Origin of the sequence: Streptomyces sp. CB02923, from assembly GCF_001905005.1 — a bacterium.
Classification (GTDB): domain Bacteria; phylum Actinomycetota; class Actinomycetes; order Streptomycetales; family Streptomycetaceae; genus Streptomyces.
The window spans coordinates 713,299-1,153,214 of record NZ_LWKZ01000024.1 but is presented as its reverse complement, the minus strand read 5'-3'; the positions used below and the strand labels follow the sequence as shown (position 1 = coordinate 1,153,214).

Genomic DNA, 439,916 nt, shown 5'->3' with positions numbered 1-439,916 from the left:
GCGTTTCACGGCAGTTCCCGGAGGCGCCGGCGCGCACCGGCCGAGAAAACCGCTCAGCCCCGCCCCGATTCCTCTCCGTGCTCCCGCCCCCACTCCCGGGCGAGCCCTGCGAAAGCGCCGGACGCGGCACTGCGGTAGGCGGTTTCGCGGCACAGGAGCGTCACCGTACGGGCGGGGAGTGCGGGGGAGAGGGCGATGGGGTGGAGGCCGGGCTGCTCGCGGGTGATGGCGTCGGGCAGGACGGTGGCCAGGGAAGTGCGGCGGACCAGTTCGGTGAGGGTGGTGATGGAGTTGGCCTCCACCGCGATGTGCGGCCGTACACCGTACTCACCGAAGTGCGAGTCGATGTGCAGCCGGGTCGCGAAGTCCGCACTGAGCAGCGCCAGTTGATGGTCGCGCAGCGAACGGACCGGCAGGGGCGCCGTACGTCCGGCGTACGGGTGGGCGGGGCCGACGACCAGGCTGAGGGCCTCGGTGAACAGCGCCGTACCGGTGATGCCCGGCAGGTGCGGACGGCTGAAGGCGATGCCGAGGTCCAGCTCGTCGGCCAGCAGCGCCGACTCCATGACCTCCTGCGACATCTCGCGCAGGGTCAGCGAGATGCCGGGGTGCCGGGTGTGGAATTCCCCGGCCAGCGGGCCGACGAGGTACGCGGTGAAGGTCGGCGTCGTGGCCAGGCGCAGCGCCCCGCGCGACAGGTCCCGTACGTCCAGCACGGCACGCTCGGCCGCCTCCAGGTCCCGGAGCGCGCTGCGGGCGTAGTGGGCGTACGCCTGGCCGGCGTCGGTCAGGCGAACCGTGCGGCCCGTACGGTCGAGCAGTTGTACCTTCAGGGTGCGTTCCAGCTGTCTGATCTGTTGGGAGAGCGTGGGCTGTGAGACGTGCAGAGCTTCGGCCGCACGGGTGAAATTGGCGTGCTCGGCCACCGCGAGCAGATAACGGAGGTGGCGCAGTTCCGGGGCCATACCGGCCACTGTAAGCGGTTATAGGCCGCATCGATAGCTGTCATGAGGTGTACGTCTTGGACGCTATAGCGGCAGGTCACGCATGGTGGTTACAGCGGCTTCACGGCCGGTGTACCTCAGCAAGGAGTGGCTGTGCACCCCCATCTCACCGACGGCGTCCGGCGCTTCCGGCGCGACGTCCACCCCGCCCGTGCGGCTCTCTTCGCGCGGCTCGCCGGCACCCACCGGCCGGGGGCGCTGTTCATCGGCTGCTCCGACGCCAGGGTCGTGCCGGAGCTGCTCACCCAGTCCGAGCCCGGCGAGCTGTTCGTGATCCGTACGGCCGGGAACCTCGTCCCGGTGTACGGGCCGGAGCCCGACGCGGTGTCGTCCAGCATCGAGTACGCGCTCGCCGTGCTCGGCGTCCGTGACGTGATCGTGTGCGGCCACTCCGGATGCGGCGCGATGACGGCCCTGGCCACCGGCGAGGACCTGACCGGACTGCCCGCCCTCGACGGCTGGCTGCACACGGCCGGGCCGGCCGGCCCCCGTACTGCGGCGAGCGGCGGCGGGATCGACGCGGCCGTCACGGCGCTCGTCCACGACAACGTCACCGCCCAGCTCGCTCATCTCGCCACCCACCCGTCCGTGGCCCGCGCCGTCGCGCGGGACACGGTGACGCTGCACGGCTGGACCCACGACATCCGCACCGGATGCGTGGATGTCCTCGACCCGCGCAGCGGAACGTTCACCCCGCTCTCCTGAGCCCCGCCCCCATCCGGAAGGACCCATACATGCCGCACGCCCACCTCGACCCGCAGGCCCGCCAGGAGCTGGCCCTCGCCGTCGTCGAAGCCAAGATCCGCAAGGACCTCTCCTGGCAGGAACTGGCCGACGCCACCGGCCTGTCCGTCGCGTTCGTCACCGCCGCACTCCTCGGGCAGCAGGCCCTGCCCGCCGACGCCGCCCGCGCCGTGGCCGAGCGCCTGGACCTGGACGAAGCGGCCGAGCGGCTGCTGCAGACGATCCCGCTGCGCGGCAGCATCCCGGACGGCATTCCCACCGACCCGACGCTCTACCGCTTCCACGAGATGCTCCAGGTCTACGGCACCACCCTCAAGGCCCTGATCCACGAGCAGTTCGGCGACGGCATCATCAGCGCCGTCAACTTCCGCCTGGACATCCAGAAGGTCGACGATCCCGAGGGCGGCTCCCGCGCGGTGATCACCCTGGACGGGAAGTACCTCCCGGCCACGCCGTTCTGATCCCGCCGCCGGTCATCTGAAGAACCCCACCCCGCCGGCCACGCGGTCCTCCAGGACTGCATGGCCGGCGGGGTGGGGTTTTCCGGCGCCGGGGGCGCTGCGGGCGGGCGGCGGATCAGGCCTCGCGCGGCGACAGCTCGCCCATGGGGGACCAGCCCTCGGCGCCGATCTCGTCGCTGATGATCTGCGGCGTGGTGGCGATGGCCCCGGCCATCGATTCCAGCCCCTTCCGGAAGTGCTCCGAGTTCACGTGCCTGTCGCCGACCTCCCGGTCGGCGAAGCCCTCGACCAGCACGAACTGGCGCGGGTCGTCGACGCTGACCGACCACTCGAAGAACAGGTTGCCGGGCTCCTGCCGGGTCGCCTGCGTGAAGTCGTCCACCAGCGACAGCCACGAGTCCTGGTGCTCGGGCCGGACGGTGAACTTGACGACGATGAAGATCATGCTGGCTCCTGCGCTGGTACGGACCGGCTGCGCCTGCGCGGCCGGGCGGGCTGCCGCCCGCGTCGACCTCCATGGTGGGCGCCCCCGCTCGCCCGCCGAAGAAGGATCGCCGCGCATTCCGGCCCTCCCGGAAATTCCGCCGTCACGCCGGTGCGGGACGGGGCCTCTCGGTGATGGGCCGAGTTCGGTGATGGGCCGAGTTCGGTGGCGGGCCGAGTTCGGCGGTGGGTTGAGAAAGGGCTCACGGTTGCGGAGACGGTTCGGGCAGGCCGGGGCCGTCGCAGTGCACGTTGCGGGCCGGGACGGTGCCGCCGACGAGGTACGCGGACACCGTGGAGTCCACGCAGTGGTTGCCGCGGCTGGCGAAGACGCCGTGCGAGTAGTCGTTGTGCAGGGTGACCAGCCGGGAGCCGGGGAGCGCGCGGCCGAGGGCTCGCGCTCCGGCGATCGGCGTCACGGGGTCGTGCGCGGAGGCCACCAGCAGCGCCGGGGGTGCCGCGGGGCTGCCGAGGCGGGTGCGCTGCGCGGGGCGGGTGTGCCAGTACGCGCAGCCCGCCGCCTCCAGACCGGCCAGTACGGGCTGAGGGTCCTGGCGCCGCAGCCCCCGGATGTCGGCGAGGACCCGGCCCGGCGTGGGCCCCGGCCCGTCGGCGCACTTCACGACGCGGTTGGCGGCCTCGTACGTACGTGATGCGGGGCCGTCGAAGGGCGCGGCGGGGCGGAGCCGGTCGACCGTACCCGTGTCCAGGTATGCGCGGAGGCCGTCGCCCAGGGCAGTCCAGCGTTCCGTACGGCCCAGGGCGCGGTAGACCGTACGGTCGAAGGCCGCCGCGCCGAAACCGGCCACGGGGTGCGCCGTCAGGCCGTCGCGCGTGCGCTGGTAGGCGGCGCGGACCTCGCGCGCGGTGGTGCCGAGCCGGAAGCGGGAGCCGTGCCGCGCCAGCCAGCCGAAGAGCACGTCCCGCTGGCGCAGCAGGGCGCGGGCCTGCCGTACGTCGAAGGCGTGCCAGTCCTCCGGCCCGACCACGCTGTCCAGCACCAGCTTGTCCACGCGGTGCGGGAACCGTGCGGCGTAGGCCGCGCCCAGGTAGGTGCCGTACGAGACGCCGAGATAGCTGATCCGCCGCTCGCCGAGCGCGGCGCGTACGTCGTCCATGTCGCGGGCGGTCTCGCTGGTGGAGAGGCGGGGGAGGGCGGCGCCGGTGCCCGCGGCGCAGTCGGCGGCGAGCCGCCGCTGCGAGTCGAGGTAGGCGCGCTCGCCGGGGTGGTCGCGCGGTACGGGGTCGCGCGGCGCGGAGCCGGTTCCCGGGCCGTCGAAGAGCCCGCCCATCGGGCCGCAGTCGGCGGGCGCGCTGTGCCCGGTGCCGCGCGGGTCGAAGCCGATGACGTCGTAGGCGCGGCGTACGGCCGCCGGGAGCTTGGCGCGCTTGGTGACGGCGTACGGGAGGCCCGAGCCGCCCGGACCACCGGGGTTGACCAGCAGGGCGCCGCGCCGTTCGGCGGGCGTCCCCGAGGCGCGGACGCGGGAGACGGCTATCGGTATGTGGTCGCCGTCGGGGCGGGTGTGGTCCAGCGGCACGCGCACCGTGGCGCACTCGACGCGGTCCGGCGCGGGTGGTGCGGGGACCGAGGCCGGGCAGGCGCCGAAGTGCGGGGGTGAGGCGGCGGGCCTGGCGCGGGGTTCGGCGGCCGTGGCGGTGGTGAGCGGTACGGCGCCGGTGAGGAGCGCGCAGAGCAGGGCGGTGCGCCGCAGGGCGGGAGGCATGGGGCTCGCATTTCGTGAGGACAACGTGCGGACAGCTGCGGACAAAAGGGTGCGTGGGCGAGGGGCGGGAGGGCGTGCGGACGTGCCGCGGCCGAATAGATGGCCTGCCCATGAGATGACAATGAAAATCATTACGGTTAGCATCGCGTTCGGTCAACACCGCACCGCGGCACCCGGGGGCCTCCCCGCGGCGTGCCCGGAAGCGAAACCGTCTGCGCAGAAGGAGAGTTGTGGCGCATCTGCTGATGGTCGAGAGCTGGGTAGGGTCGATGGGCAGACTGCTGCCCCGCGCCCTCCGCGAGGCCGGACACGACTTCACCTTCCTCACCCGCGACCTGCACCACTACCTGCGGGCCGCCCCCGAGGGCACCGCCCACCCCCTGCTGGCGGCCCGTAACGTGATCACCGCCGACACCAACGACACCGAGGCGCTGCTGCCGTACGCGGCCCGTCTGCACGCGGCGGTCGGCTTCGACGGCGTCCTCAGCTCGTGCGACTACTACCTGCCCGCCGTGGCACGCATCGCCGCGCACCTCGGCCTCCCGGGGCCCGCGCCGACGGCCGTGGAGGCCGCCTGCCGCAAGGACGCCACCCGCCGCGCTCTGGAGGCGGCCGGTGTGCCGGGCCCCAGGTTCGCTGTCTGCGCCGACTGGGCCCGGACCGCCGAGGCCGCACGGGAAATCGGCTTCCCGCTCGTGCTCAAGCCGGTGGACCTGTGCGCCGGCATGTACGTGCGACGGGTCGACGACGAAGCGGAGCTGGCCCGTGCCCACCGCGCGCTCGCCGGGTTCCCGGTCAACGCGCGCGGTCAGCTCCGAGCCCCGGTGGTGCTGCTGGAAGAGCTGCTGGACGGGCCTGAGGTCAGCGTCGAAACCGTGTCGCACGGCGGTGCTGTGCACGTGGTCGGGGTGACCGACAAGAGCGTGGGCGGCGCTCCGGCGTTCGTCGAGACGGGGCACATGTTCCCCGCCGCGCTGTCCGCCGCCGACACCGGAGCCGCATCGGACACCGCGCGCGCCGCGCTCAAGGCGCTCGGCCTCGACCAGGTCGTCGCGCACACCGAGATCAAGCTCACCGCGGCCGGTCCGCGCGTCGTCGAGGTCAACCCGCGGCCCGCGGGCAACCGCATCACCGAACTGGTCCGCCACGTCACCGGCATCGACCTGGCCGCCGCCTTCGTCGAAGTGGCGCTCGGCCGCGAACCGGACCTCGCGCCGCACGAGACCGGGCTGCGCAGCGCCGCCATCGGCTTCCTCGTACCCGAACGCACCGGTGTGCTGGAGGAGGTGACCGGCGCCGACGGGCTCGACGCGCGGCCCGGTGTGCTGGAGGTGCAGCTGGCCGAGGCCGGCAAGACCGTCAAGGACACCGGCAGCAACAACGGATACCTGGGGCATGTCATGGCCGGTGACGGCGAAGGGGCGGGCGCCCGCGCCCGCGTCGAGGAACTGCTGGCCGGACTGTGTCCGCGGGTGGTGGACGAACGATGAGCCCGCATGGTGGAGAAACGATGAGCCCGCCGGGGCAGGGCGCGGCGGCCGGCACCACCGTGCGGCCCGCGGCCACCGGCCTGCCGGACCTCGTACGCCGCGTGCGCGCCGGTGAGCTGGGGCCCGACCCCCGTACGCAGAAGATCGCGGTGGCCTTCACCACCAGTCAGGCCGTACGCCACGAAGGGCGCAGCGGCGGCTATCGCAACGAAGTGCTCAGCCTGCGGCTGGGCAGTGCGGTGGGCTCCTGCGCCGTGGAACCCGGCGCGCTGCCCGCCGCCGCGATCGACGACTGCGTGGGCACCGACATCGCCACGCTGCTGGGCCACCCGCTGGCGCCGGTACGGATCGCCGCCCTGGACGCCTACCTGATGCACGCCCTGCCGCACACCCCCGCGAACGGCGCGCAGCCGTGGGAGCTGCCCGCCGGCGACTCGCTCGCCAAGTCCCGGGCCCGCGCCCGGGGCGTCGCCGGGCTGCTGGCCGTCGCGCCCGGCCGTACCGTCCTGGTCGTCGGCGTCGTCAACTCGCTGCTGGAGGCGCTGCGCGCCCGCGGCCTGGTCTGCGTACCGTGCGACCTCAAGGGCGGCCGTACCGAGTGGGGCGAACCGGTACGCACCGACGCGCTCGCCGAACTGGACGGCTGCGACGCGGTGCTCGCGTCCGGCATGACCCTCGGCAACGGGACCTTCGAGCCGCTGCGCGCCCACTGCGCGCGGCACGGCAAGCCCCTGGTGATGTTCGCCCAGACCGGCAGCGCCGTGCTGCCGCGGCTGCTGGGCGCGGGGGTGAGCGCCGTGTGCGCCGAGCCGTATCCGTTCTTCTGGCTCGACGGCGGGTCCGGTGCCGTCCACCGCTACACCGGCGACGACTACGCCCTGCTGGGGCAGGGAGGCACCCGATGACCGCCGCCGTCCTGGGCGCGCCCGCCGCCAACCGGGAACTCCTCGCCCTCGTGGGCCGTACGCCGCTGGCCCGGATCACCGCCGATCTGCCGTGCCCGCACCCCGGATTCCGGGCCAAGCTGGAAGGGCTCGGCGCGGGCGGCATGAAGGCACGCGCCGCCGTGTCCATGCTGCTCGGCGCCCGCGAACGGGGCGAACTGCGACCCGGCGCACCGGTCGTGGAGTCCACCTCCGGCACCCTCGGCGTCGGCCTGGCCTTCGCCGGACAGGCGCTCGGCCACGACGTGATCCTGGTATGCGACAGCGAACTGGAACCGTCCATGCGGCAGATGCTGCGGGCGTACGGCGCCCGGCTGGAGATCGTCGACCGGCCCGCGCCGGAAGGCGGCTGGCAGGCCGCCCGGCTCGCCCGGCTGCGCGAACTCCGCGCCCTGCTGCCGCACGCGTACTGGCCCGACCAGTACAACAACCCCGACAACGCGGCGGGTTACGCCTCGCTCGCCGCCGAGATCGCCGCCGACCTGGACCACCTCGACGTCCTGGTGTGCAGCGTCGGCACCGGCGGCCACAGCGCCGGAATCATCGGCCCGCTGCGCCGCCACTGGCCCGCGCTGCGCCTGGTCGGCGTGGACGCCACCGGCTCCACCATCTTCGGGCAGCCCGCCAGGACCCGCCTGATGCGCGGCCTCGGCAGCAGCATCCACCCCCGCAACGTCGCCTACGGGGCCTTCGACGAGGTGCACTGGGTGGGGCCCGCCGAAGCAGCCGACGCCTGCCGGCGGCTGGCTCGCGGCAGCTTCGTCAGCGGCGGCTGGAGCACCGGCGCCGTCGCCCTGGTCTCTGCCTGGGCGGCCCGCGTGCACCCCGGCGCCGTCGTCGCCACCGTGTTCCCCGACGGTCTGCACCGCTACCTCGGCACCGTCTACAGCGACGACTTCGCCGCCGCCCACGGCCTGGACGGGCAGGCCGTCGCCACCCGCCCGGTCGAGATTCCGCACCCCGCGGCGGCCGAGGTGACCGGCTGGGCGCGCTGCACGACCGTCGTCGACCCGAAGGCCGCGGCAGTAGGGGCAGTAGGGGAAGCAGGGGCGGCAGTGCCGGGCGTGCCGGTCGCGCAGGCCGGGCGGGAGGGCGCCGCGTGAACGTTTCCCTGCGCGTCGTACGCCTTCGGCTCGCCGAGCCCCTGCGCATATCCCGGTCGGTGATGACCGAGCGGAACGCCATCTGGATCACCGTGGAACACCGCGGGCTGCGCGGCCACGGCGAGGCCGTCACCAGCGTGTACTACGGCCTCGACACCGACACCCTGCGCGGGCTGCTGGCCGGCGCCGGTGCGGAACTCGGCCGCTTCGCCGGCCCGGAGAGCGCCCTCGACGCGCTGCGGGACGGCGAACTGCCCGCGCCGGGCACCCCGCCCGCCGTCACCGCCGCCGTCGAGTCGGCGCTGCTGGACCTGGTGGGCAAGCGGGCCGGTAGGCCGGTGCACCAACTGCTCGGCACCGCGGTACGGCCCGTCGCCGCCACCGCCCGCACCATCGGCATCGTGTCCGCCGAACGGGCCCGTACGCAGGCCCGCTGCCTGGCCGGGAGCGGCTTCGGCGTCATCAAGATCAAGGCCGGTACGGCGGACCCCACGGACGACCTCGCCCGCGTACGCGCCGTACGGGAGGCCGCCCCCTCGGCGGCGCTGCTGCTCGACCCCAACGGCGCCTGGACGCCGGGGCTCGCCGCGCAGCTCCTGCCGCGCTTCGCCGCACTCGGCGTCGAGGCCGTCGAACAGCCCACCGCGCCCGGCGACCCCGAGGCGCTCGCCCGCCTCGCCGAACGCTCCCCGCTGCCCGTCATCGCCGACGAGGACGCCGTCTGCCTCGCGGACGTCGAGCGCCTGGCCGGACGGGTGCAGGGCGTCAACGTCAAGCTCGCCAAATGCGGCGGCGTGCACGCGGCGCTGCGCATCGAGGAGCTGATCGCGGGCTCCGGCACCCGGCTGATGCTCGGCTGCCTCACCGCAGGCACCCTCGGCATCGCCCCCGCCGTCCACCTCGCAGACCGGGCCCGCTGGGTCGACCTCGACGGGCACCTGCTGCTGGCGCACGACCCGTGGACCGGTATCGGCGGCGCCGACGGGACCGTACGGGCCGGGACGGGCGCCGGGCTGGGGGTACGGCCGGTGCCGCCGCGCGCGGGAACGGCCGGGCCCGCTCCGGACAGGTGGAGTGCGGCACGTACGCCGCAGACGGGACAGGCGGCGTTCACCCCGGAGCGCGCAGCTCAGCCGGCAGTGCAGCCCGCAGTACAGCTCGAAGCGGAGCGCGCAGCACAGCCCGCAGTACAGCCCGCAGTACAGAAGGAAAGGCACCACCGTGAAGACGTGGAGTGAGATGCGGGCCTTCCCGCTCGCCATCCGGCTCCTGCTGGTCAACCAGCTCGGCGTGAACATCGGCTTCTACCTCCTCATCCCGTACCTCGCCACACACCTCGGCGAGGACCTGGGCATGTCGGCGGCCGTGGTCGGCATCGTGCTGGGCGTACGCAACCTCAGCCAGCAGGGCCTGTTCATCCTCGGCGGCTCGGCCGCCGACCGGCTCGGCGCCCGCGGCGTGATCATCGCCGGCTGCGCGCTGCGCACCGTCGGCTTCGCGCTGTTCGCGCTCGGCGACGGACTGCCGATCCTGCTCGCCGCCTCCATACTCAGCGGGCTCGCCGGGGCCCTGTTCAACCCGGCCGTGCGCGCCTACCTGGCGGCGGAGGCCGGTGGCCGCAAGGCCGAGGCGTTCGCCCTGTTCAACATCTTCGCGACGACCGGCGCCCTGGTCGGGCCGCTGATCGGCAGCGCCCTGCTGCTCGTCGACTTCCGGGCCTCCGCCCTCACCGCCGCCGCGATCTTCGCGCTGCTCACCGTGGCCCAGGCCGTCGTACTGCCCGCCCGCGAGGTGCCCGCCGCCAAGGGCAGCGTGCTCGGCGACTGGCGCGAAGTCCTCGCCAACCGGGCCTTCCTGGCCTTCTCCCTCGCCATGGTCGGCATGTTCACCATGGAGAACCAGCTCTACCTGCTGCTCCCGGACGGCGCCCGGCGGGCCACCGGCTGGGAGGGCGCGGCGGGCATCGTCTTCCTCGTCGGCACGCTGGCCAACCTCACCCTCCAGATGCGCATCACGCGCTCCCTCAAGGAACGGGGGACGCGCGCGCGTTGGGTCGCCATCGGGCTGGCGCTGATGGGCGTGGCGTTCGTCCCGCCGATGGCCGTCGCCGGGATGTCCGGGGCGGGCGGCGGCGCGGGCCGGGCGGCGCTCGCGCTCGTACCGGTGCTCGCCGGAGCGCTGCTCCTGTATGTCGGCGTCATGATCGCCCAGCCGTTCGTCATGGAGCTGATACCGGAGTTCGGCCGCGCCGAACTGACCGGAACGTACTTCGGCATCTTCTACGTCGTCTCCGGCATCGCCGCCGCCGTCGGCAACACCGTCGTGGGCTGGGCCATGGACGCGGGCGGACACGGCGGCGCCGCGTGGCTGCCCTGGGCATGCTGCCTCGCCTTCGGCCTCCTGTCGGCGGCGGGCGTCGGCTGGTTGCACCGGCTGCGGGCCCTGCCCGTACGGGCCATCGTGGCGGTGACGGCGTGAGTGAGACTTCGGCAGCCCTTCCGGAAGCGGAGGGCAACCTGCTGACCGACAATCCCGCCCTGTACGAAGCGCGGTTCCCCGATCCGGAGCGGCTCGCCGCCCGATGGGCCGAGGACGCGCTGCGCGCTCACGGCGCGGGCCCACGCGTCCTCGACGTCGGCTGCGGCACCGGGCGGGACGCCGCCCACCTGCACACCGCCGGCCGTACGGTCGTCGGCGCCGACCTGTCAGACGCGATGCTGGCGTACGCCCGTACCCACCACCCCGGGCCCCGCTACGAACGCGCCGACCTGCGCCGGTTCCACCTCAGAGACCTCGGGCCGCAGCCGTTCGACGCCGTCGTCTGCCTGGACAGCGCGCTCCTGTACTGCCACACCAACGCCGAACTGGACGGCTTCCTGGACTCCTGCCGCCGCGCCCTGGCGCCCGGCGGGCTGCTGGTCGCCGAGATGCGCAACGGCGCGTTCTTCCTCGGCCGTACGGAACTGCTCGACGCACCGGCCGTCCGGGGCTTCGCCTGGGAAGGCACCGTGTACCGGTCCGTCACGACGCTCACCGTGGACCGGTCGGCCCAGCTGCTGCGCCGACGACGCGTGTGGAGCCGGGAGGACGGCGCGCCGCCGGTCGAACAGCACTCCGCTTGGCGGCTGCTCTTCCCCCAGGAACTGCGGTACGCGCTCGCCGCGCACGGCTTCACGGTGCTGGAACTGCATGACGGGCCGGGGCCCCGTACGGAGCCGCCTTGGCGGGCTGGTTTTTCACCGGCTGTTGACGGTTCGCCTTGCGCTGGCGGTCTGCCTCCCGGGGCTGACGGTTCGCCTTCCGAGCCTGACGGTCCGTGTCCTGCTGGCAGGCCGCCTTCCGCTGACGGTCCGTCTTCTGCTGGCAGTCCGTCTTCCGGGCGTGGTGGTTCTGCCGCTGACGGGGATCGGCTGCATCTTGTGGCTCGGCTGAGCGGTGGTTGAGCGCATCCCATGCGCCCCCGTTTTCTGCGTCCCCGCCCGCCTGCCCCCTTCTCCCTTTGCCCATCCACTCACCCCAAGGCGAGACCCACCATGAGCGAACTCCCTTCCTCCGGCCGGGAAGCCGGCGACGTCCCCGGCCTGCGACGGCGCGGGTTCGTCGCCGCGGCCGCGGGCGCCACGGCCGCCGCCGGCCTCGTCCTGGCCGGCTGCGGTGCCGGGCCCGGAACGCCCGGCACCGGCGGCGGCACGCCCCGGCGCGGCGGCCGGCTGCGCGCCGCCTTCGCCGGAGGCGGCGCCTCCGAGACCCTCGACCCGCACCTGGGCAACCTCTTCGCCGACGCCGCCCGCGCCAAGGCCCTCTACGACAAGCTGGCCGACTGCGGCACCGACATGGCCGCCCGCCCCCGCCTGGCCGCCAAGTGGGAGCCCAACGACACCCTCGACCGCTGGCGGATCACCCTGCGCAAGGCGTCGTTCCACAACGGGAAGCCGGTCACCGCCCACGACGTCCTCTACAGCTTCCGCCGCATAGCCGACCCCAAGAAGGCGTACCGGGCCAAGGCGTCTCTGGAACCCATCGACCTGGCCGCCAGCCGTGCGGTCTCCCCGGACACCGTCGAGTTCCGGCTCAAGCGGCCCACCGCCGAATTCCCCAACATCCTTGCAGCGTTCGGCGCGTACATCGTCCCCGACGGCACGACCACCGCGAACTTCACCGAGCCCATCGGCTCCGGCCCGTTCCGCTTCGTCTCCTTCACGCCGGGCCGCTCCTGCGTCGTCAAGCGCAACGACGCCTACTGGGACGGCGCACCCCACCTCGACGAGCTGGAATTCGTCGTCGCCAACGAGGAATCCGCACGTATCAACGCCCTGCTCGGCGGCCAGGTCGAGTACGCCCACGAACTCACCCCCACCACCGCGCGCGCCCACGAGGGCAAGGGCCAGATCGAGATCGTACGGCTGCGCAACAGCGCCATGCAGTCCTTCGCGATGAAGACCGACCGCGCCCCCTTCGACGACAAGCGGGTCCGTGAGGCGTTCTTCCTCATCGCCGACCGCAAGGAACTCGTCGACGGCGCGCTCTCCGGAGCGGGCGAGATCGGCAACGACCTGTTCGGGAAGGGATACGAGTACTACGCCGACGACCTGCCACAGCGCCACCAGGACCTCGACCGGGCCCGCCACCTCCTCCGGCAGGCCGGTGCCCAGGACCTGCGGATCACCCTGGACACCTCGCCCGTCGCCGCCGGGTTCACCGAGGCGGCCGGCATCTTCCGCGACCAGGCCGCCAAGGCGGGCGTGACCCTCCAGGTGAAGTCCGGCAGCAAGGACAGCTACTGGAGCGACATCCTCGACTCCGGCACCCTGTGCTGCTACCGCTCCGGCGCCATGCCCATCGAGTCGCACCTCTCGCAGCGCCTGCTGACCGGCTCGACGACCAACGCCACCAAGTGGCACCACAAGGACTTCGACGCCCTGTACCAGCAGGCCCAGTCCACCAAGGACAAGAAGGAGCGGGCGGCGGTGTACGGGCGGATGCAGCGCCGCCTGTACGCCGAAGGCGGCTTCCTGGTGTGGGGCTTCGCGGACTGGATCGTCGGCACCTCCCGCCGTGTGCACGGAGTGGCGCACGACGCCCCCGCCAACACCCTGGACTGGGCCCGCTTCGACAAGGTGTGGCTGGCGTGAGCGCACGCACCGCGCCGCCCCGGCCGCTCGCCGGCCGCGCCGTACCGGCCGTGCTCCGCTCCTGGCTCGCGCGACGGCTGCTGCTCGGTGTCGCCCAGACCGCCGCCGTCGTGCTGCTGGTCTTCGCGCTCACCGAGGCGCTGCCCGGGGACGCCGCCGTCGCGCTGGCGGGCGACCAGCCCGACCCGGCCCGCATCGCGGCCATCCGTACCGAGATGGGGCTGGACCGCCCGGCCGCCGAACGGTTCGCCGACTGGGTGCTCGGGCTGCTGCACGGCAACCTCGGGACCTCACTGGCCTCCGGCCGCCCGGTCGCGTCCTACCTGGCCGACGGCTTCGGACCCACCCTGCTGCTCGCCGCCGTCACCGTGGTGCTGCTGGTACCGGCCGGGGTCGGGCTGGGCGTCCTGGCCGCCCGCCGGGAGGGCTCCCTCACGGACCGGCTCGTCAGCTCCGCGACCCTGGCGGTGTACGCCGTACCGGAGTTCGCGCTCGGCGTGCTGCTGGTGACGCTCTTCGCGCTCCGGCTGGGCTGGCTGCCGCCGACCGCCGTCGGCTACGGCGGTGACCTGCTCGCCCAGCCGGCCGTCCTGGTCCTGCCCGTCCTCGTGCTGCTCTCCCGACCGGTGTGCTCGATCAGCCGCCTGGTGCGGGCCGGGATGATCGACGCGCTGCGTTCCCCGTACGCCCGGCAGGCGGCCCGCTACGGCCTGTCCGCCGCGCGCGTCCGGTACGCGCATGCTCTGCCGAACGCCCTCGCGCCCGCCGCCCAGCAACTCGCCCGTACCGTCGACTGGCTGCTGTGCGGAGTGATCGTCGTCGAGGCGCTGTTCGTCATCCCGGGCCTGGGAACCGTCCTGATGAACGCGGTCGCCGAACGCGACGTCCCGGTGGTGCAGGCACTGGCCGTCGTCTTCGGCGTCATCGCGGTCGTCCTCAACCTCGGCGCCGACCTCGTCGCCCGCCGGCTCGCGCCACGGGCGGGGGTGGCGGCCTGATGGCGAAGATCATGCGGTTGGTGGGTGGAAGGGTGCGGGTGGTGAGGGGAAGGGTGCGGTTGGTGGGCGGAAGGGTGCGGTTGGTGGGCGGAAGGGTGCGGTTGGTGAGGGGAAGGGTGCGGTCGGTGGGTGGCAGGGTGCGGTCGGTGAGTGGAACGGTGCGCCCGGTGAGAGGAAGGGCGCGGTGGCCGGGGCGCGCCGGGCTGTTGATCGCCGGGGTGCCCCTCCTGCTCGCTCTCCTCGGACCCCTCCTCGCGGGCGAACCCGGGCCGCGCACCGCCTCCTTCACCCTCGGCGGCGGCCACTGGCTCGGCACTGACTTCGTCGGCCGCGACGTATGGCGGCAGATCCTGCTCGGCGGACAGTCGGTCGTACTCGTCGCCCTGGCCGCCACCGCCCTCGCCTACGCCATCGCAGTCCCGCTGGGCCTGGCCGCCGCCCTCACCCACCGCACCTGGCTCGAAGAACTGCTGATGCGCCCACTGGACGTACTGCTCGCGGTGCCGTCGCTGCTGCTGATCCTGCTGGTCGCCGCCGTCTTCACACCGGGCACCATGGGGCTCGCGCTGCTGGTGGCGCTCGTCAACATCCCGGACGCGGCCCGGATCGTGCGCGCCGCCGCGTCGGAGGCGGCCGCCCGCCCCGCCGTCGAGGCGCTGCGGATGCAGGGCGAGAGCTGGTGGCGTACGGCGATCGGCTACGTCGGCCGGTCGGCGCTGCGCACCTTCGCCGCCGACGCGGGGGTCCGGCTGACCGGAGTGCTCTACCTCGTCGCCACCGCCGCGTTCCTGGGGGTGGGCGTGGAACCGGACGCGGCGGACTGGGCGGTCATGGTCGACCGCAACCGGACCGGGCTGTTCGTACAGCCGTGGGCCGTGGTGGTACCGGCGCTGCTGATCGTGGCGCTGTCGATGGGGGGAAACCTGGTGGCCGATTCGGTGCTGGGTGGGGGCGGGGGAGAGGGAAGGCGAGGCCGAGGACGAGGACGAGGACGAGGGGGAAGGCGGGGGCGAGAGGCTGGGGTGAGTGTGGGGCCTGTGGGGCCTGTGGGGCCTGGGGGGCTCGAAACCGCGTGCGCAGCGCCGGTCGGCCCTGCCGCAGCGTCTGCCGACCTCCCCGGGCCTGATCGTCTCCCCGAACCTGATCGTCTCCCCGAACTTGATCACCTCCGCCCACCTGATCGCAGTCCCCAACCTGATCACCTTCCCCAAGACACCGAGGAGGGCCGCCGGTGAGCACGGCAGCGAACGTCGTCGCAGAGGTCGAAGACCTGCGGGTGAAGGTCGGCGGCCGAGCCGTCGTCGACGGAGTGAGCCTGCGGATCGGTACGGGCACGGTCACCGCCCTGGTCGGCGCCTCCGGCAGCGGCAAGACCACGACGGGCCTGGCCCTGCTCGGCGCGTACCCGCCGGGCGCACAGGTCTCCGGCACGGTCACCGTCACGGACGGCCTGGTCGGCCACGTACCGCAGCACCCGGCGGCGGTCCTCAACCCCGCCCGCCGGGCCGGCGCCCTGCTGGCCGACATCGCCCGGAACCAGGTACGCCACCTGCCACGCCGCGAACGCGCCAAGGCCGCCGAATCCCGCATCAACGAAGCGCTCGCCCGCGCCCAACTCACCGATCCGACAGAACTGCTGCGCCGCTACCCGCACCAGCTGTCAGGCGGCCAGCAGCAGCGCGTCGTGCTCGCCCAGGCCCTGCTGCTGGGCGCCCGCGTCGTGGTCGCCGACGAGCCGACCACCGGACAGGACGCCCTGACCAAGCGCCGCATCGTCAAGGAACTGGCGTCGATCGTCCGGCAAGGCATCGGCGTCCTCCTGCTGAGCCACGACCTGGACGTGGTGCGCGAACTGGCCGACGAGGTGGTGGTTCTGAAGCACGGCCGAGTGGTCGAGGCGGGGCCTGCGGAGCGGGTGGTGGCGAGGGGACACCATGCGTGGACGCGCGAGTTGTTCGGGGTGGGGGAGGGGGGTGGTGACGGGATGGGGAGCGACGCTTTGCGTGGTTCCGTTCCTACGCCCGTTCCGGGGGCACCCGATCCCGTTCTGGAGGCGCCCGATCCCGTTCCGGAGGTGCCCGGCCCCGTTCCGGAGGTGCCCAGCCCGCTCCTTGAGGTGCCCGGCCCCCTCCTGGATGTGCGGGACTTGACCGCCCGACATGGCGGCGGACGGCCCCCATACCGTTCCCGTTCCCGCTCCCGCTCCTCCGATGTCCTGGATGTACTGCGTGATGTCTCCCTCTCGATTCAACCTGGGCAGCGCGTCGCGGTCGTCGGACGTTCCGGCAGCGGCAAGACCACACTCGGCCGGTGCCTGGCCGGGCTGCACCGTACGTACGACGGCGAGGTCCATCTCGACGGCGTGCCGCTGCCACGCAGCCTGCGCGACCGAACTCCCGCACAACTGGCGGCGATCCAGTACGTGTTCCAGGACGCCCAAGCATCCTTCGACGAACACCGCACGGTGCTGGCACAGATCGCACGAACGGCGGTCCGCCTGCGCGGGGCCACCCCCGCGGACGCAACACGGGAGGCGGAGGCGCTGCTCGCCGAGGTCGGGCTCGACGAACAGCACATCCACAGCCGCCCCGGTCGCCTGTCCGGGGGCGAACTCCAGCGCGCGGCGCTCGCCCGCGCTCTCCTCGCCCACCCCCGCGTCCTGATCTGTGACGAGGTCACCTCGGGCCTGGACACGGTGACCCGGCGCAGCATCCTCGCCGTCCTCGACCGGCTGCTGTGCGAACAGCCGGATCTGGCGTTGGTGTGGATCACCCACGACCTGAAATCAGTCGCCCGAGCCGACCGGATCCTGGTCCTGGACGCGGGCGACATCGTTGAACAGGGCCCTGCCAACCGCATCCTCACCGCGCCCGGCCACCCCTTCACGGCGGCGCTCGTCGAGGCGTCGGCACCGGCGGAGCGGCCTACGGCTTCCCGGGCGCAGGAACGGGCGCAGGAACGGGCGGAGGGGACGGCGTAAGGCGGGGTCCTGGACTGATCTGCCGGACTACCGCTACGCGGGGGCGTCCGGACCCGGTTTGCGGGCCACGAGGAAGGCCTGCGACGTCCGCTCGGCAAACCTGCCGCTGTCGGGCTCGCGTACCAGGCGGGCACGTACGGGCAGGCCGGCCTTCTCCAGCAGGGCGGCCATCCGGTCCGGCTGCCGCCGGTGGAAGTCGAGTGACACCTGCAGACCGTAGGCCTCCTCCAGACGCAGCGGTTCGTCGCCCACCTGGAACGCGGCCAACAGGTGACCGCCGGGCGCAAGCACCCGGTGGAACTCGGCGAACGCGTCCGGCAGCAGCTCCAAGGGAACGTGAATGGTCGAATACCAGGCCACGATGCCGCCGAGGCTGCCGTCGGGCAGGTCCAGCGCCAGCATGGAACCCTCGTCGAAGCGCAGATCCGGGTGCTGGCGACGGGCCACCGCGAGCATCCCCGGCGACAGGTCGATGCCGGACACGGACAGACCCAGGTCGGCCAAATGCGCGGTCACCCGGCCGGTGCCGCACCCGATGTCGGCCACGGGACCGCCCCCGTCGGCCCGCACCATGTCGGCGAACCCGGCGAGCATCCCCCGGTCCAGCGGCTTCGCGGCCAGTTCGCCGCTGGCGTGTGTGGCGTACTCTTCGGCCACGGCGTCGTAGGACGCACGGGTGTCCTGCAGGAAGTCCAGTTCGGTCATGAACGAGGACCCTACTGCGCCCGACACGGCCGCCGCGCCCCGACCCGTTCGACTTGCCCAGCCCTCCTGATGCACGGCACGGGCAGCATCGATGAAGTCCTCCAACGCCATCCAAAAGGCGGAGAAAGCGGCACTGAACTCCTCCCGAGAATCGGTCTCTCCCTGCATCGCAGCCTTGCTACACCTTGATACACCGGCAAAACGTATGCGCCGTCCGCTGAAGCACAAGCGCAGCACCCGCAGCCTCGTGCGGCCCTCCAACCCGACGCCCCGGCCACCCCGGCGAATCTCCGCGTACTCGGCAATCTCCCGGACGTACAACTCCTTGAGCACGTCCACCAGGCTCCCGCTCCCGCTGCCGCTGCCGCTGCCGCTGCCGTCGCCGCCACCGTCCCCCCCCCGCCCGCCTCCCTTCCCCGTGTCCGACCCACCCCCGTGCCCGGGTCAGTGCCCGTCGCTGCTGCCGGTACCGCTACCGGTGCCGGAGTTGTTGCGCAGGACGGCCAGGACCACCCAGTGGAACTCGCCGAGGCGGTGCGTCTGCTCGATCAAGTCGAGGTACGCGGTCCGGCGGCTCTCGCGCAACCGCGCGGCGCGCTGCGCACACGCGACGGTCTCCGCTTGGATCCGCGCGGCCCGCGCACTGCCCCGGCCAGCCACCCAGCTCCCGAGTACGGCGGTGTGCCACCCGTAACCACCGCAATGGCAAGAGTCCACACTGCGCGGTCGCCCACGCGCCGCCACCCTACCGAGCCGCCGGAACGCCACACGCAGCCGGAACTTCGGTCGCCGGCAAGGACGGTGCAGCCCACGTCGACCTTCCCTGCACCACGTCTCGCACGCCCTACCGCCGAGCCAGCGCCTCGTGGCACGCGACCACCAGGAGACCGGCCGCCCAGCACATCCCGGAAATCGAGCATCACCCCATTCGGGCCCCCTCCTCCACCGCGACAGACAGCCACATCCTCCCGCTGACGGCCTGACGGCCTGACGGCCTGACGGCCTGACGGCCTGACGGCCTGACGGCCTGACGGCCTGACGGGTCGGCGGGCCGGTCCGCTCCGCCTCCGCGAACAGGCGGAATGCCGCCCCCCCGGCCAGCAAACCCGCTCAGTGGCCGGATCCAGCTGGTCGACACTCCCCGCCCATCGATGGTCGGCAGCTTGCCGCACAACTCCCGCGATCCGCCCGCCCCGCTCCGCCACCACGGCCTCTCGTCATTCCGCCCTCCCGCCCCCCTCCCTCCCCCTCTCCCCTTCCCCTCCCATGATCGAATACTTGCCAGGCTGGCCGGTCCCGTCGCGACGTCGTAACCGTGGAATTCATCTCCCGCCCCCATGCGCGCCGCGTATGCAAGCCCAGTTGCCACAGAACCTCCTGGTTATGCCATGAGCTTCATCGGCCGCTTCGCATTCGTCTTGTGGCAGTCGCGGCCGCTCAGGCATCCCGTAGGCGGAGGGCGCAGTACCCGGCTATGTTGGCCATTACGGCCCACAGCATCAGCAGCCCGATCGCTGTGGCTGTCCCGTACGCGTTGTTCTCGGCGACTCCCATCAGGTTCATTCCGGCTGGTCCGGGGAGGTAGTCGGCGGCCTTGGACAGGAATTCCACGGATGTGGACTGCATGGTCATGGGCAGCACCAGCATGAGCAGGAATCCCACGGTGAGCGTGCCGGCGACGCTGCGCACGGCCGCGCCGATGCCGACGACGATGACTCCGACGGCACCGAGATAACCGCCGACCGCGAATGCCTGGCCCACTGCGTCACCGGCCGCCACCGGCTGTGCCGCGTCACCGAGTGAGGCCACAGCGGTCCCGAGTCCTATCGGTGTGAGGACCACACCCGTCAGGAAGAGCACCGGGAAGAGCACCAGGCACTTCGCCAGCAGCATCCGCCAACGCACGGGTATCCACAGGAGGGTGGAACGGATGCTGCCTGTCGAGTACTCGGTCGCGATCACCATCGTGGCCAGCGCGAGGATTCCGAACTGGCCCATGAACGCGACGCCCGTACCGAGGTTGTCCAGTGGTGAGGTCGGCAGCCCGCCCACGGCCCCGTCGCCGCGCGCCGACCGGGCGGCGCTGCCCGCGATGACCGTGTACGCGATGATCAACGCTGCCGTCGAGGCGAGGGCGACCCACGTGGAACGCACCGTCCAGAGTTTGGTCCACTCGGCGGCCACGGCGCCGACCAGCCCGCCCCGGCCGCAGCCGGTGACGCCCGCCCGGGAGGGTATCGGATCTCCGGATGACCGGTCGGCTGGAGTTGCTGGTGCGGTCAAGGAATGAGCGGTCTTGTTGCTCATGAGTCAGTCCTGCCCCGTCTGCGGTGTGCCCTGGTGTGTGCCGTACTCGACGCTGGAAGCGGTCAGTTCCATGTACGCCTCCTCCAGCGAAGGCGCTAGAACGCGTAGTTCGTGCAGGCGCGCTCCGGCTTCGTGAGCGAGGTCACCGATCTGCTCGGCAGTCGCCCCGCGCACCGACAGCACGTCACCGTCCAGGCGCTCCACGGCGAAGTCCGCTGTGGTGAGCCGCCGCTCCAGCTCCGCCAAGCTGTGCCGCTCCGGTATCCGCACCCGGACCGTACCGAGCGAACTGCGCCGGATGAGCTGCTCCATCGGCTCGTCCGCGATGAGTCTTCCCTTGCCGATGATGACGAGCTGGTCGGCTGTCTGCTGCATTTCGCTCATGAGGTGGCTGGAGATGAAGACCGTCCGGCCCTCCTCGGCCAGCGAGCGGGCGATCCGGCGAACCCAGCGCACACCGTCAGGGTCGAGGCCGTTCACCGGCTCGTCGAAGATCAGCACACCGGGGTCGCCCAGCAGCGCGCCGGCGATACCGAGCCGCTGGCCCATGCCGAGGGAGAACAACCCCACCTTGCGCCCGGCGACGGAGGAAAGACCCACCGCCTCCAGCACCTCGTCGACCCGGCGGCCCGGTATGCCGTTGCTACGTGCCATCGCCAGCAGATGCTTGCGCGCGCTGCGGCCCGGATGCAGCGCCTTGGCTTCAAGGAGTGCGCCTACCTCCCGCGTGGGCCAGCGCAGCTCGTCGTATGGCTTGCCATTGACCAGGGCCTTTCCCGCGGTCGGGCGGTCCAGGCCGAGAATCATCCGCATCGTCGTGGACTTGCCGGAGCCGTTGGGTCCGAGGAATCCGGTGACCCGCCCGGGCTCGATATTCAGCTGCAGGGCTTCGACCGCGGTGACACTTCCGTATCGCTTGGTCAGCCCGTTGAGGGTAATCATGGGACGGTCTCCCTGTCGGTGTGCTGATGTCTTCAACGGTAGAAAGAAAGCAGGTCGACCACATCCGACGAACGGATTTGATTGCCTGCCACTTTCGTTGAGTGCGGCGGGCCGATCCGCCGACGAACACCGGCCGCCGAAAGACGCCCGGCCCGAATGCAGGCCGGGCGTCGGCGATGAGTATTCGGGTGGAAATCGAAGCCGGTGACAGATGCCGGTGACAGATATGGGAGCCCTGATGGGTCGCGATCGGCCGTGGGTGCTCATCCCTGCGGGATCGCGGAAGGGTTAGGTGAGGTGGGGTGGGGTGAGTTGGGGTGGGGTGGGCTTTCGGCGGCACTGCTGCTCGGCTCCGGGGCGTTTCCGGGTTATTCGCCGGCGATGGCCGCCAACATGTTGGTACGGGCCGCCCGGCGGGCCGGCCACATGGCGGCCAGGACGGCCGCGACGGCTATACTGGCCAGGGCCGACGCGATGATGCCGACGGGCACCGAGAAGTCCCACAGCCGCTGCCCGAACATGGCGTGCTGCATGACGGCACCCGCGGGTACACCCACCACGACCCCGAGCAGCGCACCGAAAAGCGAAATCACGATGCTCTCCACCCGGATCGTCCGGCGGACCGACAGACGCGAGGCTCCCACCGCACGGATCACCCCGATCTCCCGGGTGCGCTCCATGACCGAGAGCACCAGCGTGTTCACCACGCCGAACACCGCGATCAGGATCGCGACGCCGAACATCGCGTACATCAGCGTGAAAGCCAGTGACTGTTGGTCGACGCCCTGTTGCACGAGCGTTTCACGGTCGCCGACAAGAACGTCCGGACGCTCGCGGAAAGCCGCTTGGATACTCGCTCGCGCCTTCGCCGGGTCGGGCCCGGAGGCGTACAGCGTGGTGATCTGTTTACGCAGCGACGCGGGAGCCTTGGCGACGTCCAGGAAGATGCTGGCTTGCAGCTCCGTCGCATCGTAGATGCCCACCACGGTCTGGGTGATGGCGGTCCTGGCGTCCATATGCAGGGTGATCTTGTCGTTCATGCCGAGGTTCAGCATGTCGGCCTGGTTCTGCGAAATGACCACGCCCCGGGTCAGGTCGGCGCTGCCTGCCGTGATGTCCGGGGTCAGTACGCCCTGGAGTCCGGCCGGCTCGATCGCGGAGATCCGCCGCTCGGTCTTCCCGCCCGGGTAGGTCAGCCCGACCAGGACGTCCCGGCTGCCCGCCACCCGGGAGACGCCCGGCAGCGCGCCGACACGTCCGGCTTCGGCGAGAGTGAGCGAGGACTCGCCGCCGGCGGCGGACTGCAGGACCGTGGTCGTCGTGGGCACGTTGGCCCGCGTCGTCGAGGCGATCAGCGCGGAGAACGAGGCACTGAGGGTCGCGAACGAGCAGACCAGCGCCAGACCGACGGTGATGGCGGTCGCCGTGCCCGCGGTGCGGCGCGGGTCGCCGGCCGCGTTGCGCAGCCCGAGCCGGACCGCCGGCCGGGACCGCGCGCCGAGCAGCCGGGCGACCGGGTGCAGGACCACCTCGGCGAAGAACGGTGCCAGCATGAGCATGCCGGTCACGCCGAGGACCGCTCCTGCCAGGCCGGTGATGCGCGCGGCGTTGGAAGAGCTCGGATCCGCCGTGGCGATGACCATGACCGCGCCGACGGCCACGAAGCCGAGGCCCAGCAGGACACGCAGCCGCTTGGTCTCCCGCGGCACGATCGCGTCGGTCCGCAGCGCGGCGACCGGCGGCACGGCCGCGGCCCGGCGCGCCGAGCTGTACGCGGCCAGTACGGTCACCAGCAGAGCGACCCCGTACCCGAGCAGGACAGCCACCGGACTGACGGTGAAGTCGACGTCGCCGCCCGGACGCATCACCGAGATCATCGCCGGCCCCAGCGCCACTCCGGCCAGCGTGCCGATCGTGCCACCCGCGAGTCCCAGCGCGACGGCCTCGGCGACGATCCCGGACCGCACCTGGCGTCTGCGCGCGCCGACGGCCCTGAGCAGCGCGAACTGCCGGGTCCGCTGGCTGACGAGCATGGTGAAGGTGTTGGTGATGACGAACCCGCCGACCAGCAGGGCGACCGCCGCGAACGGCAGCATCGTCATGCGCAGCTCCTGCGCCTCGGACTCCGACTGCCGCACCGCGGCGTCCGCCAGGGCACCGCCCGTCTCGACGTGATAGCCGGTGGGGACGGTCTTCCGCGCGGCCCCTTCCACGGCGCCGGCGCGCGTGCCGGGCGCCGCGGTCAGCTCGACGCGGTGGAATCGCTCACCGAGAAGCTTCTCGGCGGTCCTGGTGTCGTAGGCGACCACCGGCACCGCGTCGGACGGCCCGTCGGAGTCCTGTGTGGTCTCCGGGCCCAGCCGGTTGTACTCGTACAGAGCGGTCACCTTGGCGCTGTCCGTACGCCCGCCGGCCAGCAGGACGCGTGCGGTGTCACCCACCTTGAGCCCTGCCTTGTCGGCATCGGACTTGTTGAGCGCGACCTGGCGCGGCCCGGTGGGGGCCGTGCCCGACTGGACCGTGAACCGCCGGTCGTTGCTCCAGTCCGTGCCCGCCCGGTCCAGGACCGTGGTGGTGCGGACGAACTTGCCGTCGCGGCCGACCAGCCCGGCCCGGCCGACGATCACGCCCTCGGCGCGTGCGACACCGGGCACCGCGGCCAGTCGGTCCCGGTCCGCGGTGGTCAGCACCGGGTCCTTGCCGGGGCTCTGCACCGAGACACCGACGTCCTTACGGGTCTCCTGGCCCGCGAGGGTGGTGGCGATGGAGTCGCTCACCACCCAGCTTCCGACCGTCGCAGTCACACCGAGCGCGATGGCGATGAGCGTCATCACCACGCGGCCCTTGTGGCCGAGCAGGTCGCGCAGCATGGTTCTGAACATCAGACGACTGCCCTCTCGAAGGACTTCATGCGCTCCAGCACGCTGTCCGCGGTCGGCGAGTGGATCTCGCCGACGAGGTGGCCGTCCTTCAGGAACAGCACCCGGTCCGCGTAGGCGGCGGCGCTTGGTTCGTGGGTCACCATCGCCACCGTCCTGCCGAGGTCGTCCACACTGCGGCGCAGGAAGCCGAGCAACTCGGCGGAGGCGGCGGAGTCCAGCGCGCCGGTCGGCTCGTCGGCGAAGACCACCTCGGGCCGGGTGACCAGCGCGCGGGCGCAAGCCACACGCTGCTGCTGGCCGCCGGAGAGCTGACTGGGCCGGTGGTGGAGGCGGTTCCGCAGGTGCAGCGTCGCGACGACCTTGTCCAGCGCCTCGCGGTCGGGCTCGCGGCCGGCAAGGTCGAAGGGCAGCGTGATGTTCTCCAGGGCGGTCAGCGTGGGAAGCAGGTTGAACGCCTGGAAGACGAACCCCACCCGGTCGCGGCGCAGGCTGGTCAGGGCGTCGTCGCGCAGCCCCGTCAACTCGGTGTCCCCGATCCACACCGTGCCCTCGTCGGCCTGGTCCAGGCCCGCGACGCAGTGCATCAGCGTCGACTTGCCGGAACCGGACGGCCCCATGATCGCGGTGAACTCACCGCGGTGGAACTCCACATCGACGCCGGCGAGCGCGACCACCCGGGCATCGGCCGACCCGTACCGCTTGGTGAGCCCGGTGGCCCGGACGGCAGCTGTTGTCTGTGTCATGGCAGAAATGGTCCCGTCGTGGATCACGCGGCACGTCGCCCAAAAGACCACGAACATCCCTGACTTAAGTTGCGGCGGCGCTGAACCTTCGTGGGGCGGTGCATAGACGGATGGCGGAAGCCGGGCGTGCTGCGAAGAACTAGGCTCGGCCCGTGGCCCGACGCATGGAGACAGCGCTCCGTCAGCGCTTGCGCGACGCAGTGGACCGGTGGGGACTGAAAGTACTGGCGGCCGTGGTCGCCGCAGGCGCGTTCATACCGATAGACGGGCGCCCGATCGACTACATGCAGGCAAAGTTGGGCATCACGCCGGACTCGGTGCCGGCCCTGTCGGCGGTCGCGGCGGTGATCTCCGCCGTCACCGTCCTGATGCTGCCGCGCAAGCGCTGGCCGGTGGTCAGCTTCGGGCCGGCGGCCTGGATCCTGCTGTCGGTCTGGATGCCGCTGAGCGTCGGCTCGTACGTCGTCGCCCGCAACGCACGCCCCCAACTGCGCCTGATCTGGTACGTAGTGGGCGCGAGCGCGGTCGTCATCCTGCCGATGACCACCGGCGTCGCCATCGGAATGCCCGGCCTGGCCCGGGACGACCTGCTTTCCTCGCTCGGCAGCGTCGTCGTGTTCGTCTGGCTTCCCGCGGTGCTGGGCCTGTGGAGCAGGGCCCGCAGCGAGGTGATCGAAGGTCTCCAGGAGCGTGCCGCGCAACTGGAGAGGGAGCAGGCCGCACGCGCCGAACAGGCCCGCATCCAGGAACGGGCCCGCATCGCTCGCGACATGCACGACGTCGTCGCCCACCGGGTGTCCCTCATGGTGCTGCACGCGGGCGCGCTGGAGGTCAACGCGAAGGACGCCGACACCGCTGCCGCCGCGGAACTGATCCGTACCACCGGCCGGGAGGCGCTCGGCCAGCTCAGGGACGTCATCGGCGTCCTCAAGAGCGCGGGCGACGGGGACGAGCCCGCCCTCGGTCCGCAGCCGACGCTGGTCGACCTCGACCGGCTGCTCGACCAGACGCGGGCCGCGGGCATCACCGTACGGCGCCACGACGCGGGCACACCGAAACGGCTGCCGACCCTCCTGGAACACGCCGCGTACCGCGTCGTCCAGGAAGCCCTCACCAACGTCCACAAGCACGCCGGCACGGCGCACACCGAGGTCGCCGTGCACTACCACGACGCGGATCTGGAGATCACCGTGAGCAACACGGCCCCGGCCGGCCCCGCCGAGGCCCTGCCGGGCAGCGGTATGGGCCTGGTCGGACTGCGCGAACGGGTGGAACTGCTCGACGGCGTCTTCGCCGCCGACCCCCGCCCCGACGGCGGCTTCACCGTCTCCGCCCGCTTTCCCGTCTCCGAACCCGCCCTGGAGGACCACGCGTGATCCGCGTCCTGGTAGTCGACGACGAAGCGCTGGTCCGGGCCGGGCTGCGCATGATCCTGCAACCGACCGACGACATCGAGGTGGTCGCCGAGGCGAGCGACGGCCGGGAAGCGATCACCGCGGTCGCCGAACACCGCCCCGACGTCGTCCTCATGGACGTACGCATGGCGGGCATGGACGGCCTGACCGCCCTGCGCGAGCTGCGCCGTTCGCCCGACGGACCGAAAGTGATCATGCTGACCACTTTCGACCTCGACGACTATGTGCACACCGCCCTGCGCAACGGAGCATGCGGCTTCCTCCTGAAGGACACCTCCCCACGCGACCTCGCCAACGCCGTCCGCACCATCGCCGAGGGCAGCGCCATGCTCACGCCGAAGGTCACCAAGCGCCTGCTCGACACCTTCGCCGACCTGCAGCCCGAAGGCGCCGCCGAGGCACGGAAGCGCCTGTCGGTGCTGACCGAGCGCGAGGACGAGGCGGTGCGGGCGGTGGCCCGCGGCCTGTCGAACGCCGAGATCGGGCGTGCGCTGGCCATGAGCGAAGGCACGGTCAAGGCCCACGTCAGCCGCGCCCTGGCCAAACTGGGCCTGTCCAACCGGGTGCAGATGGCCTTGCTCGTCCGCGACGCCGGCCTCAAGTGACGGCACCGGTACGGCCATACGTCCACGGCGGACGACCGTACCGCCCAGCGGGTCTCTGCCGAAGTCGGGGGTGAGGGATGGGGGGTGAGTGCTTGGGGTGAGTGCTTGGGGGTGAGTGCTCGGGAAGGGGCCTGGTTCTTCGCCTGCCGCGCACGACCTGGCGGGCGCGCGGGGTGGGCCTGTCACCTCAGTGGCGTAGAGCCGGGTGAGGATTCTGGTGCCGGCCGGTTCTGGCCATCGGTCGCCGACCGCCGTCACGCCGCTCCTGCAATCCCTCCGCCTCCACTCGTCCGCTGTGTGCGGTGCCGGGCATGAGGCTGGTGCCGTGTTCGGTACCGTTCAGAAGTCCTCCGCTGCCTTCGACGTGGTCTGTATGACCGCGTCGCTCGGTGGTGTGAACGCCTACCGTGAGATCCTCGCGGCGCTGCCCGAGACGTTCCCCGCCGCGGTCGTACTGGTGCAGCACCGTCCGGTGCGGGAGCAGGACGGCCTGGTGGGGGTCCTGCGGCACCGGTCCACGCTCCCGGTGCGGTTGTTGGAGGAGGGGGACCAGCTGGCGGCGGGTGTCGTCCACGTCGTGCCGGCAGGCCACTGGGCCGCCTTCACGCCTGAGGGCACGGTGTCGCTGCACGCCACGGACGGCCACCGTTCGGCGGATCCGATGTTCGCTTCCGCCGCGGCCGCATTCGGCCCCCGGCTGCTGGCGGCGGTACTGACCGGGCGCCTGGAAGACGGGGCCCTGGGCGTACGCCACATCCGCGGCGCGGGAGGCCGGGTGCTCGCCCAGGACATCATCACGGCCGAAGCCGTCGGAATGCCGAGCGCCGCGATGGCCACCGGCTGCATAGACACTTCGTGCTGCCCCTGCCCCTGCCCCTGCCCCTGCCCCTGCCCCTGCCCCTGCCCCTGCCTCTGCGCCCCTGCCCCTGCCGGTGCTGGCTCACGCACTGGTCAGCCTGGTGATGGTGCCGGGTGTCGCAGGCCTGATGCGGGTGTTGCTGCCGCCCTGGGCGGCGGTGATCCCACCGGCGGTCGCCACCTGACCACGGGACGAAAGGCGGGCACGCCATGACGAAAGGCGGGCACGCCATGACGAATGGCGCATCCGGTCCGTACGACAGCAGAGGCAACCGCATCCTCGCGGCCCTGCCGGAGGCTGAGCGCCGGAGACTGTAACCCCAACTGGAGCCGGCCGAGCTGAGCACCGGAGACGTGCTGTACCGGCCGGGGGAGCGGACCGAGTCCGTATGGTTCCCGCTGCTGGGCGTCTGCACGATCCTCGCCGAGCTGGACGGGCCGGCCGTCGAGGTCGCCACCGTCGGCGACGAGGGCATGGTCGGGCTCGCGGTGTTCCTGGACGTCGGCAGCCCGACCGAGCCGGCCGTGTGCCAGGTCGCCGGGCGCGGGCTGCGGATGGAGGCCGACCGGTTCCGCCACGAGATCGCCGTGCCGGACGGGCAACTACAGCAGACGCTGCAACGATTCACCCAGTCCATGTTCGCCCAGCTGGCGCGCAACGCGGGCTGCAACCGCAGCCACCGCACACGGCAACGGTGCGCCCGTTGGCTGCTCATGACCGCCGACCGGATGCACAGCGACCAGTTCGTCCTGACGCAGAAATTCCTCGCCCAGATGCTCGCGGTCCGCAGATCGTCGGTCAGTGAGGTCGCGGGTGCCCTGGCCGACGACGGCTGCATCAGCTACAGCCGCGGCACGATCACCGTCCTGGACCGCGCCCGTCTGGAGGCGAATGCCTGCACTTGCTATCGCGTCATCCGCGAGGCCATCGACGCTACGTTTCCTCCGGCTGGAAAAGAAACCTGAGGGCGCCAGGCACGGCGGCGGGGAGGGGATCCGAAGCAATTTCGGTGAGGGGGCTCGTGTTCAGCAATGGGCGTGTTCGGGGATGGGTCCTCGTGGGCGCGTGGAAAGCGGCTCCGCCATCGACGCTACGCTCCTATTGCCCCGGAGCCCGCAGCCGACCGCTTGTAGTTGAGGGCCCTGGAGAGACCGGACTCGGCGGAGTGGCTGCGGGCCGACACGGACGGTTGCATTCCCGGTCTGCCGTCGCTCCTGGTTATGTCCCGCACCGGGCCTGCCTCCGGCGTGCGGATCGTCGCTGCTGTAACGGGTGTACCGTCCGGTCGGCGCTGCTCGCCGACCGGCACTCCAGTACCTGCACCCTCCCCCTGCCCCGTTCGGGACCGTCTGCCCCTTCCGGGCGCCACCCCGAGTGGCGCCTCCGCATCTACGGCGCCGGCGAGGAGGAGGCGGCGCTGAAGAAGCACAGCGCCCGGCTGGGCATCGCCGACAGCGTGCAGTGGATGGGCCGCACCACCGACGTGCCCGGCGCGCTGCGCCAAGCCTCGGTGTTCGTGCTCAGCTCCCGCGGCGAGGGCTTCCCGCTGGCCCCCATGGAAGCCATGACCACCGCCGTGCCCTGCGTCGCCTTCGACGTCGCCCCCGGCGTCCGCGAAATCATCCGCCACGGCCACGACGGCCTCCTCGCCCCACCCGGCAACACCAGCGAACTCGCCCGCCACCTCGAAACCCTCATCACCGTCTCCGCCCTGCGCAACCGCATGGGCGACCAGGCCCGCACCAACATCCAGCGCTACGCCACCGCCACCATCGTCGAACGCTGGGAGAACCTCTTCACCTTCCTCCAACGAAGAAACACTGCCCGACGACGGATCCTTCGCAGCCACTGGCTGAGTCGCTCAGTCGCCGGGCAGCAGCCGTATTTCGGCGGCTGGGAGGCCCTTGGACCACCAGTGGTCGTAGCGGCGGTAGACCGTGGGGTCGCGGTCGGCCAGGAAGGCCACGAGTGACCTGGCCTCTGCGCGCAGGCCCTCCCACGTCTCGTCCGGGAGGGGGTGGAACGCGGTGGCCTCGATGCCTCCGTCGGCGGGGCGCCAGACGCCCGCTACATGGCCGTCGACCAACAGTGTGGGCAGCACATCTCCGTTCATACGGATCACCAACTTGCGGTACGCGGGGGGAATGACGCGGCTGCGATCGGCGTAGGCGAGCAGGACGCTGTCCCACATCGCCATCAGTCTGGGCGGGGCCGGGGCGTCCTCGGCGGGCCGCGGCGCGCCGGGTATGTCGTACAGCACCGTGCCGCCGGGGCCTTCCAGTTGTACGAGGTCGTCGGCGAGCGCCTGCAACGCGGCTCTGGCCCGGGACCGCCGTACCGAAGAGAACTGAGCCACGTCCGCCACCGACGCCGGACCGAACCCCGCCAGGTAGCGGTGCACCAGCACCCGCAGACCCGCCGCGGCGGCATCGGGGTCTGCCAGCACCGGCCGCGTGCCGGCCGCGACGTACGTCTGCCGGGTGCCGAACGACCACGGCGCTTCGGCGGGGGCGTGCCACAGGGGGACGTACTGCCGCAGCATTCGCCAGGCCGACTGCTCCAGCGGCGCACCCAGTCGCTCTTCGAGACGGCCCTGCAACGCGGCGCTGGTTCGGGGCCGGTCGGCGTACTTGAGCAGCTCCGGGACGAGCGCTTCGGCATCGGCTGCCGTGAGCCCTGACTCGGTGAAACGGGCGTCGCCTAGCCTGGAGGCGCGCAGCGTCGGCTCCATGGCCTCGCGAAAGGGCGGGTAGTCCTCGGCGTGGACCATGTGCAATGTGACGCGCATGAGTGTGGCCTTGACCGCCTGGAGGCCGGCGACGGCAGCGTCGAGGTCGGCGGGAGCGAAGTCGGCAAGACGGTTCCACAGTGCGATGTACGGCGAGGCGGGCTGCTGCGCCTGCAGGGCGACCACCCGCCGCAGCGCATCGGTGACGCCGCCCGACGCGCGGCCGAGCAGCAACTGACGCGCGAGCGTGGCACGGTTGAGAGAACGCGCAGTGATCAGCATCCGGTGGTCCTCTCGCCCCGCCGAGCCGTACGGGGCTCGCTCGCCAACTGTTGCGGTTCTGACGTGAATTCGATGTTCACCCTTGGATAGTAGGTCCGGGGTCTGACATCGGCCTGGCCTCGGCCCGGCACCGCCTTGAGCGGGCCATGGGGACTCGCTGCGCCCCAGGGCCGGGAGGCACCAGGCAGGGCACGCACTCGAACCGGCACGGCCTCACAAGGCGAGAGCCTCGGCGAGTTCGCGCGGCCGTGCGGCGAACGGGGTGTGGCTTCCCGGGAGGGTGCGTACGGTGAACGGGTGGCCGGGCGCGGCCTGGTCGGCTTCAGCGATCATCAGGTCCTGGAGGGCCGGAGGCAGCGCCCGGTCGTCCGCGCAGCGCAGGAAGGTGCGCGGTATCCGTCCCCACCGTGCCGTGGTCACGACGACGGGGGAGGCCGCGACAGCCAGCGGCAGGTCGGTGGTCAGCAGGGAACGCCAGCGGTCGAAGCGGTCCCGGGGCGTGTCGTGGTAGTGGGTCTGCCGCAAGGCCTCGACGTAAACGGGGTCCGGCGAGAGCGGATTGATCCGCACCGCGCCCAAAGCGTCCTGGTCGCCGAGGGGGAGGTCCTGCCCCAGCGCGGTGGCGTTCTCGGGCGAGTCGAGATAATCGGAGAATCGCGGCCGCCCACCGGGGACGAACGCGCTCAGGTAGACGATTCGGTCGACGAGTTCGGGCGTCCGCTCAGCAGCCAGTGACGCGGGACCGCCGCCCGCGCTGTGGGCGACGAGCACGACGTTGCGGTAGTGGCGGACCTGGCGCAGCGTGTTCAGTACGGTTTCGGCGCACGCGTCCATCGTCAAGGTGGCGAGCTGGGATTTCTCGGTCAGCAGACCGGGCTGGCCGGGCAGGAGATACCCGGTGGGCAGCGGCGCGTCGCTGCCGTGGCCGGGCAGGTCGACGGCCACGCTCGCCGCGCCGAGCCCGACGAGAGCGCGCCGGGTCGACGCCCACTGCGCGGAACTGTGCCAGGCGCCGTGCACGAAGACGAAAACGGTGCTGTTCAGGGGGAGGTCTGTCATGCCTCCATCCCAGACGACAATCTCGGCGTCATCCAGCGAAAGATCTGGGAAGCCGATCGGCGATACTTCTGAGGTATCGAGATATCGACGTAGCGAGGTATCGAGGTATGGGGGTATAGAGGTATATAGGTGGTCGATATGTCGCCGGGGGCTGGTTGTCATGGAAGCTCGGCATCTGCGGTACGCGCTCGCTCTCGCCGAGCACGCGCACTTCGGACGGGCGGCCGGGGCCCTGGGGATCGCGCAGCCTCCGCTGTCCAAGCAGATCGCCGACCTTGAGCACGAGGTCGGCGCCCGGCTGTTCGACCGCACGCGCCGGGGCGTGTTCCCGACGGCCGCGGGCGAGGCGTTCCTTGCCAGGGCGCGCCGGGCGCTCGACGAGATGACGGCGGCCGTGGCCGACGCGGGCCGGGCCGCGCGTGGTGAAACGGGCCGCCTGCGCCTGGGGTTCATCGCCTCGGCGCTGCTCGAACCTCTGCCGGCCGTGCTGGGCCGGTTCGGCCGCGAGCGGCCCGACGTGCGGCTGGAACTGCACGAGATGGCGACCAGCCGCAGCACCGCCGCCCTCGTCAACGGCGAACTGGACGTGGCGGTCACCCTCGGGTACCCGCGAGGCGCCGGAGTCGAGCACCTCGTGTCCGTACCGATCGGACACGATCACCTGGTCGCTGTCGTGAGCACCGTGCACCCCTACGCGGGGCGCCCGTCGGTCAGTGTGGACCAACTGCGGCAGCAGCCGCTGATCGTGGCATCCGGCGCGGACGAGCCCACCATCTCCGCCGCGCTGCGCATGCTGCTCGGCGAGGATTCCACGGCTCTCTGCGAGGCGACGGTCGCGAGGGACATCCACACGATCACCGGCCTCGCCGCCTCCGGCGTGGGCGTCGGCCTGGGCCCGTCCCGCATGGCATCGGCCCCGCGCCCGGGGACGTGGTTCTGCGAAGTGACGCCCCGTACGCCGCTGCCCGATCTCGTCCTGTCCTTCGCCGCCCGGGAACGGTCTCCGGTGCTCAGCGCCTTTCTCGACCTCATCCGGGGGATGTGTGCCGATGTCGGTGCCGCACTGGACCACCGGCTCGGCCCGCGCCGGCATGAGGCAGTACGCCGGAGCGGTGACCGGAGCGGAGGCGGAAGCGGTGACCGGAGCAGTGATTCGCCCGAGATTTCCAGTGCGCGTCAGCCGCTTCGCCGTCGCCCTCCGCCCGCCCCACATGACGCAGCACGGTCTTGAACTCGCCGCTTTCGACGAGCCCGTCGATGACCCGGCTCATCGACGCTATTCCGGCATCGCGCACGACAAGGCCGTCCCAGCACCAGAAGTAGCTGCCGTTCAGCGATTCGCCCGTCTCCCGGTGCCGTTCCATGGTGCGGCGTACGTCGTCGAGGGCGTACACGGTCCCGGACCTCACCGTACGCGCCCACCGATACCGATGCCTCAAAGCCGGTACCCCTCGAAGCCGGTCCCGCTCGAAGCCGGCTCCGCTCAGAGGTCAGGAGACGATGTGCCAGCTCAAGGTGTGGTCCATGGAGCCGATGGCTGCCAGGACGAGGAGGTCCGTGAGTCCGAGGGCGAGGCCCAGGGCGGCCAGGAGCGGGCGGTGGGTGTGGCGGGTCAGTGACAGGGAGGCCAGGGTGATGGCCCAGGGGCCCAGGAGGAGGTTGAACACCAAGAGGCCGGTCATGCCCAGGATGAAGGAGGCGGCGGCCGCGTCGTCGCCCCGGTGGCGGGTGGAAGGGTCTACGGTCATCGCCGGTACCGCTTCATCCGGTGTTCTCTGGTGGCGAAGGCGAGCAGGACCGTGCTGATCGCCGCTCCGGCCGCGATGGCGACGGGGACGGAGAGGTGCGCGACGGTGCCGATCAGGATGCCGGAGAGCAGGATGATCAGGTCGAGCAGGAGCATACGCGCGTCCTTTCCCCGGGGAGCCGGGTGCGGCGTGGGAGGATCGTGGGTTTCCGGGCCCGTCAGCGTGGGGAGGCCGAGGAGTTGGTGCCCTCGTCCAGGAGCGTGTCGCTGATCTCCTCCAGTTCGCGGTTCTTCGTCTCGGGGGCGAGGCGGACGAGGGCGAGTGCCGCGGCGAGCAGCGGTACCGCTCCGATCAGGGCCGTCGAGGCGATGGAGGGTACGGTCGCGGCGGCGACCGTGAGTGCGAGGATCAGTACGCCTCCCACCTTCGTCATCCCGGCCGCCAGGCCCGTGCCGCGCGAGCGCACCACCGTCGGGTAGACCTCCGCCGCGTACCCCATGACGGCGGCAGCCACCGAGCTGATTCCGGACAACGGGACGACCAGCAGCAGGGACAGCAGCAGCTCACGGTGGGCCAGCGCGTCACCGGCGATCACGAACCCGAACAGGGTCACACTCGTGAGGCCACTGAGCGTGACGAGTGTCCGGCGGCTGCCGAGCGCTCCGTACATCCAGGCGGTCAGGACGGTGAGGGGCAGGCCGAGGAGCGCCGCGTTGCGCACCACGTACGCCGAGTTGACGCCCGACAAGCCCATCCGTTCCAGGTTGGTGGGCACCCATTGCTGGAACCCGTACGTCGTCAGGCCGACCCCGATGCCGAGCAGGGTGATGGTCAGCGTCGGCCCGGCGAGACCGCGGCGCAGCAGGGTGCGGAAACCGTGCGGGGTGTCCGATGCGGGCGCGGTGCGCGGCGCGTTCTTCTCGTGGACGACCGCGGCTCCGTAACGGGCCATCACCGCCTCCGCCTCCGCCTGCCGTCCCCGCGCCAGGAGGTACCGCGGTGACTCCGGTATCCAGCGGTTCAGCGCGAGGAACAGCAGGCCGGTGGGGAGCCCTATCAGCCAGAGGATCCGCCAGCTGAACGTCGGTGTGAGCTCCGCGGCGAGCCAGCTGGTGATGACGTACGCCCCGGCGATGTCGCCTCCGACCAGCACCATCAGCCAGCCGCGGTGGCGGGCCGGGATGGTCTCCGCCAGCAGGGTGAAGGTGATCGGCAGCATGCCGCCGGCCCCCATGCCCATCACCAGGCACATGATGATGTTCCAGGTGAAGCTCGGCATGGTGCCGCAGATCGAGGTGGTCACGAACAGCATCCCGGCGAACAGAATCGATGCCCGCCGTCCGATGCGGTCGCCGAGCCAGCCCCACATCCACGACCCCAGTACCGTTCCGGTGATTCCGGAGAGGGGCAGCCAGGCGACGCTGATGTTCCCGTCGGGATGCGCGGGGGAGCGCAGCCCGTACTCCTCTGCCGCGCCGGAGGCGACGAACGCCAGCGAGGTGGGCTTCATGACGTCGATGGTCACCGCGACGGCCATGACGATCAGCAGCAGGATGTGGGGGAGGCGGATCGGCGCGTCGTCCAGGGCCCGGACACGGATGCTGTCGGCGGCCTCCCGGATCTGCCGGCTGCGCTGGGGGAGCAGTCCGTAGAGCGTCACGATCAGGCCGACGCCGATCAGCGCCATCCCGAAGATCATCGCGGGGTCGGGGCGCATCCCGGCGAGGTGGTAGTGCATGTGCCGGGCGCCGAAGTACATCGGGAGGTGGAGGACGACGCCCGCGGTGCAGATCGCCGTGCCGAGCCAGAAGGCGACCGGGCGCTGGAATCCGCGGGGCGCGTCCGTGCGGGTGGCGGTGGAGGAATGAAGGGGCATGGCAGCCTTCCGTCTCGCGGGCCGGGGGAGGAACCGAGGGGAGTCGGCGCGGTCACGACATCGTGGGCGTGTGCGCCCGCCGGATCCTTCTCGCAACGTGCTCGACCGCCCGGCGGCGGTCCGGGCGCGGTACGCCGGGGTCGCGGCGCCGTCGGCCGCCGGGCCGCGGAACCGGTGGTGATCCACCGTGCCGGGCGGGCCGCGGCAGGGCGGCGGAGGCCGGGAGCAGGGCCGAGGACGATCAGGACACCGGCCGGGCACGGGGCGCGCGGGCCGGGGGCGTGGAACGGTGATGCGGCCGGGTGCCGCCGTCACGGGGTAGGGGAGCGGGGCGTGGTGTGGTCCACGGGTGGTGCGAGCCGGGCGCCGGCCCGGCGTGCGGCGGTGAACGCGGCCCAGGCGACCAGGGCGACGAGCTCACGGTCCCCGTACCCGGCCCGGCGCAGCGGGGTCACCGTACGCTCGTCCACCCGGTACGAGGCGAGGGCGGTGAGGAGGGCGAGGCGGCCGGAGGGCCGGTCCTCCGGGGGCAGGCGGGCCAGGGCCTCGTCGAGCCAGCTGAAGCCAAGGTCCGCGGGCGCGCCGTCCCAGCTGCCGATACGGTCGTGGACCAGGACGCGGACCGGTTCGGTGACGGCGCCGTCGGCCGCGTCCTCGATCGCGGCGGCGGCGCGGGCGAGCGCTCCGGCCACGGTGGGTGTCGGGGCCGCCCAGGCGAGGTCGTCGGGGAGCGGGGCCGCGGGCAGCAGGTCCAGGGAGCGCCCGGGTTCGCGGTGGCCGCCCGCCCGGGCGCGTAGGAACCGGCCCAGTACCAGGCGGCTCGCCCGCCGGGCCGGTTCCGGTGCCGAGGACGGTACCGGGGGTTCTCCGAGGAAGACGTTGACGACGCGGTTGAGGTAGTGGAAGGTGACCGCCACGCCGACGGCTTCCGGCACCTGGGCGGAAGGGACCGGGACGTGCCAGGGCGGGGCCGGGTCGCCTGCCCGGGCGGGAGGTCCGCCCGGCCCGGTGCGCGAGCGGCCGATTGCGGCGCCCCCGGTGCCGCCGGCAAGCAGTCCGTGGAGTGTCGCGCCGTGCACCTCGGCGCAGTACGGGCAGCGGTTGGCCTCCGAGACAGCCGTGGCGACGGCCTCCTTGTCCGCGCGCGCCATGCGTCCGGTGGCGATCAGCGTCTCACGGAGCATCAGCCAGACGGCGGCCAGCAGGCGGGGGTCGGGCGAGTGGAGGGCGACGGGGGGCGCGAGGAGCCCGAAGTCGCGCTCCGTCGCGTCGTACACCGCGGCCACCAGCCCGTCCGCGGACGCGGGCGGAACGGGGGACACATGACGTACCCGCGACAGGGGCGCGCGCAAAGCTCGGCGCACGAGCACGTTCGTCATCGGTCGGTCTCCTTGCCGAGGGGCGGAACAGGCCTAACCACGTGTCAGGTAGGGGAGTTGGCGGCGGGTGCCGCGGTGTGCCGAGCCGTCGCCGTCGGGTGTCGGCGCGCCGTAGGTGACGGCCACGCCACGCTCCCGGGCCGCCTCGACGATGCCGGGGACCGCGCGTTCGGCGAGGGCGGAGATGGTGAGCGCGGGGTTCACGGTGAGCGCGCCGGGGACGGCCGATCCGTCGGTGACGAAGATCCCCGGGTGGCCGCGGAGTTCGTGGCGGTCGTCCAGCGCCGAGGTGTGCGGATCGTCCCCGATGCGGCAGGAGGCGAGGGGGTGGACGGTGTAGGCACCGACGACGTCGTTGGTCCACGGCATCACGCGGGAGAGGCCGTCGCGTTCCAGGATGTCCTTGACCGCCGCGTCCGATTCCGCCCAGCCCCGCAGGGTGTTGGCGCTGGGCCGGTACTCGATGGGGCCGCGGCCGAGCATCTGCTGGGAGATGCGGGTGGCGTTGCCGGTGGGCGGTGGCGGTCCGAAGACGCCCTCGTTGTCGTCCTCGACCATGGTGAAGATCGTCAGCCAGGAACGCCACCGGCTGACGAGGTCCTTCTTCCCGGCGCCGAACCAGGCGGGGCGCGACACGCCGGGAACCTGGGCGAGGATGGTGCCGAAACCGGGCGGGAAGTACAGCTGCTCCAGCGAGAAGCGCGAGTGCTCCGGAAGACTCGCGTCGAGGTTGTCCCAGCTGGCGACGACGGGGCCCTTGCCGATCTGGTTGGCGAGGTACGCGGTGCCGTCCCCGCGGTCCAGGCCGAGCAGCTCGCGGGCCTTGTCCTCGTCGACGACCGCGGTGTTGAGGCGTTCGCCGTTGCCGGAGAAGTAGCGGCCGACGGCGTGCGGCATGGTGCCGAGTCCGGCGGCGGAGCGCTGCAGGATCACCGGTGTCGCTCCGGCACCCGCGGCCATGACCACGATCTTGGCGTCTATGGTGCCGCTGCCGGTGTGCACGCGGTAGTCGGTGTCGTCGATGGTGGTGTAGTGGACGCGGTAGCCGCCGTCGTCGGTACGGGTGAGCTGCTGCACCTCGTGCAGCGGGCGGATCTCGGCGCCGTGCGCACGGGCGGCCGGCAGGTAGTTCAGGAGCAGTGACCGCTTGGCGTCGAACCGGCAGCCGGCCATCATCCAGTTGCAGTTGGTGCACTTGGTGTTGTCGACGGCGGTGGGGACGGGGTTGGCGGTACGGCCGGCGTGGTCGCAGGCCGCGGCGAACAGGCCGCCGGCGTAGCTGACGTCGCCCCAGTCCTGGGTGGTGACGGGCAGGGCGTCGCTGACCACGTCGTACCACGGGTCCAGGGAGTCCCGGTCGATGGCGGCGGGCCACATGCGGCGGCCGATCGAGCCGGTGCGCCGGAAGACGAACCGCGGGGCGCGGGGCATGGCGGCGAAGTAGACCACGCTGCCGCCGCCGACGCAGTTGCCGCCGAGCAGGCTCATGCCGTCGCCGACGACGAAGTCGAAGATCCGGGTGTAGGAGGAGCCGAGGAGGAAGTCGTGCTCAAAGTCCCGTGACTCCAGCCAGGGGCCGCGCTCCAGGATCGTCACCTTCGCCCCGCCCGCGGCGAGGTGGTAGGCGGTGATCGCGCCGCCGAATCCGCTGCCCACGACGAGGACGTCGGTGCGCTCGCTGGTCGAGGTGCTCATGCCAGGCTCCCGGAGGGTGCGGTGTCGGGGTGGACGCGGGCCAGGGGGCGGCCGTAGGAGAAGGCGGGGAATCTCCACAGTCCGTCGCTGTCCGGGTCGGCGAAGCCCATGGCCTTGAGCCCCGGGTGCCCGGCTTCGAGCGCGTCGGTGGTGTGCAGGTGGGCCCCGGTGTCGTAGGCCATGTTGCTGAACAGGGCCAGCAGCACCCACAGGTCGCGCTCCGGGTGGCCGGGGGCGACGAGCGCGGCGACGAGTGCGGTGCGGTCGCTGAACGGGAGGGCGACGAACGGGGGCACGGTGGGGTCGGGGGGCAGGGCGTGCCGGGCGGCATGGGCCTCGGCGTGCTCGTCGAGCAGGCGGGCGTACTCGTCGAGGGAGTCGGCGATCCCGGTGGCGGGAGTTTCGAGAAGCGCGAGGGCTCCGGCCGCGACGGCACCGGGTCCGGGCGCGGCACCGGCGACGGCGCGATCGTCGGGAGAACGCCGCTCGCCCGGGACGATGGTGTCGGCGAACGCTTCGAGGGTGAGAGACCGGTTCGCGGTGCTGTCCGGCCGGGGGGCTCCCATGGCTGCCCTGCCTTTCACGTCGAGGACTGGACTGATCATTCGTGGACATCGGCGGGCTGCGGCCTTGGGCGGCTGCCCGGGCGTGGCCGTGTGCGGACCACTTGGGCGGTACGACTGCGGCCGGTACCGGGGTTATGCGTTCGGGGGCGTACCAGGGCCCGGAATCATGCGTTCCGGGGCCTACGGCAGCGCGGTCGGACCGGCTGATTTCGGTGGCCGTCCCGCAGCCGCGTGACGCCGGCAGGCCCGCCTTCCGCCGCGCGCATCGGCTACACGATCAGGAAACGGCCGGAAATCACGTAAATCATCCGGCCTCGGATGGAGCTGAGCATCTCCGGTGTTGCTGCCGTCGGCACGTGGACGGGCGTACGCCTTCAGAACGTGTGCCCGACGCTCCGCGTGACGTGATCCGGAAATCCCGGCTCGCGCCGACGAACACGGCGGCACGCCACGCACGACGTCTCCACGTCATCGCGCGTGCGTCGGGCGGCGGCCGGTGTGGCGGGACCGCTGCCCCGCCTCACCGGCCGCGAGGGTCACGGAACGCGGTGCACCGTCACCGGCAGCCCGCCACGGAGGCCGAGCGAGAGCTTCGGCTCCGGCCGCACCTGATAGCCCGGCAGCTTCTCCAGGCGCAGCTCACGGCAGAGCAGCGCAACGGTGAACACCGCCTCCATCATGCCGAGACTGCTCCCCACGCACACCCGGGGCCCGGCACCGAAGGGGAGGTGAGCGTAGCGGGGACGGCCGGCCCGGTGCTCGGGCGCGAACCGCTCCGGCAGGAACTGCTCCGGCGCCTCCCAGAACCCCGGATGACGGTGCAGGGTGTACGGGCAGATCAGCACGTCGGCCCCGGCCGGTACCCGGTGACCGCAGACCTCGTCGTCCGCCAGCGCCTGCCTCGGCAGGATCCACACCGGCGGGTACAGCCGCATCGCCTCCTCGACGGCCAGCGCCGTGAACCGCAGCCGCACGAGGTCCCCGTACTCCGGAAGCCGGTGCTCGCCGAGCACGTCCAGGGCCTCGCCGCGCAGCCGCTCCCGTACTTCCGGGTGCCGGTCGATCAGATAGCAGGTCCAGCCCAGCGTCGAGGCGGTGGTTTCGTGCCCGGCCAGCAGCAGGGTGATCAACTCGTCCCGCAGCCGTCGTTCCCTGGTCCGCGGGCGGGCCTCCTCGCGCACCGAAACGACCAGCCGGGACAGCGCGTCGTCGCCCTCCACGATCCCGCCGCGCGCGGTACGGTCCCGCGCCAGTTGCCCGACGACCTGCTGCAGGCGGGCCCGGGCCCGCCGGAACCGGAGCTGTCCGGGGAGCGGGACCCACGTCGGCACCGCACTCATCGTGACCATCTCGAACATGGCCTGGTCCTGCACCACCTCGAAGGCGTGGCCGAGGTCCGAGAACGCCCCGAGGTCGCTGTCGAGCAGGGAGCGGCCGAGTACGCCGAGCGTCAGGCCGGTCAGCTCCCGCGTCAGGTCCACCGGGCCGCGGCCCGCGTGAGCGCGCAGCCGGGCGACCAGCCCGGCCGCCTCCTCGGCCACCACGGGAGCCTGCCGGGCGATCCGGCCGTGGTGGAACGCGGGCTGCACCACCTTGCGCTGGCGCCGCCACAGCTCGCCCTCACTGGTCAGCAGGCCGTCGCCGAGGGCGCGCTTGGCCTGGGTCAGACCGATGCCCTTGCGGTAGTTGGCGGCGTTGTCGGTGAGAACGTGCTTGGCGTGATCGGGGTGGTTGAAGACATACAGCGTCTTCGGACCGAGCGGGATCCGCACCGCGTCGCCGTATCCGGCAGCGGCCCTCATCATCGCGAGCCGGTCTCCGGCCAGCTGCCGCAGCAGGGAGGGCAGGGCGCGCAGCGGCGGGGAAGCGTAGCCGCGCGGTGCCGTACGGGGCGTCACGGTCACCGGGGCCCCGTCCCGATGCCGGTGATCCGTTCGGCGATGGCGTTACGCCACTCCTCGTACGCCGGCAGCGGCCCCGCAGCCGCTTCCTCCGGGCGGACCTCCCGCGTGACGGCGGCGGCCTCTTCGGGTTCCATTCCGCAGAACACCCGGGTGGCCGGCGCGGTGTGCGGCACGTACAGGCCGGCCCGCAGCCGGGCCTCCGCGGCGAAGGCGCTGCCCTGGGCGAGGGCGCCGCGGTGCTCACCGGCCCGGTCCCGCAGAACCGTCAGCTCGGCGCTGTCGCACCCGCCCGCGTAGGTCGCGGCGAGCCCCGCGCCGCCGTAGAGGTCGTCGTGGCGGGACGCGGGGAACTTCTCGACGGTGGTGGCGACCAGGTCGGGGTCGGTCCCGCAGACGAACCACAGTGCCCGGCCGATGCCCTGGTCGATGGCGTTGCCGGTGTAGTCCGGATGGTCGTGCGCGGGCCAGGGGAAACGGGGGCCGCGGTACTGCCGCCGCACGTAGCGTTCGGTGTGGAAGTACGCCTGGTGGAAGCCGTACCCGTCCAGCACCAGCCAGCGCAGCAGCGGGTCCAGGGCGTCCACATCGGCCCACAGGCGGCGCGGCAGCCGGCCCATGGACCAGCCGACACCGACGTAGATCATGTACTGGTGGGCGGCGCCCCGCCCGGCGAGCAGCCGGTCCACGTGGCCGCGGCCCAGGCCGGGCAGGGCGTCGCGCATTGCCGCGCCCATGCCCGCGCCCTCGTAGGCGAAGCCGCGAAACCGCTCCGGGATCGCCTCCAGATCGCGTTCGGCCTCGTCGGCGGTGCTCGCGGCCACGGCGTGCCCGTAGCCTTCCAGGAAGCGTGCCCCGATGGTCTCCAGCAGCCGCTGGGCGTCGGGCGACTTACGGTGGAAGCCGCGGGTCTCCAGCAGGGTCTGTGTGACGCTCGGCGTCAGCAGCCTGCTTCGCAGTCGGCCCAGTGCGCTCGGCATGTGCGTCCCCAATCTCCGTGGGTCGTCCCCGGGTTTCCCCCGGAATCCATCGGTCGTCGGTGCGGGCTCACGGGCCATCGGCCCGCTGGTCCGCCGGGCCGGGAGCGCCCGGCGTGAGGCGGGCGCGGATCGCACGCCGCCAGTGCTCATAGGCGGGTACCGGCCCGGCGACGGGGTCCCGGACCGCGCACGAGTCGGCGAGGGTGACCGCGCCCGGCACCGAGAGCCCCGTCAGGACCCGGGCCGCGACAGTGGTGTGCGGTGGCACGAAGCCGGCCAGGTCGCGGGCGCGGACGGCGAAGACCGCCCCCTGGCCCAACTCCGCCCGGTGCTCCCCGGCGACCCGCAGCAGCGTCTCGAAGGTGTCGGCCCCGCAGCCGCCAGCGAAGGCCGCGGCGAGCCCGACCCCGCTCCACAGGTCCGGCCGCCGTCGCGCGGCGAAGGCGCGGACGGCGGTGTCGATCCGCTCGGGGCGGGCGCCGTGGATGAACCAGAGGGCGCGGCCGATGCCCTGGTCGACGGCGCGCGGGAAGTAGCCGGGCGCGCCCAGCCACGGGTACGCGGGCGGGATCCGCTGCTCGTCGACCCAGCGCCGGGTATGGAAGTAGGCGAGGTCGAAACCGTAACCGTCCACCGCGAGCCAGCTCATGACGGGGTGCCAGGGCTGGCCGGGCAGGTCGGGGAGCACTTTCTTCCACAGCACTCTCGGCAGCCGGGCCATGGCGAAGCCCATGCCGATGTAGGCGAGCAGCACGTGGGGCCGGCCGGGGCCCTGGAGCAGCTCGCGGGTGCGGCTGCCGTGGCCCGGACGGGCTGTGTCCAGCACCGTGCACGCCATGGTGGCGCCCTCGTAGGCGAAACCACGCTGCTCGGCGTCGATCAGCTCCAGACGGTGGGTCAGCTCCGGCAGGCCGCCGGCCTCCATGGCCCACTCGAAACCGCAGACGACGGCGCGGGGTACGGCCTGCAGAGCGTCGGCGGGACTGTTCGCGGGCAGCGGCGGGAAGCCGCGCCGAGCGAAGGAGACCTCGTCGAGCGGCGGCGCGAACAGCGTCCGGCGCAGCGAGCGCAGGGCCCTCGCCATGTGTCCTCCCCTGTGTGTCGGTGGCTGGTTCATCGTGCGGCGGCACGTCGGAGGTCCGCTTCTCCCCGGTTGCGCAGCGGCGGTTGGTGCGCCGGAGGACAGCATGGCGGGAGAAGTGTCGGACGGGGCAGGCCAGCAGACTGACGGGAGGAAGTGCATCCGACCGGAAGGCAGCGCCATGGGGCCGCAACGTGACGTGTTCGACGACCTGGTCCTGGAGGGGGCGTGGGTCGACGGGCTGGTGGACGGGCTGGACGACTCCCAGTGGGAGACCGGGACCCCGGCCCCCGGGTGGACCGTCGCGCACCAGATCGCGCACCTGACGATGGTCTTCTCGCTGGCCGAGAAGGCCGCGGCGGCACCGCGGGCGTTCGGAGCCGTCATCGGCGGCCTGAAGGGCTCCTTCGACGACGCCGTCCAGGCGGGCCTGCTGCCGTACCTGGGCAACGGCAACGCGAAGCTGCTCGACCAGTGGCGCGCGCAGCGCGCGGCGACGGAACGGGCGCTGTCCGCCCTGCCGCCCGAAAGGATCGTCCCCTGGCTGGTACGGCCGATCCCGGCCGGCGTCCTCGCCGCGGCCGGGATGATGGAGCTGTTCGCCCACGGCCAGGACGTCGCCGACGCTCGCGGTAGGGCCCCGGAAAGGACGGACCGGATCCGGCACGTCGCCGGTTTCGTGGCACTGACCTGGGACTTCGGGTACCGGTCGCGGGATCTTCCGGTGCCGGAGCGGGGCCTGCGGTTCGAGGTGACCGGGCCGTCCGGAGCCGAGTGGGTGTTCGGAGAGCCGGAGGCGGACGCGTGCGTCTCGGGGCCCGCGGTCGACCTCTGCCTGCTGGCCACGCGCCGCCGCCACCGCGACGATCTCGCGCTCAGCGCGTCGGGCCCGGTGGCGGACCAGTGGCTGAACATCGCACAGGCGTACCGCGGGTCGGCGGGACCGGGACGCAAGCCCGGCCAGTTCACGCAACGCGCCCGCGGCTGAGCGGGGCCGGTGTTCTCATGGGGGTGCCTGCGGAGGGACCCGTCCGACGGGCGGGACTTCGCGGGCATTCCCGCGGTCTTGTGGGGCAGCGGCCCGGTGGGGGACGGCGGGACGGCGGCAGGTGGGCCCGGGGCTCGGATGGAGGCGCGGGGGCGGTAGTGGGGGGCGGATGGAAGCGCGGACGGTCCAGCGGTCAGGGGACTGTGAGTTACGTGGTCCTTCGACGCGGCGCCGACGTCGGAGCTGCGGGTGTTGTGCTCGTCCAACGCCCGCGCCGACGTGGTGGTCTGCGAGTACGGTGATTGTCCAACGTCCGCGCGGTGTCGGGCCTGTGAGAGGCGGGACGCCATGTCGGCGTCGGTGCTGCGACGGCCGTGAATCCCCGCCCGAGGCGCGTGCCGGGGACGCACCGGCCTTCGGCCGCCCGGCACGCGCCTCGGCCCGCCGGGCCTGGTCCTCTCCCGCCGGAAACGAACCGCAGCCGTCAGCGCGCCGATGTCCCGCGCATGACATCGCGCCGGAACACGCCGTCCGGGTCGACGCGCGCCCGGATCCGGTCCACCTCGTGGATCTGCGCCGGCTCCAGGTGGCACTGCGGCTGTTCCGCGGTCTCGACGAAGGTGGGCGCCGTGCGCCCGGTGTCCCAGGGGCGCAGTGCGGTGCGGACACGGCGGTGGTGCGCGGCGACGGCGTTCCGTGCCGCGGGGCCGTCCGCGATTCCCGCGCCGATGTAGGCGAACGACGCGGCCAGGTGATCGAGGACGCCGCCATGTGCGTCCGGCCGCCCCAACGCGGCGCCCAGATGTCGGAGTTCGGCGCTGACCAGTGGTGAGCCGGAGTCGGCTCCCGCGACGTGGAGGAACGCCTCGGCCCCGGTGGGCCCCGGATCCGCCAGCAGCATGTGGTCACCGTGCACCGGCACGGGATCGACCGGGTCCATGTGCACGGCGGGCACTGCCTCCGGTGTGCTGTCCGACCAGGTGTCCAGGAGCGGGTCCGCGACGGCGCGCAGCGGACCGAGGAGACCGGCGGTGACGCGGTGGGCGCGGTCGAGGTCGTCGTCCGGCGCGATGACCACCCCGTCCACTCCGAGTACGGGTCCTTCGGTGAGCGACGGGGGAATGCCCGGTACGGGCGGCAGGTTCATGACGCGCAGTGAAGTCGTTGCCTCTGGCGGGGCGGTCCGGCACCAGCGGAGCCAGGTGGCGAGGAGCTGCCCGGCGTGCTCGGCGGGCCAGAACGCCGTCCCGGCGACGACGCGGCGGATCGGCAGCAGCTCGATCTCCACGGATGTCACGACCCCGAAGCCGCCGCCACCCCCGCGTAGAGCCCACAACAGCTCCTGATCGGAGTCCCGGCCGGCACGCCGGAGCCGCCCGTCCGCGGTGACCAGTTCGATGGCGCGGACCCGGTTGGAGGCGAGGCCGGTGGACCGCCCGTAGAAGCTCACCCCGCCGCGCAGCAGGTAGCCCACCGCACCCACGGTCGGTGACGAGCCGTGCGCGACCGCGAGCCGGTGGGCGGCCGCCTCCGCCACGACCGCCGACCACGGTGTGCCGGCGGGTATGCGGGCGGTACGCCGGAAGGGATCGACCTCGACGTGGCCGAGGGGGGCCACCCGGAGGAGGAGCGCGCCCGCCATGGGACCGGCCGAGCCCGCCGCGTGCCCCGTGGTGTGGACACGCGGACGCAGCCCCTCGGCCTCGGCACGGCCCAGGGCGAGCCGGATGTCGTCCACCGACCGCACGACGACCGCCGCGTCCGGGCGGAGCGGTGCGGCCAGGTTGAAGGCTCGGACCGCCGCCGCGTACGCGTCGCTCCCCGGGCGCGGGAGCGGGGGAGCGGCGCCACCCGCCCCGCCGCTCACGACTGTCCCTCCGCGGGCGCCTTGACGAGGGCCCGCGCCAGTTCCCTGGGCGTCACGGCCGCCAGGAGGACGCCGACCCCCGCGTGACTGTGGAGGGTGGACAGGTCGCGCCAGACCCGTTCGATGCGTTCCCCGTGCCGGACCGCGCTGGACCCAGCTGTCGGGAACAGCCGGCCTTCGACCGCGCTCCAGCACAGCCGGATGGCCTCCCGGCAGATCGCCGCGATGGCCAGGTCCCGGGCCCGGGTGAAGTCGGCGGGCGGCCGGGCGCACAGCCCGCTCCACTGCTGAACGGCGTTCAGCACCGCCGCCTCGGCGGTCGTGACCATCCCCGCCGCCTCGCCGTACCAGAGCTGGTGGTCCGGATCGTCGGCGCGGCACACCGAGGGCATCAGCGTGACCGGGCGCGTCCGCATCAGTTCCGCGTAGGCGTCGAGGGCCCCGCGGGCCATGCCCACGGCCAGCGCGGCGACTTCGAGCAGCATGAAACCGAACTGCGCGCCCCCGTACTCCGGATCGTCGTGCAGGTGCCGGCCGGGTGCCGAGGATGCGTCCGCCTCGCTCATGTGGGTACCGGGCAGGGTGAAACGGTCCGGGATACGGGCGTCGCGCAGGGTGATGCCGTGCGATCCGCTGCCTCTCAGGCCGAGCTGCTGCCCCCAGTCGTCGAGCCGGCGCCACCGGTCACGTGGGGCGATGAACAGCATCGGGGCCTGGCCGCCGTCCTGCCCCGGCACCATGACATGGGCCATGAAGTGGGTGGCGTACGGAGAACCGGAGCAGTACCGCCACGTTCCGCTGATCCTCCAGTGCCCGTCGTCGAGGCGCTCCGCCGAGCCGCCGGGCGTAATGGTGGCCGGGCAGACGAAATCGCCGCCGGCGAATATCTCGGCCTGCGCCGCAGCGTCGAACAGGGAGGCGGCGGGCAGGGCATGGGCCGCCCCGAGGCAGTACATCCATCCGGTGGACGGGCACGCGCGGGCCAGTTCCATCGTGACGCGGAGGAACGTCTCGACGCCGCATTGATAACCGCCGAAGGCGCGCGGAACGAGAATGCGGTAGAACCCGGCGCGGCGGAATTCCTCATGGACGTCCGGCGCGTAGAACGTGCGCCGCTCGGTGTCCGCCTGCCGTTCGACCAGCTTCGGTGCGAGAGCCCTGGCCCGGGCGACGAGCGCGTCCGGGCCGACGCCCGGTTCCGGCGGTGGCGGGGTGGCGGCGACGGCTGATTCCGTGTCCATGGGCGGTTCCTTCGGGCTCGTGGCGAACGGTCGGAACCAGCCTCCCGAGGGCCCGCCCGCAGGGCATCTCGCACCTTGCGGTTGCCGCCCGGAAAGTCGGCACGGTGGAAGTACCGGCCGGTCGGCGAACTCGCTAGCGTCACCCGGCGGTTGAGTTTTCCAGGAATGGGGACCGCGGACGGTCCCGGGGAGGATGCTCGTGAATGTCCCGCTCTCCTTCAATCAGGAATTCATCTGCGGTTTCGACCGCGGGGACCAGGAGGGGCCGTTCGGCCCGCGGTTCCACATCGTCCACGGCTGGCGCCTGCGCGGGGCGCTGGACGGGGAGGCGCTCCGGGCGGCTCTGCTGGACGTCGTCACCCGCCACGAGGCCCTGCGCACCGTCATCGCCCGCGACGAGGACCCGCCGAGCCAGCGGGTGCTCGCGCCGTCGCCGCCCGCACTGGAGGAACGGCATCTGCCCGGACTCGGGGCGGCCGAGCGCACGCGGGCCGTGGAGGACCTGCTGATCGAGGTGGAGTCCGGCGCGGTCAGCGCCCGGCAGCCACCGCTGCTGCGGGCGGTCCTGGCCCGGTTCGACGAAGAGGACGCCCTGCTCGTGCTGGCCGTCCACCACACGGCGGCGGACGGCTGGTCGGTGCGCATCGTCGTACGCGACCTCGCCGAGTGCTACGCGGCGCGCCGGGGACTCGGCGCGTTCCCGCGACCGGTGCGCCAGTACCGCGAGTTCGCCGCCCGGCAACGCGCGGACGCGACGGGTCCGGACGCGCGGCGCGCACTGGAGTTCTGGCGCGACAACCTGCGCGGCGCGTCGGCCGTCTCGGTCCCCGTCGACCACCTCAAGTCCACCGGACGTCCGGAGTCCACCGCGATCCACCGGTTCGCCGTCGGCGCCGACGTGGTGGAATCGGCGCTCGATCTGGCGAGGGCCCACCGCTGTACCCCGTTCATGGTGTTAATGGCGGCCTTCAAGGTGTTTCTGCACCGACGGGAGGGCCTCACCGACCTCGTCGTACCGACGTTCTCGCCCGGACGTGCGGACGAGGACTTCCACGGCACGGTCGGCCTGTTCTTCAACTACCTTCCGGTGCGCACCGAACTGGCCGGCTGCGACAGCTTCCGGGACGTCGTGGAGGGGGTCCGGCGGAGCTGCCTGGCGGCGTACGCGCACGACACCCCGTTCATGCGGGTGGCCGGCGTGGCCGACGGCCTCATGGACCGGACGCTGGAGGACGGGCGCGCGGCGTGGGTGTTCCAGGTCTTCCCGTTCCCGTACCTGCTGGACGGCGAGAAGGCGGGCGGCATCGAGTTCTCCGAGGTGCGCCGGCGGCTGCGGTCGCAGCCCCTGGGGTCGGACGTGCCCAACGGGGCGCTGTGGACGCTGAACCTCGACCCGGCCGGAGACGTGGTCGCGGCCGTCCAGTACAACAGCAACCTCTTCGACGAGAGCACCATCGCCGACGCGGCCCGGGACTACACGCGGGTCCTGCGGGAGGTGGTCCGGAACCCGGACGCCCCGCGGTTCCGGCCGAGTTGAGAGACGCCCGGCAGCACGGCGTCCGGACACGCGACGACGAACCGGGCCGCGGAGTGCCGTCCCGGCGGTCACGGTCATCTCCCCGCCCGTACGAGATTTTCCGCGGTCCGCCCCGGGCAATTCGGAAGATGAGCGGTCAGTTTCCGCGCGCGTACATTACCCGTGAATACGACGAGAACCGTTCCCACGAATTGAGGAGTAACAGCGGCATGAGTGCGATTGGCGACGACCCGGAAATCGTCAAGTTCGTCTACTGGGACAACCTCACATATGCGCCACCGGGCTCGCGCATACCGGAGGAATGGGACCCCGTGCTCGGGGCCCGGCTCTACGAGAGCTATCTCGACCACTGTGCCGAGGCGGAACGGCTCGGTTACGCCGGTGTCAGCATGCCGGAACACTTCGGCCCTTCGTCACCCTGCCCGCACCCGAACATCATCCTCGCCGCGCTCGCCGCGCGGACGACAACGGCTCGTATCGTCTCGGGCGCGAACCTTCCCCTTCTGCACCACCCGATGGAACTCGCCGAGCAGCTCGCCATGGTCGATGTGCTCTCCGGCGGACGACTGGAGGTCGGTCTCGGCCGCATCGGCGACCGTACCGCGCAGGCCCACGCGATGGACCTCGTCAACGGCTGCCTCAACACGGTCGATCACCCGGTGGAGCGGGCCGACCTGACGACATCGTCGGCGACCTTCCTGCCGGACGTGGCGGTCGCCAAGGTCACGGTGTGGCCCCGCCCGGTGCAGAAGCGGGTGCCGATATGGGCCGCGGCGGGCTCGGACGAGTCGTTCGCCGCCGCGGCACGCCGCGGCCTGGGGACCTTCACCGGGCTGAACATCAACCCGTCCGCCGGCGGGCTGACCACCGTCGGTGTGGACGAGATGATCCCGCGCCTGCGGCGGTACATCGAGATCGGCCGGGAAAACGGGCATCATCTGTCGATGGCCAATGTCATGGCGAGCTGTTTCACCGTTGTCGCGGACACCGACCGGGAAGCCGCCGAAATCGTGCGCAGCGGTTTCATCTCACACGTCGAGGCGGCAGCGGGCCACCTCGCCCGGATGGCCGGCGCCGCGCCCGGCGAAAGCCCGCTGGATTCGCCCGAGGCGCGGGAACGCATGGGCATCACCGCGGTGCGTGAAGCGCCGGACGACTTCTTCGTCAAGAATCCGTTCGCTCTCGTCGGATCGGCCGACACGGTGCGGGAAAAGCTGGACGCGCTGCTGTCCGCCGGCCTGACACGGTTCCTGCTGCTCTGCGGCGGCGTCGGCACGGCACACGACATCGCCTGGCAGTCGGCGACGGCCATGGCCGAGGACGTGGCGCCCGAACTGTTCGCGGCCATGAAGCCCGGCCCCGGCCAGGTGGCCGCCTAGCAGCGCGTGAAGAGGCGCCGAGGGGCCGCCCGGCCGCGGACCGGCGGCCCCTTTCGCCGTGTGGCACACAGCGGGCCCGGCTCTCGCGCACCACGTACGGAGCAGCGGTGCCCGGGGCACGTCGGCGGAGGGGGCGGCGGGCGGAGCGCCAGGGACCGTCCGCGCACGCCGAGGCGGCGCGCCCCGCCCGGGGCGCGCCGCCGTTCTCCGCTTCCCCACCGGCGGCACGTCATCCGACGGAGATCGGACCGCGGACGGTGCGCCCCTCGCAGTAGGCGGTGTAGTGGTCGAGGGTCCGCTGGGCGCGGGCGGTCGCTGCCCGGAAGGCCGTGGCGGGCGCGGCGTCGTCCACGAGCACCTCGTGCATCGCGTCCGTCATGCACTCCTGGATCCCGGCGAACTCCCCGAGCAGCGCCCCCCGCGCCGCCGGCGAGTCCCCCGAGGACGCCAGTTGGTCCACCGCGACCCGCAGGTGCGGGTTGCGGCCGAACCACCCGTCGGCGTCGAGCAGCCGGAAGGAAGCGCCGGTGACGGGGATGAAGCGGGTCCGCTGGTGCCGCTCCGCCGCCGCGTCCGGACGGTGGAGGTACTGCAGGAAGGCGAGTGCACCGTCGCGCGTGGCGTCGTCGAGCCCGTCGGCCAGCCACAGGGCGTCACCGCCGATCACGTTGCCCGTGTACCCGGCCTCGCCGTTGTGGGGGAGCCGGCACGCGCGCACCGAGAAGCCCCCCTCGTGGCCGGCCTGGACCATGCGCTCCGCCTCCACGGAGGTCGTCATGGTGAACGCGACGCGCTGCTCGGCGAATGCCCGGAAGTTGGCGTCCCAGTCGACGGCCCGGCCGCGGTGCAGATACAGGTAGTGCCCGTCGCGGTGCAGCGCCTTCCACCAGTCCACGTACGCCATCAGCTCGTCCGAGACGAGATCGACGGTGTCGGCACGGGCGGAACGCCCGTTGTCGTGGTTGGCCAGCAGGCCGCCCTGCTGCGCGAGGGCCTGCTGGAACATCCAGCCGTGGTTCGGCCAGGAGATCGCCGGACCGCCGCGTGGCGAGACCGCCTTGCACGCCGCCCGGAGTTCCGTCCAGGTCCGCGGCACATCGGTGACGCCGGCGGCGGCCAGCAGGGTGGTGTTGGCGTACATGAGCGTCGTCGAGACCAGCGACGGCATGGCGAGGAGTACGCCGTCCCGTGTGTAGTAGCGGACGGCCGCCGGCGCGAGGTCGTCCAGGACGACCTTTTCGCCGAGGATCTCGTCGCGGCCGCCGATCGCCGGACCGACCGGGGTGAACAGCGGCTCGCCGGACGCCGTCCGCGTGTCCAGTGCCTCCTGGGCCGAGGTGTAGAAGAACTGCGCCAGTACGGGCGGTTCGCCGTGCAGCGCGGCGCGGTGCACCTCCTCGGGAAAGGAGAGCCAGTCGACGGAGCGCACCTCGACCCGGTAACCGGGATGGGCGGCGCGGAACCTGTTTCCCTTCTCCTGTATTTCCTGGGCATGGTCAGGAATGACCGGATAGTGGGGCACCCATACCGTAATGATCCGCTCGGATGTCATGAAGAGCCTTCCTGTGTTCTCCGCTGCCCGACAGCCATCGTCGGCCGCTCGGCAGCCCGGCGGCATCTTCGTCCTTGCCCGTTTCCGCCGGACCGGATCATCGCATTCTCGAAGAAGTACCGGCAGTGCGCCGGTGGGATTCTGGGCGTTCGAACCCGCGACGCACGGAAGTGAGGAGAGTGCCGCATGGCGGAACGCCGCAGCACGCGCCCGATGACCGGTGAAGAGTATCTGGACAGCCTGCGGGACGACCCTCGCGAGATCTATATCTACGGCGACCGCGTCGACGATGTGACGGCGCATCCGGCCTTCCGCAATCCGGCCCGGATGACCGCCCGGCTGTACGACGCGTTGCACGATCCGGAACATCGCGACGAACTCGTCACGCAGACCGACACCGGCAGCGACGGATACACGCACAAATTCTTCACCGTGTCCCGCAGCATCGACGACCTCGTACGGGACCAACGGGCGATTGCGGCGTGGGCGCGTATGGGATACGGGTGGATGGGCCGCAGTCCTGACTACAAGGCGGCCTTCCTGGGCACGTTGGGAGCCAACGCCGACTATTACGGTCCGTTCGCCGACAACGCCCGGCGCTGGTACGCCGAGTCGCAGGAACGGGTGCTGTACTGGAATCACGCGATCGTCCATCCACCGGTGGACCGGAGTCTGCCTCCGGACCAGGTCGAGGACGTGTTCATCCACGCCGAGCGGGAAACCGAAGCGGGTCTCGTCGTCAGTGGCGCCAAGGCGGTCGCGACGGGGTCGGCGCTGGCTCACTACAATTTCATCGCCCACTACGGTCTGCCGATCAAGAAGAGGAATTTCGCCCTGGTGGCGACGGTTCCCATGAGCGCGCCAGGCGTGAAGCTCATCTGCCGGCCCTCGTACGGCTCCACCGCCGCGCTCGCGGGAAGCCCGTTCGACTATCCGCTGTCGTCCCGCCTGGACGAGAACGACGCGATCCTGGTCCTGGACAAGGTGCTCATCCCCTGGGAGAACGTGTTCGTCTACGGGGAAGCGGAGAAGATCAGGCGGTTTTCCGGGGAATCCGGATTCATCGAGCGGTTCACCTTTCACGGCTGCACCCGGCTGGCGGTCAAACTCGACTTCATGGCGGGGCTGCTGTCCAAGGCCCTGGACACGACGGGCAGCAGTGACTTCCGCGGTGTCCAGAGCCGGCTGGGCGAGGTTCTGGCCTGGCGCGACCTGTTCTGGGGGCTCTCCGACGCGGCGGCGCGCAACCCGGTGCCGTGGAAGAACGGGGCGCTCCTGCCGAACCCGCGGTACGGGATGGCCTACCGGTGGTTCATGCAGATCGGCTATCCCCGGATCCGGGAGATCGCGCTGCAGGACGTCGCCAGCGGCCTCATCTACCTCAACTCGTCCGCTCACGATTTCGCCAACCCGGAGATCCGCCCTTATCTGGACCGCTTCATCCGGGGATCGGACGGGGTGGACGCCGTCGAACGGGTCAAACTGATGAAGCTGCTGTGGGACGCCGTCGGAACCGAGTTCGGCGGGCGCCATGAACTCTATGAGCGCAACTACGCGGGCAATCACGAGAACGTGCGGATCGAAGTGCTCCTCAAGCACGCGGCGGACGGCCGGCTCGACGAATTCAAGGGGCTCGTCGACGCGTGCCTGGACGAGTACGGCCTGGACGGCTGGACGGTCCCGGACCTCGACAGCTTCGACGAACTGGGCCGTGCGGGACGCGACCTGGTACACGGCAGGAAACGCGAGAAGCGGCCGCGGGGCGGCAGCGCCACCGCCGGAGGCGGGGCTCCGGAGCCGGAAGCCCCGGACCACGCCGGCGGAGCGGCGTGAAGGGTCCGCCAGCCTGAAGCCGTCAACCCGCCTCCACCCGGAAGCGGCCCCGCAACCAGCAGTTGCGGGGCCGTCTTCGGGCTCGACTCCTGAAGTGGGAGACCCGGCCGGGGGGAGGACCGGCCGGGAGCGCAGGGTCCGGTCAGCGAAGAGCGCGGGCGAAGGCGCGTACGTCGGAGACCAGGAGCTCGGGTTGTTCGAGTGCCGCGAAGTGACCTCCCCGTTCGCACTCCGTCCAGTGCGTCAGCGTCGGCAGGGCCGCCTCGGCGAAGTGCCGTACGGGCCGGACCGCGTCCGCCGGGAACACCGCCACCCCCACGGGTGCGGACAGCGGCCACGGTCCGCCCCAGGTCCGCAAAAAATCCGCGTCGAGGTGGTTCGACTCGTAATACAGCTGGGCGCTGGACCCCGCGGTGGCGGTGAACCAGTAGACGGAGACGTTGGTCAGCAGGGTGTCGCGGTCGATCGCCTCCTCGGGGAACTCCTTCGCGGCCGACCACTCCCTGAACTTCTCCGTGATCCACGCGAGCTGCCCGGCCGGCGAGTCCGTCAGCGCGTAGGCCAGGGTCTGCGGACGCGTCGACTGGATCTTGCGCCAGCCGGCCCCGTCCTGTTCGAAGTGCGCGGCGAACTCCAGTCGCGAGCGGTCGCGTGCGTCCAGGTCCGCGAGGGAGGCGTCAGCCGGGGGAAACGCCGCGAACATGTTGACGTGCACCCCGGCGACCCGCTCCGGGGCGGCCAGCCCGAGCTCCAGCGAGACGGGCATCCCCCAGTCGCCGCCCTGCGCCAGGTACCGCGTGTACCCGAGGCGCTCCATGAGTTCCGCCCACGCCTTCGCCACCCGGCGCACGTCCCACCCCGCATCGCGTATCCGCCCGGAGAAGCCGTAACCCGGGAGCGAAGGGACGACGAGGTGGAAGGCGTCCTCCGGGCGCCCGCCGTGGCGCCGGGGATCGGTGAGGGGGCCGATCACCCGCAGGAACTCGGCGACCGAGCCGGGCCAGCCGTGCGTGACGATCAGGGGCAGGGCATCCGGCTCGGGGGAGCGGACGTGCAGGAAGTGGACGGTGCTGCCGTCGATCCCCGTCACATACTGCGGATACCGGTTCAGACGTGCCTCGGCGGCGCGCCAGTCGAACCCGGTCCGCCAGTACCGGGCCAGTTCGCGGAGGTAGGAGAGCGGCACGCCGCGGTCCCACCCGGTGCCCGGCACCTCGTCGGGCCACCGGGTCGCGTCGAGCCGCCGGTGGAGATCGTCGATGTCGGCCTGTGGCACGGCGATACGGAAGGGGCGCATGCGAAAGCCTTTCCGGGTCCGGCGGTCGTCACGTGTCGGGAGTGTCGGTGGTGGCACCGGAGGCCGCCGGTCCCGCCCCGGCCGCGCGCCGGGAACCGGAGTCCGGCCGCCGCCCGCGGCGCAGGCTGTGGCGCAGCACACGAAGGGCCCGGTGCGGGCTCATGAGCGTGGCCGGCGCGTCCACCAGCCCCGCGACGCGCATGAAGGAGTTGGCCAGCACCGCGTCGTGGACGGCGGCGTCCTGGAGCCGCGCGACGTACGCGTTCGCGAACTTGATCTTCACCGTCCGGCGGCCTTCGACGCCCGCGTAACCGAGGTCAGCGCCCGCCGAGAAGTCCCAGGGCGCGTCCACGGCGCGCGCGAGGTCCCGGAAGTACGCCAGGGCGTCGGGCGCGGAGCCCGCCGCCACGTGGCGGCGGAGCACCAGAGCCTCCTGCGCGGCGACGCTCATGCCCTGCCCGTAGACCGGGTTGAAGCTGCACACGGCGTCGCCCATGACCAGGAACCGCTCCGGGAAACGCGTCAGCCGCTCGTAACGGCGGCGGACGCTCATGGGGAACCGGAACATCACCGGCTCGTCGAGCGGTTCGGCGTCCCGCACCGCGCGGTGGATGTCCGGAACCGGGAGTGTCGCCGCGTACCGCAGGAAACCCTCGGGGTCGGTCGGCGGATGGTCGCCGAGTACGCCGGTGAGCGACAGCTCGACGCAGCCCGCGCGTCCCGGCACGCGGTAGAGCAGCGCACCGCGCGGATGGGCCGGGGTGGCGACCGGGATGATCGCGACATCGGACCCCAGCGGGTCGCCGCGCAGCTCGAAGTGGGCCGTCGTGTACGCCAGGTCGATCTTCACGCGGTCCTCGTCGGGCCGCCGGTAGCCCAGTTCGTCGAGCCACGCGGGCGTCCGTGAGCCCCGTCCCGTGGTGTCGACGACCAGGTCGGCGTCGATTTGCTCGGGTGCGGTGCGGTCGCGGGACTGGACCCGCGCGCCGAGGACGCGGCGCCGGTCCGGGGAGGCCGACAGCCCGACGATGTCGGTGTGCTCGCGGAAGAGTACGTTCGGCAGCGCCTGTACCCGGCCGCGTACATGCGACTCCAGGACGGGACGGGTGGCCGGCACCGAGACGAGTCCGGACCGGCCGGGCCGCAGCCGTCGGCCGTTGAAGTACCAGCGGATGTCACCGTTGAAGTCCCCCGGCTCGGCGCCGGCGGTGCGCAGCTCCGCGGTGAGTCCGGGGAACAGCTCCTCGAGTATCTGCTGGCCGCGGGCGACCAGCCCGTGCGCGTGGCGTCCGTGGGGCACGCCCCGGCGAGGGCCGTCCGCCCCGAGAACCGTGTCCCGGTCCACGACCACGACCTCGCCGAACCGTTCGGAGAGGACCCGCGCCGCCAGCAGGCCCGCCATGCTCGCGCCGAGTACGACGGCACGCGTTCCGGTACGTTGCTCCGTCACTTGTGCACCCTTCGCCGGTCGGGTCAGGACCGTGCGGTGACGGCCGGAGTGTTCTGGTACGCGGCGATGAGCCAGTCACCGGCGCTCCGCACCAGGACCCAGGTGGCGTGGATGGCGTTCTCCTCCGGCAGTTCGGTGGCGCCGGGCGGGATGACGCCGCCCCGGGTCGTCAGTACGGCGGCATCGGCGCCCAACGCCCGAACGTCAACCGGATCGCCGGTCACCCGGGTGCCCTTGAAGGGGCCGGAGAACGCCTCGGTCATGAACGAGCGGATGGCCTGTCGGCCTGCCAAAAACGTTCCGGGGAGGACGAGGGTGGCGTTCTCGGCGAACACGTCCGCGAATGCCTCACCGTCGTTCTGCTGCCATGCGGCGACGATACGCCCGGGTACCGCGAGGACCTTCTCCACGTTCTGTTCCATGGGGTCGGCGGCCATTTTCTCTTCCTTTCCTCGGTAATTGCGACGAACGGAAGACTCGCATGGATCGAAGTGCCGGAGCATCTCCCGAATTGCGGCACCGGGCCGCCCCGGGACACCGGCCGGGCGCCGCAATTCCAAAGATGCCTCCGAGAGACGGCGATAGCACTGTTGTCGACGGCTGAGAACGCCGTGGTGACGGCCGCGGTATGTCCTGCTCGACGCGACTATTCCAACGGAGTGTCCGATGACTCTCACTGCTGTCCCTTCCGGTGCGGAACTCGTGTCCCGCGCGGAGGAGTTGGTCCCGCGGCTCCGCAGCCACGCGGTGTGGATGGAGGAGAACCGCGGGTTGCACGACGACGTGCTGGGCGCCCTGCGCGAATCCGGCCTGCTCCGCATGCGCGTACCGCTCCGGTACGGCGGTTTCGAGTCGGATATGCGGACGACGGTCGGGGTGATTTCCGAACTCGCCCGTGGAGACGCCTCCGTTGCCTGGACGACGGCGGTCTATGCCATCAGCACCTGGATGGCCGGCCTGTTCCCGGACGAGGTGCAGGACGAGATCTTCGCCGATCCGGACGTCCGGATCAGCGGAATCCTGAGCCCCACCGTGCAGGCCGTCCCGGTGGAGGGCGGCGTCGTACTCAACGGCCGGTGGGCGTTCAACAGCGGTGCCGGGCACAGCTCGTGGAACACCTGCGCGGCGGTGCTGGTCGACGGGGACCGGCAGCCACAGCCGGTCATGGTGGCGGTTCCGCTCGCCGACCTCACCGTCGTCGACGACTGGCACACCAGCGGCCTGCGCGGGTCGGGGAGCGTCTCCACCGTGGCCGAGGACGTCTTCGTCCCGGACACCCGGGTGCTGCACATGGGCCCCGTGCTCGCCGGCCGGCACGGTTCGGAGCGGAACTCCGACCGCCCCCTGTGGCGTGCGCCGTTCATGCCGACCGCGTGCGCGACGGTGGGTGCCCCGGCCCTCGGCATGGCGAAGGCCGCGCAGGAGTTCTTCACGGAGCGGCTGCCCGGGCGGAAGATCAGCTACACGGACTACGAGAGTCAGCGCGAGGCACCGCTGACGCATCTGCAACTCGCTGAGGCGGCCCTGCGGACCGACGAGGCCGCGTTCCACGTGTTCCGCGCCGCCGACCTGCTCGACTCCAAGGCGGCGGCGGGCGAGACGTGGACGCTGGAGGAGCGCGCGCGGGTACGCCTCGACCTCGGGGCGGTGTGCCGGCGTTCGCAGGAGGCGGTCGACATCCTCAGCTCGGCGAGCGGCGGCTCGTCCGTCTACACGGACGTCCCCATCCAGCGGATCGAGCGTGACATGCGGACGATGAGCCGTCACGCGATCATCCACCCGAACACGAACCTGGAACTGTACGGACGCATCCTGGCCGGCCTGAACCCCAACACCCTCTACATCTGACCGCGGCCGCCCACGGCCCGCCCATCCACGCTGCCAGGAGGAACCCATGGAAGACCGCGCCCCCGTGGTGATCGACCGCCGCGGTCGGGACATCCACGCCGAGGCCGCCCGGATCCGCGCGCGCGGACCCGTGACCCGCATCGAACTCCCGGGAGGACTCGCCGCCTGGTCGGTGGCGGGCTACGAGGAGGCCCGCAGCGCTCTCGCCGACCCCCGCTTCTCCAAGGACCCCCGCAAGCACTGGCCGCCGCTCGCCGACGGCGAGGTCGCAGAGGACTTCCCCCTCATCGGGTGGGTCCTCATGGACAACCTGACGACCGCGCACGGCGACGACCACCACCGCCTCCGCAAGCTGATCGTCAAAGCCTTCACCCCGCGGCGCGTCGAAGCCATGCGCGCCGGCATCGAGACGGCCACGGCCGAGCTCCTGGACGGGCTGGCCGCCGCCCCCGGCGAGGTGATCGACCTCAAGGAGCGCTTCGCCCACCCCCTGCCGGCCCGCGTCATCTGTGACCTGTTCGGCGTCGCCCCCGGCGACCGGGCCCGCCTGCTCCGCGGCGGCGAGGTGAACGTCGACACCACGGTGGACGCGGCGGACGCGGCGGCGAACGTCGAACAGTGGCACAGGGAGATGCAGGAGTTCGTCGACTCCAAACGGCGCGCGCCCGGCGACGACCTGACGAGCGACCTGATCGCGGCGCGCGACGACGCGGCCCGGCTCAGCGACTCCGAACTGGTCGGTACGCTGCACCTGCTGCTGGCCACCGGGACCGAACCGGTGATGAACCTGATCGCGAACGCGGTGCGCGCGCTGCTCACCGACCCCGAGCAGCTGCGCCTCGTCCGGCAGGGGCGGGTGGCCTGGGACGACGTGATCGAGGAGACCCTGCGGGCCGAGGCGCCGGTCGCCCATCTGCCCTTCAGGTTCGCCACCGAGGACATCGAACTCGGCGGGGTCACCATCGCCCGGGGCGACCCCGTCCTCGTCAACTTCGCGGCGGCCGGGCGCGACCGGGCCGTCCACGGCGCGTCGGCCGACGCCTTCGACGCCACCCGCGAGGACAGGACCCACCTCTCCTTCGGCCACGGAATCCACCGCTGCATCGGCATGCCCCTGGCCCGGATGGAGGCGCGCATCGCCCTGTCGGCGCTGTTCGAACGCTTCCCGGATCTCACGCCGGCCATCGCCCCCGAGGAAATCGAACCGCAGGTCACCTTCATCATGAACGGCGTCCGGCGCCTTCCGGTCCGGCTGACGGCCACCCCCGCACCGGTGACGTCCCGGTGACCACGGCGACGGGAAAGGCGACGACGACCATGAGAGCAGCGGTGATCCCGTATCCGGGTGCCCCGTGGGAACTCCGCGAGGTCCCCATCCCCCGGCCCGGACCGGGCCAGGTCCTGGTCAGAGTCCGCGCCTGCGGGCTCTGCCACAACGACGTCTGGCTGTCGCGGGGCGTCTTCGACTTCCCGGCGGTGAGCCCGGCGGTCATCGGCCACGAGGCGGTGGGCGAGATCGTCGAGACGGGGCCGGGAGCCGACAGCAGAAAACCCGGGGACCGCGTGGGCGTCACCTGGATCCAGGGCACCTGCGGCCGGTGCGCGTCCTGCCGGCGTGGCGCGCCGCTCTCCGGCCGCGCCGGCATGGCCTGCGAGCGGCCGGCCCTGACCGGCATGACCGCACCGGGCGGACACGCGGAGTACGTGGTGGCGAACGCCGCGGGAACGGTGCTGATCCCGGACGGGATCGACGACGTGCAAGCGGCCCCGATGCTGTGCGCCGGGTACACGGCGTGGAGCGCCCTGGCTGCCGCGGCCCCGGCCCCCTCGGAGCGTCTCGCGGTCCTGGGGATCGGCGGCCTGGGACATCTGGCCCTCCAGTTCTCCCGGGCCGGCGGTTTCGAGACGGTGGCGGTCACCCGGTCCCCGGACAAGCACGACCTGGCACGCCGGCTGGGGGCCGACCACGTCGTCGGCGACGGGAGCGGGCTCCGCGACCTCGGCGGGGCGGACGTCGTGCTGGTCACCGGTACCTCGTACCGGGCCGCCTCGGACGCACTGCAGGGACTGCGGGTGGACGGACGGCTCGTACTCGCCACGATCGACCCCGTCGACTCCTTCACGATCGGGCCCGACGTCCCCCTGTGGGCCCGGCGGCAGCGGGTGATCGGAGCGAGCCACGACGGGCCGCAGCTGCTCGCGGAGGCGCTCCAGTTCGTCGCCGCGGGGAAGGTGGCCCCGGTCGTCGAGACGTTCCCGGCCGAGCGGATCAACGAGGCCGTCGACCGGGTGGAGGAAGGGAGCGCCCGGTTCCGTGCGGTCGTGACCTACTGAGGACGGGGCGCGGCTCATCCGGCACTTCCCGGGGCCGGGACGTCGAAACCGGGCGGACGGTTCCGACCCAGTTCCGAAGGGCGCAGCGCACAGCGCCCCCCGTCAGCCGCAACCGGGAAGGAACTGCAATGGAACGCATGGCCGGAGGGTCACCCGCGAAGGCGGGCCGCAAGGAATGGATCGGGCTCGCCGTCCTGGCCCTGCCGACCCTGTTGGTGTCCCTCGACGTGTTCGTCATGCTCCTCGCGCTGCCGAAGCTCAGCACCGCCCTGCACGCCGACGGCGTCGAGCAGCTGTGGATCACGGACATCTACGGGTTCATGCTCGCCGGTTTCCTGATCACCATGGGCACCTTGGGCGACCGGATCGGGCGGCGGAAACTGCTGCTCATCGGTGCCACGGCCTTCAGCGTGGCCTCCTTGGTGTCCGCCTACTCCGTCAACCCGGCGATGCTGATCGCGGCCCGCGCGCTGCTCGGCATCGCCGGCGCGACCCTGGCGCCGTCGACGCTGTCGTTGATCAGCACGATGTTCACCGACGCCAAGCAGCGCGGCACGGCCATCGGCATCTGGATGATGTGCTTCTCCGGGGGCGCCATCATCGGGCCGATCGTCGGCGGCGCGATGCTGGACAGCTACTGGTGGGGCTCCGTGTTCCTCCTTGGCGTGCCCGCGATGGTGCTGCTGCTCGTCCTCGGGCCGATCCTGCTGCCGGAGTACCGCAACCCGGACGCCGGGCGTCTCGACCCGCTGAGCGTCGCCGAGTCCCTGGCCGCCATCATCCCCGTCATCTACGGGCTGAAGGAGATCTCGAACAACGGCTGGAAGCCGTGGCCGGTCGCGGCCGTCGTCGTCGGGCTCGTCGTCGCCGTCTTCTTCGTGCGCCGGCAGCGGCGGCTCGCCCATCCGCTCCTCGACCTGCGGCTGTTCGCGGACCGCTCCTTCAGCACGGCGCTCGGCGGCATGCTCTTCGGCACGATGCTGACGGGTGTGATCATGCTCTTCGTCACCCAGGACCTGGAACTCGCGCACGGCCTCACCCCCCTCCAGGCCGGTCTCTGGATGCTCCCCGCGGTGATCACCAACACCATCAGCTTCGGCGTGTCCCCCCTGGTGGCACGGCGGATCCGGCCGGCCTACGTCATCGGCGGCGGCCTGCTGATCTCGGTGGCCGGCCTGCTCGTGATGGCCTTCATGAACGCGAACGACGATCCCTGGGTGCTGATCCTCGGCTTCGCCCTGGTCTTCCTCGGGGCCGGACCGATGGTCACGCTCGGCGCCGGCCTGGTGATCGGCTCCGCGCCGCCCGAGAAGGCCGGATCGGCCGCGGCCATCAACGAGACGAGCGGTCAGTTCGGTTTCGCCTTCGGCATCGCGGCCCTCGGCACCCTCTCCATCGCGGTCTACCGCGGCGCGGTCACCGACAAGCTGCCCCGCGGGCTTCCGGAGGACGTCGCGGCTGCCGCCCGCGACACCCTGTCGGCCGCCCTGTCGGCGGCCGAGCGGCTCGCCGGCGGGCTCGGGGCGGAGGTGGCGGGGGCGGCGCGCGCGGCCTTCGTCAGCGGACTGAACACCGTGGCCGCCGTGTGCGCCGGCGTTCTCCTGATCGTGGCGGTCCTGGTGGCGGTCCTGCTCCGGCACGTGCCGCCGACGGGACAGGCCGCGGAGGACGGCGGGTCCGGCGCACCGGCCGGCCCGGCGGACGCCGAGGAGGAGCGGGTCGCGGCGGCGGACTGACCCCGCTCCGCGCCCGGCGGGGGCCGCCGGGTGCGGCGCCGGGGTGCCGAGCGTGTGCTCCGCCGTATGCCCGAGGTGGACGCCGGACGTTCGCCGACGGGAACGCCGGACCTACTCCGACGCGACGACGATCACACTCCGGCGCGACGACGAAGCCCGCGGTCCACTGGACCGCGGGCTTCGTCGTCCGGGGGAGGGGGCCGGGAGTCGCCTGCCCGCCTCCGCCGAGGTCACGGAAGGCCGGGCGGTGGTGCGCTGCGCCGGAGCCACCAGTGGGCGACCAGCAGGTTGATGATCCAGCCGAGCCATGAGGATATTTCCAGCAGCGGGAGCACATCGATCCGGAAGCCCGGGATGTAGGCCATGGCTTCGGAGAGCACCCGGCCCCACGACGTGCCGAGGGCCAGGGCGAAGCTGTAGACCATCCACCGCCGGTGGTCGTGGAAGCGGCGCTGCCGGGCGCGGACGTACCCCGCCACCGTGGTGGCGATCCAGAGGGCCGCCATCGTCGCCAGTCCGATCTGCCCCGACGGGGCCTTCGAGAAGGGCAGCAGTACGAGCGCGAGGAGGGCACTGGGAAGCGCGGCGGCGAAGACGTAGAGCCGGCCGCTGATCCGGTGAACGCGCGGATGGAAGCGCCGTACCCCGGGGAGGAGTTGCAGGAAGACGGTGACCATGGACAGGTTCCCGAGCACCACGTGGGCGACCAATACCCCGTAGTGCTCCGGGAACCCCTGGTCGAGCGGGATCCGCGCCTGGTGCGGGTCCCCCGTCGCGTACCGCGGGAAGGCGTGCAGCAAGTTGAAGATCACGAGCACGGCCGCGCCGACGAGCCAGGCGCGGCGCGCCACGCCGCGCGGCGTGGCGGCGGCGCGTGGTGGCGCCGCATCCGGGCCCGCGGCCGCGGGCCGACCAGCACTCCGTATCACGATGAGCTCCGAAGTCGTCGTCCTGTGGTGGTCGTGCGGGAGCCCGCCTCCCGGAGGCGGGCCGGAGGGCGGGCCGTCAGCACGGGCCATCAGTGGTGGAATTCGCCGGCGTTGACGTCCAGGCACTGGCCCGTGACGGCACGGGCGGCGGACGAGGCGAGGAAGAGCACCGCGTCGGCGACCTCCTCCGGTTCGGGCAGCCGGCGGAGGTCGAGGTTCTCCGCGATCTCGTCGTACACCTGCTGCACCGGCACCCCCCGCTCCGCCGCGACATGCCCGAACCCCTCCCGCAGCGCGTCGGACCAAATGTAGCCCGGCGCCACGGTGTTGACACGGATTCCGTGGGGCCCCAGCTCCGTCGCCAGGCTCCGTGCCGCGGAGAGAAGGGCGGCCTTGGCCATCCGGTAGGCGCCGAATCGGGGCCTGGAGTGGCGTACGACCGCAGAGTTGATCATCACGACCGAGCCGCGGGCCCCGGCGAGGGCGGAAGTGCAGAGACGGGTGAGCCGCAGGGCCGCGATGACGTTCGTCTCGAACCCGGCACGGATGTCGTCCGGATCGGCCTCGCCCAGCTCCACCAGCGGCGGCGCCGCGAAAGCGTTGTGGACCAGGGCGTCCACGCGCCCGAAGGCCGCGACGGCCGTCTCGACGAGGTGGGCGGCCGAGGACTCGTCGGTGATGTCGGTCGGCACGGCCAGCGCGCGCCGGCCGCCCGCCTCGATCTCCGCGGCGATCTCGGCCAGCCTCGCCCCGTTACGTGCCGCCAGGACGACGTCGGCACCGGACCGGGCCGCGCGTAAGGCGATGGACCGGCCCAGTCCGGGCCCGACTCCTGAGACGATGACGGTACGGTCCTCGAGCATGGTGTTCCTCCGTGGGGTCGGTGCGGATCGGTTACGGGGCGGGGTGTTCACGCGGGCAGGCGGACCGACAAGGCGTGCCGGAACACGTCGCGCGGGTCGTAGCGCAGCTTGACGGCCTGCAGGCGGGGGTAGTTGTCCTTGAAGTACAGGTCGTGCCAGGGGACGCCGGAGGTGTTCCACGCCGGGTCTGCCAGGTCGACGTCGGGGTAGCCGATGTAGGAGCCGTCGGCGGTGCCGCCGGGCACGGGTACGCCGCCGGTGTCGGCGTACATCTCCCGGTAGAACGCGCGGACCCAGGCGATGTTGGCGGCGTCCTGCTCCGCCGACCGCCAGACGCCGGTGCTGTACGAGGCCTTGAGGATGGAGTCGCGCTGGGCGGTCGCGGTCGCGCCGGACGGCACGGTGTTGACGCGGCCGCCGAAGCCGGTCAGGACGAGGCATCCCGCGGGCGTGGGGCAGTCCTGCTCGCCCAGGAAGCGGTGGAGCACGTCGAGCTGCCGCTCGGTGAATCCCCGGCGCAGATAACCGGCCTTGTTCTTGTAGCGCCCGTGGGGATCGCTGGGCCAGTCGTACGAGGGCATCCACGAGCTCCACCAGGGCACGACGTCCAGTTCGTCCGTCACCGGGGCGACGCCCACCCCGTCGGTGATCCGGTCGAACTGCTCGTCCAGCAGTGCGGCCGAGCCCGGTGTGTCGTCGTCGAGTACCGCGGTCATGCCGAACGTCTGTGCACTCCGGTGCGGCACGATGAGGTTGTTCCACAGGTTCGCCGCGGGGGAGTCCGGGCGGGTGTGGTCCTCGTACCAGCCGCAGTAGTTGCGGAGCAATGCGGTGAACGAACGTTTTGTCATGCCGTCCCAGGGCCACATGACGACGCGTCGGCGCATACGGGTGGGCGCGGCCGGCAGCAGGGACGAAGGGGCGCCGTCCGGGTCCCGATCCGGCGTGCGGAGCCAGTAGCGGGTGACCACGCCGAAGCTGCCGCCGCCGCCCCCGGTGTGCGCCCACCACAGGCCACGGTGGGGATCGTCGGCGTCCCGGGTGGCCACGACGGTCCGCGCGCGGCCGGACGCGTCGACGACCACGACCTCGACGGCGCAGAGGTGGTCGACGATCAGCCCGTCGCGGCGCGAGAGGTGGCCGTAGCCGCCGGCGGAGAAGTGTCCGCCCGCCCCGACCCCGAAGCAGGTGCCGCCGGGCACGGTGACGCCCCAGAAGGTGTACAGCGCGCGGTAGACGTCACCGAGCGTCGCTCCCGCCTCGACACTGAACGCCCGCATCCGCTCGTCGAAGCCGACGGCGTTCATGGGGGACAGATCGAGCAGTACGCGGACCTCGGGCGAGGAGGTGAAGTCCTCGAAGCAGTGGCCGCCGCTGCGGACCGCGATCCGCCGGCCCGCGGCGACGGCCGACTCGACGACCGACACCACCTCGGCGGTCGACCGGGCGAAGCGGATGGCCTCGGGCCGTCCGACGAAGCGGTGGTTGTAGCTCTCGACCAGGTTGGGGTACCGCGGGTCGTCCGCGGTGATGGTGGTGGGCGCGGCCGGCGCCCCGGTGCTGTCGGGCATGTTCCTCGTCTCCCGTCTCCGTCCCATGGGCCGACCCGACGGTCGCTCGTCGACCGCCGGGCCGGCATCTCGCGGATTGCGGTGGTCGTTCAGCCCGGACGCCTCGCGGTGATCATCACGAAGTTCCCGGGGGTGGAGGTGTCGAGAAGGCCGAGACCGGCGCCGGTGACCCACGCCGTGATGTCGGCGAGGCCGCCGAGCGGCATGCCGTCGGGGAATCCGGGGCCGCGGAACGACCGCTGGAAGTAGCGGTCGACCGGGTCGTCGGCCTCTCGGAACGTCATGAGGGTGAGCGTCCCTTCCGGCCGCAGGCACCGGGCCGCCTCGGCGACCACGGCGGCCGGGTCCGGCATGGCCTGGAGGGCGTTCCAGCAGTTGACCGCACCGAGCGAGCCGCTGTCGAAGGGCAGCGAGAGGGCGTCGGCGCGGACGGCGGCGGCCCCGGGCACCGTGCCCCGCAGCCAGTGCAGCATCGACGGGTTGAGGTCCAGGGCGAACAGCCGCTCGGCGCCGACCGCTTCCGCGAGCACGCCGGTCCACCGGCCGGCCCCCGCGGCGAGGTCCAGCACCGGCCCGTCCGCGGGGCGGGTGTGCACGGCGATGTAGGCGTCCTCGTCCGCCGGGGCGACGGTTCCCGCCCAGTTGCCGCCCATGAGCCGCAGGAAGCCCGGCCGCAGCACCGTCTCGTAGTAGTGCCCGACGGATTCCATGGTGGCGGCGTTCCGCAGGACGTCGGCGGGGTCGGCGTCGTCCCTGACCGGGGCCGTCAGGTCCAGGACGCCGTGGCCGGCCGGATACCGCGTCGAGCAGGCCGTGCAGGTGGCGTGCCCGTCGGCGGTAGGGGACGGCCGGCCTCCGCAGCACGGACAGCGCAGGACGGCGGTGTGCCGGTGCCAGGCCGCCGGGCCGGCCGGTGCCGAGTACGGGCGTGGCGCCCGCGCGTCGTGGACCTGGCGCGGCATGCCGTGGCGTACGGCCCAGTACGCGAGGGCCCCGGTGTACCCGAGGAGCATCCGTGTGTCACCGTCGTAGGCGCCCGCGAGCCGCGCCGGGCCGAGGCCCCGGACCCACTGGCGGTCCTGCTCGCGCTCGGCGTCGGTGAGGTTCCACTCCGCCGGGGACGGCCACACCCGGCCGATGACCGCCTCGTTCCCGAGCAGGGGCCGCAGGCAGCGGCGGAGCCGGGAGGAGACGTCCTCCGCGAGGCCGAGGGCGCCGACCCGGTCCAGGATCCGGGTCCGGTCCTCGGGGAAGTGGGAGACGACGTACAGCAGCGCGTGCGTGAGCGGATCGTCGCCGCGGGCCCTCTCCAGGAGGCCGAGGCAGGTTCCGAGGCCCTTGCGGACCTCGCTGTACGCGTCCGGGGCGCCGGGCCCGTCGGCCCCGGCGAGCAGACCCAGGAGGACGAGGGCGCGGCCGAGGAGGTGCGGGGGCAGCCGCTCCAGGGCGTCCACGAGGACGGCGGCCGACGGCGCGGCCTCCGCCTTCGCCAGCCCGTCCTCCCAGACGGCGGCAGTAAGGCGCGCGAGCGCCGTGTCGGCGGCACGGGTGCCCGCGCCGAGGAAGGAGTGGGCCGGAGTGTCCCTGCCCCGGTCCGTCGCGGCGTCAGCCATGGTTCTCCTCACCTTCGTCCAGTGCCTGTGCGAGGAAGTACGCGTCCTCCCGGACCGGTCCGTCCAGCAGCGGGCGGAGGCCCACGTCGGAGTACCGGCGCGGGGTGCAGCCGGAGGTGCGGCGCAGCAGGGTCAGGCTGTTCTGGCGCAGTTTGTGGTCTTCCAGAAGGTTCAGGAACTCGAACTCCCCGGGGCGCAGACGTCCGCTCTCGGCGATGTAGTCCAGGACCGCCTCGCCTTCGGGGTAGGTCATCAGGTAGTGCAGGGCGACGACGCCGCCGTCGGGATTGACCAGGTCCCAGCACTCCTCGAAGAAGTACAGGCAGTCCCAGGCGTCCACCCAGGCGAGGTCGACGGGCACCAGATCGTCCGGGAGGAGCGGTACGCACGAACGCAGGTCGGCGTTGACGATCGTCACCAGGTCTTCGAGCCCGAACGTGCTCAGCACTTCGCCGACCCGGCCCGCCGAGGAGTCCGGCATGGACAGGTCGTCGACGGCGACGAGCCGCGGCTGATAGGGCTCCCGGTAGGAGGACGGCACGAGGAGAGCGGGCTCGGCGTCTACCCACGCGTCGTCGAGCGCGCGCCCCTCGTGGAGATAGGGCGCGGTCTTCCGGGCCAGCCCGGTGGCCTCCTCCGCGATCAGCTCCTCGACCTCCGACAGCGCCCTGGCGAGGAACGGCGTCGTGTATCCCATGCCGACCTCCAGGACCCGGTGGGGCCGGAGCAAGTGGACCAGGTTCGCGAGCAGGGGAGCGACCGCCTCCGTGCCCATGCCCGGGACCCTCAGCCGTTCCACGGCGTCGCGGAACTCCCGGTCGCGGCCCGGGGTACGGGCGCGGAGCGTCATCGTGTGGCCTCCGGACTGCCCGCACGCTCCGCTTCTGCCGCCCGGTACAGCGCCTTGATGTTGCCGCTGCCGAATCCCCGGGCGCCGAGGCGCTCGATCACCTCCAGGAACAGGGTGTTCCGCGGATGGACGGAGCGCGCGAAGATCTGGAAGAGCTGTCCTTCGTGGTCCTGGTCGACCAGGATCCGGTGTCGGCGCAGCTCGGCCTCGGAGTGGCGGGCGGGCGTGAGCCGGGAGGGGAGGCCGTCGTAGTAGGAGTCCGGTGTGCCCATGAACCGGATGCCCCGCGAGGCGATGTCGCCGACGGTCCGTACGATGTCGTCGGTCGAGAACGCGAGGTGCTGCACGCCGGCGCCCCCATGGTCCTCCACGAACGCGTCGACGTGGCTGCGCCGGAGCGAGGCGTCGGGCTCTATCAGTGTGAGGGTGACCTCCCGGGACGGGCTCTGGACGACCTCGGTGGTCATGCCCTGGCTGCCGACGGCGAGGCGCTCGGTGAAGATCAGGCCGAAGCCGAGGACGTTCCGGTAGAACTCCGTGGCGGCGCGTATGCGGCCCGGCGGGACACAGATGGCCACATGGTCGAGGGTGGCGAGGCCGCGGCCGACGGCCGCCGGGGGCGCGGGCACGAGGTCCGGGAGCGTGCGCGCGTCGAGCTCCGGCGGGCGTTCGACGAAGGTGTGCACCAGGTCGCCGACGCCCGCGACCGCCGCCGTCGTGACGCCGCCGCGGTACGTCGGCTCCGCCACCGGCCGGGCCCCGCGCGACACCGCCAGGCCGAAGGCGGCACCGGCGTCGTCGACCCGGAACGCGATGTCGGCGACCCCGTCACCGTGCCGCCCGACGAACGCGGCCTGCGGTGTGTCCGCGTCGAGCGGCTGTGAGAGCACCAGCCGGATGGAGCCGGAACCGAGACCTACGGAGCGTACGGCGCGCGTGCGTCCGGCGTCCCGGGCGTGGACGGCGAGCCCGTACCCGTCGGCCAGCCAGCGCGTCGCCGCGTCCAGGTCGGTGACCACCAGCCGGACGTGGTCCAGTCCGAGGCGCCCGAGGGGGCTCTCGGTCGGCGTCATGACGTTCCTCCCTTGTGGTGGTGTTGCTGCCGGTTCACGAGGCTGCGGGGCCGCAGGTCGGTCCAGTGGGCGTTCACGTGGTCGAGGCAGGAGCGGCGGCTGGCGGGGCCGTGCGCGGTGGTCCACCCCTCCGGTACGCCGATCGCCGAGGGCCACAGCGAGTGCTGTCCCTCGTCGTTGACCAGGACCAGGCAGCCACCGTCGTCGGTGTCGAACGGGCCGGTCATCTCACCCCTCCTTCCGGCCGGCCAGCAGCCGGTCGAGTTCGGCCGGTGTCGGCATGTCGAAGAACTCGCCCACGGTCAGGTCGACGCCGTGGCGACCGCGGATGCGGCTGATCAGACGCATCGCCGACAGCGACTGGCCGCCCAGGTCGAAGAAGCTGTCGTCGAGTCCGACCCGCTCGACGCCGAGCACGTCGGCGAAGAGCGCGCACAGTTCCTTCTCCGTGTCGGTGGACGGCGGCCGGTAGGCCCGCCCGCTCGCGAACTCCGGTTCCGGGAGGGCCCGGCGGTCCACCTTTCCGTTGGGTGTCAGGGGCAGACCGGGCACCGGGACGAAGGCGGACGGGATCATGAAGTCCGGTACGGCGCCCAGGAGGTGGGCGCGCAGCGCCCCGGAGTCGACGGATGGCCCGTCCGTGACGACGTAGGCGACGAGCCGGGTGCCGGCCGGGCCCGCGTCCCGGGCGGTCACCGCGGCGTGCCGTACCGAGGGGTGCCCGGCCAGGACGGCCTCCACCTCACCCGGCTCGACGCGGTACCCGGCTATCTTGACGAGGTCCCCGGCCCGGCCGACGACATCGAGTGTTCCCTCGGGGGACAGCCGGCCCAGATCGCCGGTGCGGTACATGCGCGCGCCGGGCGGGCCGAAGGGATTGGCGACGAACCGCTCGGCGGTCGGGCCGGGGCGGCCTGCGTACCCCCGGGCCAGGCCCCGCCCCGAGAGGTACACGTCGCCGACCTCCCCGGCCGGGACGGGCCGGAGCCGGCTGTCGAGCACGTGCAGGCGCACCCCGTCCATCGGCCGCCCGACGGAGACCGTCGTGCCTGCCCGGTACGGCGCGGTCATCGCCGAGTGCGTGCTGAAGACCGTCGCCTCCGTCGCCCCGTACATGGCCCGCACCACGAGGCCGGGGTGCGCGTCCAGTACGGTCTGGACGGCGCCGGGCGCGATCGTGTCGCCGCCCGTGAGCACCTGTCGTACACCCGCGAAGACCTCGGGGCTCTCCTCGGCCAGCACCCGGAACAGCCCGGCGGTGACGTGGAGCCCGGTGACGCGCTCCCGTGCGATGAGATCGCGGAGGGCCCCGGCCGTGAGGTCCCCGGGCGGCGGCACGACGATCTGCCCGCCGCGCAGGAGCGGGACCCACAGTTCGTAGGTGGAGACGTTGAAGGCGTACGGCGCCAGCATGAGCACGCGCTCGTGGTGGGACGCCTCCCAGCAGCTGTCGTGGACGAGCGCCAGCACGTCCCGTTGCGCGACGGCTACGCCCTTCGGCTCGCCGGTCGATCCCGACGTGTGGATGACGTAGGCGAGCTGGTCGGGGTCGGCGGGCGGCTGCGGAGGGGGGCCGGAGCGGTCCGGGAGCTCGTGGCCGGGGCCGACGACGACGGTCCGGGACGCCCGCACACCGCGCCGGGAACCGGCCTCGTCCGTGAGCAGGAGAGGGCTGCCGTGGTGCGCCATGATCCGGCGCAGCCGTTCCGGGGGATGGGCAAGGTGCAACGGTACGTAGTAGCCGCCCGACTTGAGCACGGCGAGCGTCGCCACGACCAGGTCGGCGGAGCGCTCCATCAGCACCGCTACCGGCGTTTCCGGCCCGACCCCGGAGTCGGCCAGCAGCCGGGCGAGCCGGCCGGCCCGTTCGTCCAGTTGCCGGTAGGTCAGGCACGTGTGCGGTGCGGAGACCGCCGGCGCGTCCGGCGACCGTGCGAGCTGGGCGGCGAAGCCTTCCTGAATCGAGCCGGGCCGGACGAGTTCAGCGGGAGAATCCGATTCCCTGCCCCGCGAGTTCGTCCCACAGCGGTATTCGGTCATGAACAGACCGTGGCACCGCGGGAAACCCCGCGGCATCTCGTGCATTGCGTTCGAGGCGCACGGGTCCGGTGCGCCAACGCATTTTCCGAGAACCTTCCGAAGCGGCCTGCGGGTGACGATGGCGGCCGAACACCTTTCGTGCCGCGTGAGCGTGCGTCAGGCCTGACCCGGCAGCCCGGTCCGGCGGGACGCCCGCGAGTACAGGAACGTGCTGCGCTCGGTGAACAGCAGCTTCATTCGAGAAGGAGGACCGCTGTGGCATACCGCAGGCGGATTCGCAGAATGGTGCCGGGACTGGTGATGGTCCTTGTCGCCGCATCGTTGTTCTTCGCCACCCGCGAGTCGGTCGCGGCGCCCGACGGTGACCAGGCCGCGAAGAAGTACGGCTTCAAGGAAATGCCCATTGCCATGCCGCCGGGCTACGACCGGTTGCCCAAACGTTCGGTCCGCGTCGTCAATCCGGCGTACGAGAAAATCCGTTCCTGGATCTCGTCGGTGGGCGCGAGCATCGCCCTCAACGACATCACCGGGAACGGCCGGGCCGACGGCATGTGCGTCGTCGACACCCGCACCGACCAGGTGATCGTCACCTACACGCCGACCGCCCCCGCCGCCGACCGCTTCACCCCGTTCACCCTCGACCCCGCGCCGCTGCCGATGGACCGGGCCATGGCGCCCACCGGGTGCACCTTCGGTGACTTCAACGCCGACGGGCGCATGGACATCCTGGCCACCTACTGGGGCCGCACGCCGGTCCTCTTCCTGGCCCGCTCGGATGCGAAGACGCCCTCGCGGCGCGCCTACACGCCCCGTGAGCTGGTGTCGTCGGAGTCCACCGACGGGAAGTACAACGGGCCGCGCTGGAACACGGACACGGTGTACGTCGGCGACCTCGACGGCGAGGGCCACCCCGACATCGTCATCGGCAACTACTTCCCCGACTCCGACGTACTCGACCCGGACGGGCTGAAGAACGTCGTGATGAACGACTCCTTGTCCAGGGCCAAGAACGCCGGCGGTGACCGCGTGCTGCGCTGGACCGGCGCCACCACCGGAACCTCGCCGACCGCCTCCTACACGGAGGAACGCGAGGCGCTTCCCTACGACGTGTCCACCGGCTGGACCCTCGCCATCGCGGGCGCCGACCTCACCGGCGACGCCCGTCACGAGCTCTACATCGCCAACGACTTCGGGCCCGACCACCTTCTGTACAACCGCTCCACTCCGGGCCGCATACGGCTCACGGAGGCCAAGGGCGAGCGTGATCCCGACACCGCGAAGTCGTTCGCGCTCGGCAACGACTCCTTCAAGGGCATGGGGGCCGAGTTCACCGACCTCGACCACACCGGCCGCTTCGACATGGTGGTCAGCAACATCACCGCGGCGTGGGGCCTGGAGGAGTCCAACTTCGTCTGGAAGAACCGGACGAAGAACGAGAAGGAGATGCGCGACGCGCTCGGCTCCGGCACCGCTCCGTTCAAACAGGAGGCGGAGAGGTACGGGCTCGCCTGGACCGGCTGGAACTGGGACGTGAAGACGGGCGACTTCCTCAACGACGGCAAGCAGGCGGTCGTGCAGGCCGACGGCTTCGTCAAGGGGAAGACCGACCGCTGGCCATGGCTGCAGGAGATGGCCATGACCAACGACAACCTGCTCTCCAACCCCGCGATGTGGCCCCATGTGCAGCCGGGTGACGACATCGCCGGCGACGACGCCCTGGCCTTCTACGTCCGTACCACGGGCGGGAAGTTCGCCAACGTGAGCGAGCAGCTCGGCCTCGCCGTCAAGACGCCGACCCGCGCGCTGGCCACCGGAGACACCACCGGCACCGGGCGTCTCGACTTCGCCGTCGCCCGCCAGTGGGGCCCGCCCGCGTTCTACGCCAACACCGCCCCGAAGGTCGGCGAGCACCTGACGCTGCACCTGGTCCGGCCCGCCGCGGGCGAGGACGCGAAGGCCGGTGGCCTGGCCGGTGCCGGGGCTCCCGCGTACAACGCCTCCGTCCGCGTCACCACCTCCGCCGGGACCGAGACCGCCCAGCTCGACGGGGGCGGCGGGCACGGCGGCTACCGCAGCTTCGACGTGCGGTTCGGCCTCGGTTCCCACGACGGCCCCGTGACCGTGCACCTCCAGTGGCGCGACGCGCACGGCGGCATCCACCAGCAGACCCGACAACTCGCCCCCGGTACCCACACGCTCATGCTCACCGGTGACGCCCAGGAGGTTCCGGCCCGATGACCGCAACGGTCGCTCACCCCCCGGCAGGCCAGGCACGGCGGGCCACCACGGCGCCGCCCGCCGGCAAACCCGACGCGCGCTACCTCGCGCTCCGCAACTTCGCCCTCTCGATCAGCGTCCTCAACATCTTCGGCTACACACTGCTCGGCTTCGAGCAGCCCTGGATCTGGCCCGTCATCGCCGTCGTGATTGGTTACGCCGTCGAGATCGCCCTCGAATCGCTGACCGCATGGGCGCACCGGCGCCCGCCGCGCTACCTCGGACGGGGCGTACGGGGGCTGTACGAGTTCCTGCTGCCGTCCCACATCACCGCGCTCGCCGTCAACATGCTCACGTACGGCAACGACCAGCTGCTGCCCATCCTGTTCGGCGTGGTCGTCGGTGTCGGCGGCAAATACGTGCTGCAGGCCCCGATCGGCGGCCGGATGCGGCACTACATGAACCCGTCCAACCTGGGCATCACGGTGACGCTGCTGTGCTTCGGCTCGTGGTTCAGCATCGCACCGCCGTACCAGTTCACGGAGCACGCCAACACCTTCTTCCGGGTTGCCGTCCCGCTGATCATCGTGACCGCCGGCACCGTCATCAACGGGCTGCTGACGAAGCGGGTGGCACTGATCGTCGGCTGGCTCGGCGGATTCGTGATCCAGGCGGTGATCCGCCACTTCGTCTGGGACGTCGCCGTGTACTCGGCGCTCGGACCGATGAGCGGTGTCGCCTTCGTGCTGTTCACCAACTACATGATCAGCGATCCCGGGACGACACCCGCCCGGCCCCGCGACCAGTTCGTCTTCGGCGCCGGCGTAGCACTGGTGTACGGCGTCCTGATGGTCTTCAACGTCGTCTACACCCTGTTCTTCGCGACCACGATCGTCTGCGGCCTGCGCGGCGCCGGCTGGTGGGTCGCGCACCTGGCGCGCCGCCGCCGGGAGCGGGCGTCCACGACCGAGGCGGTGACCGCGTGAACGACCGCAGAGCCCCCATCGCCGTCGTCGGCATCGCCTGCCGCTACCCCGACGCGGACACCCCCGAGCAGCTGTGGCAGAACGTCCTCGCGGGGCGCCGCGCGTTCCGCCGCATCCCGGACGAGCGGATGCGCCACGAGGACTACTACTCCGCCGACCCGGCCGCGCCGGACCGCCACTACGCGCGAAAGGCGGCCGTACTGGAAGGTTTCGAGTTCGACCGGGTGGCACACCGCATCGCCGGGTCCACCTTCCGCGCCACGGACATGACGCACTGGCTGACGCTGGACACCGTCGCGCGGGCCCTGACGGACGCGGGCTTCCCGGGCGGGACGGGCCTGCCGGCGTCCACCACCGGCGCCGTCATCGGCAACAGCCTCAACGGCGAGTTCAGCCGTGCCAACCAGATGCGGCTGCGGTGGCCGTACGTGCGCCGCACCGTGGCCGCCGCACTGCGCGACCAGGGCTGGGACGACGCCGGCCTGGCCGCGTTCCTCGCGGGGCTGGAGGAGCGGTACAAGGCGCCGTTCCCGCCGATCGACGAGGACAGCCTGGCCGGCGGCATGGCCAACACCATCGCCGGACGCGTCTGCAACCACTTCGACCTCGGCGGCGGCGGGTTCACCGTGGACGGCGCCTGCTCGTCCTCGCTGCTCGCGATAGCCACCGCGTGCAACGCGCTGGATTCCGGACAGCTGGACATCGCCATCGCGGGCGGTGTGGATCTCAGTATCGACCCCTTCGAGATGGTCGGCTTCGCCAAGACCGGTGCGCTGGCCACCAGGGAGATGCGCGTCTACGACCGCGGCTCCAACGGCTTCTGGCCGGGTGAGGGGTGTGGCGTCGTGGTTCTGATGCGGGATGCCGACGCCCTCGCGCAGCGACGTTTCCGCTATGCGACGATCGCGGGCTGGGGCTGGTCCTCGGACGGCCGCGGCGGCATCACCCGGCCCGAGGCGGGCGGCCACCGCCGCGCCCTTGAGCGCGCCTACCGCTCCGCCGGGTTCGGCCTGGAGACCGTCGCCTACCTGGAGGGCCACGGAACGGGCACCGCCGTGGGGGACGCCACCGAGCTGCGCGCCTTCACCGAGGCCCGGCGCGCCGCCGACCCGGACGCCCCGCCCGGCGCGATCGGCACCGTGAAGGGCAACTTCGGGCACACCAAGGCGGCCGCGGGCATCGCCGGGCTCCTCAAGGCCGTGCTCGCCGTACGCCACCAGGTCATCCCGCCCGCCACCGGGCACGTCGACCCGCATCCCGAACTCACCGGCGAGCGCCCCGCGCTGCGGGTCCCGGCCGAGGCCGAGCCGTGGCCGGACGGCCTGCCGGTGCGGGCCGGGGTCTCCTCCATGGGCTTCGGCGGGATCAACGCGCACGTCGTCGTCGAGCACGCCGACGGTGTGCGCCGCACCGCGCTGCCCCGGTCGGCGGTGCGGCTGATGCGCTCGTGCCAGGATTGCGAGCTGCTGCTCGTCGACGCCGAGGACACGTCCGAGCTGTGTGGCCGGCTCGCTCGGCTGGCCGCCTTCGCCGGGCGTCTGTCCTACGCCGAACTCGGCGACCTCGCCACCACCCTGCAAGCCGGACTGGCGGGACGCCGGATCCGCGCCGCCGTCGTCGCGGCCTCACCCGAGCAGGCGGAAGAGCGCTTGACGGACCTGCTCGCCCGAATCGACGACGGCGCCCGTTCCGTCGTGGACCCGGCCGCCGGGCTGTTCCTCGGCGACCGGGGCGGGCAGCCGCCCCGGATCGGGTTCCTCTTCCCCGGCCAGGGCGCAGGGCGCGGCGGGGACGGCGGTGCGCTCCGCCGCCGGTTCGCCACGGTCGACGACCTCTACCGTGCCCAGCACCTGCCCGCCTCCGGCGATCAGGTGTCCACCGAAGTCGCCCAGCGCCGCATCACCACCGCGTCTGCCGCGGGACTGCGGGTGCTCGCCGCACTCGGCATCCAGGCCGCCGCGTCGGCCGGCCACAGCCTCGGCGAACTGACCGCCCTGCACTGGGGCGGGGCCATGGACGAGACAGTGCTGCTCCGGACGGCCGCGGCGCGTGGCCGGGTGATGGCCCTGGCGAGCGACGGCGGCGGCGCCATGGCCGGTATCGCCGCCGGGCCCGCCGCCGTCGAGCCCCTGCTGGACGGCGAGCCCGTGGTGATCGCGGGATACAACGGCCCCCGCCAGACGGTGGTCTCGGGCCCGGCGGCGGCCGTCGACCGGGTCTGCGGGCGGGCCGCCGGGCAGGGGCTGGACACCCAGCGGATCAACGTCTCGCACGCGTTCCACTCACCCGCCGTCGCTCCCGCTGCGCGGGCCTTCGCCGAACACCTGGCGAAGGAGGAGTTCGCCCCGCTCGACCGGCGCGTGTTCTCCACCGTCACCGGAGGGCCGCTCGACCGTTCCACCGAGGCCGCCGGGCTGCTGACCCGTCAGGTGCTCGCACCGGTCCGCTTCACCGAGGCGGTGTCGGCGCTCGCCGCCGAGAGCGACCTGCTGCTGGAGGTGGGGCCCGGCCGCATCCTGTCCGGTCTCGCCGCCGAGGCCGCCGACGTCCCCGTGATCTCCCTGGACGCGGGAGGCCCCAGCCTGGCCGGCCTCTTCCAGGCCGCCGCCGCGGCCTGGGCGCTCGGCGCGCCGGTACGGCACGAGGCCCTGTTCGAGGACCGGTTCACCCGCCCCCTGCCGCTCGACAAGGAGTTCCGGTTCTTCGCCAGTCCGTGCGAATCGGCGCCTGCGGAGGACGTACCGCCCGCCGCGACTGCAGGGAAACCGGCGCTGCCCGGCCCGGCCGAGGAGCCCGTGGACGCCCCGCCGACCGCCGTCGGCGGGGCGGCGGGCAGCCTGGAGGTGCTGCTGCGGCTCGCCGCCCAGCGCGCCGAGCTGCCGCCCGAGGCCGTCTCCCCGGACACCAACCCACTGGACGAGCTGCACCTCAGCTCCATCACCGTCGGCCAGATCATGAACGAGGCCGTCCGCGAGCTGGGCATCGACACCCCCGTGACGACCTCGGCCTTCGCCACCGCCACGCTGGCGGAACTGGCCGAGATGCTCGACGGGCTGTCCGGCACCGCGCTCCCCGGCGAGGCCGGCCGCCGGCCCGACGCGGAGGGCGTCGCGCCCTGGGTGCGCGCCTTCGCCGTCGACCTCGTCCCGGCCGAGCCCGGCCGACCGCGCGGGGCATCGGGGGAGGGCGCGTGGACGGTCTTCGCGAGCGAGGACCACCCGCTGGCCGGGCCGCTCGCCGAGGCTCTGCGCTCTGCCGGGCTCGGCGGCGGCGTACTGCTCTGCCTGCCGCCGGACTGCGACGAGGGGCACGCCGGGCTGATGCTCGCCGCGGCGCGCACCGCGCTCGCCTCCGCCACCCGGTTCGTCGCCGTCGGCGACCGGCGCGGTCCGGCGGGTCTCGCCAAGACCCTCCACCTGGAAGCCCCGTCCATCGCCGTCACCGCCGTCACCCTGCCGGTGGCGGCCCCCGGCGCGGTCGGCCTGGTCTCCCGCCTCGTCGCCGACGTGGCGGCCACGTCGGAGTTCAGCGAGGTGCACTACGACGAGGACGGGACGCGCTGCGTGCCGGTACTGCGTGCCCTGCCGCCTGCCGCGGCAACCCCCGGGCCGCTGCCGCTGGGCAACGGCGACGTCCTCCTCGTCACCGGTGGCGGCAAAGGCATCACCGCCGAGTGCGCGCTCTCCCTGGCCCGGGAGACGGGGTGCGCGGTCGGCCTGCTGGGCCGCTCCGCACCGGAGGAGGACGGCGAACTCGCCGCCAACCTCGGACGGATGGCCGCCGCCGGAATCTCCTTCCGCTACGTCCGCGCCGATGTCACCACCCCCGAGGAGGTCCGGAAGGCCGTACGGGAGGTCCGCGAGGCCCTCGGGCCCGTCACCGCCGTGCTGCATGGCGCGGGCCGCAACGAGCCGCGCGCGCTGACCGCCCTCGACGAGACGTCGTTCCGCCGGACCCTGGCCGTCAAACTCACCGGGCTGGAGGCGGTGCTGGCCGCCGTCGACCCGGGGGACCTGCGGCTGCTCGTGGCGTTCGGCAGCATCATCGGCCGGGCCGGCCTGCGGGGCGAGGCCGACTACGCCACGGCCAACGACTGGCTCACCGAGCTGGTCGGCCGGGTGCGGGCGGACCTCCCGGGCTGCCGGTGCGTGACGCTGGAGTGGTCCGTGTGGTCCGGGGCCGGGATGGGGGAGCGGCTGGGCGTGCTCGAATCGCTCGTCCGCGAGGGCATCGATCCGGTCCCCGCCGACGAGGGCGTCGCGATGCTGCGGAGCCTGCTCGCCGACCCGGACACCCCGGATTCGGCCGTCGTCATGGGTCGCGCCGCCGGGCTGCCGACGATCACACTCGACACGCCGGAGATGCCCCTGCTGCGGTTCACCGACCGGGTCCGGGCGCACTACCCGGGCGTCGAACTCGTGGCCGACTCCGTGCTGTCCGCCGCCACGGACCCCTACCTCGCCGACCACCTCCTGGACGGGACCCAGCTGTTCCCGGCCGTGCTTGGCATGGAGGCGATGGCGCAGGCCGGGGCGGCGCTCACCGGCCGCGCGGAGACCCCGGTGCTGGAGGACGCGGAGTTCCTGCGCCCGGTCGCGGTGCCCCCGGACGGTGAGACGACCATCCGGGTCGCCGTACTGGTCACCGGCCCCGACACCGTCCGAGCCGTGATCCGCAGCGAGGAGACCGGCTTCCGCGCCGACCACTTCCGTGCGGTGCTGCGGTACGGGGATGGGGCGCCACACGGGCACGGGAGGAACGACGCGGGCGACCGGCCGGAACCGGCACGCGCCCGGTACCGGGGCACTCCGGACGCCGACGGGGCCGCGCCCGCGCCTCTCCTCGATCCCGCCCGGGACATGTACGGCGGCGTCCTCTTCCAGGGGGCCCGGTTCCAGCGCCTGACGCGCTACCGGCATTTCGCGGCGAAGGAGTGCACCGCCGAGATCTCCACCGCCGCCACCGCCCAGTGGTTCGCCGGCTTCCTCCCGCCGGACCTGGTGCTCGCCGACCCCGGCACGCGGGACGCCCTGATGCACTCCCTCCAGGCGTGCGTTCCGGACGCCACCCTGCTGCCCGTCGGCGTCGAGCGGCTGCACCTCGCCGACCCGGCCGCGGCGTGCGCTGCCGGGACCGCCGTCCTGCACGCCGTGGAGCGCTCACGTGACGGCGACACGTACGTCTACGACCTCGACGTGCGCGCCGCCGACGGCGCTCCGCTGGAGCGCTGGGAGGGCCTGGTGCTCAAGGCCGTCCGCAAGACGAACGGCTCCGGCCCGTGGCTCCCCGCACTCCTCGGCCCCTACCTGGAACGCCGGACCGGAACCCTCCTCCCGGCCCCCCTGCGGGTCGCCGTCCGCCCGGACGGCGACGGCGCGGAGGACGGCACGGCGGCGCGCCGCGCCCGTACCGCGCTCGCCCTCGGACAGGCGCTCGGCCGGCCGGTGGTGCTGCGCCACCGCCCCGACGGGCAGCCGCAGGTGGACGGCGGCCCTGCCGTCTCCGCCTCGCACGGTGCCGGCGTCACTCTCGCCGTGGCGGCGGGGCCCGGGGCCCGGACCGTCGGCTGCGACGTGCAGGCGGTCGAGGAACGCGGTGCGGGGGAGTGGTCCGGGCTGCTGGGCGACAGCGGCTGGACGCTGGCCCGGCTGCTCGCCGCCGAGCGCGGTGAGGACCTGTCGCTCGCGGCGACCCGGGTGTGGGGCGCCGTCGAGTGCCTGCGCAAGAACGGCCACGCCCGTGTGGAGCTCGTTGCCGACGGCGTGCCCGCGGCGGACGGCTGGACGACGCTGCGGGCCGGTGACGCCCGGATCGCCACGGTCTCCGTACACCTGGGGACCGCCCGCACAGGGCGGCCGGCGGTGTTCACCCTCATGTCGACGGGAGGAAACCCCCGATGAAAGGAGAGCGCGAGGTGCGGCCCTACTACGAATTGCGTCACCTGGTGGGCTTCGAGGAGACCAACCTGGTCGGCAACGTCTACTACGTCAACTACGTCCGCTGGCAGGGACGGTGCCGTGAGATGTTCCTGCGCGAGAAGGCCCCGGAGGTCCTGGAGGACATCCGGGGGGACCTGAAGCTGTTCACGCTCTCCGTGGGCTGCGAGTTCTTCTCCGAGATCACGGCGTTCGACGAGCTGTCGATCCGGATGCGTCTCACCGACCTGACACAGACGCAGATCGGTTTCACCTTCGACTACGTAAGGACCGGCGGGGACGCCCCGGGCGACCTGGTGGCCCGCGGCAGCCAGCGGGTGGCCTGCATGCGCGGCCCCAACACCGGTACCCGCCCCACCAAGGTGCCGGAAGCACTGCGCAGGGCGCTGGAACCCTACGCGGATCCGGCGCCGCAGGGCGCGGCGGCCGGCGGGAGGTGACGGGATGACAGCCCCGCAGACGCCGCCCGGCCGCGCCCCCGGCACCGCGGTCCCCGGAGAGCGCCGGCATCTGCGCGACGTGCTCGGCTCGTTCGCGACCGGCATCGTCGTGCTCACCGCCGGACGGGCCGAGCCGCGTGGCATGACGGCCAACTCGTTCACCTCGGTCTCGCTGGACCCGCCCCTGGTGCTGGTCTGTGTGGCCCGCACCGCCGCCCTGCACGATCTGGTCCTCGACGAGGGGGCGTTCGCGGTCTCGGTTCTGTCGGCCGACCAGGAGCCGGTGGCACGACGGTTCGCCGACCGCTCGCGTCCGCGGGGCGCCCGGGAGTTCGAGGCCGTCGAGGCGGCACCGGGCCCCCACACGGGCGCCCCCCTCCTGGCCGGGGCGCTGGCCTGGCTGGAGTGCCGGCTCACGGCCGTCCACGACGGCGGTGACCACTCGATCATGCTCGGTGCGGTGCTGGAGGCGCACAGGAGCGCTGAGGAGCCGGCGCTGCTGTTCCACGGCGGCGGCTTCCGGCGACTGGCCCCCGCGCGCGTACGCACCTGAGCAGCGGGGCGGGAGTTCCGTACGCCGGTTTCCGGCCCTTCGTCACTGATCGGGCGCAGTACGGTGTCGTCGATGTCGAGAAGCCGAGCCGGGCTCCGACAGAGGGGTGAAGGGCGCGTTCGAGGCGCCGTGTCACAAGGAGGTTTACCGTGAAGTTCCTGCTGATCATGCATGTGAACCCTGCCATCTGGGAGGCACTGCCGGAGGAGACCCGCAACGAGGTGATGTCCGGGCACGGTGACTTCATGAAGAAGATCAAGGAATCCGGCGAGTTCGTCTGCACCCAGGCGCTCGCCGAGCCGGCGCAGAGCTCGGTGGTGGGGGTACGCGACGGGGTGCCGGCCGTGACCGACGGCCCGTATGCCGAATCGAAGGAATTCCTGGGCGGCTTCTACGTGATCGAGTGCCGGGACCGGGAGCGGGCGCACGAGATCGCCGCCATGATCCCGGACAGCAAGGTCGAGGGGCTCGGCATCGAGGTGCGCCCGGTCGCCTTCTCCGACGGCCTGCCCGAGTGAACCAGGCGCGGCGGCCTTCGACCTGACCACCGGCGAACGGCCGCCGCGCCCGCGGTTTTCCCGGCCTCGGCGCTCTCCCGCCGCGTGTTAGCGTTGCTGGCTCCACATCGACAACCGTGTGCGCGGAGAGGACGTTCGGGGAATGGGTGCCGTCGGTGATGTCGATACCGTTCTGCGCGACTTGATTCCCCGTGTCGTCGGAGTCCTGGTACGTCGCCACGGCTACTTCGAGGAGTGCGAGGACGCCGCCCAGGACGCGTTGGTCGACGCCACCGTCCAGTGGCGCAGGGACGGCGTCCCGGCCAATCCGCTCGGCTGGCTCCTGACCGTCGCCTCCCGGCGCATGGCCGACCGGGCACGCAGCGAGGCTGCTCGGCGTACGCGGGAGGAGGCCGTCGCCGCCCTCGCGCCGGCCGACGCGTGGGCCGCCCACGGGCCTGAGGACCAGCCGCCGGCGGACCACGACGACTCCCTCACCCTGCTCTTCCTCTGCTGCCACCCGAGCCTGTCGCCGTCGTCCCAACTCGCCCTCACCCTGCGGGCCTGCGGCGGACTGACGACGGCACAGGTCGCCCAGGCCTTTTTCGTCCCCGAGGCCACCATGGCGCAGCGCATCAGCCGCGCCAAGCGTCGCATCAAGGAGGCCGGGGCCCTGTTCGAGCTCCCGCCGCCCGAGGAACAGGCGAGCCGGCTCGCCGTCGTCCTCCACGTCCTCTACCTGATCTTCAATGAGGGGTACACCAGGACCTCGGGCACCGATCTGCACGACGTCGAGCTGACGACCGAGGCCATCCGGCTCACCCGGGCGCTGCGCGAGGCGCTGCCCGACGACCCAGAGGTCACCGGTCTGCTCGCGCTGATGCTGCTGACCGACGCGCGCCGTCCCGCGCGCACGGACGCCGACGGCAACCTCGTCCCCCTCGCCGAACAGGACCGCACACGGTGGGTCCAGGGCGCCGTCAAGGAGGGGACAGCACACATCACGGAGGCGCTGGCCAAGGAGCAGCCCATCGGTTCGTACCGCCTTCAGGCCGCCATCGCGGCCGTGCACGCCGAGGCGCCCGGCGCGGACGAGACGGACTGGCGGCAGATCGTCATCCTCTACCAGTTGCTGGAGCAGGTCGCCCCGAACCCGATGGTGAGGCTCAACCACGCGGTCGCCGCGGCCATGGCCGACGGCCCTCTGGTGGGCCTGCGCCTGCTGCGCTCCCTGGACGACGACCCGCGTATCGCCGAGCACCACCGTCTCCACGCGGTTCGCGGCCACCTGCTGGAGATGGCCGGCGACCTCGACGCCGCCGGCGCCTGCTACCGGGAGGCCGCCCGGCGCACGGCCAGCCTCCCGGAAAGGCGCTACCTGGAATCGCGCGAGGCCGCGCTTGACGAACGCGACCGCTGACCTGCGCGGTGCCCGCGTCACATCTCGGTGCCCGCGCTCACCATGACGGGCCGTACCTCGACGGCGAAGCCGTCGAAGCGGGCGTCGGGGATCATCGCGGCCCATTCCTCGGCCCGCTCCCGTGACTCACAGTCGACCAGGTAGTACCCGGCCGCGTGCACTGCGACGTCCGGGAGCGGTCCCGGGGCAGCCGTCGCCCGTCCGTCCTTCACCCGCACCACCGAACCCTGTGAGGCATCGGCGAGGAAATTGGTCGCGATCATCTCGCCGGCCTCCCGCACTCTCTCCTGAAGAGCGCGGTGTCCCCGTGAGATCTCGTCGCGCTCGTGTTCCGCCAGGCCGTCCCGGGCCCCCGGCTCCATATGCGTGATCAACAAATACTTCATGGCGAACCTCCTCCTACCGGGTCGTAGCCGAACCGCTGTTCTCGACCCGGTTCGGCCCGCGAGAAGGCCTGGTCGGAGCGCGGACGAGCAGCCTGCGGGCGGGAGTTGGGCACCTACGGGCCGAGGCGCTCCGTGACGCCGCGGGCGGGGAAGCCCGGAAGGCGCCGGACAGGGGCACGCCTTTGGAAAGCGCGACCCCTCACACCGGTACGGCCTCCGGGAGCCCGGCGTTCGTCTCAGGGCACATCGGCGTGAAGGGCCGCGGCGTCGCCATGAGGACCGGCACGTCGAGCCGGCTGCGGAAGGAGAGCGGCAGGTCCGGCAGGCACAGCGTGGGGCCTGGTTCGAGCGCTCCGAGACGCCGGCCTCCCATGAGCCGGGCATCCTCCGGTGAGAGCGCGTGGAGCCCGGCCGCCGTCCCGGCCGGCAGCGAGAACGCCGTCAGGTGACTCTCGGGGGTTGCCGGAACGGTCAGTTCGTACGGGCCAGGGGCAGCCACGAGGGTGCCGGCCAGCGGCCGCCCCTCGGGGATCGGGCCGGGGAAAAGCCCGACGAACACGGCACGCCGCTTCTCGCCCGGTGGCAGCGAGACGGTGCTGCGGATGCGGCGCTGCCGCGCGGAGCGGACCGGCGGTTCCGGGCCACGGTGACAGGGTGCGAAGCCGCGGAAGCGACGGTAGTTTGTCGGCGACAGGCCCACACTGCGGCTGAAACGTGTGCTGAATGTCCCTACGCTGTTGTATCCGACGGCGGTGCCGATATCCACGACATTCCAGTCGGTTGATAAAAGGAGTTCCTTCGCCTTTTCCATGCGAAGTGCCGAGAGGAACCGACCCGGCGGGACACCGGTGGCCCGCAGGAAGAGGCGAGAGAAATGGAATTTACTGAACATGGCGGCTTCGGCCAGCGTGTCCAGGGAGAGGGGTTCGCCCAGCCTGCTCTGCATGACGTCGACGGCGCGCACGATTGCCTGCTCGGTCTCGTCTCTCAACGGTTCCTCGATTCTCAGTGTGTGCTAACCAAGTCATCTCTCATGCACTACGTCGCTAGCCCGTCATACCTGTATCGACGTGCTTGTGCGACGTGACGGTGTCATATCTAAGTGCGTCAGGCATCTTCCGGATTGCGGGACCGTATGGCCTCTGACCTGCGAACGAACCGCGATGGCGCGTGTTGTGTGAACTGTCCGGTTTTTTTGACGAAAAGAGCGATGGCTGCCGCGTCTCTATGAGATGATCGCGGGGCGGTCACGTCCGGCTGCGTTGTCGTTTTTCGGCGCGGGGATTCCGGGGTAAATGAGTGAACGGAGTCAAAGAGCCGCAAGATGCACGAATTCCATCCCGTGGCCGCGTGGCAGGGCAGCAGCCGCTCTGCGAGTCGAGGAGGAGTGGGCGCGCAGAGTCGCATGAAGTGGATGGGAAGTGTTTTCGAGTGCACCTTGAGGATAAAACGGTCGTGGTCTACGGGGTTTCGGACCCGCACGGCATGGCGCTGACGAAGGCGCTATCGCGGCGTCGTGCGCTGATATTTCTGGCCGACTCCGTCCCGGAGAGAGCCGAGAGCGCGGCCCGCAGCATCATCGAGGCCGGCGGAGCCGCCGAATCCGCCGAGGTCGATCTCTCCGACGGGCGCGAGGTCGAGGACTACACGTCCGGCGTGGCCCAGTGGACGGGCGGGGTCGACGTGGCGGTGGTGGCGGTCGGCGGCGATCACGCGGTGACGCAGCTGACCGCGGCCCGGGTTGCCGCTTCGCACATGGCCGCCCGGGGGCGCGGCCTCATCGTGGTCACGTCCGTCCGCGCCTCGTCGGAACGGAGACTCCGTCACCTCGCCCAGCGCGTCGCGCCCAGAGGGGTCACCGTGCTTCCGGTCTTCTGCGGTTACGACGCATACCAGAGCGCTGTCCTTCCTTGAGGGGGCCTCCGCCTCTCCGGGACGGCGGGGCCGTCTCCGCCACCGCGGCGTCCGCCGACGGCGGTCGAGGCCGGGCAGGTTGGCGGAGCGGCACCGGCCGAGGGTGCCGAAGAGGCGCGGATGCTTCTCAGGAGTCGCGAGCGACATCACCATTGTCGGGCGGTGGCGGTGCCGCGACACCTCTGGTCTTGCGCTGCCTCTTTGGACCGGGGTGGGGACGGCGGTACGGGGCGCTCGTCCGGCGCCGCCCTCGGCCTCGGCGGGCGAAGCCGGGCACAACGGGATTCGAGCCGGACAACCGGCAGCGAATGCCGTGCGCGACGCACCTGGCCACGAGCTGCGCTCACAGTGGGTGGGAGGCGGCTCGGCGTTTATCCAGGATTGCTGAACGCCGGTGATTTACCGCCGAAAAGGCTCGTTCCCCGGCCCGGCAGGTAATCTGTCCGCACGCCGATCAGGACGCACCACTCTGATGTGGGGGAAGAAACGTTGCAGATCTCTGAATTGAGCGACCGCAGCGGGGTGTCGATCGCCAGTATCAAGCACTACCTGCGCCGGGGTTTGCTGCCGCCGGGGCGTGCCACCGCTCTGACCCGGGCTGAATACGGCGAGCAGCACATTCGCCGGCTCCGGCTCATCCGCGCGCTGATCGGCGTACGGGGTCTCTCGGTCCGCACGGCCAAGGAAGTACTGGATGCCGCCTCCCGGTACGAAGGCGATCCGCGCGAGGCGCTGCGCGTCGTACTGGGAGCCGGTACCGCCCCGTCCGGTGATCACGAGCACAGCGGGAAGGCGTCGGCAGACGTGGAGCAACTGCTCGACCACGTCGACTGGGAGGTGGCGAAAGACGCTCCGCCCAAGCGTGCTCTGGCAGACACCTTGGCATCGCTGCGCCATCTCGGTACGGACTTCGACTGGCACTCCCTTGTCCCGTACGCGGAACTCGCCCAGAAAACCGCGACGTTGGACCTCGGTCAACTAGGGGAAAGGAAAGACCCCGCGAAACAAGCCGAACGGGTGGTGCTCCTGACCATCATGCTGGAACCCGCTCTTCTGGCGCTGCGCCGACTTGCTCAGGAAAACCAGTCGGTCAGGGGACACAAGGGCTGAAGTGGCAGCGTGGAATCACCCGTCGGATGCGGTCGGTGTCATTCCCGTGAGAAAAGCGCGGACGTTGTCAGGCAGCCGCTCTTCAACCGCGTCGGGGGAGCCGCTGGGATGTCGGGCGCGGTTACGTACTGACAGCACTGTATGCGGCAGCGTGGTGACCGGCGGCCGCCCGTACGGCCAGGGCGTTCAGCTGAGGTGGCAACGGCCCGCAGGTCCGCGGCCGTTTCCGGGCGACCGATGCGGGCACCATCAGGCGCAGCGCGGTGTGCGGCGAAGAGGTTTCGTCGAAGAGACGGATTGCGTACGCCACGTCGGCGTACCCGGCTACCCGCACGCGCTTCCCGCGGCGTCCCGCATGCGGAGCGCATGCGCTGACGCCGATTGCTCAGAGCCAGTCGCGCCGCTTGAAGATGAAGTACAGGCTGACGCAGACGACCGCCATCAGGGCGATGGCGAAGGGATACCCGAATGTCCAGTGCAGTTCCGGCATCGTGTCGAAGTTCATGCCGTAGATCGTGCCGACGAGGGTCGGGGCGAAGAGGATGGCCGCCCAGGAGCTGATCTTCTTGATTTCCTCGTTCTGCTCGAAGCCCGCTTCCGCGAGGGCGCGCATCTCGGCGTTCTGCTGTTGGTTCACGAGGGTGGCGTTGACGGTGAGGATGTCCTGGAGGGCCTGACGGAAGCCGTCCACGCGTTCGGTGGTGTGGGTGGCGTGGTCGGCGACGTCACGGAGGTAGCGGCGGAGTTCCTCGTCGATGCCGTATTTCTCGAAACCGGCGGTCAGGCTTTCCAGCATGCTGTTCAGGGGGCGGGTCGCGCGCTGGAATTCCACCACTTCGCGGGAGAGTTCGTAGATCCGGCGGGAGACGCGCGGGTCGCCGCCGAAGACCTCGGTCTCGATCTCGTCGATGTCGTTCTGGACACCGGCGACCACCGGCGCGTAATCGTCCACGACGGCGTCGAGGATCGCGTAGAGGACCGCTTCGGGGCCGCGCTTGAGAAGCTCCGGGGTGGCTTCCATGCGGCGGCGTACGGCGGGCAGGTCGGGGGCGCCGCCGTGCCGGACGGTGATGACGAAGTCGGGGCCCACGAAGACGTGCAGTTCGCCGAAGTCGACCTCTTCGGGGTCGTCCAGGTAGCGCGCGGCCCGCAGGACGACGAAGAGGATGTCGCCGTAACGTTCCAGTTTCGGCCGCTGATGGGCCTCCAGCGCGTCCTCCACCGCCAGCGGGTGAAGGTCGAATTCCGACGCGAGGGTGACCAATTCGGAGGACGACGGCCGGTGCAGCCCGATCCAGGCCATGGAGCCGGAGGTGGTGCGCAGGTGCCGGAAGGTGTCGGCGAGTGTTTCGTGGGTACTGAGGCGATGTCCGTCGCGGTAAAGAGTGGCGTTGATGACACTGCCGGCGGACGCGGTGCCGGGATCCGGCGCCGGTGGATCTTCCGTGGTACCGGCGGGCGCGGCCGGAGTGGCCGGCCGCTTCTTCGCCTGCTTGCGGAGCCCGCGCAGGCCGCGCAGCCCGCGGCCGGGAGGATCAGCGCTCATGACGGAACCGACCTACGTAACAGAGGGAGCGAACAGGAACAGGGGATCTCGACGCAGGATATATGCCCAGGGTGTCGACGCTGGTCAGTGGCCATGGTGCAGGATGGAGGAACCAGGTGACGCCATCCGTGTGTCGCACCCGAAGACGTATAAGCGGTTATCCCTACAATTGCGCGATGCAGATAGCGAAGTTGTCCAGCCCTTCCGGAAGAGGTGATTCGGTGAACGGGCCCGATGCCACCGACGAACAGTGGGAAGGGCTCGCCGAGGTCGTTCCCCTTCGCAGCGGCAGTGAATGGCCCTCGTGGCCCGATCACCGTGCCCTGCCCGAGGAGGAGCCGGGCGAGGAGATGCGGCGGTTCGTCGTCATCCGGGTGCAGACCTTCGCCGACGCGCGCGAGGTCGCCGAGTACCTGATGGCGCAGATCCCGGTCCTGCTCGACCTCAGCAGCGCCGACGCCGACGTGGCCAAACGCATCCTGGACTTCTCCAGCGGCGTCGTCTTCGGGCTCGCCAGCGGGATGCACCGGGTCGACACCAACGTCTTCCTGCTCGCGCCCGTCGGCACCGAGGTCGCCGAGCCGCCGGCCGGTCTCGTACCCCGATCGTAGGAAGGCGTTGCAGCCGTAACGGTTTTGCTCTCGCCGGTTGCCTAGCGTCCTCGTATGGACACAGAAAGTGTGCGCCCGGCGGTCACCGAATTACGTCTGTCCGCCTTCAAAGCGCATCGCGGCGCGACCTTCCCGCTCGGCCCGTTGACCCTCCTGACCGGCGCGAGCGGCAGCGGGAAGTCCAGCGTGCTGCAGGCGTACGAGATCCTCGCGCGGCTCGGCAGCGGGGCCCGGCTCGGACGGGCGGTCGCGGCGGCGCCGGGGGGCGCGGTCGGGTGCGTACCGGCCTGGGCGCGCCCCGACGGGCAGGGGAGACGCGGGTTCCGTATCGGCTGCACGGTCGACGGGCCGGTCGGTCCGGTCCGGCTCGACGTCGCCGTACAGGCCGAACCGGAATTGCGCATCGTCGGCGAACGGCTGACGGGGGGTGGCGAGACGCTGCTGTCCACGGCCCTGACGGATCCTGCACGGCGCGCGGTGCAGGCGGCTTGGTACACGGCCGGGGCGACGCCCGTGACGCGCGCGCCGCTGCCCGACGACCGGCTGGGTACGGCTCTGCTGCCGTTGCGCGTCGCGGGCAAGACGGCAGGGCAGCGGCTCGTGCTCGCGGCTGCGGAGCAGGTGGTGGTGGCGCTGCGGTCGGTGTTCGCGTGCGACCCGCGACCGGAAGTGATGCGCGGGGCGGGGCCGGGCGCCGGGTGCGGTGCGGGGGCGGGGGGAGGCAGAGGGCCGGGCGGGCTTGGGGCTGGGGCCGGAGGCGGCGGGGGCGCATGCGGGGCCGGGACTGGGCCTGGGGCCGGTTCCGGTGCTGGGGCTGATGCTCGTGCGGGCGGTGGCCGTGCCGGTCATGACAGGCATGAAGGCGTCGGCAGTGCCTCTGGCTCTCATGGCTCTCATGGTGCGTCTGGTGTACCTGGTGCTTATGGCGCTGATGGGGCGGAGAGGGCTGACGGGGCTCCTGAGGTCAGCGGTCGCGGAGGGGGCGGTAGTTCCACCGCGTCCGGTGGCGCGTCCCGTGCTGGTGACGCGTCCCGTGCTGGTGGTGCTTCGCGTGCTGGTGGTGCTTCGCGTTCTGGTGTGCGTACAGAGGCTGACGCGCCGGGAGGATTTGCCGCCGCGTCCGGTGGCGAGGGGGTGGGAGACGACGGGGGCACGTTCGGCGGAAGCTGGGGGTGGTCCGCCGGGGACGGCCGGCTGCGCAGCGCCTGCGACAACCTCCCCGCCGTACTGGGGCGCACCAGCCGGGAGTGCGCGCGGCGGCACGCGGTGCTGGTCGAGGCGGTGCGTGCCGGTTGCGTCGGACCGGTGGCGGGACTGCGGGCCGAGCCGATGGAGCGTGGAGGGACGGTCGGCATGCGGGCGCTGGTCGAGCGTGGTGGGCTGCCGTCGACGCCGCTGGAGCAGCTCGGGGACGGGGAGCTGCGTTACGTCGCGCTCGCGCTGGTGCTCCTGACGGGCCCGGAGGTGCTGGAGATGGATCCGGCGGGCGAGGTGCTCTCCGCCCGCCAGGTACTGGGGCTGATGGCGGACGGCATGGACCGGAGTCTGGACGGCCGGCAGGCGCGGGCATTGCTGGAGCTCGCCGTACGGATGGTGGGGCGCGGGCACATCCGCCTGCTCGGAACGGTACGGGACGCGTCGGCCGCCGAAGGGCTGCCCGAGGTGCGGGTGCTACACCTAGGGGTATGAGTGAAGATCTCCATGCATTGCAGAAGCGGCTCGCCGAGTTCGCCGCGGCCCGCGACTGGCAGCAGTACCACACCCCCAAGAACCTGGCGGCGGCGCTCAGCGTCGAGGCCTCCGAACTGGTCGAGATCTTTCAGTGGTTGACGCCGGAGGAGTCGGCGAAGGTCATGAGCGACCCGACGTCCGCCGGGCGGGTCGAGGACGAGGTCGCCGACGTGCTGGCCTACCTCCTGCAGTTCTGCGACGCCGTGGGGGTCGATGTGCTGAAGGCTCTGGCCGCGAAGATCGAGCGCAACGAGACGCGATTTCCGGTGAAGGGGGCCGGACGAGCCAATCGTCACTCTATGGAGTGAAGGATCTTTCCACATCGTCTCGGTTGTCCACAGATTTGCGAATTCCTCTGGCCTTTTTGGCCTTTCAAGTTCACGCTGGGTAGTGGCAGGTAGGTGCAGCGAAGCTGACAGTGGTCTGAGGGAGGGGGCGCGGATGGACGCGGTGCGCATCATCGCGGCCAGTCGGCGCGGTCTGGCGCAGGCGCGGACGGTCCAGGAGATCGTCGTCGAGGCGTGGCAGGCACAGGCTCTGGCCGAGGCGGTGGGCAGCCATCTCGCGATATCCGGGCCGCACGAAGTGCGGTCCCGGGCGCGGGGATTGGGCGACGCGGGAGGGAGGACGAGTGCGGCACTGGTGATCCCGGCGCCGAGGATCGGTGGGCCACGCGCAGCCCAGCTGTCCGAGGTGCGGGACACTCAGGCGGCGCTGCGAGGGCTCTCCTGGCTGCTCGGCGAGGTGTGCGAGGCACTGGTGGGCGTGGTCTGCGCCGCGGACGAGGAGGGGATGTACTGGACCTGCGTGGAGGCGATGGACGTAGCCGATGAGTCCCGCGACCGGGTGACCGGAATACTGAAGTATCTCGCCGTACGGCCCTGCGACACAGCCTGACGGGCGCACGCACCGGCGCGAGCGCCCCGCGAGTTCCTTGCGCGCTCCCCGCGAGTTCCCGGCGGGCCCCGCGAAATCCCGGCGAACTCCCCACGAACTCCCTTGGGGCTGGGGGTGCTCGCTCGCCTTCACCGTCACGGGCCGCAACAGCAACGACTGCACCCAGTTCACCGCGGTGATGGAAGTCATACGGGTGCCCCGCACCGGCCTGCACCGGCCCGCACCGGCCCGCACCGGACCGGGTCGGCCCCGGATGAGGCCCGCCCACGTCCCGGGAGGCAAGGGCTACGGCTCCCGGGTCACCCGGGCTTGGCTCGGGCGGCGGGGCGTCGACCAGACCATCCCCGAACGGCAGTGGCGCTACCTCAGAGCCCGGCTCGGCGGCCAGTCGGTGGGTGGACCCGGTCCGCTGCCGGCGTATCGAATGACGCCTACTGGTTTGCCGGGTCAGCAATGCTGCTTGCCGCTCCGCAGTGTGGGCGCGCAATCTGCGTCCAGAAGATGTTGCTCACCACCCGAAGCCGGTATCTGACGAACTCGGCCGTGTTCCCTCACCCGCTGGGAAGCTCTCCGGTCCGAGCAGCGCGTCAGAAGGCGCAATCGCCTTACGGAGCAGAGGAGACAGCAGATGGAAAATCGCCATGTCGTCATCATTCCGATCGAGATCGACGAGGAGAAGGAAAGCTCGTACCTCGACGCCTGGCAGGATGCGGCGGAGGTGATGGCCGCTCAACCCGGGTTCATTCGGACGTACATGTTCCGCACGATCGTTCCGGGGAGCACATTCCCTCTGGTCAACGTGGCGGAATGGGAGTCCACCGCTCACTGGGAAGAGGCGATGGACGTCTGCCCGATGATGGGGCAACAGATAGCCGTCGCCCATGCCTCGAACTACGAGGCGGTCCGGACGGTCCTGCCCGCCACGCCGCAGAGCCCGAGCTCCGGTGACGGTCACCCGCCCGCCGACCTGTCTCCTGCCGAGGCGCATCGCCGCGTCGTGGACGGCGAACTCACGCTGGTCGATGTCCGGGAAGACGATGAATGGGCAGCGCGCCACCCGGCCGGCGCCGTCCACGCCGCGCTCGGCACGTTGCCGGCTTCGCTGTCGGATCTGCCCGACGGCCCGCTGGCCTTCATATGCCGCACGGGCACACGCAGCGTGCAAGGCGGCACGCAGGCGATCCGCGCAGGCCGGTCCCCCGTCTACAACGTGGCAGGCGGCCTTGAGGCATGGGAAGCCGCAGAGCTTCCGGTCATTCACCCCGGCCGCGAGAACGCGGAGAACAACGGACAGGTGCGAGCGGCGCGGTGAGCAGTCAGGGAATCCCAGCCGGTCGTCGATTCATATCATTGCCGCGCGGAGATGAATGGTGGGAATGAATGGTGGAGACGGGCATCGCGGAGATCGGGCAGCCCGCCCGTGAAGCCTTCTTCCGGTGGGCGGGCTGGTCCGTCTTCACCGGGTCTGATCACCGCACGGTGGTCAACGGGGTGCTGCTCCGGGCCCGCACCGGGGTGCCGTGGCCGGATCTGCCGGAGCGGTACGGGCCCTGGCAAACCGTCTATGAGCGGCATCGCCGCTGGTCGGCGGATGGTACGTGGCAGCGGATCCTGGCCGAGCTGCAGATCGGAGCCGATGCCGCCGATCCCGACAGCGCCCTGGCCCGCCGCCTGGAGCGGGAGTGGGCACTCAACATCGATTCCACCTCCTGCCGGGCCCACCAGCACGCGGCCGGGGCCCGGCACCGGCCGCCGCGCGACGTCCCGCAAAAGGGGGTGGGACGCGTGCGGAGGTCGATGGGCGGGAGGCGCTGGGACGCTCCCGGGGCGGACTGACCACCAGGATTCATCTGCTGGCTGATGACCGGGCCCGCCCGCTGACCGGGCAGACCACACCAGGTCAACGGGGTGACAGCCCGATGCTCGTGCCCCTGCTGGCCGGACTGCGGATCGGACGGGAGGGACCGGGACGCCCGCGCTGCCGACCGGACCGCATCCATGGCGACAAGGCGTACTCCAGCCGCACCAACCAGGCCTGCCTGCGCCGCCGGAACATCAAGGCGACCCTCGCCGAACCGGCCGACCAGCAGGCCAACCGCCGGCGCCGCGGCTGGGCCGGCGGCCGCCCGCCGGCCTTCGACACAGCCCAGTATCGGCAACGAAGCGCTGTCGAGCGATGCGTCAGCAAGTGGAAGCAGTTCCGCGCAGTGGCCAGCCGCTTCGACAAGCGTGACTACACCTTCAACGGCACCCTCACCGTCGCCGCGATCGTCATCTGGCTCCGCGACACCGTCCAAGAGCCATCAGAAACGACCTAGGCCGGGCACCCGGGCGCCCGCTCACCGGTCAGCTGTTTCGGTCGTGTTGGTGGGGCTGTCGTTGTTGGGGATGCCCCCGAGTGTGATGGCGTTGGCTGCGTGGGCGAGGTCGGTGGGGGTGACTGTGCTGTCGTCGGACTTGTGTTGTGCGATCTGCTGGTTCTTGCTGACGTAGCTGTGCATGGCCTGCTGGTAGCGGGCGAAGGCCACGCGGTGGTTGCCGGGGTTGTCGGCGAGTTCGCTGACGAGGACGTAGGCGCCGACCAGGGCCAGGCTGGTGCCCTGGCCGGATCGTGGTGAAGCGCAGTAACCGGCGTCGCCGACGAGCGTGACCCGCCCGTTCGCCCAGCGGTCGAGGTGGATCTGGCTCAGCGAGTCGAAGTAGAAATCCGGCGCATCCCACATGCTCGCCAGGAGCCGGGGCGTCTCCCAGCCGATGTCGGCGAAGCGCGCCGCGAGGACGTGCTTCTGCTGGTCGACATCCCGGTGGTCGAAGTCGAGTTTCGCGGACCGGAACCGCAGCATCGCCCGCGCCTCGGTGTTCTGCCGCGCGCTGTAGACACCGACCAGCGCGTCACCGGCGAGGTGGTACATCTGCCAACGGTCGAGACCGAGAAAGTTCTCCACGCTGAAGATCGCGAGGTAGCTCCCGAGGAAGTGGACGAACTCCGACTCCGGGCCGAAGGCCAGCTGACGCACACCGGAGTGCAGGCCGTCCGCGCCGATCACCAGGTCGAAACGGCGCGGACGGCCGCGCTGGAAACCGACCTCGACGGTGTCGTCGCCCTGTGAGAGGGAGGCGATGGCGTCGCCGAATACGTACTCGACACCGGAGTGGCTCGCGTCGTACAGCAGGGTGGTCAGGTCGTCGCGCATGATCTCGACGTCGTCGTTGTCGATCAACCCGCCGGTCAGGGTGGCCTCGGTGGACCTGGTCAACTCCGTGCCTCGGCCGTCCACGAACGACATGCCGCGCATGCCGGTCGCAGCCGCCTGGGCGGCGTCGAGCAGCCCCATCCGTTCTGCGACATGGAGCGCGGCCCCGCGGATGTCGATGGCCTGCCCGCCTTTCCGCAGGCCGGGCGCCCGTTCCACGACCGTCGGGTGGAACCCCGCGCGTTGCAACCAGTAAGCCAGCGTCAGCCCCGCCACACCCGCTCCGGAGATCAGAACACTTCTGTTTCGCACGGCTTCCTCCCGGCGCTGCCGACGCATACCTCAGTGGCTGTAGTGCCCACGTTTTGCAGGCACCTTGAGTTTCGAGCCGGGACGCTGCGGGCGGCAATGCAAAGATCGGCACGCAATAGTTCCGTTCCGAGCAAGGCGGCAAGCGGGGTGCTCAGGGCCGGGGCCGGTAGGCGGTGGTTGCGATGTGGATGAGGGAGCGGATCAGGGGGTTCGTGTTGCCTTGGTTCCATGCCGCCACCACGCGGCTCGGCGGCATGTCGGTCACTGGCACCACGGTGAGTCCCTCCGGAGGCGCGTGGTCCAAGAGGGTCATGCCGACGGTGGCGTTCCAGAGGACGGCTTGGCGGCATTCCACGACGGCGCGTACCACGGGGCCTTCGCGAGGTTCGCCGCCGTTCCAGTACGACTGCCAGAGCGGGTCGGTGCCTTCCGGGAAGACGAACCAGCGGCGGTCGGCCAGGTCGGCCAGTTTCAGGCTGCCGCGTCGGGCCAGCGGGTCGTCGGCCCGGAGCAGCGCGCCCACCGGGTCGGCGCGCAGTTCGTGCACGGTCAGGCCGGTCTCGTCGAACGGCGCGCGGGTCAGGGCGACATCGACCCGTTCGGCGCGCAGCCCGCAGGTGGGGTCGGTCAGGCCGGTCTCGCGGATGCGGACGTCGACGTGCGGGTGTTTCCGGCGGTAGGCGGTGGCGAGCCGGGCGGCCCCCGGGTCGGCGCTGTCTCCCAGGACGCCGATGGTGACGGTCGTGGCGCCGGCCGCCGCGGCCACCCGTATGCGTACGCTTTCGGCCTGGTCGAGCAGGGGGCGCGCCTCATCGAGCAGCACCGACCCCACCGCGGTGAGCGTGACTCCGGCGGACGACCGGTCGAACAGCGCGCCGCCGAACTCGCTCTCCAGCTGTTTGATCGCCCGGCTGAGTGGCGGCTGACTCATGTGCAGCCGGGCGGCGGCCCGGCCGAAGTGGAGCTCCTCGGCGACTGCCACGAAATAGCGCAGAGTGCGTAGCTCCATGCTGCAACGATACCCGGTGGGTATGGAGTTCACGGAAGGGGTCTTGGACGGCTCCGGGGGCCTGGCGGTGGAATCGCAGCATGACTGACGAACTGAAGACCAGTGAGCCGCTCGTCGGGTCTGCTGCCGTATCGGTGGTGGGTCCGGGCGACGGAGAGACGATCGTTCTGGGCACTACGCGACTGCGTGTTCTTGAGGACGGCAGCAATACCGGGCATCGCCTCGGGCTCACCGAATCCGTCCTCGCGCCGCACACGCCCGGACCGCCGCAGCACCGCCACGCTCAGCACGACGAGGGTTTCTACATCATTTCCGGGGCGGTGCGGTTCACCGTCGGGGAGAAGGACTACGACGTGACAGCGGGCACGCTGGTGGTGGTTCCGCCGGGCGCGCCGCACACGTTCGCCAATGTGACCGACCAGCCGGCCGTCATGCTCAGCATTTTCACGCCCGACCTGTATGTGCAGTACTTCCGGGACCTGCAGGACATGCTCGCCGCCGGTGGTCAGGCGATGTCGCCCGAGGCACACATCCGGACGATGAGCCGTTACGCCACCGAGCCCGCCACCGACTTCGCCAGGTGATGGTGATGTTGGAGAGAAGGCCGTGAATGCCGGGGGTCGGAGCGCCGACTCCCATTACCTCTCCGGGGGCGGGGGGAGCGGTCAGCGCATGTCCACGCCGATGGAATTGCGGGCGGAGACGGGGGCGTACCGGGGGTTGCCGTCGAATGTGGCGTCGTAGCCGCCGGTGAGCAGTTTGATGGTGGATACGGGGAGCGGAGGCAGCGGGGAGGCCTTGCACTCGGCGTAGCCGTCGGTGTCCGTGGTGGCTTCGCAGAGCAGGGCCTTTTCGTCGGCCACGGTGAACTTGACCGGCAGACCCGCCACCGGGGTGCCGTCGGTTTCGGTGATTTTCGCCCTCAGGCCACTGGTCCGGCGTGTCAGTACGTCGAACGAGCCGTAATCGGCCGTCGCGTTGAGGCGCTCGGGGGCGGCGGGACGGTCGCGATGGTCGAGTGCGGACGCCGCGGTGACGGTGAGGGCGCTGGCCAGGGTCAGCACCGTGGTGGAGATCGCGGCGGCCCGAGTGGTGGGACAGAGCACGTCATACCTCTTTCAGTAAGTCCTAACTCCGACTTACTGATCAACGTGCCGCCGCGGGAGAGGGGTGCGGGGGCGGGGGTTGTTGAGCCGAAAGGGTGAGATGGAGGGGAGGCCGGGGAGATGAAGAGGGGGGAATGGCCGATTTTGCGGAGGAGTTCCAGTTCTTCGTCCGGGCCGGGGAGGGGTGGGGGTCGGGTTTTCTGATTTGTTCGTCCCCTGCCTGAGGGAAGGGGATGGCGGGCGCGCGGGAATATGAGCGGGTAGTCCCACGATCGGATAGCCGGGCGGTGAAACGGCTGAAGGGCAAAGGCGGCCGGTCGGCAAGCGTCAGGCGCTCGGGGGTGGGCCCCAGGGGGCTTCCAGAGCCTCGCGGAGGGCGCCCGCCAAGTCGGGGCCGATGCGTTCGGCGAGGTGGTCCTCCAGGTTTTGCAGGAGGCGTTCGGCCTGATGGTGAGCGTGTTCGCCTTCCGGGGTGCGGCGGATCAGCCGTTGCCGGGACGAGGCGGGGTCGGGGATCTGCTCCAGCAGTCCGGCAGTCACCAGGCCGTGTACGGCCTGGTGTGCGGTCTGCCGGGTCACGCCCATGCGGCGGGCCAGCGTGGCGACCGTGGTGCCCTCCGCGTCCAGGACGGCGAACAGCTGGACCTGGGTCGAGGTCACGGGGGTCCCGCCGGCCGCGTTCATGGCCGCCAGAAGAGCCTCCTCGAACCAGCGCCGGGCGTCACCGAGCAGTTGGGGGAGGGGGCGGCGGGACGGGGGTGGCGGCAGGGGCATAAGGACCTCAAAGCGAAGGTGGGGGAAGTGGGGAGATAGGGGGAGAGGGGGCAGGAGGGGCGGGTTGCTTGCGGGGCGAAGCGCGTGTCAGGGTACCTGACATGTCGAACGTCAGGCTGCCTGACGTCAGGTGCTCGTTCTGGGAGGTTTCATGACTGCCGAGTACGCCACGCGTCACCGCCGGACCTCGCGTATCCCCGCGGAGCCGGGCCGGCCGTACTTCATCGAGAAGGGGCAGGGAGACCGTGCCCACCTGTTCGGAGACCTGGTCACCGTCTACGCCGGTGGCGAGCAGACCGGGAACGCGTTCAACTTCTTCACCGTCGAGGGCCCCAAAGGCGACCTCATCCCGGCCCACCTGCACACCGACACCTACGAGATCTTCTACGTCACCCAGGGCGCCGTCCGGCTGTTCGTCGAGGACACCGAGGGCGACCAGCAGGAGAAGCTGCTGGCGCCCGGCGACTTCGGATTCGTGCCCATGAACTGCCCGCACGCCTATCGCATGGAGCGGCACCACAGCCAGGTCGTCGGGGTCGCCGCAGGGCCCGGCGGCACGTTCGAGCGGTTCTTCGAGAACCTCGGCGTCCCTACGGAGCAGCTCGGCCTGCCGTGTGTGCCCGTCGTCCCGGAGGCGGGCAAGTTCGCGACGGTTCCCGAGCGGTACGACGTGCGTTTCCTGCCGGAACATGAGTGGCGTACGCGCTGAGGGACCGTATACGGCCGGCTACGTCCGAGCCCCCGCGACCCGGATGGGGGCACGGCGACCGCCTGCGGGTCGCCCGGACGGCGGGGGTGCGGGCGCGGTGCGAGACTGCGGGAGGAGGTGATCACGTTGGGCGGCGAAGCCTTTGCGGATGCCTACCCGGGTGCCGAAGGCTACGGGATGCTCGAAGCGCTGCTGGAGCACGCCCAGCGCGCGGCCCCCACGGACATGCCCGACCTGGTGAACCGGCACGCCGCGGCCCTCGGCCTGCGGCACGTCGGCATCTACCTGGTCGACATCCAGCAGCGGCAGCTGTGCCCGTTGGGGGTGGGACAGCGGTCGCTGTCCGTGGATTCCTCGCTCGCCGGATGGACGTACCGCACCCTGGCCATGCGGGTGGAGGATGTGGAGGACCCGGAGAGCGGCATCCGGGTCTGGCTGCCGCTGGTCGACGGGGTGGAGCGGCTGGGCGTACTGGAGGTGCGCACCGACCTGCTGGACGGGGAGCGGATGCGCCGCTGCCGTGCGCTGGCGGCCCTGCTGGCCCCCATCATCACCTCCAAACGGGCCTACAGTGACACGTTCGTACGCCAGGCGCGCACGCAGCCGATGCAGCTGCCCGCGGAAATGGTGCGGGCGTTCCTGCCGCCGCGCACGATCGGCAACGAGCAGGCGGTGTCCACGGCGGTGCTGGAGCCCGCGTACGAGCTGGGGGGCGACGCGTTCGACCACTCCATGACGCAGGACACGCTGCACGCCGCCATCATCGACTCGATGGGCCACGACCTGGCCGCCGGTCTGGCCACCTCCGTCGCCCTGGCCGGATGCCGCAGCGGTCGCCGGGCGGGCGCGGATCTGCGGGAGACGGTGGACACCGTCGACCAGGCGCTGTCCCAGTGGCTGCCCGACCGGTTCGCCACCGGCGTCTTCCTGCAGCTGGACCTCGCCGACGGCCGGCTGCGGTGGGTCAACGCCGGCCACCCGCCGCCGCTGCTCATCCGCCGGCACGCGGTCCTCGACCAGGCGCTGGAGCGGCCCGGCCAGCTGCCGCTGGGGCTGCCGGCGGCGCTGAGCCCGGAGCCGCGTGCCGTCCATGTCGCGGACCTGGAGCCGGGTGACCGGGTGCTGCTCTATACGGACGGCGTGACCGAGGCGCGGGACACCAGTGGTGCGCTGTTCGGGCTGGAGCGGTTCACGGACACGATCATCCGGGCCACGGCGGGCGGCGAGCTGGCCTTCGAGACCCTGCGCCGCCTGATCCACTTCATCGTCGACGACCAGGGCAACGAGTTGCGGGACGATGCCACGATGCTGCTCGTGGAGTGGTGCCCGGAGCCGTGGGGGCCGGGCGGGGAGGCCCTCGCCGTGTGAACGTCCGCGGTGGGCGGCCCCGTGACAGGGCCGCCCGGACCGCGGTGCCGAAGCGGGAGCGAGTTCAGCACAAGCGCGCCGCGTCAGGACACCTGCGGCATGACCTCGGAAGCGATGAGTTCCATCTGGTCGAGGTCGGCCAGGTCGAGCATCTGGAGGTAGACGCGCTGGGAGCCGACGGACCCGAAGCGGCCGAGGCGCTCGACGACCTCGGCGGGGGAGCCGGCCAGGCCGTTGGCCTTCAGCTCGTCGACCTCCCGGCCGATGACGTCCGCGCGGCGCTTGACCTCCGCGTCGTTGCGGCCGACACAGGCGACGAGGGCGTTGGAGTACACCAGGTCGTCGGCGTCCCGGCCGCGGTGCTCGGCTGCCGCACGTACCCGCTTGAACTGCTGCTCGGTGTCGTCCAGCGAGGCAAAAGGAATATTGAACTCGTCCGCGTACTGGGCGGCGAGCGCGGGGGTGCGCTTGGCGCCGTGCCCGCCGATGAGGACCGGCACCTTCGGCTGGGCCGGCTTGGGCAGCGCGGGCGAGTCGGCCAGCTGGTAGAACTTCCCGTCGAAATCGAAGCGTTCGCCGGCGGGCGTCTTCCACAGTCCGGTGATGATCGCCAGCTGCTCCTCCAGCCGGCCGAACTTCTCCTTGGGGAAGGGAATGCCGTACGCCTTGTGCTCGTCCTCGTACCAGCCGGAGCCCAGCCCGAAGTCGATCCGGCCGCCCGACATCTGGTCGACCTGGGCGACCTGGATGGCCAGCACGCCGGGGAGACGGAAGGTGCCGGCGGTCATCAGGGTGCCGAGCCGGATGCTCGTGGTCTCCCGGGCCAGGCCGGCCAGGGTGATCCAGGCGTCCGTCGGGCCGGGCAGCCCGTCGGTGCTGCCCATGTGCAGGTAGTGGTCGGAGCGGAAGAAGGCGCCGTAGTTCAAGTCCTCGGCGGCTCGTGCGACGCGGAGAAGGGTGTCGTAGGTGGCCCCCTGCTGGGGCTCGGTGAAGATCCGGAGTTCCATGCCGCCCATCTTGCCCTGCGGGTGGCGGGCGCCTGGAACAGGCACGGCAGCGCACGCCGCGGCACGCCTCTGCCCTGCCGCGAAACCGGTTCGTCAAACAGGTCGGTACCGGGCGATACTCGTACGCGTGTTCCTGACGATAACCACCACCGGCAGCGCCGGGCGCCCTGCGACCGACCTCGGGTTTCTGCTGCACAAGCATCCCGGCAAGGCGCAGGCGTTCTCGACGGCGCACGGCACGGCCCATGTGTTCTACCCGGAAGCGGACGAGAGCCGGTGCACGGCCGCGCTGCTCCTGGAGGTGGACCCGGTCGCGCTGGTGCGGCGCGCCCGGGGCAAGGGCCGGGGCGGCGCGCCGGACTCCGCGCTCGCGCAGTACGTCAACGACCGTCCCTACGCGGCCTCTTCGCTGCTGGCCGTGGCCCTGAGCACGGTCTTCGCGAGTGCGATGAAGGGGCAGTGCAAGGCGCGCCCCGAGCTGCCCGCGCAGCCGCTGCCGCTGCATGTGGCCCTGCCCGCGGTGCCCGCGCGCGGCGGCGCCGCCCTGGTGCGCCGGCTGTTCGAGCCGCTGGGGTGGACGGTGCGGGCCGAGCCGGTGCCGCTGGACGAGACGTTCCCGGAGTGGGGCGACTCGCGGTACGTACGTCTCGGCCTGGAGGGTGAGCGTACGGTCGCCGACGCGCTGCGGCACCTGTACGTACTGCTGCCGGTGCTGGACGACGCCAAGCACTACTGGGTCTCACCCGACGAGGTCGACAAGCTGCTGCGGGCCGGCGAGGGCTGGCTGGAGGACCACCCCGAGCAGAAGCTGATCGCCGGGCGCTACCTCGCCCGCCGCTGGTCGCTGACGCGCGACGCGCTGGAGCGGCTGGAGCTGGCCCGGCTCGCCGAGGCGGACGACACCGCCGTCGAGGAGATCGACAACGCGGTGGAGGAGTCGGCCGACACCGAGGAGCAGCCGGTGCCGCTCGCCGTGCGGCGCCGGGCCGCGATCCTCGGCGTGCTGCGGGAGGTGAAGGCGGCGCGGGTGCTGGACCTCGGATGCGGGCAGGGCCAGTTGCTGGGCGAGCTGCTCCAGGAGGGGCAGTTCACCGACATCGTCGGCATGGACGTGTCGATGCGCGCTCTCCAGGAGACGCGGCGCAGGCTGCGGCTGGACCGGATGCCCGAGCGGCAGTCCGAGCGGCTGCGTCTGGTGCAGGGCTCGCTGGCGTACACCGACGACCGGCTGAAGGGGTACGACGCCGCGGTGCTGAGCGAGGTCGTCGAGCACGTCGACCCGCCGCGGCTGTCCGCGCTGGAGTACGCGGTGTTCGGCGCGGCCCGGCCGCGTACGGTCGTGGTGACCACGCCGAACGCCGAGTACAACGTGCGCTGGGAGTCGCTGCCCGCCGGGCACGTACGGCACCGCGACCACCGCTTCGAGTGGACGCGCGAGGAGTTTTGGGCGTGGGCCCGGGAGGTGGCCGGGCGGCACGGGTACGAGGTGGAGTTCCGGCCGGTGGGTCCGGACGACCCCGAGGTCGGGCCGCCGACCCAGCTCGCGCACTTCCGCCTGGCGGACCAGGCACCCGCACCGGCACGCGCCGCGACCGCTTCCGCACCCGCACCCGCTCCGTCGGAACCCGCATCCACCCCGTCCCCCGCGAAGGAGGCCCAGGCATGACCGGCTCCACCCCCGACCGCCGCTCCGACGCGGGCGCAGGCAACGGCAGCGACGGCGTCGACCGTACGGACCGCCGCCCGCTGGGCGTCCCCGACCTGTGCCTGGTGGTGCTCGTCGGCGCCACCGGCTCCGGCAAGTCCACCTTCGCGGCACGGCACTTCAAGCCCACCGAAGTACTGTCCTCGGACTTCTGCCGCGCGCTGGTCAGCGACGACGAGAACGACCAGAGCGCGAGCGGCGACGCCTTCGACGTCCTGCACTACATCGCGGGCAAGCGGCTCGCGGCCGGCCGGCGGACCGTCGTCGACGCCACGAACGTGCAGCCGGAGGTGCGCGGCCGGCTGGTGAAGCTGGCCCGCGAGCACGACGTGCTGCCGGTGGCCGTCGTCCTCGACGTGCCCGAGGAGGTGTGCGCCGAGCGCAACGCGGCCCGCGCCGACCGGGCGGGGCTGCCGCGCCGCGTCATCCAGCGCCATCAGCGCGAACTGCGCCGCTCGCTGCGGCACTTGGAGCGCGAGGGCTTCCGCAAGGTCCATGTGCTCAAGGGCCTGGAGCAGATCGGGGCGGCGGAGATCGTCACCGAGCGGCGCTTCAACGACCTGCGCCACCTGACCGGCCCGTTCGACATCATCGGCGACATCCACGGCTGCCGTTCCGAGCTGGAGACGCTGCTCGGACGGCTGGGGTACGAGATCGGGCGCGACGCGCTCGGCCGCCCCGTGGACGCCCGGCACCCGCAGGGCCGCACCGCGGTCTTCGTCGGTGACCTGGTGGACCGCGGGCCGGACAGCCCCGGCGTGCTGCGCCTGGTGATGGGCATGACCGCCGCCGGGCACGCCCTGTGCGTACCGGGCAACCACGAGAACAAGCTCGGCCGCTACCTCAAGGGCCGCAAGGTGCAGCACAGCCACGGGCTCGCCGAGACCGTCGCGCAGCTGGAGCGGGAGGACGAGGCGTTCCGCGGCGAGGTCGGCGCGTTCATCGAGGGCCTGGTCAGCCACTACGTACTGGACGGCGGGGCGCTGGTGGTCTGCCACGCCGGGCTGCCGGAGAAGTACCACGGCCGCACGTCCGGCCGGGTGCGGTCCTTCGCGCTGTACGGCGACACGACCGGCGAGACGGACGAGTTCGGGCTGCCGGTGCGCTACCCGTGGGCCGAGGAGTACCGGGGCCGCGCCGCCGTGGTCTACGGGCACACCCCGGCGCCGCGCGCGAGCTGGCTGAACAACACCATCTGCCTGGACACGGGCTGTGTCTTCGGCGGCCGGATGACGGGGCTGCGCTGGCCGGAGCGGGAACTGGTCGACGTACCGGCCGAGCAGGTCTGGTACGAGCCGGCCAAGCCGCTGGGCAGCGAGGCGCCGGGCGGGGCCGACGGGCGCCCGCTGGACCTGGGCGACGTCGCCGGACGACGCGTCGTGGAGACCCGCCACATGGGCCGGGTCGCCGTCAAGGAGGAGAACGCGGCGGCCGCCCTGGAGGTGATGAGCCGGTTCGCGGCCGACCCGCGCCTGCTGCCGTACCTGCCGCCGACGATGGCGCCCTGCGCGACGTCCAAGGAGGACGGCTACCTGGAGCACCCGGCCGAGGCGTTCGCGTCGTACCGGGCGGACGGCGTACGGGAGGTCGTGTGCGAGGAGAAGCACATGGGCTCGCGGGCCGTGGTCCTGGTGTGCCGCGACGAGGCGGCGGCGCGGGAGCGGTTCGGTGCGGCGGAGGGCGTGAGCGGCTCGGTCTGCACCCGGACCGGACGGCCGTTCTTCGACGATCCGGCCGTCACCGAGCAGGTGCTGAAGTCCGTACGGGAAGCCGCGGAGCGGGCGGGTCTCTGGGAGGAGCTCGCCGATCCCGCCGCTGCGGGCGCCGGGCACTGGCTGCTGCTGGACGCCGAGCTGCTGCCGTGGTCGCTGAAGGCGTCCGGCCTGCTGCGCGGGCAGTACGCGGCGGTCGGCGCGGCGTCCGGCGCGGCCTTCCCCGGTGTGCTGGGCGCGCTGGAGGCGGCCGTGGCGCGTGGCGTGGAGGTGCCGGACCTGCTGGCGCGGCAGCGTGACCGGGCGGCGGACGCGGCGGCGTTCACCGAGGCGTACCGGCGGTACTGCTGGCCGGTCGACGGCCTGGACGGCGTACGGCTGGCACCGTTCCAGATCCTGGCCGCGCCGGGCCGCAGCCTGGCCGCCGTACCGCACGACGAGCAGCTGGCCTGGCTGGACCGGCTCGTCGAGCACGACGGAACGGGACTGTTGCGTCGTACCGGCCGCCTCGTCGTCGACACGGAGGACGCGGAGTCGGTCGCGGCGGGCGTGCGGTGGTGGCTCGACCTGACCGCCGCCGGTGGCGAGGGCATGGTCGTCAAGCCGCTGGGCGCGCTGGTGCGCAAGGGCGACGGGCGGCTGGTGCAGCCGGGCGTCAAGTGCCGCGGCCGGGAGTACCTGCGGATCATCTACGGTCCGGAGTACACCCGCCCGGAGAACCTGGAGCGGCTGCGCGTGCGCCACCTGGGCCACAAGCGCTCCCTCGCGCTGCGCGAGTACGCACTCGGCCTGGAGGCGCTGGACCGCCTGGCCGGAGACGAGCCCCTGTGGCGGGTGCACGAGGCGGTCTTCGCCGTCCTGGCGCTGGAGTCGGAGCCGGTGGATCCGCGGCTGTAGCGGGGAGATCCGGCAGCTGTGGTGAGCGGGGCCGTGGCCGGGCCGGTTATGGCCGGGCCACGGCCACCGCGTCCGCGGGCGTGCGTCCTCCGCGGTACGACCGCCGGTAGTCGACGGGCGGTACGCCGACCGCGCGGGTGAAGTGGCGGCGCAGGTTGGCCGCGGTGCCCAGGCCGCACTGCTCCGCCACGCGGTCCACCGACAGGTCGGACGTCTCCAGCAACTCGCGGGCCCGCGCTATGCGTTGGGATTGCAGCCACTGCATCGGGGTGGTTCCCGTCGCCGCGTGGAAGCGGCGGACGAGGGTGCGCGGGCTGGTGTGGGCGCGGTCGGCGAGACCGGCCACGGTCAGCGGCTCGTCGAGGTGCTCGCCCGCCCAGTGCAGGAGCGGCGCCAGCGAGTCGTCCGTACGGGACGGCAGCGGCGTCTCGATGAACTGGGCCTGGCCGCCGGGGCGGTGCGCCGGGGCGACGAGCTGGCGGGCGAGGGTGTTGGCGGCCCGGGTGCCGAAGTCCTCGCGCACCAGGTGCAGGCAGACGTCGATGGCCGCGGTCGAACCGGCGCCGGTCAGGACGTCACCGTGGTCGACGTACAGGACCGACGGGTCGACGGTGACGGCCGGGAAGCGCTCGGCGAGCAGCGCCGCGTACATCCAGTGGGTGGTGGCCGTGCGGCCGTCCAGCAGGCCGGTGGCGGCGAGGGTGAAGGCGCCGGAGCAGAGGGAGACGAGGCGTGCGCCGCGGGCGTGCGCGGTGCGCAGGGCCTCGGTGAGCTCCGGCGGCGGGTCGCCGCGCACGTCCGCCGCGGCCGGTACGAGGACCGTGTCGGCGGTGATCAGTTCGTCGGGGCCGCAGGGGGCGTGGGTGCTGAACCAGGAGCGGGCCAGGGCGGGCGCGCCGTCCGTGCCGACGGCGCAGAGCCGCAGGTCGTACCAGTCGGCGGGGGTTTCGGGCCGGTCGCTGCCGAAGATGTGGCAGGGGATGGCGAGTTCGAAGAAGGGCAGTCCGTCGGTGACGGCGATGGCCAGAGAAGGCATGGCAGCAATGTAGCGGGTGCTGTCAGTCCTGCCACTCGTGACGGGGGCCGGGGGCCGCGATGCTTGATCCGCATGACGCATCCGATTCCCATCCGCCGGGGGCGCAGTGCGCCCGGAACCGCCACCCCCGGTGCCCCGCCCGCCCCCGGTACCCCGGGCCCGGCGGCAGCCTCAGCTCCCGGCCCCGCGCCCACCGCAACTCCCGGCCCCGGGCCCACCGCAACTCCCCGCCCCGCACCGGCCGCAACGCCCCCGGCCGCCCCCGATCCCCGCCGCTGGCTCGTGCTCGCCATCGCCTCCGCCGCGCAGTTCCTCGCCGTGCTCGACATGATCGCGGTCACCATCGCGTTCCCCGCGATCGGCGCGGACTTCGCGTCGGCGTCCCCCGCCGCGCTCTCCTGGGTGCTCAACGCCTACACCGTGGTGCTCGCCGCCCTGCTCGTCCCGGGCGGGCGGCTCTCCGACGCGGTGGGCCGCCGGCGCGGCTTCCTCGTCGGCATGGTGCTCTTCGGGCTGGCGTCGGCCGCGTGCGGCGCCGCGCCCACCCTCGCGGTGCTGATCGCCGCCCGCGTGGCGCAGGGCGTGGCGGCGGCCGTGCTGATCCCCACCTCGCTCTCGCTCGCGCTGCCCGCCTTTCCGGCCGGGGAACGCGCCACCGCCGTCGGCGTGTGGACGGCCGTCAGCGCGGTCGCCGCCAGTTCGGGCCCGGTCGTCGGCGGGCTGCTGGCCGCTTCGGACTGGCGGTGGATCTTCCTGGTCAACGTGCCCGTGGTGGTCGTGGCGGTGGCCGCGGGCGTACGGTTCCTGCCGCGCGGGGCGCGGAGGGCCGGGCGGGAGCGGCGGCAGGGGCTCGACCCGCTCGGCACGGCGCTGGTTTTCGTCTGCATCGGTGCGCTGGTGACCGCCTGCGCGCAGGCGCCGCAGTGGGGTTACGCCGCTCCCGGCACCCTCGGCTTCCTCGCCGCCGGAGTTCTCGCGGGGGTGCTGTGTGCCGTACACGTGCGCCGCGCCGCCGAGCCCGTGGTGCACCCGGACCTCTTCCGTACGCCCGGCTTCACCGCCGCCGCCCTCGGCCTGCTCGCCTACTTCGTCGCCTACGCGGCCGTCACGCTCGGCGCGACGCTGCTGTTCACCGAGGTGTGGCGCTACCCGTCCGGGAAGGCGGGCCTCGCGCTGGCGCCCTGGCCGCTGACGGTGCTGGTCGTCTCCGCGGTCTCCGGGCGGATCGTGCGGGCGGTGGGGGAGCGGCCCGCGGCGCTCGCCGGTGCGCTGAGCTTCGTCGCCGTACCCGTGTGGTGGCTGGCCGCCGCCCCGGCGGACGGTGCGCACTACGCGACCGCGTTCCTGCCCGGCCTGATCCTGGCGGGCATCGGCACCGGGCTCTATCAGCCGGTCATGTTCGCGGCGGCCGGGCGGCTGCCCGCGGCCCGGCTCTCGCTCGGCTCGGGGGTGCTGATGGTGTCCCGGCAGGGCGGTACGGCCCTCGGGGTGGCGGCCCTGGTCGCGGTCACGGGCGGGCAGCGGTCCCTGGGTGCGGGGGAGGTGCGGTACGGCTGGTTCCTCGTCGCGGCGATGGCGGCGCTCGCGGTGTGCGCCGCGGCCGTGCTGCCCGCACGCGGCCGGGCGGCGGAGTGAGGTACACGTGTTCGGTGAGGTCAAAAGGCGTGCGGATGGCGGCAGTTGGGGGGCGGGAAAGCGTTGACGTGACCTGATCACGACCCTAATCTTCTGTCACTCAACCGAGCGCAGCTCGATCAATGTGCGCAAGAACCCCGCCTGTAACGAGAGAAATTCAGAGACGAGCCCATTTCTCCGCCACGCTGAGGAACCGGGCCGGGGCCCCAGGGCGACCAGATGCACAAGGGCGGAGCATCCGCCGTGCCGCGGGCGCCCGGGGCCGGGGTGTGCGAACCAGCGGGGGGAGGAGGCGGATGAGCCTCTTCGAGGACGGCAGGCCCTTCTTGAGGGCGCTGCCGACGCAGGACCGGCGGGCGCTCCTCGCGCTCGGCCGGGGCCGCAGCTACGCGCCGGGCGAGGTCGTCCTCAGGGAGAACGACACCACCACCTTCGTGGTGGCGATCGTCAGCGGCTGGGCCTCCGTCTCCCTGGAGACGGAGCGCGGCGTACGGCTGATGCTCGCGCTGCGCGGCAGCGGTGAGGTCGTCGGCGACCAGGCCGCCGTCGACCACCGGCCGCGCAGCGCCACCGTCACCGCGCTCGGCCCGGTGGACGGGGTCGTCGTCCCCGGCGACCGGTTCCGCGGCTACCTGGCGGCCCGGCCCGTGGCGACCGTACTGATCATGCGGCAGTTCAGTTCCCGGCTGCGCAGCTCGGACGGCGAACGGCGGTCCCTGGCCTCGGAGAAGGTGCTGCAACGGCTCGCCGCACGCCTGGTGGAGCTGGCCGAACGCACCGGGCGCCCCGGCTCGGGAGGCGTGGACGTCGATCTGCCGCTGCCGCAGCACGACCTGGCGGCGGCGGTCGGCTCCACCCGCGAAGCCGTGGCCAAGGCGCTGCGCCTGCTGCGTGAGCAGGGCGTCGTGCGGACCGGCCCCCGGCGGCTGGCCGTGCTCGATCTCGCGCTGCTGCGGCTCCTCGCCGAGGGGCGCGCGGTCGGTGAACGCGCGCTGGGCTGCTCTGCTCCGCTCCGACCCGAGGAATCTCCGCCGGCTGTGTAAACGGCTACAGCCACACCTTCCCGCCCCGGCCATGCTGCGTGATGTCGGCACGAACCAGGAGGTCCAGTGAGCACGGAAGCCTTGCACCGACTCGTCGTCAACGGAGACGTCTGCGGATCCGGACGGCTGGGGCTGCGTGCCAAGCTGCGGATGCGCGAAGCGATGTACGACGTCTTCGAGGCGGGGTTCACCGCCGCCGGAGTGGCCGCGCGGTCCTTCCACATGGAGGACCGCGGCGACGGCGTGCTCGTCGCGCTCGCCCCCGACGTACCGTCCGCCCAGTTGGCGGGGCCCTGGCTCGAAGGGGTCTACCGGCACCTGCGCCAGGTCAACGAGGGGCGCTCGGAGCCGCTGCGGATGCGCGTCGCCATGCACGCGGGCCCGGTCGCCCAGGACGCCAGGGGACTGGCCGGGCGCGCCGTGGACCTCGCCTGCCGGCTGTGCGACAGCGACACCGCCCGCGCCGTCATGCAACTGGCCGACCGGTCACCGCTGTTGTTCGTGGTGTCCGACTCGCTGTACCACGACGTCGTGGCGGAAGGCGGCACCTGTATCGAGCCCGAGCACTACCGCCGGGCGTGGGTGTCGGAGAAGGAGACGGACGCGGAGGCGTGGTTCCACGTCCCCCGGCTGCCGTTCCCGCCCCTTCCGGCACAGACGTCGCACGAGGCACCGCCGTCCCCGGCGGTGCCGGCGCGGGACCGGCCGTGCGCGACGGGGGTGCGCGCGGTCCAGGACCCGGTGCCGGAGCAGGGCGGCGGGGCGGGGCATGGGGGTACGGTCCCGCCGCCCGCTTCCGGCTCCGGTACGGCAGCCGGTACGGCACCGGCCCCCGCCCCGGCCCCGGAGCCCGCGACGTACTCCACCAAGTACCGGATCGGCTACATCGGCGGCAGCAACCAGAACTTCAACGGCGGCACCTTCCACGGCTTCACCACCGTCCACCACCGCGGCGCCGCACCGGAACCACCCCCCGCACCCGCCCCCGAACCGCCCGCCGAAGACGCCCCGGAGGCCGGAGCCGGACCGGAAGGCGGTGGCCGGTGACCGACGTGGACGAGGGGGCCGCGCCCGCCGGCGAACAGCCCCCGGCACAGCCCGACGGCAGGCCGGGCGGCCGGGACGACGAGGCACGGGCGGCCAGGGACGGCCGGGCCGACGGCGCCGAACAGCCCGAGGAGAAGCTGCGGCTGGACGCCCCCAAGGGCAGCCCGCTGGGCGGCGCGGGCGAGGCGGGCGGTGCCCGCACCGCCCGCGAGGCCCGCACCAACCTGCACATCGAGGGCGACAACCAGATCTACGACGGCAACACCTTCTACCAGACCCAGGTCCGGATCGGCACCGACGACGTCTTCGTCGACGGACCGGTGCCGGACGAGGAACTGGAGCGCCTGCGCCGGGTCTACTGCCCCGCCCCCGGCTACGACGCGATGACGACCCGGCTCCGGAGCACGCACCTGCTGGCGCTCTGCGGCGAGCACGGCACCGGCCGTACCTCCACGGGCCTCGCCCTCCTCCGGGACGTCGCCGCCGCCGGGGTGTCCCGCGTGGACCCGGCCACCGCACTCGGCAGCGTCGACAAGGAGAAGTTCGACCCCGACCGCGGGTACCTCCTCGAACTGCCCGCCGAGGACGCCGGTGCCGTACCCGCCGCGTCCCCCGGCGCCGACAAGGACGGCGGCACCGGCCGCAACGGCACCGGGCGCCCCTCCGACCTGCACCTGGACCGGCTCAGCGCGCTCCTCGCCGAACGCGGGGCGTACGGCGTCCTGGTCGTGGGCGGCGGCGACTTCGCCGACCGGCTGGTGCGCGGCCGCTACGGCGCGCTGTGCACGCCCCCGCCCGCCGACGACGTCCTCGAACGGCACGTGGCCGACCTCCTCGCCGGCTCCCCTCCGCAACTGCTCCAGCTGGCCCGCTCCACCGCCGGGCGCCCCGACGTGGAGCAGGCGCTGGGCCTGGGCGACCTGCGGCCGGGGGAGGCGGCGCGGCTCGCCACCCACCTCGCTGCGCACGCCAGGGGCGAGTTCAGCGACACCCGGCTCCTCACCGAATGCGCCGCGTTCGCACCACGCCAGGCACGGGAGTGGTTCGCCGGGGCCGACCGGCCCGGCACCCTGCCCGAAGCGCTGCCCGCCCTGCGCGCCGCCGCCCTGCGGCTGTCGCTCGCGGTCTTCAACGGGTCGGCGGAGAGCCTGGTGACCGAGGCGGGCGAACTGCTCGCCTGGGAACTGGCGGTCACCCTCGACCCCCAGTACGCGCCGGGCCGCCCGCTGTTCACCGAGCAGACCCAGGCCCGGCTGGCCGCCGCGCGCGCCGTACCGGACCGGGGCGTCGAGGACCTGGGCGACGCGGCCATCCCCGTACGGGTGACGCGCTTCCAGGGCCGCAGGCTGGCCTCCGCCGTCCTGTGCGAGGCGTGGGACGGCTACCACAACGTACGCGGCCCGCTGACCCGCTGGCTGCGGTCCCTGTGCGACGACCAGCGCCCCCAGATGTGGGTGCGCGCCGCGATCGTCGCGGGCGTCCTGTGCGCCCGCGACTACCTGTACGGATTCTCCGAACTCCTGCTGCCGCTCGCCCGCGCCGACAGCCCGGTGCAGCAGATGGCCGCGGCCACCGCGCTGGCCGAGGCGTCCCGCGACCCCCAGGTGCGGCCCGCCGTACGCGGCCTGCTGCGCGACTGGGCACGCGGCGACGACCGGTCAGCGTGCGAGACCGCGGCGTTCGCCCACGGCTACGGCCTGGTGGCGGGCTCCGTCACCGGCTCCCTGGACGAACTGGCGCGCATCGGCTGCCGGGAGGACGGCGGCAAGCCGGCCGACGCCGCCTCGTACAGCGTGGTGCGGCTGCTGGCGGGCCCCGAACCGGAAGTGGTGCTCCGGCGGCTGGCCCGCTGGCTCCGCGACCGGCAGCAGGTCCGGCAGAACCTCGCACTGGTGGTGGTGCTGCGCGCCCTGTCCACCCGGACCTCCCACCTGTGGGGGCTCCAGGGGGACAGCCCCGTCCTGGAGTCGTACGGCTCCTGGCCGCTGGCGGCGGCCCTGGTCGCGGCCCATCCCGACCGGGCGTCCTGGCTGGCGGACCTGGTGCACGAAACGCTCAACACGGCGCGGGCGGGCGCCGCGGCGCAGGAGGAGATGAGCCGCTGGATGCGGCGGGCGGGCAAGGAACCGCGGCAGCTCGACGTGCTGTGCGCGTTCCTGCCGCGGCTGGTGGAGGAGCGGCGGGACCGGGACCGGTTGCTGCTGCTCGTCGCCCGGCTGGAGCGGGACAGTGACGAACCGCTCGCCCCCCGGGCGGCCGCGCGGATGCGGGCGGTGCTGGAAGGAGAGGGACGACGATGACGCAAGACGGCCGGAACGGCGCGCAGCAGGGGTACGGGCAGGGCCCGGGGCCGGGCGCGCAGGGGGGACACGGCCCGGGGGCCAAAGGGGCGGTGCTGGGGCCGCTGGTACAGGAATACGACTCGTCCGGTCGGTTCCGGCGGCCCAGTATGCAGGTCGCCGCGGTGCTCATGTACGAGAACGGCGGCTACAGCGTGATGTGGCCGGACCGCCGCGAGGACGTCAACAAGCCGCTGTTCCGGGGACCGTTCAAGGTGATGGAGGTACGGGTCGGCTGGCACCTGACCGAGTTCAGCACCGAACTGCCCGCCGCCGGCGACGCGGAGTCCTTCCGCGCCGAGGTGCAGGTCCGCTGGCGCGTCGTGGACGCGTACGGAGCGGTCCGCGCCAACGTCTGGAACCTCGCCGAACACTTCTCCCCGGTGCTGCTCAAGGCGCTGCGCGGAGTGACCAGGCGCTACCGCATCAGCGAGGCGGAACGGGCGGACCGGGCCGTGGAGAGCGAACTGGCGGACCTGCGCCTGGGCGACGACTTCGGCCTGGAGACCGACGTGTTCGTACGGATCGACCTGAGCGAACGCGGGATCAGCGCGGAGCGGCAGCGCACCGAGATCGACCACGAGGGCGACCTCGCGCGCCGCCAGCACGCGGAAGAGCTGAAGAGGGAACGGCGGGAACAGGAATTGACCCGGATGAAGGCCACCGAGCTCCAGGAGATGCTCAGCGGCGGTGACGACAGCCGGCTCGCGTATTTCATGGCGCGCGACGAGGCCCACGCCTGGGACATCCAGCAGGCGTTCCGCCGGGAGCGCCGGGAGGAGCGGGCCCTGTCGATCGAGACGGTGTTCCGGTTCGTCGACGGCGGCCTGATCGAACGCCACGACCTCAACGACCAGACCCTGGCCGCCATCGACTTCCTGCGGTCGACGACGAGCGGGGTGGTGGGGCGGGCGGCCGACACCCTGCTGGAGCAGCCGCAGCGCCGCGCGCTGGAGGACGGCGGACGCCGTGCCGAACGTGAACAGAGCCGCGGACGGCAGCGGATGGACTGGGCGCACGAGCCCGATCCGGACGCCGCGCCGGACTCCGCGCCGGAACGGGACCGCGGCCCCGGCCGGGAGCCCGCGTACGACGACGAACGCCATGACGACGGTCGCCGGGACGACGAACGCCATGACGACGAACGCCATGACGGCCGACACCGGGACGACGGACACCGCAACGGCGGGTTCGACGACGAGTACGACGACGACCCGTACGGCAAGGACGACGACCGCGGCCGCGTCTACGAGCCCGACCGGGTCCAGTCCGCCGCCGAGCGCGACGACTACCGCTCGGAACCGCGCGACGAGTTCCACGACGACCGGTACGACGACCACCGCGACACCTACCGCGACGAGCACCGGGACGACGGCCGGGACGGCGCCGCGCCGCGCCGTGGCCGTGGCCTGGACTGGGGGAAATGATGGCCACCAGCGCTCCACCCGTACCCGTACCCGTACGGGCGCCCACACCGGCACCCGCCCGCGGCACCGGAACCTGCCCCTGCGCCAACTCCGGGCCGGGCCCCCACTCCGGACCGGCCCCCGGCGCAGGCCCCGACTTCGTGGCCGAACGCCTGCTGAAGGTCGTACGGGAAGAGATCAGCCGGGCCGACACCAAGGCGTCCGTCATGATGACCGGCGCCACCGCGGCGCTGGTCCTGCTCGTCGGCCGCGACGGACGGCTCCCGGACATGCCCGCCGCCCGCGCCGTCCTGCTGCTCACCGGCACCGTGCTGTGGACGCTGGGCATAGCGATGTTCGTGGCGGCGGTCCTGCCCCGCACCCGTACCTCCGTGGACGGGTACCTGACCTTCTTCCCGCAGCTGACCGGCGGAGCCTCCGCCGAGGCGCTGCTGCCCCGGGTCGCCCTCGCGGGCCGGGACACCGGGCAGTGGGCCGTCGAACAGGCCTGCGCGCTCGGCCGCATCCTCGGGGCCAAGTACCGCTGGCTGCGCTGGGGCGTCGGCTGCCTGGCGGCAGGCGGCTGCTGCGCCCTGGCCGGAGGACTGTGGTGAGCGCGATGCACAGCACCGGACCGGCGGCCGCGCGGGCGCGGCGCGGAGCACGCCGCGCCGTCGTCGCGGCTCTCACCGCGCTCTGCGCGACCGTGCCCCTCGGCCCGCAGCCCGCGTGGGCCGCACCCACGCCCACCGCGCCGTCCACGGGCCCCGACCCCGTCGACTTCTCCGTCGTCGTGGACGCCTCCGCGAGCATCGGCAAGGAGGCGCTGGCCCGTGAGGCCGAAGCCGCCGCGCTGATCGGCCAGGGCGAGATCTCCGACCGGTCCCGCGCGAGCGTCATCGGCTTCGGCAGCGCCGAGCAGGAGGGCCAGCAGCCCGTACGGGAAGTCTGCCCGCCCACCGTCGTCGACGCCGCCGGACGGCAGCGCATCAGCGACTGCGCCCGCCGGCTCACCGACCGCGCGCACACCGGCCTCGGCCCCGGCACGGACTTCCCCGCCGCGCTCACCCAGGCCCTGACCCGGCTGCGCGAGAGCGGCACGGAGACCACGCCCAAGGTCGTCTTCCTGCTCACCGACGGCAGGCTGAACGTCGAGGACAGCCCCGCCTACGGAGCCGACAAGGCCGCCCGGCAGCAGGAGGGCGAGAAGCGGCTGCGCGAGGTCCTCGACCGGGCGCGCCGCGAACACGTGCAGATCTGGCCGCTGGGCTTCGGCAAGGGCATCGACAAGAAGGCCCTCCAGCAGATGGCCGACGGCGGCTACCGCAACGGCTGCGCCGACCTGCCCGGTTCCCGGCCGCGGCCGGAGGTCGTCGACGGCGCGGCGGACGTGGACAAGGCACTCCAGAGCGCGTTCGCCGCCGCCCGCTGCGCCCGCGTCGAAGAGGGCACCAGCAGCAAACCGCCCGGCGAACTGACGGTGAGCATCCCGCCCATCGCGACCGACGGCTCGATCACCGTCACCAAGCGCGACCCGCGGGTGACGACCACGTACTACGACCCCAAGGGCCGCGAGGTGCCCCTGCAGGGGCAGTTCGACGGTTCCCGCTTCGAGATCAGCGGCCAGGACGGGCCCGTCGAGGCGCTCCGGGTCAAGGACCCGCTGCCGGGGCAGTGGAAGGTGAAACTGTCCGCGCCCGAGGGGCACCGGGACCAGCCCGCGACCGTACGGGCCATCTGGCAGGGCGTACTGCGCTCGTCGGTCACCCTGGAACCGTCCGCGCCGCGGCCCGGCGAGAACGTCGTCGTACGGATGCGGCTGCAGACCCGGCGCGGTGTGGTGATCACCGACCCCGGGCAGCTCGCGGGCGTGCAGGCCGCCGCCCAGCTGTCCGGTGACGGCTTCGAGCCGGTGGACATTCCGCTGCGCGACGACGGCAAGGATCCCGACGAACGGGCCGGGGACGTCCTGTACGGGGCCTCGGTGACGGTGCCGAAGACGGCCACCGGCGGCCTGCGGCTGGCCGGCGCCATCGCGGCGCCCGGCGTCACCGGGGACCGGCGGCCCTACGACACCCGGGTGTCGTCGGGCCCCGCAGCCGTGGCGGCCGGCGTGACGCTGGAGGGCCACGGCGTGCACCCGGGCGGATCGGTCGGCGGCAAGCTGGTCGCCCGCAACAACGACAGCCGCCCGCACACCCTGCGCCTCGGCCTGGCCGACCAGTCCACGGAGGCGGCGCTGCGCATCAGCCCGGCCACCGTCACTGTCGCGCCCGGCGCCCAGGAGCCGGTGTCCTTCACCGTGGCCTTCGGCGCCGGGGCGCCGCCGGGCGACGCCGGTGGCCGGATCACCGTCACCGACCGCACGGACGGCGGCCGCGAGGTCGGCTCGGCCTTCCTGACCGTCACCGTCACCCCCGCCCCCACCTGGTGGGACCGGTGGTGGTGGGCGGTCGTCGGCGGCGCCGGACTGCTGCTCGCCGTCGCCGCCGTCATCGCCATCCGCGTCTGGTACGGCGGTGTCCAGGGATCGTTGCAGGGCCTGGTCCTCGAACTGCGCCGGGACGGGCGGACCCGGGGCACGCTGGAGGTGCGCGGTGCCCGCACGAAGACGTTCTTCTTCACGGTGGACACGTCCTCGGCACAACCCGGTCTGCAACGCCGGAACCCGCGCGCGGCGCAGGCGTACCGGCTCCGGCGCAAGGGCGACGGGCTGCGGCTGCGTGACCCCAAGGGCAAGGAGCAGACCATGCCGCGCGGCGCGCCCGTCGGGCTCGACAACGACCTGGAACTGGTCGTACGCGGCGGCAGCCGGCCGGGCCGGGAGCGTACCGGCGCGGGGCGCCGGCCGGGCACGGCGGCCGGCTCCCGCACCACGTCCCGCCGGTTCGGCGGCCGGGGCGGCATGGCCCCGTCCGGCGGCGTGAATGGACGGGGCGGCGTGAACGGCCGGGGCGCGACCGGCTCCCCGGCCAACGGCACCGGCAGACCGTCCGGGACGGCGGGCACCGGCGGAACGGGCGGGGCGAGCGGATCGTCCGGCTATGACTCCGCGTTCTGAGGCGCCCGCGCCTCGGCGCGGTGGTCCGGGCGGCCGGCCGCCCGGACCACCGGCAGCACCACATCTCGCAGCACAGGCCGCCCCCGACGGGCGGACGAGGGGAGCGAAGACATGAAGATCTACCAGCCCATGCTGTTCGTGGGGCTGGGCGGCACCGGCGCCCGCATCGGCGCCGAACTGGAGCGGAACCTGCGCCGCGAACTGTGCGGCCCGGACGGTACCGACCTGGTCGGCCGCGGCAAGCAACGGGTTCCCTTCCAGCTGCCCGACTGCCTGCAGTTCGTGTACGCGGACTTCAGCGAGGCCGAACTGGACCGGCTGCCGCACCTGAGCGCCCGCGGCCCGGAGGCGGCGGCCTTCGCCCGTACCTCACGCGCCGTGCACAACCTGCTGCCCACCTACGACAACTCGCCCGAGATGACCCGGATGCTGCGCATCGCCCAGCACGAGGAGACCGCCGGCTGGCTGCCGCCGCGGGTCGACGAGCCCCGGGTCTCCCCGCTGCACACCGGCGCCGGACAACTGCCCACCGTCGGCAGGGCCGCGCTGTTCGCCACCATGCGCAACGGGCCCGACCAGGTGCTCGGCCCGCTGCGCGCGGCGATCGACGCGCTCAGCAAGTCGGCGGGCGACCTCCAGGAGCTGGGCGGCGGACAGATCCGCGGCTACGACGTGTTCGTGGCGTTCTCCGTCGCGGGCGGCACCGGCGCCGGCATCTTCTACGACTTCCTGCACCTGCTCGGGCACGCCTTCAACTCGGTGAACCTGGGCGGCGCGAAGATCTACCCGCTGGTCGTGATGCCGTCCGCCTTCCCGCCGGAGTCCGGCGGCGGCCGGGAGGCCGAACTGAACGCCGCCCGCGCCCTGGTGGACCTCTCCCACCTGGTCGACGACCAGAACGCGGCGGCCGCCACCGCCGACCTCGGCGACGTGGAGCAGCGCGGCTCGCTGAGCGTGAAGTACCCCGACATGGTGCCGGTCAGCCTGCGCACCTCCACCGTCCAGACGGCGTTCCTCTTCAGCCGTACCGCCGGCATGCGCCCCGACGACCTGCGCCGCTCCATCACCGCCATGGTGACCTCGCTGATCGGCACCGATCTCGGCGAGGAGAACACCCGCGGGCGCGCCGACGACGCCTACCAGTCCTTCGCCGCCAGCTTCGTCAACCGCGGCGCCAGCCGGTCGGCGGCCGCCGCCACCGGCATCGGCCTGCAGGGCATGTCCACCAGCCTCGCGGCCTCCATGACCGTCCCCGTCGACGAACTCGCCGAGATCGTCGCCGCCCGGATGCTGGCCTGCGCCGTACGCGGTCTGCTGGACCGGGCGCGGCAGGGCGGCGAGGACCACCGCGCCCTCGTCGTCGAGGCGTTCAAGGAGTCCAACATCGAGGACGTGTGGGTCCGGGAGGCGCGGGAGGTGCAGGTTCCCAACCCGGTGCCCAAGGGCGTCAGGGCCATCGGCCAGGAGCTGAGCGACCGGCGCGACGACATGCAGGACCAGCTCGACACGCTCGACAAGGAGCTCGCCCGCCGCGCGGTGGACCTCGCGGAGCACTTCAACCCGCGCCGCGGCCTGCTCACCCTCCTCAAGCAGCACGACCCGTTCCGCCTGGAGCGGGTGTTCACCGGCAACCCCGGCGACCGGGACCAGGTGGCCCAGGCGGGCTTCTCCGGGATGCTCGACAACCGGCGCAACCGCCCGCGGCGCCCCGACGGGGTGGAGGTCAGCCCGCCGCAGGTGCCGCGCATCGGCCGCCGGATGGGCGGCGTGGTGCCCGCGCGCTGGGGCGACCCCGAGGTGGAGACCGCTCTGCAGGAGCAGGACGCCTGGTACCGCTGGGCGACCAGCCGGACGTGGCACGAGCGGTGGAAGGCGCAGGAGACCCGCTGGCGGCCGGTCGCCGACCGGACCATGAAGGAACTCGCCGCGCTGGTACGGGCCTTCCGCGACCACGAGACGGAGGAGAACGGCCTGTTCCGCGAGCGGCGCCGCGAGCTGTACCGCGAGGACCGCACGGGCGTGTCGTACCTGCTCCCGCCGCAGAACTCCCTCGACGCCTTCTACGACGACGTACTGACCCGGCTCCTCCAGCGCGAGGGCATCCCGGACAGTCAGGACGAGGCCGCGCTGCTCGCCCGCATCGTCGAACCGCAGCACTGGGAACGCGCCCTGGAAGCCGTCCAGCGCTCGCCGCGCGCCGCCGTCAAGGAGGTCAAGCAGGTCCTCGAAGGCCGCATCAAGAAGCTGTTCGGGGAGGCCGGTGTCCACCACGAGCGGCCGCTGCTGCCGTCCCTCGGCGACCTCCTCGCGGCGGCGTCCGGGGACGAGGAGGCCGCCGACGCCGTCGACGAGAAGTGGCTCGAACAGTTCCGCTCCCAGCTCGCCGGGCTGCTGCCGGCCGGCTTCACCCCGGACGGCACCGGCAAGCTCAAGACGCTCATCGTCCGCCCGCTGACCAAGGCCAAGGGCAGCGTGGACCGCTTCCTGGAGCAGTCGCTGCTGCTGCCGCGCGACGAGAACCGGATGCCGCCCGAATTCCGCGCCGTGGTCACCGAGTCGATCACCGTCGTGCTGTTCCGCAGCGAGATGAGCCTGACCGACATCTCCGAGGTACGGCAGGTCCTGCGCCTGTGGGGCCGGGCCAGGAACCGGGAGGGCCGCGAGGACCACCTCCAGTGGCGCCAGCGCACCGGCTACCGCGACTCCTGGCTGGCCAGCACCGAGAGCGACCGGCAGCGGGTGCTGCAACGCATGCTGAGCGCGATGTGGAACGGGCGCGTCGAGGTCACCGGCGACCCGCTCTCCCCGGAGAGCGTCTGCTTCCGGCTGCGCGGCGGCGACTCGGCCACCATGACCCTCGCCCTCCAGCCGTACGACGGGGACATCTCCAGCTGGTCCGACCTGCTGCGGGCGTACGAGCGCTGGGCGCTGCTGGACGCCGGTTCGGCGGTCAAGGACTTCTGCTCGGTGCTGATGGAGGCCCTGCCGGAAGGGCTGAGCACCACACCGAGGGAACCGGACCGGCTGTTCTGGACCTTCCTGCGCCAGGTGGCCCCGGCGCAGGCCGCACGACTGCGGCAGCGCGCCCACGACCTGGACCAGGACGACCAGGACTGGATCGAGCCGCTGCACCACTTCTGGACCACGACCCTGGACGGCGCGCTGGACCTGCGCTTCCCCCGGAGCCTGCGGGCCAACCGGCCCACGCTGCGCGCCCTGGCCCTGGCGCAGGCTCAGCTGCGGGAGAGCGGCACCTCCCCGTCCCGGCTGCACAAGGCCAACGGGCACGAGGCGGACGGGGAGGAGCGCACCCGGCACACCCAGCCGTACGAACCGGACCCGCACCGGCCGCAGCCGCACGGGCCCGGCCCCGACCCGTACCAGCCGGAACCGCGCGCACCCGACCCGCACGACCCGCCGCCCCGCCGGAACACGGACCGGCACGAGACGCAGGCGAAGCGCGGCGGCACGGACCGCCCGGCGGACGCGGCCGGGCACGACCTGTGGGCCGACCCGTGGGACGAGGAGCCGAGGGAGGAGGACCTGCTGTGAGCGCCCGCACCACCACCTCTCCGGTCGTCACCCTCGACCTGCGCGGCGACGGCGCGGGCATGGACGGCGCGGGCGGGCTGCACCGCGCCGTCCGGACCGCGATGGGCGGCGAACCCCACGTCCCGGAGGCCGCGCGCTTCCTGCTCGTGGACTCCGCCGCCGGACTCGCCCGCCACCAGCGGACCTACGAACAGGTCCTCGCCTACGGGCCCGTCCGCGTGCTGTGCGTCGCGGTCGGCGCCCCGCCCGCGGAACCGGGCGACGGCGTCGCGGTGCCGCCCGCACCGACACCCTGGGCCCTGGACCGGCCCTCACCGCTGCGCCCGCCCGCCGTCGGCGTGCTGTGGATCCTCGACCCGCACTGCGGCATGGTGACCGGCCCCACCCCGGACGAGGACGAGGGCGCACTGCGCCCGCTCCTCGAATTCCTCGCCGACCCCGACGTGTTCGACGCCGTCCTGCACGCGGTGTCGGAGATCCCCGACGGCGTGGCCGTGCCCGCCCTGCGCGTCCTGGAACACGACCTCTCGCACACCGCGCGCGACCGGGTCTGGCGGCAGGCACTGGCCGACCTCGTCGGCCAGGACGACCCCGGCGGCCGGATCTCGGTCGCCGACCCGGAGGCGGGCGGAGTGCCCGCCGCCCTGGCGCCGCTGGTCGGCGCCGGGACACCCAGGAGCGTGGCCCGCGAGGAGTGGCGGCGGGCGGGCGGCGAGGCCGACGAGCGCTTCCGGGCCGCCGGGACGGCGCTGGCGGAGGCCGAGGACGCGTACGAGCGGCAGCGCGGCGCGGGCGGCCTGCTGCGCGGCGCGGCCGGTGCGGCGGACCTCGCCGAGAGCCTGGACGCGGCCGCCGCGGAACTGGCCGCGTACCGCGAGACCGTCGCCGAGATCCTCCGCGACGGCGACGGCGTCGGCCTGCCCCCGGAACAGCGCCGACGGCTGTACGAGCACGGCATCGACCTGCCGCCGGTGCCGGAGGCCGCCCGCGACCGGATCGGCCCCGGCCTGCGCGGCTTCGCCCAGCACCTGCTGGCGCGCCGGCTGCCGCTGCGTTCGACGGCGGCCCGCCTCAGCGCGCTCTCCGACCTGGCCACGCCCACCGGCAGCGCGGCCCGCCTCGGCCACCTCGACGAACTGTGCCCGCCCGGACTGCCGCGGCAGCTCGCCGGGCCCCGGCCGTTCGAGGTGCGCGGCGCGGCCCTTCCGGAACTCGCCGGAGGCTGCGCCGTCGCCGCGGCGGCCGGACTGTGGCCGGGACCCGGCTGGGTGCTCGGCCCGCTGGCGGCGCTGGCCGCCGCCGGGCTGACCACGCTCGCCCTGGCCCGCCGCCCCGGGCGCGGCGGAGACGGACACCTCGACGGCGGCGGACAGTCGGGCGCTCTGGCGCAGCTGTGCGCCGGACTGCTCGGCGCGGGCGCCGGCATCGCGCTGGGGCAGGTGCTCGCGGTGCCCGGGTGGCTGGGGCTGAGCACCCTGCTGGTGGCGCTGATCGTGCTGCCGCTGCTGGCGGTACGCCGCTGGACCGAGGCGCTGGACAGCTGGTGGGTGGCGGGCGGCGGCCACGAAGGGCACGACGTGCTGCACTCCCTCGACGGGCTGCTGGCCGACGCCGTCGTCCACGACTGGCTGCTGGCGGACGCCCGCCTGTACTGCGCCGACGGCGCGCGGGCGGTGGCCGGGATGATCCGCCGGGCGGCAGCCGCTGCGGAGGGCCGCGACCCGGCACCCGGCACGGCGGCGCGCAACGGCGGCACGGCGTCCGGTGCGCGCGACGAAGGCCCGCCGTACGACGACCTGCTGGACGACGACTGGTTCGGCCCGCCGTCCGACCGGCGGTCCGCGGCGCGCGCCCCGTACGACTTCTTCGACACCGCCGAACCGCGCTACGACGACGCCACGGCCCAGGGCTGGGACGACTGGGACGACTGGGACGGGGAACCGGAGCCCGGCGGCGGACCGGCCGCCGGCCACGCCACCGCCTGGCAGGACCCGCTGGCCGACACGGTGCCGCCGCCCCGGCAGCCGGAGAACGGCACCCCCGCCCCGGCCACGCCGCCCGACGACGTGTCCGTGCCCTGGCTGGAGCGCGAAGCGGGCGACGGCGGGCCCGAACTGGTCGCCACGCTCGTCGGCGACCTCGCCGACGGCATCGCCGGACTCCTCGACCCGTACTGGGGCGCCATCGAGCGCGACCCCGGCGCGGCCACCACCCTGCCCGTCGACCACAAAGTGCGGGAACTGATCGACGACGAGACCGCCCGGCTGGCCCGCGACGGCGTCGCCGCCGCCCCGGCGTTCGCCCGGGACCCCGCGTCCCGGCCGGACCCGGCCGTCCTGCTCGGCCTGGCCCCCGACCGGGTCACCCGGCTCTTCCAGGCGCACGGCGACGGCACCGGCACGGTGCCGCTCTGCGCGGCCGAACACCGCCGGCTGCTCTCCCGCGACCGGCACGCGGGCCGCGGGGTGCGCTTCGCCCCCGAAGTGGCACGGCACGGCGAGGACCCGCTGTCCGCCGACGGGCACGGTCCGGGCGCCGACGACATGGTCTGGACCCCGGCCGGCCGGTACGCGGGCGTCTTCCGGCTGCTGCCGCTGCGCACGGGGTCGGTGCGCACGGTCCGGCTGCGCGGCGGCAGCGACACCACCGGGCCGGAACTGCCGGCGAACGCGAGCGAATGAGGGGACGTCATGGACGACTGGGCGGACCGGCAGGACACCGTGGGGACACCCGGCCCGGCGCCGGCCGGCGGTGCCGCGTCCGGGAACGGGAAACCCGGGGACGCCGGAGCGCACAACGGGAGCCGCCCGGCGGGCGACCGGGCCGAGCTGGCCTTCTTCACGGACGAGGGCACGCCCGCCCGGCTGCTGGCGGCCTACTGGGGCGACCTGCCTTCCGGACAGCAGCGCCGCGCGCTGCGGGCCAGGCCGATGACGCTGGGCGAGGACTGGCGGGTGCTGCAGTACCGCCTCTCGCACACCGCGCGCGGCGACCACCGGGCCCGCGACCGGCTGGAGGCGGAGGTGGGCGTCGGCCTCGCCGTGCGCCGGGCCTTCGGCGACGCCCCGTACCACCAGCTGTTCGCCCGGTTCGGCGGCTACCACCTGGACGTACGGGAACCGTTCGTCTTCTACGAACCCGCGCGCGGACGCCCGCTGGCGGCGCTCGCGGGCCGGGCCACGGTCAAGGAACAGGAGCGCATCCGCAGCGAACTGGTCCTGGCGGTACGACTGTTGGAGGCCGTCGGGGTGGTGCACCGCGGGCTGACCCCGTACACGGTGCGGTGGGACGGCCGGCACGTCCGGCTGCCCGAGCCCTGCCTGGCCACCCGCGCCGGACACCCCCGCGAGGCACTGGGCGAGGCGCCCTGGGCCTCCCCGGAGCAGCGTGACGGGCGCGGCACCGCGGACTCGCGCGACGACCTGTGGAGCGTGGCCCAGATGATGTACCACCTGGCCACCGGCCGCGAAGGGGAGCCGGACGGCCCGCCGCGCGACCTGGCGCGGCTGCCCGCGCTCGGCGTGCTGTCCACCGCTTACGCGCACCGGGCCGAGGAACGCGGTCACCCCGTCGAGGTGCTGCGGATGCTCAACCGGCAGGACCCGCTCCAGGGGCGCCCCCTCCCCGCCGACCCCCTGGAACCGGGCCGCCGCGCCTTCGACGAGGAACTGGCCCGCAAGAGAACGGAGTTGGGGCTGGACGACGACCCGGACGCGGAGCCCGGAGCCGGCCGGGTGCCGGGCCGCGGGCTGCGCGCCCTGTTCGGTGCCGGGCGTACGGGAACGGGAGGGCGCCGGTGAGCACGTACCCGATGCCGCCAGGGCCCCGGCCGGTGGTGTGCCCGTACTGCCTCGATCCGATCCGTTTCGACGAGGACCGGCTGTACGTACGCGACGAGACCAGCACCTTCGTCCGGCTGGACCTGACAGGCGAGCACAACCCGCTGCGCCGCCAGGACGCCCTGCGGGAGGCGTTCCAGGTCTGCGGCAACACGGCGGGGATGCCCGAGCACTACCTGCCCGCGCCCTACCTCACCAACGGCGAACCCCTGACGGTGGCCCTGGTGGGCAGCTCACGCGCGGGCAAGACCCACCTGCTCGCCTCGATGATCGGCGAGGTGGAGCGGGGCGCGCTGGACGCCCACGGCCTCAAGGCCACGCCGCTGCACACCGAATCGCACCGCTCCTACCTCAACGACCGGGTGCTGAAGCTGCGGGCCGGCGAGATGCTGGCGCACACCGAGCAGACCGAGTTCGCGGAGTTCGCCGACGGGCTGCTGGTCAGCCGGGGCGGCACGACCCGGCCGGTGGTCTTCTTCGACCTGTCGGGCGAGGACCTGGAACGCACCGGCCGGGTCACCCGGTTCCTCGCCGCCGTCAGCGCGTTCATCTTCGTCGTCGACCCGCTGCGCGCGGTGCCGCTGCCGTACCTGGACGCCGTACGCGAACGCACCAAGCAGCGCACCGACGACCTCGGCGACCGCTCGTTCGGCACCGTCCTGGACCGGGTGCCGCGGGATGGGCCGTACGTGGACGCGGCGGCCGCGGTCGTCGTCGGCAAGAGCGACCTGATCCGGTTCGAACCGGCCGTGGCGCGCTGGCTGACCGCCCCCGAGAGCGCCCGGCCGACGGCACGGGCCCTGCGTGCGGAGAGCCGCGACGTGTACGCCTTCCTGCGGCACCACGGCGGGCCCGCCTGGCTCAAACCGTTCAGCGACTGCGCGCGGTGCACCCTGCACTTCGCGTCGGCCACCGGCGGCCAGGAGGACGCGGGCGGCTTTCCCCAGGGCGTACGGCCGAGGCGGGTGCTCTCCCCGCTGCTGTCGGTCTTCGCGATGTGCGGGCTCCTCCCGGGAGCCGACCCCCAGGAGGTGGGACTGTGAGCGCGACCGACGCGCCGGTGCACCAGATCGTCTTCCGCTGGGACGCGGACCACGCCGTCGGCGGCGCGGGCGTCGGCCCGGTCGCCTGGTCCGGCAACCGGGAGGGGCTCCAGCCCATCTACCGCAAGGTCGCCGCACTCCTGAGCGTGCCCGGCGACGAGGCACGCGAGAGCCTGGCCCGGGTGGAACTGCCCGGCGAGCCGGGGCAGGAGAGGTCGGTCCTGCTGATCCGCCGCATCCCCGGCCAGGACCGCGGCGGCCGCCCCAGCACCTGCTCCCACGCACTGCTGGGCAGCGCGTCCGTGCTGACGCCCCGCCGCTGCCTGGGCCTGCACACCTGGCGCTGGGAGGGCAGCGACATCAACCTCCGGGAGGTCGAGGGGCGGTCGCTGGACTGCGTACCGGCGCAGGCGCTGCGGGACGCCGCCGAGAGCGCGGCGCCGGGGCTCACCGACCGGACCGGGCAGTTCCCCGGCGAACTGGCGGCGGTGCTCGCCGGGCGCCTGCGCGAGCCGCGGCAGCGGCTGTCCGTCCTGGACCGCACGGGCGGCGACGGGCCGGTCCACGTCCTGTGGGGGATGTGCAACCTGATCGGTCCCGCCCTGCCCAGCTGGTCCTTCGCCACCCACGACACCCGCGACGGCGGGCCGTTCCGCTATGTCTTCGTGCCGCGCTGGCCCGTGTCGGCCACGCGGGACCAGCAGCTGACCCGCCTGGACCCCGCCCGCCCGGGGAGCGCCGGTGACGGCCGGGACGACGGTGTGCCCGACCACGGCGACCCGGCCGGAGAGGCGGCCGCGCGGCTGGCCGACCACTTCCTGGACGTCCGCTTCGACCTTGAGGCGCTGCGCGAGACGCGCCGCGCGCTGGCCGAACGGCACGTCTTCGGCGAGGAGCCCCTCGACGAACGGGCGCGCCTGGTCCACGAGGCACTGAAGTGGCTCAGCCACGCCGGCAGCCACCGCCGTACCCGTACGGACCGGGCGGGCGAGCCCCGCGAGCCGGCCCGGGACCCCGTGTACGACCGGGCCCGGGACGAGCGGCTCGACAACCCGGCGTACGACAACGCGACGTACGACAACGCGGTGTTCGACAACATGCGGCAGGACCAGGAGCAGCCCGCGCACCGGCGGACGCCGGACCAGGACCGGCAGGCGCCCGACCAGCCCCGCGAGGACCGCGACGGCCCGGCGTACGACGTGCGGTACGAGGACCGCGACGGCCCGGCGTACGACGTGCGGTACGAGGACCGCGGCGGCCCGGCGTACGACGTACGGTCCGGTGAGCGCGGCGGGCAGAGCCACGCGGCGAGGCGCGAGGACCGCGGCGGGCAGGCCGTCAGGGCCGACAGCGGGTTCGCCCGTGACGTGACGGCCCTGGTGCTGCGCCAGGCACTGCACCGCAACGGCGCCGAGACCGAGGACTACCTGCGCACCAGCTCGGACAGCGTGCTCCTGGAAGTGCTCGAAGGCGGCCTTCCCGCCGACCAGGCCGACCACGTGGCCCATGTGCTCATCCTCCGCGCTCCCCACCGCTCCCCGTCCGCGGCGGAGGAGGTCGGTGAACGGCTCCTCAGGGCCCACCTGTTCCTCGGCCCGTACGGCGAACACCGCGACGAGGACCCGGTCACCGGGCCGGACGGCCGGATGCGGGTACAGACCGCCGTGTACCTGTACGGCGGCCTGGTGCAGCCGCACAGCGATGAGGGCAGTATCCCCGGCCTGTTGTGGCGCGTCCTGCCGGACCTCTGGAACGGTCACCACGGGCGGGGCCGGGCGGTGCTGCGGCAGCTGCTCGGCGACGGCCGGCCCACCGGCTTCGGGGACCAGGGCTGGAAGGCGCTGTTCGAGGCCGCGACACGGACGACGGCCACGGCGGAGCAGCCAGGAGTCCTCCGGTTCGCCGGCCGGGGCACCGGCCGCGCCCCCTGGCTCCCCGGCCGCCGTCCCCGCGGCGGCCGCCCGGAGAGCGGCCTGCCCGACCACGACGAGAGGTCGGCGGGCTGGGTCTGGGTCAGCGTGCTCCTCCTGGTGATAGCCGTCGCCGTGATCCTGATCCCGGTCATCCTCCTGATGGGGTCCTAGGAGGCGGTCTGTACCGGCATGGGGTCCCGGGAGGGGCCCTGTACCGACACGGGGTCCCGGAAGGCGCCCGGCCCCGGCCCCGCTCCGATCCGCCGGACCTTCCCGGGAAGGGCAGCTTCCGCCGGACGCCGGCCCCGGCGGAAGCGAAACCCCGTGTCGCGGGCGGTCCACGGTCCTCCGCCGCGGGCCTCCAGCGGCGAAGATGGGGGCATGGGATTCCATGTCGACTCCGAGGCCGGGCGGCTGCGCCGCGTCATCCTGCACCGCCCCGATCTGGAGCTGAAGCGACTCACCCCGACCAACAAGGACGCCCTGCTCTTCGACGACGTGCTGTGGGTGCGCCGGGCGCGCGCCGAGCACGACGCCTTCGCGGACATCCTCCGGGACCGGGGCGTCGAGGTTCACCTGTTCGGGGACCTGCTGGCGGAGACCCTCCGGTCTCCCGAGGCCCGGACGCTCGTGCTGGACCGGGTCTTCCACGAAAAGGAGTACGGGCCGCTGGCCACCGACCACCTGCGGGCCGTCTTCGACGCGATGGCCGTCCCCGAGCTGGTGGAGGCGCTGGTCGGCGGGATGACCAAGCGGGAGTACCTGGCGGCGCACCCGGAGCCGACCTCGGTCCGCTTCCATGTGATGGACCTCGACGACTTCGTGCTGCGTCCGCTGCCCAACCACCTGTTCACCCGCGACACCTCGGCGTGGGTCTACGACGGGGTGTCGGTCAACGCCATGCGCTGGCCGGCCCGGCAGCGCGAGACGGTGCACTACGAGGCGATCTACCGGCACCACAAGCTGTTCCGGGGAGGCGGCTTCAACGTCTGGTCGGAGGGGCAGGCGGCCTACCCCTCGACCATCGAGGGCGGCGACGTGCTGGTGCTCGGCAACGGCGCCGTACTGATCGGGATGAGCGAGCGGACCACGCCGCAGGCGGTGGAGATGCTGGCGCGCGGCCTGTTCGCGGCCGGTTCCGCGCGGACGATCGTGGCGCTGGACATGCCCAAGCGGCGGGCCTTCATGCACTTGGACACGGTCATGACGATGGTCGACGGCGGAACGTTCACCCAGTACGCGGGGCTGGGGATGCTGCGCTCGTACACGATCGAGCCGGGCGCCGGTGACCAGGAGCTGAAGGTCACCGACCACCCGCCGGAGCACATGCACCGGGCCATGGCGGCGGCGCTGGGCCTGGACGACATCCGGGTGCTGACCGCGACGCAGGACGTGCACGCGGCCGAGCGCGAGCAGTGGGACGACGGGTGCAACGTGCTGGCCGTCGAGCCGGGCGTGGTGGTGGCGTACGAGCGCAACGTCACGACCAACACCTTCCTGCGCAAGCGCGGCATCGAGGTCATTACCATTCCGGGCAGTGAGCTGGGGCGCGGCCGGGGCGGCCCGCGCTGCATGAGCTGCCCGGTGGAACGCGACCCGGTATAGGGGAGAAGCCCCCGCGGCAGGGGGAGAACAGGGAAGGGCGGGGTGCCGTACGCGGCTGTGGCCGGCGGCCGCCCCGTATAGGGATACGGACTCTCGTATACACTTCCAGTCGTACTCATTGCCGCGACCTAGGAGCCCACCATGGCGATAGACCTCAAGGGCCGCCACTTCCTCAAGGAGCTGGACTTCAGCGCCGAGGAGTTCCACCGCCTCGTCGACCTGGCGGCCGAGCTGAAGGCCGCCAAGCGCGCGGGCGAGGAGGTCGCGCGCCTGCGGGGCCGCAACATCGCCCTGATCTTCGAGAAGACCTCCACCCGTACCCGCTGTGCCTTCGAGGTCGCCGCGGCGGACCAGGGTGCCTCGACCACCTGCCTCGACCCGGCCGGATCGCAGATCGGGCACAAGGAGTCGGTGAAGGACACCGCCCGGGTCCTCGGCCGGATGTTCGACGCCATCGAGTTCCGGGGCAGCTCCCAGTCCGACGTCGAGGAGCTGGCCGCGCACGCGGGCGTCCCGGTCTTCAACGGCCTGACCGACATGTGGCACCCGACCCAGATGCTCGCCGACGTGCTGACGATGAAGGAGCACGTGCCCGGCCGCCCGCTCCCGGAGATCGCCTTCGCCTACGTCGGTGACGCCCGCTACAACATGGGGAACTCCTACCTGATCACCGGTGCGCTGCTCGGCATGGACGTACGGATCGTGGCGCCCGAGGGTCTCTGGCCCGACGAGGAGGTCGTCACCCGGGCCAAGGAGCTGGCCGCGCACAGCGGCGCCCGCGTCACGCTCACCGCGGACGTGGCCGAAGGGGTGCGCGGCGCGGACTTCGTCGCGACCGACGTGTGGGTCTCGATGGGCGAGCCCAAGGAGGTCTGGGACGAGCGGATCGCGCTGCTCGGCGGCTACGCCGTCACGATGGACGTGCTGCGCGCCACCGGCAACCCGGACGTGAAGTTCCTGCACTGCCTGCCCGCCTTCCACGACCTGGGCACCGCCGTCGGGCAGGAGATCCACGAGCGGCACGGACTGACCTCCCTGGAGGTCACGGACGAGGTCTTCGAGTCCGCGCACTCCGTCGTCTTCGACGAGGCGGAGAACCGGCTGCACACGATCAAGGCGATCCTGGTCGCCACCCTGGCCTGAAGCCCGCCGTCGCCCCCGCGCGGCCCGGCGCCGCGCGGCCCTGTACGCCCGTATTGCATGGCTATACGACCCCATGGGCGATCATGCAGCTACAAGGGCTACCATCGAACTGACTCGCGGGTCCGGACCCACCGGTCCGGCCTCGCCCCGTGCGCGGCCCACCCCGCCGCGCGCCGCACCACGCACCACGCACCACCAGAGATGAGAACCATCCGCATGCCTCCGTCAGGTCCGTCCGGACTGCGCATCAAGTCCCCCGACGTCCTCGTCGCCGAATCCGGCGCGGATCTCGAAGGCCACGGCCTCAAGCGCACCATGGGGCTCTTCCAGCTCGTGTGCTTCGGCATCGGCGCCATCGTCGGCACCGGCATCTTCGTCGGCCTGTCCGACACCGTCGCCCGGTCCGGCCCCGCCGTCCTCGTCTCCTTCGTGCTCGCCGCCGTCACCTGCGTCTTCACCGCCTTCTCCTTCGCGGAGCTGGGCGGCGCCGTCCCGGTGTCCGGCAGCTCGTACTCCTACGCCTACGCCACCCTCGGCGAACGCACCGCCTTCCTCGTCGGCTGGTGCCTGCTGCTGGAGTACGGCGTCTCCGTGTCGGCGGTCGCGGTCGGCTGGGGGCAGTACCTCAACGAGCTGCTGAACAGCCTCGTCGGCTGGCAGCTGCCCGCCGCCCTGTCCAGCCCGCCGGGCGACGGCGGCATCGTCAACGTCCCGGCGGTCGTGGTGATGCTGCTGGCCGCGGTGCTGCTGGTGCGCGGCATCCGGGAGAGCGCCCGTGCGACGGCCGCGATGGCCGTCCTGAAGCTGGCGATCCTGGTGCTGTTCTGCGTCATCGCCTTCACCGCCTTCCGGGACGGCAACCTCACGCCGTTCGCCCCGGAGGGCATCGCCGGCATCACCTCCGGCGCCTCGGTCGCCTTCTTCTCCTACATCGGCTTCGACGCGATCACCACGGCCGGCGAAGAGGTGAAGAACCCGCGCCGGAGCATCCCCACCGCGATCATGATCTGCATCGGCCTGGTCACCGTCCTGTACTGCGTGGTCGCGCTCTCCGCCATCGGCGCGCTCTCCGCCGACGAGGTGGGCGACAAGCCCGCGGCGCTCTCGCTCGTCGTCAACCAGGTCACCGGCTCGGCCGTCGGCGGCGGTGTCATCGCCTTCGGCGCGGTTCTCGCCATCGCCTCCGTCGTCCTGGCCGTCATGTACGGGCAGACCCGCATCCTGATGTCGATGTCCCGCGACGGACTCGTCCCGCGGGTCTTCGAGCGGATCTCGCCGAAGACCTCCACGCCGGTGGCGGGCACCTGGATCGTCGCCGTCGTCTTCGCCGTCCCGGCCGCGGTGGTCCCGCTGGACGTCGTCATGAATCTGACGACCATCGGCACGCTGGCCGTGATGGCCGTGGTCAACGTCAGCGTCATGGTGCTGCGCCGCACCCGTCCCGACCTGCCGCGCCGCTTCCGGGTGCCGTTCTTCCCGGTCAGCCCGGTGCTCGGCATCGCCTTCTGCGGCTACCTGATCTACGGAACGGGACCGGCGACCTGGCTGCAGTTCGCCGGATTCCTGGCGGTCGGCGCGCTTGTCTACTCGCTGTACGGGCGGCGGCACTCCCGGCTGGCCCGGGGCGGTACGGAACCCGCCGGCGAGGGTGGGGGCCCCGTACCTCCGGACCGCGGGCGCGCGCTCAGCTGACGGCGGCCCCGAACCACTCCGGCAGCCGGCCGAGCAGCTCCCGCTGGTCCTCACCGGCCCACGCCACATGGCCGTCCGGCCGCAGCAGCACCGCGGGTACGTCCAGTTCCTCGCTGACGTCGACGACGTGGTCGACCCGGTCCTCCCAGCCCGCCACCGAGAGCCGGCCGGTCTGGTCGAGCAGCAGTCCGCGGCCGCCGTGCGTCAGCTCGTAGAGACGGCCCCGCTTCAGCTGCACGTCCCGCATCCGCCGGCCGAGCAGTTCGTGGCCCTCGCCGAAGTCGTAGCGGACCCCGATCGCGGTGATCTTCTCGATCAGGTACCGGTTCACCTCCTCGAAGTCCATCAGTTCCGACACCAGGCGGCGCACCGACCGAGGGCCCGGCTCGGTGGACATCAGCAGCATCTGGGCGCGGGTGTTGTCCAGCACGGCGGTGGCGACCGGGTGCCGCTCGGCCTCGTAGGTGTCCAGCAGTCCGTCCGGAGCCCAGCCGTTGACCGCCGCGCCCAGCTTCCAGCCGAGGTTGAACGCGTCCTGCACGCCGAGGTTGAGCCCCTGCCCGCCGGTCGGCGGGTGGATGTGCGCCGCGTCGCCGGCCAGCAGCACCCGGCCGTCCCGGTAGCGCTCGGCCTGCCGCGTGGCATCGCCGAACCGGGACAGCCAGCGCGGCGAGTGCACGCCGAAGTCGGTGCCCGCGACGGCCCGCAGCTGCCGCTTGAACTCCTCGAAGTCCGGCGGGACCGAGCGGTCCTCGGCCACCCCCTCGGCGGGCACGATGACGCGGTACCACCCGTCCCCGAGGTGCCCCGCACCGAACCGCAGCTGCGTCTTGCGGACTTCGGTCATCACTTCGGTCACCGTCTCCGGCGACGCGGTCAGCTGCATCTCGCCCAGCAGCGTCTCGACCCTGGTGGGCTCGCCGGGGAAGCCGATGCCCAGCAGCTTGCGCACCGTGCTGCGGCCGCCGTCGCATCCGACGAGGTAGCGCGAGCGCAGCCGTGCGCCCCCGGCGGCCGTGCCCCCGGCGGCGGGGGACAGCTCGACGGTCACCCCGTCCTCGTCCTGGCTCAGCCCGGCCAGTTCGCAGCCGCGCCGGATCTCGACGCCCAGCTCGGCGGCGCGGTCGGTCAGCAGGCGCTCGGTGAGGGGCTGCGGGATGCCGAGGACGTATCCGTGCGCGGTGTCCATCCGGTCGGGCCACGCCTTGCTGATGCCCGCGAAGAATCCACCGACCTCGTACCGCGTGCCGAGCGCGAGGAAGCGGTCCAGCAGGCCGCGCTGGGCCATCACCTCGATGCTGCGTACGTGCAGACCCAGCGCGCGGACGACCTTGGTCGGCTCCGGCTCCCGTTCCAGTACGACCACGTGCACCCCGGCCAGCCGCAGTTCGCAGGCGAGCATCAGCCCGGTCGGCCCACCACCGGCAACGATCACGTCGATCAACACAACCACCATTTCCGCAGAATTTCTGCCTCAGGCCGGTGATTGTGCGCCACCAAGGGGGCCTTGCGGCAAGGCCCCCGGTGCGCTATATGTTAGTAGTGGCAAGGAGTGGGTTTTCCTTCTTGCCCTTTTCTTTTGCCGTGCACCCGCGCGAAGCGGCTCGTTCCTACGCGGCGGTGAGCACGATCTTGCCCTGGATGTGCCCGCGGGCGGCACGCTCGTGCGCGGCGCGGGCGTCCGCGAGCGCGAACGTGCTGTCGATCGCGACCCGGACCGTGCCCGCGTCGAGCAGGCGTCCCAGTTCGGCGAGCTGCGCTCCGTCCGAGCGGACCTGGGTGCCCGAAACCGTGACGCCCAGCCTGGCGGTCTCCTCGTCGTCGAAGGCGCCGAAGAACACCGGGAACAGGGCGCCGCCGTGCTTGAGTGTGCGCAGGAAGCGCTTGCTGCCGGGGCCGCCGACGGTGTCGAGGACGAGGTCGATGTCGTGTACGAGTTCCTCGGGGCGGCTCTTGGTGTAGTCGAGGAACTCGTCGGCGCCGAGGTCGCGCAGGAACGATTCATGGACGCCCGACGCCACCGCGACGACCCGTGCCCCCTGCCACTTCGCGAGTTGCAGCGCGAGGTGCCCCACGCCGCCCGCGGCGCCGTTGACGAGCACCGTCGTACCGGCGTCGAGCACCGTCGGGTGATGCCGCGCCGCCTGGAAGGGCGAGGGGTGATCATGTCCGACCTTGATCAGGAACTGCCACGCGGTGAGCCCGGACATGGGCGCACCCGCGGCGTGCACATGGTCGATACCGGCCGGCTTGCGCGCGAGGTCCGCCGCGGGCGCGGCCACGTATTCGGCGTAGGTGCTGCCGCCGAAGCCGGGGAAGCGGAGGAGACCGAAGACCTGGTCACCGACGGCGAGGCCGTCCACGTCCGCGGCGACGGCCTCGACGACGCCCGACAGGTCCGTCCCCGGAATCACGGGCAGGCTGTACTCCGGCCTCGTCTCCGGAGGCAGATCGGCCATCCCGTCGCGCAGGTACCAGTCCGGGGGGTTGACGCCGACCGCGTGCACGCGGACGAGCACCTCGCCCGGCCCCGGCGCGGGAATCGGCACCCGGTCGTCGCGCAGCACCTCGGGGCCGCCGTGCTCATGGAGCCGGATGGCCCTCATCGTGCGTGTCGGCATCGTCTTCTCCTGTCCGCGCTGCGGGATACGCTGATCCGGATCAGCGATCCACATAAGTGGACCACTGATCCGAATATATGGACCACTGATCCGGATAGTCAAGAGGGACAGATGCGGGCCGACGCCAGGAAGAACCGCGACCACCTGCTCGCAGCAGCAAGCACCGCCATCACCGAGCAGGGCGTCGACGTGTCCCTGCGCGACATCGCGCGCAGGGCCGATGTCGGGCTCGCGACGCTGCTGCGGCACTTCCCGACGCGCGAGGCGCTGCTCGACGCCCTGCTCCGCACGGGCTTCGACGAACTGACGGCAAAGGCGGGCGAGCTCCAGGCGGCGGGCCCGCCCGAAGACGCACTCGTTTCGTGGCTGCGCGACTGCGTCGCCTGGACCACCGAATACCGGGGCGTGACCGCGCTGATGGCAGCAGCCATCGAGGACACCGAATCCGCACTCCACGCCTCGTGCGTCACCCTGCGCGCAGCCGGTGCGCAACTCCTCACCCGCGCCCAGGCCGCGGGCACGGCGCGGGGCGACATCGACGGCGCCGACGTGTTCGCGCTGGTGGCCATGCTCGCCTGGCTCGGCGATCAGCCCTCGCTCGCCCCGCGCGCCGACCACCTCTTCGATGTGGTCGCGAGCGCGATTCTGACGGACACACAGGGCGGCGGCGCCCGGCCGGTTATCGCGCACTCATGACGACAGTCACGCAACGGTGATAACTTCGAAACGCGATTGCGTGTCCGTACCAGCCGTCCGGCTGAAGGGGGCAGTAGCCCGATGAGCCCGTTCACAGGTTCCGCCCGTACCACCGACGCATGGCAGCACATCCGCGTGACCAGGGAAGACGGCATCGTCACCGTCACCCTCGCGCGCCCCGACAAGCTCAACGCACTGACCTTCGAGGCGTACGCCGATCTGCGGGACCTGCTCGCCGAGCTGTCCAGAGAGCGGTCCGCACGCGCCCTCGTCCTCGGCGGCGAGGGCCGCGGCTTCTGCTCCGGCGGCGACGTCGAAGAGATCATCGGTGCCACCCTCGCCATGGACACCGCGCAACTGCTGGACTTCAACCGGATGACCGGCCAGGTCGTACGGGCCGTACGGGAATGCCCGTTCCCCGTGATCGCCGCGGTGCACGGCGTCGCGGCGGGCGCCGGTGCGGTGCTCGCCCTGGCCGCCGACTTCCGCGTCGCCGACCCCTCGGCCCGCTTCGCCTTCCTCTTCACCAAGGTCGGCCTGTCCGGCGGCGACATGGGCGCCGCCTACCTGCTGCCGCGCGTGGTCGGCCTCGGCCACGCGACCCGGCTGCTGATGCTCGGCGAACCGGTCCGCGCCCCCGAGGCCGAACGCATCGGCCTGCTCAGCGAACTGGCCGAGGAAGGACGCGCGGACACCGCCGCCCACATCCTCGCCCAGCGGCTCGCCGAAGGGCCCGCGCTCGCCCACGCCCAGACCAAGGCACTGCTCACCGCCGAACTGGACATGCCGCTGGGCGCCGCCGTGGAAATGGACGCCGCCACCCAGGCCCTGCTGATGAACAGCGCCGACTACGCCGAATTCCACGCCGCGTTCACCGAGAAGCGGTCCCCGAAGTGGCAGGGGAAATAAGGGTGGGCGTCCGGAAGGTGGCCGTCATCGGGGGAGGGCCGGGCGGCCTGTACGCCGCCGCCCTCCTCAAGCGCCTCGACCCGCGGCGGGACATCACCGTCTGGGAGCGCAACGCCCCCGACGACACCTTCGGCTTCGGCGTCGTCCTCTCCGACGAGACCCTCGGCGGCATCGAGCACGCCGACCCGCAGGTGTACCGCGCGCTCCAGCGCGAGTTCGTCCGCTGGGACGACATCGACATCGTGCACCGCGGGCGCACCCTGACCTCCGGCGGGCACGGCTTCGCGGCCCTCGGCCGCCGCACCCTGCTGCGCATCCTCCACGAGCGCTGCCGCTCCCTCGGCGTACGGCTGAACTTCCGTACGCAGGCCCCGCCCGCCGCCGAACTCGCCGCCACCCACGACCTGGTGATCGCCGCCGACGGCGTGCACAGCCTCACCCGCGCCGCACACGCCGACGTCTTCGGCCCGCGCGTCACCACCCACCGCTGCCGCTACATCTGGCTCGCCGCCGACTTCGCCTTCGACGCGTTCCGCTTCGAGATCGCCGAAACCGGACACGGTGTCGTCCAGCTGCACGGCTACCCGTACGCCCGCGCGGAATCCGGCTCACGGGCCGACGGGGCGGCGGCCCCGGACGGCGCCAGCACCGTCATCGTCGAGATGCGCGAGGACGTCTGGCGCCGGGCGGGCCTGGACCGGTGCGACGAGCGGGAGTCCGCCGACTGGTGCGCCAAGGTCTTCGCCGACGCGCTCGGCGGACGCCCGCTGCGCTCCGACAACTCCGCCTGGATCGCGTTCCGCACCGTCGTCAACGAGCGCTGGTCCCACGGCCGTACGGTGCTGCTCGGCGACGCCGCGCACACCGCCCACTTCTCCATCGGCTCCGGCACCAAACTGGCCGTCGAGGACGCCCTCGCGCTGGCCGCCTGCCTGGAGGAGCACCCCGCCCTGCCGGACGCGCTGGCCGCGTACGAGGCCGAGCGGCAGCCCGTCGTCGCCTCCACCCAGCGGGCCGCCCGCGCCAGCCTGGAATGGTTCGAAGACCTCGCGGAGTACGTCGGCCAGCCGTCCCGCCGGTTCGCCTTCAACCTGCTCACCCGCAGCCGCCGGGTCACCCACGACAACCTGCGGCTGCGCGACGCGGACTTCGTCGCGGCGGTCGAGGAGGAAGCCGGCGTGCCGGCCGGTACCCCGCCCATGTTCACGCCGTTCCGGCTGGGCGGCCTGACCCTGCGCAACCGGGTCGTGGTCTCCCCGATGGACATGTACTCCGCCGACGGCGACGGCACCCCGGGCGACTTCCACCTCGTCCACCTCGGAGCCCGCGCGCTCGGCGGCGCCGGACTGGTGCTGACCGAGATGGTCTGCGTCAGCCCCGAGGGCCGCATCACCCCGGGCTGCACGGGTCTGTACAAGCCGGAACACGAGACGGCCTGGCGGCGTGTCACCGACTTCGTGCACGCGCAGGCGCCCGGCACCGCCGTCGGCGTCCAGCTCGGCCACTCCGGCCGCAAGGGCTCCACCCGCCTCATGTGGGAGGGCATCGACCAGCCGCTGCCCGACGGCAACTGGCCGCTCGTGGCGGCCTCCGCGCTGCCGTACCGCCCCGGCGTCAACCAGATACCGCACGCCCTGACCGAGCCCGAACTCACCGACATACGCGATGAGTTCGTCCGGTCGGCACAGTCGGCCGCCCGCGCCGGTTTCGACCTCCTCGAACTGCACTGCGCCCACGGCTATCTGCTCTCCGGCTTCCTCTCCCCGCTCACCAACCGGCGCACCGACGCCTACGGCGGCGACCTCACCGCCCGGCTGCGCTTCCCCCTGGAGGTCTTCGACGCGGTGCGCGCCGTCTGGCCCGCCGACCGGCCCATGACGGTACGGATCTCCGCCACCGACTGGGCCGAGGGCGGCACCACCGCCGAGGACGCGGTGGAGATCGCCCGTGCCTTCGCCGCGCACGGCGCCGCCGCCATCGACGTCTCGACCGGCCAGGTCGTACCCGACGAGCGCCCCGACTACGGGCGCTCGTACCAGACCCCGTTCGCCGACCGCATCCGCAACCGCCTGGGTGTCCCGGTGATCACGGTGGGCGCCGTCTCGTCCTGGGACGACGTCAACTCCCTGATCCTCGCGGGCCGCGCCGACCTGTGCGCGCTGGCCCGGCCCCACCTGTACGACCCGCACTGGACGCTGCACGCGGCGGCCGAGCAGAACTACACCGGGCCCGGCGCGCCATGGCCCCTGCCGTACCGCGCCGGGAGCCGCACCCCGCCCACCGGCCGAACGGACGCACCGAAGCCACGGCTGACGCTGGGGTGACGCGGCGCGCGGCCGGGCTTCCGGCCGTCGGCGGGTCAGCGTATCGACTGGCTCGCGGCGCGGGCGGTGAAGACGGGCCGCCCGTTCTGCCGGACGGTGATGTCGAGGAGGAGGCGGTCGCAGGCGTCGCGTCCGGCCGGGGTCACCGCGACCCAGCAGGGGGCGTCCAGTTCGCCGTAGCGGCGGAAGGAGCACGTCATGTCGGCGGGCAGGGAGAAACCGGGGCCCGCGGCGGCGTGTGCGGCCTGCCGGGCGGCCTCCATCATCAGCATGCCCGGGGCGTGGTCCACGGGGTGGTCGAAGAGGACCGGGTGCGCGGTGTTCACCCGCAGCTGCCAGCGGTTGGCGTGACCGGTGGGGGAGAGGACCACGTCGCCGGTGCGGTCGCGGGCCACCAGGCGCGGTGTCACCGGCTCCGCCAGGTCCAGCTTGCGGGCGTTGGCCCGCTGGAGGTCGCTGTATTCGCCGCGCAGCCGGCGGTAGACGGCCGGGCTGTGGCAGGAGAAGTGCAGCTCGGCCGAGGCCAGTTCGGTGCCGTCGCACAGGACGCGGTACAGCTGCCGCGCGCTGGCCAGCCGGTCGCCGCGGTACAGCAGGTCGTGATCGGTGATGTGCAGTTCTATCTCGGCGGGCGTGCCGGTGACGCGCAGCGCCTCGGGAACCAGGGAGTAGTGCAGGTCCTGCCAGATGATGGGGTGGTCGAGCGGCACGCCGTGGGCCACGTGGCTCAGCAGGATGCTCGCCTGCCGCATCGTTTCCACCAGCAGCATCGGGTCGTGCAGACCGTCGACGGGGCTGTAGAAACTGTGCGCCCGCGGCCACTGGGCGCTCACCACCCAGGCGTCGGTTCCCGCGCGGCGCCAGTCGGTCAGGAACACCTCCGACACGGCGGTCCGGTGCACGTACTGCCGGGGCACGGTCGTCGTCAGCGGCGGCAGGTCCGAGAGGCTGGTGTGCTCCCGTCCGGCGAACGGACGGTGGCCTGCTGTGGTGGACGGCGCGGTGAGCGTGGCGCTGGCCATGCGGGTTCCCTCCCTGGTGACGGCTCACTTCGCTCGGACTCCGTGAGCCTCGGTGGCGGACCGACGCGGCCTAAGATACAAACCGGATGGTTTGTTTTCTAGTGCTTCCACCAGCTTTCTTGTGGGGAGATGCCGGTGGAGGGAGGGGCCGGGGCGACGGGCCCCGGCCGGTGAAACATACCCGCGGGTGCGGGGAGTCGGTCAGGTGCCGCGGAGTCGCGGTCAGGCCGCGGTCCGCACCGGGCGGCCGTGCGGGTCGAGATGGCTCAGCGCACCCGGCGAGGCCAGCCCGGGGAGGATGTGCTTCCACAGTGCCGTGACGCGATCGGGCAGGTCGTGGCGGTTGGAGCTGGCGTGCGAGAAGAGCTGCACCCCCATGTAGGCCGAGACGAAGAACTCCGCCGCCCGGTCCGGCGCGACCGCGGGGAGCAGCTCGCCGCTCTCCTTGGCCTCGGCGAACATCGTCGTGACGATGTCGATCCAGGCCTGGTACGGAACCAGCGGCTCGTCGGTGAACGTGGTCTCGACGGCGATCCGGGTGCCGGCCTGGAGCAGCGGGTCGTCCCGCAGGGCCACCGCCACCTGGTGCGTGAAGTCGATGGCGTCCTGGAGGCGGGAGTCGCTGACCTGCGGAATGAAGGGGTCGGTCTGTTCCGCGATGACGGCGCGGGCGAGGGCGTCCTTGGAGGCGAAGTGGAAGTACAGGGCGCCCTTCGTCACGCCGGCCCGCTGGATGATCTCCGCCATCGTGGCCGCCTCGTACCCACGTGTGCCGATGACCTGGGCTGCTGCTTCGAGGACGGCACGTCGCGTGCGCACTGCGCGTTCCTGCTTGACCACCGGTCGTCCTCCGTATGCTCTGTGAGGGGGTGTCGTACCTAAGGGCAACCTTACGAGTCCGGTCTGGTCAGTCTATTTTCGGCGCATTAAAAAAGCCAACCATGCGGTATTGAAAACCGGGTTGGCAGCAATGCCCCACCGGAGCCGGCACTTCCCGCCCGCCGAACTCCGTAACCGGCCGCCGGCCCGGGCCGGCGGCTCGTACGCAACCGGATACGGCGGGATTGCCCGCCGAGCGGACGGCCGCGGTGTGCGGGAACGGTCAGTGGGCCGGAGCCGGCTCCGGAACGGGTCCGGCCGCCGCGGTCTCCTCGGCCGCCGTGCCCGCCCCGCCGGGCAGCAACTGCGTCCAGATATCCGTGACGACGTCCTTGTCCCACCACGTCCGGTCCTCGTGGCCGAGGTGCAGCAGGCCGACGACGAGGGCGGACAGCAGCCGTGCGGAGCGCCGCGGATCGTCGCCGGGCGGCAGCTTTCCCGCTGCCCGGTCGGCCGTGGCCTTCTCCAGGAAGAGGGTGAACCACCGCTGCTGGAGTTCCGGTTCGGCGATGCCCGGGGCGGTTTCGGGGCGCAGTTGCAGCCCGGCCCGTACGACGACGTCGGTGTCCACCCGGCCGAGGAGTCCGATCGCGAAGTCCCGTACGGCGGCGGGTGCCGGGTGCGGGGCGTGGGTCAGCTCGTCCTCCAGGGCCCGTAACGCGCCGAGGGCCTCGTTCCGCACCGCGAAGGTGAGCTCTTCCTTGGACGCGAAGTGGAAGTAGAGGGCGCCCTTGCTCAGCCGGGCGCGTCGGCTGATGTCGACCATTCCCGAGGAGGGCACGCCCTTCTCGGTGAAGGCTTCGGCGGCCGATCGGAGGAGAGCCTGGCGGCTTTGTATCGCTCGATGCTGCGTCGGCACAGTGTCCGTCCTGTCTCTAGTCCGGCTGTGAGCGCACCGCATTCTACATACTAAACCAACCATGCGGTTCGAAAACTGCAATAGCAAGTGATTGGTGTTACTTCAGTGTTGCTGTGGTGCAGTTGAGGTGAACGAGTTTCCTGGGTGGTTCACTTGCCGTCAGTTCCCGCTCCAGCATGCCGACATGGGGCGTTGTTCTGGCCCGGCCGAGGCCCCGCTGGGTGCATTGACAAACAGCGCAGACGGTTTTTAAATCTGGCGAAGGCGGGTCAGGGGGCGGACGCGGCTCCGAGACGCCGCTCCGACGAGAGCACGCCAATTTTGGACACCGGTGTGCCACGGCGCGCCCGCAGCTTCCCGGGCGGGCACCGCCGGCACGTCTTCCCGCGTCCGGCGCCGCCGTCACGGACGGTGACCGGACCCACAAATGCACAGGGCCCACAGGAAATCGGAAGGTGTCGAGCAATGCGTGAATCAGCGGGAGCCGTGCCACGTCCCGGGGGCGCCGCGCGGGCCGCGGCCGGCGAGACCATCAGGGCCGCCGTATTCGATCTCGACGGGACCCTCGCCAACACCCTGCCGGCCATCAGCAGACTGCTGGTCAAGGTCGCCTCCGAACAGGGCCGTTCGGTCACGCCCCGGCAGGCCGCCGCCGCGATCGGCAAGCCGCCAGGACCGGCCTTCGGCAAGCTGCTCGCCATGCCGGAGGACCACGAGGCGGTGGCTGCCGCCATCGGCCGCTACCGCGAGCTGTTCGCCCACGAAGTGCTGCGTGAGGGGCCGCGGTTACTGTTCCCCGGCGTCGCCGCCGGGCTCTCCGCGCTGCGCGCCCACGGCATCGAACTGGCCGTGGCGACCTCGAAAGGCACCCGCAGCGCCGAAGCCCTGCTCGACGTGCTGGGCATCCGCGACCTGCTGGGCCCCGTCATCAGCCAGGACATGGTCCGGCGCGGCAAGCCGCACCCGGAGATGGTGCTGCGGGCCGCCGCCGACCTGGGAGTGGCACCCTGGGAGAGTGCCTACGTGGGGGACACGGTCGGCGACATGCGGATGGCGGTCACGGCCCGTATGGAGCCGGTCGCGGTCACCTACGGGGTGGGCAGCTTCGGCGAGTTGGCGGCGGTGGCCGGTACGCGCATGTGCGGCTCGTTCAAGGACGTCGTCTCCGCCGTCGCCGCCGCCCGGCCGCGTCCGATGGCCGCCGCCGCGGCCCACCAGCGAAGGCGCTGACCGCGCGCCGGTGTCAGGTGGCCGCGGCCGCCCGGCCCGGCTCGCCGACCGCCGCCCGCACGAACCGCGCGCCCGTCGCCCGCAGCCGGGCGTGCAGCCGGCCGAAGACGTCCGCCGCGTGGCCGCCCGGCCAGTCCTCCGGCAGGAGGGGAGAGGGCAGGCCGGGGTCCGCGTAGGGGAGGCGGCGCCAGGCGTCGAGCGCCAGCAGATAGTCCCGGTACGCCGCCTCCGGTGGCACGGGGCGGCGGTTCGACCAGTGGCGCAGCACCGGTTCGTGGGTCTTCAGGAAGGCGCGGTGCCGGCCGGCGAGGGATTCCAGGTCCCACCAGCGCGCCACCGCGTCGGCGGTCGGTTCGAAGCCCGCGTGCGCGCCCGTGAACAGGTCGACGTACGGGGAGAGTTGCAGCCGGTCCAGGGTGTGCCGGGTCTCGTCGTACAGATGGGACGGCGCGATCCACACGCCGGGCGCGGCCGTGCCGAAGCCGAGCCGGGACAGCCGGGAGCGCAGCAGATGGCGCTTGTGGCGCTCCTGTTCGGGCACCGAGAAGACCGCCAGGACCCAGCCGTCCGACGGCCCCGGGGACGGCTTGCCGTAGATCCGCCGGTCGCCGTCGTCCAGGAGCTGGTGCGCCGCGTCCGAGAGTCCGTACGCGGCCGCCCCCGACTCCGTACGGGCGGCGACCAGCAGCCCGCGGCGCTTGAGGCGGGAGACCGCCGAGCGCACCGACGGCGGGTCGACGCCGAGCTCTCCGAGGAGCCTGATCAGCGCGGCGACCGGCACCGGGCCCTCCGGGCCGCCGGGTCCGCCCGCCGGGCCGCGCCCGTACGCACCGTAGAAGGTGACGATCAGGGACCGCGGCGTGCCATGTGCGTACTGGTCGCTCACGTGGTCGTTTCCCGCCTTGTCGTGCTCCGGTCGGCGGCCCGGGGGCGCAGGGGCGCGCGCGGACGGCTGCCGTGCCGTGGCCGCTCAGGGCGCGATCGTAGCCGTAGCCGCCGGGACGCGGTACGGCGGCATCGCATACCGGCACCGCCGGTGCGAACGGCGTCACCGGTCATGCCGCGTCGCCCGCGCCGTCACTGTCCGTACCGGTGCCACCCGCATCGCCGCCGCCCGCACCGTCACCACCTGCGCCGTCCCCGCCCCGCAGCCGGAAGCGCTGGAGCTTGCCCGTCGGCGTCCGGGGCAGCGCGTCGTGGAAGACGATCTCGCGCGGGCACTTGTACGGCGCCACGGCCGACTTGGTGAAGTCGCGCAGCGCCGCCACCGTTTCCGGCCCGCGCGGCACGCCGGACCGCAGGACGAGATGGGCCACCACGACCTGCCCGCGCTCCGGGTCGGCCCGGCCGACGACGGCTGCCTCGGCGACGTCGGGGTGGCGCAGCAGCGCGTCCTCGACCTCGGGCCCGGCGATGTTGTACCCGGCCGAGATGATCATGTCGTCCGCCCGTGCCACGTAGCTGAAGTAGCCGTCCGCGTCCCGCACGTAGGTGTCGCCGGTCAGGTTCCAGCCGTCGCGTACGTACTCCCGCTGCCGCTCGTCCGCCAGATAGCGGCAGCCCGTCGGGCCGCGCACCGCGAGCAGCCCCGGCGTCCCGTCCGGCACCGGCCGGCCGTCCGCGCCGACCACCCGCGCCTCGAAGCCCGGCACCGGCAGCCCCGTGGTCCCCGGCCGGATCCGCTCGTCGGCGGCCGAGATGAAGATGTGCAGCAGCTCCGTCGCGCCGATGCCGTTGATGATGCGCAGCCCGGTCGCCTTCTCCCACGCCCGCCACGTCGCGGCGGGCAGGTTCTCGCCCGCCGACACGCAGCGGCGCAGCGAGGAGACGTCGTACCCGGGCAGCTTCGGCAGCATCACCCGGTAGGCGGTCGGCGCGGTGAACAGCACGGACACGCGGTGCCGCGCGACGTCCCGCAGCAACTGTGCGGGGCCGCCCCAGTCGGCCAGGAACGCCGAGGCACCGGCCCGCAGCGGGAAGACCACCAGCCCGCCGAGGCCGAAGGTGAAGCCGAGCGGCGGGCTCCCGGCGAACACGTCGTCCGGCGTGGGCCGCAGCACCTGCGCGGAGAAGGTGTCCGCGATGGCCAGCACGTCGCGGTGGAAGTGCATACAGCCCTTGGGCCGTCCGGTGGTGCCCGAGGTGAAGGCGATCAGCGCGACGTCGTCGGACGCGGTCGCCACCGCCTCGTACGGGCCGGAGTGCCGCCCGGCGAGCCGCAGCAGGTCCGCGGGCCCGTCCCCGCCGTACGGAGTGATCCGCAGTCCCGGCACACCGGCCGCCGCGAGGTCGTCGAGCGCCCGTACGTCACACAGCGCGTGCGCCACCCGGGCCAGGCCGCAGATGGTCGCCAGCTCGTGCGGGCGCTGGGTGGCCAGCACGGTCACGGCCACCGCGCCCGCCTTCATCACCGCCAGCCAGCAGGCGGCCAGCAGGGGAGTGGTGGGGCCGCGCAGCAGGACCCGGTGGCCGGGCAGCACCCCGAGGTCGTCGGTGAGGACGTGCGCGATGCGGTCCACCCGCTCGCGCAGCTCCCCGTACGTCCAGACCGTGCCGGACGCGTCCCGGAACGCCGGGCGGCCGGCGCCCAGCCGCTCGGTCGTGGCGTCGAGCAGCTCGGCCCCGCAGTTGAGCCGGCCGGGGTAGCCGAGGTCCGTGAGGCGCGGCCACCGGCCGGCCGGCGGGAGGTGGTCGCGGGTGAAGGTGTCGGCGTGTGCCGAAGGCGTCAGGTCCATGCCGGGGTGCCCCCTTGCGGACGACGGCGGGGACGCTCGGAACCGTGCTCGGACCTGCCCGGCATCCGGCCGTGGCGTGCTGGGGAAACCGTCCGGGTACTGCCGCGCCGGCCCGCCGTCAGCGTAACGTGTTGGTGACGGCAGTCAACAGAGCGCGATACGGTCCGGCGGCGTGGACCGTACCGGAAAGCCACCCGCGCCGACCGACCCGAGCGACCCGCCCGGCCACCCCGGGCCCGAGACGAGGGAGCCGCCCGTGACCGCATTCGCGCTGGGACCGCAGGAACGGACATGGTGCGCCGAACTGCGCGCGCTGACCGCCGGACAGCTGCGCCCGCTCGCGGAACGCGGCGAGCCGGGCCGCGTCAACCGCCCCCTGGTGGCCGCCCTCGGCGAACACGGCCTGCTGCGCCGGGTGTTCCCCGCCGACGGACCCGTACGCGCCCTCGATCTGTGCCTGCTGCGCGAGTCCCTGGCCCAGGAGTCGACCGAGGCCGAGACCGCGCTCGCCCTCCAGGGCCTGGGCACGTACCCGGTCGTCCAGTCCGGTACGGACGCCCAGCGGGACCGCTGGCTGCCGGAGGTCGTCGCGGGCCGCGCGGTGGCCGCCTTCGCGCTCAGCGAGCCGGACGCGGGCTCCGACGCCGCCGCGCTCACCCTGGCCGCCGAGCCGGACGGCCCGCCGGGCGCCGGGCCCTGGCGGCTCACCGGAGAGAAGTGCTGGATCTCCAACGCGCCCGAGGCCGACTTCGTCACCGTCTTCGCCCGCACCGGCCGCGCGGGCCCCCGCGGCATCACCGCCTTCCTCGTCCCCGCCGACCGGCCGGGACTGTCCGGGGAACCGCTGGACATGCTCAGCCCGCACCCGATCGGCACCCTCGTCTTCGACGGCGTGCCGGTGAGCCGCGACGACGTCCTGGGCGAGGTGGACCGCGGCTTCGGCGTCGCGATGCGCACGCTCAACCTCTTCCGCCCGAGCGTCGGCGCCTTCGCGGTCGGCATGGCCCAGGCCGCCCTGGACGCCGCCCTCGCCCACGCGGCGGACCGCACCGCCTTCGGCGGCCCGCTCAAGGACCTCCAGTCCGTCTCCCACCAGCTCGCCGAGACGGCCACCCGCATCGAGGCCGCACGCCTCCTGGTCTACGCGGCCGCGGCCGCCTACGACAGCAACGCCCCCGACATCGCCAAACGCTCCGCCATGGCCAAACTCCTGGCCACCGAAACCGCCCAGCACGCCGTGGACATCTGCGTCCAGATCCACGGCGCCCGCGCCCTGCGCCGCGGCCACCTCCTGGAACACCTCTACCGCGAGGTCCGCGCACCGCGCATCTACGAGGGGGCGACGGAGGTCCAGCGGTCGATCATCGCCAAGGAGCTGTACCGGGAGGGGTGAGCCCGCCGGGCACCGGGTCCGGCGGGCACCGGGTCCGGCGGGCATCCGCGGTCACCTCGCGGCGGAGGCCCGCATCCGTCGTCACACCACCTCCGGCACCCCTCGCTGCCCCGGCCCGTTGTACGCCCCCAGCGGCCGGATCAGGGCGTTGTGGGCGAGCTGTTCGGTGATGTGGGCGGTCCAGCCGGTGATGCGGCTCATGACGAAGATGGGGGTGAAGGCGGGGATGTCGAAGCCCATCAGGTGGTAGGCGAGGCCCGCCGGATAGTCCAGGTTGGGGTGGATGCCCTTGCGGCGCAGGACCGCCTCGCGCAGGGCGGTGTGCAGGGCCGCCAGGCGGGCCGCTTCCGGGGTGTCCGCGAGGGCGACGAGCCGGTCGGTGGCCTCCTGCATCACCGGGACGCGGGAGTCGCCGTGCTTGTAGACGCGGTGCCCGAAGCCCATGATCTTGCGTTGGTCCGCGAAGGCGTCCGTCAGCCAGGCGTCGGCGCGCTCCGGGGCGCCGATCTCCTCCAGCATGTGCATCACGGCTTCGTTCGCGCCGCCGTGCAAGGGGCCCTTGAGCGCGCCGATGGCGGCGGTCACCGCGCTGTACAGGTCGGAGAGGGTGGAGGTGACGACGCGTGCGGTGAACGTCGAGGCGTTGAAGCTGTGTTCCGCGTACAGGATGAGGGAGATCTCGAAGCAGCGGACCACCGCGGGGTCCGGGACACGGCCGAAGCACATGTGGAAGAAATTCTCCGCGAAGCCCAGGCCGGGGTCGGGGAGCACCGGTGCGAGGCCGCGCCGCCTGCGGTGCTCGGCGGCGACCACGACCGGCAGCTTCGCCAGCAGGGAGAGGGACTTGGCGCGGTTGGCCGCGGTGCTGCCGTCGTCCTCGGCGGGGTCCTCGGCGCCGAAGAAGCTGACGGCGGTGCGCAGCACGTCCATCGGGTGGCAGCTCTGCGGCAGCCGGGCGAGCAGGTCGGAGGTGGTGCGGTCCAGGGGGCGCAGGGCCCGTTCGCGGGCCTGGAACTCGCGCAGCTCCGCGGCGTCGGGGAGGTCGCCGTACCAGAGCAGGTACGCGACCTCCTCGAAGGAGCGGTGGGCGGCCAGCTCCTGGACCGGGTAGCCGCGGTAGGTGAGCGAGTTGGTCTCGGTGATCACGGTGGAGACGGCGGTGGTGTCGACGACGACACCCGCCAGGCCGCGGTGGATCTCCGGTGGGGTGGTGGTCATGGTGGCCTCCGGTGCGGGACGGCCGCCGGGCGGGAGCGTGGTCAGTCGCCGGGCGGGAGGGTGAAGTCGAAGACGGCCGAGTCGAAGGCCGCGTACTGCTCGTAGCCGAGGAGTTCGTACAGGCGGGAGCGGGTCTGCATGCGCGGCAGCAGCGATTCCTGCGTGCCGTCGGCGGCGAGGGTGCGCAGGCCGTCCTCGACGGCGCCCATCGCCAGGCGCAGCAGGGTGACGGGGTAGAGGGCGATGTTGTAGCCGAGCCGTTCGAGGGTGGCCGCGTCGAGCAGGGGGCTCTTGCCGAACTCGGTCATGTTGGCGAGCAGGGGTACGTCCACGGCGGCCCGGAACGCGGCGAACTCCGCCTCGTCGCGCAGTGCCTCCGGGAAGACCGCGTCGGCGCCCGCGTCCACGTACGCGCGGGCCCGGCCGATCGCCGCGTCCAGCCCCTCCACGGCACGTGCGTCCGTACGGGCCATCAGCAGGAAGTCCGGGTCGCGGCGCGCGTCGGCGGCGGCCCGCAGCCGACGCACCATGTCCTCGCGCGGCACCACCGCCTTGCCGTCCAGATGGCCGCACCGCTTGGGATTGACCTGGTCCTCCAGATGCAGCCCGGCCAGCCCGGCGTCCTCCATCAGCTGGACGGTCCGGGCCGCGTTCATCGGCTCGCCGAAGCCGGTGTCCGCGTCGATGAGGGCGGGCAGGCCGGTGACCCGGGTGAACTGCTGGGCGCGGGCGGCGATCTCCGTGGAGGTGGTCAGGCCGATGTCGGGCAGGCCGAGATCGGCGGCGAGCACCGCGCCGGACAGGTAGCACGCCTCGAAGCCGGTGTCCTCGATGAGCTTCGCGGAGAGCGGGTTGACGGCGCCGGGGACGCGCAGCAGCCGTCCGGAGGCGAGCTTGTCGCGCAGGCCGCGGCGGCGCTGCGCGGCGGTGGTGCGGGTGTGCAGCATCAGAACAGGCCCTTCGGGAGCGACGCGTCGTACGCGGTGAGGGCGTCGGCGCCGACGGCCGGGAAGAGGCCGTCCAGGCCGGGCCCGTCCAGCGCGGACAGCCCGTGGGCCGCTGCCAGGAAACGGTCCTGCGCCGCGGGCGCGACGACGCCCTCGGCCAGAGTGCGGAACTTGGCCGTATAACCGTCCCTGCCGAAGGGTCGCGCCCCCGCCGGGTGCGCGTCGGCCACCGCCAGCTCGTCCTCGATCACCGTGCCGTCCGCCAGCGTCACCACGGCCCGGCCGCCGAACGCGCGCCGCTCCGGGTCCGGGTGGTGATAGCGCCGCGTCCACTCCGGGGCCTCGACGGTGCTGATCTTCCGCCACAGCTCCACGGTCTCCGGCCGCGCCGCGCGCGCGGGCGCGTACGAGCGTTCGTGGTGCCAGCCCCCGTCCTCCAGCGCCACCGCGAAGATGTACGGCACCGAGTGGTCCAGCGTCTCGCGGCTGGCCTCCGGGTCGTACTTCTGCGGATCGCCGGAGCCGGAACCGATCACCTGGTGCGTGTGGTGGCTGGTGTGCAGCACGATCCCACGCACCTTCTCCAGCGGCCCGGTGCGCTCCCGCAGCCGCCGCGCCAGGTCGATGACGGCCTGCGCCTGGTACTCGGCGGAGTGCTCCTTGGTGTACGTGTCGAGAATGGCGCGCCGCGGCTCGCCCGGCTCCGGCAGGCCGACCGTGTACGCGGCGTCCGGCCCGTCCAGCATCCAGGCCAGGAAACCGTCCTCGCCCTCGTAGACGGGGGAGGGCGAGCCCTCGCCGCGCATCGCCCGGTCCACCGCCTCGATCGCGGCCTTGCCCGCGAAGGCCGGAGCGAACGCCTTCCAGCTGGAAATCTCGCCCTTGCGGGACTGCCGGGTCGCGGTCGTCGTGTGCACCGCCTGCTGGACGGCCTGGTACACCGTCTCCGTCGGCAGCCGCAGCAGCGCGCCGAGACCGCACGCCTGCGCGGCGCTCAGATGGGCCACGTGGTCGATGCGGTGCCGGTGCAGGCAGATGCCCCGCACCAGGGCGACATGCACCTCGTACGCGGCGATGATGCCGCGCAGCAGTTCGGCGCCACCGCGCCCGGTGCGCTGCGCGACGGCCAGCAGCGGCGGAATGCTGTCACCGGGGTGGGCGTAGTCCGCGGCCAGGAACGTGTCGTGGAAGTCCAGCTCCCGTACGGCGGTCCCGTTGGCCCAGGCCGCCCACTCGGGCGAGACCCGCAGACCGTCGGCGCCGAAGACGCAGGCACCCGGCGCGCCCGTGTGCGGCCGGGCCTGGGCGCGGGCCACGGAGACCGGGCGGCGGCGCAGCGAGGCCATGGCCACCGCCGCGTTGTCGACGACCCGGTTGGCCGCCATCGCCGCCGCGTCCGGATCGAGATCCGGGGCGTCCTGGGTGCCGGTGGCGACGGCCGCCAGCTTCCAGGCGAGCTGCTCCTCACGCGCCAGCCGGGCGGCGCTGGGGTGGACACGTACCTGATGGTCGATCACGGGGCTCCTCGAAGATGGTGCGCGGTGCGGCGATGGTGCGCGGTGCGGCGTCCTACGCTGCCGAGCCTGCCCCGCGACGGGCCCCGCCGCGACCGCTCCACCCTGCGGATTTCCTCCCGTGCCGGGCTGCGGATCGGCGGAATCTGCGAAACCTGCGGATGCTACGTTCGCAACGGGCGACGGAACGACGGCGCACGCGACGAAGGGGGCAGCGGTATGACACGACCGCCCGTCCGCAAGATCTACGCGCACGCCAAACTGCGCAGGCTCCGCCGCGAACACGGCCTCAACCAGGTACAGCTCGCCCGCGAACTGGGCATCTCCACCAGCTACCTCAACCAGATCGAACAGAACCAGCGCCCGCTGACCGCCCCCGTCCTGCTGCGCATCGCCGAGGTGCTCGGCGTCGACGCGGAGTACTTCTCCGAGGCCGAGGGGGAACACCTCACCACCGACCTGCGCGCCGCCCTCGGCGACGAGGCGTGCGGCACCCCGCCGCCCCCCGAGGAGATCGCCGAGGTCGCCCGCGACCACCCCGAGGTGGCCCGCGCCCTGGTCGCCCTGCACCGCCGCTACCGCTACGCCACCGAGCAGGCCGCCGCCCTCGCCGGCCCCGGCGACAGCGCCGCCCTGCCGCCCGCCGAACCGCACGACGAGGTCCGCGACTTCTTCCACGCCCACCACAACCACGTCGGCCCGCTGGACGCCGCCGCCGAGCACACCGCCGCCGAAGCCGGCCTGCGCCCCGGCCGCGCGGCCGACGCGCTCGCCGCCCGCCTCGCCGAACGGCACGGGGTACGGGCAGTCCAGGCCGCCCCGGCCCGGACGGCCGACGTACGGCGCTTCGACCCCGAAGCGGGCCTGCTCTTCCTCTCACCCTGGCTCACCGAAGGCCGCCGCGCCTTCCAGCTCGCCACCCAGCTCGCCCTGCTGGAGCAGGACTCGCTGCTCGACACGCTCACCGCGAGCGCCCGCCCCTCCTCACCGGAGTCGGCCGCGCTCACCCGGATCGGCCTCGCCGACTACTTCGCGGGCGCGCTCCTGATGCCGTACACCGCCTTCCACACGGCCGCCGAGGAACTGCACTACGACATCGAACTCCTCCAGGCCCGCTTCGGAGTCGGCTTCGAGACGGTCTGCCACCGGCTCAGCACCCTCCAGCGCACCGGACGGCGCGGCGTCCCCTTCTCCTTCCTGCGGGTGGACCGGGCCGGCAACATCTCCAAACGCCAGTCCGCCACCGACTTCCACTTCTCCCGCCTCGGCGGCACCTGCCCCCTGTGGACGGTGTACGACGCGTTCTCCGCACCCGGCCGCGTCCTCACCCAGGTCGCCGAAATGCCGGACGGCAAGCGCTACTTCTGGATCGCCCGCACCGTGACCCGCGGCGGCTTCGGCCACCACGCACCCCGCGCCGACTTCGCCGTCGCCCTCGGCTGCGAACTGCGGCACGCCCACCGCCTCGTCTACGCGGCGGGCATCGCCCTGGACGACCCCCGCGCCGCCACCCCCATCGGCCTCGGCTGCCGCCTGTGCGAACGCCGCGACTGCGCCCAGCGCGCCCGCCCCCCGGCAGGCGGACGGCTCGCCGTGGACCCCGACCGGCGGACCCACGTGCCGTACCCGGTGGTCGAGGCCCACCCCGGCCTCCCGGGCCGGGCCGGACCCGGCCCGGGACACTTCTGACGGGCCTCCGCGGCACCGCCACACCGGCGGCCGGTCAGCCCTCGCACATGGGCTTGCCGAGGTTGGCTGCCGTTTCCGCGGCATCCGCATGGGTCATGACGGTGGTGACGGCCGCCAAAGCGACCATCAGTCCGGCGATGACGACACACAGGGTGGAGAAGCCGCTGCGCCGCTGCGTGTCCGGCGCGAGCCCGCGACGCCGTGCGACGCGGGAGAGCACGATGTGCGCGGTCACCGCCAGTACGGCGGCCACCAGGCTCCCGTAGGACAGGGCGAAATGGGTCCACGGCACGGCGATGTACCGGCAGGCGGCGGACTGGTGGTGGACATGCTGCGAGGACACGCTCAGCGTCGCGACGAAGCAGGTGACGGATGCGGCGGTCAGCAGGGGCACGGACAGGAACGCGGTGCGCCGGCGGACCGGCCGGTCCTGCGGCTGCTCTCGGTCGATCCGGTCGTTGTCGCCGGACTGCTCGTAATAGATGATGTCGCCGGGGCGGACCTGATTGCGGGGCACTTCCTCGCCGCCGTGCCGGAGCATGAAGTCCTGCTGGTTCTCGGCTCCGCCCCAGGACTTCGAGTAGTACATCGACTTGTCCCACCAGTCGTTGCCGATACCGCTTTCGTGGCCCCAGGTGTCGTCGCCCCGCGCCCCCGACCAGAAGTCGAGCTTCTTCTGCATACCCGCGTGATCGAGAGCTTGGGACACGAAATTGGTGCAGTTGTTGCCGAAGTCGACCGGATCGTCCTGATCCCAGTTCTCCAGTGCGTATTCGACCATCTTGACGCGGTCGAACTTGCCGTCCGCGCCGCGCATCTCCTGCTTGGCGCTCTCCGGCAGCCCGTCCAGTTTCGACAGGGCGACCGGGTCGGCCAGCATCAGATCGTGCCGCTGCTTCCCGCTCAGGCCGTTCCACCACATGCGCTGGGTCATCGCCCCCGCATCGCTGGGAATCTCGGCACCGAGAATCTCCATCTCCGCCTGCGACGCCTTGTTCTGCACCTTGAGCGCTTCATCGGGATCGGCGACATTCACCTTGGCCGTCAGCATGGCGAATTTTGCCGCGGCCGTGTTGTCGGCCTCCCCGGCCTGCTTCAGCACATGGTCGCGCAGCGCGACGATACGCTCGCGCGCATGCAGCTTGTCCGGGTCCTCACCCGGCATCGGCGCGCCCTCGGGCAGGCCGTCCGTGCCGATACGCAGGCTGTGGCGCTGGGCGAGTTCCTGCATCTCGCGGGCCGAACCGAGCCCGGTCTCCATGCTCTCGGCCACGGCCTCGCAGAGCATCTTGCCGCCGAGCAGGATGCCGTAAGCGGACTCCAGCTGGCCGGCCGGCTTCTCGAAGTCCCCCGCGGCCTTCCGGCCCACCTCGTCGGTCCAGTTGTCCGCCAGCGGCCTGGTGCCGTTGTCCCGGATGTCCTGGGCCGCGCTCAGGGCGTGCTTGGCCGGCGCCTCCCATTCAGCCGCGGCCTTGTGCCATGTGTCGGGCCGGGCGCTGATCACGGCCTCGTAGGTCACCACCGGCCGCTCACGCCTTTCCCAGGTCGTTCAGGCCGTGCCGCAGCCGCGTGGCGGCTTCGTCGTCCTGTGCGGTGTAGCTGCCCGCGCTTTCCTGTAGCCGTTCGCCCAGTTCCCCCATCTTCTTCGCCAGGCCCACCATGTGCTCCTCCCAGGTCACGGCACAGGAGTAGAGGTGGTCGGCGCATTCCCAGCCCCAGGGAGAATGCGACAAGGCCGCCGTCTGGCTCTCTTCCAGGGAATTGTTCAGCTTGCCGGCCACCTCGCGGGACAACACGGTCATATCGCTGCCCGTTGCCCGCACGGCGTGGCTGTTGATGGCGATGTCACCCATGAACGGTCTCCCCCCGTCGATTAATGATCCGAATATCGTACGGGAGTAGCGGAGTAGCAGCCGTGAAAGCAGCGGACGCCGCGGGTGCGGTGGTGGGTGGCAGCGTGCCGTCCGGGGTGGCCGACAGGGGCCCGCGACGAGTCTGCCGTCAGCACAAGGCGCCGGCCGCTCGCACTTCGGTGAGTGTCCGCCGTGCGAGTTCCGCGAAGTCGTCGCGGTTGGTTGCGTCCCTCCAGCGCTCGTAGGCGATTCTCCAGGCGAGCGCGCCCAATTCGGCGGCTACGCGTGACGTCAGGTCGGGAACGCCGCGGCGCTTGAGTGCGTCGATCATCGACGCGATGAGGCCGAGTTCCTTCAGTGCCTCGCGTTCGCGCAGTTCGGGGGTGGCGGCGATCACTGCCGACCTGCGGGCGCTGAATTCCCGGCGATCGGAGGTGAAGGCTTTCCTGCCGATCGCGTCCAGAGCGTGTGCCACCGCTTCGAGGGGGCCGACCTCGGCCGGTGCCGTTTCGATCCCGTCGACGAGCAGTTCGGACATCGCGCCCCCGCCGAAGAGCACCTCTCGCTTGTCCGGGAAGTGCCGGAAGAAGGTGCTCTTCGTCAGTCCCGCGCGCTCTGTGATCGCGATGACCGTCGTGTTGTCGTAGCCGCGCTCCTCGAACAGTTCAAGGGCGGCGACGAGCAGTCGCTCGGGTGCGTGCGGTTGCCAGCGGGCCATGCGGACATCTTACGGGACCTGGTGCCGTCACTCGTGTACGGTGATGGGACTTGGTCTCATCACTTGGTCCGTTGGAGGCACCCATGAGCCGTGCTGTTGTCTACGAGTCATTCGGTGGTCCCGAGGTACTGGGGCTGCGGGAGGTTCCGGAACCCCATGCCGGGCCGGGCGAGGTCCGTGTCCGTGTCACGGCCGCCGGCCTGAATCCCATGGACTGGGGCATCGCCTCGCAGCCCGAGGCCGCCGCCCGGTTCGGCATCGACGTGCCGGCCGGCTTCGGGTTCGACTTCGCCGGGGTCGTCGACGAAGTCGGCGCGCGCGCCGCGGGGTTCGCCGTGGGGGACCGTGTCCACGGCGGCGCGCTGGGCAGGGCCGCCGCCGATTTCGTGGTGGTCAAGACGCCCACCGACGCGACCGAGCCGCTCTGGCGCACGCCGGAGGGCATCAGCGACCAGGTGGCGGCCACGCTGCCGGTGGCCGGGATGACCGCCGCTGCCGCGCTGGCCGCGATCGGCTTGCGTTCCGGCGACACGGTCCTGGTCGGCGGCGCCGCGGGCGGCGTGGGCGTCTTCGCCGTACAGCTCGCGAAGCTCGCCGGTGCCCGAGTGATCGGGACCGCCGCCCAGGGCACGTTCGAGTTCCTGCGCCGGTTCGGTGCCGAGCCGGTGACCTACGGCCCCGGACTGGCGGACCGGGTACGCACCCTGGCCCCGGAGGGCGTGACCGCGGCAACCGACCTGTTCGGCACCGAAACGGCGGAGACCGCGCTCGCGCTCGGCGTGCCACCCGAGCGGATCTCCACGATCGCCGCGGGCCCCCACCCTCCCGGCGGCGTCCGCGCGACCGGCGGTTTCGACGCGAGCCCGGAGGCCATGGAGCGGATCTGCGACGCGATCCTCGCCGGCGCGGTCACGGTACCGATCGCCGCCGCCTTCCCGATCGAGCGGATCCGCGAAGCCGTGACGCTGCAAGCCGGACGTCACGTCCACGGCAAAGTCGTGATCACGCTGCGGCCAGGTCTTCACTGACCCCGCGCCATGCATGACCTGCATGGAGCGTGTCCGCCGGGACGAGAACCGTCACACCTATTCCACCGACAGGAGATGTTCGATATGGGCAGATACGAGGGCAAGAAGGTCGTCATCACAGGAGGCAGCAGTGGCTTGGGCCTGGCCACCGCCCGGTCACTCGCGGACGAGGGCGCGCGCGTCCTGATCACCGGGCGCGACCAGGACAAGCTGAATGCCGCCCGTGAGCAACTCGGCGGGAACGTGATCGCTGTCCGCAGCGACGCGGCGTCACTGCCTGAGATCCAGGCGCTGGCGGACCGGGTGAAGGCCGAGTTCGGCACGGTCGACGCCCTGTTCGCCAATGCCGGTGTCACCGGCTCCGCACCGTTCGAGGCAACGAGTGAGGAGTTGTACGACCAGCTGCTGGCCATCAACGCCAAGGGGCCGTACTTCACCGTGCAGAAACTCGCTCCGCTGCTGGCAGAGGGCAGCGGAGTGGTGCTCACGACCTCGGCCGTCAACGTCTTGGGCCTGCCGATGCTCAGCGCGTACGCGGCCGGCAAGGCGGCACTGCGCTCGATGACCCGCAGTCTGGCCCGGGAACTCCTGCCGCGAAAAATCCGTGTCAACGCCGTCAGCCCCGGGCCGATCGACACCAGGACCATGGACCAGTCGATACCGGTACCATACCGGTACCTCAGCCGTCGGCCGAGGAGGCACAGACGCCGGCCGAGGAGGCACAGGCGCTTGTCGCACAGATCCCCATGCTGCGACTGGGAACCCCGTCCGAAGTGACCAAAGCCGCACTCTTTCTCGCGTTCGACGCCACCTACACCACCGGCACCGAACTCGCCGTGGACGGCGGCGGCACTCAGCTCTGACCTCCGGCACCAACGTGCAGACCCGGAAAACGCGGCCGGAGCACCAGCAACTGCCGCCCGTCCCGTCCTGCCCATCCACCGGGAGGCGAGCGCCTGCCGCCGACCCCACACCGGCATCGGCATGGGTATCGGCGGTCACGCTCCAGCCGGTCGGGTCACCAGCCTTCCCGGGCGACGCTCCTAGCGGTGGCCGAACTCCGGTGCCCGCTTCTCCACGAAGGCCGTCATGCCTTCCTTCTGGTCCGCGGTGGCGAACACCGCGTGGAACAGGCGGCGTTCGAAGCGGACGCCCTCGGCGAGGGTGGTTTCGAAGGCCCGGTTGACGGCCTCCTTGGCCATCATCGCGACCGGCGCGGACATCGACGCCACCTGCGCGGCCACGGCGCCGGCCTCGGTCAGCAGCTCGGCGGCCGGTACCACCCGCGAGACCAGCCCGGCCCGTTCGGCCTCCACGGCGTCCATGGTGCGGCCGGTCAGGCACAGCTCCATCGCCTTGGCCTTGCCGACGGCGCGGGTCAGCCGCTGGGAGCCGCCGATGCCCGGGATGACGCCCAGCTTGATCTCCGGCTGGCCGAAGACGGCGGTGTCGGCGGCGAGCAGGATGTCGCACAGCATCGCCAGTTCGCAGCCGCCGCCCAGCGCGTGCCCGGCCACCGCCGCGACGGTCGGTGTGCGCAGCGCGCCGAGGCGGTCCCAGGCGGTGAACCAGTCGCTGAGGTACATGTCCATGTACGACTGCGGCCGCATCTCCTTGATGTCGGCCCCGGCGGCGAACGCCTTCGCCGAGCCGGTGATGACGATGCAGCCGATCTCCGGGTCGCGGTCCAGCTCCTCGGTGGCCGCCACGACCTCGGTCATCACCTGGAGGTTGAGGGCGTTGAGCGCCTTGGGGCGGTTGAGGGTGAGGGTCGCGGTACGGCCGGTGCGCTCCACGAGGATCGTCTCGTACGGCTGCGTCCGGCTGTCCGTGGGCGTGGGCGTGGGCGTGGTGGTGTCGGTCATGCGGTCGTTCCGTTCTGCTCGGTCTGCTGTGTTTCCGGCGCTCCGCCGGACCGCTGCCTGATCGTCCGGACGATCCCGGAGAAGTCCTCCGCCGCGCCGTCGCCCTCGGCGAACGCCGCGAACAGCTCGGCCGCGCGCAGGCCGAGTTCCGCGTGCACGCCGCCGTCGCGGACGGCGTTGGCGGCCAGGCCCAGATCCTTGGCCATCAGCGGCGCCGCGAACCCCGGCCGGTAGTCGCGGTTGGCCGGGCTGCCCGGCACCGGGCCCGGCACCGGGCAGTTGACGCTCAGCGCCCAGCACTGCCCGCTGGCGGTGGACGCCACGTCGTACAGGGCCTGGTGGGACAGGCCCAGGCTCTCCCCGAGGACGAACGCCTCGCTGACCCCGATCATCGATATGCCGAGGATCATGTTGTTGCAGATCTTCGCGGCCTGCCCGGCGCCCGCCGCGCCGCAGTGCACCGCCTTCTTGCCCATCACCGCGAGCAGCGGCTCGGCCCGTGCGAACTCGGCCGTCCCGCCGCCCGCCATGAACGTCAGCGTGCCGGCCTCGGCGCCGACGACGCCGCCCGAGACCGGCGCGTCCAGGGCCTGGTGGCCGGCGCGTACGGCGGCCTCGTGGGCGGCGCGGGCGTCGGCCACGTCGATGGTCGAGCAGTCCACGAACAGGGTGCCGGGCCGGGCGGCAGCGAGCAGCCCGCCGTCCTCGTAGAGGGCCAGGACATGCCGTCCGGCGGGCAGCATGGTGATCACCACGTCCGCGTCCGCCACCGCCGCCACCGCCGAACCGGCCGCCTCGACACCGGCCCCGACGGCCGCCGCCAGTGCCTCCGGCACGAGGTCGAAGCCGGTCACCCGGTGGCCGGCCTCGACGAGGTTGGCGGCCATCGGCCCGCCCATGTTCCCGAGGCCGACGAACCCGACCGTGCGGTTGCCGTTCTCTGCCGACGCGCTCACCAGGGCACCTCCTGTGTACCGGCACTGTCGGCGAGCCCCAGTTCGCGGTCGCCGAGCGGTGCGAAGAACCGGGCCACGTCCTCGTCGGTGACCTCGGTGAGGGTGGCGGGGGACCAGCGCGGCGCGCGGTCCTTGTCGATCACCTGGGCGCGGATGCCCTCGACCAGGTCGGGCGAGGCCAGCGCCGCGCACGAGACGCGGTACTCCTGGTCCAGCACCCGCTCCAGCGGCCCCAGGTCCCGGGCCCGGCGCAGCGCCGCCAGGGTCACCTTCAGCGAGGTGGGGGACTTGGCGAGGATCGTCTCGGCGGCCTCCTTGGCCTCCGGGACGCCGCTGCCGAGCAGCCGGTCCACGATCTCCTCGACGGTGCCGGCCGCGTAGCAGTGGTCGATCCACTCCCGGCGGGCCGCCAGCTCGCCTTCGGGCGCCTCCCGTACGTACCGGGGCAGCACCTCGGTCACCGGGGCGGCGGCGAGGTCCGCCACCAGCCCTTCCACCAGCTCGGACGGGACGAAGTGGTCGGCGAGCCCGCACAGCAGCGCGTCCCCGGCCCTGACCGGCGCTCCGGTCAGCGCCAGATGCGTACCCAGTTCGCCGGGCGCGAGCGCCAGCAGGTACGTGCCGCCCACGTCCGGTACGAAACCGATGCCGGTCTCGGGCATGGCGACCTTCGAGCGCTCGGTGACGACCCGTACGCTGCCGTGCGCCGAGACGCCGACCCCGCCGCCCATGACGATGCCGTCCATGACGGCGACGTACGGCTTGGGGAAGCGCGCGATACGGGCGTTGAGCCGGTACTCGTCGCGCCAGAACGCGGCGGACGCCGCACCGCCGCCGGACCGCGCGTCCGCGTGGATGGCGCGGATGTCGCCGCCCGCGCACAGCCCGCGCTCACCCGCGCCGGTGATCACCACGGTCCCGACCGCGGGATCGTGCTCCCAGGCGGCCAGGGCCGCGTCGATCCGGCCCACCATGGAGTGGTCGAGGGCGTTGAGGGCCTTCGGCCGGTTGAGGGTGAGGTACGCCGCGCGGCCCTCGGTCCGCAGCAGTACGGAGTCATCGGGCGCGGAGTCCGATGCGGAGTCCGGTGCGGAGGCCGGTGCGGATTCCGGCGTGCCGCCTCCGGGTACGCGGTCGGCGGTCATCGGGCGGCCCCCGCCCCGGCGCGGGCGCCGCCGGTCTTCGCCCCGGTCAGCCCGCGGGCCACGATCAGACGCATGATCTCGTTCGTCCCTTCCAGGATCTGGTGCACCCGAAGATCGCGGACGATCTTCTCCATGCCGTATTCACTCAGGTAGCCATAGCCGCCGTGCAGTTGCAGCGCACGGTCGGCGACGGAGTAGCCCGTGTCGGTGGCGAACCGTTTGGCCATCGCGCACAGCTGCGGCGCCTGCGGGTCGGCCCGGTCCAGCGCCTCGGCCGCCTGCCGCACCAGCGCACGGGCGGCGGCCAGCTCGGTCGCCATGTCCGCGAGCCGGAACTGCAACGCCTGCGCGTCCAGCAGCCGCCCCCCGAACGCCTCCCGGTCCGCGAGGTACGACTGCGCCGCGTGCAGGGCGCTCTGCCCGCCGCCGAGGGAGCACGCGGCGATGCCGAGCCGGCCGCCGTTGAGCCCGCTCATCGCGATGCGGAAGCCGTCGCCCTCCGCGCCGAGCAGCCGGTCCGCGGGGATGCGGACCTCGTCGAGGATCACCTGCCGGGTGGGCTGCGCGTTCCAGCCCATCTTCTTCTCGTTGGCACCGAACGACAGGCCCGGATCATCCCGCTCGACCACGAACGCCGAGATGCCGCCGGACCCTTCCTCGCCGGTACGGGCCATCACCACGTACACCCGCGAGGCCCCGGCGCCGGAGATGAACTGCTTCACGCCGGTGAGCACGTAGTCGTCACCGTCGCGCACCGCGCGGGTGCGCAGCGCCGCGGCGTCCGACCCGGCGCCCGGCTCGGTCAGGCAGTAGCTGCCCAGGTCCGCCATCGAGCACAGGCCGGGCAGCCAGCGGGTGCGCTGCGCGTCGTCGCCGTACCGGTCGATCATCCAGCCGACCATGTTGTGGATGGAGAGATAGCCCGCGATGGACGGGCAGGCGGTGGCCAGCACCTCGAAGACGAGGACGCCGTCCGCGCGGCTGAGCGCGGAGCCGCCGCACTCCTCCCGTACGTAGATCCCGCCGAGCCCCAGCCCGGCGGCCTTGCGCAGCACGTCCACGGGGAAGTGCTTGTCCTGGTCCCAGGCCACGGCGTGCGGCGCGATGTGCTCCTGCGCGAAGTCCAGCGTCGTCTCGACGATGGCGAGCTGGTCCGCGGTGAGCGAGGTCAGCGAGGCAGCCGTGGTGGTGGTCATGACGCTCATCGCGCTCAGCCCATCGTCGGGATGGTGAAGCTCGCGCCCTCCTTGACCCCGGAGGGCCAGCGCGAGGTGACGGTCTTGGTGCGGGTGTAGAAGCGGATCGCGTCCGGGCCGTGCTGGTTCAGGTCACCGAAGCCGGACCGCTTCCAGCCGCCGAAGGTGTGGTACGCGACCGGCACCGGGATCGGCACGTTCACGCCGATCATGCCGGTGTTCACCCGGCGGCTGAAGTCCCGGGCGGTGTCACCGTCGCGGGTGAAGAGCGAGACGCCGTTGCCGTACGGGTGCTCCGTGGGCAGCCGCAGCGCCTCCTCGTAGTCCGCCGCCCGTACCACCGACAGGACCGGGCCGAAGATCTCCTCCTGGTAGATCCGCATGTCCGGGGTGACCCGGTCGAAGAGCGAGGCACCCGCGAAGAAGCCTTCCTCGTGGCCGGGCAGCGTGAAGTCCCGGCCGTCGACGACCAGTTCCGCGCCCTCGCTGACGCCCAGGTCGACGTAGGCGCGGACCCGGTCCAGCGCGTCCCGGCCGACCAGCGGACCGAAGTCGGCGTGCGGGTCGTCGGAGCGGCCGATGCGCAGCGTGCCGACCCGCTCCTTGAGCCGTGCCACCAGCGCGTCGGCGGTCTCCTCGCCCACCGGTACGGCGACCGAGACCGCCATGCAGCGCTCGCCCGCCGACCCGTAACCGGCGCCGACCAGCGCGTCCACCGCCTGGTCGAGGTCGGCGTCCGGCATCACGATCAGGTGGTTCTTGGCGCCGCCGAAGCACTGGGCGCGCTTGCCGTGCGCCGCGGCGGTCGCGTAGATGTGCGCCGCGATGGGCGTCGAGCCGACGAAGCCGAGCGCCTCGACGCGCGGGTCCTCCAGCAGCGTGTCCACCGACTCCTTGCCGCCGTGGACGACGTTGAGGATGCCCGGCGGCAGCCCCGCCTCCAGGAACAGCTCGGCGAGCCGCAGCGGCACCGAAGGGGCCCGCTCGGACGGCTTCAGGATGAACGCGTTGCCGCAGGCGATGGCCGGTGCGGCCTTCCACAGCGGAATCATCGCGGGGAAGTTGAACGGGGTGATCCCGGCCACCACACCGATGGGGCGGCGCAGCGAGTGCACGTCGATGCCGGTCCCGGCGTTGTCGGTGAACTCGCCCTTGAGCAGGTGCGGGATGCCGGCCGCGAACTCCACCACCTCCAGGCCGCGCTGGAGGTCGCCGTGCGCGTCCGGGACCGTCTTGCCGTGCTCGCTCGACAGCAGCCGGGCCAGCGAGTCCCGCTCGCCCTCGACCAGGCGCAGGAAGTTGAGCAGCACGCGGGCGCGCTTCTGCGGGTTCCACTCGCCCCACTCCGGCTGGGCCGCTGCCGCGTCGGCGACGGCGGCCGTCGTCTCGGCCCGGTCCGCGAGCGGGACCCGGGCCTGCACGGTGCCGGTGTTGGGGTCGTACACATCGCCGTAGGCACCCGAAGTGCCCGGGGTGTGCTTGCCGCCGATGAAGTGGGTCAGTTCACGGACCATGGGGGCCTGCTCTCGTCAGGTGGAGTCCGGGGGATGGCACGGCCGGGCGCACGGGCGGCGCGCAGGGCGCGGGCCGTGGCGGGGCCGTGGGACGCGGAAGGCGTGGAACCGTCAGCGCGCGGGGGGTGCCGCGGGCCGGGCCGGATCACCTGGGGTGTGGGTACGCACCGGTGCCATGCGTGTCTGCTCCATCCTCGTGGACAACACGGAACAACACCCGTGGCCGGTATCCTGGCTTCCGGATCATCGCGCGCCGCCCGCCTTCCCGACCTCGCGCTCGTCAGTGGCGTGTTGCTCGGCGTCGCACTCCCCGGTCACAGTGGCGGGACCACGCCGGATTCGCACCGGCTTCCCTGCACCGCGGGTCTTCGTCACGAACATATAGTTGGACGTCCTAGTAAGTCCAGGGGTGCCGGTGATCCACTGTGCGCCCGGCGGAGGGAGCCCGGTGCCCGGCGCGTAGGGTGGCGCCCAAGATCGCCGGGAGGGGTGTACGGACATGAACTGCACGCGGACGCTGCGTACGGCGGCGGGCGCGGCGCTGGCGGGGGCACTGCTCCTCGGCACCGTGACGGCCGCAGCGGCGGATCAGGTGCGGGACGGCCGGGGGGTGTCGATCCGGAACGTCGACGTCGGTCCGGAGGGCCGGGAGGGTCCGGAAAGCCGGGAGAGCGGGGAGGGCCCGGAGAACGCCCCTCTCACGGACCCCGAGGTCCAGGGGGAGGAGCAGCCGACCCCGAGCGACGCGACCCGGGCCCGCTGGCAGCGGGAAGAGGACAACAGCAACTTCCGGGCGGCCCTCGGCATCGTCGGCTTCTCGCTCACCGTCCTGCTGGTCGTCGGCATCATCGTGGCGATCGTGGTGGTGAGGAAGCGGAAGAAGCGCAACGGCCCGCCGCCCGGGGCCGGTTTCGGCGGGCCGGGTGGGCCCGGTGGGCCGTTCCCGTACCCGCAGCCCGGCCCGCAGCAGCAGCCTGGTCCGTATCAGCAGCCCGTCTCGTACCAGCAGACTCTCCCGCCCGGTCCATACCAGCAGCCCGTCCCACCCGGTCCGTATCAACAGCCCGGCCCGCCTGCCCCGTACCAGCAGCCCGCCCCGTATCCCCAGTTCGGCCCCCCGGGTGGCCAACCGCCTCATCCCCCTCAGCAGCCCCAGGGGCAGTAGCGGTACGGCCCCTCACCCCTCCCGCACCGGATACGGCACGAACGTGCTGCTGTTCTCGTCGATCGCCAGCGGCCGGCCGAGCGGCGGTACGGCGCGCTGCGGGCACTCCAGCCGTTCGCAGACGCGGCAGCCCATGCCGATGGGGGTGGCGGCACCGGCGTTGTCCAGGTCCAGCCCGTCGGAGTAGACCAGCCGGGAGGCGTGCCGGATCTCGCAGCCGAGGCCGATGGCGAAGGTCTTGCCGGGGTCGCCCCAGCCGCCGCGGTGCCGGGTGACCGTGCGTGCCGTCCACAGGTAGCGGCGGCCGTCCGGCATGGCCGCGATCTGTACGTGGATGCGGCTGGGCGCGGTGAACGCCTCGTAGACGTTCCACAGCGGGCAGGTGCCGCCCGCCCGGGAGAAGTGGAAGCCGGTGGCGGACTGCCGCTTCGACATGTTTCCGGCCCGGTCGACCCGGACGAAGGAGAACGGCACCCCGCGCCGGTGCGGGCGCTGCAGGGTGCTCAGCCGGTGGCACACCGTCTCGTACCCGAGACCGAAGCGGTCGGTCAGCCGCTCGATGTCGTACCGCAGCTCCTCGGCCGCGGCGTGGAACGGGCCGTACGGCAGTACCAGCGCCGCGGCGAAGTAGTTGGCGACCCCGATCCGGGCCAGGGACCAGGCCGTCGAGCCCGCCTCGAAGTCCTCCGAGGCGGGCCGCGACAGCTCGTCACCGGCCTCCAGCAGCGCCAGCTGGGTGGCCATGCGGAAGGCGCGCTGCCCGGGGCGCAGCCCCGCCGACAGGCGCAGCACCCGGGCGGACGGGTCGTAGTGGTGCAGCGGCCCGCCGGTCGTGTCGACGAGGCGTACGCCGTGCCGTTCGGTGAGCCGGGCGGTCAGGGCGCGTCCCACTTCGCCGGGGCGGATGCCCAGTTCGGCGGCGAGTTCCTCGGCGGCGGTGTCGGCCTCGTGCAGATAGTTCTGCCGGCGGTAGAAGAACTCGCGGATCTCCTCGTGCGGCGAGAGCGGCACCGCCGGGTCGGTGCCGCCGTCCCGGCCCTCCGCCACCTCCGCCAGCCGCTCGGTCAGTGCCTGGTTGCGCCGGCCCAGGCCGAGCAGGACCGAGGCCACCGCGGGCTGCCGGGAGGCGAGTTCGGACAGGTCGGTGGGGGAGACCCGGCCGGCGGCCAGTTCGTCGGCCAGGGCTTCGCGCAGGTCGGCCAGGACCCGGCTGGTGTCGCGCTCGGAGAAGAAGCCGGGGTCCACCCCGAAGGTCTCGGTCAGCCGCAGCAGTACGGGCACGGTCAGCGGCCGCGAGTCGTGCTCCATCTGGTTCAGGTAGCTGGGGGAGATGGCCAGGACCCGGGCCAGCGCGGCCTGGCTGAGCCCGCGCTCCTCCCGCAGCCGCCGTAGCCGCGCCCCGGCGTAGATCTTGCTCACGGTGCCCCCTCTGTCGCTGCCGCCCGGCTCACCCTAGTCGCCGTACAGCCGCCCCGGGCCTTCGCAACCTTGGCAGAACGCCGCCACAAGATTGGCAGAACTTGGCTGGGAGCCACGGTTGATGGCACCTGGTGCCACTGCCAGAGTCGGCAGTGCGGCCCCGTCGGCAGCATTGCTCACCCCGCCACCGGGACGTCCGACGGGCCGCGCACCAGCAATTTCGGGCTGCGCATCAGCAATGCGCAGCACTGGTACGGCACTCGGTGCCGGTCCTTCGCACCGTTCACCCCGTACAGCAGTCCACCACGCACCACCGTTCGTACGAGCATCCGGGAGATGGTCATGGCACAGGCAGGTACCAAGGCGGCCGAGGAACTGGCCCGGCGCTGGGCGGCCGACCCGCGGTGGCAGGGCACCACCCGCACCCACAGCGCCGCCGACGTGCTGCGGCTGTCGGGCAGCGTCCGTGAGGAGCACACCCTGGCCCGGCGCGGCGCCGAGCGCCTGTGGAACCAGCTGCACGAACAGGACTACATCCACGCCCTCGGCGCGCTCACCGGCGGCCAGGCCGTGCAGCAGGTCAAGGCCGGGCTGCAGGCCGTCTACCTCTCGGGCTGGCAGGTCGCCGCCGACGCCAACCAGGCCGGCCACACCTACCCCGACCAGAGCCTGTACCCGGCCAACTCGGTGCCCCAGGTGGTGCGCCGCATCAACAACGCGCTGCTGCGCGCCGACCAGATCGCCACCGCCGAGGAGGCCGGGGACACCACCGACTGGCTGGTGCCCATCGTCGCCGACGCCGAGGCCGGATTCGGCGGCCCGCTGAACGCCTTCGAGCTGACCAAGGCGATGATCGAGGCGGGCGCGGCCGGTATCCACTACGAGGACCAGCTGGCCTCGGAGAAGAAGTGCGGCCACCTCGGCGGCAAGGTGCTGGTGCCCACCTCCCAGCACGTGCGCACCCTGGGCGCCGCCCGCCTGGCCGCCGACATCGCCGACGTGCCGACGGTCATCGTCGCCCGCACCGACGCCCTCGCCGCCAACCTGCTGACCAGCGACGTCGACGAGGCCGACGCCCGCTTCTGCACCGGCGAGCGCACCGCCGAGGGCTTCTACCGCGTCACCAACGGCATCGCCCCCGCCATCGCCCGCGGCCTGGCCTACGCCCCGTACGCGGACCTGCTGTGGATGGAGACCGGCACGCCCGACCTGGCCCAGGCCCGAGAGTTCGCCGAGGCGATCCACGCCCGCTACCCCGACCAGCTGCTGGCCTACAACTGCTCGCCGTCCTTCAACTGGCGCGCGGCACTGGACGACGACCGGATCGCCAAGTTCCAGCGCGAGCTGGGCGCGATGGGCTACCGCTTCCAGTTCATCACCCTGGCCGGCTTCCACTCCCTCAACCACGGCATGTTCGACCTCGCCCGCGGCTACGCCGAACACGGCATGACCGCCTACGTCGACCTCCAGGAGCGCGAGTTCGCCGCCCAGCAGCACGGCTTCACCGCCGTCAAGCACCAGCGCGAGGTCGGCACCGGCTACTTCGACCTGGTCGCCGGTGCCGTCAACCCGGCCTCCGAGACGACCGCGCTGCGCGGCTCGACCGAAGAGGAGCAGTTCCACTAGCGAGCAGTTCCGCCAGGGAGCAGTTCCACTAGGGAGCAGTTCCATCAGGGAGCAGTTCCGTCAGGGAGCGTCCGGCCCTGACCCGTCGGACGCCCACCCGTCGCGCCGGGCGTGCCCTGGAGACCTCTTCTCGGGTCCCGGGCACGCCCCGGCCGTCCCTCCCACAGCCGCCCAGGAGACGCGTATGACCCGCACCCGCACCCCCACCCCCGGCGCATCCGCCCGCCCCGTAGCGCTCCGACCGGCGGTACGGCCATGAGCACCCGCATCGCACGGGCCGGAGTCGTCGGCGGCGGCCAGATGGGCGCGGGCATCGCCGAAGTGTGCGCACGGGCCGGCCTGGACACCGTCCTGTGCGAGGCCGATGCCACCGCCGCCCGCCGCGCCCGCGAACGGGTCACCCGGTCGCTGGAACGCGCCACGGACCGCGGCAGGCTCGACCGCCCCGCGGCCGAGGACGCCCTCGCCCGGATCACCTTCACCGGGGACCTGGCCGATCTGGCCGACCGCCAGCTCGTCGTCGAGGCCGTCGTGGAACACGCCGACACCAAGACGGAGATCTTCGGCGTCCTCGACAAGACCGTCGAGGACCCGGCGGCCGTCCTCGCCACCAACACCTCGTCGATCCCCGTCATGCGCCTGGGAATGGCGACGACCCGCGCCGACCGCGTACTGGGCCTGCACTTCTTCAACCCCGTGCCGGTCATGCCGCTCGTCGAGATCGTCACCTCGCTGCACACCGCCCCCGCGGCGGCCGCCACCGCCGAGGAGTTCGCCACCACCGTCCTCGGCAAGACCGCGATCCGCTCCAGGGATCGCGCGGGGTTCGTGGTCAACGCCCTCCTGGTGCCCTACCTCCTGGCCGCGGTCCGCATGGCGGAGTCCGGCTTCGCCACCGCCGACGACGTGGACGCGGGCATGGAACTGGGCTGCGCCCACCCCATGGGCCCCCTGCGGCTCGCCGACCTCATCGGCCTCGACACCGTCGCCGCCATCGCCCGGTCCCTGTACGAGGAGTTCAAGGAACCGCTGTACGCCCCGCCACCGCTCCTCCAGCGCATGGTGGAAGCGGGGCTGCTGGGCCGCAAGACGGGGCGCGGATTCCACACCTACGACAGCATCTACGACAGCTGAAACGCCGCGGGTCACCAGCCGCTCCAGTGGCAGCCACCGGGGCTGGCTCGATCCCCACCAGGAACGCACACTCAGCGTGGGTGTTTATCGCCTCCCGATACCCCAGTAGGGCAGAAGGACCAACGGGGAACAGGGCAGAAACTCGCACCCAGCGTGTTGATGTGCTACATCAGCGACATGAATGTCTCCGAACGCCACCGGTTCATCCTGGCCCTGCTGGCCGAACGCAACCGGGCCTCCGTGGCCGAACTCGCCCGCACCACCAAGACGTCGGAGATGACCATCCGCCGGGACCTGGAGCTGCTGGAGTCCCGGGGAGCCCTGCGCCGGGTGCACGGAGGCGCCGTGACCGCCCTGCTCAGCGGGGTCGAACCGCCGTACGCGGTGCGTTCCATGGTGGGCCACGAGACCAAGGCGAAGCTGGCCGACGTGGTCGTGCGGATGCTCACCGACGGGGAGACCGTCGCCCTGGACACCGGCACCACGGCGGTGGCCGTCGCCCATGCCATGGCGGGCCGCAGGCTGACCGTCACCCCGCTGTCCCTGCACGCGACCATGCCGCTCACCGAGCAGGAGGGCATCCGCCTGCTGCTCCCCGGCGGGCAGGTCCGGCCGGGGGAGCTGTCCTTCCACGGGGAGACGGCCCTGCGCACCTTCGAGGACCTGCGCTACGACACCTTCATCCTGGGCTGCTGCGGAGTGGACGCGGCCAATGGGGCCACCGCCTACAGCCTGGACGACGTCCACGTGAAGCGGGTCGCCGTGCGGGCGGCGCGGCGCATCATCCTGGTGGCCACCGCGGAGAAGCTGGGACGGGTGGCGCTCGGCAGGATCTGCTCGGTCGAACAGCTCGACGTGGTGGTGACCGACGCGGCCCAGGGCACCCCGGTGGCGGAGGAGATGCGCGCCGCGGGGGTGAACATCGTGCACGTGTGACGGCTCCGGTGGGCTTTCCGGTGCGGGGCCGGAAGCACGGGGCCGGAAGCGCGCCAGCCCGTACGTGACCGGAAGTGCCCCGCCCTGTACGTGACCGGAAGTGCGCCGACGATCTTACGCACACGAAAACTGTGCGTTATGGTCAGCCATGATGAGTGAATCGACTGCTGCCTCCTCCGTCGGACCGCCGGAGCGGCGCCTGCGCACGGCGCGCGCCGGTACCTTCGCGGCCTTCGCGCTCAACGGTTTCGTCATGGGAATGTGGATCGTGCACATCCCCGCCATCGAGCACCGGGTCGGCATCACCCATGCCGTACTGGGCTGGCTGCTGCTCTTCCTGGGCGTCGGCGCCTTCGCGGGAATGCAGGTCTGCGGGGCGCTGGCCGACCGGTTCGGCAGCCGCAACGTCGTGCTGGCCGGTGGCGCCCTGTGCAGCGCGACGGTCGTCCTGCCCGGTCTGGCGGACTCGCCGTGGACCCTGGCGGCGGCCCTCCTGGCCCTCGGCTTCGGCAACGGCTGCCTGGACGTCAGTATGAACACGCAGGCTGTTCAGGTCGAGCGCGGTTACGGCCGGCCGGTGATGTCCGCCTTTCACGCGGTGTTCTCGGTCGGCGGCGTCATCGCCGCGTTGATCGGCGCGCGCACCATCAGCTGGGAGTGGCGGCCCGCCCTGACCCTCACCGGGGTGGCGGTGGCCGGCGTACTGATCACGCTCGCGCTGGTGCCGGGCCTGCTGCCCCCGGAAAGCCCCGCACCCGCCACGACGAGCCCGAAGACGACGGCAACCCCGGCGGCCGCGGCCCCCAAACGCCGTACGCCGTCCCAGGTCTGGGCGCTGGGCGTACTCGCCTTCATGCTCATGCTGTGCGAGGGCGTCGCGAACGACTGGAGTGTGCTGCACCTCAAGGACGTGCTCGACGCTCCCGCCGCGACCGCCGCGCTGGCGTACGGCGGTTTCTCCACCGCCATGACCGTGGGCCGGTTCGCCACCGACCGGGTCGTGACCCGCTTCGGCCGGGTGTCCGTCGTACGGTACGGCGCCGGCCTCGGGGCCCTCGGCCTGGCCGTCGCCTCGCTCTCCCCCTGGGTGCCCCTGGCCCTCCTCGGCTGGGCCCTTTTCGGCATCGGCCTGTCCGGGTGCATTCCGCAGTTCTTCACCGCGGCGGGCAATGTGGACCCGGCGTCGTCCGGGGCGAACGTGTCCCGTGTGGCGGGCATGGGATACGTGGGAATGCTGGCGGGCCCCGCCGTCATCGGGCCGCTCACCCATCTCGTACCCCTGAACCTAACCTTCTTCCTGCCGGTCGCCTTCTGCGCGGCGGCGGCCTGCGCCGCCGGGATCCTCCGCCCGGCCCGCGGCGCGGCCACCGCTCCCGAACCGGCACGGGCGAAGGCGTGAACCGCTGCCCGGTCAGGCCGGTCCGGGGGAGTCCGCGGCGGCGATCACGTACGCGCACAGGGCCTTGTGCTCCTGTACCGGCCGCGCGGCCTGGGCACCACCACCGTGGCCTCGACCTGCGGACGGACACCTCCGACTCGGACAGCTCCGGCACGGACAGCCATCAGGAAAGACCGGCACCGTCCGTCCTGGACGCTTTGCCGGACACCGGGAGGGCCGAGGGCCTGGGCCCCCGGCAGGTGTCGGCGGATCAACGGGCCCGCCTGGAGAAGCTGCTGCGGGATCCGTCCCTGCGGCTCAAGGAGGACGGCCGCAGCTGCTGCGCCTCCTGTCCCGCACGGCCGACGCGAAACCGGCAATGCACAAACTCGCCGCGGCGGTGCCGTACGTACCACTGCCCGGAGGCGGTGGCCGTCCTGGCCAAGGAATACGTCACGACGTGGCTGGAGTTCGCACAAGGGCTGATCTGAGCGGGCGACAGACACGTAACCGAAGGAGCGGCGCGGCGGCCTACCTGACATCGCCCACCTTTCCGCCGGTACCCGGACGCGCCGGGCCCCGCAACCGTCGTGCACTACAGCCAGCCACGCTCGTCGGCGACGCGCAGTGCCTCCATCCGATTGCGGGTCCGGGTCTTGGTGGTCGCCGCCGACAGGTAGTTGCGGACGGTCCCTTCGGACAGGTAGAGGTTGGCCGCGATCTCGGCCACGGTGGCGCCGGATCGCGCGGCGATCAGCACATCGCGCTCCCGGGCGGTGAGCGGGGACTCGCCCGCCGCCAGCGTCGCCACGGCCAGCGCCGGGTCCACGACGCGCTCGCCCTGCGTCACCCGGCGGATGGCGTCCGCCAGCACCTCCACGGGGGCGTCCTTGACCACGAACCCGACGGCACCGGCCTCCATGGCCCGGCGCAGATAGCCCGCGCGGCCGAACGTCGTGAGGATGACCACGCGGCAGTCCGGCACCTGTTTGGCAAGTACCGCCGCCGCGGCCAGTCCGTCGAGCCCCGGCATCTCGATGTCGAGCAGCGCCACGTCCGGCCGGGCCCGCCGGGCCGCGTCCACGATCTCGTCACCCCGTCCGACGGAAGCGACGACGTCGAAGTCCTCCTCCAGACCCAGCAGGGCGCACAGCGCCTGGCGGATCAGCGCCTGGTCATCGGCGAGCAGCAGACGGATCGTCATGACAGGGCAGCCACCGTTTCTCCCACCGACACCCGCAGGCGCCAGCCGCGCGGGCTCGCCGGCCCGGCCTCCACCCGGCCGCCGGCCGCCGCGACCCGTTCCCGCAGGCCGGACAGGCCGTTGCCGTACGGGGCGCAGCTGCCCACGCCGTCGTCGCGGACTTCCACTTCCAGGGCCGAGAGCGTGACCGTGCACCGGCTGGCGCGGGCGTGGCGCGCCACGTTGGTCAGGCCCTCGCGTACCACCCAGCCGAACAGTTCCTGGTACGAGACGTCCACCACGTCGGTGGCCGTGGGCAGGTCGGCGGTGACACCCGACGCCCGCAGCAGCTCCCGGCCGCGGGCCAGTTCGTTGACGAGCGTCACCTCCCGGTAGCCCGACACGGCGGCCCGGACGTCGGCGAGCGCCTGCCGGGTCAGCGTCTCCACCTCGGTGATCTCGGGGAGCGCGCGGGAGTCCTCGCCGGCGGCGAGCCGGCGCGCGAGCGCGCTCTTGACCGTGATGGCGGTGAGCGAATGGCCGAGGAGGTCGTGCAGGTCCCGTGCGATCCGGGCCCGTTCGGCCTCCGACGCCAGCCGCGCCACCTCGGCCCGCGCCTCGACCAGGGAGCGGTTGGCGCGCGCGATCTCGGAGAAGGCGTACACGGTCAGGGAGGTGAAGACGATCGCGAGCGCCTGGCCCCAGCCGGGCCCGTCGTGCCACGAGCGCACCAGGCACGGGACGACGAGGCTGGCGAGCGCGCAGGCCGCCACGGTCAGCGCCACGTAGCGCCGTACGAAGACGGCCGCCATCGAGACGATGACGGCGCACAGGAAGAAGGCGTCGGTGCGGGCGAACGGCAGGGCCGCGAGGAACAGCGCGCCCATCGCGCCGAGCATCAGCCAGAACGGGGTCCAGGCGAGCCGCGCGGCCGAGGCGCCGGCCAGCGCGCAGCAGCAGCAGAAGCCGGCCACGATCAGATATCCGGCGATGGCGTCCGAGCCGTGTGAGTACTCTGGTATCCCCGCTGCCGTCACCAAGGGGAAGACGAGCATCCCGGCGGCCAGCACCAGCCGCCGCCAGCCCTGCGACCAGCGCTCGGGAGTGACGGCCGACCAGTCGCCCGGTGGCCTCATACCTTCGTACGTCACAGCGCGCCACCGTCCTTGCCGTCGGATGCGCGGCCGTCGCCGCGCCGTCCGTCCACGGTATCCATGACCTGCGGCACGTCCGTGATCAAGGAATGGCGTCCGGCCACCGCCCGGGGCGGGGGAGCGTCGGCGGTGCCGCGCTCCGGCCGGAGCGCGGCGAAGACCCGGCGGCGCGAGGCCCCGGCGAGCCGCTCCCTTGCCCGTACGGCCGCCTGTCCGGCAATCCGCCCGGCGCCGCGGCCTTCACACACCACGGCACGGCTGTGGAGGAGTTGGCTGCCGTGGCCACTTGCCGGACCGGGGTGTTCTCCGTTCACGGTGGCCATGATGGCTGAGCCGTCCCGGCCCTGACAGTGATATCTCCCATCGCTCGATCATGACTTTTGTCATGGGTGGAAGATCGTTCAAGTCGCCGGTCGACAGGAGTGCAGGCCGCGGACGGAGCGTGCCGGAGCTGGCCGTACCCGGCCTCTCGGTGCCGCCCCAGCCGGCGGGCTCCGTGGCCGAGGAGCCGGCCGCCAAAAAACACGGACACGTGCCGGGCCGGTCCGGTTCGGGGGGGCACGGGGCCCGAACCGGACCGGCGCGCGAGCTTGAGGGCAGCTGCCTGCTTCTACTTGGCGAACACCGAGCGCAGCAGCTTGCCGTTGGCCTTCGCGACGACGCCCAGCAGGATCAGCCCACACACAGCCTGCTCGATCCGCAGCCACACGGGGAAGGCGCCGGGCAACGCGACAATGATGGCGATGGCCACCACCATGATTCCCGAGGCCAGCCGGAGCCGGAGGAAGGACTTGCTGTGGCCGCGCGAGGCCCGGGTCACGAACGAGGTCATGAGCAGGGAAGTGGCGACGACGATGATGCAGCGGACCCAGGCGGCGTCGGTCGCGATGTCCGGGTGGTCACGCAACAGAATGAGGGCGATGAGCGTGAGAACGCTGAGGCCGACGTAGTAGCCGACGAGCCTTTTGGTGCCGCGGAACGCCTGCTGGACGCTTTCATCGTTCAGGCGTTCCTCCGCGATGACCCGGGTTGCCATGGTGGTCCTTTCGTCTTTCTGCCGGTTCTTGGGTGAAGGTCACGTTGGGCCTGCGGGCTGTCTTTCCGGAATTCCATCCGTGCCCCTGCCGCGTATTTCACGGTTACTCATGATGCGCGTCCGCGCCGTGCTCCTGGTAGTGAGATCTCCCATTGGTCGCTCATGACAAATGTCATGCATTTCTCAAGGGTGGCAGACGCTCTCTGAATTGCCTCGTGCCGGTCACCCAGCCCCGGTGAGCTGCACATTCGCCCGACACCTCACCCCTGACACGGGAGGGGAAGACCCTAGGGGAGACGGTCGTGCCCCGCGTCCCGCACGCAGGAAGCCGCTTCACCACCGTTGCGGCTGCGGTGCCCCGATGCCCCGATGCCCCGATGCCCCGATGACTGGATGACTTGATGGGCCCTCAAGTCCGGGTGTCCAGAGCGGTGTGCGGGAATGGCTCGTGCGATCCGTCGAGCGTAGGTACGTTGGGGGCAGGCGCCAAAGGGGCGCCGGTCTTTGTGTCGGCGGTCTTCCGAAAAGGTGTGGTTGTTGTGCTGATGACGGGGAAGGTCCTGCGGTTCGACGAGGTCCGCGGTTACGGCTTCATCGCTCCCGACTCGGGGGACGAGGACGTCTTCATGCACGCGAACGACCTGCTCAACGAGAAAACGTATTACCAAGCGGGTAACGAGGTCGAGTTCTTCATGGAGACAGGGGCGAAGGGCCCCAAGGCGTCGCAGATCCGCCTCCTGCACAAGCCGACCGGCAGGCAGCTGTCCAGCAACTCGCTGGCGTCCGCTCCACTGCGCCCAGCGGTGCAGACGAGCCGGCCGGACGACGGGACCTGCGACGTACTGACCACTGACGACCTGCGGGTGGAGCTGCTCGAAACCCTCCTCGCGGCCGACGAGACCTTGACGGCCGCACAGATCCAGCGGATCCGCGCGAGCATCGTCGACGTGGCGCGCGGACACGGCTGGGTCGAAGCATGAGGGTCGGCGCGTCCGTCCAACACGGCACGAGACGGGACCCGTTAAGCGTCAAAGACGCGCATCGACCGCGCTCGACCACTCCGCCCCCGCCTCCGCCCGCCCCGCTCCCGGGAACGGGGGCCGGGGGCGGAACCGGGAAAGGGCCGCCAGGACCGCCGCGGGGAGCAGCCGATCGGTACGGTCGCGGCCATGGCCGACCAACTGGCCGCGGCCCTGCGCCCGTGGACCGACGTGCCCTTCGCCTTCTTCGGCCACAACATGGGGGCCGTGCCGGCCTACGAGACCGCGCTGCGGCTGGAGAAGGACGGCATCAGACGGCCACCAGCAGGAGATCAACAAGCGCCTGGCCGACCACATCCACGCCACGTCCTGACGCCGTCTCCATGACGTACACGTCGCCGCTCTGGCCCGTCTCCGTGAAAGGCGTCGCGCTCGACGGGCGTGGCCGGGTGCTCCTGCTGCGGCTTCGAGGAGGCCCGCGAAGGCTTTACCGTCCGTCTCTCCGACCTGCCGTCGATGCCCGCTCTCGACAGGAACAGCGAGCACTACCGATGGTTCGTCGAGCAGGTCAACACAGCCCTCGGCTCGCCCAAGTGACTCGCTCCGCATCTGAGGTGCCTCACAACTGAGGCACCTCAGATTTCAAGCACAGGTTCTGAATTCGAAGACCCGCGTTGCTTGATGCGGCACCAGCGGTAGTCCACGCGGAAACTGCGGTTCTGTCGGGCTTTCTGGAATGTGTCAGCCGCGCGTGTAGAAGTCGAAGGTGGTGAATTTGGCGGGCGCACAGCTGACGCTGAAGGCCTGCCAGTTGGGACGCGGTCCCAACAGGGGGCCGGAGACCCGCCGTCCGTCGGCGCAGTTCACGACCACCTTGAGGCGACCGGACTGCACCAGGCAGGTGAACTGGACCACCTGGAAGGGTGCACGGCTGAAGTACCGACAGTTGAAGGCGGCGGCGATGCCGGCGTCGGCGCGCTCACTGCTCGCGGTGTCTGAGAGGGAGGTGGCGGCCTGAGCCTGGGCAACCGGCTTGACCGTGCCGGTCGGTGCGGCGGATGCCGCTGCTGGCGCGGCGAAGAGAGCGGCACTGGCCGCTGTCATGACGACTAACGGTTTGATCGTCAAGGACGCGATGGACTCACGTCCGAAAAGCGGTCGACGCATGAGATCACCTCGGATTGGCTAGGCCAGTTCCCTGGCCCTGCGGCACAGCATGCCAAGGGCCTAGTCGCGGACGCTACGTTACTTTGCATGAGATCTGCCCGCCCGACCAAGGTCGATTTATCACTTTTTACAGGGCGCTTCGGTTACGCCCCGCACACGGACCACGGTAGGCCCGACTCGTCCACGGAGCCCATCCCGAGCGCGGCGATTTCTTCCGCCCGCTCCAGCGCCCGCTTCATCTGCGGGCCCGACACCCGCACCGGCCCGCGCCGCAGCTGATCGGTGACGACACCGGTGAGCGCACGGCGGCCCAGACGAGAAGCGGGCAGACGGCGTAGCGGTCGGCGGCCGGGCCGCCGACCTTCTCGCCGGCGGCAATGCGTTCACCGGCCTCGGTGAGGGTCTCGGCCAGGGCCAGGCCCTTCTCCTGGTCCAGGACCTCCAGCATGTCGGCCTTCGCGCGGCCGGCGTCCCGGCCGCGCGTAGTCGAGCAGCTTGCCGAACTTCGGGCGTTCCAGGGGGTGGAGGCGGCTGGAGGTGCCGGCCTCTTCCTCGAAGACGATCGGGTCCTCGATCCCGGCCTCGGCGAGGACGAGGTCCTGGCGGGCGGTCGACTGCTGGTCGGTCGAGAACCGCTTGTAGACCAGGTTCGCCACGAAGGGCCCCTTCCTGACGGAGGATCGGACCCTACCCGTAGTTAAACCCTGTCATCGATGACCATCGGATCCGATTGGATCGGCGCCGCCCCGAGCCCCGGAAATCCACGGTCCATCGGACGCGTCGGCGGCCTGTCGTCATTCGTTGGCACCCTCAAGTGATCAACGCACCACCCACGGATGATCATGTGATCGTGGAGGCACAGGTGCGTGACTACGGGCTCTCACCAGCTCAGCAGGATGAGATCTGGAGACGCCGGCACGACGGGCAGTCGTTCAGCTTGATCAGGCGGGCGCTCGGGGCACCGATGCAGAGTGCCCGTCGATTCCTGCACCAGAGCGGCGGCGTCCGCCTCTCCCCGCAGCAGCGAGCAGAGCGGCATCTGAGCGGCGGAGAGCGCGAAGAGACATCCCGCGGCATCGCCGCCGGGGAATCTGGCCGGCAGCCGGCCAGGCGGCTGGGCAGATCGCCTTCGACCGTCTCCCGCGAGATCGCCCGCATCGGAGGCCGGGACCGCTATCGTGCCGCATTCGCCGATGGGGCCGCCTACGCGCGCGGGGCCGGCCCAAGCAGGCCAAGCTCGCCCAACGACCAGCTTTGCGCGCTCTGGTGGAGGCGAAGCTGGCTCTGTGCTGGTCTCCCGATCAGATCGCAGGGTGGCTGCGACGCCAGTTCCCCGGCGACGCCGCCATGCAGATTTCGCACGAAGCGATCTACCTCTCGCTCTACGGCCCTCGTCGCCGCCAGGCGATCGACCGCAGCCTGACTCAGCGCCTGCGGTCAGCCAGGCCCATGCGCCGCCCGAAGATCGCCCGTCGGCCTACCGGGCGGGGCATCATCCGCGGCATGGTGTCCATCACCGCCCGCCCCGCCGAGGTCGAGGACCGGAAGGCCCCCGGTCATGGGGAGGGAGACCTGGTGATGGGCACCAGGCCCTCGGCGGTCGCCACGCTCGTCGAGCGCACCAGCCGCTACACGACCATCGTCGCGCTGCCGGACGGCATCAAGGCCGAACAGGTCACCCCGTACCTCACCAGGAGCCTCCTCGGCATCCCGCCCCACCTGCGGCGGACGCTCACCTGGGACCGCGGCCGGGAGACCGCCGAGCACCAGGCCATCACCGCCGGGACCAGGATGCCGATCTACCTCTGCAAGCCGCGGAGCCCGTGGCAGCGAGGCACCAACGAGAAGACCGACCGGCTGCTTCGGCAGTACCTCCCCAAGGGCGCGGACCTCCGCACGTTCAGCCAGGCCGACCTGGACACCATCGCCCACGAGCTCAACCATGGTCCGCGCAAGACCCATGGCTACCGCACTCCGGCAGAGGTCTACGCTGACCTCCTGAACAGCGTTGATGCGCTGCCCGCTTGAGCTCGCCGAGCGCGTGAAGCGTCCTGAACGCTTTTCTCGGCGTCGCGCAGTGTGCGCGCGAGCGCTGTGTCGTCCACGGAGGCTGCGTGCTGGCGCCCGTCATTCCATTCCCTCTCGGCCGCGGCGAAGCCGGCGAGCGCGAGGCAGCCCGCGGCGGCCTCGTGCTCCGTGTTGCTCTTGGCGTTCTTCCGCGCCGAACCCGTCCGTACGATGCTGCCGGGCACCAGCGTGTCGCAGCGGCGCCAGACCTCGTCCACCGCCTCGTTGTTGGTGGACGCGACCAGTACGGTCTGACCGGCGGAGATCGCGGTGGCGACGAGATTGGCGACCAGCTGACTCTTGCCGGTGCCGGGCGGGCCGGTGGCCACCGTGAGCCGGCGGGTCATCGCGGACCGGAGCACCGCGGTCTGTGCCTCGTTGCAGGGCAGTGGCGCCACGAGGGGCGCCGGTTCGGGCTCCGTGTGGCCGAGGGCCCGGTCACGCTGCGGGGCTTCGGGCGCGAGGGCCCCGAGGGCGGTCTGCCCGATAGGTGTTGCGGGCGCCGTGGCCGGGTGTGTGGACGTCGATGCGGTCGGCGAGTTGGTCGGGCCGGAGCTCCTGCACGCACGGCAGCTCGAACTCCTGCGTAAGGAGGTTGCGTACCTCCAACGCCATCCGGTCGTGCTGCCCTCGATGCCAAGACGGCTGGAACGTGTTGATGAGCTGGGTGGCCTCTTCCTCGCCGAGCCAGTCGAGAGCCAGCTGAGGATGCGGCAGGACCGGACCGTACGGCTTCAGCCTCACCTCGTTCTCGCCTTGGACGATCTCGACACGGCGTACCAGAAGCGGCGCGAACTTCGGGTGCCGCCAGGGGCGTCCGGAGCGTGGCCCGGTGAGGACAACGGCCGGGTAACCCGCCCAGAGCTCCGCGTCGTCCTCAGCCGCCGAATCCACCAGCGAGGCCGCTTCTTCGGGGAGCGCGGTGCATCCGCCGTCGTCCACGTCGCCGGAGACGAACCTCTCCGCGCCGTCCAGGCATACGTACGACGTGTTCTGGTGGCCCGCCTCCATCAGAGGCGTCTCGGCGCCTTCGGCCAGAACGCACTCGCGGTAGTAGTCCAGCAAGCCGGCCCAGGCGGGCTGCGTATGAGCGGACTTCGCGGCGTGCGGCTGTGGCGGCCCTTCGGCGCCGGGGCGGGGTCGCGGACTCAGGGGATCGAGGATGGGGGCCCGGCCGAACGGACTGTCCGCGATGACGATTCGGTCGTCGACGCCGAGCGTGGATTGCACCGGCACCTGACGGCCACCGCCCTGGGCACGCATACGCCGGTTCACATAGTGGAACAGGTCGCTGACCTGTACTTCACTGCCGCCGTCCTTGCTGACCTTCCCCGTGCGCAGCGCCTCGACGACCTCACCGGTGAACGCCGACGGCTTCACGTCGTCGCCGTCGCCCGCGTCGGCGAACGAGTCCTCCCCGGCCCGCGAGGACGACAGCACGTACACACCCCTGCTGGTCAGCGGGGGCTGCTCGCCGGATTTCGCCACGGAGCTGTCAGGCCGTCGGTCCGACGTACGCAGACCCATGGCGAACCCGCCGCTGCGACAGCAGTCGATCATCACGATCTTCTGCGGTGCGACGCACTCTTCCAGTGAATCGTTGAGGAACCCGGCGCTGACACCGGTCGCGGCCACTCTGTCGTAGTCGGTGCCCTTGGCGATGAAGTGGAACTCGCCGCCGTCACGCACCGTGCGTACACCGTGCCCGGACGGAGGCGAGTGGCGAGAAGCGGCCGTCGTCGTAGTGCTCGTTGCCGATCAGAAGAGCCCGGCGCTTATGGAGGCGGGTCACGCCGCGCTGTCATCCGGTCCGGAGCTGTCGTCGCCGGAAACCCGGTCCTGGAACTCGCGGACCATGCGTTCCTGCGCGGCGTCAGGGCGCCCGGTGATCTCGACGGAGTCGCCCGCGATGGTGACCACGACCTTGCGGTGCCGTTCCTTGGCGCACCACTCCTTGACCAGGGTGATCAGGACCTGGGACGCCGGGCGAACGACAGCGGCAGTGGCAGCGGCCCAAAGAGCCACCTCGCCCGCGCCCGTACCCTTACGGCCCGGTTCGGCGGGCCCTTCGGCGTCATGAAAGCCGACGACGAGACCGTCCGCCCCCTCCAGGCTGTCGTACAGATCCCGGGTGAGGCGCTCCTGCCGGAGTGTGTCGCCGCCTGTGGGCACGGTGAGTGTCCACTGCGGTCCCCCGTCGCGCATGTACTGCTCCTCGCGTTCGCTCATGTGCTTGTCCGGTCCGTTCAGCGACTTCGGCACGAGGACGTTCGCTGGTGACAGCCGGGGGCGAGGGGAGGGGCGGCATCCGGCCACCCACCTCGGCTCCGGTGCTCAGGCTGCGGCTTCGCCGGGGTCCTCGTCCTCCGAGGGGTGGACCCAGGTGGTACCGGGTGCGAGGTCGGCCCCTGTCTCCGCCTTGTACTGCGCCTTCTTTTCCCCGCTGGCGGTTTGCCCCTCGGCGAGGTTCCGCAGGTGGGGGGTGGGCGACTGCCGAGGCTCGCCCGTGGTTTCAGTGGCGGAGGAGTACTCCTGATGCTCGGTGTCCTCGCCGGCGCTCGGTTCCATGGCGTTCCTGGCGTTGCTGGCGTTCCTGGCGATCACGGCAACGGCGGTCAGAGCCACGCCGCCGACAGCGCCGCCGATGGCGAGGATCTTCCTCCTGTGCTTCCGGGCGGAAAGGATGCGGCGGAGTCCGCCCGTCAGCTGTTCCGGAGGGGACCAGATAGCTCCATGACCTGCCTGGACGGATAGCTGTGAGGCGCTGACCTGCGCAGACGGCCTTTCGGTTGGTTACCGGTCGTGCCTGCTGGCGCAGCCGGTAGTCTCAAGGGGCGTTGCCGCCGTCGGCACCGCCGGCACCGTCGGAGCGCTCAGCGTCACGTGCGCCGTACGGTTACTTTGTGTTACCCTTGGACCTTTAGGCGGTTGTGACGAGAGGGCTGTGGCGGTCGGTGATTCCGCCCGGTTTCCCTTGCGCGTCGGCTGCTCATTTCCTGCCGGGCCTTCCCTCGGTACGTTCCGCACGCGGAAGGCTCTTCATGAACCACCCGGACCACCTCGGCACCTCGCACGGCGACCTCGCCCAGCCGGTCAGTCCCACCCCGACGGCGCCCCCGGTCGACTCCTTCGCCGACCTGGCCTTGCCGGTCGAGGTGCAGCGAACGCTCGCCGAGCACGGCATACGCGAGCCCTTCCCGATTCAGGCAGCCACGTTGCCCGACGCCCTCGCGGGACGCGACGTCCTGGCGCGCGGGCGCACCGGATCGGGCAAGACGCTCGCCTTCGGCCTGCCGCTGCTGGTGCGGACGGCCGGGCGGCGCGCGGAGCCGAAGCAGCCCCTCGCCCTGATCCTGGTGCCTACCCGGGAGCTGGCCCAACAGGTCACCGAAGCGCTCGCGCCGTATGCCGACGCGCTCCGGCTGCGGATGGCCGCGGTCGTCGGCGGCATGTCGATCGGCCGGCAGGCCGCCGCGCTGCGCGACGGGGCCGAGGTCGTCGTCGCCACGCCCGGCCGCCTGCGTGACCTCATCGAGCGCGGGGCCTGCCGTCCGGGACGGGTACGGATCACCGTCCTCGACGAAGCTGACCAGATGTGTGACATGGGCTTCTTGCCGCAAGTCACCGAGGTGCTCGACCAGGTGCGCCCGGACGGCCAGCGGATGCTGTTCTCCGCCACGCTGGACCGCGACGTCGGCCAACTGGTCCGGCGTTACCTCCACGACCCCGTCGAGCACGCGGTCGACCCGTCCGCAGGCGCGGTCACGAGCATGGACCACCATGTGCTGGTCGTCCACGGCCCCGACCGGTATGCCGTCGTCACGGAGATCGCCGCCCGCGACGGCCGCGTACTGCTGTTCCTGGACACCAAGCACGCGGTCGACCAGCTCACCCGGCACCTGAGGAGCAGCGGGGTGCCTGCCGCGGCCCTGCACAGCGGTAAGTCCCAGCCGCAGCGCACCCGGTCCCTCGCGCAGTTCAAGAACGGCCGGATCACCGTCCTGGTGGCGACCGGTGTCGCGGCCCGTGGCCTGCACGTCGACGACCTCGATCTGGTGGTCAACGTCGATCCGCCCACCGACCCCAAGGACTACGTGCACCGCGCGGGCCGCACCGCGCGGGCCGGCGAGTCCGGCCGCGTCGTCACCCTGGTCCTTTCGGGCGGGCGCAGTGAGATGAGCCGCCTGCTGGCCGAGGCCGGCATCAAGCCGACGATCACCAAGGTGCGCTCGGGCGAGGCGGAGCTGAGCCGGATCACCGGGGCCAAGGCCCCTTCCGGCACCCCGCTCGACGGTGGGCCCGCCGCACCCCGGGCCAAGAACACCCATGCGCCCTTCCGCGGCCTGGGCACCGGCAAGGACGCCTCCCGCGGCACCGGCGGCAAGTCCCGCAAGGCCGGCGAGGCCCGAAAGCTCGCCGAGGCCCGCAGGGCGGCCCGGGTCCGCCGCGGCAGCTGAGAGCCGGTCCTGCCTGCCGGGGCGACGTGCCTGCGGTGGTTGGCGGAGCGTGTCGTGTCCTGTTCGTCCGACTGCTGTCCGGAGGTCTTCCGGTGGTTGGCGGCGGGCTCTGTCAGCCCAAGGGCCCCGACCGCGCGGTCGGGGCCCTGGTCTGCGGTGCGGGGATGGTCAGGTGACGCGGGCGCTCAGTGGCACGGGCGTCAGGCGGCCGATGGCGGCCGAGCCGTCGTCCGACCGGGTGCCCGGCTGGGCGTCGGCCAGTGCCCGGATGCCGAGGGTGTAGATCAGCGCCGTCTTGTCCGTGGTCCCGGTGTTCAGGTGCGGGTTGGAGCTGATGACGAGGGTCTTGCCGCCGTCCTCCAGCCGGCCGTCGAGGTTTCCGGTCACGTACGGCGTCACGAAGTAGTAGCCGTAGGAGGCACTGCCGGTGAACGCGAAACCGGTGGGGGCGGTGAAGCGCTGCTCGACGGTGCCGGGGTTGACCGGCTGGTTGCCCAGCGACCGCAGCTCCAGGTTGAACGTGGTGTGCCGGCCCGGCGCGGCCGCGGGCACCGACTCCTGCACCGCCCGCAGCGCCGTCTCGTCCTGTGCGGTCCCCGAGATGGTGCCGGAGAGCTGGACCGGGGTGTGCCGGCCGATGCTCGCCGAGCCGTTGTCGTACCGTCCGGGCAGGGCATCGGTGCGGGCCTGCACCGGGATGGTGTAGACCACCGAACCGGTGTCACTGGTGGTGGTGTTGACGTGTGGGTTGGCGGTGATGAGTAGCGTGCGCCCCTCGTCCAGGATGCGGTGGCTCAGGTTCCCCGAGATGACGCCGTGGATGGTCTCGTAGTACGCGTAGGTGGGCTGGCCGGTGAAGACGAACCCGGTCGGTGCGGTGAAGCGCTGGACGATCGTTCCGGGGTTGACCGGCTGTCCGGCGGGCGAGGTGTACCGCAGGTTGAAGTCGGTGCGCTGGCCCGGCGCGACCTGCGGGACGGTGTCCTGGAAGATCGTCAGTGCTGTCTCGTCCGCCACGGGGTCGGGCACCACGATCGTGACGGGCAGGGTGTACGCGTTGTCCTTGAGATTGAGGTCGCCGCCGTACTGGATCTCCAGCGTGGAGAGGTACGTGCCGGGCGGGGTGTTGGCCGGCGCGCTGACCCGGAACACGCCGTCCAGCGTGCCCTGTTGGGGCAGCAGCTGTTGTCCGGAGAAGGTGCGGGTGAGCCGTCGGCCGCTGCTGCCGGGGCCGCCGACGAGGCCGTCGGCCAGATTCAGCACCACGGTCACGTACTGCCCGTCCGCCGGGTTGGGGCCGCGGTTGCGGATCCGCGCGCCGAGGTCGAATTCCTGGTCCCGCTGCACGCGGTAGGGGCTGACGACCTCGCCGTACAGGTCGGCGGCCGGCGGGGGCGGCGGCGTCATCTGCGCCACGGCCGTCACTCCGCGCACGCGGTGGTTGTTGCAGTCCGCGATGTACAGATTGCCGCCCCGGTCCAGGGCCACGCTGTAGGGGTAGAACAGCCGGGTGCCGGCGGCAGGTCCGCCGTCGTCCACGTACCCGGCGGTTCCGTTGCCCGCGGCGGTGGTGATGATGCCGTCCGATGTGACCTTGCGGATGCGGTGGTTGTGACCGTCGCCGATATACAGGCTCCCGGCCTCGTCCAGCGCCAGGCCCCACGGGTAGTGGAGCCGGGTGCCGAGGGCGGGTCCGCCGTCGGAGATGTATCCGGCGGTGCCGTTGCCCGCGACGGTGGTGATGATGCCGTTGGACGTCACCTTGCGCACGCGGTGGTTGTAGCGGTCGGCGATGTACAGGCTGCCCTCGGCGCCCACCACCAGCCCCATGGGGTGGTAGAGCCGGGTCGAGATCGCGGGGCCGCCGTCGGAGATGTATCCGGCGGTGCCATTGCCCGCGACGGTGGTGATGATGCCGTTGGGGGTCACCTTGCGCACACGGTGGTTGTGGTGGTCCGAGATGAAGAGGTTGCCCGAGCGGTCGACGGTCAGGGCGTGCGGGTAGTGGAGCCGGGTGGCGATGGCCGGACCGCCGTCGGAGATGTACCCGGCCTCGCCGTTGCCCGCGACGGTGGTGATGATGCCGTTCGGGGTGACCTTGCGGACCCGGTGGTTGTTGGTGTCCGCGATGTAGAGGTTGCCCGCGTCGTCCACGGCCACGTCCGCGGGGTAGTGCAGCCGGGTGGCGAGCGCGGGGCCGCCGTCGGAGATGTATCCGGCGGTGCCGTCGCCGGCGACGGTGGTGATGATGCCGTTCGGGGTGACCTTGCGGATACGGTGGTTGTACCGGTCGGCGATGAACAGGTTGCCGTTCCTGTCGACGGTCACCCCTTGGGGGTAGTGGACCCGGGTCAGCGCGCCGTGCCCCCCGTCGGAGATGAATCCGGCCACGCCGTTGCCAGCGACGGTGGCTATCGAGCCGTCGAGCAGGCCCGCGGGCTGCGGACCGGTTCCGGTGCTGGATGCGGTGGTCATGATCGCTGCTCCTGTCGAGGTTCAGAGGACGTGGGCGGACAGCGGTACGGGTGCCAGGCGCCCGATGGCCGCGCTGCCGTCGGTGGGCCGCGAGCCGGGTGCCGCGTCGGGCAGTGCGCGGATGCCGATCGTGTAGAGCAACGCGGTCCGGTCGGTGGCGCCGGTGTTGAGGTGCGGGTCGGAGGTGACGACGAGAGTCCGGCCGCCGTCTTCGAGCCGCGTCTGGAGGTTCCCGGTGACGGCGGGCTGGACGTAGTAGTAGCCGTACGAGGCGCCGCCGGTGAACACGAAGCCGGTGGGGGCGGTGAAGCGCTGGGCCAGCGTGCCCGGGTTGACCGGCTGGTTGTCCGGCGAGCGGATCTCGACGTTGAACGAGACGGTGTCGCCCGGTTTCGCCTCGGGCACGCTCTCCTGGGCCAGGCGCAGCGCCGGCTCGTCCTGGGAGCCGCCGGTGATCTCGGCCGAGATCTGGACGGGAGCGTGCTTGCCGACGCTGGCGCTGCCGTCGCGGTGGACACCGGGCCGAGCGTCGGCGAGTGCCTGGACCCCGATCGTGTAGACGAGCGGGCCGGTGTCGCTGGACGTGGTGTTGACGTGCGGATTGGCCGTGATGATCAGGGTCCGGCCGGCGTTCCCGATCTCGTACGGCAGGTTTCCGGCGATCACACCGTGGATGGTGTTGTAGTAGCCGTACGACGGCTGACCGGTGAAGACGAAGCCGGTGGGCGCGGAGAACCGTTGGACGATGTCTCCGGGGTTGACCGGCTCGCCGGCGGGCGAGTTGAAGACGACGTTGAACTTGGCGGTCTGGCCTGCCGCCGTCCGCGGGACGCTCTCCTGGCGGATCTCCAACGCGGTCTCGTCCGTCACCGGAGCCGGCGCGACGACCACGACGGGCAGGGTGAAGGTGTTGTCCTTCAGGTTGAGTTCCCCGGCGTACTGGATCTCCAGTGTGGACGCATACGAGCCGGGGGGCGTGGTCTCCGGCGCGGTGACCCGGAACACCCCGTCCAGCGAGGCGTACTGCGGAATGAGCCGGGCGCCGGGGAAGGTGCGGGTCAGGCGCTGCCCGGTGGTGCCGGGGCCGCCGACCAGGCCGTCGGCCAGGGTGAGGACGACCGTGACCTGCTGCCCGTCGACGGTGGACGGGCCCCGGTTCTTGATCCGGGCGCCGAGGTCGAACTCCTGGCCGCGCTGGACGGTGTGCGGGCTGACGACCTCGCCGAAGAGATCGGCGACCGCGGGGGCGGAGGGGTCGTACCGGGTCGCTCCCACGATCTTGCGGATGCGCTGGTTGCCGCCGTCGGCCACGTACAGGTCGCCGGCGTCGTTCAGCGCCAGCGTGGTGGGGAAGTAGAGCGTGGTGGTGTCGGCGGGTACCTCGTCCCCCTCGTAGCCGCCCGTGCCGTTGCCCGCGATGGTGACGATGGTGCCGTCGGTACGGATCTTGCGGATGCGGTGGTTGCCGCCGTCGGCGAAGTAGAGGTTGCCGGCGTCGTCCGTCACCGAGCCCTCGGGGCCGTTCAGCCGGGTGTCGGTGGCCGGGCCGCCGTCCCGGACGTAGCCGGGTGACCCGTTGCCCGCGACGGTGGTGATGACGCCGTGCGTGTCGACCTTGCGCAGCCGTTGGTTGTCCTGGTCGCCGATGTAGAGGTTGCCGGCGCTGTCCACGCCCAGTCCTTTGGGGCTGTTGAGCTCGGCGGCGGTGGCCGGCCCGCTGTCCCCGCTGAAACCAGCCGTTCCGGAGCCCGCGACCGTGTGGATGAGGCCATCCGGCGTGATCTTCCGTACCCGCCGGCCGAACCGCTCGGTGACATACAGGTTTCCGGCCGTGTCCACCGCCACGGCGAAGGGATAGCTGAGCGAGGCGTCCACGGCGCGCCCGCCGTCCCCGCCCGACCCGCCGCCCGCCACGGTGGTGATGACACCGTTCGGTGTCACCTTGCGCACCCGGCAGTTGCTCCATTCCGCCACGTACACGTTGCCGGCGCCGTCGACCGCGACGCCCAGCGGCTGGCTGAGCTGGGCGGCGGTGGCAGGACCCCCGTCACCGCTGAAACCGGACGTGCCGGTTCCCGCGATCGTGGTGATGACGCCGTCGGTGCCGACCTTGCGGACGCGGTGATTGCCGATCTCGGAGAGATAGAGGTTCCCGGCCCGGTCCAGGGCGATCCGCGGACTGTTGAGCTCGGCCTGGACAGCGGGGCCGCCGTCCCCTTCGAAGCCGGTCGCGCCGGTACCGGCGACCGTGACGATCGTGCCGATGGGCACGTTGGCGGGAGTGGTCATCGCGTCTCCTGATCAGTGATGTCGGGCGGCCTGGGGGTCAGACCCAGCAGCCAGCCGCAGGCGGCGGCGCAGCGCCGGGCGGCCCGTCCGTCGCCGTACGGGTTGGGCCGGGGGAAAGGCCGGTTCGGCTTTCTGGTGTCCAGCACGCCCTCGCGGACGAATTCCTTTTCCGCCGCCGCCACGATCTCTGTCTCGTCCGTACCGACGAGCCGGGCCGGACCGGAATCAATCCCTTCGGTCCGCTCGGTGTTGTCCCGGGTCATCAGAATCGGCAGGCCGAAGGCCGCCGCCTCCTCCTGAATTCCGCCGGAGTCGGTGATGGCCAGAACGGACCGGGACAGGAGGCGGGCGAAGGCGTCGTACGGAATCGGCCCCGGCAGCCGGACGTTGGGCCGGCCTCGCAGTGTTTCCTCGATCGCGATACGGACCGAGGGATTCATATGCGCGGCGACGACGAACGTCACGTCGGGATATTGACGGCTCAGTGCTGCCACCGCCCGGCCCACCCGCCGGATCGGCTCGCCCCGGTTCTCCCGCCGGTGTGCGGTCACGACGACCAGCGGAGCGGAATCCTGTTCGATTTCGCGGAGTTCGGATGCGGTGCGGTGGCGCGGGCTCCGGCTCGCGGCGACGACGGCGTCGATCACGGTGTTCCCCGTCACCACGATCCGGTCGGCCGCCACTCCCTGGGCGAGCAGGTTCCGGCGGGCGGTATGCGTGGGCGCCAGGTGGAGATCGCTCAGCTCGGCGATCATCCGGCGGTGGGCCTCCTCCGGGAACGGGCTGCGCGCGTCGCCGGAGCGCAGCCCCGCCTCCACGTGCACGACGGAGATCTTGGCGAAGAAGGCGGCCATCGCCCCGGCCGGCGCGGACGAGGTGTCTCCCTGGACGAGCACCGCGTGTACGCCGGGCGCGCGCAGGCGGTGACCGAGTCCGCTGTGCAGAGCGGCCGTCAGCTCGGCGACCGGCCCCGCATCGGCTGTGCCGCCGGTACCGGCTGTGCCGCCGGTACCGGCTGTGCCGCCGGTACCGGCTGTGTCGCCCGTGCCGGCGGATGGGCCCAGTTCGATTTCGATCTCGGGGCGCAGGCCGAAGCAGGCGAGGGTGTTCCGTACCGCCGTGCTGTGCCGGCCGGTGGTGAGCACGGCCGGCTCGGCCCAGCGCGTGCGTCGTAATTCCCGGGCGACCGGGGCGAGTTTGACGGCTTCCCGGCGGGCGCCCACGACAATGGCGACGCGCTGTCGGCCGCTCAATGCCGAGTCGTTTTCGTGGCGGGGTCAGGAGATGAGATCAGACGCATAGAGACACCGTTCATCGCGTCGATATACGACAGATTCGCGTAAGGGCGAGGCGGCTCACAGACGTTGAACATGCGACGTGTTGCACCTGCGGCAGGCGATGGCGCGAGGGAATGCAGGTATGGTCCGGCGACCATTCGCGTCCGCTGACGCTAGGCGTAGGAACATGACGTGGGCAATGGTTCCCGAGACATGTGATTGGCCGGATCGGAACAATGTTTCTGTGGAGAGAGCGTAAAAACCCAGGTGTCCACGGCCGTCCGCTGTTTCCCCCCGCCCGAGCCATCGACGCAAAACCGTCGCTCCCTGGCTCCGGGCACCGTCGGAACGCTGCGGCATGGTCTGGCCATCGCCCGCCTGGTCATTCACAGTGGTCACAGCCCGACCCGCCGCTCGACCCGGTGCCCGATCCGCTGTCCGACCTGCGCACCCGCTGGCTCGCACACATCCTGTCCTGCCGCTCGGAGGTGCCGTCCTTCCATGTACCCGGGACCCACCTGGCCGTTGGCAGGCGGCATGGCGGCGGCACGCGCCGGAACGTCCGGTAGGCGGGGTGTCCTCACAGCCGCCGTAGGCGCAGCCGTGATACCGCTGAGTTTTGTCCTGGGGCGGGAGATCCAGCGCAGGCTGGGGCGCAATGGCCGGCCCGTGCCCGTGCCCGTGCCCGCGCACCTGCCCCGGCCCGGCCGCCCGACCACGCCGATCCGCCTCCGGCCGGCTCCCCTCACGCCCGCCGGACCCGCCGAGATCCGCCGCCACAAGGGGAGGCGCCCTGGTGAAAAACGCCCTGCTCAAGACAGTTGACACCATCGGCTGCACCACGCGGCAAACCAGCCGCTCTTCGACGCGGGTGTGCGGCATGTTCATGCGTGGTCCCCACATGCACGGGGACCACGGGTCGAAGACCTTGCCGGGCCGGGCAGCCGGGATCAACCCCGCACACGCGGGGACCACGCCCCGCCCTTCTTCGACAGCAGGTACAGGGTGGGATCAACCCCGCACACGCGGGGACCACAGGCCGTGACCAGTGTGTTTCTTAGGGGAAGCGGCGGGTTTTGCTTACTTCCGTGGAATGCGGCATACCTGACATACCTTCAAGTGTCGACTGGATGTTCTGTTCACGCAGGCTTTGTGTGGAAACTGTCAGGCATCTCGGGACACAGGCCAAGGTGCATCGACAAGGCAGCGGCGGGAACACCCCCGTTGACCCGTCTCGCTCCCTCAGGACAGCAGGATCGTCAGCACGCTCAGGGTGAGCGTCCTCTTCTCCACCGTGTCGCGGGGTGTCCGGTGCGCGTCGTCCCAGGCGTCCTCGGTGGCGTCCCGAAGCCGGCCGCGCGAAGGCCGAGCCGACCACCACGGTGTGGTCCGGCAGGAAGCTGGCCGTCATTACCGTCAGGACGACGACCCCGGCGCCGACCGCTCCGGCCCACGGCCGCCAAGGGGTTGGGCGCGACCCGGCTTCGGGGGATGAGGGGGATGCGGGGTCAGATATCCCGGAAGATCTCGATCTGCGCCCCGATCGAGTTCAGCCGTTCCGCCAGGTCCTCGTAACCGCGGTTGATGACATAGACGTTGCGCAGGACGGACGTGCCCTCGGCGGCCATCATCGCGAGGAGGATGACGACTGCGGGGCGCAGGGCCGGGGGGCACATCATTTCGGCGGAGCGCCAGCGGGTGGGGCCGTCGACCAGGACGCGGTGCGGGTCGAGGAGTTTGACCTGGGCACCGAGGCGGTTGAGGTCGGTGAGGTAGATGGCGCGGTTGTCGTAGACCCAGTCGTGGATCAGGGTCTGGCCCTGGGCGCTGGCCGCGATGGCGGCGAAGAACGGGACGTTGTCGATGTTCAGGCCCGGGAAGGGCATGGGGTGGATCTTGTCCAGGGGGGCCTGGAGCTTGGAGGGGCGGACCGTGAGGTCGATGAGGCGGGTCCGGCCGTTGTCGGCGGCGTACTCCGCGCTGCGCTCGTGGTCGAGGCCCATCTCCTCCAGGACGGCGAGTTCGATCTCCAGGAACTCGACCGGGACGCGGCGGATGGTCAGTTCGGACTCGGTGACGACGGCGGCCGCGAGCAGGCTCATCGCCTCGACGGGGTCCTCGGAGGGCGCGTAGTCCACGTCGCGGTCGATGCGTGCGACGCCGTGCACGGTCAGTGTGGTGGTGCCGACGCCCTCGACCCGTACGCCCAGCTCCTCCAGGAAGAAGCACAGGTCCTGGACCATGTAGTTGGAGGACGCGTTGCGGATGACCGTCACGCCGTCGTGCCGTGCGGCGGCCAGCAGGGCGTTCTCCGTCACGGTGTCGCCGCGCTCGGTCAGGACGATCGCGCGCTTGGGGGCGATGGAACGATCCACGTCGGCGTGGTACGTGCCCTCCGTCGCGGTGATCTCCAGGCCGAAGTGGCGCAGCGCCGTCATGTGCGGCGTGATCGTCCGCGTACCGAGGTCGCAGCCGCCCGCGTACGGGATCTTGAAGTGGTCCATGCGGTGCAGCAGCGGACCGAGGAACATGATGACGCTGCGGGTGCGGCGCGCCGCCTCCGTGTCCATGGCGTCCAGGTCCAGTTCGGCCGGCGGCACGATCTCCAGGTCGTTGCCGTCGTTGATCCAGCGGGTGCGGACGCCGATGCTGCCCAGCACCTCCAGGATCCGGTAGACCTCCTCGATGCGGGCCACCCGGCGCAGCGTGGTGCGGCCCGCGTTGAGCAGCGTGGCGCACAGCAGGGCCACGCACGCGTTCTTGCTCGTCTTGACGTCGATGCTCCCGGACAGCCGTCGGCCGCCGACGACGCGAAGGTGCATGGGTCCCGCGTACCCCAGCGAGACGATTTCACTGTCCAGGGCCTCGCCGATGCGCGCGATCATCTCAAGGCTGATGTTCTGGTTGCCGCGTTCGATGCGGTTGACCGCGCTCTGGCTCGTACCGAGCGCCTCCGCGAGCTGCGTCTGGGTCCAGCCTCGATGCTGCCGCGCGTCGCGGATGAGCCTGCCGATGCGTACGAGGTAGTCGTCTGCCATGAGCAAGACGGTATCTCACATATGAGATCTGTGAATAATCGGCGGCCTCTCCGACGTGTTGTTCTATTGTTCTACTGTAAGGCAAACAAAGGGAGTCGCTCATGAATGCTGTGCAAGCCGGATCCGCCGTCGGGCCGCCCGAGACCCGCCGCCCTTGGCGGGCGCTGCTCGCCGTACTGCCGTTCCTCCTCGTCATCGCGACCGTCATCGCGGTCTACCGGGCGGTCCGGGACCGGGTGCCCGACCCGCTGGCCGTGCACTTCACCGCGGGCGGCGCCAGTGACGACTTCGCCGCCGCTTCCGACTTCCTCACGTTATCGGTGGGTATGCCAGTCATCTTCGGTGCCGTCATCGGCGTACTGGTGCTGCGCAACGAGGCGGCAGGCGTCCTGCGCTGGGCGATCAGCGTCGGCTACGGACTGATGGGCCTGTTCGGCTATATGTGTGTATCGATCCTGCTGCTGAACGCGGACGCCGGTGACGCGTCGGCGGTCCACTTCCCGCCGGTGCACATAGCCGTGGCGCTGGGCGTCGCGGTCATCGGCGGGGTGGCGGGGTGGCTGTGCGCCGGCCGCGACCGGGTACGGGCGGACAAGGTGGCCGGGCCGTCGCGGGTGGCGCCGCCCCTGGATCTCGCGAACGGCGAGACCGTCGGCTGGTCGCGGACCGTCGGCTCGCCCGTCCTGCTCGTCCTCGCCCCCGGCTTCCTGGCCATCGCCGTGGTCTTCGGCCTCGCGGTGAACTGGGTCGGCGCGGTGGGCTTCGGGGTCGCGTGTGTGTCCAGCGTCGTGTTCGCGGGTGTACGGGTCACCGCCGACCACCGGGGCCTGACCATCGCCTCGCCCTTCGTACCGCGCCCCCGCCTGCGCATCCCGCTGGCCCGGATGGAGGAAGCGGGAGTCCAGCAGGTCAACCCGCTGCGCGACTTCGGAGGCTGGGGCTACCGGATACGGTCCGGGCGCAGCGGCGTCGTACTGCGTACCGGCGAGGCGCTCGCGCTGCGGCTGACGAACGGCCGTGTGTTCGTGGTGACCGTCGACGACGCGGCCACCGCGGCGGCGCTTCTGAACGCGCTCGTCGCCCGTGGGCACGACGCCGGCAACACCGGTGGACCTGAGCGGAAGCCCGGTGGCACCACCGGACCCGATGACCAAAAACCCGGCTCCGCCTCCGACCCCGGACAGAGGACTTGACGTGCTTTTCCGCATCGACCAGGCCTCCCCGGTCCCGCTCGGCGACCAGATCGCCGCCGCGGTCCGGGGAGCCCTCGCCGAAGGCTCCGTACGGTCCGGCGAACGTCTGCCCGCGGCCCGTGCGCTCGCCGAGTCCCTGGGCGTCAACGTGCATACGGTGCTGCGCGGTTACCAGCGCCTGAAGGACGAGGGGCTGATCGAACTCCGCCGCGGCCGCGGTGCCGTGGTGACGGGTGAGGCGTCCCCGGCGCGCGTACGCCTCACCGAACGCGTGGGCCAGCTGGTGGCCGAGGCCCGCACTCTCGGCCTCACCGACGACGAGGTCGTGGCCCTGGTCCGGACGAGGCTGACGACGGGGTGACGTGGGGCAGGGGCAGGGGCAGGGGCAGGGGCAGGGGCAGGGGGATAGGGGACAGGGCCGCGTCGAAGGCGTGGCCCGCCCGCCCTCGCCCCTCACTCCCCACCCCTCACCCGTGCAAGAACTCCACCATGGGTTCGGCCTGCCCCAGGACCGCATGTCCGACCCCGGGCAGCAGCCGCACGGTCCCGTCCGGGACGTTCTCCCGTACGCGCCGGGCCGTGCCCTCCGAGTCGAAGAAGGCATCGGCGGTACCGGCGATCACCAGCACGGGTACGCCCAGGCCGCGCAGCGCGTCGTCCGGGAACACCGGCAGCCGCTCCATCCGCGGCTTGAACTGCGTGAAGGTCAGCACCACCTGGTCGAGTACGGGGCCCTCCCGCAGCGTGTGCAGGCCCGTGGCGCTCCGTACCGAACGGCGGACTCCCCAGCGTCCGAACGCGCGCAGGAACAGGGTCTTGAAGAGCAATCCCACCCGCTGCTTCCCCACCCCGCCGGGGCACAGCAGGGCCAGACGGGTCACCCGGTGCGGGCGGCGTATGAGGTAGTCCAGTGCCAGCCAGCCGCCGAGGGAGGCACCGGCGACGGCTGCGGTCGTGATGCCCAGCCCGTCCAGTACGTCGTCGAGCCACAGCGCGTGCGCGTCCGAGGCCAGGGGCGGGCGGGACGGCGCGCTCAGGCCCGGTTCGCCGATGATGTCGACGGCGTACGTACGGAAGTGCCGCGACCAGGTGGCGATGTCGGCCTGCCACGTGGTCGCGTTCGCTCCCGCGCCGTGCAGCAGCACCACGGGCGGAGCGTCCTGCGGGCCGGAGACGAGGACGAAGGTCTCGCCTTCGCGGGTCGGTACCCGTATCCGCTCGGCGGGTACGGGCCAGTTGTCCAGCGTCTCCCGGTAGCGCCGCCGGATCTCCTCCGCACCGGCCACGGACTTGTAGATCGTGCTCGATCTCGTGCTCGTACTCGTGCTCGTGCTGCTTGTTCCCGTGCTCGTGCTCATGAGTCGAGTACCCCCTCCATGTAGTCGAACAGGCGGGCGGTGTCGCCCAGTCCGCCGAGAATGACGACCTTCATCCGGGCCCGCTCCGGGTAGTACGCCGTCTCGATCCGCAGGGGCCTGTCGCCCTGGCTGCGGTGGGCGGCCGAGCTGGTCAGAAGGGTGGACAGCCGGTCGGCGGTCCGGGCGTCGACGGCGTCGATCTCCACGACGCTCGTCACCTCGCTGTGCCGCGGCCCGTCGGCCGCCCGGTCCCCGGGGTCGGCGGGGACCGGGCGGCCGGTGAAGGCTTCCAGGTCCTCGTGTGCGATCCGGTACTGCTTGCCGATGCGGACGGCGGTGAGCCGTCCGTCCCGTACGTAGTTGCGGACGGTGCGTACGTGCAGACCCAGGCGCTCGGCCACTTGTTCCACGGAGTAGAGACGATCATTCACAAAGACACCCTAAACTTCCCTGTCAGGGGTGGCAATAGGGAAGTTTAGGGAATCGAGGGAATCGGGGGGGGCTCAAGTGGTTGCCCCCGCCCTCACCGCCCCACCCTCACCGCCCCGCCCTCCGGCTCCGTATCAGCAGCCACAGGAAATACGGCGTCCCGATGACCGCCGTGAGCAGCCCGGCGCCGAGCTGGGCCGGTGCGATAACCGTGCGGCCCACCATGTCCGCCGTGCCCACCAGCACCGCGCCCAGCAGCACCGCCACCGGCACCACCCGTACGTGCCGGCGGCCCACCAGGGCGCGCGCCGCGTGCGGGGCGACCAGGCCGACGAAGGAGATGGTTCCGGCGGCGGCGACGGCCGTCGCGCTCAGCAGGACGCCCAGCGTCAGGAAGCCGAGGCGTGCGCGCGGCAGCCCCAGTCCCAGCAGCCTCGGCGTGTCCTCGTCGAGCGAGACGAGGTCCAGTTCGGTGCGCCGTACGACCGCCACGGCGACCGCCGCCACCAGGACGACGGCGAGCGGCAGCAGGTCGGGCAGGGTCCGCCCGTACGTCGAACCGGACAGCCAGGTCAGCGCCTTGGTGGCGTTGAACGGATCGGTCAGGACGATGAGCAGGCTGATCAGGGCGGCGCTCGCGGTGGCGACTCCCATGCCGACCAGGACGAGGCGATTCTGCCGGAAGCCACCGCGCGCGGACAGCCCGAAGACGAGCGCGCAGGCGAGGGCGGCGCCCGCGAAGGCGGCGCCGGAGAGCCCCACCGGCCCGGCCTCGGGCACGGTCGTCACCAGGATCACCGCGCCCAGCGCGGCGCCGCCGGAGACGCCCATGACGCCGGGTTCGGCGAGCGGATTGCGGGTCACGGCCTGGACCAGGGTGCCCGCCAGGGCGAGGGCCGCGCCCGCGAGGAGGGCGGCGAGGACCCGTGGCACCCGGGTGTCGAGGACGAAGGAGACGGCCCGGCCGGCCCTGCCCTGCGCCCAGTTCATGACGTCTCCGAGCAGCAGCTTGGAGTCGCCGAGCAGTACGGCGGCGACGGCCAGCGCGATCAGCACCGCCACCAGCGTCGCGGCCACGGTCACGAAGACGGTCCGGCTGCGGATGCGCAGCCGGTCGGGCGGGGCGGCGGCACCGGAGTCCCGGCCCCTGGTCGCCAGCACCACGAGGAAGGCGGCGCCGATCAGGCTCGTCACCACACCGGTCGGCACGGCCACCGCCACGTCGGACGGCACCAGCGCCCGCAGCGCGACGTCCGAGCCGAGCACCAGGGCCGCACCGGTCAGCGCGGACCGGGTCACGTTCGCGCGCAGCCGGGAGAAGCCGCGGTAGCGGCGCGCCAACAGGCGTACGACGGCCGGGGCGCACAGTCCGACGAAGCCGATCGGCCCGGCGAGGGTGACGGCCGTGGCGGACAGCAGCGCGGCCAGTACGACGGTGGTCACCCGGGTGGCCCGCACCGGCACGCCCAGCCCCCGCGCGGCGTCGTCGCCGAGCGACAGGGCGTCGACCCGGCGGGCGACCAGCAGCAGTCCCGCCAGTCCGGCGACGGCGAGCGGCAGCATCCACAGCACCCCGCCGAAACCGTTCTGCGCGATGCTGCCCTGGTTCCAGGCGTACAGCCCTTCCGTCTCTTCGGGGAACAGCAGCAGCAGTCCCTCCGTGACGGAGCTGAGGCCGAGGGTGAGAGCGCTGCCCGCCAGCACCAGCCGCACGGTCCCGGCTCCCAGGCCGGACAGTCCGAGCACGACGGCCGCGGCCGTCAGGCCGCCGACGAAGGCGATGCCGGAGGAGGCGAGCAGCGGCAGCGTGGCACCGGTCGCGGCGGCCAGCCCGAGGGCGAAGTAGGAACCGGCGTTGACGGCGAGGGTGTCGGGTGCGGCGAGCACATTGCGGCTGACGGCCTGAAGGGCGGCGCCGGCCATGCCGAGCACCGCCCCGACGAGGAGTCCGGCGGCCATGCGCGGCAGCCGCGAGGCGATGACGACGGAGGCGTCCGCCTGGTCGGCCTGCCCGGTGAGCGCCTTCCACACCTCTGCCGCGCCGACACCGGAGGTGCCCTGGGCGATGTCGACGAGTGCGAGGGCGGCGATCAGCAGGACGAGCACGGCCGTCACCACGACCGCGCCGCCCTTCCGGGATGGTGCCGCCGTGGCGGGGGTGGCGGGAGCGGTGGTGGTGACGGCCATGATGTCTACGCGCGCCCCGCCGTCACTTCTTCAGCGCGGCGACGACGGAATCGACGTACGACTCCATCGACGCGGTGCCGCCGAACATCCACACACCGTCGGGCAGCCGGTGCACCTTCCCCGCCTTCACGAACGGAAGCGACTTCCACACCGCGTTGTCGGCGAGCGCTCCGGAGAACGGGTTGCTGGTCTTGTCCTCGTCGCTCCCGATGTACCCGAACTCCACGTCACCGAGCTTGGTCAGCCCCTCGACGTCGGTGGCGCCGAGCCCGTAGCTGGCGTCGCCCTTCACCGTCCAGGGGTTCTTCAGGCCGAGCTTCTCGTTGACCGCGCCGACCAGCGAACCGCCGGTGTACGGACGGATGGCCACCTGGCTGCCGTTCACGTACCCGTCGGCGAAGGCGAACTCCGTACCCTTGCGCCCGGCCTTCTCCAGCTCCTGCCCGCCCTGCGCCAGCTTCGCCTCGAAGCCCTTCTTGAGCTGGTCGGCGCGCTCCGTGGTGCCCGTGGCCTTGGCGATCAGGTCCAGGTCCGCGGTCATCTGCCCGATCGGGTCCTTGGCGTCGGCGGCCTTGAGCTGCAGCACCGGGGCGATCTTCCGCAGCTGCGTCAGGGCGGCCTTGGGCAGGTCACTGGTGGCGACGATGAGATCGGGCGCGAGAGCGGCCACGGAATCCATGCTGGGCTCGCCGCGGGTGCCGATGTCCTTCGGCTCGTTCTTCAGCGGAGCGGCCTTGTCCCAGGACTTGTATCCCTTGACGTCGGCGATACCGGCCGGCGCGACACCCAGCGAGACCAGGTGTTCGACGACGTTCCACTCGGTACCGACGACCTTCTTGGCGGGCCCGTCCAGCTCCACCTTCGAACCGGACGCACCGGTGAGGGTGATGTGTCCGGCGGACTTCTTCGACTGGTCCGCGGCGGGCTCGGTGGTACCGCACGCGCTCAGGGCGAGCGCGGCGGCGGTGGCCGTGGCGGCGGTGAGGAGGAGTCGTCTCATGAGGTGGCACTGAGCCTTTCACTGTGCGCGGTGCGCGCGTTCTGCTTGCTGTTCTGCGTCGCGTCGCCGTCCTGGGCCATGTGGCTGTCCTGCGTCGCGTCGCCGTCCTGGGCTGCGTCGCTGTGGTGCGTCGCGCCGCCGTCCGGCGTCCGGCGTGTGTGGTACCGGCCGATCGCGCGGGTGCGCAGCCGTCCGGTCAGGGGGTCGGTGGAGACTTCGATCCGGATGCCGTACGTGCCCGTCAGCCGCTCCGGAGTCAGGACGTCCTCGGGCGCCCCGTCGGCGATCACCCGTCCCTCCCGGAGCAGCACGATCCGGTCGGCGACGGCCGCCGCCTGGTCCAGGTCGTGCAGCACCACGCCGACGGCGATCCCGTGGTCGTCCGCCAAGTCCCGGATCAGGTCGAGAAGTTCCACCTGGTACCGCAGATCGAGGTAGGTCGTGGGCTCGTCCAGCAGCAGTACGCCGGTCTCCTGCGCGAGACACCCCGCGAGCCATACGCGCTGCAACTGGCCGCCGGAGAGGTGCTCGGCGCCCCGCTCGGCCAGGTCGGCGACGCCGGTCATGCCGAGCGCGCGGTCCACCGCCTCGCGGCCGCCCGGGTCGGCCCGGCCCCAGCGCCCGCGGTACGGGTAGCGCCCGAATTCCACGACGTCCCGCACGGTCAGCCCGCTGGGTGTGGGCCGTCCCTGGGGCAGCAGCGCCACCCGCCGGGAGAACTCACGGGGCGTCAGCGCGAATCCGTCCGTCGCCTCGCCGAGGGTCAGCGCCGCACTCCGCGCCTGCTGCAACCGCGCCACGGTCCGCAGCAGTGTCGACTTTCCGCTGCCGTTCGGGCCGACCAGTACGGTCACCTGTCCGGGCGACAGCTCCAGGGACGCCTCGTGCACGACATCGACACCGTCGTACGCCACGGTGACACCCGTGGCGTGGAGGGTGTGGCCGCGGGAATGCGCGGCGTGGGGGAGTTCTTCACCGACCTTCACGGAGCAAAGGTTAGCCTAACCTAAATTGGCTGGTTCTGGCCGGTCCCCGACCCCCGGTCGCCGGCCGCGTCAGGCGCCGGACAGGGCCGGTACGAGCACCTCGGCCGCGAAGTCCTCGACCGGGCGCGGCGGGCGGCCGAGTACGCGCTGCACACCGTCACCGAGACCGGCCACGCCCTCGTGGCGGTAGTTCGAGTAGAGCGCGAACAAGCCGTCGATGAGCTGCGGACCGACGCCGCGTTCCGCGAGCGCGGCCCGCCAGGAGTCGTCGAGCGGAACGTCCACATGCCGCACCGGCCTGCGGAGAACGGCACCGAAGCGCTCGGCGAGCGCCGGCAGCGTCAGCGCCTGCGGACCGCTGATCTCGATCTCTCCGCCGACCGGGCGGTCCGCCAGGAGTTCGGCGACCGCGACCGCCGCGATGTCCCGTACGTCCACATATCCGCGAGCGCCGGGCCCGGCGGGGTCGGCCAGTGTCCCGGCGGCGATCGAGGCCGCCGCCGGGAGGAAGTTCTGCAGGAAGCGGTCGGGCCGCAGGACGGTCAGTTCTCGGACACCGGCCTCGCGCAGCCGCTCGGTGATCGTGTCGTGGTTGCCGGTGACGGCGTCCGGGACGGTCCCGGCGCCGGTGAACCCGCGGGCACCGAGTTTCACGATCCGCCGCACACCGGCCTCGACGGCGGCGACGCCGAGATTGGTCTCGGCGGCCACCTGGTCCTCGGCGAAGGGGTGGCCGAGGTAGAGCCGGTCCACACCGGCGACCGCACCCCGGGCGTCCGCCGGGTCGGCGGCACTCCCGCGGAAGACCTCGCCACGTACGGTGCCCAGCGCCTCGACGCCGGCCTCGGAGCGCACGAGGAAGCGCACATCGCTCCGGTCGCGCAGCGCTTCGGTCAGGTGGCGTCCCACCGAGCCGTTCGGCGTAGTGATCAAAATGGTCACAGAAAATCCCCTCCGCGAAGACGATCAGGATCCGCTTCCGTTCCAACGGCGCCCGGATCCCGGCGAATTCCCAGCCCTGGGGGGCCGGCGGCGACTTCCCGGGCGGAGCCGGGAAGGGCGCGGGGGTGCTCTCGGTGCGGGCGGAGGGCAGCCGGGCGCGCATGACCGCGCGGCGGGGATGTACTAGAGTTATCTCGACATCGAGATATCTGCCGGGAGGCGTACCGCTGCCGCGCTAGTAAGGCTTGCCTAACTTAGCCTTACCTTAGCTGATCGGCAAGGATCCACGACGGCAGGATTGCGGTGGTACGCGCGAATCATGCATGGAATGGAGACTGTCGTGTCGGCGAACAGCTTCGACGCCCGCAGCACGCTGCAGGTGGGCGACGAGTCGTACGAGATCTTCAGGCTGGACAAGGTCGAGGGCTCCGCCCGCCTTCCCTACAGCCTGAAGGTGCTGCTGGAGAACCTGCTCCGCACCGAGGACGGCGCGAACATCACCGCCGACCACATCCGTGCGCTGGGCGGCTGGGACTCCCAGGCGCAGCCGAGCCAGGAGATCCAGTTCACGCCGGCCCGCGTGATCATGCAGGACTTCACCGGTGTGCCGTGTGTGGTGGACCTCGCGACCATGCGCGAGGCCGTCAAGGAGCTCGGCGGCGACGCCGACAAGATCAACCCGCTGGCGCCGGCCGAGCTGGTCATCGACCACTCCGTCATCGCCGACAAGTTCGGCACCGCCAATGCCTTCCAGCAGAACGTGGAGCTGGAGTACGGCCGCAACAAGGAGCGCTACCAGTTCCTGCGCTGGGGCCAGACCGCCTTCGACGAGTTCAAGGTCGTCCCGCCCGGCACCGGCATCGTCCACCAGGTGAACATCGAGCACCTGGCCCGTACGGTCATGATCCGCAACGGTCAGGCGTACCCCGACACCCTCGTCGGCACCGACTCGCACACCACGATGGTCAACGGCCTGGGCGTCCTGGGCTGGGGCGTCGGCGGCATCGAGGCCGAGGCCGCGATGCTGGGCCAGCCGGTCTCCATGCTCATCCCGCGCGTCGTCGGCTTCAAGCTGACCGGTGAGCTCAAGCCCGGCACCACCGCCACCGACCTGGTGCTGACCATCACCGAGATGCTGCGCAAGCACGGCGTCGTCGGCAAGTTCGTCGAGTTCTACGGCGAGGGTGTGGCGGCGACCAGCCTGGCCAACCGCGCCACCATCGGCAACATGTCGCCGGAGTTCGGCTCCACCGCCGCGATCTTCCCGATCGACGACGAGACCCTGAACTACCTGAAGCTGACCGGCCGCTCCGAGCAGCAGGTCGCCCTGGTCGAGGCGTACGCCAAGGAGCAGGGCCTGTGGCTGGACCCGGCCGCCGAGCCGGACTTCTCCGAGAAGCTGGAGCTGGACCTGTCGACGGTCGTCCCGTCGATCGCCGGCCCCAAGCGCCCGCAGGACCGCATCATCCTGGCCGAGGCCGCCCAGCAGTTCACGCTCGACGTGCGCAACTACGTCAGCGAGGCGGACGTCGACGAGGCGGGCAAGGAGTCCTTCCCGGCCTCCGACGCCCCGGCGGTCTCCAACGGCGTGCCCAGCAAGCCGACCCAGGTCACCGCTGCCGACGGCTCGGTGTACGAGATCGACCACGGCGCCGTCACCGTCGCCGCGATCACCTCCTGCACCAACACCTCGAACCCCTACGTCATGGTCGCCGCCGCGCTGGTGGCCAAGAAGGCGGTCGAGAAGGGCCTGTCCCGCAAGCCGTGGGTCAAGACCACCCTCGCCCCCGGCTCGAAGGTCGTCACCGACTACTTCGACAAGGCGAACCTGACGCCCTACCTGGACAAGCTGGGCTTCAACCTCGTCGGTTACGGCTGCACCACCTGCATCGGCAACTCCGGTCCGCTGGACGAGGAGATCTCGAAGGCGATCAACGAGGCCGACCTCGCGGTCACCTCGGTGCTCTCCGGCAACCGCAACTTCGAGGGCCGGATCAACCCCGACGTCAAGATGAACTACCTGGCGTCCCCGCCGCTGGTCGTCGCGTACGCCATCGCCGGCTCCATGAAGGTGGACATCACCACCGAGGCGCTGGGCACCGACCAGGACGGCAACCCCGTCTACCTGAAGGACATCTGGCCCTCCGAGGCCGAGGTCAACGACGTCGTGGCCAACGCCATCGGCGAGGACATGTTCTCCAAGTCGTACGAGGACGTCTTCGCGGGCGACGCCCAGTGGCAGGCGCTGCCGATCCCGACCGGCAACACCTTCGAGTGGGACCCGCAGTCCACCTACGTCCGCAAGCCCCCGTACTTCGAGGGCATGACGATGGAGACCAGCCCGGTCTCCGACGTCCAGGGCGCCCGCGTCCTGGCCAAGCTGGGCGACTCGGTCACCACCGACCACATCTCCCCGGCCGGTGCGATCAAGGCCGACACCCCGGCCGGCCAGTACCTCACGGAGCACGGCGTCGAGCGCCGCGACTTCAACTCCTACGGTTCGCGCCGTGGCAACCACGAGGTCATGATCCGCGGCACGTTCGCCAACATCCGCCTGCGCAACCAGATCGCGCCGGGCACCGAGGGCGGCTTCACGCGTGACTTCACGCAGGAGGACGGCCCGGTCTCCTTCATCTACGACGCGTCGCAGAACTACCAGGCCGCCGGCATCCCGCTGGTCATCCTGGCCGGCAAGGAGTACGGCTCCGGCTCGTCCCGCGACTGGGCCGCCAAGGGCACCGCGCTGCTCGGCGTCAAGGCCGTCGTCGCCGAGTCCTACGAGCGCATCCACCGCTCGAACCTGATCGGCATGGGCGTGCTGCCGCTCCAGTTCCCGGAGGGCGCCTCGGCGCAGTCGCTGGGCCTGACCGGCGAGGAGACCTTCGACATCACCGGTGTCACCGCCCTGAACGACGGCGGCATCCCGGAGACCGTCAAGGTCAAGGCCGCCCGCGGCGGAGCCGCTGACGGTGACAGCGTGGAGTTCGACGCCAAGGTGCGCATCGACACCCCCGGCGAGGCGGACTACTACCGCAACGGCGGCATCATGCAGTACGTGCTGCGCTCGCTGATCCGCAAGTGACGGACGTGACCCGCTCCGTGTGAGCGGGACACGTACGAGGGCCGCATCCCCAGCCCGGGGGTGCGGCCCTCGCCCGTATCCGGACGGCGTTGCCCGGCACTTCGGGCACCGGGAAAAGCAGTGCGACGCGCCCCGTGGGGACGCGTCGCACCATCACCTCACCGGCGGGCGAAGTCTCCTTGGCTGCCGGTGGCCTCGACCGGCTAGAACATCCAGCTGTAGATGTTGAAGCCGGAGCCGATCAGCTTGCGCGACGCGAGGGGCGTCGTCGCGTTGCCGGTGCCCTTGTAGAGCCACAGCTTGCCGTCGGTGCCCCGGGCGAGCAGGTCCGCGTGGCCGTCGATGTCCACGTCACCGGTGGAGATCAGGGTGTTGTACGCGTTCCAGCCCGCACCGAGCTTCACGCGCGACGTGAAGGGCGCCTTGTAGTTGCCGGTGCCCTTGTAGAGCCACAGCACGCCGGAGGAGTCCTGGGCCACGATGTCGGCCTTGCCGTCGCCGGTCAGGTCGCCCTTGCCGGAGATCTGGGTGTAGCCGCCCCAGCCGGCGCTGATCTTGATCCGCGGATCGGCGTTGCCGTTGGGGTAGCCGAGGTAGAGCCACAGCACCCCCGCGTTGTCCCGGGCGAGGATGTCGGACGCGGCGGCGCCGCCGAGGTTGCCGGGCGACAGGACCTTGTTGTAGATGTTCCAGCCGCCGCCGATGGTCCGGGCCTCGTCGACGGTGGTGGCGTCGGCGTAGTACAGCTTGCCGGCGTAGTCCCAAGCCCACAGGCCGTCGCCCAGGCCGTCGCCGTTCTGGTCCACCTGGGTCGCGCTCCTGATGGTGTCCCAGTCGGCCCCGGCGAACGTGCGGCCCTCGTAGCCGCCGACGCCGTTCGGGATGTACTCGTACAGGAAGCCGGAGGAGCGTTCGACGCCGTACAGGCCGAACACCGGGGCGTCGGCCTGCGCCGCGGCGCGGAGCTTCGGTGCGGCCTTCGCCGCCGCGCCGACCTCGACGTTCTTCACCGGAGCGGGTACCGGATCCGGGGCGTCCGCCGCCGCGGCTCCGACACCGGTGCCGACCAGGGCGGCGGCGACCGCCGCGACAGCCAGACGCGACAGGGCGCGCCCGTGCTTACGGCCGGGAAGTATGGCCACGTAATTCTCCATTTGCCATGTGATGAGGCGTGACGCACCCACAAGAGGTGCGTCACAGGATGCTCAGGATCTTTGCACAAGGCCTTCACATGTCAACTGGTTTGCGGACGGTCCGATCAATTGGTTCCGGAATCAACCCTGTTCGGGCCGATCAGCTCGATTTCCGCCAGGGTGGCCCGGGTTGACGGAGTCAGCCGGTACTGCCGGTAGGTTCCCGGGGCTTGCACCGTGAAGACCCTGGTTTGCCGGTCCCAGCTGAAGGGCTCGCCCGAACGCCGGTCGAGAGTCCGCCACTTGCCGTGGAGGTCCCGGCCCTCCAGCACCCAGGAGGCGGGAGCGTCACCCTTGGCCGCCGAGGTGAGGGTGTACGAGGACACCCGCGCCGCCGACTCAAGGGCGACCGGGACCGAGTCGAAGGACGCCGCGGTGTCCGATGTGTCGTCCAGGAGAGGGCTGTTGCCCGGCGTGGTCAGGTCGCCGTCCGGTACGGGCACCCGGTCGTCGTGCGTGATGGACGACGGCGCCGCGTTCTTCCCCGTGCCCCAGGAGGAGGGGCGCGGTCCCATCGCGAATTCCAGCGTGCCGCCGCGGGCGAGCAGAGCGTGCGGCAGCGCGGTGGAATTCCAGAGCTTTCCGTTGACCCGCAGGCCCTGCACGTACACATTGCGGGCGCTGTTGCGCGGAGCCTTGACGACGAGATCGCGGCCGTTCTCCAGATGGACGGTGGCCTTGGTGAACAGCGGTGAGCCCACCGCGTATTCGGGCGACCCCATCACCAGCGGATAGAACCCGAGCGCGCTGAAGACGTACCAGGCGGACATCTCGCCGTTGTCCTCGTCGCCCGGATACCCCTGGCCGATCTCGCTGCCCAGGTAGAGCCGGGAGAGGACCTCGCGGACCTTTTCCTGCGTCTTCCACGGCTGCCCGGCGGCGTCATAGGCATAGGCGATGTGGTGCGACGGCTGGTTGCTGTGCCCGTACATGCCCATCCGGGTGTCCCGGGCCTCCGTCATCTCGTGGATGACATTGCCGTACGAGCCGGCGAATTCCCTCGCCGCGGTTTCCGGGGTGGCGAAGTAGGCGTCCAGCTTCTTCGCCAGGCCCGCCCGGCCGCCGTACAGATTGGCCAGGCCGCGGGTGTCCTGGGGCGCGGTGAAGGCGAAGGACCAGGCGTTGGTCTCGGTGTAGTCGTGGCCCCAGACCCGCGGGTCGAACCGGTCCGGGGGCAGCCGCCAGTTCCCGGCCGCGTCCTTGCCCTGGAAGAAGCCGACCTTGCCGTCGAAATGCTTGACGTAGTTGCGGGCGCGGTTGAGGAAGTACGCGGACTCCTCCTTGTAGCGCGGCTTCTTCGTCTTCTCGTACAGCGCCTGTCCCATACGGGCGATGCCGTAGTCGTTGAGGTATCCCTCCAGCGCCCAGGACATGCCTTCCTTGGTGTTCGTGCTCGTATAGCCGAGGAAGGGCGAGGTGTTCATGCCTTTACGGCCGACACCGGGGCTGGGCGGCGCGACGGTGGCGTTCTTGACCGCCGCTTCGTAGGCGGCGGCCGCGTCGAACTTCACGCCTTTGGCATACGCGTCGGCGAAGGCCACGTCCGAGCTGGTGCCGGTCATCAGATCCGCGTAACCGGGGGAGGACCAGCGGGAGATCCAGCCGCCGTCCTTGTACTGCTGGACGAAGCCGTCGACCATTTTCCCCGCCTGCCCCGGCGTGAGCAGGGAATAGGCGGGCCACGTGGTGCGATAGGTGTCCCAGAAACCGTTGTTGACGTACACCTCGCCGTCGACGATCTTCGACCCGGTGTGCGTCGGGGTGTCCGGGCCGGTCCGCGGCGTGAAGGGGCTCGCGTACCGGGTGCGCGCGCCCACCTGCTCGTACCCGGAGTTGGGGTAGAGGTAGAGCCGGTAGAGGTTGGAGTAGAGGGTGACCAGGCGGTCCCGGCTCGCGCCCTCGACCTCGATGCGGCCGAGGATGCCGTCCCACCGGGCGCGGGCGCGGTCCCTGACCCGCTCGAAGGAGTCGCCCGCCGGAATCTCGCGCTCCAGGTTCGCGCGCGCCTGGTCGACGCCGAGCAGGGAGGTCGCGATGCGCAGGGTGACCGTACGGTCCGCGCCGGGCCGCAGCTTCAGATAGCCCGTGACGTCGGGGCCCCCGCCGCCGCTCAGCTTGCCGCCCGTCGTGACGGGCGCGTCGAGCACGCCGTACACGAACAGCCGGGTGGCGCCGGTGGACAGGTTGCTCCGGACGTCCGAGAAGCCGGTGACGACGCCCCGCCCGGGGTCGAGGGTGAGCCCGCCGTTGTTGTTGACGTTGTCGAAGATCAGGTTCGCGTCGTCGCCGGGGAAGGTGAAGCGCATCAGCGCCGCGTGGTCCGTCGGAGCGATGTCCGCCTTGAGGCCGTTGTCGAAGGTGACGCCGTAGTGGTGCGGCCGCGCGGTCTCGTTGGCGTGATGGAAGGGCAGGGCGCGGGCGGCGCGTCCGGCGTCCGGAGTACCGGCGGCGGTGGACGGCATGACCTGGAAGGTCTGCCGGTCGCCCATCCAGGGGCTCGGCTCGTGGCTGGCGGCGAACGCCTGGAGGGTGGGCAGGTTGTCGGCGTTGTTCTTCCGCGCGTACTCGTACAGCCAGTCGGTGGAGCCCGCGTTGGTCACCGGCGTCCAGAAGTTGAAGCCATGCGGCACGGCGGTGGCCGGAAAGTTGTTGCCGCGCGAGAAGCTGCCGCTGGAGTGCGTGCCGCGGGTGGTCGCCACGTGGTCGGCGAGGTGGGCGGGCGGCTTCTCGCGGGCCTCGGGGCCGAGCGTGATGTCGTCCACCCAGCCACGGAAGACCGCACCGGCCTTCGGCGGGGTGGGGGAGTCGTACGCGACCAGGACGCGGTCGACGGTCTTGCCCGCCGCCACCGCGCCGATGCGCGACTGGCGGTGGTTCCACTGGTTGACGTAGAGCGTCTTGGCGTCGGCCTGGCCGCGCGGGGTCAGGGGCGCGCCGTTCTGGTCGGTGGCGCGCAGCTCGCTGAGGTAGGTGCCGTCGGTGAAGGCCAGGTCGAGCGCGACGTGGGTCGCGGGGTAGCCCAGGTCGGTGGCGGCCATCTCGGGGAAGATCTTGTACGACAGTGAAGTCGCCCGCGTGACCGGCAGGTCGACGTCGAAGACCTTGTTGTACGAGTAGCCGCGGCCGGCCGCGGTGTGGGTCCCCGCGTACCGCAGCGCCCGCAGCCCGCTGAAGCCGGCGTTCGCCTTCGCGGTGGGGGAGGAGGCGGGGCCGGAGTCGGGGTGGCTGCTCATGCCGGCGCCCGGACCGCTCTCCGGGCCCACCCCGGAGGACTTCCCGGTGCCGTCGGGGCCGGTCTCGACGGTGTCCTGCCAGGCGGGCAGGGGATCGCCGGTCTCGAAGGAGGAGCTGAACCGCTGGGCTTCCGGTGGCCTCGGGGGTGGAGCCGCGACGGCGGGGGCGTACGCCGTCAGGACGAGCAGGGCCGCTGCCGCGAGCGCGACGGGGCGGGCCGTGCCGGGCAGGGGTCTGTGCCGGTGTCTGAGCCGCACGCGTACCTCTCAACGAAGGCGACATTCCAACGATCTGACATCGTTGTCAGCTGCGTAATGCAGAGATAAGTAAGGTAGGTGGGACCTTTGTTGTCAAGGGTGGCTCTGCGAACGGCGGCCGGAAGTCCGTGGCGCAAGCGGTGCATACCGGCGAGGTCTCAACTCGGGAAAGATGGCGGCCCGAACTTGCTTACGATCTTGCCGAGTTGACGTGAAGTGGACTATACCTGTCGGCGTCCGAGCGACTGTGCGAACGACGTCGCGGACCCGGGGGGACCTGCGGAGCAGTACAAGAAAACGGCCCCGCACATCTCTAGCGCGCCCGGTGCACATCCCGTACAACTCAGCTTCATCTGACCCGCGGTGCCGGGGTGGCTCCGGTACACCGCCTGAGTCCTGAAGAAGGCGAGGACTTGCGCATGGGATCCACCTCAGATTTCAGCCGTCGCGACCTGATCAAGCGGTCCGCGGCGCTCGGCATCGTCACCATACCGGCCATGAGCGCACTGTCCGCGTGTGCCGGCGGCGGTGGCGGTGGCAGCGAGAAGGTCGAAAAGGGCGAGAAATCCGCCAAGAACCCCCTGGCGGTCAATGACGGCGCGGCCCTCGACGTCGTCATCTTCGACGGTGGATTCGGCGACAAGTACGCCAAGGACGCCCAGGCCGAATACGTCGCCGCCTTCCCCAAGTCCAAGGGCAAGGTCAAGCTGGCCTCCACCCAGAAGATCCAGTCCACGCTGCAGCCGCGTTTCAACGGCGGCAACCCGCCGGACCTCGTGGACAACTCCGGCGCCGAACAGATGGACTTCGGCACCCTGGTCTCCAAGAACCAGCTCGCCGACCTCACCCCGCTGCTCGACGCCCCGTCGATGGACGACCCGAACAAGAAGGTGCGCGACACCCTGCGCCCCGGCGTGGTCGAGATGGGCCAGTTCGGCGGCAAGGAAACCTGGGTCATGTACTACGCGTACACGGTCTACGGTGTCTGGTATTCGAAGACCAACCTCCAGAAGGTGGCCGACGCCGAATACCCCGAGACCTGGGACGAGATGCTCGCCGTGTGCGAGAAGGCGAAGAAGAAGGGCGTCGCCGGGTGGACCTACCCCGGCAAGTACCCGTACTACTTCCCGTTCAGCCTCTACCCCTTCATCGCCAAGATCGGCGGCGAAGAGGTGCTGCGCAAGATCGACAACCTGGAGCCGAACGCCTGGAAGGACCCGGCCGTCAAGGCCGCCTTCGACGCGTACTACGAGCTGTACAAGAAGGGCTACGTCCTCAAGGGATCGCCCGGCCTGGACCACCTCCAGTCGCAGAAGGCGTGGGCCGAGGGCAAGGCCCTGTTCATCCCCAACGGCTCCTGGGTGGAGAACGAGTCGGCCCAGCAGATCGAGAAGAACCCGGACTTCCAGCTCTCGGTCGGGGCGCCGTCCAGCCTCTCCAGCTCGGACAAGATGCCGTTCGGCACGCTCTGGGCCTCCGGCGGCGAGCCGTACATCGTGCCGAGGCAGGCCGCGAACACCCCCGGCGGCATGGAGATGCTGCGCATCATGCTCAGCAAGAAGTCCTCGCAGAACTTCATCAAGCAGGTCTCCTCGCTGACCTCGCTCAACGGCGGCACGGAGGGCCTGACCCTGCCTCCGGGCCTGGACTCGGCGCAGCTGGCGCTCCAGAAGGCCGGGAAGAACATCGTCAACCCGCGGCTGCAGGACTGGTACGTGGCGCTCCAGAAGGAGAAGATCGGCGTCGGCGCGCTGGGCGAGATGATGGCGGGCCGGATGACTCCCGACGAAGCGATCACCAAGATCCAGAAGTACGCGGACGAGACGCGCGAGGACAGCAGCGTCAAGAAGTACAAGCGCTGACCGGTGCATCGGACGCGTCACCAGCGGTGGCCTTTACGGCAGTCGCGGGGAAAGAACGGGATCGGTAGTCATGCAGCACGGTAAGTACCGCTTCATAGCAGGGTTCCTGGCCCTCCCGCTGGCGATATACGCGATCTTCGTGATATCGCCGTTCGTGCAGGCGATCTACTACTCCTTCACGGACTGGACCGGCCTGAGCTCGGACATGAAAATGGTCGGGTTCGACAACTACACGCGCCTCTTCAAGGACAGTGTCTTCTGGGCCTCGGTGGGAAACAGTGTGACGCTGTTGCTGCTGCTGCCGGTGGTGACGCTCTCGCTCGGGCTCTTCTTCGCCTTCATGCTCAACGTCGGTGGCCGCCGCAGGAAGAAGGCGGTCATCGGCGGCGTGCGCGGCTCGGGCACGTACAAGATTCTGTACTTCTTCCCGCAGGTGCTGTCGATCCCGATCGTCGCCCTGCTCTTCCAGTTCGCGTACAACCCGGAGAGCGGCGCGCTCAACGCCTTCTTCCAGGCGATCGGACTGGACAACGTACAGCCCAACTGGCTCGGAGATCCGCAGATCGCCCTCTGGTGCATCATGGGCGCGATGATCTGGGCCAATGTCGGCTTCTACGTCGTGCTCTTCTCGGCCGGCATGAGTTCCATACCGAAGGACTTCTACGAGGCCGCGCTGCTGGACGGCGCCAACCGGTTCAACACGTTCTTCAGGATCACCCTGCCGCTGCTCTGGGACACGGTGCAGACCGGCTGGATCTACATGGGCATCCTGGCGCTGGACGTGTCGGCCTTCGCCTTCGTGCAGATCATGAGCGTCGGGCCGGGCGGCCCCGACTATTCCACCGAGGTGCTGCCGCTGTACGTCTATCAGAAGACCTTCCGCGACGGTCAGGCCGGTTACGCCACCTCGATCGGCGTTTCCCTGCTGATAGTGACCCTGATCTTCTCGGCCATCGTCATGCGGCTGGGCCGGCGCGAGCGACTGGAGTTCTGATGAGCGTGCAGACCAAGCCCCCGGCCGTGACGGGCCGGGGCAGCACGGGCCGCAAAGGCGGTGAGGGCGGTGAGGGCCGGGTCCTGAACGTCTTCTCCCACGGCGTCCTGGTCATCTGGGGCCTGCTGGTGACCATGCCGCTGCTGTGGGCGGTGGTCAGCTCCTTCAAGGACGACGGGGAGATCTTCGGCTCGCCCTGGGGCCTGCCGTCGGCGCTGCACTTCGACAACTGGGCCCGCGCCTGGGACAAGGCCAACATGGGCCAGTACTTCTTCAACTCGCTGGTCGTGGTCGGCGGGTCGCTGATCGGGACCATGCTGCTGGGGTCGATGGCGGCGTACGTACTGGCCCGGTTCGACTTCCCGGGCAACCGCTTCCTCTACTTCCTGTTCGTGGGCGGGATGGGCTTCCCCATCATCCTCGCCCTGGTCCCGCTGTTCTTCGTCATGAAGAACATGGCCCTGCTGGACTCGTACCACGGGCTGATCCTGGTCTACATCGCGTACTCCCTGCCGTTCACCGTCTTCTTCCTCAGCGGGTTCTTCAAAACGCTGCCGACGTCGGTGGCGGAGGCCGCGCTCATCGACGGCGCGTCCCACACGCGTACGTTCTTCCAGGTCATGCTGCCGATGGCGAAGCCGGGGCTGATCAGCGTCGGGATCTTCAACTTCCTGGGGCAGTGGAACCAGTACCTGCTGCCGACGGTGCTCAACGTCGGCGACCCGGACAAGAAGATGCTGACCCAGGGACTGGTCGCGCTGGCGGTCAGCCAGGGGTACAAGGGCGACTGGTCCGGTCTGTTCGCCGGCCTGACCATCGCCATGCTGCCGGTGCTGGCCGCGTACATCATCTTCCAGCGGCAGGTGGTGGCGGGCCTGACGGCGGGCGCCCTGAAATAGCCCCGCGATCCGGCTCGCGGCCGGGCTCGCGCCCTGGTGCGCGAGCCGCGTGCCGGTACGCGGTACGCCGGGTACGGCACAGTGGCCCCCGCGGCCCCGCGGGGGCCACCGCGGTGCCCGCCCGGGGGCCGGGTTTTGGCCACAGGGCCGGAGCACCCGGTCGAGGACTTGACGGAACCGGACCCGGGCACGTCAGCTTAGATTCACATGTTGGAGACAAGCCGGGTCCCATCGGTGTGGCCCGGCCGGCGGCCGGTCGTCGTGCCGGGCGCTACAGGCGGGAGTGGATGAGTCGATGGAGACTCCGGGTTCGCAGTCCTCGCTGCACCGGGCCAATCTGGAGCGGGTCGTACGCGCGGTGCGCATGGCGGGTTCGCTCACCCAGGCGGAGATCGCCCGGAGCACCGGCCTGTCGGCGGCCACGGTCTCCAACATCGTGCGGGAACTGAAGGACGCCGGGACCGTCGAGGTCACGCCGACCTCGGCCGGCGGCCGCCGGGCCCGCAGCGTCTCGCTCTCCGGCGACGCCGGGATCGTCGTGGGCGTCGACTTCGGCCACTCGCACCTGCGGGTCGCGGTCGGCAACCTCGCCCACCAGGTGCTCGCCGAGGAGACCGAGCCGATCGACGTGGACGCCTCCGCGGCGGATGGCTTCGACCGGGCGGAACGCCTGGTCAACCGGCTGGTCGAAGCGACCGGCGTCGGCCCGGACAAGGTCATCGGCGTCGGCCTCGGCGTCCCGGGCCCCATCGACGTGGAGTCCGGCACGCTCGGCTCGACCGCCATCCTGCCGGGCTGGAGCGGCACGAACCCGAGCGAGGAGCTGTCCGGCCGGCTCGGCGTCGGCGTGTACGTCGACAACGACGCCAACCTCGGTGCGCTCGGCGAACTGGTGTGGGGCAGCGGACGCGGCGCCGCGGACCTGGCGTACATCAAGGTCGCCAGCGGTGTCGGCGCGGGCCTGGTCATCAGCGGCCAGATCTACCGGGGCCCCGGCGGCACGGCCGGCGAGATCGGGCACATCACCCTGGACGAGTCCGGGCCGGTCTGCCGCTGCGGCAACCGCGGCTGCCTGGAGACGTTCACCGCCGCCCGGTACGTGCTCCCGCTGCTCCAGCCGAGCCACGGGCCCGACCTGACCATGGCGGAGGTGGTCCGGCTGGCCCGGGAGGGCGACCCCGGCTGCCGCCGGGTGATCGCGGACGTGGGACGGCACATCGGCAGCGGGGTGGCCAACCTGTGCAACCTGCTCAATCCGAGCCGGGTGGTGCTCGGCGGCGACCTCGCGGAGGCCGGGGAGCTGGTGCTCGGACCGATAAGGGAATCGGTGTCGCGGTACGCGATCCCCAGCGCCGCGCGGCAGTTGGGGATCGTACCGGGGACGCTCGGCGGCCGTGCGGAGGTGCTCGGCGCGCTGGCGCTCGTCCTGAGCGAGATGGGCGACTCGACGCTGCTGGACGGCACGCTGTCCGCCGAGGCGGCCACGCCGTCGGGCGGGCGGCCGGTCACCGGCGTGCCCGCCGTCGCCGCCGCCCGCCCTGCCGACGGCACCGGTACCTCTGCCATTGCCTGACGTACACGAGGCACGCTGAGTTCACACAGCTAACGCATGGCACCGTTGTCATCTCGTTAAGTATTTACTCCTTGACGGTCTGCGAGCGGCCGAGTTGACTTCCAGCCACCTCGGCCGCAACGACGCGGCCTCGTCAGGGAGGTTTTCACCGTGAACACGCATCTGCGTCGTGCTGCCGTGGCCGCGGCCGCCGTCTCGATGGCCGCCGGCCTCGCCGCCTGCGGCTCCGCCAAGCAGGCCGGCGGCGACGGGGACGCCAAGAAGGACAAGAAGGGGCCGCTGACCATCGGCCTCCTGCTGCCCGAGAACCAGACCGCGCGCTACGAGCGGTTCGACAAGCCGCTGATCGAGAAGAAGATCCGCGAGCTGGCGGGCAAGGACACCGAGATCCTCTACGACAACGCCAAGCAGGACCCCTCCGTCCAGCAGCAGCAGGTCGACACGATGATCACCAAGAAGGTCGACGCGCTGATCGTGGACGCGGTGGACGCCAAGTCCATCGCCGCCTCGGTCAAGAAGGCGAACGACAAGGGCATCCCCGTCGTCGCCTACGACCGGCTGGCCGAGGGCCCGATCAAGGCGTACACCTCCGTGGACAACGAGCGGGTCGGCAGGATCCAGGGCGAGTCGCTCCTGAAGGAGCTGGGCGACAAGGCGAGCCAGGGCGAGATCGTCATGATGAACGGGTCGATCACCGACCCGAACGCCAAGATGTACAAGGACGGCGCGCACTCCGTACTCGACGGCAAGGTCAAGATCGGCAAGGAGTACGACACCAAGGAGTGGAAGCCGGAGAACGCCAACGAGAACATGAAGGGCGCCATCTCCTCGCTCGGCAAGGACAAGATCGTCGGCGTCTACTCCGCCAACGACGGCATGGCGGGCGGCATCATCACCGCCCTGAAGAGCGCCGGGTTCACCAAGCTGCCGCCGGTCACCGGCCAGGACGCCGAGCTCTCCGCCGTACAGCGCATCCTGAGCGACGAGCAGTTCATGAGCGTCTACAAGCCGTACAAGCCGGAGGCCGACGCCGCCGCTTCGATGGCCGTCGCGCTCGCCCAGGGCAAGAAGCTGGACTCGGTCGCCAAGACCACCGTCGACAGCGCCACCGAGAAGAAGGTGCCGTCCGTCATCGTGACGCCCTTCGCCCTGACCAAGGCTGATATTTCCAAGTATGTCGGCCAAGAGGGTTTCTTCACCAAGGCCGAGATCTGCACCGCCAAGTTCCAGTCCGCCTGCGCCCAGGCCGGCCTGAAGTAAGCCTGCCGTCCGCCCGGCCCCGCCGCCCGCCGGCAGGAGGCCGGACGGCGCATTCCCGCCGGTCAGGCGGTGAAGGAGATGATTCACGTGTCCGCTACGCCCGTGCTGGCGTTGCGCGGGGTCTCCAAGCGGTTCGGTGCCGTACAGGCGCTCACCGATGTCGAACTGGAGATCCACCCCGGCGAGGTCGTCGCCCTGGTCGGCGACAACGGCGCCGGCAAGTCCACCCTCGTCAAGGCGATTGCCGGCGTCGGCCCCGCCGACGACGGCACCCTTGAGTGGGAGGGCCGGCCCGTCACCGTCGACCGGCCCCACACCGCCCAGGAACTGGGCATCGCGACCGTCTACCAGGACCTCGCGCTGTGCGACAACCTCGACGTCGTCGGCAACCTCTTCCTCGGCCGCGAGATCGTGCGCGCCGGCGTGCTGAACGAGGTCGAGATGGAGCGCCGCGCCCGCGAGCTGCTCGCCACCCTCGCCATCCGCATCCCGAGCGTCCGCATCCCCATCGCCTCGCTCTCCGGCGGCCAGCGGCAGACCGTCGCCATCGCCCGCTCCCTGCTCGGCGAGCCCAAGGTCGTCATCCTCGACGAGCCCACCGCGGCGCTCGGCGTCGAGCAGACCGCCCAGGTCCTCGACCTCGTGGAACGGCTGCGCGAACGCGGCCTCGGCGTCATCCTCATCAGCCACAACATGGCCGACGTCAAAGCCGTCGCCGACCGGGTGGCAGTGCTGCGCCTGGGCCGCAACAACGGCACGTTCGACGTCCGCAGCACCTCCCAGGAAGAGATCATCTCCGCCATCACCGGCGCCACGGACAACGCCGTGACCCGGCGCAAGGCCCGCACCGCGGAGGCCCAGAAATGACCACCAACCTCTCCAAGGCCGGCGACGAGCCGGTCGACGCGGCCCCCGCGGCCGAAGGCGCCGTCACCGCCGTGGACCCGCGGCTGCTCGTACGCCAGCAGGGCTTCAAGGGCTACCTCGACGAGTTCCGGCGCAAGACGCGCAGCGGCGAACTGGGCTCCCTGCCGGTCGTCGTGGGCCTCATCGTGATCGGCATCGTCTTCCAGCTCCAGGACGCGGCCTTCCTCGGCGCCGAGAACCTCTCGAACCTGTTCGTGACGGCCGCCGGCACCGGGCTGATCGCGGTCGGCATCGTCTTCGTCCTGATCCTCGGCGAGATCGACCTGTCCGTCGGCTCGGTCAGCGGCCTGGCCGCCGCGGTCTTCGCCGTACTCAACATCAACAACGGCATGCCGGAATGGCCGGCCCTGATCCTGGCCGTCCTCACCGGCACCGTGGCCGGCGCGCTGCACGGCTTCTTCTTCGCCCGCATCGGCGTGCCCGCCTTCGTCGTCACCCTGGCCGGCCTGCTCGGCTGGAACGGCCTGATGCTCCAGGTGCTCGGCTCCAACGGCACCATCAACCTCGACGACGACGGCCTCGTCGCCCAGCTCACCAACTACTACTTCAGCGACGTGGCCGCCGCGTACGGCCTGGCGACGGTCGCCGTCCTCGCCTTCCTCGGCCTGTCCCTCCTCGACTCCCGGCGCCGCGAGGCCGCGGGCGTACCGAGCCGGCCGCTGAGCGAGACGATTCTGCGCACGGTGGTCCTGGCCGTCCCCGCCTACCTGGTGGCCTGGCTCCTGAACCAGTACAAGGGCCTGCCGCTCGCGGTCGTCATCTTCCTCGGAGTCGTCGTCGCCCTCGACTTCGTGCTGCGGCGCACCCGGTACGGACGCCAGATCTTCGCCCTCGGCGGCAGCGTCGAGGCGGCCCGCCGCGCGGGCATCAATGTCGCGTTCATCCGTATCTCCGTCTTCTCGCTCGCCGGCACGATGGCCGCCGTCGGCGGCATGTTCCTGGCCTCCCAGATCAACGCCGCGAACCAGTCCTCCGGCGCCGGGAGCCTGCTGATGAACGCCATCGCCGCCGCCGTCATCGGCGGTACGAGCCTGTTCGGCGGCCGCGGCAAGACCTGGTCCGCCCTCCTGGGCGTCCTGGTCATCCAGTCCATCGCCTCCGGCATGGCCCTCCTGGGCATCGCCTCGGCCGTCCAGTTCATGATTACCGGCGCCGTCCTGCTGGCGGCCGTCGTCATCGACTCCCTCTCCCGCAAGACCCAGAAAACGGCCGGCCGGGCATAGGCACGGCGCGAGCGCGGTGTGCCCGCACCTGGACAACGCCCCGCACCTGAACAACGCCCCGCACCTGAACAACGCAAAGAAGGGCGCAAGGGTTGCCTCGAAGGTGAAATGGGCGGCCCGAGCGCTCCGGAAGTCCCGAAATCGTTCCTCGCTTCATGCTTTTCGGTCGCATCGGGAAAATCGGGGGCGGGCGCCCATAGAGTAGTCCGGCCGGGGAACGGACCGCAGGTCCGGGCCCCGGCAGGGACATGACGGGATTCCCACGTCGCGACGGCGGGTGGAATCGCCACCTGCCGGAGGGGGAACGAAGTTGAATCGCGCGCGCCTGATGCCCGCTGTGCTGGGGACCATAGCGGTGTCCCTCGCGGTGAGTTCGTGCGGTATGACGACGAGCGAGGAAAGCAAGAGCGAGAAACGGGACTTCGCGTATTCGGGCACGAAGCTCTCCATCAGGGCCGCGAATTCATCGGTGCGACTGAAAGCCGGTGACAGTGACGGGACGGTCCGTGTGCAGCGGACGCTGAAGGGGAAGGCCGGGGACGCGGACAATTCCGAGTGGTCCCTGGAGGGATCGACGCTGACCCTGCGGACGGACTGCCACGGCATCTCCCTCTCCTGCGAGGCGGCCTACACGGTGTCCGTGCCGAAGGGCGCGGCCGTGGAGGTGACGAGCACCGCCGGGCCGGTCAGCGCCGCGGGGCTCGCCCAGCCTCTGGAGCTGAACGTCAAGGACGCCTCGGCGGAGGTGGAGAAGATCTCCGGCAAGCTGGGGATGACCGTCTCCGGCGGCAACGCCACGGCGACGGACATCACGTCCGGGCAGTTCTCCGCGACGACGGCCAACGGGCGGGTGAAGGCCACGTTCGCGGCGGCACCGCGGGCGGTCACCGCGTCGGCCGGCAACGGGAACGTCAACGTCACCCTGCCGAAGGGCGGCGAGACGTACCGGGTGACGACGAAGGCGACCAACGGCAGGGCCCATTCGTCGGTGCCGGACACCAAGGGCAGCGACCGGTCCCTGGAGCTGAAGAGCCAGAACGGCAGTGTCCGGGTGGACCGGGCGGAGTAGACACCGCACCGGTCGCCGCCGGGACGAGGACGAAACCAGGGCGGGTCCCGCCGGCAGACAGCCGGCGGGACCCGCCCTCGTACGGCCTCCGTGTCAGCGGGGGGGGGCCGGGAGCATCCTCGGCGAGCATCCCGACGACGGTGCAGCCGACGTTGGAGTAGGAGAACGAGGAGCCGAACGCGGAAAGCCGGCACCGGGCGGGCGGGGTGCGGGGATCACTCGTCGCGCAGGTACGCCAGGACCGCGAGGACCCGGCGGTTGCCGTCGTCGGGGGAGAGCCCCAGCTTGGCGAAGATGTTGCCGATGTGTTTGGCCACCGCCCCGTCGCTGATGCTCAGGGCGTCCCGCACCATCGCGTTGGAGTAGCCGTGGGCCATCAGCCCGAGCACCTCCTGTTCGCGGGCGGACAGCAGCCGGTACTGGTGGCGCTGGTCGCGCTCCATCAGTATGTGCTGGACAACCTGGGGGTCGATCACCATGGCGCCCGCGGCGACACGTTCGACCGCCTGGGCGAATTCACTGAGCTCACCGATCCGGTCCTTGAGCAAGTAGCCCAGACCGGCCCGGCTCTGGCGGTGCGGCGTTCTGCCGGGGGTGAAAAGCTCCTTGGCGTACGCGTTCGCGACGTACTGGGAGAGCACCAGGACCGGCAGATCCGGGTCGCTCTTGCGCAGCTCCATCGTGGCGCGCAGCCCGTCGTCCCCGTGTCCCGGCGGCATCCGTACGTCGGTGACGACGATGTCCGGCGAGCACTCCCGCACCGCCGTGATCAGGGAATCGGCGTCCCCGACCGCCCGGACCACCTGGTGGCCGAACTTGTGCAGCAGCTCGACGATCCCTTCGCGGACGAGTGCCGAGTCCTCGGCTAGGACGATACGGAGTGACGGTGCCGGCACGGAGTCTCCAGGCTGAGGGCGGTGGGTCCGCCGGAGGGGCTGGACAGCGTCAGTCTTCCATCGACCACCGCGACCCGGTCGGCCAAGCCCTCCAGCCCGCCGCCCTCGCGCAGTTCGGCACCGCCGACGCCGTTGTCGGTGACCGTGACGGACAGCCGGTCCCGGGTCAGCCGGCCGTACACCGTGGCGGACGTGGCACCGCTGTGCCTGACGACGTTGGTGAGCGCCTCGCTGATGAAGAAGTAGGCGGTGGCCTCGATCTGCGGGGGCAGCCGCCCGGCCAGTTCCACGTCCACGTGCACCGGCACGCGGCAGCGTACCGCGACCTCGGACACCGCCGCGGCGATGCCGTGGTCGGTGAGGACCTGCGGATGGATGCCGCGGACCAGGTCGCGCAGTTCGTCCAGCGCCTGCTTCGCCTCCCCCCGGGCCCGGGATATCAGCTCGCCGGTCCGGCCGGCCGCCGGGCCCACGCCGCCGCACTCCAGCTCGGCCAGCCCCAGGGTCATGACCAGCGCCACCAGGCGCTGCTGCGCCCCGTCGTGCAGGTCCCGCTCGATACGGCGCCGCTCGGCCTGGAAGGCGTCGGCCATCCGGGCCCGCGAACGGGTCAGCTCCACGACCCGGTCGGTCTGCCCGTCCTCCTTGGGAGCCAGCATCAGCCGGACGAACCAGGCCTGCGCGGCGGCCGTCGCCCCCAGGACGTACGCGGCGACCGGCAGTACGGCGATCCCGGCGCCGGTGAGCAGCAGCGCCTCCGGCTGCCCGGAGACGACCGCCACCTGGACCGGGAAGACGATCAGTACGGCCAGCGAGCCGGCCAGGATCAGCAGGGCCAGGTCCACGACGGAGAGCAGTACCGCGAACACCACGGCGAAGCCGAACTCCCGCCAGGTCGCGCTCTCCTGCAGCCGGGTGGTCAGCCACGGCCACAGCCCCGGCCGCGTGACGGCGCGGTGCGGACTGGCCGGCCGGCCGGCGTGCGGCCCTTCCAGCAACCGCAGCCTGCGCCGCTCCAGCGCGGCCAGCGGGATGCCGAGGAGAACCGATCCTGCCAGGACCACCAGCCCGATCCCCACCACCGACAGCAGCAGCCCGCACACCACCACACCTCCCAGCACGATCAGCGAGAGAAGCCCGAGAAGACCGGAGGAGGCGAGGTAGCCGAGCGAACGCCAGGGCGCGGAGGAGGTGAGGAAGCTGACCGGGTTCCGGGTCATGGCCCGCCAGATGGGAGAGGAGCTCATCCGGATCACAGTAAGGCTCCGCCCGGGACCGGCGGGCCCGCGGTCGCGGGTCCACCGGCGCGGGCCTGCGCCGGGACAGGACGGCGCCGCCGGGGGGCCGGCCCGGCACGTTCCGCGCGAGGGGCGCGGGCTGCCGGACCGGCCGGTCCGGAGGGGACAGGCGGCTCATCCCACGCCCGTCAGCACCGGTTCCCGCGTGCTGGGCGCCTCGTCCTCGTCCTCGTCGGCGGCGCGGCCGGCGGAACGCAGCTGGAGCAGGGTGGGTACGAGCGTGGCGAGCAGGGCGACGACCAGACAGCCGGCCAGCACCGAACCCATCTCCAGCCACGGCACCGGGAACTCGGCGCCCTCGCCGGACTCGGACAGCGCCCGGCTCATCCCGAGCATCGTCACTCCGTCCGCGAGCACGCCCAGGGTCCCGCCGACGACCACCACGGTCAGCGTCTCCCACACGACGGTGCGTAGCACCTGCCCGCGGGTCGCGCCGATCTTGCGCATCAGCGTGATGCCCTCGGCCCGCTCCCCGGCCGCCATGACCAGCGTGTTGGCGATGGCGATACCGGTGTAGAGCATCGCCATGCCCAGCAGCACCAGGACCAGGATGCGGCCCTCCTCCTGCGCGGCGGAGGCGCGTTGCGCCAGCCACTGGTCCCGTTCCTGCGCCGTCGCGCCGTACCCGTCCGCGACCTTCTGGGCGGCGGCCGTCGCGGCGGCGCGGTCGGCACCCGGCGCCAGCGACAGGTAGACGGCGTTCGCCATCGTGCCGGGCGCGTGCCGGGCCAGCGTGTCCTGCGGGAACAGCACCGGGGGCAGCCCTGCCGACGAACTGAGCACCGCGGCGACCTTCACCCGGACCTTCGTGGCGTCGGCGAGGTAGACATCGACCTCGTCGCCCGTCCGCCAGCCCAGCTGCCCGGCCACCAGCTTCGTCACCGCCACCGTGTCGCCGCGCAGATCGCCCGGCGACCCCTTGACCGGGTCCAGCCGAAGAGCGCCGGACAGGTTCTTCGGGTCGACCGCGCCGATGCCGCTCGACATGACGTAACGGGAGCCGACGAGGAAACCGCTGGTCTCGGAGACCGGCGAGGCGGCCTGGACGCCGGGCGCCGAGGCCAGTTCGCGCACCGCGGCGGAGGGCAGGCCCACCCCGCCGCCGGAGGTGACCACCACGTCGGCCTTCAGGTGCTTACGGGCGTCGGCGACGGCGGTCGCCGAACTCGCGTCGGTGACGCCGATGATGGACCCGGCGACGGCCACCGTGACGAGGATGGGCGCGGCGGCCGAGGCGGTCCGGCGTACCGCGGCGCGGGCGTTGTCGCCGGCCAGCGAGCCGGTGACGCGGGTGACCGCGGCCAGCGGGAAGGTCGCCAGCCGGACCAGCGGCGGAACGAGCAGCGGCGAGAAGGCCACCATCGTCACGACCAGGATCTCGGTCAGCACCAGCGAGATCACCACGGCTCCGTCGCCGCCCGCCTGGGGCAGCATGATCAGCAGCAGCAGTGACACGCCCAGGAACACCGAGCCGGTGATCCAGCGGCCCGTCGTCATCACCCGGGTCTCCACCGCGGAGTCCCGCATGGTCTCGGCCGGGCGGACCTTCGCGGCCCGGCGGGAGGCGGCGAACACGCCGAGCAGCGCCACGCCGAGCCCGACGAAGAAGCTGATCAGCAGGATCGGCGGGGACGCGGGCACCTCGAAGTCCTTGGGCGCCATGCCGAAGGAGGACAGCACCGAGGCGAGCAGCCGCCCGCCGGCGATCCCGATGGCGCAGCCCGCGGCCGAGGCGACGGCGCCCAGCACCGCGGACTCCGCCATGATCATGCGGCGCACCTGCGGCGGAGCGGCACCCACGGTGCGCAGCAGGGCCAGTTCCCGGCGCCGCTGGGCGATGGCGAAGGCGAAGGTGCCCGACACCACGAAGACCGACACGAAGCCGGCGATCACCGCCATGACGGCGAGCAGAGTGGCGACGTCGCCGAGTGCCGCGGTACGTGCGGCGGCGGCCAGGTCACCGCCCTTGGCGGCGCCGGTCCCGGCCTTGAGGGACTTGTCCGGCAGTACGGCCGTGATCCGGCCGGCGAGTTCCGTGGCCGACGTGCCCGGCTCGGCGAGCACGGCCACCGCGTCGGCACGGTCCGGGTCGGCCGACAGCCGCTGTGCGGTGGCGTCGGCGAAGAAGACGGTGGCCTCACCGGGCACCCCGCCCTTGCCGGGCGGAGCCGCGATACCCGCGACGGTCATCTCCCGGCGGCCCTGCGGGGTCACCACGGGGACCTGGTCACCGACGGCCGCCCCGGCGCGCTGCGCCAGCGAGGCGGCGAGCACCACCTGGTCGTCGCCGGTGGGCGCGCGGCCCTGGGTGAGACGGAACGGGGTGAGCTGGGCGCTGGACCAGCCGTGGCCGACCGGGCGGTCGGCCGAGTCACCGGCGTCGGCGGTCACCACCTGGGCGGGCAGCGAACGGTCGATGACGGCCTGCCGTACACCGGGCACCCCGCGGACCGCTTCGGCGGTCCGCCGCGCGTTGTCGAGGCGGTGCGGGGTGGTGGCGGTCTGGCGCTGGTCGTACGCGCCGCCGCCGGTGCCGAAGCCGACCGTGAAGGACTGGCCGGCCCGGACCACGACGGCCGCCGCGTCGTAACGCCCGGGGCTGCCGGGCTTCGAGGAGCCCCGGGTGGCGTCGAGGACCTGACCGGTACTGGCGATCAGCGCGACGCCGAGCGCCAGCGCGATGAAGGTGCCGGTGAACAGCGCCCATCTGGTGCGCAGGGTGGAAAGAGCGATGGACAGCATGCGTCAGCCACCCAGCCGTGCCATGTGCTCGCTCACCGTGGCCACCGTCGGAGCCGTCAGTTCGCCGTGCACCGCACCGTCGGACAGGAAGAGCACCCGGTCCGCCCAGGAGGCGGCGACCGGGTCGTGGGTGACCATGACCACCGTCTGCCCTGCTTGGTCCACCACGGACCGCAGCAGGCCCAGCACCTCACGGCTGGTGTTGGTGTCCAGCGCGCCGGTCGGCTCGTCGGCGAACAGCACGTCGGGCCGGCTGATCAGGGCACGGGCGATGGCCACCCGCTGCTGCTGGCCGCCGGACATCTCGGCCGGCCGGTGGGCGCCCCGGTCGCCGAGGCCCACCTGCTGGAGCGCGGTGTCCACCTGGGCGCGGGTCGGGCGGTGCCCGGCCAGCCGCATCGGCAGGGCCACGTTCTTGCGCGCGTTCAGCGACGGCATGAGGTTGAAGGACTGGAAGACGAAACCGATCCGCTCCCGGCGCAGCCTGGTCAGCTCCGTCTCGGACAGCGCGCTGATGTCGGTCGTGCCGATGAACACCCGGCCCGAGGTGGGGCGGTCCAGGCCCGCCGCGCACTGGAGCAAGGTGCTCTTGCCCGACCCCGAGGGGCCCATCACCGCGGTGAACGACCCGCGGGCGAAGGCACAGTGCACACCGCGCAGGGCGGGGACCTTGCTGTTGCCGCGGCCGTACAGCCTGGCCACCGCGCTCAGTGTCACGGCCTGCTCGACGCCGACGCCGACTCCGGTGACGGGCACTTCTCCTCCTCGGCCTTGGGATCCGTGCACGGTCGTGTCCACGGCGTGCCGCCAGTCAAGCGGCAGGGGCCCGGGGCGCGCACGGGCGCCACATCCCGTCTTCCGGGTGGAGAAAACTCCACCCGGCCGTACCGCGGACACGTTCCGATCCCGATCCCGGTCCGGGGACAAGGCCGGACGGTCGCGCGGTCAGCGCCGGAAGGAGAGGGAGGAAGCAGCCGCGGATGCGCAATCACCGGGGACACCACCGGGAACACCACCGAGTACAAAAAGTCTGCGGAGCTGTTCAATTCGAGCATCGCCAGCTGGGCGGTGAGCATCGTCTGCCGCGACGTGAACGAGGTCTTCATGGACGAGGCGTTCTTCGGCGCCCAGTTCTACGCGGACTGCGGGACGTGCTGGCGCGCCTGGCCGCGCCCGAGGTCGTCAAACGGGTACGGGCCACGTCCGTGCCGTACGGCATCAGCGAGCTGGCCCACACGGCCGTCGCGGGCCGTGCGGCGTGCCTCGCCTGCATCAATGTCCACTGGACCGACATGCGGCCCATGAGCCTGGTGCGGCAGACGGCGGCCTGAACCGCCGCGTTCGCGCCTTCCGCAGGACTGGAGAAGTCAAAAGTGCACCAGCTGGTGTTGACCGCCGAGGTGGCGCCGTCCCTGCCGCTGCCGCCTGCGCGCGTTCCTGCCGCAGGCGCGCGCCGTGGAGTCGGACGTCACCGTCGTGTCCGGTCTCCCGATCCACCCCGACCTCCTCCCCCCCCACGCCGAGCGGGTGGGATCTCGCCGCGAAGTCCGGTGCCGACCACCGTGAGAAAGTGGCACTGCTGCTGTGCGGCACCGCGCTGGGCGACTCCTTCGGCTGAGGCAGCGACCGTGGCAACTGCGGCAGCCTGCGGCATCCCGGCCGGGTCACGCAGCGTGACCGGGGTGTCTCAAGGTGGCGCCGTGGCGGTCGTTCCATGGGCGACGGTTTCGGAGGGGCGGCCCCGAAGCCGCCGCGTCCCGCGTTCCCCGGGCCGTGGCGGCGGCAGCCCGCCCGGTCGGGCCGGAGCGGGCTGCCAGGCCGTCGGCAGCCGCGTTTCGCGGGGTCGTATACGAGCCCGGGGGCAGGTTTTCGGCCGAAGGTCACGGCCTCCGTGGGGGCGGAGCCGTAGAACGGCCATCCGCGTGACATACATCGCACAGCCCGTTCTCCGCCGCCGCAGGCGGAACATTAGAATCGGCGGACCGGCAAGCTCGACCAGCCAGGCCAGCTACAACCAGGCGAATCTGCACGAAGCGGCATGAATCGCTCGAACCAGCTCGACAGCAAGGAGGCACGGGTGGCGCTGCTGACCCGTATCAAGGGACCGCGCGATCTGGACCGACTAGGACCGGAGCAGCTGGAGCAGCTGGCGGGGGAGATCCGTACCTTCCTCGTCGACGCCGTCTCCAAGACCGGCGGGCACCTCGGCCCCAACCTCGGTGTGGTCGAGCTGACCATCGCCATGCACCGGGTCTTCGACTCGCCCAGAGACCGGGTCCTCTTCGACACCGGGCACCAGTCCTACGTCCACAAGCTGCTCACCGGCCGGCAGGACTTCTCCGGGCTGCGGACCAAGGGCGGCCTGTCCGGCTACCCCTCGCGCGCCGAGTCGCCGCACGATGTCATCGAGAACAGCCACGCCTCCACCGTCCTGGGCTGGGCCGACGGCCTGGCCAAGGCCAACCAGGTGCTGCGCAAAAACGATCATGTCGTCGCGGTCATCGGGGACGGCGCGCTGACCGGCGGCATGGCCTGGGAGGCGCTGAACAACATCGCCGACGCCCAGGACCGCCCGCTGGTGATCGTCGTCAACGACAACGAGCGGTCGTACGCGCCGACCATCGGCGGCCTGGCGAACCACCTGGCCACCCTGCGCACGACGGACGGCTACGAGCGCTTCCTGGCGCGCGGCAAGGACCTGCTGGAGCGCACCCCGGTCGTCGGCAAGCCGCTGTACGAGACGCTGCACGGCGCGAAGAAGGGCCTGAAGGACTTCATCGCGCCGCAGGGCATGTTCGAGGACCTGGGGCTGAAGTACGTCGGGCCGATCGACGGGCACGACATCGAGGCCCTGGAGTCCGCGCTCCAGCGCGCCAAGCGCTTCGGCGGTCCGGTCATCGTGCACTGCCTCACGGAGAAGGGCCGCGGCTACAAGCCCGCCGAGCAGGACGAGGCCGACCGCTTCCACGGTATCGGCGTCATCCACCCGGACACCGGCCTGCCGGTGGCCTCCGGCGGCGCGAGCTGGACCTCCGTCTTCGGTGACGAGATGGTCGCACTGGGCCGGGAGCGCGAGGACATCGTGGCGATCACGGCCGCGATGCTCCAGCCGGTGGGCCTCCAGAAGTTCGCGAAGGCGTTCCCGGACCGGGTCTACGACGTGGGCATCGCCGAGCAGCACGCGGCGGTCTCGGCGGCCGGCCTGGCCACCGGCGGCCTGCACCCGGTCTTCGCGGTGTACGCGACCTTCCTCAACCGCGCCTTCGACCAGGTCCTGATGGACGTGGCGCTGCACAAGTGCGGTGTCACCTTCGTCCTGGACCGGGCGGGTGTCACGGGCGACGACGGCGCCTCGCACAACGGCATGTGGGACATGTCGCTCCTCCAGGTCGTCCCGGGCCTGCGGATCGCCGCGCCGCGCGACGCCGACCAGGTGCGCGCCCAGCTGCGCGAGGCCGTCGAGGTCGACGACGCGCCGACCGTGGTGCGCTACTCGAAGGGCAAGGTCGGCCCGGCGGTCGAGGCCGTGGGCCGGGTCGGCGGCATGGACGTGCTGCGCGAGCCCGGTACGGGCGTCGAGCGGCCCGACGTGCTGCTGGTGTCGGTGGGCGCGCTGGCGCCGATGTGCCTGGAGATCGCCGACCTGCTCGACAAGCAGGGCATCTCGACGACGGTCGTGGACCCGCGCTGGGTCAAGCCGGTCGACGCGGCGCTGCCGGGCCTGGCCGACGGGCACCGCGTCGTGGTCACCGTCGAGGACAACAGCCGTTCGGGCGGTGTCGGCTCCGCCGTCGCGCAGGCGCTGCGGGACGCGGGGGTGGATGTGCCGCTGCGCGACTTCGGCATCCCGGAGCGCTTCCTCGACCACGCCTCCCGCAAGGAGATCCTGGCCGAGATCGGGCTCACCGCGCCGGACATCGCCCGGCAGGTGACCGGGCTCGTCTCCAAGATCGACGGCCGGTACGAGGGCGCCGACCGCTCCGTGGACGCCGCGGAGTCCGTGGCCGCGGCGGACGGTGCCGAGCGGGCCGAGGCCGCCCGCGACTGACGGCGACGACAGTCCGGAAACCATGGTCCGGAAATCACGGTCCGGAAACCACGGGAGGAACCGGCGCGGCCGGTTCCTCCCGACGTTCACGAGTGCACAAACGTCGTTGAACGGTCCTACGATGGGCCGGTGGGCCACCCGAACGGGTGCAACCACCGGCCCGTCGGCATATCCACCCATCCGTACCATCGGGTGAATCCCCGCCGCGCACAGGCCCGCCGCACCGTACTCGTCCCGACCATTGCGCAGACTCGGTCAGTTCACGAGTCGCGACGGTCGTCCAGGCGGAGGTTGGCCCATGAGCAGCACACAGCGGGGCGCGGGAAACGGACCGGACCGCGGCGGCGGGAGTGCGAGAGGCGGCGGGAACGGCGCGGGCGGTGGCCGGGGACGCCGTGACGGCATGTTCCGCACCAAGTCGGTCGAGGAGTCGATCCGGGACACCGAGGAGCCGGAGCACGCGCTCAAGAAGTCCCTCTCCGCCCTCGACCTGACGGTCTTCGGCGTCGGCGTCGTCATCGGGACCGGCATCTTCGTCCTCACCGGCAAGATCGCCAAGGAGACGGCGGGCCCGGCCGTCGCCCTCTCCTTCGTCGTCGCCGGCGTGGTCTGCGCGCTGGCCGCGCTCTGCTACGCGGAGTTCGCCTCGACCGTGCCGGTGGCCGGCTCCGCGTACACCTTCTCCTACGCCTCCCTCGGCGAGCTGCCCGCCTGGATCATCGGCTGGGACCTCGTGCTGGAGCTGGCGCTGGGCTGCGCGGTGGTCGCCGTGGGCTGGTCCGGCTACGTCCGCTCACTGCTGGACACCGCCGGGGCCCACCTGCCGCAGGGACTGTCCGGTACGCACGAGGGCACCTTCGGGTTCGACCTGCTCGCGTGCGTCCTCGTACTGGTCCTGACGGCGATCCTCGTCATCGGCATGAAACTGTCGTCCCGCGTGACCACGGTGATCGTCGGCATCAAGGTCACCGTCGTGCTGCTCGTCGTCATCGCGGGCGCCTTCTTCATCACCGGCGCCAACTACGAGCCGTTCATCCCGCCGAGCCGGGCCACCGGGGGCAGCGACGGGCTCGCGGCGCCGCTCTCCCAGATCGTCTTCGGCTTCACCCCGGCGGACTTCGGAGTGATGGGCGTCTTCGCGGCCGCCGCGGTCGTCTTCTTCGCCTTCATCGGCTTCGACATCGTCGCCACCGCCGCCGAGGAGACCCGCCTGCCGCAGCGCGACGTACCGCGCGGCATCCTCGGCTCGCTCGCCATCTGCACGGTGCTGTACGTCGCCGTGTCGATCGTCGTCACCGGGATGCAGAAGTACAGCGAACTGTCCACGGACGCCCCGCTCGCCGACGCGTTCAAGTCCGTCGGGCACCCGTTCTGGGCCGGGCTGATCAGCTTCGGCGCGGCCGTCGGCCTGACCTCGGTCTGCATGATCCTGCTGCTCGGCCAGAGCCGGGTCTTCTTCGCGATGAGCCGCGACGGCCTGCTGCCGAAGGTGTTCTCGCAGGTCCACCCGCGCTTCGGCACCCCGTACCGCTCGACCGTCGTGCTCGGTACCGTCGTTGCCGTCGTCGCCGGGTTCACCTCGATCGACGAGCTGGCCGAACTGGTCAACATCGGCACCCTCTTCGCGTTCGTCGTGGTGGCGCTCGGTGTCGTCATCCTGCGCCGCTCCCGCCCGGACCTGCCCCGCTCCTTCCGTACGCCGCTGGTGCCGCTGGTCCCGGCCCTGTCGGTGCTCGCCTCGCTGTGGCTGATGCTCAACCTGCCCGCGGAGACCTGGCTGCGCTTCGGCGTCTGGATGCTCATCGGCTTCGTCGTGTACTTCGCGTACGGGCGCGGGCACAGCCGTATGAACCGCCGTGCGGACGGGGCCGGGTGAGGCCGCCGAGCGGCCGGATGCGGGTACGGGTGCGGTCCGGGGCCGTACGCTGAACGGATGCCTGAAACCGTGACAGTTTCCACCGAAGACGTGCCCACCCGGATACGCCGCTCCGCCCGCGTCCTGCTGCTCGGCACGGACGACAGTCTGCTGCTCTTCCGCGGCTTCCTGGACCCTGCCTGCCCGGCGGCCGGGCACTGCTGGTTCACGCCCGGCGGCAGTGTGGAGGAAGGCGAGTCCCTGCGCGCGGCGGCGGCCCGGGAGCTGGCGGAGGAGACCGGGCTGCGGGTGGCGCCCGACGCGCTGGGACCGCTGGTCGCCCGCACCTCCGGGTACGCCGAACTGCCCTGGGCGAGCGGCGAATTCGAGGACGTGTTCTTCCTGCACCGCGTCGCCCCGTACACGGTCGACACCAGCGGCTTCAAGGACCACGAGAGCGCCTCCATCACGGATCACCGCTGGTGGCCGGTGGACGAGCTGGCGACGACGGCGGAGACCGTCTTCCCGTACGGGCTGCCGCCGCTGCTCGCGGACGTCCGCGCCGGCCGGATGCCGTCCGAGCCCGTACGGCTGCCCTGGCACCACTGAGGGCATACGGCTGCGTCCTGGTGCCACTGAGGGCATACGGCTGCGTCCTGATGCCACCGAGGACATACGGCTGCCCTGGTACCACTGCGAACAGCGGTACCAGGGCAGCCGGTGCGGCGCTCGTCCGAGCCTTAGGCGGGCACGCTCGCCACGCCCGGGGCCAGGAACTTCTTGCCGTTGACGCGCTCGGAGACGCCCTCACGGTCCAGGTACGGCGTGATGCCGCCCAGGTGGAAGGGCCAGCCCGCGCCGGTGATCAGGCACAGGTCGATGTCCTGCGCCTCGGCGACCACGCCCTCGTCCAGCATCAGGCCGATCTCCTGCGCGACGGCGTCCAGGACGCGGTCGCGGACCTGCTCCTCGGTCAGGACGGAGTCGCCCTGTTCGAGGAGGGCGGCGACCTCCGGGTCCAGCTCCGGCTTGCCGGAGTCGTAGACGTAGAAGCCGCGCTTGCCGGCCTTGACCACGGCGGCCAGGTTCGGCGAGACGGTGAAGCGCTCCGGGAAGGCGCCGTGCAGCGTCTCGGAGACGTGCAGGCCGATCGCCGGGCCGACCAGCTCCAGCAGCACCAGCGGCGACATCGGCAGGCCGAGCGGCTCGACGGCCTTCTCGGCGGTCGCCACCGGGGTGCCCTCGTCGATGACGTTCTGGATCTCGCCCATGAAGCGGGTCAGGATGCGGTTGACCACGAACGCCGGGGCGTCCTTGACCAGCACGGCCGTCTTCTTCAGCGACTTGGCGACGGAGAAGGCGGTGGCCAGCGCCGCGTCGTCGGTCTTCTCGGCGCGCACGATCTCCAGCAGCGGCAGGATCGCGACCGGGTTGAAGAAGTGGAAGCCCACGACCCGCTCGGGGTGCTTGAGCTTGGACGCCATCTCGGTGACCGAGAGGGACGAGGTATTGGTGGCGAGGATGGCGTGCGCCGGCACGACCGCCTCGACCTCGGCGAACACCTGCTGCTTGACGCCCATCTCCTCGAAGACGGCCTCGATGACGAAGTCCGCGTCGCCGAACGCGGCGGCCTTGTCGAGGTGGCCGCTGACCAGGCCCTTGAGGCGGTTGGCCTGGTCCTGGTTGACGCGGCCCTTGAGCAGCAGCTTGTCGATCTCGCCGTGGACGTACCCGACGCCCTTGTCGATCCGGGCCTGGTCGATGTCGGTGAGGACCACCGGCACCTCCAGACGGCGCGCGAACAGCAGGGCGAGCTGCGAGGCCATCAGGCCCGCGCCGACCACGCCCACCTTGGTCACCGGGCGCGCCAGCGCCTTGTCGGGGGCACCGGCGGGACGCTTGGCGCGCTTCTGCACCAGGTTGAACGAGTAGATGCCGCCGCGCAGCTCGCCGCCCATGATCAGGTCCGCGAGGGCCTGGTCCTCGGCGTCGAAGCCCTGGCGCAGGTCGCCGTTCTTGGCGGCGGCGATGATGTCCAGCGCGCGGTAGGCGGCCGGGGCGGCGCCGTGCACCTTGCTGTCCGCGACGGCCTTGCCGCGCTGGACGGCCTGGTCCCACGCCTCACCGCGGTCGAGCTCGGTCCGTACGACCTCGGTGTCGCCCTTGAGGACCGAGGCGGTCCACAGCAGCGACTGCTCCAGGAAGTCGACGCCCTCGAAGAGCGCGTCGGCGATGCCGAGGTCGTAGACCTGCCGGCCCTTGAGCTGCTTGTTCTGGTTGAGCGAGTTCTCGATGATCACCGAGACCGCGCGGTCGGCGCCGATCAGGTTCGGCAGCAGGACGCAGCCGCCCCAGCCGGGCACCAGGCCGAGGAAGACCTCGGGCAGCGAGAAGGCGGGCAGCGCCTTCGAGACGGTGCGGTACGTGCAGTGCAGGCCGACCTCGACGCCGCCGCCCATCGCCGCGCCGTTGTAGTACGCGAAGGTCGGCACGGCCAGGCCGGACAGCCGCTTGAAGACGTCGTGGCCGCCCTTGCCGATGGCCAGCGCGTCCTCGTGCCGCTTGAGCAGCTCGACGCCCTTGAGGTCGGCGCCGACGGCGAAGATGAACGGCTTGCCGGTGATGCCGACGCCGGTGATCTTCCCGTCCTGGGCCTCCGCCTCGACCTGGTCGATCGCGGCGTCGAGGTTGGCCAGCGACTGCGGGCCGAAGGTGGTCGGCTTGGTGTGGTCCAGGCCGTTGTCCAGCGTGATCAGCGCGAAGGTGCCGGCGCCCGGCAGCTCCAGGTGCCGTACGTGCGCCTGCGTGACGACCTCGTCGGGGAACAGCTCGGCCGCGCCCTTCAGCAGTTCTGTAGTCGAGCTCACTTGCCTGCTCCCTCGAAGTGCGGGTTCTCCCAGATGACCGTGCCGCCCATGCCGAAGCCGACGCACATGGTGGTGATGCCGTAACGGACCTGCGGCTGCTCCTCGAACTGCCGGGCCAGCTGCGTCATCAGACGCACGCCGGAGGAGGCGAGGGGGTGACCGTAGGCGATGGCGCCGCCGTACTGGTTGACGCGCGGGTCGTCGTCCGCGATGCCGTAGTGGTCGAGCAGCGACAGCACCTGGACGGCGAACGCCTCGTTGATCTCGAACAGGCCGATGTCGTCGATCGAGAGGCCGGCCTTGGCCAGCGCCTTCTCGGTCGCCGGGACCGGGCCGATGCCCATGACCTCGGGCTCGACGCCCGCGAAGGCGTAGTCCACCAGGCGCATCTTGACGGGCAGGCCCAGCTCGCGGGCCACGTCCTCGGCGGCGATCAGGGAGGCGGTGGCGCCGTCGTTCAGGCCCGCCGCGTTGCCGGCGGTGACGCGGCCGTGCGGGCGGAAGGGCGTCTTGAGGCCCGCCAGGTTTTCGAGGGTCGTGCCCGGTCGCATCGGCTCGTCGGCGGTCGCCAGGCCCCAGCCGGTCTCGCCGGCCTCCGCGTTGGTACGGCGTACCGAGATCGGCACCAGGTCGGCCTGGATCTTGCCGTCGGCGTACGCCTTGGCGGCCTTCTCCTGGCTGCGGACCGCGTAGGCGTCGGCGCGCTGCTTGGTGAGGTGGGGGAGGCGGTCGTGGAGGTTCTCCGCCGTCATGCCCATGAAGAGGGCGGACTGGTCGACCAGCTTCTCCGAGACGAAGCGGGGGTTGGGGTCGACGCCCTCGCCCATGGGGTGGCGGCCCATGTGCTCGACGCCGCCGGCCACGGCGATGTCGTACGCACCGAAGGAGACGCCGCCGGCGATGCTCGTCACGGCGGTCATGGCACCGGCGCACATCCGGTCCACGGAGAAGCCGGGGACGGACTGCGGGAGGCCGGCGAGGATGCCGGCGGTACGGCCCAGGGTCAGGCCCTGGTCGCCGATCTGGGTCGTGGCGGCGAGGGCGACCTCGTCGATACGGGCCGGGTCGAGGTCCGGGTTGCGGCGCAGCAGCTCCCGGATGCACTTGACGACCAGGTCGTCGGCGCGGGTCTCGTGGTAGATGCCCTTCGGGCCCGCCTTGCCGAACGGGGTGCGGACGCCGTCGACGAAGACGACGTCCCTAGCGGTACGAGGCACGTTGGCTCTCCTCCAGGTGCGGGGTGGCACTGCTGCGGGCGCGCCCGGGGGGCGCGTCACGTGTCTCATGCTACTTGCGGGTAACCAGGCTGCCCACCCCCATCGGGGTAAGCGGTGAAGGTCACAATGCCGACTGCGCCGGCGTGGGGGTTTGGGCTGGTGGGGGTGCGGGTTGTGCGCGTTGGGCCGGGTGGTCCGCCCCTGCGCGGCGGGCCGGGTTTCCCGCCGTTGTGGTTCACCGGCCCGTCCCTGTGCGTGAGTGGATCGTGTTCCGGGCACCCGGGGTGGTGGTGTCGGCCGGATGCGCGGCTTGAGGGGGGATTGTGGCGTATTGCGGTCGTATGGTGCGGCTATGGATGCGGAGAGGAGCGCAGGCATGACCAAACGTGTTCGGGCTGCTGGGGCTGTGTGTGCTGTCGCGGTGGCGGGGGCTGTGCTGGCCGGGTGTGGGGATGACGACGGGGGAGGGCAGGGGGCGGCCTCGCCTTCGGCCTCGACATCGGCATCGGCCTCGGCTTCGGGGGGTTCGCCGTCGGCTGGGGGGTCCTCGGCGGGGATGACCGAGGACCAGCGGTCGCGCAAGGCTCTCGTTCCCGAGGCCAAGATTTCGTATGACCAGGCGCTGAAGGCGGCCACCGGGGCTGTGGCGGGTTCGAAGCCGGTGTCGGTGGAGCTGAAGCGCGGGGCCGGCGGGAAGCCGGAGTGGCACGCCAAGGTGGCGGCCTCGGACGGGGCGGAGAGCACCGTGCGGGTCGACGCGGTGTCCGGGAAGGCGGACAAGCCGCGGACCGGGGACGAGGACGGCGACGACCGGAAGAAGCTGGCCGACCGGCTCGGCCGGGCCACCGTCACGGCGCAGCAGGCCGCGCAGACGGCGACCGGGAAGAAGAGCGGCACGGTCACCGCCGTGGAGCTGGACACCAATGACCAGAAGAAGGAGATCTGGTCGGTGGACGTGGTGACCGGGAACGACTGGAACAAGACCACGTACGACGTGGACGCGATGAACCGGAAGGTCCTGCGCGAGCACGTCGACCGGGACTGAGCCGGCGGGGGCGGGCCGGGATGCCCGGTCCGCCCCCGGAGGATCAGGCTCCGGGTGTGTGCAGGGCCTCGGTGAGGATCGGGGCGACCTGTTCGACCTGCCAGGGGCGGGCGCCGTGGCCGGTCAGTACGTCGGCGACCGCTTCCTCGGTGGGCTCGGCGGGCGGCTCCCAGCACAGGCGCCGCACGGTGTCGGGGGTGATCAGGTTCTCCTGGGGGAGGTTGAGGTCCTCGGCCAGCGCGGTCACCGCGGCGCGGGCGGCGGACAGCCGGGCCGCGGCGGCCGGGTCCTTGTCGGCCCACGAGCGGGGCGGCGGCGGACCGTTCAGTGCCTGGCCGGGCTGCGGCAGCTCGCTGTCCGGCAGGGCGCGGGCCCGGTCCACGGCGGCCTGCCACTGCTCCAGCTGGCGGCGGCCCATGCGGTGCCCGAAGCCGTTGAGCCCGGCGAGCGCGTGCGCGTTCGGGGGCAGGTTGAGTGCGGCTTCGACGATGGCGGCGTCGCCGAGCACCTTGCCCGGCGAGACGTCGCGCCGCTGGGCGACCTGGTCCCGCGCGGTCCACAGTTCCCGTACGACGGCCATCTGCCGGCGGCGGCGCACCTTGTGCATGCCGGACGTGCGGCGCCAGGGGTCCTTGCGGGGCGGGGCCGGGGGAGCGGCGGCGATGGCCGCGAACTCCTGGTGGGCCCATTCCAGCTTGCCCTGCCGTCCCAGTTCTTCTTCTAGGGCGTCGCGCAGGTCCACCAGCAGCTCGACGTCGAGCGCGGCGTAGCGCAGCCAGGGCTCCGGCAGCGGGCGGGTGGACCAGTCCACGGCGGAGTGGCCCTTCTCCAGGGCGTAGCCGAGGACGTTCTCCACCATCGCGCCGAGGCCGACCCGGGCGAAGCCCGCGAGGCGGCCGGCCAGCTCGGTGTCGAAGAGGCGGGCGGGGATCATGCCTATGTCGCGCAGGCAGGGGAGGTCCTGCGTGGCGGCGTGCAGGACCCACTCGGCGTCGGCGACGGCTTCGCCCAGGGCCGAGAGGTCGGGGCAGCCGACCGGGTCGATCAGTACGCTGCCCGCGCCTTCGCGGCGTAGCTGTACGAGGTAGGCGCGCTGGCCGTAGCGGTAGCCGGAGGCCCGCTCGGCGTCCACCGCCACCGGGCCCGTACCGGCCGCGAAGGCCGACACGACTTCGGCAAGTTCCTCGGCCGTCGCGGTCACGGCGGGGGTGCCTTCGCGCGGTTCCAGTAGAGGGACCGGCGCCGGGCGGGTGTCCGGAGGGGAGTCTCCGGATGTTCGCAGTGTCGAGTCTTCTGCGGTCTTTTGGGCGTCGGTCACCAGTCAAGGGTATCTGTGTATGCACGGCGCCCGCCGAGGGAACGTTCCCTCGACGGGCGTGAGGCGGTCTTCGGGGGTCGGGAATCAGTGGATGATGCCGGTACGCAGGGCCACGGCGACCATGCCGGCCCGGTCGCCGGTGCCCAGCTTGCGGGCGATCCGGGCGAGGTGGCTCTTGACGGTCAGCGCCGACAGGCCCATCGAGACGCCGATGGCCTTGTTGGACTGGCCCTCCGCAACCAGCCGCAGCACCTCGACCTCGCGTCCGGACAGTTCGCGGTAGCCGCCCGGGTGGCCGGGGGCGCCCGGGGGGCGGCGGTGCATCCGGGCGGCGTTGGCGCCGATGGGCGCGGCGCCGGGGCGGCCCGGCAGGCCGAGGTTCGTGCGGGTGCCGGTGACGACGTATCCCTTGACGCCGCCGGCCAGGGCGTTGCGTACGGCGCCGATGTCGTCGGCGGCGGAGAGGGCGAGGCCGTTGGGCCACCCCGCGGCCCGGGTCTCGGACAGCAGGGTCAGGCCGGAGCCGTCGGGCAGGTGGACGTCGGCAACGCAGATGTCGCGCGGGCTGCCGACGCGGGGACGGGCCTCCGCGATGGACGACGCCTCGATCACGTCACGTACTCCGAGGGCCCACAGGTGGCGGGTGACGGTGGAGCGGACGCGAGGGTCGGCCACGACGACCATGGCCGTCGGCTTGTTCGGGCGGTAGGCGACCAGGCTCGAAGGTTGCTCGAGGAGAACTGACACCGGGCCTCCTGGGGGGAGTGGCGGGACGGGTGCCGACATTTGGGGGCGAGTCGGAATACTCCGTCTTTGAAGGGTCACTGACCTCTTCGGCATCAAACCGGCCCGACTTTAGAGTTTGATCTCAACTTAGTTAGGTTCATTTCGGGCAAATCGGTCGCTTGATCGACTTTGGAGTGATCCGGCGGCGGAAGGTTGCCGTGAAACCGTTCGAGCGTCGCCGAGCAGGCCGGAAACTGGCGCTCTGTCAGGAGGCGGGGCGGGGAGCGCGGTCACGCGCCGGTGGGGGTGCGGCAGCACCGGGCAGTGCTGCCGCACGTCGCTCCGCACTGCCGTACGCGGGCGGGCGCGCCCTCGCGCCGGAGCGCGGACGGACGCGCGCGCTCCCCGGCGCGTCCGCCCGCCGGGCGCATCAGCGCGGCTGCGGCCCCCGGCGCTGCGGCAGCGGTACGACGCCGCCGCGCGGTGACGGCTCGGAAGTGACCGGCGGCAGCCCCGCCACCTGGCACAGCAGGTCGCACCACGCGCAGAGGTGGGCCGCGAGATCCGGCACGCCGCCCTGCCCCTCCTCCGGGGTCCACGAGGCGCGCATCTCGATCTGGGTCGCCGGGGCGCGGTCCGCGAGCCCGCCGAAGTAGTGCGAACTGGCCCGCGTGACCGTGCCGCTGGGCTCTCCGTACCGTACGCCGCGGGCGTCCAGGGCCCCCGTCAGCCAGGACCAGGACACCTCCGGCAGCAGCGGGTCGGAGCCCATCTCCGGCTCCAGCTCGGCGCGCGCCAGCGTCACCACGCGGAAGGTGCCCTTCCACGCGGCGTGCCCGTCCGGGTCGTGCAGCAGCACCAGTCTCCCGTCGGCCAGATCCGTGTCCTCCCCGTCGGGGCCGGTGCCCGGCTCGACGACCGCCGCCTCCAGCGCGTACGCGTAGGGCGCGAGGCGCTTGGGCGCGGGCGTCGGCTCGATCTCGATCTCTGGGCGCAGCCGTGCCGTGCGGAGCGCCTCGACCGCCTGACGGAAGGGGATGGGGACGTTGTCCGCGCTGTCCGCGAGGTGTTCGTGAGCCGCAGCCATGCCCGGAAGGTTAGGCGGAAGGAGCCGCTCGGTGAGGGAGGACACCCGGTGCGCGCGTCGCCCATTCGGAGGCGCCCTCGCGCGCGTGCGAAGATTTGGTGCGTGAGCGCCAACGACCGCCCGACGGGCCAGCAGCAGACCGGTACGTACGACTCGGCCTTCCTCAAGGCCTGCCGGCGGGAGCCGGTGCCGCACACACCGGTGTGGTTCATGCGCCAGGCGGGGCGGTCGCTGCCCGAGTACCGCAAGGTCCGCGAGGGCACCGCGATGCTGGAGTCCTGCATGATGCCGGAGCTGGTCACCGAGATCACCCTCCAGCCGGTCCGCCGGCACGGCGTCGACGCGGCGATCTACTTCAGCGACATCGTCGTCCCGCTGAAGGCCATCGGCATCGACCTGGACATCAAGCCGGGCGTCGGGCCGGTCGTCGAGAAGCCGATCCGTACCCGCGCCGACCTGGAGCAGCTGCGCGCGCTGGAGCCGGGCGACGTCACCTACGTCACCGAGGCCGTGCGGATGCTCGTCGGCGAGCTGGGCAGCACCCCCCTCATCGGCTTCGCCGGCGCGCCCTTCACCCTCGCCAGCTACCTCGTCGAGGGCGGCCCGTCGCGCAACCACGAGCACACCAAGGCGATGATGTACGGCGACCCGCAGCTGTGGGCCGACCTGCTCGACCGCCTGGCCGGCATCACCTCCGCGTTCCTCAAGGTGCAGATCGAGGCGGGCGCGAGCGCCGTGCAGCTCTTCGACTCCTGGGTGGGCGCGCTGGCCCCGGCCGACTACCGGCGCTCCGTCATGCCGGCCTCCGCCAAGGTCTTCGAGGCGGTGTCCGGGTACGGCGTTCCGCGCATCCACTTCGGTGTCGGCACCGGTGAGCTGCTGGGCCTGATGGGCGAGGCGGGCGCGGACGTCGTCGGTGTCGACTGGCGCGTCCCGATGGACGAGGCGGCCCGCCGGGTCGGCTCCGGCAAGACGCTCCAGGGCAACATCGACCCCGCCGTGCTGTTCGCGCCGCGCGAGGCCGTGCGGACCAAGGCCCGCGAGGTGCTGGACGCCGCCGCCGGCCTGGAGGGCCACATCTTCAACCTGGGCCACGGCGTGCTGCCGAACACCGACCCGGCCGCCCTGACCCACCTCGTCGAGTACGTCCACGAGCAGACGGCGCGTTGAGCGGGCGGGCCGCCGGAGCCCCGGCGGCCCGTCGCACTCAGCCGGCCGCGGCCCGTACCGCGGCGGCCGCCTTGCGGGCCGCGACCAGGACCGGGTCCCAGACGGGGGAGAACGGCGGCGCGTAGCCGAGGTCGAGCGCGGTCATCTCCTCGACCGTCAGCCGTGCCGTGAGCGCCACCGCCGCCACGTCCACGCGCTTGCCCGCGCCCTCCCGGCCGACGATCTGGACGCCGAGGAGGCGGCCGGTGCGCCGCTCGGCCATCATCTTCACGCGCATCGCGCGGGCGCCCGGGTAGTAGCCGGCGCGGCTGGTCGACTCGATGGTGACGGTGACGTACTGGAGGCCGACGGACTTCGCCTGCTCCTCCAGGAGCCCGGTCCGGGCGATCTCCAGGTCGCAGACCTTGGAGACGGCGGTGCCGACGACGCCGGGGAAGGTCGCGTAGTCACCGGCCACGTTCGAGCCGATGATCTGGCCGTGCTTGTTGGCGTGGGTGCCGAGCGCGATGTGCCGGGTCCGGCCCAGGACCAGGTCCAGCACCTCCACGCAGTCCCCGCCGGCCCACACGGCGTCCTGGCCGCGTACCCGCATCGACAGGTCGGTGAGCAGCCCGCCCGTGTCGCCGAGCGGCAGCCCGGCCTGCTCGGCGAGGGTGGTCTCGGGCCGCACGCCCAGGCCCAGCACGACCACGTCGGCCGGGAACTCGCCGTCCTCGGTGGTCACCGCGCAGGCCCGCCCGGAGCCGTCGGTGCGGACCCCGGTGACAGCGGCGCCGCGCACCGTCTCGATGCCCATCCCGCACATCGCCTCGTGGACCAGTTCGCCCATGTCGGGGTCGAGTGTGGACATCGGCTGTTTACCGCGGTCCAGGACGGTGACGTCGTAGCCGCGGGCGACCAGCGCCTCGGCCATCTCGACGCCGATGTAGCCCGCGCCGACGACGACGGCCTTGGTGCCCTCGGCGGCCCGGAGGGTGTCCAGCAGCGCCTGCCCGTCGTCCAGGGTCTGCACGCCGTGCACGCCGGGCGCGTCGATGCCCGGCAGCGGCGGGCGCAGCGGCCGCGCGCCGGTCGCGATCACCAGCTTGTCGTAGCCGGTCCAGGACTCGGTGCCGCCGCCGTCCAGGTCGCGGGTGCGGACCCGGCCGCGGTCCAGGTCCAGTTCGGTGACCTCGGTCCGCATCCGCAGGCCGATGTCGCGCTCGCGGTGCTGCTCCGGCGTCCGGGCGATCAGGTCGTCCGGGCCGTCGACCGTCCCGCCGACCCAGTACGGGATGCCGCAGGCGGAGTACGAGGCGAAGTGGCCCCGCTCGAACGCGACGATCTCCAGTTCGGTGGGCTTCTTCAGCCGCCGGGCCTGGGACGCGGCGGACATCCCCGTCGCGTCGCCGCCGATGACCACCAGCCGCTCCGCCATCGCGGGGGCTCCCTTCGTCGTGTGCCGGTACCGGTCCGTACGGACGTCCTCCCGACGGTCCGTACGGCGCAGATTACGGGTCAGAGCGGATAGCCGGCCGGGGTGGCGCGGACCGTGGTCCAGCGGGTTTCGGTGAAGGCGTCGAGGTTGGCCGTGCCGCCGAAGTGCGCGCCGGTGCCGGAGTCGGCGAAGCCGCCCATCGGCGCGACCGGCTCGTCGTTGACGGTCTGGTCGTTGATGTGCAGCAGGCCGGTGGGGATGCGGTCGGCCAGCTCCAGGGCGCGCGCGGTGTCGCGGGTGACGACGCCGAGCGCCAGCCCGTACTGCGTGTCGTTCGCCAGGGCCACGGCTTCGTCGGTGGTGTGGAACTTGCGTACGGGCGCGACCGGGCCGAAGACCTCCTCGGCGTAGGCGGGGGCCCGGTCGTCCACGTCGGCCAGGACGGTGGGCCGGTAGAACAGCTCGCGGTGGCTGCCGCCGGCCGCGAGCCGGGCGCCCGCCGCCGTGCTCGCCTCCACCAGGCCGTGGATGCGGTCCCGCTGCCCGCCGTCGATGACCGGCCCGAGCTGGACCTCCTCGCGGTACGGGTCGCCGACGGCGAGCGCGTCCGCCCTGGCCGCCAGCCGCTCCACGTACTCGTCGTACAGGGAGGCGTGGACGAGGTGGCGGCCCGCGGTCATGCAGATCTGGCCCTGGTGGAAGAAGGAGGCCCAGGCCGCGGCCGACATGGCGGCGTCCAGGTCCGCGTCCTCCAGGACGAGGAAGGCGCTGTTGCCGCCCAGTTCCAGGTGCGCGCGCTTGAGGTGCCGGGCGGCGAGCGCGCCGACGTTGCGGCCCGCGTTCGTGGAGCCGGTGAAGGAGATCACCCGCACGTGCCGGTCGCCGACCAGGGCCTGTCCGGCCTCGGCGCCGCCCGGCAGGACGTGCAGCAGCCCTTCGGGCAGCCCGGCCGCCGCGAAGACCGCCGCCAGGGCGTGGCCGCCGCACACCGCGGTGCGCGGGTCGGGCTTGAGGACGACCGCGTTGCCGAGGGCCAGGGCCGGGGCGACGGAGCGCATGGCGAGCACCAGCGGGACGTTGAAGGGCGCAATGACCCCGACGACGCCGGCCGGCACCCGGGTCGTGTACGAGTGGCGGGGCGCCGCGGAGGGCAGCACCTGGCCCAGCGGGTGGTGGGCGAGCGCGGCGGCCTCGTAGCACTCCTCGGCCGCGGTACGGATCTCGAACTCCGCCTTGCCGGGGACGCTGCCGGCCTCGCGGATGATCCATTCGGTCAGCTCGGCGGCGTGCCGGCTGATCAGGTCCCCGGCCCGGCGCAGCACCGCGGCGCGCTCCGTGTACGGCGTACGGGCCCAGGCGCGCTGGGCGGCCGCGGCCTCGGCGGCGGCGCTCTCCACGTCGGCGGGGGCGGCGAGGGTGAACGCGGCCAGCGTGTCGCCGGTCGCCGGTTCGGCCGCCGTCGTGGCGCCGCCGTGCAGCGGGGGCAGCTGGTCCAGGTCGAGCAGGGGCATCGCGCGCCTCCGGTCGTCGGTGAATGGTTGAGGAATGAACCGGTTCGTTTCATCGTCCCGCACCGGTGATCAACGCGGACGGCGGGGCCCGGGGCCTTGCGGACCCCGCGCCGCCGGGGCACCGTCACTGGCGACGGCGGACGGCCGGGAGGGGGCGGACGGTGCCCAGGGAAGAGCTGTGGACGCGGTCGGCGGTGACCGTCGCGGCACTGCTCGGCCTCGCGCTCAAACTGTTCGTGCCGGACCGGATGGACATGACCGCGGTGGCGCTGCTCGTCCTCGCGCTGATCCCCTGGATGTCGTCGATCCTCCTGCGGATCGACACGGTCGCCGGGGGCGTCGTGCTGCGCGAGATCAAGAAGAAGCAGGCCGGGCAGCAGCAGGAGATGGACCGGATGAAGTTCCTGTTCGAGCACCTCGTGCCGCGCGAGGAACTGCGGCACCTGCAGGGCCTCGCCGACGGCACCCCGCTGCCCTACGACGCGGGCTACACCCGCCCCCTCCTGGACGCCGAACTGCGCCGCCTCACCGGGGTGGGGCTGATCGAACGCAGGCCGGGGCGGACGTTCGCGCAGATGGGAGAGACGGGAGACATCCATGAGCACTTCGCCGTCACCGACGCGGGCCGGACGTACCTGGAGATCCTGAACGGCTTCCGGTCCCACGAGTGAGCGGTCCGTGCGGCCCTTCCCGTGCTGGTCCCGTGGCGAAACCCTCCTGGCCCCGCGGCGGGGCGGTCCGCCCCGCTGTCCGCCCCGCTGTCCGTCCCGGTCCCGCTACTCGCGTTCCAGTACGAGGGCCAGCCCCTGCCCCACGCCGATGCACAGCGCCGCCAGGCCCGTACCGGAGCCGCGCGCGGCGAGCTGGTGGGCCACCGCGCCGGCCAGCCGGGCGCCGGACGCACCCAGCGGATGCCCGATGGCGATGGCGCCGCCGCGCGGGTTCACCACGTCCGGGTCGAGGCCGGGCCACTGGGCGAGACACCCCAGGGACTGTGCCGCGAACGCCTCGTTGAGTTCGAAGGCGGCCAGGTCGGCGAAGCCGCGCCCCGCCCTGCCCAGGGCGCGCTGCACGGCCTCCACCGGGCCCAGCCCGAACAGCTGCGGCTCGATGCCGGTCACCGCGTTCGCGCTGATCCGGGCGAGCGGCTCCCGGCCGGTGGCCCGCAGGCCCTCCTCGTCGACGAGGAGGAGCGCCGCGGCGCCGTCGCTGAGGGGGGAGGAGTTGCCCGCCGTGACCGTGCCGCCCTCCTTGCGGAAGGCCGGGCGGAGCTTGGCCAGCGCTTCCGGGGAGGACGAGGCGCGGATCGACTCGTCCTGCGTCAGGTCCACGTCCGGCAGCGGTACGACCTCGGCGTCGTAGGCGCCCTCCTTCCAGGCGCGCGCTGCCTTGTGGTGACTGGCGAGCGCGAAGGCGTCCTGCTGCTCGCGCCCGATGCCGTACTTGTCGGCGATCAGCTCGGCGCCCTCGCCCAGAGAGGCCGTCCACGCGGGCGCCATCCGCGGATTGACCATCCGCCAGCCCAGTGTCGAGGAGAACATCTCCTGGTGCCCTGTGGGGAAGGCCCGTTCGGGCTTCTGGAGGACGTACGGCGCGCGGCTCATCGACTCCACGCCGCCCGCGAGCACGATGTGCGCGTCCCCGAGGGCGATGGAACGGGCGGCCTGGATGACGGCCTCCAGGCCGGAGCCGCACAGGCGGTTGACCGTCACGCCGGGTACGGAGACGGGCAGCCCGGCCAGCAGCACGGCCATCCGCGCCACGTTGCGGTTGTCCTCGCCCGCCCCGTTGGCGTCACCGAGGACGACGTCGTCGATCCGGGCCGGGTCGAGGGCGGGGGTGCGCTCCACCAGGGACTTGACGACGTGCGCGGCGAGGTCGTCGGGGCGGGTGCCCGCGAGGGCGCCGCCGTACTTGCCGACGGGAGTCCGTACGGCGTCGACGATATAGACGTCCCGGGCGCCCCAAGCGCCTCGTGCGTCCCGTGCACCCTGGTCGGTCATCAGGCCTGTCCTCGCTGTCCGCTCGCCGCTGTCCGCCCGAAGATCGGCGCTGTCGCCCCGAGTCTTTGCCCGCCGCGCGCGGCTGTCAACGGTCCCCTGGCCCGTCACCCTCCCGTGCGGTCTCCGCGGGGAACTGCTCCGGAGACGCCGGGGCGACCGCCGACGACCGCGTACGTTTCGGGAACCGGCCCCGCAGCACCCGCCACAGCGCGTACAGCAGCGCCCCGGCCGCGAGGAACGGCAGCGCCGCGCCGACCGCCACCAGCAGCCACCGCACCCCCGCGGTGAAGGCGTCCCAGCCGCCACTCAGCGCGTCCCCGAAGGACGTCTCCTCGTCGTCCGCAGCCGCGTCCGGTTCGTGCAGCACCAGCGTCACCGTCGCCATGCCGGTCTGCTCCTTGAGCGACTTCAGGCGTGCCTGGAGTGACTCCAGTTCCGACTGGCGGCGGCTGAGTTCGGACTCCAGCGTGACGATGTCGCTGATCGTCGTCGCCTTGTCCATCAGCGCCCGCACCCGCGCCACACTGGCCTGCTGCGACGCGATGCGGCTGCCGGTGTCCACCACCTGGTCGGTGACGTCCGTCGCCGAGACCTGGCGTTTCTTGAGCGTGCCCAGCCGGGAGAGCCGGTCCAGCAGACCGTCGTACGCCTCGGGTGGTACGCGCAGCTCCACCCGGGAGCGTTCCCGCCCTTCGCCGTCCCGGTCGGTGGACTCGTCACCGACGTAGCCGCCGGCACCCTTGGCTGCCGTACGGGTCTTGGCCAAAGCTTCCGGTACGTCCGCGGCCTCGACGGTCAGCGACGCCGTACGGATGATCTGCGCCGTCGCGACCGGCGCGGGCTTCCCGGTACCGGTACCGGTGCCGCTGCCCGTACCGGCCTTCCCGTCGGCCGACCCCGCGGCGCCCGGCGCCTTGGGCCCGACCATGCCCTGTTCACCCCGCGCGGCCCCGGTGTCGCGCTGCTTCGCGCTCGCCTGCGCGGTGTCGCCCTGCGCGGTGTCGTCCTGCCCGGCCGCCCCGCATCCGGCGACCCCGAGGGACGCCACGAGCAGCGCTCCCGCGGCCGCCCGCCGCGCTCCGTACGGCCTGCCCGCTATGCCCATGTTCCGTACCCCCGAAGTGGTGTGCCGCTGTTGCCACTTCGACGTGGCAGGGGAGTCACGGGTTGCCGTCCGTGCGTCGCGATGCGGTCACGGTCCGGACTCCGGACGGACTCTGAGAGAGTGGGGACATGAGCACAGCGCACACCAGTACGGGCCGCGCGCCCGGAAGTCATGTCGTCGTCATCGGTGGGGGCATCTCGGGGCTGGCCGCGGCCCACCGATTGCTCGGCGGCGGGGCGCGGGTGACCGTACTGGAAGCCACGGGGCGGCTCGGCGGCAAGCTGCGCGCCGGGGAGATCGCGGGCGTACCGGTCGACCTCGGAGCCGAATCGATGCTGGCCAGGCGGCCGGAGGCGGTGGAACTGGCGCGCGCCGCGGGCCTCGGCGACCGGCTGCAGCCGCCCACGACCGCGACCGCGGCCGTGTGGACGCGCGGCGCGCTGCGGCCGATGCCCAAGGGCCACGTGATGGGCGTGCCGGGCGATCCGGACCTGCTGGCCGCCTCCGGTGTGATCTCTCCCGCGGGCATGGCGCGGATCGCCGAGGACGAGACGCTGGAGCGCACCGAGGTCGGCGCGGACGTGGCGGTCGGCGAGTACGTCGCCGCCCGGCTGGGCCGCGAGGTCGTGGACCGGCTCGTCGAACCGCTGCTGGGCGGCGTGTACGCGGGCGACGCGTACCGCATCTCGATGCGCGCCGCCGTCCCCCAGCTCTTCGAGGCCGCGCGCGCCGAGCGCTCGCTGATCGAAGGCGTACGGGGCATCCAGGCGCGGACGGCGGCGCGCGCCGCCGAGCCGGGCCCGGCGCAGTCGCCGGTCTTCATGGGCATCGACGGCGGCGTGGGCACGCTGCCGGGCGCCGTCGCCGACGCGGTACGGGCCGCGGGCGGAGAGATCCGTACGAACACCCCGGTCCAGGAGCTGCGGCGCACCGCCGACGGCTGGCGCGTCGTCCTGGACGGCGGCGACGGCCCGGCGGCGCTGGACGCGGACGCCGTGATCCTGACGGCCCCGGCGCCCGCCGCCGCCCGGCTGCTGGCCGCCGAGGCGCCGGCCGCCGCCACCGAGCTGGCCGCCGTCGAGTACGCCTCCATGGCCCTGGTGACCATGGCCTTCCGCCGCGCGGACGTGGCGCGGGCGCTGACCGGCAGCGGCTTCCTCGTCCCGCCCGTCGACGGCCGCAAGATCAAGGCGTCCACCTTCGCCAGCAACAAGTGGGGCTGGATCGCCGACGGCGACCCGGACCTGTTCGTGCTGCGCACCTCCCTGGGGCGGTACGGCGACGAGGCCGACCTGCGGCGCGACGACGCCGACCTGGTGGAGCTGTCGCTGCGCGACCTCGGCGAGGCGGTCGGGCTGGCCGCCCGGCCCGTCGCGCAGCGGGTCACGCGCTGGGACGGCGGGCTGCCGCAGTACCCGGTCGGCCACCTGGAGCGGGTCGCCCGCATCCGCGCCGAGGCCGGCAAGCTGCCCGGTCTGCGGGTCTGCGGCGCGCTCTACGACGGGGTGGGCATCCCCGCCTGCATCGCCTCCGCCCGTACGGCCGCGGACGACATCTTGGACACCCTGCCGCAAGCCGCCGCGGCGGGCGAGTGAGAATGGACCCATGACTGACGCTTCCGCCCCCGACAACCCCACCGGGGCCGCTTCCGAGAAGACCCCGAACGCCGGCAAGAAGGCGAAGGACCTGAACGAGGTCATCCGCTACACGCTCTGGTCGGTGTTCAAGCTGCGCGACGCGCTGCCCGCGGACCGCGCCGGCTACGCCGACGAGGTCGAGACGCTGTTCGCGCAGCTCGCCGCCAAGGACGTCGTCGTGCGCGGCACGTACGACGTCTCCGGTCTGCGTGCCGACGCCGACGTGATGATCTGGTGGCACTCGGAGAGCTCCGACGCGCTCCAGGAGGCGTACAACCTCTTCCGCCGCACGGAGCTGGGCCGCGCGCTGGAGCCGGTCTGGTCGAACATGGCGCTGCACCGCCCGGCCGAGTTCAACAAGTCGCACATCCCGGCCTTCCTGGCCGACGAGGTCGCCCGCGACTATGTGAGCGTCTACCCGTTCGTGCGCTCCTACGACTGGTACCTGCTCCCCGACGAGGACCGCCGCCGGATGCTCGCCGACCACGGCAAGATGGCCCGCGGCTTCCCGGACGTGCGCGCCAACACCGTGCCGTCCTTCTCGCTGGGCGACTACGAGTGGATCCTCGCCTTCGAGGCCGACGAGCTGTACCGCATCGTCGACCTCATGCGTCACCTGCGCGGCTCCGAGGCGCGGATGCACGTCCGCGAGGAGGTGCCGTTCTACACCGGCCGGCGCAAGGCGGTCGCCGACCTGGTCGCCGGACTGGCCTGAGACGGCGCGACAGGCCGGGTACCGCACCCGGCCTGTCGCTTCCCGGTACCGCACCCGGCCTGTCGCCTGCTTAGCGGCCCGCCGTGCTGCCGGGCCCGCCGTGCTACTCGGTGCCGCGCTGCTGCTTGGTGCCGCGCTTCTTGGCGGGCATCACCGGCTTGGGCTCCGGGCGCGGCCCGCAGAACGTGTCCCGGGCCGGTGTCCGCCCGGTCAGCAGGTAGCGCTCCACATGCTGGTTGGCGCAGGCGTTCGTACCGAACGAGACGCCGTGCGTGCCGGCGCCGCGCTCGGTCACCAGCGCCGAGCCGGGCAGGCGGCGCCGCAGCTCGACCGCGCCGGAGTGCGGCGTAGCGCCGTCCCGCTCGGCGGACAGCAGCAGCACCGGCGGCAGCGCACCCGGCGCCGTACGCACGTCGACGGGGCGGTGCGGCACGCCCGCCTGCGGAAGGGCCACGTCGGTCACGTCCTCCGCGTAATGCGTGGGGTCCTGCACAGCGCCCCTCGGCGAGAAGCGGGGCCAGAAGGCGCACGGCAGGTTCATCCAGGCGTTGTCCCACGTCTCGAAGGGCGCGACGCGCGCGCTCGCGGTGTTGTCCCGGTCCCAGACCCGCAGGTCACGCGGCCACACCCCGTCGTTGCACTCCACGGCCGTGTAGACCGCGTTGCCGTTCTCGTCCGCCTTCTCGCCGCCCGGCAGCGGAGTGGTCTGCTTAGTGAGCAGCTTGGGGTCGCCCTTGACGTACGTGGCGAGCGCTGCGGCGCGCACCGGCCAGTACAGGTCGTTGTAGCCCGTCTTGAGGAAGGCCGCCTGCAACTGCGCAGACCCCGCCTTGCCGCCCAGGGGCCGACGGCTCAGCCGCTCCCGTACGGTGTCGTACGCGCGCAGCACCGCCTGCGGTGTCCTGCCCAGGTGGTACACCTTGTCGTGCTTGGCCACCCAGCGGGCCCAGTCCTGCCAGCGGCGCTCGAAGCCGATGTTCTGGTCGAGGTTGTTGCGGTACCAGACCTGCCGCGGGTCGGGGTTGACGACGCTGTCGAAGACCATCCGGCGGACATGGCCGGGGAAGAGCGTCGCGTACACGGCCCCGAAGTAGGTGCCGTAGGAGGCGCCCATGAACGTGAGCTTCTTCTCGCCCAGCCCCGCGCGCAGCATGTCCAGGTCGCGCGCGTTGTTGGCGGACGTGTAGTGACGCAGCGCGGGCCCCGCATTGCGCGCGCAGCCCTGCGCGTACGCCTTCGCCTCGGCGGCCTTCTTCCGCTTGAACGCCTCCGAGGGGTGCCGCGGACTCTCACTCGGGATCTTGGCGAACTCCGCCGGGTCCTGGCAGGACAGCGGCGCCGAGCGCCCGACACCGCGCGGCGCGTACCCGACGAAGTCGTACGCCTGCGCCGCCCTGCGCCAGCGGTCCACCTTCGCGTACATCGGGAAGTTCATGCTGGACGCCCCGGGGCCGCCGGGGTTGAAGACGAGCGCGCCCTGCCGCTGCTTCGGGGCTCCGGTGGCGCGGACCCGGCTCACGGTGAGGGTGATCTTCCGGTCCTTGGGGTGGGCGTAGTCCAGCGGGACGGCGAGCCGGCCGCACTCCACACCGGCCGGCAGGTGTTCCTCCGGGGCGCAGCGGCCGAAGGCGATGCGGGGCGGCGCGGGTGCCGGGGCCCCGGCCGGGGCCCCGGCCGGGGCCTGCCGGGTACTCCCGCCGGCGGGGACGGCGACGAGTGCGGTCAGGACCAGCGAACCGAGGGTGCCGTACAGCGCTACTGCTTTCACAAGCCGTCCCTTCGTGTGGAGGCGCCCGGTGCGCGGACAACCGGTGCGCATACAAAAGGGATAGTTGAGGCGCGGGTTGAGCTTGTAAAGCACCGCGCTCCGGTGTCGGGAGCTATGCCCCCAACGAGTGGAGCGCGGTGCGGGCGTCACGGCCGTTCGGCTCGTACAGCCATGCGTGGACGCGGTCCCGTGTTCCTTACTGGCAGCGGCGGCCGGAGTTGATGCACTGCACTGCGCGCGTCATCAGGTCGCGCGGCATGAAGTTGGCGAAGTCGGCGTGGTCGGTCACCGGCTTGCGCAGCTGCTCGGGGAAGCTGTCGAGGGCGAAGGCGCGCGGCCGGGGCTGCACGGCGTAGGTCAGCCGCATCCGGAGCTGCGGCACGGCCTTCGTGCCGGTGGGGCAGCGGCCCGCCCGGTCGGAGAAGAGGAGGTGGGTGCGGTGGTTGGCGCTGTCCTTGTTCGTCCCGTCCCAGCAGCTGGGGAAGTCCAGGAGCCGTACGGCCTGGCTGCCCCCGGGGCACAGTGGGTACTTGTCGGCCAGCCGCCGGTCCTCGAATCCGGTGCAGGTCCACTGCGCACGCGCATTGGCGGTGCCGTTGGTGAACGCCTTCGCGTCGCCGGTGATGGCGCGCAGGCCCTCGGGCATGGCGGCGACCTTGCCCGCAGGGCTGCCGCGGAAGGTCAGCGAGACCGAGCGGGGCGTCAGCACCTGTCCGACGTTCCCGTCCGCGGGGTCCTGGCCGTTGCCGCTGCTCGGGCCGTCCCGGCCGCTGAGGCGGCGCAGTACGGGCCAGAAGTACGCCGACTTGTCGCCGCGGGCGCAGGTGGTGCCGGCCGCGCGCAGCGAGTCGTCGGTGGAGAAGGCGTCCGTGGAGCGGTTGCCGACGTAGTCGTGGAGGTGGTGGGCGCCGTTGGCGACACCCGGAGTGACGATGAAGTTGTCGGGGTTGTTGTGCCGGTCCTCGTTGCGGCCGCAGCTGCTGGTGAAGGTGCCGGTGGACGCGTCGCGGCCGCCCCGCGGGGGCTGCGGGCCGGGGCGTACGGAGCGGATGTCGGTGAAGTCGGCGGCTGCCGGGACGCTTTGGCCGGTGCCGGAGGAATCCCCGGCGCCGCGGGATCCGGTGGGGCCCGCGGGGCCGTCGGGGGTGTCGGCGGGGGTGTCGGCGGGGGTGCCAGGACGCTCGGCGGAACCCGTGGTGGGGGCGGTTGCCGGGGTGGTTGCCGAGGCGTTGTCAGTGGGCTGTGTCACGCTGGGTGACGACGGTGAAGATGACGGATCGACGGGCGGGGAGCCGGACGGGGGAGTGGCGTTGTGAGCCGAGGCGTTTCCGGTCACGGAGGCGAAGGTGCCGGCCGAGCCGAGCACGGCGAGCAGAGCGATCAGCACGAGGTGCTTGGTGCCGAGGCGGCGCCGGTGCCGCGGGCGCTGCGGGGGCGGTGGCGACGGCCGCGGTGGCGGCGAAGGGCGGGGAGGCTGCGGCGGTTTGGGACTGCCGGAGTGCGGATGGTCGGGCATGGGCGATCACTTCTTCCCGTTCTCTCAGGGGTGTTGACGCCGGCCGCCGGGGGGCTCGGTGGATTCCGGGGCCTTGGTGGCGCCGCCGGTGGCGGTGGCGGGTGGCGTCGCGGGCGGAGGCAGCGAATACGTCGGTGACGGAGTGACGGGCACCGGCGGTGTGCCGGGCGCCGCGTCGAGGGACGGCGGCGGGGCCGAGGGGCTCGGCGCCGGTGAGGCGGTGGCCGCGTCCTGGGCGATGGCGTCGAAGTCGACGAAACCGGTGCGCTCCAGCATGGAGATGTGGTCCAGGACCGTGCGGTTGGCGTCGTCGGCCAGACCGCGGACGAGCGAGTTGCGGGTGGTCGCGCGGACCTGCGCGACGACGGTGAAGACCTTGCCGTGCGCCAGCCGCAGGATGTTCGCGAACTTGCGGTCGTACGCGGCCCCGCGGGCGGCGCTCAGCTCCGACAGCCACTGCTGCTGCTGGGCGTTGGGCCGGTCGGGCAGCGCGAGGCCGAGCTGCGCGGCCACCTCGCGTACGTGCCGGTCGAGCGAGGCGTGGCCGTCGACGAGATGGTCGCCCGCCTCCCGTACCGCCGGGACGGTCGCGCGCTGCTGGGCCTGCTGGCCCGCGGGCAGCTCCCACAGGCCCGCCAGCCGTACGCGGTTCACGAAGTCCCGGTCGAGCGCGGACAGCGGGCCGAAGGAGGTGGCGACGGTCTGGGTGTTGACGTCCCCGCCCGCGCCGGGCCGGTCGGCGAACGACCAGATAGGGAAGAGCAGCGCGGCAAGTGTCGCGGCGAGCGCGGCGACGACGAGGCCGGTGCCGGTTACGGATCGCATGGTGCCTCCTGGTGCGGCACCGCACGCTAGTGCGCCCTGCGCTGATCCTGTCGCCCGTTCGGGGAAGCCCCGTCAACACCCATGGCCCGCTGATACGTTGACCGGTTGCCCAGGGGTGTCAGGCGTATCGGAGGCCGTGGCACGGCCCTTCCGAAGTTATGGCGACCGGCTGGAGATCCGGAGCGGTGCCGCGCCGGGTGCGGCACCTGCTCGTCAACCACACCAACCCACACGCCGCGCACCGAGACGGCCCGGCTGGCTGAAGGAGGGTTTTGAAGGGGTGCGGGGGTATTACTCCTCGTCGTTGCGCACGCGGAGGATGACGGTGGTGGACGGTTCGTTGTCGCCCCAGCTCATCTTCAGGAAGACATCCTCTTCCACCTTGCCTGCCAGAACGGCGGGGAAGGCGACCTGGCCGACCGGGTCCGTGGCGATGACGCGCTCACGGCTCCCGTCGGTGAACGTCGCTTCTTCGGAGATGATCCGGCAGGTGAGGGGGATTTCCGGGGTCGGTTCGCCGAGCGCCACGAATTCGGCCACCATGGGCACTTCCGCCACGGCACCCGGGCAGGTTTCCTTCTGCGGCTGTGCCAGCACCTGGGTCTTGCCGGTCGTGGCCCTGGACCCGTCCGGGAGTGGGTATTTGCCGATCGTGTTGGTCTTGCGGTTGGTGTACCAGAGGACCTGGTCCGACGGGTCGACGCAGATTCCGTGGGCCTCGCTGCCCGAGGGCAGTGCGGGGACGGGAAGGGAGCGCAGCGCGGCGTCCTTCTCGAAGCAGTGGATCTGGTCGGTGCCGGCCACCCAGATGTTGCCGTCGGGGCCGAAGGCCAGCTGCCGCGGTTCACCGGTGAGGGTGGGGCTCGACGCCCATGACTTGTTCCTGATGTCGTAGCGCAGGATCTGGTGGGGGTTGCGCGCGCTGATCCACAGGTACGGATCGCGCCGCTCGTCCTCCCGGAGGACACCGGCGATGACGTGGATGGGCACTTGCTCGGCGCCGTTCGGGAGCGGAATCCGCTGCCACGTGTCGTCGTCGGCCGGCGTGTACGTGTACAGGCCGTTGGTCTTTCGCTCCGGCTCGTCGTGCTTCTGGCCGGTGGCCCAGTAGGTGCACTTCGTCCGGGTCGTATCGAGGGTGGCCGCCACCGACCAGAGCCAGGTGTCGAATTCGTCGGTGCCGGTGGGCAGCGGATGGTGGTTCGCGCCGTCTTTGCCGACCTCGACGTAGCCCACACTCGTGTGCGTCGGCTCGGCGAACACCACGTAGCCCTTGGACGCATCCGACGGGCCGGAGCCGGTCTTCACGCGCACGCCGGTGATGGCCTGCGCCCGGGTGCCGTCCTGGAGGCCGTGCTTGTTGATGACCCTTCTCGCTTCGACATCGAACTCATGGATCGGGTCGGAATCCTGCGGTCCCGTCGGCGAGGCGAGCCAGACGACCTTCCGGCCCGTCGGATCCTTGAGAATTCCGGCGGCGAACTCCGGGAGGGCGTCCCTGTGCACGGTCTGGGCGGTCGGATCCCTCCTGCTGATCTGCACCAGGGCGCTGTTGTCGGTGGTCACCGACAGCCAGCCCTGCGGGTCGACCGCGACGGAATGGGGCACCAGGGACCCGCCGGTCTGTTGGATCGGGAATTCCTCAACGGGCATACGCTATTCTCCAAATCCGTTCGATGTGTGGTCGTTCGCATCTCACAGCGCCGCCGTAGGGGAATGAACAACGTCGGGGCAGGCGCCGGTTCGGGGCGTGCGAAATCGATGCTAGCGGCTCCGTACGGACCGCCAACAGGCCGCAAAAGCGGAACTGATTCACTCTTTCGAGATGATTCGCCGCGGCAGGCCGGAATTGTTGCGAACAGTTTTAGGGCACCTGTTCATTTATCGACACCCGGCCGCTGATTCCGTTCAGCGCCGGGCGTCGGCCACGAGGACGTGGAACCGGGCGCGGCCGGTCCGCCCGCGCCCGGCCCACCCGCGCCCGTACACCGGACCCATGTCATTGCACAGAGCTGCACGCCCCTTCGCGGGGACGGTCGCCGCCGGTGTTCCTCGGGTCAGCTGCCGCCGCAGCCGCCACCGCCGCAGGACGAAGAGGAGGAACTGCAGCTCGACCCGGAGCTGCTGCCGCACGACGAACTCCCGCCGCTGCACGACGAACTCCCGCCGCCGCAGGACGAACTGCCGCAGCTCGACCCCGACCCGCCACCGCACGAGGTCCCGCACCAAGAGGTGTGCCAGCCGTCGTCCGGCACGTTCCAACCGCAGGACGCGTTCGACGAACTGCTCGACGCGGTGGAGGAAGTACCGGAATACGCACCGGCGGAGGCTCCCGCCGCCGAGCCCTGCGCCTCGACGAGGTGGTCGCGCAGCACGTCGTCCACCAGCAGCGCGGTGCTGCCGAGGGCCACGATCAGAGCGGCGGACTGGGTCGGGTCGCTCACCAGCCGAGCCGCGTTCGCCGTACGGAACTTCCTGACCGCCGAAACACCGGCCCGGGTGACCCGCCGCCCCAGCACCCTGCGGCACACCCCGCCGACCACGATGCCGACGAAGGCCGCGGGCAGGATCCGGACGACGAAGGGGACGCCCGAACCCCTGCTGTCGATGGCTCCGATGAGGGTGAAGAGGAGGACGAGCAGGAAGCCCGCCGCACAGATGCCGGCCTGCCAGCCGGCCAGTCGGCGCCAGGGGCGGCCGGTGCGCGGGTGCCGCATCTGGCCGCGCTTCGCGAGCCGGTCGCCGATGGCCTGGACCGCGGGAGCCCGCATGACATGGCGGCGCAGGGTGCCCAGCGAGCCGTCCGGGGTCCGCGCCAACGAGTCCAGTACGGCCGTCTCGACCGGGTCGTGCGCCACCGCCTGCCGTACGGACACCACGCCGGGCCCGCCCACGGCGAGCCGGCCGTCCTGGTGCATACCGGCTATCGCCGCGTCCGCCACCCGCGCTGGGCCGCCGGAGAGGAAGGCGACCTCCCAGAGTTCGGGGTCGGGCGGGCCGAAGATCTTGAGCTTGGGCGTCGCCAGGACGACGTGGACGGTACGGACGACGAGCAGCAGCGAAGAGGCGGCGACTGCCAGGGTCACGAAAAGAGCGGGCATCTCGGTCACCTCCGGTGCAGGGCGTGTCGTACGGCGCGGGCCAGGCGGTTCACCGGGCCGCCCGGCGGTTTGGACCCCGCGCGCTCCCGCCACCACTGCGTCAGGCGGCGGCGGGCGTCCGGGTCGGTGGGCCGGCCGTCGGCCAGCAGGTGGACGGCGAAGTCCATGGCGTCCTGGCGGTAGCCGTTGTGCAGCGGCCGGTGGCGCGCGTAGGCGAGGAAGCCGGGCCGGTAGTCCTCGCCGAGGATGTCCGGCAGCTCCGGCGCGATCTTGGCGACGACGGAGGCCCGCTTGGCGGCCAGGGCCCGGCTCTGCACGAGCAGCCGCCGCCGGTCGAAGCCCTCCGGCGCAGGTGTTCCGGCGACCAGCGCGGAGAGCAGCGCGGTCTGCCCGACCGCCAGCCGCTGACGGGCGGCGGTGGTGGGAGTGACCGTGGCGGTGGTGGCTGTTGCGGTGGCGGCTGTTGCGGTGGAGATCGTCGTTGTGGTGGCGGCGGGGCCGCCTCCCGTTCGGCGCGGAGCCGGGACCGGCGGGGCCTCCTTCAGCACGGTGCGGATCGCGTCGAGTTCGGCGGCGAGTTCGCCGGACGCGGGGAAGTCCTCGTCGCGCTCCAGCAGGACGCCGGGCGGGGTGACGCGGGCGCAGAGTGCGGCCAGTACGTCCAGGACGGGCCGGGTCACCGGGTGGGCGTGGGTGTCGTGCCAGACCCCGTCCCGCTCGATCCCGCCCGCCACGTGCACGTACGCGATGGCCTCGACCGGCAGTTCGTCCAGCGCCGTGGCCGGGTCCTCGTTCCGGTTCACATGATTGGTGTGGAGGTTGGCGACGTCGATGAGCAGCCGTACGCCGGTGCGCTCGACGAGTTGGGCGAGGAACTGCCCCTCGGTCATCTCCTCGCCGGGCCAGTTGACCAGCGCCGCGATGTTCTCCACCGCGAGCGGCACGGGCAGCGCGTCCTGCGCGATACGGACGTTCTCGCAGAGCACGTCCAGCGCGTCGCGGGTGCGCGGCACGGGCAGCAGATGCCCCGCCTCCATCGCGGGGGAGGCGGTCAGCGGGCCCCCGGCCCGTACGAACGCGATGTGCTCGGTGACCAGTGGCGCGCGCAGTGCCTCGGCGCGTTCCGCGAGCGCGGCCAGCCTGCCCGGGTCGGGGCGTTCGGCGCCGCCGAGTCCGAGCGAGACGCCGTGGGGCACCACGGTCGTGCCCCGTTCGCGCAGGGCCTGGAGCGCGGGTGGGAGATGACCGGGGCAGATGTTCTCCGCGACGACCTCCACCCAGTCCACGCCGGGCAGTTCCGCTGTCTCGTCGGCGATCTCGGGCCGCCAGCCGATGCCCGTACCGAGATGTTCCATGTTTTCCCCCCGTTCGTGCACCCCCGTGGTGCCGGTACTCATCGCCACGACGGTCCCGGGCCAACCCCGGCGGGCCCGGATTCAGAGCATGATTTGAGCTTGCGACGTGCCGTGCCGGACGGTTGCGCCCGGAGGCCGGGCGCGGGCGGCCCGGCGGGCGGTTCAGCGCGCGGTCTCGACACCGACCGCGGCGCCCAGCGCGAGCAGGACGCCGCCGGTGGCCTGGTCCATGCGCCGGCGGACGCGGGGGCGCTGGAAGAAGGCGCGCGCCCGGTGCACCGCCAGGGCGATCCCGCCGAGCCAGACGAAGCCCAGCGCGACGTGCACGGCGACCAGCAGCAGTGTCGTGGTCACGACCGGCGCGCCGTGCGGGATGAACTGGGGCAGCAGGGACATGTACACGACCCCGACCTTGGGGTTCAGGACATTCGTCAGCAGACCGGTACGGAACGCCTGAAGCGGCGACTGCTGGTCGACAGCGGGGCCGGAGCCGGCCACAGGGGCGTGGCCGGCGGCGGGGTCAGGGAGCGGGGCGCCCGCCGCGGCAGTGGCAGACGCCGCGGCGTCGCGCGCGGCCTTCGAGGAGCGGCGGGCGCTGCGCAGCGCCTGGAAGCCCAGCCACATCAGATACAGCGCACCGGCCACGCGCAGCGCGTCGTACGCCGTCTGCGACGCCGACAGCATGGCGGTCAGCCCGGCCGCTCCGGCCAGTCCCCACACGACGCAGCCCGCGGCTATGCCGAGCGCGGAGCACAGCGCCGACCGCCGCCCCGAACCGAGGGACGTCCGCAGCACGACGGCGAAGTCGGGGCCCGGCGAAACGGTCAGCAGGACGGCCACCGCGGTGAAACCCAGGAGAGAGGAGAGCACAGGACGTAACCGTACGTCGTCCCCCGGCCAACCCTTCCCGGTGCCCCCGGTATGCCCGCGCACCGCTGCGTACCTCTTGCCCAGGGGCCGGGCGCCTGCTCCCATGGCCATCGGGGGGTGATGGGTATGAGCGACATCCGTCCTGAGCCCGGAGCGGAGGAGGGCAAGCAGGAGACGCGGTACGCGAGTGACCCGGACCGGCTGTTCCTGCCGCCGGACGACGACCTCGCCCCGAACCGTCCCGGGGAGGCCCTGCGGGTCCGCCTCGCCGAGCAGCCGCGCTCCAGAGCGGCCTTGTGGTGCGCCCGCCTGCTCGGCCGGCGCCCGCCCGAGGACGCCTGGCACCGGCAGCTCCTCGGCGAGCAGGCCGTCGGCACGGCCCTGGACCAGCTGACGGCGGGCGGCTGGCACGTGATCCACTCCGTCCCCGTGCCGCCCGCAGCGGCCATCGGCCATCTGCTCATCGGGCCCGGCGGCGTGCTGTGCGTCGCCACCCATCACGTCCGCGGGGCCCGGGTGCGGGTCGCGGAGGAGGCCGTGGCCATCAGCCGCGGGCACCAGTCACGGCCGTACGTCCGCGAGATCAGGCAGGACGCCCGGCGCGCGTCCTATGTCCTGACCCGCGGCTGCCGGTTCCGCGTCGAGGTGCGGCCGGCGCTGGCGTTCGTCGGCGCGGTGGACGTGGAGCTGGACGCGGCACTGCGGGACGACGTACGGGTGATCCGGGACGAACGCGAGGTGCCCCTGCTCGGACGGCTCGGCGGGGTCCTCGCCCCCGACCGTGTCGAACGCGTCTACACGGTCGCCCGCAACCGCCGTACCTGGCTGCGGGCCTGAGGGGGCGGGCCAGGGAGGGAGCCCGCAGTCCTCGGCGCGCGCTGCTCCCGGCGCACGCTGCCCTCGGCGCGCGCCGCGTCAGGTGGCCGGGCTCCCGGCAGCCCGCAAGGTGCGGCGGACGGCGTCGCGCAGCCAGTGGTGGGCTCCGTCAGCAGCGTGGCGTGGGTGCCAGGCCATGCCGAGGGTCATCGGCGGCAGCGGCAGGGGAATGTCCAGGAGGTGCAGGCCGAAGGTGGTGGCGGCATCGGTGAGGGGTGAGGGGGCGGCGCCGGGGAGCGCGGCGGGGATGAGGCAGACGACGTCGCTGCGCGCGGCGAGGGCCATCGCGGCCAGGTGGCTGGGAAGGACGACGGTGACCCGCCGGTGGAGGTCCAGCTCGGCCAGGGCGGTGTCCAGCGGGCCGGTGAACCGGCCGCGGCGGCTGACCACGACGTGTTCGGCGGCGGCGAGCCGGGCCGGCGTCAGCGTTCTGCCGGTGAGGGGGTGGTCGGGCCGGACGGCCGCCACCATCCGGAGGGCGAGCAGTTCCTCGACCCGGGTTTCGGGGTCGACGTGGTCGATGGATCCGACCTCCAGGTCGATCCGGCCGTCCCGGAGGGCCGGTCCGGCCTCCAGGTCTTCGGCCCGGAACCGCAGCGAAACCCCGGGCGCCTCCTGCCCGGCCAGTTGCAGCAGTCCGGGCGCCAGCGCCGCGCCGACCAGGTCGGCGGCCTGAAGGGTGAAGGTGCTGTGCAGGGCGGCGGGGTCGACACCGGCGCCGGGAGAGAGCAGCGCTCCGAGGCGGCGCACCACGGTGGCGGCTTCGTCGCGCAGGGCCTGGGCGCGCGGGGTGGGGACCATGGTCTGTCCGGCCCGGACCAGAAGGGGGTCCTGGAGGACGCGGCGGAGGCGGCCGAGCGTGCGGCTCATGGCGGCGGGGGAGGTGTGCAGGCGGGCGGCGGCGCGGGTGACGCTCTGCTCTGCCAGCAGAGCGTCCAACGCGACGGCGAGATGGGCGTCGATGACCGGCTCTGGACTGTTCACCAGCGTGATTCCATTTCAGGCAATGATCCGTTGCTGAAGTTCCCATTGTGGCAACACCGTGCTTCTCCCCAGGATGGAGCCGTACCGGTCCGGTACGTCCCACGGGTCTTCACGATCCTCTTCACCTGCCACTTCGGAGGCACTCATCATGTCCGCTGAGGAAACCGCGCCGCCCGTCACCGCCTTCATGCTCATCAAGACCACGCCCGAGTGGCTCTCCATGACTCCCCACGAGCGGGTGAGCGCCATGGACCTGGAGGTCATGTCGGTGGTCAAGGCCAAGACCACCGGCATCCGGTCGCGTTTCTACGACACGGAGTTCTACTCCACGCGCGTCACCGACGTCTGGGTCTGGGAAGCCGACGACCACAACGCCTACCAGCTCCTCATCGACGCGCTGCGCGAAACCCCGTTCTGGGACCGCTACTTCGAGATCGTCGACATCCTCGTCGGCGCCGAGAACGGCTACGCCCGCACCTACAACGTCGACGCCGTCACCACCGTCAGCACCTGATACACCGCCCGGCCCACGTGAACCCCGCTGCCCTCCCGCCCCACACGGCCGGAGGGCTTCGGCCTGCGCGCCCCCGCCTCAGGCGCCCCCGCCTCAGGTGCCCCCGCCTCAGGCGTCCGCACCCGCTCCGAGCCGGGCGCGCAGCGCCGGGTGGTCGGAGACGACCGTGCACGAATTCGGAGCGATCTCCGTGAACCCGGCGTCCCGCACCACGGGCAGACCGCCGTGCGTCAGTCCGGTCCACCGGCGGGCCGGCGCGTTCCGTACCGACAGGGGGAAGCCGGCCTCGCGCCAGGCCGTGCGCTCGGCCTCGGACAGGTCCCACCACGCCAGGTGCGCGCCGTGCCCGGCCTGGGCCATCGACTTGCCCGCCGACATGTCCAGTTCGGGATTGAGCCACAGCACCGGGGTGCCCGCGGCGGGGGCGGGGGGCTCGTGCGGATCGTCGAGGTCGGTGCCGGAGACCTGGAGGCGGGCCAGGTCCTTGGGCCAGCCGTCCAGCGGGACCGGCGGGAAGACGCGGACCTCCGCGCTGCCGCCGTGCACCGTGATCCCCGGCAGCGCCTCGGCGCGCCGCCACTCCGCGCCGCGGGCCCGGCGCACGACCTTGCGGATACGGGCGTCCTGCCAGTCGCGTACGGCCGCCGCCCACTCGCCGTCGCCCGCCGACCGCTCGTCCGCGAGCAGGGTCAGCACGGCCCGCGCCGCGGTCTCCAGCGCGTCCGTGCGGGCGGGCGGTTCGGCCCGCTCGATCCGTACGACGAGGGGGAGGACGTACTGCGGGGCGGCGTCGCGGCCGGTCTCCGCGGAAGGTGTCGCGGCGGCCGCGGCCGCCGCGGCGTCGGTCGGGTCGCCGGTCCCGGCGAGGTCGGTGCTGGTCACGCGGTCCAGTGTGCCAGCCGTCCGGAACGCCGCTGCCCTGGCCACCACCTTGGCGGAGCGAACCATTCCGGGTGATTATCCTCCCTATGCACAGCGACCTCTTCGCCTCCGAGAACGTGGTCACGCCGGCCTCCGTGCCCGGCATGACCCTGCAGAACGCCAAGTCGATCAAGTACGCCGTGGACGGCGAGTGCCTCGCCCGCCAGGGCTCGATGGTCGCCTACCGCGGCGACCTGCAGTTCGAGAAGCAGGGGCAGGGCGTCGGCAAGTTCCTCAAGCGGGCCGTCACCGGTGAGGGCCTGGCCCTGATGGCCGTGCGCGGCCGCGGCGAGGTCTGGTTCGCGCACGAGGCCGCCAACTGCTTCATCGTCGACCTCGCCCCCGGCGACGGCATCACGATCAACGGCCGCAACGTGCTGTGCTTCGACCCGTCCCTGTCCTACGAGATCTCCACCGTCAAGGGCGCGGGGATGACCGGCGGCGGCCTGTTCAACTCCGTCTTCAGCGGCCAGGGGCGGCTGGGCGTGGTGTGCGAGGGCAACCCCCTCGTCATCCCCGTGTCGCCGCAGGCCCCGGTCTTCGTCGACACCGACGCCGTGGTCGGGTGGACCGCTTCGCTGAAGACCTCGCTGCACCGTTCGCAGAGCCTCGGCTCGATGCTGCGCGGCGGCTCCGGCGAGGCCGTGCAACTGCGGCTGGACGGCGAGGGCTTCGTGATCGTACGGCCCAGCGAGCTGCGTCCCGAGCGGGCGACCGGGAACTGACGGCTACCGGGGCGACAGCAGGGGCAGTAGGGACAGCAGGGCCAGCAGGAACAACGGGGACGACCAGGGCGGGGAGCCGATGAGACTGGACGGGGTCGGGCGGCGCTACGGAGCGCGTGGCCCGTGGGTGCTGCGGAACGTCGACCTCGACCTGCCGGGGCGGTCGCTGGTGCGGGTCGAAGGCCGCAACGGCAGCGGCAAGTCGACGCTGCTGCGGCTCCTGGCCGGGATCGACGCCCCGAGCAAGGGCCGGATCACCGGGCGCCCGCGCAGCGCGTACGTACCCGAACGCTTCCCGGCCGCCCTCCCGTTCACCGCCGTCGGCTACCTCACCCACCTCGGACGGGTCCACGGCCTGCGCGGCCCCGAGGCGGCCCGCCGCGCCACGGACTGGCTCGAACGGTTCGGCGCCGGCGGTCACGCCCGTACGCCGCTCGACGAGCTGTCCAAGGGCACCAGCCAGAAGGTCGCGGTGACCCAGGCCCTGCTCGCCGAACCGGAGCTGCTCGTCCTCGACGAGGCATGGACGGGGCTGGACCCCGCGGCTCGCGACGTTCTCGACCTCGTCGTGGCCGAGCGCGTCGCGGCGGGCGGCACGGTCGTCTTCGTCGACCACGACCCGCGCCGGCTGGCGGGCGCGGCCGACGCGCGGTACCGCGTCACGGGCGACCGCCTGGACCGGCTCCCGGCCGGGCCGGAGGCGGAGACGGGCCCGGCGGGGGACGGGGGCGGTGCGGCGCCGTCCGGCCCCCGGGTGGTGGTCGAGGCAGAGCTTCCCGGCGAGGCGGGACACCTTGCCGCGCCTGACCGCGTCGGACTGCCGCCCGGCCTCGCCGGACTGCCGCCCGGCCTCGCCGGACTGCCGCCCGGCCTCGCCGGACTGCCATCCGATCTCGCCGGACTGCCGGGCAGGCCGCACATCGCCCCGGGCCCGGACGGTACGACGGCCCGGCTGACCGTTGCCGCCGCCCACTCCGACGCGCTGCTGCGCGCCCTGCTCGCGGTGAGTCCGCCCTGGCACATCCGCGCGGTCACTCCGGTACCACCAGCACCGCCGACAACGCTGCCCGCACCGCCCGCACCGCCCGCACCGCCCGCACCGCCCGCACCGCCCGCACCGCCCGCACCGCCCGCACCGCCCTCACCGGCCGGGCCTGCCGCCGGTCCGGCCCCCGACGAAATCCGGTATCCGTGATTCCGCTCCTGCGCTATCAGTCCGCCCTGCTGCTGCGGTCGCACCGCTGGCTGCCCCCGGCCCTCCTCTACGCCGCCCTCCTCGCCGTGGGCGTGCAGTCCGGCGGGCCGATCCTCGACTCGTACGGTGTCGCCGCGTTCGGGCTGCTGCCGCTCGCCGCATGGCTGTGCCGGATCTGCGTCACGAGCGAGCCGCCTGCCGCGCGCTTCTGCACGGCGGCGGCAGCCGGCCCCGGCAAGGCGCACCTCGCCAGTGTGCTGACGGGGTGCCTGTCGGCGGCGTTCCTGGCCCTCGTCGGTACGGCGTACGTCTCGCTCGTCGCCGACCCGCACGCCTCCGACCACCGGACCGCCGTCCCCGTGCTCGCCGCCGCCTGCGCCGGGCTGCTGGCCGCGCTGGTCTGCGTCCTGCTCGGCACCGCCGTCGGGGCGCTCTGCAACTGGCCGGTGCTGCGCCGCACCGGCTGGTCGGTCCTGTCCGGTCTGCTCGCCGCGCTCCTGCTGCTGGTCGCGGGTGCCTCTCCGGCGAACGCCGCCGTCTCCGGCCTGGTCACCGGCTCCGCCCACGGAACGATCACCCTGCCCTGGCTGCCCCTGCTCGCCGGCCTGCTGATCGCGGCCGCGGCCACGGCCCTGGCCTGCCGCCTCAGCTCCCGCCGCAGCTGACGGGCCCGGGGCACGGACGTCCGTGCCCCGCACCCGCGCGTAAAATCGGCCGTATGCCGGGCACCGACGAAGACGACGAGAAGCGGACGGACCGCGAAGAGCAGATGGACCGCGAAGAGCAGACGGACCGTACGGACGACGACGGGACGGGCGGTCCGCCCTTCGCGGACTGTGTGCACTGCGGAAAGCCCACCGAATACCCCGCCGACCGGCCCGGTGCGCTGCTGTGTCCGCACTGCGAGTGGCTGGAGGCCCAGCGTTCGGCCTGCTCCGGCTAGTCCGCCCTGCTCCGGCTAGTTCGCCCTGCTCAGGACGGGGATGTCGCCCTGCTCAGGACGGGGGTTCGGCGGCCGCTCCGGATCAGTCCTCCCAGGGGCCGGTGACCGCGAACGTCGTGCCGGGCGTGTAGCAGTTGACGTACATCGTGCGGTGGTCGGGGGAGAAGGTGACCCCCGCGAATTCCCCCCACTCCGGCTTCTCCGGCGTGCCGATGTTCTGCCGGCCGCGTGCCACCGGGTAGACCGCGCCGCGCCGGGTGAGGCCGATGACGTGCTGGGCCCCGTCGCCGTCCTCGCACACCATGAGGCCGCCGCCGGGGGCCAGGCAGATGTTGTCGGGGGACTCGCCCGGCAGCTGTACGTCGGTGTCCGGGCCGAAGACGACCACGAGCGTCAGGCGGCGCGCGGCCGGTTCGTACCGCCACACCTGGCCGTAGTGGTCCGCGGCCGAACCGTCCGCGCTCCGCGCGAAGCTGGACACGAAGTAGACGCTGGAGCCGCCCCAGTAGCAGCCCTCCAGTTTCTGCGCGTGCGTGATGCCGCGCGGCCCGAAGTCCTGGAAGCGGAGGGGAGTCTGCCGTGCGAGCGGGTCGGGGACGTCCACCCATTCCACGTGGCGGAAGCAGGTACCGGTCTCCTGGACGGTGGAGAGGTCCTTGACGTCCGGTACGCGCAGCGCCTGGAGCCGTCCGCCGGCCCGCAGGGAGCCCCGGCCGCCCAGCGGCTCGGCGGGCCGGAAGCGGTAGAAGAGGCCGAAGGGCTTGTCGAAGGCGTCCTCGGTCTCGTAGACCGTGCCGCTCTCCGGGTCGACGGCGATGGCCTCGTGCTGGAAGCGGCCCATGGCGGTCAGCGGTACGGCGCCGGTGCGGCGCGGATCGTACGGGTCGACCTCGAAGATGAAGCCGTGGTCCTTGGTGTACCCGCCCTCGCCCGCGCGCAGTTCGGTCTCCTCGCAGGTGAGCCAGGTGTGCCACGGGGTGGGCCCGCCCGCGCAGTTGGTGGAGGTGCCGGCGATGGCGACGCGTTCGGACAGGACCCGGTGGTGCCGGTCCACCTCCAGCGCCGTACAGCCGCCCTCGCCCGCCGGGTCGTAGGTCAGACCGTCGACGGTGGGCACGGGGACGCGCGACTTGCTGCGGTTCTCGTGGTTGCGTACGAGGTGGACGCGGCCGTGCCGGCCGGGGAAGGCCGCCATGCCGTCGTGGTTGCTCGGTATTCGGCCTTCGCCGGAGGGCAGCGCGGCGCCCTCGCGGGACAGGACCCGGTACCGGAATCCCCTGGGCAGGTCGAGCAGACCGGCCGGGTCCGGTATCAGCGGGCCGTAGCCGTGCCGGCCGGCGCTCCGTGCGGTGGCGGTTCCGGCGAAGATCGCGGGAATGCTGCCGGTGAAGGCGATCGATGCGCCCAGCGCACCGGTTCTCGCCAACACCTGACGACGTGTCGCGGACATGGGCAACTCCCTGCTGGCGGACAGGTGATGTGACCCGCATGTGTGTACCACGCACGTCGGCCGCCGGGAACCGGCCGCGCGCGGGTCGAAATCCCGCCGCGCGGCCGGGAGTTGCCCTCGGAGCCGACGCTACGCCGCTGCCCGCGCGGCCCTGCGCCACCGCCCCTGCTGCCGTGCTACGCCTCCACTAGCGGCTTGGCGTCGCGGGCCAGCGCGGTGAGCCGGGAGATGGCGCGGAAGTACTTCTTCCGGTAGCCGCCGTTGAGCATGTCCTCGCTGAACAGCGCGTCGAACGGCTTGCCGGCGGCCACCACCGGCACCTCGCGGTCGTAGAGCCGGTCCGCCAGGACGACCAGGCGCAGCGCGGTGGACTGGTCCGGCACCGCCTGCACGTCGGTCAGGCAGACGGCGGTGATGCCGTCGCACATCGCGCCGTACCGGCTGGGGTGCACCTTCGAGAGGTGGTCCAGCAGGGCCGGGAAGTCGTCGAGGGAGGCGCCGGGGGTGCGGTGGGCGACGCGGGTGACGGTCGCGTCGTCGAACGGCGGCGGGGCGTCGGGCAGTCCGCGGTGGCGGTAGTCCTCGCCGTCGATGCGCAGCGGCCGGAAGTGGGCGCTCAGGCCCTGGATCTCGCGCAGGAAGTCCGCCGCGGCGAAGCGGCCCTCGCCCAGCTTGCCGGGCAGCGTGTTGGAGGTGGCGGCGAGGGCGACGCCCGCCTCGACCAGCCTGCTGAGCAGGCTGGAGACGAGCACGGTGTCACCCGGGTCGTCCAGTTCGAACTCGTCGATGCACAGCAGGCGGTGGCCGCCGAGCGTCTGCACGGTCTGCTGGAAACCGAGCGCGCCGACCAGGTTCGTCAGCTCCACGAAGGTGCCGAACGCCTTGAGCGCGGGCTCGGCGGGGGTGGCGTGCCAGAGGGAGGCCAGCAGGTGCGTCTTGCCGACGCCGTATCCGCCGTCCAGGTAGACGCCGCGGGGACCCGCGGGGGCCGCCGCCTTCTTGGCGCTCCGGCCGAACCAGCGCCGCTTGCCGCCGGCCGGGTCCGCACCGCCGCCGATGCCCGCGGCGAAACCGCTCAGGACCTCCACGGCCGCGGCCTGGCTGGGCTGGTTCGGGTCCGGGATGTACGTCTCGAAGCGCGCGCTCTGGAAGCGCGGCGGCGGGACCATCTCCGCCACCAGACGGTCGGCCGGAACGTGCGGTGCGCGCTCGGTGAGCGCGGCGGGGGCCGCCCCGTCGGCCGGCGGGCCGGCTATGGGGGAGGGCTGGGATGACGAGGGCTGGGAAGGCGACACAGCCGTCCAGCCTAGTCGCTGTGCGGGAGGACTCCGCCGGGTGAGCGAGGCATGTCACACTGCCGCCTATGCGACGCCTGTTTCCCCTTCCCGCCCCGCACGTACGGCCCGGCGATTTCTCCGGCGCTCCGGACGACGAGAATTCCGCCGCGGTCGCGTCCGCCCTCGCGGCGGAACCGGGAGCCATCGCCGGAACCGCGACGGGAACCGACGCCGGAGCCGTTTCCGGTGCCGCGGATTCCGGTCCGGCCGGTCCGGTCGATTCCGGTCCGGCGGGCCCGGCCGATTCCCGTGCGGGCGGTGCCGCGGATTCCCGTACGGCAGGACGGGCCGATTCCCGTACGGCCGGTGCAGGAGATTCCGCTACGGCGGGCGCCGCCGATTTCACCGACCGCCGGTGGAGCCTGGACGAACTGGCCGACGCCTACGCGTACCCCCGTCTCGACCGGGGAGCGGGCTGGCTCCGCGCGAACATGGTCTCCTCGCTGGACGGCGCGGCCCACCACGAGGGCCGCTCGCAGCCGCTCTCCGGTGACGCGGACATGAGGATCTTCGGTGTGCTGCGCGGCCTGGCGGACGCGGTGGTGGTGGGCGCCGAGACCGTACGCAAGGAGGGCTACCGCCCGGCCCGTGCCCGCGAGGCGTTCGCCGCCCGCCGGGCCGCCGCCGGACAGGCCCCCGCCCCCGTCGTCGCGGTGGTCACCGCCAGCCTGGACCTGGACTTCTCGCAGCCGCTGTTCACCGAGCCGCTGGTACCGACGGTCGTGGTGACCGGGGCCGGGGCCGACGAGGATCGGGTGCGTACCGCGCGCAAGGCCGGTGCCGAGGTCGTCTTCGCAGGTGAGGGCGCTGCCGTCGACCCGTCGCGGGTCGTCGGGGCGCTCGCCGGGCGGGGGCTGACCCGGCTGCTGACGGAGGGCGGGCCCCGGCTCCTGGGTCAGTTCGCGGGAAGCGGGGCACTCGACGAGCTGTGCCTCTCGCTGGCACCGCTGGTGGTCGCCGGTGACGCGTCGCGCATCATGAACGCGCCGGTGACGACCGTTCCGGAAACATTCGTACTCGCGTCCGTACTGGAGGAGGCCGGCTTCCTGTTCACCCGCTACCGTCGGTCCTGAACAAAAGGCGGAATTATTCGTTCCGCTTAGCTTCCGCTGGGCACACTAAAGGCCAACAGGTCCCGTGTGGCGACGGGGCAGGATGGTTTCTGTCGGTTCGCTTCCCAGACGGGCCGCGAGAGATGAGAAGAAGGGCGTCCGCCGTGTTCACGAGCGTATTGATGATCGAGAAGCCCCTGACGCCCGCCGATGTGGAGTTCGTCACCACGCTGCACGGCGACGACCAGGTCTCCTTCGTCGTCCTCATGCAGCCGCGCGGCAATCAGGACCGCCTGCTCAGGGCCATCGACGACGTCGCGCTGGGCGAGTTCGAGGACGCCGTACGGGAAGGTGACGAGCCGGAGGGCGGGCAGGCCGAGCCGCCCGCGGAGCGCGCCCTGTCCTACACCCTGCACGCCTTGCGGGACGCGGGCGCCGAGGCGATCGGGCAGGTCGTCGAGGACCACCCGCTGGACCTGCTGCGGTCGGTCGTCGACGAGACCGGCGCCGACGAGGTGATCGTGCTGACCGCCCCGCACTTCGTCGAGGAGTTCTTCCACCGCGACTGGGCCTCCCGCGCCCGGCACAAGGTCGGCGTGCCCGTGCTCAAGCTCTTCTCGCACGCGGCCGACGACCCGGCCCAGGACGTGGCGCACAACCCGGCCCAGGGCCCGGCTAGCGGCCCGGGAGGGGACTCCGCCGGGAGCTGAGCCGCCCGTCCAGCACCTCCACGACCGCGTCCACCGCGTCCAGGTGGGCGCGGTCGTGCGTGACCAGGACCGTCGCGGTGGCGCGCCGGTGCGTGAGCGTGGTCAGCAGGTCCAGGACCGCGGCCCCGCGCTCGTGGTCCAGCGCGCTGGTCGGCTCGTCGACCAGCAGGACGGCCGGATCGTTCATCAGCGCCCTGGCGATGTTGACGCGCTGCCGCTGGCCGCCCGAGAGCTGGTGCGGGCGGCGCGCCGCCTGGTCGGCCAGGCCGACCGCGTCCAGCAGTTCCAGGGCCCGCGGCCGGGCCGCGCGCGGCGCACGGCCGTCCAGGTGCGCCATCACCTGCAACTGCTCGGCGGCCGTCAGGGACGGCAGCAGGTTGGGCTGCTGGAAGACCGTGCCGACCTTGGTGCGGCGCAGCGCGGTCAGCTCGGCGCGGCTCATGCCGGTGGTGTCCGTACCGTCGACCAGCACCCGGCCGCTGTCCGGGGTGATCAAGGTCGCGGCCACCGCCAGCAGACTCGACTTGCCGGAGCCGGAGGGGCCGACCACGGCGGTCACGGAACCCGGCGGCACGGCCAGGCTCACGTCGTCGAGGGCGGTGAGGCGCCCGGCGCCGTCCGGATAGGTGAGGGTGACGCCGGTGAGGTCGAGTCCGGCGGGAGGCGGGGTGGGGGAGTCGGGCGGAGTTCCGGGGATCGTGCGGGGCCGTGTGGGGTTCTGTGTGGGGTTCTGTGTGAGGTTCCGTGTGGGGTTCTGTTTACGTGCGGGATGCGCATTCATGGAATCCGTCGCTGGGTAGAGGGAACGGGGAGAATTTCGTGCGGTCATTCGCGCGCTGTGTGAGCGCTGAACCGGGTGCCGGACGGGCGCGGCCTTTTGGATCTGCCGGGCGGATACGGGAGCCGTACGGGACCGGAACCGGAATTCAATTGCCTCCGGAATTCACCGTGCGCTCCCCAGCGCCGTCAGCGGATCGACGGCGGTGATGCGGCGGATGGACAGCGCCGCGCCGACGGCGCCCAGCGCGATCATGACCAGGGCCGGGACCAGCACCGTCGCCGGGTCCAGGACGAACGGCACGGTGCCGCCGACGGCCGCGCCGACCGACGCCGCGAGCGCGGTGCCCACGCCCGTACCGATCACCAGCAGCACCACCGCCTGGCCGAGCGCGTCGCGCAGCAGGTAGCCGGTCGGGGCGCCGAGTGCCTTGAGCACGGCGACGTCACCGCTGCGCTGGATCGTCCAGACCGTGAAGAACGCGCCGATGACCAGCGCCGATATGGCGAACAGGAAGCCGCGCATCAGCTGGAGCGAGCCGTTCTCCGCGGTGTACGAGCCGATGGCGTTCAGCGCCTCGCCGGTCGTGACGGTACGGGTGCCCAGCTGCCGGTCGGCGGCGGCCAGTCCGGCATCCGACGAGGTGGTGAGGGCGACGACCGTGGCCGTCCGTGCCCGGGAGGCTCCGGAACCACCGCTACGGGGACCAGCGTTTCCGGAATCGGCTGCTCCGGAGGCCGTGCCCCCCGACACCGCCGCCCAGTCGTCCAGCGACGTCCAGACCACCGGCGTATGGCTGTACATCGCCTCGCCCGCGACCCCCGCTGCCGTCAGCGTCCGCCCGTTCAGCGTGAACCTGCCTCCGGCCCGTACACCCAGCTCGTCCGCGGCCTTCGCGGACAGCACCGCCGAGCCGTCCGCGATCCGCCCGGCCGCGGGCGCCAGATGCGAACCGGGCCGTACCCCGAAGGCGGACAGCGCGGCGGTCCGCTCTTCCGCGCCACCGCCCGCCGAGGCCCTGGCCGTGCCGATCCCCAGCGGCTCCGCCGACTCGACGCCCGGCACGCGGGCCCAGGACTCCCAGGTCCGCTGCCCGACGCGTGAGTCGGTGAACGAGACGCCGGCACCGCCGTCGGCGGGGGCGGTGAAGGCGAGGCGGTCGGCGGGCAGCGAGGTGATGGCCGAGGTGTTCTCCCGGCCCAGGCCCGCCGTCAGGCCGGACAGCAGCCCCACCAGCACCGTGATCAGCACGATGACGGTGCCCATCAGGGCGAACCGGCCCTTGGCGAATCTCAGGTCTCTCCAGGCGACGAACACGGGGTCCCGGCCATCCTTCCGACAGGCGCCGGGCCCGGTGCCCGGCTGCTGGTCCCCACCGTCGCCGGGGAAGCGGGCTCCCGGCATCGCGCCCCGGAGTGGTTCGCCCGGATCGAAAGGCCGGGTCCGCCCTCCACCTTTGGCAGGTCCGCCCTCCACCTTTTGATTGATGCCGGTACGGGTCCGGGCGCCTAGCCTGGAAGGGCTGTGAATCCCCACTCCCTGACCCCCGCCCTGCGGGTGCTGCGCGTCTGCCTGCACCTGATGGTGGCCGCGCTGCTGGCGCTCGCCGCCGTACGGGCCGTGGCCGACCACAGCGCGGTCGCACCGGCCGTCGTCGGCGCGGCCGTCCTGCTGCTCGCCGTGTACGCCGTCGGCCCCACGCTGCCGCCGGTCCGCACCTCCACGGCCGCCGCGGCGCTCTGGCTCGCCGCCGTCATGGCGGTGTGGGCCGTCCTGCTCGCCCTCACGCCCCTCGGGGTCTGGCTCGCCTTCCCGCTCTTCTTCGTCCAGCTGCACCTGCTCCCGCTGCGCTGGGCGCTGCCCGCCGTCCTGGTCACCACCCTCGCCGCGATCGGCGGGTTCGGCTGGCACACCCGCACACTCACCTTCGGTACGGTCATCGGCCCCGCGCTGGGCGCGGCGGTCGCCGTCGCCGTCGTCCTCGGCTACCAGGCTCTCTACCGGGAGAGCGAACAGCGCCGCCGCCTCATCGAGGAGCTGACCGCCGCCCGCAGCGACCTGGCGGCCGCCGAGCACGCCGCCGGTGTGCTCGCCGAGCGGGAGCGGCTCGCCCGCGAGATCCACGACACCCTCGCGCAGGGGCTCTCCAGCATCCAGCTGCTGCTGCGGGCCGCGGAACGGGCCGTTCCGCGGCGGCCGGACACCGCCACCGCGCTCGGCCACGTCCAGCAGGCCCGGCAGGCCGCCGTCGACAACCTCGCCGAGGCCCGCCGCTTCGTCCGGGCGCTCAGCCCGCCCGACCTGGAGGCCGGATCGCTGCCCGCCGCCCTGGAGCGGCTGTGCGCCACCACCGCCCGCTCCTCCGGCCTGGCCGTGCACTGCCAGGTCTCCGGAGCGCCCGTCGAACTGCCCACCCCGCACGAGGTCGCCCTGCTGCGCATCGCGCAGTCCGCGCTGGCCAACGCCGTCCAGCACGCGCACGCCGGCCGGGCCGAGCTGACCCTCTCCTACATGGACACCGAGGTCGCCCTCGACGTGGTCGACGACGGTACGGGCTTCGCGCCCGGCGCGGTGCCGTCCCCGGGCTCCGGCGCGACCGCGGGCACCGGCTTCGGGCTGGCCGCGATGCGCGCCCGCGCCCGCGCGCTGCACGGCACGCTGGCGGTGGAGTCCGCGCCCGGCGAGGGAACGGCGGTCGCCGTCACCCTGCCGTATCCCCAACCGGCCGCGCCCTGGGCCCCGACCGCGGCCCCCGCCCCTGCCCCTGCCCCCGCCCCCGATTCCCCTCCCGGACAGGCCACCGCGTGACCCACCGCCCCGAGACCGCCACCGGCTCCCGCCCGGCGTCCGCCGCCACCGGCTCCCGCCCGGCGTCCGCCGCCATCGGTCTCCTCCTTGCCGACGACCACCCGGTCGTACGGGCCGGACTGCGCGCCGTGCTGGAGACCGAGCCGGACTTCGAGGTCGTCGCGGACGTCCCCACGGCCGAGGAGGCCGTCGAACGGGCCGCCCGCCCGGACGTCGACGTCGTCCTGATGGACCTCCAGTTCGGCGGCCGGATGCTCGGCTCCCAGGCCACCGCCGCGATCACCGCACGCGACGGCGCCCCGCGCGTCCTCGTCCTGACCACGTACGACACCGACGCGGACATCCTCGCCGCCATCGAGGCCGGCGCCACCGGCTACCTCCTCAAGGACGCGCCGCCCGAGGAACTGGCCGCCGCCGTCCGGACCGCGGCGGCCGGCAAGTCCGCCCTCGCGCCGACCATCGCCCTGCGGCTGATGGACCGGATGCGTACGCCCGCCACGGCCCTGTCCCGCCGCGAGACCGAGGTGCTCCAGCTCGTCGCCGACGGCCTGTCCAACGCCCGGATCAGCAAGCAGCTCTTCCTCAGCCAGGCCACGGTCAAGTCCCACCTGGTGCACATCTACGCGAAGCTGGGCGTCGACTCCCGTACGTCGGCGGTCGCCGCGGCCACCGCACGCGGTCTGATCCGCCGCTGATCCGGGGGCCGGGCCCGCCCGGCACCGGCTGTCGGTGCCGGGTGCGAGAATCGTGCCCGTACGGACGTAGAGATCGACGAGCAGGAGACTGACGCATGGCACCGTCCCCGGGCATCCCCGACGCGATGGACCGACCGCACTTCATCGGCATCGGCGGCGCCGGGATGTCCGGCATTGCGAAGATCCTCGCCCAGCGCGGCGCCCGGGTCGCGGGCAGCGACGCGAAGGAGTCGGCGACCGTCGGCGCCCTGCGCGCATCCGGCGCCACGGTCCACCTCGGCCACGCCGCCGCCCACCTGGCCGAGGACGCCACCAGCGTCGTCGTCTCCTCCGCGATCCGCGACGACAACCCGGAGCTGGCCGCCGCCCGCGAGCGCGGCATCCCCGTCGTGCACCGCTCCGACGCCCTCGCCGCCCTCATGGACGGCCTGCGCCCGATCGCCGTGGCCGGCACGCACGGCAAGACGACCACCACCTCCATGCTGGCCGTCTCCCTCGCCTCCCTGGGCCTGTCCCCCTCCTACGCCATCGGCGGCGACCTGGACGCCCCCGGCTCCAACGCCGAGCACGGCAGCGGCGAGATCTTCGTCGCCGAGGCGGACGAGAGCGACCGCAGCTTCCACAAGTACGCGCCCGAGGTCGCCATCGTCCTCAACGTGGAGCTGGACCACCACGCCAACTACGCCTCGATGGACGAGATCTACGAGTCCTTCGAGACGTTCGCCGCGCGCATCCGCCCCGGCGGCACCCTCGTCGTCTCCGCCGACCACCCCGGCGCCCGCGAGCTGACGAGCCGCCTCTCCGGCCGCCACGACATCGAGATCGTCACCTACGGCGAGGCCGCGGACGCCGACGTACGCGTCCTCAAGATCAACCAGCGCGGCCTGACCAGCGAGGTCACCGTCGCCCTCGCGAGCGGCAAGATCCTCACCTTCGCCGTCTCCGTCCCCGGCCGGCACTACGCCCTCAACGCGGTCGCGGCCCTCGCCGCCGGCACCGCCCTCGGCCTCCCGCCGCACAACCTGGCCTCCGCGCTCGGCACGTACACCGGCGTCAAGCGCCGCCTGCAGCTCCAGGGCGAGGCGGCCGGCGTCCAGGTCATCGACTCCTACGCGCACCACCCCACCGAGATGACCGCCGACCTGGAGGCCATCCGCGGCGCCGCCACCGGCGCCCGCCTCCTGGTCGTCTTCCAGCCGCACCTCTTCTCCCGCACCCAGGAGCTGGGCAAGGAGATGGGCGAGGCGCTCACCCTCGCCGACGCCTCCGTCGTGCTGGACATCTACCCGGCCCGCGAGGACCCGATCCCCGGCATCACCAGCGCCCTGATCATCGAAGCGGCCCAGGCCAAGGGCGCCCGGGTGACCGCCGAGCACGACAAGACCGCGATCCCCGCGGTGATCGCAGGAATGGCGGAGCCCGGCGACCTTGTTCTCACCATGGGCGCCGGTGACGTGGGCGAACTCGGCCCGCAGATCCTCGCGCACCTGCAGCGCTGACCGGAAGAAGAGGGACCTCATGCCGTACGAGATCGACAAGCCGGACGAGCAGTGGCGCGCCGAGCTGACCCCGCAGGAGTACCAGGTCCTGCGCCAGGGCGGCACGGAGCCCGCGTTCGTCGGTGAGTACACCGACACGAAGGCGGCGGGCGTCTACTCCTGCCGCGCCTGCGGCGCCGAACTGTTCCGCTCGGAGACGAAGTTCGAGAGCCACTGCGGCTGGCCGTCCTTCTACGACCCCAAGGACACCGACGCCGTCGAGCTCCTCCAAGACCGCTCCCACGGCATGCTCCGCACGGAGGTCCGCTGCGCCCGCTGCGGCTCCCACCTCGGCCACGTCTTCGAGGGCGAGGGCTACCCGACCCCGACCGACCAGCGCTACTGCATCAACTCCATCTCGGTGCGGCTGACGGAGGCCGGGGGCTGACGAACCGCCCGGCCGGGGGCCGGTGCGTACCGCTTCCGGCCCCCTGCCGCCGTGCGATCACGGCGATGATCAGCGAACCCCGGGACAGCCGCCCGCACGATCCGTAGGGTGGGACGGAGTTGTCGCGCAAGGTCGGGGAGGGCCGGGGGAAATGGTGCACAGGCAGCTGCCTCCGTTGCCGAAGTACCGCAAGGACGCGGTGACACGACGCCTCTGCGCCGCCGTGCACCTGGACGAACAGTTCGCCCGCCAGGTGCACGAGGAGTTCAGCGAGGACCGGATGAAGGCCCATGGGCTGCCGCTGGGTATCAACCTCGTCGCCGTGGTCCGGCACGCCCGGGTGGCGGCCGAGCGCATGGACGTACGTGACCGCCAGCTGGGCTGGCTCTTCTTCGCGTGCTGGGCCGCGGCGCTTGTGCTGCTCTACGGGCTGTTCGGCGGCGTGTCCGTCGCGGTGACATCCGGCTGCTTCGCGCTCCTCGCCGTGCCGTGCGCCGCCTGGTGGCTGGTTCACCGGACGGAGGCGAAGGCCAGGTCCGCCGCCCTCGACGCTTTCGAATCCGGTGCGGAACCGGAGAATCTGGCGCCGCCGGTGGCGCCCGAGGTGGAGGCCCGGCTCCAGGAGCTACGGCAAAAGCGCATCAACTTCGTGCCGTACGCGGCCGACGCCGAGCGCAGCACGCCCTTCGTGGGCAGCGGCAAGAAGATCAAGGAAGCGGTCTGGCAGCCCATCGACGTCAGCCGCCCGGCTGATGCTCCCACCGGCGGCAAGCTGACCATCACATCTTTCGATGCCGTGGCGCTGCACACCTATGTCGCGAACGAGATGGCCAACATCGCCGGCCTGGAGGGCCTGCGCGCCAAGAACCGGCTCTACGTGCTGGGCACCCACGTCTGGCATCTGGGTCCGGAGGCGCTTCCGGACCCGCTCGCCCGGCCACGCTCTCAGGTGCCGAAACAGTTGGTGCAAGCGGGCCTGGTCCAGCCGGGAGCCGGTATGCGTACCTATCTGAGCCTGGAACGGGTTGCTGAGGGCGGCCGGGTCATCGTGTCGATGCACTTGCGGGCCCGGCTGCACCATCCGAGCCTGACCTGGGAAGTTGCCGCCTACGCGATTCCGCCGGTGCACCGGCGGTACGCGCAGGTGGAGTATTTGCCGCGCGACGGATTCAGGCAGTGGTGGAGCCTGGTGAGGTGCGCGAGCGGACAGACTTGGCCCGCGTTGCGCGGAGCGCTCGGGCGCAACCACAGGCGCCGCTCCGAGGCGAACCGCCGCGCACGTCAGATGGAGAACGTGCGCAAGGAGATCAGCAAGCGCCACGCGGTATACGACTACGGAGCCGAAAGCAGCCTGCGGGACCGGGTGTCCGACTGGGACGAGATGGGCCATTCGGACCGTACGGACTCCCAGGACTTCCTGCACCGGCTGCAACAGGGCGTCCTGATCGCGACGGAGCGCTTCCTCCAGGACCACAACGTCGACACCAGCTCCTTCGACCAGGCCCAGCAGGTCATCAACACCCAGACCTACAACTTCTCCGGTGACATCACCGGAGCGAGCAACTTCGGCAACAACGGCCAGATCAACGTCGGCCAGGGCCCGCAGCCCGGCGGGCCCGCCGGTGGTGGCCAGCCCTGATCCGTGTCCGGTACGACGACAGGAGCGCGCATGAGCACCTTCAACTTTCACGGCCAGGTCTCCGGTCCGAGCAACTTCGGGGACGGCGGGAAGATCGAGATCAACCACTACGGGGCGGACCCGGCCGAGGCTCTGCGGCTGGCGGCGGAACTGGTACGCCATCTGCGGACGGAGGAGCAGCCGGTACTCGTCGCGCGGGCGGAAGAGGTACAGGGAGAGCTGGAGCGGGCCCGGCAGGAGCAGCGGCCCGCCGACCAGGGAAGGATCAGGCGGGCCCTGGAAACGCTCTCTCTCGGGCTGGCGACGGGCAGCAGCGGGCTGGCACTCGCCCAGGCGCTGGGGCACGCAGTAGGGCTGTGACCGGGGCACACGTGCCCCGGCCTGCTCTCACTTCGCCCGGACGGCGAGCTGCGCGCCCAGGAGGTTCAGCTCCATACCGGAGCGCAGCGGCACGGTCTGGCCAGGTGCGACCTGCTGCGCCGAACCGTCCGAACGGGTCCCGGTCCAGACGGCGTCCGAGCGATTCGCGAGCCCGAACTTGCCGGGCTTCTGCGGGTGTTCGGTCAGCTCGGCGACCACCGATCCGTCGCTGTAGTCGTGCCGTGCGGGTTCCGGATCCAGATGGTGGGCGTGTACCCGCGCGGTGCGGTGGAGCCGCAGATGACGTTCCGCGCGCGGCGGAGGAGTGATGACGACCAGCCGGGGCGGCAGGAGCAGAGTACTGCCGCAGGACCAGCAGGTGCCGGCGGTGGTCTCCTCCGGCTGTGTCATGTTCTGGCGCCCGCAGTCCGCGCAGTCGACGACCGTGTCGAGTACGGCTCGCAGTGCGTCCCGCCACTGCGACTCGCGGACTCGCGCCGCCGGGTCACGCAGACCGACCGTGAAGTTGTGCGTGAACAGGTCCCGCAGGACTTTCGGAGCCACGTCCCAGGTGGCGAGGACGGTGTACTGCTCGACGGGGTCGGGTGCGTTCGCATCGTCCGCAGGGTCGAAGACGAACAACGGGCGCTTGCCGTACAGCGCCTTCTCCGCAGGTTCGTCCAGGCAGTGGATGAGCAGTTCCCTGCGGCCCTTCAGCGGGTGATGGTTCATCAGGAACATGAACAGCAGAACCGACAGGGAGTACAGGTCGGTCTGCGTGCCGGGCCGGGCGCCCGGATCGCCCCGCACCAGCTCGGGTGCCATGAACTCCATCGTGCCCGAGATGCCGCTGCTGTCCCCCTCCACCACGGCGTTGTCGTTGTCGCACACCAGGACGTCACCGGTGGCCGGGTCGAAGAAGATGTTGCCCCAGGAGATGTCCCGGTAGGCGATACCACGGGAATGCAGCGCCTGGTAAGCCTCCACGGTGTAGAGACAGGCGGTCAGCAGGGCACGTGGGCTGGTGCGCAACGTTCGCTTGAACAGTGCCGGCAGGCCCTTGAAGCGGTCCGGGCGGATGTCCATCACATAGCCGAACGCCGCCGGCCCGTCTGCGACGTACGCCGTCGGCCACAGGAAGCGGTCGTCGTCGAAGTCGCGGGCCACCAGTTCCCGGACGATGCCCTCCTGCTCGGCCGTGGCACACGACGGGAAGTACCACTTGAGCGCCCGGTCACCACGCGTGGTCCGCACACGGTAGACCTCGCCCTGGCCACCGGAACCGATCAGCTCGATGACCTCGATCTCCTCGCCGTCGTCAGCGGTGAGGCGCTTACCGCTGTCCAGCATGCCGCTCATGATGTGTCCGTCACTCCTCGGTCGCAGAATGGTGCGGTGGCCGACGTCCGGCCGCCACGGTGGTGTCGTCCCCGGAGTGCCGCGCTGCCTGCCGCAGCCACTGTGGGAGCGCGGCGCGCACCCCCTCCGTACCCTCGTCCACGAGCCGCTGGTCGAGGCCGGACATGAACTGTGTGAAGCCCTCGTGGGAGGCGAAGCTCTTGGAGAGTCCGTCGGTCGAGAGCGCGATGAGCCGGGGCGTACGGTCCGGGTCGATCACCGGGGCCCAGTGCACGCGCATCAGGCTCCAGGCCCGGTGGCTGCACATCGATTCCGTCTCGTCGCCGAGGTCCGTTTCGGTGGGCGCCAGCGGGAAGCCGACGCGGCCGTCCCGGTCGACGACGGTCAGTTCCCCATCGCCGAGTTGCCAGGCGACGAACAGCTGTGGGGTCAGGAGCGCGCCGATGAGCGTGGTCCCGTACAGCAGCAGTTTCTCCGCGTCGGCGGGGGCGGGAGGTGGCGTGCCGTCCGCGTTCCGCTCGCGCGTCCGGTCCCAGTGTCCGAGCATGTCCTGTTGCCATGCCGCGACGAGCCGACGTGGCATGTCGTGCTGAGCGTAGTTCATCAGCCGGCTGAGACCGCCACGAGACTCCTCCGGCGCCAGTGCCCGGGCGAAGCCGGCGAACTCGCGGACGAGCGCGGTGAAAAGGTCCACCACGCGACGTGCGCCGACATCGCTCCGGGCGTGCCGGGCGGCCCCGTGCCCGTCCGCCACTGCCAGGACCAGCGGGCACTCGGCGCTGCCCTGGCCCTCGGCCGTGCCGTAGTCCTGGTTGTGCTTCTTGTTGATTCCCTGGACGCTCTCGGTGAGCGTCTCCCAGCGCGGCGTGCTCACCACACGTCGTCGTCATCGTTGTCGAGCACCGGCGGAGCGTAGGGGGGCTGCTTCGTCAGGGCGTCGGAGCTGCCCGCGACCGGCTGCGAGGCCGCCTTGACCGCGGCAGTCGAAGCCCAGCGGATGGCGGCCGCGAGCTGCTTGGGGTTGTTGGCGTCCAGTGGTTGCAGTTCCGGGTTGCCGAGGAATTCCCGCAGCACGCTGCGGTCGGCGTCTGCTCCGATGGCGACGGCGACCCGCACGGCCTTCTTGCCCCATGCCGTGGCGTCGACGGCTTTCAGCCCAGCCTTCCAGTCGTCGGTCGGTACGCCGTCCGAGACGAGCGCCAGCACCGGTTTGAGAGCGCGCCGGGGCATCGGCGGCGCCTGAAGCTCACGCGACACCACGTGCAGGGCTTCGCCCAGATTCGTCACGCCGTCCACCTGGACGTCCTGCCAGGTGAAATCGTCGACCGGGACGGGGTCCTTGTGGTGCCACTGCACGGTGGTGGAAAAGGTGAGCGTGCGCAGCAGCAGCTGTGCTGCCGGATTGTCGTGAGCCACCGACCGCATCTCCGGGATGGCTTCCCGGATTGCGTAGTTGAGCATGCCGATCTTCTCTCCCTGCATGGAGTAGGAGCAGTCCAGCAGCCAGATGAAATGGACCGGACGGTTCGCCATCGGCCCGCCGGGGATGTCACTCACTTCCCTGTCCTCCATTCGTTTGTCTCTTCCAGTGGGGCTGCGGGCGCGTCAGGGCGGCCCGACCTCTGCCAGTACGTACAGGATCAGCGCGCCGAGCAGGGCGGCGGTGAGCGTTGCCGCAGTGATGAACAAGCCCAGCATCAGCCGCCGGTGACGTGCGATGTGTGGTGTCACGACAGGCACTTCGGGCCCAACCACCTTTCTTCTCTGTCTTGTCGTCCCAGGTTCCCTGCGGGCCTGTGCCGGTCAGCGGCTCGCACGCCCGCGTACGGTCTCCGCACGGGCGCCGGGCACTTCGTCGGTCGGGGGGCCTCCGGCGAGCGCACCCACCCGCAGCCCTGAGCGTGCCAGTACCCATAGCACCGGTTCCGCCGCCCGTAGCTGTTCGCTGCCTAGGGCCCCCGCGCCGGTTGCGGCGTAGGCGCTTATCGCCCAGTAACGAACCGTCCGGAAGTCGTGTGCCAGTCCGCGTACCAGGGCTCCGAGGCCGATCTCTGTCAGCCAGCCGTCGATGCGCGCGCCCGGAACCGGCAGTGCGGAGAGCCGGTCCAGCACGTCCCGCTTGGTGACCACTGCGGCCATCGGGATGCGCCGGCGCCGTCCGGTGAGCGCCGATAACTCGCCGGTCAGCCGCTGGTAGGTGTCCAGCGGCCCCAGGTCGGCGGGCCTGGCCTCGCCGGCCCGCTCCGCGTCGCCGCCTTCCAGGGCGCGCCGTACGCAGGGCTCGGCGAGTACGTCGGCGACCAGGATCACCCCATCGGCATGCTCAAGGTACTGCTGCATACGCACGGTGCCCGCATCGCGGAGCGACTCGCCCATCGGGTCGTACAGGTACAGCAGCCGTCGGCGCCGGCCGTAGCCCACACGCAGCATGAGGGCGCGCGGCTGACCGCCTTGGGTCTTGAGGGCCCAACCCGTCTGGTTCAGCTGCTGGTTCACCGAACCCGCGGACTTCAGGTCGTCCGGGGAGGCGTATCCCACGGTCAGCGGGCTGCGCCGTGACCACGCCTGGAGCCCGGCAGCCATGGCGGCCAGCAGCATGGTCTTGCCGGCTGAGGTACCGCCGACCAGGGGCAGGTGTACGACGCGCGTGATGCCGACGGCTGTGGGCAAGTGCCGGTCGCAGTGCGGGCAGCGGGCAGCGAACCGGTCCCGGCCGGTGAGCGAGGTGGTGACCAGCTTCTGTCCGCAGGCGCACACGTGCCACAGTGCGCCGTACCGGCCGGGACGCAGAGCACGGTGGGCGGCGTTGCAGTTCGGGCAGCGATGGACCGCCAGCGGGAACGGCCGGTAGCAGCCGGGATACGGACAAGCCATCCGGATTCCGCGGGCCAGCCGCCACCCACGTTCCGCTCCGCGGAGCGCGCCGGCTGCCGTCACCCCCAGCAACCACACGAGCCCCAGCAGCAGCGCGAAGACGGCCAGCGTGACCGCGGTCAGCAGGGCCGCGAGGAGCGCCCCGGCCACCGCGCCGACCACCGTTCCCGGAGCGAGAAGGCGCCTGACCGAGCGGGTGAACCGGGTCTCGCCCGGCAGGCCGGTGGAGACGTCCTGCCCGTGGAAGAGCCGCTTCGCGATCCGGTGCAGCCATTCGGTCTCCAGCCGCTGCCGGACGGCCAGCATGCTGCCGTACGCCGCGGACCGGGCGTCGAGCCACATCTGCCGGGACCAGTACGCCCGGTGGGCCGGATCGGGCCCGGTCGCCGGGATCCGGGAGTCGTAAGCCCCGGCCTGCCATGGCCCGAGTGCTTTCCCCGCAGCCGTCAGCGACAGGCCCAGGAAGAGCCAGAAGGTGGAGAAGACGCACAGGGGCACAGCCACGGGGAGAATGATCCACAGGGCGCAGGACAGCACAGTGGTGGTTGTCATGACGGGCCACCGTCCTTTCGGGGTGGCTGCACGTCGTTCCAGCGCGGCCCGGCGCCGCCGGAGCGGCGGCCCCGGCCGCCGAGGCGCCGGGCGAAACGGCTGAGCGCTCCGGGCCGGTTCCACTGCCGGAATTCCTCGGCCCAGCGGCCCTGGAGGCGTTCCAGAGCCGCTTCCACGGATGCGACGTCTGCCTGGGGCAGGGCGCGTACGACGGGGCGCAGCACTTCATCGAGAAGGCCGTTGCGGGTCGTGTCCCACGTCGGGTCCGTCCCCGGGTGGGAGGACCAGCAGGTGAAACAGTCGGCGGCGTACGCCGGGACGGTGCGTAGCAGGTCGCGAACCCGGTCGGTGCGGGCCTCCCGGGCATACGCCGCCAGCAGCTCCCCGTCCCGGCAGGCAGTCAGCGCGGACAGTTCGCCGTCCGGCCGTTCCGTGTCGAGCAGCCGGCGCGCGACGGCGTTGAAGGCGCGTGCCAGCACGGTGGGCTCCAACGGCTCGGCGACGGCCCGTAGAGCTGCCGCCCGGGCGGCCCAGCCATGCCCCGGGGACCCTTCCGTGAGGTCTCCGGCGAACTCAAGCAGCAGCAAGGCTCCTCGGGTACGGGAATCCAACTCGTCGGGGAAGCAGCGCAACAGGTCGCGGGCCAGACCGGGGGCGTGCCGGTCGTCGGCGGGCGCGTCGAGTGCGGCCTGCACCAGTGTGGGGAAGGTGCCTGCGGCCCGGTGCACGTCCGAACCTGTTTCGCCGAGCAACAGCGCGGCCTGTCCGGCAGCCGGCGTTCCGCTGTCCCACACCAGGCGCATGGCCGTACGCAGCACGAGCGGTTCGGCGAACAGCGGGACACCGGCGTCCTTGATCACGAGGTGCAGCGCCGTGACACGGTCCTCGTCGGCCGCCGTCCGGGCCATTCGCGCGCACATCCGCAGGTGGGGCAGCGACTGGGCGTCCGGGAGCGCAAGCCCGGCCCGGGCGAGCAGCCGCGCGGCTGCCGGCGGATCACCGGCAGCGAGGTCGTCCAGCTTGCCGAGCAGCGCTACGCGGAGGTCGAAATGGTTGTCGAGGGCGCTGCGCACTGCGGGGGCGTCCGCCTTGCCCGGGTCGGCCAGCAGCGCGCCGGACAGCCTCCGTGCGAGGTCCGGAAGGAGGTCGGCGCAGTCCACCCCCAGCGTTCCGGCGACGCCCAGGAGCCGGAGCGCGGATGTGGGGTCCGACGCCCCGTTCGCGATGCCGTCCCGCAGGTCGGTGGCGAGTTCGGCGGCGAGGCGTCGCCGGTATTCCGTGGTGATCGCCGACGGGGAAAGGGCGGGGAGTTCGAGGCTGCTCGTGCGGACGGCCTCGGTCAGCACCAGTGCCGCGAGCGGCGCGGTCGTCGCGGCCGGTGCCCTGCCGTCGAGGGCTGCGCAGAGCCGGGCGAGTGCCGCGGATTCCCCGGCCGTACGGTCGTCCGCGGGCGAACAGAGCGCCGCGATGAGCCGGGGCAGCCGGTCCTCGGCCAGGGCACCGGTGTGTGCGCCCGCCCAGTCGATGGCCGCGGTACGGCAGGCCGACCCGAGGGGGATGCCGGAGCAGAGGGCCGCCACGGCGAGCGGGCCGGCGTCGAAGGACTCGCCCGGCAGCCCGGCCACTTCCTTGAACAGCTCTGGTGCTCTGCCCAGCCACACCAGCGCGGCGGTCTCGGACCAGAGGTCGGTGACCGGCTCGGTGGGTGGACGGCCCGTGCAGTCGTGCAGGCGGTAGCGCTGGTCGTACCCGGTCAGGCCCTGCCCGTCGTCCGGAAGGACGCCGATGATCTGCTGTCGGGCGAGCTGCGGTCGTCTGGTGTACGTGGTGAACGTGAGCTGGTGGGCGCTCTCCCGGGGCAGCGCCGTACTGGCCAGTGCGATCCATCGTGCGATGTCGGCGCTCTCCCGCTCGACGAGAACGATCTGTGGTGCGTCGACGGTCTCGGCCGCCCGCCGCACATCGGCGAAGAACGCGGCCAGCCACGGCGCTCGCAACTCCGCGAAGGCGACGAGGCCCGCCCGGTCGAAGTGTCCGGCCGGAGGCAGCGCCGTCAGCGGACCAGGCTCCGCACCGTCCGGTGTCCGGTCTGTCCACCGTGCGGATTCCCAGGCGGTGATGGGCAGTTGGTCCCCGGGCAGTCGCGTGCCGGCGGGCAGGTGAACCGCATGGGCGTGGAAATTGCCCCATCGGCCGCTGTAGTCGGCGCCGGTGTAGACGGTGCGGCTCAGCAGTCGGCTGCCGTCGGACAGCAGGGTGTGGCTGAACACCCGGGGGAAGCCGGCGAGCTGTTCGTCGGTGGGACGCGGCGGCGCGTCGCGCGGCGGCTCGTACCCGATGAGCTGTTCCGCCTCCCGCAGCAGCGACGTCGGCAGTCCCGGTGTGACGGCGGTAAACCGGAAGCCCGAGCCGTCCGGGCCGGGCGGGGCGGAGGTGTAGTGGAGCTGCGCCAGGCTCATGCCGGTGCTCCCTTCGCGCCCGCCTTGCGTACGGGGATCAGCTTGCGCCGGCCGAGGAGCCAGAGCAGCGGATCCTCGATGCGCAGGGGCTGCGGTCCCGACTTGGGAGCGTCGGCCGGGGCGTGTGCTGGCGGCGGCGCGCCGAGCGCCGAGAGCCCGAAGAACGACAGCTCGGCGAAGTCCCTTTCCAGCTGCCGGCGCAGCGCTCCGGAGTCCCAGCCCTCCATCAGTGACCGCATCTCCTCGTGCACGGTCAGCCGGTCACCGTCGTCCAGTACTCCACCGCTGTGCGACGCGTTGTGCAGCAGGGGTGAATGCGGGCCGAGCAGTGGGCGCAGCATGTCGGTCTTGGTCACGGCGACGGCCATCGGCGTGGTGACCCGGCCCCGCTGCCTGCCTCGCCCGTGTGTCCGCAACTGCGAGGCCAGGTCGGCCGCGATCTGTTGGGGAGAGGTCTCCACGGCAGGCAGCGGCGGGCCTTCTCCGGCGGCCATCTGGTCGCGGACGGAGCCGAGCTGGAGCGGGTCGACCAGCATGATGATGCCGTCGGCTGCCGACAGGTAATGGGTGTAGCGGTCCATCGCCTCGGCGCTCTTCAGGTCTTCTCCGGCGGCGTCGAAGAAGACCAGGGCAGTGTGCCTGCTGCCCTCGCCGAGGGCGCCTCGCCGGGGCAGGCTGAGTCTGTAGAGCAGCGGATCGTTGAAGCCCATCGCGGCCGGACGGGTGGCCTCGGGCAGGCGCAGCCTGTCGTAGAGGTCTTCGGCCATCTCGCGGTCGCGTCGCTGGGTGTCGCCGCCCATCGCGGCGAGCGAGGCATTGTAGGCGCCGCCCACCCGGTTGCGCAGTTCGTTGACCAGGACGGAGACATATGTGCTTTTTCCGGACGCTTTGGCGCCGACCAGCGCGATGATGCGGCTGTCCTGGTCGCAGTAGTCGCTGGGGAAGTCACTGTGGCAGCGACGGCAGACGCGTACCGGTGTGGTGGCTCCGCAGCCGGGGCATGCGGGGAGCGATCCGCCGCCCAGTCCGCCGAAGCCGCGTGGCGGAGCGAAGACGGGGCCGCGCATCCGCAGCGCGGGCGGCACGCTCGGCCCCATGAACTCGGCCCACACGTCGTCGCGCGCCGCGTCACAGGGTTTGCCGCCCCGTATGCCGGTGGCTTTCATCAGGCAGCGGTAGGGCAAGTGCGCCGCTTTGGCGCGGTGGAAGCAGTAGGGGCAGATGACGGTCGTCATGTCAGCGGACCACCAGAGTTGCGGGAGAGGGTTCGTCGAGACGTACGGAGGTGGCGTTGCCGCCGAGCAGGAAGCCGCGCAGGGCGAACGGGGGCCGGTCTCCGGCAGGCAGCTCGCGTTCCACGGCGCCGGCGGTGCGCAGTTCCTCGCCGCTCACCTGCAGTACGGTGGCACCGTCGGCGGGGTGGGCCGGACGGACCGGATCCCGTGTGCCCCCGCGTGCCACCAGGACGAATTCCGGCAGGTCGGTGACGGCTTCACCGTCGGGGCAGGTCAGTGTGACCCGTACGGTGGCGGACCTCCGGCGCAGCGGACGGCGCGGCCTGGGCACGATCCGGTAGGCGATGGCGATGTCCGCGCCGAGCACCACCTCGGCACCGGCGGTGCGGACCACCGTCGTATCCGCCGCGCGGGCTTCGGCGACCGCACTCAGATGTACGGCCGACGGGCCGACGGGAATGCGCAGCCCTTCGCGCAGGAACACGCTGCGGGTGACCGGGTACGCGTCACGGCACCCGTCCTGTTCCCGGACCACCGTGACCCGGCCGGTGTCCTCGGGCCAGTCGAAGGTGACCCGGGCCAGTCCGCCAGTGGTGCGTGCCGCGTGGAACCCGGTCACCGGAGGCGGCACCTCGATGCGGATGCTCGGCCCGGCCACGGCTCGGTCGCCAAGCACCGCCACGGCGGTCACCCGGGCGGTGCCGACCGGTGGCAGCAGTACCCCGGCGTTCCCCTCGGCGGACGGCCAGGCCAGCGGTTCGGGCAGCACACGGGACGAGGGGATGAAGCCCGCACCCGGTTCCGGAGCGGCACCGGGCCATTCGACCAGGCGCACGTCGGCGCCTGCCCCGCCGGACCAGGTGAAGCGCACACCACCGCTCTGCGCGGCGGCGGCCAGCGACCGTAAGGGATCCGGCCAGGGGCGGACCGTGTGCCGGACCTCGATGCCGGGGGAACGGACGTCTTGGCCCGCTGCCGAACGGTAGTGGCAGCTGACCCGGGCCCGGTACGTGCCGGGGGGCAGCGTCCGGGCGGTGAAGCCCTCGTCGTGTGTGTCGGCCTCGGCAGTCCGCCCGCCCGGCCCGGTCAGCATGGCGCTGACAGCGGTGGCTCCGGGCGGGCGGGCCCAGGTGGCGGCAAGGCGCTCCGGTCCCTCGGTGAGCCGCAGACCTGCCACTTCCGGGGTGGCGAGGAAGCGTACGGACACCAGGGGCGGGCCGTCGATGAGCTGGTCGCGCATCGGCAGGATCGCGTAGCAGACCTCGCTGCCGAGCGGTGGCCGGCGGTCTTCGTAGCAACCGTCCGCCGTGTCGGCAAGTACGACCGGTGACTCCTCCGGGGCGGTGAACCGGACGACCCGCCACGCCCGTACGTCCGAGGTGGTGTGCCAGGTCAGGGTCACCGAGTCCGTTCCGAGCCGGGCAGTCGGCGGGCCGGTGGCCGCCACACCGGGGCAGGTGCGGACGAGACCGCGCAGCGCGTCGGGATCGTCGCAGGCCAGCCGCGCGGCGGACAGATAGAGGCGACCGGCCGCTTCCGGCTCTCCCTCGCCCTCCAGCCGGACCGCGGCAGTGAGTATCCCCGTTGTTTGCCGCAGGGTCGTGGTGACCTGCCGGATGCGCCGGTTCAGCCAGGGGTCGTGTCCGGCGGCGCACGAGAGTTCCTGGACGAGCCGGCCGGCGGTGTGCAGACGCCGGTGTTCCCACTCGTCCTCCAGCCCCTGTGCGGCAGCCCGCTGCACAGGTGACAAGCGGGGAAGGGCACGGGCCGCTCGGACCAGTGCCCGGGCTTCGCCGGGATCGACACCAAGTGCGACGGCCGTGGCGGCGTCTCCGCCTTGACGGTGGTTCTGCAGCAATTCGGTCAGCTGGTACAGGAGCACTTGGCGCAATGCCGCGGGGTGGCGGGCGTGCACATACTCCAAGGCGCGCAGAAGAAGTGCTGCGTCCGGGGTGCGCACTGACGCCTGCTGGAGCTCGTGGGAACCGACCCGCTGTCGTGCGCGGGGCCGACGGGAGATGAACACCCCGTCCAGTACGCCCAGGTGGGCCCCGTCGGGGGTGAACGCCTCTCCGAGATGCCGCAGGCCGAGGCCGCGCTGCAGAGCGACGAGCTCCCCATAGCGCGGCACGAGCGGAGACAGTGGCAGGCCGGACACTGCTCCGGACAGGCCCAGATGGTGCCCGAACTCCAACCCCACCGTGCGCCCCCGCGATCACAACCGAACGTGTGGCATCCATCCCAGCAGAAGTCTTCGCACCACGGGCGGATTTCCGGAACTTCGTTCCTACCGTGGCAACTATGCGCAGCTGCCGCGCTCCCGGGCTCGCCCGCGGCCCGCAGTTCGGCGGCTCGGTCATGTCGGCGGCTGGGACGCCCTCTCGTCAGAACTGCGGCGCCCGCGCCACCGCCGGCAGGATCTGCACCAGCTGTCCCGGTGCCGCCTTGCGGCGGCGCCACTCGCGCGGGTAGCCCAGGGACACCTCCACGTGCGGGATGCCGTCCACCTCGATGGTGCGCGGGATGTGCAGGTGGCCGTAGACGACACTGGCCGCACGGAAGCGGCGGGGCCAGTCGGCGGTGGCCGTGGTGCCGCACCACAGGGCGAACTCGGGGTGCCACAGCGGCTCGGTGGGCTCGCGGACGATCGGCCAGTGGTTGACGAGCACCGTGGGCAGGTCCGTGGGGATCTCGGCGAGCCGGGCCTCGGTGGCCGCCACCCGGGCCCGGCACCACGCCTCCCTGGTCGGGTACGGGTCCGGGTGCAGGAAGAACTCGTCGGTGCAGACCACCCCGGCCTCTTCGGCGACGGCCAGGGCCGCGTCCTTGGTGTAGGTGCCGGGCGGGCGGAAGGTGTAGTCGTACAGGGCGAAGAGCGGGGCGATGACGGCCGGGCCGCCTTCGCCCTCCCAGACCGGGTAGGGGTCCTCGGGGGTCAGGACGCCCAGTTCCCGGCAGATCTCCACCAGGTGTTCGTAGCGCCGGACGCCGCGCAGCTGCACGGGGTCGTTGGACGGGGTCCACAGCTCGTGGTTGCCGGGTACCCAGATCACCTTGGCGAAGCGGCTGCTGAGGACGGTGAGCGCCCAGCGGATGTCCGCGACGTACTCACCGATGTCCCCGGCCACCAGCAGCCAGTCGGCGTCCGACGCGGGGCGCAGCCGCTCGACGATCGCGCGGTTCTCCTCGTAGCGGATGTGCAGGTCGGCAATGGCCATCAGCTTGCCCGGCGCGGACCCTGCGCGGTCGGCCTCGGCGGTGCGGTCTCCTTCGGAGCATGGGATCTGCATGACCTGACGGTAGGACAGAAGACCCGGCCGGGGACACGCCGGGGGGTGGGCTGTTGCCCACACCTGTGTCCGCACGCGGGCGCCGGGGCGGTCGTCAGGGCCGTGCCGCGCCGCCCGACGGTACGTCGCCGCCGCGCCGGATGCGGGTGGCCAGCCACAGGTCGAAACGGTCGTCGGGGTCGTCGAGCCGGCGCCCCGTCAGGTCCATCGCCTTGTCTAGCCGGTTGCGTACGGTGTGCCGGTGCACGCCGAGGCGGCGGCTGGTGGCGTCCCACGCGCCGCCGGTCTCCAGCCAGGCCGCGAGCGTCGTCAGCAACTCCTCGCCGTGGTCGGCGAGATCGAGCGGGCCGAGCACGGCGTCGGCGTAACCGTGCAGCGTACGGCGGTCACCGAGGTCCAGGAGCAGTCGGCTGGCCGCGCTCTGCCGGGCCTCCTCGGGCACCCCGCTCGCCCGGCTGACGCCGAGCAGCCCCGCCGCCTGCCGCAGCGAGACCCGTACCGCGTCCGGCGGGGCGAGCGGGCCGATACCGGCCGGGCAGCGGGGCGCGAACCGGCCGAGCACGTCCCGTACGTCCAGGCCCGCGCCCACCACGGCCTCGACGAGCCCGCTCGCCGCGACCCGGATCAGGCCGCCGGGTACGGCCAGCGCCAGGTCGGCGGCGACGTCGTGGGGGCCGTTGTCCGCGGGGCCGGCGGCCGGGGGTTCGACCACGACGCCGCGCACCCGGTCGTCGTGCAGCCCGACGGCGGCCAGGATGTCGCGGGCCCGGCCCGCCGGGCCTTCTTCGTCGGACAGCAGCTCGGCGAGCAGCGCCGACCTGCGGCGCCGCTCCGGTTCGTCCATCAGGTGGCGGCGTTCCAGCTCCAGCGAGAGCAGGGAGACCAGGCCGGGGACGACGGCGCGGGCGGCGGCGTCCGGGCTGCCGGTGAGCAGCAGCAGGCCGCGCAGCCGCCGGGCGCCGAGGGGCTGCACCTCCAGCTGGCGGCCGCCGGCCGTGCTGGACGCGCTGCCGCGCAGGCCGCGTGCGGCGACCCGTTCGACGAGGTCGCGCGCCGCTGCCGGGGACGGGGCCGGCCGGCCGCCGCCGGTGGCGAGCAGCCGCCCGAGCGGATCGAGCACCGCGGCGCCGATGCCGGTGGCGGCGGTCCATTCCTCCAGCGTCGGCTGCAGCCCGCTGTCCGTCGCCGCCGCGGTCAGCCGCCGCTGTGTCGCGAAGGCCCGCTGGAGCACGGTGCGCTGCTCGTCGGCGCGCGCGTCGAACACGGCTTTGGTGACCGCGATGAAGGGCACCTCGTCGGGCACGGTGAGCAGCGGCAGGGCCGCTTCGCGTGCGGCGTCGACCAGGGGCGCGGGGGCTTCCTGGTGCGGGAGCCCGGTGCCGAGTCCGAGGGCGAGGCAGGCCGCGCCGCCCTCGGTCACGTCGCGGACGTACGCCCGGCAGGCGGCCGGTTCCATCGGCAGCACCAGGCCGATCGTCATCAGCAGCTCGCCGCCCTGCAGCCACTTCCCCGGGTGCAGCAGGTCGGAGACGGTGGCGGCCTCGACGGTACGGTCCAGCAGCCCGGCCGGGACGTCGTAGGTCACCGACAGGTTCAGCGCGGGCCGGGCGAGGAGGTCGGTGATACGAAGAGGCATGGACACAGTGTCTATGAGGTGAAGGCCTGGTGGACGGCCGGTCCAGCAAAGCCGGGTTGCTCCGTTTGCGGGGCGACGTATCCCGGTACCCGCTTTCCGGGTACGCATCACATCCCATTTGGCACGTTTTTACCCGCTTGCGGCCGGGGATGCGACAAGCAGACCGCAAAGGGAACACCCCTTCGCACGCAAGACGAACGCAAAGGATGAGCGGCATGCAGGTGGCGTTTCTCGTAGCACCCGAAGGCATCGAGCAGGTCGAGCTGACCGAACCGTGGCAGGCGGTGATCGACGCGGGCGGCACCCCGAAGCTGGTCTCCACCGGGTCCGGCCGCGTCCAGGCGTACCACCACCTGGACAAGGCGGACACCTTCCCCGTCGACCAGACCGTGGACCAGGCACAGGTCGCCGACTTCGACGGGCTGGTGCTGCCCGGCGGCGTCGCCAACCCGGACGCGCTGCGGCTGGACGCGAAGGCCGTGGCGTTCGCCCGCGGCTTCTTCGACGCGGGCAAGCCGGTGGCGGCGATCTGCCACGCGCCGTGGACGCTGATCGAGGCGGACGTGGTGCGCGACCGTACGCTGACGTCCTGGCCGAGCCTGCGCACGGACATCGAGAACGCCGGCGGCACCTGGGTGGACGAGCAGGTCAAGGTCTGCACCGGCGGCCCCAACACGCTGATCACCAGCCGCAAGCCGGACGACCTCAAGGCGTTCTGCGACACGTTCGTGGCGGAGTTCGCGCGCTGATCCGCCAGAAGCGCCCCGGCTGCGCCGTCCGGGCGGCCCGTCAGCCCGCTTCCGGCTCCGGCGGCGCTTCCGGATCCAGCAGCACCGCGGCCGACTCGGGCGGCAGTCGCAGGACGCCGTCCGGGCCGGCCGCCACCGCGTCCGGCCCGGACGGCCACGCCACCAGCACCCGCGCCCGCGCGCTCCCGCCCGGCACCCCGGCCGTGCCCGTGCCGTCCCCGCCGAGACGCACCACCACCCGCACCGGGCCGCGCCGCAGGGACAGCCAGCGGGCCTCCTCGTCGTACGTGACCCGGGACCGCGTCATGTCCGGATCGGTGAGCGACGGGTGCGCCGCCCGCACCGAGAGCAGGGCGCGGTACCAGGCCAGCAGCGCGGCGTGCGGCTCGCGCTCCGGCTCCGACCAGTCCAGACAGGAGCGGTCCCGGGTCGCCGGGTCCTGCGGGTCCGGGATCTCCGACTCCCGCCAGCCGTGTTCGGCGAACTCGCGGCGGCGCCCGTCGCGTACCGCCGCGGCCAGCTCCGGGTCCGTGTGATCGGTGAAGAACTGCCAGGGCGTACGGGCCGCCCACTCCTCGCCCATGAACAGCATCGGCGTGAACGGCGAACACAGCACCAGCGCGGCCCCGCAGGCGACGAGACCGGGGGAGAGACCGGCGGCCGACCGGTCCCCCAGCGCCCGGTTGCCGATCTGGTCGTGCGTCTGGGCATAGGCCAGCAGCCGGTGGGCGCCGGTGGCACGCCGGTCCAGCGGACTGCCGTGCCGACGGCCGCGGAAGCTGGAATACGTACCGTCGTGGAAGAAGCCGCCGGTCAGCGTCTTGGCGAGGGCGGCGAGCGGCGCGCGGGCGAAGTCGGCGTAGTAGCCCTGGGACTCGCCGGTCAGCGCGGTGTGCAGACTGTGATGGAAGTCGTCGTTCCACTGGGCGTGCAGGCCGTGCCCGCCGCCCGCGCGCGGGGCGATGGTGCGCGGATCGTTAAGGTCGGACTCGGCGATCAGGAACAGCGGGCGCCGCAGGTGTGTGGCGAGGGCGTCGACGGCGGCGGACAGGTCGGCCAGGAAATGGCGGGCCCGGGTGTCGATCAGGGCATGTACGGCATCGAGGCGCAGGCCGTCGATCCGGTAGTCGCGCAGCCAGGCGAGCGCGCTCTCGATGAAGTACGCACGGACCTCGTCCGACCCGGCCGCGTCGAGGTTCACCGCGGAGCCCCACGGCGTGTGGTGGGTCTCCGTGAAGTACGGCCCGAAGGAGGGCAGATGATTGCCGGACGGGCCGAGATGGTTGTGCACCACGTCCAAGACGACGCCCAGGCCGTGCCCGTGGGCGGCGTCGACCAGGCGCTTGAGCCCGTCCGGACCGCCGTACGGCTCGTGTACGGCCCAGGGGGCGACGCCCTCGTACCCCCAGCCGTGCGTCCCGGGAAACGGGCACACCGGCATCAGCGCGAGATGGGTGACGCCCAGCGCGGCGAGGTGCGGCAGGCGTTCGACGGCCGCGTCGAAGGTACCCGCACCGGTGAACGTCCCCGTGTGCAGCTCGTACAGGACCGCGCCCGGCAGGGGACGGCCGGGCCAGTCGTGCCGCCAGGCGAACCGGGCGTGCTCGACGACCGCGCTCGGCCCGTCCGGCCCCTCGGGCTGCCGGGCCGAGCGCGGGTCGGGCAGGAGCGGACCGCCGTCGAGGCGGAAGCCGTAGCGGTCCCCGTGGCGGGCCGGGGCGTCGGCCCGCCACCAGCCCGCGCGGCCGGGGTCGCGCTCCATGGGGACGTGCTCGGCGGGCACCCGCCCCATGGGGGCACGCCCCGTCACCGCGGCGTGCCCCGTCGTCAGGGCGTACCCCTCGCCCTCCTCCTGCGCCCCGCCGTCCGCGGCCCGGCCGCGGGGCGTGGCGAACTGGAGCGCGACCTGTCCGGCGTTCGGCGCCCACACCTCGAAGAGCACGGCAGTCCTCCTTCGTCCGGCGGTCGGACGGAGAAGGCTCCGCCCGTCCTCAGACGAAGAATGCACGCTCCTGTGTCATCGGATAGCCCGCCTTGGCGAAAGCCGCCGCCATCGGGACGTTCGGCTGGTCCGTTTCGCCGATGATCTTTTCCGCGCCCGACGCCGCGAGGTGCCGGGTGCAGTCGACGAGCAGGTCGTAGCCGTACCCCCGGCCGCGCTGCTCCGGCACGATGCCGATGAACCCGATGACCGGTGCCTGGAGGTTGCGGGCCGGCACGTGCAGCCCGACGACCTCGCCGCCCCGCCCGGGGTCGGCCGTCCAGGCGACCCGCCACCAGTCGCGCGGCGACGGGCACCAGCGGAAGAAGTCCAGCTCCTCCTGGGCGGCCTGCTCGATGCCGCCCTCGGCGATGGCCTGCCGGGCGTGGGCGTCCAGCGAGCCGGTCTCGACGCGCCGCAGAATGTCCAGGATCACCCCGTCGTCGGGCTCGGGACGGAACACCAGCCGCCCCGGCGCCTCCGGGAGCCCGCAGTCGGGCGTCCAGGTGTAGCGGAACCGTTCGACGAGCGGTACGAGCCCGGCGGCGGCAGCCGCGTCCGTACGGGCGCGGGCGGCGTCCCGTACCGCGGGCTGCTCCCGCCAGCCGGGCGGCAGTTGCAGCACGTACTCGGCGTGCAGGGGCGCGGCGCGCAGCAGCCGGACGGCGGCGTCCGACTCGCCCGGCGCGAAATCGAACCAGTCCAGGGCGACCGGCCGGGCGTCGTCCGGCCCGGCCCACCAGGCGGCACGGGCCACCACCACACCGTCGCGCAGTGCGACCCACGTCCACTCCGGGCGGTACTGGCCGCCCTGGGCGAAGGTCGTGTAGCGGCGGCCGAACGGCAGGTGGCCGACGAGGTGCGCGGTGGGGTCGTCCAGCGTGTCGAACAGAAACGCGTCGCTCTCGGTGAGCGCGCGGATGACCAACTCGGTCATGGGGTCCTCTCGGAAGGCATGCGATGCGCTCCCGACCGGCCGATATCAGCCCAGGACGGCCCGGCGGACGGGGCGGGAGCACGGGAACGGGTACGTCGGCACGGCTCTCGCCTCCTCTCCTCTGCCAGGGCCGGTCTGCCGGGGCCGGTCTGCCGGGGCCGGTCTGCCGGGGCCGGTCATCCAGGTCCGGTCATCCAGGGCCGGCGCAGATCGTAGCCCGGACCGCGGACGCCGCGCCACGGATTTATCGCGCGGTTCGCCGCCGCGGGCCGGGCCCCGCCTGCGGTTCGCCCGGCTGGACACCGGCGCGCGGGCACCGGACAATCACCGGCATGACATCGCTGGAGTTCCCGGCCCGACCGGTACGCCCGTCGGAAGCCGACCGGGAGCGCGCCTTGGAGCTGCTCCGCGAGGGCGCGGCGCAGGGCCGGCTGTCCCAGGACACCTTTCTGCGGCGGCTGGAGCTGGTGCTCGGCGCCCGCCAGCACGCCGAACTCGCCGCGGCCACCGCCGACCTGGCCTCCCGCGGCCGGGTCGAGGGCGCCGTGCTGCGCGCGGTGGGCAAGGTGTCGTCGTTCAACATCATGGTCCGCAGGGCCTGGCGCAGGGAGCGGCTGCCGAAGCTGCTGCTCCCCGCGCCGGGACCGTTCCCTCTCCTCATAGGCCGCGCCCCCGGCTCCGGCCTCCGCCTGAACCACGACACCGTCTCGCGCGCCCACGCCGAACTGCGCAGCGCGGGCGGCGGCTGGCTGCTGCGCGACCTCGGCTCCACGAACGGCACCTGCGTCAACGGCCGCCGGGTGATGGGAGAAGTGCTGGTCCGCCCCGGCGACCACGTGGCGTTCGGCCGCGTCGACTACGTCCTCACCGAGGGGTAGCCGCCCGCGCGGCCGGACCCCCGGACCCGCCGGGCCCGGCGGCGTACGGAGCCCCCTCCGGCGCCGGGCGGTCGCCCGCCGGGCCTGACGGCTGCGACCACCAGGTGCCCTCGCCACGGGTGAGGCCCGGCAGACGCCGCTCGAAGTCGGGGACCCGGCGGGCCGGGAGAGTGCCGGTGAGGAGCCAGGCGCCACCGGACTCCGAAGTGTCGTCGAACTCGGCGCCCAGCGAGGCGAGCTGCGCGGTGACCGGGGCGATCGTGTCGGGCGGCACCTCCGCCTCGAAGGAGTGGCACGGTTCGTACACCCGCGTCCCGGCCCGGCGCAGGGCGCGCGCCAGGACGACCGGGGTGACCCCGCGGAAGTCACCGGCCGTGCTGACCGGGCCCACGAAACCGGAACGGGTCAGCACGACACGGCAGTCGGTGACCGCCCAGCCCCGCGGCCCGGTCCGCAGCGACGCGTACACCGTGTCCTCGACGGCCTGGTGGAACCCGTGCGGCAGCGCGCCGAGTTCGGTCTCGTACGCGAACCGCGGGCCGGAGCCCCGGGGGCCCGGCTCGACGCGCAGACCGACCGTCGCCCACCAGCCGACGTGATCGCGTCCGGTGATCTCCTCGTACGCCTCGCCGGTGCCCAGGAGCCGCTCCACGCACACCACCCGGCTCGGCTCGAAGTCCGCCGCGATGCCGTGGTCCTGGAGGAGCGTCGCCGCGATGATCTCCTTCTGGACCTCTCCGTAGAGGAGGACCGAGGTGGCGCCCGCGGCGGCGGGCCGGGCGTGGATGAGCGGGTCCTGCTCCGCCAGGAGCAGCAGCGCGGCGTGCAGGCGGGCGGCTTCGGCCGGACGCCGGGCGCGCACCAGGGTCTCCAGGGTCGGACGGGAGAACAGCGCGCCGTCGCCCTCCTGGTGCGCGCCGGGCGCTTCGCCGCCCAGCCGGTCGCCGACGCGGACGCCGGGCAGGCCGCGCAGCACCGCGATGTTGCCCGCCGTCAGCGGCTCCCGGTCACCCGGCGGCCGTCCCACGACCTCCAGCGCGGTGATCCGCCCTTCGACGCGGCCGGCCGTGCCGTCCGGCTCCCGCCGGTGCAGGGTGATCTGCCCGCGCGGCCGCAACGCGCCGTCGTAGAGCCGCAGATAGGCGCTCTTGCCGCCGCCGGGCTCGCGCTGGACGGCGAAGACCGTGCCGCGCGGCGGCGCGTCCGGGGTACCGGGCACGGGCGGGATCAGCCGCGTCATGCCGTCGACGAGCGCGCCGACGCCCTGCCCGCCGATCGCCGAACCGAAGTACAGCGGATGCACCGAGCCGTCCGCGGTACGGGCGGCCAGCGCGGCCCGCAGCTCGTCCGGGGTGGGCGGCGGGCCGTCCACGGCGCGGGCGAGGATCCGCTCGTCGGCGTCGGCGAGGAGTTCGGTCAGCCGGGCCCGTACGGCGGGAGTCCGCGCGCAGAGTGGCGCCGTCCGCGCGTCCGGGGTGCCGGGGTCGTGCACGGCGGTCATCGGGACGACGTGCGGCGCCAGGGCGCGGCGGATGTCCGCCACCAGCGCGTCGGTCCGCGCGCCCGCCCGGTCGATCTTGTTGACGAACAGGAGGGTGGGCAGCCGCAGCCGCCGCAGCGTCTTCATCAGGACACGCGTACGCGCCTGTACGCCTTCGACGGCGGACAGGAGCAGCACGGCACCGTCCAGCACGCCCAGGGCGCGCTCCACCTCGGCGATGAAGTCGGAGTGCCCGGGGGTGTCGATGAGATTGACCTGGACGTCTCCCGCGGTGAAGGAGGCGACCGCGGACCGGATCGTGATGCCGCGCTCGCGCTCGATGGCACCGGTGTCGGTACGGGTGTCCCCGGCGTCCACGCTGCCGAGGCGGTCGATGGTGCCGGTCGCGTACAGGAGCCGCTCGGTCAGGCTGGTCTTACCCGCGTCGACGTGGGCCAGAATGCCGATGTTCAGGGTGTGCATGGGTGGTCGAGACCTCGAGAACTGTCGTCCGGTAAGGGCGCTGAGTAGTTCCGAGGTTTCGGCGCATTCCGTTGCTCCTGCTTGTGGCGCGGGGCGCGCACGGGACGTCCGAGCGCGCGGGGTGCGGGTCGTACGCGCCGATGGTGACCGTACGGCCGGGACGACGCAACTCCATTTCCCGGCGCGCGCTCCGGACATGCCGGGAGCGGGGTCGTCCCAACCGAAGCGGTCCCCGCACCGGCCCCGTCCGCGCCCGCCCCGTCAGTCCTTCGCGACCAGCAGTGCCACCGGGTACTGCCCCAGCAGTTCACGCAGACACACCACCGGGCCCGGCACTTCCCGGCCGGTGAGCAGTTCGCGCCAGCCCGTGCCCGTGCCCGGGAGGGACAGTTCCGTGTCGCGCCAGCCGCCGTCCTCGGCCAGTCGGAGGGAGAGCCGGGTGGCCACCGTGACCGCCCGCCCGGCGCGGGCGAAGGCCAGGCAGTGGCCGGCCGCCGTGCCGTCGGCGTGCAGCGGTGTGTACGTCCCCTGGACGCCGAACCACGCGGGGCGGGACCGCCGCAGGCGCAGGGCCGTCGCGGTCAGCAGCAGCTTCTCCGCGTTCAGGTCCTGCGGTGCCGTACCGCCGTCCAGCTCGGTGAGCAGGTCCGCGCGCAGTCGCGGCGGGCGGCGGTTGTCGGGGTCGACCAGGGCGTTGTACTCGGTCTCGGTGCCCTGGTACAGGTCGGGTACGCCGGGCATCGTCAGGTGGAGCAGTGCCGCGCTGAGTACGTTGGCGCGGATGTACGGGGCCAGTGCGGTGGCCAGTTCGGTCAGTGAGGACGCCGCCGGTCCGCACGGACCGGCGCGCAGGAAGTCGCCGGCCGCCTCCTCGTAACCGGCGTCCTGATCCGTCCAGGACGTGTGCAGCCCGGCCTCGCGTACGGCCTTCAGCACCGACGGGATCAGCCGTTCGGCGGACGGCTTGCCCAGGCCGAAGGCGGTCTGCCAGGCCACCCACGCCAGGTGCTGGTCCGGCGGCTGCGGCCCCTCGCCTCCGGCCGGTCCGGCGGACACCCGGCGCAGCAGTTCCCGCCACCGGTCCGGGCATTCGGACAGGACGGCGATCCGCGCCCGGACGTCGGCGCTGCGCTTGGTGTCGTGCGTGGAGAGCACCGTCGCGGTCAGCGGCCAGTCCCGCTGGATGCGGGCGCAGTACGCGTGGAAGGTGTCCACGCCCACCGTGGGCGCGCCCGGGTCGGCACCGACCTCACAGGCCGACAGCAGCGGCACATAGCGGTAGAAGGCGGTGTCCTCCACGGACTTGGCGCGCAGCGCGGACGACGTCTGGGCGAAGCGCGCGCAGAAGTCCGCGCAGTCCGGGCCGTCCCCGAGCAGGCCGAGCGCGAGGTCGCGTACCAGGTCCACCGCGAGTGCCTCTTCCGGCGCGCGGAAGACCGTACGCGCCCGCGCGGCCGCCTCGGCCAGCATCGCCGCGTCCTGCTCGCCGCGCCGCGGGTCGCGTGCCCCGGCGCCGTCGGTGGCGTACGGGCGGTAGACGGGCAGCCGGACCAGAAGTTCCCGGACGGCGGTGCGCAGCGCCCAGGGCGCGTGGTCGCCCTGGTGGGAGGCCCGGTCGCTGATCCGTCCGGCGGTGCGGACCAGCCGTTCGACTTCTGCGGCGAGGTCGTGGGTGACGACCTCGTAGGCGGCGCGGCGTACCGTTTCCTCCCAGTCGCCGCCCGCGTCCGCGAGGGGGGCGACGAAGTCCCGGTAGACGGTGAAGAGCCGGCCGGAGCCGAGCGGGCAGACGAACAGGCCGTCCAGGTGCCGCAGCGCGTCGTAGCCGGTGGTGCCCGCGCACTTCCAGCCGCGCGGCAGGTGTTCCCGGCCGGTCAGGATCTTCTCGGTCACCGTCCAGCGGCCGCCGGTGGCGGTGTGCAGCCGGGCGAGGTAGTCGCCGGGGGCGGCCAGGCCGTCCGGGTGGTCGATGCGCAGCCCGTCGACGACCCCTTCGCGGAGCAGCCGCAGCAGCGTGCCGTGCGTGGCCTCGAAGACCCCGGGGTCCTCGGCCCGCACCCCGATCAGCTCCGAAATGGTGAAGAACCGCCGGTAGTTGATCTCGCTGCGGGCCAGCCGCCACCAGGCGAGGCGGTACCACTGCGCGTCCAGCAGGCGGGGCAGCGGCAGCTGCTCGGTGCCGGGCCTGACGGGGAAGACGTGGTCGTGGTAGCGCAGCACGTCGCCGTCGACCCGGAGATTCCCCAGCTCGTCGCCCAGGCGCCCGCCCAGCACCGGCAGCAGCACCCGCCCGCCGTGTCCGCCGTCCCAGTCGATGTCGAACCAGCGGGCGTACGGGGACGCGGGACCGTCCCGCAGCACCGCCCACAGCGGGGCGTTGAGCGACTCCGGCGCCGGGACGGCCATGTGGTTGGGCACGATGTCCACCACCAGCCGCAGGCCGTGCGCGGCGGCCGTCGCGGCCAGCGCCCGCAGGCCCTCCTCGCCGCCCAGCTCGGCCCGTACCGCCGAGTGGTCCACCACGTCGTAGCCGTGCGTGGACCCGGGCGCCGCCTCCAGGACGGGGGAGAGGTGGAGGTGCGAGACGCCCAGCGCGCCGAGGTACGGCACGGCCTTCTCGGCCGCGGCGAAGGGCAGGTCCGGCTGGAGCTGGAGCCGGTACGTTGCGGTGGGGGGCGCAGTGGCGGTGGGTGGCGCACTGGAATCGGCCGTCATGGGAACACCCGTACCCGCCGGACGGCTTGTTGTGTCATCCGGCCCGGGACGCCGTGGCGCCGGAACGCTGCGTACGTACGGTCCGTACGGGCCCCGGCGACCCCGCCGGACAGCGCCGTCCGATGACCTCCGCACGCACCGGGCCGTCCCTCGGGGCGGCCCGCCCCCAGCCGGGCGACCGCATCGCGGCGCAACGTCTCCGCCCACTGGTGCGTACGGGGCGGGACGGCCGCAATGCCGTCGCCGTCGCCCGCCCCCGTATGGACACCCGATCGGACCGGCCCCGCCCGCGGACGACCACACGGAGTACGCCGTACGGCCACCCGGGCCGGCCGTACGGAACCGTCGGGAACCACCGCAATGGCGGAGCCCGGCCCCCAGCCCATGACGTACCCGGACCGGCCGCCCCCGGCCACACGGCGGCCGCGGACCCCGGCCCGGGGCGGACTGCCGCCTCAGGGAGACGACAGGCCCTAAGCCGGGCGCTGAAGCACCAGCATGCTGCGGCCGAGGAGGGTGATCCGGTCGCCGGCCTGGGCCTTGATGCCGCCGCCGTCGGCGACGGCATCCGGGTGGGCGGTGTCCACGACCGCCTGCCACTGGCGGCCGTGGTCGACCGGCACGGTGAAGTCCCGGTCGTCCGCGTGCGCGTTGAACATCAGCAGGAAGGAGTCGTCGGTGATCCGCTCGCCGCGCGGGCCCGGCTCGGTGATCGCGCTGCCGTTCAGGAAGACCGTCAGCGACTTGGCGTGCGCCGCCTGCCAGTCCCGCTGCTGCATCTCCTCGCCCTCCGCGGTGAACCAGGCGATGTCGGACAGCTCGTCGTGGGTGCCCTCCATGGGACGGCCGTGGAAGAAGCGCCGCCGCCGGAAGACCGGGTGGTCGCGCCGCAGCCACACCATCTGCCGGACGAAGGCGAGCAGCTCCCGGTCCTCGTCGCGGACGGCCGCCGGTTCCCGGCCGTCCTCGTCGAAGCCCTCCTCGACGGTCTTCCCGGCAGTCTCCTCGACGGTCTCCTCGGCGGTCTCCGAGGTGACTTCCCCGGTCTCTTTCCCGGTCTGCTCCCCGGCCTGCTCCCGGGGGTCCTGCCCGCCCCGCTCGGCGGCCCGTTCCCCGGTGTCCTGCCCGCCCCGCCCGGCGGCCTGCTCCCCGGCGTCCTCCCCGCCCCGCCCGGCGGTTGCGCCCGTGCCCGGCCAGCGCACCCACGCCAGCTCGTTGTCCTGGCAGTACGCGTTGTTGTTGCCGCGCTGGGTGCGCCCGAATTCGTCGCCGTGGCTGAGCATCGGCACGCCCTGCGACAGCAGCAGCGTGGCGATGAAGTTGCGCATCTGGCGGGCCCGCAGCTCCCGGACCGCGGGGTCGTCCGCGGGCCCCTCGGCGCCGCAGTTCCAGGACCGGTTGAAGCTCTCGCCGTCCTGGTTGTCCTCGCCGTTGGCCTCGTTGTGCTTGTTGTCGTAGCTGACCAGGTCGCGCAGGGTGAAGCCGTCGTGGCAGGTGACGAAGTTGACGGAGGCCAGCGGGCGCCGCCCGTCGCCCTGGTAGAGGTCGGAGGAGCCGGTCAGCCTGGAACCGAACTCGGCGAGGGTACGCGGCTCGCCGCGCCACAGGTCCCGTACGGTGTCGCGGAACTTGCCGTTCCACTCCGTCCACAGCGGCGGGAAGTTGCCCACCTGGTAGCCGCCCTCGCCCACGTCCCACGGCTCGGCGATCAGCTTGACCTGGCTGACCACCGGGTCCTGCTGCACCAGGTCGAAGAACGAGGACAGCCGGTCCACCTCGTGGAACTGCCGGGCCAGCGTCGCCGCCAGGTCGAAGCGGAACCCGTCCACCCGCATGTCCTGCACCCAGTAACGCAGCGAGTCCATGATGAGCTGGAGGACGTGCGGGCTGCGCATCAGCAGGGAGTTCCCGGTGCCCGTGGTGTCCGTGTAGTAGCGGGGGTCGTCGGCCAGCCGGTAGTAGGAGACGTTGTCCAGGCCGCGGAAGGACAGCGTCGGACCCAGGTGGTTGCCCTCCGCCGTGTGGTTGTAGACGACGTCGAGGATGACCTCGATGCCGGCCTCGTGCAGTGCCCGCACCGCCGATTTGAACTCCAGTACCTGCTGCCCGCGGTCGCCCCAGGAGGCGTACGCGTTGTGCGGGGAGAAGAAGCCGATGGTGTTGTAGCCCCAGTAGTTCGCCAGCCCGGCGTCCACCAGCCGGTGGTCGTGCACGAACTGGTGGACCGGCATCAGCTCCAGGGCCGTGACCCCCAGCCCGGTCAGATGATCGATGACCGCGGGGTGCGCCAGCGCCGCGTAGCTGCCGCGCAGGTCGTCCGGCAGGTCGGGGTGGAGCATGGTCAGGCCCTTGACGTGCGCCTCGTAGAGCACCGTCTCGTGGTAGTCGGTGCGTGGCGGGCGGTCGTCGCCCCAGTCGAAGTACGGGTTGATCACGACGGACGACATCGTGTGCGGCGCCGAGTCGAGGTCGTTGCGGCTGTCCGGCTTGCCGAAGTGGTAGCCGTACACCGCCTCGTCCCAGTCGATGCTGCCGCTGACGGCCTTCGCGTACGGGTCCAGCAGCAGCTTGGCGGAGTTGTGCCGGTCACCGCGCTCCGGCTCGTAGCGGCCGTGCACCCGGAAACCGTACCGCTGCCCCGGCATGATCCCGGGGAGGTAGGCGTGCCGTACGAACGCGTCGGTCTCCCGCAGTTCGACGGCGGTCTCCGAGCCGTCGTCGTGCAGCAGTGACAGCTCGACGCGTTCCGCCGTCTCGGAGTACACCGCGAAGTTGGTGCCCGCACCGTCGTACGTGGCACCCAGGGGATACGTCTGTCCCGGCCAGACCTGCATACGTCGACTCTTCCACTTCCTCGATGGGCGCCGCGACGCCTTGAGGCATCACGTCGGTCATGCGTCGCCGTGTTCGATTGCTGCGTACGGTGCTGCGCTCGTCTCCCGTCTCAACGTGCCCAATACGGCTGGTTTTTCGCGCGATCTGCCCCGAAAGGCGGGCAACCCGCAGCGAAATCGGATCGTCGTACAGGACGACCGATATGTGCAGAGCACCATGAGGCAGCAGGGGGGAACAGTGCGCAACATGATGCACCGCCACCTGGGGAAGCTGGTGGCGGGCGCGGCCGTGGCACTGGCGGGTACCGCCGCGATGGTCGCGGCGACCCTGCCAGGGGACGCGGGGGCAGCCGACGGGGGGAGCCGGACCGCCGCGGCCGAGGGACCGGAGGCGAGATCGGGCCAGTCGCAGCAGATACGGCCGGGCGTGGTCGAGCGCGCTCCCGCGGAGGGGGGCCAGGGCATCGGCCGGGACCCGCTCACGGATGACGAGGTCGCGCGGGCCCAGGACCTCGCGGCGCCCCGTACGTTCCGCGGCGCGACCGAGGACGTCAAGGGCAGGGCGGGGCCGGAGCGGCTGACCACCGATCTCGCCGAGCTGGGCCCGGATGAGACCGGCCTCGCCGACCCGCCGCGCCGGGCGAACGTGTCGTTCTACGACTACCGGTCCGACGCGTACGTGACCAAGACCGTCAATCTCGGCACCGGGAAGGTGGAGAAGACGGACAGCAGGCACGGTGTGCAGCCGCCGCCCAACCGTGCCGAGAGCGAGACGGCGGCCGGACTGCTGATCGCCGCGCCCGAGGGGGACGGGCTGCGGAAGGACTACGAACACGCCACCGGCAAGGAGCTGACCGGCCCCGGCCAGCTGGCCGTGACGGGTTTTGTCTATCGGGGGGCGGCGGAGGGACCGGCTCCGGAACGGCTGCGCGCCTGCGGTGAGCACCGCTGCGTCCGGCTCTTCACGAAGGTGCGCAACGGCCAGTGGATCGACACCCGGCGCTATGTGGTCGACCTGAGCGCCCGCACGGTCGCCCGGCTGGACTGAGCCGCCCGGCCGGGCCGGGCCGCCCGCGCATCCGGCCGTACGCGCGCATCCGGCCGAACCAGCGCACCCGGCCGAACCGGTGCACCCGGCCGTACCCGTGCACCCCGCACCACCCGCGTACTCCGTAGCTTCCGTATCACTGTCGTACAGGAGCGTTTCCATGCACGAAAGACCCTTCCGCCGCGCCCGCGTCGACCACGGCCGTGCCCGTGTCCCTGTCCGTACCCCCGTCCGTACCCACCGTGCCCGGGTCCGGCGCGCCGCACTGCTCGCCGCGCCGCTGCTGCTCGGTACGGCCGCACTGATGACCGGACCGGCCGCCCAGGCCGCGCCCCCGCCCGCGCCCACCGCCGCAGGGTGCAGTACCCCGTACAGCATCACGCAGACCCTCGAAGGCGGCACCACTTGGCGCATGTGCTGGCACTACGAGGCGAACGCCGGGCTGGTCCTTGACAACGTCTCCTATCAGCCCAGGAGCGAGCCCCGCCCGATCCAGGTGCTGACCACCGCGAAACTGGCGCAGATCCACGTCCCGTACGACGACGGGGGCATGGAGTACGACGACCTGACCGGGCAGGGCTTCGCCCAGGGGCTCCAGACGCTGGACCCGGGGGAGTGTCCCGGCGGCACCATCAAGTCGGTCAAGGTGCCGGGCGCCTGGGACCCCGAGCACCCGAACGTCAACGGTCTGTGCGTCACCACGCGCGCCCGCGGCCACGCCTACCGCCTGGGCCGCTACCCCGGCGAGACCTCCAAGATCCAGCAGATCCAGGGCAAGGACCTGCTCGTCTACACGGTGAACAAGACCGGGTGGTACGAGTACATCGTCGAATGGCGCTTCTCCGCGGACGGCACGATGAACATGCAGGTCGGCGCCACCGGCACGCTCTCGCCCGCCGACTACGACGCGGGCGACGGCCGTGGCTGGCCGATCGGCAAGGGCGCCAAGGACTACGCCACCAGCCACAGCCACAACGTCTTCTGGCGGCTGAACTTCGGCCTGGACGGTTCGTCGGCCAACCGGGTCGAGCAGTTCGACTCGACGACCACCGCGCAGGGCGGCGGGAAGACCCCCAGGACGAAGACCGTCCGGACACCGGTGGCCAAGGAACTCGCCGGGGACGCCGGGCCGACCCGCTGGTGGCGGGTGGTCAGCAACATCGGCAAGAACAAGGACGGTCATCCGCGGTCGTACGAGATCGTCCCCGGTCGTTCCAGCAAGTACACCGGACGCGGCTACACCCGGCACGACGTGTACTTCACCGAATACAACAAGTGCGAGCAGTTCGCCAGCAACAACCTGATGAACTGCGGAGCCGGCGCCGGCGACAGCGTCGACCGGTGGGTCAACGGACAGCAGCTCCGCCACCCGATCGCGTGGGTCAACATCGGCTACCACCACATAGCCCGGGACGAGGACCAGGAGCCCATGCCGGTCCACTGGCAGGGCTTCCAGCTCGCCCCGCGGGACGTCACCGCTATGAATCCGCTCACTCCGCCCGAGCTTTCCGGGCACAACGGTCACACCGAATAAGGGCAGTTGGCCGGAGACTCGATCCATCCTGCTGCATCGCCTCCCGGACCCGCAGTAGTCTGCCTTGATCGTTGGCACGGGGGTTCGGAAGGCGGTGCGCAGGTGAGCTCGGGCGGGCTGGAGTTGCCCCCTGGTGACGACGGCCATGACGGCCAGGACAGTCATGAGGGACATGAGGGCGGCTCCGTCGACGCCCCGCCCGGGGCGGTGTCCCTGGCCCGGCCGATGGAGATCGGCGCGGAGCTGGACTGGGGCGCCGAGGCCTGGAGCGAGGTGCGCACCCGCGCCCGGCGGGCCGGGCGCGCCTACATCTGGCTGAATCTCGTCGAACAGCGGCTGCGGGCCGTCGTGGCGGCCGTGCTGTGCCCCATCTACGAACCGGTGCACGGTGACGAATGGGTCATCGCCGCCGCCGGGCCCACCGGCCAGGAATGGGTCCAGCGGGCGGTCGCGGTCCGCGAGGTCAGCCGCCGCAAGGGCTATCTCCTCGACCCCGCCGACGACAACATCCTCAGCTTCCTGACCCTCCCGCAGCTGCGCGAGCTGATGGTGCAGCACTGGCCCTGCTTCGAGCCGTACTTCGACGACCGGCGGGAGGTGGAGCTGGCCCTCGACGAGCTGGAGGTGGCCCGTAACATCGTCTCCCGCAACCGCGCCCTGACCGGCACCGTCCTCGCCCAGGCGGAGAGAGCCTCCGCCCGGCTGCTGGAGATACTCGGCTCCGGTATCGGCACCCGCACCGCGGGGCGGCTGCCCATCGACGCCGTCGAGGACCTCGTCGGCGACCGGTACGCGGACGTCGTCGGCGTCCACACCGACCGGGTGCGCCTCCAGCGGCAGCTGCCCGCCGAGGACCTCTTCGGCGGCGCCCGCCGCCTGGACGCCATCGGCATCGGCCTCAACCTCCTCGTGCAGAGCTACTCCGGCCGCCGCATGGTCCGCCTCGCGGAGTCCGGCTGCCGCGTCCGGCTGCTCTTCCTCAACCCCGCCAGCAGCGCCGTCCGGCGGCGCGAGCGGGAACTCGGGCTCAAGAAGGGCGAAATGAGCCGGTCCATCGAAATGAACATCCTGCACATGCGGCGGGTACGGGCCCGGCTGCGCGACCCCGGCGCGTTCGAGATCCAGGTCTTCGACGAGACCCCCCGCTTCACCGCCTATCTGGTGGACGGGGACGGCCCGGACGGCGTGGCCGTCGTCCAGACGTACCTGCGGCGGAGCCGGGGCATGGAGTCCCCCGTCCTCGTCCTGCGCGGCGGGGGCCGCGACGTGCTGCGCCAGGAGGCGGACCGGGGCGACGACGACCACGGCCTCTTCGAGACGTACCGGGAGGAGTTCGAGAACGTGTGGGCGGATTCGCGGCCGGTGTCGTGAGAGGCGGGGGGTGCGGGCGGGGTCAGGTCAGCCGGCGGACCACCCGGGCCGGGTTGCCGACCGCCAGGACGCCGTTCGGCAGGTCCTTGGTGACCACGGCACCGGCGCCGACCACCGTGTCCGCGCCGACGCTCACTCCAGGGCAGACGATGACCCCGCCGCCGAGCCAGACGTTGTCGCCGATGGTCACCGGCTCGGCCTTTTCCCACCCGGCCCGGCGCCGGGCCGCGTCGAGCTCGTGGGTCGGGGTCAGCAGCTGCACGTTCGGCCCGATCTGTACGTCTGCGCCGATGGTGATCGGCCCGGCGTCCAGGAAGACCGCGTTGAAGTTGACGAACGTACGGGCGCCGACGCGGATGCGGTAACCGAAGTCGCAGTTGAAGGGCGGCCGGATGCGTACGTCCTCGCCCACCGAGCCGAACAGGTCGCGCAGGATCGCGTGGCGCTCGGCGGTGCGCGGTCCGCCGGGGCCGGTCCGGTTGTAAGCGGCGCAGAGTTCGATGCGGCGGACGGTGTCCGCGAGCAGCTCGGGGTCGTCGGGGATGTACCAGTCACCGGCCAGCATGAGCTGTTTGTTCTCACCCATGGGAATCCTCTCGCAGTCTGGGGCGGCATCGTCGGGGAAGGCAGGCACCGGGGCGTTGTCAGTGCCGCGTGGGAGAGTAGGGGAACACGGGGGAAGCAACACCGAAGGAGGCCGTCATGGGCTGGCATCAGGAGCTGCTCGTCAGCTTCGACTTGGAGACCACCGGCACGGACGTCGAGCAGGACCGCATCGTCACCGCCGCGCTGATAAGGCTGGACGCGGACGGCCGCGAGGCCGTGCGGGAGACCTGGCTGCTCGACCCCGGCGTGCCGGTCCCCGCGGAGGCGGCGGCCATACACGGCATGACGACCGCTCATGTGCGGGCACACGGCCAGGCAGCGGCGGCGGGGGTCGAGGAGATCACCACCGCGCTCGCCGCGGCACTGGAAGCGGGCCTCCCGCTCGTGGTGATGAACGCGCGGTACGACCTCTCGCTGCTGGACCGCGAATGCCGCCGGTACGGCCTGCCGACCCTGGCCGAGCGGCTCGGCCGTCGGCCCGCCCCGGTCATCGACCCGCTGGTGCTGGACAAGCACGTGGACCGCTACCGCAAGGGCAAGCGGACCCTGCAGGCCCTCTGCCACCACTACGGCGTCCCGCTGGACGCCGCGCACGAAGCCGGTGCGGACGCCGTGGCGGCGGCCGGAGTGGCGCGCCGGATCGGCGAGCGGCATCCGGCGGTGGCCGGGACGGCACTCGCCGCGCTGCACGCCCTCCAGGAGAAGGCGGCAGCCGACCAGGCCGCCTCGTTCCAGCAGTATCTGCGCCGCTCCGGTGACCCGGCGGCGATAGTCGAGGCGGCCTGGCCGCTCATTCCGTACCAGCGGACGCGGGAAGCCCCGGAGGGTGACCTGGAGCCGGACCTGCCGGACCTGCCGGGGCAGACGCCGGCCGCGCGGGGCACCGTTTAGGGGCGGCAAGGACCCTCCCGGAAGGGGGCGCCCTCCTGGAAGGGGCGGCGTCAGAAGGGGGCGGCGTCAGAAGGGGTACCAGCGCACGGTGGTGTCGCCCTCGCGCAGAGACGCGATGCGGCGGCGGAACTCCTTGAGAGCGGCGGGGTTGCCGGGAGCGTGCTGGGAGACCCAGGCGCAACTGGCCGTCTCCCGGGAGCCGCGCAGCACCGCGCAGCCCTCCCAGTCGCGTACGTCCCAGCCGTAGATCCGCACGAACGTGTCGTACGCCGCGGCGGACAGGCCGTAGCGGTCGCGGCTGAGAGCCATCACGACGAGGTCGTGTTCCCGCAGATCGGAGGAGAAGGTTTCGAGGTCGACCAGGACCGGGCCGTCGGGGCCCACATGGACATTACGGGTCAGCGCGTCACCGTGGACGGGGCCGCGCGGCAGATGCGGTTCCAGCGCGGTGGCGGCAGCGGCGAACGCGTCGCGGCGGCCCCGCAGATACTCGGCGTCCCGCGCCGAGACCGCGTCGCCGGCCAGCCGCAGCCAGCGCTCCACACCCCCCAGCAGCTCACGCCGCGGGAGGGCGAACGGCGGTTCCGGCAGCGCGTGCACCAGGCGCAGCAGGGCGGCCAGATCGGCCGGTTCGGCGGGGCACACGGGATCGGGCAGCCGCTCCCAGAGCGTGACCGGATGCCCGTCCACCAGACGGGCCGACGGCTCGGCCGCGCGGACGGCCGGCACGCCCTGGTCCGCCAGCCAGACCGCGACGCGTAGCTCCCGCTCGGCGCGCTCCAGCAGTTCGGCGCTGCGCCCGATCCGTACGACCGGGCCGTTGCCGCCGGTGGCGAAGACCGCGTTCTCGCCGAGCGACAGCAGCCGGGCGTCGGCGGCGTCACCGGGCCGTCCGGCCGCGGCCAGGACACCCCGGGCGTGCGCCTCCGTGAACGGGGTGGTGCTCGGTGCGGTCATCGGGGCGCCTCCTGCGGTGCGTGATCGGTATCAGTCTCGCAGGTCCCCGCGCTGCCGGGCCGTGCGGATCGGGACGGAGAGCTGAGGGGGGAGCAGGGGGAGCCGGGGGAGCAGCGGGAGCCGGGGGAGTAGGGGGGGGTGGGGACGTGGTCCGCTCCGCTTCGGGCCGGAACCCCGTGGCCGGGTGCTTGACTGCGCCGACCGCCGTCACGACGATGACGGCGGCCGCCTGCCCCGTTCCGCCCGGGGACGCGCGGCCCGTTCGTGGTGGTCGCAGCCGTCCTGGGTGGAAACGTTCGCGGTCGGCAGTGCCGTCCGGGGTGCGCAGATGCGGGGGAGTCGCGTTGGGGCGAGACGGTCCCGGACGGGGACAGGGACGTACGTTTACGAAGGTGACGAAAGGGGTGCGAAGGAAGGGGGCGGTGCCGGGGCGCGGCCATGGGACGTGGTTCCTGGTGCTGCCCGCGCTGATCCCGATCCTGGTGCTGAGCGTGGGGCCGTTGCTGTACGGCATCGGGCTGGCGTTCACCGACGCGCAGTCGGGGCGTACGCAGGCCACCCGGTGGGTCGGGCTGCTCAACTTCTCCGACCTGCTCCAGGACGCCCTCTTCTGGGACTCGTTCCGGGTCGGGCTGGTGTGGGCGCTGGGTGTCACGGTCCCGCAGTTCTTCCTCGGCCTCGGGCTGGCGCTGCTGCTCGGCCAGGACCTGCGGCTGCGCTGGCTGGCCCGCGCGCTGGCGATCATCCCGTGGGCGATGCCGGAGGTGGTCGTGGGCATCATGTGGCGGCTGGTCTACCACCCGGACGCGGGTGTCCTGAACGAGACGCTGCGCAGCCTCGGACTCGGTCCGGACGAGGGCCGGGACTGGCTGAGCGGTACGGCCACCGCGCTGCTCGCCGTGATCGTCGTGGGCATCTGGGCGGGTATGCCGCAGACCACCGTCACGCTCCTCGCCGGACTGCAGAACGTGCCCCGTGAACTGCACGAGGCCGCCGCGATGGACGGAGCCGGGGCCTGGCGGCGGTTCCGTACGGTCACCTGGCCCGCGATCAAGCCGGTCGCCCTGGCGATCTCCGCGCTCAACTTCATCTGGAACTTCAACTCCTTCGCGCTGGTCTTCGTGCTGACCGACGGCGGCCCCGGCGGCCGCACCCGGCTGCCGATGCTGTTCGCGTACGAGGAGGCCTTCCGGTACGGCCAGTTCGGTTACGCGGCCGCGATGGGGCTGGCGATGGTCGCGGTCATCGCGATCCTGCTGGCCGTCTATCTCTCACGGCGGCTGAGGGGTGAGGAGGACCAGTGACCCACGACTCCCCGCCGGCCGGGCGCCGCCAGGCCACCGACCGCGCCACCGACCGCGCCACCGACCGCGCCACCACCCGTCCCGGCCGGCCGGCCCCCCGCCGTACCGCCGCCCGGACCGGCCAGTACCTGGCCCTGCTCTGCTACCTGGTCTTCCTCGCCTTCCCCTTCCTCTGGCTGGTCTCCACCGCCTTCAAACCGCCGCGCGAGCTGGGCAGCATCCACCCCACCTGGATCCCCAGGGCGCCGACGCTGGACAACTTCCGTACCGCTTTCGACGAGCAGCCGCTGCTCCAGGCCGCCGCCAACAGCCTGCTCGCCGCCGCGGTCTCGGCGCTGGCCGCGATCGTCCTGGCGACGCCGATGGCGTACGTCCTGGCGCGCCGCCGCACCCGCTTCGCGCGGGCGGCGACCGGCTGGGTCGTGGTCAGCCAGGCGTTCCCGCTGGTCCTGGTGATCATCCCGCTCTTCCTGGTCCTGAAGAACCTGCACCTGGTCGACTCCCGTACCGGCCTGGTCCTGGTGTACATGGTGTGGTCGCTGCCGTTCGCGCTGTGGATGCTGACCGGTTACGTACGGGCCGTGCCGCCGGAGCTGGAGGAGGCCGCGGCGGTGGACGGCGCGGGACGGCTGCGCATCCTGGTCTCGGTCACCGGGCCGCTGCTGGCGCCGGGCATCGTCGCCACGGGCCTGTTCGCCTTCATCACCGCATGGAACGAGTTCTTCTTCGCGCTCGTCCTGCTCAAATCGCCGGAGAAACAGACGATGCCGGTCGTGCTGACCCACTTCCTCGGGGCCGAGGGCGTCGCCGACCTCGGCCCGCTCGCCGCGGCGGCGCTGCTCGCCACCCTGCCCAGCCTGGTGCTCTTCGCCGTCATCCAGCGCCGTATCACCGGCGGCATGCTGGCCGGGGCGGTGAAGAGCTGATGGCCGCCCCCGGGGGCGGGCCGGGCCGCCGCACCCTGCTCGCCGCCGCCGCTGCCGTGCCCGCCGCGGCCCTGCTGCCCGGCTGTTCGGGCGGCGGCGGTCGCCGGGGCGACGGCGGGGGCGTGCTCCGCTTCCAGTCGCTGGCCTGGCAGAAGGAGTCCGTGGACGCCAACAGGCAACTGGTCGCGGAGTGGAACCGGCAGCATCCGGACATCCCCGTCCAGTACGTCCAGGGGGCCTGGCCCACCGTCCACGACCAGCTGCTCACCTCCTTCGAGGGCGGCGAGGCGCCGGACATCATCCACGACGCCTCCGACGACCTCGCCGACTTCGCCTACGGCGGCTACCTCGCCGACCTCACCGAGCTCCTCCCGCGGCGCCTCAAGGACGACATCCCGCGGCACAGCTGGGAGTCGGGCACCTTCGGCGGCCGGGTGTACGGCATCCCCTTCCTCCAGGAGCCGCGCGTCCTGATCGCCGACCAGGTGAAGCTGCGGCGCTCGGGGGCGCGCGTGCCGACCGCGCGCGACCCGTGGACGTGGGAGGAGTTCGGGGAGGTGGCGAAGCAGCTGACGGGCGGCGGCGGGTACGGCGTCGCCTGGCCGCTGAAGGAACCGGTGTCCGCCACCCTCAACCTCGCCCTGTCCACCGGCGGCCGGATCTTCCGGCGCCGCCCGGACGGCAGGGCGGAGGTACGGTTCGACGCCGCCGACCAGGTGGTGCCGCGCGTCATCCACGACCAGGTCAACGTCGTCCGCAGCGCGGCCCGTACGACTCTCGGCATGGGCGGCGCCGACACGCTGCCCGGCTTCTTCGCGGGCCGGTACGCGATCCTGCCGCTCGGGTTCTCCTACCGGCAGCAGATCGTCCAGCAGGCCCCGAAGGACTTCGAGTGGACGGTGTTGCCCGCACCCCGTGGGGCGGGCGGCGCGGACCAGGGCGTCAGCCCGCAGACCCTGTCGGTCGCGGCGGACTGCCCCCGCAAGGAGGAGGCGATGGCTTTCGTCGACTTCCTGCTGAGGCCGCCCAACATGGTGCGGCTCGCGCTGGGTGACTGGATGCTGCCGACGGGGCAGGAGGCGCTGAAGGCTCCGGAGCTGCATGCGGACCGGTACGGCTGGGCGACGGGCACGGCCCTGGCCGGCACGCTGCGGGCCGCGCCCGCGCAGTCGGTGCGGGGCTACCCGGAGTGGAAGGACAAGATCGCGACCCCGGGGTTCCAGGAGTACTACAGCGGCGCCATCGGCCTGGACCGGCTTCGCCGGCGCCTGGTCCACGACGGGAACCTGGTGCTGGCCCGGTACCAGCGATGAGAAGACCGGCACATCCCGCAACGGGCGTTGTGTGACGGAATATCGGCGCATTCCTCTGAAGAGTGACGAGAAATGCGCGGGAGTTCGGGCGGCTCGTCGCCCGGCGTGCCGGAGGAAATGCGGTGCGTATAAGGCGGGTTCGGCGGGGAGGGTGCCGAGGTGAGCGACACCACTCCAAGTGATGGCGTGCCGATGATTGAGGTGCCCTTCTCCCGGGGATTGTTGATCTGTAAAGAAACGGCGGGCGGGGTGATTGCCCGCCTGTTCCCAATAAAGGCCGGTTGCCCGGCCGTTCGGCGCGCCGCGTTCCGTACCGCCGGTAACGTCGACGGCCATACCGCCCCTGACCTGCGTCATGTTGCCAGTATGTAAACGGAGTTGACTCGTCGTCGGGTAGCCGCGGGGCGTATTTGACCCCTTCTGCGGTCCTTTGCAAATACGCAACGTTGTTGCCTATCTCACAACGCCCGGGCGGTCTTGAATTGACCCCGTCAATCCGACAGGGTTTCGAGCCAGCCCGGCGGAGATCTTCTTGTCCGTCCGGGCTGTTGCGCAACGCTTTCCCCCCACACCCCGAACGAGGAGAACCCTCGAATGGCTCACGCTCACAAGCGTTCCAGCAAGAAGCGGCTCGTCACCGCGATAACCGCCGTGGTCGCCGCGACCGGTATCGCCACGGTCACCGCGGTCACCGCGGGTGCTTCGCCCGCCGAGGGCAAGATCTACGGCGCCGAGGCCAAGGGTGCCGTCACCGGCAGCTACATCGTCATGCTGAAGAACTCGGTGCGCGGCGCCGGAGTCCAGGCCGAGCAGAGTAAAGACCTGGCCGGCAAGTACGGCGGCCAGGTCAAGCGGACCTACTCCGCCGCGCTGAACGGTTTCTCCGCCACCGGCCTCAGTGCCGAGGAGGCCCGCCGCCTGGCCGCCGACCCGGCCGTCGACAAGGTCGTGCAGAACAAGAAGTTCCACATCGACGCCACCCAGGACAACCCGCCGTCGTGGGGCCTGGACCGCATCGACCAGACGGACACCCAGGGCGACAAGAAGTACACCTACCCCGACAGCGCGGGTGAGGGCGTCACCGCGTACGTCATCGACACCGGCGTACGCACCACGCACAAGGACTTCGAGGGCCGCGCGTCCTCCGGCTTCGACGCGGTCGACGGCGACAACGACGCCACCGACGGCAACGGCCACGGCACCCACGTCGCGGGCACCATCGGCGGCAAGGCGCACGGCGTCGCCAAGAAGGCCAAGATCGTGGCCGTCCGCGTGCTGGACAACCAGGGCTCCGGCTCCACCGAGCAGGTCGTCGCGGGCATCGACTGGGTGACCAAGAACCACAAGGGCCCGTCGGTGGCGAACATGTCGCTGGGCGGCGGCGCCGACGAGGCGCTGGACGCGGCGGTCCAGAAGGCGGTCGCCTCCGGCGTCACCTTCGCCGTGGCGGCGGGCAACGAGTCCACCGACGCGGGCCAGGGCTCCCCGGCGCGGGTGAAGGAGGCCATCACGGTCGCCTCCAGCACCAACACCGACGAGCAGTCCGACTTCTCCAACTTCGGCAGCTCCGTGGACCTCTACGCGCCCGGTTCGGACATCACCTCGGACTGGAACGACAGCGACCAGGGCACCAAGACCATCTCCGGTACGTCCATGGCCACCCCGCACGTCGCGGGCGCCGCCGCGGTCTACCTGAGCGCCCACAAGGACGCCAAGCCGGACGCGGTCGCCAAGGGCCTGACCGACGCCGCCACGCCCGACAAGATCAAGAACGCGAGCGAGGGCACGCCCAACAAGCTGCTGAAGGTCGGCGAGTAACCTCACCGCCCGTTCGGCTCCGGCCGCCGGCCGTCGCGCTCGCCCCCACGGGGCGCGACGGCCGGCGTCGTGCTGTCCGGAACCGGAAACTGTCCGGAAGCGGAAGCTCTCCGGAACCGGAGGCGGCGTCAGGTGATCGGCAGGCTGCGGAACCACTCGATGGTGCGCGCCAAGCCGTCCCGTGGCGCCACTTCGGGCTCCCACTGCAGCTTTCCGCGGGCCAGGGTGATGTCCGGGCAGCGGACCGCGGGGTCGTCCGTGGGCCGGTCGACGAACCGGACCCGGGAGGAGGAGCCGGTCAGCCCGATGATCAGACGGGCGAGTTCGAGCATGGAGATGTCGGCCGGGTTGCCCAGGTTGACCGGCCCCCGCAGATCGGAGGCCGCCGCCGCGAGGACGCCCCGGACGGCGTCGTCCACATGGCACAGGGAGCGTGTCTGCCGCCCGTCCCCGGTGACGGTGAGCGGCTCCCCGTCCAGCGCCTGCCGGATGAACGTCGGTACGGCGCGGCCGTCGGGGCCCCGCATCCCGGGCCCGTAGGTGTTGAACAGCCGCACTATGCCGGTGTCCGTTCCGTGAGTGCCCGCCTCGGCCGTCGTCATGGCCTCGCCGAACCGCATGGCCTCGGCGTACACGCTCCTGGGCCCGACGGGATCGACGTTGCCCCAGTAGGTCTCGCTCTGCGGATGCTGCTGCGGGTCGCCGTAGACCTCGGCGGCCGACGCGAGGACGAAGCGCGCCCCGTGCGACCGCGCCACGGCGAGGGCGTTGCGCGTGCCGAGGCTTCCGGTTTCCAGCGTGTGCAGGGGCAGCCGCAGGTAGTCGGCGGGCGCGGCGGGGGAGGCGAAGTGCAGGACGAGGTCGACTTCGCGCCCGATCCGGAACGGCTCGGTGACATCGGCCTCCACGAACGTGAACCCGGGCCTGCCGCGCAGCGGGGCGGTGTTCTCCGGCGCCCCGGTGCTCAGATCGTCGATACAGGTGACGGCGGCGCCCTGGGCCAGCAGCGCGGTACACAGGTGCGAACCGACGAAGCCCGCGCCGCCGGTCACCACGGCGTGTTTCCAGTTCCGGGAAAGAGCGGCGTCCATGGGTCTCCTCGGCTAGAAGCTGCCCGGAACCGGGTGCCACTCCCGCCCCGGGAAAAACGTCACGCTCAGCGATACTGCACCCCCATATCACATGATTTATCCTGGCAAGCCACTTCTGCGATGCCGAGGCTGTACGGGTACGTACCCGTACCCGTACCCTTGGTGTGAGGAGAGGAGCGTGACGATGTCCGATGCCAATGTCCGGATGCCGGAGGAAGCCAAGGAGCGTCTGGCGGCGATAGCCGCTGGTGAAGGGTTGTCCCTGCGGGCCTATCTGGCCCGTCTCGCCGACACCCTGCTGACTCCGCAGGAGCGGGCCGAGCAGGCCGAACAGGCCCGTGCGGCGTTGCACCGGTGGACGGGGTACGCTCCTGGCCCGGACGAACAGCAGGCCCTGGACGAGGAACTCGACCGGCGCATGGCCCGGCCGGCCGGCCGGTGAGCGAGCCGATGCACATCGTTCTCGACGACACGGCGATGGCCGCGGCCGGCCAGGGCGACATCCTCGCCTCGCGGCTGATTCACCGGGCCCATGCCGAGGCGGGCTGGTTCCTCTACGCCCCGGCGTGCGCGCTGGTCGAAGCCGACCGGGCCCGCCCAGGAACGGCCGAGCATCTCGCCGCCCTGCCCGGCATCACCGTCCTGGACCTGGACCTTCCGGCCGCCCTGGCTGTGGCGCAGGGGGAAACCTGGGCGGCGGCGCATGCCCAGTACGCTGCACAGCCCACCCTTGACCGCCCCGGCGGGGCGGTCATCGCCACGGCCGATCCCCAGCAGTGGGAAGGCCGACCGGTCCGCGTCCTGGACCTCACGCCCTGATGCGAAGGGGCCGACGTCTCTTGTCCGGCCCCTTCGGATTTCCCTGTGAGCAACCCACCCGCCCCACCAGCCCTCTCCCGCTCCGCCACCCGGCAGGCGCACCGAGGTTTGCCGGGACTCCCGCGGGTACCCGCGTGCCTCGCCGGACAGTGAGCCGTAGGAGGACGCCGGTGAGCGTGAAGAACATCTTCGTACTCGGGCTGGAAGAGGCCAACCTGCCCGCGCTCAACGACGTGCCCGACGCGGACCGGTACCGCTTCCACCCGCTGCTCACCATCAGGGAACTCCAGGTCGGCGAGGTGTCCGTACCCGGTCTCCTGGAGAAGGCGCAGCGCGTGCTGGACTCCTTCGACGGCGGCATCGACGCCGTCGTCGGTTACTGGGACTTCCCGGTGAGCACCCTCGTGCCGATCCTGAGCGAGCGCTACGGCACCCGCAGCACCAGCCTGGAATCCGTCGTCAAGTGCGAGCACAAGTACTGGAGCCGGCTGGAGCAGGAGAAGGCCGTCGGCACCCACCCGAACTTCGGGCGCGTCGACCTCCACGCGGACCCCCCGCGCCCGCCCGCGGGCGTCGGCTTCCCCATGTGGCTCAAGCCGGCCCTCGCGTACTCCTCGGAACTGGCCTTCGGCGTCAAGGACGAGGACGGGTTCCGGGCGGCCGTCGCCGAGATCCGCGAGGGCATCCACCGCGTCGGCGAGCCCTTCGAGTACATCCTCGACCGCCTCGACCTCCCGCCGGAGATGGCGGGCGTCGGCGGTCAGGTCTGCCTGGCGGAGGAAGCGCTGTCCGGCATCCAGGTCGCGGTCGAGGGCTACGTCCACGACGGCGAGGTCACGGTCTACGGCGTCCTGGACTCCATCGACTACCCCGGCAGCTCGTCCTTCCTGCGCCACCAGTACCCCTCGACGCTCCCCGAGCCCGTACTGCACCGGCTGCGCGACGTCACCGCCCGCGTCATGCGGCAGATCGGGATGCAGGAAGCGACGTTCAGCATCGAGTACTTCTACGATCCGCACACCGACGAGATCAACGTGCTGGAGGTCAACCCCCGGCACTCCCAGTCGCACGCCGAACTGTTCCAGTACGTCGACGGCGCCCCCAACCACCACGCCATGCTGCGTCTCTCCCTCGGCGAGGACCCGGCCATGCCGCACCGCGCGGGCCGCTACCGGACGGCCGCCAAGTGGTACTACCGGTGGTTCACCGACGGCGTCGCCTGCGAGCTGCCCTCCCGGGAGGACGTCTCGCGCATCGAGAAGGAGATGCCGGGCACGCGGATCCACGTGATTCCCGAGCCGGGCCAGCACCTGTCGGACATGGACGAGCAGGACAGCTACAGCTTCGAACTGGCCCATGTCGTCACCGGGGGCGACAGTGAGGAGGAGCTGCGCGAGAAGTACGACCACTGCGTGGCGGCCCTGCACCTGGCCTGCGAGAAGGCCGGACCCGCCGGCCGGGACAGCTGACGGCCGACGGGCCCGGCCGCGCCGACCGCACCGCACGACAGCAAGGAGAAGGCCGCCCCATGCGTTTCGTCAGCAACCTGCCCTGCGCGACGACGGAGGAGGACCACGTCACCATCCCGGCCTCCGACGGCACCCGCCTGTCGGCGCGCATCTGGCGTCCCACGGCGTCCGACGAGGAACCGGTGCCCGCGGTCCTGGAGTACATCCCGTACCGCAAAGGGGACCTGACCGCCGTCCGCGACTCGATCCACCACCCCTACATCGCCGGTCACGGCTACGCCTGCGTCCGCGTCGACCTGCGCGGCACCGGCGAGTCGGAAGGGGTCCTCAAGGACGAGTACCTGGAACAGGAACAGGCCGACGCCGAGGACATCCTCGCCTGGCTGGCCGCGCAGCCCTGGTGCGACGGCACCACCGGCATGATGGGCATCTCCTGGGGCGCCTTCGCCGCACTCCAGGTCGCCGCCCGGCAGCCCGCGAGCCTGCGCGCCATCGTCATCGCGTCCTTCACCGACGACCGGTACGCCGACGACATGCACTACATGGGGGGCCAGCTGCTCTCCGACAACCTGGCCGAGGCGGGCACCATGTTCGCCTACGCCACCTGCCCGCCCGACCCGGCCGTGGTGGGCGGCCGCTGGCGCGGCATGTGGCGGGAACGGCTGGAGAACACCGAGCCGTGGGCCCTGCAGTGGATCCGCCACCAGCGCCGCGACGACTACTGGCGGCACGCCTCGGTCTGCGAGGACTACAGCTCCGTACGCTGCCCGGTCCTCGCGTCCAGCGGCTGGGCCGACGGCTACTCCAACGCCGTGACGCGGCTGCTGGGCAACCTCGGCGTACCGCGCAAGGGCCTGATCGGCCCCTGGTCGCACAAGTTCCCCCATCTGGGCGTACCCGGGCCCGCCATCGGCTACCTCCAGGAAGTCGTGCGCTGGTGGGACCACTGGCTCAAGGGCGCCGACAACGGCGTCATGGACGGGCCGATGCTCAGCGCCTGGATGCAGGACAGCGTGCCGCCGTCCACGTCCTACGCGACCCGGCCGGGCCGCTGGGTCGGCGAGCCGGAGTGGCCCTCCCCGAACATCCGCTCCGCCTGCCGCCCGCTCTTCCGGCACCGCATCGGCGCCGACGGCGAGGAGTGCGGCGAACGGGGCTGCACCGTGCTGACCGTGCAGTCGCCGCTGTCCGTCGGCCAGTTCGCCGGCAAGTGGGCCTCCTACAACGCGCCGCCGGACCTGCCGTACGACCAGCGCGAGGAGGACGGCGGGTCGCTGGTCTTCGACAGCGACCGGCTCACCGAACGCGTGGAGATCCTCGGCTCGCCCACCGTCGAACTGGACCTGTCGGTCAGCGAACCCGTCGCCATGGTCGCCGCCCGGCTCTCCGACGTGGCCCCCGACGGCCGGGCGACCCGCGTCACCTACGGCGTGCTCAACCTCGCCCACCACGAGACGGTCGGCGACCCGCAGCCCCTGGAACCCGGCCGGCGCTACCGGGCCACCGTCCAGCTCAACGGCGTCGCCCAGGCCTTCCCGCCCGGCCACCGCATCCGGCTGTCGCTGTCCACCACCTACTGGCCGCTGGCCTGGCCGCCGCCCCGGCCCGCCACGCTCAGCGTGCACGAGGGCACCAGCACCCTGACCCTGCCGGTACGGCCCGTCACCGAACCGGACCGGCTGCCCCCGCGCCCCTTCGGCGACCCCGAGGGCACCCGCCCGCTCACCACCACCCAGCTGACCCCGCCGGAGGAACGCTGGGAGGTCAAGCGCGACCTGGTCGGCTACAACTCCGAGCTGGAGATCGTCAAGGACGGCGGGCTGACGCGCCTGGAGGACACCGGCATGGAGGCCGGACGGCGCGCCTACGAGCGGTACGCCACCGTCGCCGACGACTTCACCTCCGCCTCCGGCGAGACCGCCTGGACCATGCGCTTCCGGCGCGGAGAGTGGGACGTACGAGTGGTCACCCACCAGAAACTGCGGTGCGGCGAGAAGGAGTTCCACATCGACGCCACCCTGGACGGCTACGAGAACGACCGCCGCGTCTTCTCCCGCACCTGGAACGAGACGCTGCCACGCGACTGCCTGTGAGAGGGATACGGTCACCCCGTGCGCCTGCTGCTGATGTCCGACACCCACCTGCCCAAACGCGCCAAGGCCCTGCCGCCGGAACTGCTGGAACAGGTGGCGCGCGCCGACATCGTCGTACACGCCGGGGACTGGGTGGACACCGCCACCCTGGACCTGCTGGAGGAACGCTCCCGCAGGCTCCTCGGCGTGTACGGCAACAACGACGGCCCGGAACTGCGCGCCCGGCTCCCGGAGGTGGCGTACGCCGAACTCGGCGGCCTGCGCTGGGGCGTGGTCCACGAAACCGGCCAGAAGCAGGGCCGCGAACGCCGCTGCGCCGAGCAGTACCCCGGCCTCGACGTCCTCGTGTTCGGCCACAGCCACATCCCGTGGGACACCACGACGGCCGACGGCCGCCTGCGCCTGCTCAACCCGGGCTCACCGACCGACCGCAGGCGCCAGCCCCACTGCACGTACATGACGGCGGAAGCCGCGGCGGGCAGACTCGGCGAGGTACGCCTGCACCGGCTGCCGCCGCGCGCCTGAAGGCGGCCTGTTCACGCCACGAGCGCCCGCACCACCCGGCCCAGCGCCTCCTCGTACCGCCGGGTCAGCAAGCGGGCCAGTTCCGGTGCCGGGCCCAGGACGTCCGCCAGTATCTCGGCCCCGGCTTCCTCGGCGCCGTGCGCGATGCGGTCCGGGAGGCGGCCGGGGGCGATGACGTAGGGGGCCACGGCCACCCGTTCGGCGCCGTCGGCGCGCAGGGACCGTACGGCGTCGGCCGTGTGGGGGAGGGAAGCGGAGGCGAACGCAGGCCGCACGGCATACCAACCGGTGGTACGCCGCCACTCCCGCGCGATTTCAGCGAGCACTGCGCTCGCCTCCGGGTCGGAGGAGCCCGCCGAGGCCAGCACGACCCCGGTCGTGCGCCGGTCGCCGGGGCGCACTCCGGCTTCGTACAGCCGCCGTTCCAGCGCGGCGGTCAGCAGCGGGGAGGGGCCGAGGACGTCGGCCTGCCGGACGGTGAGGCGGGGCAGCCGGGCGGCGGCCTCCCGCAGCACCGCCGGGACGTCCGTCTTGGCGTGGAACGCGCGGGTGAGCAGCAGCGGCAGGGCCACCACGTCCCGTACGCCGTCCGCCGCCAGCCGCTCCAGCGTCCGGGGCACGCTCGGCGCGTTGAAGTCGAGGAAGGCCACCTCGACGCGCAGGCCGGGCCGCAGCGCCCGCACCCGCGCGCAGAGCGCGGTGATGGCCGCCGCGTGCCGCGCGTCGCGGCTGCCGTGGGCGATGACGAGGAGGGCGGGGCGGGCGGGGCGGGCGTCCATGGGTCAGCTCTTCACCAGCAGGCCGCGGCTGCGCAGCACTCGCCGCTCGATCGGCGCGAAGATCAGCAGCTCGATGCCGATGCCGACGATCAGGATCAGCAGGATCGCGGACAGTACCCAGGACATGTCCTGGAGTTCACGGCCCTGTTCGAGGAGCTGGCCGAGGCCGGTGCCCAGGTCGGCGGCGTTGACGATGAGTTCGGCGGCCATCAGGGAGCGCCAGGAGAACGCCCAGCCCTGCTTGAGGCCGGCGAGGTAGCCGGGCAGCGCGGCGGGCAGCAGGACGTGCCGTACGCCCGTCAGACCGCGCGCGCCGATCGTACGGCCCGCCCGGAGGTAGAGCGGTGAGATCTGGTCGACACCGGCGACCAGGCCGTTGGCGATCGAGGGGACCGCGCCGAGCAGCACCACCGCGTAGATCGTGGCGTCGCTCAGACCGAACCAGATGATGGCGGCGGGCACCCAGGCCACCGAGGGCAGCGACTGGAGGCCGCTGAGGATCGGGCCGATCGCCGCCCGTACCGGCTTGACGCGTGCGACCAGCAGGCCGAGCGGCGTGCCGATCGCCACCGAGGCCAGGAAGCCGAGCGCGCCGCGCGACACGCTCGTCCACACGTAGTCGAGCAGCGTCCCTTCGAGCCACTTGTCCTGGAGCGAGCGGGCCACGTCGACCGGGCTGGGCAGCAGGTAGTGGTCCTTGAGCTCGAAGTGGTAGGCGAGCTGCCACAGGCCGAGGACGAGGGCGACGGCGACGACCGGCGGCACGGCCTTGGAGACCAGCGTCCGCAGCCAGGGCTGGCGGTCGGTGACGGAGGTGTCCAGGGCGTCGAGCCCGGCCTCCAGTCCGGCGAGGTCGCCGGAGCCGTCCGGCTTCGCGGCGGTGGGAGCTTCCTCGGTGGCGGCGGGTGCCGCCTTCGCGGCGGGGTCCGGTGACGCGTCGGCCGCGGGCCCGGCGGTGCTTTCGGCGGCCTCGGCGGCCGCCCCGGTCTCAGTGCTGGCCATGGCGGCGGATCTCCCCACGGAGCTGTTCGGTGATCTCTACGGAAAGGTCGGCGACCGCCGCGTCCTCGATGCGGCGCGGATGCGGAATGTCCACGGTCCACTCGCGGGCGATCCGGCCGGGCCGGGAGGACAGCAGCACCACCCGCTCGGCGAGCCGCACCGCCTCCCGGACGTTGTGGGTGACGAACAGGACGGACAGGCCGCCGCTGCCGGAGGCGCTGTCGTTGGCGTCCCGCCAGATGCGGGTCAGCTCGTCGTGCAGCACATCGCGCGTGATGGCGTCGAGCGCCGCGAACGGCTCGTCCATCAGCAGCAGTTGACTGTCCTGCGCCAGTGCGCGGGCCATCGCGACCCGCTGCCGCATACCGCCCGACAGCTCGTGCACCCGCTTGCCGTACGCGCCCTTGAGCCGTACGAGTTCCAGCAGCCGCTCGGCCTCGCCGCGGCGCTCCGCGCGCGGCACCCCCCGCAGCCGCAGCGCCAGCTCGATGTTGCGGCCCGCGGTGAGCCACGGGAACAGCGCGTGCTCCTGGAACATCAGGGCCGGGCGGCCGCCGGGCGTCGCGATGCTGCCCGCGGAGGGCCCGTCGAGCCCGGCGACGAGGTTGAGCAGCGTCGACTTGCCGCAGCCCGACGCCCCCAGCAGGCACACGAACTCGCCCGGCGCGACATCGATGCTGATGTCGTCCAGCACGTGCTGCTGCGCGCCGGGGCGGCCGAACGACTTCGAGACATGGTCGATGCGAGCGGCGTACGGAGCGGTGCCGTCCGCGTCCGCCGTGGCGGACGCCCGGCTGCCGGGCTTGCTCAGCGTGGTGGTCGTCATCGGTGTCACCTCCTGGGGATGCGGTGCGGCGGGACTACTCACTGCCGAGTCCGGCGTCGTCGACCGCCGGCTTGCCCTCGGCCTTGAGCACCTTGTTGAGCAGCGTGAGGTCGTAGATGCCCTTGAGGGCGGGCTTCTTCAGCAGGCCCGCCCGGACCGCGTGGTCCGCCTCCAGCTGGAGGGTGGCGGCCAGCGGATCGTCGGTGACGTCGGTGTTGCGGAACGCCGGGTCGATCACGGACGGGGGCAGCGCCTTGCCGGACGCGGTGGCCAGCTTGTCGTTGAGCGCCTGCTTGGCCTCGCCCGGGTGGGTCCTGATGTACGTGTTGGTCTTCACCGAGCCGCGCAGCACCGCCTCGACGGCCTTCGGGTGCTCCTTGAGGAACTTCTGCGAGACGATCACGTTCGTGATGACGAACTTGCCGTCCTTCCACAGCTTCTTCTCGTCCAGCAGCACCTTGCCGCCCTCCTCGACCAGCTTGGAGGCGGTCGGCTCGGGCACCCACGCGGCGTCGATGCTGCCCTGCCGGAAGGCGACCGGGGCGACCTTGTTCTCGGTGCGCTGGACGGTCACGTCGCCCTTGCCGGTGGTGGGATCGACCCGGTAGCCCTTCTCGGCCAGGTAGTTCAGCAGCGCCACGTCCTGGGTGTTGCCCAGCTGCGGCGTGGCGATCGTCTTGCCCTTGAGGTCGTCCAGGTTCTTGATCTTCTTCGGGTTGACGACGAGCGAGACGCCGCCGGACGCCGACCCAGAAATGATCTTCAGGCTCTTGCCCTTGGACGTGGTCCAGCCGTTGATCGCGGGGGACGGGCCGATCCAGCCGATGTCGATGGCACCGGAGTTCAGCGCCTCGATCTCCGCCGGGCCCGCGTTGAACACCGACGGCGCGAACTTGGTACCGCCCAGCTCCTTCTGGAAGAAGCCCTTCTGGTCGCCGACCAGCGCGGTGGCGTGCGTGGTGTTGGCGAAGTAGCCGACCTTGATCTTGTCCAGGCCGTCGATTTTCGGCCCCTTGGCCGCGACCGCGCCCTGGTCGTCCTGCTTGGCGCGCGAACCGTACCCGCACGCCCCCAGGGCGCCGGTCAGCAGAGGGACGACGGCGAGGGCCGCGAGGAGGCGGTGGCGTACGGCTGGCACGGGAGGGGGTCCTCTCGGAGGGCCGGGCGGCGGACGCCTACGGCGGGCCCGGCGGTGCGGTGGATCTTCGGAAGGGAGGCGTGAGGGGTGCGCGGCGGTACGTCATCGGCGCACACATCGCCCGACGCCGCCCTGGCCACTGCCCAGGGCCCCGCTGCCGATCCGGCCGCCTTCCTTGGCGAAGGTCGAGAACGCGTCCGCGAAGGTCGCGAGGGCGTCCGGAGCCAGGGGATCGCTCATGTCAGAAGTCCCATTCCGCGTCGTCGTCCGACGCCGCCGCCGCGGCCTCGGCCGCCTCGGCGAACGCGGACCCGGCCATTCCTGCGGTCAGCGTGGTGCCGTCGGCGGGGTCGATGAGCAGGAACGATCCGGTGCGGCGGGAGTCGGCGTAGGGGTCCAGGGCGAGGGGTTCGGCGGTGCGCAGGGTGATGCGGCCGATGTCGTTGGCGGCCAGTTCGCCGGGGGCGGGGTGCTGGGAGAGGTCGTCGAGGGTCAGCCGGGACGGGATGTCCTTGACGATCGCCTTGACCGTACGGGTGGTGTGTTTGAGCAGCACCCGCTGGCCGGCCTTCAGCGGTCGGTCGGCGACGTGGCAGACGGTGGCCTCGATGTCGCGGGTGACGGCGGGCGGCGCGGCGGCCGGGGCGATCAGGTCGCCGCGGGAGATGTCCAGGTCGTCGGCGAGGCGGACGGTCACCGACTGCGGCGCCCAGGCCACGTCCACCGCCTGGCCCAGCACGTCCAGCGCCGCCACGGTGCTGGTCCGGCCCGAGGGCAGCACGGTGACCGGGTCGCCGGTGCGCAGCACACCCGAGGCGATCTGCCCCGCGTAGCCGCGGTAGTCGGGCAGTTCGGGAGTCTGTGGACGGATGACGTACTGCACCGGGAAGCGCGCCGGGTCCTGGGAAGGGTCGGCCACCACCGGCACGCTCTCCAGGTGCTCCAGCACGGTCGGCCCGCCGTACCAGTCCATGTTGGTGGACGGGGTCACGACGTTGTCGCCGGCCAGCGCGGAGATCGGGATGGCGGTGATCTCCGGTACGCCCAGCGAGGCGGCGTAGGTGGTGAACTCTTCGGCGATGGCCGCGAAGACGGGCTCGGCGTAGGCGGCCAGGTCCATCTTGTTGACGGCCAGGACGACGTGGGGGACGCGCAGCAGGGCGGCGACGGCGGCGTGGCGGCGGGTCTGCTCGACGACGCCGTGGCGGGCGTCGACCAGCACCACGGCCAGCTCGGCGGTGGAGGCGCCGGTGACCATGTTGCGGGTGTATTGCACATGGCCGGGGGTGTCGGCGAGGATGAAGCGGCGCCGGGGCGTGGCGAAGTAGCGGTAGGCGACATCGATGGTGATGCCCTGCTCCCGCTCGGCCCGCAGCCCGTCGGTCAAAAGGGCCAGGTCGGGCGCCTCCTGGCCGCGGCCCAGCGAGGCCCGCTCGACGGCTTCGAGCTGGTCGGCCAGCACCGACTTCGAATCGTGCAGCAGCCGCCCCACCAGGGTGGACTTGCCGTCGTCCACCGAGCCGGCGGTGGCGAAGCGCAGCAGCGAGGTGGCCGTGGCGGCCACGTCGACCGGATCGACAATCGTGCTCATTAGAAGTACCCCTCGCGCTTGCGGTCCTCCATGGCGGCCTCGGACAGTTTGTCGTCGGCCCGGGTGGCGCCCCGCTCGGTCAGGCGGGAGGCGGCGATCTCGGCGATGACGGCCTCGATGGTGGCCGCGTCGGAGTCGACGGCGCCGGTGCAGGACATGTCGCCGACGGTGCGGTAGCGCACCTGCCGCGTCTCGACCCGCTCGCCGTCCCTGGGGCCGCCCCAGGCGCCGGGCGCCAGCCACATGCCGCCGCGGGCGAAGACCTGGCGCTGGTGGGCGTAGTAGATGGCGGGCAGTTCGATTTTTTCGCGGGCGATGTACTGCCACACGTCCAGTTCGGTCCAGTTCGACAGGGGGAAGACGCGCACGTGTTCGCCGGGGGAGTGGCGGCCGTTGTAGAGCTGCCACAGTTCGGGGCGCTGGCGGCGCGGGTCCCAGCCGCCGAACTCGTCGCGCAGGGAGAAGACGCGTTCCTTGGCGCGGGCTTTTTCCTCGTCGCGGCGTCCGCCGCCGAAGACGGCGTCGAAGCGGTTCGCTTCGATGGCGTGCAGCAGCGGCACGGTCTGCAGCGGGTTGCGGGTGCCGTCGGGGCGCTCGCGCAGCTCGCCGCGGTCGAGGAAGTCCTGGACGGAGGCGATGTGCAGGCGCAGGCCGTGGCGGGCGACGGTGCGGTCGCGGTAGTCGAGGACTTCGGGGAAGTTGTGGCCGGTGTCGACGTGCAGCAGCGCGAACGGCACCGGCGCGGGGGCGAAGGCCTTCAGGGCCAGGTGCAGCATCAGGATGGAGTCCTTGCCGCCGGAGAAGAGGATCACCGGCCGCTCGAACTCCCCCGCCACCTCACGGAAGATGTGCACCGCCTCCGACTCCAGCGCATCCAGATGACTCAGCGCATACGGATTGTCGGCGTCCCCGGTGTCCCCGGCGTTCCGGTTGTTCCGGGCCTCGCCGGAGTTCCCGGCGCTCGTGCTCACGGCAGCGGCGGTCCTCATGCCAGTCCCCTCTCGGCGAGCAGCGCGTACAGCGCCGCCGCGGACTCCTGCACGGTCTGGGTGTGCGACGCGATCCGCAGATCGGGCGCCCCGGGTGCTTCGTACGGGTCGTCGACGCCGGTCAGCCCGGATATCTCGCCCGCCGCCTGCTTGGCGTACAGGCCCTTCACGTCCCGCTCGGAGCACACCTCGACCGGCGTGGCCACGTGGACCTCCAGGTACGGCGTGCCCTCGCGCTGGTGGCGCTTGCGCACCGCCTCCCGCGAGTCCGCGTACGGAGCGATCACCGGCACCAGTGCCGTGACGCCGTTGCTCGCCAGCAGCTCGGCGACGAAGCCGATGCGCTGCACGTTGGTGTGCCGGTCCTCCCGGCTGAAGCCCAGACCCGCCGAGAGGAACTCGCGGATCTCGTCGCCGTCCAGCACCTCGACGCGGTGGCCCTCGCCCCGCAGCCGTTCCGCCAGCGCGTACGCGATCGTGGTCTTGCCGGCGCTGGGCAGTCCGGTCAGCCACACCGTGGCGCCCGTCATCTTTCGCTCCTGAAGGTCCTGGATTTCCTTGCGGTCCGGCTCCTGATGGCCGGACACCCCGGGGCCGCTCATCCGTGCAGCCCGCATTCGGTCTTGTTGCTGCCGGCCCAGCGGCCGGCCCGCGCGTCCTCGCCCGCCAGTACCCGGCGGGTGCAGGGCGCGCAGCCGACCGAGGCGTAGCCGTCCAGCAGCAGCGGGTTGGTGAGCACGCCGTGCTCGGCGACGTACGCGTCCACGTCCTGCTGCGTCCAGCGCGCGATCGGCGAGACCTTCACCTTGCGGCGCCGCGCGTCCCAGCCCACCACGGGCGTGTTCGCGCGGGTCGGCGACTCGTCGCGGCGCAGCCCGGTCGCCCAGGCGTCGTAGCCGGCCAGGCCCGCTTCGAGGGGCTGGACCTTGCGCAGCGCGCAGCACAGGTCCGGGTCGCGGTCGTGCAGCTTCGGCCCGTGCTCGGCGTCCTGTTCGGCCACCGTCCGCCGCGGCGTGAGGGTGATGACGTTGACGTCCATCACCTCGGCGACCGCGTCCCGGGTGCCGAGGGTCTCCGGGAAGTGGTAGCCGGTGTCGAGGAAGACCACGTCGACGCCGGGGAAGGCGCGCGAGGCCAGGTGCGCGACGACCGCGTCCTCCATGGAGGAGGTGACGCAGAAGCGCCGGCCGAAGGTCTCGGCCGCCCACGTGAGGATCTCCAGCGGGGACGCGTCCTCCAGGTCGCGGCCGGCCTGCCCGGCGAGCGCCGCCAGCTCGGTCTCCGTACGTTCCTGAGTTGCCGTCATGTACTGCTGCCCCCTTGGCGTGTGTCGTGCTGCCGGGCCTGGGCGGTGACGCCCTTGGTCAGCAGTCCGAGGAACGAGAGCCGGAACGCGCGGTTGCATGCCCCGCATTCCCAAGCGCCATGCCCTTCCTCGGAAGGGCGCAGATCCTCGTCCCCGCAGTACGGGCAGTAGAACGGCGCGGCCCGCCCGCTCACTTCAGCGCACCCTCTTCCGCGCGGGCGGCCCAGGTGGCGAACCGTTCGCCCTCCTCGCGCTGCTCCTGGAAGTGGGTCAGCACCCGCTCGACGTAGTCGGGCAGCTCGTCGGCGGTGACCTTCAGGCCGCGGACCTTGCGGCCGAAGCCCGCCTGGAGGCCGAGCGCGCCGCCGAGGTGCACCTGGTAGCCCTCGACCTGGTTGCCGTCCGCGTCCAGCACCAGCTGGCCCTTGAGGCCGATGTCCGCGGTCTGGATGCGGGCGCAGGCGTTCGGGCAGCCGTTGATGTTGATCGAGACCGGTTCTTCGAAGTCCGGCATCCGGCGCTCCAGCTCGTCGATGAGCGAGGCGCCGCGCGCCTTGGTCTCGACGATCGCCAGCTTGCAGAACTCGATGCCGGTGCAGGCCATCGTGCCGCGCCTGAAGGGCGAGGGGCGGACCTGGAAGTCCAGCGCCTCCAGCCCCGCGATCAGCGGCTCGACCTGGTCCTCGGTCACATCGAGGATGATCATCTTCTGCTCTACGGTGGTGTTCAGCCGGTCCGAGCCGTGGGTGGCGGCCAGTTCGGCGATCTTGACCAGGGTCGCGCCGTCCACCCGGCCGACGCGCGGGGCGAAGCCCACGTAGAACCGGCCGTCCTTCTGGCGGTGCACGCCCACGTGGTCCCGCCAGCGGCTGCTGGGCTCGGCGGGCGCGGGGCCGTCGGCCAGCTTCCGCTTCAGGTACTCGTCCTCCAGCACCTCGCGGAACTTCTCCGGGCCCCAGTCGGCGAGCAGGAACTTCAGCCGGGCGCGGTTGCGCAGCCGCCGGTAGCCGTAGTCGCGGAAGATCCCCACCACACCGGCCCAGACCTCGGCCACGTCCGCCAGCGGCACCCACGCGCCCAGCCGTTCGCCGAGGCGCGGGTTGGTGGACAGGCCGCCGCCCACCCACAGGTCGAAGCCGGGCCCGTGCTCGGGGTGTTCGACGCCCACGAACGCGATGTCGTTGATCTCGTGGACCACGTCCTGCACCGGCGAGCCGGAGATCGCCGACTTGAACTTCCGCGGCAGGTTGGAGAATTCTTTGCTGCCGATGAAGCGCCGCTCGATCTCCTCGATCGCGGGCGATCCGTCGATGATCTCGTCGGCCGCGATGCCGGCGACCGGCGAACCGATGATCACCCGGGGGCAGTCGCCGCACGCCTCGGTCGTCGACAGGCCGACGGACTCCAGCTTCTCCCAGATCGCCGGGACGTCCTCGATGCGGATCCAGTGCAGCTGGATGTTCTGCCGGTCGGTGATGTCGGCGGTGCCGCGCGCGTACTCCTGGGACACCTCGCCGATGGCCCGCAGCTGCGCGACGCTCAGCCGTCCGCCGTCGACGCGGACGCGGAGCATGAAGTGCTTGTCGTCCAGCTCCTCCGGCTCCAGGATCGCGGTCTTTCCGCCGTCGATCCCCGGCTTGCGCTGGGTGTACAGGCCCCACCAGCGCATCCGGCCGCGCAGGTCGCTGGGGTCGATCGAGTCGAAACCGCGCTTGGAGTAGATCGTCTCAATGCGTGTCCGCACGTTGAGACCGTCGTCGTCCTTCTTGAACTGTTCGTTGCCGTTGAGCGGGGTGAAGTGACCTACGGCCCACTGGCCCTCACCGCGGTGGCGTCCGGCCTTGCGGCGGGTCGTGGCGGGACCGGTTCGTTCAGGGGTGGCGGCCATGGCGGTATGTCCTTCTGGGCGGCTCGGTGAGGGCGGGGGCGGGCAGCGGCAACCCGGCCGTGACCTGCAAGGACGCGCCTCGTCGCAGAGCGGCGCGAGGTGCTGGTGCGAGGGGGTCCGGGGCAGGTCGGATCAGGGAAGCCCGCGCGTCCGCGACGATGGGGACGGCGAAAAAGATGACGTTGCTGAGGCTGTCAGCCCGCCGGACAGATGGCGCTGGACATGCGGCCGAGGTCGACGTGCCGCCGACTCACCAAGGCAATTCCAGCTGTAGACATGACGGAAGCGTGTCACGGCGCTCTTGAGCCAGTCCACCGTCTTCCAGAATATGGACGAGAGTGTCCCGAATGGCGGGATGGCGTGGTGCCGGTCACGCCGCGGAAGGACGGGCTCCGCGCCCCGTCCTCCCCTTTTCCCGGTCTTTTTCCGGTCCTCTCCGGTCCTCTCTCGGTCCCGTATCCGGCCCCTTCCCCGGTCCTTTTCCCGGCCCCTTTCCCGCCTGCTCGGCGGAATTCGGAACCGCCGGTCAGGCGACCGGTCAGGCGGCCGGTCAGGCGCCCGGCCACGGACCCGGAGTCGGTTTCTCCGTTTCCTCCGCCGACTCGGTCGCGGACACCCGGAAGCCGCGGCGCCGGTAGTTGTCCAGCGCGTGCGGACCGTCCTTGCTGCACGTGTGCACCCACACCCGCCGGGTCTTCGCCCGTTCCGGCCACCGCTCCGCCAGGTCCCAGGCCCGCGCGGTCCCGTACGCCAGCAGGTGCCCGCCGATCCGCCGTCCCCGGAAGGCCGGCAGCAGCCCGAAGTAGCTGATCTCCACCACCCCTTCCGCCTGCGCGTCCAGTTCCACGAACCCGGCCGGCGTGTCCCGCTCGTACGCCACCCAGGTCTCCACACCGGGCCGCCCGAGGAACTCCTCCCACTGCCGGTACGACCACCCCAGCCGGTCGGTCCAGGCGATGTCCCCGCCGACGGACGCGTACAGGAACCGGCTGAACTCCGGGGAGATCACCTCCGCCCGCGCGATCCGCACCCGCTGTTCCTCCGGGGGAGCGGAGGCGGGGGCGAGGTCGCCGGGCGCGGTCTGTTCGAGGTACCAGGTGGTCACGGTGAGCGTCATGGGCCCAGCACATCACAGCGCACCGGCCGCAGAACCGGCCGTACGGGCGCTCGACCGGGGCTCGGCCCCGGCTCGCCCCCCCGGTCACGCGTGCCGGACCCGCGCCCGCTCACGCCGTCCGCTCACGCCGCCCGCTCACGCCGTCCGCGCCGCCACCACCGCCGGAGCCGTCGAATGCGGCAGCAGGTCCACCGGGCGCGGCGGCAGGCGCAGGTCCACGTCCACCCCGTCGGCGAAGCGGTACGGGCGGTGCGCCAGCACACTCGCGAGATGGCGGCGCAACCGGGACAGCTCGGCCCGTACCGTGACCGTTCGGGCGCGGTCCCCGAAGAGGTCCTGTGCCAGGTCGGCCGCGCTGCGCCCCTCCGGCCGGTGTGCCAGTACGAACAGCACCTCCGCGTGACGGGGGCTCAGCTCGTGCGTCCAGCTGCCCGCCGGGCCGGTGACGGTGACCGCCGGGCGGGCGCGGTTGCCGAGGTCCAGCAGCACCCGGCTGGCCCGGGGCTCCTCACCCTGCGGCGCGCCGACACGTATCAGCCAGCCGCCGGGCAGCGGCTCCAGCGTGCACATGCCGTAGCGCGGCAGCCACAGCGGCCCGGCCTCGGGGGACTTGGGCAGCGCGACCCGGTCCGGCGGCGCCAGTCCGGTGACCGCCGCCGTCCAGCCGTCCTTGTCGACGGCCAGTGCCTGCCCGCCGAGCCGGGCCAGTACGGGCGCGGCGCTCGCCCGCAGCCGGTCCAGCGCGCCGTGGTGCCGGTCGCGCAGCTCGCTCTCCGCGAGCCGGGCCACCGCGGAGACCAGCGACAGGGTGGTGGGGTGGAAGGTGTGTGCCGGGCCGCTCACGTCCACTATGCCCAGCAGCCGCCCGTCGCGCGGGTCGTGCAGCGGTGCCGCCGCGCAGGTCCACTGGTGGTGGGTGCGGACGAAGTGCTCGGCGGTGTGCACCAGGACGGGGCGGCGGGCCACCAGCGCGGTCCCTATGGCGTTGGTGCCGACGATGTCCTCGGTCCAGTCCGCGCCCTTGTCGAAGCCGTGCCGGTCGGCCATCCGCCGGACCGGCGCGCAGCCCTCCCGCCACAGCACCCGGCCCTCGGCGTCCGTGACGACCATGATCTGCTGGGCGGCGTCGGCGGCCGGCAGCAGACCGCTGTTGAACAGGGGCAGCAGTGACGCGAGCCGGGAGCTGTGCCGCCGGTGTTCCAGCTCCTCCACGGTCAGCGGGCGTTCGCGGCGGTCCCGGTCGGGATCGACGCCGCGGTCCAGCGCCCGGCGCCAGGACTCGCAGATCACGGTGCGGGTGCCGGTGGCCGTCGGGGCACCGCAGAGCGCGGCCTCACGGAGGGAGGCGAGCCGTCGCGTCGTCTCGCGTACCTCCTGGGCCGACCAGATACCCATGTCGCTCGGTCTGTCGCTCACGCTGTTCTCTCCGTTGTGCACTGTCCGCGGTTGCCGCCCATGGTGCCGTCACCGGGCCCGTCCGAACGGGGGATTGCGTCAATTGGTTGCAACCGGCTGCAACTGTTGTGGCGTATGACGGCGGCGGGGAAGGTGACCGGCACGGCGAGAGGAGGCAACGTCATGGTGACCGTCATTCCTCGTGCCGTCGTGTCCGGTGCGGCGAACGGCCTCCGGACGGCCCGCGCTACGCGCCGCCACGGTGTCCGGCGCCCGGCCGCCGTCCCCGGGGCGCCGCCGGGTGCCGCCGCGTTCCGGAGGCCGCGTACGAGCCCCCGCGGCAACGGGTGACAGCAGACCTCGCGGGCCGGTCCTGAGGGCCGGTCCGAGACCGGGGAGCGGCGCCGGGTCGGCGCGGCACCGCTCCCCGCCCACACGGTGGCGGGCCCCGGGCCCCACCCCCCTCTTCCGGGAACGGGGCCCGCCACCGCGTACGTCCCCGGCGTACGTCCCACCACATACATTCCCGGCGTACGTCCCCCCCGTGTACGTCCCCCGCGTCCGTCAGCGCCCGGGTCCGGGCCCCGCCACCGGCCGGGCCCGCTCCACGATCGCGCGCAGGGCGAGTGTGTGCGGCAGGGTGCCGAAGGAGGCGCCGTGGTCGACGCCCAGGCGTGCGGCGCAGAACGCGTCGGCGACCTCGGGCGGCGCGTACCGTACGAGCAGTGAGCCCTGTAGCACCAGCGCCATCCGCTCCGCCAGGCGCCGGGCACGGGCCTCGATGCCCTCCAGGTCGGCCAGTTCGGTCAGCAGCCCCTTGATCGCGCCGTCCAGGCGGTGGTCGGCGCCCCGGGCCGTACCGATCTCGGTCAGGAACGCGTGCAGGGCCGCCGGTTCGCGGCGCAGCGCCCGCAGCACGTCCAGTGCCTGGATGTTGCCCGACCCCTCCCACACCGAGTTCAGCGGCGACTCGCGCAGCAGCCGCGGCATCCCGGACTCCTCCACGTAACCGTTGCCGCCCAGGCACTCCAGCGCCTCGGCGGCCACCGGCGTGCAGCGCTTGGCCACCCAGAACTTGGCCGCCGGGACCGCCAGCCGCAGGAAGGCGCGCTCCTGGTCGGTGTCCGCGTCGTACGCCGCCGCCAGCCGCAGCGCCAGCGCCGTCGCCGCCTCCGACTCCAGCGCCAGGTCCGCGAGGACGTTGCGCATCAGCGGCTGTTCGGCGAGCGGCCTGCCGAACGCCTGCCGGTACGCGGTGTGGTGCAGCGCCTGCGCCACCGCCTGCCGCATCACCGCCGCCGAGCCCGTCACGCAGTCCAGCCGGGTCGCCGCGACCATCTCGATGATCGTCGCCACCCCGCGCCCCTCCTCGCCGACCCGCCGCGCCCAGGTCGTGCCGTCGAACTCGACCTCGGCCGACGCGTTCGAGCGGTTGCCGAGCTTGTTCTTCAGCCGCTGGATGCGGAAGGAGTTGCGGCTGCCGTCCGGCAGCACCCGCGGCAGCAGGAAACAGGAGAGCCCGTCCTCGTCCACCCGCTGCGACGTGTCCCCGGACGTCCGCGCCAGCACCAGGAACGCGTCCGACATCGGCGCGGAACAGAACCACTTGTGCCCGGTCAGTACGTACTCACCGTCGGCGGACAGGGGCTCGGCGACGGTGCCGACCGCCCGTACGTCGCTGCCGCCCTGCTTCTCCGTCATCGCCATCCCGGCCAGCGCGCCCGGCTTGTCCGCCACCGGCCGCAGCCCCGCCTCGTACACCCGGGAGGTCAGCCGCGGCTCCCACTCCGCCGCCAGCGCCGGGTCGGCCCGCAGCGCCGGCACCGCCGCGTGCGTCATCGACAGCGGGCAGCCGTGGCCCGCCTCGGCCTGCGTCCACACCAGGAACCCGGCCGCGCGCCGGACGTGCCCGGCCGGCCGCGACCAGGCGTCGGTGAGCCCGGCGGAGACGCCGCGCCCCAGCAGCCGGTGCCACGACGGGTGGAATTCCACCTCGTCGACCCGGTTGCCGTACCGGTCGTGGGTACGCAGAACGGGTGGATGGCCGTCGGCCTGCGCGCCCCAGCGCTGCGCGTGGGCCGAGCCCGCAGCCCGGCCCAGTTCGCCCAGCTCCCGTCGCACCTCGCCCTGGAGAGCGGGCGGGACGTGCCGCGCGACGCCCTCGGTGAGCGCCGCGTCCGCGGCGAAGACGTCGTACCCGACCAGGGGCGGAGGCTGGTTCGTGACCGTATGAGTGGTGGCTGCCATGACAGATACGGTAAGGAGGTGCAGCCAGTGAAAGAAGCAGCGCAGCGGCCGTCCGGCCGTCTGCACAGGGCCCGGGTCCTGTACCGGAACGTCTCCAAACGGCGCCTCGCCTGGCTGCTGCTGAAGGACACCGTCCACTCGTGCATGGAGTACCGCGTCACCGGGCTCGCCGCCGAGGCGGCGTTCTTCTGCCTGCTGTCGCTGCCGCCCCTGCTCCTCGGCTTCATCGGCCTGCTCGGCTACATGGAGCCCTGGATCGGCCAGGAGACCATCGACCACATCCGCGAGAACATCCTCAGCGCCTCCGACACCCTCCTGTCCAGCAAGGGCGTCAACGAGATCGCCCGGCCGCTGCTCGACGACATCTTCACCGGCCGCCGCCCGGACGTCGTCTCCCTGGGCTTCGCCATCGCCCTGTGGTCCGGCTCCCGCGCGGTCAACGTCTTCGTCGACACCATCACGATCATGTACGGCCTGGACGGGCGGCGCGGCATCGTCCGGACCCGGCTGCTGGCCTTCGTGCTCTACCTGGCCGCGCTGGTGGTCGGCGCCGTCGCGCTGCCGCTGATGGTGGTCGGTCCGGACACCGTCGTCAGCTGGATGCCGGCGAGCGGGACCGCCATCCGCATCCTGTACTGGCCGGTCGTCCTGATCCTGTCGGTCGCCTTCCTCACCACGCTGTACCACGTGTCCGTGCCGGTGCGCTCGCCCTGGCGCGAGGACATCCCGGGCGCGGTCGTCGCCCTCGCCATGTGGGTACTGGGCAGCCTGCTGCTGCGCGTCTACCTGACGCAGACCGTCGAAGGCCCGACGATCTACGGCTCGCTGGCCGCGCCGGTCGCGGTCCTGCTGTGGATCGGCGTCTCCGCCTTCGCGGTCCTGGTGGGCGCGGCCATGAACGCCGCTCTCGACCGGGTGTGGCCCTCGGTCGCCACCGCGGCGGGCCGCGCCGAGAAGGTACGCCGTGCCCGCGAGGTGGCCGCGGCCCAGCGCGCCGCCCTGGCCGCCGTCGGCCTGGGCGCCACGGCCGCCTCCGGAGAGGCCGCCCTCACCGGCGACTCGCAGCCGGACGACGAGGAGGACGACGACGGCGACGAGGACGACGACCCGGGCGCGCCGCCCCCGGCTGAATACCCCGAACGCTGGGCGCACTTCCTGCCACCGGCCGACGTCCGGGCACGACTGCACACGTACACGAAGCGGCACTGGCGGCACTGGCGGCACTGAGGGGCATGCTCGCCCCGTAGGGCTGCACCCGGCGGAGCCTCGCCCTGCAGGGTGAACATTCCGTACGACGAACCAGAGCGGACAGGAAGCGGGTGGTCACCCCTCCCGGGTCACCCGCGCATGGTCGGAGACCACACGCCGGAACAGGTCGTGGCCGGTCAGACCGCTGTGGCGCAGTGCCCACTGCTGAGCCGGGTCCTGGTCCTCCTGAGGGCCGGACTCGGCGTCGCACCCGGCGGCTGTGCAGAAGGCTTCGTAGGAGACGCCGCCTTCCGGTACGTGCCGGATCGTATGGGGCACATAGCGGTAGACGGCGTGGGTGCTCACTGGTGGCCTGCCGGATGGCGTCGCAGGCGGCTGGCCGACGCGGAACTGACACCCCATGCACGAAACCGCGAGGACGCCTGTCGGGCGTTGGGAGTGGGTGAAGAGATGATCTGGCCGCAGTCGGTCAAGGACCGCGTCAAGAGCGGGTACGACCGGGAATTGGTGCACAGCTATCCGTACCGCTCCGCCTGTCCCTCCGATGTATGGGGCGAACTGATCCGGGGCGCGGACAAGGAACTGTTCTTCGCGGGGTACACGAATTACTTCCTGTGGTCGCAGGTGCCGGCGTTCTCCGAGACGCTGCGGCGGAAGGCCGGCGCGGGATGCCGGGTACGGTTCCTGATCGGTGATCCGGAGGGGGCGTCACCCGGGACCGGGAGCGCGCGGAAAAGGTGACGCTGACGGTCTCGACACGGATCCGTACGACGCTGGAGCAACTGGACCGTACGGGGCCGGCGGACGGTCTGGAAATCCGGTTCAGCGCTGCCGAGGACGCCGTGTATCACCTGGGTCTCTCGGTATTCCGCTTCGATGACGACGCGTTCGTGACGCCGCACCTTGCCCGGCTGGTGGGGCATGATTCGCCGTTGCTGCATTTGCGCAGGCAGGGGGACGGCGGAATGTTCGACCGGTTCGCCGAACACGCCGAGGAATTGTGGGCGCAAGGGAGTCGCGTGCCCGCGTAGGGCGGTGCGCGGGGCCCTATGTACTGAATTCGGGTGATCGGGCGCGCGGAGTGGCGGTGGCGAGGGGCGGGGCGGCAGGCGGTGCCGCATGGTGCTTTCCGAGGTCTGGTGATTCCGCCGCCTTTCGCCGCCTGTTCCTTGGGAGATCCGTGCATCCGGTGCTGATGTCGTCGGCCGCGCTGGTGGCGGTGGTGTTCGTCGTGGTGGCGGTCGTGCTGGCTGTGGCGCGGGATCTGGAGAATGCCCGGCGGCGGCGCGTGCGGCGCCTTGGTGATCATGGATCGGCTTTCGCGGGGCAGAAGACGGACGAGGAACCATGACCGTCGTGGAAGTGAAGGAGCACCGCCTGTGGCCGCACCCGCGGGAGTTGACGGGACATCACTCCGGTCTCGTGTCCGTACGTACCCGATGCGGCGGACGGTCTTCGTCCTGGCCGTGGTCGGCGTGCTCGTGTGCGGCGGGTTCCTCGCCGTCCGCGAGGCCGCCCGGTGGGCGGCGGAGCACCCGGGCCCGGCCCTCGCCGTGGGCGCCGTCGCCCTCCCGCTCCTCCTCGCCCTGATCGTTGTGGCGGCCCGCGGCATGCCGCGCCTGCGTGAACTGCGGCGCGCGGCACGGGCGGGGAGGGCGGAGGTCGAAGCCGAGGCGGAGGTGGCTCTGGCGGCAGCGGCGGAAGAAACCGCCGTCGCGCCCGACACCGCGCCCATGGCCGCCCCGTGGAGCATCGAGGACTTCCTCGCCATGGACGCGGACGCCTTCGAGCAGGCGATAGCCCGCCTCTGCGAACGGGACGGCTGCCGGGACGTACAGGTCGTCGGCGGCGCGGGGGACCTGGGCGCGGACGTCCTGGCCACCGCGTCCGACGGCCGCCGGATCATCATCCAGTGCAAGCGGTACAGCGAGACGAACAAGGTCGGCTCCCAGGACGTCCAGCGCTTCGGCGGCACCTGCTACACGGTGCACGAGGCCGAGATCGCCGCCGTCGTCACCACGAGCGCTTTCACCGGACCCGCCGCCGACTACGCCCGTACCTGCGGCATCCGCTGCTTCGACGGCGACCGGCTCGCCGCGTGGTCGAAGGGGACCGGACAGGCGCCTTGGGCGTGAGGGGCGCACGGTCCGCCGTCGGCCCCGGACACACACCACTGCGGGAAGACGCGTCAGGTCCGGCCTAACGAGGAGGCATTAGGTCTTCGTTAGAAAAGCATCGCGTGCCGGTGGAATTCTTTCGGTACCGGGTGGGCCGGTCGCCCGCCCGGACCGTGACACACGAATTCCCGACCCCCGGCGTACGCCGACGATGCCACGTCTAAGGACAGTTGTGACCACTTCACCGCCTTCGGGAACCACCGGGTTCCGCTCCTCACGGACCCGACGCCGAGCCTGGATGTCCGGGGCCGGCCTGGCCACCGCGGCTGTCGTCTCCGCCGTGTCCCTGGGTACCGGCCCGGCGGCGTCGGCGCACTCCGCCGATTCCGTACCCTCCGCATCAAAACCCTCCGCATCGAACCCCTCCGCATCGAAAACCGCGGCGGGAACCACGGAGACGGCGACCGGAAAGCCGCCCGCGGGCTTCAGCTCGTGGAATGAACTGGCCACCGCACAGGAACCCTTGAGCCGGGCGGCCCATGCCATCGAGAAGACGCTCGACGGATCTCAGGCGTTCTCCGGCATCACCCTGTCCGTCGAGACCAACTCCGTAACCCTCTACCACAAGGGCGATGCCGGACGGGTCGAGGCCGCGGTGGCGCCGCAGCGGGCCAAGGGCGTGCGGGTGATCCTGCGGGCCGCGCCGTACAACCGGGCCGAACTGCGCGAGGCGTCCCGCGCCCTCGTCGGGAAGCCGCTGACCATCGACGGCCGGCCGGCCACGGTGCACGCGGCGGGCCCCCGCTCCGACGGGTCGGGAATCCTGGTCCAGGGAGCGCCGCGGGCCACGGCCGGGCAGGCGCGTTCCGCGCTGCGTGCCGTGACCCCGGACGTGCCGTGGAGCGGAACCGTCACCCCGGCGCCGACCGCGCTGGAGTCCCGCGAGCAGGACGTGCCCCTGCCCTCCGGCGGAAGCCTGCTGCGGCGGACCTATAAGGGCGGCCCGATCTGCACCGCGGGCTTCTCGGTCTGGTCGCCCCAGGCGAACACCGACTACCTGATGACTGCCGCGCACTGCGGTGAGGTCGGCAAGCAGTGGTACGCCGGCGACCTCGACGTCAAGGCCGGCACGACGGAGCATCGGTGGGAGAAGAACGACACCGCGCTGATCGCCACGCACCACGGCGGGCAGCACAACTTCACCGTGTGGGCCGGCCAGCCCATCTACCGTCAGCTCCAGCAGCTTCGCGAGGTGAAGGACGCACGGCACTCCGTCGTGGGTGAGTACCTCTGCGCGTCCGGTTCGCTGTCCGGGGAGATCTGCGGCCTGAAGGTCGTCGAGGGCAAGCACTTCGTACGGGTGACCAAGGACATGGACCTGGTCGAGGTCTACCTCCTGAAGCAGACGGAGAAGCGCACCACGGCGATGAAGGGGGACAGCGGCGGCCCGGTGTTCTCCTACAACGTGGACGGCTCCGTCGTGGCGCGGGGCCTGATCAGCGCCGGTACCGGCACGCCCACGAAATGCAGCAATCCCGCCGCGAACAACTCTCCGGCCGACTGTTACCAGAACATCTACATGACCGACGTGGTGGACGCGCTCAGCCACATCAACGGCCTGCAAATCCACAACTGACGCCATGAGCGTCCAGGCTTTCCCCCCCCCACCCAAAAACTCCCAGTGGAGATGAGCAGTGAAGATTTCGGTGAAGAAGAAGACCGGCGTCATCGGCGCCCTGGTCGCCGCGGCCTGTATGACCGTCGTGGCAGCGCAGTCTCCGGCGTCCGCAGCGTCCTTGCGCGCCGCGAGTTCGGCCAAGACCCTCACGAACTGGCAGACCGGATACTGCCTCGACGGCGACGTCAAGGGAGCCGTTTACACCTCCAAGAACAGCAACGGCTGCGGCGCGAACAACCCCTACCAGCGCTGGAATTTCTACACCGGGACCAACGGTGTGATGCTGCAGAGCAGCAAGACTGGCCTCTGCGTCGCGGGCGGGGGACCGGGGAGTGACCGCGTGAGCGCCGTCTCCTGCAACTCGGACGACCCCAAGCAGTGGTGGGAGCAGAGATACCTGATGGACGACGTGTACGCGATGATCAATTACCAGAACAGGCGCGCCCTGGACTCCAACCTGAACGGCAACGCGTACACGAGCACCTTCTCCGACTCGAACTCCTACATGAAGTGGTTCATACCGAGCTGATGCCCCGGTGAGGACCACGGAGCGGCCGGGTCGTCGCGGTGCGGGGCGTAGCGGGGCGTTGCGGGGCGTAGCGGGGCGGTGCGGGACGGATGGCGACCGGAGTATCAGGTGAGCGCGATCCGTACGTACCGCCCCGCCGTGTGCAGGTCCGCCTCGATGCGGGCGGCGGCCGTGCGCAGGGGCGGCAGGAGGGCGTCGCGGTCCTCGGCGGGTGAGCGGCGGCCCGCGTGGGTGGAGACGTTGACGGCGGCCACGACGCGGCCGTGCCGGTCGCGTACGGGTACGGCGATCGACCGCAGGCCCTCCTCCAGTTCCTCGTCCACCAGGGCGTACCCGTCCTCGCGTGCTTCTTCCAGGACGGCGGCGAGGCGTTCGGGGGAGGTGATGGTGTGGCGGGTGAGCGGGGTGAGGCCGGCGCGGGCCAGGTGGGCGGCGCGTTCCGCCGGTGGCAGGTCCGCGAGCAGGACCCGGCCCATGGAGGTCGGGTACGCGGGGAAGCGGGTGCCCACGGTGATGTTGACGCTCATGATCCGTACGGTGGGGACCCGGGCCGCGTACTGGATGTCCGTACCGGACAGCACCGCCATCGACGCGGAGTCGTGCACCTGCTCCACCAGCGTGGCCAGGTGCGGCTGGGCGATGTCCGGCAGCGTCAGGCCCGAGAGCGGGGCGAAGCCCAGCTCCAGCACCTTCGGTGTGGGGCGGAAGAGCCGGCCGTCCGAGGCGAGGTAGCCGAGGTGTTCGAGGGTGAGCAGGGCGCGGCGCGCGGTGGCGCGGGCCAGGCCGGTGGCCTCCGCCACGGCGGTCAGGGGGAGCGCGGCCCGGCCGGCGCCGAACGCGGTGAGGGTGAGCAGACCACGGGCCAGGGATTCGACGAATTCCGGGCCCAGTTCCTGTTTCGAGGCGCGCATCCAGGAGGCGTGCCGGGTGGCGGACAGGCCGGAAGGCCCAGGCGGTCCGGGCGGTCCGGAAGGCCCAGGCGGTCCGGGGGGTCCGGGCGGTCCCGACGGGGTGGCGCAGGCGAGGGGTGCCGGGTCGGCGAGGGCCCGTTCCATCTCGGCGATGGTGTCGCGCAGCCGGGGGAGCACGGCGGCCGGGAGGTCGCGGGCGGCGAGGCGGCTGGTGTGGCTGACGACGCTCACCGCGCACACCGGGCGGCCCCGGGCATCGCGGACGGGCATGGCGATGGCGACCAGGCCCGGTTCGAGCAGCTGGTCGTCCAGTGACCAGCCGTCGGTCCGGGCCGCTTCGACCCGGGAGGTGAAGTCCGCGGCGATGTCCGCGGCGGCGTCTGCGGCGGCGTCCGCCGGTCCGGTACCGCCGCTCTCGTACCGGCGCGGCGGTACGGCCGGGAACCCGGCGTCCGTGGGGTCCGCCGCACGCCGCTGCCGCCAGCGCCGCCAGGCGTCCTCGTCCCAGTCACCGGCGAACAGCGCGCCGACCGCGCCCCGTTCGGCGGGCAGCAGGTCGCCGATGCGGAACGCGAGCGACATCGCGCGCCGCCGCGTCGCCTGGTGGACGAAGCGCACCCCGTCGCCGTCCGGCACGGCGAGCGAGACCGACTCGTCGAGCGCGTCGGCGAGCCGCTCGGCGGCCGGGGCGAGCCGGTCGGGCAGCTCGGAGGCGGCCAGGTAGGCGTTGCCGAGTTCCAGCAGGCCGGGCGCGAGCACCGCGTCCCGGCCTTCGACGCGTACGTGGCCGAGGCGGGCGAGCGTGCTCAGTACGCGGTCGACGGTGGAGCGCGCCAGGCCGGTTGCGCGGACGAGGTCGACGACCGCCTGCCGTCCGCCGCCCGCGGAGAGCGCGCGCAGCACGGACAGGCTGCGCATCAGCGGGCCCACCGCCTCCGGTGGCGGTGGTGACGGCGGGTCGGCGGCGGGGTGCGTCATGGGCTCTCCACGGTGCGGAAATCTCGTCGGAACCGTACCCGCTGCGCCGTTGACAGGGCCGGGAGAGGGGTTCAAACTCAGGGCACGTCGATTATGAACGAAAGTTCATCTGGCGAACAAGAGGGGCGGGGCGGTGCGTTGCGAGGCCCCGCCGGGCACCGGCACACCGGACGACCCGAGGGCGAGGACATGGCCGACATCCGTTCCCTGCGCGACGCCGTGCGGGACCTGGTCCACGACGGGGACACCGTCGCACTGGAGGGCTTCACCCACCTGATCCCCTTCGCCGCGGCGCACGAGATCATCCGGCAGGGCATCACCGGCCTGACACTGGCCCGCATGACCCCGGACGTGGTCTACGACCAGCTGATCGGCGCGGGCGCCGCCCGCAAACTGGTCTTCTCCTGGGGCGGCAACCCCGGCGTCGGCTCGCTGCACCGCTTCCGCGACGCGGTCGAGAACGGCTGGCCGCACCCGCTGGAGCTGGACGAACACAGCCACGCGGGCATGGCCAACCGCTATGTCGCCGGTGCCTCGAAGCTGCCGTTCGCGGTGCTGCGCGGCTACCGCGGCAGCGGCATCCCCGGCCGTACGGACACGGTCGCCACCGTCACCTGCCCGTTCACCGGCGAGGAACTGGCCGCCGTGGCCGCCCTCAACCCGGACGTCACGGTCATCCACGCCCAGCAGGCCGACCGGGACGGCAACGTTCAGCTGTGGGGCCTGACCGGGGTGCAGAAGGAAGCGGTACTGGCCGCCGGGCGGGTGCTGGTCACCGTCGAGGAGATCGTCGAGGGCGACCTGGAGCCCCGGCCCGGCTCGGTGGCGCTGCCCGGCTGGGTGATCGACGCCGTCGCGCTCGTGCCCGGCGGCGCCCACCCCTCGTACGCCGCCGGGTACTCGGTCCGGGACAACGACTTCTACCAGGAGTGGGACGCCGTCTCCCGCGACCGGGACACGTTCGCGCGCTGGCTCGACGACCACGTACGGAAAGGGACCCGATGAGCGGTACGGACGGCGGCGCGCGCTGCGGCCGCGACGAACTGATGGAGGTCAACGCGGCCCGCGCGCTGGCCGGCGCGCGGAGCTGCTTCGTCGGCATCGGACTGCCCAGCACGGCCGCCAACCTGGCGCGCCGCACCGTCAACCCGGACCTGGTCCTGGTGTACGAGTCCGGCACCATCGGCTCCCGGCCGACCCGGCTGCCGCTGTCGATCGGCGACGGCGAACTGGCCGACACCGCCGACGCGGTGGTGTCCGTGCCGGAGATGTTCAACTACTGGCTGCAGGGCGGCCGGATCGACGTGGGATTCCTCGGAGCCGCCCAGCTCGACCGGTTCGCCAACATCAACACCACCGTCGTGGACCGCGGCCCGGACCGGCCGGCGGGCAGGCTGCCCGGCGCGGGCGGCGCCCCGGAGATCGCCGCGAACTGCGGCGAGGTGCTCATCGTGCTGCGGCACACCCGCCGCAACCTCGTGCCGGCGCTCGACTTCGTCACCACCCTCGGGCACGGCTCCGGGCCGGGCGACCGCGCCGCCCTCGGGATGCGCGGCGCCGGGCCCACCGCCGTCATCACCGACCTCGGCATCCTGCGCCCGGACCCGGACACCGCCGAACTCGTCCTGACCGCCGTACACCCGGGAGTGACACCCGACCAGGCCCGTGCGGCCACCGGCTGGGACCTGCGCACGGCACCTGACCTCACGACCACCGAGGCGCCGGACGACGCCGAACTGTCGGCCCTGCGCGCACTGAAAGCGGCCGGGAGAAATCCGGAAGGAAGCCGGGACGGAAGCCGAGATGGAGGCCGGGACGGAAGCCGGGATGGAAGCCGGGAAGAAGGATGACGGTGTGAGTGCCGTCATCCACCCCGTACGGACAGGACACCGAAGGCTCACGTCTGGAGAAGCCCCGATGACTCCACCCAGCGCATCCGCCGCCCCGGCATCCCCGGCCGCCACCGCGTCCGCCGGTCCCGCGGCCGCACCGGCGCCGCTGCCCCCGGGCGCCGAACCGCAGTCCGCCATCGACCGCGAGATCGCCGCGCTGCACACGGCCGCCGCCCCCGCCCGTACGGCGGGCGGCCCCGCACCGGCGCACCCCGGGCGTGACTTCGCCCCGTACCGCAGCACCCGCCTGCGCCACCCCGTCCAGCCGTCGGCCGTGATCGACGCGCTGCGCGACCCGGAGGCCGTCGAACTGGCCGGGCCCGCCTTCGGCGTCACCGACGTCACCGCCCTGGACGCCGACCTCACCCGGCAGCACGCCGGCGAGCCGCTCGGCGAGCGGATCACCGTCGCCGGCCGGGTACGGGACCGCGCCGGGCGCCCGGTGCGCGGCCAACTCGTCGAGATCTGGCAGGCCAACGCCGCCGGCCGGTACGCCCACCAGCGCGACCAGCACCCGGCGCCGCTCGACCCGCACTTCACCGGCGTCGGCCGCTGCCTGACGGACGACGCGGGCCGGTACGCGTTCACCACCGTCCGGCCCGGCGCCTACCCGTGGCGCAACCACCACAACGCCTGGCGCCCGGCCCACATCCACTTCTCGCTCTTCGGCACCGCCTTCACCCAGCGCCTGGTGACCCAGATGTACTTCCCCGGCGACCCGCTGTTCCCGTACGACCCGATCCTCGCCTCGTGCACCGATCCGCAGGCCCGCGAACGGCTGGTCTGCGCGTACGACCCGGAACTGGCTCGTGCGCAGTGGTCCCTCGGCTACCGCTGGGACATCGTGCTGGACGGACCGTCCGCCACCTGGACCGAGGGGGACCGCTGATGCCCGCCGCACCGCACGAAGACGTACCCGCCGACGAGACACGGCATGTCGGCGTACCGCAGCAGCCCGGCGCCGCCCCGGACACACCCGGCGCCGCCCCGGACACACCCGGGGCCGTCCCGGACACGCCCGCCGTCCCGGACACGCCGGGCGCCGTCCCGGACACGCCCGGGGCGCTTGCCCCCACGCCCTCCCAGACCATCGGTCCCTTCTACGGCTACGCGCTGCCGTTCCCCGGCGGCGGAGAAATGGCTCCCGTCGGGCACCCCGACACCGTCACCCTGCACGGCCGGGTCCTGGACGGCGCGGGGGAGCCGGTGCCGGACGCGCTGCTGGAGTTCTGGCAGGCCGGGCCGGACGGGAGCCTGCACGGCGCGCCCGGTTCGCTGCGCCGCGACCCGGCGACCGGCGCGGTCGTCGGCCGCGACGGCGTGGACTTCACCGGCTTCGGCCGGGTGCCCACCGACGCCGACGGCCGCTACGTCCTGCGCACCCTGCCCGCCACGGCCCCGGCGGGCCGCCCGGTGGCGGCACCGTACATCGCGGTGTGCGTCTTCGCCCGCGGCCTGCTGCACCACCTGTTCACCCGGGTCTACTTCCCCGGGGACGCGGCGGCCCACGCGGCCGACCCGCTGCTGTCCCAGCTCCCCGCGCACCGGGCGCGCACGCTGGTCGCGCGCGCCGAAGGCGAGCGGCGGTACCGCTTCGACATCCGGCTCCAGGCCGCCGCCGAGGCCGGGAGCGGGGCCGCGGAAGGCGGCGAGGAGTGCGAGGAGACGGTTTTTCTTGAGTTCCGCTGAACACCCCGTGGGAGTTCCGCCCGACGCGTGGCCCGAAGGCGCCGACACCGGCCTGCTCACTCCGGGCCCGGCGGACTCGGCCGTCGAGGCCGCCACCGGCGACGCCGCGTACGTACGTGCCCTGCTGGACGCGGAAGCGGCCCTGACCCGGGCACAGGCCGCGGTCGGACTGGCACCGGCCTCGGCGGCCGAAGCCGTCACCGCCGCCGCGCGCGACAGCGGCCACTACGACGCGCGCGAACTCGCGGTACGGGCACGCTCCGGCGGCAACCCGGTCATCCCCCTCGTCGCCGCACTCACCTCCGCCGTGGCCGCGCGTGACCCGGCGGCCGCCGCGTACGTCCACCGTGGCGCCACCAGCCAGGACATCCTCGACACGGCCACGATGCTGGTCTGCTCACGCGCCTTGGAAGCCGTCCTCGGCGACCTGGACGACACCGCCGAGGCCCTGGCCCGGCTGGCGGCCGAGCACCGCGACACTCCCATGGCGGGCCGCACGCTCACCCAGCACGCGGTGCCGACCACGTTCGGCCTCAAGGCCGCGGGGTGGCGCGGGCTGGCCCTGGACGCCCGGGACCGGCTCGCCGCCGTACGGTCAGTGCTGCCCGCGCAGTTGGGCGGCGCGGCGGGCACCCTTGCGGCGTTCCACGCCTTCGCGGAGGCCGACGCGGAGGGGTCTTTTGGACCCGCCGGTGAGCCCGGCGGCGGCCCTGGGACCGACGTGGGGGAGGCCGGGACCGACACCGGCGACCCCGGGCCACGGCTGCTCGCCGCGTACGCCGCACAGACCCGCCTCGCCGAGCCCGTACTGCCCTGGCACACCCTGCGCACCCCCGTCGCCGACCTCGCCGGGGCGCTCGCGCACACCGCGGGCGCCCTCGGCAAGATCGCCGCCGATGTGCTGGCCCTGTCCCGCACGGAGATCGCGGAGCTGGCCGAAGGCAGCGGCGGCGGCTCGTCCGCCATGCCGCACAAGTCCAACCCCGTACGGGCCACGCTGATAGCCGCCGCCGCCCGGCAGGTCCCGGCCCTGGCCGGTGTGCTGTACGGGTCCCTGGCCGCCGAGGACGAACGGCCGTCCGGGGCCTGGCACGCGGAGTGGCAGCCGCTGCGCGACACCCTGCGCCTGGTGGGCGGCGCGGCCCGGGACGCCGCCGGGCTGACCGCGGACCTGCGGGTGCACCCGCGGCGGATGCGCGCGAATCTCGGCGCGACCGGCGGATTGGTCGTCGCCGAACGGCTGGCGGCCGTGCTCGGCGCCCGCCTCGGACGGGACACGGCCCGGCGGCTGCTCACCGAGGTGGCGCGCCGGGCGGCCGAGGAGGGCACCGGCCTGGCCGAGGCGCTGGGCCGGGCTCTGTGCGAGGCCCACCCCGCCGCCGCGGCGGCCTTCCCCGCGGCACGGCTGCGCGAACTGGCCGACCCGGCCGCGTACACGGGCTCCGCCGGGGCGCTCGTGGACCGCGCCCTGCGCCGCCCCGGTGCCCGCCTCCCCGCACCGACCCCGCAGGAGCACGCATGACGACATCCGCACCGCCTCCGCTCCCGCACCACCGCGAGGACGGCCCCGCCGACGCGCCCCCGCTCGTGCTGGGGCCGTCCCTGGGCACCTCGCTCTCCGTCTGGGAACCCCAGGCGGAGGTGCTGGCGCGCCGGTTCCGCGTCGTGCGCTGGGACCTGCCGGGGCATGGCGGGACACCTTACGACGTGCTCGCGGGCCGTACGGACGGGCCCTGCACGGTCGCCGGCCTCGGCGGACTCGTCCTCGCCCTCGCCGACTCCCTCGGCATCGACCGGTTCGCGTACGCGGGCATCTCCCTGGGCGGGGCGGTCGGCGCCTGGCTCGCCGTGCACCACCCCGACCGGATCGCGTCGCTCGCCCTGGTCTGCTCCTCCGCCCGCTTCGGCGAGCCCGGAACGTGGCACGAACGGGCCGCCCTCGTACGGGAACAGGGCCTGGCGCCGGTCGCCGCCACGGCCGCCGACCGCTGGTTCACCCCGGCCTTCGCCGGATCACCGGCGGCGGACGGACTCCTGGCCGGACTGCGGACCGTGGCACCCGAGGGATACGCGGCCTGCTGCGACGCGCTCGCCACCTACGACCTGCGCGGCGAGCTCGGCCGGATCGGCGCGCCCACCCTCGTCGTCGCGGGCCGCGACGACCCCGCGACACCGCCCGCCCACGCCCGCCAACTCGCCGACGGCATCCCGGCCGCGAGCCTGACCGAGGTGGCCGGGGCCGCCCACCTGGCCAACGCCGAGCAGCCCGGACCCGTACTCGCCGCGCTCCTCGGCCACCTCACGGCGTACCCGGTGGGCCGGGGCGATGCACCGGACACCGACGGCCGTGATACACCGGACTCCGACGGCTGTGATGCCCCGGACACCGACGGCCGTAAGGAACACCCCACCGACGACGGCCCCCGGCACGCCGCCGGTACCGAGGTCCGCCGCGCCGTCCTCGGAGACGACCACGTCGACCGCGCGGCTGCCCGCACCACCGCCTTCACGGCCGTCTTCCAGGACTTCATCACCCGCTACGCCTGGGGCGAGATCTGGACCCGCCCCGGACTGTCCCGGCACACCCGCAGCTGTATCACCCTCACCGCCCTGGTGGCGGGCGGGCACCGGGAAGAACTGGCGCTGCACCTGCGCGCGGCCCTGCGCAACGGGCTGACCTCCGAAGACATCCGAGAGGTGCTGCTCCAGTCGGCCGTCTACTGCGGCGTGCCGGCGGCGAACTCCGCGTTCACGCTGGCCGATCGCGTCCTCGCCGAACACCGCGAAGGAAAGTGACCCGATGCGCCCCACGTCCCTCACATCCCCCACGTCCCCTGCACCTCACGCGCGCACCACCCCGCCAGCCCCCGCCTCGACCACGGTCGGCATCGTCGGCGGCGGCCCGGCGGGACTGCTCCTGGCACGGCTGCTGCACCGTTCCGGCATCGACAGCGTCGTCCTGGAGAGCCGCGACCGCGCCTACGTCGAACGGCGCCAGCGCGCCGGAGTCCTGGAGCAGGGCACCGCCGACACGCTGCGCGGCTGCGGCGCGGGGGAGCGCCTGGACCGCCTGGGACTCGTCCACCACGGCATCCGGCTGCGCTACGACCGGCGTTCGCACCGCGTCGATCTGCCCGCCCTGACCGGCGGCCGCGGCGTGGTCGTCTATGCGCAGACCGAGGTGGTCAAGGACCTCATAGCCCTCCAGCTCGCGGACGGCGGGCCGCTGGTCTTCGGGGCGCGGGCGCTCGCCGTGGAGGGCGCGGACACCGCACGGCCCGTGATCCGTTATGCACACGAGGGCCGCGAACACACGCTGGCCTGCGACTACGTCGTCGGCTGCGACGGCTTCCACGGCGTGACCCGCGACGCGGTACCGGCCGGGATACGCCGCACGTACGAGCGCGGCTACCCGTACGCCTGGCTCGGTGTCCTCGCGGACGTCCCGCCGTCCTGCGACGAGCTGGTGTACGCCCACTCCGCACGCGGCTTCGCCCTGTTCAGCATGCGCTCGCCCACCGTCAGCCGCCTCTACCTCCAAGTGCCCCACGGCACCGACCCCGCCGACTGGCCCGACGACCGGATCTGGGACGAACTCGACGCCCGCTCCGCCACCGACGGCCCGTGGGACCTCGCACGCGGCCCGATCACCGCCAAGTCCGTCCTCCCGATGCGGAGCGTGGTCACCGAACCCATGCGGTACGGGCGGGTGCTGCTCGCCGGGGACGCGGCGCACATCGTCCCGCCGGCCGGCGCCAAGGGACTGAACCTCGCCGCCTCCGACGTCACCGAACTGGCGCGGGCCTTCGCCCACCTGAAGGACACCGGCTCCGCCGGACTGCTGGACGGCTGGTCCGACACCTGCCTACGCCGCGTCTGGCGCGCCGAGCAGTTCTCGCACTTCATGACCACGACGCTGCACACCGCGCCCGGCCAGAGCGCCTTCGACACCCGCCTGCAGATCGCCCAGCTCGACCGCATCGCCACCTCCCCGCACGCCGCCGCCGAACTGGCCGAGAACTACACGGGCCTTCCGCCCGTGGCCGGACCCCGTCCCGGCCCGGTGGCCGGGGACCTCACCCCGGCCGCTCCCTGACCACATCCGTCCACCCTGTTCCTGGCCGTCCTGCTCACGCACGCCCCTTGCCGCCGGACCCGCTCTTGCCGCCGGTCCCGCTCTTGCCGCCGGTCCCGCCCTTGCTCCGGCCCTGGCCGGTCGAGGACCCGCCGGACTCCTCCGCGACGCCGGACTCCTCCGCGACCTCCGCGGCCACCTGCTTGAGCGTGTGCCCGCTCAGCGCCGAGCGGGCTCGCTTCGGATCGGGCGTGCCCTGGTCGCCGGCCTGCTCGTCGTCCGCCTTCACCAGCAGCCACGATTCCCGCTCGTCGCTGTCCGGGCCGCCGCGGAACCGGGTGAGGGCATAACCGCCGCGCAGTTTCTTCCCCTCCAGCCGGAACGTCGCATGGCCCTTTTCCAGCGATTCGGCGAACGGTACCGGGTGGCCCTTCTTGTCGTGCGACATCGGCCGGTAACGGCCCTGGTCCCACACGATGACCGTGCCGCCGCCGTATTCGCCCGCGGGAATGACGCCCTCGAAATCCCGGTAGTCCAGCGGATGGTCCTCGGTGGGCATGGCCAGCCGTTTGTCCTTGGGGTCCGTGGACGGTCCCTTCGGCACGGACCACGATTTGAGGACCCCGTCGACCTCCAGCCGGAAGTCGAAGTGCATGGTGCTCGCGTCATGGATCTGCACCACGAACCGCGGATTACCGGAGGAGTCCGAGGAGTCCGAGGAGTCCGGGGAATCCCGGGAATCTTCCGAATCGCCGCCCCGCGGTTCCGAGGTCCGGTCGAAATGCCGCTTGGACAGATAGGTGCGCAGCGGTTCCTTGCTCATGGCGGGCCCGCCGGGTCAGCGGCCGAGTGCCTTGGCCAGCTGGTTTTTGTTCATGTTCGACCGGCCTTCCACACCGCGCTGCCTGGCCTCGTTGTAGAGCTGGTCACGGGTGGGGCCCTGGGAGCCGGTGCGGTTGCCGGAGCGCTGGCCGCCGCGTTCGGGCGCCGACTTGCGGTCCTTGGTCGAGGTCCGGCTCGCCGTCCTGGACTCGCCGGAGCGGGCGCGTTCCTTGTTCACGGTACGGGCCGCGATCTCCTTCGCCCGGCCCGTGGACGTACCGCGCTTCTCGGCGCCTTCCTTGATGTGCTCGTACTGGCGCTCACGCTTGGAGTTCGATCCTGCGGGCATGGTGGTTCTCCTCTGTCTCGCACCCACCCAGGACCCGTTCGGCTTACCGGTCCCGGGCCTGCCGTATACCATTTCTCGGACTACGGTTACCCGTGTACGGAATCCTGTAACGAATGGCCCCCGCCACTGCCCCGACGGGCCGAACGCGGCGGAAGACGGCGGAACGCGGCAGAATGCGGAGACCTGCACGCGACCGTTCCTCACGCGCCGGATTTGCGGGCCCGTACGCACCGGATGAATTCCTCCGCGTACGGCAGAGCGACGCACACGCCCACCCCGGCCGCGATTCCGGCCAGGTATTTTCCGGGCAGCGGACGCTCCTTGGGCAGCAGTTTCCAGGCATCCGGCCGCTGCCCGCCGCGCGCGAGGTCCCGTACGGACTCCCAGTGCAGGCACGAGGTGATGGCCACGGCCGCCAGCGGCAGCACCTCCAGGAAGCTGTGGATGTGCTGCTCCACCGGACGCACCTCACGGTCCTCGGTGGCCACCGTCACGTCCCAGATCGCCGTCGCGCTGTGCGCGGCCGCGGCCCCGCCCATCATCGTCAGCACCAGCGGGTTGATCCGCGCGACCAGCCCGGCCAGCACCGGCACCCCGGCCTCCGCCATCATCACCGCGTGGATCGCCGACTCCTTGACGCCGGTGGTCCGCTCGATGTCCGTACGCCGGTGCATCACCCAGTCGGCGACGGCCGGGACGAACCACATGGGCAGTACGCCGTACATCAGGACGCGCTGCGTCGCGTTCTCCACGTCGTCCGCGCCGGGGACGGGCCGCAGTGCCCGCCCCCGCCGCCAGTGCCGCCAGTCCTTCAGCGCCGTCAACCTGGCCACGGGTCCTCCTCGCGATCTGATGTGGTCTGTGTCGGCCGGGGGCCGGGCCCGGCATCCGCCGCCGGGCCCGGACCGCCGGTCAGCCCTCGCCCTCCCCGCGGCTCTTGCCGCCCGGCAGGAACTCCTGGATCTTCGCCTTGACGCCCTGCTTGAGCACCCCGGCCGTCTCGGGGTCGCCCTTGAGGACCGCGCTCGCCGCCGCCTCGATCTGGTCCAGCGTGGCGTGCGGCGGGATGGGCGGCACGTTGGGGTCGGTACGGAAGTCGATGACGAACGGCCGGTCCGCGGCGAGCGCCTGCCGCCACGCGCTCTCCACCTCCTCGGGCCGTTCCACCCGCACACCGCCGAGGCCGATGGAGCGCGCGAAGTCGGCGTACGGCACGTCCGGGATGCGCTGCGACTCCTCGAACTGCGGCGCCCCGGACATGGCCCGCATCTCCCACGTCACCTGGTTGAGGTCCTCGTTGTTCAGGACCGCCACGATCAGCCGCGGATCGCTCCACTCCTGCCAGTACTTGGCCGCGGTGATCAGCTCCGCCATGCCGTTCATCTGCATGGCCCCGTCACCGACGATCGCCAGCGCGGGACGCTCCGGGTGGGCGAACTTCGCGCCGATGACGTACGGCACGCCCGGCCCCATGGTGGCCAGCGTCCCGGACAGCGAACCGCGCATCGCGCCGCGCAGCCGCAGGTGCCGCGCGTACCAGTTGGCCGCCGAGCCGGAGTCCGCCGCCAGGATCACGTCGTCCGGCAGCAGCGCGTCGAGCGCGTGCACCACGTACTCCGGGTTGACCGGATCGGCCGCCACGGCGGCGCGCCGCTCCATGACCTTCCACCAGCGCTCGACGTTCGACTCGATCCGCGCACGCCACGTGCGGGCCTTCTTGGGCTTGAGCAGCGGCAACAGCCGCTCCAGCGTCGCCGACGCGTCGCCGACGAGGTTGACCTCGAAGGGGTAGCGCAGCCCGATCATGAACGGGTCGATGTCGATCTGCACGGCGCGGGCCTTCCCGTACTCCGGCAGGAACTGCGAGTACGGGAAGCTGGAGCCGATCACCAGCAGCGTGTCGCACTCCTGCATCAGCTCGTAACTCGGCCGGGTGCCCAGCAGCCCGATGGCACCGGTCACGTACGGCAGCTCGTCGGACAGCGCGTCCTTGCCGAGCAGCGCCTTGGCCACCCCGGCGCCGAGCAGTTCGGCGAGCTCCTCGACCCGCTCGCGGGCGCCCCGGGCACCCTGCCCGACCAGGATCGCGACCTTCTCGCCCGCGTTGAGCACCTCGGCGGCGCGCTCCAGGTCCTCGTCGCGCGGCACCGGCGCGTACTGCGACACGCCCAGGCTGGACGGCACCATCTTGAACTCGTGGGTGGGCGCGCTGTACTCCAGCTCCTGCACGTCACCGGGCACGATGACCGCCGTGACGGTGCGCTTGGCGTACGCGGTGCGCATCGCCCGGTCGATGACGTTCGGCAGCTGCTCCGGGACGGTCACCATCTCGCAGAACTCGGACGCGACGTCCTTGTACAGGCTCATCAGGTCGACTTCCTGCTGGTAGGAGCCGCCCATCGCGCTGCGCGCGGTCTGGCCCACGATGGCCACCACGGGTACGTGGTCCAGCTTGGCGTCGTAGAGCCCGTTCAGCAGGTGGATCGCGCCGGGCCCTGAGGTCGCCGCGCACACGCCCACCTTGCCGGAGAACTTGGCGTATCCGACGGCCTCGAACGCGGCCATCTCCTCGTGCCGGGCCTGCACGAACTTCGGCTGATCGGCCGCCCGCCCCCAGGCCGCGAGCAGGCCGTTGATGCCGTCGCCCGCGTAGGAGAAGACATGGTCGACGTCCCATTCGCGCAGCCGCTGGAGAATGTGGTCGGAGACTTTGGTGGACATGCGGTTCGTTCCTCTCACAAAGCAAGGTGGCGGGGGCCGGCCCGGCTGTCCGTGTGCCCGTCCCGGCTCCGCGGATGCACGGACGTCCGGACGGTTTTCACACGGCAGTACGCTTTTCGGCTACGGACCGGCGCCACGGCCGGCGCACCGTGTCCGCCCCGCCGACGCGCACCGTGTCCGCCCCGCCGTCATCGCCTTTCCGGCGCCGCGAGCAGACTGCTGTCCAGCCGTCCGGCCAGGTCCGCCGGACCGCCGTACACCTCGTGCGCACCGGCCTCCCGCAGGTCGTGCTCCGGGTAGCCGCCGCTGAGAACCGCCAGACACGGCACACCGGCCCGGTGGCTCGCCCGTACGTCCCAGACGGTGTCGCCGATGAAGACGGCCGCGTCGGCGGTGACTCCGCCGTGCCGGAGGGCCGCCTCCACCAGGTCGGGCGCGGGCTTGCTCGCCGGTACGTCGTCGGAGCTGGTGACCGCGGTGATCACGTCCTCCGCGTCCAGCGCCCGGCGCATCGCCGCCAGCTCGGGGCCGTGCGCCGAACTCGCCAGCACCACTGTCCAGCCGCGCTCGGCGCACGCCCGCAGCAGCTCGGCCGCGCCGTCGAGCGGGGCCAGCCGCTCCCAGTACTCGGCGAAGAGCGTGCCGTGGGCCGTGCGGATCGTCTCGTCCCCTGCGCGGTCCCGGTCCCCGCCGAGCAGGTGGTCCAGCAGGTGGTCGGAGCCCATGCCGATGGCGCGGTGGACGTCCCCCATGGCCACCCGGTGGCCGGACTGCCGGAACGCCTCCCACCAGGTGACGGCGTGCAGATAGGTGCTGTCGATCAGGGTTCCGTCGACGTCGAAGAGTGCGGCTCCGCGTGCGCTCACCGTGTTTCCTTCCGCGAGGGCCGGTCACGTACGGATCCGGCCGTGGTGCTGGTCGCCCGCCGGCCCGGCCCCGCGTCAGCCGGGCCGGACCGCCGGTCAGCGGGAGGGCGGCGCTGCCCTCCCGCACTGGTTGAACCGCCCGGCGGCCCGGTCGTTGAGGGCACTGAACACCTTGCGCAGCCGTGACGCGGGCGCCCGCCCGCCGTTCTCCACCGCGACGCCCTCGGTCACGCCCGGCTCGCCGACGGCGTCCCGCGGCAGGACCCGCGCCAGGACCGACGACAGGCGGGTGGTGGTGACGGGGGCCAGCCCGTGCGCCTTGGCGGCCAGATGGGCGGCCGGGGTGAGGACGACGCGGGGGCGGCGGCGCTGCACCCCGGAGACGATGCGCTCGGCGGCGCGTTCGGCGTTCATCGACAGGACGGGGGTGCCCGCCAGCGCCGAGAACCAGGCGAACTCCCGCGGGGCGTCCCCGCCGAACTGCGCGTGCAGGTGCGACCCGGTCCGCATCAGCCCCGGATGCACCGCCGTCACCGACACGCCGTACGCGCTCTCCTCCGCGTGCAGCCCCTCGGCCAGTGCGGCGACCGCGAACTTGGCGCACGAGTAGGGCAGCAGATGCGGTACGGCCAGCAGGCCGCCGACCGAGCCGATCAGCGCCAGCCGCCCGCCGGCCGGGCTGCGCCGCAGGTGGGGGAGGGCCGCCAGGGACGTGTTCAGCGCACCGTCGAAGATGGTCCGCATGGCGCCGTGGAACGCCTCGTGGCCCACGGACGCGGACGGCCCCACCTGGATGATCCCGGCGTTGCCGATGACGAGGTCCAGCCCGCCCTCGCGCGCCGCGACGTCCTCGACGGCGGCTTCGACCGCAGCCTGGTCGCGGACGTCGCACACCGCCGTACCGACCGGCGGCCCGCCGGGACGGGACAGCGAACGGGCGGCCTCCTCCAGCTCCTTCCCGTCGCGCGCCAGGATCGTCACCCGGCAGCCGCGCACCACGAGCTGACGTGCCATCAGCAGTCCCAGTCCGCGCGACCCGCCGGTCACCAGGGCCGTCAGCCCCGCGATCGGCGGCGCGGCAGCGAAATGCGGCATGACCGGTCCTTTCACCTCGCCCCGTGGGTACTCCGGCGGGCCCTGTGCCGCCCCGTCACGGGGTGAACAGCACCTTGATCGCGCCGTCGGTCTTCTTCTGGAACATCTCGTACGCCTCGGGCGCCTTGTCGAGCGGCAGGTGGTGCGTGGCGAAGTCGTCCACGCCCAGCGGGTCCTCGTCGGTGAGCAGCGGAATGATGTCGTCCACCCAGTGCCGTACGTTGGCCTGCCCCATCCGGAACGTCAGCTGCTTGTCGAACATCACCAGCATCGGCATCGGGTCGCTCATCCCGCCGTACACACCGCTGATGGAGATCGTGCCGCCGCGCCGCGCCATCGAGATGGCCAGGTGCAGGGCGCTCAGCCGGTCCACGCCCGCCTTGCTCATCAGCTTCTCGGCCCAGCGCGACGGCATCAGCCCGGCGGCCTGCTGCGCCAGCTTTCCGGCGGGACTGCCGTGCGCCTCGGTGCCCACCGCGTCGACGACGGCGTCCGGGCCGCGGCCGCCCGTCACGTCCTTGACGGCGTCGAGCAGCCCGTCCTCGTCGTCGAAGGCGTCCAGGTCGAAGACGGTGGCCCCGTCGCGACGGGCCCGCGCCAGCCGTTCCGGCACATGGTCGATGCCGATCACCTGCTCGGCGCCGAGGTGCCGGGCGATCCGGCAGGACATCGCACCGATCGGCCCCAGCCCCAGCACGGCGACGCTGCTGCCCTTGGTGACACCGGCGTACCGCACGGCCTGCCAGGCGGTGGGCAGCACGTCCGACAGGTAGACGAAGCGGTCGTCCGCGGGGCCGTGCGGCACCTTGACCGGCCCGTACTGGGCCTGCGGTACGCGCAGGAACTCGGCCTGCGCGCCGGGCACCGAGCCGTAGAGCTTGGTGTACCCGAACAGTGCGGCGCCCGAGCCGTGCTCGCGGACCTGCGTGGTCTCGCACTGCGTCTGCAGGCCGTCGCGGCACATCCGGCAGGTGCCGCAGGCGATCTGGAAGGGGACCACCACCCGGTCGCCGGGGCTGAGGTGCGTCACCTCCGCGCCGACCTCCTCCACGATCCCCATCGGTTCGTGCCCCAGGATGTCGCCGGGCGTCATGAACGGGGTGAGGACCTCGTACAGGTGCAGGTCCGAGCCGCACAGGCCACTGGACGTGACCTTGATGACCGCGTCGGTCGGCTTCTTGATCTGCGGGTCGGGGACGTGCTCCACGCGGACGTCACGCTTGCCGTGCCAGACGTTCGCTCGCATCGCGGATCTCCTTGTCCTGGCGGCCGGCCCGCCGGACGGATCCGGTCGGGAAACATCGATCTCCGGGTACCCAAAAGCCGCTTTTCACTCTAAAGCGGTGTTCTCGGTCGTGGCAGCTCCAGTACCCGGATCATGCGGGCCGAATCGTTTCCGTACGGCGGCGGGCCCCCGCACCACGGCGGCGGGCCCGGCTCTCCCCGGCCCGCGCGCGGGTTTTCCCGGCCGGGAAAGGGTTACCCGCCGCAGCACCCAAGGGGGCGACCCACCAGCCACCCACCCCGGCCCACCGCGGGCCGTCGAGACCGCACGGAGCCCCGATGACCGACTACGGATACTTCCTCTCCAGCGAGGAGCACAGCCCGGCGGAGCTGGTCGAACAGGCCCGCATGGCCGAGCAGGCCGGCTTCACCGGACTGTGGATCTCCGACCACTTCCACCCGTGGAACGGCGCACAGGGCCAGAGCCCCTTCGTCTGGTCGGTGATCGGCGCGCTGTCGCAGGTCACCTCACTCCCCGTGGAGACCGCGGTGACCTGCCCCATCATGCGGCTGCACCCCGTGGTCACCGCCCAGGCCGCGGCCACCAGCGCGGTGCTCCTTGACGGCCGCTTCCGGCTCGGCGTGGGCAGCGGCGAGGCACTCAACGAGCACGTGCTCGGCGATCACTGGCCGCAGACCTCGGTACGCCTGGAGATGCTGGAGGAAGCCGTCCAGGTGATGCGGCAGCTCTTCGAGGGCGGCGAGGTCAGCCACCACGGCAAGCACTACACCGTGGAGAACGCCCGGCTCTACACCGTCCCCGCGGAACCGGTGCCCATCGACGTCTCCGCGTTCGGGCCCAACGCCACCGAACTGGCCGCCCGCGTCGGCGACGGCTTCGTGACCATGACCCCGGACGCGGAGGCCGTCGAACGCTTCCGGCGGGGCGGCGGCGGCAACAAACCCGTACTCGGCGGCGTGAAGGTCTGCTGGAACCCGGACCGCGACGAGGCCGTGCGCACCGCGCACCGCCTGTGGGCCAACGAGCAGCTGCCCGGCGAACTGCCGCAGATCCTCCCCACGCCCCGCCACTTCGAGCAGGCGTCGCAACTGGTCACCCCCGAACGCGTCGCGGAGGCGGTCACCTGCGGCGACGACGTGGACGCCCATGTGTCCGCGCTCCGCGCGTACGGCGAGGCGGGGTTCGACACCGTCTACGTCAGCCAGATCGGCCCGGAGCAGCGGGGGTTCTTCGACTTCTACCGTACGAAGGTGCTGCCGCAGCTGACGGGCTGACCGGACCGGATCGGGGGACCGGACCCGGGGGACCGGGCCGGGGCCGACGCGGAACGCCCCGCACAGCCGCCGCCCCTCCACCCACCGCCTACAGCTGACCTTCCCTCAACCGGCTCTCTCAACCGGCCTTCCGACGGACGGCGGCCCGGTGCCGCGCCACCGCCGCCTGCAACTCCGTACGCACCAACGCCGTACGCCCCGGCCGCCCCGGCTCCGTACGCCCCGGCCCCGGCTCCGTACGCCCCGGACGCCGGGCGGCAGACCGGCCGGAACCCGCGACGACCTCACCGGCGACCTCGCGCACCTTGGTGTTCGTCCGCTGGGAGGTCTGCCGCAGGATGTCCCACGCCTGTTCGGCGGTGCAGGACTCGGTGGCCATCAGGATGCCGCGGGCCTGGTCTATCACCGGCCGGCTGTCGAGCGCCTGCCGCAACTGCGCGTTCTCCGCGCGCAGCTGATCGACCACCGCATCGTCGGGGCGGCCCGTCGCGTCGTCCGTTCCTCCGGGCGTCTCCGCCGGTTTCACACGCCGCGCTCCCGAGGCGGCCGAGAGCCGCAGGGCCGCCAGGGAGCGCCGCTTCACTGCGGCTCCTGGACCGTCGGCACTCCCGCGGGCACCGCGCGGCCGAGGAACTTGCCCGCGTGCGGCGTGCCGGGCCACTTGCGGGCCAGCTCCATCACACGCTGGGGCTGGCGGCGCAGGTTCAGGGCCCGCACCGGGATGCGCCGCCGCAGCCCGTAGGTCTCCAGGCGCCGCAGGAAGTGCAGCCCGGCCGAGTCCATGAACGTGACCCCGGTCATCTCCAGCACCACACTCCCCAGGCCGGACGGCAGCGCTTCGAGGGCCTCGTCCAGAACCGGCACGGTGCCGTAATCGATCTCGCCCCGCACGGTCAGGACGGCACAGGAGCCGAACAGCCGGGTACGGACCCCCAGGGCATCCGGACCGGCCAGGGAAGACCGGTCTGTCTGTAGGGACATGGCCCCATCGTGGCAGGAGTCAAACCGGTCTGTCCACGCCTACACTGGGGCCACCATGACGACCGAGTGCGCGCCGCCAGCGTCGCGCGCCGGAGCCCGGCCCGGCGCCCGCGAACGGGTGCTGAGCGCCGCCTATGACCTGTTCTCGCGCCGCGGCATCCGCGATGTGGGCGTCAACGAGGTCATCCACCGCTCCCAGGTGGCCAAGGCGACCTTCTACCGGCACTTCCCCTCCAAGGACGACCTGGTCCTGGCCTTCCTCGACCGCCGCGAACAGCAGTGGACCCACGGCCTCGTGGAGGCCGGCGCCCGGCGCCGCGGCAGCACCCCCGAAGAACACCTGCTGGCCGTCTTCGACGTGTTCGACGAATGGTTCCACCAAGCGGACTTCGACGCCTGCCCTTTCATCAACGTCCTGCTGGAGATGGGCTGGCAGCACCCGCTGGGCCGGGCCAGCATCCGCTACCTGGACAACATCCGGACCCTCGTACGCACCATGGCGGAGGAAGCCGGCCTGCGCGACTGCGACGCGTTCGCCCGCTCCTGGCACATCCTCATGAAGGGCTCCATCATCTCCGCCGCCGAAGGCGACCACCACGCCGCCCGCCGCGCCCAGGCAATGGCCCGCTCCCTCATCGAACAGCACCGCTGATCCCCGGCCGGAACGAGGGACTGCCGCGCGGCCCTCAAGCCCGGAGAAATTCGGTGGTGCCGCGATGCGCGCCCTTCTAAGGTGGGACACGTTCTCGCGGTGGCCGTCGGCTGCCGTGGTCGGCCGTGTGAGGAAGGGGAGGTGTGACCGATGGCTGTCTCTGTGATGGGTGCTGCCCTCAACCAGACGTTCGTTCAGTCCACTTCCGTGGCCTCCGGCTGACCTTTCCCTTTTTTGCCGCGCGCTGGGCGCGTGGAGCCGGGGCCACCCTTGTGAAGGGTTTCCCTTGCAATCGTCTTCCGCTTTCTCCTCCGCATCGCCGTGCCCGCTGACCTCTTACGGCTGGGATGACGGCTTCGCGGAGAGCTTCGCTCCCTACGCCGGGCAGGGGTACGTGCCCGGCCGTGTCGTCCGCGTCGACCGCGGGCGCGTGGACACCGTGGTGCCCGACGGGGACGGCGTCCGTACCGTACTCGCGGACACCGCGCTGGTGGCGACCGGCGACCCCATGCGGGTGCCGTGCACCGGCGACTGGGCCGTGATCGACCTCGGCGAGGTCGGCGCGGGCCGGGACGGTGCGGTACGGGCGCTGCTGCCGCGGCGTACCGCGTTCGTACGGTCCACCTCCTCCAAACGGTCCGAGGGCCAGGTGCTGGCGGCGAACGTGGACCACGCCGTGGTCGCGGTCTCGCTCGCCGCGGAGCTGGACCTCGGGCGCATCGAGCGTTTCGTCTCCCTGGCCTGGGAGAGCGGGGCGCAGCCCCTGCTCGTGCTGACCAAGGCCGACCTGGTCGGCGACCCGGCCGGGCTGGCGCACCTGGTCGCGGACGCGGAGGCCGCCGCGCCCGGGGTGCAGGTGCTGGCGGTCAGTTCGGCCGCCGGTGAAGGGCTGGACGTACTCGCCGCGGTGGTGGCCGGCGGCACGTCCGTGCTGCTCGGCCAGTCCGGCGCGGGCAAGTCCACTCTCGCCAACGCGCTGCTGGGCGAGGACGTGCAGGACGTACGGGCCGCCCGCGACCGGGACGGCAAGGGCCGGCACACCACGACCACCCGGGACCTGCTGGTCCTGCCCGGCGGCGGGGTGCTCATCGACACCCCGGGGCTGCGGGGCGTCGGCATGTGGGACGCCGACGCGGGCCTCGCGCGCGCCTTCTCCGACGTAGAGGAACTGGCCGCGCGCTGCCGTTTCCACGACTGCGCGCACGATACGGAACCGGGGTGCGCGGTGCTGTCGGCCGTCGACAGCGGCGTGCTGCCGCAGCGGCGGCTGGAGAGCTACCGCAAGCTGCTGCGCGAGAACGAGCGCATCGTCGCCAAGACGGACGCCCGGCTCCGTGCGGAGATCCGCAAGAGCTGGAAGCAGAAGCAGACGCTCGGCCGGCACATGGGGGAGCGGAAGAGGGGGGCCCGGGGGTGAGGGGGCGGGCGGGGAGGGCTGGTCGCGGCCCTTCCCGCCCGGTTTCCGGCCCTTCTCTGTCCTTCCCGCTCTGTCCTCCCCGCCCGGTCTCCGGCTCTTCCCGGCCGGTCGGTCTCCGGCCGCCGTCCTGCCCCGTGAACGAGGGCACGGCCACCGACCGCGGTGTCCGATTCCCGCCAGTGAACGTCCGCACCGTGGCGCACACTGGAGCATGTGATGGATGACGAGACCAGGTACGAGGCGGTGTCCAGCCGGGACGCGCGCTTCGACGGGGAGTTCTTCTTCGCCGTCGTGACGACCGGGATCTACTGCCGCCCGAGCTGCCCGGCCGTCACCCCGAAGCGCGCGAACGTGCGGTTCCACGCGTCCGCCGCGGCTGCGCAGGGCGCCGGGTTCCGGGCCTGCCGCCGGTGCCGCCCGGACGCCGTACCGGGCTCGGCGGAGTGGAACGTCCGGGCCGATCTGGTCGGCCGCGCCATGCGCTTCATCGGCGACGGCGTGATCGACCGGGAGGGCGTCGCCGGCCTCGCACGGCGGCTGGGCTACAGCGCGCGGCAGGTGCAGCGGCAGCTCACCGCGGAGCTGGGCGCCGGGCCCGTGGCCCTGGCGCGGGCCCGGCGCGCGCACACCGCGCGGCTGCTGCTCCAGACCACCGGCCTGCCCGTCACCGACCTGGCCTTCGCCGCCGGATTCGCCAGCATCCGGCAGTTCAACGACACGATGCGGGAGATCTACGCCAGTACGCCGAGCGAGCTGCGCGCGGCGGCGGGCGGGCGCAACGGCGCGCCGTCGGGCCGGTCCGGCGCCGCGCGGCACGGCGCGCCCGCCGGGGTACCGCTGCGGCTGGCCTACCGGGGCCCGTACGCGGCTGCCGAGATCTTCGACTTCCTCCAGGCGCGGGCCGTGCCCGGAGTGGAGGAGGTACACGGCGGCCGGGGCGCCCGTACGTACCGCCGTACGCTGCGGCTGGCCCACGGCACCGGCATCGCCGAGGTGGACGAGCACGCCGGGTCCCGGCAGCCGCGGCGGCCGCGCGCCGGACTGGTGTGCCCGGCCGCCCGGGGCGCGGACGGCGGCTGGCTGGAGTGCCGCCTGCACCTGACCGACCTGCGGGACCTGTCCACGGCCGTCCAGCGGATGCGCCGCCTGTTCGACCTGGACGCCGATCCGTTCGCCGTCGCCGAGCGGCTGGGCGCGGACCCGCTGCTCGGCCCGCTGGTCGCGGCCCGGCCGGGGCTGCGGTCGCCGGGCGCCGCCGACCCCGGGGAACTGGCCGTACGGACCGTCCTCGGCGGGCCGCCCGAGCGCGCCGCCGAGCTGGTACGGGCGTACGGGAAGCCGCTGGACGCGGCGGACGGCGCGCTGACCCACCTCTTCCCCGAGCCCGCCGCGCTGACCGGCGCCGACGTCCCGGAAGCGGTGCGCACGCTCTGCGTCGCCCTCGCGGACGGCACGGTCCCACTGGACGCGGGCGCGGACCGGGACGCCGCCGAACGTGCCCTGCGCGCCCTGCCCGGGGTGGGCCCGGCGGCCGCCGCGTACATCAGGATGCGGGCACTGGGCGACCCGGACGTGGGGCCGGTGGGCGGCATGGGCGAGGTGTTCCCGGAGGGAGCGGGGTCCCCGGACACCTGGCGGCCGTGGCGGTCGTACGCCCTGCACCACCTGTGGCAGGAGACGGGCACCGGCCTCCACGGCGGTCAGCCCGCGATGACCGCGCCCGTCCAGGCGCCGACCACCAGCAGGCAGGCGAGCAGTTCGATCAGCACGCCGAGCCCGATGGACCGCATGGCCGTACGGGTGGCGGCCCACGCGTCGGCGTGACTGCCCAGCCGTGCCCGCTCCAGCAGGTGGAGCACGCCGACCGAGCCCAGCACGGCCCCCACGACGGGCACGAGGAAGAAGCCCGCGATGCCCGCGACGCCCGCCAGGAACAGCGTCCGGTACGGCACGCCGGCGGCCGCCAGGTCACGGGGCGGCAGCAGCCACTTGACGGCCTGGTTGAGCAGCAGCAGGGCGCTCGCGCCGATCAGGACGTACCAGGCCACGGTGGTCTGCTCGGTCATCGCCCACCACAGCACGCCCGCCCAGACGATCGGCGGCCCCGGCACCCCCGGGACCAGCACGCCGAGCAGGCCGAAGAGGAAGACGAGGCCGACCGCGAGCAACTGCCACACGCCCATGGCCCCAGCGTGCCGGAAGCGGGACCGGCGCGCCCCTCGGCCGCCGCGGCCGCGTGGCGTCGGTATGCGCGGCCGGTACGCGTCCTCCGTGGCGCGTACCGGCCGGGCGGTCCCGCGGTGGCCCGCCGGGCCCCTGTCTCCGGGCCGCCGGCCGGTGGACAATACGCCGCATGAACCCACAGGGGGATCGGCGCCACCACGAGAACTCCTGGTGGCGGGAGTTGTACGAGGACGACAGCGAAGCGGCGCGGGACACCGGCCCCGCGACGGCCCCGGACTCGCTCGACGACCGTGTGGAATCCGCTTTCGGCGCGGTGGGCCAGGCATCCGGAGCCGGGCCCGCCGCCGGTGCCGTTCGTGAAGCCGGTGCCGGTGGTGAAGCCCGTGCCGGTGGTGAAGCCGGTGCCGGTGCCGCGGCGTCGGCCGGGCCCGGCCCCGGCTCCTGTTCCGGCGCTTCTGCCAGTCCTTCCTCCGGCCCCGAGCCGATGGCCCTGCCCGCCGCGGACCCGGCCGCGCTCGACGATCTCGTACCCGACACGGAGCTGGACGGCGCCGGGTACGGTCCGCTCACCCTGCGCGCCGTCTCGCTGCGCGGCGAGGCCGCCCGCCATCGCGCCGAGCCGCGCGGGGACGCCCTGCTCACCGCCCGGTTCGGCGCCGGACAGCACGCGCTCATCCTGGTGGCCGTGGCCACCGCGACCCCCGGCGACGGCAGTTCGTACGCGTACGGCGGCGCCCACCGCGCCGCCCGCGACGCCTGCCTCTGGATCGGCGGCGCCGTCGGCCGCAGCTACCCCCGGCTGGCCGAGGACGTCCGTACCGGCAACCGCGGCGCCCTGAAGTCCGGCCTGCACCGCCTCACCGACCGCAGCTTCGGCAAGCTCCGCGCGTACGCGGGCGAGCACGGCATGGAGCCCGGCCAGTACACGGCCGCGCTGCGCTGCCTGTTACTGCCCGTCGACCCGGCCTGCCGCACCCGGGTGCTCTTCGGCGTCGGTGCGGGCGGGTTCTTCCGGCTGCGCAACGGCGTCTGGCAGGACCTGGAGCCCCCGCCGCCCCGGGAGGACGCGGCGGACGCCCCGGCCGCCGGGTTCGGCGTCGAGCCGCCGGGTGACGAAACGGCCGAGGGGGAGGCGTGCGATGCGCAGGGGCCGCCCGGTGCCGTGCCACCGTGGCCGGTGCCGGGCGACCCCGCCCTGGACGAGCCCCGCCAGGGCGTCCCGCGGTCGTCCGACACCCGCCCCGACCTCCGCCGGCCGTCCGACACCCGCCCGGATCTGACCCGCCCGGATCTGGCCGGGCCGGATCTGGCCAGGCCGGATCTGGCCGGGCCGGACCTGACTCGTCCGGATCTGACCGGGGCGGCGCCGGACCTGGGCGGCACCCTCCCCGGCGTCCCTCCCGGCCTGCCCCGCGCTCCGTCCGGGGAGCCGTGGCGTCCGCCGTACGAGTCCGCGCCGCGGACGAGCCCCGAGCCGTTCCGCTTCCGGACCTGCGCGACCCGACCCGGCGACGCCTTGCTGCTGTGCAGCGCCGGTTTCGCGGGCCCGCTGACCGAAGCGGCCGGGTTCGCGGGCCGGCTGGCGGCCCGCTGGGCGGGCACCCCACCGGGGACGGCGGCCTTCCTGGCCGACGTCCGGCTGCACGCGGAGGGGTACGGGCAGGACCGTACGGCCGTGGCGGTGTGGGACGGGCCCGACGGGCCGGACGCGTCGGCGCCGGGGTGACGCGGCAGGCGTAGTCCGGCCGGACAGGCGCCCGGTGGAGTGGTAGAACCGAAGGAATGCCACAAAACGGGCCATTGTCGGGCGTTCGCCTGCCGCGCGGTCCAGCACCGGAGGAGCGACAGCGACATGGCGAAACAGACCGTGGCCGGGCAGTTCGTCGACATTCTGGTGCGCGCGGGTGTGCAGCGGCTCTACGGGGTCGTCGGTGACAGCCTCAACCCCGTCGTCGACGCCATCCGCCGCAACGCCGCGATCGACTGGATCCAGGTCCGCCACGAAGAGGTCGCCGCCTTCGCTGCGGGTGCCGAGGCCCAGATCACCGGCCGGCTGACGGCCTGCGCCGGCTCCTGCGGCCCCGGCAACCTGCACCTGATCAACGGCCTCTTCGACGCCCACCGCTCGATGGCCCCGGTGCTCGCGCTCGCCTCCCACATCCCCTCCAGCGAGATCGGCACCGGCTTCTTCCAGGAGACCCACCCGGACCGGCTGTTCACCGAGTGCAGCCACTACAGCGAGATGATCTCCAGCCGCGACCAGATGCCGCGGGTGCTGCAGACCGCCGTCCAGAACGCCATCGGGCTCAGCGGCGTCGCGGTCGTCTCGCTGCCCGGCGACATCGCCGACCAGGAGGCGCCCGAGCGCTCCATCGAGACCGCGCTGGTCACCTCGCGCCCCTCCGTGCGCCCCGGTGACGCGGAGATCGACCAGTTGGTCCGGATGATCGAGGACGCGGGCAAGGTCACGCTCTTCTGCGGCAGCGGCACGGCGGGGGCGCACGCCGAGGTGATGGAGTTCGCCGAGCGCCTCAAGGCCCCGGTGGGCCACGCGCTGCGCGGCAAGGAGTGGATCCAGTACGACAACCCGTACGACGTCGGCATGAGCGGCCTGCTCGGCTACGGCGCGGCCTACGAGGCCACCCACGAGTGCGACCTGCTGATCCTGCTCGGCACGGACTTCCCGTACAACGCCTTCCTGCCGGACAACGTCAAGATCGTGCAGGTCGACGTGCGCCCGGAGCGGCTGGGCCGCCGGTCCAAGCTGGACCTCGCCGTCTGGGGCGACGTACGCGAGACACTGCGCTGCCTCAACCCGCGCGTCACCCCCAAGAAGAGCCGCAAGTTCCTCGACCGGATGCTCAAGAAGCACGCCGACGCGCTGGAAGGCGTCGTCAAGGCCTACACGCGCAAGGTCGACAAGCACACGCCGATCCACCCCGAATACGTCGCGTCCGTGCTGGACGAGGAGGCGGCGGACGACGCCGTCTTCACTATTGACACGGGGATGTGCAATGTATGGGCGGCGCGCTACATCAGTCCCAACGGACGCCGCCGCGTGATCGGTTCCTTCACCCACGGATCGATGGCCAACGCCCTGCCGCAGGCGATCGGCGCGCAGTTCACCGACCGCCGCCGCCAGGTCGTCTCGATGTCCGGCGACGGCGGCTTCACCATGCTGATGGGCGACTTCCTCACCCTCGTCCAGCACGACCTGCCGGTGAAGGTCGTGCTCTTCAACAACTCCTCGCTCGGCATGGTCGAACTGGAGATGATGGTCGCCGGCCTGCCCGCGTACGGGACCGGCAACCACAACCCGGACTTCGCCGCCATCGCGCGGGCGGCCGGGGCGCACGGCGTACGGGTGGAGAAGCCCAAGGAACTGCGCGGCGCGCTGCGCGACGCCTTCAAACACAAGGGCCCGGCCCTGGTCGACATCGTCACCGACCCCAACGCGCTGTCCATGCCGCCGAAGATCAGCAAGGACATGGTCCAGGGCTTCGCGCTCTCGGCCGGCAAGATCGTGCTGGACGGCGGGGTCGGCCGGATGCTCCAGATGGCCCGCTCCAACCTCCGCAACATCCCGCGTCCCTGAACCGGGCGTCGGACGGGAGCCGGGTCTGGAGCTGGTGCCGGGGCTTAGAGCCGGGGCGGCGTGGTGGATGACTCCGCACACGCGAGAGCCCCCCCACCGGCGCGCGGTGCGGGGATCTCGGTCCGGGAAGTGCCACGGTCTCTACGAGCCCGCGGGGTCCGGGGAGTCGAGGGCGATGGCTCCGGCCGGGCAGAGGCCGGCGGCCATCCGGGCGGCGGCCCGGTGTTCGGGGGCCGGCACGGGCTGCCGCAGCACCACCAGGCCCTCTTCCTCGTCCTGGTCGAAGACCGCGGGCGCCTTCAGGGCGCACATGCCGGCTCCGACGCAGCGGTCACGGTCCACTCCGAGGCGCAGGGGCTCCACGGAGTGTCCCCAGGCCTGCGGCTCGACGGGGTGTCCCCGGTCCGGTGACTCCACGGAGTGCCTCCGGTCCGGTGACTCCACGGGGCGCCTCCGGTCCGGGGAGCCTGTGGGAAGGCCGTTCATGAGGGCTGCTCCTGGTCCCAGGTGACGGGCAGGCTGATCACGCCGTAGATGTTGGCCCGGTCGCGCAGCGGCACTTCCTGCGGCGGCACCGCGAGACGCAGGGTGGGGAAGCGGGCGAGCAGCGCCGGGAACGCGACGGTCATCTCGACGCGGGCGAGCTGCTGGCCCAGACACTGGTGGGGGCCGTGGCCGAAGGCGAGGTGGCCGGTGGCCTTGCGGTGGATGTCGAGCCGGTCGGGGTCGGGGAACTTGTGCGCGTCGCGGTTGGCGGCCTGGACGGACACGGTCACCGTCTCACCGGCCTTGATCATCTGACCTTCGATCTCGACGTCTTCGAGAGCGGCGCGCAGGATGGGGTCGGCCACGCTGAGGTAGCGCAGCAGTTCCTCGACGGTCTGCTCGGCGAGGCCCGGGTCGGCGCGCAGGGCGGCCAGCTGGCCGGGGTTGCTCAGCAGGGCGAAGGTGCCGAGGCCGAGCATGTTCGCGGTGGTGTCGAGTCCGGCGGCCAGGAGTACTCCGCCGACCCCGATCAGCTCCTCCTCCGTGAGGTCGGAGGCGGTCAGATCGCTGAGCAGGTCGTCGGTGGGTTCGGCGCGCTTGGCGGCCACGAGTTCGCTGATGAAACGGTGGACGGCCGTGAACGCCTCACTCCTGACCTCCAAGTCGGCGGACTGGTCGAAGAAGGTCGCCACGTGTTCCTGGAAGCGGTCCCGGTCGGCGTAGGGCACGCCGAGCATTTCGCAGATGACGAGCGCGGGCACCGGCCGCGCGAACGCCTCCACCAGGTCGACGGTGGGTCCGGCCTGCTCCATGGCGTCCAGGCATTCAGTCGTGAACTCCGCTACGCGTTCGCTGAGTTGACGCATCCTGCGGACCGTGAACCTGCCGGTGAGCAGCCGCCTGAAGCGGGTGTGCCCGGGGGCGTCGAGACCGAGGAAGTCGCCGGTCGTCGCCGCCGGCAGTTCTGCCGTCTCCTCCATGCCCACTATCGGCATCGGCACGTGCAGGAGTTCGTAGCGCGCGCTGAACCGGGGGTCGGACAGGACCATGCGGGCCGCGGCGTGCCCGGTGGCCAGCCAGCCTTCGTGTCCGCCGACGTAGCGCAGGCGGCGCAGCGGCTGGTCGCTCAGCGCGGTGAGGTCGGCGGGCGGGTCGAAGGGGCAGCCGGTACGCCGGTCGGTGGGCAGGGTGGGCAGGTCTTCGGCGGTAAGGGCGGCGGCGGTGGTGTCGGCGGCCGTCTGGTCGTGCGACATCGGGTCCTCCTGTGGTCTTCGGGTGAGGTGGGTGAGGCGTGTGAGGTGCACATGGGTGAAGTGGTGTGAAGGGGACGGCGGTTACCGCTTGGACCCGGCCTTGAAGGTGCGGCGCGCCCACAGGTAGCCGACCAGGCTGAGGCCCACGCACCAGGCGAGCGCGAGGACCGCGCTGGAGCCGATCCCGGTGCCGAGCCACAGGCCGCGCAGGGTCTCGATGACCGGGGTGAACGGTTGGTACTCGGCGAACCAGCGCAGGCCGGCGGGCATCGAGTCGGTCGGCACGATGGCGCTGCCGAGGAACGGCAGGAACGTCAGCGGCATCGGGATGTTGCTCGCCGTCTCGACGCTCTTGGCGACCAGTCCGATACCGGCGCAGAGCCAGGTCAGCGCCAGGGTGAGGAAGGCGAGCAGGCCGATGGCGGCGAGCCATTCGACGGGCGTGGCGTCGGGCCGGAAGCCCATGAGGAGCGCGACGCCGGTGACGAGCGCGATGCTGGTCATCGTCTGGATCACACTGCCGACGACATGGCCGGTCAGGAACGAGGCCCGGGAGATCGGCATCGTACGGAAGCGGTTGACGATGCCTTCGGTCTTGTCGACGCAGACGCTGATCGCGGTGGTCAGGGCGCCGGACGTGGCGGCCATCAGGATGATGCCGGGCGCGAGGTAGTCGATGTACGCGCCGTTGCCGGCGGGCAGGCCGCTGATGCCGGTGCCCAGCGCGCTGCCGAAGACGTAGTTGAACAGCAGCAGCATCACGATGGGCATGATGACGACAGAGAGCGTCAAGGACGGATAGCGCAGGGCCTTCTTGAGGTTGCGCCGCAGCATCGTCCTGGAGTCTCTGGCGGCGTAGGACAGGGCGGCCATCAGACGTTCTCCTTGGTCGGTGCGGCGGTGCCGCCGGGGCGGGGCTGACCGGTGAGGGTCAGGAAGACGTCGTCGAGGTCGGGGGTGTGCACGGTGAGCGACTCGGCCTGGACGGCGGTGGTTTCCAGGGTGTCCAGGACGGACCGCAGGCTGGGGAGCGAGCCGTCGCCGGGGATCTGCAGGGTGAGGGATTCCTGGTCGCGGGTGGCGATGCCGAAGACGCCCGCGGCGGTGTCCAGGCTCCGGGCGTCGGCGAACCGCACCCGGATGTGGCCGCCGGGGATACGCTGCTTCAGCTCGTCGGCGGTGCCCTCGGCGATCAGTCTGCCGTGGTCCAGCACGGCGATGCGGTCGGCGAGCTGGTCGGCCTCTTCGAGGTACTGGGTGGTCAGGAAGATGGTCACGCCGTCGTCGGCGACGAGCCCTCGGATGATCTCCCACATGGTGCGCCGGCTGCGCGGGTCGAGTCCGGTGGTGGGCTCGTCGAGGAAGATGATCCGCGGATCGCCGACCAGGGTCATCGCCAGGTCCAGCTTGCGCCGCATACCGCCGGAGAAGGTGACGGCGTTCTTGCGGGCCACCTCGGACAGGTCGAAACGGCGCAGCAGGTCCTTGGCCCGCCGCTTGCCCTCGCGCCGGTCGAGGTGGTGCAGATCCGCCATGAGGAGCAGGTTCTCCTCGGCGGTCAGCAGATTGTCGACGGCCGAGAACTGGCCGGTGACGCCGATCGCGGAGCGCACCGCGTCGGCGTCCCGGGTCAGATGGCGGCCCGCGATCCGGGCCTCGCCCGCGTCGGCGGCGATGAGCGTGGAGAGGATCTCCACCGTGGTGGTCTTGCCGGCGCCGTTGGGACCGAGCAGCGCGAAGACGGTGCCTTCGGCGATGTTCAGGTCGATACCGTCGAGCACGAGTTTGTCGCCGTAGGACTTGCGCAGCCCGGTGGCGGTGATCGCCGGCGCCGTCGTGTTCGCGACGGTGGGCGCGGATATCTGCGTGACGGTCATGCCGCGTTTTCCTTTCACGGATGAAGGGCTGGGGTACGCCTGGTCAGGCGCGGCGGATGATGACATCGCCGGTGGCGGTCCGGGCGTGCACCTCGACGGTCTCGTCGGAGTCCGCGGGGCCGTCGGCGGCGCCGAGCGAGTTGCGTACCGTGCCGAACTTGGGGTGCAGGTCGAGCCAGGCCGCGGTGCCCTCGTGGATGCCGACTTCGAGGTCGCCGACGGAGGTACGCAGGTCGATGCGGCCGCGGGCGACGTCGCCGACGCGGATGCCGCCGGTGGAGGACATCGCGTCGACCCCGGCGTGGGCGACGCCGACATCGATACGGCCGTTGGCGCACTTGGCGCCGACGTTGCCGTGCGCGGTGCCGACGGAGATGTCGCCGTTGGCGGCACTGGCCGAGAGGTCGCCGGAGACCTCGTTGATCTCGGTCGCGCCGTTGCTGTTCTTGACGGTCGCCGTGCCGGTGACGGTGCCGATCTCGATCCGCCCCGAGCCGACGACCTCGATGTCCCCGGTGGAGCGGTCCAGGCGGATGTCCCCGGTGGCGGTCCTGAGGTCGCCGCCGGCCACCTCGTCGGCCTGGACGTCGCCGAGCGAGGTCTTGAGCGTGACGTACCCGAGACGGCCTTCGCAGGAGAGGCCGCCCATGCCGGTGGTGGCCCGGACCTCGGAACCGGCGGGCAGTTCGACGCTCACCTCGATGGCGCCCGGCTTGCCGAACAGGGACCGCTTCTTCGGCGTCCTGACCGTGAGGCGGCCGCCCGAGCAGGTGACCTCGGTCTGCTGCACGGCGTGTACGTCCTTGTCGTCGGACGCGTTGCGCGGCAGCACCTCCACGACCGTGTCGGTGCGCTTGCCCGCGGTGATGCGGGCGGTGCCGCAGTCCAGCTCAAGGGTGGCGATGATCGGTTCGGGCGTTTCGAACGTAGGCATGGCTGTCCCGTCCTCTTGGCTCAAGTGGGTGAACCCGCTGGTGAGGCGGGTGAAGGGTGACGTCGGCGGGATCGGCGATCCGCCGGTGAAAGTGGGGTGGGGCGGGGGGCTAGCGGACCCAGCCGGTGAAGCTCCGGCCGCCCGTGTCCTTGCCGCGGCCCTGCGGGCTCGCGCGCTGTCCGCCGTCGAGGGCGGTGGACACGGCCCGCACCAGCCAGGCGTTGACCGACAGGCCCTCCGCCGCCGCGACGGCCTCGGCGCGGGCCTTGAGGTGGGCGGGGAGGCGGAAGTTGATGCGCGCCATGGCGCCGTCGTCGGCGTCCCCGGGCGGCGGAGGCGGCGTGGCCGTGACGGGTTCCGGGGCCGGTTCCCGCGCTTCCCGGACCGGTTCGGGGGCGGGCGGGGCCGTCACCACGAACTCCGGGTCGAGACCGCGCAGCCGTACGTCGACCGAGCCCGGCGCCAGCTCCCGTGTGACCTCGCCCATGGCGGCGGACAGCGCGTTGAGGAGGGTCAGGCGGGCGGCGGACTCCAGGGGGGCGGTGAGCCGCTCGGCGAGGGCGCGGGCGTCGTCGCCGCCCGCGTCCGCGGCGACGGCCAGTTCCTGCCGGAGGTTGTCGACGTAGGGCGTGAGGTCCATGACGCCATCATGGCACATGCATGGCGCCATGGCGAGCCAGAGTGGCGCACTTTTGGCGCTCACCTGCTTTGAGCTGGGGTTTCTTCTCTGAAACGGGGTGTCGTGGCGCCGCTTCGGGTGCGGTGTGATGCTGTGATGGTGCCATGGTGGTGCCACTCGGAGGGCGGGTTGTGTGCCACCCGGTGATCGCTCTGGTGTCACCCTTGGCGCGGCCGTCCCCGCCGTCGTCCCCGCGGCGGTCCCCGCTGCCGTCCCCGGCCGCTCCGGCGGCGCGGCCGCGGACCGGCTCGGGGCGGACGTTCTCCGAGGTGAGCCGCAGGCACATGCCTGCGGTCTGCTGTCCCGCCGTCTCGCGGGCCGAAGCATGGCACCGGGTCCGGTGGGCATGCATGACCGTGAAGCTGTTCGAGGCTACGGCACGGAAAGCGTTCGGGGCGGGGAGGATGAAGCGTCAGTCTGTGCGGCGCGAGGAGAGAGCCGGACCGGTGGACGGAAACGGTGGCGTCCGCAACGGGACCCGGCTGCCGGGGAAGATGGAGCGCACACTGCGGCGTGCCGACCTGACGGCGGTGGCCGGCGTACGCGCCGAACTGCGTCAGCTGCTGCGCCAGTGGGGGGAGTCCGAAGACGCCGACATAGCGGAACTGCTCATCAGTGAACTGGTCACCAACGCCCTCGTGCACACGAACGGGGGCGCCGTCGTGACCGCCACGGTCACCGACCGGCTGCGCGTGGAGGTACGGGACTTCGTCGGGCGGCGGCCCAGACTGCGCCCGCCGACGACGGACGGTACCTCGGGGAGGGGGCTGATGCTGGTGCACTCCCTCGCGGACGCGTGGGGGGTAAAAGCCCACGGCGTGGGCAAATGCGTCTGGTTCGAGCTGGGCGGCGGACCGGCCTGACGATAGGCCGGGGGTGCGGGCTCGGTCCGCCGCGGGTCAGCCGAACTGCTTTTCGATCTGGGCCAGTTTCTCTTCCAGGGAGTCCAGCCGGGGCAGCGCCTGGGTGTCGTCCTCGGCGGTCAGGTCCACGGTCCGCTGGTACGCGCCCGCGGGCTCAGCGCCAGGGCCGTGCACGGCCTTCAGCGCCGGCCGGGAGCCGACCGGATGCAGAGGGTCGGACCCCGCGGGCAGCGGTCCGGGCGGCAGGGATTCCGGGTCGCCGGATATTGCAGGTTCCGCGCCGGCCTGCTGCGCGGCGGCGGGGGAGCCGTGTGCCGTCGGGGCGCCCGCCGTCAGCGGCAGCTGCCGTCCGCTGCGGCCGCGGCTCCAGTGCCGGTGCTGGCGGTTGATGGCCTTGATACGGGCCCGGTCCAGCTTGTCCCGCTCCCGCCTGCGGTGACGGTTCTGCTCCTTCTGCCGCCGGTCCTCGCGTACCTCTTCGACGGCCTCGTCCAGGGTCCGTACGCCTTCCAGCAGCATCAGCGACCAGGCTCCGAAGGTCTCCCGGGGGGCCCGCAGCCACCGTACGACACGGATCTGCGGCAACGGGCGCGGCACCAGACCCTGTTCGCGCAGGGCGGCCCGCCGGGTCTGCTTGAGCGCCCGGTCGAAGAGGACCGCCGCCGACAGGGACATCCCGGCGAAGAACTGGGGCGCGCCGTCGTGGCCGAAGCCCCTGGGCGCGTGCACCCAGTTGAACCAGGCGGCGGCTCCTGCGAACAGCCAGACGAGCAGCCGCGAGCCGAGCGCGGCGTCACCGTGGCTGGCCTCGCGCACGGCGAGCACGGAGCAGAACATCGCCGCGCCGTCGAGCCCGAAGGGCACCAGGTACTCCCAGCCTCCGGAGAGGTTGAGGTTGGTCACGCCGAAGCCGACCAGCCCGTGGAAGGAGAGGGCCGCCGCCACCGCCGCGCAGCAGAACAGCAGCAGGTACGAGGCGGTGCCGTACACGGCCTCCTTGCGGCGCCGGCGTTCCTCGGTGCGCTCCCAGGAGTCTTCGCCACTCGCCGCCGCGTCGGCCGTGCGCTTGCCGCGCACGAGCACGAACACGGTGGAGAGGATGCCGACGAGCAGCAGGACTCCCGGAGCCAGCCAATTCAGCGATATATCAGTAATTCTCACCATGGGGCCCCTTGCCTCGGCGAACGCGGTTTCGCGCGACATCCTGGCGGAATCCGTCCGCTCCTCCGGGGGTTTCCGGGCAAGAGGGCGCCAAGGGAGGTGCGGGGGCCTACGGATAGGTGTGTTCGGTTCGAACTCCCTCAGGAGGAAGCGGGGTTGGGTTCGAATCTGCCGACCCGATCGGGTGGTGTGGGTGTCAGGTGGTTGCGGTGAGGCGCTTGATGCGATCCGCGTCGCACGTACGCGGGCAGGTCACACAGGTGTCCTCGGGGCGCAGCGTGTAGAACATGCAGCAGCTCGCCCGGTCCCGGGTGGGCAGTGCCGCGCCGTCCGGGCCCGTCAGCTCGCGGAAGGCGGCGCCGCCCGGGTAGGGGGCCGTGCCGCCCGGCAGCAGCCGCTTCAGCTCGGCCACCGCGCGCGGCTCCTCGCCCAGCAGGTGGCCCAGGTACCACAGGCCTTCGGCGATCTCGTCCGACACCATGCCCCACAGGGCCCGGGGCCCGCGCCGCAGGCGGGGCCGGAAGCCGTCCAGGACCGGACCGAGGTGTTCGGCGACCGCTTCCCGCACCTCGGCGCGCAGTGCCTCCTCGTCGCGGACGACCCGGGCGCCGGGCAGCTCCGCCGCCGGGTCTCCGGGCAGGCACGCGAACGAGCTGATGCGTACGGCCATCCGGCCCTGCTCCCGGTGATGGGCGACATCCCCGACGGGCAGCCGCGGCACCCTGCGGTGCAGGAACCAGGGGATGGTGATCAGCAGGCAGGCGGGCCAGGCGTAGCGGTGCAGGGCGAAGGCGGCGACGACGTCGGGGCGGGCCCGCTGCCCGTAGTCCTGCACCACCTGTGCGTCGTCCCAGGCCAGAAAGGTGTCCAGGGCTGCCGGGTCGGTGGCCAGCTCGGCGGCCGTCACCCAGCCCTCGCCCTGCGGCGCCGCCGTCTCCCAGGCGGACACCCGCAGTCCGGGGAACACTTCGGCCAGCCGGGTCCAGGCCCCGGTGAAGGGTTCGATGCGCGGCCGGGCGGCGAGCAGAGAGGCCATGCGGGACTCCACCGATATCGCGGTCGTGGGCAGGTAAGGCTTACCTTACCCGATCTTCGGTGGTTTTGAGCCGGGTTTGCACTGTCACAAGGGGCGCCTATGGTGCTGGAGGACGTGAGGAGGAACCCGCATGGAGCAGGGCAGAGCGGAACCGGCGCCGCGCCTGCGCGCACAGGTGCCCGCGCAGGGCGGCTCGCAGCCCGTGCGGGGCGAGCACACCGGACACGACGCGCCCGCGGAGCACCCCACCGCGCACGCCGGGCCCGACGCGCGGCCGGACACCGCGTACGAGCACCGGACCGGTGTCCCCGACCCCGCAACGGCGTTCGTGCCCGTCCCCCTGCCCCCGCGCAAGCAGCCGCAGCGCCACTCGGTGCGCGGCCAGGTGCTGGCCGCCCTCCGCGAGGCCCTCATATCCGGCGAACTGGTCCCCGGCGAGGTCTATTCGGCCCCCGCGCTCGCCGTCCGCTACGGCGTCTCCGCCACGCCCGTCCGGGAGGCCATGCAGCTGCTCGCCGGTGAAGGCGCGGTCGAAGTCGCCCCCAACCGCGGCTTCCGCGTCGCCGAACGCACCCACCGCGACCTCGCGGAGCTGGCCGAGGTCCGCGCGATGCTGGAAGTGCCGGCGCTGCTGCGGCTGGCGCGGGCGCTGCCGGCCGAGCGGTGGGAGGAACTGCGCCCGCTGGCCGCCGCCGGCGTCGGCGCCGCCGCCCGCGGCGACCGCGCCGGCTACGCGGAGGCCGACCACGCCTTCCACCACGCGCTGCTCACACTCACCGGCAACCGTCAGCTCCTCCTGGTCGCCGACGACCTGCACCGCCGTACGCAGTGGCCGGTGCCCGGCGGCCCCGCGCCCCGCACGGCCGACCTGCTCGCCGCCGCGTCCGAGCACACGGCGCTGCTGGACGCCCTGACGGCGCGGGAGTACGCGATCGTCGAGCGGATCGCCCGCGCGCACCTGGCCCCGGCCCGCCGCCCGCACTGAGCGCGTCATTGCCGTGCGCCCGCGGGCGGCGGTGCCGTGTCCGCCGCTGCGCCGCGGCGGCGGTCCTCAGGGGAGCAGCCGCTCCAGGGGCAGCGCGGCCACGTCCGCCGCGGGCCGGGAGACGTAGAGGTCCGCGTGGTAGAAGCCGTCCGACTCCTTGCCGGTGGTGTCCAGGTCCCGTGCCTGGAGCGCGCCGAAGGCGGCCCGGCGCTCCGCGAGGTCGGCGAACCGGCGCTGCCGGAAGGTGCGTCCGGGCAGCCGCTCGGTCACCAGGCCCGCGTCGTCGAGCAGCGCGGCGACCGGCGCGTACGACACGGTCCGCAGGACGAACGCGGCGACCCACGGCGCGGTGGGCGTACAGGCGAGCAGCCGGCCGAAGGTGGTGGCGGAGATGTACCCCACGCCGCCCGTCACGGTGATCAGGTCGGTGCCCTCCAGCGCGCCGCGCAGCCGCGCGGTGGGCTCCGCGGCCTCCAGGTTCTCGGCGAACCCGGCGTCCAGCAGGCCCACGCGCTCGGCGTAGCCGACGGCGTGCCGGGCCGCGTCGATGCCGATGGTCCGTACCGCTTCGGGACGCCGCAGCTCGTCGAAGAACGTCCGGTCCTCGTCGGCCAGCCGGCCCGTCCGCAGGCCGGCGGTCTCCTGCGTGTCGGTGTACCGGTCGTACAGGTCGGCGAGGCCCAGCTTGTGGTTCAGCAGCGCGGCGTTGACGCCGTAGGAACAGCACAGGTCGACGACCTGGAGCGGCGAACGTCCGGAACGGTGCCGTTGCAGGGACTCGGTCAGGGCCCGGAAGGCGCCCTGGCCGTGGTGGGGGATCTGGTAGTCGAGCGGGCGCAGCGTCCGGAAGTACGTACGGGGATCAGGGCAGTCGTAGATGGCCTCGAAATCCGCCTTTCCCCAGTCCGGGCCGGCCGATGAGTGCGGTGCTCCTGCTGCCAAGGTGAGGCCTCCTGAAAGGCGCTGCCGTAGGTTGGGAGTCAACCGCACCAGCATCCAGTGCCAAGTCGCTCACGGACAGTGCGACTTGAGGCCAAATTGGGGGTCCGTGGGGCGGGCGGAGCGAAATATGCCCCTGTCGCGCGCCCCGGCCGCCTGCGGCCCGGCCCGCGTCCGGACCCGGTCCGCCCACGGGCCCCGGCCGCGGCCGGGACCCGGACACCGGCCGGGCGGACGCGTCCCTAGGAGGGCGCGGGCGCCACCGGGATATCGGAGAGGTGCTCGGCGAGCCAGGTGGGTACGCCGCCCATCAGGCGGAAGAGGCGGGCGGCTTCGGTGCGCAGCCCGTCCGCCTCCTCCGGCGGGGCCGCGTCGGCGAGGGCGACCAGCGCCGGTGCCGTACCGACCAGGAAGCCCAGCTCCTCGCGGATGCGCAGGGATTCGCCGAAGCCGTGCCGGGCCTCCGCCAGCTCGCCGTCGCGCAGGGCGAGGCCGGCGAGGTGGCGCCAGGTGAAGGACAGCAGCAGGGTGTCGCCGTGCGCGGTGGCGCCCGCGTGGGCGCGGCGGTAGGCGGCGCGGGCGGACTCCGGGCTGTCGGCGACGTGTTCGGCCATCAGGCCGCGCCGGAAGTCCAGCAGCGGACGGCCGGGCGCCCCCGGAGCCAGCAGTGCCGCGGCGCGGCCGAGCGCGGAGCGGGCCTCGTCGGCGCGGTCGCGTACGCCGAGGACCGTGGCGGCGTACGCCAGCTGGCCGCGTTCGCAGGCCGCGGCGCCCCGCTCGCCGTCGTCGCCCGCCAGTGCCTCGGCGGCGCGCAGTGCGTCCTCGGCCGCCGGCCACCCGGTGGCGGTGAACATGCAGCGCTCCACGAGGAGCGCGGCGCGGTGGATCGCGTACGGGGGGAAGCCCGCCGCGTGTGGTTCCAGCAGTGCCGCCGCGTCGTCCCAGCAGCCGCGCGACCGCAGCCGCCACACGGCGCGGTCCAGGGCGTCCGCCCCGGCCGCCGATCTGGCCGCCGGAATCCCCGGCACCGATTCCACGGGTTCCGCGGCTCCCGCGGAATCCGCGGCTCCTGACATGGCGGTGTCCGCCACATTGCCCTCCCCGAGCGCACCGTTGAGCTGGTTCTGAGAAGCAGTGGGCGCATCTCAGCACGGATTCCGCCGCCCGGCCAAGGGGGAAGGTGAATGATTTCACAATCCCTTCGGCGCCCTTCCGGGCCGACGATGTGCCCGGGGAGCGGGCGGGACGCGGCGCCGACGGGAACGGGGCGCGGCGGGCGCGCTGTTCGGTGGAGCTGCCGGGATACCCCCGAACGGGTGACGCCGCTCCAGGGGGCGCCACCCTTGCTGACATCAAGTCAACTAATGGGCGTGCGCGAACAGTTGTGTATCGGCCGCCGGGCGGCGCATACCGGCCGTTCCGGAGTGGCCGGATGTGCCTCTTCCCGCCCGGCGCCGGAGGAGGCGCACGGGTCCCGCCTCAGCTCATCCGCAGCGCGAGGAAGAAGTCCAGCTTGTCCTCCAGGCGGGCCAGGTCGCGGCCCGTCAGCTGCTCGATGCGGCCCACCCGGTAGCGCAGGGTGTTGACGTGCAGGTGGAGGCGGGTGGCGCAGCGGGTCCAGGAGCCGTCGCAGTCGAGGAACGCCTCCAGGGTGGGGACCAGTTCGGCGCGGTGGCGGCGGTCGTAGTCGCGCAGCGGGTCCAGGAGGCGGGCCGTGAAGGCGCGGCGTACGTCGTCGGGGACGAAGGGCAGCAGCAGGACGTGGGAGGCCAGCTCCTCGTGGCCCGCCGCGCAGACCCGGCCGGGGCGGGCGGCGGCGACCCGGCGGGCGTGCCGGGCCTCCTCCAGGGCGCCGCGCAGCCCCTCCGCCGAGTGGACGGAGGCGCTGACGCCCAGGGTCAGGCGTCCGTCGTCGGCCAGGCCGCGGGTCAGCGGTTCCTGGACGACGGACAGCAGGGTGTCGGCCTGGAGACCGGCGGCGGACGCGTCCCGCCCGTCCCGCCCGTCGCCCTCCTCCGGTACGGCCGGCAGCGGCACCAGGGCCACCGCCTCGTCGCCGGTGTGCGCGACGGCGATCCGGTCGGATGCGTCGGGCCCGAACGTACCCGGGTCGACCAGCACCTCTTCCAGGAGCGTCTGGGCGACCGGCCCGCCGGGCACGTCCCCGCCCGCCCACTCGACGCGGGCGACGACGACCTGCCAGTGCGGGGCCGTGCCCAGGCCGGGCAGCAGCACCGGGGCGGCCACCCGCAGGCGGGCCGCGATCTCGGCGGGCGCGGCGCCCGCCTGGACCAGTTCGAGGACCTCCTGGGCGAGGCGCCTGCGTACCGTACGGGCCGCGTCGCGGCGGTCGCGTTCGACGGCGATCAGCTGGGTGACGCCGTGCAACAGGTCCAGGCGCTCCTCGGCCCAGTCGCCCGCGTCCGCCTCGACGGCCAGCAGCCAGTCGGACAGGACGGTCTCGCGCAGGTCCCGGCCGGTGCCGCGGATGGGGAAGAGGGAGTACGTGGTGCCGCCGAGCGGGAGCCGGTGGGGGCCGCGGCGTCCGGTGCGGGAGGCGGCCAGGTGCTCGCCCGCCAGCCGGGCGCCGGTTTCGGCGGGCAGCGCGGGTCCGGATCCGGCCAGTGTGGACCCGGCGATCTGCCGGCCGGTGGGGGACAGGACCCAGGCGCGCAGGTCCAGGTCGGAGCCGAGCAGGTCCAGGACGACCTCGGGGCCGCCGCCGGCGGGCCCGGACGTCATCAGGCGCCGGTGCCGGTCCACCACGGCGGCCAGGTCGCCCGCGCGCTCGCCGGAGACCTGCCGTACGACGTACTCGGTGATCGACGCGAAGGAGACGTCCTCGACGACGGAGAACAGCGGCAGGCGGTGCCGGGCGCAGGCCACCACCAGGTCGTCGGGCACCGAACCCAGCTCGGCCTCGCCCGCGGCCAGCCCGGCGACCCCTGCCGAGGCCAGGATGCGCACGAACCGCTCGGAGTCCGCCGGCTCGCGCCGCCACGCCAGTCCCGTCAGCACCAGCTCGCCGCCGGACAGGTAGCGGCTGGGGTCGCGCAGGTCGGTGGTCATCACGCCGCGCACGGTACGGTCCAGTTCCTCCTCGCCGCCCAGCAGCCGCAGGCCGAGCGTGCCGGTGTCCAGGAGTGCGCGGAGCCGCATGGTCTCTCGCCCGCCGTTCTTTTCTGTCTGGTGTTGCCGGTGGAATACCGCGAGGTTTCTGGGCCCCGCCTTTCGTTCGAATCTACAAGACATGCGCCGTGGCCAGCCAACCGCTTCATGGTTTCGGTGACTGCACCCGGCGGGTACGGGGCGCGTTCACTGGGCCCGACCGCGTAAACACGACATGAACAGCCCGGCGCACGCGAGAGTCGAAGGTCCTCGTTCCGGGCAGCGGACGACCCGATTTCGCGAGCGGCGCCGCCGCCGGCCGGCCCGGCACCGCGGCGCACCGAAGAGACGTGGAAGAGAGCCCCGTATGGACTTCCTTCGCCCCGCCAGCTGGGAGGAGGCGCTCGCCGCCAAGGCCGAGCACCCCACCGCTGTGCCGATCGCGGGCGGCACCGACGTGATGGTCGAGATCAACTTCGACCACCGCCGCCCGGAGTACCTCCTGGACCTGAACCGCATCGACGACCTGCGGGAGTGGGAGGTGGGCGAGGAGATCGTACGGCTGGGCGCCTCCGTGCCGTACACGCAGATCATGGAGAACCTGCGGACCGAGCTGCCCGGCCTGGCGCTCGCCTCGCACACCGTGGCCTCCCCGCAGATCCGCAACCGCGGCGGCGTCGGCGGCAACCTCGGCACCGCCTCCCCGGCCGGTGACGCGCACCCGGCGCTGCTCGCCTCCGGCGGCGAGGTCGAGGCCGAGTCCGTACGCGGCCGCCGCATGATCCCCATCGACGCCTTCTACCTGGGCGTCAAGCGCAACGCGCTGGAGCCGGACGAGCTGATCCGCGCCGTGCACCTGCCCAAGGCGGACGGACCGCAGCAGTTCTCCAAGGTCGGCACGCGCAACGCGATGGTCATCGCGGTGTGCGCCTTCGGCCTCGCGCTGCACCCGCGCACCCGGACGGTACGGACCGGCATCGGCTCGGCCGCGCCCACGCCCGTACGGGCCAAGGCCGCCGAGGAGTTCCTGACGGCGGCGCTGGAGGACGGCGGCTGCTGGGAGTCGGGGCGGCCCGTTCCGCCGTCCGTGGCGAAGCAGTTCGCCGAGCTGGCGGCCGGTGCCTGCAACCCGATCGACGACGTGCGCGGCAGCGCGAAGTACCGGCGCCACGCGGTAGGGATCATGGCGCGCCGCACCCTCGGCTGGACCTGGGAGTCCTACCGCGGCAACGAGAGGAGCGCCCAGTGCGCGTGAACTTCACCGTCAATGGCCGCGAACAGCAGGCCGACGACGTATGGGAAGGCGAGAGCCTGCTGTACGTGCTCCGCGAGCGGATGGGCCTGCCCGGCTCGAAGAACGCCTGCGAGCAGGGCGAATGCGGCTCCTGCACGGTCCGCCTGGACGGCGTGCCGGTGTGCTCCTGCCTGGTCGCGGCCGGTCAGGCCGAGGGCCGCGAGGTCGTCACCGTCGAGGGCCTGGCGGACTTCGCCGAGCAGCGCGCGCAGCGCGGCGGCTGCGCCACCGGGGCCTGCGGCACTGCCGCCGGTACGAGCGTGGACGCCGCCCGGCGCCGGCAGGCCAAGCCGTCCGCCGCCGACAGCCGGACGGGTGAACAGGCCGGGCTCGCGCCGATCCAGCAGGCGTTCATCGACGCGGGCGCCGTTCAGTGCGGCTTCTGCACGCCCGGCCTGCTGGTCGCCGCCGACGAACTGCTGGAGCGCAACGCGGAGCCGTCCGACGCGGACATCCGCGAGGCGCTGTCCGGCAACCTGTGCCGCTGCACGGGCTACGAGAAGATCCTCGACGCGGTCCGGCTCGCCGCCGCCCGCGGCGACGCGCAGACCACCGGAACGGGGGCCTGACCATGACCGGAGTCACCCGCACACCCACCCACCTCACCCAGGGCGGCACGACCGACGCGGGCATCGGCGCCTCGACGCTCCGCCCGGACGGCACCCTCAAGGTGACCGGCGAGTTCGCGTACTCCTCGGACCTGTGGCACGAGGACATGCTGTGGGGCTTCACCCTGCGCTCCACCGTCGCGCACGCCGAGATCGTCTCCATCGACACCTCCGAGGCGCTCGCCCAGTCCGGTGTGTACGCCGTCCTCACCTACGACGACCTGCCCACGGACGTGAAGAACTACGGCCTGGAGATCCAGGACACGCCCGTCCTGGCGCACGGCAAGGTCCGCCACCACGGCGAGCCGGTCGCGCTGGTCGCCGCCGACCACCCGGAGACCGCCCGCCGCGCCGCCGCCAAGATCAGAATCGAGTACGCCGAGCTGCCGCTGGTCACCGACGAGGAGTCGGCGACCCGCGAGGGCGCGCCGCTGGTCCACGAGAACCGCGACGACTCCCACGCCGGACACGTACCGCACCCGAACATCGTGCACCGTCAGCCCATCGTGCGCGGCGACGCCGAGGCCGCGGCCCGCCGCGCCGACGTGATCGTCTCCGGCGAGTACGTCTTCGGCATGCAGGACCAGGCGTTCCTCGGCCCGGAGTCCGGGCTCGCGGTGCCCGGCGAGGACGGCGGCGTCGACCTGTACGTCGCCACCCAGTGGCTGCACTCCGACCTGCGCCAGATCGCGCCGGTCCTCGGCCTGCCCGAGGACAAGGTCCGGATGACGCTCTCCGGCGTCGGCGGTGCCTTCGGCGGCCGCGAGGACCTGTCGATGCAGATCCACGCCTGCCTGCTCGCGCTGCGCACCGGCAAGCCCGTCAAGATTGTCTACAACCGGTTCGAGTCGTTCTTCGGCCACGTCCACCGGCACCCCGCCAAGCTCCGGTACGAGCACGGCGCCACCAAGGACGGCAAGCTCACGCACCTGAAGTGCCGCATCGTCCTGGACGGCGGCGCCTACGCGTCCGCCTCCCCGGCCGTCGTCGGCAACGCCTCCTCCCTCGCCGTCGGCCCGTACGTCGTCGAGGACGTGGACATCGAGGCCATCGCCCTCTACTCGAACAACCCGCCCTGCGGCGCGATGCGCGGCTTCGGCGCCGTACAGGCGTGCTTCGCGTACGAGGCGCAGATGGACAAGCTGGCGAAGAAACTGGGCATGGACCCGGTCGCCTTCCGCCAGCTGAACGCCATGGAACAGGGCTCCCTGCTGCCGACCGGGCAGGAGGTCGACTCCCCGGCGCCGGTCGCCGAACTGCTGCGCCGCGTCAAGGCGATGCCGCTGCCGCCGGAGCACCAGTGGGAGACCACCGAGGGCGCCGACGTCCGAGCGCTGCCCGGCGGGCTGTCCAACACCACCCACGGCGAAGACGTCGTACGCGGCATCGGCTACGCCGTCGGCATCAAGAACGTCGGCTTCTCCGAGGGCTTCGACGACTACTCCACCGCCCGCGTCCGGATGGAGGTCGTCGGCGGCGAGGCGGTCGCGACCGTGCACACCGCGATGGCGGAGGTCGGCCAGGGCGGCGTCACCGTCCACGCGCAGATCGCCCGTACCGAACTGGGCGTCGACCAGGTCACCATCCACCCGGCGGACACCCGGGTCGGCTCGGCGGGCTCCACCTCCGCCTCCCGGCAGACCTATGTCACCGGCGGCGCGGTGAAGAACACCTGCGAGCACGTGCGCGAGAAGGTCCTGGAGCTGGGCCGGCGCAAGTTCGGGACGTACCACCCGGCGTGGGCGACCGCGGAACTCCTGCTGGAGGCCGGCAAGGTCGTCACCGACGGCGGCGAGGTGCTCGCCGGCCTCGCGGACGTCCTGGAGGGCGAGGCGGTCGACCTGGAGCTGGAGTGGCGGCACCGCCCCACCGAGCCGTTCGACCTGCGCACCGGCCAGGGCAACGGCCATGTCCAGTACTCCTTCGCCGCGCACCGCGCGGTCGTCGAGGTGGACACCGGACTCGGCCTGGTCAAGGTCATCGAACTGGCCTGCGCCCAGGACGTCGGCAAGGCGCTGAACCCGCTCTCCGTCGTCGGCCAGATCCAGGGCGGTACGACGCAGGGCCTCGGCGTCGCGGTGATGGAGGAGATCATCGTCGACCCGAAGACCGCGAAGGTCCGCAACCCCTCCTTCACGGACTATCTGATCCCCACGATTCTCGACACGCCGACCATCCCGGTCGATGTGCTCGAACTCGCCGACGAGCACGCCCCGTACGGGCTGCGCGGTATCGGCGAGGCCCCCACCCTGTCGTCCACCCCGGCCGTCCTCGCGGCGATCCGGAACGCGACCGGGCTCGAACTGAACAGGACTCCGGTCCGTCCGGAGCACCTCACCGGCACATAGCCGCGCGGGCGGGGACAGCCGTCCGGCCGTCCCCGCCGCAACGCCTGGGCCGTCCCCCGGGTCGTGCAGCCGATGTTCCATCCCAAATCTCGCGGCGCGGTGCGCGCGTGACGCGAGGGCCCCTATGAACCTTGGGAGCAAGGCACCATGACCCAGCAGTTCCTGGAGCCACCGACCACGGCGGAGGACGCGGGCGCAGGCACGCGTCAGCCCGCCGGCCGGTCCTGGCTCGACCGGTACTTCCACATATCCGACAGAGGGTCGACGGTCGCGCGCGAGGTGCGCGGCGGCATCACCACCTTCATGGCGATGTGTTACATCCTCCTGCTCAACCCCCTCATCCTGGCCACGCCGGACGTCGAGAAGCACACCCTGGCCGGTGCGGGCGTGGTCACGGCCACGGCGCTCGGCGCGGCGGTCTGCACCCTGCTCATGGGCTTCGTCGGCAGGGTGCCGCTGGCCCTCGCCGCCGGGCTGAACGTTTCCGCGGCGCTGACCTCGCAGGTCGTCCCGCACATGACGTGGCCGCAGGCCATGGGGATGTGCGTGATGTACGGCGTCGTCATCATGCTCCTGGTGGTCACCGGCCTCCGCGAGATGATCATGAACGCCATCCCGCTGGCCCTCAAGCACGCCATCACCATGGGCATCGGCATGTTCGTCGCCCTGCTCGGCCTGGTGAAGGCCGGCTTCGTCGGCAAGGGCACCGGCGGCCCCGTACAGCTCGGCCCGACCGGCGAACTCTCCGGCTGGCCGGTGCTCTTCTTCGCCGTCACCCTGCTGCTGATCTTCATGCTGCAGGCCCGCAACGTCCCCGGCGCCATCCTCATCGGCATCGTCGTCGGCACCATCCTGTCCGTGCTTGCCACCACCCTCGGCGGCCTCACCGACAAGGACTGGGGCGGCACCTCGCCCGAACTGCACGGCAGCGCCGTCGCCGCGCCCGACTTCGGGCTCTTCGGGCACGTCGAGTTCGGCGGCTGGGACCGGATCGGCGCCCTGACCGTCGGCATGATCGTCTTCACCCTGGTGCTGGCCGGTTTCTTCGACGCCATGGCGACGATCATCGGCGTCGGTACGGAGGCCAAGCTCGCCGACGACAAGGGGCGGATGCCCGGCCTGTCCAAGGCGCTGTTCGTCGACGGCGCGGGCGGCGCGATCGGCGGTGTCGCGGGCGCGTCCGGACAGACCGTGTTCATCGAGTCGGCCAGCGGCGTCGGCGAGGGCGCCCGTACCGGCCTGTCCTCGGTCGTCACCGGCCTGTTCTTCGCGGCCTGCCTCTTCTTCACCCCGCTCACCCAGCTCGTGCCCGCCCAGGTCGCGGCAGCCGCCCTCGTCGTCATCGGCTCGATGATGATGAGTGCCGCCAAGCACGTGGACTGGAGCGACCGATCGGTGGCCGTCCCGGTGTTCCTCACCGTGGCGCTGATGCCCTTCACGTACAACATCACCGCGGGCGTCGGCGCGGGCGTCATCGCCTACACCGCCATCAAGACCGCACAGGGCAAGTGGCGGGAGGTCGGCGCCTTCATGTGGGTACTCAGCCTGATCTTCCTCGTCTACTTCTCGCTGCACCCCATCGAGAACTGGCTGGGCGTCAAGTAACGCCCGGCCCGCACCCACCCGTAAGGAGACCGACATGCTGGACATCGCCGACGAGCTGCACCGGTGGGCCCGGCAGGGGCGACCCTTCGCGGTGGCCACCGTCGTGGCCACCAGCGGCAGCGCGCCCCGCCAGCCGGGCGCCGCACTGGCCGTCGACAGCGACGGCACGGCGGTCGGGTCGGTCTCCGGCGGATGCGTGGAGGGCGCGGTCTACGAGCTGTGCCAGGAAGCGCTCCGCACCGGGGACACCCTCCTCGAACGCTTCGGCTACAGCGACGAGGACGCCTTCGCGGTCGGCCTGACCTGCGGCGGCGTCATCGACATCCTCGTCACTCCGGTACGGCCGTACGACGCGGAAGCCCCGGACGCGCCGGAGGATGGCGGGACGGCCCGTACGGAGGACGGCACGGGCCGTGCCGCCACCCTCGCCGCCGCCCTGGCCGCCGCGGCCTCGGGCGAAGCGGCGGCGGTGGCCCGGGTCGTCGGCGGCCCGGCCCGCCTCCTGGGCCGCGCCCTGCTCGTACGCCCCGACGGCGGCGTCACCGGCACCCTCGGCGGACACCCGGACCTGGACCGCACCGCCGCCCACGAAACCCGCGCCCTCCTGGACGCGGGCCGCACCGCCACCGTGGAGATCGGCGCCGACGGCTCCCGCTGCGGCGAACCCGTCCTCCTCCTCGTCGAGACCTCCGTCCCCGCCCCCCGAATGATCGTCTTCGGGGCCATCGACTTCGCCGCCGCACTCGTACGCGCCGGCAAGTTCCTCGGCCACCACGTCACCGTCTGCGACGCCCGCCCCGTCTTCGCGACCCGCGCCCGCTTCCCCGACGCGGACGAGATCGTCGTCGACTGGCCCCACCGCTACCTCGAAACCCAGGATCTCGACTCCCGCACGGCGCTCTGCGTCCTCACCCACGACGCCAAGTTCGACGTCCCCCTCCTGGAACGCGCCCTGCGCCTGCCCGTCGCCTACGTCGGCGCCATGGGCTCCCGCCGCACCCACCTGGACCGCCTCGCCCGCCTGCGCGACGCGGGCCTGACCGAGCTCGAACTCAACCGGCTGCGCTCACCCATCGGCCTCGACCTCGGCGCCCGTACCCCCGAGGAGACGGCCCTGTCCATCGCCGCCGAAATCATCGCCAACCGCCACGGCGGCACCGGCGCCCCGCTCACCGGCGCCCACACCCCCATCCACCACGACACCCCCACGCTCCTGGACCGCATAGGACCGGCTTCGGTGGCCTGAGGCCCGGCCGCTTGAGGGGGCGGCGCCGCTGCCACGGGCCGCGGTGCGGCTGCCACGGGCCGCGGCGCCGCTGTGGTCCTCGCCTTCGTGATGCGCGCTGGCGGTCAGGCCGCGGCGGCGGGACCCGGCGGGAGGTGGACCGTCATGATCAGGTGGCAGGGTCCGTCGCCGTCGGCCTCCTCGCGCTGACCTGAGCGCTCACTTCACCGCCCCTGCACTTCACTGCCCCGCACTTCGCTGCCCCCGCTTCACTTCGCCCCGCACTTCACTTCGCCCCGCACTTCACCTCGCCCTGCGACGGCCGCCACTCTGCCGTCTGCCGCTCTGCCACCCGCCCCTCCCTCGTCCGCCTCGCCCGGCCGCCTGGTCCATGGTGGCGGGCCCGAGGGCTGAGCAGGACGGCGAGCACGGCGGACAGGAGGGGCACCAGGAGTGCGGTCCGGTAGGCGGTGAGCGGACTGCCGTCGACGGCCGTGGCGACCGCGGTGACCGCCGACAGGCCGAGCGCCGCGCCGAACTGGAAGGACGTGTACAGGAGCCCGCCGGCCAGGCCCTGTTCGTGAGCGGCGACGCCGTCCGTGGCGGTGATCGTGAGCGGCCCGTGGACCAGCGCGAAGGCGACGCCGATCAGCAGGAGGCTCGGAAACATCGTCACGTATGCGCGGTCCGCGCCGAGCGGCAGGAACGCGGCGTACGCGACGACCGTCAGCAGCAGACCGCCGGATATCACCCGCGCGGTGCCGAACCGCCGCACGAGCCGGGGCGTCAGGACGGGCGCCAGGACCGCGTCGGCGCCCAGGGCCAGCATCGCGAAGCTGGTCCGCAGCGGGGACCAGCCGTGCAGTTCCCGCAGGTAGAGCACGGCGATGAACTGGAAGCCGAAGAACCCGGCGGTGAACAGCAGTCCGGTGAGATTGGCGCGGACCAGTGACCGCGTACGGAAGATGCCCGGCCGCACCAGCGGGGCCGGCGCCCGCCGCTCGATCAGCACGAACGCGAGCAGCAGGACGAGGGAGGCGGCCAGGGTGGCCAGGGTCTGGGCGGGCGGCGCGTGGGTGGCGCGCTCGACGGCCAGGACGAAGAGGAGGATCGCGCCGGTCACGGTCAGGGCGCCGGGCAGGTCCAGGTGAGGCCGCCGCGGGCGGGCCCCCGCCGCCCGGTCCGGGGCCGGCGTGCGTACGCCCGTCGCGTGCCCCTTCTCCGTACGCGGGATGAGCGGCACCCCCGCGGCGAGGATCAGGCACGCCAGGACGGCAGGCGCGAAGAACACCCACCGCCAGTCGGCCGCCGCCAGCAGCCCCCCGGCCACCAGGCCGAGCGAGAAGCCGCCGCCCGCGGTGCCCGAGTAGACCAGCAGCGCCTTGGTGCGCTGCCGGCCCGCGGGGAAGCCGGTGGTGATGACGGACAGTCCGGCGGGCGTCATGAACGCGGCGCACGCGCCCGTCACGAAGCGGGCGAGGACGAGTGTCCATCCGTTGTCCGCGAGGCCGCCGAGGCCGGAGAAGACGAGGAAGACCGCGAGCGGCAGCAGGAACATCCGCCGCCGTCCGAACAGGTCGGCCGCCCGCCCGCCGAGCAGCATGAAGCCGCCGTATCCGAGTACGTACGCGCTCATCACCCACTGCAACCCGCCGGTGGACAGCCCGAGATCGGCGCGGACCGACGGCAGCGCCACGCTCAGCATGGCGACGTCCATGCCCTCCAGGAAGATCGCTCCGCACAGCACCAGCAGCACGCCCCAGCGGCGGCCGCTCATGCGGCCGCCGTCCTCGGGCGGCTGGGCGGCGGTGGTGGGGTTCATGGCTCGGTTCTCCCCGTGCTGGTCGGTTACCTCTTGTTACCGACCGCATCTTCCGGCACCGTGTCCGGGCATGGAAGAAGGCACTTCGAAGTCACCCGGGCACCCCGGAGTAACCCGTCCGGCCGAGCCGTGCGCCAGCGGCGTGCACGGGGGCGCGTCCGACGCCGAATGCGACTACGACGCCCGGCAGTGGGACGTACGGGAGGGCTGCGAGGTCCGGCAGATCCTCGACCGGGTCGCCGACAAGTGGTCGCTGCTCGTCATCGCGCTGCTCGACCGCCGCACGCTGCGCTTCACCGAACTGCGCCGCGAGGTGGACGGCATCAGCCAGCGGATGCTGACGGTCACCCTGCGCCAGCTCGAACGCGACGGCCTCGTCCGCCGCACGGTGCACGCCGTCGTCCCGCCACGGGTGGACTACGAGCTGACGCCGCTGGGCGCGACGCTGCACGACACCATCCAGGCGCTGGTCACCTGGACCGAGGAGCACCAGGAGGAGATCGCCGAGGCCCGCGCCGGGTACGACCGCCGGACCCAGGAGCAGGGGGGAGGGGAGAGGTGACGGGGCTCAGGGCGCGGCGTGCAGCTCCAGGTCGACGGCCAGCGCCCGGTGATCCGTGCCCGCCAGGTCGAGGAAGCGCGCCGCGCGGGGGCGCAGGGCGTCGCTGACCAGGACGTGGTCGATCTGGGCGCCCAGTACGGGGGTGGTGCGGGCGGGCCAGGTCGGGGTGCGGGACAGGCCCGCCAGCTCGGCACTGTCGTGCAGGCCCGCGTCCAGGACGGCCCGGAAGGCGGCGTGGTCCCGGGACGAGTTGAAGTCGCCCGCGACGATGAGCGGTTCGGGGCCGCGGGACGCGGCGAGGTCGCGGAGGCGGCCGAGTTCGGTGCGCCAGGTGTCCAGGGAGGCGGGCAGCGGGGGCATGGGGTGGGCGACCTGGAAGCGCAGCCGGTGCCCCGGGACGGTGACGGCCGCGCGGGGCATGGCGAGTTCCCCCGCGACCTCGCCGTCCGGGCTGAGCGGGAACCGGCTCAGTACGGCGGAGCCTTCGGACGCGCCGTGCCCGGCGAGCAGGCGGTACGGGTAGGCGGCGCGTACCGCGGCGGAGTCCAGGGCGGCGGCGCAGCGCTCCGGATCGCACTCCTGCACCGCGACGAGGTCGGGCCGCTCCCGGCGCAGCGCGGCCAGCAGCCCGTCCGTGGCCCGGCCGAATTCGAGGTTCGCGGTGAGGACGCGGAGGCGGGCGAGGGACGGGCCGTGCGGCGGGGGCGCGTCGGCGGCGTACGAGGGGATGAACGCGGCCGTGCCGAGCAGGGCGGCGGCGGCCCAGAAGAGGCCGGGGCGCCAGCGTGCGGCGAGGGAGAGCGCCAGGGCGGTCCCGCCCGGGACCAGCAACCAGGGCAGGAAGGCCAGGAGTTGCGGTACGGGCGTCACGCCGTCCGAGCCCCCGGCGCGGAACAGCAGCGGAACGGTGGTGAGAAGCAGGAGCACGGCCGCGCCGGTCCGGGCCGCCCGCCCCCGCCGTGGCGCCGTGCCGGTCGCGGCGGCCGGTGAATTCCCCGTGGTCATAGGGCGATGGTGCCGCATCGGCCGGTGTGTGCGAGGTGAATCACACGGGTGCTTGGGCAATTCTTGGCCGAAAGGGGGAGAGATCGGCGGGGCGGGTATGGCATTATTCAGTGGTGCGGGTGCCGGAACACGCGGCGCCCGGTTTGTGTCCGCGCGAGCAAGGAGGTGATCGGGATGAGTCCCGAAGGAAGTCCTTGCCGCAGCGTTGCAGTGTGCTGACTGCCGAATTCACCGTGAGCTGACACCGGCGCCCCGTGGGGCCCCGGTGTACCGCCACGCTGTGTGCATCCCCTGATGAGAACCGCCGGGCGCCGCGACGGCGACGCCTGCCGCCGAGCGCTGCTCGCGGGCGGTGTTTCTCCGCGTTCCCCTCTTTCCGCGCCATTTTCCGTGCGTCGTGCGCAACCCGCCGCGCGCGGAAATGTGTACGGCTGCGCCGTGGCGTTTTCAGGTGTGCGCGATTCCCCTTTTTCCGCGATTCCACATCGCCGATAACTGATAACCGATAACCGAAATTCCTGTGCCGGGGCCCTGCGCCACCGGGTCATGCCGTCATGCCCCGGTGCCGCCGCGCCCCCGCACGGAGGGAGGTTCTGCCATGACCGACCTGCTCACCCCTGAGAAGCTCGCTCCGCCGGGCCGCCGCCCGCGCCGGGAGCGGAAGGCCGCCGAGGTGGCGGCCCGTACCCGTGCCGTCGCCGAGAACCTGGCCGCGATCAGCGCGCGCCCGGCCTCCCGGGTCCTCCAGGACCTGCACACCGGCCGCGACGGCCTGCTGCACGAGAACGCCGTGGCCCGCCTGGAGCGCCACGGGCCCAACGTCATCGCGCACGAGCGCCCGCCGCGCTGGTACGTGCAGCTGGCGAAGGCGTTCTGGAACCCGTTCATCCTCGTGCTCACCGCCCTGGCCGCCGTCATGTACGCGCAGTGGCTCCAGGCCCCCGACGAGGAGCCCTTCGACCCGAAGATCCCCATCCTCGGCGCGATGGTGCTGATCAGCGCACTGCTGCGGTTCTGGCAGGAGTACCGCTCGGGCAGCTCCGCCGCCGCGCTGCGTGCCCTGGTCACCACGACCACCGCCGTACAGCGCCGGGCCGGGCGGGCGCAGGCGCCGACCACCGTCGAGATCCCCGTGGCGGACGTCGCGCGCGGCGACCTCGTCAAGCTGGCCGCCGGTGACCTCGTACCGGCCGATCTGCGGCTGCTGACCGCCAAGGACCTCATGGTCGCGCAGGCCGCGCTGACCGGCGAGTCGCTGCCGGTCGCCAAGGCCGACACACGGGCCGAGGACGACGGTCAGCACGCGACCGCCGACCCGGTGGAGGCCGACAACCTGGTGCTGGCGGGCACGTCCGTCACCTCCGGTACCGCGACCGGTGTGGTCGTGGCCACCGGCGCGGACACCTACTTCGGTTCGATGGCCGGTTCGCTGGCGGGCGAGCGCCCGGAGACCAGCTTCGACGCCGGGGTGAAGAAGGTCAGCTTCCTGCTGATCCGTTTCATGCTGGTGATGGTGCCGCTGGTGTTCGCCGTCAACGGCCTCACCAAGGGCGACTGGGCCGAGGCGTTCACCTTCGGGGTGGCCGTCGCGGTGGGCCTGACGCCCGAGATGCTGCCGATGGTGGTCACCACCAACCTGGCTCGCGGCGCGGTCGCCATGGCGAAGCGCAAGGTCGTCGTCAAGCGCCTGAACGCCATCCAGAACCTCGGCGCGATGGACGTGCTGTGCACGGACAAGACCGGCACGCTGACGGAGGACCGCGTCGTCCTGGACCGCTACCTCGACGTACGCGGCCACGAGGACGGCGAGGTCCTGGAGTACGCCTACCTCAACAGCCACTTCCAGACGGGCCTGCGCAACCTCATGGACCAGGCCGTCGTCGACCGGATGCACGAGGCCGAGGAGGTGGTCGTCGACGCGCGGTTCACGCTGGTCGACGAGGTCCCCTTCGACTTCGCGCGGCGCCGGATGTCGGTGGTGCTGCGGCGCAACGACCTCGAAGGACCCGCCGCCGAGCACCTCCTCGTCACCAAGGGCGCCGTGGAGGAGGTCCTGGCACTGTGCACCCACCTCACCGACGGCGGGCAGCGCGTGGAGCTGACCGACGCGCTGCGCCGTCAGGTCACCCTGACCGCCGAGAACCACAACCGGCAGGGACTGCGGGTCCTGGCGGTGGCGACCCGTACGCTGCCCGCCACCCGCGAGACGTACGGGGTCGACGACGAGGCCGGGCTGACCCTGCGGGGCTTCCTGGCCTTCCTCGACCCGCCGAAGCAGGACGCCGCCGGGGCACTGCGGGCGCTGGCCGACAGCGGCATCGCCGTCAAAGTCGTCACCGGCGACAACGAGCTGGTCGCGGCGCGGGTGTGCGACGAGGTCGGCATCGAGGTGGGCACCGTCGTCAGCGGGCCGTACCTCGACCTGCTCGACGAGCCGGAGCTGGCCGCGCTGGTCCGTACGACGACCGTGTTCGCCAAGGTCAACCCCGTACAGAAGGCCCGGATCGTGCGCGCGCTCCAGGGCGCGGGGCACACCGTCGGCTTCCTCGGCGACGGCATCAACGACGCGGCGGCGCTGCGCGAGGCGGACGTCGGCGTCTCGGTCGACACCGCCGTCGACATCGCCAAGGAGTCCGCGGACATCATCCTGCTGGAGAAGGACCTGACCGTCCTCGAACAGGGCGTCCTCCAGGGCCGCCGGACCTTCGGCAACACCATCAAGTACATCAAGATGACGGCCTCCTCGAACTTCGGGAACGTCTTCTCGGTGCTGGCCGCCTCCGCGTTCCTGCCCTTCCAGCCGATGCTGGCCACCCAGCTGCTCGTACAGAACCTCTGCTACGACATCTCGCAGCTCGCCACGCCCTGGGACCGGATGGACGCGGAGTACGTGCGCAAGCCGCGGACCTGGGACGCCCGGGGCATCGGGCGCTTCATGCTCGTCCTGGGGCCGACCAGCTCGGTCTTCGACATCACCACCTTCCTGCTGATGTGGCACGTCTTCGGCGCGGACAGCGAGGCGCACCAGGCGCTCTTCCAGTCCGGCTGGTTCGTCGAGGGGCTGCTGACGCAGACGCTCGTGGTGCACATGCTGCGCACCCGCAAGGTGCCCTTCCTGCGGTCCCGGGCGACCTGGCCCGTGCTGCTGATGACCGCCCTGGTCATGGCGTTCGGCATCGCCCTGCCGTTCTCGCCGCTGGCCCCGGCCCTCGGGCTGACGGCGCTGCCGGTGAGCTACTTCCCGTGGCTGGTCGGCACGCTGCTGGCGTACTGCCTGCTGACCCAGGGCGTGAAGACCTGGTACATCCGCCGGTTCAACACCTGGCTGTGAACCGCCGATGAGAAAGGGGGCCGCCCTCGGGCGGCCCCGCACCGGCGCATCGAGGAGGAGCGCGGATCATGGTCAACGAGTGGCAGCTGGCCGGCAACATCGCCGCCGGCCTGGGCTTCGGCGCGGCCATCGGCCTGGAACGGCAGTGGCGCGCCCGGATGGCGGGCCTGCGCACCAACGCGCTGGTCGCCGCCGGTGCCGCGCTCTTCGTCCTGCTCTCGCAGTACGGCTTCGCGGCCGCCACCAGCACCACGGGCTACGACGGTTCGCGGGTCGCCGCGCAGATCGTCTCCGGCATCGGCTTCCTCGGCGCCGGCGTCATCATGCGTGACGGACTGAACGTCCGCGGCCTGAACACCGCGGCCACGCTGTGGTGCTCGGCCGCGGTCGGCGCCCTGGCCGGGACCGGTCTGTACGTGGTCGCGGCGCTCGGCACGGCCGGCGTGGTCGGCGCGAACCTGGTCCTGCGGCCCCTGGGCCGCCGGATGGACCGGGAGCCCGGCGGCGGCGCGGAGGTCGCGACCGACTACTACTTCGAGGCGGTGTGCACCGAGCCCGAGGAGGCGCACATCCGGGCGCTGGTCGTGCAGGCCGTCAGCCGCCCGGGTTTCCGGCTGCGGGCGGTGCACAGCCGTGACGACGGCACCTCGCGGCAGGCCGGTACGCCTTCGCGGGTCACCGTGGCCGCCGAGCTGACCACTGAGCGGCGCGACGACAGCCTCCTCGAAGAGGCGGTCAGCAGGCTGTCGCTGGAACCCGCGGTGTCGGCCGTGAGCTGGACCGTCGTGAACCACCCGGACGGAGGTGAGGAGGACTACGGCGAGCCGTACGGGGAGGACTACGGCGACCGCAGACGGCCCGGTGGCCCGCCGCGGAAATCCGGGTGACGGCGCGAGGGGAACGGCGTTAGCGTCCCCGGGTGACCACGGACATACGGGACATCCCCGAAGCGCACGTCGACCGGGCCCTCGATCTCGCCTATCTCGCCTTCCACGAGAAGGCCGGCGACGCCACCCGCAAACGCCACCGCGAAGCGCTGCTGAGCTGCGAACGGGTGGGCGCGTACGCCGACGAGGAGATCGTCGGCTTCGCCGCGGCGCACCGCCTGGGGCTCTCCGTCCCGGGCGGTGAACTGCCCGCGGCCGAACTGGACTTCGTCTCGGTCGCGCCCACCCACCGGCGGCGCGGCGTGCTGACCGGCATGATGGGCGAACTGTGGCGCCGCTGCGCCGCCGGCAACCGGCCGCTGGCCTGCCTGTGGGCGTCGGAGGAGGCGATCTACGGCCGCTTCGGCTTCGGCCCGGCCACCGAGGCGTACACCGTCGAGATCGACACCACCCGGCCCCTGGACCTGCGCATCACGCCCGACCGGCGCCCGCTGCGGCTGATCGCCCCGGCGGACGCCATCGCCATGATCGCGCCGCTGTACGAGGCGGGCCGCGCGCGGCGCGGCGGGCGGCTCTCCCGCGACGAGGCCTGGTGGCGGCGTGCGATGCTCTCCGGCGACGAGGACGGTGACGACGCGAAGGACGGCCCCTCGCGCATCGTCGTCCTCGGCGGCAAGGGCGAACCCCCCGCCGGGTACGTCGTCTACCGGGTGGGGGAGAAGAACACCGTCACCGTCGTGGAGATGGCGGCGGCCGACGCACCGGCCGCCGCGGCGCTCTGGTCCTACCTCGCGTCCATCGACCTGACACGCAAGGTACGGGCCTGGGCGGTGGCCGCCGACGACCCGCTGCTGCTCTTCGCCGCCGACCGCGACCAGGTGCGCGTCACCGGCCAGTGGCCCGCGCTGTGGCTGCGGCTGGTGGACGTGGCCCAGGCGCTGACCGCCCGCTCCTGGGCCGCGCCCGCCGACCTCGTACTGGAGGTGCGGGACGCCGCCCTGCCCGCCAACGCCGGCCGCTTCCGGCTGACGGCGGACCCGTCGGGCGCCACGTACGGACCCGCCGACGGCCCGGCCGACCTGGCGCTGGACGTACGCGACCTGGCGTCCTGCTACCTCGGCGGTACCCGGCTGTGGCGGCTGGTGCAGGCCGGAGTCGTCGAGGAACGTACGCCGGGTGCGGCCCGGCTGCTGGACGCCGCGCTGGAGACGGACCACCTGCCGTTCACCGGCGAGGAATACTGAGAGAACCGTAGAAAGGACCTCAGAAAACGGGGAGGGCGGCGTGGAGCTGCGGCAGGTGCGGTATTTCGTCGCGGTCGCGCAGGAACTGCACTTCGGGCGGGCCGCCGAACGGCTGCACATCGTGCAGTCGGCGGTCAGCCAGCAGGTGCGGCGCCTGGAGCGGGAAGTGGGGGCCGACCTGTTCGACCGGTCGGCGCGGCAGGTGCGGCTCACCACCGCCGGCGAACGCTTTCTGCCCGCGGCACGAGCCCTGCTGGCCGCCGAGGAACGGGCGCTCGCCGTCGTCGCCGACCTGGTCGGCACGCGGAGCAGCACGCTGCGGCTGGGGACGAGCACCGGCCTGGGGGAGCACCTGGACCGGGTTCTGGACGCGCTGGCCCGCCTCGCCCCCGGCCTGGGCGTCCACCTGGTCTCCACGCCGGAACGCGAGCGCCTGGACCAGGTGGCCAAAGGCGACCTGGACGCCGCCTTCGTGCGCGGCACGGACGACGGCGACCCGGACGGCGCGCTCCGCCGCGTACCGCTGTGGCCCGACCCGCTCGTCGCCGTCCTGCCGGCCACGCACCCCCTCGCGCGAAACGGCGCGGCGCAGGGCGTCGATCCGGCCGACCTCGCCGCCGTACCGCTGCGGCTGACCGCGCGCCGCAACAACCCCGCCCTCGTCGACCTCATCCTCACCACCTGCCACGACGCGGGATTCGAGCCCGTGTCCGTACCGGGACCGCCGGCCGGCTCGCTCCAGGACAGCCTGGCCGCGATCGGCGCCGCCGGGCCCGCCCACCCGTCCTGGACCGTGGTGTACGCCTCGCACGCCCGCCAACTGCGCACCCCGCGCATCGCCTTCCTCCCCTTCCGTACGCCCGTCGCGCTGACGACGTCGCTGGCCGTGCACCGCACCGCGCCGCCCGAGCACCTCGACGCGCTGCTCACGGCCTGCGCGGCCGCCGCGCACGATCTCGATCCGTGATCGCAGCGTGCGCGGGATGCTCCTTGGTCGCGCGGCCCGTCCGGGGTGGACTGAAGACCTGCGGAACAGGCGCCCGGAACGGCCGGGCGGCCACCGCCGTCCAGGGAGTCGCACCATGCCCGTCGTCACCGTCCAGCAGGGTCCGCGCAGCGTCGAACTCAAGCGCGAGCTGGTCAGGCAGATCACCGACGCGTTCGTGGACGCGTACCGCGTACCGGCCGAGAGCGTGCAGATCTGGATACAGGAGGTGCCCACCGACAGCTGGGGCACGGCGGGGAAGCTGACCGCCGACAAGTAGGCGGGGCGAGCGGGGGAGCGAGCGGGGCGATCGGGGGTACGGCGGTGCGGTGCGGTGGCCGGAAGCGGCGCACCGTGCCGCACCGCCGTTTGGGCGGTGTGCGGCCGGGCACCCGGCGCCTGTTCCGAGTCCCGAATTCCGCGTCCCGATCGCGCGAAGGAGCTTTCCATGACCGACATCTGGGGCTACTCGGCCACCGCCGGCCACACCGCCGGCACGGACCTCGTCGGGTTCAAGGTCGAGGCCACGGACGGCAGCATCGGCAAGGTCGACAAGCACTCCGACGAAGTGGGCTCCGCCTGGATCGTGGTCGACACCGGTGTGTGGATCTTCGGCAAGCACGTCCTGCTGCCGGCCGGCGTCATCGCGTCCGTGGACACCGCCGAGCGCAAGATCTACGTCTCGCGCACCAAGGAAGAGATCAAGAACTCTCCGGAGTTCGACAAGGAGAAGCACCTCGGCAACCCCGACTACCACCAGCAGCTCGGCTCGTATTACCAGCCGCACCACAGGTGACACCACGCCAAGTGGCACCACGCACCACACGTGACACCACGCCCTGCGAGCGGGGCCGGCCGGGCAGCCCGGCCGGCCCCGCTCCGCCGCGGAGCGCACATCACATGCCGTTCACCGTGACTGTTCACCGCGTGCCGTACTTCGCGTGCTGTTCACCGCGCGCCGTTCACGGCAGCAGCCCCGCCCGGCGTGCCGCCACCACCGCCTGCAACCGCGAGTGCACCCCCAGCTTGCGCATGGAGGACCGCAGGTAGCTCTTGACCGTCTCCGGGCGCAGCCCGAGCCGTTCCGCCGCCACCGCGTTGGTCGCGCCCGAGGCCACGCACGCCAGGACGTCCACCTCGCGCGGAGCCAGCACCGGTCCTGCCCGCCGGCCGCGCCCGGGAGCGGACGCCGCCGCCAGCCGTCCGCACGCCGCCAGCATCTCGTGGCGCAGCGCCGGGTCGGCGATCCGCTGCGCCAGTGCCCGCAGGTCGCTGTGCGCCTCCCGTACCTCCTCCCAGACCGCCGGGTCGGCGCCCGCCGGCTGCCGGGCGACCGACAGCAGCCGCTGCGCCTCGTCCTGGAGCAGCAGGGCGTGCTCCAGTTCGCGGGCGGCCTCCATCGCGGCGGACAGCGAGCGGTCGCCGAGCTGTACGGGGTGGCGCATCGCCCCGTACAGGACGCCGCGCACCCGCCGCCGCACGACGACCGGCACCGCGAGCACGGAACGCAGGCCCTCGGCCGCCACGGCGGCGTCGTACTCGTGACTGATGACGGCGGAGGAGTGGTAGTCGGTCACCGCGAAGGGCCGGGTGAGCAGCGCCGCCTTGCCGCCGAGGCCGTTGCCGTGCCGGATGGCCAGTCCGTGCAGCGCGGCGGATCTGGTGCCCGTCAGCTCGCTGATGCGGTAGCGGCCCGTGCCGTACCGCAGCCCCCCGAACGCCACCGGCAGCCCGCTCGTCCGCCGCAGCCGCAGCAGCGCCGCCCGTACATCGACGGATCCGCCACACTCCGGGGACCCGCCACACTCTGACTCGACCCGCACGCCGAAACCTCCGCTTCCCCCCGTTCGGGGGTGGTGAGACCTGCGTCACTGATTACACGATGGCGGTAGGCGGTGCGGCAATGAGGAGGACACATGGCGGACGCGGATATGACAGGTGCGACAGGTGGTACGGACGGTATGGGCGGGGTTGCCCCTGTTGCGGAAGGGGCGGGAGCGGCGAGGGCGGCGGACGCCCAGGGCGCGGCGAGGGTGGCGGACGCCCCGGACACGGCGAGGGCCACGGACGCCCCGGACACGGCGAGGGCCACGGACGCCCCGGACGCGGCGTCCGCCGACCCGACCGCCGAGTTCCGTGCGGCACGGGACTTCCTCCTCCGCCACCGCGAGGACTACGACAGCGCCCGCGAGGGCTTCACCTGGCCCCGTCCCGCGTACTTCAACTGGGCGCTGGACTGGTTCGACCGTATCGCCGACGGCAACGACCGCACCGCCCTGCACATCGTCGAGGAGGACGGCACCCACACCCGCCGCACCTTCGATCAGCTGCGCCGCGCCTCGAACCGGGCCGCCAACTGGCTGGCCGCGCAGGGCGTACGGGCCGGTGACCGGATCGTGGTCATGCTCGGCAACCAGGCCGAGCTGTGGGAGACCGCCCTCGCGGCCATGAAGCTGCGCGCCGTCGTCATCCCGGCCACCCCGCTGCTCGGCCCGCTCGACCTCGCCGACCGTGTCGAGCGCGGCCGGGCCCGGCACGTGCTCGTACGGAGCGCGGACACCGGCAAGTTCGCGGACGTCCCCGGCGACTACACCCGGATCGCGGTCGGGGGCGGCGCCGGGACGGCCGCCGCGGGGTGGCTCGCCTACGAGGACGCGTACACCCTCACCGACACGTACGAGCCCACGGGCCCCACCCGGGCCGACGACCCCCTGATGCTCTACTTCACCTCCGGCACCACGGCCCGCCCCAAGCTGGTCGAACACACCCACACCTCGTACCCCGTGGGCCACTTGGCGACGATGTACTGGATCGGCCTGAAACCCGGCGACGTCCACCTGAACATCTCCTCGCCCGGCTGGGCCAAGCACGCCTGGTCCAACCTCTTCGCCCCCTGGAACGCCGAGGCCACCGTCTTCATCCACAACTACACCCGCTTCGACGCGGCCCGGCTGATGGCCGAGATGGACCGGGCGGGCGTCACCAGCTTCTGCGCCCCGCCGACCGTGTGGCGGATGCTCATCCAGGCCGACCTGACGGCCCTGAAGACCCCGCCACGGGAGATCGTCGCGGCCGGCGAACCGCTCAACCCGGAGATCATCGAACGGGTGCGGGAGGCGTGGGGCGTCACCATCCGCGACGGCTTCGGGCAGACCGAGACCGCCGTCCAGGTCGCCAACACCCCGGGACAGCCCCTCAAACCGGGCTCCATGGGCCGCCCCACCCCCGGCTTCGAGGTCGTCCTGCTGGACCCGGTGACCGGCCGGCCCGCCGAGGAGGGCGAGATCGCCCTCGACCTGTCGGCCCGGCCGGTGGGACTGACCACCGGCTACCACGGCGACCCGGAACGCACCGCCGAGGCGATGGCCGGCGGCTACTACCGCACCGGCGACATCGGCTCCCGCGACGCCGACGGCCACCTCACGTACATCGGTCGCCGGGACGACGTGTTCAAGGCCAGCGATTACAAGATCTCACCCTTCGAGCTGGAGAGCGCACTGCTGGAGCACGAAGCGGTCGCCGAGGCCGCCGTGGTTCCCGCGCCCGACCCCGTACGGCTGGCCGTACCCAAGGCGTACGTGGTGCTGGCGGCCGGCTGGGAGCCTGGCCCGGAGACCGCGGCGGAGCTCTTCGCGCACTCCCGCGCGGTGCTCGCCCCGTACAAGCGGGTGCGGCGGCTGGAGTTCGCCGAGCTGCCCAAGACGGTCTCCGGCAAGATCCGCCGTGTGGAACTGCGCGAGCGCACCGCCGAAGAGGGCGGCGGCGCCGCCGAGTACCGAGAGGAAGACCACCGATGACCGACATGAGCAGGCCGCCGAGCCACCCGCCGGGACCCCGGGACAGCGGCACGGAGCGCCACCGGGAGGCGTACGCGCGGGGCGAGAGCGACCGGCCGCTGCTCGACCGCACCATCGGCGCCGACCTGGAACGCGCGATCAGCCGCTTCGGCGACCGCGAGGCGCTGGTGGACGTGGCGGGCGGGCGCCGCTGGACGTACGCGGAACTGGGCCGGGCGGTGGACGAGGTGGCGCTCGGCCTGCTCGCCAAGGGCGTGCGCAAGGGCGACCGGGTCGGCATCTGGGCGCCCAACTGCCCCGAGTGGGTGCTGGTGCAGTACGCCACCGCCCGCATCGGCGCCATCATGGTCAACATCAATCCCGCCTACCGCGTGCACGAATTGGCGTATGTGCTCAAGCAGGCCGGCATGAGCGTGCTGGTCTCCGCCGTCGCGCACAAGAGCAGCGACTACCGGCGGATGATCGAGCAGGTACGGGCCGAGAGCCGGGCCCTGCGCGACGTGGTCTACATCGACGACCCGACCTGGGACGGCCTGCTGGCGGCCGGTGCCGCGGTGCCGCAGGCGAAGCTGGCGGCCTGCGCGAAGGAGCTGTCGCCGCACGACCCGGTCAACATCCAGTACACCTCCGGCACCACCGGCTTCCCCAAGGGCGCCACCCTCTCCCACCACAACATCCTCAACAACGGCTTCTGGGTGGGCGAGACCGTCGGCTACACCGAACACGACCGGATCTGTCTGCCGGTGCCCTTCTACCACTGCTTCGGCATGGTGATGGGCAACCTCGGCGCCACCTCGCACGGCGCCTGCATCGTCATCCCGGCCCCCGCCTTCGAGGCGGCCGCCACGCTGCGGGCCGTACAGGAGGAGCGCTGCACCTCCCTGTACGGCGTACCGACGATGTTCATCGCCGAACTGGACCACCCGGACTTCGCCACGTACGACCTGTCGTCGCTGCGCACCGGCATCATGGCGGGCTCGCCGTGCCCGGAGGAGGTGATGCGGCGGGTCGTCTCCGAGATGCACATGGCCGAGGTCTCCATCTGCTACGGCATGACCGAGACCTCACCGGTCTCCACCCAGACACGGCGCGACGACGACCTGGCGCACCGCACCGGCACAGTGGGCCGGGTGCTGCCGCACATCGAGGTCAAGGTGATGGACCCGGTGACCGGCGCGACGGTGCCGCGCGGCGAGCCGGGCGAACTGTGCACCCGCGGCTACAGCGTGATGCTGGGCTACTGGGAGGAGCCGGAGCGCACCGACGAGGCGATCGACGCGGAGCGCTGGATGCACACCGGCGACCTGGCGGTGATGAACGAGGACGGCTACCTGCGGATCGTCGGCCGCATCAAAGACATGATCATCAGGGGTGGCGAGAACGTCTACCCGCGCGAGATCGAGGAGTTCCTCTACACCCACCCCAAGGTCGCCGACGTGCAGGTGGTGGGCGTCCCGGACGCCAAGTACGGCGAGGAGATCGCCGCCTGCGTCATCCTGCGCGACGCCGCGGACGGCCTCACCCGCGACGAACTGGCCCGGTACTGCCGCTCACGCCTGGCGCACTACAAGGTGCCCCGGTACGTGCACGTCCTCGACGCCTTCCCGATGACCGTCAGCGGCAAGGTCCGGAAGATCGAACTGCGGGAGTGGCTGGCGGCGCGGCTGGCGGCGTCGGAGGAGCCGGCGGTGGGGACGGCCGGAGCGGCGGGGACGGCGGCCCGGACATAGCGGTACGGCCGGGTCGCGCGCCATGGGATCAGGCGTGGCCCGGCCAGTCGAGCACGAGCTGCTGCGCACGCGGCAGCCGTGCCACGATGAGGTCGTACGAATCCTCGATCATGTCCAGGACGAGCCGGTCGTCCAGCGCCCCGGCCAGCGAGACGGTGTTCCAGTGCCGCTTGTTGAGGTGGTAGCCCGGGACGATCTCGGGGTGCGCGGCGCGCAGCCGCTCCGCCAGATCGGGGTCGCACTTCAGACTCACGGTCAGCGGCTCGGCGTCCAGGCTGGTCAACGCGAAGATCTTCCCGCCGACCTTGAACGTGCACACCTCCCGGTTCCCCGGGAACGGGAACTCCTCGGTCGCCCCGTTGAAGTCCAGGCAGAAGTCCCGCAGCCGCTTCGCATCGAACATACGGCCATTATCGCGCGCACGTCGCCGACCTCACCCCTTCGACCTCACCCCGCCGCCGTCACCCCACCGCCGTCACCCCATCGCCGTCACCCCGGTGCCGGTGGCAGCGGTACGGCGGTCAGAACGGCGGAAACCAGTACCACCGCCCCCAGCGCCACCACCTCCGCACGGGCCGGCCCGGTCGCCGCCCCCGGCAGCACCGCCTCCCGCCGCATCCGCCCGCGCGCGGCCAGCGCCAGCCCGCTCACCACCAGGACGAGCACCAGCTTGGCCAGTAGGACCCGGCCGTACCCCGTGCTGAACGCCTCCGCGAGCGGCAGGCGGCGCAAGGTGCTGCACACCCCGGTCACCGTGATCGCGGCGAACAGCAGCGCCGCGGGCCGCGCGTACCGCACCAGCAACTCCCGCCCCACCGCCCCGTCGTGCCTCCAGCACCACCGCGTCCGCAGCACGTGCAGCAGACCACCCGCCCACAGCGTGGTCGCCGTCAGGTGGACGAGGGTGAGCGCGACGCCGATCTCCGGCGTGCCGGTCTCCGGGTGGGCCCGCAGCGCCTCGCCGAAGACGACGGCGGCCAGCGGAACGCCGGCCCACCCCGGCCGTCGGGAGGCCGCACACAGGGCCGCGAGCAGAAACGCGTTGGCCTCCAGAAGGGCCAGCAGACCGGGCCGGGTGGCATACGCATCGACGAGCGCCGGACCCGACACCCCCGCCACCGGCGACCCACTCCCCGCCACCAGCAACAACTGCCCCACAGCCGCCCCCACCCCCACCCAAGCGGCCCACACGGCCCACCCCCGCGGCAACTCCACCAAGACACCCCCCACCCGCCGCGCGAGCCGCACCCCGGCCAACTCACCCCCATGCACACACAACGCGGCCAGTAGCACCGCCCGCAGAAGAGCGGTGACCCCGTCGCCGGGTAATCGGATCTCGTACGACTCGTCGACCACGAGCCCCGTACCCAGCAGCGTCACGAGAACGACGACACAGCCGGCCGCGGCCAAGGCGCACACGCGGCGGACGGGCGAGCGGCGAACGCCCCTCACGCCCGCGCCGGACGTGCCGCACGCGTCATCGCCGGAGCCCGTCGCGACGGGGCCGGAAGCGGGCCGGGAAGCCGGTTGAGGTGGATTCATCCCGCGATCGTCCCCGCCGGCCGAAGCGCCCGGCAAGCGAAGTGCGCCCACGGGTCACACAACCAGGCCACCGGCCCGCCGACCGAGTACACCCCGGATCCGGATCAGCCGTCCCGCCGCATACACACCCGCTCCCACCGGTCCAGTCCCAGCTCCGCCTCCCGCCGGCGGATCTCGCGCAGCCCCGGCGTCAGTTCGGCGTCGTCCAGGACACGGAAGCCGAGCCGGGCGTAGTACGGGGCGTTCCACGGCACGGCCGCGAAGGTGGTCAGCGTCAGCGACGGCAGCCCGCTGTCCCGCCGGGCCCGCTCGATGAGCGTACGACCGAGACCGCGACGCGCGCCGTCCGGATGAACGGAGACCTGCTCGACGTGCGCGCAGCCGTCGACCGGTTCCCAGAGCAGGTACGCGAGCGGCGGGCCGTCCGGAGCCGCCCCGGCACAGGCAACCAGCGCCCGGCCCGCCCGCTGGTACCGGGCCAGTTCCGTCAGCGACGGCGGTTCGTCGTCCGCGATCGAGTCCATGCCCAGGGTGCGGAAAGCCTCCCCGGCCGCGCGCTCGACGGCGCGCAGCGCGGGGAGGTCGCCGGGGGCGGCCGCGCGGACGACTGGGAGGTGGTCAGGTGCGTTCATACGAGCACCGTCGCAGGTCGCGCCGCGCGCGGCAGCCGGTTTTCGGGAGGGGCGGGGCCGCAGGCAGTCGTTCGCAGTGGGGTCAGTGTTTGACGAGGCGGTCCGCCGAGCGGGTTACGAAGTAGAGGAGGCCGGTGGTGAGGAGTGCTGCCATGACGGCCACGTAGGTCGTGGTGCGGGCGTCGGGGCCGTGGGCTAGGGCCGCGTTGAGGACGAGGGTGAGGCCGGTTACCGAGATCAGTGGGCCGGCGGCGTACCAGGCGGCGAAGAGGAAGGGGCCGGGGCCGCCCATCGGGGTGGCGGCGCCCGCGAACAGCAGGTTCGTGCGGGCCGGGCCGCGGCACGCGCCGAAGACCGCTGCCGCCGCGAACGGCACCGCGCACAGCGGCATCAGCAGGAGTGTCCACACCGCGCCGGCCAGCGCGTACGGCACGGCCGCGAGCAGGCCCAGCACCGCGCCGAGCACCGTGGGGACGATCGCGTGGTGCAGCATCAGCGTCCGCAGCCGGAACGGGGACCAGGCTGCCCGCCGTACGTCGTCGGTCTCCAGGCGGGCCGGTTCGGCGAGGGCGCCCACGGCCGCGTACCCGCAGAGCAGCCCCACGACCAGGCCGAGTACGCGCTTCTCGCCCGCCGTCGCCGCGCCGAGCCCCGCCGCCGTGGCGGCAGCGGCGGTCCAGGCGACGGCCCGTCCCAGCCGTCCGGGCGCGCGCAGCAGGGCCAGCAGGTCGCGCCAGACGACGACGAGGTGACGGTTCGGCGGTGGCGGCAGGCGGACCCAGCGCTTCGGTTCGTCGCCGCCGGCCTCCATGACGGCGAGTTTCGCGGCCCGCAGTTCCAGGGTGAACACGCCGGACGTGACGGCCGTGGCCGTCGCCGCTCGGCCGCGCAGCTGGGCGTTGGGCACGTATGCGGCGTCCCGGTGGGCGTACAGGACGGCCGCCGCGGTGACGGCCACGAGGAGTGCGGTCGCGGCGGGCCAGCCGGGTGCCGTTCCGCCCGTCACGGACACGGCAGGCTGCGCTGCCCAGCCCCACGGGCCGGACCACAGTTCGGCCTGTTCCAGGGGCGCCCAGCGATGGCCGGTGGCGGCCAGTGCCGCCTGGCCCGCGCTCAGCGCCAGCAGCAGGGCGGCGGGCGCGGTCGAGCGCCGTACGTACCGTGAGAGGTGCGGCCTGCGCTCCACCACCATGCCGAGCGAGACGGCGAGCAGCGGCAGACAGACCGCGGCCGGGAGCAGGGCCAGGATCCCGCCGCCGAACGACGCGAGGTCGGTGACCTGGAGAACGACGGCCGCGGCCGCCGCCACCAGCAGCCCCGCGGCCGCCGCGAGCCCGGCGGAGAGCCGGAAGCCGGGCCGCAGCACCGCCCCGCGCCGTACCGGCTGGGCGAGGAGCCAGCCGACGGCCGGGCCGGGCACCACGACCGGCCCGCGCCACAGCGCGTCGCGCGCGGCGAGTACGGCCAGCCCGAGGGTGACGGCCACGAAAGCGGCCGGCAGGGTGCGCTGGAGGTCGGTGCCGAGGCTGCCGTGGTCCGCGCCGAGTTCCAGTTCGCGCAGGAAGCGGTGGGCGTAGCCGCTGCCGTAGCCGAGGGCCGCGAGTACGACGCAGTAGACGAGGACGGCCCGGTCGCGGCGGCGCTGCCGGTGGTGGGCGCGGCGCTTGGCGCGCAGCCAGTGCAGTGTCTCGGCGGTGCGGTCGTCGTCCGCCTCGTTCCAGATGGCCTGGGCGTCGTCCTCCTCGGTGGCGGGGGTGTCGTCCTGCTCCGTGTGCGGGTCCGTTCCGGCGTCGTGCGCGGTCATGAGCGGACGCCCAGCTTCTCCAGCACCTTCGCCGGAGCGCCCCGCTCGATGACCCGGCCGTCCTCCAGCGCGATCATGCGGTCGGCGACCTCCAGGGCCAGCTCCGCCTGGTGCGTGGCGAGCAGGACGGCGACGCCGTCCGCCTTCTCGGCGACCAGCAGGGCGGCCAGGCGCGCGCGGGCGTCGGGGTCGAGCCGCTGCTCGGGTTCGTCGAGAACGAGGAGGTCACGCGGCCGTACCAGCGCGGCGGCCAGCAGCAGCGACTGCAACTGGCCGGAGGAGAGCGAGCCCGGCAGCGCGTGGGCGTGACCGGCCAGCCGGCGGTCGGCGAGCACCTGGTCGATCCAGGCCTGGGCGTCGTCCACGGCGTGGGCGACGGTGACGAGCTCCAGATGTTCGCGGACGGTGAGGTCGGGGTAGCAGGCGACGCTGTCGCCGACCACCGCGACCCGGGCCCGTACCTCCGGGTCGTCCTCCGTGACCTTGCGGCCCGCGAACCGGGCCGTGCCGGCGGTCGGCGCGTCCCGCCCGCACGCGATGCGCAGCAGGGTGGACTTGCCGGACCCGTTGTGGCCGAACAGAGCCGTGCAACTGCCGGCGGCCAGGTCGAGGTCGATCGGGTGCAGCGCCTGCCGGTCGCCGTAGCGGCGGCTGACGCCGCGCAGTTGCAACAGCGCGTTCGTGCTGGTCCTGGCCTTCATCGAGGTTCTCCGTACGCTGGGTGGGTCCGACCGACCCTAACCAGCGCCCGGCCGTGCCCCGCCCGGCGGCCCTACCGCCCCGCGTCCGGCGGCGCCGCTGCCCCCGTCCGGCAGCCCTACCGACCCCGCCACGCGGCCCTGCCGACCCCGTCCGGCGGCCCTACCGCCCCGCGCCGTCCCTGATCAGCTCGTCGGCGGGGTCGTTGACCGGCTGCGGGGTGCCGGTGAGGTCCATGACGAACAGCGGGATGTGCAGTGCGTCGGCGCGTGAGCGGGCGTCGCGGGAGTAGCCCGCCAGGGAGAAGCAGACCGCGACCGCGGAGTCGTTGAGCCCGTTGAGCCACAGGCACTCGATCTCCCGCAGCTTGGTCGCCCGGGTCGTCGGGTCGACCTGCGCCACCACGCCGGTGCCGCGCAGGTCCACGCCCGACGCGGTGCGCTCCTGAGCCCGCGCGACGTCGGTGAAGCCCAGCCATTTCAGGTACTGGGCGGCGGCGGTGACGCAGTCGTGTGCCGTACGGATGGTGACCGGGCGGAAGGCGGGGCGCAGCACCGGCGGCCGGCGGGGCGGTACGGCGGGTGCGGCGGACGCGGGGCTGCCGGGCAAGGGCGGGTTGGGCGGCGGCGGGGTCGGTACCGGTACGACGGGGACGCGCACCACCGTCCCGCACACACAGCCCGACTCCGGCGCCGGCCACTCGTCGAGCCGGCCGCAGGTCTCGCAGCGCACCTCCACCCAGGAGCTCTGCCAGGTGCGGTGCTGGATCTCCACGGGTACGCCGCCGCGCAGCACCGGCAGGGTCAGCGGGGCTCCGCACGCGCACGGGAAGGTGGGCGGGGTGAAGGCGTTCTCGCGGCGGCACGTGGGGCAGCGCACCGGCACGCTGTCGGCCATGGCGGCTCCTGGCAGGTAGGTCGGCAGACAGTGCTGCTGCCGTCCACGGCCCCTCAGCGGTTCGCGTTGGGGGGAGGTTCACGGTGAGAGGCCAAAACTACCGCAGGGATATGCGCGCGGACCCGGCTTTCCGGGATCGTGCACCGGAAAGCCGGGTCCGTGGGGGGTGCCGCCCGGCGGCACGGGAGACGGGCGCGACAGGACCATCGCACCGCCGGGCGGGGTTGGGGGGAGGGGTGCGGGGTGGGGGAGCCCCACGCTGAAGGGCGTGAGAGTCCCGCGCCGCGTGTTTCCGTGCCGGCCGGCCACCCCTCAGCGGACCGGCCGGCACGGACGCGCGGAGGGGCGGACCTCCCGTCGGCCCCTCCGCGCCGTCCCGGGTCAGTCCTCGCGCAACTCGTGCACCTTGGCTTCGACGCGCTTGCCGTACTCCGGGTCGGCCGCGTGGAAGTGGGCGAGGTTCTTCTCGACCACGTCGTCGCGGGCGACCTGGGCGAGGCCCCCGGCGATGTTCGCCACCAGGCGGTTCTTCTCGCCCTCCGACATCAGCCGGTACAGCTCGCCGGCCTGGAAGAAGTCGTCGTCCTTGGTGTGCGCCGGGGCCGCGTGGGTGCCGGTGTGGCCGGTGAGGGCGAGCGGCGCGGACAGCGGCAGGTCCGACTGGGCCGGGCCGCCGTAGGAGTTGGGTTCGTAGTTCTTGGCGTGCCGGTCGTAGGCGTTGGACGCCATCAGGCCGTCCCGGCCGTAGTTGTGCGCCACGGTCGCCTTCGGTGCGTTGACCGGCAGCTGGGAGTGGTTGACGCCCAGGCGGTAGCGGTGCGCGTCGGCGTAGGCGAAGAGCCGGCCCTGGAGCATCTTGTCCGGGGACGGGCCGATGCCGGGCACGAAGTTGTTCGGCGAGAACGCGGACTGCTCGACCTCGGCGAAGACGTTGTCGGGGTTGCGGTCCAGGACGAGGCGGCCGACCCGCTGGAGCGGGTAGTCGGTGTGCGGCCACACCTTGGTCAGGTCGAACGGGTTGAAGCGGTAGCCCGCCGCTTCGGCGGACGGCATGACCTGCACGTACAGGGTCCAGGACGGGTACACGCCGCGCTCGATGGACTGCAGCAGGTCGGTCTGGTGGCTGTTGGGGTCCTTGCCGGACAGGTCGGCGCCCTGGTCGGCGTCCAGGCAGCGGATGCCCTGGTTGGTCTTGAAGTGGTACTTGACGAAGAAGGCCTCACCGGCGGCGTTCGTCCACTGGTAGGTGTGCGAGCCGTAGCCGTTCATGTGCCGGTACGAGGCCGGGATGCCGCGGTCGCCCATCAGCCAGGTGATCTGGTGGGTGGCCTCGGGGGAGTGGGCCCAGAAGTCCCAGACGTTGTCGGGCTCCTGCTTGCCGGTGAACGGGTCGCGCTTCTGCGAGTGGATGAAGTCCGGGAACTTCAGCGGGTCCTTGATGAAGAAGACCGGGGTGTTGTTGCCGACGAGGTCGTAATTGCCCTCCTCGGTATAGAACTTGACCGCGAAGCCGCGCGGGTCGCGGGCGGCGTCCGGGCCGCCGAGGTTGTCGGCCACGGTCGAGAAGCGGATGAACAGGTCGGTGCGCCGGCCGACCGCGCTCAGGAAGTCGGCGCGGGTGAAACCGGTGATGTCGTCGGTCACTTCGAAGTACCCGTACGCGCCGGAGCCGCGGGCGTGCACGACACGCTCCGGGATGCGCTCGCGGTTGAAGCGGGCCAGCTTCTCCAGAAGGTGCTGGTCCTGGAGGAGCAGCGGGCCGCCGAGGCCGGCGGTGGCGGAGTTCTGGTTGTCGGCGATCGGGGCGCCGGCTTCCGTGGTGAGACGGCGCGTCGTCGTGGGCTTCGGCATGGTGACCTTCCGTACGAGAGCGCGGAAGTCGGCTTCCGCATGTTGGAGCGTATGGAGCACCCCCAGCATCGTCAACACTTTGTTGAAAAGTTGCCGGGAGGTGCGTGGGGCGGTGCTCGGGGCCCTTGGTGGGCACGCGCGTGGTGTTCCCGGCGGCGGCGCCTGGGCGCGACAGGACAGGTGTCAGCGCCGCCGCCGGGAAGTCTCGGGAGGCGCCTTAGGCCTCGGGCGGGGTGCGCGGGCGGGATGCGCCTGCGACGCTCCCCGCGGGTGCGGTGGCGCGCGCTGTGTCCGCCGCGCGCCCGGATATCGCCATCAGGACCGGCCGCGCGGTCGATACGGCTTCTTTGCCGGCCCACGCGACCGTGGAGCGCAGGGCGCCGGGGTCGTCGACCCGGCGGCCCGCGCAGCCGTACGTACGCATCAGCTCCACCGCCTCGGCGCCGCTCCGGCCGCCGGTGTCGAGCACGGCCAGGACCAACGGCACGTCGTAGCGCGCCGTCACCGCCAACTCGTCGGCTGAAAAGAGTAGTTCGTGGTCGCGGACGAGTGCGACGACCGTGGTGTCCCGGCGGCCCAGGAAATCCAGGGCCCGGCGTACGCCGACCGCGGCCGGTATCTGCCAGCCGGGCGGCCCGTCCCGGCCGCGGACCACGTACCGGGTCCGCGGCGACTCGCACCGGGCGCCCCAAAGGGGGCGGAGACCGGCGTCGGTGACGACGTGCGTGTCCGCGTCCGTGGCCGGGGAGTCGTCGCTCTTCTTGCGGCCGGTCGCCGCGGCGTACCGGATCTCCTGGCCGCAGGCCCCGTACGGGAGGTCGACCAGGACGGGGCCGGGGCGGCCTTCGTGCGCGGTCCGGAACGCCTCGCGGAGGGTTCGCGGCAACTGCGCCGGTTCCCCGGCCCGTACGGCCCACTTGGTGACCGGCCGCGCCGACCGGACGAGGTCCGCGACGGCGGCCGCCTCCCCGGGCGGGCCGGGCGGAACGGACGGGCCGGGTGGAACGGATAGGTCGGGCGGAACGGACAGGCCGGGCGGGGCAGTTCGGCCCGTCAGGCACACCAGCGGAATCGCCTCCGCGCGGGCCGCACGCAGTCCCGTGAGCAGGCCGTCGAGGTCCGCGCCGGTCCGGCCCGCCCCCTGCGGAGCGGCGACGACGACGCCGGCCTTCCCGTACGTACGGGCCCAGCCGTCCGCCATGTGGGTCGCACCCTGTTCATGACGTGCCATCAGGAGCCTTGATGCACCGGCCCGTTCCAGCTCCTCGTACCACGGCAGGGCCGTGGCCCCGGGGCAGCTGAAGACGAGGCCGACGCCTTCGGACCTGATGACCTCGACGGCCGCCCGTACGGCGGGAATCCGGGTCGCCGCCACGGTGTCAGCCGGTGGTGTGGCCGGAGAGGCGTTCGACGCCGCGCAGGAGGGCGGAGTGGTCCAGGCCGCCGTCGCCCTGGGCGCGGAGGGAGGCGACGAGACCGGCGACGACGCCGCCGACGGGCAGGGCGGCGCCGACGGCGCGGGCGGCGTCGGTGACGATGCCCATGTCCTTGTGGTGCAGGTCGATGCGGAAGCCGGGCCGGAAGTCGCGGGTGCGGAAGTTGTCCTTCTTGCGGGTCAGGACGGTGGAGCCGGCCAGGCCGCCGTTCAGGACGTCCAGGGCGGCGCCGAGGTCGACGCCGGACTTCTCCAGGAACACGACGGCCTCGGCGCAGGCCTGGAGGTTGACGGCGACGATGAGCTGGTTGGCGGCCTTGACGGTCTGCCCGGCGCCGTGCGGGCCGCAGCGCACGATGGTCTTGCCCAGGACCTCGAACAGCGGGCGGGCGGCGTCGAAGTCCTCCTGGTGGCCGCCGACCATGATGGACAGCACCGCCTCGACGGCCCCGGCCTCACCGCCGGAGACCGGGGCGTCCAGGACCCGGATGCCCTTGCCGGCCGCGGCGGTGGCCAGATCGACGGAGGTCCGGGGGGTGATGGAGGACATGTCGATGAGCAGGGCGCCGCCGCGGGCGTGCTCCAGGATGCCGTCGGGGCCGTACGCGATGGCTTCGACCTGCGGGGAGGCGGGCACCATGGTGATGACGACGTCGGCCTCGCGCACGGCTTCGGCGATCGAGGCGGCGGGGGTGCCGCCGGCGGCGGCCAGGCGCTCCAGCTTGTCCGGTTCCAGGGTGTGGCCCGTGACCTCATAGCCGGCCTTGAGCAGGTTTTCGGCCATGGGCGCGCCCATGATGCCCAGCCCGATCCACGCGATCTTGGGGAGAGTGCTCATAACGAAGGTGCCTTTCGTGGTCCGGGGTCAGTGCGCGGCGCGCAGGGGGCGCGGCAGCCAGTCGAAGGACCGGTCGCTGGGGCGGTCGCCGGGCTTGTATTCCAGGCCGGTCCAGCCGTCGTAGCCGTTCTTGCGCAGGCGGTCGAGGAGGTCGGCGAGGGGCAGGGTTCCGGTGCCGGGGGCGCCGCGGCCGGGGTTGTCGGCGATCTGGACGTGGCCGGTCCGGTCGGTGTAGCGGTCGATGACCTCGTGCAGGTCCTCGCCGTTCATCGACAGGTGGTACAGGTCCATCAGGAATGTCGCGTTGCCCAGGCCGGTGGCGGCGTTGACCGCGTCGATCACCTCGATGGCCTTGGGCGCCGAGACGATCGGGCAGTGCGGCGACTCGGGGGCGTTGAGCGCCTCGATCAGCAGGGTGGCGCCGACGCGGTGGGCGGCGCGGGCGGCCAGTGCCAGGTTCTCCAGCGCCAGGGCGTCCTGGGCGGCCGGGTCGGCGCCCTCGACGCGGTTGCCGTACAGGGCGTTCAGCGCGGTGCAGCCCAGTGACTGTGCGAAGTCCGCGGCCACCTCCACGTTCGCGCGAAAGCGCTCGGATTCCTCGCCGGGGACGGACAGGGCGCCGCGGTCGGGGCCGGGCAGCCGCCCGGCGTAGAAGTTCAGCCCGACCAGCCGGGTGCCCGCGTCGCGCAGGGCGTCGCGCAGCGCGTCCAGCTCCCGCTGCTCGGGCACCGGGGCATCCACCCACGGCCACCACAGCTCCACCGCGCCGAAGCCGGCGGCCGCGGCGGCCGCGGGGCGTTCCAGTAGGGGCAGTTCGGTGAACAGGATCGACAGGTTGACGTTGAAACGCGCGTCCGAGAAACCCATGAGGGGTGAGCGCCCTTCCGTATTGCGGAACTTTGTTTCTGCTGGTTGGAACATTGCCTGCGGATCTCGCGACCTGTCAAGAGGTGGATGCGCAAGGCCGGGGGGTGCGGCACCGGTTCGCCGTCGCCGCGGGCGGGCGAGTTCCGGGGTCCGGGGCGGGGCGCGGACCGGCGGCGCTAGTTTGGGGGCATGGTGCGATTGCGAGTGGAATTCACGACGGAACCGTTCGATCTGGACGAAGCGCCCGCCCATGCGGTCGTGGGGCGCGAGATCATCACGGGCGCCGGGCTGGACGCCGTCGACGTCGGCCCGTTCGGCAACACCGCCGAAGGGGAGGGCGAGAAGGTGCTCTCCGCGGTGGACGCGCTGCTGCGCAAGTCCCTGGAGGCCGGTGCCACCCGGGTCTCCCTCCAGGTCAACGTGATCGCGCCGGCCGGAGAGGACGTCACGTGACCGAGCCCGCCGATCACCCGTTCGTCCAGGCGGTGAAGCCGCTGGTGGACGCGATGGGCGCGGAACTGGTTGCGCCGGAGCAGGCGCAGGGTGACGATGTGGTGCTGGCCTGGGAAGGGCAGGACCGGGTGGCCGTGCGGCTGCCGCACCTGTCCGACTCGCTGGACCATCTCCTGGCCGAGCTCCAGCGCCGGCACGGCGTGCCGCTGAGCGAACTGGACCGCCGGACCAAGCAGTCGGTGGTACGCATCCTGGAGGCGCGCGGCGCGTTCTCCGTGCGTCACGGGGTCGAGACGGTCGCCGGAGCGCTCGGCGTCAGCCGCTTCACCGTTTACAACTACCTGAACAGGGACAACGCGGCGAAGGGCGCCGACTGACCCGGGGCAGGGGATATCCGTGCATGCCGCCGTCCGGGCGAACCGGACGGCGGCTTTCTTGTTGCCGAGTTTTCAACAAAGTGTTGACGTGATGTTGCCGGAGGTCTTAGCTGTTTCCAGCCAAGCAGAGCCCGTACAGCACCAGGCCACGGAGGCTTCCCGTGTCTTCGAATCCGACGCCGGGTCTCGCCCGGTTCAACGCCTCGGCCGACAGCGCGGCCCGTGCCGCACTGTACGAGGCGTGCGCCAGCGAAACATGGGGAACCCACCTCCTCGCCCGGCGCCCGTACGCCACCACCGACGCCCTGTTCGCCGCCAGCGACGCCGCCATGGCCGAGCTGACCGCGGCGGACCTGGCCGAGGCGATGGCCGGTCACCCGCCCATCGGCCGGCCCACGCCGGGCGACGCGACCTCCTCCCGCGAACAGCGGGGGATGTCCGGAGCCGGCGCGGACCTCAAGGCCGAGATGCTCGAACTGAACCTCGCCTACCAGGAGAAGTTCGGGCATGTCTTCCTGATCTGCGCCACCGGCCGGACCGGTGAGCAGATGCGGGACGCCGCCCGTAACCGGCTCGACAACACGCCGGAACACGAACGCGAGATCGTGCGCAGAGAACTGGGCAAGATCAATCGCATCCGGCTGGGCCGCCTCGTCGAGGACGCGGCGGACCCGGCAGATCCGGCAGATCCAGCAGATCCGGCAGACGCCGCAGAAGGAGCACGACCATGAGCAGCGAGACGGCCCGCCACGAGACGTCGGTGTCCACACACATCCTGGACACCAGCGTGGGCCGTCCCGCGGAGGGCATCGCCCTCACCCTGTCGGTACGCTCCGGACGCGACGCCGCCTGGAGCGCCCACGGCGCCTCCGGGACCGACGCGGACGGGCGCTGCAAGGACCTGCCGGCGCTGCCGGAGGGCACCACCCACGTACGCCTGGACTTCGACACCGAGGCGTACCTCGCCAGCAAGGCCGACACGGCCGACCAGCAAGCCGAGGAACAGCAGGACGCCCCCCGCGTAAGGGACAGCGGAGCTTTCTTCCCGGAGGTGGCGATCACCTTCGCCGTCGACCCGGGTGAGCACTACCACGTACCGCTGCTGCTCAACCCGTTCGGCTACTCCGTATACCGAGGGAGCTAGCACCGACATGCCCATCTCCTCCCACCCTGCCCACCCGGCCTCCTCCCGCCCTGCCCGCCCTGCGATTCTCGGTCAGAACCAGTACGGCAAGGCCGAAAACCGCGTCGTCCGCATCACCCGGGACGGTGACACCCACCACATCAAGGACCTCAACGTCTCGGTCGCGCTCTCCGGCGACCTCGAAGAGGTCCACCTCTCCGGCTCCAACGCCCACTGCCTGCCCACCGACACGACGAAGAACACCGTGTACGCCTTCGCCAAGGAGCACGGCATCGAGTCGGCCGAGCAGTTCGGCATCCACCTGGCCCGGCACTTCGTCACCGGCCAGGAACCGATCCACCGGGCCCGCATCCGCATCGAGGAGTACGCCTGGGAGCGCATCGAGACCTCCGAGGCGAACGCGAAGTTCATCGGCGCCGACGAGGTCCGGCACTCCTTCGTCCGCAAGGGCCAGGAGACCCGGCTGACGCAGATCACCTACGACGGTGAGCGCTGGCAGGTCGTCTCCGGCCTGAAGGACCTCGTCGTGATGAACTCCACCAACTCCGAGTTCTGGGGCTACATCAAGGACAAGTACACGACGCTCAAGGAGGCGTACGACCGCATCCTGGCCACCGAGGTCTCCGGCCGCTGGCGGTTCAACTGGACCGACGACGACCAGCGGATGCCCCACTGGGAGCGCTCGTACGCCCAGGTGAGGAAGCACATGCTGGACGCCTTCGCGGAGACCTACAGCCTCTCGCTCCAGCAGACCCTGTACCAGATGGGCTCACGGATCATCAACAACCGCGCGGAGATCGACGAGGTGCGGTTCTCGCTGCCGAACAAGCACCACTTCCTCGTGGATCTGGAGCCGTTCGGCCTGAAGAACGACCATGAGGTCTACTACGCGGCGGACCGCCCGTACGGCCTGATAGAAGCCACTGTCCTGCGCGACGGTGTCGAAGCCGAGATCCCGATGGATCTGACCAACCTCTGACGGCTCCCGACGCAGCGCCGTGCCTCGCCGTCCCTCCCCGTCCCGCAGCGGGGAGGGTCCCGCGAATCCTGAGGGGAACGACCCATGGCACAGCCACCGCACGTTGAGAAACACCCCGTCCCACCGGTCCACCCGGTGGACGAGAAGCCGGCTCCCAAGCGGCTCGTCCCCGCCGCCCTGCAGCACATCGCCGCCATGTACGCCGGCGTCGTCACCCCTCCGCTCATCATCGGCCAGGCCACCGGCCTGGACACCGCGGGCCGCACCCGGCTGATCGCCGCCAGCCTGCTGATCGCCGGTCTCGCGACCCTCCTGCAGACCCTCGGTGCCGGGAAGTTCGCCGGCAACCGGCTGCCGTTCGTCAACGCCGCCTCCTCGGCGGGCATCACCCCGATGCTCGCCATTGCCGAGACCACCGCCAAAGGCCACCAACTGCCCGCCATCTACGGGGCGGTGATGGTCGCCGGTGCCTTCTGTCTGACCGTCGGCCCGTTCTTCGGCAGACTGCTGCGCTACTTCCCGCCGCTGGTCACCGGAGTCGTCATCACGCTCATCGGTGTCACTCTGATGCCGGTGCCGGTCGGCTGGGCCCAGGGCGGCGACAAGGAGGCCGCGGACTTCGGCTCCATGAAGTACCTGGCGCTGGCCGCCTTCACGCTCGTGGTCATCCTGCTGATCCAGCGCTTCACCCGCGGCTTCGTCAAGCAGATCGCCCTGCTCCTGGGCCTGGTCGCCGGTACCCTCGCCGCGGTCCCGTTCGGCCTGGCGAGTTTCGACGCGCTGCGCGCGGCGCCCGTCGTCGCGCTCCCCACCCCCTTCGCCTTCGGCGCGCCGGAGTTCCAGCCCGCCGCCGTGCTGTCCCTGTGCATCGTCATGCTGGTCCTGATGACGGAGTCGGCGGCCGGGATGCTCGCCCTGGGCGAGATCTGCGAACGGCGCACGACCGGGCAGACCATCACCCGCGGCCTGCGCACCGACGGCATCGCCACCCTCGTGGGGCCGATCTTCGGCGGCTTTCCCACCAGCGCCTTCGCGCAGAACGTCGGCGTCGTCTCGCTGACCCGGGTACGCAGCCGCTACGTCGTCGCCGTCGCGGGCGCCACCCTGCTCGTCCTCGGCGCCTTCCCCGTGCTCGGCGCGGTCGTCAACCTCGTACCGATGCCCGTCCTCGGCGGCGCCGGCCTCGTCCTGTTCGGCTCGATCGCGGTCAGCGGCATCCGTACGCTCTCCGAGGCCGGTCTCGACGACAGCTCCAACATCATATTGGTGGCCGTATCGCTGGGCGCGGGCATCATCCCGCTCGCCGCCCCGACGTTCTACGAGGACTTCCCCGCCTGGGCGCAGACCGTGCTCGGCTCCGGCATCAGCGCCGGGGCGCTCGTCGCGGTCCTGCTCAACCTGTTCTTCCACCATCTCGGCACCCGGAGCACCAAGGGGGCAGCAGTCCTGTCAGCCGCCTCGCCCGGCTCCGGCACTCAAATCCCGTAGGGCCCTGCCGTGCCCGACCCCTACAGGAAAGCAAGAGGACGCACCATGGCAGCCCTTGACAGCACGGTGAAGCAGCGCATCGTCATCGAGAACTGTGCCATCGCGACCGTCGACGCCGCGGACACCGAGTACGCCTCGGGCCACGTCGTCGTCGCCGGCCACCTCATCGAATCGGTGGGCGCGGGCCGGGCCCCCGCGGGCCTGGAGAACGTCGTCCGCCGTATCGACGGCACCGGCCACCTCGTCACCCCCGGCCTGGTCAACACCCACCACCACTTCTACCAGTGGATCACTCGCGGCCTGGCCACCGACCACAACCTCTTCAACTGGCTGGTGGCCCTGTACCCGACCTGGGCCCGTATCGACGCGCCGATGCTCGCCGCCGCCACCCAGGGTTCGCTGGCCATGATGGTCAAGGGCGGTGTCACCACCGCCTCCGACCACCACTACGTCTTCCCGCGGGGCTCCGGCGACCTGGTCGGCGCCGAACTGGCCGCGGCCCGGGAGATCGGCGCCCGCATCACCCTGGCCCGCGGCTCGATGGACCGCAGCGAGAAGGACGGGGGACTGCCGCCGGACTTCGCCGTCGAGACCACCGAGGGCGCGCTGCTGGCCACCGAGGAGGCCATCGACACGTACCACGACGCCTCCTTCGGGTCGATGGTGCACATCGCCGCCGCGCCCTGCTCCCCGTTCTCCATATCCACCGAACTCCTGCGTGAAGGGGCCGCGTTGGCCCGGCGCAAGGGCGTGCGGATGCACACCCACGGCTCGGAGACGGTCGAGGAGGAGAAGTTCTGCCACGAGCTGTTCGGCATGGGCCCGACCGACTACTTCGAGTCCACCGGCTGGCTCGGCGAGGACGTGTGGATGGCGCACTGCGTCCACATGAACGACTCCGACATCGCCGCCTTCGCCCGGACGAGGACCGGCGTCGCCCACTGCCCGTCCTCCAACGCGCGGCTGGCCGCAGGCATCGCCCGCGTACCCGACATGCTCGCGGCCGGCGTACCGGTCGGCCTCGGCGTGGACGGCACCGCCTCCAACGAGAGCGGTGAACTCCACACCGAACTGCGCAACGCGCTGCTGATCAACCGGCTGAGCGCACACCGCGAAGCCGCCCTCGACGCCCGCAAGGCCCTGCGCCTGGGCACCTTCGGCGGCGCCCGGGTCCTGGGCCGTAGGGCGGAGATCGGCTCCCTGGAGGCCGGCAAGCTGGCCGACCTGGTGCTGTGGAAGCTGGACGGCCTGGCCCACTCCACCATCGCCGACCCGGTGACCGCCCTGGTCTTCGGCGCGGCGGCGCCCGTCACCCTGTCGCTGGTCGGCGGCGCGCCGGTGGTCGAGGACGGCCGCCTGACCAACGCCGACGAGGACGCCATCGCCCGCACCGCGCGGGCCGAGGCCCAGCGCCTGGCCCGCATCGCCGCCGGGGGCTGATCCCCGCCCGGCGGCGGCCCGAGAACTCGGCCGGGGGGACGGCCCCGGCCGGGAGCTGGTGGATCCGAGCGGGATCCACCAGCGCCGGAACCCGGGGGCACGGAGGTCCCTTCGTGCCCCCGGCCCGGTAATGCCGCGCATCGTCACCCCCCATGGCCCGTATATGACGAACCGTCAGCCATATGCGGCGACCCCTTCGCGCTTACGTGACCACCCGTCTCCACGTGACCACCCGTCACCGCTCCGACGCGCCACAAGCGCGGACCGCTGCACCACCGCACCCGACGCACGCCCTCCGTGACAGCATCGCGCCGCTTCCCCCTCGCGGCGCAGAAATCGAAGGAGGCCCGCAGTGGCCGCAACCCCAGGGCGGACGGCGCAGGGCGACCGGAAGCACCCGGTCGACGAGACCCTCCCGCCCTTCAAGATGTTCACCAGCGGCCTGCAGCACGTGGCCGCCATGTACGCGGGCGTGGTGGCCCCGCCGATGATCGTCGGCCCGGCCTGCGGGCTCAGCCCCACCGAGACCGCCTTCCTGATGGGCGCCAGCCTCTTCACCGCGGGCATCGCCACCCTCCTGCAGACCCTCGGCTTCTGGAAGATCGGCGCCAGGCTGCCGTTCGTCAACGGCGTCTCGTTCGCCGGTGTCACGCCGATGGTCGCCATCGGCAAGGCCCAGAGCCCCGGCGACGCACTGCCCGTCATCTTCGGCGCGGTCATCGTCGCCGGAGTCCTCGGCTTCGTCCTCGCCCCGTACTTCTCCAAGCTGGTGCGGTTCTTCCCGCCGGTGGTCACCGGCACCGTCATCACCCTGATCGGCGTCTCCCTGCTGCCGGTCGCCTTCAACTGGTCCCAGGGCGGCAACGCACAGGCCCACGACTACGGTTCGCTGACCAACATCGGCATGGCGGCGCTCACCTTCGTCATCGTGCTGGTGCTGCGGCGGGTGCTGCGCGGCTTCCTCCAGCAGATATCCATCCTGCTCGGCCTGGTCGCCGGGACGCTGATCGCGATCCCCGTCGGCATCACCGACTTCGGGACGATCACGCAGGCGGACCCCGTCGGCTTCCCGGCACCGTTCCACTTCGGCGCGCCGCAGTTCGACGCCGCAGCCGTGATTTCGATGTGCATCGTCATGCTCGTCTGCATGACCGAGTCCACCGCCGACATGCTCGCCCTCGGCAAGATCGTGGACCGGCCCGCCGACGAGCGCACCATCGAGGGCGGCCTGCGCGCCGACACCCTCGGCACCGCCCTCAGCCCGCTCTTCAACGGCTTCGCCAACAGCGCCTTCGCGCAGAATATCGGCCTGGTCGCGATGACCAAGGTGCGCAGCCGCTTCGTCGTCGCCACCGGTGGCCTGATCCTGATCGTGCTGGGCCTGTGCCCGGTCGCCGCCTCGGTGATCTCCCTGGTCCCGCTGCCGGTGCTGGGCGGCGCGGGCATCGTGCTGTTCGGTTCGGTCGCCGCCAGCGGCATCCAGACCCTGGCCACGGCCGCGATGGACAAGGGCGAGAACGCGCTGATCGTCGCGGCCGCGGTGGGCATCGGCCTGATACCGATCGCGGCGCCGCGGTTCTACCACGACTTCCCCAAGGACATGCTGGTCGTCCTGGACTCCGGCATCAGCACCGGCTGCCTCGTGGCCATCGTGCTCAACCTCGCCTTCAACCACTTCGGCAAGCGGCGCGGTGAGCCGCCGCTGGAGGTGGTCCCGCAGCAGCCGGAGCGGGGCGCCGCGGATGCGCAGACGGCTCCGGCGCACTGATCCGCGCGAGCCGACGGCCCGTACCGCGCGAGCCGGCGGCCCGTACCGTGCCGGATTCCCGGATCGGTACGGGCCGCCGCGTGCTCGGCCGATGCCTCGCTCAGCCGATGTGGTACGAGTCCCCGTACACCTTCCAGTCCAGCGGCGGGTTCAGGTTCAGGTTGCCTTTCTTCAGGAAGACGCGCTGCGCGGTGTCCACGCGGCTGGTGTCGCTGTGCGCCTCCTCCTGCTTCATCGCCCACACCCGGGCGTCCAGGAAGGCGTTGAGGTACGCCTTCTCGTCGCCGCCCTGGGCCGGGGTCTTGGCCTTGGCCAGGGCCCGCTTGCGGATGCTGGAGAAGCTGGTCTTGTCGCTGCCGTCACCGTGCATGACGAGCGCGTCGTAGTACGCGAACTGGCCCAGCACGCCGATCTTGTCGGCCTTGCCCTGCTTGACCGCCGGGTTGAAGTAGACCCGGTCCCGCTCGTCGTTCTGCGCCTGCTGGAAGGCCGGGTCCTCGGCGGCCTTCTCCCAGTCCTTCTTGTAGTGCGGGTCCAGGCCCGCGTGCGAGGCGCTGCCGTTGACCTTGCGCAGCGCGGGCAGGTACTTGGCGAGGATATTGCCGGGCTTGCGCTTGGTGTACAGCTCGACGAGGTCGAGCATGTCGCCGGTGCCGGAACAGAAGCCGATGATGCCGGCGGTGTAGCCGCGGTCGTCCTTGATGTCCTCGATGTAGCCGTACTTCTTCCGCCAGTTCAGCGTGGAGTTCTCGGCGCTGGCGACCAACTGCATGGCGATCTCCTTCTTCGCCGGGTCGTCCAGGCCGGTCGCCGCCTTGGCGGTGGCGCGGGCGGCGGCCGGTGCCTGGCCGGTGGCGGCGACCGCCGGGCCGGCGACGGCGGTGGCCGGTACGGCGAGCAGGACCAGGCCGAGGGTGAGTCCGGTGGCGGGCTTGCGGAGCGCCTTGCCTATGGATCGGGCACGCATGGTTGTCCTCCAGTGGGGAGCGGGCCGGGTGAGGGCCGTGGTGCGGTGAGGGATCCCAATCGTTAGGAAGCTTTCCTATCAGACTCCGGTGAGGGTCGTCACCGGTCAGATCGCGCCAACCATCGGCGCGTCAGCCACCCTTGGCCGCCTCGGCCGTTCCGGACGGCTGCCAGACGTACGGAACGGTCGTGGCGGCGCTGACCAGGCCCAGCCGGTTGAGGATGGGGCGGCTGGTCTCCATGGCGTCGACCTGTACGTACCGGAATCCGCGCGCCACGGCGAGCGCCGCCCGGTGCGCGACCAGGGCGCGGTAGACGCCCTTGCCGCGCCAGTTGGGCAGCGTCGAGCCGCCCCACAGGGAGGCGAAGGCGGTGCCCTGGTGGAAGCGCACCCACGCCGCCGAGACCACCTCGCCCGCCAGGGACTCCGCCACGGTCACCGTGCACGGGTCGCCGTCGCGCCCCGCCACCCACTCCTCCATGGCAGGCGCCAGCCAGCTCCGGTCGTCGGCCCAGACGGTTTCGGCCAGTTCCCCGATCCGGTCGAAGTCGGCGCGGCCGGTGACGTCGCGCAGCCGTACGCCTTCGGGCAGCGGAGGCTCACCGGGCGGCCCGGCGACCTGCGCCGCCTCGCCGATGACGACCGTCTCCTGCTCGCCCGGTACAAAACCGGCGGCGGTCAGCCGGTCCGGCAGGTCGGCGGGCAGGTCATGGCCGTGGTACTTCCACTCGACGGGCAGGCCGCGGGCGGCGAAGTGGTCGCGCTGGGCCGCGATGAAGGCGTCCAGCTCCGCCCCGTCGAGCCCGCCCAGGTCGCGGTAGAGGATCAGCCCGCCCTGTGCCGGGAGGGTCCTGCGCAGTACGGGACCGACCCGCTCGGTGCCCGGGGTGTCCGGCGCGAACCCGCGGTCCCGCATCTGCTCGTCGTACGCCGCACGGTAGGCCGCGGCTCGCGCTCGCTCGGAGTCGTGTGTGGTCACCGGCGTCACTCCACCACAGGCCACGGGCCGCGGCCATCGAATTCGGCCGTGGCGCGGCGCGTCGCCCGTCAGGGCGTGGCGGGCGGCTCCGCGGGCTCGCCGAGCAGCCGGCCGAGCAGCTCTGCGATGCCCGGCCCTGGGTCGAAGTCCTCGACGGGGAAGGAGAGTTGGTGGAAAGCGATGCCGTCGAGGTAGTCGAAGAGGATCTCGCAGTGCCGCTGCGGTGCCGGTGACCCGAAACGCCGCATCCACTCCGTGCCCCAGCCGACGACGGCCTCGCGCCCGCGGGTGAGCGCGGGGCGCAGCTCGGGGCGGGCGGAGGCTTCCAGGCAGAGGGCGTAGCGGGCGGCGGTCCTGGCGCGCTCCGGGCCGGTCGCGTACAGGATGAAGCGTGTCACGGCGGCCGCGAGTTCGGGGACGCCGGACGGGGCGGCCCGGCGGGCGAACTCCTCCCAGTCGCGGCGCTCCAGCGCCGCCAGGTGGCCGACGATGCCGTCGATCAGCGCGGCCCGGTTGCGGAAGTAGTTGGAGGTGGTGCCGGACGGCACCCCCGCCGCGGCGTCCACCGCCTGGTAGGTCAGGCGGCGCGGCCCCTCCGCGCCCAGTACCCCGATCGCCGCGTCCAGGACCTGGTCCCGTCGTCGTGCCACCCTGCGCACCCCTCGATACTATGTTTGTAGTGCCCATCCACTATAAACATAGTATCGTGTGGCCATGGAGCCGACACCTCGTACGGCAGCCGTCGTCGGCGGCGGAATCGGCGGCCTCGCCACCGCCCTCCACCTGCGCAACGGCGGCTGGACCGTGGACGTCTTCGAACGCGCCCGCAGCCTCCCGGCGGCCGGTACCGCCCTCGGACTGTGGCCCGGCGCACTGGCCGCCCTGGACACCCTCGGCATCGGCGAACAGGTGCGGGACCTGAGCCGGCCGCAGACCGGGGGCGCCTTCCTGCGCCCCGACGGCGCACGGATCGCCACCCTCGACGCCGACGCCCTCCAGCGGCGCACCGGAGACGTCGTCCGCCTGATATCCCGCCCCGGACTGCTGACCCTCCTCCACGAAGCGGCGGGCGGCGAGGGGTCGGTCACCTTCGGCCGCCCGGTCGACGACATCCGGGAGCTGGAGGACGCGTATGACGCGGTGATCGCGGCCGACGGCCTCAACAGCGCCTCGCGCACGACACTGTTCGGACCGCGGTACCGCGCCCGCTACGTCGGCGCGTCGTCCTGGCGCGGCACGGTGGACGGCGACACCGGCACCGTCACCGAGACCTGGGGTGAAGGGCTGCGGTTCGGCATCACGCCCACCACGGGAGGGCGCACCAACTGGTTCGCCTGCGCCGTCGCCCCCGAAGGGCAGCGTGAGCCGGGCCGCGAGGCCGACGTGCTGCACGCCCGCTTCGGGCACTGGCACGCCGCCGTGCGCCGCGTACTGGAGCAGCTGGACGAACCGGGCGTGCTGCGCCATGACCTGTACTACCTCGACCCGCCGCTGCCCTCGTACGTCAGGGGCCGTACCGCGCTCATCGGCGACGCCGCCCATGCCATGACGCCCGATTTGGGACGTGGTGCGTGTGAAGCGCTGGTCGACGCCGTGGAGTTGGCGCGGTCCCTGCGGGTGTCGTCCGAGGTGGCGACGGCCCTCCGTACGTATGATCATGAGCGGCGTTCCGTGACCCAGCGGCTGGTGCGCACGGCGCGGCTGATGAACCGGATGGCGCACGCGCGGCGGCTGACGGGTCTGCGGAACGTGGCGATGAGGGCAGCGATGGCGCTGGGCGGACCGCCGGCCTGAGGGGCGGCGCCTGCCGACGGCGCCGGAGGTGCGCTCGATTGCCGCACTGAACCTGAACGCCAGTCGAGTGAGCGCCAGACGCCACGGAGAGGGGTTCCGCCGTGGACCCGAACGCCCACCCACCGCACGCCCGGCACCCGGACGCCGAACCCGCGCAGGCCGAACCCGCGCAGGCCGACCTCGCGCAGGCCGAACCCGCGCACGCCGTACCCCCGACAGCGTCCGCGGGCCCCCCGCCCCCGGCCGCCGACGACCTCGAAACCGCCGTGGACGGCCTGATGCCCTCCCTGTGCGACGACCTCAAGCGGCTGGCGGCGATCCCCTCGGTCGCCTTCCCGGGCCACCCGCCCGAGCCGGTGCTGGCGGCGCGCGACGAACTCCGCGCCCTGCTGCGCGCAGCGGGCGTCACGGACCTCGGCGAGCTGGATCTCCCCGACACCGCGCCGGTCATCACCGGCACCATCCCGCCGCCCACACCGGACGCCCCCACCGTCCTCCTGTACGCCCACTACGACGTCCAGCCCGCGGGCGACCTCCGCCTGTGGACGTCACCGCCCTTCGAACCCACCGACTTCGAGGACCCGCACGGCGGCCCCGCCATCCGGGCCCGCGGCATCGCCGACTGCAAGGCGAACCTCCTCGTCCACCTCGGCGCGCTGCGCGTCCACGGCGGCCGTCCCCCGGTCGGCATCAAGATCGTCTTCGAGGGGCAGGAGGAGTACGGCAGCGCCTTCGACGACTACCCGCCCACCGACCCCGGGCGCTTCGCCTGCGACGCGATGGTCATCGCCGACGCGGGCAACCTCCGCGCCGGGACACCCACCCTCGTCACCGGCCTGCGCGGCGCCGCCGAACTGACCGTGGAAGTGCGCACACTCGACGAGGCGGTGCACAGCGGCGAGTACGGCGGCGCCGCCCCGGACGCCCTGCTCGCCCTCCTCAACGCCCTGGCCACCCTCCACGACGTGCACGGAGACGTCGCCGTCGAAGGGCTGCGCCGCGAACCGTGGGCCGGCAGCGCCCCCACCGAGACGGAGTTCCGCGACCTGGCCGGCGTACGGGAAGGGATGCCGCTCCTCGGCTCCGGCGGGCTGGGGGAGCGCCTGTGGAGCGGCCCGGCCATCACCGTCATGGGCCTGGACGCACCCTCCGTGGACCACGCCGCCTCGGCCGTCGTGCCGTACGCCCGCGCCAAGCTCAACCTGCGCTGCCACCCCCGCCAGGACCCGAAGGAGGCCCTCGCCGCGCTCGTACGGCACCTGGAACGGCTGCGTCCGTTCGGCATCCCGCTGACCGTGACGCCCGGCGACGCGGGCGCCGGCTTCGAGGCCCGTACCGGCGGACCCGCCTACCGCGCCGCCGCGGCCGCGATGCGCCGGGCGTGGGGAGCCGACCCCGTGCACGCCGCGGGCGGCGGCTCCATCCCGCTCGTCGACGGCCTCGCGCGGGCCGTCCCGGAAGCCGAGGTCCTGATCTTCGGCGCCGAGGACAAACAGTGCAACCTGCACGCCCCCGACGAACGGGTGCTGCTCTCGGAACTGCGCGGCGCGGTCCTCGCGGAGGCCGTCTTCCTGCGCGAATACGCCGCCGCCTTCCGCACCGGAGCCGCCGCGTGAGCGCCCCGATGCCCGACGAGAACCCCCGGCCCGACGAGACCCTCCGGACCGCCGAGCAGCCCCCGGCCACCGGCACGGCCACCGCCGACGGCGGCCCGGACCGCCCCCGGCGCAGGTTCACCTTCCCCAGCGCCCTGACCGTCCTGGCCATCGTGACCCTCGCGGTCTGGGCCCTGGCCTTCGTCATCCCCTCCGGCACCTACGACCGCGACGCCGAGGGCACCCCGCAGCAGGGCACCTACCACCGCGCGCCCTCCGGCCAGTCCTTCACCGACCGGCTCAACGACCTCTTCCTGTCGCCCGTCAACGGCCTGTACGGAGTGCAGGACACCAAGACCGGGCAGGTCGGCCCGACGCTGGCGGGCGAACTGTACGGCAGCGCGGGCGTGTTCCTCTTCGTCCTCGCCATCGGCGCGTTCATCACGGTCGTCTTCTCCACCGGCGCACTGGACCGCGGCATCGGCCGGCTGGCCCACCGCCTGCGCCACCGCGGCGCCCTGCTGATCATCGGCGTGATGGCCGTCTTCTCGCTGCTCGGCACGGTCGAGGGCTTCGCCGAGGAGACACTCGGCTTCTACGGCCTGGTCGTACCGCTGATGCTGGCGCTCGGCTACGACCGGATGGTGGCCACCGCGACGATCATCCTCGGCGCCGGCATCGGCGTCCTGTGCTCCACCGTCAACCCCTTCGCCACCGGCGTGGCCTCCTCCGCCGCCGACATCTCCCTGGGCGACGGCATCGCGCTGCGGGTGGTGATGTGGCTGGTGCTGACCGCCGTCACCATCGGCTACGTGGTGCGCTACGCGCAGCGCGTACGGGCCGACCCGGACCGCTCCCTCGTCGGCTTCCTGCCCGGCGACCGGGACCGCGCGCGGGTCGCCGACGACGCGGCGGAGCCGCCGCCCCTGACCGGGCTGCACAAGACCGTGCTGGTCACCGTGGCACTGGTCTTCGCCTTCATGATCTTCTCGGTGATCCCGTGGTCCGGGGCGCTCACCGGGGACGCCGACGCCGCGCCGTACGCCTTCGAACTGGGCTGGTCCTTCCCCCAGCTGGCCGCCCTGTTCATCACGGCTTCGATCCTCGTCGGGATCATCGCGCGGATGGGCGAACAGAAGCTCAGCTCGACCTTCGTGCAGGGCGTCGCCGAGTTCGTCTCCCCGGCCCTGGTGATCGTGCTGGCCCGCGGCGTCACCACGATCATGAACAACGCGAAGATCACGGACACCGTCCTGCACGCCGTCGAGGGCGCCGTCTCCGGCACGCCGTCGGCGCTGTTCGGCATGATGGTCTACGTCGTCAACCTGCCGCTGGCCTTCCTCATCCCCTCCACGTCCGGCCACGCCACCCTCGCCATGCCGATCCTGGCGCCGCTGGCCGACTTCGCGCACGTCTCGCGGGCGGTGGTGGTCACGGCCTGGCAGGCGGCCAGCGGCTGGATGAACCTGTGGGTGCCGACCACCGCCGTCATCATGGGCGGCGTCTCGCTGGCCAAGGTCGGCTACAACAGGTACCTGCGCTTCGTGTGGCCGCTGCTGGCCATCCTCGCCGTCCTCATCTGCGCATTCGTGGGGCTGGGGGCGGCGATGACGTGAGCGCGGGCCCGCCGGTGCGGGCCCGCGCGGGCCGCGGCGTCACAGGAGCGCGGACGGTTCGGCCGAGGTGGGCCTGGGCCGGCAGGTGAAGCCGAGCCGGCGCAGTGCCCGCACCATCTCCCCGGCGCTGAAGTCCCGCGGGTCCTGGCCGGTCACGATCCGCCCGACCTGCTTGACGGGGTAGGCGACGGACCCGACGAGCACGGAGTCGCCGCTGATGGGCTCCGGTTCGACCGCGCTCATCTTCTGCTCCACCTCATTCGCCTGCAGGTAGAAGAAGACGCCGGCGATGGTGACACGCATCATGCCTCAACAAAGGGTGAGCAGGAATGGAGCCTGAGCCCTCAGCCTCTCACGCCCCGCCCGTCCGGTGGCCCCGATCGGCACCCCGATCCGGGTCACCTCGCACGTGTGTCCCCGTCTTCCGCCCCGTGTATCCGCAGTCCGGCGATCTCGGTACGCGGCGGCCGGTCACCCGTCAGCAGCAGTGCGGTGATGCGGTCGGCCGGTCCCGCGGCGAAGTGCACCCGGCCGCCTTCGAGCGGTACGACGGTGCCGCCCGCGTCCACCGGGATGCCGGTGAGCGTGCTGAGCCAGGTGGCGGCGGCGTGCGGGTCGGGGGTCTCGACGAGGAGGCCGGCGAGGTCGAAGGCGCCGCGGTCCACGCGGCCGGAGGCCTCGTGTTCGCGGAGGAGCGCGGGGTCGGCGCGGACGGTGATGAAGAAGGGCGCCCAGGGCGGCGCGTCGGCGTCCGTCAGCATCGCTTCCCGGAAGGTGACGCGGCCCTCCTGGAAGGAGAAGTCGTGCACGTCGACCCCGTGGCCCGCGCGGCGCAGCCGCTCGGCGGTGGCGGCGGTGTCCGTGACGTGGACCGCGAAGTTCAGCGGTCCGCCGCCGGCCGCGATGAGCGCGTCGATACGGGGCTGCCATCCGGCCGTCGCCCGGCCGAACGCGGAGGGCGCGTACACCGCGCGGTCCACGACGGTGAGGATCTCGACGTACCGGTCGTCCAGCCGCCAGGCCCCGTTCTGGAAGCCCTCGTGGACCGGGTTGGTGTGCGCGGGCAGACCGGCTGCCGTGTAGTCCCGTACGGCGGCGGCCACGTCCGGCACGCAGTGCAACAGGTGGTCGAAGCGCGGTGCTTCGGTCGGCCGGAGATCCGGGGTGCGGATCGGCTGCGTGGCGGTCATGGTCACCCTCCCCGAGTTGGTTAGGGAAGCCTAACCGAAGGGGTGGCGGGGTCCGTGCGCAGCGGCGGACCTCAGGGCCCCGGGGCGCCCCTCGAACCGGACGGCGGCCCCGGAACAGACGGCCCGTCAGGCCCGTGCGCGCCGGGCATCCGGTGCGCACGGGCTCTCGGAGCGGGGGAGAGGGGCCGGTCAGTCCAGCAGCTCGTACGCCGGCAGCGTCAGGAACGCCGCGTAGTCGGTGTCCAGGGAGACCTTCAGGAGGAGGTCGTGGGCCTGCTGCCAGGTCCCGGCGGTGAAGGCCTCGTCGCCGATCTCGTCGCGGATCGCGGCCAGTTCCTCGTCGGCGATCCTGCGGACCAGCTCCGCGGTGGCCTTCTCGCCGTTCTCGAACACGACGCCCGCGTCCACCCACTGCCAGATCTGCGACCGGGAGATTTCGGCGGTCGCCGCGTCCTCCATCAGGCCGAAGATGGCGACCGCGCCGAGGCCGCGCAGCCACGCCTCGATGTAGCGGGTGCCGACCCGGACCGCGTCCACCAGCCCCTGATAGGTGGGCCTGGCGTCCAGCGAGTCGACGGCGATGAGGTCGGCGGCCGAGACCGCGACGTCCTCGCGCAGCCGGTCCTTCTGGTGCGGCTGGTCGCCGAGCACCGCGTCGAAGGAGGCGCGGGCGACCGGGACCAGGTCGGGATGGGCGACCCAGGAGCCGTCGAAGCCGTCGCCGGCCTCGCGGTCCTTGTCGGCGCGGACCTTGGCCAGCGCCGTCTCGTTGGCCTCGGGATCGCGGCGGTTGGGGATGAACGCCGCCATGCCGCCGATCGCGTGCGCGCCGCGCCGGTGGCAGGTCCGGACGAGGAGTTCGGTGTACGCGCGCATGAACGGCGCCGTCATGGTGATCGCGTTACGGTCCGGCAGCACGAACTTCTCGCCGCCGTCGCGGAAGTTCTTCACGATGGAGAAGAGGTAGTCCCAGCGGCCCGCGTTCAGGCCCGCGGCGTGGTCGCGCAGCTCGTAGAGGATCTCCTCCATCTCGTACGCGGCGGTGATGGTCTCGATGAGGACCGTGGCGCGGACGGTGCCCTGCGCGATGCCCAGGTGGTCCTGCGCGAAGACGAAGATCTCGTTCCAGAGGCGGGCCTCCAGGTGCGACTCGGTCTTCGGCAGGTAGAAGTACGGGCCCTTGCCGAGGTCCAGCAGGCGCTGGGCGTTGTGGAAGAAGTACAGGCCGAAGTCGACCAGGGCGCCGGGGACCGGCGTGCCGTCGAGCTGGAGGTGCCGCTCGTCCAGGTGCCAGCCGCGCGGCCGGACGACGACGGTCGCCAGCTCCTCGGCGGCCTTGAGGGCGTAGGACTTGCCGCTGCCCGGGTCGGTGAAGTCGATCCGGCGCTCGTAGGCGTCGATCAGGTTCACCTGGCCGCCGATGACGTTCTCCCAGGTGGGGGCGGAGGCGTCCTCGAAGTCGGCGAGCCAGACCTTCGCGCCGGAGTTGAGCGCGTTGATGGTCATCTTGCGGTCGGTGGGGCCGGTGATCTCCACCCGGCGGTCGTTGAGCGCGGCGGGTGCCGGGGCGACGCGCCAGCTGTCGTCGGCACGGATGTGCGCGGTCTCGGGCAGGAAGTCCAGGGCGGAGGTCCGGGCGATCTCGGCGCGGCGCGCGTCGCGGCGGGCGAGCAGTTCATCGCGGCGCGGGGTGAACCGGCGGTGGAGTTCGGCGACGAAGGCCAGCGCGGCCTCCGTGAGGATCTCGTCCTGGCGGGCGGGGGCCTTGCCGGGGCCGACGTCGACGATGGCCAGCGGGGACGGCGCTGGTGCGGACATGAGCTGTCACTCCATTCAGCGGCGGTGCCCGGTCGGCCGCAGGGGCGGGTGCGCGGCACGGGGTGCCGCGGGTCGTGGCCGGCGGTGGCGGGCGCCGTTGGGGTTCAGGGCACTTCTGACCAGTGGAGAGTAGTTTCCTTATCGCGGAACTTCAATGGTTTGTTGACGTCGAGAATCTCTCCGTCGACAGAGGCAGTGATCGAATGACTCCGAGTGCCACCGCGGTCACCGCTTTTCGCCTGCCCGGGGCGCGCCCGGCGACGCCAGCCGGAACAGGTCCCGCGGCGTGTCGATGTCGTACGGCTCGGCCACGTCCCCGCACTCGACGAGAGTGAGGGCGTCCTCGTGCTCCTTCAGATACGCGCGCGCCCCCCGGTCCCCCTCGGCGGCGGCCGCGACCGCCGCCCACCGGCCGGCTCCGAACAGCACCGGGTGCCCGCGCTTCCCGCCGTACGCCGCGGCCGCCAGGTCGGCCCCGCCCGCGTACGCCGCGACCACGCGCGCCACCGCCGCCGCGCCGATGCCCGGCTGGTCCACCAGCGAGACCAGCACGGCACCCGCCCCGGAGTCCGCCAGCGCGGCCAGGCCGACGCGCAGCGAGGACCCCATCCCCAGGGCCCAGTCCGGGTTCTCGGCCGTCTCGTACGCCGCGAGGTCGGCCCGCTCCCGTACGGTGTCGGCCGCCGCGCCCAGAACGATGTGCACCGGGCCGCAGCCGCCCTCCCGCAGCACCCGGGCCGCGTTCTCGACCAGCGGCCTGCCGCGGAATTCCAGCAGGGCCTTGGGGCGTCCGCCCAGCCGCCGTCCGCCGCCCGCGGCGAGCAGCAGCCCGGCGACGGGGCCGCGCACGGGAAGGGCGTCGGAGGCGGGGGATGAGGTGTGTGCCATGGGGTCTGCTTACCTCATGGCCGGGCGCTACGGGGCGGTGCGGGGCCGGGCGCGGCGGCGGGAAGCGGGGCCGGACCGAGGACGGTACCGCATCGCGGCGCCGGGCGCGCGTAGGAATTCGGTGATCCTGATTTCGCTCTCCGTATGGCGCGGACCGCACAGGGTGGCGTTAACTGGCCCGCGTCGCGGAGCGGGGCCAACGGCCGTGGAGGGTACCGTCGTTGTGAAGCAGAGGCAGAAGTACAGGCGAGTCGCGGAAGCGGGGGACGACCCACGGGGTGTCGCCCTGTGCGGTGCGGTGGCCCGGTTGCGCCGGGAACTGGCCGTTCTTCCCGCGGAGTTGCCCGACCGTGCGGCCGCCGACGACGAACTGGCCGCACTGCACGCCATGGTGAGCGCCGGCGACCCCGAAGTGCCCCGGCTGCGCCGTTCCCTGCTGCTGATCGCGGGCGCGGTCGGCTCGATCAGTGCCCTGGCGCCCGCGCTGACGGATCTGCGCGAGCTGATCGGTCTGTACGGGGAGGCGCCGCGCCGGTTCTGAGCCCCGGCCGGGGCGCGGGGGCCGCGCAGGTCCCCGCGGCGCCCGTGCCGGGCGTCGGCGGGCTACGCCGGGTTCTGGGTGGCCAGCGCCACGGACAGTTCGGCCGCGATCTCCTGGAGCACCGGGACGATCTTGTCGATCGACGCCTCGGTCACCCGGCCCGTCGGCCCGGAGATGGAGATGGCCGCCGCGGTGGGGGAGTCCGGCACCGGCACCGCGATGCAGCGGACGCCGATCTCCTGCTCGTTGTCGTCCATCGCGTACCCGAGCCTGCGGACCTCTTCGAGGGCGTCCAGGAAGCGGTCCGGGTCGGTGATGGTCTTCTCGGTCGCGGCCGGCATCCCCGTACGGCCGAGCAGCGCGCGGACCTCCTCCGGCGGATGGCCCGCGAGCAGCGCCTTGCCGACGCCCGTGGAGTGCGGCAGCACCCGGCGGCCGACCTCGGTGAACATCCGGACCGCGTGCCGGGACGGCACCTGCGCCACGTACACGATCTCGTCGCCGTCCAGCAGCGCCATGTTGGCCGTCTCGCCGGTCTCCTCGACCGCGCGCGCCAGGTACGGCCGGGCCCAGGTGCCCAGCAGGCGCGAGGCGCTCTCGCCGAGGCGGATCAGCCGGGGGCCGAGCGCGTACCGGCGGTTCGGCTGCTGGCGGACGTAGCCGCAGGCGACGAGGGTGCGCATGAGCCGGTGGATCGTCGGCAGCGGCAGTCCGCTGCTCGTCGACAGCTCGCTCAGGCCGACCTCGCCACCGGCGTCGGCCATCCGCTCCAGCAGGTCGAAGGCGCGCTCAAGGGACTGGACGCCACCGCCGGCGGCTGCGGGTTTGGCTGCGGCGGCGGAAGTGCTGGCGCTGGACGGCGGCACGACGCGTTCCTTTCGGGGCAGGTGGTGGCGGGCTCGGCGCAGGGCTCGGGTGTACGGGTGCCGGGACCGACCCGGAGCAGCCTACCGGTCCCCTCCGGCGGACACACGGTCTGTCGCACACTCGTTCCCGCCGGTCAGCGGCTGCCCTCCGGCCCCGCCCAGGCGCTACCCGCGATCACCGGGCCCGGCCAGTGGCCATAGCTACGTTCTGCTGGGTGAAATCTCTTATCCATTCTGTGGAATCCTCCAGGCGTCCTCGGGGGCTGCGCGATCCCGCCACGAAACCGTCCGCGTGCTGTTCGTGACCGGCGCGATCTGCGCCATCCGCGCCACCGCGACGCCCGCGGCGGGGTCTTGACGGGGCTCGGTCCCGGGGTGAGACTCCTTCAACAGAAAGTTGAATTCCGTGCTGCGGAAGCCCACGGAACCGCACGAGAGGGGACCGGGTGTCCGAGATCGATCTGGTGCTGCGCTCCACGCGTGTCGTCACCCCACGGGGGACCCGCGCGGCGACCGTCACCGTCCGGGACGGGAAGATCGCGGAGCTGCTCCCGCACGACGCCCCCGTACCGGCCGGGACGCGGGTCGAGGACTTCGGCGACGACGCGCTCATGCCCGGCCTCGTCGACACCCACGTACACGTGAACGACCCCGGACGCACCGAGTGGGAGGGCTTCTGGACCGCCACCCGCGCCGCGGCGGCCGGCGGCATCACCACCCTCGTCGACATGCCCCTCAACAGCCTCCCGCCCACCACCACCGAAGCGAACCTGCACACCAAGCGCGAGGTCGCCCGCTCCAAGGCGCACATCGACGTCGGCTTCTGGGGCGGCGCCGTACCCGGCAACGTCAAGGACCTGCGGCCGCTGCACGACGCGGGCGTCTTCGGCTTCAAGTGCTTCCTGTCCCCGTCCGGCGTGGACGAGTTCCCGCAGCTGGACCAGGAGCAGCTGGCCGTCGCGCTCGGCGAGATCGCCGGCTTCGGCGGCCTGCTCATCGTCCACGCCGAGGACCCGCTCCACCTGGAGGCCGCGCCGCAGCCGCACGGCCCCAAGTACGCCGACTTCCTCGCCTCCCGCCCCCGGGCCTGCGAGAACGACGCGATTGCCGGGCTGATCGCGCTCGCCCGGCGGCTCGGCGCGCGCGTGCACATCCTGCACCTGTCCTCCTCGGACGCGCTGCCGCTGATCGCCGACGCCCGCGCCGAGGGCGTACGGATCACCGTCGAGACCTGCCCGCACTTCCTCACCCTGACCGCCGAGGAGATCCCGGACGGCGCCACCGAGTTCAAGTGCTGCCCGCCGATCCGCGAGGCGGCCAACCAGGACGCCCTCTGGCAGGGCCTCGCCGACGGCACGATCGACTGCGTCGTCTCCGACCACTCGCCGTCCACCGCCGACCTGAAGACCCCGGACTTCGGCGACGCCTGGGGCGGCATCTCCTCCCTCCAGCTCGGCCTGCCCGCCATCTGGACCGCCGCCCGCGAGCGCGGTCACACCCTGGAGGACGTCGCCCGCTGGATGGCGACCGCCCCGGCCGCGCTCGTCGGCCTGCACCACAAGGGCGCCGTCGAACCCGGCCGGGACGCGGACTTCGCGGTGCTCGCCCCGGACGCGACGTTCACCGTCGACCCGGCCGGACTCCAGCACCGGAACAAGATCACGGCGTACGCGGGGCGCACCCTGCACGGCGTCGTACGGTCCACCTGGCTGCGCGGCCGCCGGATCAACGACGCCGGAACGCTGTCCGAGCCCGCGGGCAAGCTGCTGGACCGGCAGCCGTAAGGCGTGCCCTCAGGGGCGCCAGCCCGTCTCTTCCGCCCACGCCTCCGCGACCCCGGCCACCAGGTCCACGACCGGGTCCTTGACCTCCGCGTAACTGCCCAGGTCCGCTGTCCGGTGAGCCAGCTCGCGCTTGAAACGCGCATACGCCGGCACCGCCCCGGGGTGCGCGCGGAACCAGTCGCGGAACAGCAGCGCCAGCCGCTCGTTCGGCGAACCCGTCCGCCGGACGTGCAGGTTCACGTCCGGCCCGGGGCCGCCGCGCCGCGACCACATCCGCTTCGCCCACCGGGCCGGATCATCGTCCCGGCCCGCCGGTACGTGGTCCCGCTCGTGCCGCGAACGGACGAAACCCCGTGCCGCCAGCGGGGCGTCGAAGGCGTCCGCGGCCGCGGCCAGGTCGGCCACGCTCACCTGGAGGTCGAAGACGGGCTTGGCCGCCATCCCGGGCACGGACGTGCTCCCGATGTGCTCGGCCCGCCGGGCCACGGGAGCGAGCGCGGCGAGCAACTCCGCGGTGAGCGCGGCCCCTTCCGCCGCCCACCCCGGATGGGCGTCGGCCAGGAGGGCCCGCGCTTCGTGGTCCTCCCCGGACTCCGCCACCACCTCCAGGAACGCGTCGTGCAGCGGCCCGTTCGTGATCAGCACCGAGCCGTCCCCCTCCAGGACCGGCGCTCCGGCGAGGTCCGTGATCCGGCCGCCGCCCTCCGCGACGATCACCGGCAGCGGAGCGAGATCGTGGTATCCCATCGCGGGACCCGCGATCACCCAGGCGTCCGCCCGCCCGGCGAGGACATCCACCACACCGCCACCGGTCGGCACCAGCATCACCCGTCGGTGCAGCGCCGTCAGCAGCGACTCCGGCCACCCCACGATGTTGTGCGCCTGCGTCCTGGCCCCGCTCAGTTCCGTCCGGCCACCGGCGCGCAGCCGTCCGTGCCCCGAACGCAGCGCGTCCAGCGGATCGGGGTCCTCGCCGAGCAGCAGCCAGCAGCCGAGGCCGCGCCCGGCCGCCACCGTCTGCCGGCTCATCGGCAGGTTCACCACACCGATCGCCGGCCCGTACTCGTCCTCGTAGGCCAGGTCGCTGGAGAACGTCGGCACCCGGTCGGTGAACTGCCGGGTGCCGTTGACGGGATCGATCACCCAGCGCCGCCCGGACGTCCCGGCCCGCAGCCCCGCCTCCTCGCCGAGCACCGCGTCCGCGGGGTACGCCGCCGCCAGTTCCTTCCGTACGAAGTTCTCCACGGCGATGTCGACCGAGGTCGCCTCGGTGCCGTCCACCTTGCGTGCCGACGACCAGCCGCCGAGGAAGCCTTCGGCGCTCAGCTGTCCGGCACGCGTGGCGAGACGGACGGCGAAGGCGAACAACTCGGGGGAAACGGGCGGGGTATTCGAGGGAAGATCCATGTCCTGAGCCTGTCACAGGCCCTGCCGCGCCGGTCCGGCGGCGTTACTGTCTACGGAGTTCACGTGGCTCGTCGCGCCGGGTGCTCCTCGTCACCGGACGTCGGCCTCGGCCCGGGGAGGAGCGGCATGGAACACGAAGAGCTGCGCGAGCGGTTCGCGACCCTGACCACGGCCCACCTGGCGGACGCGTGCCTGCGCGCCCGGACACCCGTGCGCTGCGCGCCGCCGCCGCTGCGGGCCATGGCCCCGGGCGCCCGGCTGGCCGGACGGGTGCTGCCCGCCCGGCACACCGGCAGTGTCGACGTCTTCCTCGAAGCGCTGGAAACCGCCGCCCCCGGCGATGTGCTGGTGGCCGACAACGGCGGACGCACCGACGAGAGCTGCGTCGGCGACCTCGTGGCGCTGGAAGCCCTGACCGCCGGGCTGGGCGGCATCGTCGTCTGGGGCCTGCACCGCGACACGGCCGACCTGCGGAAGATCGGACTGCCGGTCTTCAGCCTGGGCACGACGCCGACCGGGCCGCGGCGCCTGGACGCCAGGCCGGACGACGCGCTGGACAGCGCCACGGTGGGGCAGTGGACGGTCGGCCGCGCGGACCTGGTGCTGGGCGACGACGACGGTGTGCTCTTCCTGCCCGCCGCCGGTGCCGGTGAACTGTGCACCCTCGCGGAGTCGATCCGGGACACCGAACGCCGCCAGGCCGACCGGATCAGGGCCGGGGAACCGCTGCGCCGGCAGGTGGAGTTCGCCGCATATCTCGCCGGGCGCCGGCAGAACCCGGCCCTGACATTCCGCGACCATCTGCGGGCCGTGGGCGGAGCCGTCGAGGAATGACGGCCACGGCCGCGACTGCCGGGAAGTTACCCGGCGCGAAAGCGCCGCCGCCGCTAATTCTTCGGACACAGGTGGATGTGAACGGCCTTCAGAATCTTCTCCGCCTGCTCCGTGGAGAATTGCGTCGTCCCGGAGAAACGCAGCCGGGTCTGCTCCACCTGCTTGGCGTAGTCCTTCCGGAAGGAGTGGATCGTGCCGCAGGTGCTTCTGCCGCGGCTCACCGCGCGCTCCGGCTTGGCGTTCACGATGTCCCGGGAAATCGCGTCGAGGGCGGCTATGTAGCGCGCCTGCGTGGCGGGATCCGGCTTCGGGGGGATGCCCAGCCGCGCCTCCGCGTCGGAGATCGCCTTGGACTGCCCCTGCTCCGCCGACGGAGCGGCGGACCCCGTCGGCGAGGAGGCCGGCCGGCTCCCGCTCTTGGCGCTGCCGCCGCACGCGGTGAGGCCCGCGGCGGCGATGACGGCGGCGGACAAGGCGATGGCGGTGCGGTGGTTCACGATTCTCCCCTGACCAGTGGACATGAGCGGTCATTCTGACAGGGAAAGCGCCTGTTGCTAAGGGAATTGGGAAAAATTAGGGTTCCCCTCTTTTGTGGCCGGTGCGGGGTGCCGGGCGCGGCCGTCATTCCGCGAGCGCCGTCCAGAACATCAGCTCGTACTCCTGGAGCAGCCGGCCGTAACGGTGCGCGAGGCGGGGCGTCACCCGGGACGTGTCGAGGGCGTACCGGACGGCCTCATGGGCGAGTCCGGTCAGTTCCGCCGCGGGCTCGGCGAAGAAGTCGAAGAAGGCGCACGCCGCGCCGGGAAAGGCGTAGCGGGTACGCAGCGCGTGCGAGACGGTGGCGCAATAGCCGCCCCAGGCGGCGAAGTTGGCGGTCAGCGCGATCACCACGTCGCCGGGCTCCGCGTCCAGCGCCAGCCGTGCCACGTACGACGGATACGCCTGGCACCCGGCCCGCGGTTCGTACATCCGTACGGCATCGGCGTCCAGCCCGCAGGCGTCCGCGAGACCGCCCAGCGCGCCGAGCGCCATCGACTCGCCCTCGGTCAGCGCCTCGAAGAAGGCCGTCACCGGCGGGTCCCCGTCGGCGCGCCGCGCCAGGTGACGGAAGCTGCGCCGGTCGGAGGCGATGACCTGGTGCTGTTCGAGGGCCAGCGCGGTGAACACCTCACGCGGCGCCTCACCGGCGGCGATCCGGGCGACCAGGGGGTTGCGCTCCGCGCCGGGCGCCAGCTCGCGCACCGCAGACTCCAGGAGGCGTTCGGCGGTGGGCGCTGCCGGCCGCTCCGGAGCGGCCGCGTCCTTCTCACGGGTCATGCTCGTGCCTCCCCGCGTGCGGGCTGGTGGGGTGGACCTGCCGGGGTGCCTGCGTACCGGCAAGTCTAGGACTCCACGCGCCCCGCACGGGGGAGGCCGGACGGTCAGCGGCGGGCCGGGCCGCTCCGCGTACGGTCCTGCCGGGCGGCCGTGCCGTGCTCCTGGCCGTCGTGTTCGGCGATGGCGTCGGCGACGAAGGTGTCCACCACGCCCTTGGCGACGAGGACCGGCACGCGCTTGCCGTTCATGTCGACGTAGACGTGTGACGTGGCGGTCTCGACCAGCGCCGGGAGCCGCTCGCGCAGCCGCTGTGCCGTGGCGTCGTCGCCCGTACGGGAGGCCTGGACCATGCGCAGCGCCGTGCGGGCGGCGCGTCCCCAGTCGGCGGTCGCGTCGAGCCAGGGGCCGCTGTCGGCGATGAAGCCGCGGTCGGGGAGGGAAGCGCGCAGTACTTCCGGTGCGTGCTGGAGTCCGCGCAGGGCCCGGTCCAGGCGTTCCGCGCTCCCGCCGTCCTGGAAGCGCCGTACGGCGGCCGCCAGTTCGGGGGACTGTTGGGGATTGAGCGCGGAGCCGTAGTGGGCGTCGGCGAAGGCGCGGAGGGCGCGTTCGGTGCGCGGAGCGCCGCCGGAGATCTCCTTGAGCGCCGCGGCCCAGGAGGCGCGGGCGTCGTAGGCACGGTCGTTCCACGCGTAGTCGGCGACCGTGAACAGGGCGATCTTGGAGGCGGCGGGCTGGATCATGGGGTTGGCGGTGATCCCCGCCAGCCGTCCGGGCAGCCCCTTCTCGCGCCCGCTGAACGGCCCGAGCAGCAGCCGGTCGGTGACGTAGTCGTTGACCGGGTAGTTGTCCCACGTCAGGATCGGGTGCCCGAAGACCTGCCGGGCCGCCTCCGCCTGGGCGACGGTCATGACGGGCGCGATGACGCCCACCCCGGTCCACTCCACGAGTACGTCCGCGTCGAGCCGGGTCCTGAGCGCCTCCTTGTAGGGCGACGGCCGGACGTCGTAGTACTCGGTCGGCACCATCTGGAGCGGCTGCGCCCCTCCGTCCCGGTGGGTGGCGATGAACTCCCGGTTCACCCGGTTGAGGAGGTACGCCTGGGCCGCTCCGGCGGCGCCCCCGCCGGTGCCGAACCGTTCCTTGTCCGCGGCGCAGTTCCAGTCCGTGTAGCTGATGTCGTCCAGCGGCACCGCGAAGGTGCGTACGCCGATGTCCCACAGCGCCTGGAACTTGCCGGTCAGCGCCTTGAGGTCGGCGTCCGAGCTGTAGCAGACGGACAGGCCGGGGGAGAGCGCGTAGCTGAATTCCACGTGCCGGGCCCGCGCGCGGTCCACCAGTTCCCCGAGCCGCGCGAGCTGGTCCGCCGGGTAGGGCGAGCGCCACTTCTCCCGCAGGTACGGGTCGTCCTTGGGCGAGTAGACGTAGGTGTTCATCTTGTGCGCGCCGTAGAAGTCGAGCTGGTCCAGGCGCGCGGCGTGCGACCAGGGGGTGCCGTAGAAGCCCTCGATGACGCCGCGCAGCGGGGTGGCGGGCCAGTCGCGTACGGCCGTGGCGCGGACCCGGGCGCCGGGGCGGTCGCGGTGCGGGAGGAGCTGGCGCAGCGACTGGGCGGCGTAGTACGTGCCGGTGGCGTCCGCGCCGGCCAGCGCGATCCGGCCGCCGCCGACGGCGAGCGCGTACCCCTCGGCGGGCAGTCCGGCCGTGCCGCGCGCGCCGAGGTCCGCCAGGGTCCGCGCGGCGCCCGCGCCGTCCACGTACACGGTCAGGCCGCGGCCTGCCTTGCCGGCCCGTACGACCCGGTCGGCGCCCGCCCGCTTCAGCGACCGTTCGACGACTTCCAGCGCGGGGCCGTCGGCCTTCGGTCCGGCCACGACCGTGACGGTCGGTGTGACGGTGACCCGGCCGCCGAGGGCGCGGACGGACTGCGGCGCCGGGGTGATGGCGGGCCCGGCGGCCGGTGGTCTGTCCCGTCCGCCGCCTGAACCGGCGGCCCCGGCGGGCGGGCCGGTCAGCGGGACGACGGCCAGGGCCAGGGCGAGGGCGGCGGTGGCCGCGGTGCGCGTGCGGTGCATCCTTCGGTCCTCCTCGGTACGACGAGGTGCGCGAAACCGGCGTGGTGCGGGTGCGACGAGCGACAGCAGGTTTCACCCGGCACGGGCGGAGGACAATGGATTTTTGCGCCGGGTGGATGGACGTTTCGGCCCCGTGACGTTCGCGCGGCGGGCCGGCCCGCCGCGCGTTCCGCTTCAGCGGTTCTTCGCGATGATGAAGATGATGCTCATGAAGGCCAGCAGGACGTGGGTGGCCACGACGTAGATGAAGACGCGTATGTAGACGCCGCGCGGCGGCTTGTTCTCCACGTACTTGCGGGCGGAGGCGGGGGCTGTTCGGGGGGTGGGGTCTTCGGACATGGCGGGGGTTCCTTCCTCGGTCACAGGCCGCGGCGCGGTGCGGTGTCGCCGAGGCAGAGCTCGGCCGCGCCGCTCTGCAGCAGCGTGTGGACGAACAGCAGCTCCGTGCCGCCCCGCGTGGCCGCGGCGATGCGGTGCGGGGTCAGCGAGTCGAAATGGGCGGCGTCGCCGGGGTCGAGCACGTGGGCCGTCTCGCCGAGCGTGAGCCGCAGCCGCCCCTTGAGGACGTACAGCCACTCCTCTCCCGGATGCACCCGTACGAGGTCGCCCTGCGCGCGCTGCGGTACGTGCACCCGCAGGGCCTGCATGGCCCGCCCGGCGCCGCCCAGGGTCCAGTACGTCCAGCCGCCCGCCTCGGACGGCTCGGCCCGGCCGGCCCGGATGACGGGGTCCCGTTCCGGTGCCGTCTCGCCCAGGAGATCGGATACCGTTGTTCCGTACATGCGGGCCAGTGCCAGCAGCATCGGCAGGGACGGCTGGCGCTGGTTGGTCTCCAGCCGGGACAGGTGTGCGGGCGACAGCCCTACCCGCCGGGCGGCGGTCTCCAGCGTGAGGCCGGTACGGCGCCGCAGCTCGCGCAGCCGGGGCGCGACGGAGGGCAGGTCCTCGGGCAGCTCGCCCGGGGCGGGTTCGGCGGCGGTGTCGCTCATATATCCGGTATAGCCAGCTTTCGCCTCTCAGGCAAAAGTTTTGCCTGAGAGGCAAGTGGGTGAATTCGGGACGTTCCGTTCACCCGGCCGGGTTCTCTTCCGTGAACTCGTGGGAAACATCCGCCCCTTGGCATTGACAGGTACCTGTCTACGCGCGTCATGCTGTGTCCATGAAGATCCCCCCACGCATCACCCGGTTCGGCGCCGTCGGCGCCCTCGCGTCGGCCCTGCTCGTCGGCGGGCCCGCCATCGCCGCCACACCCGCCGCGACGGCCGCCCCCGTGGCGCACTCGGCCGTCGCACGCCCCGCCGCACACGTCACGGCGGTCGGCGACATCTGCTACTCGAAGCTGCCCTCGCAGGCCCACGACACCCTGAACCTGATCGCCAAGGGCGGCCCCTTCCCGTACCCGAAGGACGGCACGGTCTTCAGCAACCGGGAAGGCATCCTCCCCAGCCAGGGCAAGGGCTACTACCACGAGTACACCGTGAAGACGCCGGGCTCCCCGGACCGCGGAGCCCGGCGCATCGTGACCGGTGAGAAGAAGAACGAGGACTACTACACCGCCGACCACTACAAGTCGTTCGACCTGGTCGACCGGAGCTGCTGAAACGATCAGCCGGTCGGAGCGGCGGAGGCCGGGGCGGTTTCCCGGCCTCCGCCGCCGTGCTCCCGGCCGCCGGTCCGGGCCCGGTGCTCCGCGATCAGCGCCGCGTACCGCCGCCCGCTGGCCTTGACCGTACGGCGCTGGGTCGCGTAGTCGACGTGGACCAGCCCGAACCGCTTGTCGTAGCCGTACGCCCACTCGAAGTTGTCCAGCAGCGACCAGGCGAAGTACCCGGCCAGCGGCGCGCCGCGGCGTACCGCACGCGCACACGCCGCCAGGTGTTCCTCCAGGTAGGCGGTCCGCTCCGGGTCCTCGACCGAGCCGTCGGCGCCCACCGTGTCCGGGTAGCTCGCGCCGTTCTCGGTGACCAGGACGCGCCGCGCGCCGTACTCGTCGGTCAGCCGCATCAGCAGCTGCTCCAGGCCGTCCGCGTGCACCTCCCAGTCCATCGCGGTACGCCGCGCACCCGGCACCCGCACCTGGCGGGCGTACGGCAGCGGTCCGTGCGGATCGTCGGCGACGACATTGCGGAAGTAGTAGTTCAGACCCAGCCAGTCCAGCGGCTCCGCGACGGTCGCCAGGTCGCCGGGGCGTTCGGGCAGGTCCACGCCGTACAGGTCGAGCATGTCCTGCGGGTAGCCGCGGCCGTGCACCGGATCGAGCCACCAGCGGTTGGTGTGGCCGTCGGCGCGCAGCGCGGCGCCGCGGTCGGCTTCGCTGTCCGAGGCGGGCTCGCAGGGGCTCAGGTTGTTGACGATGCCGACCCGGGCGCCGGGGGCGGCCGCCCGCACGGCCTGGACGCCGAGGCCGTGCGCGAGGTGCAGATGATACGCGGCGCGCACGGCGGCCGCCGGGTCCGTCAGGCCGGGCGCCATCCGCCCTTCGAGGTGCCCGATCCACGCGGAGCACAGCGGTTCGTTCAGGGTCGCCCAGTCCTTGACGCGGTCGCCCAGCGCGCCGGCCACCACGGAGGCGTACGCGGCGAAGTGCTCGGCGGTCTCGCGCACCGGCCAGCCGCCGCGGTCCTGGAGGGCCTGCGGCAGGTCCCAGTGGTAGAGCGTCGCGTACGGGGTGATGCCGGCGTCGAGCAGGGCGTCCACGAGCCGGTCGTAGAAGTCCAGCCCGGCCCGGTTGACCGGGCCGTCGCCCGCGGGCCGCACCCGCGGCCAGGCCACGGAGAAGCGGTACGCGCTGACGCCGAGCTGCCGCATCAGGCCGATGTCCTCGCGCCAGCGGTGGTAGTGGTAGCAGGCGGTGTCCCCGGTGTCGCCGTTGTCGATGCGGCCCGGCTCGCGGGAGAAAGTGTCCCAGATGGAGGGGGCGCGGCCGTCCTCCGCCACGGCGCCCTCGATCTGGTACGCGGAGGTGGCCACTCCCCAGAGGAAGCCGGGAGGCAGCGCGGCGAGTTCGTTCACGGGGGGTGTGGGGGGCACGGGGGTCCTTTCGTGGCGGGTCATTTGACCGCTCCTGCGGTGAGCCCGGCGACCAGGTAGCGCTGGAGCAGCAGGAACCCGGCGACGACCGGGACGCTGACCACCAGGGAGGCGGCCATGACCTGGTTCCAGTGGACGCCGGTCTGCGAGGCATAGCCCTGGAGGCCGACGGCGAGGGTGCGGGTGGTGTCGTTGGTCATCACCGAGGCGAACAGCACCTCGCCCCATGCGGTCATGAAGGCGTACACGGACACCGCGACGATGCCGGGGACCGCGGCCGGCACGACGACGCGCCACAGCGCGCCGAGCGGCCCGCAGCCGTCCACCCTCGCCGCCTCGTCCAGCTCGCGCGGGATGGAGTCGAAGTAGCCGACCAGCATCCAGACGGCGAAGGGCAGGGAGAAGGTCAGATAGGTCAGGATCAGGCCGCCGCGCGAGCCGTACAGCGCGACGCCCGTGGTGTTCCCGATGTTGACGAA

The 439,916-nt window shown here is 72.3% G+C and carries 373 protein-coding genes, 7 pseudogenes and 1 riboswitch; of the genes and pseudogenes, 183 read left to right on the top strand and 197 right to left on the bottom strand.

Features of this window, described 5'->3' with window-relative positions:
- Window positions 1–53: 53 nt before the first annotated feature.
- Window positions 54–965 carry a transcriptional regulator CynR gene (cynR, locus tag A6A06_RS28180; protein ID WP_073764453.1) on the bottom strand — a complete coding sequence of 304 codons (912 nt, stop codon included), beginning with the start codon at window positions 963–965 and terminating at the stop codon, window positions 54–56.
- Between the two features lie 132 nt (window positions 966–1,097).
- Between cynR and A6A06_RS28175 the strand changes: the two genes are divergently transcribed.
- Entirely contained in the window at window positions 1,098–1,709 is a 612-nt protein-coding gene (locus tag A6A06_RS28175) for a carbonic anhydrase (RefSeq protein ID WP_073764451.1), read from the top strand.
- 29 nt (window positions 1,710–1,738) lie between these two features.
- A complete protein-coding gene (gene cynS / locus A6A06_RS28170; RefSeq protein ID WP_073764449.1) occupies window positions 1,739–2,209 on the top strand; it encodes a cyanase in 471 nt (156 codons plus the stop codon).
- 115 nt (window positions 2,210–2,324) lie between these two features.
- Here the strand turns inward: cynS and A6A06_RS28165 are convergent, their stop codons facing one another.
- Both A6A06_RS28165 and A6A06_RS28160 read right to left on the bottom strand, forming a co-directional pair.
- The gene (locus A6A06_RS28165) at window positions 2,325–2,654 is read right to left on the bottom strand and encodes a putative quinol monooxygenase (RefSeq protein WP_073764447.1); all 330 of its coding nucleotides are present in this window, start codon (window positions 2,652–2,654) and stop codon (window positions 2,325–2,327) included.
- A gap of 241 nt (window positions 2,655–2,895) precedes the next feature.
- Window positions 2,896–4,419, bottom strand: a complete 1,524-nt coding sequence (locus A6A06_RS28160; protein ID WP_079194388.1) for an alpha/beta hydrolase — start codon at window positions 4,417–4,419, stop codon at window positions 2,896–2,898.
- Between the two features lie 230 nt (window positions 4,420–4,649).
- On the opposite strand from A6A06_RS28160, the gene A6A06_RS28155 reads away from it, so the two are divergent.
- From A6A06_RS28155 to A6A06_RS28110, 10 genes and pseudogenes are all read left to right on the top strand, one after another.
- Window positions 4,650–5,909, top strand: coding sequence for an ATP-grasp domain-containing protein (locus A6A06_RS28155; RefSeq protein WP_199931202.1), 1,260 nt, complete (start codon window positions 4,650–4,652; stop codon window positions 5,907–5,909).
- Between the two features lie 20 nt (window positions 5,910–5,929).
- Window positions 5,930–6,814 (top strand): Rossmann-like domain-containing protein, encoded by an 885-nt coding sequence (locus A6A06_RS28150; protein ID WP_199931201.1) that lies wholly within the window; start codon window positions 5,930–5,932, stop codon window positions 6,812–6,814.
- Window positions 6,811–7,956: a PLP-dependent cysteine synthase family protein gene (locus A6A06_RS28145; RefSeq protein WP_079194387.1), complete on the top strand. Its 1,146-nt coding sequence runs from the start codon at window positions 6,811–6,813 to the stop codon at window positions 7,954–7,956. Before A6A06_RS28150 ends, A6A06_RS28145 begins: the two co-directional genes overlap by 4 nt.
- Window positions 7,953–9,194 (top strand): dipeptide epimerase, encoded by a 1,242-nt coding sequence (locus tag A6A06_RS28140; protein ID WP_079194386.1) that lies wholly within the window; start codon window positions 7,953–7,955, stop codon window positions 9,192–9,194. The genes A6A06_RS28145 and A6A06_RS28140 overlap by 4 nt, the downstream gene beginning before the upstream one ends.
- Window positions 9,178–10,434, top strand: a complete 1,257-nt coding sequence (locus A6A06_RS28135) for an MFS transporter (protein ID WP_073764445.1) — start codon at window positions 9,178–9,180, stop codon at window positions 10,432–10,434. The genes A6A06_RS28140 and A6A06_RS28135 overlap by 17 nt, the downstream gene beginning before the upstream one ends.
- Window positions 10,431–11,399, top strand: a complete 969-nt coding sequence (locus A6A06_RS28130; RefSeq protein WP_242440975.1) for a class I SAM-dependent DNA methyltransferase — start codon at window positions 10,431–10,433, stop codon at window positions 11,397–11,399. Before A6A06_RS28135 ends, A6A06_RS28130 begins: the two co-directional genes overlap by 4 nt.
- Before the next feature lie 90 nt (window positions 11,400–11,489).
- Window positions 11,490–13,088, top strand: coding sequence for an ABC transporter substrate-binding protein (locus A6A06_RS28125; protein WP_073764442.1), 1,599 nt, complete (start codon window positions 11,490–11,492; stop codon window positions 13,086–13,088).
- A complete protein-coding gene (locus tag A6A06_RS28120) occupies window positions 13,085–14,086 on the top strand; it encodes an ABC transporter permease (protein WP_073764440.1) in 1,002 nt (333 codons plus the stop codon). The genes A6A06_RS28125 and A6A06_RS28120 overlap by 4 nt, the downstream gene beginning before the upstream one ends.
- A 158-nt stretch (window positions 14,087–14,244) precedes the next feature.
- Window positions 14,245–15,069 (top strand): annotated as a pseudogene (locus tag A6A06_RS28115) (ABC transporter permease); the annotation flags it as partial.
- A 248-nt stretch (window positions 15,070–15,317) separates the two neighbouring features.
- Window positions 15,318–17,066 carry an ABC transporter ATP-binding protein gene (locus A6A06_RS28110; protein WP_073764438.1) on the top strand — a complete coding sequence of 583 codons (1,749 nt, stop codon included), beginning with the start codon at window positions 15,318–15,320 and terminating at the stop codon, window positions 17,064–17,066.
- A gap of 33 nt (window positions 17,067–17,099) precedes the next feature.
- Here A6A06_RS28110 and A6A06_RS28105 read toward each other — a convergent pair whose 3' ends face one another.
- The 6 genes from A6A06_RS28105 to A6A06_RS28080 all read right to left on the bottom strand — a co-directional run bounded on the left by A6A06_RS28105 (window position 17,100) and on the right by A6A06_RS28080 (window position 24,645).
- A complete protein-coding gene (locus tag A6A06_RS28105) occupies window positions 17,100–17,771 on the bottom strand; it encodes a class I SAM-dependent DNA methyltransferase (protein ID WP_073764436.1) in 672 nt (223 codons plus the stop codon).
- 444 nt (window positions 17,772–18,215) lie between these two features.
- On the bottom strand, window positions 18,216–18,431 hold the full coding sequence (locus tag A6A06_RS28100; protein ID WP_443333789.1) for a hypothetical protein: 216 nt from the start codon (window positions 18,429–18,431) through the stop codon (window positions 18,216–18,218).
- Between the two features lie 777 nt (window positions 18,432–19,208).
- Window positions 19,209–20,078 (bottom strand): ABC transporter permease, encoded by an 870-nt coding sequence (locus tag A6A06_RS28095; protein WP_199931200.1) that lies wholly within the window; start codon window positions 20,076–20,078, stop codon window positions 19,209–19,211.
- Window positions 20,079–20,081: 3 nt separating this feature from the next.
- Window positions 20,082–21,020: an ABC transporter ATP-binding protein gene (locus A6A06_RS28090; protein ID WP_073764434.1), complete on the bottom strand. Its 939-nt coding sequence runs from the start codon at window positions 21,018–21,020 to the stop codon at window positions 20,082–20,084.
- A 368-nt stretch (window positions 21,021–21,388) separates the two neighbouring features.
- Complete coding sequence (locus A6A06_RS28085; protein WP_073764432.1) at window positions 21,389–23,902, bottom strand: ABC transporter permease; 2,514 nt, start codon at window positions 23,900–23,902, stop codon at window positions 21,389–21,391.
- A complete protein-coding gene (locus A6A06_RS28080; protein ID WP_073764430.1) occupies window positions 23,902–24,645 on the bottom strand; it encodes an ABC transporter ATP-binding protein in 744 nt (247 codons plus the stop codon). Before A6A06_RS28080 ends, A6A06_RS28085 begins: the two co-directional genes overlap by 1 nt.
- 188 nt (window positions 24,646–24,833) lie before the next feature.
- On the opposite strand from A6A06_RS28080, the gene A6A06_RS28075 reads away from it, so the two are divergent.
- The 5 genes and pseudogenes from A6A06_RS28075 to A6A06_RS43080 all read left to right on the top strand — a co-directional run.
- Window positions 24,834–26,021 (top strand): sensor histidine kinase, encoded by a 1,188-nt coding sequence (locus A6A06_RS28075; RefSeq protein ID WP_199931199.1) that lies wholly within the window; start codon window positions 24,834–24,836, stop codon window positions 26,019–26,021.
- Window positions 26,018–26,665 (top strand): response regulator, encoded by a 648-nt coding sequence (locus A6A06_RS28070; RefSeq protein ID WP_073764426.1) that lies wholly within the window; start codon window positions 26,018–26,020, stop codon window positions 26,663–26,665. Before A6A06_RS28075 ends, A6A06_RS28070 begins: the two co-directional genes overlap by 4 nt.
- Window positions 26,666–26,990: 325 nt before the next feature.
- A complete protein-coding gene (locus A6A06_RS28065) occupies window positions 26,991–27,737 on the top strand; it encodes a chemotaxis protein CheB (RefSeq protein WP_073764424.1) in 747 nt (248 codons plus the stop codon).
- A gap of 140 nt (window positions 27,738–27,877) precedes the next feature.
- A complete protein-coding gene (locus A6A06_RS43085; protein WP_079194383.1) occupies window positions 27,878–28,489 on the top strand; it encodes a Crp/Fnr family transcriptional regulator in 612 nt (203 codons plus the stop codon).
- 398 nt (window positions 28,490–28,887) lie between these two features.
- Window positions 28,888–29,337, top strand: a pseudogene (locus A6A06_RS43080) (glycosyltransferase); the annotation flags it as partial.
- A gap of 48 nt (window positions 29,338–29,385) precedes the next feature.
- On the opposite strand, the gene A6A06_RS28050 reads toward A6A06_RS43080, so the two are convergent.
- Window positions 29,386–30,534 (bottom strand): winged helix DNA-binding domain-containing protein, encoded by a 1,149-nt coding sequence (locus tag A6A06_RS28050; RefSeq protein WP_073764422.1) that lies wholly within the window; start codon window positions 30,532–30,534, stop codon window positions 29,386–29,388.
- Window positions 30,535–30,747: 213 nt separating this feature from the next.
- Window positions 30,748–31,593 (bottom strand): alpha/beta hydrolase, encoded by an 846-nt coding sequence (locus tag A6A06_RS28045; protein ID WP_073764420.1) that lies wholly within the window; start codon window positions 31,591–31,593, stop codon window positions 30,748–30,750.
- A gap of 160 nt (window positions 31,594–31,753) precedes the next feature.
- On the opposite strand from A6A06_RS28045, the gene A6A06_RS28040 reads away from it, so the two are divergent.
- A complete protein-coding gene (locus A6A06_RS28040; RefSeq protein WP_079194381.1) occupies window positions 31,754–32,824 on the top strand; it encodes a LysR family transcriptional regulator in 1,071 nt (356 codons plus the stop codon).
- Window positions 32,825–33,083: 259 nt separating this feature from the next.
- Here the strand turns inward: A6A06_RS28040 and A6A06_RS28035 are convergent, their stop codons facing one another.
- From A6A06_RS28035 to A6A06_RS28000, 9 genes are all read right to left on the bottom strand, one after another.
- Window positions 33,084–33,341 carry a hypothetical protein gene (locus tag A6A06_RS28035; protein WP_073764418.1) on the bottom strand — a complete coding sequence of 86 codons (258 nt, stop codon included), beginning with the start codon at window positions 33,339–33,341 and terminating at the stop codon, window positions 33,084–33,086.
- A complete protein-coding gene (locus A6A06_RS42160; RefSeq protein WP_199931198.1) occupies window positions 33,338–33,496 on the bottom strand; it encodes a hypothetical protein in 159 nt (52 codons plus the stop codon). Before A6A06_RS42160 ends, A6A06_RS28035 begins: the two co-directional genes overlap by 4 nt.
- A gap of 62 nt (window positions 33,497–33,558) precedes the next feature.
- Window positions 33,559–35,217 (bottom strand): MFS transporter, encoded by a 1,659-nt coding sequence (locus A6A06_RS28030; protein WP_073764416.1) that lies wholly within the window; start codon window positions 35,215–35,217, stop codon window positions 33,559–33,561.
- A 311-nt stretch (window positions 35,218–35,528) separates the two neighbouring features.
- The gene (locus A6A06_RS28025; RefSeq protein ID WP_073764414.1) at window positions 35,529–36,596 is read right to left on the bottom strand and encodes a carboxymuconolactone decarboxylase family protein; all 1,068 of its coding nucleotides are present in this window, start codon (window positions 36,594–36,596) and stop codon (window positions 35,529–35,531) included.
- 33 nt (window positions 36,597–36,629) lie between these two features.
- The gene (locus A6A06_RS28020) at window positions 36,630–38,291 is read right to left on the bottom strand and encodes an FAD-dependent oxidoreductase (RefSeq protein ID WP_073764412.1); all 1,662 of its coding nucleotides are present in this window, start codon (window positions 38,289–38,291) and stop codon (window positions 36,630–36,632) included.
- Complete coding sequence (locus A6A06_RS28015; protein WP_073764411.1) at window positions 38,288–38,857, bottom strand: DUF5987 family protein; 570 nt, start codon at window positions 38,855–38,857, stop codon at window positions 38,288–38,290. Before A6A06_RS28015 ends, A6A06_RS28020 begins: the two co-directional genes overlap by 4 nt.
- 536 nt (window positions 38,858–39,393) lie before the next feature.
- Entirely contained in the window at window positions 39,394–40,662 is a 1,269-nt protein-coding gene (locus tag A6A06_RS28010; protein ID WP_073764763.1) for a cytochrome P450, read from the bottom strand.
- Window positions 40,663–40,757: 95 nt separating this feature from the next.
- Window positions 40,758–41,738 carry a DUF1702 family protein gene (locus A6A06_RS28005; RefSeq protein ID WP_073764410.1) on the bottom strand — a complete coding sequence of 327 codons (981 nt, stop codon included), beginning with the start codon at window positions 41,736–41,738 and terminating at the stop codon, window positions 40,758–40,760.
- A gap of 67 nt (window positions 41,739–41,805) precedes the next feature.
- The gene (locus A6A06_RS28000) at window positions 41,806–42,822 is read right to left on the bottom strand and encodes a DUF1702 family protein (protein ID WP_073764409.1); all 1,017 of its coding nucleotides are present in this window, start codon (window positions 42,820–42,822) and stop codon (window positions 41,806–41,808) included.
- Between the two features lie 178 nt (window positions 42,823–43,000).
- Between A6A06_RS28000 and A6A06_RS27995 the strand changes: the two genes are divergently transcribed.
- Window positions 43,001–43,807, top strand: coding sequence for a TIGR03084 family metal-binding protein (locus A6A06_RS27995; protein ID WP_073764408.1), 807 nt, complete (start codon window positions 43,001–43,003; stop codon window positions 43,805–43,807).
- Between the two features lie 484 nt (window positions 43,808–44,291).
- Here the strand turns inward: A6A06_RS27995 and A6A06_RS27990 are convergent, their stop codons facing one another.
- Both A6A06_RS27990 and A6A06_RS27985 read right to left on the bottom strand, forming a co-directional pair.
- Window positions 44,292–45,674 carry an FAD-binding oxidoreductase gene (locus A6A06_RS27990; protein ID WP_073764407.1) on the bottom strand — a complete coding sequence of 461 codons (1,383 nt, stop codon included), beginning with the start codon at window positions 45,672–45,674 and terminating at the stop codon, window positions 44,292–44,294.
- A complete protein-coding gene (locus tag A6A06_RS27985; RefSeq protein ID WP_073764406.1) occupies window positions 45,671–46,915 on the bottom strand; it encodes an acyl-CoA dehydrogenase family protein in 1,245 nt (414 codons plus the stop codon). Before A6A06_RS27985 ends, A6A06_RS27990 begins: the two co-directional genes overlap by 4 nt.
- Window positions 46,916–47,114: 199 nt before the next feature.
- Between A6A06_RS27985 and A6A06_RS27980 the strand changes: the two genes are divergently transcribed.
- Both A6A06_RS27980 and A6A06_RS27975 read left to right on the top strand, forming a co-directional pair.
- Window positions 47,115–48,452 (top strand): condensation domain-containing protein, encoded by a 1,338-nt coding sequence (locus A6A06_RS27980; protein WP_199931197.1) that lies wholly within the window; start codon window positions 47,115–47,117, stop codon window positions 48,450–48,452.
- Window positions 48,453–48,661: 209 nt separating this feature from the next.
- Window positions 48,662–49,831 carry an LLM class flavin-dependent oxidoreductase gene (locus tag A6A06_RS27975; RefSeq protein WP_073764404.1) on the top strand — a complete coding sequence of 390 codons (1,170 nt, stop codon included), beginning with the start codon at window positions 48,662–48,664 and terminating at the stop codon, window positions 49,829–49,831.
- A gap of 229 nt (window positions 49,832–50,060) precedes the next feature.
- Here A6A06_RS27975 and A6A06_RS27970 read toward each other — a convergent pair whose 3' ends face one another.
- On the bottom strand, window positions 50,061–51,383 hold the full coding sequence (locus tag A6A06_RS27970; protein WP_073764403.1) for an extracellular solute-binding protein: 1,323 nt from the start codon (window positions 51,381–51,383) through the stop codon (window positions 50,061–50,063).
- A gap of 213 nt (window positions 51,384–51,596) precedes the next feature.
- Here A6A06_RS27970 and A6A06_RS27965 point away from each other — a divergent pair, with 213 nt between their 5' ends.
- Window positions 51,597–53,216, top strand: a complete 1,620-nt coding sequence (locus A6A06_RS27965) for a 4-hydroxyphenylacetate 3-hydroxylase family protein (RefSeq protein ID WP_242440974.1) — start codon at window positions 51,597–51,599, stop codon at window positions 53,214–53,216.
- 142 nt (window positions 53,217–53,358) lie between these two features.
- Here the strand turns inward: A6A06_RS27965 and A6A06_RS27960 are convergent, their stop codons facing one another.
- From A6A06_RS27960 to A6A06_RS27950, 3 genes are read right to left on the bottom strand one after another with little or no spacing between them, the layout of a single operon-like run.
- Window positions 53,359–54,513, bottom strand: coding sequence for an epoxide hydrolase family protein (locus A6A06_RS27960; protein WP_073764402.1), 1,155 nt, complete (start codon window positions 54,511–54,513; stop codon window positions 53,359–53,361).
- A gap of 28 nt (window positions 54,514–54,541) precedes the next feature.
- On the bottom strand, window positions 54,542–55,963 hold the full coding sequence (locus tag A6A06_RS27955) for an FAD-dependent oxidoreductase (protein WP_073764401.1): 1,422 nt from the start codon (window positions 55,961–55,963) through the stop codon (window positions 54,542–54,544).
- 23 nt (window positions 55,964–55,986) lie between these two features.
- Window positions 55,987–56,400, bottom strand: coding sequence for an SgcJ/EcaC family oxidoreductase (locus A6A06_RS27950; RefSeq protein WP_073764400.1), 414 nt, complete (start codon window positions 56,398–56,400; stop codon window positions 55,987–55,989).
- Between the two features lie 229 nt (window positions 56,401–56,629).
- On the opposite strand from A6A06_RS27950, the gene A6A06_RS27945 reads away from it, so the two are divergent.
- From A6A06_RS27945 to A6A06_RS27930, 4 genes are all read left to right on the top strand, one after another.
- Window positions 56,630–57,811 (top strand): acyl-CoA dehydrogenase family protein, encoded by a 1,182-nt coding sequence (locus A6A06_RS27945; RefSeq protein WP_073764399.1) that lies wholly within the window; start codon window positions 56,630–56,632, stop codon window positions 57,809–57,811.
- A gap of 46 nt (window positions 57,812–57,857) precedes the next feature.
- Window positions 57,858–59,099: a cytochrome P450 family protein gene (locus tag A6A06_RS27940; protein WP_073764398.1), complete on the top strand. Its 1,242-nt coding sequence runs from the start codon at window positions 57,858–57,860 to the stop codon at window positions 59,097–59,099.
- A gap of 29 nt (window positions 59,100–59,128) precedes the next feature.
- Entirely contained in the window at window positions 59,129–60,145 is a 1,017-nt protein-coding gene (locus A6A06_RS27935; protein ID WP_073764761.1) for an alcohol dehydrogenase catalytic domain-containing protein, read from the top strand.
- Between the two features lie 137 nt (window positions 60,146–60,282).
- Window positions 60,283–61,881 (top strand): MFS transporter, encoded by a 1,599-nt coding sequence (locus tag A6A06_RS27930; protein WP_073764759.1) that lies wholly within the window; start codon window positions 60,283–60,285, stop codon window positions 61,879–61,881.
- A gap of 230 nt (window positions 61,882–62,111) precedes the next feature.
- Here A6A06_RS27930 and A6A06_RS27925 read toward each other — a convergent pair whose 3' ends face one another.
- The 8 genes from A6A06_RS27925 to A6A06_RS27890 all read right to left on the bottom strand — a co-directional run bounded on the left by A6A06_RS27925 (window position 62,112) and on the right by A6A06_RS27890 (window position 70,820).
- Window positions 62,112–62,732, bottom strand: a complete 621-nt coding sequence (locus tag A6A06_RS27925) for a DUF2306 domain-containing protein (RefSeq protein ID WP_073764397.1) — start codon at window positions 62,730–62,732, stop codon at window positions 62,112–62,114.
- A gap of 167 nt (window positions 62,733–62,899) precedes the next feature.
- Window positions 62,900–63,673: an SDR family oxidoreductase gene (locus A6A06_RS27920; RefSeq protein ID WP_073764396.1), complete on the bottom strand. Its 774-nt coding sequence runs from the start codon at window positions 63,671–63,673 to the stop codon at window positions 62,900–62,902.
- Between the two features lie 47 nt (window positions 63,674–63,720).
- Window positions 63,721–65,244, bottom strand: a complete 1,524-nt coding sequence (locus A6A06_RS27915; protein WP_073764395.1) for an FAD-binding oxidoreductase — start codon at window positions 65,242–65,244, stop codon at window positions 63,721–63,723.
- Between the two features lie 89 nt (window positions 65,245–65,333).
- The gene (locus tag A6A06_RS27910; protein WP_073764394.1) at window positions 65,334–66,857 is read right to left on the bottom strand and encodes a class I SAM-dependent methyltransferase; all 1,524 of its coding nucleotides are present in this window, start codon (window positions 66,855–66,857) and stop codon (window positions 65,334–65,336) included.
- A complete protein-coding gene (locus A6A06_RS27905) occupies window positions 66,850–67,707 on the bottom strand; it encodes a class I SAM-dependent methyltransferase (RefSeq protein ID WP_199931196.1) in 858 nt (285 codons plus the stop codon). The genes A6A06_RS27910 and A6A06_RS27905 overlap by 8 nt, the downstream gene beginning before the upstream one ends.
- A complete protein-coding gene (gene hppD / locus A6A06_RS27900) occupies window positions 67,704–68,780 on the bottom strand; it encodes a 4-hydroxyphenylpyruvate dioxygenase (protein ID WP_073764393.1) in 1,077 nt (358 codons plus the stop codon). The genes A6A06_RS27905 and hppD overlap by 4 nt, the downstream gene beginning before the upstream one ends.
- The gene (locus tag A6A06_RS27895) at window positions 68,777–69,007 is read right to left on the bottom strand and encodes an MbtH family protein (RefSeq protein WP_073764392.1); all 231 of its coding nucleotides are present in this window, start codon (window positions 69,005–69,007) and stop codon (window positions 68,777–68,779) included. Before A6A06_RS27895 ends, hppD begins: the two co-directional genes overlap by 4 nt.
- Window position 69,008: 1 nt before the next feature.
- A complete protein-coding gene (locus A6A06_RS27890; RefSeq protein ID WP_079194415.1) occupies window positions 69,009–70,820 on the bottom strand; it encodes a non-ribosomal peptide synthetase in 1,812 nt (603 codons plus the stop codon).
- A 255-nt stretch (window positions 70,821–71,075) separates the two neighbouring features.
- On the opposite strand from A6A06_RS27890, the gene A6A06_RS27885 reads away from it, so the two are divergent.
- The 7 genes from A6A06_RS27885 to A6A06_RS27855 all read left to right on the top strand — a co-directional run bounded on the left by A6A06_RS27885 (window position 71,076) and on the right by A6A06_RS27855 (window position 82,869).
- Window positions 71,076–73,058 (top strand): CRTAC1 family protein, encoded by a 1,983-nt coding sequence (locus A6A06_RS27885; protein WP_242440972.1) that lies wholly within the window; start codon window positions 71,076–71,078, stop codon window positions 73,056–73,058.
- Entirely contained in the window at window positions 73,055–74,023 is a 969-nt protein-coding gene (locus tag A6A06_RS42155) for a hypothetical protein (protein WP_073764391.1), read from the top strand. Before A6A06_RS27885 ends, A6A06_RS42155 begins: the two co-directional genes overlap by 4 nt.
- The gene (locus A6A06_RS27875; protein WP_073764390.1) at window positions 74,020–79,923 is read left to right on the top strand and encodes a type I polyketide synthase; all 5,904 of its coding nucleotides are present in this window, start codon (window positions 74,020–74,022) and stop codon (window positions 79,921–79,923) included. Before A6A06_RS42155 ends, A6A06_RS27875 begins: the two co-directional genes overlap by 4 nt.
- The gene (locus A6A06_RS27870) at window positions 79,920–80,399 is read left to right on the top strand and encodes an acyl-CoA thioesterase (RefSeq protein WP_443333788.1); all 480 of its coding nucleotides are present in this window, start codon (window positions 79,920–79,922) and stop codon (window positions 80,397–80,399) included. The genes A6A06_RS27875 and A6A06_RS27870 overlap by 4 nt, the downstream gene beginning before the upstream one ends.
- A gap of 4 nt (window positions 80,400–80,403) precedes the next feature.
- Window positions 80,404–80,952, top strand: a complete 549-nt coding sequence (locus A6A06_RS27865) for a flavin reductase family protein (protein ID WP_073764389.1) — start codon at window positions 80,404–80,406, stop codon at window positions 80,950–80,952.
- Window positions 80,953–81,101: 149 nt separating this feature from the next.
- Window positions 81,102–81,470: a YciI family protein gene (locus tag A6A06_RS27860; RefSeq protein ID WP_073764388.1), complete on the top strand. Its 369-nt coding sequence runs from the start codon at window positions 81,102–81,104 to the stop codon at window positions 81,468–81,470.
- Between the two features lie 142 nt (window positions 81,471–81,612).
- Window positions 81,613–82,869, top strand: a complete 1,257-nt coding sequence (locus A6A06_RS27855; protein WP_073764387.1) for an RNA polymerase sigma factor — start codon at window positions 81,613–81,615, stop codon at window positions 82,867–82,869.
- A 17-nt stretch (window positions 82,870–82,886) separates the two neighbouring features.
- Here A6A06_RS27855 and A6A06_RS27850 read toward each other — a convergent pair whose 3' ends face one another.
- Window positions 82,887–83,255, bottom strand: coding sequence for a YciI family protein (locus A6A06_RS27850; protein WP_073764386.1), 369 nt, complete (start codon window positions 83,253–83,255; stop codon window positions 82,887–82,889).
- 199 nt (window positions 83,256–83,454) lie between these two features.
- Window positions 83,455–84,219, bottom strand: coding sequence for a helix-turn-helix domain-containing protein (locus A6A06_RS27845; RefSeq protein ID WP_199931195.1), 765 nt, complete (start codon window positions 84,217–84,219; stop codon window positions 83,455–83,457).
- Between the two features lie 335 nt (window positions 84,220–84,554).
- On the opposite strand from A6A06_RS27845, the gene A6A06_RS27840 reads away from it, so the two are divergent.
- Together A6A06_RS27840 and A6A06_RS27835 are read left to right on the top strand one after the other, a co-directional pair.
- Window positions 84,555–85,169: an SDR family NAD(P)-dependent oxidoreductase gene (locus tag A6A06_RS27840; RefSeq protein ID WP_338015955.1), complete on the top strand. Its 615-nt coding sequence runs from the start codon at window positions 84,555–84,557 to the stop codon at window positions 85,167–85,169.
- Between the two features lie 489 nt (window positions 85,170–85,658).
- A complete protein-coding gene (locus A6A06_RS27835) occupies window positions 85,659–86,279 on the top strand; it encodes a MerR family transcriptional regulator (protein WP_073764749.1) in 621 nt (206 codons plus the stop codon).
- Window positions 86,280–86,664: 385 nt separating this feature from the next.
- Here A6A06_RS27835 and A6A06_RS27830 read toward each other — a convergent pair whose 3' ends face one another.
- Entirely contained in the window at window positions 86,665–87,825 is a 1,161-nt protein-coding gene (locus tag A6A06_RS27830; protein WP_073764383.1) for a magnesium and cobalt transport protein CorA, read from the bottom strand.
- Window positions 87,826–88,046: 221 nt separating this feature from the next.
- Between A6A06_RS27830 and A6A06_RS27825 the strand changes: the two genes are divergently transcribed.
- From A6A06_RS27825 to A6A06_RS41160, 7 genes and pseudogenes are all read left to right on the top strand, one after another.
- A complete protein-coding gene (locus A6A06_RS27825; RefSeq protein ID WP_073764380.1) occupies window positions 88,047–88,436 on the top strand; it encodes a cell division protein SepF in 390 nt (129 codons plus the stop codon).
- 54 nt (window positions 88,437–88,490) lie between these two features.
- Window positions 88,491–89,120, top strand: a pseudogene (locus tag A6A06_RS43815) (biotin transporter BioY); the annotation flags it as partial.
- A gap of 498 nt (window positions 89,121–89,618) precedes the next feature.
- Window positions 89,619–90,125, top strand: a pseudogene (locus A6A06_RS43810) (biotin transporter BioY); the annotation flags it as partial.
- Window positions 90,122–90,475 carry a nucleotide pyrophosphohydrolase gene (locus A6A06_RS27815; protein WP_073764376.1) on the top strand — a complete coding sequence of 118 codons (354 nt, stop codon included), beginning with the start codon at window positions 90,122–90,124 and terminating at the stop codon, window positions 90,473–90,475. The pseudogene A6A06_RS43810 and the gene A6A06_RS27815, both read left to right, overlap by 4 nt.
- Before the next feature lie 133 nt (window positions 90,476–90,608).
- Window positions 90,609–91,064, top strand: a complete 456-nt coding sequence (locus A6A06_RS27810; protein ID WP_073764374.1) for a DUF6099 family protein — start codon at window positions 90,609–90,611, stop codon at window positions 91,062–91,064.
- Between the two features lie 628 nt (window positions 91,065–91,692).
- A complete protein-coding gene (locus A6A06_RS27805) occupies window positions 91,693–92,376 on the top strand; it encodes a rhodanese-like domain-containing protein (RefSeq protein WP_073764372.1) in 684 nt (227 codons plus the stop codon).
- Window positions 92,377–92,528: 152 nt separating this feature from the next.
- Window positions 92,529–93,382 (top strand): annotated as a pseudogene (locus A6A06_RS41160) (IS5 family transposase); the annotation flags it as partial.
- Between the two features lie 21 nt (window positions 93,383–93,403).
- Here the strand turns inward: A6A06_RS41160 and A6A06_RS27790 are convergent.
- Together A6A06_RS27790 and A6A06_RS27785 are read right to left on the bottom strand one after the other, a co-directional pair.
- Window positions 93,404–94,570: an FAD-dependent monooxygenase gene (locus A6A06_RS27790; RefSeq protein ID WP_242440970.1), complete on the bottom strand. Its 1,167-nt coding sequence runs from the start codon at window positions 94,568–94,570 to the stop codon at window positions 93,404–93,406.
- Window positions 94,571–94,721: 151 nt separating this feature from the next.
- Window positions 94,722–95,579 (bottom strand): LysR substrate-binding domain-containing protein, encoded by an 858-nt coding sequence (locus A6A06_RS27785; RefSeq protein WP_199931193.1) that lies wholly within the window; start codon window positions 95,577–95,579, stop codon window positions 94,722–94,724.
- A gap of 80 nt (window positions 95,580–95,659) precedes the next feature.
- Between A6A06_RS27785 and A6A06_RS27780 the strand changes: the two genes are divergently transcribed.
- Complete coding sequence (locus tag A6A06_RS27780) at window positions 95,660–96,163, top strand: cupin domain-containing protein (RefSeq protein WP_073764367.1); 504 nt, start codon at window positions 95,660–95,662, stop codon at window positions 96,161–96,163.
- A gap of 81 nt (window positions 96,164–96,244) precedes the next feature.
- Here A6A06_RS27780 and A6A06_RS27775 read toward each other — a convergent pair whose 3' ends face one another.
- Both A6A06_RS27775 and A6A06_RS27770 read right to left on the bottom strand, forming a co-directional pair.
- The gene (locus tag A6A06_RS27775; RefSeq protein ID WP_199931192.1) at window positions 96,245–96,685 is read right to left on the bottom strand and encodes a hypothetical protein; all 441 of its coding nucleotides are present in this window, start codon (window positions 96,683–96,685) and stop codon (window positions 96,245–96,247) included.
- 327 nt (window positions 96,686–97,012) lie between these two features.
- Window positions 97,013–97,459 carry a MarR family winged helix-turn-helix transcriptional regulator gene (locus A6A06_RS27770; protein ID WP_073764365.1) on the bottom strand — a complete coding sequence of 149 codons (447 nt, stop codon included), beginning with the start codon at window positions 97,457–97,459 and terminating at the stop codon, window positions 97,013–97,015.
- Between the two features lie 151 nt (window positions 97,460–97,610).
- Between A6A06_RS27770 and A6A06_RS27765 the strand changes: the two genes are divergently transcribed.
- Entirely contained in the window at window positions 97,611–98,168 is a 558-nt protein-coding gene (locus A6A06_RS27765) for a quercetin 2,3-dioxygenase (protein ID WP_073764363.1), read from the top strand.
- A gap of 126 nt (window positions 98,169–98,294) precedes the next feature.
- The gene (locus A6A06_RS27760) at window positions 98,295–99,536 is read left to right on the top strand and encodes a PP2C family protein-serine/threonine phosphatase (protein ID WP_242440969.1); all 1,242 of its coding nucleotides are present in this window, start codon (window positions 98,295–98,297) and stop codon (window positions 99,534–99,536) included.
- 83 nt (window positions 99,537–99,619) lie between these two features.
- Here the strand turns inward: A6A06_RS27760 and A6A06_RS27755 are convergent, their stop codons facing one another.
- Window positions 99,620–100,543: an LLM class F420-dependent oxidoreductase gene (locus A6A06_RS27755; RefSeq protein ID WP_073764361.1), complete on the bottom strand. Its 924-nt coding sequence runs from the start codon at window positions 100,541–100,543 to the stop codon at window positions 99,620–99,622.
- A 127-nt stretch (window positions 100,544–100,670) separates the two neighbouring features.
- On the opposite strand from A6A06_RS27755, the gene A6A06_RS27750 reads away from it, so the two are divergent.
- On the top strand, window positions 100,671–102,209 hold the full coding sequence (locus A6A06_RS27750) for a 3' terminal RNA ribose 2'-O-methyltransferase Hen1 (RefSeq protein ID WP_073764359.1): 1,539 nt from the start codon (window positions 100,671–100,673) through the stop codon (window positions 102,207–102,209).
- Complete coding sequence (locus A6A06_RS27745; RefSeq protein ID WP_242440968.1) at window positions 102,206–104,857, top strand: polynucleotide kinase-phosphatase; 2,652 nt, start codon at window positions 102,206–102,208, stop codon at window positions 104,855–104,857. The genes A6A06_RS27750 and A6A06_RS27745 overlap by 4 nt, the downstream gene beginning before the upstream one ends.
- A 46-nt stretch (window positions 104,858–104,903) precedes the next feature.
- Here the strand turns inward: A6A06_RS27745 and A6A06_RS27740 are convergent, their stop codons facing one another.
- Complete coding sequence (locus A6A06_RS27740; RefSeq protein ID WP_073764357.1) at window positions 104,904–105,893, bottom strand: helix-turn-helix domain-containing protein; 990 nt, start codon at window positions 105,891–105,893, stop codon at window positions 104,904–104,906.
- A 282-nt stretch (window positions 105,894–106,175) separates the two neighbouring features.
- Between A6A06_RS27740 and A6A06_RS27735 the strand changes: the two genes are divergently transcribed.
- The 15 genes from A6A06_RS27735 (at window position 106,176) to A6A06_RS27665 (ending at window position 131,211) form a co-directional block, all read left to right on the top strand.
- A complete protein-coding gene (locus tag A6A06_RS27735; protein ID WP_242440967.1) occupies window positions 106,176–107,528 on the top strand; it encodes an MFS transporter in 1,353 nt (450 codons plus the stop codon).
- A gap of 296 nt (window positions 107,529–107,824) precedes the next feature.
- Complete coding sequence (locus A6A06_RS27730; RefSeq protein ID WP_073764353.1) at window positions 107,825–108,571, top strand: Crp/Fnr family transcriptional regulator; 747 nt, start codon at window positions 107,825–107,827, stop codon at window positions 108,569–108,571.
- A gap of 66 nt (window positions 108,572–108,637) precedes the next feature.
- Window positions 108,638–109,618, top strand: coding sequence for a hypothetical protein (locus A6A06_RS27725; protein WP_073764351.1), 981 nt, complete (start codon window positions 108,638–108,640; stop codon window positions 109,616–109,618).
- Window positions 109,615–111,918 (top strand): hypothetical protein, encoded by a 2,304-nt coding sequence (locus A6A06_RS27720; RefSeq protein WP_073764349.1) that lies wholly within the window; start codon window positions 109,615–109,617, stop codon window positions 111,916–111,918. Before A6A06_RS27725 ends, A6A06_RS27720 begins: the two co-directional genes overlap by 4 nt.
- Entirely contained in the window at window positions 111,915–113,384 is a 1,470-nt protein-coding gene (locus A6A06_RS27715; RefSeq protein ID WP_199931191.1) for a hypothetical protein, read from the top strand. Before A6A06_RS27720 ends, A6A06_RS27715 begins: the two co-directional genes overlap by 4 nt.
- Window positions 113,381–113,977 (top strand): Pycsar system effector family protein, encoded by a 597-nt coding sequence (locus A6A06_RS27710; RefSeq protein ID WP_242440966.1) that lies wholly within the window; start codon window positions 113,381–113,383, stop codon window positions 113,975–113,977. Before A6A06_RS27715 ends, A6A06_RS27710 begins: the two co-directional genes overlap by 4 nt.
- 5 nt (window positions 113,978–113,982) lie before the next feature.
- Complete coding sequence (locus tag A6A06_RS27705; protein ID WP_242440996.1) at window positions 113,983–116,424, top strand: vWA domain-containing protein; 2,442 nt, start codon at window positions 113,983–113,985, stop codon at window positions 116,422–116,424.
- Between the two features lie 111 nt (window positions 116,425–116,535).
- A complete protein-coding gene (locus A6A06_RS27700; RefSeq protein ID WP_073764343.1) occupies window positions 116,536–119,976 on the top strand; it encodes a tubulin-like doman-containing protein in 3,441 nt (1,146 codons plus the stop codon).
- Complete coding sequence (locus tag A6A06_RS27695; RefSeq protein WP_073764341.1) at window positions 119,973–122,657, top strand: hypothetical protein; 2,685 nt, start codon at window positions 119,973–119,975, stop codon at window positions 122,655–122,657. Before A6A06_RS27700 ends, A6A06_RS27695 begins: the two co-directional genes overlap by 4 nt.
- 9 nt (window positions 122,658–122,666) lie before the next feature.
- Window positions 122,667–123,776, top strand: a complete 1,110-nt coding sequence (locus A6A06_RS27690) for a hypothetical protein (protein ID WP_073764339.1) — start codon at window positions 122,667–122,669, stop codon at window positions 123,774–123,776.
- Complete coding sequence (locus tag A6A06_RS27685; RefSeq protein ID WP_073764337.1) at window positions 123,773–124,858, top strand: TRAFAC clade GTPase domain-containing protein; 1,086 nt, start codon at window positions 123,773–123,775, stop codon at window positions 124,856–124,858. Before A6A06_RS27690 ends, A6A06_RS27685 begins: the two co-directional genes overlap by 4 nt.
- Window positions 124,855–126,942: a hypothetical protein gene (locus A6A06_RS42150; protein ID WP_073764335.1), complete on the top strand. Its 2,088-nt coding sequence runs from the start codon at window positions 124,855–124,857 to the stop codon at window positions 126,940–126,942. The genes A6A06_RS27685 and A6A06_RS42150 overlap by 4 nt, the downstream gene beginning before the upstream one ends.
- A 210-nt stretch (window positions 126,943–127,152) precedes the next feature.
- Window positions 127,153–128,376: an arginine deiminase gene (locus tag A6A06_RS27675; RefSeq protein WP_073764333.1), complete on the top strand. Its 1,224-nt coding sequence runs from the start codon at window positions 127,153–127,155 to the stop codon at window positions 128,374–128,376.
- A 141-nt stretch (window positions 128,377–128,517) separates the two neighbouring features.
- Complete coding sequence (gene argF, locus A6A06_RS27670) at window positions 128,518–129,519, top strand: ornithine carbamoyltransferase (RefSeq protein WP_073764330.1); 1,002 nt, start codon at window positions 128,518–128,520, stop codon at window positions 129,517–129,519.
- A 216-nt stretch (window positions 129,520–129,735) separates the two neighbouring features.
- Entirely contained in the window at window positions 129,736–131,211 is a 1,476-nt protein-coding gene (locus A6A06_RS27665) for an amino acid permease (RefSeq protein WP_199931190.1), read from the top strand.
- Here the strand turns inward: A6A06_RS27665 and rox are convergent.
- Both rox and A6A06_RS27655 read right to left on the bottom strand, forming a co-directional pair.
- The gene (gene rox / locus A6A06_RS27660; protein ID WP_073764733.1) at window positions 131,204–132,655 is read right to left on the bottom strand and encodes a rifampin monooxygenase; all 1,452 of its coding nucleotides are present in this window, start codon (window positions 132,653–132,655) and stop codon (window positions 131,204–131,206) included. The two genes, A6A06_RS27665 and rox, sit on opposite strands and share 8 nt — an antisense overlap.
- A gap of 166 nt (window positions 132,656–132,821) precedes the next feature.
- Window positions 132,822–133,832: an NADP-dependent oxidoreductase gene (locus A6A06_RS27655; protein WP_199931189.1), complete on the bottom strand. Its 1,011-nt coding sequence runs from the start codon at window positions 133,830–133,832 to the stop codon at window positions 132,822–132,824.
- 111 nt (window positions 133,833–133,943) lie between these two features.
- On the opposite strand from A6A06_RS27655, the gene A6A06_RS27650 reads away from it, so the two are divergent.
- The 3 genes from A6A06_RS27650 to A6A06_RS27640 all read left to right on the top strand — a co-directional run bounded on the left by A6A06_RS27650 (window position 133,944) and on the right by A6A06_RS27640 (window position 137,761).
- Complete coding sequence (locus tag A6A06_RS27650) at window positions 133,944–134,528, top strand: TetR/AcrR family transcriptional regulator (protein WP_073764326.1); 585 nt, start codon at window positions 133,944–133,946, stop codon at window positions 134,526–134,528.
- Between the two features lie 81 nt (window positions 134,529–134,609).
- Complete coding sequence (locus tag A6A06_RS27645; RefSeq protein WP_073764324.1) at window positions 134,610–135,437, top strand: enoyl-CoA hydratase family protein; 828 nt, start codon at window positions 134,610–134,612, stop codon at window positions 135,435–135,437.
- Between the two features lie 2 nt (window positions 135,438–135,439).
- Entirely contained in the window at window positions 135,440–137,761 is a 2,322-nt protein-coding gene (locus tag A6A06_RS27640; protein WP_079194375.1) for a bifunctional salicylyl-CoA 5-hydroxylase/oxidoreductase, read from the top strand.
- A 35-nt stretch (window positions 137,762–137,796) separates the two neighbouring features.
- Here the strand turns inward: A6A06_RS27640 and A6A06_RS27635 are convergent, their stop codons facing one another.
- From A6A06_RS27635 to A6A06_RS27625, 3 genes are all read right to left on the bottom strand, one after another.
- Window positions 137,797–138,783: a ScbA/BarX family gamma-butyrolactone biosynthesis protein gene (locus A6A06_RS27635; RefSeq protein WP_073764320.1), complete on the bottom strand. Its 987-nt coding sequence runs from the start codon at window positions 138,781–138,783 to the stop codon at window positions 137,797–137,799.
- 222 nt (window positions 138,784–139,005) lie between these two features.
- Window positions 139,006–139,602, bottom strand: coding sequence for a ScbR family autoregulator-binding transcription factor (locus A6A06_RS27630; RefSeq protein WP_242440965.1), 597 nt, complete (start codon window positions 139,600–139,602; stop codon window positions 139,006–139,008).
- Window positions 139,603–139,885: 283 nt separating this feature from the next.
- On the bottom strand, window positions 139,886–140,563 hold the full coding sequence (locus A6A06_RS27625; RefSeq protein ID WP_274535892.1) for a TetR/AcrR family transcriptional regulator: 678 nt from the start codon (window positions 140,561–140,563) through the stop codon (window positions 139,886–139,888).
- 423 nt (window positions 140,564–140,986) lie between these two features.
- Here A6A06_RS27625 and A6A06_RS27620 point away from each other — a divergent pair, with 423 nt between their 5' ends.
- The gene (locus A6A06_RS27620) at window positions 140,987–141,751 is read left to right on the top strand and encodes an HAD family hydrolase (protein ID WP_079194374.1); all 765 of its coding nucleotides are present in this window, start codon (window positions 140,987–140,989) and stop codon (window positions 141,749–141,751) included.
- 13 nt (window positions 141,752–141,764) lie between these two features.
- On the opposite strand, the gene A6A06_RS27615 is transcribed toward A6A06_RS27620, so the two are convergent.
- Together A6A06_RS27615 and A6A06_RS27610 are read right to left on the bottom strand one after the other, a co-directional pair.
- Window positions 141,765–142,637, bottom strand: coding sequence for a PaaX family transcriptional regulator (locus tag A6A06_RS27615; protein ID WP_073764314.1), 873 nt, complete (start codon window positions 142,635–142,637; stop codon window positions 141,765–141,767).
- A 169-nt stretch (window positions 142,638–142,806) separates the two neighbouring features.
- Window positions 142,807–144,486, bottom strand: a complete 1,680-nt coding sequence (locus tag A6A06_RS27610) for an AMP-binding protein (protein WP_242440963.1) — start codon at window positions 144,484–144,486, stop codon at window positions 142,807–142,809.
- 256 nt (window positions 144,487–144,742) lie between these two features.
- Here A6A06_RS27610 and A6A06_RS27605 point away from each other — a divergent pair, with 256 nt between their 5' ends.
- Window positions 144,743–145,879 carry an acyl-CoA dehydrogenase family protein gene (locus tag A6A06_RS27605; RefSeq protein ID WP_073764311.1) on the top strand — a complete coding sequence of 379 codons (1,137 nt, stop codon included), beginning with the start codon at window positions 144,743–144,745 and terminating at the stop codon, window positions 145,877–145,879.
- Window positions 145,880–145,960: 81 nt separating this feature from the next.
- On the opposite strand, the gene A6A06_RS27600 is transcribed toward A6A06_RS27605, so the two are convergent.
- From A6A06_RS27600 to A6A06_RS27590, 3 genes are read right to left on the bottom strand one after another with little or no spacing between them, the layout of a single operon-like run.
- The gene (locus A6A06_RS27600) at window positions 145,961–147,097 is read right to left on the bottom strand and encodes a bifunctional 2-methylcitrate synthase/citrate synthase (protein WP_073764309.1); all 1,137 of its coding nucleotides are present in this window, start codon (window positions 147,095–147,097) and stop codon (window positions 145,961–145,963) included.
- Window positions 147,098–147,138: 41 nt separating this feature from the next.
- Complete coding sequence (gene prpB, locus A6A06_RS27595) at window positions 147,139–148,044, bottom strand: methylisocitrate lyase (RefSeq protein WP_073764307.1); 906 nt, start codon at window positions 148,042–148,044, stop codon at window positions 147,139–147,141.
- Entirely contained in the window at window positions 148,044–149,561 is a 1,518-nt protein-coding gene (locus A6A06_RS27590) for an MmgE/PrpD family protein (protein ID WP_073764305.1), read from the bottom strand. Before A6A06_RS27590 ends, prpB begins: the two co-directional genes overlap by 1 nt.
- A gap of 216 nt (window positions 149,562–149,777) precedes the next feature.
- Here A6A06_RS27590 and A6A06_RS27585 point away from each other — a divergent pair, with 216 nt between their 5' ends.
- Window positions 149,778–151,247, top strand: a complete 1,470-nt coding sequence (locus A6A06_RS27585) for a short-chain fatty acyl-CoA regulator family protein (protein ID WP_073764303.1) — start codon at window positions 149,778–149,780, stop codon at window positions 151,245–151,247.
- Window positions 151,248–151,281: 34 nt separating this feature from the next.
- Here A6A06_RS27585 and A6A06_RS27580 read toward each other — a convergent pair whose 3' ends face one another.
- From A6A06_RS27580 to A6A06_RS27570, 3 genes are all read right to left on the bottom strand, one after another.
- Complete coding sequence (locus A6A06_RS27580; protein ID WP_073764301.1) at window positions 151,282–152,769, bottom strand: amidase domain-containing protein; 1,488 nt, start codon at window positions 152,767–152,769, stop codon at window positions 151,282–151,284.
- Window positions 152,770–152,776: 7 nt separating this feature from the next.
- A complete protein-coding gene (locus A6A06_RS27575; protein WP_073764299.1) occupies window positions 152,777–153,100 on the bottom strand; it encodes a type VII secretion target in 324 nt (107 codons plus the stop codon).
- A gap of 148 nt (window positions 153,101–153,248) precedes the next feature.
- Window positions 153,249–153,818: a TetR/AcrR family transcriptional regulator gene (locus A6A06_RS27570; protein WP_073764297.1), complete on the bottom strand. Its 570-nt coding sequence runs from the start codon at window positions 153,816–153,818 to the stop codon at window positions 153,249–153,251.
- Window positions 153,819–153,901: 83 nt separating this feature from the next.
- Here A6A06_RS27570 and A6A06_RS27565 point away from each other — a divergent pair, with 83 nt between their 5' ends.
- The 3 genes from A6A06_RS27565 to A6A06_RS44030 all read left to right on the top strand — a co-directional run bounded on the left by A6A06_RS27565 (window position 153,902) and on the right by A6A06_RS44030 (window position 155,709).
- Window positions 153,902–154,846 (top strand): NADP-dependent oxidoreductase, encoded by a 945-nt coding sequence (locus A6A06_RS27565; protein ID WP_073764295.1) that lies wholly within the window; start codon window positions 153,902–153,904, stop codon window positions 154,844–154,846.
- Window positions 154,847–154,930: 84 nt separating this feature from the next.
- Entirely contained in the window at window positions 154,931–155,623 is a 693-nt protein-coding gene (locus A6A06_RS27560) for an SDR family NAD(P)-dependent oxidoreductase (protein ID WP_443333787.1), read from the top strand.
- A complete protein-coding gene (locus A6A06_RS44030) occupies window positions 155,593–155,709 on the top strand; it encodes an SDR family oxidoreductase (RefSeq protein ID WP_443333786.1) in 117 nt (38 codons plus the stop codon). The genes A6A06_RS27560 and A6A06_RS44030 overlap by 31 nt, the downstream gene beginning before the upstream one ends.
- Window positions 155,710–155,889: 180 nt before the next feature.
- On the opposite strand, the gene A6A06_RS27555 is transcribed toward A6A06_RS44030, so the two are convergent.
- The 5 genes from A6A06_RS27555 to A6A06_RS27535 are packed head-to-tail and all read right to left on the bottom strand — an operon-like array spanning window position 155,890 to window position 161,522.
- Window positions 155,890–156,711, bottom strand: a complete 822-nt coding sequence (locus A6A06_RS27555; RefSeq protein WP_073764293.1) for an enoyl-CoA hydratase — start codon at window positions 156,709–156,711, stop codon at window positions 155,890–155,892.
- The gene (gene mmsB, locus A6A06_RS27550) at window positions 156,708–157,667 is read right to left on the bottom strand and encodes a 3-hydroxyisobutyrate dehydrogenase (RefSeq protein WP_073764291.1); all 960 of its coding nucleotides are present in this window, start codon (window positions 157,665–157,667) and stop codon (window positions 156,708–156,710) included. Before mmsB ends, A6A06_RS27555 begins: the two co-directional genes overlap by 4 nt.
- On the bottom strand, window positions 157,664–158,812 hold the full coding sequence (locus A6A06_RS27545; RefSeq protein ID WP_073764289.1) for an enoyl-CoA hydratase/isomerase family protein: 1,149 nt from the start codon (window positions 158,810–158,812) through the stop codon (window positions 157,664–157,666). Before A6A06_RS27545 ends, mmsB begins: the two co-directional genes overlap by 4 nt.
- Complete coding sequence (locus A6A06_RS27540; protein WP_443333785.1) at window positions 158,809–160,017, bottom strand: acyl-CoA dehydrogenase family protein; 1,209 nt, start codon at window positions 160,015–160,017, stop codon at window positions 158,809–158,811. Before A6A06_RS27540 ends, A6A06_RS27545 begins: the two co-directional genes overlap by 4 nt.
- A gap of 5 nt (window positions 160,018–160,022) precedes the next feature.
- Window positions 160,023–161,522, bottom strand: a complete 1,500-nt coding sequence (locus A6A06_RS27535) for a CoA-acylating methylmalonate-semialdehyde dehydrogenase (RefSeq protein ID WP_073764285.1) — start codon at window positions 161,520–161,522, stop codon at window positions 160,023–160,025.
- A 204-nt stretch (window positions 161,523–161,726) separates the two neighbouring features.
- Window positions 161,727–161,900: riboswitch (cobalamin riboswitch) on the bottom strand.
- 121 nt (window positions 161,901–162,021) lie between these two features.
- On the opposite strand from A6A06_RS27535, the gene A6A06_RS27530 reads away from it, so the two are divergent.
- The gene (locus A6A06_RS27530; RefSeq protein WP_073764283.1) at window positions 162,022–162,687 is read left to right on the top strand and encodes a hypothetical protein; all 666 of its coding nucleotides are present in this window, start codon (window positions 162,022–162,024) and stop codon (window positions 162,685–162,687) included.
- 12 nt (window positions 162,688–162,699) lie between these two features.
- Here the strand turns inward: A6A06_RS27530 and A6A06_RS27525 are convergent, their stop codons facing one another.
- Window positions 162,700–164,106 (bottom strand): short-chain fatty acyl-CoA regulator family protein, encoded by a 1,407-nt coding sequence (locus A6A06_RS27525; RefSeq protein ID WP_073764281.1) that lies wholly within the window; start codon window positions 164,104–164,106, stop codon window positions 162,700–162,702.
- A gap of 176 nt (window positions 164,107–164,282) precedes the next feature.
- A complete protein-coding gene (locus A6A06_RS42145; protein ID WP_199931188.1) occupies window positions 164,283–164,450 on the bottom strand; it encodes a hypothetical protein in 168 nt (55 codons plus the stop codon).
- Here A6A06_RS42145 and aceA point away from each other — a divergent pair.
- The 5 genes from aceA to A6A06_RS27500 all read left to right on the top strand — a co-directional run bounded on the left by aceA (window position 164,449) and on the right by A6A06_RS27500 (window position 169,671).
- Window positions 164,449–165,732 (top strand): isocitrate lyase, encoded by a 1,284-nt coding sequence (gene aceA, locus A6A06_RS27520; protein ID WP_073764279.1) that lies wholly within the window; start codon window positions 164,449–164,451, stop codon window positions 165,730–165,732. The genes A6A06_RS42145 and aceA overlap by 2 nt on opposite strands.
- A 255-nt stretch (window positions 165,733–165,987) precedes the next feature.
- A complete protein-coding gene (locus A6A06_RS27515) occupies window positions 165,988–166,866 on the top strand; it encodes a 3-hydroxybutyryl-CoA dehydrogenase (protein ID WP_073764277.1) in 879 nt (292 codons plus the stop codon).
- 177 nt (window positions 166,867–167,043) lie between these two features.
- Entirely contained in the window at window positions 167,044–167,802 is a 759-nt protein-coding gene (locus A6A06_RS27510; protein WP_073764727.1) for a DeoR/GlpR family DNA-binding transcription regulator, read from the top strand.
- Between the two features lie 151 nt (window positions 167,803–167,953).
- Window positions 167,954–169,201 carry an MFS transporter gene (locus A6A06_RS27505; RefSeq protein ID WP_073764725.1) on the top strand — a complete coding sequence of 416 codons (1,248 nt, stop codon included), beginning with the start codon at window positions 167,954–167,956 and terminating at the stop codon, window positions 169,199–169,201.
- A gap of 197 nt (window positions 169,202–169,398) precedes the next feature.
- Window positions 169,399–169,671: a hypothetical protein gene (locus tag A6A06_RS27500; protein WP_073764275.1), complete on the top strand. Its 273-nt coding sequence runs from the start codon at window positions 169,399–169,401 to the stop codon at window positions 169,669–169,671.
- 104 nt (window positions 169,672–169,775) lie between these two features.
- On the opposite strand, the gene A6A06_RS27495 is transcribed toward A6A06_RS27500, so the two are convergent.
- The 4 genes from A6A06_RS27495 to A6A06_RS27480 form a co-directional block, all read right to left on the bottom strand.
- Window positions 169,776–170,384 carry a response regulator transcription factor gene (locus A6A06_RS27495; RefSeq protein ID WP_073764273.1) on the bottom strand — a complete coding sequence of 203 codons (609 nt, stop codon included), beginning with the start codon at window positions 170,382–170,384 and terminating at the stop codon, window positions 169,776–169,778.
- Complete coding sequence (locus A6A06_RS27490) at window positions 170,381–171,514, bottom strand: sensor histidine kinase (RefSeq protein WP_242440962.1); 1,134 nt, start codon at window positions 171,512–171,514, stop codon at window positions 170,381–170,383. The genes A6A06_RS27495 and A6A06_RS27490 overlap by 4 nt, the downstream gene beginning before the upstream one ends.
- The gene (locus tag A6A06_RS27485) at window positions 171,511–171,831 is read right to left on the bottom strand and encodes a hypothetical protein (RefSeq protein WP_199931187.1); all 321 of its coding nucleotides are present in this window, start codon (window positions 171,829–171,831) and stop codon (window positions 171,511–171,513) included. Before A6A06_RS27485 ends, A6A06_RS27490 begins: the two co-directional genes overlap by 4 nt.
- Before the next feature lie 296 nt (window positions 171,832–172,127).
- Window positions 172,128–172,553, bottom strand: coding sequence for a hypothetical protein (locus A6A06_RS27480; protein ID WP_199931186.1), 426 nt, complete (start codon window positions 172,551–172,553; stop codon window positions 172,128–172,130).
- A gap of 539 nt (window positions 172,554–173,092) precedes the next feature.
- On the opposite strand from A6A06_RS27480, the gene A6A06_RS27475 reads away from it, so the two are divergent.
- The 3 genes from A6A06_RS27475 to A6A06_RS42140 are packed head-to-tail and all read left to right on the top strand — an operon-like array spanning window position 173,093 to window position 174,130.
- The gene (locus tag A6A06_RS27475) at window positions 173,093–173,533 is read left to right on the top strand and encodes a cold shock domain-containing protein (protein WP_073764269.1); all 441 of its coding nucleotides are present in this window, start codon (window positions 173,093–173,095) and stop codon (window positions 173,531–173,533) included.
- 60 nt (window positions 173,534–173,593) lie between these two features.
- Window positions 173,594–173,920 carry a thioesterase domain-containing protein gene (locus A6A06_RS43585; RefSeq protein ID WP_079194372.1) on the top strand — a complete coding sequence of 109 codons (327 nt, stop codon included), beginning with the start codon at window positions 173,594–173,596 and terminating at the stop codon, window positions 173,918–173,920.
- A gap of 54 nt (window positions 173,921–173,974) precedes the next feature.
- Window positions 173,975–174,130: a hypothetical protein gene (locus A6A06_RS42140; RefSeq protein ID WP_199931184.1), complete on the top strand. Its 156-nt coding sequence runs from the start codon at window positions 173,975–173,977 to the stop codon at window positions 174,128–174,130.
- A 144-nt stretch (window positions 174,131–174,274) separates the two neighbouring features.
- Here A6A06_RS42140 and A6A06_RS27465 read toward each other — a convergent pair whose 3' ends face one another.
- The 3 genes from A6A06_RS27465 to A6A06_RS27460 form a co-directional block, all read right to left on the bottom strand.
- A complete protein-coding gene (locus tag A6A06_RS27465; protein ID WP_199931183.1) occupies window positions 174,275–174,661 on the bottom strand; it encodes a hypothetical protein in 387 nt (128 codons plus the stop codon).
- Window positions 174,662–174,935: 274 nt separating this feature from the next.
- Window positions 174,936–175,148 carry a hypothetical protein gene (locus A6A06_RS42135; RefSeq protein ID WP_199931230.1) on the bottom strand — a complete coding sequence of 71 codons (213 nt, stop codon included), beginning with the start codon at window positions 175,146–175,148 and terminating at the stop codon, window positions 174,936–174,938.
- Window positions 175,084–175,356: a recombinase family protein gene (locus tag A6A06_RS27460; RefSeq protein ID WP_242440961.1), complete on the bottom strand. Its 273-nt coding sequence runs from the start codon at window positions 175,354–175,356 to the stop codon at window positions 175,084–175,086. Before A6A06_RS27460 ends, A6A06_RS42135 begins: the two co-directional genes overlap by 65 nt.
- A gap of 206 nt (window positions 175,357–175,562) precedes the next feature.
- Here A6A06_RS27460 and A6A06_RS27455 point away from each other — a divergent pair.
- A pseudogene (locus A6A06_RS27455) lies at window positions 175,563–176,728 on the top strand (IS30 family transposase).
- On the opposite strand, the gene A6A06_RS43065 reads toward A6A06_RS27455, so the two are convergent.
- From A6A06_RS43065 to A6A06_RS27435, 4 genes are all read right to left on the bottom strand, one after another.
- Window positions 176,686–177,114, bottom strand: a complete 429-nt coding sequence (locus tag A6A06_RS43065; protein ID WP_242440959.1) for an AAA domain-containing protein — start codon at window positions 177,112–177,114, stop codon at window positions 176,686–176,688. The pseudogene A6A06_RS27455 and the gene A6A06_RS43065 sit on opposite strands and share 43 nt — an antisense overlap.
- A 91-nt stretch (window positions 177,115–177,205) precedes the next feature.
- Entirely contained in the window at window positions 177,206–178,456 is a 1,251-nt protein-coding gene (locus A6A06_RS27445; protein WP_073764261.1) for a caspase family protein, read from the bottom strand.
- Between the two features lie 99 nt (window positions 178,457–178,555).
- The gene (locus A6A06_RS27440; RefSeq protein WP_242440958.1) at window positions 178,556–178,996 is read right to left on the bottom strand and encodes a hypothetical protein; all 441 of its coding nucleotides are present in this window, start codon (window positions 178,994–178,996) and stop codon (window positions 178,556–178,558) included.
- A gap of 105 nt (window positions 178,997–179,101) precedes the next feature.
- On the bottom strand, window positions 179,102–179,392 hold the full coding sequence (locus tag A6A06_RS27435; protein ID WP_073764259.1) for a hypothetical protein: 291 nt from the start codon (window positions 179,390–179,392) through the stop codon (window positions 179,102–179,104).
- Window positions 179,393–179,808: 416 nt separating this feature from the next.
- Here A6A06_RS27435 and A6A06_RS27430 point away from each other — a divergent pair, with 416 nt between their 5' ends.
- Window positions 179,809–181,224, top strand: a complete 1,416-nt coding sequence (locus tag A6A06_RS27430; RefSeq protein WP_073764257.1) for a DEAD/DEAH box helicase — start codon at window positions 179,809–179,811, stop codon at window positions 181,222–181,224.
- 168 nt (window positions 181,225–181,392) lie between these two features.
- Here A6A06_RS27430 and A6A06_RS27425 read toward each other — a convergent pair whose 3' ends face one another.
- The 4 genes from A6A06_RS27425 to A6A06_RS27390 all read right to left on the bottom strand — a co-directional run bounded on the left by A6A06_RS27425 (window position 181,393) and on the right by A6A06_RS27390 (window position 190,303).
- Window positions 181,393–183,699, bottom strand: a complete 2,307-nt coding sequence (locus tag A6A06_RS27425; protein WP_242440957.1) for an NHL repeat-containing protein — start codon at window positions 183,697–183,699, stop codon at window positions 181,393–181,395.
- Window positions 183,700–183,720: 21 nt separating this feature from the next.
- A complete protein-coding gene (locus A6A06_RS27405) occupies window positions 183,721–185,988 on the bottom strand; it encodes an NHL repeat-containing protein (RefSeq protein ID WP_199931182.1) in 2,268 nt (755 codons plus the stop codon).
- Window positions 185,985–187,241, bottom strand: coding sequence for a non-hydrolyzing UDP-N-acetylglucosamine 2-epimerase (gene wecB, locus A6A06_RS27395; RefSeq protein ID WP_073764255.1), 1,257 nt, complete (start codon window positions 187,239–187,241; stop codon window positions 185,985–185,987). Before wecB ends, A6A06_RS27405 begins: the two co-directional genes overlap by 4 nt.
- Window positions 187,242–188,773: 1,532 nt before the next feature.
- Window positions 188,774–190,303, bottom strand: coding sequence for a helix-turn-helix domain-containing protein (locus A6A06_RS27390; protein WP_073764253.1), 1,530 nt, complete (start codon window positions 190,301–190,303; stop codon window positions 188,774–188,776).
- Window positions 190,304–190,404: 101 nt separating this feature from the next.
- Here A6A06_RS27390 and A6A06_RS27385 point away from each other — a divergent pair, with 101 nt between their 5' ends.
- Window positions 190,405–191,496, top strand: coding sequence for a hypothetical protein (locus A6A06_RS27385; RefSeq protein WP_199931181.1), 1,092 nt, complete (start codon window positions 190,405–190,407; stop codon window positions 191,494–191,496).
- Window position 191,497: 1 nt separating this feature from the next.
- Window positions 191,498–191,857: a GntR family transcriptional regulator gene (locus A6A06_RS27380; protein ID WP_073764249.1), complete on the top strand. Its 360-nt coding sequence runs from the start codon at window positions 191,498–191,500 to the stop codon at window positions 191,855–191,857.
- Between the two features lie 106 nt (window positions 191,858–191,963).
- On the opposite strand, the gene A6A06_RS27375 is transcribed toward A6A06_RS27380, so the two are convergent.
- From A6A06_RS27375 to A6A06_RS27350, 6 genes are all read right to left on the bottom strand, one after another.
- A complete protein-coding gene (locus tag A6A06_RS27375) occupies window positions 191,964–192,854 on the bottom strand; it encodes an alpha/beta fold hydrolase (RefSeq protein ID WP_073764247.1) in 891 nt (296 codons plus the stop codon).
- Window positions 192,851–193,285, bottom strand: a complete 435-nt coding sequence (locus tag A6A06_RS27370) for a helix-turn-helix domain-containing protein (protein WP_073764245.1) — start codon at window positions 193,283–193,285, stop codon at window positions 192,851–192,853. Before A6A06_RS27370 ends, A6A06_RS27375 begins: the two co-directional genes overlap by 4 nt.
- A 106-nt stretch (window positions 193,286–193,391) precedes the next feature.
- Window positions 193,392–195,470: an iron ABC transporter permease gene (locus tag A6A06_RS27365; RefSeq protein ID WP_073764243.1), complete on the bottom strand. Its 2,079-nt coding sequence runs from the start codon at window positions 195,468–195,470 to the stop codon at window positions 193,392–193,394.
- Between the two features lie 22 nt (window positions 195,471–195,492).
- Complete coding sequence (locus A6A06_RS27360) at window positions 195,493–196,470, bottom strand: ABC transporter substrate-binding protein (protein ID WP_073764241.1); 978 nt, start codon at window positions 196,468–196,470, stop codon at window positions 195,493–195,495.
- The gene (locus A6A06_RS27355) at window positions 196,467–197,456 is read right to left on the bottom strand and encodes an ABC transporter ATP-binding protein (protein WP_073764239.1); all 990 of its coding nucleotides are present in this window, start codon (window positions 197,454–197,456) and stop codon (window positions 196,467–196,469) included. The genes A6A06_RS27360 and A6A06_RS27355 overlap by 4 nt, the downstream gene beginning before the upstream one ends.
- A 69-nt stretch (window positions 197,457–197,525) precedes the next feature.
- Entirely contained in the window at window positions 197,526–198,398 is an 873-nt protein-coding gene (locus A6A06_RS27350) for an NmrA family NAD(P)-binding protein (protein WP_073764237.1), read from the bottom strand.
- Between the two features lie 340 nt (window positions 198,399–198,738).
- Here A6A06_RS27350 and acnA point away from each other — a divergent pair, with 340 nt between their 5' ends.
- Window positions 198,739–201,480, top strand: coding sequence for an aconitate hydratase AcnA (gene acnA, locus A6A06_RS27345; protein WP_073764713.1), 2,742 nt, complete (start codon window positions 198,739–198,741; stop codon window positions 201,478–201,480).
- Between the two features lie 203 nt (window positions 201,481–201,683).
- Here acnA and A6A06_RS27340 read toward each other — a convergent pair whose 3' ends face one another.
- Window positions 201,684–202,622 (bottom strand): FG-GAP repeat domain-containing protein, encoded by a 939-nt coding sequence (locus A6A06_RS27340; protein WP_079194370.1) that lies wholly within the window; start codon window positions 202,620–202,622, stop codon window positions 201,684–201,686.
- A gap of 116 nt (window positions 202,623–202,738) precedes the next feature.
- A complete protein-coding gene (locus tag A6A06_RS27335; RefSeq protein WP_073764233.1) occupies window positions 202,739–206,164 on the bottom strand; it encodes a GH92 family glycosyl hydrolase in 3,426 nt (1,141 codons plus the stop codon).
- Window positions 206,165–206,583: 419 nt separating this feature from the next.
- Between A6A06_RS27335 and ngcE the strand changes: the two genes are divergently transcribed.
- From ngcE to A6A06_RS27295, 8 genes are all read left to right on the top strand, one after another.
- The gene (ngcE, locus tag A6A06_RS27330) at window positions 206,584–208,026 is read left to right on the top strand and encodes an N-acetylglucosamine/diacetylchitobiose ABC transporter substrate-binding protein (protein ID WP_073764231.1); all 1,443 of its coding nucleotides are present in this window, start codon (window positions 206,584–206,586) and stop codon (window positions 208,024–208,026) included.
- Window positions 208,027–208,096: 70 nt separating this feature from the next.
- Window positions 208,097–209,020 carry a carbohydrate ABC transporter permease gene (locus tag A6A06_RS27325; RefSeq protein ID WP_073764229.1) on the top strand — a complete coding sequence of 308 codons (924 nt, stop codon included), beginning with the start codon at window positions 208,097–208,099 and terminating at the stop codon, window positions 209,018–209,020.
- Complete coding sequence (locus A6A06_RS27320) at window positions 209,020–209,919, top strand: carbohydrate ABC transporter permease (protein WP_199931179.1); 900 nt, start codon at window positions 209,020–209,022, stop codon at window positions 209,917–209,919. The genes A6A06_RS27325 and A6A06_RS27320 overlap by 1 nt, the downstream gene beginning before the upstream one ends.
- A gap of 295 nt (window positions 209,920–210,214) precedes the next feature.
- Window positions 210,215–211,492, top strand: coding sequence for an ROK family transcriptional regulator (locus tag A6A06_RS27315; RefSeq protein ID WP_073764227.1), 1,278 nt, complete (start codon window positions 210,215–210,217; stop codon window positions 211,490–211,492).
- Between the two features lie 150 nt (window positions 211,493–211,642).
- The gene (locus A6A06_RS27310; RefSeq protein WP_073764225.1) at window positions 211,643–212,752 is read left to right on the top strand and encodes a substrate-binding domain-containing protein; all 1,110 of its coding nucleotides are present in this window, start codon (window positions 211,643–211,645) and stop codon (window positions 212,750–212,752) included.
- A 78-nt stretch (window positions 212,753–212,830) separates the two neighbouring features.
- Window positions 212,831–213,619: an ATP-binding cassette domain-containing protein gene (locus A6A06_RS27305; protein WP_073764709.1), complete on the top strand. Its 789-nt coding sequence runs from the start codon at window positions 212,831–212,833 to the stop codon at window positions 213,617–213,619.
- Window positions 213,616–214,902, top strand: a complete 1,287-nt coding sequence (locus A6A06_RS27300) for a sugar ABC transporter permease (protein ID WP_073764223.1) — start codon at window positions 213,616–213,618, stop codon at window positions 214,900–214,902. Before A6A06_RS27305 ends, A6A06_RS27300 begins: the two co-directional genes overlap by 4 nt.
- A gap of 382 nt (window positions 214,903–215,284) precedes the next feature.
- Window positions 215,285–215,971 (top strand): DUF4097 family beta strand repeat-containing protein, encoded by a 687-nt coding sequence (locus tag A6A06_RS27295; RefSeq protein WP_073764221.1) that lies wholly within the window; start codon window positions 215,285–215,287, stop codon window positions 215,969–215,971.
- Between the two features lie 215 nt (window positions 215,972–216,186).
- Here A6A06_RS27295 and A6A06_RS43060 read toward each other — a convergent pair whose 3' ends face one another.
- The 4 genes from A6A06_RS43060 to A6A06_RS27275 all read right to left on the bottom strand — a co-directional run bounded on the left by A6A06_RS43060 (window position 216,187) and on the right by A6A06_RS27275 (window position 221,663).
- On the bottom strand, window positions 216,187–216,867 hold the full coding sequence (locus A6A06_RS43060; RefSeq protein WP_073764219.1) for a response regulator transcription factor: 681 nt from the start codon (window positions 216,865–216,867) through the stop codon (window positions 216,187–216,189).
- The gene (locus A6A06_RS43055; protein WP_073764707.1) at window positions 216,837–218,114 is read right to left on the bottom strand and encodes a sensor histidine kinase; all 1,278 of its coding nucleotides are present in this window, start codon (window positions 218,112–218,114) and stop codon (window positions 216,837–216,839) included. The genes A6A06_RS43060 and A6A06_RS43055 overlap by 31 nt, the downstream gene beginning before the upstream one ends.
- Before the next feature lie 165 nt (window positions 218,115–218,279).
- The gene (locus A6A06_RS27280; protein ID WP_073764217.1) at window positions 218,280–220,907 is read right to left on the bottom strand and encodes an FtsX-like permease family protein; all 2,628 of its coding nucleotides are present in this window, start codon (window positions 220,905–220,907) and stop codon (window positions 218,280–218,282) included.
- A gap of 3 nt (window positions 220,908–220,910) precedes the next feature.
- A complete protein-coding gene (locus tag A6A06_RS27275) occupies window positions 220,911–221,663 on the bottom strand; it encodes an ABC transporter ATP-binding protein (RefSeq protein ID WP_073764215.1) in 753 nt (250 codons plus the stop codon).
- Window positions 221,664–222,058: 395 nt separating this feature from the next.
- On the opposite strand from A6A06_RS27275, the gene A6A06_RS27270 reads away from it, so the two are divergent.
- The 4 genes from A6A06_RS27270 (at window position 222,059) to A6A06_RS27255 (ending at window position 227,419) form a co-directional block, all read left to right on the top strand.
- Window positions 222,059–222,238 (top strand): hypothetical protein, encoded by a 180-nt coding sequence (locus A6A06_RS27270; RefSeq protein ID WP_073764213.1) that lies wholly within the window; start codon window positions 222,059–222,061, stop codon window positions 222,236–222,238.
- Between the two features lie 746 nt (window positions 222,239–222,984).
- A complete protein-coding gene (dxs, locus tag A6A06_RS27265) occupies window positions 222,985–224,955 on the top strand; it encodes a 1-deoxy-D-xylulose-5-phosphate synthase (RefSeq protein WP_199931227.1) in 1,971 nt (656 codons plus the stop codon).
- Window positions 224,956–225,358: 403 nt separating this feature from the next.
- Entirely contained in the window at window positions 225,359–226,831 is a 1,473-nt protein-coding gene (locus tag A6A06_RS27260) for an amino acid permease (protein ID WP_073764209.1), read from the top strand.
- 57 nt (window positions 226,832–226,888) lie between these two features.
- A complete protein-coding gene (locus A6A06_RS27255) occupies window positions 226,889–227,419 on the top strand; it encodes an NUDIX hydrolase (protein WP_073764207.1) in 531 nt (176 codons plus the stop codon).
- Between the two features lie 131 nt (window positions 227,420–227,550).
- Here the strand turns inward: A6A06_RS27255 and A6A06_RS27250 are convergent, their stop codons facing one another.
- Both A6A06_RS27250 and A6A06_RS27245 read right to left on the bottom strand, forming a co-directional pair.
- A complete protein-coding gene (locus A6A06_RS27250; protein ID WP_073764205.1) occupies window positions 227,551–229,677 on the bottom strand; it encodes a 3-hydroxyacyl-CoA dehydrogenase NAD-binding domain-containing protein in 2,127 nt (708 codons plus the stop codon).
- Window positions 229,674–230,894, bottom strand: a complete 1,221-nt coding sequence (locus tag A6A06_RS27245; RefSeq protein ID WP_073764203.1) for a thiolase family protein — start codon at window positions 230,892–230,894, stop codon at window positions 229,674–229,676. Before A6A06_RS27245 ends, A6A06_RS27250 begins: the two co-directional genes overlap by 4 nt.
- A gap of 556 nt (window positions 230,895–231,450) precedes the next feature.
- Here A6A06_RS27245 and A6A06_RS27240 point away from each other — a divergent pair.
- Entirely contained in the window at window positions 231,451–231,939 is a 489-nt protein-coding gene (locus tag A6A06_RS27240) for a PepSY domain-containing protein (RefSeq protein ID WP_079194369.1), read from the top strand.
- Between the two features lie 43 nt (window positions 231,940–231,982).
- On the opposite strand, the gene A6A06_RS27235 is transcribed toward A6A06_RS27240, so the two are convergent.
- The 3 genes from A6A06_RS27235 to A6A06_RS27225 all read right to left on the bottom strand — a co-directional run bounded on the left by A6A06_RS27235 (window position 231,983) and on the right by A6A06_RS27225 (window position 235,070).
- Window positions 231,983–233,257: an HRDC domain-containing protein gene (locus A6A06_RS27235; RefSeq protein WP_073764199.1), complete on the bottom strand. Its 1,275-nt coding sequence runs from the start codon at window positions 233,255–233,257 to the stop codon at window positions 231,983–231,985.
- Between the two features lie 84 nt (window positions 233,258–233,341).
- On the bottom strand, window positions 233,342–234,004 hold the full coding sequence (locus tag A6A06_RS27230; protein WP_003985651.1) for a response regulator transcription factor: 663 nt from the start codon (window positions 234,002–234,004) through the stop codon (window positions 233,342–233,344).
- A gap of 409 nt (window positions 234,005–234,413) precedes the next feature.
- Window positions 234,414–235,070, bottom strand: coding sequence for a DUF3000 domain-containing protein (locus A6A06_RS27225; RefSeq protein ID WP_073764197.1), 657 nt, complete (start codon window positions 235,068–235,070; stop codon window positions 234,414–234,416).
- 102 nt (window positions 235,071–235,172) lie between these two features.
- Here A6A06_RS27225 and hemE point away from each other — a divergent pair, with 102 nt between their 5' ends.
- Window positions 235,173–236,240 carry a uroporphyrinogen decarboxylase gene (gene hemE, locus A6A06_RS27220; RefSeq protein ID WP_073764195.1) on the top strand — a complete coding sequence of 356 codons (1,068 nt, stop codon included), beginning with the start codon at window positions 235,173–235,175 and terminating at the stop codon, window positions 236,238–236,240.
- 37 nt (window positions 236,241–236,277) lie between these two features.
- On the opposite strand, the gene A6A06_RS27215 is transcribed toward hemE, so the two are convergent.
- Window positions 236,278–237,657, bottom strand: a complete 1,380-nt coding sequence (locus A6A06_RS27215) for an FAD-dependent oxidoreductase (protein ID WP_073764193.1) — start codon at window positions 237,655–237,657, stop codon at window positions 236,278–236,280.
- Between the two features lie 80 nt (window positions 237,658–237,737).
- Entirely contained in the window at window positions 237,738–239,168 is a 1,431-nt protein-coding gene (locus A6A06_RS27210) for an aldehyde dehydrogenase family protein (RefSeq protein WP_073764191.1), read from the bottom strand.
- A 161-nt stretch (window positions 239,169–239,329) separates the two neighbouring features.
- Here A6A06_RS27210 and A6A06_RS27205 point away from each other — a divergent pair, with 161 nt between their 5' ends.
- The gene (locus tag A6A06_RS27205; protein ID WP_199931178.1) at window positions 239,330–239,839 is read left to right on the top strand and encodes a hypothetical protein; all 510 of its coding nucleotides are present in this window, start codon (window positions 239,330–239,332) and stop codon (window positions 239,837–239,839) included.
- Window positions 239,840–239,944: 105 nt separating this feature from the next.
- Here the strand turns inward: A6A06_RS27205 and A6A06_RS27200 are convergent, their stop codons facing one another.
- Window positions 239,945–241,171: a thiolase family protein gene (locus A6A06_RS27200; RefSeq protein WP_073764187.1), complete on the bottom strand. Its 1,227-nt coding sequence runs from the start codon at window positions 241,169–241,171 to the stop codon at window positions 239,945–239,947.
- Between the two features lie 85 nt (window positions 241,172–241,256).
- The gene (locus tag A6A06_RS27195) at window positions 241,257–242,276 is read right to left on the bottom strand and encodes a DUF4349 domain-containing protein (RefSeq protein WP_073764185.1); all 1,020 of its coding nucleotides are present in this window, start codon (window positions 242,274–242,276) and stop codon (window positions 241,257–241,259) included.
- A gap of 128 nt (window positions 242,277–242,404) precedes the next feature.
- On the opposite strand from A6A06_RS27195, the gene hemG reads away from it, so the two are divergent.
- Both hemG and hemQ read left to right on the top strand, forming a co-directional pair.
- Complete coding sequence (gene hemG / locus A6A06_RS27190; protein ID WP_073764183.1) at window positions 242,405–243,871, top strand: protoporphyrinogen oxidase; 1,467 nt, start codon at window positions 242,405–242,407, stop codon at window positions 243,869–243,871.
- Window positions 243,872–243,881: 10 nt separating this feature from the next.
- On the top strand, window positions 243,882–244,628 hold the full coding sequence (hemQ, locus tag A6A06_RS27185) for a hydrogen peroxide-dependent heme synthase (RefSeq protein WP_073764181.1): 747 nt from the start codon (window positions 243,882–243,884) through the stop codon (window positions 244,626–244,628).
- Between the two features lie 103 nt (window positions 244,629–244,731).
- On the opposite strand, the gene A6A06_RS27180 is transcribed toward hemQ, so the two are convergent.
- From A6A06_RS27180 to A6A06_RS27150, 7 genes are all read right to left on the bottom strand, one after another.
- Complete coding sequence (locus A6A06_RS27180; RefSeq protein ID WP_199931177.1) at window positions 244,732–246,396, bottom strand: alpha/beta hydrolase; 1,665 nt, start codon at window positions 246,394–246,396, stop codon at window positions 244,732–244,734.
- 196 nt (window positions 246,397–246,592) lie between these two features.
- Window positions 246,593–247,912, bottom strand: a complete 1,320-nt coding sequence (locus A6A06_RS27175; protein ID WP_242440956.1) for a DUF1996 domain-containing protein — start codon at window positions 247,910–247,912, stop codon at window positions 246,593–246,595.
- 24 nt (window positions 247,913–247,936) lie between these two features.
- Window positions 247,937–248,737, bottom strand: a complete 801-nt coding sequence (locus A6A06_RS27170) for a DUF4142 domain-containing protein (RefSeq protein WP_073764178.1) — start codon at window positions 248,735–248,737, stop codon at window positions 247,937–247,939.
- 291 nt (window positions 248,738–249,028) lie between these two features.
- Complete coding sequence (locus A6A06_RS27165; protein WP_073764176.1) at window positions 249,029–250,390, bottom strand: hypothetical protein; 1,362 nt, start codon at window positions 250,388–250,390, stop codon at window positions 249,029–249,031.
- Window positions 250,391–250,794: 404 nt separating this feature from the next.
- Window positions 250,795–251,838 carry a TIGR04222 domain-containing membrane protein gene (locus tag A6A06_RS27160; protein WP_199931176.1) on the bottom strand — a complete coding sequence of 348 codons (1,044 nt, stop codon included), beginning with the start codon at window positions 251,836–251,838 and terminating at the stop codon, window positions 250,795–250,797.
- A gap of 5 nt (window positions 251,839–251,843) precedes the next feature.
- Window positions 251,844–253,193 carry a DUF692 domain-containing protein gene (locus A6A06_RS27155; protein WP_073764702.1) on the bottom strand — a complete coding sequence of 450 codons (1,350 nt, stop codon included), beginning with the start codon at window positions 253,191–253,193 and terminating at the stop codon, window positions 251,844–251,846.
- Between the two features lie 162 nt (window positions 253,194–253,355).
- Window positions 253,356–254,063, bottom strand: coding sequence for a LysE family translocator (locus A6A06_RS27150; protein WP_073764172.1), 708 nt, complete (start codon window positions 254,061–254,063; stop codon window positions 253,356–253,358).
- A 126-nt stretch (window positions 254,064–254,189) separates the two neighbouring features.
- On the opposite strand from A6A06_RS27150, the gene A6A06_RS27145 reads away from it, so the two are divergent.
- Window positions 254,190–254,900 carry a nuclease-related domain-containing protein gene (locus A6A06_RS27145; protein ID WP_073764170.1) on the top strand — a complete coding sequence of 237 codons (711 nt, stop codon included), beginning with the start codon at window positions 254,190–254,192 and terminating at the stop codon, window positions 254,898–254,900.
- 78 nt (window positions 254,901–254,978) lie between these two features.
- Here the strand turns inward: A6A06_RS27145 and A6A06_RS27140 are convergent, their stop codons facing one another.
- A complete protein-coding gene (locus tag A6A06_RS27140; RefSeq protein WP_073764168.1) occupies window positions 254,979–255,932 on the bottom strand; it encodes a LysR family transcriptional regulator in 954 nt (317 codons plus the stop codon).
- 139 nt (window positions 255,933–256,071) lie between these two features.
- Between A6A06_RS27140 and A6A06_RS27135 the strand changes: the two genes are divergently transcribed.
- Entirely contained in the window at window positions 256,072–256,437 is a 366-nt protein-coding gene (locus A6A06_RS27135; RefSeq protein ID WP_073764166.1) for a darcynin family protein, read from the top strand.
- A gap of 108 nt (window positions 256,438–256,545) precedes the next feature.
- On the opposite strand, the gene A6A06_RS27130 is transcribed toward A6A06_RS27135, so the two are convergent.
- Window positions 256,546–257,319, bottom strand: a complete 774-nt coding sequence (locus A6A06_RS27130) for a peptidyl-tRNA hydrolase (RefSeq protein ID WP_073764700.1) — start codon at window positions 257,317–257,319, stop codon at window positions 256,546–256,548.
- 86 nt (window positions 257,320–257,405) lie between these two features.
- Here A6A06_RS27130 and A6A06_RS27125 point away from each other — a divergent pair, with 86 nt between their 5' ends.
- From A6A06_RS27125 to A6A06_RS27110, 4 genes are all read left to right on the top strand, one after another.
- Window positions 257,406–258,083, top strand: coding sequence for an AIM24 family protein (locus A6A06_RS27125; RefSeq protein WP_073764164.1), 678 nt, complete (start codon window positions 257,406–257,408; stop codon window positions 258,081–258,083).
- Between the two features lie 79 nt (window positions 258,084–258,162).
- Complete coding sequence (locus A6A06_RS41140; protein WP_079194365.1) at window positions 258,163–259,278, top strand: ATP-binding cassette domain-containing protein; 1,116 nt, start codon at window positions 258,163–258,165, stop codon at window positions 259,276–259,278.
- On the top strand, window positions 259,275–259,943 hold the full coding sequence (locus A6A06_RS27115; RefSeq protein ID WP_073764162.1) for an ABC transporter: 669 nt from the start codon (window positions 259,275–259,277) through the stop codon (window positions 259,941–259,943). The genes A6A06_RS41140 and A6A06_RS27115 overlap by 4 nt, the downstream gene beginning before the upstream one ends.
- 53 nt (window positions 259,944–259,996) lie before the next feature.
- Window positions 259,997–260,221 (top strand): hypothetical protein, encoded by a 225-nt coding sequence (locus A6A06_RS27110; RefSeq protein ID WP_073764160.1) that lies wholly within the window; start codon window positions 259,997–259,999, stop codon window positions 260,219–260,221.
- An 82-nt stretch (window positions 260,222–260,303) separates the two neighbouring features.
- Here the strand turns inward: A6A06_RS27110 and A6A06_RS27105 are convergent, their stop codons facing one another.
- Both A6A06_RS27105 and zapE read right to left on the bottom strand, forming a co-directional pair.
- Window positions 260,304–261,671: an alkaline phosphatase PhoX gene (locus tag A6A06_RS27105; protein WP_073764158.1), complete on the bottom strand. Its 1,368-nt coding sequence runs from the start codon at window positions 261,669–261,671 to the stop codon at window positions 260,304–260,306.
- A gap of 176 nt (window positions 261,672–261,847) precedes the next feature.
- Window positions 261,848–262,966 carry a cell division protein ZapE gene (zapE, locus tag A6A06_RS27100; RefSeq protein ID WP_073764156.1) on the bottom strand — a complete coding sequence of 373 codons (1,119 nt, stop codon included), beginning with the start codon at window positions 262,964–262,966 and terminating at the stop codon, window positions 261,848–261,850.
- A 404-nt stretch (window positions 262,967–263,370) separates the two neighbouring features.
- Between zapE and A6A06_RS27095 the strand changes: the two genes are divergently transcribed.
- Window positions 263,371–264,081, top strand: coding sequence for a pyrimidine reductase family protein (locus A6A06_RS27095; RefSeq protein WP_073764698.1), 711 nt, complete (start codon window positions 263,371–263,373; stop codon window positions 264,079–264,081).
- 161 nt (window positions 264,082–264,242) lie between these two features.
- Window positions 264,243–264,770 (top strand): indole-3-glycerol phosphate synthase, encoded by a 528-nt coding sequence (locus A6A06_RS27090; protein WP_073764154.1) that lies wholly within the window; start codon window positions 264,243–264,245, stop codon window positions 264,768–264,770.
- Here the strand turns inward: A6A06_RS27090 and A6A06_RS27085 are convergent.
- Together A6A06_RS27085 and A6A06_RS27080 are read right to left on the bottom strand one after the other, a co-directional pair.
- Window positions 264,736–265,551 (bottom strand): ABC transporter ATP-binding protein, encoded by an 816-nt coding sequence (locus A6A06_RS27085; protein WP_079194364.1) that lies wholly within the window; start codon window positions 265,549–265,551, stop codon window positions 264,736–264,738. The two genes, A6A06_RS27090 and A6A06_RS27085, sit on opposite strands and share 35 nt — an antisense overlap.
- A gap of 162 nt (window positions 265,552–265,713) precedes the next feature.
- Window positions 265,714–266,865, bottom strand: a complete 1,152-nt coding sequence (locus A6A06_RS27080) for an ABC transporter permease (RefSeq protein ID WP_073764152.1) — start codon at window positions 266,863–266,865, stop codon at window positions 265,714–265,716.
- Window positions 266,866–267,129: 264 nt separating this feature from the next.
- On the opposite strand from A6A06_RS27080, the gene A6A06_RS27075 reads away from it, so the two are divergent.
- The 6 genes from A6A06_RS27075 to A6A06_RS27050 all read left to right on the top strand — a co-directional run bounded on the left by A6A06_RS27075 (window position 267,130) and on the right by A6A06_RS27050 (window position 272,976).
- Entirely contained in the window at window positions 267,130–268,356 is a 1,227-nt protein-coding gene (locus A6A06_RS27075; RefSeq protein WP_199931226.1) for a sensor histidine kinase, read from the top strand.
- A gap of 74 nt (window positions 268,357–268,430) precedes the next feature.
- Window positions 268,431–269,051, top strand: coding sequence for a response regulator (locus A6A06_RS27070; protein ID WP_073764694.1), 621 nt, complete (start codon window positions 268,431–268,433; stop codon window positions 269,049–269,051).
- Between the two features lie 95 nt (window positions 269,052–269,146).
- Window positions 269,147–270,550, top strand: coding sequence for a UDP-N-acetylmuramate--L-alanine ligase (murC, locus tag A6A06_RS27065; RefSeq protein WP_073764148.1), 1,404 nt, complete (start codon window positions 269,147–269,149; stop codon window positions 270,548–270,550).
- 19 nt (window positions 270,551–270,569) lie between these two features.
- Window positions 270,570–270,977 carry a peptide-methionine (R)-S-oxide reductase MsrB gene (gene msrB, locus A6A06_RS27060; RefSeq protein ID WP_073764146.1) on the top strand — a complete coding sequence of 136 codons (408 nt, stop codon included), beginning with the start codon at window positions 270,570–270,572 and terminating at the stop codon, window positions 270,975–270,977.
- A 151-nt stretch (window positions 270,978–271,128) separates the two neighbouring features.
- On the top strand, window positions 271,129–272,616 hold the full coding sequence (locus A6A06_RS27055; RefSeq protein WP_073764144.1) for a hypothetical protein: 1,488 nt from the start codon (window positions 271,129–271,131) through the stop codon (window positions 272,614–272,616).
- Between the two features lie 30 nt (window positions 272,617–272,646).
- The gene (locus A6A06_RS27050) at window positions 272,647–272,976 is read left to right on the top strand and encodes a hypothetical protein (protein WP_073764142.1); all 330 of its coding nucleotides are present in this window, start codon (window positions 272,647–272,649) and stop codon (window positions 272,974–272,976) included.
- Between the two features lie 27 nt (window positions 272,977–273,003).
- Here the strand turns inward: A6A06_RS27050 and A6A06_RS27045 are convergent, their stop codons facing one another.
- The 10 genes from A6A06_RS27045 to A6A06_RS27005 form a co-directional block, all read right to left on the bottom strand.
- Complete coding sequence (locus A6A06_RS27045) at window positions 273,004–274,335, bottom strand: protein kinase domain-containing protein (RefSeq protein WP_073764140.1); 1,332 nt, start codon at window positions 274,333–274,335, stop codon at window positions 273,004–273,006.
- Window positions 274,336–274,345: 10 nt separating this feature from the next.
- Complete coding sequence (locus A6A06_RS27040) at window positions 274,346–275,209, bottom strand: protein phosphatase 2C domain-containing protein (RefSeq protein ID WP_242440955.1); 864 nt, start codon at window positions 275,207–275,209, stop codon at window positions 274,346–274,348.
- Window positions 275,206–275,868, bottom strand: coding sequence for a vWA domain-containing protein (locus tag A6A06_RS27035; RefSeq protein WP_073764692.1), 663 nt, complete (start codon window positions 275,866–275,868; stop codon window positions 275,206–275,208). Before A6A06_RS27035 ends, A6A06_RS27040 begins: the two co-directional genes overlap by 4 nt.
- Window positions 275,869–275,940: 72 nt before the next feature.
- Window positions 275,941–276,066 carry a hypothetical protein gene (locus tag A6A06_RS43580; RefSeq protein WP_274535891.1) on the bottom strand — a complete coding sequence of 42 codons (126 nt, stop codon included), beginning with the start codon at window positions 276,064–276,066 and terminating at the stop codon, window positions 275,941–275,943.
- Between the two features lie 72 nt (window positions 276,067–276,138).
- A complete protein-coding gene (locus A6A06_RS27030) occupies window positions 276,139–277,761 on the bottom strand; it encodes a TRAFAC clade GTPase domain-containing protein (protein ID WP_073764136.1) in 1,623 nt (540 codons plus the stop codon).
- Window positions 277,758–280,220 (bottom strand): GTPase-associated protein 1-related protein, encoded by a 2,463-nt coding sequence (locus A6A06_RS27025; RefSeq protein WP_073764134.1) that lies wholly within the window; start codon window positions 280,218–280,220, stop codon window positions 277,758–277,760. The genes A6A06_RS27030 and A6A06_RS27025 overlap by 4 nt, the downstream gene beginning before the upstream one ends.
- Window positions 280,217–281,455, bottom strand: a complete 1,239-nt coding sequence (locus A6A06_RS27020; RefSeq protein ID WP_073764132.1) for a TRAFAC clade GTPase domain-containing protein — start codon at window positions 281,453–281,455, stop codon at window positions 280,217–280,219. The genes A6A06_RS27025 and A6A06_RS27020 overlap by 4 nt, the downstream gene beginning before the upstream one ends.
- A 1-nt stretch (window position 281,456) precedes the next feature.
- Window positions 281,457–283,586, bottom strand: a complete 2,130-nt coding sequence (locus A6A06_RS27015) for a hypothetical protein (protein WP_199931174.1) — start codon at window positions 283,584–283,586, stop codon at window positions 281,457–281,459.
- Between the two features lie 253 nt (window positions 283,587–283,839).
- Window positions 283,840–284,745 carry a metallophosphoesterase family protein gene (locus A6A06_RS27010; RefSeq protein ID WP_073764128.1) on the bottom strand — a complete coding sequence of 302 codons (906 nt, stop codon included), beginning with the start codon at window positions 284,743–284,745 and terminating at the stop codon, window positions 283,840–283,842.
- 94 nt (window positions 284,746–284,839) lie between these two features.
- The gene (locus A6A06_RS27005; protein WP_073764126.1) at window positions 284,840–286,381 is read right to left on the bottom strand and encodes a PucR family transcriptional regulator; all 1,542 of its coding nucleotides are present in this window, start codon (window positions 286,379–286,381) and stop codon (window positions 284,840–284,842) included.
- 215 nt (window positions 286,382–286,596) lie between these two features.
- Here A6A06_RS27005 and A6A06_RS27000 point away from each other — a divergent pair, with 215 nt between their 5' ends.
- The gene (locus tag A6A06_RS27000) at window positions 286,597–287,130 is read left to right on the top strand and encodes a type 1 glutamine amidotransferase domain-containing protein (RefSeq protein ID WP_073764124.1); all 534 of its coding nucleotides are present in this window, start codon (window positions 286,597–286,599) and stop codon (window positions 287,128–287,130) included.
- 40 nt (window positions 287,131–287,170) lie between these two features.
- Here A6A06_RS27000 and treZ read toward each other — a convergent pair whose 3' ends face one another.
- Complete coding sequence (treZ, locus tag A6A06_RS26995) at window positions 287,171–289,072, bottom strand: malto-oligosyltrehalose trehalohydrolase (RefSeq protein ID WP_443333784.1); 1,902 nt, start codon at window positions 289,070–289,072, stop codon at window positions 287,171–287,173.
- A gap of 49 nt (window positions 289,073–289,121) precedes the next feature.
- Window positions 289,122–290,048 carry a GNAT family N-acetyltransferase gene (locus A6A06_RS26990; protein ID WP_073764122.1) on the bottom strand — a complete coding sequence of 309 codons (927 nt, stop codon included), beginning with the start codon at window positions 290,046–290,048 and terminating at the stop codon, window positions 289,122–289,124.
- A gap of 332 nt (window positions 290,049–290,380) precedes the next feature.
- Between A6A06_RS26990 and A6A06_RS26985 the strand changes: the two genes are divergently transcribed.
- Window positions 290,381–290,926, top strand: a complete 546-nt coding sequence (locus A6A06_RS26985) for a DUF1707 and FHA domain-containing protein (protein ID WP_073764120.1) — start codon at window positions 290,381–290,383, stop codon at window positions 290,924–290,926.
- On the opposite strand, the gene otr(A) is transcribed toward A6A06_RS26985, so the two are convergent.
- From otr(A) to glgX, 3 genes are all read right to left on the bottom strand, one after another.
- Complete coding sequence (gene otr(A), locus A6A06_RS26980; RefSeq protein ID WP_073764118.1) at window positions 290,913–292,889, bottom strand: tetracycline resistance ribosomal protection protein Otr(A); 1,977 nt, start codon at window positions 292,887–292,889, stop codon at window positions 290,913–290,915. The genes A6A06_RS26985 and otr(A) overlap by 14 nt on opposite strands.
- 261 nt (window positions 292,890–293,150) lie before the next feature.
- A complete protein-coding gene (treY, locus tag A6A06_RS26975; RefSeq protein ID WP_073764116.1) occupies window positions 293,151–295,604 on the bottom strand; it encodes a malto-oligosyltrehalose synthase in 2,454 nt (817 codons plus the stop codon).
- Window positions 295,605–296,077: 473 nt separating this feature from the next.
- Entirely contained in the window at window positions 296,078–298,438 is a 2,361-nt protein-coding gene (gene glgX / locus A6A06_RS26970; protein ID WP_242440954.1) for a glycogen debranching protein GlgX, read from the bottom strand.
- Window positions 298,439–298,676: 238 nt separating this feature from the next.
- Between glgX and A6A06_RS26965 the strand changes: the two genes are divergently transcribed.
- From A6A06_RS26965 to A6A06_RS26955, 3 genes are all read left to right on the top strand, one after another.
- Complete coding sequence (locus A6A06_RS26965) at window positions 298,677–299,486, top strand: Tat pathway signal sequence domain protein (protein WP_079194362.1); 810 nt, start codon at window positions 298,677–298,679, stop codon at window positions 299,484–299,486.
- A gap of 160 nt (window positions 299,487–299,646) precedes the next feature.
- A complete protein-coding gene (locus A6A06_RS26960) occupies window positions 299,647–301,020 on the top strand; it encodes a copper amine oxidase (RefSeq protein WP_443333783.1) in 1,374 nt (457 codons plus the stop codon).
- A 102-nt stretch (window positions 301,021–301,122) separates the two neighbouring features.
- The gene (locus A6A06_RS26955; protein WP_073764114.1) at window positions 301,123–302,391 is read left to right on the top strand and encodes an SAV2148 family HEPN domain-containing protein; all 1,269 of its coding nucleotides are present in this window, start codon (window positions 301,123–301,125) and stop codon (window positions 302,389–302,391) included.
- Between the two features lie 22 nt (window positions 302,392–302,413).
- On the opposite strand, the gene A6A06_RS26950 is transcribed toward A6A06_RS26955, so the two are convergent.
- On the bottom strand, window positions 302,414–302,977 hold the full coding sequence (locus tag A6A06_RS26950; RefSeq protein WP_073764112.1) for a sugar O-acetyltransferase: 564 nt from the start codon (window positions 302,975–302,977) through the stop codon (window positions 302,414–302,416).
- Window positions 302,978–303,093: 116 nt separating this feature from the next.
- Between A6A06_RS26950 and A6A06_RS26945 the strand changes: the two genes are divergently transcribed.
- Window positions 303,094–303,888 (top strand): exonuclease domain-containing protein, encoded by a 795-nt coding sequence (locus A6A06_RS26945; RefSeq protein WP_242440953.1) that lies wholly within the window; start codon window positions 303,094–303,096, stop codon window positions 303,886–303,888.
- 66 nt (window positions 303,889–303,954) lie between these two features.
- Here the strand turns inward: A6A06_RS26945 and A6A06_RS26940 are convergent, their stop codons facing one another.
- A complete protein-coding gene (locus A6A06_RS26940) occupies window positions 303,955–304,845 on the bottom strand; it encodes an aminoglycoside phosphotransferase family protein (protein ID WP_073764110.1) in 891 nt (296 codons plus the stop codon).
- A gap of 404 nt (window positions 304,846–305,249) precedes the next feature.
- On the opposite strand from A6A06_RS26940, the gene A6A06_RS26935 reads away from it, so the two are divergent.
- The 5 genes from A6A06_RS26935 (at window position 305,250) to A6A06_RS26920 (ending at window position 310,206) form a co-directional block, all read left to right on the top strand.
- The gene (locus A6A06_RS26935; RefSeq protein ID WP_242440952.1) at window positions 305,250–306,149 is read left to right on the top strand and encodes a carbohydrate ABC transporter permease; all 900 of its coding nucleotides are present in this window, start codon (window positions 305,250–305,252) and stop codon (window positions 306,147–306,149) included.
- 128 nt (window positions 306,150–306,277) lie between these two features.
- A complete protein-coding gene (locus tag A6A06_RS26930) occupies window positions 306,278–307,075 on the top strand; it encodes a carbohydrate ABC transporter permease (protein ID WP_073764684.1) in 798 nt (265 codons plus the stop codon).
- Window positions 307,075–308,388 (top strand): ABC transporter substrate-binding protein, encoded by a 1,314-nt coding sequence (locus tag A6A06_RS26925; protein WP_079194360.1) that lies wholly within the window; start codon window positions 307,075–307,077, stop codon window positions 308,386–308,388. The genes A6A06_RS26930 and A6A06_RS26925 overlap by 1 nt, the downstream gene beginning before the upstream one ends.
- 159 nt (window positions 308,389–308,547) lie before the next feature.
- A complete protein-coding gene (locus tag A6A06_RS42120; protein ID WP_199931173.1) occupies window positions 308,548–308,760 on the top strand; it encodes a hypothetical protein in 213 nt (70 codons plus the stop codon).
- 222 nt (window positions 308,761–308,982) lie between these two features.
- Window positions 308,983–310,206 carry a S8 family peptidase gene (locus tag A6A06_RS26920; protein ID WP_073764106.1) on the top strand — a complete coding sequence of 408 codons (1,224 nt, stop codon included), beginning with the start codon at window positions 308,983–308,985 and terminating at the stop codon, window positions 310,204–310,206.
- Between the two features lie 128 nt (window positions 310,207–310,334).
- Here A6A06_RS26920 and A6A06_RS26915 read toward each other — a convergent pair whose 3' ends face one another.
- Entirely contained in the window at window positions 310,335–311,297 is a 963-nt protein-coding gene (locus A6A06_RS26915; RefSeq protein WP_073764104.1) for an NAD-dependent epimerase/dehydratase family protein, read from the bottom strand.
- 184 nt (window positions 311,298–311,481) lie between these two features.
- Here A6A06_RS26915 and A6A06_RS26910 point away from each other — a divergent pair, with 184 nt between their 5' ends.
- From A6A06_RS26910 to A6A06_RS26890, 5 genes are all read left to right on the top strand, one after another.
- A complete protein-coding gene (locus tag A6A06_RS26910) occupies window positions 311,482–311,739 on the top strand; it encodes a hypothetical protein (RefSeq protein WP_073764680.1) in 258 nt (85 codons plus the stop codon).
- A gap of 8 nt (window positions 311,740–311,747) precedes the next feature.
- Complete coding sequence (locus A6A06_RS26905; protein ID WP_073764678.1) at window positions 311,748–312,116, top strand: hypothetical protein; 369 nt, start codon at window positions 311,748–311,750, stop codon at window positions 312,114–312,116.
- Window positions 312,117–312,286: 170 nt separating this feature from the next.
- Window positions 312,287–313,585: an ATP-grasp domain-containing protein gene (locus A6A06_RS26900; protein ID WP_073764102.1), complete on the top strand. Its 1,299-nt coding sequence runs from the start codon at window positions 312,287–312,289 to the stop codon at window positions 313,583–313,585.
- Between the two features lie 59 nt (window positions 313,586–313,644).
- A complete protein-coding gene (locus tag A6A06_RS26895; RefSeq protein ID WP_073764101.1) occupies window positions 313,645–315,678 on the top strand; it encodes a CocE/NonD family hydrolase in 2,034 nt (677 codons plus the stop codon).
- Window positions 315,679–315,696: 18 nt separating this feature from the next.
- A complete protein-coding gene (locus tag A6A06_RS26890; protein WP_073764099.1) occupies window positions 315,697–316,203 on the top strand; it encodes a metallophosphoesterase family protein in 507 nt (168 codons plus the stop codon).
- A gap of 11 nt (window positions 316,204–316,214) precedes the next feature.
- On the opposite strand, the gene A6A06_RS26885 is transcribed toward A6A06_RS26890, so the two are convergent.
- The 15 genes from A6A06_RS26885 to A6A06_RS26825 form a co-directional block, all read right to left on the bottom strand.
- On the bottom strand, window positions 316,215–316,982 hold the full coding sequence (locus A6A06_RS26885; RefSeq protein ID WP_073764097.1) for a sirohydrochlorin chelatase: 768 nt from the start codon (window positions 316,980–316,982) through the stop codon (window positions 316,215–316,217).
- A gap of 3 nt (window positions 316,983–316,985) precedes the next feature.
- Window positions 316,986–317,984, bottom strand: coding sequence for an ABC transporter permease (locus A6A06_RS26880; protein ID WP_073764095.1), 999 nt, complete (start codon window positions 317,982–317,984; stop codon window positions 316,986–316,988).
- Complete coding sequence (locus tag A6A06_RS26875) at window positions 317,971–318,810, bottom strand: ABC transporter ATP-binding protein (protein WP_073764093.1); 840 nt, start codon at window positions 318,808–318,810, stop codon at window positions 317,971–317,973. Before A6A06_RS26875 ends, A6A06_RS26880 begins: the two co-directional genes overlap by 14 nt.
- A gap of 34 nt (window positions 318,811–318,844) precedes the next feature.
- A complete protein-coding gene (locus A6A06_RS26870) occupies window positions 318,845–319,948 on the bottom strand; it encodes an ABC transporter substrate-binding protein (protein WP_073764091.1) in 1,104 nt (367 codons plus the stop codon).
- Window positions 319,949–320,050: 102 nt separating this feature from the next.
- Window positions 320,051–320,188 carry a hypothetical protein gene (locus A6A06_RS42115; protein WP_199931172.1) on the bottom strand — a complete coding sequence of 46 codons (138 nt, stop codon included), beginning with the start codon at window positions 320,186–320,188 and terminating at the stop codon, window positions 320,051–320,053.
- A 1-nt stretch (window position 320,189) separates the two neighbouring features.
- On the bottom strand, window positions 320,190–321,539 hold the full coding sequence (locus tag A6A06_RS26865) for a sulfate adenylyltransferase subunit 1 (protein ID WP_073764089.1): 1,350 nt from the start codon (window positions 321,537–321,539) through the stop codon (window positions 320,190–320,192).
- The gene (gene cysD, locus A6A06_RS26860; protein ID WP_443333782.1) at window positions 321,539–322,528 is read right to left on the bottom strand and encodes a sulfate adenylyltransferase subunit CysD; all 990 of its coding nucleotides are present in this window, start codon (window positions 322,526–322,528) and stop codon (window positions 321,539–321,541) included. Before cysD ends, A6A06_RS26865 begins: the two co-directional genes overlap by 1 nt.
- Window positions 322,525–323,058 (bottom strand): adenylyl-sulfate kinase, encoded by a 534-nt coding sequence (gene cysC / locus A6A06_RS26855; RefSeq protein ID WP_073764676.1) that lies wholly within the window; start codon window positions 323,056–323,058, stop codon window positions 322,525–322,527. The genes cysD and cysC overlap by 4 nt, the downstream gene beginning before the upstream one ends.
- 68 nt (window positions 323,059–323,126) lie before the next feature.
- Window positions 323,127–323,834 (bottom strand): phosphoadenylyl-sulfate reductase, encoded by a 708-nt coding sequence (locus A6A06_RS26850; protein ID WP_073764085.1) that lies wholly within the window; start codon window positions 323,832–323,834, stop codon window positions 323,127–323,129.
- Window positions 323,831–324,028, bottom strand: a complete 198-nt coding sequence (locus tag A6A06_RS43050) for a hypothetical protein (protein ID WP_073764083.1) — start codon at window positions 324,026–324,028, stop codon at window positions 323,831–323,833. Before A6A06_RS43050 ends, A6A06_RS26850 begins: the two co-directional genes overlap by 4 nt.
- Entirely contained in the window at window positions 324,025–325,722 is a 1,698-nt protein-coding gene (locus A6A06_RS26840; RefSeq protein WP_073764081.1) for a nitrite/sulfite reductase, read from the bottom strand. The genes A6A06_RS43050 and A6A06_RS26840 overlap by 4 nt, the downstream gene beginning before the upstream one ends.
- Before the next feature lie 194 nt (window positions 325,723–325,916).
- Window positions 325,917–326,000 (bottom strand): putative leader peptide, encoded by an 84-nt coding sequence (locus tag A6A06_RS43805; RefSeq protein ID WP_312024626.1) that lies wholly within the window; start codon window positions 325,998–326,000, stop codon window positions 325,917–325,919.
- Between the two features lie 272 nt (window positions 326,001–326,272).
- A complete protein-coding gene (locus A6A06_RS26835) occupies window positions 326,273–326,839 on the bottom strand; it encodes a GNAT family N-acetyltransferase (RefSeq protein WP_073764079.1) in 567 nt (188 codons plus the stop codon).
- Between the two features lie 135 nt (window positions 326,840–326,974).
- On the bottom strand, window positions 326,975–328,255 hold the full coding sequence (locus A6A06_RS26830) for a GAF domain-containing protein (protein WP_199931171.1): 1,281 nt from the start codon (window positions 328,253–328,255) through the stop codon (window positions 326,975–326,977).
- Between the two features lie 543 nt (window positions 328,256–328,798).
- Window positions 328,799–330,481, bottom strand: coding sequence for an acyl-CoA dehydrogenase family protein (locus tag A6A06_RS26825; protein WP_073764075.1), 1,683 nt, complete (start codon window positions 330,479–330,481; stop codon window positions 328,799–328,801).
- An 18-nt stretch (window positions 330,482–330,499) separates the two neighbouring features.
- On the opposite strand from A6A06_RS26825, the gene A6A06_RS26820 reads away from it, so the two are divergent.
- A complete protein-coding gene (locus A6A06_RS26820) occupies window positions 330,500–331,708 on the top strand; it encodes a YihY/virulence factor BrkB family protein (RefSeq protein WP_199931170.1) in 1,209 nt (402 codons plus the stop codon).
- Between the two features lie 96 nt (window positions 331,709–331,804).
- Here the strand turns inward: A6A06_RS26820 and A6A06_RS26815 are convergent, their stop codons facing one another.
- Window positions 331,805–332,035: a DUF7848 domain-containing protein gene (locus tag A6A06_RS26815; RefSeq protein WP_073764073.1), complete on the bottom strand. Its 231-nt coding sequence runs from the start codon at window positions 332,033–332,035 to the stop codon at window positions 331,805–331,807.
- Between the two features lie 105 nt (window positions 332,036–332,140).
- Here A6A06_RS26815 and A6A06_RS43800 point away from each other — a divergent pair, with 105 nt between their 5' ends.
- The 6 genes from A6A06_RS43800 (at window position 332,141) to A6A06_RS26795 (ending at window position 336,014) form a co-directional block, all read left to right on the top strand.
- A complete protein-coding gene (locus tag A6A06_RS43800) occupies window positions 332,141–332,431 on the top strand; it encodes a hypothetical protein (RefSeq protein ID WP_338015954.1) in 291 nt (96 codons plus the stop codon).
- The gene (locus A6A06_RS43795) at window positions 332,428–332,721 is read left to right on the top strand and encodes a hypothetical protein (RefSeq protein ID WP_338015953.1); all 294 of its coding nucleotides are present in this window, start codon (window positions 332,428–332,430) and stop codon (window positions 332,719–332,721) included. Before A6A06_RS43800 ends, A6A06_RS43795 begins: the two co-directional genes overlap by 4 nt.
- Before the next feature lie 149 nt (window positions 332,722–332,870).
- Window positions 332,871–333,041, top strand: coding sequence for a hypothetical protein (locus A6A06_RS42110; RefSeq protein WP_199931169.1), 171 nt, complete (start codon window positions 332,871–332,873; stop codon window positions 333,039–333,041).
- 88 nt (window positions 333,042–333,129) lie between these two features.
- Window positions 333,130–333,825 (top strand): restriction endonuclease, encoded by a 696-nt coding sequence (locus A6A06_RS26805; protein ID WP_073764071.1) that lies wholly within the window; start codon window positions 333,130–333,132, stop codon window positions 333,823–333,825.
- Window positions 333,826–334,330: 505 nt separating this feature from the next.
- The gene (locus A6A06_RS26800) at window positions 334,331–335,443 is read left to right on the top strand and encodes a hypothetical protein (RefSeq protein WP_199931168.1); all 1,113 of its coding nucleotides are present in this window, start codon (window positions 334,331–334,333) and stop codon (window positions 335,441–335,443) included.
- A 58-nt stretch (window positions 335,444–335,501) separates the two neighbouring features.
- Entirely contained in the window at window positions 335,502–336,014 is a 513-nt protein-coding gene (locus tag A6A06_RS26795) for an RICIN domain-containing protein (RefSeq protein ID WP_242440951.1), read from the top strand.
- Between the two features lie 104 nt (window positions 336,015–336,118).
- Here the strand turns inward: A6A06_RS26795 and A6A06_RS26790 are convergent, their stop codons facing one another.
- Complete coding sequence (locus tag A6A06_RS26790; RefSeq protein ID WP_073764067.1) at window positions 336,119–337,903, bottom strand: IclR family transcriptional regulator domain-containing protein; 1,785 nt, start codon at window positions 337,901–337,903, stop codon at window positions 336,119–336,121.
- Between the two features lie 189 nt (window positions 337,904–338,092).
- On the opposite strand from A6A06_RS26790, the gene A6A06_RS26785 reads away from it, so the two are divergent.
- The 7 genes from A6A06_RS26785 to A6A06_RS26755 all read left to right on the top strand — a co-directional run bounded on the left by A6A06_RS26785 (window position 338,093) and on the right by A6A06_RS26755 (window position 345,580).
- Window positions 338,093–338,908 carry a CoA transferase subunit A gene (locus A6A06_RS26785; RefSeq protein ID WP_073764065.1) on the top strand — a complete coding sequence of 272 codons (816 nt, stop codon included), beginning with the start codon at window positions 338,093–338,095 and terminating at the stop codon, window positions 338,906–338,908.
- Window positions 338,905–339,753 carry a CoA-transferase subunit beta gene (locus A6A06_RS26780; RefSeq protein ID WP_073764063.1) on the top strand — a complete coding sequence of 283 codons (849 nt, stop codon included), beginning with the start codon at window positions 338,905–338,907 and terminating at the stop codon, window positions 339,751–339,753. Before A6A06_RS26785 ends, A6A06_RS26780 begins: the two co-directional genes overlap by 4 nt.
- 67 nt (window positions 339,754–339,820) lie before the next feature.
- A complete protein-coding gene (gene pcaH, locus A6A06_RS26775; protein WP_242440950.1) occupies window positions 339,821–340,684 on the top strand; it encodes a protocatechuate 3,4-dioxygenase subunit beta in 864 nt (287 codons plus the stop codon).
- A complete protein-coding gene (gene pcaG, locus A6A06_RS26770) occupies window positions 340,684–341,484 on the top strand; it encodes a protocatechuate 3,4-dioxygenase subunit alpha (protein ID WP_079194357.1) in 801 nt (266 codons plus the stop codon). Before pcaH ends, pcaG begins: the two co-directional genes overlap by 1 nt.
- Window positions 341,471–343,006 carry a class-II fumarase/aspartase family protein gene (locus tag A6A06_RS26765; protein WP_079194356.1) on the top strand — a complete coding sequence of 512 codons (1,536 nt, stop codon included), beginning with the start codon at window positions 341,471–341,473 and terminating at the stop codon, window positions 343,004–343,006. Before pcaG ends, A6A06_RS26765 begins: the two co-directional genes overlap by 14 nt.
- Window positions 343,003–344,280 (top strand): bifunctional 3-oxoadipate enol-lactonase/4-carboxymuconolactone decarboxylase PcaDC, encoded by a 1,278-nt coding sequence (gene pcaDC, locus A6A06_RS26760; protein WP_073764059.1) that lies wholly within the window; start codon window positions 343,003–343,005, stop codon window positions 344,278–344,280. The genes A6A06_RS26765 and pcaDC overlap by 4 nt, the downstream gene beginning before the upstream one ends.
- A 4-nt stretch (window positions 344,281–344,284) precedes the next feature.
- Complete coding sequence (locus tag A6A06_RS26755; protein ID WP_079194355.1) at window positions 344,285–345,580, top strand: 4-hydroxybenzoate 3-monooxygenase; 1,296 nt, start codon at window positions 344,285–344,287, stop codon at window positions 345,578–345,580.
- A gap of 34 nt (window positions 345,581–345,614) precedes the next feature.
- Here the strand turns inward: A6A06_RS26755 and A6A06_RS26750 are convergent, their stop codons facing one another.
- The 7 genes from A6A06_RS26750 to A6A06_RS26720 form a co-directional block, all read right to left on the bottom strand.
- Window positions 345,615–346,382 carry a DNA polymerase ligase N-terminal domain-containing protein gene (locus A6A06_RS26750; RefSeq protein WP_073764057.1) on the bottom strand — a complete coding sequence of 256 codons (768 nt, stop codon included), beginning with the start codon at window positions 346,380–346,382 and terminating at the stop codon, window positions 345,615–345,617.
- A 15-nt stretch (window positions 346,383–346,397) separates the two neighbouring features.
- Window positions 346,398–346,730, bottom strand: a complete 333-nt coding sequence (locus tag A6A06_RS26745; protein ID WP_073764055.1) for a plasmid stabilization protein — start codon at window positions 346,728–346,730, stop codon at window positions 346,398–346,400.
- A 200-nt stretch (window positions 346,731–346,930) separates the two neighbouring features.
- Window positions 346,931–347,563, bottom strand: coding sequence for a diguanylate cyclase (locus tag A6A06_RS26740; protein WP_073764053.1), 633 nt, complete (start codon window positions 347,561–347,563; stop codon window positions 346,931–346,933).
- A 79-nt stretch (window positions 347,564–347,642) separates the two neighbouring features.
- Window positions 347,643–349,451 carry a thiamine pyrophosphate-requiring protein gene (locus A6A06_RS26735; protein ID WP_073764051.1) on the bottom strand — a complete coding sequence of 603 codons (1,809 nt, stop codon included), beginning with the start codon at window positions 349,449–349,451 and terminating at the stop codon, window positions 347,643–347,645.
- A 188-nt stretch (window positions 349,452–349,639) separates the two neighbouring features.
- Window positions 349,640–350,317 carry an HAD family hydrolase gene (locus A6A06_RS26730; RefSeq protein WP_073764049.1) on the bottom strand — a complete coding sequence of 226 codons (678 nt, stop codon included), beginning with the start codon at window positions 350,315–350,317 and terminating at the stop codon, window positions 349,640–349,642.
- A gap of 96 nt (window positions 350,318–350,413) precedes the next feature.
- Entirely contained in the window at window positions 350,414–351,412 is a 999-nt protein-coding gene (locus tag A6A06_RS26725) for an SDR family NAD(P)-dependent oxidoreductase (protein WP_073764047.1), read from the bottom strand.
- A gap of 55 nt (window positions 351,413–351,467) precedes the next feature.
- A complete protein-coding gene (locus tag A6A06_RS26720) occupies window positions 351,468–352,658 on the bottom strand; it encodes a zinc-dependent alcohol dehydrogenase (protein ID WP_073764045.1) in 1,191 nt (396 codons plus the stop codon).
- Between the two features lie 317 nt (window positions 352,659–352,975).
- Between A6A06_RS26720 and A6A06_RS26715 the strand changes: the two genes are divergently transcribed.
- Complete coding sequence (locus A6A06_RS26715; RefSeq protein ID WP_073764043.1) at window positions 352,976–353,932, top strand: LLM class F420-dependent oxidoreductase; 957 nt, start codon at window positions 352,976–352,978, stop codon at window positions 353,930–353,932.
- 118 nt (window positions 353,933–354,050) lie between these two features.
- Here the strand turns inward: A6A06_RS26715 and A6A06_RS43040 are convergent, their stop codons facing one another.
- Window positions 354,051–354,515, bottom strand: a complete 465-nt coding sequence (locus A6A06_RS43040; protein WP_073764041.1) for an ANTAR domain-containing response regulator — start codon at window positions 354,513–354,515, stop codon at window positions 354,051–354,053.
- Window positions 354,512–354,913 carry an STAS domain-containing protein gene (locus A6A06_RS26705; protein WP_073764039.1) on the bottom strand — a complete coding sequence of 134 codons (402 nt, stop codon included), beginning with the start codon at window positions 354,911–354,913 and terminating at the stop codon, window positions 354,512–354,514. The genes A6A06_RS43040 and A6A06_RS26705 overlap by 4 nt, the downstream gene beginning before the upstream one ends.
- Before the next feature lie 55 nt (window positions 354,914–354,968).
- On the opposite strand from A6A06_RS26705, the gene A6A06_RS26700 reads away from it, so the two are divergent.
- The 3 genes from A6A06_RS26700 to A6A06_RS26690 all read left to right on the top strand — a co-directional run bounded on the left by A6A06_RS26700 (window position 354,969) and on the right by A6A06_RS26690 (window position 358,806).
- Window positions 354,969–355,565, top strand: a complete 597-nt coding sequence (locus tag A6A06_RS26700; protein ID WP_073764037.1) for a TetR/AcrR family transcriptional regulator — start codon at window positions 354,969–354,971, stop codon at window positions 355,563–355,565.
- A 286-nt stretch (window positions 355,566–355,851) separates the two neighbouring features.
- The gene (rsgA, locus tag A6A06_RS26695; protein WP_073764035.1) at window positions 355,852–356,982 is read left to right on the top strand and encodes a ribosome small subunit-dependent GTPase A; all 1,131 of its coding nucleotides are present in this window, start codon (window positions 355,852–355,854) and stop codon (window positions 356,980–356,982) included.
- A gap of 216 nt (window positions 356,983–357,198) precedes the next feature.
- Complete coding sequence (locus A6A06_RS26690) at window positions 357,199–358,806, top strand: DNA-3-methyladenine glycosylase 2 family protein (RefSeq protein WP_073764033.1); 1,608 nt, start codon at window positions 357,199–357,201, stop codon at window positions 358,804–358,806.
- On the opposite strand, the pseudogene A6A06_RS43035 reads toward A6A06_RS26690, so the two are convergent.
- A pseudogene (locus A6A06_RS43035) lies at window positions 358,758–359,048 on the bottom strand (DUF456 domain-containing protein); the annotation flags it as partial. The gene A6A06_RS26690 and the pseudogene A6A06_RS43035 sit on opposite strands and share 49 nt — an antisense overlap.
- Before the next feature lie 287 nt (window positions 359,049–359,335).
- On the opposite strand from A6A06_RS43035, the gene A6A06_RS26680 reads away from it, so the two are divergent.
- The gene (locus A6A06_RS26680) at window positions 359,336–360,892 is read left to right on the top strand and encodes a protein phosphatase 2C domain-containing protein (RefSeq protein ID WP_073764029.1); all 1,557 of its coding nucleotides are present in this window, start codon (window positions 359,336–359,338) and stop codon (window positions 360,890–360,892) included.
- A 126-nt stretch (window positions 360,893–361,018) separates the two neighbouring features.
- Window positions 361,019–362,761: a pyruvate dehydrogenase gene (locus A6A06_RS26675; protein ID WP_073764028.1), complete on the top strand. Its 1,743-nt coding sequence runs from the start codon at window positions 361,019–361,021 to the stop codon at window positions 362,759–362,761.
- 141 nt (window positions 362,762–362,902) lie between these two features.
- Here the strand turns inward: A6A06_RS26675 and A6A06_RS43030 are convergent, their stop codons facing one another.
- The 6 genes from A6A06_RS43030 to A6A06_RS26645 form a co-directional block, all read right to left on the bottom strand.
- A complete protein-coding gene (locus tag A6A06_RS43030) occupies window positions 362,903–363,178 on the bottom strand; it encodes a ferredoxin (protein ID WP_443333781.1) in 276 nt (91 codons plus the stop codon).
- A 65-nt stretch (window positions 363,179–363,243) separates the two neighbouring features.
- On the bottom strand, window positions 363,244–364,500 hold the full coding sequence (locus A6A06_RS26665; RefSeq protein ID WP_073764026.1) for a cytochrome P450: 1,257 nt from the start codon (window positions 364,498–364,500) through the stop codon (window positions 363,244–363,246).
- Between the two features lie 81 nt (window positions 364,501–364,581).
- Complete coding sequence (locus tag A6A06_RS26660) at window positions 364,582–365,373, bottom strand: ABC transporter permease (RefSeq protein WP_073764024.1); 792 nt, start codon at window positions 365,371–365,373, stop codon at window positions 364,582–364,584.
- Window positions 365,373–366,377, bottom strand: a complete 1,005-nt coding sequence (locus A6A06_RS26655; RefSeq protein WP_073764022.1) for an ATP-binding cassette domain-containing protein — start codon at window positions 366,375–366,377, stop codon at window positions 365,373–365,375. Before A6A06_RS26655 ends, A6A06_RS26660 begins: the two co-directional genes overlap by 1 nt.
- 43 nt (window positions 366,378–366,420) lie before the next feature.
- Window positions 366,421–367,311, bottom strand: coding sequence for a DUF4097 family beta strand repeat-containing protein (locus tag A6A06_RS26650; protein ID WP_073764020.1), 891 nt, complete (start codon window positions 367,309–367,311; stop codon window positions 366,421–366,423).
- A 109-nt stretch (window positions 367,312–367,420) separates the two neighbouring features.
- Window positions 367,421–367,951 carry a toxin-antitoxin system HicB family antitoxin gene (locus A6A06_RS26645; protein ID WP_073764018.1) on the bottom strand — a complete coding sequence of 177 codons (531 nt, stop codon included), beginning with the start codon at window positions 367,949–367,951 and terminating at the stop codon, window positions 367,421–367,423.
- A gap of 533 nt (window positions 367,952–368,484) precedes the next feature.
- On the opposite strand from A6A06_RS26645, the gene A6A06_RS26640 reads away from it, so the two are divergent.
- A complete protein-coding gene (locus tag A6A06_RS26640; protein ID WP_073764665.1) occupies window positions 368,485–368,853 on the top strand; it encodes an ATP-binding protein in 369 nt (122 codons plus the stop codon).
- 36 nt (window positions 368,854–368,889) lie between these two features.
- On the opposite strand, the gene A6A06_RS26635 is transcribed toward A6A06_RS26640, so the two are convergent.
- Both A6A06_RS26635 and A6A06_RS26630 read right to left on the bottom strand, forming a co-directional pair.
- Window positions 368,890–370,014, bottom strand: coding sequence for a DUF2637 domain-containing protein (locus A6A06_RS26635; protein WP_073764663.1), 1,125 nt, complete (start codon window positions 370,012–370,014; stop codon window positions 368,890–368,892).
- 196 nt (window positions 370,015–370,210) lie between these two features.
- Complete coding sequence (locus A6A06_RS26630; RefSeq protein WP_073764016.1) at window positions 370,211–371,050, bottom strand: (2Fe-2S)-binding protein; 840 nt, start codon at window positions 371,048–371,050, stop codon at window positions 370,211–370,213.
- A 130-nt stretch (window positions 371,051–371,180) separates the two neighbouring features.
- On the opposite strand from A6A06_RS26630, the gene A6A06_RS26625 reads away from it, so the two are divergent.
- Window positions 371,181–372,035 carry a GntR family transcriptional regulator gene (locus A6A06_RS26625; protein ID WP_073764014.1) on the top strand — a complete coding sequence of 285 codons (855 nt, stop codon included), beginning with the start codon at window positions 371,181–371,183 and terminating at the stop codon, window positions 372,033–372,035.
- Between the two features lie 66 nt (window positions 372,036–372,101).
- Here A6A06_RS26625 and A6A06_RS26620 read toward each other — a convergent pair whose 3' ends face one another.
- The 3 genes from A6A06_RS26620 to A6A06_RS26610 all read right to left on the bottom strand — a co-directional run bounded on the left by A6A06_RS26620 (window position 372,102) and on the right by A6A06_RS26610 (window position 376,133).
- Window positions 372,102–372,977, bottom strand: coding sequence for a hypothetical protein (locus A6A06_RS26620; protein WP_073764012.1), 876 nt, complete (start codon window positions 372,975–372,977; stop codon window positions 372,102–372,104).
- A gap of 239 nt (window positions 372,978–373,216) precedes the next feature.
- Window positions 373,217–374,050 carry a hypothetical protein gene (locus tag A6A06_RS26615; RefSeq protein ID WP_242440991.1) on the bottom strand — a complete coding sequence of 278 codons (834 nt, stop codon included), beginning with the start codon at window positions 374,048–374,050 and terminating at the stop codon, window positions 373,217–373,219.
- A gap of 403 nt (window positions 374,051–374,453) precedes the next feature.
- Window positions 374,454–376,133: a PucR family transcriptional regulator gene (locus tag A6A06_RS26610; protein WP_073764010.1), complete on the bottom strand. Its 1,680-nt coding sequence runs from the start codon at window positions 376,131–376,133 to the stop codon at window positions 374,454–374,456.
- A 316-nt stretch (window positions 376,134–376,449) separates the two neighbouring features.
- Here A6A06_RS26610 and A6A06_RS26605 point away from each other — a divergent pair, with 316 nt between their 5' ends.
- The 5 genes from A6A06_RS26605 (at window position 376,450) to A6A06_RS26585 (ending at window position 383,183) form a co-directional block, all read left to right on the top strand.
- A complete protein-coding gene (locus A6A06_RS26605; protein WP_073764008.1) occupies window positions 376,450–377,337 on the top strand; it encodes an FAD binding domain-containing protein in 888 nt (295 codons plus the stop codon).
- A complete protein-coding gene (locus A6A06_RS26600; protein WP_073764006.1) occupies window positions 377,328–377,945 on the top strand; it encodes a (2Fe-2S)-binding protein in 618 nt (205 codons plus the stop codon). Before A6A06_RS26605 ends, A6A06_RS26600 begins: the two co-directional genes overlap by 10 nt.
- A 2-nt stretch (window positions 377,946–377,947) precedes the next feature.
- Window positions 377,948–380,332, top strand: coding sequence for a xanthine dehydrogenase family protein molybdopterin-binding subunit (locus tag A6A06_RS26595; RefSeq protein ID WP_073764004.1), 2,385 nt, complete (start codon window positions 377,948–377,950; stop codon window positions 380,330–380,332).
- A gap of 147 nt (window positions 380,333–380,479) precedes the next feature.
- On the top strand, window positions 380,480–381,937 hold the full coding sequence (locus A6A06_RS26590) for an NCS2 family permease (RefSeq protein ID WP_073764002.1): 1,458 nt from the start codon (window positions 380,480–380,482) through the stop codon (window positions 381,935–381,937).
- A gap of 34 nt (window positions 381,938–381,971) precedes the next feature.
- Window positions 381,972–383,183 carry an XdhC family protein gene (locus A6A06_RS26585; protein WP_073764001.1) on the top strand — a complete coding sequence of 404 codons (1,212 nt, stop codon included), beginning with the start codon at window positions 381,972–381,974 and terminating at the stop codon, window positions 383,181–383,183.
- A 265-nt stretch (window positions 383,184–383,448) separates the two neighbouring features.
- Here the strand turns inward: A6A06_RS26585 and A6A06_RS26580 are convergent, their stop codons facing one another.
- Window positions 383,449–384,984, bottom strand: a complete 1,536-nt coding sequence (locus A6A06_RS26580) for an MFS transporter (protein WP_443333780.1) — start codon at window positions 384,982–384,984, stop codon at window positions 383,449–383,451.
- A gap of 70 nt (window positions 384,985–385,054) precedes the next feature.
- On the opposite strand from A6A06_RS26580, the gene A6A06_RS26575 reads away from it, so the two are divergent.
- Window positions 385,055–385,546: a winged helix-turn-helix transcriptional regulator gene (locus A6A06_RS26575; protein ID WP_073763999.1), complete on the top strand. Its 492-nt coding sequence runs from the start codon at window positions 385,055–385,057 to the stop codon at window positions 385,544–385,546.
- Between the two features lie 6 nt (window positions 385,547–385,552).
- On the opposite strand, the gene A6A06_RS26570 is transcribed toward A6A06_RS26575, so the two are convergent.
- A complete protein-coding gene (locus A6A06_RS26570) occupies window positions 385,553–386,551 on the bottom strand; it encodes an endonuclease/exonuclease/phosphatase family protein (RefSeq protein ID WP_073763998.1) in 999 nt (332 codons plus the stop codon).
- 598 nt (window positions 386,552–387,149) lie between these two features.
- Here A6A06_RS26570 and mgtA point away from each other — a divergent pair.
- The 6 genes from mgtA (at window position 387,150) to A6A06_RS26540 (ending at window position 393,794) form a co-directional block, all read left to right on the top strand.
- On the top strand, window positions 387,150–389,882 hold the full coding sequence (mgtA, locus tag A6A06_RS26565) for a magnesium-translocating P-type ATPase (protein ID WP_073763996.1): 2,733 nt from the start codon (window positions 387,150–387,152) through the stop codon (window positions 389,880–389,882).
- Between the two features lie 68 nt (window positions 389,883–389,950).
- On the top strand, window positions 389,951–390,769 hold the full coding sequence (locus A6A06_RS26560) for an MgtC/SapB family protein (protein ID WP_073763995.1): 819 nt from the start codon (window positions 389,951–389,953) through the stop codon (window positions 390,767–390,769).
- Between the two features lie 32 nt (window positions 390,770–390,801).
- Window positions 390,802–392,013, top strand: a complete 1,212-nt coding sequence (locus A6A06_RS26555) for a GNAT family N-acetyltransferase (RefSeq protein WP_073763993.1) — start codon at window positions 390,802–390,804, stop codon at window positions 392,011–392,013.
- Between the two features lie 40 nt (window positions 392,014–392,053).
- Window positions 392,054–392,980, top strand: coding sequence for a LysR family transcriptional regulator (locus A6A06_RS26550; protein ID WP_073763991.1), 927 nt, complete (start codon window positions 392,054–392,056; stop codon window positions 392,978–392,980).
- Between the two features lie 115 nt (window positions 392,981–393,095).
- A complete protein-coding gene (gene dmpI, locus A6A06_RS26545; RefSeq protein WP_073763989.1) occupies window positions 393,096–393,278 on the top strand; it encodes a 4-oxalocrotonate tautomerase DmpI in 183 nt (60 codons plus the stop codon).
- A 168-nt stretch (window positions 393,279–393,446) separates the two neighbouring features.
- The gene (locus A6A06_RS26540; protein ID WP_073763987.1) at window positions 393,447–393,794 is read left to right on the top strand and encodes a PRC-barrel domain-containing protein; all 348 of its coding nucleotides are present in this window, start codon (window positions 393,447–393,449) and stop codon (window positions 393,792–393,794) included.
- A gap of 166 nt (window positions 393,795–393,960) precedes the next feature.
- Here A6A06_RS26540 and A6A06_RS26535 read toward each other — a convergent pair whose 3' ends face one another.
- Window positions 393,961–394,821: a helix-turn-helix domain-containing protein gene (locus A6A06_RS26535; protein WP_073763985.1), complete on the bottom strand. Its 861-nt coding sequence runs from the start codon at window positions 394,819–394,821 to the stop codon at window positions 393,961–393,963.
- A gap of 93 nt (window positions 394,822–394,914) precedes the next feature.
- Here A6A06_RS26535 and A6A06_RS26530 point away from each other — a divergent pair, with 93 nt between their 5' ends.
- The gene (locus A6A06_RS26530; protein ID WP_242440949.1) at window positions 394,915–396,795 is read left to right on the top strand and encodes an AMP-binding protein; all 1,881 of its coding nucleotides are present in this window, start codon (window positions 394,915–394,917) and stop codon (window positions 396,793–396,795) included.
- Window positions 396,796–396,800: 5 nt separating this feature from the next.
- Window positions 396,801–398,525, top strand: a complete 1,725-nt coding sequence (locus A6A06_RS26525; protein WP_443333793.1) for an AMP-binding protein — start codon at window positions 396,801–396,803, stop codon at window positions 398,523–398,525.
- Between the two features lie 28 nt (window positions 398,526–398,553).
- On the opposite strand, the gene A6A06_RS26520 is transcribed toward A6A06_RS26525, so the two are convergent.
- The 10 genes from A6A06_RS26520 to A6A06_RS26475 form a co-directional block, all read right to left on the bottom strand.
- Window positions 398,554–398,928 (bottom strand): MmcQ/YjbR family DNA-binding protein, encoded by a 375-nt coding sequence (locus A6A06_RS26520; RefSeq protein ID WP_073763981.1) that lies wholly within the window; start codon window positions 398,926–398,928, stop codon window positions 398,554–398,556.
- Between the two features lie 86 nt (window positions 398,929–399,014).
- A complete protein-coding gene (locus tag A6A06_RS26515; protein WP_242440948.1) occupies window positions 399,015–399,905 on the bottom strand; it encodes a CopD family protein in 891 nt (296 codons plus the stop codon).
- 266 nt (window positions 399,906–400,171) lie between these two features.
- On the bottom strand, window positions 400,172–400,699 hold the full coding sequence (locus A6A06_RS26510) for a GNAT family N-acetyltransferase (protein ID WP_073763977.1): 528 nt from the start codon (window positions 400,697–400,699) through the stop codon (window positions 400,172–400,174).
- A gap of 82 nt (window positions 400,700–400,781) precedes the next feature.
- Window positions 400,782–402,503 carry a hypothetical protein gene (locus A6A06_RS26505; RefSeq protein WP_073763974.1) on the bottom strand — a complete coding sequence of 574 codons (1,722 nt, stop codon included), beginning with the start codon at window positions 402,501–402,503 and terminating at the stop codon, window positions 400,782–400,784.
- Window positions 402,500–403,204: an ABC transporter ATP-binding protein gene (locus tag A6A06_RS26500; RefSeq protein ID WP_073763972.1), complete on the bottom strand. Its 705-nt coding sequence runs from the start codon at window positions 403,202–403,204 to the stop codon at window positions 402,500–402,502. Before A6A06_RS26500 ends, A6A06_RS26505 begins: the two co-directional genes overlap by 4 nt.
- A gap of 160 nt (window positions 403,205–403,364) precedes the next feature.
- A complete protein-coding gene (locus A6A06_RS26495; RefSeq protein WP_073763970.1) occupies window positions 403,365–404,099 on the bottom strand; it encodes a hypothetical protein in 735 nt (244 codons plus the stop codon).
- 381 nt (window positions 404,100–404,480) lie between these two features.
- A complete protein-coding gene (locus tag A6A06_RS26490; protein WP_073764660.1) occupies window positions 404,481–405,950 on the bottom strand; it encodes a catalase in 1,470 nt (489 codons plus the stop codon).
- Between the two features lie 217 nt (window positions 405,951–406,167).
- A complete protein-coding gene (locus A6A06_RS26485; protein ID WP_199931164.1) occupies window positions 406,168–407,325 on the bottom strand; it encodes a thiamine pyrophosphate-binding protein in 1,158 nt (385 codons plus the stop codon).
- 4 nt (window positions 407,326–407,329) lie between these two features.
- Window positions 407,330–408,223 (bottom strand): 2-hydroxy-3-oxopropionate reductase, encoded by an 894-nt coding sequence (locus tag A6A06_RS26480; protein ID WP_073763968.1) that lies wholly within the window; start codon window positions 408,221–408,223, stop codon window positions 407,330–407,332.
- Window positions 408,224–408,250: 27 nt separating this feature from the next.
- Window positions 408,251–409,090, bottom strand: coding sequence for a TIM barrel protein (locus tag A6A06_RS26475; protein ID WP_073763966.1), 840 nt, complete (start codon window positions 409,088–409,090; stop codon window positions 408,251–408,253).
- A 192-nt stretch (window positions 409,091–409,282) separates the two neighbouring features.
- Here A6A06_RS26475 and A6A06_RS26470 point away from each other — a divergent pair, with 192 nt between their 5' ends.
- From A6A06_RS26470 to A6A06_RS26435, 8 genes are all read left to right on the top strand, one after another.
- Complete coding sequence (locus A6A06_RS26470; protein WP_073764656.1) at window positions 409,283–409,543, top strand: hypothetical protein; 261 nt, start codon at window positions 409,283–409,285, stop codon at window positions 409,541–409,543.
- Window positions 409,540–409,920: a helix-turn-helix domain-containing protein gene (locus A6A06_RS26465; protein ID WP_073763964.1), complete on the top strand. Its 381-nt coding sequence runs from the start codon at window positions 409,540–409,542 to the stop codon at window positions 409,918–409,920. Before A6A06_RS26470 ends, A6A06_RS26465 begins: the two co-directional genes overlap by 4 nt.
- A gap of 161 nt (window positions 409,921–410,081) precedes the next feature.
- A complete protein-coding gene (uraD, locus tag A6A06_RS26460) occupies window positions 410,082–410,651 on the top strand; it encodes a 2-oxo-4-hydroxy-4-carboxy-5-ureidoimidazoline decarboxylase (protein ID WP_073763962.1) in 570 nt (189 codons plus the stop codon).
- Window positions 410,648–411,064 carry a hydroxyisourate hydrolase gene (gene uraH / locus A6A06_RS26455; protein ID WP_073763960.1) on the top strand — a complete coding sequence of 139 codons (417 nt, stop codon included), beginning with the start codon at window positions 410,648–410,650 and terminating at the stop codon, window positions 411,062–411,064. Before uraD ends, uraH begins: the two co-directional genes overlap by 4 nt.
- 7 nt (window positions 411,065–411,071) lie before the next feature.
- Window positions 411,072–412,043: a factor-independent urate hydroxylase gene (pucL, locus tag A6A06_RS26450; RefSeq protein ID WP_073763958.1), complete on the top strand. Its 972-nt coding sequence runs from the start codon at window positions 411,072–411,074 to the stop codon at window positions 412,041–412,043.
- Between the two features lie 84 nt (window positions 412,044–412,127).
- On the top strand, window positions 412,128–413,531 hold the full coding sequence (locus A6A06_RS26445; protein ID WP_073763956.1) for a nucleobase:cation symporter-2 family protein: 1,404 nt from the start codon (window positions 412,128–412,130) through the stop codon (window positions 413,529–413,531).
- A gap of 45 nt (window positions 413,532–413,576) precedes the next feature.
- A complete protein-coding gene (locus A6A06_RS26440; RefSeq protein WP_073763954.1) occupies window positions 413,577–414,971 on the top strand; it encodes an 8-oxoguanine deaminase in 1,395 nt (464 codons plus the stop codon).
- A 427-nt stretch (window positions 414,972–415,398) separates the two neighbouring features.
- On the top strand, window positions 415,399–416,739 hold the full coding sequence (locus A6A06_RS26435) for a nucleobase:cation symporter-2 family protein (protein WP_242440990.1): 1,341 nt from the start codon (window positions 415,399–415,401) through the stop codon (window positions 416,737–416,739).
- 100 nt (window positions 416,740–416,839) lie between these two features.
- On the opposite strand, the gene A6A06_RS26430 is transcribed toward A6A06_RS26435, so the two are convergent.
- From A6A06_RS26430 to A6A06_RS26420, 3 genes are all read right to left on the bottom strand, one after another.
- The gene (locus A6A06_RS26430) at window positions 416,840–417,706 is read right to left on the bottom strand and encodes a chitosanase (RefSeq protein WP_073763950.1); all 867 of its coding nucleotides are present in this window, start codon (window positions 417,704–417,706) and stop codon (window positions 416,840–416,842) included.
- A gap of 130 nt (window positions 417,707–417,836) precedes the next feature.
- The gene (locus A6A06_RS26425) at window positions 417,837–418,685 is read right to left on the bottom strand and encodes a GNAT family N-acetyltransferase (protein ID WP_079194352.1); all 849 of its coding nucleotides are present in this window, start codon (window positions 418,683–418,685) and stop codon (window positions 417,837–417,839) included.
- Between the two features lie 68 nt (window positions 418,686–418,753).
- A complete protein-coding gene (locus A6A06_RS26420) occupies window positions 418,754–419,335 on the bottom strand; it encodes a TetR/AcrR family transcriptional regulator (protein WP_073763948.1) in 582 nt (193 codons plus the stop codon).
- Window positions 419,336–419,399: 64 nt separating this feature from the next.
- On the opposite strand from A6A06_RS26420, the gene A6A06_RS26415 reads away from it, so the two are divergent.
- The 3 genes from A6A06_RS26415 (at window position 419,400) to A6A06_RS26405 (ending at window position 423,690) form a co-directional block, all read left to right on the top strand.
- Entirely contained in the window at window positions 419,400–420,479 is a 1,080-nt protein-coding gene (locus A6A06_RS26415; protein WP_073763946.1) for an FAD-dependent monooxygenase, read from the top strand.
- A gap of 101 nt (window positions 420,480–420,580) precedes the next feature.
- The gene (locus A6A06_RS26410) at window positions 420,581–422,095 is read left to right on the top strand and encodes a M20/M25/M40 family metallo-hydrolase (RefSeq protein ID WP_274535890.1); all 1,515 of its coding nucleotides are present in this window, start codon (window positions 420,581–420,583) and stop codon (window positions 422,093–422,095) included.
- Between the two features lie 8 nt (window positions 422,096–422,103).
- Window positions 422,104–423,690: a YfcC family protein gene (locus A6A06_RS26405; protein WP_079194407.1), complete on the top strand. Its 1,587-nt coding sequence runs from the start codon at window positions 422,104–422,106 to the stop codon at window positions 423,688–423,690.
- A 39-nt stretch (window positions 423,691–423,729) separates the two neighbouring features.
- Here the strand turns inward: A6A06_RS26405 and A6A06_RS26400 are convergent, their stop codons facing one another.
- From A6A06_RS26400 to A6A06_RS26385, 4 genes are all read right to left on the bottom strand, one after another.
- The gene (locus tag A6A06_RS26400; protein WP_242440946.1) at window positions 423,730–423,996 is read right to left on the bottom strand and encodes an SCO5918 family protein; all 267 of its coding nucleotides are present in this window, start codon (window positions 423,994–423,996) and stop codon (window positions 423,730–423,732) included.
- Window positions 423,997–424,088: 92 nt separating this feature from the next.
- Entirely contained in the window at window positions 424,089–424,880 is a 792-nt protein-coding gene (locus tag A6A06_RS26395) for a VOC family protein (protein ID WP_073763944.1), read from the bottom strand.
- 189 nt (window positions 424,881–425,069) lie between these two features.
- Window positions 425,070–426,698, bottom strand: coding sequence for a malate synthase A (gene aceB / locus A6A06_RS26390; RefSeq protein ID WP_073763942.1), 1,629 nt, complete (start codon window positions 426,696–426,698; stop codon window positions 425,070–425,072).
- 225 nt (window positions 426,699–426,923) lie between these two features.
- Window positions 426,924–427,586, bottom strand: coding sequence for a nucleotidyltransferase family protein (locus A6A06_RS26385; protein WP_073763940.1), 663 nt, complete (start codon window positions 427,584–427,586; stop codon window positions 426,924–426,926).
- A gap of 223 nt (window positions 427,587–427,809) precedes the next feature.
- Between A6A06_RS26385 and A6A06_RS26380 the strand changes: the two genes are divergently transcribed.
- Entirely contained in the window at window positions 427,810–428,127 is a 318-nt protein-coding gene (locus tag A6A06_RS26380; RefSeq protein ID WP_073764646.1) for a DUF5955 family protein, read from the top strand.
- Between the two features lie 62 nt (window positions 428,128–428,189).
- Here the strand turns inward: A6A06_RS26380 and A6A06_RS26375 are convergent, their stop codons facing one another.
- Window positions 428,190–428,993 (bottom strand): IclR family transcriptional regulator, encoded by an 804-nt coding sequence (locus tag A6A06_RS26375; RefSeq protein ID WP_073763938.1) that lies wholly within the window; start codon window positions 428,991–428,993, stop codon window positions 428,190–428,192.
- Window positions 428,994–429,439: 446 nt separating this feature from the next.
- On the opposite strand from A6A06_RS26375, the gene allB reads away from it, so the two are divergent.
- Entirely contained in the window at window positions 429,440–430,777 is a 1,338-nt protein-coding gene (gene allB, locus A6A06_RS26370) for an allantoinase AllB (RefSeq protein ID WP_073763936.1), read from the top strand.
- Between the two features lie 9 nt (window positions 430,778–430,786).
- Here the strand turns inward: allB and A6A06_RS43025 are convergent, their stop codons facing one another.
- A complete protein-coding gene (locus A6A06_RS43025) occupies window positions 430,787–432,184 on the bottom strand; it encodes an inositol monophosphatase family protein (RefSeq protein ID WP_079194351.1) in 1,398 nt (465 codons plus the stop codon).
- 126 nt (window positions 432,185–432,310) lie between these two features.
- Between A6A06_RS43025 and A6A06_RS26355 the strand changes: the two genes are divergently transcribed.
- Window positions 432,311–433,018, top strand: coding sequence for an RraA family protein (locus A6A06_RS26355; RefSeq protein WP_073763934.1), 708 nt, complete (start codon window positions 432,311–432,313; stop codon window positions 433,016–433,018).
- Window positions 433,019–433,071: 53 nt separating this feature from the next.
- On the opposite strand, the gene A6A06_RS26350 is transcribed toward A6A06_RS26355, so the two are convergent.
- The 5 genes from A6A06_RS26350 to A6A06_RS26335 form a co-directional block, all read right to left on the bottom strand.
- Entirely contained in the window at window positions 433,072–433,515 is a 444-nt protein-coding gene (locus A6A06_RS26350) for a hypothetical protein (protein ID WP_073763932.1), read from the bottom strand.
- Between the two features lie 124 nt (window positions 433,516–433,639).
- A complete protein-coding gene (locus tag A6A06_RS26345; protein ID WP_073763930.1) occupies window positions 433,640–434,335 on the bottom strand; it encodes a transcriptional regulator in 696 nt (231 codons plus the stop codon).
- 104 nt (window positions 434,336–434,439) lie between these two features.
- The gene (locus A6A06_RS26340) at window positions 434,440–436,407 is read right to left on the bottom strand and encodes a beta-N-acetylglucosaminidase domain-containing protein (protein WP_073763928.1); all 1,968 of its coding nucleotides are present in this window, start codon (window positions 436,405–436,407) and stop codon (window positions 434,440–434,442) included.
- A gap of 174 nt (window positions 436,408–436,581) precedes the next feature.
- Entirely contained in the window at window positions 436,582–436,746 is a 165-nt protein-coding gene (locus tag A6A06_RS42090; protein ID WP_199931162.1) for a DUF6126 family protein, read from the bottom strand.
- Window positions 436,747–436,766: 20 nt separating this feature from the next.
- Window positions 436,767–437,396, bottom strand: a complete 630-nt coding sequence (locus A6A06_RS26335; RefSeq protein ID WP_073763926.1) for a helix-turn-helix domain-containing protein — start codon at window positions 437,394–437,396, stop codon at window positions 436,767–436,769.
- Between the two features lie 170 nt (window positions 437,397–437,566).
- Here A6A06_RS26335 and A6A06_RS26330 point away from each other — a divergent pair, with 170 nt between their 5' ends.
- The gene (locus A6A06_RS26330) at window positions 437,567–438,007 is read left to right on the top strand and encodes a ribonuclease (RefSeq protein ID WP_073763924.1); all 441 of its coding nucleotides are present in this window, start codon (window positions 437,567–437,569) and stop codon (window positions 438,005–438,007) included.
- A 5-nt stretch (window positions 438,008–438,012) separates the two neighbouring features.
- On the opposite strand, the gene A6A06_RS26325 is transcribed toward A6A06_RS26330, so the two are convergent.
- Window positions 438,013–439,419, bottom strand: a complete 1,407-nt coding sequence (locus A6A06_RS26325; protein WP_199931223.1) for a GH1 family beta-glucosidase — start codon at window positions 439,417–439,419, stop codon at window positions 438,013–438,015.
- 38 nt (window positions 439,420–439,457) lie between these two features.
- Window positions 439,458–439,916: carbohydrate ABC transporter permease (locus tag A6A06_RS43020; protein WP_242440945.1), on the bottom strand; the 459-nt coding region annotated here is incomplete at its 5' end.

Excerpts from the sequence above, each read along its gene's own strand:
- A6A06_RS26985 (WP_073764120.1), top strand. The coding sequence starts at position 290,381 with ATGACATCGCTGGAGTTCCCGGCCCGACCGGTACGCCCGTCGGAAGCC.
- A6A06_RS26915 (WP_073764104.1), bottom strand. The coding sequence starts at position 311,297 with ATGGACGCCGCTCTTTCCCGGAACTGGAAACACGCCGTGGTGACCGGC.
- A6A06_RS27110 (WP_073764160.1), top strand. The coding sequence starts at position 259,997 with ATGCCGGGCACCGACGAAGACGACGAGAAGCGGACGGACCGCGAAGAG.
- A6A06_RS26910 (WP_073764680.1), top strand. The coding sequence starts at position 311,482 with ATGTCCGATGCCAATGTCCGGATGCCGGAGGAAGCCAAGGAGCGTCTG.
- A6A06_RS27085 (WP_079194364.1), bottom strand. The coding sequence starts at position 265,551 with ATGAATGCGCATCCCGCACGTAAACAGAACCCCACACGGAACCTCACA.
- A6A06_RS28160 (WP_079194388.1), bottom strand. The coding sequence starts at position 4,419 with ATGCCTCCCGCCCTGCGGCGCACCGCCCTGCTCTGCGCGCTCCTCACC.
- A6A06_RS28000 (WP_073764409.1), bottom strand. The coding sequence starts at position 42,822 with ATGGCGAGGGCCCTGCGCTCGCTGCGCCGGACGCTGTTCGCGCCGCCG.
- A6A06_RS27690 (WP_073764339.1), top strand. The coding sequence starts at position 122,667 with ATGGACGACTGGGCGGACCGGCAGGACACCGTGGGGACACCCGGCCCG.
- A6A06_RS26640 (WP_073764665.1), top strand. The coding sequence starts at position 368,485 with ATGGAGCGCACACTGCGGCGTGCCGACCTGACGGCGGTGGCCGGCGTA.
- A6A06_RS28095 (WP_199931200.1), bottom strand. The coding sequence starts at position 20,078 with ATGAGCAACAAGACCGCTCATTCCTTGACCGCACCAGCAACTCCAGCC.
- A6A06_RS26440 (WP_073763954.1), top strand. The coding sequence starts at position 413,577 with ATGGCAGCCCTTGACAGCACGGTGAAGCAGCGCATCGTCATCGAGAAC.
- A6A06_RS27960 (WP_073764402.1), bottom strand. The coding sequence starts at position 54,513 with ATGCGCCCCTTCCGTATCGCCGTGCCACAGGCCGACATCGACGATCTC.
- A6A06_RS26885 (WP_073764097.1), bottom strand. The coding sequence starts at position 316,982 with ATGGACGCCCGCCCCGCCCGCCCCGCCCTCCTCGTCATCGCCCACGGC.
- A6A06_RS28005 (WP_073764410.1), bottom strand. The coding sequence starts at position 41,738 with ATGCCGAGCGCACTGGGCCGACTGCGAAGCAGGCTGCTGACGCCGAGC.
- A6A06_RS27945 (WP_073764399.1), top strand. The coding sequence starts at position 56,630 with ATGACTCTCACTGCTGTCCCTTCCGGTGCGGAACTCGTGTCCCGCGCG.
- A6A06_RS27995 (WP_073764408.1), top strand. The coding sequence starts at position 43,001 with ATGGGGCCGCAACGTGACGTGTTCGACGACCTGGTCCTGGAGGGGGCG.
- A6A06_RS28080 (WP_073764430.1), bottom strand. The coding sequence starts at position 24,645 with ATGACACAGACAACAGCTGCCGTCCGGGCCACCGGGCTCACCAAGCGG.
- A6A06_RS27320 (WP_199931179.1), top strand. The coding sequence starts at position 209,020 with ATGAGCGTGCAGACCAAGCCCCCGGCCGTGACGGGCCGGGGCAGCACG.
- A6A06_RS27620 (WP_079194374.1), top strand. The coding sequence starts at position 140,987 with ATGCGTGAATCAGCGGGAGCCGTGCCACGTCCCGGGGGCGCCGCGCGG.
- A6A06_RS27585 (WP_073764303.1), top strand. The coding sequence starts at position 149,778 with ATGACACGACCGCCCGTCCGCAAGATCTACGCGCACGCCAAACTGCGC.
- A6A06_RS27055 (WP_073764144.1), top strand. The coding sequence starts at position 271,129 with ATGGTGCACAGGCAGCTGCCTCCGTTGCCGAAGTACCGCAAGGACGCG.
- A6A06_RS26505 (WP_073763974.1), bottom strand. The coding sequence starts at position 402,503 with ATGACCGCGCACGACGCCGGAACGGACCCGCACACGGAGCAGGACGAC.
- glgX (WP_242440954.1), bottom strand. The coding sequence starts at position 298,438 with ATGCAGGTCTGGCCGGGACAGACGTATCCCCTGGGTGCCACGTACGAC.
- A6A06_RS27635 (WP_073764320.1), bottom strand. The coding sequence starts at position 138,783 with ATGGCCAGCGCCACGCTCACCGCGCCGTCCACCACAGCAGGCCACCGT.
- A6A06_RS27155 (WP_073764702.1), bottom strand. The coding sequence starts at position 253,193 with ATGGAACATCTCGGTACGGGCATCGGCTGGCGGCCCGAGATCGCCGAC.
- A6A06_RS26720 (WP_073764045.1), bottom strand. The coding sequence starts at position 352,658 with ATGCGAGCGAACGTCTGGCACGGCAAGCGTGACGTCCGCGTGGAGCAC.
- A6A06_RS26825 (WP_073764075.1), bottom strand. The coding sequence starts at position 330,481 with ATGGCAGCCACCACTCATACGGTCACGAACCAGCCTCCGCCCCTGGTC.
- A6A06_RS26475 (WP_073763966.1), bottom strand. The coding sequence starts at position 409,090 with ATGGGTTTCTCGGACGCGCGTTTCAACGTCAACCTGTCGATCCTGTTC.
- A6A06_RS27985 (WP_073764406.1), bottom strand. The coding sequence starts at position 46,915 with ATGGACACGGAATCAGCCGTCGCCGCCACCCCGCCACCGCCGGAACCG.
- A6A06_RS27030 (WP_073764136.1), bottom strand. The coding sequence starts at position 277,761 with ATGACAACCACCACTGTGCTGTCCTGCGCCCTGTGGATCATTCTCCCC.
- A6A06_RS41140 (WP_079194365.1), top strand. The coding sequence starts at position 258,163 with ATGAGACTGGACGGGGTCGGGCGGCGCTACGGAGCGCGTGGCCCGTGG.
- A6A06_RS28010 (WP_073764763.1), bottom strand. The coding sequence starts at position 40,662 with ATGATGAGGGCCGCTGCCGGATACGGCGACGCGGTGCGGATCCCGCTC.
- A6A06_RS26650 (WP_073764020.1), bottom strand. The coding sequence starts at position 367,311 with ATGCCTACGTTCGAAACGCCCGAACCGATCATCGCCACCCTTGAGCTG.
- A6A06_RS27440 (WP_242440958.1), bottom strand. The coding sequence starts at position 178,996 with ATGAGCGAACGCGAGGAGCAGTACATGCGCGACGGGGGACCGCAGTGG.
- A6A06_RS27940 (WP_073764398.1), top strand. The coding sequence starts at position 57,858 with ATGGAAGACCGCGCCCCCGTGGTGATCGACCGCCGCGGTCGGGACATC.
- A6A06_RS27295 (WP_073764221.1), top strand. The coding sequence starts at position 215,285 with ATGACGACGAGCGAGGAAAGCAAGAGCGAGAAACGGGACTTCGCGTAT.
- A6A06_RS27765 (WP_073764363.1), top strand. The coding sequence starts at position 97,611 with ATGACTGCCGAGTACGCCACGCGTCACCGCCGGACCTCGCGTATCCCC.
- A6A06_RS27325 (WP_073764229.1), top strand. The coding sequence starts at position 208,097 with ATGCAGCACGGTAAGTACCGCTTCATAGCAGGGTTCCTGGCCCTCCCG.
- A6A06_RS27740 (WP_073764357.1), bottom strand. The coding sequence starts at position 105,893 with ATGCCTTCTCTGGCCATCGCCGTCACCGACGGACTGCCCTTCTTCGAA.
- A6A06_RS27075 (WP_199931226.1), top strand. The coding sequence starts at position 267,130 with ATGGTGGCCGCGCTGCTGGCGCTCGCCGCCGTACGGGCCGTGGCCGAC.
- A6A06_RS26445 (WP_073763956.1), top strand. The coding sequence starts at position 412,128 with ATGGCACAGCCACCGCACGTTGAGAAACACCCCGTCCCACCGGTCCAC.
- A6A06_RS27365 (WP_073764243.1), bottom strand. The coding sequence starts at position 195,470 with ATGGCCGTCACCACCACCGCTCCCGCCACCCCCGCCACGGCGGCACCA.
- A6A06_RS28090 (WP_073764434.1), bottom strand. The coding sequence starts at position 21,020 with ATGATTACCCTCAACGGGCTGACCAAGCGATACGGAAGTGTCACCGCG.
- A6A06_RS27865 (WP_073764389.1), top strand. The coding sequence starts at position 80,404 with ATGACAGCCCCGCAGACGCCGCCCGGCCGCGCCCCCGGCACCGCGGTC.
- A6A06_RS26835 (WP_073764079.1), bottom strand. The coding sequence starts at position 326,839 with ATGACGCTCACCGTGACCACCTGGTACCTCGAACAGACCGCGCCCGGC.
- A6A06_RS26725 (WP_073764047.1), bottom strand. The coding sequence starts at position 351,412 with ATGCCGCATTTCGCTGCCGCGCCGCCGATCGCGGGGCTGACGGCCCTG.
- A6A06_RS26655 (WP_073764022.1), bottom strand. The coding sequence starts at position 366,377 with ATGACCGTCACGCAGATATCCGCGCCCACCGTCGCGAACACGACGGCG.
- A6A06_RS27170 (WP_073764178.1), bottom strand. The coding sequence starts at position 248,737 with ATGCGATCCGTAACCGGCACCGGCCTCGTCGTCGCCGCGCTCGCCGCG.
- A6A06_RS43800 (WP_338015954.1), top strand. The coding sequence starts at position 332,141 with ATGATCTGGCCGCAGTCGGTCAAGGACCGCGTCAAGAGCGGGTACGAC.
- A6A06_RS28165 (WP_073764447.1), bottom strand. The coding sequence starts at position 2,654 with ATGATCTTCATCGTCGTCAAGTTCACCGTCCGGCCCGAGCACCAGGAC.
- A6A06_RS27505 (WP_073764725.1), top strand. The coding sequence starts at position 167,954 with ATGAGTGAATCGACTGCTGCCTCCTCCGTCGGACCGCCGGAGCGGCGC.
- cysC (WP_073764676.1), bottom strand. The coding sequence starts at position 323,058 with ATGACGGGCGCCACGGTGTGGCTGACCGGACTGCCCAGCGCCGGCAAG.
- A6A06_RS26925 (WP_079194360.1), top strand. The coding sequence starts at position 307,075 with ATGGCCGCCCCCGGGGGCGGGCCGGGCCGCCGCACCCTGCTCGCCGCC.
- A6A06_RS27655 (WP_199931189.1), bottom strand. The coding sequence starts at position 133,832 with ATGCCGACACGCACGATGAGGGCCATCCGGCTCCATGAGCACGGCGGC.
- A6A06_RS26405 (WP_079194407.1), top strand. The coding sequence starts at position 422,104 with ATGCCCGACGAGAACCCCCGGCCCGACGAGACCCTCCGGACCGCCGAG.
- A6A06_RS28030 (WP_073764416.1), bottom strand. The coding sequence starts at position 35,217 with ATGCCCCTTCATTCCTCCACCGCCACCCGCACGGACGCGCCCCGCGGA.
- A6A06_RS26735 (WP_073764051.1), bottom strand. The coding sequence starts at position 349,451 with ATGTCCACCAAAGTCTCCGACCACATTCTCCAGCGGCTGCGCGAATGG.
- A6A06_RS27430 (WP_073764257.1), top strand. The coding sequence starts at position 179,809 with ATGAACCACCCGGACCACCTCGGCACCTCGCACGGCGACCTCGCCCAG.
- A6A06_RS42135 (WP_199931230.1), bottom strand. The coding sequence starts at position 175,148 with ATGCTGGAGGTCCTGGACCAGGAGAAGGGCCTGGCCCTGGCCGAGACC.
- cynS (WP_073764449.1), top strand. The coding sequence starts at position 1,739 with ATGCCGCACGCCCACCTCGACCCGCAGGCCCGCCAGGAGCTGGCCCTC.
- A6A06_RS27730 (WP_073764353.1), top strand. The coding sequence starts at position 107,825 with ATGAGCCTCTTCGAGGACGGCAGGCCCTTCTTGAGGGCGCTGCCGACG.
- pcaDC (WP_073764059.1), top strand. The coding sequence starts at position 343,003 with ATGACGACATCCGCACCGCCTCCGCTCCCGCACCACCGCGAGGACGGC.
- A6A06_RS27915 (WP_073764395.1), bottom strand. The coding sequence starts at position 65,244 with ATGCCCGACAGCACCGGGGCGCCGGCCGCGCCCACCACCATCACCGCG.
- A6A06_RS26705 (WP_073764039.1), bottom strand. The coding sequence starts at position 354,913 with ATGTCCCTACAGACAGACCGGTCTTCCCTGGCCGGTCCGGATGCCCTG.
- A6A06_RS26435 (WP_242440990.1), top strand. The coding sequence starts at position 415,399 with ATGTTCACCAGCGGCCTGCAGCACGTGGCCGCCATGTACGCGGGCGTG.
- A6A06_RS27090 (WP_073764154.1), top strand. The coding sequence starts at position 264,243 with ATGATCGAGAAGCCCCTGACGCCCGCCGATGTGGAGTTCGTCACCACG.
- A6A06_RS26615 (WP_242440991.1), bottom strand. The coding sequence starts at position 374,050 with ATGTCAGGAGCCGCGGATTCCGCGGGAGCCGCGGAACCCGTGGAATCG.
- A6A06_RS27975 (WP_073764404.1), top strand. The coding sequence starts at position 48,662 with ATGAGTGCGATTGGCGACGACCCGGAAATCGTCAAGTTCGTCTACTGG.
- A6A06_RS26865 (WP_073764089.1), bottom strand. The coding sequence starts at position 321,539 with ATGAGCACGATTGTCGATCCGGTCGACGTGGCCGCCACGGCCACCTCG.
- A6A06_RS27810 (WP_073764374.1), top strand. The coding sequence starts at position 90,609 with ATGGACGCGGTGCGCATCATCGCGGCCAGTCGGCGCGGTCTGGCGCAG.
- A6A06_RS42115 (WP_199931172.1), bottom strand. The coding sequence starts at position 320,188 with ATGAGCGATCCCCTGGCTCCGGACGCCCTCGCGACCTTCGCGGACGCG.
- cynR (WP_073764453.1), bottom strand. The coding sequence starts at position 965 with ATGGCCCCGGAACTGCGCCACCTCCGTTATCTGCTCGCGGTGGCCGAG.
- A6A06_RS27175 (WP_242440956.1), bottom strand. The coding sequence starts at position 247,912 with ATGCCCGACCATCCGCACTCCGGCAGTCCCAAACCGCCGCAGCCTCCC.
- A6A06_RS26480 (WP_073763968.1), bottom strand. The coding sequence starts at position 408,223 with ATGAGCACTCTCCCCAAGATCGCGTGGATCGGGCTGGGCATCATGGGC.
- A6A06_RS27255 (WP_073764207.1), top strand. The coding sequence starts at position 226,889 with ATGCCTGAAACCGTGACAGTTTCCACCGAAGACGTGCCCACCCGGATA.
- A6A06_RS43025 (WP_079194351.1), bottom strand. The coding sequence starts at position 432,184 with ATGGATCTTCCCTCGAATACCCCGCCCGTTTCCCCCGAGTTGTTCGCC.
- A6A06_RS26560 (WP_073763995.1), top strand. The coding sequence starts at position 389,951 with ATGGTCAACGAGTGGCAGCTGGCCGGCAACATCGCCGCCGGCCTGGGC.
- A6A06_RS27405 (WP_199931182.1), bottom strand. The coding sequence starts at position 185,988 with ATGACCACTCCCGCCAACGTGCCCATCGGCACGATCGTCACGGTCGCC.
- A6A06_RS43055 (WP_073764707.1), bottom strand. The coding sequence starts at position 218,114 with ATGAGCTCCTCTCCCATCTGGCGGGCCATGACCCGGAACCCGGTCAGC.
- A6A06_RS27745 (WP_242440968.1), top strand. The coding sequence starts at position 102,206 with ATGACCGGCTCCACCCCCGACCGCCGCTCCGACGCGGGCGCAGGCAAC.
- A6A06_RS27645 (WP_073764324.1), top strand. The coding sequence starts at position 134,610 with ATGAGCCCGTTCACAGGTTCCGCCCGTACCACCGACGCATGGCAGCAC.
- A6A06_RS27570 (WP_073764297.1), bottom strand. The coding sequence starts at position 153,818 with ATGGCCCGCTGGCAACCGCACGCACCCGAGCGACTGCTCGTCGCCGCC.
- A6A06_RS26530 (WP_242440949.1), top strand. The coding sequence starts at position 394,915 with ATGGCGGACGCGGATATGACAGGTGCGACAGGTGGTACGGACGGTATG.
- A6A06_RS27050 (WP_073764142.1), top strand. The coding sequence starts at position 272,647 with ATGAGCACCTTCAACTTTCACGGCCAGGTCTCCGGTCCGAGCAACTTC.
- argF (WP_073764330.1), top strand. The coding sequence starts at position 128,518 with ATGGCGATAGACCTCAAGGGCCGCCACTTCCTCAAGGAGCTGGACTTC.
- A6A06_RS27700 (WP_073764343.1), top strand. The coding sequence starts at position 116,536 with ATGAAGATCTACCAGCCCATGCTGTTCGTGGGGCTGGGCGGCACCGGC.
- A6A06_RS27830 (WP_073764383.1), bottom strand. The coding sequence starts at position 87,825 with ATGAGCGCTGATCCTCCCGGCCGCGGGCTGCGCGGCCTGCGCGGGCTC.
- A6A06_RS27375 (WP_073764247.1), bottom strand. The coding sequence starts at position 192,854 with ATGAGCACGAGCACGGGAACAAGCAGCACGAGCACGAGTACGAGCACG.
- A6A06_RS27780 (WP_073764367.1), top strand. The coding sequence starts at position 95,660 with ATGACTGACGAACTGAAGACCAGTGAGCCGCTCGTCGGGTCTGCTGCC.
- A6A06_RS27665 (WP_199931190.1), top strand. The coding sequence starts at position 129,736 with ATGCCTCCGTCAGGTCCGTCCGGACTGCGCATCAAGTCCCCCGACGTC.
- A6A06_RS28150 (WP_199931201.1), top strand. The coding sequence starts at position 5,930 with ATGAGCCCGCCGGGGCAGGGCGCGGCGGCCGGCACCACCGTGCGGCCC.
- A6A06_RS27970 (WP_073764403.1), bottom strand. The coding sequence starts at position 51,383 with ATGACATCCGAGCGGATCATTACGGTATGGGTGCCCCACTATCCGGTC.
- A6A06_RS27575 (WP_073764299.1), bottom strand. The coding sequence starts at position 153,100 with ATGGGTGACATCGCCATCAACAGCCACGCCGTGCGGGCAACGGGCAGC.
- A6A06_RS26785 (WP_073764065.1), top strand. The coding sequence starts at position 338,093 with ATGGCCGACATCCGTTCCCTGCGCGACGCCGTGCGGGACCTGGTCCAC.
- A6A06_RS28045 (WP_073764420.1), bottom strand. The coding sequence starts at position 31,593 with ATGACAGACCTCCCCCTGAACAGCACCGTTTTCGTCTTCGTGCACGGC.
- A6A06_RS43805 (WP_312024626.1), bottom strand. The coding sequence starts at position 326,000 with ATGTCTACAGCTGGAATTGCCTTGGTGAGTCGGCGGCACGTCGACCTC.
- A6A06_RS26510 (WP_073763977.1), bottom strand. The coding sequence starts at position 400,699 with ATGAACGCACCTGACCACCTCCCAGTCGTCCGCGCGGCCGCCCCCGGC.
- A6A06_RS27515 (WP_073764277.1), top strand. The coding sequence starts at position 165,988 with ATGAGCACCCGCATCGCACGGGCCGGAGTCGTCGGCGGCGGCCAGATG.
- A6A06_RS27530 (WP_073764283.1), top strand. The coding sequence starts at position 162,022 with ATGAACTGCACGCGGACGCTGCGTACGGCGGCGGGCGCGGCGCTGGCG.
- treY (WP_073764116.1), bottom strand. The coding sequence starts at position 295,604 with ATGACGGCCGATTCCAGTGCGCCACCCACCGCCACTGCGCCCCCCACC.
- A6A06_RS27755 (WP_073764361.1), bottom strand. The coding sequence starts at position 100,543 with ATGGAACTCCGGATCTTCACCGAGCCCCAGCAGGGGGCCACCTACGAC.
- A6A06_RS26945 (WP_242440953.1), top strand. The coding sequence starts at position 303,094 with ATGGGCTGGCATCAGGAGCTGCTCGTCAGCTTCGACTTGGAGACCACC.
- A6A06_RS27555 (WP_073764293.1), bottom strand. The coding sequence starts at position 156,711 with ATGACCGACACCACCACGCCCACGCCCACGCCCACGGACAGCCGGACG.
- A6A06_RS27135 (WP_073764166.1), top strand. The coding sequence starts at position 256,072 with ATGTCCGCTGAGGAAACCGCGCCGCCCGTCACCGCCTTCATGCTCATC.
- A6A06_RS27165 (WP_073764176.1), bottom strand. The coding sequence starts at position 250,390 with ATGCCCGTTGAGGAATTCCCGATCCAACAGACCGGCGGGTCCCTGGTG.
- A6A06_RS42155 (WP_073764391.1), top strand. The coding sequence starts at position 73,055 with ATGACCGCAACGGTCGCTCACCCCCCGGCAGGCCAGGCACGGCGGGCC.
- A6A06_RS44030 (WP_443333786.1), top strand. The coding sequence starts at position 155,593 with ATGCTGCGACTGGGAACCCCGTCCGAAGTGACCAAAGCCGCACTCTTT.
- A6A06_RS27930 (WP_073764759.1), top strand. The coding sequence starts at position 60,283 with ATGGCCGGAGGGTCACCCGCGAAGGCGGGCCGCAAGGAATGGATCGGG.
- A6A06_RS26340 (WP_073763928.1), bottom strand. The coding sequence starts at position 436,407 with ATGCACCGCACGCGCACCGCGGCCACCGCCGCCCTCGCCCTGGCCCTG.
- A6A06_RS27855 (WP_073764387.1), top strand. The coding sequence starts at position 81,613 with ATGGGTGCCGTCGGTGATGTCGATACCGTTCTGCGCGACTTGATTCCC.
- A6A06_RS26700 (WP_073764037.1), top strand. The coding sequence starts at position 354,969 with ATGACGACCGAGTGCGCGCCGCCAGCGTCGCGCGCCGGAGCCCGGCCC.
- A6A06_RS26400 (WP_242440946.1), bottom strand. The coding sequence starts at position 423,996 with ATGATGCGTGTCACCATCGCCGGCGTCTTCTTCTACCTGCAGGCGAAT.
- A6A06_RS26345 (WP_073763930.1), bottom strand. The coding sequence starts at position 434,335 with ATGACCCGTGAGAAGGACGCGGCCGCTCCGGAGCGGCCGGCAGCGCCC.
- A6A06_RS27910 (WP_073764394.1), bottom strand. The coding sequence starts at position 66,857 with ATGGCTGACGCCGCGACGGACCGGGGCAGGGACACTCCGGCCCACTCC.
- A6A06_RS26665 (WP_073764026.1), bottom strand. The coding sequence starts at position 364,500 with ATGTCGCACGACCAGACGGCCGCCGACACCACCGCCGCCGCCCTTACC.
- A6A06_RS26525 (WP_443333793.1), top strand. The coding sequence starts at position 396,801 with ATGAGCAGGCCGCCGAGCCACCCGCCGGGACCCCGGGACAGCGGCACG.
- A6A06_RS27705 (WP_242440996.1), top strand. The coding sequence starts at position 113,983 with ATGCACAGCACCGGACCGGCGGCCGCGCGGGCGCGGCGCGGAGCACGC.
- hemQ (WP_073764181.1), top strand. The coding sequence starts at position 243,882 with ATGACTGACGCTTCCGCCCCCGACAACCCCACCGGGGCCGCTTCCGAG.
- A6A06_RS27025 (WP_073764134.1), bottom strand. The coding sequence starts at position 280,220 with ATGAGCCTGGCGCAGCTCCACTACACCTCCGCCCCGCCCGGCCCGGAC.
- A6A06_RS26950 (WP_073764112.1), bottom strand. The coding sequence starts at position 302,977 with ATGGGTGAGAACAAACAGCTCATGCTGGCCGGTGACTGGTACATCCCC.
- A6A06_RS27160 (WP_199931176.1), bottom strand. The coding sequence starts at position 251,838 with ATGCCCGCTCTTTTCGTGACCCTGGCAGTCGCCGCCTCTTCGCTGCTG.
- A6A06_RS26790 (WP_073764067.1), bottom strand. The coding sequence starts at position 337,903 with ATGACGCACCCCGCCGCCGACCCGCCGTCACCACCGCCACCGGAGGCG.
- A6A06_RS26990 (WP_073764122.1), bottom strand. The coding sequence starts at position 290,048 with ATGACCGAGTTGGTCATCCGCGCGCTCACCGAGAGCGACGCGTTTCTG.
- A6A06_RS42145 (WP_199931188.1), bottom strand. The coding sequence starts at position 164,450 with ATGACCATCTCCCGGATGCTCGTACGAACGGTGGTGCGTGGTGGACTG.
- A6A06_RS26780 (WP_073764063.1), top strand. The coding sequence starts at position 338,905 with ATGAGCGGTACGGACGGCGGCGCGCGCTGCGGCCGCGACGAACTGATG.
- A6A06_RS27225 (WP_073764197.1), bottom strand. The coding sequence starts at position 235,070 with ATGGCTGCGGCTCACGAACACCTCGCGGACAGCGCGGACAACGTCCCC.
- A6A06_RS27560 (WP_443333787.1), top strand. The coding sequence starts at position 154,931 with ATGGGCAGATACGAGGGCAAGAAGGTCGTCATCACAGGAGGCAGCAGT.
- A6A06_RS26335 (WP_073763926.1), bottom strand. The coding sequence starts at position 437,396 with ATGAGCGACACCGCCGCCGAACCCGCCCCGGGCGAGCTGCCCGAGGAC.
- A6A06_RS26920 (WP_073764106.1), top strand. The coding sequence starts at position 308,983 with ATGGCTCACGCTCACAAGCGTTCCAGCAAGAAGCGGCTCGTCACCGCG.
- A6A06_RS26880 (WP_073764095.1), bottom strand. The coding sequence starts at position 317,984 with ATGGCCAGCACTGAGACCGGGGCGGCCGCCGAGGCCGCCGAAAGCACC.
- A6A06_RS27895 (WP_073764392.1), bottom strand. The coding sequence starts at position 69,007 with ATGACCGGCCCGTTCGACACCGACGACGGTGGCTGCCTGGTCCTGGTC.
- A6A06_RS26605 (WP_073764008.1), top strand. The coding sequence starts at position 376,450 with ATGGACTTCCTTCGCCCCGCCAGCTGGGAGGAGGCGCTCGCCGCCAAG.
- A6A06_RS43065 (WP_242440959.1), bottom strand. The coding sequence starts at position 177,114 with ATGACCCGCCGGCTCACGGTGGCCACCGGCCCGCCCGGCACCGGCAAG.
- A6A06_RS27390 (WP_073764253.1), bottom strand. The coding sequence starts at position 190,303 with ATGGCAGACGACTACCTCGTACGCATCGGCAGGCTCATCCGCGACGCG.
- A6A06_RS27215 (WP_073764193.1), bottom strand. The coding sequence starts at position 237,657 with ATGGCGGAGCGGCTGGTGGTCATCGGCGGCGACGCGACGGGGATGTCC.
- A6A06_RS26750 (WP_073764057.1), bottom strand. The coding sequence starts at position 346,382 with ATGAGCAAGGAACCGCTGCGCACCTATCTGTCCAAGCGGCATTTCGAC.
- A6A06_RS28025 (WP_073764414.1), bottom strand. The coding sequence starts at position 36,596 with ATGACGAACGTGCTCGTGCGCCGAGCTTTGCGCGCGCCCCTGTCGCGG.
- A6A06_RS27805 (WP_073764372.1), top strand. The coding sequence starts at position 91,693 with ATGGAAAATCGCCATGTCGTCATCATTCCGATCGAGATCGACGAGGAG.
- A6A06_RS27305 (WP_073764709.1), top strand. The coding sequence starts at position 212,831 with ATGATTCACGTGTCCGCTACGCCCGTGCTGGCGTTGCGCGGGGTCTCC.
- A6A06_RS28105 (WP_073764436.1), bottom strand. The coding sequence starts at position 17,771 with ATGACCGAACTGGACTTCCTGCAGGACACCCGTGCGTCCTACGACGCC.
- A6A06_RS26875 (WP_073764093.1), bottom strand. The coding sequence starts at position 318,810 with ATGACGACCACCACGCTGAGCAAGCCCGGCAGCCGGGCGTCCGCCACG.
- A6A06_RS27145 (WP_073764170.1), top strand. The coding sequence starts at position 254,190 with ATGAGCGACATCCGTCCTGAGCCCGGAGCGGAGGAGGGCAAGCAGGAG.
- msrB (WP_073764146.1), top strand. The coding sequence starts at position 270,570 with ATGCCGTACGAGATCGACAAGCCGGACGAGCAGTGGCGCGCCGAGCTG.
- A6A06_RS26715 (WP_073764043.1), top strand. The coding sequence starts at position 352,976 with ATGACCGACTACGGATACTTCCTCTCCAGCGAGGAGCACAGCCCGGCG.
- A6A06_RS27280 (WP_073764217.1), bottom strand. The coding sequence starts at position 220,907 with ATGCTGTCCATCGCTCTTTCCACCCTGCGCACCAGATGGGCGCTGTTC.
- A6A06_RS27010 (WP_073764128.1), bottom strand. The coding sequence starts at position 284,745 with ATGCAGATCCCATGCTCCGAAGGAGACCGCACCGCCGAGGCCGACCGC.
- A6A06_RS27210 (WP_073764191.1), bottom strand. The coding sequence starts at position 239,168 with ATGCCCCTGCTCGACCTGGACCAGCTGCCCCCGCTGCACGGCGGCGCC.
- A6A06_RS26905 (WP_073764678.1), top strand. The coding sequence starts at position 311,748 with ATGCACATCGTTCTCGACGACACGGCGATGGCCGCGGCCGGCCAGGGC.
- A6A06_RS27545 (WP_073764289.1), bottom strand. The coding sequence starts at position 158,812 with ATGACCGCCGACCGCGTACCCGGAGGCGGCACGCCGGAATCCGCACCG.
- A6A06_RS27870 (WP_443333788.1), top strand. The coding sequence starts at position 79,920 with ATGAAAGGAGAGCGCGAGGTGCGGCCCTACTACGAATTGCGTCACCTG.
- A6A06_RS27890 (WP_079194415.1), bottom strand. The coding sequence starts at position 70,820 with ATGACCGAATACCGCTGTGGGACGAACTCGCGGGGCAGGGAATCGGAT.
- A6A06_RS26745 (WP_073764055.1), bottom strand. The coding sequence starts at position 346,730 with ATGCCCGCAGGATCGAACTCCAAGCGTGAGCGCCAGTACGAGCACATC.
- A6A06_RS28015 (WP_073764411.1), bottom strand. The coding sequence starts at position 38,857 with ATGGGAGCCCCCCGGCCGGACAGCACCGCGAACCGGTCTCTCACCCTC.
- A6A06_RS27625 (WP_274535892.1), bottom strand. The coding sequence starts at position 140,563 with ATGCGGTGCGCTCACAGCCGGACTAGAGACAGGACGGACACTGTGCCG.
- pcaH (WP_242440950.1), top strand. The coding sequence starts at position 339,821 with ATGACTCCACCCAGCGCATCCGCCGCCCCGGCATCCCCGGCCGCCACC.
- hppD (WP_073764393.1), bottom strand. The coding sequence starts at position 68,780 with ATGACGCCGACCGAGAGCCCCCTCGGGCGCCTCGGACTGGACCACGTC.
- A6A06_RS27385 (WP_199931181.1), top strand. The coding sequence starts at position 190,405 with ATGAATGCTGTGCAAGCCGGATCCGCCGTCGGGCCGCCCGAGACCCGC.
- dmpI (WP_073763989.1), top strand. The coding sequence starts at position 393,096 with ATGCCCGTCGTCACCGTCCAGCAGGGTCCGCGCAGCGTCGAACTCAAG.
- A6A06_RS26675 (WP_073764028.1), top strand. The coding sequence starts at position 361,019 with ATGGCGAAACAGACCGTGGCCGGGCAGTTCGTCGACATTCTGGTGCGC.
- A6A06_RS27600 (WP_073764309.1), bottom strand. The coding sequence starts at position 147,097 with ATGACCACCACCCCACCGGAGATCCACCGCGGCCTGGCGGGTGTCGTC.
- A6A06_RS26395 (WP_073763944.1), bottom strand. The coding sequence starts at position 424,880 with ATGACCGCCACGCAGCCGATCCGCACCCCGGATCTCCGGCCGACCGAA.
- A6A06_RS26840 (WP_073764081.1), bottom strand. The coding sequence starts at position 325,722 with ATGGCCGCCACCCCTGAACGAACCGGTCCCGCCACGACCCGCCGCAAG.
- A6A06_RS42090 (WP_199931162.1), bottom strand. The coding sequence starts at position 436,746 with ATGTCCGAAGACCCCACCCCCCGAACAGCCCCCGCCTCCGCCCGCAAG.
- A6A06_RS27000 (WP_073764124.1), top strand. The coding sequence starts at position 286,597 with ATGCAGGTGGCGTTTCTCGTAGCACCCGAAGGCATCGAGCAGGTCGAG.
- A6A06_RS26755 (WP_079194355.1), top strand. The coding sequence starts at position 344,285 with ATGCGCCCCACGTCCCTCACATCCCCCACGTCCCCTGCACCTCACGCG.
- aceB (WP_073763942.1), bottom strand. The coding sequence starts at position 426,698 with ATGTCCGCACCAGCGCCGTCCCCGCTGGCCATCGTCGACGTCGGCCCC.
- mgtA (WP_073763996.1), top strand. The coding sequence starts at position 387,150 with ATGACCGACCTGCTCACCCCTGAGAAGCTCGCTCCGCCGGGCCGCCGC.
- A6A06_RS26595 (WP_073764004.1), top strand. The coding sequence starts at position 377,948 with ATGACCGGAGTCACCCGCACACCCACCCACCTCACCCAGGGCGGCACG.
- A6A06_RS27920 (WP_073764396.1), bottom strand. The coding sequence starts at position 63,673 with ATGCTCGAGGACCGTACCGTCATCGTCTCAGGAGTCGGGCCCGGACTG.
- A6A06_RS26495 (WP_073763970.1), bottom strand. The coding sequence starts at position 404,099 with ATGGCCGACAGCGTGCCGGTGCGCTGCCCCACGTGCCGCCGCGAGAAC.
- A6A06_RS26630 (WP_073764016.1), bottom strand. The coding sequence starts at position 371,050 with ATGGCCTCTCTGCTCGCCGCCCGGCCGCGCATCGAACCCTTCACCGGG.
- A6A06_RS27360 (WP_073764241.1), bottom strand. The coding sequence starts at position 196,470 with ATGAGACGACTCCTCCTCACCGCCGCCACGGCCACCGCCGCCGCGCTC.
- A6A06_RS26585 (WP_073764001.1), top strand. The coding sequence starts at position 381,972 with ATGCTGGACATCGCCGACGAGCTGCACCGGTGGGCCCGGCAGGGGCGA.
- A6A06_RS28050 (WP_073764422.1), bottom strand. The coding sequence starts at position 30,534 with ATGCTGATCACTGCGCGTTCTCTCAACCGTGCCACGCTCGCGCGTCAG.
- A6A06_RS27565 (WP_073764295.1), top strand. The coding sequence starts at position 153,902 with ATGAGCCGTGCTGTTGTCTACGAGTCATTCGGTGGTCCCGAGGTACTG.
- A6A06_RS27610 (WP_242440963.1), bottom strand. The coding sequence starts at position 144,486 with ATGGACCTGACGCCTTCGGCACACGCCGACACCTTCACCCGCGACCAC.
- A6A06_RS26570 (WP_073763998.1), bottom strand. The coding sequence starts at position 386,551 with ATGACCACGGGGAATTCACCGGCCGCCGCGACCGGCACGGCGCCACGG.
- A6A06_RS28085 (WP_073764432.1), bottom strand. The coding sequence starts at position 23,902 with ATGTTCAGAACCATGCTGCGCGACCTGCTCGGCCACAAGGGCCGCGTG.
- murC (WP_073764148.1), top strand. The coding sequence starts at position 269,147 with ATGGCACCGTCCCCGGGCATCCCCGACGCGATGGACCGACCGCACTTC.
- A6A06_RS26660 (WP_073764024.1), bottom strand. The coding sequence starts at position 365,373 with ATGGCCGCCCTGTCCTACGCCGCCAGAGACTCCAGGACGATGCTGCGG.
- A6A06_RS28125 (WP_073764442.1), top strand. The coding sequence starts at position 11,490 with ATGAGCGAACTCCCTTCCTCCGGCCGGGAAGCCGGCGACGTCCCCGGC.
- A6A06_RS27905 (WP_199931196.1), bottom strand. The coding sequence starts at position 67,707 with ATGACGCTCCGCGCCCGTACCCCGGGCCGCGACCGGGAGTTCCGCGAC.
- A6A06_RS27650 (WP_073764326.1), top strand. The coding sequence starts at position 133,944 with ATGCGGGCCGACGCCAGGAAGAACCGCGACCACCTGCTCGCAGCAGCA.
- A6A06_RS26330 (WP_073763924.1), top strand. The coding sequence starts at position 437,567 with ATGAAGATCCCCCCACGCATCACCCGGTTCGGCGCCGTCGGCGCCCTC.
- A6A06_RS27480 (WP_199931186.1), bottom strand. The coding sequence starts at position 172,553 with ATGGCAACCCGGGTCATCGCGGAGGAACGCCTGAACGATGAAAGCGTC.
- prpB (WP_073764307.1), bottom strand. The coding sequence starts at position 148,044 with ATGCTGCACACCCGCACCACCGCCGCGCAGCGCCGCCGCGGCCTGCGC.
- A6A06_RS27785 (WP_199931193.1), bottom strand. The coding sequence starts at position 95,579 with ATGGAGCTACGCACTCTGCGCTATTTCGTGGCAGTCGCCGAGGAGCTC.
- A6A06_RS27540 (WP_443333785.1), bottom strand. The coding sequence starts at position 160,017 with ATGAGCGTCATGACCACCACCACGGCTGCCTCGCTGACCTCGCTCACC.
- A6A06_RS26645 (WP_073764018.1), bottom strand. The coding sequence starts at position 367,951 with ATGGACCTCACGCCCTACGTCGACAACCTCCGGCAGGAACTGGCCGTC.
- A6A06_RS26385 (WP_073763940.1), bottom strand. The coding sequence starts at position 427,586 with ATGGCACACACCTCATCCCCCGCCTCCGACGCCCTTCCCGTGCGCGGC.
- A6A06_RS26940 (WP_073764110.1), bottom strand. The coding sequence starts at position 304,845 with ATGACCGCACCGAGCACCACCCCGTTCACGGAGGCGCACGCCCGGGGT.
- A6A06_RS27965 (WP_242440974.1), top strand. The coding sequence starts at position 51,597 with ATGACCGGTGAAGAGTATCTGGACAGCCTGCGGGACGACCCTCGCGAG.
- A6A06_RS26960 (WP_443333783.1), top strand. The coding sequence starts at position 299,647 with ATGCACGAAAGACCCTTCCGCCGCGCCCGCGTCGACCACGGCCGTGCC.
- A6A06_RS26580 (WP_443333780.1), bottom strand. The coding sequence starts at position 384,984 with ATGAACCCCACCACCGCCGCCCAGCCGCCCGAGGACGGCGGCCGCATG.
- aceA (WP_073764279.1), top strand. The coding sequence starts at position 164,449 with ATGGCACAGGCAGGTACCAAGGCGGCCGAGGAACTGGCCCGGCGCTGG.
- A6A06_RS27195 (WP_073764185.1), bottom strand. The coding sequence starts at position 242,276 with ATGGGCATAGCGGGCAGGCCGTACGGAGCGCGGCGGGCGGCCGCGGGA.
- A6A06_RS27495 (WP_073764273.1), bottom strand. The coding sequence starts at position 170,384 with ATGACGATCCGTCTGCTGCTCGCCGATGACCAGGCGCTGATCCGCCAG.
- A6A06_RS28035 (WP_073764418.1), bottom strand. The coding sequence starts at position 33,341 with ATGACCGTAGACCCTTCCACCCGCCACCGGGGCGACGACGCGGCCGCC.
- A6A06_RS27200 (WP_073764187.1), bottom strand. The coding sequence starts at position 241,171 with ATGACCGACCAGGGTGCACGGGACGCACGAGGCGCTTGGGGCGCCCGG.
- A6A06_RS26850 (WP_073764085.1), bottom strand. The coding sequence starts at position 323,834 with ATGACGGCAACTCAGGAACGTACGGAGACCGAGCTGGCGGCGCTCGCC.
- A6A06_RS27715 (WP_199931191.1), top strand. The coding sequence starts at position 111,915 with ATGACGCAAGACGGCCGGAACGGCGCGCAGCAGGGGTACGGGCAGGGC.
- A6A06_RS27770 (WP_073764365.1), bottom strand. The coding sequence starts at position 97,459 with ATGCCCCTGCCGCCACCCCCGTCCCGCCGCCCCCTCCCCCAACTGCTC.
- A6A06_RS27815 (WP_073764376.1), top strand. The coding sequence starts at position 90,122 with ATGAGTGAAGATCTCCATGCATTGCAGAAGCGGCTCGCCGAGTTCGCC.
- A6A06_RS26355 (WP_073763934.1), top strand. The coding sequence starts at position 432,311 with ATGGAACACGAAGAGCTGCGCGAGCGGTTCGCGACCCTGACCACGGCC.
- A6A06_RS26680 (WP_073764029.1), top strand. The coding sequence starts at position 359,336 with ATGAACCCACAGGGGGATCGGCGCCACCACGAGAACTCCTGGTGGCGG.
- A6A06_RS27020 (WP_073764132.1), bottom strand. The coding sequence starts at position 281,455 with ATGACGACCGTCATCTGCCCCTACTGCTTCCACCGCGCCAAAGCGGCG.
- uraH (WP_073763960.1), top strand. The coding sequence starts at position 410,648 with ATGAGCAGCGAGACGGCCCGCCACGAGACGTCGGTGTCCACACACATC.
- A6A06_RS26540 (WP_073763987.1), top strand. The coding sequence starts at position 393,447 with ATGACCGACATCTGGGGCTACTCGGCCACCGCCGGCCACACCGCCGGC.
- A6A06_RS27510 (WP_073764727.1), top strand. The coding sequence starts at position 167,044 with ATGAATGTCTCCGAACGCCACCGGTTCATCCTGGCCCTGCTGGCCGAA.
- A6A06_RS26500 (WP_073763972.1), bottom strand. The coding sequence starts at position 403,204 with ATGAAGGCCAGGACCAGCACGAACGCGCTGTTGCAACTGCGCGGCGTC.
- A6A06_RS27035 (WP_073764692.1), bottom strand. The coding sequence starts at position 275,868 with ATGGCGAACCGTCCGGTCCATTTCATCTGGCTGCTGGACTGCTCCTAC.
- A6A06_RS26490 (WP_073764660.1), bottom strand. The coding sequence starts at position 405,950 with ATGCCGAAGCCCACGACGACGCGCCGTCTCACCACGGAAGCCGGCGCC.
- pucL (WP_073763958.1), top strand. The coding sequence starts at position 411,072 with ATGCCCATCTCCTCCCACCCTGCCCACCCGGCCTCCTCCCGCCCTGCC.
- A6A06_RS27535 (WP_073764285.1), bottom strand. The coding sequence starts at position 161,522 with ATGGTCCGTGAACTGACCCACTTCATCGGCGGCAAGCACACCCCGGGC.
- A6A06_RS27950 (WP_073764400.1), bottom strand. The coding sequence starts at position 56,400 with ATGGCCGCCGACCCCATGGAACAGAACGTGGAGAAGGTCCTCGCGGTA.
- A6A06_RS26520 (WP_073763981.1), bottom strand. The coding sequence starts at position 398,928 with ATGTTCGATGCGAAGCGGCTGCGGGACTTCTGCCTGGACTTCAACGGG.
- A6A06_RS26625 (WP_073764014.1), top strand. The coding sequence starts at position 371,181 with ATGGAGCAGGGCAGAGCGGAACCGGCGCCGCGCCTGCGCGCACAGGTG.
- A6A06_RS26590 (WP_073764002.1), top strand. The coding sequence starts at position 380,480 with ATGACCCAGCAGTTCCTGGAGCCACCGACCACGGCGGAGGACGCGGGC.
- A6A06_RS28020 (WP_073764412.1), bottom strand. The coding sequence starts at position 38,291 with ATGAGCACCTCGACCAGCGAGCGCACCGACGTCCTCGTCGTGGGCAGC.
- A6A06_RS27425 (WP_242440957.1), bottom strand. The coding sequence starts at position 183,699 with ATGACCACCGCATCCAGCACCGGAACCGGTCCGCAGCCCGCGGGCCTG.
- A6A06_RS26895 (WP_073764101.1), top strand. The coding sequence starts at position 313,645 with ATGCGTTTCGTCAGCAACCTGCCCTGCGCGACGACGGAGGAGGACCAC.
- A6A06_RS27045 (WP_073764140.1), bottom strand. The coding sequence starts at position 274,335 with ATGAGCGGCATGCTGGACAGCGGTAAGCGCCTCACCGCTGACGACGGC.
- A6A06_RS27240 (WP_079194369.1), top strand. The coding sequence starts at position 231,451 with ATGACCGAGGACCAGCGGTCGCGCAAGGCTCTCGTTCCCGAGGCCAAG.
- A6A06_RS27300 (WP_073764223.1), top strand. The coding sequence starts at position 213,616 with ATGACCACCAACCTCTCCAAGGCCGGCGACGAGCCGGTCGACGCGGCC.
- A6A06_RS28040 (WP_079194381.1), top strand. The coding sequence starts at position 31,754 with ATGGAAGCTCGGCATCTGCGGTACGCGCTCGCTCTCGCCGAGCACGCG.
- A6A06_RS27935 (WP_073764761.1), top strand. The coding sequence starts at position 59,129 with ATGAGAGCAGCGGTGATCCCGTATCCGGGTGCCCCGTGGGAACTCCGC.
- hemG (WP_073764183.1), top strand. The coding sequence starts at position 242,405 with ATGAGCACAGCGCACACCAGTACGGGCCGCGCGCCCGGAAGTCATGTC.
- A6A06_RS42160 (WP_199931198.1), bottom strand. The coding sequence starts at position 33,496 with ATGCTCCTGCTCGACCTGATCATCCTGCTCTCCGGCATCCTGATCGGC.
- ngcE (WP_073764231.1), top strand. The coding sequence starts at position 206,584 with ATGGGATCCACCTCAGATTTCAGCCGTCGCGACCTGATCAAGCGGTCC.
- A6A06_RS27005 (WP_073764126.1), bottom strand. The coding sequence starts at position 286,381 with ATGCCTCTTCGTATCACCGACCTCCTCGCCCGGCCCGCGCTGAACCTG.
- A6A06_RS26690 (WP_073764033.1), top strand. The coding sequence starts at position 357,199 with ATGGATGACGAGACCAGGTACGAGGCGGTGTCCAGCCGGGACGCGCGC.
- A6A06_RS27260 (WP_073764209.1), top strand. The coding sequence starts at position 225,359 with ATGTTCCGCACCAAGTCGGTCGAGGAGTCGATCCGGGACACCGAGGAG.
- A6A06_RS27675 (WP_073764333.1), top strand. The coding sequence starts at position 127,153 with ATGGGATTCCATGTCGACTCCGAGGCCGGGCGGCTGCGCCGCGTCATC.
- A6A06_RS27710 (WP_242440966.1), top strand. The coding sequence starts at position 113,381 with ATGATGGCCACCAGCGCTCCACCCGTACCCGTACCCGTACGGGCGCCC.
- A6A06_RS27315 (WP_073764227.1), top strand. The coding sequence starts at position 210,215 with ATGGAGACTCCGGGTTCGCAGTCCTCGCTGCACCGGGCCAATCTGGAG.
- A6A06_RS27125 (WP_073764164.1), top strand. The coding sequence starts at position 257,406 with ATGCACAGCGACCTCTTCGCCTCCGAGAACGTGGTCACGCCGGCCTCC.
- cysD (WP_443333782.1), bottom strand. The coding sequence starts at position 322,528 with ATGAGGACCGCCGCTGCCGTGAGCACGAGCGCCGGGAACTCCGGCGAG.
- A6A06_RS27105 (WP_073764158.1), bottom strand. The coding sequence starts at position 261,671 with ATGTCCGCGACACGTCGTCAGGTGTTGGCGAGAACCGGTGCGCTGGGC.
- A6A06_RS26575 (WP_073763999.1), top strand. The coding sequence starts at position 385,055 with ATGGAAGAAGGCACTTCGAAGTCACCCGGGCACCCCGGAGTAACCCGT.
- A6A06_RS28145 (WP_079194387.1), top strand. The coding sequence starts at position 6,811 with ATGACCGCCGCCGTCCTGGGCGCGCCCGCCGCCAACCGGGAACTCCTC.
- pcaG (WP_079194357.1), top strand. The coding sequence starts at position 340,684 with ATGCCCGCCGCACCGCACGAAGACGTACCCGCCGACGAGACACGGCAT.
- A6A06_RS26610 (WP_073764010.1), bottom strand. The coding sequence starts at position 376,133 with ATGCGGCTCCGCGCACTCCTGGACACCGGCACGCTCGGCCTGCGGCTG.
- A6A06_RS26415 (WP_073763946.1), top strand. The coding sequence starts at position 419,400 with ATGGAGCCGACACCTCGTACGGCAGCCGTCGTCGGCGGCGGAATCGGC.
- A6A06_RS27850 (WP_073764386.1), bottom strand. The coding sequence starts at position 83,255 with ATGAAGTATTTGTTGATCACGCATATGGAGCCGGGGGCCCGGGACGGC.
- A6A06_RS26430 (WP_073763950.1), bottom strand. The coding sequence starts at position 417,706 with ATGCGTGCCCGATCCATAGGCAAGGCGCTCCGCAAGCCCGCCACCGGA.
- A6A06_RS26805 (WP_073764071.1), top strand. The coding sequence starts at position 333,130 with ATGCGGCGGACGGTCTTCGTCCTGGCCGTGGTCGGCGTGCTCGTGTGC.